This window comes from Megasphaera elsdenii DSM 20460 (assembly GCF_003010495.1).
Taxonomy (GTDB): Bacteria; Bacillota; Negativicutes; order Veillonellales; family Megasphaeraceae; genus Megasphaera; species Megasphaera elsdenii.
The window spans coordinates 1890686-2352058 of sequence record NZ_CP027570.1 but is presented as its reverse complement, the minus strand read 5'-3'; the positions used below and the strand labels follow the sequence as shown (position 1 = coordinate 2352058).

Sequence of the window (461373 nt, the reverse complement as noted above, 5' to 3'; positions counted from 1 at the left end):
CTTTCCGGGATGGCTTCGGACAGCGAACTGGATAATGAAGACAAAATCAACGCCATGGTAGAGGGACGGAAACTGGTAAAAACGGCCAGCTATTTTGCCTTTACGGCCACCCCAAAAAATAAAACGGAAGAGGTATTTGGCACGCCTTATGAAGAAGACGGCAAAATTAAACACCGGCCCTTCCATGTCTATACTATGAAACAAGCCATTCAGGAAGGCTTCATCCTGGATGTGCTGAAGAATTACGTGACCATCGACAGTTGGTATAAGATTGCCAAAAAGGTGGAAGACGATCCCATGTTTGACAAGAAGCGGGCTCAGAAGAAACTGCGCTCCTTTGTCGAAGGGAATCCCGATGTCATTGCCAAGAAAGCGGCGATGATGGTCGATCATTTCCACGAACAGATTATTGCCAGGAAGAAACTGGGCGGCCAATCTCGCGCCATGGTGGTGACGGCCAGTATTCCCCGTTGCATTGAAACGTACTATGCCGTTACCCAGTGTCTTGCCGACCGGCACAGCCCTTATAAGGCTATCATCGCTTTTTCCGGGGAATGTAGCTATCACGGCCAGGAACCAGTATTGACTTCGGCCGAGATGAATGGCTTCCCAGACGCCAAGATTCCCCAGAAATTCAAGAAGGACCCGTACCGGCTGCTGGTCGTGGCCGACATGTTCCAGACGGGCTTTGACGAACCGCTGCTCCAGACTATGTATGTAGACAAACCCCTTTCGGACATTGCGGCCGTCCAGACCCTGTCCCGGCTGAATCGGGCGGCGCCGGGCAAGGATGAAGTCTATGTGTTGGATTTTGCCAACAAGGCGGAAACCATCGAAAAAGCCTTTTCTCGATTCTACCGGACGACGATTCTGTCTGGGGAAACGGACCCCAATAAGCTCTACGACCTGATTTCCCTGATGGAAGGTTATCAGGTCTATGACCACAGCGACGTAGATAAAGTAGTGGACCTGTTTCTGAACGGCGGGGAACGGGACCGGTTGGATCCGCTTCTTGATCCATGTGTGGCCCTTTATAATCAGCTGGAAACGGACGACCAGATTCAGTTTAAGAGTGCTGCCAAGGCTTTTGTGCGGACCTATGGTTTCCTGGGGTCTATTCTTCCATATGGCAATGCAGCGTGGGAAAAATTATCTATTTTCCTGAACCTGCTGATTCCCAAACTGCCATCGCCTCAGACTGATGACCTGTCAGAGGGTATCTTGTCCGCTGTGGACCTGGACAGTTATCGGAACGAGGCACGGGAAGCCGTAGCCATCAAACTGGAAGATGAAGATGCTGAAATCGACCCTGTGCCGACAGGGAAGGTTGGCCACATAGTGGAACCGGAAATGGACCCCTTATCGCAGATTATTTCAGAATTCAATGACATGTTCGGGAATATCCAATGGAACGATGCCGATAACGTACAACAACAGCTTCTGCGTATCCCAGTCATGGTTTCCCACGATGAGAAGTACCGCAATGCTATGAAGAACTCTGATGAACAGGAAGCCCGGACTGAGGGCGAACGGGCCTTGCAGCAGGTCATTTTCTCTATCATGGCAGATAATATGGAACTTTTCAAACAATTCCAGGACAATCCATCCTTCAAGAAATGGCTGACCGACATGGTGTTCAACCTGACCTATAATAAGGAAGGTAAGTCCTATGAAGCGCCAAGCGATTGCCAATATTCTATTCCAAAGCAAAAAGGTGGGATGGTAGCAGAGAAGTAAGCTAACTACCAAAAATTCAGTGAGGTGAGAAGCTGATGAGAAATAAGCATCCCAAAGGCTGGATGGATACTCCGCACCATATCGAATTTTTGAAAAAAGACGAGGATGATGAACAGAGAGATAAGAGACGGTGTCTCTTTTTTACACAGAATAAATGCAGTTACTCATCATACACATGGGAGACGAGCCTCGAAGGAGGCGATTTATGTCGACCCGATTTCACCCGAAAAGTTACTGTTTCAAAACACGTTATCAGAAGCGCGAAGAAAAAACGTTCAGGCTATGTATAATGTAGCGCAATTGTTTATAGGAGCTGTTGAACAAAAAAATAAAAACGTCATATCTTTACAGATTTTAGTTTCACAGCTGCCACAAGTTAAAGATAAGTGAAAATATACATTAAAAAGCGCTGTCTTCTACGACAGCGCTTTTAATCTTTTATGCGTTTCAATCAATAATCCATTCAACGTCGACAGATTCACTTTCTGTCGTTGAATTGGCAGCTAGCTGATTAGAGAGGTCTAAGGATTTAGGTTTTTCAAAATTCAGCGAATCAGGTGCCAGCATATTACAGTAACGAATTGAATCTTCGCTATAGTTATTCATAGATACCGATTTGATGCCAATGATTTTTTTCCTACTGTGGCTGCGATGGCTTCTGCCCGACGTTTGGAATTGGCGACAGCCTGTTTGATGAGTTCGTCATGGATTTCCCGTTCATTTGATAATTCATAGGTGCTTTCGATAGCGATGTCATAGTTTTGCTGACGGACGTGATCCAGTATCATATTGATAAAGGGCATGTTGAAGCTCATGCGAATCACGATTTTTCTGGAAGCCGTGAAAAATAGGGGGAACAGGCCGATGTTCGTTCTTAAAAAGAAGAAAATCAAACTTTTCACTGTAAAATAAAAAGAAGTTGTCACATTAAGCATTTTAGCTTAATGCGACAACTTCTTTTTATTTTTTTGGTGCGCCTAGAAGGATTCGAACCTTCGCACCCGGTTCCGGAGACCGGTGCTCTATCCCCTGAGCTATAGGCGCAAGTAAGTGGTGACCCAGTAGGGATTCGAACCCTAGACCCACAGCTTAGAAGGCTGTTGCTCTATCCAGCTGAGCTACTGAGTCTCAAAAAATGGAGCGGGTGATGGGAATCGAACCCACATAACCAGCTTGGAAGGCTGGCGCTCTACCACTGAGCTACACCCGCATTTGTCGGTAATGGTCGGAGCAGCAGGATTTGAACCTGCGACCCCCTGGTCCCAAGCCAGGTGCGCTACCAAACTGCGCTATGCCCCGCCAACAAAAAATATTATACAAGAAATGAAATAGTTTGTCAACGTTTTTTTAGCCATGGCATCTATCTGCTACGGGTACGTATGATTATATTACAATCAGGCGTCGTCCGTCATAAATTTTGGCTGTGCACAGGATTCACGCGGGACGACTTTTAGCCGTCCCCTACGAAGGCCCTGGACGGGGCATTTTTACGAGCTGAGGGGGCTACGAGGCGATGTAGTCAATTTGAGTTTGTTTTCGCGTAGCGGCATATGAGCTCTGAGGCGAACGGCGGCCTGCGACCTGAGAACGGCGGGGCCATCAGGCCCCATGACCGGTCAAGGCATCGATGAACTGGCGGGCTATGCTGGACAGGTAGCGGTGTTTTGGGGTGATGACGGCTAATTGGGTGCGCAGGCGCGGTTCGTCGATGGCTTTTGTCTTGAGCTGGGGCCGACTGGCCGGTGAGATGGCCGATGCCGGGACGACGGCGTAGCCCAGGCCGGTTTCGGCCCAGAGCAGGGTCGTCCGGGCGTCGTCGTTGCGGCAGAGGAGGTTCGGTGTGAGGTTGTGGGCTTCGCAGACGTCATGGAAGAGCTGGTCGAAGCGGCGGTAGAGGATGAGCGGCAGGCCCTGCAGTTGTTCTATAGTCATCGACGGCTGGCCCGGATTGGGGTCGGCCAGGGACTCGGTATAGGCCAGGACCATCGGTTCTTCCGGCAGCAGAGTGCAGTCGAAGGCGTCCTGCTTAAAGGGCGTGCGGACGATGCCGATTTCGATGAGGCCCTTGCGCAGCATGTCCAGGACGCGGAAGGTGTTGCCGTCGTAGATTTCGAAGCGGATTCCGCGATGGTCGTCGTGGAACTGGCGGAGGGCTGGCTGGAGGATGACGCTGCCCGATGACGATACAGTCCCGATGGACAAGGTGCCGCGCAGGCCGTTCTTGAAATCGGCGATTTCCCGGCGCGTCGAGTCGGTGAGGGTGACGATCTGCCGGGCCCGGCGGTAGAGGATTTCGCCGGCGTCGGTCAAGGTGACGCTGCGCGGCTCCCGCTGCAGGAGCTGGACGCCCAGTTCTTCTTCCAGGGCCTTCATCTGCTGGCTCAGCGGCGGCTGGGCCATGTGAAGGCGCCGGGCGGCGGCTGTGATCTGGCCTTCTTCGGCGATGACCATGAAATAAGTGAGTTGACGGATATCCATACCCATGCCTCCTTGACATATGATTTACATATATTATATCAATTGTACAAATATTTTCAATATAGTAAAAGACGTGTTATACTAAGACCATAGAAAAGATACCTATCCGGAAAGGAATGATACACGATGAACGAAATTGTGACACCGAAACGGGATGCCCATTTCTTTTGGACCCTGTTCAAATCGACCTTTTTAATCAGTGCCTTCACCGTCGGCGGAGGCTTCGTCATTATTCCCCTGCTGAAAGGGAAATACGTCGATGAATACCATTGGATCGACGACAAGGATACCCTCGACATGGTAGCCATTGCCCAGTCCATGCCAGGCGTCATCGCCGTCAACAGTGCCGTCATCCTGGGCTATCGCATGGCTGGGGTCCTGGGGACGCTGGTCGCTCTGGTGGCTACGGTGCTGCCCTGTCTGATTACGCTGTCGATCATTTCATACTGCTATGATTTCTTTATCCAGAACTTATATATCAAGATGATCCTCCGCGGCATGCAGTGCGGGGCGACGGCGCTCATCGTCAACGTCGGCATCGACCTCCTCATCAAGCAGGGCAAGAAGAGATTGCTCCTGCCCCTGGCCATCATCGTGGCGACGTTCATTGCCAACTTGTGCTTCGATGTCAATATCATGGTGCTCATCATCATTGACGGCATCATCGGCTTCGCCTTCATGCGCGATAAGAAGTACGACTAAGGGGAGGGACTTATTATGATATATTTGTTGCTTTTTTGGGAATTCTGTAAAGTCGGGGCCTTCTGCGTCGGCGGCGGTTATGCTTCCATGCCGCTGATCCAGGCCAGTGTCGTCGATACCTTCCATTGGCTCTCTATGAGCGAATTTGTCGATATATTCACCATTTCTCAGATGACTCCGGGACCGATCGGCATCAATGCCGCTACCTTTGTCGGCACCAAGATCGCCGGGCTGGGCGGGGCTGTTGCAGCCACCCTGGGCTTCGTCACGCCGTCGTTCTTCTTGGGGATTATTTTAGCACGCGTCTTCCTCAAGTATGGCGACATCGGTCCAATCCGGGGCATCCTCAATGGCCTGCGGCCGGCAGTGGTCGCCCTCATCTGCGTCGCCAGCCTGAGCTTCATCCTCCTGGCCCTGTGGAATACGGAAACCCTGCCCGACGACTGGTCGGCCTTCAGTCTCGGCGGTCTGGCCATACTCATCCTGGCCATTGCAGCCACGCGCCGCAAGATCGGCGTCATCAAGGTCCTCATCGGGTCCGGCGTCTTAGGCCTGGTCTTAGGCATAGCCGGCCTCATCTAACTTCGATATATTGGGAATCCAGGCTCTGGAGGAAGCGGCTCGGCGCATAGCGCTGATTGCCGTTCCCTTCGTGCCAGATCAGATACAGCCTCTTTTTGGCCCGCGTAATGGCGACATAAAAGAGGCGTTTTTCTTCTTCTATATTCCCTTTCTTTACGGACCAGAAGGTCGGGAAGACCCGGTCTTCCAGATGGGCCAGGAAGACGTAATCGAATTCCAGGCCCTTGGCCTGATGGATGGTGATGATGGGAATTTTCGGGTCCTTGGCCAGCATGCTGTCCAGTTCGCTGTTGGACAGGGCGGTCAGCTTGAGAAATTCTGCCAGGGCGTCGCGCGGGTCCTGGCCCGGGTCGTCTGTTTCTTTGGCGATGCGGTAGAGCTTGCGGACATTTTCCAGCCTGTCGATGTGCTGGGCCGCATCGCTGGGGTCGCGATGGCTTTCGTACCAGGCCTTGACGCCGCCTTCGTTCATGACGGCGGCGATGAGGTCTATGGGCCGGTCCTGATAGGACTGTCGGCGGAAACGGGCTATGTCACGGCTGAACGGGGCGAAGAGAGGCAGGTAGATGGCCAGGGACGAACGGCGGGCCGTCGTAGCCGGGCGGATCTGTTTCGTTACGGCATAGCATAGGAGGCCGGCCGTGGCCAGGATGTCGTCGAAGGCGTCGTGCGATGGCTGATGGTCGATGGGGAAGGTTTCACTGAGCGTGGCCAGTTTGTGGTTGATGAGGTTGGGATAGAAGCGGCGGTAGATGTCCAGCGTGTCGTAATAGGGGAAATCGCCGCTTTCGCCCATGCCTAGGCGCTGGAGCTCGCTGTGCAGGATGGACAGGTCATACGTGACGTTGTGGCCGACGATGACGGCGTCTTTGGCAAAGTCCAGGAAGGCCGTCAGAGCCTGGCGCGGTTCCATCCCCTGGGCCTCCAGGGTTTCGTCGCTGATGTGGTGGACGTAGAAGGAAGCCCCGACAGGCCGGCTGGCACGGACATAGGTGTTGAAGGTGTCCGCGACCTGGCCCTGGGCATCGAGGCGGACGGCGGCAATCTGGATGATTTCATCCCTCGTCGTGTCGGTGCCGGTGCTTTCGACGTCGAAGACGACGATCCGGCCTTCATCCAGGGCTGATAGCAGGAGCCCGTAAGGGTCGCCCGTTTCCTGGGAAATGGGGTCGATGAAGTCGCAGAGCCGAAGGCCCAGGCGGCGGTAGGATTCGCTTTCGATGGTCTCTACGGTTCGCCGGCCGATGCGGGGGACGAAGCGCAATAAAATCCGCTTCAGGCTCAGGTTATCGTGCTTGTTCAGGAGCAGCCTCAGGTAGGCCAGGACGTCTTTACATTCCTGGCGCTTGAACAGGTGGAACTGGTCGATACAGGTCACGGGCAGCTGGTCTTCCGGCGGATAGTGCTGGTTGTGGGCGTTGATGCCCGTCCAGAGCTGCTGGGCCTGGCGGTTGCCACGGACGAGGACGCAGGCTTTCAGTCGTTCCTGCTGCGGCAGGCGCATCAGTTCCTGGAAGATCCAGCGGCTTTCGCCGATGAAGTTGTCCGCCTTATGGACGACGATGGGGTCACCGGGAACGGCGGCTGCGGCCTGGCCGGGCTGGGGATAGATGTGGTGGACCGTCACTTGGCCGAAGAGACGGTTCAGGCAGCCTTCGGCAGCTTTCAAGAGGAGCTGCGTAGCCCGGTAGTTGGTCGTAAAGGTGATTTCCCGGGGATGATAGGTCTTGCGGAATTGTTCCAGGATGTATTCCGGATAGGAGCCGCGCCATTCGTAAATGGTCTGGAAGTAATCGCCGCAGAGGAGGACGTTGCGGCCGGGGAAGAGGCGGCTGATGACGGCGTATTCGACTTCGCTCGTGTCCTGCATTTCATCGACGGCGATGAAGCGGAACCGGTCCCGCCAGCGCTGGCAGCAGGCTTTGTCTGTGAGGAAGTCATAGGCGCCGGTGATGAGGTCCGTGAAATCGACGGCGTGGTTGTCGGCCAGGACGGCATCGTATTGCCGGACGAGGTCGTCGCCGTGGTCATGGAGCCAGGCCTGGAGGGGTTCTTTCGGCGCCGTGAAATCGTGGAGGTCCGGGAGGACGCGCTGTTTCTTGGCAAATTCGATATAGTTCTGCAGGGCCTGGGTGTCATTGCCCGGTGCCGCCGCCGCCGCCGGGAGGTTGTCGATGAGCTGCCGGCAGTCTTCGTCATCGTAGAGGAGAAAATCATTATAACAGTCGCTCTGGCGCTTTGTTTCCTCTTTGATGAGGCTGTAACAGAAACTGTGGATCGTCTTGACGACGACGTCCAGGCCCTTTTCGTGGGCCGTAGCGACGATGCGTTCCTTCAGCTCCTTGCAGGCCCGGTTGGTGAAGGTCAGACAGAGTATCTGCGCGCCTTCAGCGGCCTTCGTTTCCAGGATATGGGCGACCCGGCAGGCCAGGACACGGGTCTTGCCCGTGCCGGCCGGGGCGTTGAGCAGGATGGGCTGCGACAGGTCGCGGACGACTTGCTGCTGCTGGTCATTTAATTCCATAATCTATCCCTCCGTGTGGGTAATCTCCTCCCATTGTACCATAGTCGGCGTTATCCGTGTACAAACTGTGAGGGAACGGGCAAATTTCATTGACAGCCTCGTAGGTTTTTGATAGAATCAAAGTGTGTTTGATAATCTTTCAATCAATAAGGAGATGCACTATGACAAGACGTTTATGGACAGGTTCTTTGCCGTTTGTAAACAGTCTCCGTGTGTCTAACTGAAAACCCAAAGGTGATACTGCGTCACTTTTGGGTTTTGTTTTTCTAAGGAGGGGTCTCTGTTGAAGGTCGGTTTGATCATGGGAAGCGATTCTGATTTTCCCGTTATGAAAAAAGCGATTGCTATTTTTAAAGAATTTGGTGTTGAATATGAAGTCTTGTTAGCGTCGGCCCACCGCACGCCGGCAGCTGTCCGGGAATTCGTTTCGACAGCCGAAGAACGGGGCATCAGTGCCTTTGTCGTCGGTGCCGGCATGGCCGCTCATCTGCCCGGTGTCGTTGCCAGCTATACGACGCTGCCCGTCATCGGTGTCCCCTTGGAAAGCGGCAGCCTCCAGGGCATGGATGCGCTGCTGGCCATCGTCCAGATGCCGTCGGGTATTCCCGTTGCCACCGTCGCCATCAACGGTGCCAAGAACGGAGCGCTCCTGGCTGTACAGATCGGCGCTGCCAGCGATGCCGGATTAGCTAAGAAATACAAGGCATACCGCGAAAACATGGCTAAAGAAGTCATGGAAAAGAACCAGAAATTGCAAGAAACCGTAAAGTCCCTCTAAGGGCATGTACAGACTATTTTTCGTTATAACAGGAGGTTTAATTCATGTTTTACGATCCGATTTGGGATAAGCAGCATGAAGAATGTGGTGTCTTAGGTATTTACGATAAACACCTCGATATTCCCCGCTATATCTACTGGGGGTTGTTCGCATTACAGCATCGTGGCCAGGAAAGCGGCGGCATCGCCCTGACTGACGGCCAGGATATCCATACGTTCCGCGGCATGGGCCTCATCAGCACGGTCTTCGCCAACGGCGTACCTGACGAAGAAGGCGGCCCTGTCGGTATCGGCCACGTCCGCTATTCGACGACAGGCTCCAATAATCCCCGCAACATCCAGCCCCTGGCCGTATACACGCCCATGGGACAGCTGGCCCTGGCGCACAACGGCAACCTGACCAATACGCGGGTCCTGCGGGAAGAACTGGACCGCGGCGGCGCGACGTTCCAGACGACCATGGACAGTGAAATCATCGTCAACCTCATCAGCCGCAGCCAGAAAGACACCATCGAAGAACGCATCATGGAAAGCATGAACCGCATCCAGGGGGCGTACTCGCTGGTACTCATGACGAAAGATACGCTCTACGGCGTCCGCGACCCCTACGGTTTCCGCCCGCTCTGCATCGGCCGTACCGATGAAGGCGGCTGGGTCCTGGCTTCGGAAACGTGTGCCCTCGACGCCATCGGTGCCAAGTTTGTCCGCGACGTACAGCCTGGCGAATTTGTCCAGATCAACGAAAAAGGCGTCAAATCGTCGATTTTTGCCAAGGCACCGCGCAAGCAGGTCTGTTCCTTCGAATACATTTACTTCGCCCGTCCGGACAGTGTCATCGACGGCCAGGATGTCTATCAGGCTCGCCTGAACATGGGCCGGGAAATGTGGAACGAAACGCAGTATGATGCGGATATCGTCATTTCCGTCCCGGACAGCGGCAACACGGCGGCCATCGGCTATGCCCAGGCTTCAGGCATCCCCTTCAAGCACGGCCTCATCAAGAACCGCTACATGGGCCGTACCTTCATCAAGCCGAACCAGAAACAGCGTGAACTGGCAGTCCGCATGAAATTGAACGTCGTCAAGTCCGTCGTCAAGGGCAAGCGGATCGTCATGGTCGACGACTCCATCGTCCGCGGCACGACGAGCGGCATCATCTGCAAGCTCCTGCGCGAAGCCGGCGCCAAGGAAGTCTACATGTGCGTATCGGCACCGCCTATCAAATACCCCTGCTTCTACGGTATCGACACGTCGGTCCGCAAGGAACTCATCGCTTCGACGTTCAGTGTCGAACAGATCCAGAAGTACATCGGCGTCGACAAACTCCATTTCATTTCCATCGATGGCCTTAACCGGGCTGTCGAACATATCCCCAAGGAAGATATGTGCTTAGCTTGCTTCAACAACGACTATCCTACGGAAACTCCGCAGGCCAATGAGGAAGGAGAAAAATATGCTCTCGAACACAAATAAAGGATTGACTTATGCTGATGCCGGTGTCGACATCGATGCTGGCAACAAAGCCGTAGAATTGATGAAAGATTCGGTCAAAGCCACGTACCGTCCGGAAGTCCTCGGCGACCTGGGCGGTTTCGGCGGTCTCTTTTCCCTGATGAACAGCGACATCAAGAAACCCATCCTGGTCAGCGGCACCGACGGTGTCGGCACCAAGCTGCGCCTGGCCATCATGATGGGCAAGCACGATACAGTCGGCCAGGACTGCGTCGCTATGTCCATCAATGATGTCCTCGTCCAGGGCGCAGAACCGCTCTTTTTCCTGGACTACATCGCTGTCGGCAAGCTCGACCCGGTACAGGTTGCAACTATCGTCAAAGGCGTTGCTAATGCCTGCCAGGAATCGGGCTGCGCTCTCCTCGGCGGCGAAACGGCTGAAATGGCCGGTTTCTATGCCAAAGACGACTATGACCTGGCTGGCTTCGGCGTCGGCATCGTCGACCGCGACAAGGTCATTACCGGTGAAAACATCAAAGCCGGCGACGTCCTCATCGGCCTGCCTTCGACTGGGGTCCACTCCAACGGCTTCTCCCTGGTCCGCAAGATCGTCCTCGAACGGCAGAACATGAAGCTCGACCAGTACGTCGACGAACTGGGCATGACCATCGGTGAATGCCTGCTCACGCCGACCCGTCTCTATCCGCGTCCGTGCCTGCCGATTATCAAGAACTTCACCGTCAAGGGCATGGTCCACATCACAGGCGGCGGCTTCTATGAAAACATCCCCCGCGTCCTGCCGAAAGGCGTCGGCGTCGACATCGACGTCACGTCGTGGCCGCAGCTGCCGATTTTCGGGCTCCTCCAGAAGTGGGGCAACGTCGATGCCAAGGAAATGTACCGTACCTTCAACATGGGCATCGGCATGATCATGATCGTCGATGAAAAAGACGCAGATGCCGTCCTCAAGAATCTGGCAGACCGCGATGAAAAGGCCTATGTCATCGGCAAAGTCGTCGATTCCGACGTACCCGTAACCTTGCGGGGAGGCGTATTCCATGACTAAGAAGAAAATGGTCATTTTCGCATCGGGCCGCGGCTCCAATGCCATCGCCCTCCACGATGCCGTCGAAGATGGCAAGATCAATGCGGAAATCAAGGCCCTGGTCTGCGATATCCCAGGCGCACCGGTCATGGACCGGGCTAAGGAATGGGGCGTACCGGTCATTCTGGCTGACCGCAAATCCTTCGACTCGAAAGAAGCTTTTGAAAAATACATCCTCGACGCCATCGAACCGTATCAGGCCGACGTCATCTGCCTGGCCGGCTTCATGCGCCTCTTGAGCGGTGATTTCATTTCCCATTATGAACACAAGATGCTCAATATCCATCCGGCCCTGTTGCCGTCGTTCCGAGGTCTTCACGCCCAGCGCCAGGCCGTCGAAGCCGGCGTCAAGATCGCTGGCTGCACGGTCCATTTCGTCGTACCCGACATGGACGCCGGCCCGATCATCTTGCAGTCGGCCGTACCGGTCTACGAAGACGATACGGAAGATACGCTGGCTGCCCGGATCCTCACCAAGGAACATCCGACCTACGTCAGAGCGGCAGCACTCTTTTGCGATGATAAATTGACTATCGACGGCAATGTCGTCAAAGGGACTCAGGAATAGGGAATAGGAGGAATTTTCCATGAAAGTAAAACGCGCACTCATTAGTGTATCTGATAAGACGGGCGTCGTCGAACTGGGCAAAGCCCTGGCAGACCTCGGCATCGAAATCATCTCCACCGGCGGCACCATGCGGACTCTGAAAGAAGCAGGCGTACCGGTCATCGCCGTTCAGGACGTCACGGGTTTCCCGGAAATGATGGACGGCCGCGTCAAGACGCTGAATCCGAAAATCCATGGCGCTATCCTGGCGGTCCGCGACAATCCGGAACACGTCAAGGCCATGAAAGAACACGACATCAAGCCGATCGACCTGGTCGTCGTCAACCTCTATCCGTTCCAGCAGACTATTGCCAAACCGGATGTCACCCTGGCAGAAGCCATTGAAAACATCGACATCGGCGGCCCCTGCATGGTCCGTGCTTCGGCCAAGAACAATAAATACGTTGCTATCGTCACCAATCCGGCTAAATACGGCGAAATCATTTCCATCCTCCAGAAGGACGGCGAATTTTCCGACCAGTACCGCCTGGAACTGGCTCAGGAAGCTTTCCATCATACGGCTGTCTATGATACGGCCATTGCCGCATACTTAGCGGAACAGGTTCAGAAGGGGGCTGCAAAATAATGAAGGTAGCAGTCATCGGCGGCGGCGGCCGCGAACATACTTTAGCCTGGAAACTGGCCCAGAGCCCGAGTGTCGATAAACTCTACGCCATCCCTGGCAGTGCCGCTATGAGTGAAGTCGCCCAGTGCGTCGACATCGCCTTGTCCGACCTGGACGCCATCACGGACTATGCCCAAAAAGAAGGCATCGACATGCTCGTCGTCGGCCCGGAAGTCCCCTTGACCGAAGGCCTTGCCGACCTGGCTCAGTCCAAGGGTCTGGCTGTCTTTGGCCCCAACAAGGCTGCTGCTCAGATGGAAGGGTCGAAGGTCTTCGCCAAGAACCTCATGAAGAAATACCATGTCCCGACGGCAGCCTACGCTTCCTTTACCGATGGCGATGCCGCCAAGGCCTATATTAAAGAACAGGGCGCACCCATCGTCGTCAAAGCCGACGGCCTGGCTGCCGGCAAAGGCGTCGTCGTCGCCCAGACGGAAGCAGAAGCCATCGAAGCGGTCAATGCCATGATGGAAGACCATATCTTCGGCGCTTCCGGCGGCCGCATCGTCATCGAAGAATGCATGGTCGGTGAAGAAGCGAGCCTCCTGGCTTTCGTCGACGGCAAGACCATCGTGCCCATGATTTCTGCTCAGGACCACAAGCGTATCTTCGATAACGACGAAGGCCCCAACACGGGCGGCATGGGAGCGTATGCTCCGGCACCGGTCGTTACGCCGGAAATCCGCAAGGAAGTCGAAGAAAAGATCTTGAAACCCGTCGTCGACGGCCTGAAGCAGGAAGGCATTACCTATCAGGGCTGCCTTTACGCCGGCCTCATGATTACGGCGGACGGCCCGAAAGTCGTCGAATTCAACTGCCGCTTCGGCGACCCTGAAACGCAGGCTGTTTTGCCGCTCCTCGACGGCGACCTGGCACAGATCATGTACGCCTGCGCCAAAGGCACGCTGACGGCTGACATGGTCCATTGGAAAGACGCTGCTGCCTGCTGCGTCATCATGGCTTCTGCCGGCTATCCCGCTTCGTCCCATAAGGGCGATGTCATCAGCGGCCTCGACGCTGTCGATAAAGAAGACGTCATGGTCTTCCATTCCGGCACGGCCAAGAAAGACGACCAGTACGTCACCAACGGCGGCCGCGTCCTCGGCGTCACGGCAGTAGCTCCGGACCTCAAGAGTGCTATCGAAAAGGCTTATGATAACGTCAAACGCATCCACTTCGACGGCCAGCAGGTCCGCAGCGACATCGGCGCCAAAGGATTGAAACACTTGAAATAGCGTGATTCCAACATCAAACTCAAAAAAGGCTGTCGCAGACAGCCTTTTTTACTACCACACGAAAGGAAGGTCGTTATGACACAGTTTATTACGCCGGCCGAAGCGGCGCGTCTCGTCGGCGATGATATGACCCTGGCTGTCAGCGGTCATGCCGGCTTCGGTACGCCTGATGGTTTATTCAAGGCTCTCCACGACCGCTATGCCGACGAAGGGCATCCCCGCAACGTGACCTTGGTCAAGATTGCCGGTACTGGCGACGGCGGCCAGCGCGGCGGTGACCGACTGGCTGCAGACGGCCTCATTGGGACAATCATTACCAGTCATTTTGGCATGGAAAAGAAATTATCCGATAAGGTCGCAGCTGACCAGTGCCTGGCCTATACGGTCCCGGCTGGGACGCTCCTGGAACTGTACCGGGCTATTGCCGCCGGCCGTAAGGGCGTCTGGACCGACATCGGCCTGCATACCCTGGCCGACCCGCGCCGGGACGGCAGCAAGGCCAATGAAAAGACCGTCCGCGAAGGGAAAGACATCGTCCGCTTGATGGAAATCGATGGCAGCGAATACCTGTATTATCCGGCCTTTCCCATCCAGGTCTGCTTCATCCGCGGCTCCCTGGCCGATGAAGACGGCAACATTTCCCTCCAGCGCGAAGCCATGATCGGTGAACAGCTGGAAGTGGCCGAAGCGACGCATAATTCCGGCGGCATCGTCGTCGTCCAGGTCGAAGACGTCGTGCCCCGGGGAAGCCTCGATTCGCGCCTCGTGAAGATTCACCATTTCCTCGTCGACTACGTCGTCGTACCGCGGCCGAAGTATCACGTCCAGAGCTTTTCGACCCATGGCTACCGGCCGGAACTGAGCGGCGAAGGGCGCAAGTCCATCCAGTCCCTGCCGCCCCATCCCCTGGACAACCGCAAGATCTGTGCCCGCCGGGCCGCCATGGAACTGAAGAAGGGCGATGTCATGAACCTGGGAATCGGTATCCCGGAAATCATCGGTTCTGTCGCCGCCGAAGAAGGCTTCGGGCCGAGCTTGACCCTGGCTGCCGATTCGGGCATCATCGGTGGCATCCCCTTGTCGGGCCTCGATATGGGAGCGGCTGTCAATGCCGAAGCCGAGCTGAAGATGGCCGACATGTTCGACATCTGCCACGGCGGCGGCCTCGACCTCTGCGCCCTGGGCCTGGCGGAAATCGACGCCATGGGCAATGTCAATGTCTCGAAATTCCACGGCCGCGTCACCGGACCAGGAGGCTTCATCGATCTGGCCCAGCCTACGAAGAAACTCATCCTCATGGGGACCTTTACGGCCGGCGGCCTGCGGGAACACTGCGAAGACGGGCGCCTGGTCATCGACCATGAAGGGAAATACCAGAAGTTCAAGACGGACATCGAACAGGTCACTTTTTCCGGCTCTTATGCGGCCAGTCATGACCAGCACGTCCTGGTCGTCACTGAACGGGCCGTCTTCCGCCTGACACAGCAGGGCCTGATGCTGACGGAAATCGCCCCGGGCATGGACCTGGAACGGGACATCCTGGGCCAGATGGAATTTCGCCCGCTCATCGCCGACGACCTGCGACTCATGGACAGCCGCATCTTCCAGCCCAATCCCATGGGGATAACGTAAGGGCGACCCAAAGGGCGCCCGCCTGAATCCGCTATGTTTTATATAATTTGATTATATGGGAGGTTTTCATGGAATACCGTATAGAAAGAGATTCGATGGGGGAAATCAAAGTCCCAGCTGATAAACTCTGGGGCGCCCAGACACAGCGCAGTTTCGAGAATTTTAAGATTGGCACGGAAAAGATTCCCGCCGAAATGGTCACCGTCTTTGCTTACCTGAAAAAAGCTGCTGCTTTGACCAACAAAGAATTGGGCGTCGTCGACGGCGACCGGGCCGATGCCATTATCCAGGCCTGCGATGACATTCTGGCCGGCAAACTCGATGGCAATTTCCCCCTGGCCGTATGGATGACCGGCAGCGGCACGCAGTTCAACATGAACGTCAACGAAGTCGTCGCCAACCGGGCCAAACAAATCTTAAAAGCCCAGGGCAAGGACTTGAATGTCCATCCCAATGACCACGTCAATCATTCCCAGAGCTCGAACGATACCTTCCCGACAGGCCTGCATATGGTCGGCGTCCTGCTCATCGAACAGAAACTGTTCCCTGCCATGGAAGCCCTCTACCAGGCACTCCGGGCCAAACAGGAAGCCTTCAAGGACATCGTCAAAATCGGCCGGACCCACTTGCAGGACGCGACGCCCTTGACGCTGGGCCAGGAATTCAGCGGCTGGGCCCGCATGATTCAGCGCGACAAGGAAATGCTCACGCAGGGCGTCGATTTTCTGCGCGACCTGGCTATGGGCGGCACGGCTGTCGGCACGGGCATCAACTGCCCGAAGGGCTACGACGTCCGCTTTGCAGAAATCGTCAGTGAACTGACGGGCACGACGTTCCGCACGGCACCGAATAAATTCCAGTCCCTGACCAGTAAAGATGAACTCGTCGTCGTCCACGGCATGCTCAAGGCCCTGGCCTGCGACCTGATGAAAATCGCCAACGACGTCCGCTGGCTCTCGTCGGGACCGCGTTGCGGCATCGGCGAAATCCGCATCCCTGAAAACGAACCGGGCAGCTCCATCATGCCGAGCAAAGTCAACCCGACGCAGTGCGAAGCCGTCACCATGGTCGCCGTCCAGGTCATGGGCAACGATGCCACCTTGGGCATCGCCGCCAGCCAGGGCAATTTCGAATTGAACGTCTTCATGCCCGTCATCGCCTACAACCTGACCCAGTCCATCCGCCTTCTGACGGACTGCATGGATTCCTTCCGCAAGCACTGCGTCGTCGGCATCGAACCGAATCAGGAACGGATCACGACTAACCTCTACAACTCGCTGATCCTGGTCACGGGCCTGGTGCCTCTCGTCGGTTATGACAAGGCCTGCACCATTGCCAAACAGGCAGCCAAAGAAGGGCTGACCCTGAAAGAGTCAGCCCTGAAGACGGGGTGGGTCACGGCAGAGCAGTTCGACAAAGCCATGGATCCGGCTAAATTGGCAGGTTTGAAATAAGCCTTACTTATCTTTTTCGATGTTATCTTTCCAGGAGTCGTCGTCTTGCTGCTGAACGGCACTGCGCGTGTAGGCGGCAATGGCGGCGAAGTTCTTCTGGACGCCCGTCGAAGTATTGCGATACTTGACGGCATGGTCGGCATCGATACCCAGGTTCTGGGCTTCCGAAGCGGCGTCGATATTGGCGCCGAGGAAAATGAAGTCCCAGCCCTGGGCTTTTTTATCGGAAATCATTTTCTGGATCGTCGCCTTAGAGTATTCCGTACTGGCGTTTTCCAAGCCATCCGTGATGATGACGAAGATGACCTTGTGGTCCTTGTCGGAAATGCCCGGCGTGTCTGATATCTTGGCAATCGTGTTGCCTACGGCATCGAGGAGCGCCGTCGAGCCGCCGACGCGGTAATCCTTGGTCGTCATGTCCGACAGGCTGTTGATGTTGCTGCGGTCCGTCAGGATATCGACTTTATTGTTGAACAGGACCGTTGTGACCTTGGTATCGACGTCGAGGTCTTTTTCTTTGGCAATCATGGCGTTGTAGCCGCCGATAGTATCGCTTTCCAGGCCATACATGGAGCCGCTCTTATCGAGGACCAGGACCAGGTCGAGATGTTTGATCGTCGACGGCAGGGACTGTGTTTCAGCCTGGCGGGCCTTGTCGGTCATGGTCGTCGTGTCGGCCGCGACAGCCGCGCCGCAGCAGAGCAGGGCGCTGAGGGTAAATATGAGTAATTTTTTGAACATGGCAGATGCCTCCTTAAAAATGGACGAATGACGTTTCTTTTATTGTATCATAAAAGTTGTTACAAAGAATACGCAGTCTGTTCACAAATCTTTATGATTCCTTTAACTTTTGCCTAATCTTTCGTTAGAAATGACCGTTATACTGGCCTTATCAATTAGGACAAGAGGAGGAGTCACCATGTATTTCCTGGACCATTACCGCACCCGTATTTCCCAAGTCATTGGGCTTCTGTTTTTATTTTTATTCATGTTCTCGCAAAAGGAATTGGATGTCACGGCCCCGTATATCTCGGGCATCTTATTCCTCGTGGGCTGTCTCTGCGTCGGCGCCGCCATGGCAGGCCGCATGTGGTGCGCCCAGTATATTGCCGGCTATAAGAATGACGTCCTGGTCCGCGAAGGGCCGTACTCGGTCTGCCGGAATCCGTTGTATTTCTTCAGCTTCCTCGGCGGCATCGGCGTCGGTCTGTGCACGGAATCGCTGACCCTGACGGTGCTGCTGGTCCTCCTCTTCGCCGTCATGTACATCCCGGTCATCCATACGGAAGAAGCCCGGCTGCACCGCCTCTTCGGGGAACCGTACAGCGCCTACATCCGGGAAGTGCCTCGGTTTTTCCCGAAATGGTCGCTCTACCATGAACCTAAGGAATATACAGTCAAACCGAAAGTTTTCCGCCACGCTGCCGGCGACGTCCTCTGGTTCGTCCTGGCCGTCGGCATCCTGGAATGTATCGAAGCCATACAGGAATCAGGCCTGTTGCCGCAGCTCCTGTCGCTTTATTAAATAAATATAACAAAAATAAAAAATCATTGTCAGCTTGCCCTTTTTCCGCTATGATGAATAGGGACTCGCACGACGGTTTCTGCCATCATGCGAGTCCCTATTTTTTTATAATTTATTTTTTACACCACAGATAGGAGTGGAAAACATGGGCATCATCAAGGAATTCAAAGAATTTGCCATGCGTGGGAACGTGCTGGACATGGCAGTCGGTGTCGTCGTCGGCGGAGCTTTTGGGAAAATCGTCACGTCACTGGTCAACAACATTATTATGCCCCCATTTGGGGTCCTCCTCGGCGGGATTGATTTTTCGGACTTCTTCATCCCTTTGAGCACAGAACACGTCGATTCCCTGGCCGAAGCGAAAGCCACCGGGATCCCTGTCATTGCGTACGGTTCCTTTCTCAACACGGTCATTGAGTTCCTGATTATCGCCTTTGCCATCTTCATGGTCCTCAAACAGCTGAACCGCTTCCTGCCCAAACCGGAACCGGCTCCAGAACCGCGGCTCTGCCCGTTCTGCCGCCAGCCCATCGCGGACGATGCAACCCGCTGCCCGCACTGCACTAGCGAACTGCCTGCTGCCGAAACGGCTCATTGATTGCAGACCGATGTTATTTTGCAGTTTGTAGGGGCTCGCACGTGGCGAGCCCGTCTCAGAATATGGAGGATTTTTCTAGCAAAGTGGTTGGTAAATCGTACATGTCCTGGAGTGGGCGCCCCTCGTAAGGGGCGCCCTGTTGACTTTTCTACTTCTTGCGATATAATAAGGAATATAGTTGGAATTAAAACTAATTAAAAGGGGAATCGCCATGGACGAAGAAGCGTTGCATATTTTACTGTTGTTAGGGTTTCACCGGTCGAACCGGGAAATCGGCCGCCGCATCAAGCGGGAAGGGCTCATGCCCGGTCAGCCTAAGATACTGGAATATCTGTGGTTCCATGACGGCGCCAGCCAAAAGGATATCAGCCGCGAGTGCATCATCGACAAGTCGACGGTGACCAGCCTGCTGAAACGCATGGAAAAGCTGGATCTCATCCGCAAGGAAACGCGGCCTGACGACCAGCGGGGCATCAATATTTACCTGACCGACAAGGGCTGGGAAAAGGCCAAGGAAATCCGCAAGGTCATCTACGCCACGGACGATGCCATGTGGCAGGGGATTCCCGAAGAAGAAAAGCAGCAGTTCATGCGGACCTTTCATAAAATCATTGCCAATCAGAAGAAGTGGGGGGACTAAAACATGCGTCAGATGCATTATAAACGAATCCGGATTCCTGTTTTTATCCTCAGTATTTTGACGACGGCTTTCGGTATCGACTTGATTACGGCCGCCAGCCTGGGGACGTCGCCGATTTCCAGCGTGCCCCTGGTCCTCAGCTTCTATTTTCCCTGGACTTTTGGACAGCTGACCTTTGTCATGAACATGGCCTTCATCGTCCTACAGTTCCTGCTCCTGCGCCGCAATTTCAGGCCCTTGGAAATCCTTCAGGTCGGCATCAACGTCATCTTCAGTTATGCCCTCGACCTCTATATGCCGCTCTTAGCGGGACTCCAGCACTTGTCGTTACCGCTGCAGGTACTGTTCCTCGTCCTGGGCTGTGCTGTTCTGGGTTTCGGCATCTGCATCGAAACGGCGTCGCAGGTCTTGATGGTGCCCGGTGACGGTGCCGTCAAAGCCATCGCGCAGGTCGGCAAGTGGCGCATGGGCTCGACGAAAGTGGCCTTTGATACGACGATGGTCACGCTGGCTGTCATCCTTTCTTTCCTCTATGGCGGACTGGGGACCCTGTCGGGCCTCGGCATCGGCACCGTCATTTCGGCCATGCTCGTCGGCCGCTTCGTCAATTTCTTCAACCGTCACGTCTTCTTCATCGAACGCCTGGCACGCCTGTCTTTGGCCGATGAAAACAGGGGAGCTGCGCCGGCAGCCGTAGCGGAGAACCGTTAGGAAGTAATCCCGCATGTGGGGGATGGTAGACTTGTATTGCCGTAGGGGACGCCATAATCGGCGTCCCGCTGCGAATCCTGTAAATCCAACAGCTGGAAACGGGGAAGACGCTGTTTGGTTGGTATGAAGATTGAATGTCGCGTTCAATGATCGGCCACGACAAAATCTTAGGGACCCTGTTGCAGCAAATGGCCGGTTCCTGGGCTCCCATAAGCCTTCAAATCCTCTTGGCTGCCGCCGTCATCGCTATCGGACTGTGGATGAGCCGGAAACGCGTCGTGCAGTAACCAAAAGGCACTGTCGCCTCTCTGCAAACTACACGCTTTGTGCTACAAATTACAAAGGAAAAGTGACTACGCATGATGACCTATGCTACATGCTGCATGAAAGGAAAAAGGCTATCAGGTCCTGCTCAAGCTGATGCCCAATCGGTAACCGCGGCCTGTCGGGATTAAAGAAAATCCTCCTAGGCAGCGTCAGCAACTACGTCCTTCTGCGCAGCCAGGTCCCGATTCTGATTATGATTATGAAGTAATGGAAGGGCTCATGCCGGGACAGCCTAAGACTCTGGAATACTTGTGGTTCCATGATAGCGCCAGTCAGAAGGATATCAGCCGCGAATGCATCATCGATAAATCGACGGTGACTAGCCTGCTGAAGTGCATGGAAAAACTAGACCTCATCCGCAAGGAGACACGGCCTGAAGATTAGCGGGGCGTAGCCATTTTTCTGATCGACAAGGGTTGGGATAAGACCAAGCGGATCCGCCAGGTCCAGCCAGCAGAGTTGTTACAGCCCCATTTTTTTTAGCAAAAGAGGCCCCGAAGGGCCTCTTTGCTGGTATAATTATTGTATGCAAAACAAAAGAAAGCCTCCTGGGGGCAGGAGCTTGCGGTGCTAGTGGAGATGACCCAGAACTGCAGCGCCGAGAATGCAAGGATTGTCCAAGACCAAGGGGAGTACCAGAAACGCTACAACGGCTTGGTGGAGCGGTACGAGAAAGCCAAGGCACGGTTCGACGAGGTGACGGAGGCTATCGCAGAGCGGTCAGCCAAGGGCGAGCGGTTGCGACGCGAAGCTAGTCCCTTTAGGGAGCGGGGTTCATCAGGACGCTTGAGGCGCAAGGGGAGCCTGTGGCGGAGTTCGACGAGCGGCTGTGGGGCGCGATGGTGGATTATGTGACGGTGGGCGTGGATGGTGGCATGACGGTGGTGTTCCGGGATGGGACACGGAGGTTGAGGAATGATATCAATGTCAATCGGTTTCTATGCCATATATGCTTTTAGCATTCGTTGAACCGCCGCTTCTATATCCATTTTCCCCTCGCTGAGACACCACTCGAAGATACAGCCCTTTACAATCGTGCAGATATCCGCGCTCATTTGGTGGATATCTGCATTTTTTTGTATGCAGCCTTCTGCCTGTGCCTTGACAAACTCCTGCTCGCATCTGGCCATGACCGTTCCAGCGGCAAACTTCCCGTCTTTTTCTCCCATATAGGTGTGGAGTGCCTGATTGTCCGGCGTGTAAAAACTACGCATAAAAGCTATGCCAAGGTTCATGTACTGCCGGATAAGGAGCATATATAATTCTGCTATGCGTCCTGCAATATCGGAGGGTGGAGCCGTAAGCTCGACTGTCTCGAAGGAGATCCCTCGCACAAAGTGCATCATCAGGTCATCCTTATTACGGAAGTGATAATAAAATGTTCCCGTGGCAATATCCGCTTTCTCGCAGACACGTCGCACCGTGATACAGTCCGCGCCTTGTTCCTCGATAAGGGCTATGGCCGCAGCTATGATTTTTTCCTTATTTTCTTCGGGATTGTCCTTTTTAGGAGGACGACCACATTTTTTCATCTTCATGGTGCGGCGGAGACTCGTGACTTTAGTCATGAGAGGAGCCGCACCTCCCCTCCTTTCAATAATCAATAATAGACTTTTAGCAAAAAAATTATGATATAATAATTTTAATGAAGTAGTATAAATTTTAGAAAGGCAGGTGAAAAAATGTCTAACCTAACTAAAACAATAAAACTTCGTATACATGTTACTCCCGAACAAGAGACGCTGTTCCGTCAGATGACTGAACAATACCGTCAGGCTTGTAACTTCGTGTCGCAGTACATCTTCGACCACCGATTTAACATGACCTACCAAAGTCTCAACAGAGAGCTGTACAGTGACCTGCGCAGCCAGTTCGGTCTGAAATCGCAGCTGGCCCAGTCTTCTATCAAGACGACGATTGCCAGATATAAAACGGTAAAACAACAGCTCTTCCAAAATCCCTACAGATATAAGGATAAGAATGGCAACTGGCAACGCATTACCAAAACTTTGGAATGGCTCTGGAAGCCAGTATTCTTCAGCCGCCCACAAGCGGACTTGGTTCGCAATCGTGATTATAGCTTCGTTGATAGCGGACAGGTTCTGTCTATCAATACACTCGGAAAAAGAACCAAATGCACTTTTGAGGGTGAACATTTCGCTGAATACCTCGATGGTTCCTATGACCTTGGAACAGGAAAACTGGTCGAACTCAAAGGTTTATGGTATCTCCATATTCCCGTAACCCAAGCTGTCGAAGATTTTCAGAAAGAAAACGTCCGTCACGTTGTCGGTATTGACCGCGGATTACGTTTTCTTACTGTTAGTTACGACGAACAGGGCAAAACCGAATTCGTCTCTGGTAAGAAGATGGCTACTAAACGCCATAAATTTCAGGAAGTCCGCCGCCAGCTCCAGTCTAAGGGTACAAAATCAGCAAAGCGTAGACTCAAAGCCATTTCAGGACGAGAGAACCGTTGGATGTCTGATGTAAACCATCGGATTTCTAAGACACTCGTTGAAAAATACGGCAAAGATACGCTATTTGTGCTTGAAGATCTGACCGGTGTTAGCTTCGAAGAGTCCAATCTTTCAAAAACTGCTAAACAAAATTACGACCTGCGCAGCTGGGCATTCTATCAGTTGGAGCAATTCCTGACTTATAAAGCTCATGAAAATCGTTCCGAAGTTCTGAAGGTATCTGCTAAGTATACCTCTCAACGTTGTCCCAAATGCGGTACTATCCACAAGGAAAACCGTGACCATCACAGGCACTTATATAGCTGTCAGTGCGGTTACAAATCCAACGATGACCGTATTGGTGCCATGAATATTCAGCTCCTCGGAACTATGTGGATTTCCGGAGATAACCATCCTCGTTACGAAAGAATAACAACTGCTTCGGAGTAAACTCCTTAGCAAAGCGGGTGTTGTCAGCCACCCGATGATGTAGGCGGATATAGGGAGACGTCTTTTGATGCCGTTAGTACCTATGTAGTTCCGACTTACAAGCTCCCGACTTTAGTCGGGAGTAGTTGACGTCGCTTACCTTCTTCAAAATTATTTTTAGAACGCGCTCTATTTCTATTGACATTATATACTGCCCTGTGTATAATGTCAATATCGAACAAGTTCTATATATTGCTAAGGAGGCACGGAAAATGAAAATCGAATTATGGTCGGACTACGCCTGTCCCTTCTGCTATATCGGTGAGAAGCGGCTGGAAAAGGCCTTGGCGGAAATTGACGGCGGAGATAAAGTGGAAATCGAATTCAAGAGCTTTGAACTTGACCCTTATGCCAGCCGGGAGGTCGTTTCCTCTACGGTGGATCGTTTTGCCGCGAAGTATCATCTGAGCAAAGAGGAGGCAGCAGAGCGTATTGAAGCCATCTCCCGCATGGGCAGGAGTGAGGGAATCGACTTTCGCTACGTCTCTACACGTTACACCAACACCTTTGACTCCCTGCGTCTCACGAAATATGCCCAGGAAAAAGGGAAAACAGGAATTATCACGAAGTTATTTGATGCTTACTTCACCAAGAATCTGAAACTCAGCGACCATGATGTGCTGACACAAATCGCAGGCGAATGTGGCTTGGACAAGGACGAAGTGACTGCAGTGTTGTCCGGCGACCGATACGCCGATGAGGTACGCGCCGATGAGCAGGAAGCAATGGAGCACGGCATTCACGGCGTACCCTATTTCCTTATCAACGGCAAGTACACGGCATCAGGTGCACAACCGACGGCCATGCTGAAAAAAGCCATCGAAAAGATACTGGCTGAGGAAACGTCAGCGGCAACATCATTAGATGGCATGGTCTGCGGGGCGGATGGCTGCCATATTGTGCAGTAAGGCGGGGGAGCATCATGATTTTATCGTTGCCCGTGGCAGGCGTTTTTAACACCAATACCTACTTTTATATTGATGATGCCACAGGACACGGCTTTTTGCTCGACCCCGGTGCAGAAGCAGATACTCTTTTAGCCGTTATTCGACAAAGAGGATTCGTCATCGAAAAAATTCTGCTCACCCATGGACATTTCGACCACATGGGTGCCGCAGCGCAAATCCAGGGTGCACTGTCCATCCCTATCTGTATGCACGAGAGAGGGCGGGAATATACAGAGAATCCTCGTTGGAATCTCTCGGAAGGTTGCGGGCTATATATCAAACTGGATGATGTGAGCTATTTGCCGGACGGGAGTAGGATTGCCCTCGAAAGGAATCCTGTATTTTCTTTGACCATGCACTACGTTCCCGGTCATACTACGGACAGCGTATTCTATTATAGCGCCAAGGACAATGTGGCCTTCGTGGGTGATTCCATTTTCAAGAACAGTTTCGGGCTGACACATTTTCCCGGCGGGGATGAGCAAACATTGATGCAGAGTATCACACAGCGTATACTGAAACTGCCGCAGGAAACCGTCTTGCTGTCCGGACATACGGAACCGACTACGGTGGGGGCAGAACGGGAACGCTCGTGGTATGCGCCATTTTCGAACTCATTCCCGTCATGCTGACGGGGGGAGTTAAGACCTTAGAAGATGCAGAAACTCTCCTAAAAAATAATGCTGCGGACTTGATTGGGGTTGGCAGAGAGATTTTGAAGAATCCGTATTGGCTAATGGAACAAATGGAAAAGTGACAGAACTTATCCAATTTAGGGGGAGCAAAATCCCCACCGAGGGGGTGCAAATGCACCCCCTCTCTTTTTGTCGAAGCCTTGTCCTGCGCGGCTTCCGAGGAAGACTTGCTTAACGATAGGCGGTGGGGGGTTCCCGCCATCATCGACCCTGCTACCTTTGAGATGGTGCAGTCGGAGGCAGCGCGGCGCAAGCGGGAGGGAGGCAGATACAGCGGCGTGAGCATTTTCTCCGGCAAGATAAAATGCGCCGAATGCGGCAGCTATTTTGGGGCGAAGGTCTGGCACAGCACAGACAAGTACCGCAGGGTCATCTACCGTTGCAACAACAAGTACGACGGGCATAAATGCCAAACGCCTCATGTGACGGAGGACGAGGTCAAGGCGGCCTTCGTCACGGCATTCAACAAACTGGTGACGGAGCGCGAGGAGGTCATCGCCAATGCCCGGCTCGTGCAAAAGACGCTCTGCGCCACGGAAGAACTTGAGCAGGAAAAGTCTGCACTCGCCGAGGAACTTGCCGTGGTGGTGAAGATGGTCGAGGAGTGCGTCGCCGAGAACGCCCGCATCGCTCAAAATCAAGCGGAGTATCAAAAACGCTACAACAGGTTGGTGGCAAGGTACGATGCCGCCAAGCGGCGGTTCGACGAGGTGATGGAAACAATCGCCGAGCGGTCAGCCAAGGCAGAGCGGCTGGCGGGGTTCGCCAAGACGCTCGAAGGGCAGGGCGAACCGCTTACCGAGTTCGACGAGCGGCTGTGGGGGAGCATGGTGGAGTGCGTGACGGTGAGGGCGGACGGCGGGCTGTCCGTGGTGTTCCGGGATGGGACGAGGGTGTGATGCGCGATGGATGGTGCGGTGCGAAAAAATTTTCGTGCTATGCAGGAATCTGATGATTCGTGTCGAAAACCACCGCGGATAGAATATATGTCGATGCCGACGGCTGGCTATAGGCAACGCCGAAAACCATCCAAGCGATGCTCTGCACCATCGGGAAACTAGGGTGGGAGAAGTCGGCTCTCGCCGAGGAGCTTGCCGTGGTGGTGAAGATGTTGGAGGAGTGCGTCGCCGAGAACGCCCGCATCGCACAGAACCAAGCGGAGTACCAGAAACGCTACAACGGACTGGTGGTGCGGTACGATACCGCCAAGCAGTGGTTTGACGAGGTGACGGAGGCCATCGCCGCGCGGTCGGTCAAGGCAGAGCGTCTGGCTGGTTTCATCAAGACGTTTGAGGGGCAGACCGCACCGCTCTGGGATTTCGACGAGTAGCTGTGGGGCAGCATGGTGGATTATGTAACGGTGGACGCAGATGGCGGTATGCCCGTGGTGTTCCGCGATGGGATGACGATACATAAATGACAAATATGAATCCAATATCTTGAATGATGCTTGGCGGGGCTTTTTTTGTCCTGCCAAATTTTTTCTGAAGGGTATTGACAGCAGTATGGGGTAGTGCTATTATATGTATATGCAAATGAGAGAGGAGGACGGCAAGGTGAAAGCAGACGAGACTATCTTGAGAAAATGCCTGTTCTTTACTGCCAATCGGCTGGCGAATGTGCTTCGGCGTATTGTAAATGAAGTGTATGCCACGACCGGTATTGCCGCTCCCTATGTTTATGTGCTGATTGTGGTGAACCAATATCCGGGCATCACGATTTCCGAACTCAGCGAGAAGCTGGATATTGCGCCGTCCACCTGCACCCGCTTTGTCAATGCTCTCGTAGGGCAAGGCATACTGCAAAAGGAGCAGGAATGGAAAACCGTTCATGTCAGCCTGACGGAACTTGGCAAAGAGAAAACAGAAGGCATCGACGAGAGTTTGCATCAGCTGAGAGACAGGGCAGTCGCCGCCATCGGTGAAGCAGAATATCGCCAGCTTTCTGCGGCCATGAGCCAAGCGGCGGACAAATTGGATCATGCGTAATTTTATATGTTTCATCTGTATATACATACTACAAGGAGGATTTGGCTATGAACAAAGAAGAATTCATGAAGTATTTGCCGGTGGATGCCTACGGTATCATGTCAACCGTGCGGGAGGACGGAATGCCGGAAGCGCGGTGCATCGAGTTCCAGTTCGAGGAGGACGGGAAATTTTACTTCGCCACGGCCAGCAACAAGGAAGTCTATCGGCAGCTCGTCAACCATCCCCAGACGGCCTACACCTACATGGAGCCCTCCGGCAAGTTCACGGTACGCATCACGGGCGTGATGAAATTTGTCGCCGCTGAGGACAAAGAGGAGCGTCGCCGCATTTGGGACAGGCTCGATGAGATTGTCCATAAAATCCATAAGACCGTCGATAGCCCCACGCTTGTCCTGATGTATATGGACGAATGCACCTGCAAGCTCGCTCATGGGCTTGGTACGCCGAAATCCGTGGAAATGTAACGCCATAGAGAAAACAAGCCAGCGGAGGAATGAACATGAACACTTACGAAGTCATCAAAACGAGACGTTGCACCCGCAAATTCAAGGCGGAAGCCGTCCCAGACGACAAGCTCGAAAAAATACTGGATGCCGGGCGCGCCGCCCCCTGCGGCGGCAACAGTCAGACCACGCATTTTCTGGTCATCCGCAGTCCCAAGGTGCTGAAGGAACTGGCGGAACTTGTGTGCCGGACCTTTTCCGCTATGGAAGTGAAGCCTGGTATGTATAAGTCCATGCAGGCGGTCATCAAGGCGGCGCAAAAAGGAAATTTCGCCTTTCATTACAATGCCCCCGTTCTTATCGTGACGGCCAACAAAATCGGCTACGGCAACGCCATGGCGGACTGCGCTTGTGCCATAGAAAACATGATGCTTATGTCCAACGAGCTTGACCTCGGCAGCTGCTATATCAACCAGCTCCATTGGCTGGACGAAAATGCCGCTGTCCGCGACTATCTGATGAAACTTGGCCTTGCGGAAGATGAAACCGTCTGCGCCTCGATGGTGGTGGGCTTGCCCGACACGGCAGACGGACTCCCGCAGCGCACCGAGCGGAAAATCACCGGCAATCCCGTAAGTTATGTCGATTGAGACGGCAGAAAGCGTGAACAGCATGAAAGAAAATCCCGTACCCATGCGAAAAACACAGGCTCCCGGGTTCTTCCGCACCATGGTGGGCGATTATGAGGTGACGGCGCTGTTTGATTCATCCGTCCGATACGATGCGTCTATGTTCAGCGGCTTTACTTCATTTACTCACGAGGAACTTTCCGAAATGCTTCGCCGTGATTTTGTCCCGCTCATGGCAGATGGAATGTCGGAAGGGACGCTGAGCGTATTCTTGGTGAATACCGGAAACCATCTGATTTTGATTGATGCGGGCATAGGCGAAACGGAATCGCCGGTATTTCTTGACACGAAAGGGCACTTGACGGAGAATCTGGTCGCGGCGGGCTATGCGGCTTCCGATGTCGATGTAGTCTTGCCGACGCATCTTCATTTTGACCATATCAACGGGATTATGGAGAGCGGGGAAATGGTTTTCCCAAACGCAACAATTTATCTGGCAGAACAGGAAAAAATTTTTTGGCTCGACACCCCCATGGAAAACTTCCCGGAGGCCATGTTACCCTTTGTCAAAATGGCAAGAGATGTGCTCCTTCCCTATCGCCGCTCAGGACGCATAGTGTCCTATGCTTCGGGCAGTGAGGTGTTTCCGAACGTAAAATTCGTTCCGCTCTTCGGGCATACTCCCGGACACACCGGATTTGAGTTTTCATCACGGGGACAAAACTTTCTGGCCTTCGGAGATTTCGTGCATATCAAATCGGTGCAACTTCCCCACCCGGAAGTGGGCGATATATTTGATACGGATGCCGAAACAGCCGCCCAAATGCGCCTGTCGATATTGCCGCAAATAGCCGAACGCAGGATTTTAGTTGCCGGAGCGCACTTCCCCTTTCCGGGCTTGGGATATATCAAAAAAGAAGCAACAGGATATCGTTGGATTCCCATCGAATTTCGTCCCATTCGTAATTGACAGAGAAAATTATTACACAGAAAGGAATGGAATGACGCTATGAACCCGAACACCATTTTGACCATGAACGCCCAAAAGCCGAATTTCTCTGCCGAGGAGGTGCTGAATGTCCTGAAGTACCGCTATGCGACCAAGAAATTCGATCCGAACGCCAAAATTTCCAAGGAAACCTTCGATGCCATCTTGGAGGCTGCGCGGCTGGCGCCGACCTCGATGGGCTTTGAGCCGTGGAAGATGATTGTGCTTCAAGATGCCGAACTTCGCCAGAAGATTAAGCCCTTTGCGTGGGGCGCGCAAAATCCCTTGGACAATGCCAGCCACTTCATCGTATTCATTGCCAACAAGAAAAATGACGTGACCTTCGGCTCGGCTTACCTTGACCATGTGTTGAAGGAAATTCATCAGATTCCCGACAAGGTATATGAGTTTTTCAGAGAAGCCTACACGAATTTTTCCACCAAGGACTTCAACACCATGGAATCAGAACGCGCCGCCTTTGACTGGTCTGCCAAACAAGCGTATATCGTCATGGCCAACATGATGACGGCGGCGGCTTTCTTCGGGGTGGATTCCTGCGCCATCGAGGGCTTTCAGCCGAAAGAACTTGACCGTATCTTGGGCGCAGAGGAAAAGCTCTACGACACCGAGCATTACAGCGCAGCCGTTACTCTTGCCCTTGGCTATCGGAACGAAACGCCCCATCGTGACAAGACCCGCCGTCCGCTGACGGAATCGGTTATTTGGAAATAAAATTGAGGAGGACAATCCCATGAAAAATTACAGCACGACGAAGGTCAAAGACAACGAAAAACGCATTGAATTGCATGATACATTAGGACTTACCGGGGCGGAAATCAGCATCAATGAGCTGGCCGCAGGGAAGAAAGTACCCTTTGCCCACTACCACAAGCAAAACGAGGAAATCTATGCGATTTTGTCCGGCCGGGGCAAGGCCGTTGTCGATGGGGAGGAGATACAACTGGAGAAAGGCGACTGGCTTCGCATTTCCCCGGCGGGAAAGCGGCAGTTTTTTGCAGCGGCAGATGAACCTCTCTCCTATGTTTGCATCCAAGTGAAAGCCGGTTCCTTGGAAGAATATACGGCTACCGATGGAGTTGTGGCAGAATAATAGCCGTAGAAAGGCGGGGAACATAAATATGTTGAGAGAATCCATAGAGGTGGGCGGCATTGCCCTGAAAAATCGCCTGGTCATGGCACCGGTGGATTTGGAGAAATCCGACCACGGCACGGTGACGGAGGAACAGCTCAAATATTACGATGAGCGGACAAAGGGCGGCTGCTTCGGGCTTGTTGTCATCGAACACAGTTTTGTTCAGCCGAACGGGAGAGCTTCCGAGAATCAGCTTTCCTCTGCAAAAGACGAGGATATAGCGGGGCTCACGAAACTGGCAAGCCTCATTCACGGGAACGGATGCAAAACTGTTCTGCAAATTTCCCATGCCGGGGCAGTGTCGCCGTTGGCTCAGGTAACGGAAGGAATCAGCCCCAGCGGACTTGTAAGTCCCAAGAAAGCTATGGTGGGCGGCGCGATGGCTCCGACACACGCCATGTCGCAAGAAGAAATCGACGGCTTGATAGAGAATTTTGCGGCGGCAGCACGTCGGGCAAAAGTTGCCGGCTTCGATGGCGTGGAGATTCACGCCGCACACGGTTATTTGCTCAATCAATTTTATTCGCCGCTAATGAATCAACGCACGGACGCTTACACAATCAAAACACTTGATGGACGGCTGAAACTTCATTTGCAGGTAATTGCGGCTGTACGCAAGGTGTTGGGGCGCGATCTTATTTTGGGAATGCGCTTCGGCGCCTCAGACTACATGGACGGCGGCAGTACGATTGAGGACGGCGTTCAGGCTGCAAAAATATTGGAGAGCGCGGGACTTTCCTACCTCAGCATTTCCGGTGGACACTGCGGCTCGAGTCCGAGCAACAAAAAAGGCGTCGGCTACTTTGGCGACTCCTCCGAGGCAATCAAACAGCAAACGACCCTGCCCATCATCCTTACCGGCGGTGTCAAAACAAAAGAAGATGCCGAATCCCTGCTCCAAGCGGGAAAAGCTGATATGATCGGCGTAGCAAGAGCCGTCATCGGGAATCCGGACTGGGCGAGAAATGCCATGAGTGAATGAAGCGAGGGGAGATAAAATGCCTGTTTTTCATGTTCACATAGGAGCGAACCAATTCACTGGGGAGGAGAAACGTAATCTTGCCGATGCCTTGAATCTTGCTCTTCACGAGGCTATGGAAACCCCGATGGATGACCGTTTTATCATCATCAGCGAGCATAAAGAAGATGAATTTTTTATCACGGATACTTTTCCCGATATGCAGCGCACCGGCAAGCGCATAGTCGTGAACGTGGCCTTTGGCGACACCAGAACACTGGAACAAAAGCGGAAACTTGCCGAACTTGTCACTCGCTACGCCAAGGAAAAAGTCGGCATCGGCCCGGACGATGTAAGCATGATGATGTATCCCCTGCCGATTGAAAATATGTCTTTCGGTCGCGGCAAACTCAGTACCGATATCGGGCTTGCCATGCCATGGGTCAAGAAAGAGGAAAATTCGGGAGGGGAGATTATGGCTGCAAACCAGATAGAAGACCGCTTGGCCATTCGGCAAAATTTTGATAAGCATTGGGTATCTGTGGACAACAAAGATTATGAAGTTTTGCGTACCGTCTTTTCGAACGATGCCGTTCTTGAGATGTTTTTGGACGGCAAACAGGCCATACATGGAAGCATTGACGAAGAATTTCCGCTTTTTTGCGGCTTTTTCGATGCCTGCGAGTTTACTTTCGGTTTTACCGGTCAGCAGCTCATTACGAAACTGTCCGATGATACCGCCGAAACCTATGAATATGTTATGCTCAACATGGCAAAAAAATTGCAGGGTATATCGGAAGTCACCATGAACGCCCTGAAATGCAAATGTGATTACCGCAAGGAAAATGGCGAGTGGAAAAAAACGAAATGGTCGGCAACCGTGCAATTCACGACAAAGATACCACTGCAAAGCACTTGGGCCACTTGGCTATAAACATCTATTGCCATTACAAAACCATTCGACATATGAACTGGGGGTGCAAAATCCTCGACGAGGGGGTGCAAATGCACCCCCTTCTCTTTTTGTCGAAGCCTTGTCCCGTGCGGCTTCCGAGGAATACTTGCTTAACGATAGGCAGGGGGGTGCAAGGGGGTTCATCGTTAATCGAGTATAGGGGGTGCATCGTTATTTTGTATCAAAATTTGCGGTAAAGGGGAACTCCTCCTCATCATCATGAGCAGCCTGGCACAGGAAGAAAGCCGGAGCATTTCGGAAAACGTGACCTGGGGTCATCGGAAGCGGTTCGCTGACGGCAAGGTGTGTGTTCCCTACAGGCATTTTCTGGGCTATGACAAAGGGCCGGATGGGAATCTGGCCGTCAACAAGGAACAGGCCAGGACGGTGAAACTGATTTACCGTTTGTTCCTGGACGGGTATACCTTCCGCTCCATTGCCAGGGAGCTGACTGCCAGAGGGCTGGTACGAGAAAGCTAAGACACGATTCGACGAGGTGACGGAGACCATCGCCCAGCGGTCAGCCAAGGGCGAGCGGTTGCGACGCGAAGCTAGTCCCTTTAGGGAGCGGGGTTCATCAGGACACTTGAGGCGCAGGAGGGGCCTGTGGCGGAGTTCGATGAGCCGCTCTGGGGGGCGATGGGGATTGTGTGACGGTGGGTGTGGATGGTGGAATGACGGTGGTGTTTCGGGATGGAACGGAGAGACGGCTGTAAAATCAAAATGTTGTTTGTTCTTTTATCAAACTTGTCATAATCTCCACAAACTCCCTGACGTGCGGCGCAGGCTCTTTGGCATAGAGCAGGCCGTATGGGACGGAGTAATCGCCTCCCCAGTCGCAAGGGAGCGTCACGAGGGAAGGGTGGATTTCCGACCAAATATCGGCGGTAATCATGGGATGCCCCGTGGTGGCTGCATAGTTGAAGATGCTGATGTCATAGGAAGGTACATCGTGGATATGGATTTGCGGGTGCGCGGTTTCAAGCTCATCGCGCAAGCGGTCGATATAAATTGTGTCGCCCCGCTCCACCATGAGGAGCGTCTCGCTGTAGAGGTCGGTCAGCATCAGCCTTTTGCAGCTTGCCAGCGGATGATTGATGGGGACGGCCACCGCCAAGGGAAGCTGGCGTATTTTGAGGGCATTGACTTTATTTTTCCATAATGTGGACGGGAAGAGTCCGGCAATGATGTCGACGCTTCCCGTTTTTTCAGCGAAAGAATCCTGTTTGTCACTTTTTCCGTCATCAATGGGGACGATGGAAAGTTTGATATGAGGATAACGACTGCTTACAGCCACCCATAGCTCCATGATGGGGCGGCAGGGATTCATCATAGAACTGCCCAGCCGGATAATGTTCTGCTTGCCTGTCGTGAGTGCCTTGGCAGTAACCAGAGCCTGCTCGGATATATGGATGATGCGGCGGGCATCCCGATAAATGCTCTTGCCGGCCTCTGTAAGCACAATGCCGTGGTTCGTCCGCCGAAACAGCGTCAATTCTAATCTGCCCTCCAAGAGATTGATCTGCTTGATGAGCGCATTGGGGGTGATGAAGAGTTTTTTCGCCGCCTTCGTGAAGCTGCCGCAATCGGCCGCCATCAGAAATGCGTCCAAGTGTTTGTTGTACATCGCAAAGCCTCCTGTATGAACCTTTTGGTTAATGCCATGATAGCAAAAAGCGACTTCCGTTGCAAGGAGATTTGCCATAAAATGAATTTACAGACGGAGGGACACGGCCGTTACGGAAAATGCCTTCCAAAAGCCGTAAATTTTCGAGTGGATTGCAGAGGAGAATGTATATGGAATATACCATGCTGAACAATGGCATCAAGATGCCTCTCTTGGGATTTGGTGTTTACATGATGACCGACCCAAAGGAATGCGAGACGAGCGTCCTTCAGGCGCTGGAAACGGGCTATCGGCTGCTCGACACTTCCTCGGCTTATTTCAATGAAGAAGCCGTTGGACGTGCCATCAAGGAAAGCGGCATTCCCCGCGAGGAACTGTTCGTCACGACAAAGCTATGGATACAGGATGCGGGCTATGAAAATGCCAAAGCGGGGTTTGAAACGTCCTTGCAAAAACTGGGGCTTGACTATCTCGACCTCTATCTTATTCATCAGCCTTGCGGAGACTGTTACGGCTCATGGCGGGCCATGACGGAACTGTATCAGGAAGGGCGTATTCGGGCAATCGGCGTGTGCAACTTCGGCAGCGACCGTCTGGTGGATTTCATCATGAACAATAAGCTGCCGCCGGCCGTCAACCAAGTGGAGTTCCATCCCTATTATCAGCAAAAAGCCGCCGAGAAAATCATGCGGGAATACGATGTCCAGATGGAGGCATGGAGCCCATTGGGGCATGGCGGCAAGGGAATCCTTGAAAATAAAACTCTTATTTCCATCGGGAAAAAATACGGGAAAACTCCGGCGCAGGTCATACTGCGCTGGGATGTGGAGCGCGGCATCGTCACGATTCCAAAATCCGTACGCAAGAAACGCATAGAGGAGAATTTCGACATATTCGATTTTCGTCTGACGAAAGAGGAAATCACGGCGATTGACCTGCTGGACAGGAATGATGCCATTGCCGATTTGACGGACGTGGAACTTATCAAAAAGCTGAATCAACTGAAGGTAAGATAAAAAGAAGGGGGCAAAGAGTGGCTGGAGCCGGTGGATGAAGCGGCTTATAAAGCCTTGAAATGACGGAGGATAGGACTATGCGTTTCTATAAGCTTGCAGCTGCATTGCTGGCGGCAGGAATTTTATCGATGAATTTGATGTTTACGGAGGCGGCATAAATGGAGCAGAACAATAACGAGAGAAAAGCGGTAAAGGTAGTGCAGACGGCGGGGCGCGATATGCTCGGCGAGATTGCGCCGGAATTTGCCCGGCTCAACGATGATGTCCTGTTCGGCGAGGTCTGGTCGCGGAACGACAAACTTTCCCTGCGTGACCGCTCGATGGTGACGGTGGCAACCTTGGTAGCCAAGGGTATGGGCGATACCTTCGCCTGTCAGTACCAGATGCAGGAAGCCAAGAAGAACGGCGTCACCAAAGAGGAAATGGCGGAAATCTTGACCCATCAGGCGTTTTATGCCGGCTGGCCGAATGTGTGGGCGGCGTTTAATTCCATGAAGAAGGCTTATGTGGAGGAGGGAGCAGCAAAATGAGCAGCAAATTTTCTTCCCGCTTAAAGAAAACTTTGGCTGTGGCAGCCGCTGCCGCTTGGTTGATTATTCCGGCGGTGCTGCCCAATCAGCAAACGATGGTGTACGCAGCAGAGGCGCAGGCCGTCAGCCAAAACGTATTGGCAAATACCGAAAACGGGCAAGTGCGGGGCTTTGCCAAGGGTGGTGTGCGCTACTGGCGGGGGATTCCCTACGCCAAGCCGCCGGTCGGTGAGCTGCGTTGGCGGCCGCCGGTGAAGGTCGATAACTGGCATGGGGTGCTTGATGCCACCGAATACAAAAGCGAAGCGGCGCAGACGGGTTACTTGGGCGTGTTCGCAACGGCAGGCGGCTCAGAAGATTGCCTGTACCTCAATGTGGCCGTGCCGGAGAAGCAACCCGGCGACCCCGATAAACTTCCCGTCTTTGTCTGGATTCATGGCGGGGCTTTGGTGGTCGGCGCGGGGAGCGATTATGACCCCTCGCTTTTAGCCAAGGAAGGCCGCGCCGTGGTGGTGACGATAAACTATCGGCTCGGGGCGTTCGGCTATTTTGCCCATCCCGCCCTTGATGCGGAAGGTCACGCCGCTGTCAATTACGGCGTGATGGATCAGATTGCGGCGCTTGAATGGGTGCAGAGAAATATCGAGAACTTCGGCGGCGATCCCGACAATGTGACGATTTCCGGCGAATCCTCCGGCGGGCAAAGCTCGCAAATCCTGATGGCCAGTCCCAAGGCCAAAGGCTTGTTCAAAAACATCATCGCCATGTCCAGTCCTGTCATGTATGCCAATGGCCATTCGATTTCGCGGGAACAGGCCGAGGAAAAGGGCATCGGCCTGGCTAAAGCGGCAGGATTGGAAAACGCTACCGCCGAGGAGTTGCGCTCCCTTTCCACGGAAGAAATTTTGGCTTTGGAAAACAACTATTTATTGGACGGCATTATCACCCGTGACGGTGAGTATGTGCCGTCAAGCATCGCTGAAGCCTTTAAGAACGGCGAAGTAAACGGCGAACGGCTGGGCATTGGCAATGTGCAAAACGAGGGTTCTTTCTTTGCCGCCCTGACGGAGAGCATTGCCGGGAAAAATATGGACGAGGCCGCCTATCGCACCAATCTCGAGACATTGGAAAAACAGTACGCTATCCCCGGCTTTGCGGACAAGGTGATGGCCGAGTATCCCGCAGAGGCTTACGGCAGTCCCGCCGAGGCGTATGCACAGGTCATCACGGACAGCTGGTTTGCTGCGCCGATTTATCGGATTGCCGATTCGCTCGACAGCAAGCTGAAAGTCTATTACTACGAGTTCAGCGATCCGCAGTGTCCCAAGTATGTTGCGACCGATTTTGAGCAGGGAACGGCGCATACTTACGAGCTGCCGTATCTTTTCCCCGGCTTTCACGGTTCTTCAGACATCGGCACCGAACTCACGCCCAAGCAGCAGAAGGTCGCCAAGCAGATGGCGAAAATCTGGACGGGCATGTCCAAAGTGGACGAGCAGGGAATATGGAAGCGTTTTGACGGCGACCATGCCCGTTATTTGAAACTTGGCCAAGGGAAGCCGCAGATGGTGGATATGAAGGAATACAAGCAGCGCCACCATTTCGCTTTCTGGCAAAATATCAATATGTACTAAAGGAAGAGGAACAAAAAATGGACGAAGTACGGATTGATTTGCGAAAGATAGGAGAAGATGTGGGGAACTATGAAGTCGTGGTGGGCAATCCTGCCAAATGTATCAAGCGGTTAGAGCCTGAAAAATTTGAAGTATAAGGAGGCAGTACGATGAAGCCTCATACATATCGGTTCGTCTTTGCCGCACTTTTGCTGACTATGTTGGCCGTTTTCGGCATCGCTTTTACGGCAGATTCCGAGCCGCAAAATTCCTCGTTGAAAACGGACGGCATGAAGGACGCGAAATTAGCGGAGGAAAAAATGATGAGCAAGCAGGAGGAGAGAATTATGAGCAAGGATAAGAAGATTTTGGTCGTCTGCTATTCCTTTTCCCGTGGCAACACCAGGAAAATCGCCAAACAGTTGCAAACGGTTCTTGATGCCGATTATGCAGAAATCGAGCCGACCCATCCTTATCCGCCCTATGGCGGCTGGAACAGCGAAGTGACCGAGCAAGGGAAGCGGGAGGTGGAGGCCGGCTTTATGCCGGAAATCAAGCCCCTTGCGGTGAATATCGCCGATTATGACATCATCGCCGTGGGAACGCCGACCTGGTGGTTTACCATGGCGCCTCCCATGCACACTTTCCTGAAATCGCAGGACTGGACGGGCAAGACGGTCATTCCCTTTATGACACACGGCGGCTGGCCGGGGCATGTAATCACGGACATCAAGGAATACTGCGCCGGGGCAAAATTTGCCGCAGCTATGGAAATACAGTTTGATTCGGAGGGCGGCGACCATATGCTGACTTCCCAAGCGGACATCGACGCTTGGCTTGAGGGATTGAGGAAAGAACTGCGATAAGATATACTCATTGATAGGAGAGGACTGTTTTTCATGAAATACACGAAACTGGGAAATTCGGATTTGCACGTCTCCCGTATTTGCCTGGGCTGCATGGGCTTTGGCGATGCCAAGACGGGGCAGCACAGTTGGACGGTGGACGAAGAAACGAGCCGTAGCATCATCAAACATGCACTGGAGCTGGGCATCAATTTCTTTGATACCGCCATCGTTTACCAGAACGGCACGAGCGAGGAATATGTGGGGCGGGCTTTGCGCGATTTCGCGAGACGCGAGGACGTGGCAGTGGCGACAAAATTCCTGCCCCGCAGTCCGCAGGAAATCGCAGACGGCGTGACGGGGCAGGAGCATATCGAAAAATCTCTTGACATGAGCTTGAAGCATTTGGGCATGGATTATGTGGATCTGTATATTTGCCATATGTGGGACTATAAGACTCCAATCTATGAGGTCATGGATGGACTGAACCGCATGGTCAAAGCGGGCAAGGCGCGTTTTGTGGGCATCGCCAACTGCTACGCATGGCAGCTCGCCAAGGCGAATGCGCTCGCCGAAAAGGAAGGTTTTGCCAAGTTCATTTCTGTGCAGAACCATTACAATCTGCTTTTCCGTGAGGAAGAGCGGGAGATGGCAGAACTTTGCGAAGAGGATAATATTGCCATGACGCCGTATAGCGCCTTAGCCAGCGGCAGGCTTTCCCGCAAACCCGGCGAAATCACCAAGAGGCTTCAAGAGGACAGTATGGCGCATCTGAAATATGACGGTATGGCGGAGGCTGACCAGAAAATCATTGTGCGAGTGGCAGAACTTGCGGACAAATACCGGATCACCATGACCGAGATTGCCTTGGCATGGCTGCTGACAAAGGTAGATGCTCCCGTAGCCGGGGCAACCAAGCTTCATCATGTGGAAGGGGCAGTCAAGGCGGTGGATTTGACGCTGACGGACGAGGACAGGAACTATCTGGAAGAACTATATGTTCCTCATCCGCTGGTGGGCGTTATGGCGCAAAACACCAAAAATGCCGACAGTGAAGGCCAAGCGTGGGCAAAACACGCACCGAAGGAGTAAGAGGGCAGAGCCAAATGACTGCCGCATGGCAAAGGAGCTTTTTGATGTTGCTGAAGCAAACGGCGTGACACTTTGCCATGATAGGTACAAAATAAATATATTGCGAGGAGGGGATGTCATTGTCAAATCATGCAACAAAATCGATAAAATCTGTCATCGGATTTTTCCGAGGAAGAAATGCAGGAAATATGTGCTTTGAATATGCGGCGAAGGTTTGAAAACTGGTAATTATATAATAGGGGGGTGCAAGGGGGTTCATCGTTGAAGAACTGCCAGATAAGGTCGCGGAAGCCGAGGTGATGCGGATTCTTATGGTTCAACCGGTCGTTCATTTCCCAGATGGACATATACTTGTGGCGATGGAGATAGGGGACATTAACAGACGGTCAATCAGATCAGCCTTTTGCCGCTTACTTTTTGACCGATTGCCCTCAATTCATTTTTTATCACCGGTACTGTCTGATTCTCGATGGCAGAACGCAGGTTACCGGGCTGGATAAAACCTTTTTTTCCAGTGACTTTAATACATCTCCAGGATGTTCTACGGAATATTCATAATACCAGAATCCCTGGAAATGCTGATGCGATAAGTCTGTAGAGTAAGTATGGGCATATTCAAGCATCAGGATTTCATGCGGATACAGGCCCCTCATTGTGGGAACCGCCTTTTTCAGACGTACACTGAGGGGAACTATATCTGGAGATGGACTATCCGCAGGGGGTTCTCGTGAAAACGTAATCTTCACAGGGGGATTGTTGCCCCGGGGAAGAGTCTGCTCTGCTGCCGATGTGTTATCGATGGAATGATGGAACAGTTTCTTGAAAGTATCAAATAAGCCCATGATATCAGCTTCTTGTTGTAGATTCCTTTTGTTCCAGTATACCATGATGGCGCAGATTTGTAAGGAAAAGAGTGAACCTGCCTATGCACACGGGGGTGTTCAAAATCCCTGCTATCGTTCGATTGTATCAAATACAGACACCTTTGAGAGCTTGGATGCTGATATTGGTTTTGTCTTTAGCAGGATGTCTTATCCAGATATTGTTATCAAACTGATTTATCGTGAACTGATGTATCTTATCTGCCATAAGGATAGTATCTATGGTGACGAGGTTGCCTGTGAAGATTTAGATGTCCGTCAACAAATTATGCTGATTTGGGGGAATGATTTCCTGCAATGGCACCATTCTCACTGGAATCCTGATGAACTGCCGCTCTTAACGGTCAATACGGGCTCCATGTTGCAGCGATATTTGATGATTCCCGATAGATGGGCTGTAGCACCTATGTCCGTTGTTTCAGATGCCATTCGTAATAATTCGGATCTCGTCTTTTACACGCTGAAAACACCACCACCGCCACGGATCTGTTATGAAGTCACGAATCGATTTACTAGTGAACCTCGTCGCAAGGGAATCCGTATTATCGATGAGGAACTCAATGATTTCATCAATCAAAACCCGAGTATTTGCCGGTTTGAAACGTGGATGCTTAATAATGGTTCCTTGTAAAAGATAAAACTCAAATTTCCTACATCTATCATGCATAAGCATATAATTTTGAAATGTTGATTTTTGCCAAGCAACATGGTATCGTATATTTGAGTATATAGTTCAAATTGCAATTCTATGACGGACATTGCTGTTGTTAATTATCATCCGGCGGCTTGAACTAGGCCAAGTAAGACAGGGACTGTAGCATGAAGTGTGTATCATGCGCAGTTCCTTTTTTTAGTCGATTTTGTAAGATGAATGGAGGCGTAGTATGCATAAGCATATCATTTTGAATAATGGCCTGACCATGCCGATTGTCGGCTTTGGTACGTGGATGTTGAAGGGCGAGGCGGGGAAGCGGGCGGTCCTCGATGCTTTGGCTGTGGGCTACCGCCTCATCGATACGGCCCACATGTACGATAACGAAGCCATGGTCGGCCAGGCCGTGGCCGAGAGCGGTCTGCGCCGGGAGGATATCTTCATTACGACGAAGCTCTGTCAGACCCGGGCCGGCTATGAACTGGCCTGGCAGGGCATTGAAGAATCGCTGGCCCGGTTGCAGACTGACTATATCGATTTGCTGCTCATCCACGAGCCTTATGACGAGGCTTTAGACATGTATCGAGCCTTGACCGAAGCCTACCGCCAGGGACGGGTCCGGGCCATTGGCATTTCTAATTTCAATGCTCGGGAATATCTTGATTTTATCGGAAGTTGTGATATCATCCCCGCTGTCAATCAAGTCGAGTGTCACGTCTATTACAGACGAAAAGAGCTCCAACAAACACTTGTGGCGCAGGGGACACAAATGCAGGCATGGAGCCCTTTTACAGAAGGGAAAAAGCCGATATTCCAGGAGCCTATTTTACAGGCTGTCGGCGAGAAATACGGCAAGACGGCCGCACAGATTGCTTTGCAGTACCTGGTTCAGCAGGGCATCGGCGTCATCCCGAAATCATCCCATCGGGAGCGGATGATTGAGAATCTCGCTATTTTTGACGTCACCCTGAATCGAGACGACATGGCCCGGATTCAGCAGTTAGAAACGGGGAAAACCCTGTTCGGCTGGTATGAGGACTGACCCGAATCAGATATCGAGGGCAGCCCAGTACCCCCAGTAGACGGCATTGGTGATGGTCGATACTTTGGCGGCATCGCCGATGACGCGGACGAAGGGCGCACTGTCTTGCAAGGCTTCTACGACGTCGGTGCGGGACCGCTGGCCTAAGGCACAGATGACCGTATCGCCAGGGACGAGGACGCGCTGACCCTGCGGATCTTCACAGAGGACGCCTTCCGGCGTGACTGCGAGGCCTTTATACGACGTGTGGACGTGGACGTACTTTTCGATTTGAGCCAGGAGCAGGGGACGATGGCGGATATTGGCATCCGGTGCCAGAGTCGGACGTATTTCGATGAGCTCGACTTCTTTGCCTTCCTGGCCGAGGTGGATGGCACATTCGCAGCCTGCCAGGCCGCCGCCGAAGACGATGACGTGATTCCCGACTTTGGCCTTTTCTTTATAGTATTGGTTCACGATGATGACGTTGTCGCCGTCCAGGCCTTTGATGGGCGGGACGAGGGGGCGGGACCCGGCGGCGATGATCAAGGCCTGCGGTTTTTCTTTAGCTGCGTAAGCCGGCGTTACTTCTGTATTCAGGCGGATTTCGACACCGGCTTGGCGGGCCAGCCGTTCATAGGTCTTTCCCAGTTCGTACATTTCCCGTTTGAAGGGGATGGCCTGTTCGCTCTTCAAGATGCCGCCGACTTCGCTTTCTTTTTCACAGAGGATGACCTGATGGCCGCGGCGGGCTGCCGTATAGGCTGCATACAAGCCGCCCGGGCCGGCGCCGGCGACAAGGACTTTCTTTTTGACCGGTGCCGGCTGGATTTCCGTCCCGTCCAGTTCCCGGCCAATGAGCGGGTTGACCGTACAGCGGCGCGTGGCAGTCGACGCCCGTTCAGCCATGCAGGTGAAACAGCGCAGGCAGTGGACGATGTCTGCGTCCCGGCCTTCCATGATTTTCTGCGGCGTTTCGGGATCGGCCAGCAGCTGCCGGGCCATGTAGACGATGTCGGCTTTTCCCGAAGCGATGATGTCTTCCATCATGGCTGGGTCGGTCAAGCCGCCGATAGTAGCTACGGGCTTGCTGACGTGTTTTTTGATGGCGGCAGCCAGATAGACGTTACGGCCGTGGGCTTCAAACATCGAAGGGTGAGTGATGCCAAAGGTTTTCTGATACGTACCGGCCGATACATGGATGATATCGGCGTACGCTTCGATGGCTTGGGCAATCTGGATGCCTTCTTCCAAGTCGTAGCCACCTTCGGTGAATTCGGCGCCACTCATGCGGAATTCGATGGGGAAAAAGGGACCGACAGCGGCGCGGACCGATTGCAGGACTTCGATGGCGAAGCGGACGCGGTTTTCCAGGGAGCCGCCGTAGGAGTCGCTGCGGTGGTTGAACAAGGGCGAGAGGAACTGGTTGATGAGCCAGCCGTGACCGCCGTGGATCATGACCATTTCAAAACCAGCGCGTTTGGCCAGGCCGGCGGCGTGACCATAGGCTTTTACGATATCATCGATCTGTTCCTGGGTCAGGGCTTTGACCGGGACGCCATCGGGGCGCATCCCTTCACTGGGACCCCACTGGCAGAGCCCGTGTTGACGGCTTTTGTCAGTCATATAGGTCCCGGCGAATTGGCCGGAATGGGATAACTCCAACGAGGGGATAGCGCCGTGACGGCGGATGGCATCGGCTGTGTAAGTCGCTGCGGCTAGGGAATTGAGAATCGATTCATCCAGGTGGTAGGCGTGGGAACCATCGGTCTGGGAATGGACCATCAATTCGGAAACGGTGACGGCTGCGGCACCGCCTTTGGCGCGCAGTTCGTAAAAGGCCGTCGATTTCGGACCGATACAGCCGTCGTTGGTAATATCCGTACCGCCCATGGGGGCCGAAAAGATACGGTTGCGGAAGGTCGTGCGGCCAATGGTGATGGGGCTGGATACGTGCGGGAATTTTCGAGTCATGAGGAACCTCCTGTAATCAGCGTAATAGCGTTTCTGTATTTCTCCTCTACGGTACCATAAAAAAAGTACTGCCGTCCATCAAAGGAACGACAGCAGGTGTCAACAATTTGTTGCTATGGGTGGTGACGCGAGGTCAGGGCCGCGATAATTTCCTGGAATAAGGAGTCGCCGCGCTTTTCTTTTTTACAGACAAAGAAGATGCGCCACGGCGTCCCTTCGGTAATGGGGACGTAACGGAGCGGCGGCGGGGCGGCATGGATGTTCACGTCGATGCCGATGCCGACGCGTTCCTGACAGAAATGATAGATGAGGCGGCTCTCCATGGTCTTGACGACGAACTGCGGCGTAAAGCCGAAATCGGCACAGCGCCTGACCAGACTATGGAATAAAGAAAAATGCTCGTTCAGGCCGACGAGGGGCTGCCCTTTCAGGTCTTCAATAGTGATGGACGGCCGGTCGTAAAAAGGGTGACCCTCATAGATGACGGCTTCAATGCCGGTGCGATAGATTTCCTCTTGGAAAAAGGCGTCTGACCGGATCGGGCCGATACAGAAGCCGCAGGACAGGCTATCTTCGGCGATGAGCTGGACAATCTTTTCGTTGAAATCTTCGACCCATTCCAGGGACTTGTCCGGATGGCGGGCCATGACATCTTTCAAGACATGGATGGAAAGGATATTCAGTACGCCGCAGGAGAAGCCGATGTGCAGGCCTGCTTTTTTCCGCTTCAACGCCTGCATCCCCAGCTGCAGGTCCAGGAGCTGTCGTGTCAGTTCCTGGGTGTGCTCGTAAAAATACTGTCCCTCCGGCGTCGCTTCCATGCCTTTGCGGCTGCGGACAAAGAGAGGCGTCTGCATTTCCCCTTCCAAGGCAGTGATGACCCGGCTCACGCCCTGCGGCGTCAGGCACAAGTCCTTGGCCGCCTGGTGGATGCTCTCTTTTTCAAAGACCCGCTGAAAGCAGCGGATAGCATGGATGTCCATGGTCAGGACTCCTTATTGTCTGTCATACCACTGGAACAAGGCCTGGGTCCCGCAGTTTTCCATGCCCTGGGCGGCCAGCTGGTCGTAGAGTTTTTTGGCTAAGCAGAGGCCTGGCAGGTCCAGTCCCATTTCTTCGGCCGATTCGATGGCGATGCGCATGTCCTTGAGGAAATGCTTGATGTAAAAGCCCGGCTTGGTGTCGCCTTTCAGCATACGTGGCGCCAGGTTGGCCAGGGACCAGGAGCCGGCAGCTCCGGCCGATAAGGTGGCGATGACTTTTTCCGGGTCGAGGCCGCTTTTTTTCGCATAGGCCATGGCTTCGCAGACGCCCATCATGTTCGAGGCGATGGCGATTTGGTTGCTCATCTTGGCATACTGGCCGCTGCCGGCCGGGCCAAAATAGGTCAGGGTCTGGCCCATGGCCGAAAAAATAGGTTTCATGCCTTCAAAGGCCGCTTCGTCGCCGCCGGCCATGATGGCCAGCGTCCCTTGACGGGCGCCGATGTCGCCGCCGGAAACGGGAGCATCCAAGGCCTGGATGCCCTGTTTTTGGGCCTGAGCATAGATTTTCTTGGCCAGGGAGGGACTGGACGTGGTCATGTCGATGACAAAACCGCCTTGTTTACCGCGAAAGACGCCGTGTTCCCCGAAATAGACGGATTCCACGTCTTGGGGATAGCCGACCATGGAAATGACGACGTCCGATTGGGCAGCCAGTTCTGCCTGCGAATCGAACCAGTGACAGCCTTCTTGGATGAGTTCTTCTGCCTTGGCTTTCGTCCGCGTCGTGATGTTGACGGGATACCCCGCTTTCTGTAAATTGCGGATCATGCCGCTGCCCATGACGCCGGTCCCGATGAATCCGATACGTTGTGTACTCATGATGATACCTCCTGTTTTTTTGCTTTTATTATAACATGGAACGGTAAGAAACGATATTGACAAGATGGGTTCCGGCCTGTTATACTTAACCTACAATTGAATCGCGAAGGGGAGTAACCTTCTCGTGAGTTGCCATCAACATCGTGCCGTCATCGACCGGCTGGTGGCAGCGTTGCAATTTGCAATAGGTGAGACTTTCGCATGATACCAGTTTTGCTGATACCATGCGGAAGTCTCTTTTGTTTTTACCGTCATTTTTACAGAAAGAGGTATATTATGGAAATCGTATCGATGCAATTCTTCATGGCCTTAGGCTCTATCATTTTATTGGACATCCTCCTCGGCGGCGATAATGCCGTCGTCATCGCCATGGCGGCCAATAAGCTGCCGGCTAATCTGCGCCGGAAAGCCATCCTCATCGGGACCGGCGGGGCCGTCGTTATCCGCCTGGTCATGACACTCATCGCTGTCTGGCTGCTGACGATTCCCTTTTTACAGGCCTTAGGCGGCCTCATCCTGCTGCCCATTGCCGTGAAATTGCTCGTCCCGGCAGAACAGGAGGAAAACGTAACGGCTTCGGACAGCCTCATGGGGGCCATCAAGACCATCATCATCGCCGATGCCGCTATGGGCGTCGATAACGTCCTGGCCATCGCCGGGGCTTCGCATGGCAGCTTCCTCCTCGTTGCCTGCGGCTTCCTCATTAGCATCCCTATCATCGTCGGCGGCAGTACGGTCATCGGCAAGCTCATGGATCGCTTCCCGGTTATCCTCTATGCCGGCGCCGGACTGTTGGGATGGACAGCCGGTTCCATGATTGGCCACGATAAAATTTTAGGGACCCTGCTGCAGCAAATGGCCGGTTCCTGGGCTCCCATAAGCCTTCAAATCCTCTTGGCTGTCGCTGTCATCGCTATCGGCCTGTGGATGAGCCGGAAACGTGCCGTGCAGTAACAAAAAGGGCTTGTCGCACGATGGACAAGCCCTTTTTGAGTATTCAGTTTGTAGTTTGTAGTTTGCAGCAAATGGTAAAAAATTTGAAACCAGCTTCTACAAACTCTGTACTACAAACTATAGAGTAAGAGTGACTACGCATGATGACATATGCTACAATGTAAATTAGCTGGCAGGGATTTGCCTGTCAGCTAATTTATATTGAAGGGGATAGGAATATGAGACAACGATTATTTCGTATCGTTTTAAGCTTGGCCTTTTTCGTGATGACTATGGTGACAGGAATGGCTAGTGAACCGGGACAGGGGACAGAAACAGACAAAAAGGTACTGACTGTGGGGTTGTTCAAATACGTTCCCGATATCCAGGCCTTTGAAACGGCTTTGACCACACAATGGAAGGACATCGAACCCGATGTGGCGCTGCGTTTCGTCGATTGGGACTGCTATTTCGAAGAACCGAAAAGTGATGTTTTTGTCTTTGATGGCCTGTACGCATCGCAATATATAGAAAAAGGCCTGCTCTATCCGTTAGGGGAAAGCATACCAGCACGGTCTGCCTATCCAGCCTGGACGTTAGAACAAGCTTCTTCTCAGGGGATATATTATGGCATTCCCCAGATGGTCTGTATGGATACGCTGTTTTACCGCAAAGACGATCAGGCCGTGGCCCGTGTTCAGACGATGCAGCAGCTGTATGACGCCATCGGGCCGCGGAAGACTCAGGCGTTGCTCCCTGGCCGGGATGAAGGGGTCATCGCCGATTTCAGCTTGAATAATGAAATGAAATACTATAATATCCTTCAGGACCATACGGGGAAAGTCGTTCCGGTACAGGCCATGGGAAACGTCCAAGAGGATGCCATGCAGTATTTGAAAGAATTGTACGCTATGACGGGTACTGCGACGGGCCGTTATGACGATGGCAATGAGTTTACGCGGGCTGAATGGTTTGCCCAGGGCCATGGCCGGGCCTTATATGCCTATCCGGAAGCGATGAGCGCCATCGTCCGCTTAGGGCAGGGGAACGATACCGACGTCAAGGCCATTTCCAGTTGCGAACATCCCGATGTGGCTACGGCCTATGTCGATTATGTCAGCATCTCTTCCCGGATTCCCGCGAATAAAGTAGGGCCGGCTAAAAAATTAGTTGCTTTATTGACTTCTAAGCCTTTCATGCTGGCCGCCCTGAAACCGGCTTCGAAAGAGGACGTACCGCAGTATCTCTTAGCGGCCCGTCAGGATGTCATGCAGGAATTGGCTGCATCGGACCCGAACTATCAGAAATTGTACCGCCATCTATATCGCGCCAAATCATGGCATGTCATGACGGGGACAAAGGATTTTGCTGCATGGGAAGCTAAAGTCGGGCTGGATATCGAGCGCGACTTAAAAAAATAAGTCACAATTAAAAAAGCTGTACGAAGGTATAGCCTAAGTGGAGGCCGTACAGCATGAGGACCGTGCCGCAAAGGATGTTGATGGCGCGCAGGATGCCGGGTGTAATGGCGTGGCGGAAGGCGGCGACGCAGCCCGTGAGGGAAAGGAACCAGAGGCCTGAGGCCATGAGGACGCCCGTCAGGAACGTCATGGCTTCTGTAGCAGGCAGGGTGATGCGGAAGGCGCCGAGGAGCATTGTGCCGTCTAAGATGGCCTGGGGGTTCATCCAGGTGACGATGCAGGCTTTGGAAACGGTCTGGCCCAGGGAAACTGGCTGGTCTTTGAGGGTCAGCGCATCCGGGACCTGGCTGATCATATCATAGGCCATGTAGAGGATGAGCAGCGTGCCTGTGCCCAGGATGACCACTTTGAGCCAGGGAAGATGATTCAGCAGCGTGCCGATGCCATAAAAGCAGCTCAGCGACAGGCTGATGTCGAAGAAAAGGACGATGAACGCCGTCGCGACGGCGCGGCGCAGGGAATGGGATAACGCCGAATGGATGACGAAGAGATTCTGCATGCCAATAGGGGCGACGTAGGCCAGCCCCATGGTCAGGCCTTGAAAAAAGAACATAAAAAAAGCCTCCTTTTCCAACCAAAACTGGTTGGTTCATGTGGTATAATCACAGTATAACAGAGAGAAACGGGATTCCAACCCGCCAAAGCGACATGAATTATACCAACCAAAAGGAGATGAGGTGATGAAGCGGCATATTCCTGTTCAGATCGAATGGCATCCAGATCCGGCGCAGCCCGTACCGATATACCGACAGATCCTCGAATGGATGTATGGCAAAATGGAAAGCGGTGAATGGCCGGCTGGGACGCGTCTGCCATCTCAGCGCGATATGGCCCGGCACTTCCAGGTGAACCGGAGTACCCTGAATCAGGCTTTGAAGCCGCTGCTGGAAGCGGGTGTGCTCCAGGGCCGGGGCAGCCAGGGGACGGTCGTAGCCAGTACGGCCTGGTCCCTGCGGCTGCCGGTCCAGCCGGATTGGAACCACTATATGACGGCTGGTTATTTCCGGGCCAATCAGGAGGTCGTCCAAGCTATCAACAGCTTAGAGTTCGATGACCGCCTGGTCCGCCTCGGTACGGGGGAACTGGACCCTAGGCTGTTCCCGCAGGATGCCTTCCGTCAGACTTTGCGGGATGTGGCCGATGCCATCACATCCCTGGGGTATGTCGAGCCCCTGGGGATGCCCGTCCTACGTCAGGCCCTGGCAGACTATGCCCGGAAACGGGGACTGGCTGTGTCCCCGTCGTCCATCCTGATTACATCGGGCGCCCTCCAGGGACTCCAGCTCATTTCGGCCGGCCTTCTCCGCGGTGGTTCGACGGTCTACGTCGAAGACCCGACGTATGTCAAATCACTTCAAGTCTTCCAGTCGGCTCATCTCCGTCTCTGTGGCCTGCCCATGGACGACCAGGGTCTGTCTTTGGAAGCCCTGGAAAAGCACTTGCGCCAGTCTTCAGATATAGGCAATAGCGTCCTCTATACCATCCCGACGAACCACAACCCGACGGGCCGGACTATGAGCCGTCAGCGCCGTGTCCAACTCCTGGCGTTGTGCAGCCGCTATGGCCTGCCCATCATCGAAGACGGAGCTTATGAGGAATTGACCTTTGACGGAACGCCGCCGCCATCCTTGAAAAGCCTGGATACAGGAGGTCAGGTCCTTTATTTGGGCAGTGTTTCCAAATCCTTGGCACCAGGGCTGCGCATCGGCTGGATGATTGCGCCGGAACCAGTCGTACAGCGCCTGGGTGACGTCAAGATGCAGATCGACTATGGCGCCAGCTCCCTGTCCCAACAAGTCTTGGCCAGGTTCTTGACCAGTGGCCGCTATGCACAGTATCTTGGATGGCTGCGATGCGAATTGCAGCGGCGCTGCCAGGCGGCCTGCCAAGTTTTGGACGAAGACTTTGCGGGTCTTGCGGATTGGCAGGTACCGCAAGGCGGTTTCTATATTTGGCTCACCTTCCGCGACAGGCTTCCTATGGAGATGCTCTTCCACAAGGCGGCAGAGGCCGGGATCCTCATCAATCCTGGCGATATCTATTCCAGCCGTCATACCCAGTCCCTGCGCCTGTCCTATGCCTATACGACGCCGGACGAATTCCGCTGGGCTGTCCGTCAGCTGGCTGCGGTCGTCCGTTCATCCCTTGCAGTTTCAGCAAAAAATTCGTATACTGGATTAGTGGCTAGTGGCTAGTGGCTAGTGGCTAGTGGCTAGTGGCTAGTGGCTAGTGGCTAGTGGCTAGTGGCTAGTGGCTAGTGGCTAGTGGCTAGTTGGCCAATCGACAAAAAGGAGGATTATATATGAAATTATTGGAACATGCCGTCATCGCCGGGATGCCCGTGCGCAACCGCATCCTCCGCAGTGCGACGTGGGAAGCCTTGGCCGATGCCAAGGGCTATATGTCGGAAAAACAGTACCGCATCTACGATCAGCTGGCTAAGAACGAAGTCGGCTTGATTTGTACGGGCTATGCCCGCGTTGATAAAGAAGATCGGCCCAATGCCGGTATGATGGGCATTTACGACGATGCCTTCATTCCGCAATATCAGGAACTGACGAGACGCGTCCATGCTTATGGGGCAAAAATCATGATGCAGATTGCCTATGGCGGAACTAAGACGACCTTTGAACGGGAAGGGCGGACTATCTTCTCGCCGTCCGCTGTGCCAGAACGCAAGACGGGAACCGTTGGCGTCGCCATGAGTCCGGCTGATATCCAGCACCTCATCGGCGAATACGCCCAGGCAGCCAAGCGCGTCCGCGACAGCGGCTTCGATGCCGTTGAAATCCACGGCGGCCATTCGTACCTGCTCAACCAGTTCCTCAGTCCCTATTATAATCGGCGCAGCGATGCCTATGGCGGTTCGCCGGCCAACCGTTACCGCATCGTCGGCGATATCATTGCCGCCATCCGCAAGGCCGTAGGAATGCATTTTCCCATTTGGATCAAGATTACCTGTTCCGATTTCTTTGAAGGCGGCCTGACCTTCGCCGAATCGTTGGATATCTGCCGGCGCCTGCAGCAGTCGGGCATCGACGCCATCGAAGTGAGCGGCAATATCCACGGCAAGGCTCAACAGGAAATCGGTCTGGAATGGGATGGCCACGTCGTCCGCGACGGCGGCTATTTCCTCGATTACGCCAAAGACATAGCCGACGCCGTGAGTGTCCCTGTCTATGTGACCGGCGGCTTCAAGGACCCGAAGCAGATGGAAACGGCCTTGAAGACGTCGAAACTGGCTGGTATCGGCCTATGCCGTCCTTTGTTATCGGAACCGGATTTAGTTCACCGCTGGATCCAAGGTGATTTGCGGCCGGCCCGCTGTGTCCACTGCTCGAAATGCCGGACACCGGAAGGCAATTACTGCACGGTCTTTGCGGCCATCGACGCCAAGAAAGGAGCGAAATAAGTTGAAATTCTTCATTGCTTCAGATATTCACGGTTCGGCTTATTACTGCCGCCGTATGCTCGACGCCTGGAAGCGGGAAGGGGCCGACCGCCTGGTCCTGCTCGGCGACATCCTCTATCACGGACCGCGCAACGACCTGCCCAAAGACTATGCCCCGAAGGAAGTCTTTGCCATGCTCAACGAAGTCAAAGATTCCATCTTCTGTGTCCGTGGGAATTGTGACGCCGATGTGGACCAAATGGTACTGGAATTCCCAATCATGGCGACCTATGCCATCCTGACCCAGGGCAGCCGCCTCGTCTATGCGACCCATGGAGACCGCTACAACGTAGCATCTCTGCCGCCCATGCGGCCTGGTGACATCTTGCTCCACGGCCATACCCATGTCCCGGCCTGGCAGCCCTTCGGCCAGGATAACTATTATTTGAATCCCGGTTCGACATCGCTTCCCAAGGAAAATAGCCCGCACAGTTATCTCCTCTGGGAAGGGGCCACCTTCACCTGGAAGGACCTGGACGGCCAGGCCTTTCACCAGCTCGTCTTATAGCATCCAGGGAAGGGATGGTTCCTATCTGCTTCATAACGGCGGAATAAGGCGGCCGTCTGCGTTTCTGAGGATACAGGAAAGGCGACGGTGCCAAAGCGGCGGACTGGCATGATCCCCATGAGGGAATTGGTCAGGAAACACTCGTCGAGAGTCTCGATATCTTCCGGATACAAGGGCTTTTCGATGACATCATAACATTGACAGAGATAAGACCGGATGATGCCTGGCAGTAATCCGGCCTTTACGGGCGGCGTATAAAGCCGCCCGTTTTTTATAAAAAATAGATTGCTGACAGCGCCTTCTGTTAATTGGCCCTGCATATTGCAAAAAATCGGTTCGTCAATACCTTCAGCCCGGGCCTGTCGTTTGGCTAACATCGAGTCGCCATAATTAAAGGTCTTGTGCCGCACTAAGGGCGACGTTTCATTGCGGCGGATTGACGACAAGGCGATGACATAACCAGGGCGGACGGTCATCGATGCATATGGATTGGCACGGGATGTAAAATTTATATTTTTATCGGAAGCAAGTATTTTCAATACCCAATCTCCCTTACCCATGCTATACACATACTCCCACAAACGACGTTCCCAATCAAAAGAAAGCTCAATCCCTAAATATTCCAAGGTATGCCGCAAACGCCTTTCGTGAGCCTCCAGCCAGACTGGCCGGCCTTGATAGATGGGGATGGTTTCAAAAGCTCCCAGACCGAATTGGTAGCCGTCATCAAAGATAAGATTCATAATTAAAAGTGTCTCCTTTCAAAGCACTGAGCAAGGCTTTGGCTTTTTGCCAGATTTCTTCGTATTCAAAAGCCTCGTCGGATTCTGCCGTAATGCCGCCGCCGACGCCGATGATATATTGATCATCGTGGTGGACGGCCGTCCGTATGACGATGTTTAAGTCACAGTTCCCATCTAAGGACAGGTAGCCAATCGTCCCTGTATAAAGCTGGCGCCGGCTGAATTCTAATTCGTCGATGATTTCCATAGCCCGCTGTTTCGGTGCGCCTGTAATGGATCCACCTGGAAAGAGTGCCGTCAAGGCGTCGATGGCCGTCTGTCCTGGCCGCAGGGTCCCTGTTACGTCGGCGATTAAATGGAAAACCGTGGCATACGGCTCGATGGCAAACAGCGTCGGAACGGACACGCTGCCAGGACGGCAGATTTTGTGCAGGTCATTGCGCTCTAAATCGACAATCATCAGCAATTCACTCTGGTCCTTTTGCGATTGAGCCAGTTCCTGCCGCAGCTTTTCATCTTCTGTATACGTCTTGCCACGGCGCCGCGTGCCCTTGATGGGACGCGTTTCAATCTGGTCATCGCGCAGGCACAGCAGCCGTTCCATGGAAGCACTGATGATTTGATGGGATCCGTATTGTAAATAAGCGCCAAATGGTGACGGATTATCCCGGCGCAGACGGGAAAAGAAGGTGTACGGCGGGCAGTGGCTCTGGACATGAAACGTACTGGTGAAATTCGTTACGTAAACGTCGCCGGCGACGATATAATCCCTGAGCTTTTTCAAAGCCCTTTGATAGTTTTCACAAGTACTGTCGGGTTGGACGGTTATGGCATATTGTGTGTTTTCGCCAGTACGTGGAAAGGGCCTTTCCTGAAGGCGAGTCCGGATTTTTTCTTTCATCTGTGCCAAGAGAGCCTCGGCTGGCATTGTCTGCCCATTGGCGGCAAACCATACGGCATGGCTTTGCCGATGTTCGATGATGAAGAAATCGTAAAAGACCCAATTCATATCGGGCAGGGGAAAGGCAGGGGCGTGGCGGGACTTCATCCCATAGCGTGCCAGTCCGTAGTCATAGCTGACATAGCCAATGGCCCCAGCCGTCAAGGGCAGGTCTGTCGGATTGGCCTGGTAATGCTTTTTCAAATAGGCTTTGAGATACGTTTCAGCCGTTCCTTCACGAGCTTTTCCATCAATCTTCAGCTGGCCTTGTTCTACGCTTACCCTATGGTAGGGCACGAGGCCGATGATGGAATAACGCCCCAAGTGGTTGGTCAGCGACGAATCGAGGAAAACGGCATCTCTTTCATCGGCAAAGAGGGCGAAGAGCTGGCTGGCCGTATAGGGAAAGGGGGAATGGCAGATGAGCGGCTCAGTCATGACAGTCACCTGCTTTCTCCAGGCTGGATTCGGCCAAGCGGCAAAACATTGTTATCAGTTCCCTGCCATATTCGGATAAGACGGCTTCGGGATGGAACTGCAACCCATAGAGCGGCAGGCTGCGATGAGATAAGGCCATGACTGCGCCGTCATCGCTGACAGCGTCTATAGCATAAGCGGCGGGCAGCGTTTCCGCTTGGACCACCAGCGAATGATAGCGCGTGACCTGGAAGGTTTCCGGCAGCCCCCGAAAGAGGCCCCGGCCACGATGGTGAATCGCCGTGACTTTCCCATGCATAGGGCGTTTCCCACGGGTGACGACAGCCCCGGCGGCATAAGCCAGGATCTGCATCCCCAGGCAGACGCCCAAGATGGGCAGGGTGCGGCAGAAAGCGTGGACGATGGATAGGGAATGGACGGCGTCTTCCGGCCGTTTCGGCCCAGGTGAAATAATCAGTCCCTGCGGTTTCAAGGTGGCAATCTCAGCCGGGCTTATCTGGTCACAGCGGTAAACCCTTACGTCGCGTCCCGTTTCAGCAACTAAATCGGCTAAATTGTAGGTAAAAGAATCATAATTGTCGATGAGCAGATACATACGCCCTCCTTTATACAATAAAAAAGGATAACGACGGCAGCCCGAAAACTGCACAGTCGTTATCCTTATCGGTCCGTAAACTGTGGACTGAATCAGTATAGCACATTTTTACAAATTACGGTATACTAAGAAAAAAGAAATAAGGGGGATTCGTTATGCGAAATTTAGAAAAGAAACTGCGCGCCGCTATCGTACAGGCTGCACCTGTATTTTTCGATAAACAGGCGACGCTGCAGAAGGTCGTCCATCAAATCGAAGAAGCCGGTCGGAATGGGGCACAGCTCATCGTCTTTCCGGAGTCGCTGGTCCCATGTTATCCCTATGGCCTGACTTTCGGCTTTACTGTCGGCAGCCGGTCGGATGCTGAACGGGCAGACTGGAAACGCTATTATGACCAGGCCGTCGTCGTCCGCCAAGACCTGCAGGATGTAGCCGCTGCGGCCCAAGCAGCCGGGGCCTATGTCAGCCTGGGCATTACCGAACGGGATGAAACGACGTATTCCCTCTATTGCAGCAACGTCATCTTTGCACCGGATGGCACATTGGCAGCTCATCATCGGAAAATCAAGCCGACTGGGGCGGAACGGTATATCTGGGCCGACTCGCATGAGCCAGCCACGTATTTCCCCGTCGTCCAGACGCCGTGGGGGCCCATGGGTTCCCTCATCTGCTGGGAAAACTACATGCCCCTGGCCCGGACGGCTCTCTACCAGAAGGGCGTCAGCCTCTATCTGGCACCGAATACCAATGATAACCCAGAATGGCAAAATACGGTAAAACACATCGCCATCGAAGGGCGTTGCTACGTTTTTAACGTCGACCAGTATTTCACCAAGGACATGTACCCCGCCGATTTGGTTGAAAGCGCAGCCGTTGCCAAATTGAATGACACGGCCTGCCGTGGCGGCAGCTGCATCATCGACCCGTGCGGCCATTACGTCACGGAGCCCGTGTGGGACCGGGAAGCCATGATCTACGCCGACTTGGATATGGATCAAGTGGTCCTGCGTCACATGGAATTCGATGCCGCCGGCCACTACACCCGGCCAGACATCTTGGAACTCATCGTACATGAGTAGGGATGGTGTCGCGTGAAGGTTTCTGCCATCATGCGAGGCCACGTTCTCTTTTATGTTTGAAGTTTGATGTATGATGTTTGAGGCGATTGCTTTAAATTTAAAACCATCCGCTAACTACTAACCACTAGCTACTAACCACTTAAAAAAGCTTGTCGCACATGCGACAAGCTTTTTTTCACCGCCGCAACATGCGGTATTTGAATTTGATTCGCTTCAGGCCCGTGGCTTTCCAGAAGTTGCGGGCCATTTTTTCGGAAATGATGCAAAACGCCGGGATGAGGAGCAACCCGCAAAGGGTAGCGAAGGTCATGCCGCCGACGACGGCGACGCCCATGCCGCAGCGGGCTCCAGCACCGGCACCGCTGGCAAAGGCCAGGGGCAGGCAGCCGATGATGGCCGTAAAGGCTGTCATGAGGATTGGCCGCAGGCGCAGCTTGGATGCGATGACGACGGCTTCCATCGGGTCGACGCCCTTGTCGACGCGCTCTTTGGCGAATTCGACGATGAGGATGGCGTTCTTAGCTGCCAAGCCGATGATCATGATGACGCCGATTTGCATGTAGACGCTGTTCAAGAAGCCGCTCGTGTTGGCATTGAACAAAGTCGCCAGCTGGCGGATGATGTATTCTGAGCCGACGGCTCCAAAGATACCCGTCGGTACGGTGAATAAGACGGCGAACGGCATGGACCAGCTTTCATAAAGGGCTGCCAGGCAGAGAAAGGCAAAGACCAGAGCCATGATCAGAATTTTTGTCGTTGAACTGGACGAGGTGCTTTCTTCGCGGCTCTGGCCAGACCATTCGATGGTCATCCCCGTCGGCATGACGCTCTTGGCCGCTTCTTCGGCCGCTGCCATGGCTTCGCCAGAGCTGTAGCCGCTGGCAGCACTGCCTTGGATGGTGACGCTGCGGACGCCATTAAACCGGGTGATTGACGACGGCCCGGTGGTCATCGAACTGGTCAGCAGCGTATCGAGGGGAACCATTTTCCCTGACGACGACTTGACGGAAATGAACTTCAAGCTGTCTGCCTGAGAACGGTACGATGTGTCGGCCTGGACGATGACCTTGTACGACCGGCCGAACTGGGTGAAGTCATTGACCGACGAACCGCCGAAGTTGGTCTGGAGCGCTGTAAAAACGTCAGACAGTTCAATGCCCAGGTTCTTAATTTTTTCGCGGTCTACCGTATAAGCGACGCTCGGCGTATTGGTGGCGTAACTCGTGCGGACACCGGATAATTCCGGCCGCTGGGAGCAGGCGGCGACTACCTGGTTGGCTGCGTTTCCCAGTTCCGTATCGGACAGGCCCGTATTATCCATGAGCTGCATGGTCCAGCCGCCTTCCTGGCCCATGCCGGGCAGGGATGACGGATTAAAAGCCGCTACACGGGCTTCGGGATGCTTGGGAACGACGGTCTTATTGAATTTGGCAATAATCGATTCGGCGCTGAGGTCGTTCGATTGGCGGTCATCCCAATTTTCCAGCGCGACATAGAGATTGCCCGTATTCGACGTAGAGCCGCCGGCGTGGGTCATGACATCTTTGACGCCGGGAATCTGCCGCGTCTCTTCCGCTGCCGCGTCGACGGTCTTGATGGTCTGATTCAAGGAAGTCCCTTCAGGCATGGTGATGCTGGCCATGAAGTACCCCTGGTCTTCATCGGGGACGAACGTCGACGGCAGGACCTGGTAGCAGATGCCCATGAGGCCCGTGACCAGGATGAGGAAGACAGCGGCATATTTCAGATGACGGATCATCCAGCCGACTTTCCCCGTGTAGCGGTCCTTGAAATGGTCGAAAGCCCGGTTGAACCCGCGGAAGAAGGCCCCCAGCGGCCCGGCCTGGATGGCCTTGTCGCCGGGCTTCAGAAGGACACCGCATAAGGCTGGCGTCAAGGTCAGGGCGACGAAGGCCGAGATGACGACGGAAATGGTGATGGTCACGGCGAACTGCTTGTACAGGACGCCAGTGACACCGCCGATGAAAGCGACGGGAATGAAAATCGAAGCCAAGACGGCTGTCGTAGCGATGATGGGCCCTTGGACTTCTTTCATGGCTGCTTCCGTCGCATCCTTAGAAGACAGTTTATCCTTGGACATATGCTCTTCGACATTTTCTATGACGACGATGGCGTCGTCGACGACCAGGCCGATGGCCAAGACCATGGCGAACAGGGTCAGCGTATTGATGGTGAAATCGAGGATTTTGAAAGAAGCAAAAGTACCGACGATAGAAACGGGAACGGCCAGGACCGGGATGAGCGTCGTCCGCCATTTCTGCAGAAAGACGAAGACGACGAGGATGACCAGGAGCAGCGATTCGACGAAAGTATCTTTGACTTCGTTAATCGAGGCATTGATGAAATTCGTATTGTCCATGACGATGGTATAATCCAGGTCAGGCGGGAATGTTTCCTTAGCCTGGTCCAGGACCTTCTTGACTTCCGTAATCGTATCTAAGGCATTGGCGTCACTGGAGAGCTGGATACCGAAGCCGATACCGGTCTTCCCGTTGATCTTGGAATTGCTGCTTTCGTTCTGCGTCCCCGTCTGGATGTTGGCTACATCCTTGAGGTAGACGAATTGGCCGTTTGAAGCCGATTTCAAGATAATATTGCCGAATTCGGCGACCGGATGATCGTATCGTCTAAATTTTCCTGGGCCTTCTGCAAGAGGGCATTGGCATCGTCGTAACTCGACTGATTGCTGTCTACCGTGGCTTGCTGGTTGGTCAAGGTCTGTTCCGCTACGGCGCCGGATGCTGCCAACTGCTGATAGCGGTTCAAGTCGACGAGGGAGTTATTGAGCGTCGTCCGGGCCTTATCGACATTCGATTTAGCCGAGAGGACTTCCGATTCATATTGGCGGTCGTCGATTTTATATAAGGCCTGTCCCTTTTCGACGGGTGCGCCAGACGTGAAGTATTTCTCCACGATTTCCCCGGAGACGCGGGGCTTGATCGTGACGGCGTTAGTCGATTTGATCTGCCCTGAATAGTCGTGGCTCACAGCCGTATCCTGCTGGAGAACTTTCATGGCCTTGACTGAAACGGCAGTACTCTTAGTCTGTGTCGTACTGCCGCATCCTGCCGTCAGCAGGGACAGGGCCAGCAGTCCGGTCAGGACCGTAATGAGAAGTGTTCCTTTTCCATAACGTAGCATAAGTATGATTCCTTTCTCTGCAACATATTTTAAACTATATTATAAGTGTATCATGGAAAAGAAAAAGCGACATGCCTAAATGTTAAAAATTAGGTGTCGCCTTTTTTTCGATAAGCTACGAAATATGTATGTTTTATCATAATTGTATGACACTCAAAAGCGTCATGCGATTTTATTGCCATTGGCTACCAGTTTGAAGCGCAGGTCCAGGACTTCGGCAGCCCGCTTGCACATGAGCATGCGCTGGGAAAAGATTTCAAAATAATCAATCATAGAACAAATCGATTCATCGAGCTCGATGTTCAAAGTAATGACTTTCTTGTGCGTATCGACGTGGAGCTTTGAAGACAAAGCCGCATAATTGACGCGGTCGTGCTTGTCAAAAGTTTCCGGTACGGTGTTGCGGACGCGGTCCCGGCGGACGTCGCTCTTGTCGGCCAAGATTAAGGCTGCCGAAATGGGGTCGAAAGCGATGCCGCTTCGTTCATCGTGCTGACCGATCGCTGAGATGATGGCCGCAATATCTTCTGGCGGCGCGCCCCAGTCGCGCAGGAAATGAAAGGCCATGAGAGCCCCCGTATGGGCATGATCCACGCGGTTGATGCTGTTCCCCAGGTCATGCATATACCCCGCGATGCGCACGAGTTCTACCGTGTGGGCGTCATAGCCGAGCTTCTTTAGAATTTTACCGGCCGTGACAGCCACTTTGGCCGTATGTTTTTGCGAATGGTCCGTATACCCCAAGGCATCGAGGACCCGGTTCCCCTGTTCTAAATAGACATTCAACTCTTTCGCATGGGCAATATTTTCATAAGTCAGTTTCTTCACTCTCTATCATTCCTTTTCTGTGCTAGTCCTCTCAGTATAGCAAAGAAATGTATGAAACGCGTAAATACTGGATAAAAAAACGGTGCAGGATTTTACTGTTTTGTATCGAATTAATAAATAGAGCGGTTCGCAGTGAGTCAAGAGAGTACGGAATAGGAGATGACCGGAATGGATGAATATGAAAAGCTTAAAGAACTCTACGAGCATATGATGGTTGTCCGTAAAGACAGCCGGCAGCATATTCAGGGGTTATGTGTAGCCTTGGATAATGGATTGTGGTTTCCGGAACGTCAGCAGCAAGCCGTCCGGGACGATTTGCAAGCACTGAGCCAAGCCCAGGATGCGCTATGTCAGGCCCTGGCACAGGTCCAGATTGCGACGGCCGATAAAGCCGATGAATTAGGGGAACGAATCGAAGCTTGGCATCGGGAACAGGAAAACCGCGAGGCCATGAAAGCCATGGTACATCAATTGGAAGGCATATTCGACGTGGTCTATGTGGGAACTGATGAGTCCATAGCCAGCCAGTTCCGCCAGATGCAGGGCGATGTCAAGGCCTTGTTGGGCCTGTCCCTGACCTTCGACGAACTATCGGAACAGGCCGAAAAATATATCCGCTTCCTGGAAGCCGTCCGCTTCGACGGACCCCTCTTGGACCGGGACCTGGCCGATTCCCTGCGCAGCCAGTTCGGCGGCGATATCAGCCTGGCCTGCATCTATCATGATTTCCGCTTGACAGAAGGACAGTCGGCTGCGGCTCCCGAGGAAACCGCAGCGAAAGTACCGCCTACACCGGCTTTCACTCCGGAACCGGAACCAGCACCCGTACCGGCCCTTGAAAAGGCGACTTCAGCGCCGGCTATGCCTGATGGCATGACTTTGGTTCAACAGAAGCCCTTGCGTGCTAAATTGAAAGGGGCTAAATCCTTTACCCATGACATCCAGCAGTTCGCTGAACAGACCGAAGGGATGGCTATCTTCTGGCTCATGGCCCTCTGTTTCCATGATTTTGTCGGGGAAGGGGAAGAAGCCCGGCTGTCGAGGGGCTTGCAGGAACAGCAGAAAAGAATGGGCGCCGATACGTTTGAAAACAGTCTCCAAGCCATCCGCAGCCGCTTCTTGGACTGGGGCCTGGCCGCCAAATATCAGTGGGGAACGCAGCCCTTTTACCGGCTCACGCCAGAGACGTATGACGTCTTGAAGCGCGACAAAGTGCGCAAATATTTCAATATCCCTTATTTTACAAGAATGACGGACTGGACCTGCTTCAGCCGCTTATATGAAATGGAGCGCTTCGTCCTTCAGGTATTGGATCACAGTCCCTATGAAATAGCCTTTTTCAGGGCTCAGCGCCAAGCCTTTTTTGGCTATGTGATTTTTGGGAAGTCCATGGTGGTCGATGATGGAACCTTCCTGCCGGCATACCTCCTCATCAGGCCACCCTTTTCGGAAGCCGAGCTGGAAGCCGATCAGAAAGACTTCCAGTACGTGGCGAAATCGACGGCTGTCAAGCTGCTTCTGACCGATTCCCGGGAATACGCCAAGCCCTGGATGACCCGCTTCGGGACCGAAGATATCTATGTGGCCTTGACCCATCCCGATGAAAAGGGGGATTTTCTCTTTTCGTCAAAAGGCGAAGTCCTGACGGCTGATGACCTCTTTGCCGTAGCTGTGAAGAAAGCCGAAGTGGATATCCCCGATTGCCTGGATATCCGGGAAAAGACGCAGAAAATGCTGTTCCTCAATGAACATGTCGCGGAAGTCCCGAACCTGGATGGGCCAGATGAATCCGATGCACCTGGGGTACCAGAAGAACCGGAAGAAACAGAAAAAACGGAAGAAGCCCAGCCAGAATCGGTACCGTCAGAAGAAGCGGTTCCTGACTCGACGGCTGATGCAGTCACGGATAGGGCCGACGCTTTGCAGTCCTTCTGCCAGCTGCTCCAGAAAGGCCATCGGGCCGAAGGCAGTTTCTGGCTCCATGCCCTGGCCAGCACGGCTGGTCCTGACGAAGCGGATTGGGAAGTTTTATCTGATGAAATCGCCTATATCCTCGGCGATCCGCTGTATGACCCGGCTGCCCATTCCGACGGCTTCGATTTCTGGGACTCCATGATTTCCCTGACGGCCATCGAAATGGGCCAGTCCCGGGATGTCCTGAATGCTGCCGCCATGGTCCGCGCCTTTTTTGCGCCGGCTGAACCGAAAGGCTACTTGCTGAGCAAGACGTGGATCCGCATCAATGAAGAACCGAATGAAGCCTTTACAGCCATTCCGGCGTTGAAACAATTTGTATCCTTATGCAAGAACTTTGCCGATACCCAAGGTATGTCCTTGGCCTATGGTCTGCAGCAGCACGCATCGGACCGCCAGCCTGTCGATCTCGATGGGGCCCGTCAGGCCGTAGCCGAACAGTACCAGGCCCTGTGCATGGATGAACGGAAACCGTCGCCCCATCCCCGGCTGCGGGGCCTGCGCTCCCAGTTATACGGTGGTCATGGGCAGGTCGTCCCATATTTTAAAGACGTCGATGCCTTCGACCTTACGGAACTCAGCGATTTTTGTAATACCTTCCTTAACACGCCCTTGACAGCGGATACGCCAGTAAATCGGATTGAAGACCGTCTGGTCAATGAAAATAAAGTAAAAGAATATTTGGACGGCGTTTGGTTCAGTATTCCCGTGGGCGAACGAAAGAACGAACGCTTCCTGGGAAAAGATGCGACGCAGCAAATCAAATTAATCAAGAAATCCGTGCTCATCCTTTGCCGCTATATCCTGGCCAAACAGGCGGCACAGCATGAGCAGAACCAGCATGGCCTTTCACCGGACGTCTTGGCGCAGCAGCGGCAAAAAGGGTTGGATCTGTTACAACAGGCCCAAGCGGAGCTGGCCGGACAGACCGTAGATACCGTGATGGATGAGCTGGCGAAAGCCGTGCTTCAGGCCTTATTGAACGACTTGACCCGGCAGTTCCAGGGCTGTTCCAGCGGCGAACCTTACTATGCCCCTTTACTAAAAGCCAACGCCTTTGAACTGGATTCGGATTATCTGCCCGACTTGACGCCAGACTACGACGGGGAATACCCGCTCGTCCCGCGCTTGCAGCGGTATATCCAGGCACGCTTGTCCCAAACGGCGGACCTTTCCTGGCAGGACGCCTATCATCAGGCTGTCCGTGTTTATAATTTGGGCATAGCCAGACAAATCGCCGGCCTGGATGATGCGGTAAAGCGCGTCGGGAAGCGGGATACGGTCTTGCAGTACGGGTTGCAGTATGCCGCAGCCGATACGGAAAATTACCGGAGCGACGTCGAACTGGCGGCCAACTATGGAAAAATCATCGGCAAAGAACGGATGGAACATTATTTTTCCGTAGCCGATACTGCCCGAAGCCACTTCAAAAAGACTGAGAACTTTGCCCTGTACAAGGACTTGCTCCAGAGCTGCCTGAAACACATCGATGAAGAAGCGGAACCGCGCCGTCAGAGCGTGCAGCGCGAATTGGACCAGTTCCGCTCCCAAATCCAGGAGGAAGACTTGTCCTGGCTGGACCCGATTCAGGCCTGGCTCGACCATGGCAACCTGACCATCGTCGAAGACTACCTGCACCGCTGTGCTCACAAGAGCCCTCGTGAAATGAAGCTCATCCTGAATTATCAAGGTGATTTCGGCCTGAAGACGTTCACGCAATTCCTGGAACAGTACCAGGCCGGATTCGATTTGTGCAACAAGAATAAAAAATTATCTCTAAAGAATATTTATGACCAGAAGCCGGGAATCCGCAATAAACGGGTCCATGACCGCCTGAACCGCAAGGAAAAGGACGGCCTCGACTTCGTCGAAGCCTGGTCGGCTGAATCCAGCGCCCCCGGCAAATCGATGAAGCCCTTGTTAGAGGGCCTGGGATATGGGAACATCGCCGATATCCAGGTCAGCCGGGCCGAAAAGAATTGTACCTGTTACAGTGTGAAGTTCGAAAAGAATCCGCCCCGGTTCCACCATCCCTTTGCCGTCTTTGGCAGCGGCGCCTACTACAATGGGCTGAATGTCGTCCTCTTCCGGGGCAGCCACACGCCGCAGAGCATCGTCAATGAAATATCCCAGCTCAGTGTAGCCAAAGAAAAGGGGACCCTCTTTTTCCTCGACTCCGCCCTGACCCTTTCGGATCGGCGCGAATTGGCCAGACTCATGAAGACCAACCTGGATATGCAGAACGTCTTGGTCCTGGACCGGGTCCTGGCCCTGTACCTGACGCATTTTGAAAAGAACGACCGCAACGATAAGCTGCTGGCCCTGGCCTTGCCCTTTGCCTATGTCCAGCCCTTCATCAGTGAAGCCCGGATTCCGCCGGAAATGTTCATTGGCCGGTCGACTGAATTGGCAGCCATCCAGGACATGGCCGGCCCGGTCTTCGTCTATGGCGGCCGACAGCTGGGCAAGAGTGCCCTCTTGCGGCAGACCCGCTACCTGGTCCACCATCCGGAGCAGGGGAACTATGCCATTTACCTCGACATCAAGAACAAAGATGGCGACGCTGTCTTAGGAGATACGTGCGACGAACTCCGGCGGGCAGGCATCCTGAACAAACATGTCCGGACGTGGGATGAACTGGGGCGGAGCTTGAAAGACCTGTGGTCACAAGGAAAGAAAAACATCGACAAGCTCATGATCCTCTATGACGAATCGGACCATTTCCTCGTCGATGCGGCGGCTCAGCAGAACCGTCCTATTGAAGTGCTGAAGGACATCCGCGACTACGTGCCGGGCCATTTCAAATTCATCTTTGCCGGCCTGCACAACGTCATCCGCTTCGACCGGAGACAGTTAGGCGATAATACCGTCTTCGCCCAGCTGGACCACCTGGTCGTCAAGCCCTTCGGCTACCTGGAAGCGAACGAACTCCTCTTAAAACCGCTCAGCTACCTGGGTTTTGAAATCCGCAACCAGGATATCATCAGCACTATCCTGGCCCAGACTAATTACTTCCCGGGACTGATCCAGTATTACGGCAAGAACCTCGTCGAAAGTATCCGCAGCCAATACAAGAACCAGCTCTTCACGGACTGCAATACGCCGCCTTATCCATTGGATGAAAGCTACTTGAAAGACTTGCTGAAGGACGAAAAATTCCGGCAGAAAATCGATGACCTGTTCATGATTACCCTGGAACTGGATGCGGACAATTACTATGCCATCATCGCCCTCGTCGTCGCCTATCAGTACCAGTATGAACAGCAGCGGGTCGTGCCGGTCACCCTCGACACCATCCGGGATGTGTGCGCCGCTTACGAAGTCCATAAAATCGCCGACATGCGAGATGAACAGCTCCAGGCCCTGATTGATGAAATGACCGATTTGAACATCCTCCATCAGGAAGAAGGCGGGAAGGGCTATGTCTTCAACCGCTACAACTTCTACATGATGATGGGCGATTGGGACGATATCGAAAGGAAGCTGAGAGAATATGGAAACGCGTGAATGGAATGAAGGAGCCGGCAATATCTGGTGGCGTGAAGTCGCCGGACCTCATAAATATGTCAAGGAAATCGCCAGGGCCATCCTGGACCAGCAGTGCCTGGCCATGGATGCCGACTTAGATGATGACGTGTTCACGGAAGCCCTGAAAGACCGCATTTCCAGCTATGACTGTGACTGCCATTACGTGCGCATCGCTGCCGATGATTTTGACGATGTCAATGCCTTTACAGCCTTCATCGCCCAGCAATATGCACCCCAGTTCCGCTTCGACCCCTTAGATGAATCGCCGCTGACCAGCCTGATCCGTCAGTCCGGGCTGCAGCATTACGTCTTTTTTATCGATTCCGCTTCCGGTGACTGTCCCTGGCTGGCCCAGGCTGCCGCTGCCGTAGGCCGCTTGGCCGGCCGGGAGGGGAGTGCCTGGATCTTCCGGGCCCCTTCTCCGGTCCTGGCAGCCTGGGACAAGATGGCCGGTGTACACCTCCTGGACCGCAAGCACTACCTCTATCATTATGACATCCAGTATTTCGCCATGACCTGTCTGCGCGATACAGAACTCAACCTGTGTCAGCAGTACTATGCCGCCGACATCATCGCCAAAATCGCCGGCATGGATGGCCGCCTCTGCCTGGCCCTGGCCCGGCAGGACCTGTACTTCCACCCGGAAACAGTCATACAGGAACAAAAGCTATCGGTCGACCTGGTGCCAATCCTCCTGGAAACACAGATGCAGCACGTCTTACCTATTCTCGAAGATATCCGCCGTTACCTGGTCCGGAAATACGAAACGATGATACAGCAGATACTGCCCCAGCAGGACGAATACGGAAAAGAACTGAACCGGCCTACGGACCTGGAACTCCGCCACCTGCAGCACTACCTGCGGGGGCAGGGCCTCTTCTTCCAAGAAAAAGACGACGAATGGTTCCAGTGCGCCTACCAGGCACGAAACGACATTTCCCATCTGAACGTGCTGCCGACAGACCAGCTGGATAAGTTATTTTACATTCAGCAAAAAATCCATTGAAAACGTTCGTTCAAGTATAAAAAAGCCGCCAGCTCATGTTAAATCCCCTTAAGACTAACACGAGCTGGCGACCCTTTCTTGAAGTCTGTCTAAAAACATGATGAACTTATTCTCATGAGATAGTTCGATGTATTCGGTTTTCCTCGCGAAAGCGGGGTGATCGGCATGAGTGTATACGAAGCATTATCCTTGATGATAGCTTTTGCTACGCTTATTGTGCTGGTTATTTCAGCTAGTAAGAAATAATTTATGAACTGAAAAAAACCGCATACCTTTGCGGTACACGGCCTTCTTCAGTTACAACATTCAGAGGAGAGCCGATGTTCCGCCATCGGACTATCTCTGTTTTTATTTTACCATATCGGCCAAATAAAGCAATTAGAAACTATGTTCGATGATGGGGGGGGCGAATGCCTCGTCGAACATAGTTTCTTTTTTTTGCCGGATTTTTACATAATTTCCGTAAATGCCTTTATAAGGAGAATTTAACTATTCCGTGAGTTATTACATGGAGTGCCTGTTTAAATTTCCTTAAATCGGCAAATTTTGCAGGAACATTTGTTGCATCTTGTCTTTTCTCATAGTACAATAGTAAACAAAGGAGGTGCCGCATATGTATTTACGAAAACGAGGCAAGAAATGGTATTATACGATTGAAGTCCCGACGAAAGATGGTCAGGGCAGGCTGCGGGAAGAACGCGTCGGCGGTACTTCGTATGCACAGGCCGCTAAAGCCTATCGGCAGGCCATGAAGGCTCTCGATGAAGCAGCGGTTTCGGAAAAGCCAGTCATAAAGATGATGGATTTTTTATTGGAATGGCTGGAAAAAGATGTGCGTATCAATTTAGGGCCCAATACGTACGATTCCTATGCGGGAATCATTAAATGGCATATTGGTGCCCGTTTCGGGAATGAAGCTTTGGATGCGCTGACGACGGCGGAAATCCAGGACTGGATCAACAGCTTGAAGCAGGATGGTTATTCCCGCTCGACGGTCAAGTCGATTTTCACGGTCTTCAATGATGCCATGCGCTGGGCCGTTTCCAACCGCCAGTACATCGAAACGAATCCCATGGCCAATGTCAAGATGCCGAAATTTGACGTTCCCCGGAAAAAGCCGGTCATCTTTTCGCATCAGCAGATACAGATTATTTTCCACGCCTTTCCGTTGGGGCATAAATATTACGCTCCCTGCATGATTGCCTATTGTACAGGCCTTCGTGTCGGGGAATGTCTGGCCTTGCAATGGTCTCATATAGACATGGAAAACCGAACGATTTCCGTTGATAGTACCTTATATGATAAAAAAGGCATCCCTGTTTGCAAGGCGACGCCCAAGACCAAGTCATCGGTCCGGACGATTCCCTTTAATGAGACTTTATACAAAGCCCTGGTCCGCCATAAGGCCCAGCAGGCCAAGAACCACCGTCTCTACGGTGACGATTACGTCGAAAGCGATTTTGTCTGTACCCGCGAAGACGGCCGTCCGATGAACAGCAATGATATGCGCTATTTCAATATGTGGTGCAAAAAGGAATTTGGTGGCGGCAGTTTCCATTCTTTCCGCCATACCCATGCCACGATGATGTTGGAAAATAATATCGAGCTCGACTACGTGTCCAAACGGCTAGGTCATTCTTCGATTGCGACGACGGCTAATATTTACGATACCATTACAGATAAGCGTAATCGGGAAGCCATGAAGAAACTCGATTCGATTTTGTAAAATCATGGCGGCAAACGCGGCGGCAAGATATAGAAATTTTAGCTTAAAACCTAGATTTTCCGATAATTAATACTTATCGGAATAATATGCCTCCAAACGCAAAAATAATCAGAGAAAGAAGTACCTAAACACCATGTCTCCTCAAATCACTACCTACAGTGGAAAACATTTCGACATTACCCATCCCAATCCCGAGGCTATCTGTATCGAAGACATTGCCCACGCCCTGTCGCTCATCTGTCGGGGCAATGGCCATGTGACGACTTTTTATTCCGTTGGCCAGCATTGCCTGCAATGTGCCAAGGAGGCCCGGGCCAGGAATTTGCCATCTCATCTGGTCCTGGCAGCCCTATTGCACGATGCGACGGAATGTTATATGTCTGACGTACCACGGCCGATGAAGCAGCTCATGCCGATTTACCGTCAGACGGAAGCCAGGCTGCTCGACGTCATTTACGAGAAATTCCTGGGCCAGCCTTTGACAGCAGAAGAAACGCGGCTCCTCAAAGACATTGACAATGCGTTCCTCTGGTATGATCTGACCTATCTCTTGCAGGACAAGCCGGACAGTGCGCAGCCACAGGTGCATTGCCTTCCCGATTATGAACCACGGCCTTTTGCCGACGTCGAAGCTGAATATTTGCAGTGCTATCGAAAGTGTCAGGAGGGGAAATCATGGATATAGCCATTGTGACCGGTGCCTCTTCCGGGTTGGGAAGGGAATACGTAAAATTATTGGATGACGAAGGCTTAGATGAAATCTGGCTCGTCGCCCGGCGCCGTCCGCAGCTGGAAGACCTGGCCGGGGCCTTGAAGACGAAAAGCCGCCTCTATCCGCTGGACCTGACCGAGAACGATTTCTTTCGGATTTTACAGCAAGCCTTAACCGATAGTAGGGCTATCGTCCGCTATTTGATTCATGCAGCGGGCTTCGGCAAGATGGGTTCCGTCATGACGATTCCGTCAGGTGTTCAGGAAAAGATGGTCGACCTCAATGACCGGGCCGCAATCAGCCTGGTCGAGTTAGTCCTGCCATACTGCAAGGCCGGCAGCCACCTCGTCCAGATTTGTTCGTGTGCCGCTTTCCTGCCTATTCCGGAACTGGCCGTCTATTCGGCGACCAAGGCCTTTCTCCTGCGCTACAGCCGGGCCCTGGCCGCTGAACTGGCCCCACAGGGAATCCTCGTTTCTGCCATCTGCCCGTATTGGGTCAAAGACACGGAATTTATTGCGACGGCCATCCAGACCGATAGGAACCAGCAGTTCCGCCATTATCCCCTGGCAGGGACGAAAGAGGTCATTGCCCGCCGATCTTTCCGGGCCGTGAAAAAAGGCCGAGTCGTCATCACACCGGATGTCGTCTCGACCTTGCTTCGCTTTCTGTCGGGGTGGATTCCCCAATCTATTTTGTTATATGGTAGCCGTTGGTTCCGCTGACCTTATAAGCCGATGGCTTTCAAGGCCTGATTGAGGTCGCCGATGATGTCGTCCGGATCTTCCAGGCCGATGCTGAAGCGGATGAAGCCCTTGCGGAATTTTTCCGGATAGAGATTGATGCGTTCATCGTAGCTCGGCTGCGGGAAAATCAGGCTTTCGTCATGGCCGAGGGAGACGGCAAAGGTGACGACTTTCAAGGCCGCGCAGAACCGTTCGACCGCCTTGTCGTCAGCAGCGATGCCAAAAGAAATAACGCCGCCAAAACCGTGTTTCATCTGCTTTTTGGCCAATTCGTGGCCAGGGTTGCTGGGCAGGCCGGGATAGGAAACGAACGTGACGTTTTGGCGCTGTTCCAGCCATTCTGCGATTTTTTGCGTCGACGCATTGATGCGTTCCATCCGCAAAGGGAAGGTGACGGCACCGCGGAAGATCTGCCAGGCATTGAAGGGACTGATGACAGAGCCGACATTGACCTGGGCTTCATAGCGGATCCGGTCCATCGTCGCCAAGTCGTTGGAAATGATAGCCCCTCCTTGGGCATCGCCGTGGCCGTTGATATATTTGGTCAGCGATTCGACGACAAAGTCAGCGCCGAAATCCAAGGGATGCTGATTGAGAGGCGATGCAAAGGTATTGTCGACAGACAAGGCCGCTCCATTTTCATGAGCGATTTTGGCAATGGCCGCAATGTCTGAAATACCGTCAGTTGGATTGTCCGGCGTCTCGATATGGACCAGGCGCGTCCCTGGCGTAATCGCTTTTTTGACGGCTTCCAGGTCCGTCATATCGACCATGACTGTTTCGACGCCGAATTTCCGGTTGAATAATTCGTGGAACAGGCGATAGACGGCCATATAGCTGACTTTCGGATAGACGACGCGGTCGCCTGTCTTGAGCAGCGTCCAGAACAAAGCGTGAAGGGCGGCGACGCCGCTTCCCAGAACGATGGCGTCATCGGCTCCGTGGAGGGCAGCGACTTTTTCTTCCAGCCAGTGCTGATTCGGGTTGCCATTGCGGGCGTACATCAGCAGATCCGTCGAAGAATAATTGACCTTCGACAGGTCATCGGGTAGCTTGTAGCTATTGGCCATGTGCAGCGGCCGGCGGACGGCTCCTGTTTCCGCATCATAAGCGACGCCCGTATGGACGGCTTGTGTTGAAATATCATACCCCTTGAACTTGTTTTCTTTTTTAGCCATAAAAAATCCCCCCTTATGGTGTCAATAAATAATATACAAGTATATTATAAGGTATATTTTCGAAAAGTAAAAGCTTTTTGTTTTTTATTTCACTTTTTATTTTTTCAAACTAAAGGAGGAACTCCATGAATATCCAGATTTTTGGCACGAATAAGTGTTTTGATACAAAGAAAGCCATCCGCTATTTCAAAGAACGGAACATCAAAGTCCAATTCGTCGACCTGAAAGAAAAGGGCCTGAGTAAAGGCGAATATACCAAGGTCAAACAAGCCGTCGGCGGCCTCGACGCCATGCTCAACCCGAAATGCAAAGATAAAAACGCGCTGGCCTTGATTCAATATGCCGTCGATGATGAAAAAGATGCTAAAGTCTTGGATAATCAGCAAGTCTTGAAGACGCCCATCGTCCGCAACGGTACTAAGGCTACCATAGGCTACGTACCGGAAATCTGGAAAACGTGGGAATGAATTCTTGGTTTGACAAAAATTAAACGTTTGAGTATACTTATGGTGCTTAAACGTTTGATTTTTTTGATGAACGAGGTGTAAGACATTGAAACACATTGTAAAAAACTCTCTCTTAGTAGCCTGTGCCACGTTGATGATTGGCAGTACTTCTTTCGCAGCCAGTACGCCGAAAGTCCAGCCGATCGGCATACCTAATCCTATTGTGATCTACGATACCTATGAAAATGTCGTAAAAGATGCCGGCTTTACACCGCTGTATTTGACCCGCGACGCCGGCTTCAGCTGTTATTACCTCTCTTTAATCGGCAAACACACTGCGGACATCGGCTTCCAGCGCTTAGGCCAACCGGAAACGACGGTCCGCGTCCGCACGATGCCCCAGAAAGCCGATAAATCGATGAAAGATATTTCCGGCGTCTATAGCGTAACCTGGAAAGACCAGGTCATCGACGGCGTTCCCGTCAGCATCGCTAAAATCAACGACACGTCCTACGTCGCTCATTGGAAAGTGGGAGACTATCAGTTCTCTGCCCAGGCAGCCGGAATGAGTGCCCCGCAGTTCAAAGCCCTCCTGGAAAACAGCCTCGTCGATGACTCGGCCCATTATTTTGTGAAATAGTTGTTAGTGGCTCGTGGTTAATGGCTCGTGGCTCGTAAATACATAAATTTAATTTCATACGCTTTTTGAAAAGAGGATGTTGCATTAGCGTTTTTGGCTTAATGCAGCATCCTCTTTTGCGAACCACTAATCACTAACTACTAACCACGAATCATCACTTACTCCGTGCTGCTGAAGGGACAATACCAATGGCACAGAGAATCGTGAAAACAATGAAGGCTTGCTGAATATGATGGGCCAACCAGTCCGATGCAGCCGCGGCGCCGCTTTGCGACAAAATCAAGGTGATGATGGCCACGCTGAGGACCTGGCCGATGAGGCGGACCGTACTGACGACCGATGAAGCAGCCCCATAATATTTGGGTGCCACGGATCCCATAATCGCGTTATTATTCGGCGCCGTGAACAGGGCAAAACCGATGCCGATGATGACCAGGGCCAGGGCAATGAGCCAGAAGGAAGAAAGAGAGACATTGATTGCCAGACAGGAGAGACCGAAGGTAATCAAAATCATACCGGAAGAAGCCAGGACGGCGGGATTGATACGGTCCGACAGCGCTCCGGTGACAGGGGACAAGAGCGCCATCAGCACCGGTTGGAGCAATAGGACGAGTCCCGTGTCACGGGCATTGAGGCCGGTAATGCGCTGCAAATAAATGGACAAGAGGAAACTGATGCCAAAAGTTGCACAATAGTTGAGCATAGCTGCCAAACTGGAACAGGAAAACACGCGATTGTCGGCAAAAATACGGACGGGCAGGACCGGGCTTTTCTGGTGCCATTCACCATACAAGAACACCAGGAACAGGATGAAGCCGGCGGCCAAGAGATATTTAGCATAGAAAAGACTCGTTACTTCCGATAAGCCAACCATAATGGCAATCATAGCCAGGGCATATAAGAGGCTACCAAACAAATCCAGACTGCCATGGGAATTGACAATCCATTCTTCTTTTTTCATGCTATACAGGGCAATCAGCCAGGCCACGGCACAGATAATGGCGATAAAATAAAAAATTGTCTTCCAGCCCAGGTAATAAGAAAAGAAACCGCCCAGAACCGGACCAAAGGACAGCCCGCAATACACAGCGGCAATGGTAAAGCCCATAGCCCGGCCGCGACGTTCCGGCGGGGTGACCAGGGAGACGATGGCCATGCTGGTGGCAAAAATACTGGCACTGCCCAGGCCTTGCAAGATGCGCAGTAAAAATAAGCCATAGAGGGAAGTCACAAAATACACAGCCAGTGACGAGACACAGAATAAGGATACACCAAACAAGAAGACATGACGCTTGCCAATCCGGTCGGCAATCTTGCTGATTGGCATAATCGTCACCGTCGAAGAAATCAAGAACAACTCAATGACCCAACTGAGCTGGGCATCCGTCGCACCATAAGCCGTACCAATCCCAGGCAAAGCCGTCGTCAAAGCGCTGCTGGTAAAAGGGTTGATAAAAGACACCATCATGACGACAGCTAAAATCGTATTTTCGTAAGACAAAAATCGCTGCATGGCGAATAACCTCCGTAAAAAACAGTAATAAGCAACCCTAATTATACTGCCAAAGAAAGGCCTTCGCAATGAATGTTTTTTTGAACTACTTTTAGAGAAGAAGCCTAATTTCCCTAAAAGTAGTTGATTAGCTCAACTATTAAGATGATACCTGTATAGAAAAAAGAATCATATCCATAGACAACAGATTAGCTCGTAGTAAGGATTCCACACCAAGAACCTGGCAAACTATCATGATAGATTAACATCATTCATCTTGACCTAAGTTAAATATGCTTAAAGACGCATGACGCCTATATTCAATTCCGCCAGCCTATATGAATCATACAATCTCAAGTATCAGCAAATACAGAGACAGGTTTACAAGTCCGGTTATGAAGCAAAAAAATTCCGTCAGCATAATAATTTGGCCATATTAGCAGGGAGAGAATCAAAAATGAGCCAAAATAAGTAGATATCATTGTAGATATCATTAATGATAGTGAATTACTAGAAATATAGTGATTTTATAGTCATTAGCAGTACGGGGTGGAGTTAGAAGTATTATTACTTCCGATAACGTTAAATTATCGTAAGTTATTTTAAATGAGAATGGAGGTGCATATTGTAACACTTTCTATCCAGCATAACTAAGCCATTTATTTAACAAGTAATACCACTTTCACTTTTTCTCAATAACTGCCAAATTTCCTCGTTTTTCATATCAAAATCGGCAAAATATCGGCAAAAAAGTCGGCAAAAAACTTGCTGAAAACCTAAAGCCGCTAAAAAGCCGCTTAAAAATTCACAAAAAGCTCTCGAAAAAGCAATCATCAGTTACCGCCATCCTTATTTCGTAGTTCTTTGTCATAAGCCTTCAACTGTTTTTCCATGGCCTGTTTTGGCGCAATAAGCCCTAATGTATTATTAATTCTTCATAGACAAAAAAAGAACCACCGCAACAACCGGATGATTGTTGCAGCGGCTCTTGACCTCATTCATAATGTGTCCAACATGACAGCAGTTTTATTTTTTGTTCATCGATATTCACATTATATACTAATCGGTGTTGAATATTGATTCTCAAGGAATACCTGTTTTTCCATTTAGGTTCTAATTTTTCAGCATGGTAAAAAGGATTTTCATATAATCCATTAATGAGTTTCTTTAATTTTCTAACCATAGACGGATATTGTTTCAACTTCATGTAATCCTTTTGAAATTCTCGTGTATACTCAATTTTATACATCTGGTATATCCTCTAAGGAAGTAAAAGGGATTCCTTCTTCTTTTTCCGCACGGTCTAATTTTTCCGCCATGCCAGGTACACCGTATACATGTAATGTTTCCATTAAAGAATCATAATCGGCCTTGCCTAAAATGACTACATCATCAAGAGAATCTTTATTCGTAGCAATGACGGGAACACTGTCTTCATTGACTTCCTTGGCAATTTTAAAGAAATCTTTTCTTGCTTTTGTTTGGCTCATAATTTTCATGTTTATCCCCTCCTTAATTTATTTTATCATCCGTGTACATGTACGTCAATGAGTACATGTACACGGATATGTTTTTAGGCATCTTTTTCTTTCTTTTCTTTCGGACGTTTCCGTTCACAGAATTCAAAATCTTCTAACAGAATACGCCAGTATTCGTGCTTACTGCCTTCGGCATCAGTATAAGTAGCGTCAAAAAAAAGACCCGCATGATGACGGGTCCTTCCTAAAACCTTATTTCAAATGATATTCTCGCAGTAATTTTTCCTGATACTCATTATCCTGCAAGACACGGTCGAATTCTTCTTTCCGGCCTTCCTCCAATAGCTTTTGAAGCAAAGTACTGAGTGCCTGGCGTCCTGTCTTATCACCAATCTTTTCGCCGCGTTCCTGGCCTGCTTTTTCCCGGCTGTAAAGGGCCGAAGCGATGTCGCGCATGGTACGTTCGTGTTCCCAATAGGCTGATTTCAGCTTGTTATTCGTGGCAAATTGTTTTTCGTAATCCATAGCTTCCTTGATAGCCGTATCACTCATAGCTAAAGCCCTCCTTTCCTGGTCACTGAAATTAGAAAAGACAAGGACATTCCATACATCATCGCATTTGGAATGTCCCTGTTTTTATTTTATTTCGGCGTAATGGCTACGACGCGGACCGGGAGTCCGGTAGCGCCTTCGATATTGGGCCAGGATGCCAGGAGGATGGCACCGGCAGGGGCTACTTTGTCGAGGTTATCCAAGAGTTCGATCTGGACATGGCCCTGGCTGAGGACGTAGCGTTCACAGATGAGGTCTCCTGCTTCAGCTGCGACGGCAGATGCGTCGGTATCAAAGGTTTCATGGCCGTTAGCAGCGGCATGACGGACTTCGTAGATGTATTTCAAGGCATCTAACGACCAGCCCGGGGCATTTTCATTACCTTCTTCATCAAAGCCGCAGAGCTTATCGTTATCCGGCCAGTTCTTCGACCAGTCCGTCCGTAGTGCGACAAATGCGCCTTCCGGAATGGCTCCATATGCCGCTTCATAGGCTTTGATGTCGTCAACGGTAACGGCGTAATGGACGTCACGGGCTACTTTTTCACTGATATCGATGACGACCAAGGGATATGCCATGTACTGTACGCCGAAGCGTTCAGACAGTGCGGTCCCTTTGGCAAAATGGCCGGGAAAATCAATATGCGTGCCGAATTGGCCGGGAAATTTGAAGGTCTGGATCAAACATTCCAGCATGGGATTTCCCCAATCAAAGACGGTTTTCCCGATTTCGACGGAACCTTCGGGCATGCCAGACCAATACGGACTGTCATTGTTCAGGCGATGGCTAAGTTCTACCCATTCGTAATCAGATTTTAGTTGCTGTAAGAGAGTCCACAATGCATGTGTTGCCATGAAAACACTTCCTTTCTGAGCTAGTTTTAGCTATTTATAATTTCCATGTTTCTAATACGGACATCATTGCCCGTTTTTCAGCCGTTGCTTCTTCCAAATGAAAAACGACGAAACGATTGCCACTTTCGGGCGTGTAAATTTTCTTCATGACTGGATAGCCAGGCTGTGCCAGCGCTTCTTGGGACAGTTCATCGCCTTTTTCAAAAACAGCTTTGCCGTAATAACGGAAAAAGAGTTTCCCCTTTCCCATAAGTCCACAAATTTCTACATATGGGTTTTCCTGCATTTGGCGATAGACTTCTTTCATGGCGCCGACACCAAAATAATTAACGCCATCTTTCAGCATATGGAAACTGATGGGACGCGATTTTGGCCGGCCAGCTTCTACGGTATTCAAAAAGAAGGCGCCGCTTTCGGCCACGCAATCGTTTAACCAATCGTTGATTTTTAAGGCAATGCTTTGTTTGTCTGTCATCTACTATTCCCTCACTGGTTATATTATTTTTTCGAAATAGTTGCCGGCAATTCGCTGGTGCAATGCGGGCAGCGCGTAGCGTCATCAGCAATGGGCTGACGGCAGAACGGGCAAAGCCGCGGTTCCGGAGCCGGTTCTGGTTTCGGAAAGAAACGGTTCAGCTGTTTGATTACGATAAAGATAGCAAAAGCGATGATCAGGAATTCTAATACCGTATTGAGGAAAGCCCCGTAAGCGATAACAGGAATTCCCGCTGCTTTCGCTTCGGCTAACGATTCAACATGTTCCGTACTCAAAGGGATAAAGAAGTCAGAAAAGTCGATGCCCCCGAGAAGAACGCCGAAAGGCGGCATAATGATGTTATTGACTAAAGACGTAACGATTTTCCCAAAGGCACCGCCGACAACAACGCCGACTGCCATGTCCAGTACATTGCCTCGCATGGCAAATTCTTTAAATTCCTTAATAAAACCCATCCCATTTCCTCCTGTTGTAAATAAATGCTAAGGTAAAAATTACACATATGTATCATCATAACGAAAAAGCCGAGAAATTGCAATAGCTTTTCATATCTACCCTTGTATCCGATACCAGAGCTGCATTTCAAAATCGTTGGGAATGTCCGATTCTGACATAAGTTGGCCGAATCCTACGACGATGCGCGTCATGGTTTGGCGAAAGGCTTTTTCTAAGGGCATTTGCTTTACCTTATGCAAATACCATGATTCATGAATAGAAAGACACATTCCCGATTTCAGCAGCAACAGACGGGCATCGTGAGCCGCTTGGCGTTTCTCGGGGTCTCCTTGCGTATCTGCCTTAGCCGTTTTCAGCAGCTCCCGTTGTTCGTCTGGCGAAAGGTGGCTGCGGAACATATGCTGTGCCAGACGCCGGAACCAAGCGTAATCTTCCCCAACATCGGCTAATAGCCGCGTCATAAGCTGATCCGAAGCCCTATCCTGTAAAAAAGTCTGTATGTAGGCTAATTCCTGATTTTCTAAAGACACTAGCATCACCTCACCGATTACGCGTTACTCTTCACGAAATACATGGCAGACAATCCTTTATAGAATTATTCTACATGATAACCTGAAATTCCTGCTTTCTCTTTCCCATCAAGTTTGCATAAGTGTACATCAGTGCCTCCGGAAAATTGTCACAACAGGAAGACACCACGCATGTGGTAAGGCTTTTATGTCTGCAGTCCGCGTCTGGCGGCGAAAAGACAAGCTATAAAATTGCAACAAAAAAGCGCCTCCGTCAGGTAAGCGCTTATTTCACTTTCACAGCTCGTTGTAAATCCCCGTTGGCATTATCCTTTATTACTTCCCATTTTCCAGGAGGAATCCCATCGTCATCTAAAGAACCCGGACTAATAGCCGAATACAAGTAATCTTCGCCAGAATCATCAATAACCCTCAAAAATCCGCCTTCAACCCCAAGACATTGATAAATCTTATTTGATGTTAAGCTGTCTACTCCAAACGACTGCCCTACATATCGGACTTTCATGACTATTTCCTCCTTTCTGTATAACTCTTGATTTTAAATAATATATCTCCCCTATCTTTATGATGGTACCAATGAATATCAAAGAGATATTTATCAGATATAATCACTCCGACTACTTTCTGCCATTCCTGTGCCATCCCACCATAAGTTTGTGCCAATTATCGGCAATCCTCAATTTACTACCGGAACCCAAACCAGCAATAACTTTTTTAGGAATTACCATAGTATGTTCAGGAATAAAATTCTCTTTTGTTATCTATTCTACACAATAGGAGTAAATTCCTGCCATCATTCAGATAAAAATTCCCTATTATGCCTATTATTTGCCCCCTCTTTACAGGATATATATATTCAGCTGGTATGCTGAAGAAAATAGCGTAAAGGTGGGATTTTCTATGGCAAAGACTTATGTACTCGATACGAATGTGCTCATTCAGGCGCCGTATGCCATGCAGTGTTTTGAAGACAATCACGTCGTCATTCCTTTGGTTGTTGTCGAAGAGCTGGATGGATTGAAAAAAGCGGATGGTGAACGCGGGTTCAATGCCCGTCAAGCCATCCGTTTTTTAGAACGCCTGCGGCTCCGGGGTAACCTGCTCGACGGAGTCCCCTTGGATCATGGCGGCACCCTGCGTATTGAAATCAACTGCGTCCATGAAGCCCTTCCTGATTCCCTACCGGACGATCAGGCCGATAATCGCATCCTCAAGGTCTGCCGTCATCTGCAGTCGTGTCAGCCCATTCTGGTCACGAAGGATCTGGTCCTGCGCCTGAAAGCACAGGTCCTGCATATCGAAGCCCAGGATTTCAGTCGCGAACAGGTCCTTCCAGAAAAGAATGCCTATACCGGCCGTCTGACTTGTTATGTACCGGAAGCGGCTTTCGACGATTTCCTGACCCAAGGCGTTGCCGTCAGCCAGCTCTATCTAACGGACAGCGAAGGACGCAGTTATGCTCCGGAAGTCCAGGAAAATGAATTCGTCATCTTACAGGCCGACGCGTCTTTGCACAAAACCCATTTAGGCCGGGTCCATCAGGGACAAGTCCTGCCCCTGACCTACAGCCGTGTCACGCCTTATGGCATCAAGCCGCGCAATGCCGGCCAGTATTTCATGCAAGAAGCCCTTATGCAGCCGGCTTCGGAAGCCCCGTTGGTCATCGTCAAAGGCCAGGCCGGGACGGCAAAGACGTTCTATTCTTTGGCTGTGGGCCTGGAAAAAATCATCAACCATCCGACTGGCGAATACCGGCGCATTCTCATCTGCCGTCCGAATGCGCAGTTCGACTCGGACATCGGCTTTCTGCCCGGCGACGAACAGGAAAAGATTTCGCCCCTCATGCGGCCCATCATCGACAATCTGGAGCAGCTCATCGACAGCAACGAAGATGAACGCTACGATAACGAACGGGAATTAGCCGAAAAAATCGAGGAAATCTTTGACCGTCAGCTCATTCAGACAGAAGCTCTCAATTTCATTCGCGGCCGCTCTTTGGAAAAGACGTACCTCATCATCGACGAAGCCCAGAATATGACACCGAACCAAGTCAAAGGCATCATCACCCGTGCCGGGAAAGGCACGAAGATCATCCTCATCGGCGACCCCAACCAAATCGATAAGCCCTTCCTAGATGAACGGACCAATGGTCTGACCTATGCTGCCGGTAAGATGAAAGGCAGCCCTTTATGCTACCAGCTGACCATGATGGCCGATGAATGTGAACGGTCGCCGCTGGCCCTCGACGCTATCCAGCGCCTGTGATTCACTGCTTCAGATATTGGCTGCTTTCCTTGCATTCCTTTACAATTTGTGATACATTGAGAAAAGATTTATCTTAAAGTGTAATTGAAGGAATGATTTTTCATGGAGCGAAAGCACTATTTTCTAATTCTCGGAACTGTCTGTCTTGGACTTCTGGTCGGCAGCGGGGTCTTTGCCCTCTCAGGCGGACAGGCCGAAAAGTTCCTGGTGTCGAAGGAAGCTGCACCGGTTTCTTTGACGCCGCTGGAAGAAGCCCAGAAGGATTACGCTGGCGTGGCCATCACTTATCAGTTCGGCGATAAGAGCGAGACCCTCGACGGCGGCCGCATCGTCTCCTGGCTCAGAACCGATGCCAACGGCCAGGTCACCTTTGACCCGCAGCAGGTTTGGGCCTTCGTCAAAGAACTGGCCGACAAATACGATACGGCCTATACGCCGCGGACTTTCCACACTTCTGGCGGTCAGGACATCACGATCAGCGAAGGTGATTACGGCTGGCGCATCGACCAAGAAAAGGAAACGGCCCACCTGCTAGACCTCCTGGCCCAGAAGCAGAGCACGGTCTGCGAACCAGTCTACGCCCAGACGGCTGCGGTCCACGGCCATCAAGACTGGGGTACGACGTACATCGAAGTTAGTCTGAAGGACCAGCAGCTATGGCTCTATAAAGACGGCCAGTGCCTTCTCCAAAGCTATCTCGTCTCGGGCAATCCGACACGTAAGCACGGTACGCCCAAGGGCATTTACGGCCTGACTTATAAGACACAAAATGCCACCCTGAGCGGTCAAGGCTACGACTCAAAAGTCAAATACTGGATGCCTTTCAACTGCAATGTCGGCCTTCATGACGCACCGTGGCGTTCCTCGTTCGGTGGCCAGATTTACAAATCGAACGGCTCTCATGGTTGTTTGAACCTGCCGCCGGCCAGTGCCGCGAAAATCTATAAAAACGTCGACAAAAATACACCGGTCATCATCTATTAACATTCACTTTTTCAGATATTGACTGGAAATAGCCGGATTCCAGGAACAAAGGCCCGCCGTTTTTTCAAAGCGCCATTTTTGTGGGACGTCGGGATACTTCTCATGATCCACTTCGCTGAGGAACATGTCCAGAGGGCGGATGAAATCGCGGTATTCGCCATACAAGGTCTTATAGACGACGTAGGTCTCACCCGTTTCGGCGTCATCCGCTAAATCGAGGATGCGGTACATATGGTTCTTGAAATGGCGCCACGTTTCGCCCGGTTTTGGCAAATCGCGGCCGAGGACAAAGGCTGTGAGCTCCGCAAAGGATGATACGAAAGGCACGGCATCAGCCCAGGCCTTATCGACGAATCCTTCGGCGCTCATCTGCTGGATCAAGGCTTTCATGGGCTGATAATAGCCATTGAAGTCGAGAAAGGCAAAGCGCCCTTCCAACTGGTGCAGTTTTACCTGGCTCATGACCTGGCTGATTTCTTCCAGCGTCCCGATGCCGCCGGGAAAGGCTAGAAAAATATCGCCTAAGTCCATCATCTGTTGCTTGCGCGACGTCATATCTGGCGTCACAATCAGTTTTGTCAAGCCTTCATGCTGTAATTCCTCATCCATAAAGAACTGCGGTTCCACGCCGATGACCTGCCCCCCGGCCTGCAAAGCCCCGTCAGCTAGTTTTCCCATGAGCCCGGTCCGGCTGCCGCCGTAAACGAGCGTATGACCATGGTGGGCAATCCAGGCCCCTAACGCATAGGCATAATCAGCATAACAAGGTTGGTTCCCACAACGGGAACCGAGATAAACAGTAATATTCATAGATATGGTCCTTTCTTTCCCTTAATATATGGTATAATACAAATTATATCATATATTAGGGGGAATTTTTTATTATGATTTTCGTGCCTATGTCGGAGCAAAATTCACGCACTTAGCGCCGAAACCCTTGCTTAAAGAGGCTATCGTCGCCATGCCGACCTTAGGCGGCATCATCATGGTCCTCTTCGGCCGCTAAGCCTGCTGATGGCGGTGCCAGAAGTAACAGATCAGGACCGTCAGGACGACCCAGAAAGCCAGGCGGCCGCTGTGCTGGCTGATATGGATGAGGTCATGGCCCAAGAGGACTTCGATGACGACCCGCGGTACCTTGCCGGCAGCTGTTGCCAGAAAATGGTCTTTCTGGCTGAGATGGCTGACGGCAGCGATAGCTGTAAACGGTACGTTGGGGATATATGGGATGGACCGGGCTGCGGCCAGCGTCCGGAAGCGGCTGTACCGGTCGAGCTGGTTCCTAAGGTGATGGCGGGAAATGACGTGGATGGCCTGGCGGCGTAAGACGGTCCGCAAGATAACGAAGCTCAGTTCCGTCCCCAGGACTTCGCCAACCCAGGAAATGATAAGGCCCGGCACGAGTCCGAAAATGGCCCCATTGACCGTCAGGAAGGGAATCGACGGCAGGCCGGTCATATCCGTGACGGTGATCATGAAGATACTGATGAGGGCCGCATAGATGCCAAAGGATGAAATATAATCGATAAGGCCGTCCACGTCGCCAGCCAGGCTGAGCCGGAACAGTTCCTGATAGAAATCGGGGATGACCCACTGGACACCCCAAAAAGCCAGGAACAGGCCCAGACAGACTGCGATTTTCAGCACTTTGTCCCATAAAGGACCATTGCGGATTGCCATAACAACTCCCCTTCTTTCCCTATTTGATTCTATTGTATACCAAAAAAAGGCGTATCTACAAGTTGTTCTTGTAAAGCGCCTGAAAAGGAGGTTTTCTGTTGTCTAACTTGACAGATGCGCCGAATTTTTTCATCGGCCGCAGTGAAGCCATTGCTCAAAATGATAAGTTATCCAATAAAGCCCGCCAGAGCCTGTACACGGCACGGGCCGCCAATACCGTCGACGCCTACCGCTCGGACTGGAACGATTTCTGTGACTGGTGCAGCTATCACCAGCTGTCGTCGTTCCCGGCTGAACCAGAGACCATCGTCAATTACATCAACGACCTGGCCGACAATGCCAAGGCCAATACCATTGCCCGGCGCATCAGCGCGCTGACGGAAAATTTCGACGCTGCCGGTCTTAAAGAAAATCCCTGCCGCTACCCCATCGTCAAGAACGCCCTGCGGGGCATCAAGCGCATGAAAGGGACCATCCAGCACGGCAAGGCACCGATTCTCTTCGACGACATCAAGGAAATGCTGACTTATCTCGAAGGCGACGAAATCCAGCAGGTCCGCGACAAGGCCATTCTCCTGGTCGGCTTCTACGGGGCCCTGCGCCGGTCGGAACTGGCCGGTATCGACGTGGAAGACTTGAAGTTCACCCGCCTGGGCCTGCTCATTACGCTGCGCAAATCGAAGACAGACCAGTTCGACCAGGGCCAGATGATTGCTATTCCCATGGTCAAGGATAAAGAATACTGTGCCGTCACGGCCTTGCAGAAATGGCTTGATATCAGTGGGATTACGACGGGGCCGGTTTTTCGGGGATTGACGAAGGGGCATCATGTTCGGAAAACTCGGATTTCCGATAAATCAATCGCCCTCATCGTCAAACACTACGCCGGGCTGATGGGTATGAATCCGGATGATTACGGCGCCCACAGCCTGCGCCATGGCTTTGCCACGTCGGCGGCCCAGCATCACGTCGAAGAACGGCAGATCATGCGCCAGACCCGTCATAAGTCGCAGGCCATTGTCCGCCGCTACATCGACGAAGCGGACCGCCTCATCGACAACCCGATCTTAAAGATTACCGAAGATTCTCATTGATCCACCAGCTGCCGTGCTAACGCCGTCCGCACCTGTTCGGCCCGGCCCGGTGCGATGGGCAGGCGCAGTATTTGGCCCGGACGGATGTCACTGGTCCCGGTCAGGCCGTTGTCTTCTAAAATCTCATTGACGACCTGGCGCACGTCCATATCATCACCGGCTGCGACCGAGGCCAGCTGCCAGACCGTCTGCCCCGGTTCGACGGCAACAGAAAGGTATTCCTGCGAAGGCTGGTAACTCCAGCCAATCTGTGTACACATAAAGAGGGCCAGCACGGCCAATACGACATATTTCATGGCAATCACTCCTGACTTTAAAACGAACGTTCTTAGAACGAAATTTCTTAGAACAACCGTTCGTCGACGGTTTTATTATACCGTCGAACGGTTGTTCTTGTCAAGATATTTTGAACAAACGTTTGATTTTTTTTATAAATTTCGCTATAATAAGGGTAGCTTATACTGGAATTGCTATAACTTTCCCAGACTGGAGTGATTATATATGATTAATAATGAAAAAATGCTGACGACCCGTCAAAAACAAATCCTGGAATATATCCGCACGTGTGTCCATAAATTCGGCTATCCCCCGTCGGTACGGGAAATCTGCAAAGAAGTCGGCCTGAGCTCGACGTCAACGGTCCACGGTTATCTCCACCGCCTGGAAGACCTGGGCTATATCCGCCGCGACCCGGCCAAGAACCGGACCATCGAACTCCTCGATGAAGGCTCGTGGCGTTCCAAGAAAGTCGTTCCCCTGCCCCTGGTCGGCCAGGTCCGGGCGGGTGCGCCGATTTTTGCTGAAGAGTGTGTCGAAGACGTCTATCCCTTCCCGGCGGACTTCATCGGCAATGACGACTGCTTCATGCTCGTCGTCCAAGGGGACAGCATGAAGAACGCCGGTATCCTCGAAGGGGACCAGCTCATCGTCCGCCGCCAGGAAACGGCAGAAAACGGCGAAATCATCGTCGCCCTCATCGGCGAGGAAGCAACGGTCAAACGCTATTTCCACGAAGCCGATACGATCCGCCTGCAGCCGGAAAATGACGAATATGAACCGATTTACACCCGAGATTGCCAAATCCTGGGCAAAGTCATCGGTCTCTATCGCCGTTACTAGGAGGTCTTTCGCATGACTGATTCTTTACCCATCCTGCCCGATGACCTCCCCTTCTTTACCGGCATCAGCCCCGACAAGCGCATGGCCATGCTCACCTGCCTGGGTGCGCGGGTCCGGACCGTCCGCAAAGGCGAATTTCTGGTCCTGGCTCAGGATGAAGTGCGCTACATCGGCATCGTCCTCAGCGGAGAAATCCACATGATCCACGAAGACCGCTGGGGCGACAAGGCCGTCCTGGCCGTCATCCGCAGCGGCGGTCTCTTTGGAGAAACCTTTGTCTGTGGTACGGTACTTCAATCCATCGTGACCTTCCAGGCAGTAAAGAACACGAAATTCCTGGTCCTGCCCTTCCACAAGGTCCTGCATGTCTGTACCAATGCCTGCCCCTTCCATTTTCAGCTCATTGAAAACATGCTCCGCCTCATGGCCGATAAGAATGCCCAGCTCCTGGAAAAGCTCGAAGTCATTTCCAAAAAAACGCTGCGCAAGAAATTGCTGACGTACTTCTCCTTCCAGTCCGAACAGGTTGGCAGTCCGACCTTCACCATCCCCATAACCCGGACCCAGCTGGCCGATTACCTCTGTGCCGACCGGACCGCCGTAGCCCGGGAACTGAGCCATATGAAGGCCGATGGCCTCATCGAAATAGACCAGCAGCGCGTGACGCTGTATTGAAAAAGGACCTGTCGCATTTGCGACAGGTCCTTTTTTCTGTAGGGGCTCGCACGTGGCGAGCCCGCTCCGGGATATGTCCTATCATTCCTGACGGGCATCCCACGTGTGCCCCTACAACTCACGGACTACTATAAAGAAAGAGCAACCTCTCAGTCAGCTTCGCTGACAGCTCTCCTATAAGGAGAGCCACGAACCACTAGCCACGAGCCACTAATCACCAATCTTCTTCGCTGCAATGCCGTAGGGAATGGACAAGAAGAGGATGGCACCGACGATGTTGCCCAAGGTGACAAAGGCCAGGTTGTAGAGATAACCGCCGACGCTGACGGCCGTGCCGGCGGGATTCAGCAGGCCCAGGGTCAGGACGGTCATGTTGGCTACGCTGTGTTCAAAGCCACAGGTAAAGAAGGCGTAGAGGCACCAGAAGACCATGATCAGTTTGCCGCTGTCCGATTTACAGCGGAAGCCGCACCAGACGGCCAGGCAGACCAGGACGTTACAGAGGATGCCTTTGAGGAAGAGTACCAGCGGCGGCAGGCTCATCTTCATGGCAGCGGCATTGGCCAGGGCCTGACCGGTGCCGCCAGCCGTGCCGGCAGCACCGTAGAAAATCAGGGACAAGACGATGGCGCCGAACCAGTTGCCCAGGTAGCAGACGACCCACAGGCGGACGACGTCCGTCAAAGTGACCGTCTTCGAACGCCAGCCGTTGTAGAGGACGAAGGCATTGCCCGTGAACAGTTCTGCCCCGGCGATGACGACCAGACTCAAGGCGATGCCAAAGGACAGGCCCATGGCGATCTTCGTCATAGGAATAGCACCGAGGGTACCGCTGACGGTAAAGGACAGGAGGATACCGAAGCCGATGTAGGCGCCGGCTAAAGCCGACATGAGGAAATAGCCTAAGGGGTTCTTCTTCAGCAGGCCGACCTTGGCGGCCGCACCGGCTGCAGAAGCTGCGTATTCGTCGTTGTACATAGGCTCCTCCCTATTTCAGCGGCAACGGCTTCTGGAATACATCCAAATCGGCCGGGTTTACGTCTTTGCCGACGTAGAACGGTTCCGATTTCAAGCCGACGTAGCGGATACCGGACCAGTTGAGAGGACGATAGATTTCCGCCTTCTTCGGCAGGTGGACGTCTTGGAGGATGAACTTGATAAATTCTTCCGGACCCGTACGGTCTACCATGTAGCCGATATGTTCCTTTCCGCCAGGAGCGGTCGGGTCAATATATTTCTTGGCAAAAGCATAGACGTTGGAGATAATCTTTACGACGCTGTCTTCATCGGCCCATTTAATAAAATCGACGCCCATACGCGGGTTCTTTTTGCCCGTACGGCCCAAGAGGGTGATGCGGAAATACTGTTCCTTGCTTCGCGTCCAGGCACGGTTCGGGCAGGCCCAGACACAGACGCCGCAGCCGATGCATTTTTCGACGTTGCGGACCGGGCGGAAGTTCTTCATCTGCAAGGCTTCTACCGAAAGCTGTTTGCACTTGCGGACGCACATGCCGCAGCTGACGCAGCGGCTGGGGTCGAACTGGGGTTCTGTCATGCCCATGACGCCAAAGTCGTGCATGCGAATCTTGTCGCAGTCATTAGGACAGCCGGTCAGGGCTACTTTGACGTGCAGGTCATTCGGGAAAATAGCCTTTTCAATCCGTTTAGCCAGGGCCGTCGTATCGTAGTTGCCGAAGGGGCAGACGCGGTTGCCGACACAGGCCATGACATTTCGTGTGCCCGAAGCTTCAAAACCAGCGCCTTTTTCGCTCTGATTGATGTCGAGTTCATCAATGATCGGCTGCAGGGCCTTCTTTACTTCTTCTACTTTTTCAAAGGGAATCCCCATGATTTCAAAGCCCTGACGGATGGTCAGATGGATTTCGCCATTGCCATATGTTTCTGCAATATGCTGGACCTGGCCCAGGACCTTGGCATTCAGGGACCCACCGGGTACACGGACACGGGCGGAAGCCATATTGCGATTTTTCGTTACTCGGAAAGCGTATTTTTTTAACTTGCCGCAATTCATTTCCATAATGTATCAGCCTCCTAGTCGATTAAGGTACGAAGTTCGGTGTATTTGAATACCGGCCCGTCCTGGCAGACGTAGACTTTGCCAATACGGCAGTGACCACATTTGCCGAGGCCGCAGCACATTTTGCGCGATTCAGAGAGCCAGATCTTTTCTTCATCGAAACCGAGTTTGATCAATTCCTGGATGGAGAATTTGATCATCATCGGCGGACCGACGACGACGGCGATGGCGTTGTCGAAGTCTTTGAGGGGCAGTTCCGGGATGTACTGGGTGACCAAGCCGACATGGCCGTCATAATTTCCTTCTTCCGGAGCCTTGTCGACCGTGCAGATGAAGTTCATGCCGTCGGCAATCCAGCGTTTGAGGTCTTCTTTGAAGAGGATGTCCGCCGGCGATTTGAAGCCGGAAATGACAGTCAGGCTCTTACATTCGTCCATGTGGTCGGCGAAGTAGTCGATGACGCCGTGGACCGGAGATAAGCCGGAACCACCGGTGACCAGGACGATTTCCTTGCCTTTGAACATGTTGACGTCGAAGCCATTGCCATAAGGCCCGCGCATGAAGAAGTGGCCGCCGACATAGTTTTCAAAGATTTCATCGGTCAGGCTGCCGACTTTACGGATGGTGAAATCCAGGGAATGGTCGGTAATGCCGCTGACAGAAATGGGAGCTTCGCCGTATTTCGGGATAGAGATTTCAAAGAACTGGCCCGGTTTGACCGGATGTTCTTTGCCACGGTCATAGGCCATCCGGAAAGTATATTCCACATCGGCATGTTTAATGACTTCTAAGATTTCCGAACGGAACGGTAAGTATTCGTTATTCATTCTCGGTGACCTCCTTCATGCCTTCCGGCAATTTGACATTGATGCAATGGCTGAGCGAAATGTATTCCGGACAGATGGCATCACAACGGCCGCAGCCCACGCACATCTGGAAACCGGAGCGCTGTTTAAATTCCAGCGTCTTATGGAGCACTTTGAAGCGCATCCGTTCGCCAGCCTTCTTGCGGAAGCAAAGGCCGCCGGCTACCAGGGTATAATCGTCGAACATACAGGATGTCTGCACGCGGCGGCGTTCGCCGGCTTTATGGTCTTCCGTGAAGAATACGTCCTGCATGGACCAGCAGGTGCAGGTCGGACAAGCCAGGGTGCAGCGGCCGCATTTGATGCAGCGCTTGTCGTATTCATCCCAGACGTGGGATTTGGCGATGGCCGACGAGAGGTTTTCCGGAATATGTACCTGCAGTTTGTTTTCGGTCACATGGTCGGGGACGACGTCGGCTTCCGGAGCCTTGGCTTCTGTAACGGCTTTTCCCAGGACGTCATCTTTGACATCGAGGAAATACTGGCCGTCTTTGAAATTCAAGGCGACATCGTAGTTATCACTGGTATTGGTGCCCATGGAAACGCAGAAGCAGTTTTCAAATTCCTGGCTGCAGCCCATGAGGACGAATTTGACGCGGTCGCGGACGCGTTTGTAGTAATAGTCTTCGGGACCATTCTGGAGATACATGTAATCGAAGCGCTTGATGGCGTGCAAATCGCAGCTGCGCAGCAAGATGATGGCGCCTTTTTCCGGAGCTTCGGCTTCGGTGACGGTATTTTCATTGAAATAGAACAAGGTCTGGCAAACCGGCAGCAAAACGTCTTTTGCCGAGTAGTCGGATCGTTTGTCCCAAACGATTTCTTCCGGCTTGGTGATCTTGCCATAGCGTACGATATCCTGCATCGAAGACCGCCCTGTACCTGCAAACAGTTTCGGAGCGTAAATGTCATACGTATCCGACCATTTGGCAAAGACCGTGTTCAATGCATCTGCATTTAATTGATAGCCCATGCTGTTACCCTCTTTCTAAAGAAATAAATGACAAATATAATGGATGAACAAATTATTTTTTTCACATACACCGTGACGACATCATAAGCCGCCTCGTTGACTTTATGATAACAGTCGGGAAAGAAAAAAACTGTTGCCGTAGCAACAGTTTTTTCTAAATTCTTCTAAATGCTATACTTTTTTATCATCTAAAATCGTTATCGTTGAGGAATCTAAATGTGTCATACTATTTGGAAGCTTGTTTTTCAAAAAGAATGACCATGCCGGAATATTCGGTCTTGACTATGCCTTTTTTGACTTTCGTAAAAGCCATTTCATCTTGGGAATCCTTGAGTTTAAAGCCGTTTTCCACTTCTTCCCAGTCGCCGCTGCTCTTTTCGCCTTTGATAACCGCCTTGGCGTCGCCGTCGGCTTCTAATTCAAGGACAAAACTACCAATGACTTTATTGACATCGAGACTGACACCGCTCATAGAAGCTTTCGTCGCCTTCCACGTGCCGACATATTCACTATTGGCATACTTATCGGACATACAGCCTGTGAGCATGACACAAAGCATGAGAACGGCAACTATTAGAAGACTTAATCGCGGCCTTATTTTTTTCCAGGTCATATTGCCTCACCTCTCTCCACATATAATTCACAAATGGGAAGGCCTTTCTTTGTTTTTATTATATATAAAATGTTCTTTTATGACACTGTAACTTATTACAGGTAATCCATGCTATTTTTGCATACAGAAAAGAGGCTGTCGTCTCACTGAAGACAGCCCCTTTTCTAAATAGCCATTATTCAAAATCGTTGTGGAATTTAATCTTGCGATATGTTTCAAAGGTCATCCATTTGTCGAAAAGTTCGGCATCGGAATTTTCCCCGGCCTTGGTATAATCCGCTTTAAAAGCAGCGAATTCCTGTGGCGAGTGAACGTTAATGGCAAAACCGCGGCCATTGACCAGGGGCTGTTCCGTATAGGCATAGCCATCAAGGGACAGGATGTTAGCCACTTTAGCGTCGCGGATTTCGACGGCAATCTTGTCGCGGAGGATAAGGATATCGAAGTTATCCGGATATGCGTAGGTTTCGCCCTTGGTCGGGATGGTATCACCGATGTGGTACTGGTGGAAGGCCGGTTTAGCCTTGGTGATATTGAGACTCTGCATACCGTAGAAGAAATCTTCAAAGACATCGCCGCGGGCCTTCAAGGAGCCATGGACGAAGGTGTGGTCGGCGTTGGTATCGTTGACGTCGATGACGACGCCGCAAGCCGAAGTCATGTTGGTGACGCGGTCGATGAGGATGAGTTCGCCCAGGACCTTGTGATGGCTGAAAGTATCGACGACAATCGGTTCCTGCAGGAAGAGCGTGCAGACGGCGATTTCGTTCTTCGTAAGGCTCGAAGCGCGCTTCTTTTCCCCTGTATTGACGTCGATGGTGTAATCGATGTCGCTGAGGACGCCGACGATTTCTTTCGTCCCCAATTTGACGACATATTCCTTGCCGACAGCCAGGTCCTGGTCATCCATCCAGAGCATGGTCGCCGTAATGCGCTGGCTCAGGGCGACGTCCGTTCCCTTGGTGAAGACACAGCCCCGGGATACGTCGACTTCGCGGTCGAGCTGGACGTTGACCGGCTGGCCTTTGACGGCCGACTCGACGGTATCGAAGCCGATGAGGATGGATTTGACCTTAGCTTCTTCTTTGCTGGGCAACGTTGTAATCGTATCGCCAACAGCTAAGGACCCACTTTCAATCTGGCCCTGGAAACCGCGGAAAGTATGATTCGGGCGGCAGACGCGCTGGATGGGCAGGTAGAAGCCTTCTTCTTTGTCTTCTTCAACGTTGACCGTTTCCAAATAATCGAGAATCGTCGGTCCCTGGTACCAAGGCATATTGGTCGAAGCCTTGGTGACGTTGTCCCCTTCCGTCGCCGAAACAGGAATGAGGACGACGTTGGCCAGTTCTAATTCGTCGCGGAGCTTGGCGATCTGTCCCTTGATTTCTTCAAAGCGTTCCTGGCTGTAGTCGGCCAGGTCCATCTTATTGATGGCGAAGATGAAATAGCGGATCCCCATGAGGGCGCAGATGCGGGCATGGCGGCGGGTCTGGACCAGGACGCCCTTGGTGGCGTCGATGAGGATAATGGCCAAGTCGGCAAAGGAAGCGCCGACAGCCATGTTGCGAGTATATTCTTCATGGCCCGGTGTGTCGGCGACGATGAAGCTGCGGTTATCCGTGCTGAAATAGCGATAGGCGACGTCGATGGTGATGCCCTGTTCCCGTTCGGCCATGAGGCCATCCAGGAGGAGCGAATAGTCGATGGCGCCGCCGCGGCTGCCGACTTTGCTTTCCAGTTCCAGTGCTTTCTTCTGGTCGGCATAAAGCAATTTGGCATCATAGAGCAGATGCCCGATGAGTGTCGATTTGCCGTCGTCGACGCTGCCGCAGGTAATAAATTTTAACAAGCCGTTTCCGTTTCTATCCATTTTAGAAATACCCCTCTCTCTTTCTGCGTTCCATGCTGCCGGCTGCTTCATTATCGATGACGCGGCTCGTCCGTTCCGACGAGACGGCGCTCAGTGTTTCATCGATGATGGCATCCAGCGTATCGGCATCGGATTCGATGCCCCCTGTCAAAGGATAGCATCCCAAAGTACGGAAGCGGATCTTCTTGTGCATGATTTCTTCTCCCGGCTTGAGGCGCATGCGGTCGTCGTCGACCATGATGATGTTGCCATCGCGATAGACGCAGGGCCGTTCTTTGGCGAAATACAAGGACACGATGTCGATGTTTTCCCGTTTGATATACTGCCAGATATCTTTTTCCGTCCAGTTGGAAATCGGGAATACGCGCATGCTTTCGCCTTTATGGATGTGCGTATTGTAGAGCTTCCACATTTCCGGGCGCTGGTTCTTCGGGTCCCAGGCCTGGGCTTCATTGCGGAAGGAAAAGATACGTTCTTTGGCGCGGGATTTTTCTTCGTCCCGGCGGCCACCGCCAAAAGCAGCGGTGAAGCCGTATTTGTTGAGCGCCTGCTTGAGGGCCTGGGTCTTCATGATATCCGTATAGGCTGCGCCATAGTCAAAGGGATTGACGCCCTGTTTGACCCCTTCCTGATTGATGTATTCAATGAGCTGCAGACCATATTTCTTCATGGTTTCATCGCGGAAGCGGATCATTTCTTTGAACTTCCACGTCGTATTGACATGGAGGAACGGGAAAGGCGGCTTTTCCGGATAAAAGGCCTTGAGGGCCAGGTGAAGCATGACAGAACTGTCCTTGCCGATAGAATAGAGCATGACCGGCTTTTCACATTCCGCGGCAACTTCGCGGATGATGTAAATCGCTTCGGCCTCTAACTTGTCGAGATGCGATAATGCACACATAATATGAATCCCCCTATGTTTTGATGTGTGATGTTTGATGTATGATGTTTGATGTGCGTCTATGCGTCAAACTTCAAACGTCAAACATCAAACGACAAATAAGAAATATACTGAATACTGGCGTTTTCCCTATCAGACTCAATACGAATTTGCCTGTTTTCGGTCGACAGTGATGGTCTTTTCCGTCCCGTCGGCCTGATGGATATGCCAATGCAGGTAATGGCCGTCCGCCGTGACGTTCATCGTGCTGCCCCGGCCACCCATGTCGGCGCCGAGGTAGAAGTCGATGGCCTGGACCGGACATTCCTTGACGCAGGACACACAGCCCCAACAGTCCTTGGGATAATGCATCCACGCCTTGCCCTGGTCGTTGCGGTCGATGAGGCTGCCCGGGCAGACGTCGATGCACTGGCCACAGCCGATGCATCGTTCCTGATTAATGCGTATGCTCATAAACGTCCCCTCCTGGTACTAAATCGCGGTAAATCATGTGGACCTGGCCGTCTTCGCCCAAGCGGGAGTTGACGTATTTCAGCCAGTCATCGCTTTGTTCCGGGTAATCGAGGTTTTCTGCAAAGGAATGCCACCGCGTTTCCTTGCGGGCCCGGAGATGGGCGATGAGGACCTTGCAGACCGTCAGCCGTTCGCGCAGTTCGTAGACGAAGAGCAGTTCATGGTAGTCGCTGGCGCCGACGTGGGCTGCCAGTTCCATGAGCTGGTCGATCTTTTCATCGGCCAGGTCGAGCTGCTTCTCGTTGTACTGGTAATGACTGCCGATGCCGCCGGCATAGGTGTCCATGACCTTCTGCATGGCTTCTTCCAGCTGTTCGACCGTGAAGAAACTGTCCCTTTCGCCGAGGGCGGCGTTGTATTCAGCCACTTTTTCGGCGAGGATGGCCTTTTCCTGGGCTTCATCGAGGCCCGTCGCATCGGTCAGGCCCTGGCGGACCATGTCTTTGGCGGCGATTTCCCCTTCGACCAGGGCACCGGTGACGTATTTCTGCGGGCAGCCACCGGCAACGTCACCTGCTGCATAGAGGTGGCGGATCGTCGTCTGGCGGTTCGTGTCGACCCAGTAGCCGCTGGCCGTATGGCCGCCGACGACATAGGGCTCAGTCCCTTCGATTTCGACGTTCTGCTGGCTCGGCAGCTTGCCCGATTCGATCCATTTCAAGGTCTGGCTCGGTGCCATGTTGAGATAGGCCTTGAGGAGCGATTCATCCTGGGCTGGCGTAATGCCTTCTGTGCCGAGATAACACGGACCGTTGCCGTCCAGCGTTTCCCGGACCGTGCCATAGAGCCGCTGAGAGGTGGTCAGGCCATATTTCTGTTCGTACACTTCGCCGCGGGCATTGATCTGCCTGGCACCGACGCCCTGGGCAATGGTCCCGGTCGGTGCAATGGTATCCTTGCAGCGCAGGGCGATGAATCGCATTTCAAAAGTCGTCATTTCGGCGCCGGCCCGGATGCCCATGGCGTAACCAGCACCCGTATTGAAAGGACAGTACCACATCTTGTGCCGGGAAAAGCCGGGATTGTTGGGCCGATATAGGCCGGCAGCGCCGCCAGTCGCACAGAGGACAGCTTTGGCCCGGATTTCATAGGCTGTACCCGTGCGGATATCAAAGCCCAAGGCTCCGGCGATGGTGTCATCGCGGACGATATAGTCAGTGATGTTCAAGTGGTTGATGACTTGGACATCATCGAGTTTCTTGACGGCGTCGGCCAGGATGGTCTTGATGTTCTCGCCGTTGATCTTGATGTTGCGCGTCCCGCGGGCGACGTATTCGCCCTGTTCATCCTTCAAGATGACCAGCCCCAGGTCTTCCAGCTTCTTCGTGACTTCGTTGAGGCCTTCGGACATGGTCAGGAGCAAGTCTTCCCGGACGATGCCGGCTGCGTCTTTCTTGGCGTAGTCGACGTAGAACTGCGGCGTATGGCCCTTGGTGATATAGGCATTCAAGGCGTTGACGCCGGCTGCCAGACAGCCGCTGCGGCGGATATCGGCCTTTTCGGCGATGACCACCGAGGCGTCAGACAGGCTGCGGAGGGTCAAAGCGGCATAACAGCCGGCCGTCCCGCCGCCGATGATGAGGACATCCGTATGGATGAGCTTCTCACTGGTAATCTGCATAGCATAAACTCCTTCATTAAATATAGAAAACGTCGGCCGAAGTCATGGCGCTGTTTTCTTTCAAATACGTCTTGTCGCCGTCGAGGACATACAAGCGGTAAATCAGGACCTGGACGGTCTCTCCGACATTCAAAGGCGGGTCGTCGAAAGAATATTCTCCATGGACGGCCAGGCCCTTGATGCGGACGGTCACGTCGAGATGGCTGCCCCGGAAGACGACGGCTTCGACGGTCCCTTCTTCGGCGGCACTGATATACTGCTTCATTGTACCGTATTTATAGATCTTGAGAAATTCCGGCCGGACAATGGCTTGTTTTCCTTGTCCGATGCTGAGAAACCCTGTGAGGATGTTGCAGTTATTGATGACAACCGGAGTTCCGATAAATTGAGCTACAAAAGGTGTCTGCGGCTGGCGGTATATGTCCAGCGGTGTGCCAACCTGTTCGATACGGCCGTGGTTGGTGATGATGATTTCATCGGCCACTTCGACGGCTTCATCCTGGTCGTGGGTGACGAAGATGCTGGTAATGCCGACGCGGTGGATCGTATCCTTCAGCCAGTTGCGCAGTTCCTGGCGGACCTTGGCGTCGATGGCGGCAAAGGGCTCATCCAGGAGCAGGACCTGGGGATTCGGTGCCAGAGCCCGGGCAAAGGCCACGCGCTGGCGCTGACCGCCGGAGAGCTGGTTGGGATAGCGCTTTTCCATGCCGGAAAGGCCGACGAGGTCGATCATTTCCAGGACGCGGCGGCGTATCTCATCTTTCGGCCGCTTCTGTATCTCCAGGCCGAAGGCGACGTTATCGAAAACGGTCATATAGCGGAACAAGGCGTAGTTCTGGAAGACGAAGCCGATGCCCCGCTTGGCAGCGGGAATGTCGTTGACCCGGCGGCCGTCGATGAAGATGTCGCCGCTGTTGGGATTCTCCAGGCCGGCCAGCATGCGCAGAATCGTCGTCTTGCCGCTGCCGCTGGGACCGAGGAGGGCGACGAGCTTGCCCTTGTCGATGCCAAAGGAAACGTCGCGCGACGCATGGAAGGAGCCGTAATTCTTTTCGATGTGTTTCATTTCGACATACATGAGCTTCACCTCCTTTACGATGACTTATCGGCCTTGGCTTCGAGGAAGGTCCGAAGGAGCAGGACGATAATGGCTAAGAGTACTAACAGAGATGATACGGCGAAGGCCGCCGTAATGGCATCGGCTGACCCTGACTGATAGAGGGCGTCGATTTCCAGGGGCAGCGTAAAGGTCTCGCCGCGCAGTTTGGACAAGGCGCTGACGGCCCCAAATTCGCCGAGGGCCCGGGCTGTACAGAGGACGATGCCGTAGAGCAGGGCCCATTTGATCTGCGGCAGGGTGATGCGGAAGAAAATCGTCCAGCCGCTGGCGCCCATGAGGGCTGCCGCTTCCTCTTCGTCGCGCCCATTGGTGCTGAGGACGGGGATGATTTCCCGGAAGACGAAGGGAAAGGTGACGAAAATCGTCGCCAAGATGACGCCGGGAATGGCGAAGACAATCTGGATATCCGTCCCCCAATAGTCGTTGAGGACTTCGATCCACTGGCCGATCCAGCCCATGCGGCCGAAAGTCATGATGAAGGCCAGGCCGGCGATGACCGGCGAAATGGAAAAAGGGATATCGATGAGTGTCGTCAAGAAGTGCTTGCCCCGGAAGTCGAATTTGGAAATAGCCCAGGCCGCGCCGAGGCCAAAGATTGTATTGACGATGACGGCGACGACCGTAGCCAGCAAGGTCAGGCGCAGGGCCGACAGGACGTACGGCGTCGTCAGGGCCTGGATGTAGAACTCCCAACCTTCGGCCAGCGAATTGACCAGGACCGACACCAGGGGGACGATGAGCATGACCACGACGAAGACGACGCTGATTGTGAGCAAGGCGATTTCCAGCTTGCTGTGTTTCATAATGGCTCCCCTCCTCTACTGGACGCGCCGGGCCTGATGGACCTGGATCATATTGATAGAAAACAAGGTGACAAAGGCGATGACCAGCATGGCCAAGGCAATGGCCGTAGCGCTGGCGTAATCGACGTAATTGAGCTTCTGCATGATGACGTAGGAAACGACCTGGGTGTGATGCTTGGCACTGTTGCCGGAAATATAGATGACGCTGCCATATTCGCCGAGACCCCGGGCAAAGGCTAGGCCAAAGCCTGTCAGCAAAGCCGGCCGCAGTTCCGGGAAAATGATGCGCCGGAAAATGGTGAACGGCGATGCGCCGAGCATGCTGCCCGCTTCTTCATACGTCGGGTCGAGCTTTTCCAGGACCGGCTGGATGGACCGGACGACGAAGGGAATCCCGACGAAGACCATGGCGATGGTCAGGCCGATCTTGGTATAGGCAATCTGTATGCCGTAGCTGGCAAAGAAACTGCCGAAGAAGCCCGTATCGGAATAGAGTTTGGACAAGGTGATGCCGGCGACGGCCGTCGGCAAGGCGAAGGGCAGTTCGATGACGCCGTTCAGGAGGCGCTTGCCCGTGAACTCATAGCGTACCAGGACCCAGGCCAGGATAAAGCCGAAGACGCAGTTCACCAGCGCCGCCAGGACGGAACAGGAAATGCTGGTGATGAAGGCGTTGCGGATACCGCTGTTGGTGATGAGCTTGGCATAGTCATTGGCCGTCAGTTGCAGTGAATGGGCCAGGACTGACGCCAGCGGGATGAGGATGAGCAGGGACAGCATAGTGATGCTCATGCCCATGGTCAGGCCGAAGCCGGGAATAATCTGATTGCGCCCGCCAGAACGGGCAAAAAAGTGTTTCATCCGGCTCCCCTCCTATTCGTTGCCGTTGACATCGGCCATGATCTTGTCGAACAAGGCATCGTCGTTGAAAAATTTGACATACGCAGCCTCCCAGCCGCCGAAATCGCTGATCTTGGTCAATTTGACATGCAAGTCGAAGCGGTCGGCATAGCGCTGAAGGATGTCCGGATTGGACGGCCGGAACCCGTTCTTAGCCGCCAATTCCTGGGCCTCATCGGAATAAAGGTACTGCAAGTATTGGCGGGCCGCTTCTTCGTGGCCCTTGCGCCGGGCCAGGCGGTCGACGACAGCCACGCTGGGCTGGGCCATGATGCTGATGCTGGGCACGACGAGTTCGAACTTGTCGGGATATTCGCGCATCGAATAAAGCGCTTCGTTTTCCCAGGCGATAAGGACGTCGCCTTGTCCGTTTTCGACAAAGGTCGTCGTCGAGCCGCGGGCGCCGGAATCCATGACCGTGACGTTGCGGTACAAGTCGGTCATGAAGGCACGGGTCTTGATCTCATTCCCCCCGAAATGGTCAAGGCCCCAGCTCCAGGCGGCCAGGAAGTTCCAGCAGGCACCGCCGCTGCTCTTCGGGTCCGGCGTAATGACGCTGACCCCGGGCTTTACCAGGTCATCCCAGTCGCGTATCCCTTTCGGGTTCCCCTTGCGGACCAGGAAGACGATGGTCGACGTGTACGGCGCCGAATCGTTGGCGAAATCGCTTTGCCAGCCTTCATGGATGAGACCGGCTCTTTCGATGAGCGATATATCGTGGGCCAGGGCCAGGGTCACGACATCAGCCCGGCTCCCTTCGATGACCGACCGGGCCTGACTGCCCGATCCGCCGTGGGACTGGATGATGCGGATGTCCTTGCCGGTGGTCTCCCGATAGTGTTTCTGGAACAATTCATTATATTCTTTATATAACTCACGGGTCGGATCATACGAGACATTGGTCAGGGTCATCGTGCCGCCGCCATCGGCTGTATCGCTGCGCCCGCAGCCAGCCAATGCCCCCGCGGCGGCTAATACCGCTGTGAAAGCCAGTATAGCTATGATATGTTTTTTCTTCATGTTCTTTCCCCCTCTATACCGGCTGTATCTTTATTTCTTTACCCCTCGAATAAAGCCGTCGATAAGTAGCGTTCGCCGCCGTCCGGCAGGAGGACGACGATGGTCTTGCCTTCATTTTCCGGCCGGCTGGCCAGTTCCAGTGCCGCCTGCAGCGACGCGCCGGAAGAAATACCGACCAGGAGGCCGTCCGTCTTGGCCACTTCCCTGGCCCGGCCGTAAGCATCTTCATTGGATACGTCGATCACATCATCTACGAGAGACATATCCAATACTTTCGGGATGAACCCGGCGCCAATCCCCTGAATGGCGTGCGGTCCCGGCCGGCCGCCGTGCAGGACAGCCGAATCTTTCGGTTCGACAGCGACGATCTGGACGTCCGGCTTATGGCCTTTCAGGCCCTGGGCTGTACCGGTGATGGTGCCGCCCGTGCCGACGGAAGAAATGAAGATGTCTACCTTTCCGTCCGTATCGCGCCAGATTTCTTCAGCCGTCGTCTGCCGATGGATGGCCGGATTGGCCGGATTGTCGAACTGCTGGGGAATGAAGGCATTGCCGTAAGAATCCCTCAATTCTTCGGCTTTGCCGATGCTGCCGCGCATCCCCTCGATGCCCGGTGTCAGCACGATTTCTGCCCCCAGGGCCGACACGATCTTGCGCCGTTCCAGGCTCATCGTGTCAGGCATAGTCAAGATCAGGTGCAGCCCCTTCACGGCGGCGACCAAGGCCAGGCCGATGCCCGTATTGCCGCTGGTCGGTTCGATGATGACCGTATCCTGATCGATTTTCCCCTGACGAATCCCCTCTTCAATCATCGCCGCTGCGACGCGGTCCTTGACGCTGCCCAAGGGATTCATGTACTCCAGCTTGGCCAGGACCCGGGCCTTGAGGCCGTGCCGGGCCTGCCAATGAGTCAGTTCCAAAAGCGGCGTGTTGCCGATTAGTTCAGTCAAATACTTTGCCACATGCTCCATATACTCAGCTCCTTCTTGGCAAAAGAAAAGCGCCACCTGATACATGCAGATGGCGCTATAAATAGACGTATGCCCATGACTTCATCTGCCAGGTTGTTCCTGCTGGAATTGGCACCTTACCTACGTAGGTTGCCGCAGCGTCATCGGGCCAGTCCCTCGGCTGCTCTGGATGAATAGGTTTCGTATTGTATTGTCCTTATGAATGGTTGTACAATACGATCATATCGTACAACACATGATGGTCAAATTTTTTAAGTACCCCATGATAACATACCTCTCGATTCGATGACTAAGAATAAATGGCTTCCTATCGGAAACGTTACTGAGATTGTACACTTTACTCAGTATATTGTCAAGGGATTTTAAGCGAAAACTTTCACAATTTATAATTAAAACGTTATACTTTTGACTCTAAATAAGTATTTAACTTTATAAATTACATTTTTTATAAGTAAAAAGGGTCCGTTGCATATGCAACAGGCCCTTTTTAGGGGTTAGCCGTTAGTGTCTAACTGCTAATGGCTGATAGCTAACTGCACTCTGCGGGACGCCCTTTGGGCGTCCCCTACGAACTGCTAACTGCTAGCTGCTGACACTCTCAATGCGTAGCCGTCGGCTGGGCGTCTTGGTGTGCCGTCTTATCGTCGGCGTGGATGAGTTCTTTGCCGCAGTGGTAGACGATGGAGACAGCCAGGACCATGAGAGCAATGGCCAGGACGAACTGCAGGCCTTCGATGAGGAGCGACCAGTTGCCCGAAGCGATCTTAATGATCAGGGCGTAAGCCGATTCGACGAGAGCCGTCATGGTGACGCAGAACATGACGACCATCGGGACGTAGAGCATGAAGCTCTTGCGGCCTGTCGTCTTGAGGAAGACCGTCAGGCAGATGAGGACCATGGCCGAGAGCAGCTGGTTGGCCGAGCCGAAGAGCGGCCAGATGTTCATGTAGCCGCCGAGGCAGAGCAGGAAGCCGAAGAAGAGCGTGATGACCGTGGCGAAATATTTGTTGACGCAGATTTTCTGGATTGTCGTCATTTCCTGTCCTTCATCGACGCTGAAGAGTTCCTGGAAGGACATACGGCCGATACGGCCGACGGCATCGAGGGTCGTCAGGGCCAGGGCGGAAACGCACATGGTCATGATGCAGGCAGCGGCGGTCTGGGACAGGCCGAACATGGTGAAGAAGCCGGCGACAGCGCCGGAGAAAATCTGGAAGGGCGTACCCGAAGCGACGTGGCCGTTGGAAGCGGCGGCGCAGGCGATGACCAGGGATACGACGCCTAAGACCGATTCGACGCACATGGAACCATAGCCGACGAAGACGGCATCCTGTTCCTTATCCAGCGTCTTCGACGACGTACCGGACGAAACGAGGCTGTGGAACCCGGAAACAGCCCCGCAGGCGATGGTGATGAACAGGATCGGGAACAAATCCTTGCCGCCGACAGAGAAGGACGTGAAGGCCGGCATGTTCAGCGTCGGCTGAGCGATGAAGATGCCGATGACACCGCCGGCGATCATCATGAGCAGCAGGAAGGCGCTGATATAGTCACGCGGCTGTTTCAAGAGCCACATGGGCATGATGGACGCAAAGAAGATGTAAGCGAAGATGATGTACAGCCAGGTCATGCGGTCCAGATAAATCGGCAGGTCGATGCCGACGTAGAGCATGGCGATCAAGAGGACGATAGCAATGACGAAGCGGACTTTTTCGCTGGGGTTGAACTTCTTGATGAACAGGCCAAAAGCGATGGCGACGAAGATGAACAACATGGAAATGGAAGCGGCAGCGGCATTGGGCAGGACCATGGAACCATCCTTGGCGAAGCCGTTGAACGTCGTAGCGACGATATCGCCGAAAGCGGCGATGACCAGCAGGCTGAAGACCCAGCAGAAGAGCAGGAACAGGCGGCGGCCCGTCGTGCCGATATACTTTTCGATGAGGACGCCCATAGATTTGCCGTCATTCTTCATGGACGCATAGAGAGCGGCAAAGTCCTGGACAGCGCCGAAGAAGACGCCGCCGATCATAAGCCATAAGAAGGCCGGCAGCCAGCCGTACGCAGCGGCGATGATCGGACCCGTGACAGGGCCGGCACCGGTAATGGACGAGAACTGATTGGCAAAAACCGTGAATTTCGAAGACGGCGTATAATCCTGACCGTCTTCCAGGCGATGAGCCGGCGTCAGGGCGTTGGGATCGATGCCCCACGTCTTGGCCAGCCACTTGCCGTAGAACCGATAGGCTACCGCCAAGATGACGATAGCACAGGTGACTAAAACAACACCATTCATATGAATACCTCCTACAAAAAATATGCTGCAGAGGATGCGCGAAGGTACGCAGGATACAATAAATGCAGTAAATGAATAACAAAAAGCTCTGCTATGATTTTTTCGCTCGCCTCTGTACCTGTAGGTATATCACGATTAAAATGGCCTGTCAAATATACTATTAAGTCATCGTCGGCGTTTTACTTATATTTTTTAAGTATAAAAAAGAGATTAAACGTTATGATTCTGTTTAACCTCTTTAACATCTTATATGCCTTTATGACAATGATTTATATTTTATGGATTTTAATTTTTTTACTCATCAATGGCCGGATACACTGGCCTGGCTCGTCGGACCGGCCTGGCTGTGCTGGGCCGCGCGCGGACGGCGTACCCGTTTCTTCCGGGCAGCGGCTTTTTTGGCATTGGCTTGAAAATTGGCGACAATCGTCCGGGCCAGCCAGCCCATGAGACAGCCTGTCAGCAAGATTTTGACAGCCAGCAAGTCCCACGTCGTCGATAATAACAAGGCCAATACGACAAAAATAGACGTAACGATCGTTTTATTCATGAACAAACACATCTCCCCTATCGATATACAAAAAATTCATTACATCAACTTTAATTATATACTTTTTTCATGAATAAGGCAAGATTAGGCCTGCCCCTTGAATTTATGGATGAGCCCCGTGCGGTGGGTCACGCCGAAGCAGTGATTTTGTAAACTATCCCGGTATACATGGGCCTTTTGGGCATGGTATACTTATAAAAAACGTATAGTGTGAAAGGATGCATCCATGAAAAAGAACGCTTTTCAGCTATGGAAAACAGCCGCCTGCCTGACCGCGGCCGTACTCATCCCCCTCGGCCTGTCGGCGTTATCGCCAGCCGCCCCGGAAAGGCCTGTGGAAGAGACGGCGCCCTTGGAGGAGCAGGAAATCCCGGTTACGGAAAAAAGCACGTATCCCTATATCGAAATCCACGGCGACTACCGCTGGCTCTGGGGACGGGGCCAGTTCCGTGCCGATAGTTTTCCTGCGCCCAATAAGGTCCGCCGCCATGATGAACGGGTCTACCTGGCGACGCGCCGCCTGCGCCTCTTCCCCTTCGTCCACTTTGACGAAGGGACGTCGCTGCGCACGCAGCTCGAAGACCTGCGCAACGATAAAGAGCCTAACGCCAACCATCACTTATATCTCGGCCGCCTCTACGTACAGCACGAACAAGACCGGCTCAAAGTCGAAGCGGGCCGGTTCAACTACTATCTCCTGGACGGCAACGTCATCGACAAAAAAGTCGACGGCTTGCGCCTGCGCCTGGGCCAGCGGAATGACAATCTGGGCAGCCTGACCTTCTTTGCCGGCCGCACGACGGGCGCTGACGACAGGCATCGCCAGCGGGGTTGGAGCCTGCTCCACAGCAGCCAGTACGGCCGGCTGAAAAGCGACGCAGCCTATCTCGATTTCCACCGCATCCAGTCCCTGCCGCCGTCAGGGCCGAGCCGGGCCGGCACGGGCTTTGACCGGCAGCGCATCGCCGAATGGCGCCTGATGTATGAGCTGACGCCGAAACTCACAGCCAGCCTGGACCTGCTCCAAGCCTGGGGCCGTCACGGCGCCGATGGCTATGATACGACCGATTCAGGCTTCGTCGCCGCCCTGACCTATGGTCATCTCGACGAGCGGCAAAAAGGTTCGTATGAAGCCTGGATACGCTATTACGACCAGCCGTCGGCGTCTATCCTCTACCATACCATGGACGGCGATACGACCTTCTTCCGCCGCATGGACTTTCGCGGCTGGGGCGCCCGTCTGGATTACATCGTCTGTCCAGGCCTGGACTGGGCCATCGAAGGCTTTTCCCTGAAGAACCGTCACGACACGGTCTGGACGGGAGACTTCCGGGAAACGGTCATCGGCACGAGCCTGACGGCTTACTTCTGACGGGACGGGGCATAGCCCTTATCGGCGGCTTCAACTGCCAGGCCGATCAGGCTTTTGTGGCCCGTCTTGCTGAGCATATTGCTGATGTGGAAGCTGACCGTCCGCTTGCTGATCTGCAGTTCATCAGCGATTTCCTGATACGACAGGTTCTGACAGACCAGACGCAGGATATCCAGCTCCCGGTCCGTCAGGCTGATATGGCAGGCCCCAAAGGTCACTTTTTCCCGTACATCCGGGAACAGGTGCTCCCCGGCCAAAGTCCGCTCCAGGCAGTCGATGAAATCACGGGCGGCACTCTCTTTGTAGATGAAGCTGTCTGCCCCAGCGTCGCGGGCCATTTCAATAAAGCTTACATCCTGGAACCCGGTCATGATGATAACCTTCTGGCCGGGGTATTTCTTTTTCAGGCACCGCGTCAGGGCGATGCCGCTGTTCTTCCCTTCCATGCAGATATCCAGGAGGATGGCGTCGGGCCGGAACCGGTTGCAAGCCGGTTCGACGAGTTCCGAAAAAGACAGGGTACTGACGACTTCAATATGCCGCTGGCCTTCAAATATTTTCTTCAATCCTTCAAGCAAGATTTTTTGGTCGTCTACGATGATCAGTCGGATCATGGTTCTCCCCCATTTCTACAGTAATGATAAAGTGCGGTGTCTTGGTCAGCGTCAGACGGCCGCCTAACGCCCGTACCCGCTGCTCCATAGCCTGCAGGCCCGTACCGGTCTGGATGGGGCCCGGACAGCCCTGGCCGTCGTCGGCAATGACTAAAGCAGGCTGCCGGCCGGTACCGAAGGTCACGGCAATCGACCGGGCCTGGCCGTGGAGCAAGGCGTTGGTCATGGCCTCGCGGATGATGCGCACGAACTCCCCGGCCCGCCGGGTATCGGCAGGCAACATCCCTTCTACCGTCACGGCGATGCCCAAGTTGCGGTACGTCGTCACCAAGGCATCTAACCGTTCTTGCGGATTGGCCACGGCATCACGCCGCAAATCGGACAGGACATCTTCGACGAGCGGCAGGATTTCGCCGTAATCGCTGACATTCGGGTTATTCAGGAGCTGCTGCAAGATAGTGATGCGCTGACCCAGGAGGTCGTGTATCTTATAGCGGAGGCTCTCCGTCGTCTGCCGGGTCTGAAGGGCTACGAGGCCGTCGAGGACGTCTTTCATTTCTTCATTGCGCTGTTCCAGGACAGCGTTCTTCTGGGCCAGTTCCCGGTTCAAGCGATGAAGGGCCGTCACATTGGCTGCCGTAATCTGCCAGCCCGACTGGCGGCGGAAGCGGATAGGGCGCCGCTGCAAGAGCCAGGCCTGGCCAGAATCCCAACGAAAGAGCAGATCCCGGCCCTGGCGTTCCATAGAAAGGCCGGGGCGATTGCCACAAAAGGGCAGGAGATGCCAGAAGATGTTGGCATTGCGGACGACTGTGCCGACGAGCTGTTCCATGACGGCATACATGGTAAAGTTGACCAGCACAGGCTCGCCCTTTTCCCAGCTGATGAGGATTCCTTCATCAAGGCAGTCTACGGCCGTCTGGATGGAGCGGGCCGTCAGACGTTGCTGATACTGGTTGTAAGTCCGTGGAAAGATGCGGATCAGGCGCCAGGCCAGACAAACCAGGGCCAGGACCAAAGAGCCTGGCAGCCAGTCATCGAAAACGGGCAGCAACAGGATAGACGCTGCCAGAACCCAGAGGCTGCCTGCCTGACGGTCATGGATCCAGTACACAGCACCTGCCGTCCCGGCCAAGGCGGTGCTGTAGCGCCAGAAATCCGTCGCTTCGTCGTAGACGATACCATTCAGGCTGTCCGTGTAGACTTCATACAAAATAGTCGCCACCGCCATAAGCAGGAGCAAGCTGCTCCCTTCCAAGCATTTGCGGCCGAGCTGGCGAAACTGGGCCTGCGGCATGAGGTAATAATAGAGGACGCTGTTAGCTAGGAAAAGACAGAGAATCACACCGATGAACAGGACGACGACATACGTCGGCAAGGTATAGAGATTAACCATGGTCCCCCTCCTTTCCCACACAGACGGTCAGCCGCCGGCCATAGCCTGTATCGTCACAGTCCACGGCGACGTCATAAGCGGCCAGGCCTTGCCACACAGGCAGCCAGTCTGGGCCTTCGGCTTGTTCCAAGACCAGGGAAAAGATCCAGTCCTTCTCCGATTCTCGGAACTGACAGAGCCAATACGATTCATGTTGAGCCAGGGCCGCCTCCCCCACCTCTTCAAAGACATCATATAAGGTCAGGGCTGCCGACGCCAGCAGTCTCCCTGACAGGTCGAAACCGACCCGTCCCTGGAGGCCGGCCTGGTCCAGGTACCGCTGCGATTCCTGCAGGGCCAGGAACAATTCCCGGGCATCGAGGGTCCCGTCTTCCCGTCCCCGCAGCAGGAGGACACAGCGCTTTTTCAGATAACAGGCCAAAACGTGGAGCCGGCAGACGACGGCATCCGTATCGGGACCGGGGCGGGCCGTCTTGAGATAGGTCAGGCGTTCTTCGATAGCCGGGCGCTTCTGAGCAATGATTTCTTCCAACTCCCTATAGATGCGCTGACGGACCTGACGGTCCACGGCTTGGCGGCGGATGGCACCCGCTCGGCAGCGCAGTTCATATGACCGGGTCAGGGCCCGGTTGACACGGCGCAGGGCGGCCTGTTTTTCCCGCAAAGGGCGGATATCCCGATACCAGCGGACCCAGCCGCCGCGGATGGGCATGGACTGGGCTTCCCAATCGGCCTGTACTTTGCGCGCTATGTCATGCGAAGCATAGCAGACGCGGCCTGTATCGTCATAGAGCTGCATGGCTAGGTTGGACTGGCGGAAAAATTCGACATAGCCTTCATTGGCCGGAACGAACCGCCCTTTAATGACGATTTCCAGCCAGACCAAGGTACAGATGACCGTCATCAGGACCAATTCGGAACGAAAGATATTTAGCAGTCCCCAGGCGTAGCCGATAACATAGCCGCCATACACAAGGGTACAGGCCAGGGGCAGGACCAGCCGCCAAGACGGGCCTACGCGCTGGTGCAGGGATGTATAACAGAGGACACCGTTGACGGCTAAGAACTCGGCTCCATAAGAGAAGGCCAAGAGAAAATATAAGGGACCATAGCCGTGGTTGCTGTCAGCTGCGATGACACCAGCCGAAAAGGTAAAAGCCCATTGGTGGAAATCATTGGTCATGACAGCAACTGCCAGGAGCATATTCCCCACGAAGACGGCCTTCAGCCATGACGGACAAGGACGGGTCAGGCCGATGTGAGAGGCGACATAGCCAATCCAGACCAATAGAGAAATGAGGAGCCCGTAAAAGAGATAATAACTATACCAGCTCCAGCGAATCCCATCAGCCCAAAAAACGGGAAAGCTCAATTTGAAACAGCGGATCAATATCCAGGCACAGAGAGTGATGATGACGCCGAGATAGGCCTGGCGGACAGGCGGCTGCAGGACCTGGCGCCGCAGGCGGCATCCCCAGAGGATGACCAGGAACAACGCTGCCATATACCAGGTCAGGTGGTTGATACCTGTCAAGCTGGTAAGCCGGTAAACCTTGGAAAGTCGGTAATCGATTTGTCGGGAAATCTTGTCAGCTTCTTGGAAAAGCGTTTCGTTTTCTGAAACATATTGGCTTGGAGATGGTGGAATCAAGGTGTAACCTTGAGATATTAATATTTCCGATAACTTATAGTCATCCAAAGCCAGTGGGCGTTTAGCTAGCAAGCCTTTCTGAAACGATAAGGTCCCTTCAACAGGGACGACAAGATGAATAGGCGCTCCCCGGTGCTGCCACTGCCGGGCTTGGTAATCGAAGAGGATCCATACCTGGGCCGATAAATGCTGCGGTCCTTCTGCCATCTGCAAACGCCCTTGTTCCTGGATGCGCTGCAGCAGGTCCATCCCGGCTTGGCCAGACAGATTCCCGTCCAGGCCATAGCTCATGGCTTGCATGAAAAAGAGAGACTCTGGTTCATCGGCCGTCAGCGCCAATGACACTGGTGCCGCTGCCAGGCTCTGCCAGCCTGTGATAGGAAAAGGACAGGTATCGGCTACGGCCAGGACGACCGTCGCCGTATAGTGAGGATACCAATAATAAGGAATACGGCGATTCTGCTGTAAGACCGCGGCCTGGACGTCGTAGGCCTCGATGGCCAGGACATCCTCTTCAGACAACCGGCGCAGCAGCTGGGACGAAGGCTGGCCCTGCACCTCTTCCCCTGCCAGTTCCGTCAAGGTCCGGCCATAAGCCTGGCCATGGTCGTGATCATACAAAAGGACCGCCCCAGGGACTACGGTAAATGCCAAGAGCCAAAAGAGACAGCAAAGACACACCAGCCTGCCCAGTTTCTCCACCTCCGTCACCTGCCTCTCCGTACACATAACCGTTGCTTTTTATTAATTATAACATAAGTGTTATACAGCTGAACAGACAAAAGAGGCTGTCGCATTAAGACAACCTCTTTTAGTGATTAGCAATTAGTGGCTAGTTCTTAGCAGGATGAACAACGAACGAAATTCGTCCTTATTTCTTTACGCGGACACGCTGTACCGTCGGCGTGCCGTCTTTATCTTGATGAATCGTATCGATGCGGATATAGGACAGTTCATTGCTGAATTCGCGAGCCAGGCGGTTCATTTCCGGATCCGTATGGCCAAATCCTTTTTCCATCAGCCGATAGACGATGGCTGCAAATTCATAGCGCGTCATCATCTGGTTACCCTTGAACAAGCCATCGGGATAACCTTCGAGGATACCGTTGCCAGCCAGTTTGCTGACGTATTCGTAAGCCCAGTGGTTATCGGCTACATCAGGGAAGAGCAGGCTCTTATCGGGGTCGATAGCCAGATGATGCATCCCTTTGAGCTGGGCGATTTCAGCAGCCTGTTCAGCCAGGGCCTGCCGCAGGTCGCGGATTTCTTTCGCCATGGCGACACGGGAGTTGGAAACATGGTTGCCGCGGCCGATTTTCAGGCTGACGCCGGCATTGATCATGTTCTCACCGCCGCCGAAGCTGCCACCGACGCTGAACATGGTGTCTTCATTGGGCCGATAGTAGAGTCCAACAGCTGCCGCATTGGCACCGCGGTAGTTACCGTAACCGGCTGCGAAATCCCACTTATCGTCCGGGTCGAAGTCCAGCGGATGGAGCGCTGCCAAAGCGGCTGCGCCAGCACCGACGCGGTTGATGCGGTTATCCAGCTTATTCAGGGAATTCCCCAGCTGGGTAATGTTCTGCCGGTTTTCCTGAACCATCTGGTTGGTAGCGTAAAGCTGGCTGCCGTTGACGGCATCCGTAGACGTCGCCGATACTTCACCCGGTGCCAACTGAGTAATAGATTTGTTGTCCATATCGAGGCCGGTTCCATCCAGTTTCGGTCCGTCCCGAGAGATTTGGATACTATCGACGGTGATGTCCGGCTTCAGATTGATATGGATATTGTCTACAGTTTTATTTTCTGTAGTACTGGACGTCGTATAGATATTGTTTCCGCCCAGTACATTGACAGTCCCTCCGTCGTTGAGCTGGGCCGTATTCTTATCATCAGTGGCAAATTTCACTTCATTGGCCACGTAGCCCAGATGGAGCAATCCGCCGTTATCGACTTCCGGTGCTGCTGCCATTACCCGCCGGGGAGCGGGCCTGGGGGCTGGATCAGGCTGATCAGAAGAGCCATCCGGCCAATCGTGCGGGAATTCTCCTGTATCGGACAGGATGTGTACCGTTCCGTGCTCGTTGCTCAAGCCGTTCAGATTGGCTTTGATGGTGTACTCGGTTCCCATCTTCTCCACAATGATTCCTTCACCGGCATGGATGGAGACCCGAGCATCGCTCATGGCTTCTCTCAGCTGGGCCACGTTCACAGCGTCCGTATCTTCCGTCCCGGCGGCCAGATTGATGATCTGCCGGGTCCGCTGGGGAATCGTCCGGCCATTTTCATCACGGGAAGGACCGGCACCTACGGACACGGCACCCCAGGTGGATTGCCAGGCAGGAGAAACGTCCTGCATCTGGCCGTACACCGGATGATATCCCTGCCAGCCCGCTTCCCGGTCGGCTACGGAACTCATGCCCAACGCCACGGCTCCCGGGGCAGAAGAAATACTCAGCAGGCCTATCGCCGTGCCGCCTTCTCCCGTAATCTGGCTGGCAGCCCCTACGGCCGTGCCTCGAAGGACAGCTCCACTGCCATAGCCCAAAGCCGTTGCGAAGTCATCGGTGGCTTTGCTGAAGCCGCCCAGGGCCGCGGAAGCCAATCCGGAAGATTCGGAATAAGCCCCTACGGCCGTGGAATAGTCACCAGCCGTTCCGCCTTCATACATGCCATTGGCCATCATGCCGATGCTGGTACTGTATTTGCCCTTGCTCTTGGCCTGCTGGCCCAGGGCCACGGCTCCCTCAGCAGTGGCTTCGGAATAACCTCCCACTGCCGTTGTATACATGCCTCTGGCAAGGGTCTGTTCCCCGATGGCGATGGCATTGGTCCCGTTGGCTTCCCCCTGGCTTCCCGTACCGATGGCGATGGCGTCCAGACCGGTGGCTTTTGATCCGTTTCCTACGGCCAGGGCCCGTTCGCCGTCCGCTACGGCATCGTTGCCCAGGGCCGTGGCGCCCATGGTCCCGTCTGCATAAGCGCCGGCGCCGACGGCCAGGGAATCGGTCCCGACAGCGCCGTCATTATTGTAATTCCTGGCTCGATTACCGTCTTCCGGCTTCACACTGAAATAATGGATGCCGTCCTGGACGGGATTCGGAGTCTGCCCGGCATCAGCGGCCCAGGCAGCACTGCCCCAAAAAGCGGTCATGCCACACAGGGCTAATACGGCTAAAGTCACTTTAGCATGGGATGATTTACAATGATGACGTCTTTTCATGATTTACGCCTCCTTTGCTTTTATACTATAAATTATGTAAGTTATTTTCTTAATTCATTATAGTAAAAAGGTGAAGCCTGTACACTGTAATTTATTACAGGTAAATTAAGTATATTTTGCAATTACTATCGTGTTTTAAGCCGCATCATTGCCTTTTGCGAATCTGTCATGACACATGACATAATTCAACAACGCAACTGTCATGACAGATAAAAAGGCAAAAAAAAGACTGTCCCATGATGGGCAGAAGCCTTCATGGGACAGTCCCTTACCGTTAGGGCAGATCCAGGCGATAGAGGTGCTGGACGTTCTGCTGACGATTGTAAATGGTGAAATAGACGTGGTTCGTCCCGTCCGTGGTAATGGCATCGGGCGTGTAGACCTGGTCGTCAATCTGATAGGTGATATCTCCGACAGCAGCACCGGTCTTTTTATTGAAAATGCGGAACAGGCCCCGTCCGGTAAACACGACATAGTCCTGAGTCACTACGATAGGTCCGCTGGCGGAAGCTTTCTGCATTCCTTCAGCCAGGCCTGTATTTACTTCAAAGGAACGCAGTTCCTTGCCATCCGGGTCAAAAGCATAAACCGGTTTCGTCCATCCCGTGCCATTGTTCGAACCATTACGGGCCGTCCACTGCATATAGAAGCCGTCTGTATCGGCTGCAATCAGCTTGGGAGCGACTTCGTCTTTAGCAGCCTTGCGCTGGTCTATATAACCAAAGGTAGCCAGCAGCAGTTTGGGATTCGAAAAGCCGTCTTTCGTGAGCGTGCCCCGCGTGATGCCGGCCGTCGCACTGGCCCCTTCGCGATCGAAATAGACCGTATCACTGCCGTAGACAGCCTGGAGGGAACCTTCCCGGTTGCTGCTCAAGGCCGCCTGGTGGACAGCCGAACCGTCATAGATGCCCTGGACATGATTGCCCTGGCAAAAATAGACGTTCTGGCCGTTCGTCGTCAGCCAGGACCGTTTCATCAGACCGATTTCCTGTCCAGCCGAGAGCTTGTCGCCTTTCATCGGGAATTTCCAGAGATGAGCATCGTCTTCCCCTTTCTCCTGAGTCGGAGCATAGACCGCATCCGCTGTTACGGCCAAGCGAGAATTGACGAAATGAGGCAGCTCAGTGCCCGTCAATTCATAGAGCGGTACGTCTTTGCCAGCCAGTTTAAGTGTCTGGATGGCTTCCATCTTCACGGCATCTGCTTTCGGTGATTCCGGTGCGTTACTGCCACATCCGGCCAGGGAAGCGGCAAAAACGATGCCTGCCGCCACTAGCGAAAGAAGCCGTTTGGTCATCATCTGATTCATCGAAAATACCTCCTTTTCTATAGCCGTCACACAGCTGCTGTTTACGGGCCGACGATAATCCGTCCCTGTCCGGCCGGGTTGCCATAGTCAGCAGCCAGGGTGTCCCCCTTATGGGAGAGATACTCTACCAGAGCGTCGACATCGGACAGGCCCGTATCTTCCAACAGGATGCCGCCTTGCAGGCTTGTCTGTCCATCGCCGCCATGGCAGAGGACGTAAGCCGTACCGCCGACGCGGTAGTCTTCATCGGCCTCGATGACCTTGCCGTTGACCTGGACGTCTTTGACCCGCCGCGGGCCGGCCACTTTGACGAAACGGCCCTTATCGTCGAGGACGACGGAACTGGGAATCGCCGGATCGATGCGGTAAGTCAGGCCGGACACCTGCAAAAATCCGCCAAATTCCTGAGGATACCGCGAAGCCCCCATTTCCAGGGCATCGAGGAGCTGCTGGCCCGTTACGCTGCAGACGACGAGCTGATTGGAAAAGGGAAAGACCCGGTATAACGATTCATAGGTCACAATGCCGGCTGATAGCGGGGCCCGGAAGGAACCGCCGTTCAGGAGCGCCACATCCGTATGCAGCCGGTACCGGATGGCATCGACAGCTAAATCAGCCAGGTTCGTTTCCCCGTTCCGGACGCGCCGCTGCCCCTCGATATCGGTCACGAAATCCACAGGCAGCGTGGCAACCGGCTGCTGGAGTTGTTCCCGGACGACAGCCATTTTGCGCTGTACGACGGCTTCTGTCGCCGCATCGGCCCCGTCCAGCTGGGTCACTAATTCGCCCCGCACGTGGCCGTAGTTATCGATGACCAATTTGCCGACAGACTGGAACTTCGTTCCCGTCTGTGCGATGAGGACGGGCTGACCTTTGCGGTTCTTGACCAAGCGTTCATATTGTTCATGGGAATGACCATCGATGATGGCCGCCACTTTCTGCGTATGTGCAGCCAAGGCCTCGCTGGTCCAGACCGGGAGCGACCCATTCTGACCTAGGTGCGTGACCAGGATAATGGTCCGGGCCCCTTCGTCCCAAGCCTGGTCGATGGCCTTTTGGACTTGTTCATAGAGTTTCTGTCCTGTCGCATCTTCTGAAAATCCGTAGATGAACTGTCCCTTATCGTCCTGGAAGTAACGGGGCGTCGAAGAAATCAGGGTCTGCGGCGTCGTCACGCCGATGAAGGCCGCCTTTTTCCCGCCGTCATAGGCCACCATCTTATAGGGCGGAAAAACGGTCTTCCCCGTCCGCAAATCTACCAGGTTACAGCTGTAATAGCCGCCAGCAAGCTGCGGTGCCAGTTCCAGCAGGCGTGCTACGCCATAGTCAAATTCGTGATTGCCGGGAATGGCGAAATCATAGCCGGCGACATTCATGATGTCGATGACGGCCTGCCCCCGGGTCAGACTTCCCAGAGGTTCGCCCTGGATGGCATCGCCTGCATCGACGAGCTGCACCGTATCGTCAGGATTCTTCATCAGGTCCTTTTTATACTGGGCTAGCTGGGCATAGCCCAGCTGATTCTCCACGCCACAGTGGACATCGTTGGTGTGTAAGACGACGAGATCGGCCCGGACCTGGCCCAATCCCTGCAGGGCCAGGCAGAGGGCCAGGACCAGCCAATATCTTCTGCTAAAAGCCATCCCATTCCCTCCTTCTTAATAGACTTTTAATACATATCTCGTGAATGATAGGGATTATCCAAAGCCTTCTTTACGGCCCATATAGATGTCATAGCTGTCCTGGAGCATCCATTCGACGATTTCCGTACGGCCTACCCAGGGGCCGGCTGCCGTTTCAGGATGCATGGTGAACCAGGCGATGTTATGTTGGAAGACATGCCGGTAATACCATTGCTTGCTTTTCAAGGTTATCCCCCGGCGCTGCGGGTCTACTTCATAGACGACGGGAACGGTTTCCCCCTTCTGGGCCCGCGTCAGGATTTCCAGCAGGCCGTTACCGTCGAGGTCGGTGACGGCAAATTCCTTTAAGGGGTTCCCGTCCATCGGGTAAATGGTATCCCAGCATCGCGTAAAAACGTGAATCTGCTGGGCCTCATCAGAATCCAGGCGCACGGACCGGTAAGGGGCACCTTCACAGGCTGAGGCACTGGTGCCGATCAGGCAGGCTGCCATCAGCATGAGCAGTATTTTTTTCCCATATCTCATAACGAACCCTCCTCATAAGCCGGCTTAGAACTTCCCGCCGCCACCGCCGTGATTCTCGTCGGTACTGTCGTTGCGACCCGATTTTTTCGCTTTGGCTACGCGGGATACATTCATGAACAGGAACGTATCTTCCTTTTCCGTAAGGTCGAAGCTGTTCTCATCGAGGTAGGCCGACGCCGCCAGGGCCGGTGCGACATTGCTCATGGTGCTGATGAGATAGCGCCGGATGAGGAAGCCGCCGCCGATGCCGAGGGCCAGGGCGATGAGCAGCGCCGTCCAACTGAAGGCGTCATGCGGATCATAGGCCTTGCCATTGGCTTCATAATAGGCCAGCAGTTCACCGGACTCCAAGGCATAGGCTTTGAAAGCCTCGGCATATTTCTTTTCTTTCAGCAAGGGCAGGAATTTCTCTTCCAAGATGGGAAGGCTGCCTTTATCGCTGATGCGCTGGCGCATGGCTTTATCGGTGGCTACGTAATAGTCCCGCGTATCCATCGCCAGGACCAGGACCATATTGCCGTTCTTCCCGTCTGTATAGGTGCTGTCCAGGAGCTGATTGGCATAGTCGCCGATTTTTACTTTATTCGTCGTCTTGACGGTGACGACGGCCAGGCGCACACCGTATTTCCTTTCAATGTTGCCGAGTTCATTCAGCACGGCAATGCGTTCACTGCCCTTCAGGAGCTGGGCCCCGTCAGCCAGGCTGGACGGATTGGCGGCCAAGACATTCATCGCCAGGAAGAACAGACAGGCCAGGAACAGCAGACTCTTGGTTACATATCCTTTCATGGCTATCCCTCCTTACACGAACCACTTGGCAATGAAGTAGAAAATCGTCGTCAAGATCAAGGCACTGCCGGCCCAGTACAGGTTGGCCCTGGCCTTGTCATAAGGCAGGCTGCCGACCATCTTGCCGGTCTGGCCGTTCATCATGAACGTATACGGCTGGTCCTGGTAACGCGTCGTCAGGATCCACACGGGCGCCATGGCATAGGACACAGCCCCTTCATCTTTGCTGATGACATCTTCTTTGAGTTCTACCCGGTCATAGCCTTCGACGGTATCTTCGAGGACGCCGAGGGCGCTCTGGCGGACCCGTTCGTCCGCCCGGGGCACGGCGGCTTCGGCATCGACGTCGTATTTATCGGCCAGATAACCCGTCAGATAGGCGCTGCTGAAGGGAACCAGGTCGTGATAATCGTAAGGCTCGATGCTTTCCATATAGGTATCGTCCATCTTCTGGCTGCCGTCGACGGGAATACGCTGGAAGCGCATGGTCCCCTGGCGGTCGCAGCGGTAGACGCTGGTCTCGGTCACGGTTTCATCATTCGTTTCATAGACCGTATCGGTCTCAGCCCGGAATTCGGCCGACGCTGTCACATCAGAATCGAAGAGCCAGAAAGGCACGTACATGGCCTGGATGGCTTCGACGCGGTTATTGGCCGTGAAGGCCTTGGGCAGAAGCCGTTTGCCCTTATAAAATTCTTTCAAAGCGGCTACGGCCTCGTCTTTCGTCTTTTTAAAGGGGATGACGAAATCCGGCTTGAGCATCCCCGAAAAACGGCTGGGAATCATGGTCGGGTTGCCGCAGTAGCAACATTCCGTCGCCATCGTATTGCCATCGCTGACCAGCTCAGCGCCACAGGAGGAACAAGTGAAGGTCTGCATCTGGGCTGCTTCGTCTTCGCCCCATTCACTGCCGGCATCGGCCGTATCCCACTTGGCTTCTTTCGCCGCCTGGGCTTCGGCAGCCAATTTTTCCTGTTTGGCAAAGAGTTCTTCGATCTTGGCGACTTCAAATTCCGTATCGCAGTACGGACAGGTCACTTTTTCCGACCCCGGCGCAAAGGCCAGGGGGCCGCCACAGTTCGGGCATTTATAGCCTACGGAAGTATTGGCCATAAGCTCACCTCATTTCTTACGCTATTGTTGATCGTGCTCGTCGAAAGGATCGCCGCACTGAGGGCAGAATTTCGGCGGATGATGCGGATCCGGCGGCTGCCAGCCGCACTTGTCGCACTTGAAAAGCGGTGCGTCAGCCGGCTTCTGAGTCCCACATTCCATGCAGAACTTGCCCTGATTGACAGCGCCGCACTTGGGACAGGTCCAACCCGCTTCCGGCGCTTTCCCTTCGGGCTTGGCCTTACCGCAGTTCATACAGAATTTCCCCGTATTGCCAGTCTGGCCGCAGTCGCAGTCCCACGTATCGGCCGGCTTGGGTTCCGGTTTCTTCGTGCCGCAGTTCAGGCAGAACTTGCCCAGGTTTGCCGTGCCGCATTGCGGGCAGGTCCAGCTGCCTGCCTGCGCAGCTACGCCCCGTTCTGCTTCGGCCTTCACTCGGGCCATTTCAGCTTCTAACTGCTGATGGTCCATCAGTCGTTGCCGCCGTTCCATCAGCTCCTGCTGCTGAGCCATCTGCTGATACATGCCGGCACCGGCATTGCCGGCCATATTCATATTCATGAAGCCGAAAGCCGCGCCGCCACCGCCTTCATTCTGGGCCGCCATGCGCAGGGAATCGCTGGTGGCATCGGCCATGGCACCCATGGCCAGCGACGGATCCGACAGGGTCTTGCCCATCTGTACTTTCTGGATCTTCGCTTCATCTTCTTCATTGGCCTTGATGCTGTTGATGCCGAAGGATACGATTTCCAGACCGCGCAGTTCCCGCCAGCGCTTGGACAGGACTTCATTCAGGGCGTCGGCGATTTCAAAGGTCCGCCCCGGCAGTTCGACATAGTCGATACGCTGGGCACTGAGCTTGGCGAAGGCCGGCTGCAGGGCGTTGAGCAGTTCCGATTTCAGCTGGCTGTCGATCTGGCTGCGTTCATACCGGTCGGCGACGTTGCTCGCTACGTTGGTATAGAACAGGACCGGGTCGACGATGCGATAGCTGTATTCGCCGAAACAGCGCAGGCGGATCAAGAGAATCTGACCCGTATCGGGGTCTTTCATCTTGAACGGGACTTCCTGCGGCGTGCCGTACTTATTGCCGATGAGCTCTTTCATGTTGAAGTAGTAGACCCGCTGGTCCTTGCCCGTATCGCCGCCAAAGGTGAAGCGTTCCTTCATCTGGCCCCACATATCCCGGAGCCCCTGTTCGAGGCCTCCCGTAAAGATGGACGGTTCTGTCGACATATCGTAGATATATTCGCCCGGTTCGTTGCAGACGTCGACGACCTTGCCCGATTCGACGATCATCATGCACTGGCCGTTGTTGACGGCAATCTTCGAGCCGTTGGAAATGATATTGTCTTCGCCGCTCGTATTGGAACTGCGGCCGCGCGAACTCGTCTGCTTCTGCCCTTTCATCATGAGGATATCAGGGGGCATACTATCACAATAGAAAAATTCCTTCCACTGGTCAGCCAGGACACCGCCGGCTGCTCCCATTGCCGCTTTGATCAAACCCATAAGACTACCTCCTTTTCGTAACTATTCTTGTAAAATTCTTTTCTTGCTTATAGGATAGCTTATTTCAAAAAAAAATCACCTGTATTTTACTACAGGTGATAGATATAAAATATACATAGCACACGGCCATTTTGCCTTTAGTTATGCTGTTCAATCATTATTTGATTTTATTGAGCTGCGCTGCCAGTTCTTCTGCCGACGGGTCGCCGTTGACAGGCGTCATGATATTCTGGGGCCCTAAGTAGAGCGTACCGCCAGATGCCGTAGCCGGCTGCTTGCTGTGGCCGTTCTGATACGCGGCAGCCAGGTTGCCCAGGACGAAATAGGACCGTTCGGCACTGCTCATGCTGTACGTGGCGGCAGGCTTGATGAATTTCTTGCCATTGACGTAGACTGTACCGTCTTTGACGCTGGCATGCTTGCCGCTCATTTCATAGAGCTTCTTGGCGTAACTGTCGCGCCGTTCCTGATGGGACGGATGATCCGACGGCGAGAAGATTTCCCCGACGAAGTCGCTCGTGTTGTCGCCATATTTTTCCATGACCCGCTGCCAGATGGCGGCCGTCGCGCCGGGATTATAGCCGGCCCCAGTGATATAACCGAAGGACAGGTTGTCCGCTTCCCATTCGGCAGCCCGGTCGATGTGGACCGTCTCGATCTGGTTGCTGATCGTATTGAGGATGAGGTTGTTCAGGCCGGAGCCGCCAATCGTGTCGGCCAGGACCATCTTGCCGATTTCAACATTGACCTTCTTCTGCGTCGAATTGGCGACGTGGTGTTTCTGGCCATGGCCCATTTCGTGGCCCAAGACGACGGCGATTTCATCATCGTTGCTGACCAGATCGAACATGCCCTTGTTGACAATCATGACGTGGCCCATGGTGCAGGCCGCGTTGAACGTCTTGTCCGGGCTGACATACCAGCGGTAGGGCAAGGTCTTGATACTGGAGTCCGTCTGGGCGATGCTGTGGCTGAGGCGGTTCATGATGGACGCCAACCGTTCATTATAATACTCATTATCGAGGACGCCGGTCCGCTTGGTGACGGCCTGGTAAATCTCGTTCTGCCCTTCCTTGGTCGTATCGTAGTGCTTGATCTGCTTGCTCAGGGCCGACTTCACCTGGAGGCCGCCGATGACATCGGTAATGAGGTCTGCCTGGACCGGCTGGACCGGCACGATACCCATAGGCAGTGAAACTGCGGCCATGACTGCCACACAGGCAGCAGCTGCTTTTTTCTTCATGTTCATAAAAATCACCCTTCCCCTGTAACGGAAATCTATACTTTCATTATACAAGGAAAGGGTGGACTTGCAAAGCCTAATGAGCCGTCAATTCTTCGTAGTCGACTTCTTTGCCCTTCTTTTCGCGGACGACGACTTTTTCTTCAGCCAAATGAGACAGATGAGGTTAGGAATTGTATCATTTTATATTTGATATGTAAAGTGTCAAACGGTTAATTGATTTAAATCTCGTAAATTTGGATTACCTTTCCCTCTGTCATATCCAGGCTGTTAATCTTTCCCAGTACATTCTGGAAGGTGCAGTCAAGTAGTTCCAACCGGGAATGATTCACTTCAAAAAGTGAGAGATTCGTGCTGGTGTCTTTGAAAGTGGTCCGGACGATCTTTAGATTCTGGCACTCTGTGGCACTGACCAGACCATAGGTACAGCTGCGGATTACGCTGTCCCTAAGGAGGATGTTTTTGCATCTCCGGGCTTCGTACCCATAAGTCCCGCAACCGTACAGATCCAGGTGATCCAGACTGGCATCTTTCACCTGTTCCAGATTCAGCACAGCTCCGGTACAGTGGCCTTCTTGCTGGATATGCCCGAACCGGAGATGAGCCAGCCGGATTTGCTGGCAGTTCAGGAATTTAAACACCGAGGAATAGGGGTCCTCCGTGACGATTTCTGCCGTGATGGCCTCGGTATCCTGTCCCCGGATGGTCAAATCCTGGAATCCGGCCAGTTCCAGTTCATGATAGACCCAGTACAGCCCCGGAGGACTGATGGGATTCCAGGCGAAGTTGTGAATCACCGGGTCCGCAAAGGGTCCCCGCAGCCAGGCAGACAGGTTGTACTGGCCCGGTGCCAGGATGATTTCCGTATGGTCACCAAGAGCCTCCATCATTTCCCTTACATTGTGGACCAGGACAGTTCTCCGGGCCCCCAGCGCCGTTGGGGCCATCATCATGACCAGCAGCAGGGTCAGAAGGGTACATCGCAGCAACCCCGTCCATTTCGTCTTGCCAAATTGTTTCATCATCTGTCACCTCCGAGAATACCATGCCTATGAATAGCTAACGCTTGACCTTCCCTGCGGCCGTGACCCGTGCCTTCCCTTCTACATCCACACGACCTTTGCCGTAACGGGCCAAGGACTTCCAGGACAGTTTTTTCACCTTGTTCCTCAGCTTCTCTTGGAGTTTACCGAACTGATCCATCGTCATATCTTTTTTCTCCGACAAGGTGATGTCCGGGACTCCAAAGGTATTCCAGTACACTTCCATTTTCTCTACAGCCGGATCCCAATGGGTAAAATAATAGCTTTCACACACCAGGTTCCCATTCCCGTCCAGATGGTATTCTCCCAGTATGGAAAGGCTGGCACCCCCGGATCCCTGGTTCAGGAACCGTCCGTTTCCCAGATAGTACCAAGCGTTCCGGTAAAAGCCGCTGAACACCTGATGGAGCTGGCCGTCCCGGATGGTGAACAGGTTAATGAGCCGGTTATCCTGACCGATCAGCAGCTCCGGCTTCCCGTCTCCGTTGCAGTCCAGCAGCTGGTACTTCACCGCTTCCAGCCCCTGTTCCGGGGACAGAGCCCGCACGCCTTCCCAGACGGCCATCAGGTCGTCCCGTTCCTCACCGAAGAGAATATAGCTGCTGCCACTTTGGACCATGGCATACAGGATATCCAGTTTCTCCCTATAGATATCATCTCTGCTGGAAGCGCCAGCCAGTCCGGACAGGCCGATGAGAAAAACCATCAGACACAGACAGGCCCTCTGCTTCCAACCCTTTTTCCCTTTCATGACGCTGGCCTCCTTATTTTCCATGTTCAAAAATCCATAAGCATTTATCCTTACTATCATTCTACTAAATATAAAAAATAGATACACTGTAATTTATTACAGGTATGGGCAAAAAAAAGGCGCTGTCTTCATGCGACAGCACCTTTTTGAGTTTGAAGTTTGAAGTTGAAAGTTTGATGTGGATGGGACAAAATTTAAAAGCCATTGCCTCAAACATCAAACCTCAAACATTAAATCTGTGCAAAGAGTTTCTTCCGGGTCCGTTCGGCTTCGGCTTTGATCTTTTCGATGTCCAGTTTGGTAAATTCTTTATGGCGCAAGAGGACTTCGCCGTTGACCAGGACCGTATCGACGTCCATGCTGTTGGCACTGTAAGCCATGAGACTCAAAGTGTCGTTCTTAGGATACCAGTGCAGGCCTTCGCGGTCGACGAGGGTAATGTCGGCTTTATAGCCTGTTTCCAATTTGCCTACGTCTGTGTATCCCAGGCACTTGGCGCCGCCTTCGGTCAGCATGTTGAGGGCTGTTTCGGCCGGAATGACCAAGGGATCCAGGGTATGGGCCTTGTGGATGAGCGTAGCCAGACGCATTTCTTCGACGATGTCCAGGTTATTGTTGCTCGATGCCCCGTCGGTGCCGAGACCGACAGTGATGCCTTTAGCCAGCATCTTGGGCACCGGTGCGACGCCGCTGGCAAGCTTCAAGTTGCTGCCCGGATTGTGGGCGACGCGGACGTGTTTTTCTGCCATGATGTCCATATCGTCGTCATCGACCCAGACGCAGTGGGCGGCCAGGCAGCCGCAGTCCAGTACGCCGATTTCATCCATCAAGGCGATCGGCGATTTGCCGTATTGCTGCTTGATGTTTTCCACTTCCCCTTTGGTTTCGCTGAGATGGATGTGGATTTCTGCTCCCAATTCCCGGGCCTGGTCGACGAATTTATGGAGATAATCGGGCGGGCACGTATAGGGAGCGTGAGGCCCCATCATGACGGTAATGCGGCCATCGGCTTTGCCGTGCCAGTCGAGGAAGAGCTGGCGGTTTTCATCAAGGCCGGCCTGGGCATTCGGTCCGATGCCGATACTGCCGCGGCATAAGCAGGCGCGGATTCCCGATTCTTCGACGGCGCGGGCTTCCTGGTCCATGTGGTCGTACATGTCGGCATAAGCCGTCGTACCACAGCGGATCATTTCGGCAATGCCCAGCATGGACTGGGCGTAGATGACATCATCCGTCAGTTTGGCTTCAGCCGGCCAGATTTTCTTTTCCAGCCAGTCCATGAGCTGCATGTCGTCGGCATAACTGCGGAAGACCGTCATGGCTACATGGTTATGGGTATTGACGAAGCCCGGCAGGGCCAGCATGCCCTTGCCGTCGATGACTTCATCGTATTCCGAGTCTTTCGGCGCTTCGGGAAAACCCGTGATGCGCGAGCCGTCGATGGCGATATTCTGTCCTTCTAAGACGCGGTGGTCCTGGTAGAGGGCTACGTGCTGAATCAGTTTTTTCATCGTTTCCCCTCCTGGTCCTTAGTCGAGATTCAAGTATTTGCGCTGTTCTTCGCTGAGCGTATCGATGGCATAACCCATGGAAGCCAGTTTAATCTTGGCGATTTCCGTGTCGATTTCATGAGGCAGGACATAGACGTGGTTGCCAAGTTCGGCATGGTGTTCGAGGATGTATTTGGCAGCCAGGGCCTGGACGGCGAAGGACAGGTCCATGATTTCAGCCGGATGACCGTCGCCGGCAGCCAGATTGACCAGACGGCCTTCAGCCAGGAGGTTGATGACATGGCCGTTCGGGAGTTCATAGCCTTCGATGTTGTGGCGGGCTTCAAAGTGGCGGACGGCCAGGGCTTCCAGTTCAGGTTTATTGATTTCTACGTCGAAATGACCGGCATTGGCCAGGACGACGCCGTCTTTCATGTTCTTCATATGTTCGCCGCGGATGACGTCCTTGTCGCCGGTGAGGGTGACGAAGATATCGCCGACCTTAGCCGCTTCGGCCATGGGCATGACTTCAAACCCGTCGAAAACGGCTTCGATGGCTTTAATCGGATCAACTTCGGTGACGATGACATGGGCACCGAGGCCTTTGGCACGCATAGCGCAGCCCTTGCCGCACCAACCATAGCCGGCGACGACGACTTTCTTGCCGACGACGGTCAGGTTCGTCGTGCGCATGATGCCGTCCCACGTGGACTGGCCTGTGCCATAACGGTTATCGAAGAGGTATTTGCAGTACGAATCGTTGGCTGCGACCATGGGGAACTTCAATTCGCCGGCTTTGTCGAGACCGTGGAGACGGTTGACGCCAGTCGTCGTTTCTTCCGTGCCGCCGAGGAGGTTTTCCATGGCATCGGCCCGCGTCGTGTGCAGGAGATGGACCTGGTCGCCGCCGTCATCGATGATGATGTCCGGGTGATGGTCCAGGGATTTATTGAGGAAATCGAAGTATTCTTCATCGGTTGCGCCATACCAGGCATAGACGGTCAGACCATCTTCGACGAGAGCCGCTGCGACGTCGTCCTGTGTGGACAAAGGATTACTGCCGGTCACGATGACGTTGGCGCCGGCCCGGTGAAGGACTTCGGCCAAATAAGCCGTCTTGGCTTCGAGATGGACGCTGACGCAAATCGTTTTGCCTTTAAAAGTCTGGTCGGCTTTCAGTTTGTCGCCAATGGCATTGAGGGCCGGCATATGACGATCGACCCAGCTGATTTTTTCATGACCGCTTTTAGCTAACTTGATATCGCGAATAATAGATTCCATACGAATAAGACCTCTTTCTATAATGAATTAATGTTGGAAAAATGCCGGTACGGATACGGCATCCGGCCGGTGGATAATGCCCTTTTCCGTCACGATGGCGCGGATATTTTCATGAGGCGTCACATCGAAGGCGGGATTGAAGACGGGCGTTTCGGGGAGGGCTGCCGCCACACCCCGGAAAGAACGGACTTCGTCGTGATTCCGTTCTTCAATGGGTATCTGACTGCCGTCAGTTATCGACAAATCGAAAGTCGAAGCCGGTGCGGCAATATACAGGGGAACCGCCAGTTCCCGCGCCATCAGGGACAGGCCGTAGGTCCCAATCTTATTGGCCGTATCGCCGTTGGCAGCAATGCGGTCGGCGCCGACGATGATGGCATCGACACCTTTCGTCTTGAGGGTCCAGGCGGCCATATTGTCGGTAATGAGGGTCACAGGAATGTGGTCGGCCATGAGTTCGAAGGCTGTCAGGCGGGCGCCCTGCAAAAGGGGCCGCGTTTCATCGGCATAGACCATGGACACCAGGCCCCGGCGATGGAGCTCGCGGATGACGCCCAGGGCGGTGCCGACGCCAGCCGTAGCCAGGGCCCCGGCATTGCAGTGCGTGAGCAGTGTCAAAGGGCGGCCGAGCTTTTCCAGCTCATCGGCACCGAACCGGGCCATGGCCGTATTGATGGCCACATCGGCTTCATGGATGGCAATGGCCTTTTCTTCCAAGACCGCCGTCACAGCTTCTGCTCCGTCTGCTTCATGCTGGCGGGCACAGGCCATCATCTGGGTCAAGGCCCAGTGCAGGTTGACCGCCGTCGGGCGGGCCGCATCCAGGTCCTGGCAGATGGCTTCGAGGGCTGTCAAAAAGGGCGTATCCCCGCCCTTCTGGCACAAAGACCGCGCCGCCAGGACGACGGCATAAGCCGCAGCGACACCGATAGCCGGCGCCCCGCGGACGGCCAGGACAGAAATCGCCTGGCGCACGTCCTGCCAAGAATGGCAGGGCAGATAGATTTCTTCAAAAGGCAGCTTCGTCTGGTCCAGGAGGAACAGCGTACCTGCCTGCCAACGCAATGTATCCATTATACCGTGAACCCTCCGTAAGCCTGTAAGGTATGACGGCAGGCGCAGTCGCCATTGTCATATAATTCGATGCTCTTCAAGATGAGCTGCTGCAGGCGCTGGGAATTTTCCGCCATGGCTTCGACGACTTCTTCATGGGTCAGCGGCGCCGGAGAAATGCCAGCGGCAAAATTAGTGACCATGGAAATCGTGGCATAGCAGATTTCCGCTTCCCTGGCCAGGCAGACTTCGGGTACGTTGGTCATGCCGACCAGGTCGCCGCCGAGCTTTTCGTACATCCGGATTTCGGCGGGCGTCTCGAAACGGGGACCTTCCGTGCAGACATAGGTGCCCTTGTCGTGGAGCGTATAACCGCCGAGAGTCTGGGCCGCAGCTGCCACAGTCCGGCGCAGGTTCGGGCAGTACGGTTCGGTCATATCGACGTGGACGACGCCATTTTCACCGCCGTCGAAGAACGACGTATGGCGGCATTTGGTGAAATCCAGGAACTGGTCGGGAAGGACGAAATCGCCAGGCTTATCGTCGCGGTTCAGGGAGCCTACAGCCGTCGTCGACAAGATAGCCGTGACGCCCAGGCGCTTCAAGCCCAGGATATTGGCCCGGTAATTGATGAGATGCGGCGGAATGGAATGTGTCCGGCCGTGGCGGGGCAAGAAGACGAGTTCCCGGTCTTTATACGTCCCCTGCCAATAATGGATGGTCCCGTAAAAGGTATCCATATAGTCTTCATGGACATTGGATAAAATCTTCGGGTCACAGACACCGGTACCGCCGATGATGGCAATGAGTCCCATGGTAAAACCTCCTTCAAGGATCTAATTCTGCTTATGGCGCTGGGCAGCCGCTTCATACAGCGCTGCCAGTTCGTCGTGAGACAAGACGTATTTAGCCCCGCAATACTGGCAGGTCATTTCTACCTGCGGGTCCTTCAAAAGGGCTTCCTTATCTTCCTGGCGTAGGGACAACAGGGCATTTTCAAAGCGCTGGCGCGAGCACGTGCAACGCCAGTACAAATTTTGACGGTAGAGTTCCTTGAAATGCATGCCGCTGAGGATGATATCGATGAGGCCTTCCCCATTCGGATGGTCCTGCAAATACGTCGTCAAGGCACCGACCTGGGTGATATTGGCTTCGACACGGGCCAGGTCTTCATCCTTCGCGCCCGGCAGGGCCTGGACGAGGAAACCGCCGGCTGCGGCAATGGTATAATCCTGACTGACCAGGACGCCCAGGCTGATCGTCGACGGCACCTGTTCCGATGTGAACAGATAATAAGCGATATCTTCAGCGATTTCGCCGGACACTAAATCAGCCTGGCTCGTATACGTCGTCTTTTCCGGCGTGAAACGCGTCACCGTCAGTTGGCCGTGCTGACCGACACCGGCAGCGACATCGAGCTTGCCATTGACCTTCAGCGGCAGGTCGACCTGGGGATTATCTACATAGCCGCGGAGCTTATTCGTATCGAAGCAGTCGGCATGGACAGCGCCTAAAAGCCCGTCACCGGCGACCTTCAGGGAAACGCCTTCGTGGTTCTTGTAGTCCCCGGCCAGCAGGGCTGCGCCGGTCATCGTCCGACCCAGGGCCGCACTGGCCACAGGCGACAAATTATGGCGCTGCCGGGCCTTTTCAACGATGCCCGTCGTCAAGGCAATAGATACCCGGATGAGCTCATCCGATGTATAATGAATAATCTGGTTACGTGTAATCATGTATGTTCTATCCTTTCTTTACAAATCCAGTCTTTATTATACAACATCGGTGCGGACCTAGCCAGTACTGTACCGACAAAAAAGAGGCTGTCTTCCTGCAACAGCCTCGATTCACTATGCTTTTACGGCGATACCTTCCAGATGGAGGAGCGCTATTTTCTTGTCAATGCCGCCGGCATAGCCCGTCGCCCTGCCATTCGCCCCTAAAACGCGGTGACAAGGGATGATGATGGAAATGGGATTATGTCCCACAGCCCCGCCGATGGCCTGAGCCGACATAGCCTTCCCTGTCCGTTCTTCAATTTGTTTGGCCAAATCGCCATAAGTCGTCGTCTGGCCATAGGGAATCTGACAGAGCAGATACCAGACAAGGCGGCGAAAATCACTGCCTTGCGGTGCCAAAGGCAGCGTCATGATAGCTGGCATACGGCCGGCAAAATAATCATCCAGCCAGCGCGCAGCCTTGCGCAGGATCGGCGTCTCTTCGTCCCGCATCACTTCGCCCTGCAAAGAACCATAACAATACTTCTGCCCTTCAAACCAGGCCCCGACCAGAGCCGTATCGCTCGCAGCCAGAATCATCGGCCCCAACGGCGATTCATATATCATCTTATAGTACATCACAAGTCACCTCTATCGTTTTTATTACGTATTTCATTCTCTTGACAACTTTTCCAAACATGAATCTGCATGACGCACAATCCACCCTGTAACTTCACAATAGGTATCTCTTTCTGCTTGATATTTTGCTTTATTTTGTTCGATATCTGAATTTCTATCCGCTAAGTTTTGAACTAATTCGTCCCCATAATAACCGACTTCATCATGGCTCAACCAATGATACGGTGTAACCACATGAGAAATAGGTTCATAAAAAGATGGCATCATGGAATAATACTCAAAGCCAGCGGGAGCAATAGATTCAATAATAGTAGGCATAATATTCATATGACCACCAATGTGCAGTTGATTAAATAATTCAGGCTTAAATTCCCGATGATACATAGCAAAGGAAGTGCAATATTTTTCACGTATCATCGGTCCTGTTTGAGGATACAAAGGACTCCCAAAAGGAATGATTTTTCGTGAATGATCACCAGTTACAATAATTAAACTATCTGGATAGGCAACCTGTACATCAGAAACAAATTTTGATAATGCTTGATCCGTATACCAATAGGTTCCTAAATCAGCCATTAATGCCTTATTTTTACGCATTTCTTCCGGCAAATCTTTCATCGCAACCTGGGGATCAAAACCATATTTTTCAATAGGAATCGTATAGGGGCCATGATTTGAAGTAGTATACACCAAATGAAATATGGGTGAATCATTATCCATAGCAGCTATTTGTTTGAAGGATGATTCCAAAAATATATGGTCATAAATTCCTAGCCATGTGGCTGGAGAACCAGGTGGACAAATGTCTGGGCCGCCAAAAGCTTCATCAAAACCCATAGCTTTGCCAAATAATCCAAGACTAGCCCAAGATAAACTGCCCCCATACCAGAGAACCGTTTTATATCCCAATCGTTTTAACTGTCGTGGCAAAGAAGTAAGAGTCTGCCCTTGCCAAAATTCATGTTTTTCATTGATTTCAAGGTTATCGTCAAAAATGCCTGCAATCAAACTAGTAACAGCTGGTTGCGACACCATGCCAGCCGGTAAAAAATTGTTCACACATATGGTATGCGGATTCGCCCGAAAAGCCTTGCCGCCTTCGACCAAAGGAAGCCGTTCATAACATTCGTCAAAAGGTGCCTGCGTATAGCTTTCGCCAATAACTAAAAAGATATGTTTAGGTTTCGTAATTTTAGCACCTTTGGCCTGACGCAAAAAGGGTTTCCAAATGCTTTCATTTTTATCAAAATGAATAGTAGGATTTATAATTTCTACAGATTCCGAATCAGTATGTCCCAAGATAGTTTGAACAGGACGTTTCATGACCATTTCAATGGCAACTAAATCATCAACAGTGGCTTTAGCAAAAAACATATCTTTTTTTACCACATCTGGTACCGTGTCCCATTCCGGCTTTTTTCGGTGCGAAATATGTCCACCATAACGAAAATAGTAAAACAATAAAATCATGGCAATACAAAAAACAATGTTAAATGCATACTGTGCCAAAGTAGAATGAAATTGAGGATAGGAAAATACAGGTGTATTCAATAATACTGTAGTAAAATATGCACAAAAACCCAAAAAGGGGATGTATCCGGCTAAAATCCAACCACCATGATTTTGATGAAAAAATATATCTAAGAAATTCTTTTTATCTGCATTTTTTCCTAATCGCATTGTTGGATTATAAATATCTTGAAAATGATAATAAAAAATCATTTTTCCCATAAACGCAAAGTAAAGCACTGCTGCGTATATAGTAATCGCTATAACTCGTATACTATCTCCTATTGCAAAATAAGATGCAAAGAAGGCTCCAGGCAGGCTAATCAATAACCAAGAAATCAAAAACACATAAGCATTGTAGTCCATTCCCCACCAAAAACCGTAACGAAAACATTCATACCATTTCTTTTTACAATTCTTAAAACTCTTATCTGGTGCGTATACCCAAATGAACGCCAATCGAAAGATAGCACAAATAATAGGTGCAACAATCATTAATTTCCAATCTTGCTGCGTACCTTCAAAAAACATTGAAAACATATTATTACCTCAATCTATATATTAATAATTCATTCAATCTTATAATATTCACGATACCATTGGGCAAATTTCCCCAACCCGTCTTCAATCGGCGTTTCTGGCTTAAAATCAAAGTCGCGTTGCAGTTCGCTGACATCAGCATAGGTCTGATAGACATCGCCGGGCTGCATGGGCAGGTATTCTTTTTCGGCCGTTTTGCCGAGGGCTTTTTCCAGAACTTCAATGAAATGCATGAGCTGTTCCGGCTTGTGGTTGCCAATATTGTAGATCTTATAGCGGTCGCCCAGCTCATTTTCTTTCGGCGGATTGCAGAGCATATTTTCAATGCCCGTGACGATGTCATCGACATAAGTGAAATCGCGATACATATCGCCGTGATTGTAAATCTGAATAGGCTCTCCTTTACGGATTTTGTTGGCAAATTTGAAATAGGCCATATCTGGACGCCCATATGGTCCATAGACCGTAAAGAAACGCAACCCTGTCGCAGGAATCCCATAGAGATGGCTATAGGTGTAGGCCATCAGTTCGTCTGACTTTTTTCGTTGCCGCATAAAGACTGATAGGATGGTCAACATTGTCCGTCGTCGAAAAAGGCGTCTTCTTCTGGTTTCCGTAGACAGACGAACTGGACGCAAAGAGCAAATAATCTACTTTATGATGGCGGCAAGCTTCAAGCACGTTAAAAAAGCCAATGATATTAGAATCAATATAAGAACGAGGATGGTCGATACTATAACGCACTCCGGCTTGAGCCGCCAAATTCACAATAATATCCGGCTGAAAAGATTCGAATATGACAGCTTTTTCGTCCGCCAAATCTCCTTTGACAATGGTAAATTCCGGTAACTGTCGAAGAATATTCAGTCGGCTTTCTTTCAAAGAAACGTCATAGTAGTCATTGAGGTTGTCAAACCCAAAGATAGTAGCCGCGTGGTCAGCAACCGCTTGGCTAAATGGAAACCAATGAAATCGGCGGCACCGGTAATCAAGACTTTATTTGCACTGTCAAAAGATTTAAAATCTGCCATTATCATCGAATCCCCCTTTAATCACGATCAAAAATATCTCGTGTATAGACTTTATCACGAACATCGCTGAGTTCTTCAGCCCAACGGTTAGAAATAATAACATCGCTCATTTCCTTGAATTCATGCAAATCACGGATAACACGGGAATGGAAAAATTCATTGTCTTTCAGAGTCGGTTCGTAGACGACGACTTCAATACCTTTCGCCTTGATGCGCTTCATGACACCCTGAATGGCCGAGGCCCGGAAATTATCCGAATGGCTCTTCATCGTCAGCCGATAAACGCCGACAATGTTGGGATTCTTGGCGATAATCATATCAGCAATATGGTCTTTTCGCGTCCGGTTGGCAGCAACAATAGCCGAAATGAGGTTTTGCGGAACGTTCTGATAATTGGCCAAAAGCTGCTTCGTATCCTTCGGCAGGCAGTATCCACCGTAGCCAAAGGAAGGATTGTTATAAAAATCACCAATACGGGGATCGAGGCAGACGCCTTCGATGATTTCCTTTGTACTCAGGCCGCGCATTTCAGCGTACGAATCGAGTTCATTGAAATACGCTACGCGCAAGGCCAGATACGTATTGGCAAAGAGCTTGATGGCTTCCGCTTCTGTAGAACCAGTAAACAACATGGGGATATCCTTCTTCACCGCGCCTTCGGCCAGCAGATGGGCAAAGACTTTAGCTCGTTCCGACCGTTCACCGACGACAATACGCGACGGATGGAGATTATCATACAGGGCCTTTCCTTCCCGCAAAAATTCCGGCGAGAACATAATATTTTCGGTATGGTAGCGTTCTTTGATATGATGAGTGTAGCCGACAGGGACTGTCGATTTAATGACCATAACCGTTTCCGGATTAATGTCCAGTACTTCTTCAATGACCGCTTCTACAGAAGACGTATCAAAAAAATTCTTCTGCGGATCATAATTGGTCGGCGTTGAAATGATAACGAAATCCGCATCCGTAAAAGCCTCTACGGGATCCAAGGTCGCCTTAAAGTGTAAATCATCACGCTGCAAAAAAGCCGATATATCGCTATCGACAATCGGCGACTTCCCTTCATTTAACATAGCTACTTTTTCTGGAATAATATCTAAAGCAATGACATCATTATGCTGAGCTAACAACAAACTATTTGAAAGACCGACATACCCAGTCCCAGCAATCGCTATATTCATATAAATTCCTACTTTCCTTTTAACACATTATATCTTTATTATACCATGAAATTACATTTAAACCATCACGATGACTTAAAAATAGCCGTTTAGATATAGCCCTTATAGATTATTATCGTAATCTATAAGGGCTATATTATGATAACATAAATCACTTAAATATGTAATTTATAGCGAATCCGTAACCATGAATACCAAAAAATACATTTAAAATATCCTGCCATGTTTCCATGTGCTTTCTGATATCGTCCCCACTGCTGGAAATCATGATAATTTTCAGGCTTTTTTATCGGTAAAATATTAGTAATAGTAGGCCAAGGCGATAGTGCATTGTATTTCCGCCACTGTGCGTCAAAATTCGTCAATACCATTTGCCAAGGTTTCCGGCGTCCTGTCCAATGAATAAAAACACTATCACTTGGTGCCTTATATCCACCGCCATATACATTATATCGACCGGGTAAGAAATAATTTGTTCCATCAAAAACAAGATTTACAATATCTTGGTCTTGTCCTAAAAATCGTTCCCTTGGTTCAGATTGATAAGAAAAACATTTTTCCGTAATATGCTGCTTTTCCCACTGTTCTATGTCTATAAGCATAATGCCATCATTAAAATATTTCCCACTTTTTAATTTAAGGTGTCCAGCCCGGTATTTTACTGCATCCTCGGTTTCAGAAACAGCTCCCATTGCCTTTTTGTCCATATCTAAAGTCCACAACTCATGTAAGGAATTTACACACATTGTATCAGCATCTACATAAATAAAACGAGAAGTAACATTTTTTAATACTTTAGGCATATATAACCTACCATAAGTGATACGTGAAAAACGAGCTACTTTAATATGAAAATCATTAAACGGCTCCATATTTAAAACATAGAGGATACAAGTACAATGAAATTTTTGAGCGAATTGAGAAATATAATTTTCACTTTGTTTTGAAAATCCATCCGTAAAAATATGGAATACAAATGCCATATCCGGATTATTTTTGACAATTGAAACTAACGATGTCCCCATAATAGGAATAAAATTTTCATTAACATTATAACAAACATGTGTCACAATGCGTTGATCATCTTTAGAACTGAAAGAAATTTTTTTTTGAAATAATACAAAATTATTCAAATTAAAAAAATTTTTATCAAATGTTTTCATAAAAGCTCCTTTCTATTCATCCATCTTTTTATGAACCACTTTCTGAAGCAATGCGTCCCATTGCCCCCAAACAACACTGGGAGAATATTTTTTCATCTCCTCACGTGCTTCTTTACCCATTTGTACTCTCAAAGCTTTATTATCCATCAATAATACCAGTTTTCTTGCAAAATCATCCTCATCAGTTGCCAGAAAGCCAGTAACTTTATCTTTTATCAATTCATTTACGGCTGGAGCAGTAGCAAAACCGACAGCTGGAAGTCCCACCGAATTAGCTTCTGCTAATGCCAACGGAAACCCTTCATAGGCTGAAGGAAAAGCAAATATATCTGCATCATGTAAAACATTTAAAGGCATATCTGTAATACCCTTATAAATGACTTGATGGCGTAAATCATGCACATTAATATACTCATCAATTTCTTTCTTATAATCTGAATCTGTGATAGGTCCGTAAAAATGTAATTGCCAGTTCGAAAAGCGTGATGCATTTTTAAGAAAAGCACGAATAGCAATAAGAGGTCTTTTTTGATGAGAATCAATACGACCTATCATAATAATTTTATATGTTTTTTTACAATGAGACAAGTCTGCAACTAGATTATCAGGAATAACTTTTACAACATTCGGGATACAATAAATATCTGTATTTAAAAACTTTTTTGCTTTGTCGACAAAGCTCGGAATCAACACCTGATAAGCCGTCACTTTACTAGCTTCTTTTCGTTGTAGCGGAGTCAAAGAAGCAATTTGATTTTCTACAGAATTATGGCACATTGCAATTACAGGTATTTTTCCATTTGATAGCTGATTAGCCACCATGATACTATTAAATTCATAACAAATCATAACATCAATTTCCGATAAGTTAATTTTTTTCTTAAATGCCTGACAAAGCTTTTTTGTTTTATATGCATCTACTCGATTCACAAGATTCAGATGTAATCCTTTGGATACCTCACGAAGAACTTTATAGAATATAGGGGCCTTAATTTTTCCAAGTCCTAAATTAATTTGACTTACTTCAGGCAAAAAAGGATAGTATGGAACCACTCCTGGTTGATCATTCCATACAGCCAAAACAGATGCTCCTCTTTGACAAAATTGATTGGCCATTTCAACAAACACCTTTTCAGTTCCTGATACATTAGATATAGAAGAAATTCCAAAACATAGAATTGCAATATTCATTTACGCACACCACACTTTTTTAATTTATGCCTATATCGATATTTCCCATAAATCTTAACTATAGGTAGACAATAACAAACGCTCCAAGCAATAATAGCCGACTTAAAGCCTATTTTTCGGCCAATTAATTTTCTTTTAGAACTTATAAAATAAATGATTTCATCCATTTCTGACTGAGTTAATGAAGCATTTCCAAATTCAGTAACAATCGCTTCAATTGCTTCTTTTAGTGTCTTTCCAATAATTATATACTCCAAATCCCCCTCCATAAAACAGTTTTCCAAAATTTTCAGATGACTTTGTAATCCTTTGAAATGGCAATAACGATTAAAAGAATTCAAAGAAGCCTTCGCGCTAGAAAGAGAATTTAAATTGTCTTGATTATAGTAATAAAGACTTTCTGGTAAATAAGTAATTGTCTTAGCCTTATTTATCAATTCTGGCCATATGAACAAATCTTCATATGTATATTTTTCGGGAAAGACAAGATTTCTCCATAATTTGCTTTTATATAATTTGTTACACATGTAATTAGGAATAGAATCGGTAAGTATTAACTTTTTTATTTCGTCACCTCCTGACATTAGTTCAAACTCATATTTTTTATGTAAATCAGGAATGGGATAGCTTTTAATTTGATTTTTAACATGAAGAAAATCAAAAACAACAATATCTGCCACCTTACATTGCATCTCAGCCAATGAATGAGAAATAAAGTAAGGGGAAACAAAATCATCACTATCTACAAAAGCTACATAATCACCGTGCATTAAATTAAGCCCTTTATTTCTAGCCTTGCTTAATCCACCGTTTTTTTGATGGATAACGGTAATTCTCCTATCACTAGTATATTGATCACAAATTTTTCCAGAGTTATCAGTTGAACCATCATCAATCAATATAATTTCAATATTTTTATATTCTTGTTGCAATAAAGATTTAATACATCTATCTATATATGCCTGTACATTATACACAGGTACAATAATGCTTACTAATGAAAATTCGTTAAAAGCCATTGTCTACTCCTACACCTGAATTTTTTTTAAGCTTTTTGTCCCTGGTGGATACCAAGGACAATGCCTGAATAAGAAAAAAATATTTGCATTGCAAATTTATTAGTAATGCCCGCATCAACCAATCCATGCAATGTAATTGTCAGAAAAGCCCATAACATAGCTTGATATGATAAGTCATTAGGGTCATTTTTTATTCTTTGTATAAGAAATGCAAGTTCCCCAAGAACAAAAATCACATAGCCAGCCCCACCTATAAGTCCTGTTCTGGAAAAAATGAAATAAAAACATTATGTGGCATTGTTAACCCAGGCTCCTTAGCATGAGGAGAAATGTATTTATCATCATACTCTACTTTCCAATCAGAAAAACCTACTCCCAATAATTTATGGTCCTGCCACATCTGATAACTAGATTTCCACAATAAAATCCGCTCACCATCATATCCCCTTGATAAATATCCTGTATGTAAGAATAATATCCCAGTAAAGCCGAAAGTCACTATACAAGCTAAAAAAATTTTTTTCATAGTTGGACTGAAATTATTTTTTCTTATCCAAATTTGAATAGCTAATAAAAACAAAAAGCTTATCCCAAAACCAGCACAAGCACCTCTGGACTTTGTAAGTAATAGACTAATGATTCCCAAAACAACAATAAAACATGGTAAAACTCTTACCACATAACTATATTTCTCAATGTATAATTTATTTTTCCATATCATAACCATCGAAAAAACACCGTAGGGCAAGACGGATTCAATAAGTATAGCGTATAAATTAGCTTGATTAGAAAATCCAGTAATCCTAGTTCCTAATGGAGAAGTTAAAAATAAATAAAGAGAAACAGCACTAAATGCAACCAATATTCCGAAGGTAGTTGTTTGATAAACCTTGATTAAACAATTACATCTAACACAGCTAGCATAATAAAACAAAAAAAAACGGGAAAGACCATGTAAAATATTTCCATAAATAGTGCAAAGAGATTTTATCAGCAATAGCAATTGTTGAAATAAATAATAAACAAAAGAAAATTAAATAGGGATATAGAAATCGTTTATCGGGAAAACTAAGCTTATATCCCTGATGATAATAAATAAAAACAGTCATCAATATTGCAATTGAATAAGAGATACTAGTCCCTGCATTCGAAATAGTCGTTGAAAAAAAGAAGAGAGAAAGTGAAAGCGCACTTACCCATATGTATAGACACAATTTACCGGATATTTTCATCATTTTCATTCCTATCGCAAAATATTCTTAATCAAGTTTTCCTGACTGTATGCCTCATTAGCCGCATCCAGATTTTTTTGGTACACTTCGGTATTCTGAACTAAGTCATCGATGAATTCTTCCAATTGTTTTGTAAAAGCCGGAATGGATGTCAAATCGACGGCTTTACCGATATTGAATTGCTGTAATACTTCCGGATTAAGTTCCGGTGAAGCCAAAACGGGTTTATAGAAACCAATAGCCGTAAACAACATCGCTCCCCAATGATACCGATACCGTTCGGCAGCATAAGGCATCATGATAGCGTCGACACTAAGCAAGGCTTTCTGCCACTCAATACCGATGAGATTTTTATGCCAGAAAGTAATATTTTTATAGTCCTTATAGTCCCGAGCAAATTGCTCAAACAATTCACCATCTTCAGGTTTAGCCGTTGCTCCCTGGACGATAAGTTCTACAGGGACCGAAAAACGAGCCTTTGTAAAAGCTTCTAAAAAGAACCCGAGATTTTTTTCTTTACGGAATTGACCAAAAAAGCCGATTTTAATTGGCGGCTTAAAGGAGAGATGTTTCTGGACTGGTAATTCCTGGGGTTTAAAAACAGGAGGTGCCATAAGATCTAAATTAGTCAAACCACTGTGCTGGAAATCATTGCGCAAGGTAATGACTTTCAAGTGAATCTGCTTATAAGGCATAATTTTATGAGCCTGTTTTTCAAATTTTGGCTGTTCGTGTGGGTTAATACCGTGAAAAACCATGTACACCGGAACGGGTGAATCTTTCAGATGGCTATGTAATAGGGTCCGGATATAACGCCATGTACCAGTAGGAATGATAATAGCGTCACAATGATGGGCACAGGCTTTCTGATAGGCTGAATTAAACCAAGCTACCCGGCGCTTTTCTCTACGCAAAGATAAGAAGAGTTTTTTTAATTTCCCTGCTCCTGCATAGGTAACGACTTCTCCCCCGTCCAGATAATCGACATCGCAATGATAGTCCAGCTTAAAGGGAAATCGTTCCGGCACAAAGAAAACCGGTTCATGACCTTGTTTTTTCAGTTCTTCGACCAGTATCCGGTCAAATTCAACTTCATGCCCCGCCGGCATGACAATCGATTCCAAAATAGCCACACGCATTATTTACTACTCTCCCTTCCGTTGCAACTCATGCAACTTCAAATATTTCAACATGGTGTAGAAAAAGTGGGTGCAGCATAGATAGGAACCGATGCCGCCGTCCAGGAAGCCTTTGCGGAGGACGAACATCTTGAAGAAGCCGCCGATGCTGTGCATGAGGATACCTGGCATCGAGGTCCGCTTGCCGCGTTTGTAGGCATCTTCGGCCCAAATCGTTGTATACAGGCAGAGTTTTTCTTCCCACTCATGCCAATCGCGATAGGTGTGATGTTCGATATAGCCTTTCAACCGCTTATCCGGCAAATCACATTCTGGATGTTCGTGGACTTTGTTGACCCAAGTGACGGTCGTCCTGGGAAACATGCGCCGTACGTGATCCGGGTCGAGGACGCCGTGGTTAAACGTAACGCCAAAGGCGACGGATTTACGCGTAATTGCATATTGTGTATTCATTTTTCCGTCGGCGATGATGCGCTGGATATCGCCAATCAATTCATCGTTCAGGCGTTCATCAGCATCAAGGTAGAGCACCCAGTCGGCATCGGTCTGTTCTAAGGCGAAATTGCGCTGGGCCGCAAAATCGTCGGTCCAGGCGCGGAAGCAGACCTTGGCTCCATGTTCTTTGGCCAGTTCGGCGGTCTTGTCCGTACTCCCGGAATCGATGATCAGTACTTCATCGGTACATTTCTTGGCATTCTCGACAACATCGACGACGTTGTCTTCTTCGTTTTTGGTCAAAATCAAAATGGCGAGTGAACTCACGAGCAGCGTCCCTTTCCTTTATAAAATTTCACGTCTGTTAGCCTACATAATCTTGTAACATTTTACCACATCCAGCCAACAAAGTACAGGAAGGAGATTGTCACACACAGGCTTCTGCCATTATGCACAATCTCTTTTGTTTCATTGTTTGATGTTGCGTGTTTGATGTTTGAAGTGGTCCAGTCTTATCGACGTAAATTTCAGGATTCACGGCTTCCAGAAACGCTTCTGCCCATGGATTTAAGTAAAGTCCCATCGCGCACCTCCTAATGAATAATGGTTCGAGCATACATGTTTATTTTCAATATAACATAGCAGCTCGTGCTTCGCAAGGCAACACAAATACGTTCTAGGCTAATGACATAATTCACGTGGGCGCCCCTACCCAGCTTAGTGACCGCACAAAAAAAAGGGACTGCCGCACACTGCGGCGAGCCCCTTTTCGTGGTTCGTTTGGCGTTCGTTGAAATTCCGCACAAATACAATTCGGGATATCCCCAGGATTCGCGCGGGCGTCCCGCATGGACGCCCCTACGAAATCGCATACAGGCGATATTTAATAATCCACAGCCGCAGGCTCGTGCGTAGGGGCTCGCGTGCGGCGAGCCCGCCGTGACTGATGGCATCTATCACGGAATTTATGACGGACAGCAAATGGTCGTAATACAAACCTGAGTCTGTCGCGACGGTACGTCGCATCTGAGTCCGAGCGAACTGCGAACTGCGGACTGCAAACGGCGTGCTTTTCGACAAACGATGAACGACCTACGATGAACGTCAGTCTCTTATAATTCTTTGATGAGGTTGACCATTTCGATGGCGCTGGTGGCGACGTCGAAGCCTTTGTTGCCGGCTTTTGTGCCAGCCCGTTCGATGGCCTGTTCGATATTTTCCGTCGTGATGACGCCGAACATGATGGGGATGCCCGTCTTAAGGGATGCCTGGGCGATGCCTTTAGCCGATTCGCCGCAGACCAGGTCATAGTGGCTGGTAGCGCCGCGGATGACGGCACCGAGGCAAATGACGGCATCGTATTTGCCCGATTCTGCCATTTTCTGAGCAATCAAGGGGATTTCAAAAGCGCCCGGGACCCAGGCTGTCGTAATATCTGCGTCATCGACGCCATGGCGATGGAGAGCGTCATAAGCGCCGCCGAGGAGCTTGCTGCAGATGAATTCGTTGAAACGTGCGACGACGATGCCGAATTTCGCACCAGAACCGATTAATTTACCTTCTTTGACTTGTACCATTGTAAAACACTCCTATTCTGAAATAATTATGTTAAAATCCATTTTCCAGCAGTTTTTCCATCGTCAGGCCCGAAGAAGCCTGCGACGGATGACCGACGGTAAAGCTATGGACGTATTTCCCGATGACATCGGTTTCCAAATTGACGATAGCCCCCGGATGTTTATCCATAAGCGTCGTATTGGCCATGGTATGGGGGATGATGGAAACGGAAAATTGGCTGTTGCCGACGGATACGACGGTCAAGCTGATGCCGTCGATGGTGATGGACCCTTTTTCGACGATGAACGGTTCCATATCCTTCGGGATGGAAATGGTGATGACCCGGGCAATGCCGTCCGTCGCGATGCGGGCGACATGGCCGACGCCGTCGATGTGGCCGCTGACGATGTGACCACCCAGGCGGCCGCCGACCTGCATGGCCCGTTCGAGGTTGACTTTAGAGCCGCTCTTGATGGTGCTGAACGACGAACGGCGCATGGTTTCATGCATGACATCGGCCGAAAAGGTCGAATCCGTCATATCCGTAACGGTCAGGCAGACGCCGTTGACGGCAATGCTGTCGCCAAGCTGCGTGCCTTCTAATACTTTGTGCGCCTGAATGGTCAGGCGGATAGAATCGGGGCGGCGGTCCATATGGGCAATCGTCCCCAGTTCCTCAATGATGCCAGTGAACATAGGCACCCTCCCTGTTGGCATTATATGCCGTAATCAATATGTTATTTTCATGGAGCTCTACCGAATCATAGAGCAGCGGCATACATTCATCGAGCTCATCGACGCCGCAGCCGCCAACCGACGGCAATGCGCCAGTACCACCGATAACCTTGTCGCCGACGAAGGCATAAATCTTATCGACCAGGCGGGCATCGAAGAAGCTCCCCTGGACGGTGCTGCCGCCTTCGACGAGGATGCTGGTCAGTCCTTCATCATGCAGGAGTTGCAAGGCGTCAGGCAAGTAGATGGTCTTGCCGTCCTGGAGCGGAGCCAGGATGACGCGGACGCCGGCGTTTTTCAAAGCCTTCATCTTCTCTACGGGGCACAAAGACGTCGTGACGATAAGGGTCTGCGTCGTCTTATCGGTGACGACGAGTGAATTCAAAGGTGTCCGTCCTTTGGTATCCAGTACGACGCGTACAGGCTGATGCGGTGCGTCCTGGCCAGGCCGTTCGATGCGGCTGGTCAGGAGCGGATTATCGGTCAGGACCGTATTGATACCGACCAGGATGCCGTCGTAGATAGAGCGCAGGTAGTGCCCGTAACTGCGGGCCCAGTCATTGGTGATCCACTGGGATTTCCCCGTCCGCGAAGCCGTGCGGCCATCGAGGCTTTGGGCCAATTTGATGGCGATGAACGGTTTCTGGACCATCATGTTCTTGATGAAGACTTCGTTGAGCTGGGCTGCTTCCTTCGACAGGAGGCCGACTTCGACGGGGATGCCCGCCTGCCGCAGGATCGCGGCCCCCTTGCCGGCGACTAAGGGGTTCGGGTCGAGCATGGCCATGACGACTTTGCCGACGCCCTTTTCAACGAGGGTCCGGGCGCAGGGCGGCGTCCGTCCGTAATGGGCGCACGGTTCGAGAGTCACATAGACCGTCGCTCCTTTAGCCCGTTCGCCGGCTTCACGCAAAGCCCATACTTCCGCATGGGGCGTGCCGGCCTTATGGTGATAGCCCGTGCCGACGATTTCACCGTCTTTGACGATGACACAGCCGACAGCCGGGTTAGATGTCGTATAGCCCAGGGCGGTCTTTGCCAAGTCCAGGGCTTTTTTCATATACTCTGCCGGTTCCAATGTATTCCTTCCCTTCCATTCAGATTTGCAAGATAAAAAAAGGCTATGGACGTAAGATTCCCATAGCCTTTTGAGCGCAACAAAAACACAATCTGTCGTCTTTTCCCATCCAGACTGTACTGTCGGTACCGAAATTGCATCGGTTCAACCCTTGCGGGTTAGCGGACTGTCACCGCCGGTCAGGAATTGAAAGCGCCGCTTTCTCACCTTGCCTCAAAGACTATCCTTATTCACTTGAACTACATGTATGATTTTAGCACATGCAAGGAAGAAATACAAGTCCTTATCGTAAGGACGCAATGGCTGCGGCCCGGTCTTCAGCTCCGAAGACGGCACTGCCGGCGACGAGGAAGGTCGCACCGGCGTCTTTGACGGCCTGGACAGTCTTGGCATTGACGCCGCCGTCGACTTCGATGACGGCCGCCGTATTGCCGGCCTGTTCCAGGAGGGCTTTCGCCTGGCGGATCTTATCGACGGCATAGGGGATGAATTTCTGGCCGCCGAAGCCGGGATTGACGCTCATGATTAGGATCATATCCAACTGCCCGGCCACGCAGGACAAGGAAGATACGGGGGTCGCCGGATTAAGGGCGACGCCGCCTTTCATGCCTGCTTCGCGGATCTGCTGCAGGACCCGGTCGAGGTGGACACAGGCTTCCTGATGGACCGTGACGTACTGGACGCCGGCAGCCGCCAGGCCGTCGATATAGGTTTCCGGATGTTCGACCATGAGATGGGCATCGAAAGGCAGTTTCGTGCAGCTGCGCAGGGCTTTGATGACCGGTACGCCGAAGGTCAGGTTCGGTACGAAATGGCCGTCCATCAAGTCGAGATGGATGCAGTCGGCCCCCTTCCGTTCAACGTCCTGGATTTCTTCGGCCAGGCGGGAAAAATCAGCCGACAATATAGAGGGGCAAATGGTTACCATAACTATCGTTTCCTTTCTGCAATGGAAGTGAGTATCTTACAATATGTATCGTAGCGTTCGGCCTGGATATGGCCGTCGGCTACGGCTTGTTTGACCGTACATTCCGGTTCGGACAGGTGCAGGCACGATGAGAACTTGCAGCCGCCGCTGTAGGGCAGCATATCCGGGAACAAGCGCAGGACTTCCCGGGGGTCGAGGTGCTCGAAATCGAGGGCACTGAAGCCCGGCGTATCGACGACGTACGTGTCGCTGTCGAGGCGCATGATTTCCGAATGGCGCGTCGTATGGCGGCCGCGCTTGATCTTTTCGCTGACGGCGCCGACGGACAAGTCCTTCCGCCCCAGGAGCTGCGACAGCAGGCTGGACTTGCCGACGCCCGACGGGCCGGCAAAGGCCGTCATGCGGTGCGGCAGGAGAGCCCGCAGCGTATCCAGGCCTTCGCCGGTCTTGGCCGACACGAGATAGACGTCATAGCCGCAGCGTTCATAAAAGGCTTTATAGGCTTCGGCTGTGTCCCGGTCCAGGTCGCACTTATTGAAGCACAGCGTCGGATGGATGCCGCCGTATTCACAGGTCATGAGCATCTTGTCGACGAGGAAACGGTTCGGGTCCGGCGACTGGGCCGCCATGATGACCAGCAGCTGGTCTATATTGGCCACCGCCGGCCGGCGGATCTGGTTGCGCCGGGGCAGCAGGGCTTCGATGACGCCCTTATCCTGGCCCAGCTCGGTGATTTCCAGCTCGTCGCCGACGAGGATCTTGGCTTTCAGCAATTTGCCGCGGCGGCGACATTCGACGAGGTTCTCCCGGCCGACATCGACATAATAATACCCGTTATAGTTCTTGATGACGCGTCCTTTTGTCATGTTCCTCCCCTTAGATGTACTGATCCTGTACTAATGAATTGTTGATATAGACTTTGACTCTCGTCTTGCCCGTGCCGCTGACGCTCTTGGAGATGTTATCGCCACCGGCCTGACTGCGGTCATAGACGACGCGCGAGCCGTTGTCGTCGGATACGACGATCTGGACATGCTGGCTGGAAGCACCGGACGGTACGCTGATATTGACGGTCCCATAATGGGGCGTCCCGGCCGGTTCCTGGTTATTGGCACTGCCATCGGAGCCGCCGGAACTGCTCGACGGCGAACTCTGGCTGCTCTGGGACGACGGATATTCGACGGACAAGTTGACGACCTTGCCGTCTTCCGACGTCTGACCCGTAACGACGGCCTGAGAGCTGTCTTTCGACGAATCGAGGTTGGACACATTGCCGACGGAGTACCCTGCGCTTTCCAAGGCTTTCACGGCTGCGTCGAGGCTCATGCCGCTCGTATTGGGCGCTTCGTTCTTAGCCGCTTCGGCTTCTTTTTCCGCTTCGCTCTTACGGCAGACGACGAGATCGACTTTCGTCCCCTTTTCGACTTTCTTCGGCGATTCCGGATCTTGGTCTATGATGGTCCCATCCGCATACTGGGCGCTCTCTTTGTAGCGCACCTTGCCGACAGACAGACCGATTTCCTTCAGTTTCTTTTCGGCCTCATCGAGGGTCAGGCTCCGCAGGTCCGGTATGAGGACTTCTTCGCCTTTATTCCCTTTGCTGACCGTCAGGTAAATCGTCCGGTTGGCCTTGACAACGGCTCCGCCCGACGGCGTCTGGGAAACGACTTCGCCTACTGGCACTTCGTCGCTTTCCACTTCCTTGACGGAGACGTCGAGCTTCTTATCCTTGAGGATCTTCTTGGCGATTTCTACCTGCTTACCCGTCACATCCGGTACGGTAATGTCTTCAGTACTCCAAAAATTCCCGAAGGAAAAGAAGGCCCAGACAAAGGCGACGAGGAAGACGCCGAGCATACCGATGATGATGGTTTTCTGAGAATGATTGCTGATAGAATCCATGAACCGCGTAAAAGGGTTCTTCTTCTTTTCCGGAGGTTCGTCTTCGGGCAGGTCCTTTTCCTTGATAGGCTGCAGTTTCTGCGTACCGAAGTTATACGGGCCCTTGCTGATGATCGGCCGGGCGCCGTTGGTGTTGATGAAACCCTGGGACAGGCGCAGTTCCGACATCATCTCGCCGATGGACTGGAAACGGTCGTCCGGGTTCTTGGCCATGGCCTTGAGGATGACCTGTTCGACGAGCCGCGGGATGCGGCGGTTGTACTTGGTCGGCAAGGGGATGTCGTCCTGGACGTGCTTCAGGGCGATGCTGATGGCTGTATCGCCCTGGAAGGGAACGACACCGGTCATCATTTCATACATGACAACGCCTAGGGAGTAAATATCCGTCCGTTCGTCGATATGGCCGCCGCTGGCCTGTTCCGGTGAAAAATAATGGACAGAACCCAGGACCGTGCGGTCGCTGTTTTCGACGGAATTGACGGCCCGGGCGATACCGAAGTCGGCGACTTTGATGCGCCCTGTTTCGGTGACCAGAATATTATGGGGCTTGATATCGCAGTGGACGATGCCGTTGGCATGGGCATTTTCCAAAGCTTCGCCAATATCGAAGGCAATCTGTATCGACGTATTGATCGGCAGATGGCCGTGCTTTTCGATATACTCTTTCAACGTTTCGCCGCGCACGAATTCCATGACGATGTAATGGACATTTTCATCGTAGCCGACGTCGTATATATTGACAATATTGGGGTGTGACAATTTGGCAGCCGCCTGGGCTTCCTGCCGGAAGCGGACGACAAAATCGTGGTCATTGCCGTATTTTGAATGAAGTATCTTTACGGCGACGATCCGGTCCAGGAGGATATCCTGTGCTTTGTACACGCTGGCCATGCCGCCTGTGCCTACTTTTTCCAATATCTTGTATCTGTTATCTAAGATATGACCAATCATTTTTAGCTATTCCACCACTTTCATAGTCGTTCGCGATTATATGGTCGTTAAAATTGCGGTAACATTATCGTTGGCCCCGTTCTCATAAACGCGGGCAAAGAGATCATTGATGATTTCCCGTTCCGTCCGGCGATAATCGCCGATGGCATCGCAGAGTTCCTGTTTCCGGATGAACGACGTCAGGCCGTCAGAACAAATCAGGATACGGTCCTTTGGCTGTACTTCAAAGGCTCCGCTGTCGACGACCAGGTTTTCATCGACGCCGACGGCTCTGGTCAGCACATGGCGCTGGGGATGGTCCATGGCCTCTTCTTCCGTGATCTTGCCCTTATCGAGCAGGACCTGGACGATGGTATGGTCGGCAGAAATCTGCGTGAACTCCCCGTCGCGGTATAAGTAGATACGGCTGTCGCCGACGTGGCCCCAAAAAGCCATGTGCCGGGCCAGCGTCACTAAAGAAACAGTCGTCCCCATCCCTTTGAGCGAGGGGTCGATCAAGGTCTTGCTGAGGATACTGGAATTCGCATATTGAATGGCCTTCTCCAGTTGTACCGGTGCCGCATAACTGAAATTCTTGAAGTAATAGGCGATGGCTTCTACAGCCGTCTTGCTGGCGATTTCACCGCCTACATAGCCGCCCATACCGTCAGCTACGGCCAGTACGTTTTTCTCGTGGCTGATATAAAAGGAATCTTCATTCACTTTCCGAACCAAGCCGATTTTGGATTCACCGTATGTGCCCAAATTCTCACGTCCTCTCACGGTGTTTCGTTATAGGTACACTTTAATTCATATCATATTCGCCGTCACCTGTCAAATTTTTTCGCGTTTTATCCGCAATTGGCCACAGGCAGCCTGGATTTTGCTGCCCATTTCCCGCCGCAAGGTGACAGGGACGCCATGGCGCTGCAGATAGGTGACAAATTCATTCATCGTCTTTTCGTCAGGCCGGTAGAGACCGACGTCATAATTATCATTGATGGGGATGGCGTTGACCAGGATGTTCTGGCCGCCCAGGAGGCGGGCCAGTTCCTTAGCGCAGGCATTAGTGCAGGTCAGGCCCTTGATGAGGATATATTCAAAGGTGACTTTTCGGCCTGTGACGTCGAAATAGTGACGTGCCGCTTGGAGGACGGCTTCCAGGGGATATTTTTCGGCAATGGGCATGATCCGCCGCCGCAAGGCGTCGTTCGGCGCGTGGAGGGACACGGCCAGGGTGATGGGCATGCCCTCTTTGGCCAGGTCATACATCTTGGGGACGATGCCCGACGTGGACAGTGTCATGTTGCGATAGCCCAGATAGAGCGTATCCTTGTCGTGGATGAGCTTCATGAAACGGATGACGTTGTCATAATTGAGGAGCGGTTCCCCCGTCCCCATGATGACGATGGAGTGCAGTTCCGGCATGACGTATTTACGGAAAGCCAGGAGCTGGGCGACCATTTCACCGGCCGACAGGTTGCGGACAAAGCCGTTCTTGGCCGACGCGCAGAAGGCGCAGTTGACGGCACAGCCGACCTGGGACGACACGCAGATGGAATTGCCGTAATCGTGCATCATGAGCACCGTTTCGACGGTTTCGCCGTCCGCGAGCTGCAAGAGCAGCTTGACTGTCTGGCCATCGGATGCGTCCAGGCGGGACACGATTTCCGGAAAGTGAATGGGCAGGACGTCTTTGAGAAGCTGCCGGTCTTTCTTGGGCAGCAGGACCATTTCATCCCAGGAAAAGATATTTTCTTTATAGACATAATGGAAAATCTGGTCGGCCCGGAATTTCTTCATTCCCTGGGCGACGAGGAACGTTTGCAGTTCCTTTTTCGTCATATCGAAGAGGTTATTCATGTCCACCCTCCTTTTTCATGCGGGCAATGAAGAAGCCGTCCAGATTGTCGCGCTGCGGCAGGAGCTGGATGAACGGGCCTTCATGACCAGGGACGGTCAGCCACTGCGTCGCATTTTCGACGTGAAATTCCGGATGGTTCTTCAAAAAGTCAGCCACAATGCGGCTGTTTTCATCATCATTCATGGTACAAGTGCTGTAGACCAGGACACCGCCCGGGCGGACGCATTGCGAGGCGCTGTCCAGGATGCGCCGCTGCAGGGCCGGCAGGGTCCGCAGATCGCTGGGATTCTTGCGCCAGCGCAAGTCGATTTTGTGGCGCAGGACGCCGAGACCCGAACAAGGCGCATCGACCAGGACCCGGTCGGCTTTGCCGGCATATTTCTGGCCGATGGTACAGCCGTTCTGGAGCAGGGTCCGCACATTCTTGAGACCCAGCTTCTGGGCATTGTATTCGATGAGCCGCAGCTTATGTTCGTGGATATCGCCGCCGTAGACGACGCACGAGGGGCCGCCCAGGGTAGCCAAATGGGTCGTCTTGCCGCCGGGAGCAGCGCAGACGTCGAAGACGACTTCGTGCGGCTGGGGATCGACGATATGGGCGACCAGCTGGGACGGTTCATCCTGGATGATAGCCCGGCCATCGCGGAGGCAGGTCAGCTCGTGGATGCCCGGATTGCCATCGAGATAGATGCCATCCGGCGAAATGGCAGCCGGACGGGCCGGCTGGCCTTGCTTTTCCAGCTCAGCCAACAGGTCTTCGCGACTGGTGACGGCCGTATTGACGCGCAGGCACAGTGCCGGGATGGTATCGAAATACTGGCAGAGCCGTTCTGTATCGTCTGGGCCATATTCTTCCAGCCAGCGGCGAACGAGCCAGCCCTGCTGATGATACGTCAGGGCCAGATAGGCTGTCAGGTTTTTGTCCTTATCGGGAATGATGAATTGGTCCCGCCGGCGGATACTGTTGCGCAGCATGGCATTGACGAACTTGGCCATGCCTTTATTGCCGAATTTCGTCGCCATTTTGACAGCTTCGTTGCAGGCTGCCGATTCGGGGACTTTGGTCATGCCGAAAATCTGATACAAGCCCAGGCGGATAATGGCCAGGCAGACGGGGTCGAGCTTTTTCAGCTTGCGCGTACTGATCTGGGAAATGATCCAGTCCAGGTAATTGAGGCAGCGCAAGGTACCGTAAACGAGTTCTGTATAAAAACGCCGGTCCCTGTCGGCAAATTGATGCTTCTGTATCGCCTTAGAGACGACGATATTGCTATACCCTTCGTCCCGGCAGATAGTCAGCAGGCTCTGAAAGGCAATTTCACGTACGTTCATAGATTCCTCCCTATTTCAAAAAGCACGGGTGAACAGCACAAAAGCAGGGCAACCGTCTTCTTTGCGGCAGTTGTCCCGCTTCTCTGCATGGAGTCTTGTTTATAGCCGTTCCCCAGCCGTCAAGGTCACACCCTGGAGATATTGGGCAGTAGCCATCCGCTTCCGGCTTTCCGGCTGGACTTCGCGGATGCGCAGGGCGCCGCTTCCGGTCTGGATGGTGAACTGCTTCTTGGTCACATCCAAGATGGTTCCCGGTTCGGCCCCGGTACCTTCGACGACATCAGCCGACCAGATTTTCAGGCGCTTGCCATCGTGACAGATCGTATATGCGCCGGGATGAGGATCCAGCGTCCGGATGAGCCGTTCCAGCACGACAGCATCCTGGGTCCAGTCGATCTGGGCTTCTTCCTTGGTAATTTTTGCCGTATACGTCGCCTGGCTCTCATCCTGGTCGACAGCCCGGCTTTCATAGCCCTCCAGGTCCGTCAGGACGTCGAGCAGGGTCTGGGCCCCGAGGAGGGACAATTTATCGAACAAAGTGCCCGTCGTTTCCTTGGCATCCAGGGGAATGGCCGCTTTTTTCAGCATCTTCCCCGTATCCATGCCTTCATCGAGGAGCATGATGGTCACGCCGCTTTCAGCTTCGCCGTCCTTGACAGCGTACTGGATAGGAGCCGCGCCGCGGTATTTCGGCAGCAGCGAGCCGTGGACGTTGAGGCAGCCGTATTTGGGGATGTCGAGGACGGCTTTCGGCAAAATCTTGCCGTAGGCGATGACGATGATGACATCCGGTGCCAGGCTGCGCAGCTGTTCGATGACGTCGTCACGGCGCATGGAATCGGGCTGGAAAACGGGGATTCCCAGTTCCATGGCCTTTTCTTTCACCGGCGAGAAAGTCACCTTTTTGCCCCGTCCCCGCTGCTTGTCGGGCTGGCTGTAGACGGCGGCGATATCATAACCGGCCTGGGCCAGGCTTTCCAGGGACGGGACGGAAAAATCCGGCGTCCCCATGAATACAATGCGTAACTTATCCATTAGTCCCCTACTTTCCGTAAATCCGCTGCTTTTTCGATGAACAGATGACCATAGAGATGGTCGATTTCATGCTGGAAAATGCGGGCCAGGAAGCCTTCCGGTTCATAAATGACCGTCTTGCCATGGCGCGTCAGGGAACGGACCTTGATTTTCGAAGCCCGTTCTACCTTGCCGTAATATCCGGGGATGCTCAGGCAGCCTTCGGTGTCGACGTTGGTTTCGTCCGACTTTTCCAGGATTTCCGGATTGATGAGCTCGATGAGACCATGGCCGTCGTCGAGGACGATGAGCTGCAGCGATTCATTGACCTGCGGTGCGGCTAAGCCGACGCCTTCAGCAGCATACATCGTTTCTGCCATGTCGTCGAGCAATTTCTTTATATGTTTATTCACTTTTGTAACGGGTTTCGCCGTCGCTTTCAAGACGGGGTCACCGGCTTTAATAATATTGAGTACTGCCATATAACTTTCACCTCATTGTAATAGTAAAAATGCTTATTCTGTTTTATTATATAACAAATCTGACATTTTTGCTATCATATCTTTTTAGGAAACGGCGGGACGCCCGTTTCTGCCCGATGGAGGAATGAGTTCATATGCCTGACGGGCTCGCCACGTGCGAGCCCCTACCATTATGTAATGCTAGGTCGCCATGATTACATGGGGTCGATGTCGATGATGACGCCGGTCTGCCAGCAGGCCGGAAGGTGCTGCATGGCTTTTTTGATGGCTGTCAGGTCTTTCCCGGTCAGGGAGAGGACGACGCGGTACTTATTGCGTATCTTCTTGATGACGTCTTCGTAGGGGCCAATGACGGCAACTTCATCACCGTGGTCCTGATTCCAGCTGTTCAAGGCCGCTGCGACGTCGTTGGCTTTGCGCCAGACCTGTTCTTCCGATTCGTCCTGGACTAGTATCTTGGCCATTTCCTGGAACGGCGGATAGCCCAATTCCTTCCGGAACTGGACTTCCTGGTCATAAAAAGCCCGGTAATCCTGACGGGCTGCGCACTGGATGACGTAGTGGTCCGGTGCATAGGTCTGCATGATGACGCGGCCCGGGATATCGCCGCGGCCGGCCCGGCCGGCTGCCTGGGTCAGGAGCTGGAAGGTCCGCTCGCCAGCCCAGTAAGCCGGGATGTTGAGCAGGCTGTCTGCCGACAAGATGCCGACGGCACTGACGCCGGGAAAATCATGACCTTTGGCGACCATCTGCGTTCCCAGGAGAATATCGTATTCGTGGCGACGGAAGGCTTCGATGATGCGGTCACCGCTGTGCTTGCGGCTCGTCGTGTCCTGGTCGAGGCGGATGATGCGGGCCGTCGGCAGGAGTTCGTGGAGCTGGGCTTCCACTTTTTCCGTACCGCTACCAAAGAACTTGATATACTTGCTGCCGCAGGAAGGACAGACGGTAGGAATCGGCTTTTCGGCATCGCAGTAATGGCAGCGCAGATGAGCTGCCTGGCGATGGTAGACCATGGCCACATCACACGTGTCGCACTTGACGACGTAGCCGCACTTGCGGCACATGACGAAGGTCGAGAAACCGCGGCGGTTGAGGAGGATGATGGCCTGCTGACGGGCTGCCAAGGTCTCTTCCAAGAGAGTGAGCAGGGCATCGGAGACAACGCGGTAATTGCCCCGGGCCAGCTCATCCCGCATGTCGACGACCTGGACAGCCGGCAGCGGGCGATGGCCGACTCGTTCTTTTAGTTCGACCAGGACGTATTCTCCCTGCAAGGCTCGATAATAGTCAGCCAGCGCCGGCGTCGCGCTGCCCAGGACGACGGGGCAGCCGTAATACGCGGCCCGCTGGCGGGCGACGGCGACGGCATGATAGCGCGGCGCCTCGTCCTGCTTGTACGAGCTGTCGTGGGCTTCGTCGACGATGAACAAACCGATGGACTGAGCCGCCGCGAAGACCGCCGACCGGGCACCGATGCAGATATGACTCGTCCCGTTCTGCATGCGCAGCCAGTTGTTGCGCTTCTCCCCCTGGGACAGCTGGCTGTGCATGACGACGACATCGTCGCCGAAACGGCGCAGGAAGCGGCGGACAATCTGGCCGGTCAAGGCGATCTCCGGCACTAAGACGACGACCTGTTTCCCTTTTTTCAGGGCCTGGCTGGTTAACTGCATGTAGATTTCTGTCTTGCCGCTGCTGGTGATACCGTGGAGGACGTAGGTTTTACCATGCTCATCGCTTCCGATAACCTTTAATGCCTGCTGCTGTTCCGCTGTCAGGGAAAAAGCTTCGTCCCGGGCAAGGCTCGGCAAGACATTCGTCGTCCTGGCCGGCCGCTGGCTCCAGCAGGCCAATCCCGTCGCACAGAGGCGGCGCATGAGATTGCGGCTGTAGCCTTGTCCCTGCCAATAAGAGACAGGGCCTTCGCCCTTGGCTTTCAAGGCCTGGAGCAGTTCCTGCTGGCGGCGACGGCCATGGAGAATAGCTTCCGTATCGTCGGCAGCAAAAGAAAGCCAGTCTTCCATCTTGTCGGCAATCTGGTTCTTATAACAAATCCGGCTGGTCAGGACCTGGCTGGCCAAAGCCTTCTCGACGAGGTCTTGGCCGAACCGGCGGCTCAGTGCGCCTTTTTCACAGCGCCCTTTTCCGGCCACATAGGTTTGTAGCCGCGCTTCGTCCGCTGTCTGCGGCTGGGCCGGTCCGGCCGATACGACATCGCGGCGGACCAGTCCTTTCTTATCGATCATGAACAGGCGCAGGGCATCGGACAAGTTGCAGACGTAGTAATCGCGGATCCAAAGGGCCGTGCGGATCATCTCTTCCTGGAAGCCGGTCTGCGTCGAGAGCAGGCCTTCAATGGGCTTCAGCGTGAAATCAGCCGGCTCCGCCAGGTGTTCCTGCAGGGCGACGACGATGCCTTCTTCCCGGCGATGACCGAAAGGCACGAGGACGCGGCTGCCGACGCGGACAGCCATCCCCTCGGGGACGATATAGGAAAAGGTCTGCTGCAGCCGCTTCGCCGTCGTATTGATGATGATTTCAGCAAACAAAGAAACACCTCCGTAGTTCGTGGTTTGTGGTTCGTAGGGGCCGTCCTGTCAAGGCGGCCCGCAAACAATGACACTTAAAAAGGGACCGCGCAGTGATGCGACAGTCCCCTTTTTTTGGATGTTCAGTTTATCGAACCGCCTCTTATAAGCCGGCTTCTTTGCGGAGCGTATCGGCTTTGTCTGTCTTTTCCCAAGGCAGGTCGAGGTCGTTGCGGCCGAAGTGGCCATAGGCAGCGGTCTGTTTGTAAATCGGGCGCTGCAAGTCGAGCATGGCGATGATGCCAGCCGGACGAAGGTCGAAGTTCTTTTCAATGAGTTCGACGATCTTTTCGTTCGGGACTTTGCCCGTGCCGAAGGTTTCGACGTGGATGGAAACCGGGCGGGCTACGCCGATGGCATAAGCCAGCTGGATTTCGCATTTGTCAGCCAAGCCGGCAGCGACGACGTTCTTGGCGACGTAACGAGCTGCATAGGCAGCCGAACGGTCGACTTTTGTGGGGTCCTTGCCAGAGAAAGCACCGCCGCCATGACGAGCCATGCCGCCATAGGTATCGACGATGATCTTGCGGCCCGTGAGGCCCGAGTCGCCCTGGGGACCGCCGATGACGAAGCGGCCTGTCGGGTTGATGAAGAGTTTCGTCTTGTCGTCGAACAAGCCTTCCGGAAGTTCCGGTTTGATGACGAATTCGAGGAGATCGCTTTCAATCTGTTCGCGGCTGACTTCCGGGCTGTGCTGTGCCGAAATGACGATGGTGTCGATGCGGACGGGTTTGCCGTCTTCATATTCGACAGTGACCTGAGTCTTGCCATCGGGACGGAGATACGGCAAGGTACCGTCTTTGCGGACCTTTGCCAGGCGGCGGGCCAAACGGTGTGCCAAAGAAATAGGCAGCGGCATGTAGTCGTCCGTTTCGTTGGAAGCATAGCCGAACATCATGCCCTGGTCGCCAGCGCCGATGGTATCGAACTTATCTGTATTGCCTTCCTTCTTTTCCAAGGCGTCATCGACGCCCATGGCGATATCCGGAGACTGTTCGTCCAAGGAGACGAGGACGCCGCAGGTATCGCAGTCAAAGCCGTATTTAGCGCGGGTATAACCGATATCGCGGATCGTTTCGCGGACGATGTGCGGAATATCGACGTAGCACGTCGTAGAGATTTCGCCGACGACGTGTACCATGCCGGTCGTTACCAAGGTTTCGCAGGCAACGCGGGCGTTTTTATCTTTTGCAAGAATGGCATCCAAAATGCTGTCCGAAATCTGGTCGGCCATTTTATCGGGATGGCCTTCGGTGACGGATTCGGATGTAAAGAATTCACGATTTTTAGCCATGAGTGATCCTCCTTAAAAAAAATTCCCCTCATCCATGACTTCATGAGAGGGGCTTCTAATCCCCATCTGCCAGTATATCACTGCTGGAATTAGCACCTTTCATAGCTGAAGGTTGCTGCGACATCACAGGGCCAGTCCCTCCGTCGTCTCTTGATGGTTCTTTATTTGTTTTGCTCATCCATTATAATTCAAGTCTGCCTATTTTGCAAGTATTTTTTATGTCCAAAAAACATTGTCTACTAGACGCCTCCCTACAGGCAGGGGTATAATGTCTACAGAAGATAGAAAGGATGATAGATATGACCAAATTGCGGCCTAGAGATATATTCTTCAACGACCCTTATTTTGATTATGCCACCTGCAGCAAACCCGGCGACCTGCGGCTGGCCAAACGAGTCGAAGTATTCGGCAAGTGGTATAAGACCCCAAACCTGGTGACGACCCTCCTGTCCCAGGAACGGCTGACCTTCAGCCGCTACACCGGCACGAACAAGGAAGACGCCCTGGTCCTGCGGATCTACGAACGGACGGCAGACCGGCTGCTCATCAATACGTATTATACGTCCCAACAAAACCCGGAAGAAATCTACGCCGGCACGATTCACCTCGAACGCTACGACATGGCGCAGACCATGGAATCCTTTTCCTATATGGGCATCATCGACCTGCTCATGCTCCAGACGGACAGCCAGATTCTTGAGCTGACCAACGTCTTTGAAGATGTACAGATGGCCAAGCACGCTGTGGCCCACGCCCTGGGCATTTATCTCATGGCCATCTGCGACCAGCCCTGGTCTGACGAAGCCGTCACAGGCGGCCAGGAAACGCCGGCCATGATGATGGGCAAGGAAAAAGAAGAACTTCAGCAGCTGCGGGAGGAAAAGGCCCAGATGGACGCCGATAAGGAAGAGCTCCTGCGCCTGCGCCTGGAAGCAAAAAACCGTACGACGGTCCTGGCCGAACTGGAACGGCTGCGCCAGGAATTAGAAAGCGAACGGGCCGGCCGCGAACAGGAGCGCAAGCAATATGAAGACCGCATCCGCAAGCAGGAACAGTATATCGAAAAGATCAAGGAAACGGCATCCGGCCAAATCGCCGAACTCCTGGCCCTGCGCAAGGAACTCAACAAGCGTCAGGTACGGCCGGACCTTTCCAGCGGACAGGCGCACCGGAAAGTGACGCCTCAGGAAGCGTCTCGGTCGGCCCGGGAGCCGGAAGACCGCGGCCTGGACCTGCCTTCCTTCATGACCCAGCGCGACTATACGCGTCAGCTCGACCGCTTCCTCACGGGGCGCCAGCTTGCCCTGGCCGGCGGCGACCCAGACTGGCAGCGCCGCATCCAGCGCCGTTTTGGTGCTATTCTCCTCATCAGCGGCCAGCCAGGGGATGACCGGCTGCTGAAAGAATCGGCCCTCTTAGTCGTCAATATGGAAGATGGCAAGACGCCCCTCGTCCGCTGGGCCATTACGGAAGCCAAAGAAAAAGGCTGCCCCATCCTCTCCATCGGCCCGACCAACCTCAACGGCTTCGCCAAAGCCATCGTAGGGCGGGTTAGTGGTTAGTGGCTCGTGGTTCGTGGCGGGCCGCCCTTTGGGACGGCCCCTACAACATTAAAACCATCTGCTAACCCCTAACTACTAGCCACTAGCCACTAAAAAGGACTGTCGCATATGCGACAGTCCTTTTTCTGCAACCTACAAACTCTCATCAACCCTGTTTTTTCGCCATGATAGCCGCAGCGCGGGCTACGATGATGGCAGCGAGTTCGTCTTTATCCATTTTATCTAATTTTTCCATAGAGCCGTCCGGGAAAAGCAAGGTGGCGATGTTCGTCGTCCCTTTGAAGCCGGCCCCTTCGGCACTGACGTCGTTGGCGACGAGCATGTCGAGGTTCTTCTTCTTGAGCTTCTTCGTACCGTATTCGATGACGTTCGTCGTTTCAGCGGCAAAACCGACCAGGGTCTGATGGGTCTTGCGCTGGCCCAGGCCATAGAGGATATCGGGATTCTTGGCCATTTCGAGGGTCAAGGTATCGTCGTTCTTCTTAATCTTGTTTTCTGCCGGATGAGCCGAACGGTAATCGGCAACCGCTGCCGATTTGATGACCAGGTCACAGTCATCGTAATAGGAGTCGACGGCGGCTTTCATGTCGCGCGTACTGCCGACATCGACGCGGCGGGCCAGGCCGACCGGCGTCTTGAGGTTATCCGTCGTCCCGGCGACCAATGTGACTTCTGCGCCGGCCATGACGGCAGCCTTGGCGATGGCAAAACCCATGCGGCCGCTGGAATGATTGCCGATGAAGCGGACCGGATCGATGGGTTCCCGCGTACCGCCAGCCGTGACGAGGACCTTCTTGCCTTTCAGGAGGTCGTTGCGGCAGGCCAGGAGTTCGATGTAATCGACGATGGTATCCGGTTCGGGCAGGCGGCCGACGCCGTCGATGCCACAGGCCAGATGGCCGCTGTCAGGTTCGATGAAATGGTAGCCGAATTTCTTCAGCTTGACCATATTATCCTGGGTAATAGGATTCAGATACATATTCGTATTCATTGCCGGTGCGATGAGGACCGGTGCCGTCGTAGCCATGACCGTCGTCGACAGCATGTCATCGGCAATGCCGTTGGCGATCTTGCCGATGATATCAGCCGTCGCCGGGGCGATGACGAAGACGTCGGCCCAGCGGGCCAGGGCGATGTGTTCTACGTTAAATTCGGGTACATCGTCGAACATGGATACGGCAACGGGATTGCCCGAGATTTCCCGCATCGTCAGCGGCGTGATCAGTTTCGTCGCATGGTCGGTCATGATGCATTTGACTTCAGCACCCTGCTTGCGGAGCTGGCTGGCAATGGATGCGGCTTTAAAAGCAGCGATGCCGCCAGTGATACCTAAGACAATCTTTTTCTTTTCCAAGCTCATGAAAAACACCTCCGTGTTATTTAATGCCGTCACGCGGTGCTTCATACGTGATCTTGCCCTGGTCGATTTCTTCCATGGCAATAGAAACTACTTTCGTCGTATCGACGTCGACGAGGGGTTCGTCGCCATCGGTGAGCTGACGGGCCCGTTTGGCAGCCAGCGTAACCAGCGTGTACTTGCTGTCTACTTTAGTCATCAAGGATTCGAGGGTCGGTTTAATTAACATAGTTCATCTCTCCTATTATTTGTACAATTCTTTCGTATGGGCGATGCGATGGGCATTGCGCGTCACTTTACACTGTTCGGCTTTCAAGATGGACGCCGCTTCATCGACGGCTTTCTCTAGTTCGTCGTTGACGATGACGTAATCATAGCGGTCGATCCAGTCCAGTTCTGCCCGGGCCTTGGCCAGCCGGCCGGCGATGACGTCGTCCGAATCGGTCTGACGGCCGCGGAGGCGTTTTTCCAGGACGTCCCGGCTGGGCGGTACGATGTAGATGAAGACGCCTTGGGGATACCGTTTCTTGACCTGCATGGCCCCTTGGATGTCGATTTCCAGCATGACGTGTTTGCCTTCTTCCAGCATCTGATAAACGTACTTCTTCGGCGTGCCGTAGTAATGGTCGTAGACCTTGGCATGTTCCAGGAAGGCATCTTCTGCCAGGAGCTGCTCGAACCGCGCGTTATCGGCAAAATAATAATTGACGCCGTCCACTTCCCCAGGACGGGGTTTTCGGGTCGTCATGGAAATAGAATATTGGATATTCGGGAACTGTTCCCGCAGAGCGGAACAAATCGTCCCCTTGCCGGCTCCGGACGGGCCGGACACAACGATGAGCAATCCGGAATCATTCATGACACAACTACTCCTTTTCTTCTTCCCCTGCTTCCGTATCCTCTTCCAGGACGGCATCACTGCCGGCAGGGACGATGCGATGGGAAATCGTTTCCGGCTGCAAGGCCGATAAGATGATCCAGCCGTTATCCATGACCAGGACCGACCGGGTCTTGCGGCCAAAGGTCGCATCGATGAGGGTATTCCCATCACGGGCGTCCTGGACAAGGCGCTTGATGGGCGCCGATTCAGGACTGATGATGGCCACGACTTTGTCACCCATGACGACATTGCCGAAGCCGATATTTAATAAATTGAAGTTCATCATTCGATATTCTGCACCTGTTCGCGAATCTTTTCGATTTCATTCTTGAGCTGCAGGACTGCTTCGGTCACGGCCAGGTCGCCGGCTTTAGAGCCGATGGTATTGGTCTCGCGGTTCATTTCCTGGATGAGGAAATCGAGCTTGCGCCCTACTTCACCGGAACTCTGGAGCATCGTGTGCAGCTGGTTCAGATGGCTGCGGAAACGGACGACTTCTTCCGTGAAATCGACTTTATCCGAATAAATGGCCACTTCCTGCAACAGCCGGTCCTCGTCGGGAACGGCGGCCTGGACCTTGTCCATGAGGGCCAGGATTTTCTTTTCCAGCCGTTCTTCATAGGCCTGGACGATGAGGTCCTTGCGGCTGGCAATGGTTTCGACGAGGGACGCCATCTTATCAGCCCGGCTGAGGAGATCCCGGCCGATATTGGCTCCTTCCTGTTCGCGCATGGCGACCATGCTGTCCAGGGCTCCCTGCAGGGCCGCTTCAAAGGGCGGCCAGCTGGCCTCGGCGTCGATAGCCGGCGGCGTCTGGACGAACCAGTCCTTGGTCAGGGACGTCACATCGCCGAGGGTCACGGCCTTGCCGGCAAAAAAGCGGTCGTTCACGTCCTGCAGGGCCGTCTTGACGGCGCCTAAGGCAGCGTCATCGACGCGGACGTCAGGCGCTGCCGGATCCAAATCCTGTACGGTGACAAAGACATCGACCTTGCCCCGCTTGAGGACGGCCTTGATGCCGCTGCGCAGCCGGTCTTCCAGGGCCAGGTAGGCGTGAGGCATACGGATATTTAATTCCAAAAAACGTTGGTTCACAGCGCGCATTTCAATGGTGACAGCCAGCTTCCCGTCGTTGCCGGAGCCGCTGCCAAACCCAGTCATACTTCGCAAAGTTCGAACCCCCTTACGAATTTGATTTGTTTTACTTCAATGCTTTATTATACCGTGAACTGCCCCATTTTTGCAACCACATAAAAGAAAAAGAGCTATGCATGATAAAAAAACATCATGCACAGCCTCTTTTCTAAACTGCCTGTGCGGCAGATAATGCTGAGATTTATCTCTTAAATTTCTAAACTGCCTGTACGGCAGACAGCGGATAACTTCAACATTGGTTTATTATACCACAACTTACACGATTTATTGAACTGCTTTCGTTTTAAAAAGTCCTAACTGATCTGAATAATACCAAGAAATATTTTCAGAAGCAGGAAATACGATTTCACCAAATTGCTTCGACGTTCTCTCAATTCCTTTCTCTTCACTTTCATCCTCCTGTAAAGAGGTATACCGTTTCAAAGCTGCCATATAATCCCGCCGCAACCACAAATTCGCTTCCATCGCAAGCGTCATATCCGGATACATAGAAATATCCCAGCAATTTTCTTTCAGTATAAATTCGTGGCCATCATACCAGCGAAAACTCATTTTTCCATCTTGGTAAACCCGATAAGCAGTGATTTCCTGCAGGGTATTTTCCCGAAACGGATTAAATACCTGGGGCAGTGCCGTCAGCCACCAATACTCTTTTAACCAACCGTTGCAGCATTCAGGCCCTTGGGCTGTATCTGAATTAAAATCTTCCATCACACGCTGCTCCAAATCCACAAGACTCATTTCCGGGTGCAAGGGATTTCTCTTTTCTATCCGCGGCACCGCATCGATGCGCTGACGTAACGCAGTCACGTCAATAATCTTCATCATATCATGACTGACTAAAGAATGTTTAGATGACTCATAGCCTGGCCTGCAAAAAGCAATTTGTTTATCTCGTAAAAAAGCACGCAGATTATACTGCATGACGGCAACATTCGGTGACGAAATATCCTTTTTCAATGAGCGATGACGAAGAATCCGCCCTGACAGTTGGATGATAGAACGATACGACGACGGCTCAATGACCGCCCAGTCAAAATCATGGTCGCGTCCGACTTCTTCCACCGGAGTGGCTACCAAAACAAATAAAATTTTATTTTCAGCAGCTTTGTCGATATGCTGCCGTAAAACAGGATTCTGGACATCGATTATGTCTCCGTCCTCTCCTTTCCGCTTTAATACGCTATCCAGATATGCTTCCTGTTCATGGCGCAGCAGCAGTAGCTGCCGGCTGTGATAGACCATCACGCGAAACGCATATCCTTCAGGCGCCGCATGTTTCAATAAATATAGGGACAGTGCTACACAGGGATCAATATTCGCCATACGGATAAGTCCAAATGAAACTTCCTTGCCCGTCCGTTTATCAAGACAATGATGTGTATCGTGCAGTTTCTCTGCTTGTATCCGTATCTGTTCAAAATAAGCCTGTTGTTTCTCATGCAAGTCCTCTGCCGAAGTTGCCACGGGAGTGATATATCCTTTCCGCCGTACTTGTTGTTTCATAAGTTTAGCTGCGCGTCTTTTGATGAATTCACGATGGAAACGTATATATCCCTCATCGGCCTCCGAAAAAGGCATCGCTGCCACAGAGGTCTTGAATTCATCACATAAAACAGCAGCCCCGTATTTATGTTCTGCAAAGAACTGATTATAACACTTCAGGCCCTGCATATATGCCCGATGCATGCCAATCGCTAAGTCCAGTGGAATCGTCGCAGAAGACAGGACGACATTCCGTCCCAGCATCCCAGCTAAATGAACAAGCCGCGAAACTGCTATCAAATCTTTTTCACCAAAATCATCGATTTCGTCAATGACCAGGTCCGATGATAAAAGACGTAAAAGCGGCAGCATGTATTTGCCGCCCCGTATCGTTTCTGTCGCCCGCATCAAGTAGTCAATAGTGGCAACGAGGACAGGTTTATTCAAAAAAGCTCGATTTTTATCTCCCTCTTCGCTGCGTGCGGGATTGAAAAAGAGTTCAAGAAATTGCTTTTGAGCATCTGAAAAAGTATCTTCATAAACAATAGTCCCATCCAGCAGCGTTTCTACATCGCCGGTTACAGCACTTTCTGCTTCATCCTGCATCAGATTATCACAGCCTGCATCTCTGTATTTTTCTATATCATGAAGTTTTTTAACTGCCACAGAACCAATCAATACGGCTAATTCGTTATTATCCAAGCCAATCCGTTCTCTATATTCATCACCCGTCTGCAGCGTAAGCGTACGCAATCCCAAGGCCAATATATAGCGCAGTGATTTCTCATCTTTCGAAAGAGCCTGCATTATTTTCGCATTCGCCATTGTTTTCCCACAGCCCGTGCTCGCTATGTTCACTACAAAATACGCCGTATCGCCTTCTTGCTGACTGCGAAAATGGTGAATCGCCGCAACGGCTTTATCCTGCCACTGAAAGCGCCGTTCTTTGCTCTGCTTTTTTAAAAAAGCATTTTCACAGACCCTTTCCATCTTCTGCTGCAGCTGCGGCAAAGAGTGAGCAATCGTCAAAGCCTGCTTCATAACACGGACAAGATGTTCCTCTAAATACTGTTTTCTCTTCTTAGTGCCGTCCGTATTCGCCCACAGGGCAGGGACATCCCAATTTTTAGCATCCTCTGCCGCTTGCGATGAAATATAATGGTCCGCCAGCATCAGGCACAGACGGCTGTACAAAAGGAGCGGCCGTATTTTATCCGGAACATCGAGTTTCATACCTGCCAATCGTCCCGCCCATTTTTTAACTTCCTTTTGCCAGCGCTTCCCATCATCACACAGTAAACCATGAGAGAATGTAAAACAAGCTTCTCTTTCCGCTTTGCCCGTCTCCGTTTCATAGCCCCAATGGGCCTGCAGGCGACGGAACATCTCTTCAAACGATAATGCAGCTTCCTCCCGATATTCGTTTCTCGTTTCCTTATCCAACAGCGGCAAACGATGGTGGGACAAAATAATCCACGCCAAATATTCCGCTACAGGCGGCAGCGGTTCCAATCGCCTTTGCTCTGTCTCCATCATAGTCTGCTGCAGGTCCGTATCGCGGATATTCCCACTAGCCAAATTCGTCAGCCATTTTGCATCATCGTTTTCCGCCTGGCTAAGGTGCACGACGGCTTCCAGAAGCTTACACGAAATCCATTCGTGCCGGAATGGATCGGCACTAAGGCGATGTTCCCGCAGTTTAGCCTGAAAATAATCCGAGCATTTCCCCCAGTCGTGCAGTAACGAAGCCAGTGCAGTCAGCGCCTTCAGCTCGGGCATACGCGACCATTCATTTTCCCGTTCGTTGTGCAAGATATTTTTAGCAGTCCAATTCACAGGGACCCGGCCTTCACTGTCAAAGCGCTGCCGATTGCCGACAATCCACAAAAGCTGGCTGCGGCTGCGGGAGCGTATCCAACGGCAGGAAACAGCGGTACTCTTCGTCGCAGTCCGACGCAGCAGTCTATTCACTGCCTGCAGGCCTTCATGGGTAATGACCGTTTGCCACGTATCGTTTCCAATCCGGTCGGCAAAACAATCCAAAATCCGCCGCACGATAGGAATCGCTTTCTTTTCACTTCGGCTAGTAAATAATACCATCATGAGAATCACCTGCTTTATAGTACATAAGACTGCATTGCTTTACTTCTTCAAACATAAAATCCATGGCATGATGTTCCGTAAATTTCTGCAGACAAGTCTGACGAAATTCCTGTCCGGCCATTCCTTCGTAAGCACAGATAAAAGCCCAGGGCAATACAATAGCATCCTTAATTAAATCGGCAACATCAAAGACCAGGGCACCGCGCCGCGTCTTGCCGTGCATTACCGCAAAACCATGAGGAATGCCCAAAACCCAGAGCGTACAAGCCGCTAAGCCGTAAGCCAGATAATTACCGTGATTTAAAAAGATATTGGCCCAATCACCGCTGTCTCTATTTCGAGAAAAATCCGGAAAATCCGTCAATGCAGCCGCATATTTGTACAGTTTCTTCGTAAAAGCAGCTTCTTTGCTCAATAACTCCGAAATCGACGCCGCCTTTTCGATTCCTTTTTTATAAAGTGTTATTGCATCTTCTACTTCAGGATCATCAAAATAAAAACCGTAATCGGAAAGTTCCCGGTCTTTCTCCCAAGTGCGCTGCAAAAATGAACAGCGCTGTTGTTGAAAGTGTTTTGCTACTGCCAACCGCCGGGCTTCATCAAACCAAAATGAAAGCCAGCCCTGTACATAGCTTGTCGGCCGATATTCACTCTGCGGATTAAGCCATTCCACTTCAGTGCCTGCAAATAAAGGAGTTCCCCCGCCGCCGCAAAAGCCAACAAGGACGCCGGCACTCGCCAAAAGCCGCATCGCCGCCTGCGTAATAGAAGTGCCGGTTCCCAACAAAATAACCGTTGTATTCGCAATAGGGATATTCCAATAAAGATTTTCCTTTTTTCCTTCCGTCAAATAGACAACCCGTCCATCCTTCTGCATGACCCGGCATTTATCCAAATAATATATATTCGCCCGCTTAGAATGTAAAATAGCTTTCAAAGCTGCGGTCTCGACTTGCTGTTTCATACAACCACCTCTATCCAACAGTAAATTTTCAACTGCCTGTGCGGCAGATAACAAAGAGCTGTCTACAACATATTCGGACAAAATTTTCTAAACTGCCTGTGCGGCAGATAACGCCGTCTTCAAGGGAACACCGGTCATGGTACATTTCTAAACTGCCTGTGCGGCAGATAACTATGCAGACAATGGCTTTAGTGACATGGGACATTTCTAAACTGCCTGTGCGGCAGATAACTCGGGTTCGTTTGCTTCTCCCTAAGCTGAGAATTTCTAAACTGCCTGTGCGGCAGATAACGGTTACGGTATGAAGTCCATGCTCATCATGCATTTCTAAACTGCCTGTGCGGCAGATAACAATGGCAAACGAAAGCCAAGCTTTGAAGTTCTTTTCTAAACTGCCTGTGCGGCAGATAACCGTCGTGGCCATCTCACGCTTAATTGCGAATTTTTCTAAACTGCCTGTGCGGCAGATAACAATGTTTGGGTGCAGCCATCCGTTTCCCTTTTTTTCTAAACTGCCTGTGCGGCAGATAACATGTTAGACCCCGGGCTGACTCTCATCTCACATTTCTAAACTGCCTGTGCGGCAGATAACTGGTCCAGCAATTCTTTTCGCCGTCCTTTCGTTTTCTAAACTGCCTGTGCGGCAGATAACATTTTTGCTGTATTCATTCCTATGACGATAGATTTCTAAACTGCCTGTGCGGCAGATAACTACGTTCAGCCGGCAGAAAATCAACCGCTTATTTTCTAAACTGCCTGTGCGGCAGATAACTTCATGCGCCATCTGGACATTGTGGCGGAACTTTTCTAAACTGCCTGTGCGGCAGATAACAGCCACTGTATGCCGGCAGTCATGAGTTGTATTTTCTAAACTGCCTGTGCGGCAGATAACCGTTGACGGTCGTTGCCACGGGGTCGGCCTGCTTTCTAAACTGCCTGTGCGGCAGATAACTTGGACCCCTGCCGACGGTAACAGCCGCCATATTTCTAAACTGCCTGTGCGGCAGATAACGCTGTAGTCATAGTGATAAGCACCGACTTTAATTTCTAAACTGCCTGTGCGGCAGATAACAAGTCAGCAACATATACCAGTACCCCTTAGCATTTCTAAACTGCCTGTGCGGCAGATAACGGCCTAGAAGCTCCTAATTGTGGCATTTATCTTTTCTAAACTGCCTGTGCGGCAGATAACCTTTGAAGTGCTTCCACTTTTCTCCTGGTTCTTTTCTAAACTGCCTGTGCGGCAGATAACGATCCTTACTGGACTACTTTATCGGTCTTTGTTTTCTAAACTGCCTGTGCGGCAGATAACGCCTTTCACGGCTCGAGAAATCAACCGGCTTTTTTCTAAACTGCCTGTGCGGCAGATAACGCTACTATCGAGAACCCGCGGACCTTTGCACCTTTCTAAACTGCCTGTGCGGCAGATAACTGAACATGATTTCCAGTCGGAAGTACTTGAAATTTCTAAACTGCCTGTGCGGCAGATAACGCTATGCAGTGATGCGACATCAACAACGTATTTTTTCTAAACTGCCTGTGCGGCAGATAACGTTCAGAATATACCGCAACGGAATCTTGGATTTTTCTAAACTGCCTGTGCGGCAGATAACGTTGCCCATTTGCGGAATAATCGGCAATAACATTTCTAAACTGCCTGTGCGGCAGATAACTGTAGGACAACATGCGCAAATTCGCACAGCCACTTACTGTCAAGCGTTCTTTTTCATTTTACCAAAAATTTTCTGAGACGGCAAAGATCCGCTTGTTTCCTTGATTTTAAGATACTTATTAATTTTTGGGGCAATCAAACATGATTTTCCTCAAAATTCCGGTACTGTCGCCTGCTGGCTCAGACCATAGGCGTTAAAATTACCCTCACAAGCAGGAGCTTCTATTTTTTCAATGAAAAGGCTGAATTTCTGCTGAGTCGTTTTGCTTTTCAGCTGCACGTACGGAAGTCGTCTAGGCTTTTTTGTTTTCATCAATTTAAAGGCTTTTTCATAAGATATACCATTTCTCTTTGCATAACGTTTGGCTTTTCGAAAGCGGGAGCTGTCCGGTTGATAGCGGCGATATACGGCATAGCCCTTGATACGAGGAGCGGCCACCTCTCGAATCGCCGTAAGATGGATGTAATCCTGCAAGAAACGCAAGGCTTGAGGAATGTCAGCTGATTCAAGTATTTCTCTTTCCTTTGAAAAAATGCGGACTTTATTCCCCAATGATTCTTCAGTGTATCTGGGAAAAGAGATGCCTATCCTCCCTTCCCCTAGTTTTTCTTTTTGTGATGCTAAGGTAAAATGCAGCGGCATGAATACTTTCGTCATCAAGAATGATGTGGGAATTTCAGCACTGGGGTACAGCGTAATTTCCTGATAAAACATCATTCATCATCCTTTCCGCTTTGGCCGAAGACACCACCGCGTACCAGGACAGCCATGACGTAATGTTCATCTTCTTCGCAAGATAATTCATTGCCTGTGGACCAGGCATCAAATAACGTATAAAAATCTTTTTTGTCTTTTGGCGTCCGGTATGCCCGTCCTAAAGCCGTTACAGAACCATAGGTTTCAATAGCGATTGGTCCGATACCGTCTTCATAGTCTGGATACCATGTGTCAATGGTCCGTAAGGCATTGCTGATTTTCTGAGAATGCATGGCTGCTATACCATTCACTGAGTACAAAACCTTGCTCTTTTTACCTCGGCCTTTATCTAAAATGAGTTCTTCACTAGGATAAACATCTTGACCGCTGCCCAACAAGACATATGCTGTGACTTTAAAAAACGCATAGTTTCTCTTGCCGCATAAAGCATCCGCAATATAACCAGATAATTCATCGACTTGTTCATCATCCTGATCAAAAGATTTTAAATCATATTGATAGGCATCAAACGTCCACGATTTATTTTCTTCATCCATAGAAACAACAATTTCGATTTTTTCAGCACCAATACGATTGCGCCATAAAAACCGGCCATTGGCTAAGTTCATAGCATATCGCTTGGCTACTTCCTTGAAACCATATTTTTCAATATAGCCCTGCCCCATCTTCTGGATTCCCGCGTAGTGAGTCGAATTATTGCAGGCCGAAGGGTTCTGCACACCTGCTAAAAATTTCAATGTAAAGCAAAGTTTCAGCGTATCTTGCTCAAGAGGAAGGGCGGCACTGTCAACCGTCTGCAGATTCGGTTTCTGCACTTCTGCATTAAGTTTCAGCGGATCATTCCGGACCGCCGCTTTGTTCAAACGATTGGAAATCGTACCGCGTACGGATTTTTCTACCAATTGAATGGGTACTGCTTCTTTGTTTTCCCAAGTCGTACTGTACATATAAGCATCTGAAGCTACCATCTTTTTTTCAAACGCCAGTACAGACGCGATGTCCGTCGTTTTTTTAGCCATAAAACATTCCTCCTCTATTCATTTTTACAAAGATAGGTTCCTTGTGTTTCATCATATTCATAATGCCAAAACAAATCATCTAATGATCTAAGCCGATGCAGCATCTTAAATTCACCTAATGTTACCAGCGGTTCTACAAAACAGTGAGTCTTCTCCGCATCACGCTGCCGCTTCACTTTCTGCAAAGGCGATAACGCCCTGAATCCTACAGCCAGCGGAACGAGCCAGCCTGGCGTTGCGCGTTGTTGCTGCCAGGAAATAACTCTTCCCTCTTTATCGACAAGCGGCGTCGAGTAGACGGCTAAATAATGAAGCAGCACTCCTAGTGTATCTTCACCAGTATCTTCATTCATCAAATCCCGTCGCTCAATCACTGCATACCCCGACATCAACGGCAGAATAAGTTTCCGTACTACCGCACTCTCGTTATCTCGATCAATCCGCTGCACGTCTATTTTGTCTACAGAAAGAACGTCTCCGCCAGCAATTTTCATCGTCAGCATATTTTCGCGTACCATTGGTTCCAGCAAATCGCCCATTTCCGGCCCCAATTTCTGTACTTCAATGACTAAATCGACGAGAAGATGAATTCTTGCTTCTTCAATAAACGGCGGCCTTACAAAAGCATTGCCTTTTTTTCGCAGCGGATTAGTTGTGCCAATAATCGAAGAAATCCAGTCACCTGTGCCTTTGTGAGTCTGCAGTTGGTAACCATGACAAATCACCCCTGTTTTCGTAAAGCGCAGTTCCGAAAATTCCGACTGCCGGTTAAGACGCCGCTGTAAAGCATGAACAGCCCCCAGCCAGGCCGTCATCGCAGGAAAACCGATAGTAAAAGTACTGCTCAACGCATTGGCATTTTGAATGTGAATGCCTGATACAATCAAAACCGCTTCTCTCATAAGCCATATCTCACTTCCTCTTCTAAAACATTCTTCATCGCGTCTTGCAAATAAGAAAGTTCAGCGTCGCCTAAGACGATTTTTTCAGATTTCATCACCTTTTCGTATTGTGAAATAATATAGCGTGCAAAACTCCGGCTAATCATCTGCTGCCACGTACCTTCACTTCTGTCAGCTTTATACGCATCATCAAGGAAGATTTTCTGAGCCTGCGGCAAGTTGGAAAAAGAAGGCTGATTGCTCCAACCCGCTTCATGCTTACGGAATTCATAAGCGGTCATCAGTACAAGGTCCACCAGTGCCGCCGTTACCTCATCTCTTTGCATGCGGATTCCCATATTATTTTTCTCTGTCTTTAAAATGACATGGAGTTGATGCAGTAAATCATTCAAAGGCCGATAAGGAATCGATTCACGGAAAAAATCACGTTTGGGAAAGCGGAGTGTCCTTAGTTTCAACTGCGGCGGCAAAGACGGCAATAAATAGGCAATTCCGTGCTGACGTGAATTGAGGGTACTGATATTTTGCGGTTTCGTACCGCCAAAACCTATACCCGTAAGGCTGAATATCTTAGTATAGGCTTCTCCGCTTTTTTTGTGTTCCCTTTCTTCGCTGCCCATGTCATCGATTCGCTTCTTTAACTGTAACAGCAAGCTGGAACTCGGCATAACAGTTAATAAATGATAATTACCGTCTGAAACGGGAAAATAGACCTGCTTCAAATTCTGATCTGTATGATCCGGCAGCGCGGCTTGAAAAAGTCCATCAACATCTGTGCAAACTTTTTCATAATCAATACCGAGAGAAGTGAAATCTTTTTTTAATGCTAAATCACGCTGCTTGAGATGAAGAAGCACCAACTGTCTATCTTCTAAAGGCAGCATCAATAAACTCGCCGTACTTAAATAAGCTGCCGAAGAAACAACGATATCAATATCATGTGTCACCGTATCGGTACTCACATATTCCCTATTTGTTCCCTGTCCTCTATCAAGAATATTTACTTTTACTTCAGGATTCGTAAATTTACCGACATGCGTCGACAAGGTACAAGAAGGAATACGATCAACCACACTTTGCAGCCAAGCATTATGTGTTTTCTTTTTCTTCGCTGAATTTTCTACGACATAATCCATAAATATTCCCACAGAAAATGCCTCCTTATATTAAATACCGAATTAATTATTCTCATTATACCACATTTGAAATTCCCATTCAATATTATTTATCTTTTAAAGGAATATATACTAATACTGCCTACTCGGCAGATACCTGGCCTGTATTCCACGCTTTCAGCATGGTATATTTCTAAACTGCCTACTCGGCAGATACCGATTAACAGACAAACCAACCGATACAGTTATGTTTCTAAACTGCCTACTCGGCAGATACCTCCGTATCGCTGTCGGCGGCGGCTCGAATAATTTTCTAAACTGCCTACTCGGCAGATACCATGTCGATGTACCGGGCTGGGATTTTGCCTATTTTCTAAACTGCCTACTCGGCAGATACCAGGCGTACACCGCGAGGCTTCGCACCCAATAATTTCTAAACTGCCTACTCGGCAGATACCGGCGCCGCATCCACTATGTGGTGACACCGGCTTTTCTAAACTGCCTACTCGGCAGATACCATGTTTTCTCTTAAGTTTTCCTTTGTACTACATTTTCTAAACTGCCTACTCGGCAGATACCGTTCGTCTGCACCGCAAGGGGTGCCATCAGAATTTCTAAACTGCCTACTCGGCAGATACCAAGAATGTCCGAAAGAATGTCGCCGAAAAGTCTTTCTAAACTGCCTACTCGGCAGATACCGATACGTGCTTTGCTTAGGCGGTGAGCGTAATTTTCTAAACTGCCTACTCGGCAGATACCGATGAAAGAGGACTGATCCGCTGCATCAAAGATTTCTAAACTGCCTACTCGGCAGATACCGCTATTTGCCGTTGTGGGCGCGTTTTGCGGCTTTTCTAAACTGCCTACTCGGCAGATACCCCATGTTGTATGGCCATTCGGGACATGATGATTTTCTAAACTGCCTACTCGGCAGATACCAGTATTATATCATACGTTGAACCGCGTCGCTACCTAACTGCAACGCTTATAAACAAAATTCCCCAAAAATCAAAATAGCCTTATAAGGCCGCATGTTTCCTGCATCTGAAAAACATCTTATTTTTTTGGTAAAATTTATGCAGGTTGCAGTGACTATTAATCATTACATGATTCCAGATTTTGTGCCGCAGCTTTTTCAGTAATTTCTTTACATCTTTTTGACATTTTTTCGTTCTTTTTTCTTACAAACGGCGCCTAGACTAACTGGAACAAGACCCTTAATAGCGCCCTCGCGCAGCATCCGGAAATCAACTTCCTCGTCTCTCCTGGCGACCAAATCAACCAGCCGGCGGAAGACCAGTCGGCAACCAAGCTGAACGAACAGGAAATCCAGTATGCCGCTTACCTTTCGGCCGCAGCCCTGCGCAATCTGCCCGAAGCCAGCAGCATCGGCAACCACGACAGCATGACATCCGGTTACCAGAACCACTTCAACGTACCGAACCCCTTTACGGAAGAAAGCAACCCGACGAAAGCCGGCCACGGTTACTATTACACCTACGGCAATGCCCTCTTCATCGTCATCAACGCCAACAACTACAACGCTGCCGACCATGAAGCGCTGATCAAGAAAGCCATCAAAGCTCATCCGGACACGAAATGGCGTATCGTCGTCATGCATCAGGACATCTACGGCACGGGCCTGGATTACTCCGATTCTGACGGCATCCTCCTGCGCACGCAGCTGACGCCGATTTATGATGCTAACAAGATTGACGTCGTCCTCCAGGGTCATGACCACACCTATGCCCGTACGTATCAGCTCTCTAGCGACGGCAAACAGCATGCTTCTTTCGACGACTTGAAGAAAGGCCAGCAGGGCCAGTCTCATAAGCTCCTGAATAACGCACTGAAGAATAAAGAATTCAAGAACAACTACGAATCGCAGAACCTCTGCTACACCATTGCCGACATGAAACAGGGCGTCCTGCACAACCCGAAGGGCGTCTTCTACATGTCCTCAAACTCGGCAACGGGTTCGAAATACTACAACCTGATCCCGCAGCAGCAGGACTACATCGCCGCCCGCAGCCAGAGCTGGCGTCCGACGTACTCCGTCGTCCACATTACGGACAGCGAATTCACGATCAACACGTATGACGTAGAAACGGGCACAGCAATTGATGATTCCTACAGCATCGTCAAAGACTAAGTCTTTCCGGAAATGGCTGCGCTTCCTGCTCGTCCTGGTCCTCCTCTGCGGCGGCGTCTGGCTGCTGCAGGTTTGTCAGCCCGTCGACAAACCCCAGCTGGTCAGCACCCAGGGCCGGGTTTTTGAAAAGGCTACGGTCACTTCCATCGTTCAGGATAACCTCCAGGAAGACGGTTCCCGCGTCGGTGATCAGATTGTCATGCTGCAGCTAAAAGACGGCAGCACAGTCGAAGCGAACTGCCCGAACGGTCTCCTCTTTGGTACCGTCGCGCAGCCCGGTATGTCGGTCATCGTCATTTCCAGCACGGTCGGCCAGCTCTCGCTGCACACGGTCTATAACATCGACCGAACGTGGCCGGTCTACGGCTTCATCGCCGTCTTCCTGGCACTTCTCCGCCTCATCGGCGGCCGCAAGGGCGTCGCTTCCGCGGTGGCTTTGGTTTTGACCTTCAGCTGCTTCATCGGTTTCTTCTTCCCCATGATTCTGCGCGGCATGCCGCCTATCCTGGCTGCCCTGGTGACAGCCGCGGTTATCCTGGGCGCCACGCTCTACCTGCTCAACGGCTGGTCGGCAAAATCCGGCGCTGCCTTCGCCGCGACCATCGGCGGTATCGTCATTGCCTGTCTGTCCGCCGTCATCTTTGGTCAAATCGCTCACCTGTCCGGCTATAACGTCAGCAATATCGAAAACCTGATGTTCGTCGCCCAGAATACGCTCATCGACGTCGGTCAGCTCCTCTTTGCGGGCATTCTCTTTGCCAGCCTCGGCGCCGTCATGGATATCGCCATGGACGTGACCAGCGCCTACAGCGAACTCGTGCGCCATCAGCCGGACCTGACACGGCAGCAGATTTTCCAGGCCGGCATGAATGTAGGCCGCGACGTCATGGGCACCATGGCTGCCACATTGATTCTCGCCTTCTTCGGCGGCTCCCTCGGCGTCTGGGTCCTCGATTACGCCTACGACCTGCCCTACCTGCAGCTGATCAACAGCAATGCCGTCTGCATTGAACTGATGAAAGGACTCTCAGGCAGCTTCGGCGTCATCTTCACGGTACCTTTAGCCGCCCTTTGCAGCGCCTGGCTTTATGGGAGGAAAAAAGGGGTTAGTGAAAAGCAGTAAAGTGCAGCATAAAGCAGTGAAGTGCAATGAAAAGCAGTGAAAGGGGCTGTCGCATTAAGCGACAAGCCCCTTTTAGTTTTTAGTTTGTAGTTTTTAGTTTGCAGTACTGATGTTATTAATTAAAGCCATCCACTGCAAACTGCAAACTTTTAGAAAAAAGATTATAGCATAATGGCAGAAGCCTTTGTACGATATACGACCCGCCCTCTTCACAGGATCGGCTCACTCATGCTATGATAAAGGGGATTGATTTTTTGAGTGAGATAAGGAGGTACCTCTATGAATTTGGACGGTATCACATTACATTGTATTACGAATGAGCTGGCCGATATTTTGAAGGGCGGCCAGATTTCCAAGATTTATCAGCTCGATGCCCGTTCCCTTTATTTCCGCATCTTCAATGATGCGGGCATCCATCATCTGGTCATTACCCTCGACGATTCGCCGCGCCTGTACATCGCCGAGACGATGCCGCCGACGCCGGACGTCCCGACGGGGCTCTGCATGTTCCTGCGCAAGTATTATGAAAACGGCCGCATCGCCGCCATCGCCCAGCTGCACCTGGACCGTCTCATCGACATCGACATCGACGTCCTCGACATGTCGGGCCGCCTGGTGACGCGCAAGATCCACGTCGAACTGATGGGCAAATACAGCAACGTCATCTTCACGGAAGACGGGACAATCATCGAAGCCCTGATCAAGACGGGCAAGAACAAGCAGGCCCTGCGCACGATTGCGCCGCATGAACCGTATGCCTTCCCGCCGAATTTCATGCGCATGGACCCATTCTCCTTCTCGGCCCAGGAGCTGGCGGAAATGATGACAACCGGCACGGACGAACCGCTGAAGACGTGGATGCTGAAGCGCTTCAACGGCATGAGCACGGTCGTCCTCAACGAACTGGCCTTCGACTCGGGCCTCTCCGTGACGACGCCCGTCGGCGAACTGTCGCCGGCAGACCGCTTCACCTGGTGCCGCACGGTCGAAGAGTTCGGCAAGCGCCTGGCGAATATCTCCGGCGCCTATGTCTACACCGTCAAAGGCAAGGAAGTCATCTTCCCCCTGGAACTGCACAGCCTCTCGCAGTACCCGCGGCGCCACTTCAAGCTCATCGAGACCTACCTCAGTGAATACCAGGCCACGCACCGCAGCCTGAACAGTGAACAGGAACAGCTCCAGAAAAAGGTCGCTAAGCTCATTGAGAAGCAGAAGCGCAAGATCAAGCGCATCGCCGCGGAAATGAAGGAAACGAAGAAGATGGACACGTACAAGCTCTACGGCGACCTCCTGATGATCTATGCCTACGAAAAGCACGACCATGAAAAACAAGTCACTGTCAAGAACCTCCTCTCAGAGGAACAGGAAAAGGTGACCATCCCCCTCAACCCGGCGTACTCCATGACGGACAATGCAAACCGCTACTACAAGCGCTATACGAAGATGCGCAACCGCAAGCAGATGTCGGCCCAGCTCCACGAAGAGAACCAGAAGCATTTGGATTACCTCTATTCTTTGGAATACGCCCTGGAAAACACGAGTACGAAAGACGAAATCGCCGACATCAAGGCGGAAATGAAGCAGGTCGGCCTGATCAGCGGCCACAACAAGGAAAAGCTGAAGAAAGAATCGGCCCAGGACATCCTGACCCTGAAGGTCGACGGCCTGGACATCTGGATTGGCCGCAACAACCGGCAGAACGACTTCCTGACTCTGAAAAAGGCCCATCCCTATGACCTCTGGTTCCATGTCAAGAACCAGCCCGGCTCCCACGTCATCCTCGCCTGCCACAACGTGACGCCGACGGATGCCCAGATCGAACGGGCTGCCGAACTGGCCGCCTACTACAGCAAGGCCCGGGAAAGCTCGAAAGTCGAAGTCGACTGCACCCTAGTACGCCACGTCAAAAAACCGGTCCACGCCGTCCCAGGCTACGTCATCTTCACCAACCAGACCACCTACATCGTAGAACCGAAGAAATGACGGCTAGCAAAAAGGACCCCCGCATGAAGCGAGGGTCCTTTTAATTTGCGGTTTTCAGTTTGTAGTTTATAGTAAAAAGCAACCTCTCAGTCAGCTTCGCTGACAGCTCCCCTATCAGGGGAGCCTGCAGGCGCCCCCTACAACTTCAAACTCCAAACTTCAAACTTCAAACTTTTTATTTTTTCAAGTACCAGCTCAATGGCTGGGCTTTGGCAGCGGGGTTATTGTTTTGCGAGTCCTTAGCGGCGGCGAAGATGAGAGAATCACGATACATCTTGGCTACGGTCTCTAAGGTTTCCAGGCGGTAAAAGGCCTGGGTCAGATTTTGGCCGACGGTGGCAGCGCCGTGACGTTCCATGAGGAAGACATCTGCTCCTTCTGCGGCTTCGGCACAGGCCAGGGCCAGGGCTTCCGATCCCGGCGGCGCATAGGGTACGGTCGGCACCGGTCCCAGGACCAGGGCTCCTTCGGTGACGATGTCTGGCCGGAAGGGGATGCCGGCTACGGTCAGGGCCGTTGCCGTGATGGGATGGGCGTGGATGATGGCCTTTATGTCCTCTCGCTTCCGATAAATTTCCAAATGGAGGGACGATTCGGACGACGCCTTCCCCGTCCCTTCCAGGACATGGCCGTCGAGGTCGACGACGAGCAGGTGCTTGGGCTTCAGCTCTCCTTTCGGCACGCCTGACGGCGTAATGACGATGGCCCCGTCGCTGCGGCGGAAACTGATATTGCCATCGCAGGCCGTGACCAGGCCGGCTTCTTTCATCTGGGTGCCGATGCGGCACAGTGTTTTCTTGGTATCCACTCTCCCTGCCCCCTTTTAGCGCATGGACGGCATATTGCGGCCGTTATAGATTTCCAACATTTCCTGATGTACTTGACGGCGTATCTGCTGCTGCTGGCGCGGCGTCAAGTCGTCCTTGGTGATGTTGAACAAATAATTATCCAAATCGAAATCGTGGAGGACCATCTTGGTATGGAAGATGTTTTCCTGGTAGACGTTGACATCGATCATGTCGTAACGGTTGCGCGTCGCCGGGGCGATGTAATTCTGGATGGAATTGATGCGGTGATCGATGAACAGCTTCTTGCCGTTCATATCGCGCGTAAAGCCGCGGACGCGGTAATCGAGGGTGACGATGTCCGAATCGAAGCTGTCCAGGAGATAATTCAAGGCATTGAGCGGCGAAATGCGGCCACACGTCGAGACGTCGATATCAGCCCGGAAAGTCATGATGCCCTTTTGGGGATGGCTTTCGGGATAGGTATGGACCGTCAAGTGGCTCTTGTCGAGATGACAGACGACGTCGGCATCGTTCACTTCTTCTTCGGAAATGAGGATGGTGACGCTGGCCCCTTGTGGGTCGTAATCCTGACTGGCCACATTGAGGATGTGCGCGCCGATGATATCCGACACGTTGCGCAGGATCTGGGTCAGCCGTTCGGCATTATACTGTTCATCGATGTATTCGATGTACTGGCGGCGTGACTCGTCACTGACAGCATAGCAAATGTCATACATGTTGAAGCTCAGGGTCTTGGTCAGGTTGTTGAACCCGTAGAGCTTGAGTTTATTATTTTTCATGAATTTCCCCCACCCATTCCTGCAAGAGTTACCGTTTGATTCGTTCGATCTCGCGAAAAGCGACATCTTTAATGGCCCCGTCTTCGATGGACACGATGGCATACGTCCCCTGCCGGTTGTCCCGGGGCAGGCCGATGCTGCCGGGATTGACGACCCATAAATCGCCTTCGGTCTTGATGAAGCGGCGGTGCGTATGGCCAAAAGCGACGAGATCCGCCTGATGCTGGCGGCCCAGCTCGACGAGCTTCTGCCAGCGCCGTTCGCCATACCACTGACAGCCGTGGATGGCGACGATGCGGATGCCGCCGACGGTAATGCAGCGACATTCGGGATCGTTCGTACGGGTCATATAGTCGTTATTGCCCAGGACGGCGTAGACCGGGACGCCCGTATAGATGGCCAGGTCTTCGCCGTCATCGCAGTAGTCGCCGCAATGGATCCAGGCAGCGACGTCCGGTGCCGTATCGGCCATGCGCGACAGACATTCAAAGCGGCCGTGGCTGTCACTGACCAGGCCGACGCGGACCGTACTCATGACAAGGCCTCGACGAGCTTTTTCAAGGCTTTGCCGCGATGGCTGATTTCATTCTTTTCGGCCATGGACAGCTCTGCCATGGTCTTGCCCTTGTCGGGTACGTAAAACAGCGGATCATAGCCGAAGCCGTTCTGGCCGGCATAGAAGTCGCGCAGGATGCCGTCACAGCTCCCTTCAGCCGTCACCGTCCGGCCGTCCGGCCAGATGAGGACGAGGGAACAGATGTAGTGGACCGTCCGCTGTTCCGGCGGAAAGGCGGCCAAGTCGGCGATGAGCTTCTGGTTATTGGCTTCATCGTCGCAGTCCGGGCCGGCATAGCGCGCCGAGTAGACACCGGGCCGGCCGCCGAGGGCGTCGGCGGCAATGCCCGAATCGTCCGCCAGGCAGGGCAGGCCGGTAGCCTTCATGTAATACGTCGCTTTGAGCAGGGCATTTTCGGCAAAGGTCGTCCCCGTCTCTTCCGGTTCGGTGATGTCGGCGATGACGTCGTGGACGGAGACGGCTTCGTAGCCCAAAGGTTCCAGGATGCTCTTGAACTCCCGGATTTTTCCGGCATTATGCGTTGCCAGTACGATTTTTTCTGCCACAGGCCTTTCTCCTTAGTCCTTATTCCGGTTCTTGACGAACTGGGCGTAATTCTTGATGACGACGATCGGCGTCTTCTGGGATGCATTGCCGAAGGGGTTGTCGATGAGGATCTTGGCGATTTCCTTCGGGTTCAGGCCTTTGCTGTGGCCGAGGACAGCCGAACGCTTGAGGTCGTTGACGTCAGCGACGACAGCGCCGTAGCAGCCCATGCGCTGTTTGATCTTTTCAGCCACTTTATCCGGTTCAGCCGGGCCGTAGACGATGCATTTATCAAAAGGCGGCATCGTTCCGGTGACATCGTCTGTCAGCGAGGCCTGGCGGCATTTGGCATACCATACGCCATTCTTGCCGACGAGTTTGGCCAGGAAGCCGACGAAGAACCAGAACATCATCTTCCATTCGCCTTCCAGGTTCATGGCTGCCTGCATGCCATAGAGGCTGGCCATGCTGCCTTCGCCGGGGACGAAGCGGCGCATGAGGCGGGCCTGCCACGACGGCGTCAGTTCTTCCGGGCGGGTGTAGCGGCGCTGGGTAATGGCGACGACACTTTCGGCCGAGCAGACCAGATCATCCGGGCCGACGATGTCTTTCGCATATTCTTCAATGACATCGACAATATCATCTTTATCCGTAAGGATTCTCGTTTTTACAGGTACTAATTCTAATTCTGCCATCTCGTTAAAACCTCCTAGTTCTGTTCCAATGCGTGCTGTACTTCCGAAGCCTTCAAGGTAATGCGGGCTTTATGGATGTACCATTCGCTGCGGGAAACGACCTGATATACCAAATCGATGGGCATGTCAGGGAAGGTCTTCAAGTCTTCGCGGATATTGCCGTCTTTGCTGACCAGGGCGATGGTGACGCGGATCATGCCTTTGTCGCCAGGGTTGAAGATGACCGATTCCCAATAATTATCATCGCGTTCAGCGGCTTTATTGGCCAGCTGGGAATGGACGATGACTTTGTCATACTGTTCGCGGGGCAGCAGGGTCCGGGGATAGAAGTCCATGATGGTGCCGAGCTGACGGCCGGCATTGTGGATGGGCACTTCCGTTTCAAAGACAGCCGTATCCTGAGTCATCTGCTTCAGTTCGAACGGTTTACGGCGGCGGGCTTCAATGACGAAGCGGGCATCGCCCTGCCGCCAGGCAAAGAGGCGGAATAAAAGGTACAAGACAGCGACAATGCCGATGACGGCAATGACAACATTGAGTAAGACATAGAAAAACACGACGCAAGACTCCTTTTGTATAATATTTTAATAACCATTAAGTGAGGGAAATTTCTTCAGCCGTAAATTCATTGGCCGGGATGAGATGCTGGGCCAGGCGGGACCCGCGGCCACTCTCTGCCGTAAAGCACAGGCGGAGGTTCCCCGGTTCCGGCTGCTTATTGAGGAGGCCGTCCTTTTTCAAGACGTCCAGCGTTTCCAGGGCCATTTCGTGAGCGGGATCGACGAAGGCGATGGAATCACCGCAGAGCTCTTCGAACAAGGGCTGGACAAAGGGAAAATGGGTGCAGCCGAAGATGGCCGTATCGGCGCCGGAATGAAGGACCGGTTCCGTATAGCGCTTCAAGGGCTCGCGGATTTCCGGGCCGTCGAGGACGCCCCGTTCGATGAGATTGGCCAGGGCCGGGCAGGACTGTTCGACGATTTCGATGTCCGGATCCATGGCAGCCGCCACTTTGCGATGACTGTGATTGGCGATGGTGAGGGGCGTAGCAAAGACGGCGATCTTTTTGGTCGCACTGATTTCCCGGGCCGTCCGCAGTCCCCGGCTCATGCCGATGAGGGGATACGGCACTTCCCGGACGACCGTATCATAGGCGACGGCGGTCACGGTGTTGCAGCCGATGGCGACGAGCTTGACACCCTGGGCCGTCATGAAACGGAGGATGTCCCGCGTATAGGCCAGGATTTCCTCCGGCGTCCGCGTCCCGTAAGGGTTGCGCTTGGTATCGCCGACATAGATGATATTTTCATGAGGCAGCAGCATCCGCAGCTTGGCGACAACCGTCAGGCCGCCGACGCCGGAATCAAAGACGCCAATAGGCTGTGCATTACGTTCCATGGACCCCTCCCCCGGCCTGGGCAGCCGCTTTGTCTTCGGCATACATGGCCTGTAACTTCTTATAATCGGCCTCATCGAGGCGGGCGACTTTGCCGCTGTCCTTGTGGGCAAAGACATTCTGCGTCGTCCCCGTCGCCAGCAGGCGGTGGTCATCGTGATGGACGATGCGGTACGAAAAGACCATCTGCGCCCGGCTCAGCTTGACCAGCCGCGTCTCGATATCGATGGTATCGGCATAGTTGATGGGGCTGATGTACTCGCAGGACACGCTCTTGATGGGATAGGAAATGCCCTGGTCCAGCAAGGCGAACAAATCGATGCCGGCAGCTGCCAGATATTCACAGCGACCGCACTCGAACCAGCGGATATGATTGGAATGATGGGCAATGCCCATCATATCGGTCTCATAGAACCGCACTTTTTCAACAACAGTAATCATAAGTTCTTAACTCCTAACTTTATGCATCTTTCATTATGCACACGCATACTATTTTACGATGAGGAAGTATGTTTGTCAAAGGAAAAAGAGCTGTCCACGACAGCTCTTTTTTCCCAGCCTTCACACATGGACGCGGAAGAACGGGAACATATGACGTACTTTTTCACGGTGTTCCGGTTTGACATAAGTCCCGGCCAGGCGCAGGGCCGCGGCGACGACGGCCGCATCATCGAGCCAGCCGAACCCGGCAAAGACATCGGGCACGAAATCAAAGGGCAGGATGACATACCCCAAGGCCCCCATCAGGGCCAGTTTGATGAACTTCGGCGTGTCTTCATCCTGCATGCAGTAAAAAATCGTCAGGAGCTTCGGCAAAAAGTGGACCTTTCTCCCTGTCTTGCGGATAAAAGTGACAAACTTGCCAGGCGTATAAAAACGTGCAAAAAAGCGCAGTATCTTCCACATGGGCCTTCACCTTACTTTTTATCTTCCAAAGGGATCTTGGCATCTTCTACGGCGGCTTTGACCTTGTCTTCGACGGACAGGCCTTCACTGTCGGCAGGAGCTGCCGTTTCAGCCTTGGCGTCCGTGCCGGCTGCCGTAGCTGCTTCTGCAGCTGCTGTTTCCGCTTTGCCGGCTTCTCCGTCTTTGGTTTCTTCTGCTTTTTCTTCGACGATTTCGTCGACCAGGTCATCGTGATGGCGGACGGTATGATAGAGTTCTTCCCCTTTTTCCTTGACGTCCTGGAAGCGTTCTTTGGCGACGCCGCCCCATTTCTTCATGAAATCGATGGTTTCATCGCCGAGGGGGACGTTCTTCAAGGGATTTTCCTTGAGCTTATCGACCTGTTCCCGGGCTTTATCCTTCCATTCGCCCATCATGTCGATGTAGGGACCCATGTCGGTAGGCATGCCGTCTTTCAGCCAGCGCTGGGTAACGCGGCCCAGGCTGTACGTGATGCCGACGGCAACCGGGACCTGGATGGCGCTGAAAGGAATGATCGTCGTCAGCAGGCTGCCGGCGACACGGCTGCCGACGGCGCCAAGGAAGGCGATGAGGGCCCGTTCACTCAATTTGACGTCATAGACTCTGGCAATGCGGCTGACCAGATAGACTTCGTTGGCCATGAGGGCCACCGTCCCGACGAGGGGCGCGATGACGATGGCGCCGGCCCGGGCAGCAGCCCAGCGGCACAGCATTTCGACTTTCACGTCTTTGTCTTCCGTCGATTGTTCCATGGCCTTGACGACACTGGCAGCGGCTTCTTCCGTCGACTGGGACTGCGCCTTCACATCGGCCAGTTCCTGTTTCAGGGCTGCAATTTCAGCCTGCAGTTCTTCCACTGTCTTTGCTTCTTCTTTGTATACTTCTTCTGCCATAACAAACACCCCAATCTTTAACGTATTAAAATTTATACTTTATATTTTCCCATGTTTCTACCAGCTTGTCAAACCCCCATCGACAGGAAGTGCGGCTGCCGTAATGAATGACGCGTCCTCGCTGAGGAGGAAGGCAATGGCCTTGGCCACTTCGTCGGCCCGGGCCAGGCGGTACAAGGGGTACTGCTCTTTCATGGTATCTTTCGTCGTGTCGGGATGGTCCCGGAGCTGCTGTTCCAGCAGGGGCGTCTCGACATCGCCGGGACAGACGCAGTTGACCCGTATCTGGTGCGGTGCCGCTTCCAGGGCCAGGGATTTGGTAAAGGCCACGACGGCACCTTTCGTCGCCCCATAGAGGGAACAGGCCACGTTGCCCTGAAGGCCGGCATCACTGCTGACGGTGACGATGCTTCCGGGCTTGTGCCGCAAGTACGGCAGGGCATGGCGGCAGAGATACATCGTCCCGAAGACGTTGATGGAAAACAGGCGCTGCATATCGTCAGGCGTGACATTTTCCAAGAGATTCTCTTCATAGACGCCGGCCGACGTGACCAGGCCGTCGAGGCCGCCGAACTGGCGGACCGTCTCTTCGACCATCCGGCGGCAGTCGTCGTCGCTTACTACGTCGCCTTGAATATAAAAGGTCCGGCCGGGCCGAGCCAGGAAAGCCAGGGCAGCCTCCCCCTTTTCTTGATGACGGCCGCTGATGGCGACGTTCCAGCCCCGGTCCAATAACACAGCCGCCGTCGCCAGGCCGATGCCCGACGTGCCACCGCTGATAAGTACCGTATCCATATCGTCCCTCCTACATGATCCCAAAATAAGATAAGCCCAATTTGCCGATGAGGACGATCGTCACGGCCAACATGACCAGGCGGACGAAACCCGTGCCACGGCGGATGGCCAGGCGGGAGCCGAAGAAAGCGCCCGTAAAGATGCATACGGCCATGGCGATGCCGTAGACGTAGAGAATCTGGCCCCACCAGATGAGGAGAACGAAAGACGTCACATTGCTCATGAGGTTGAGGATCTTGGCATTGCCCGCAGCCGTGACGAAGTCGAAGCCCAAAGTGGCGAAGCCGACGATGAGGAAGGTCCCCGTCCCCGGCCCGATAAAGCCGTCATAGAAGCCAATAGCCAGGGCCATGACCAGGGCGGCCAGGACATTGCCCCGGGTGTTGCCGCTGTACGTACTGACGGCGCCGAGCTGGCGCTGGGTAAAGACGAAGGCCGCTGCGGCGATGAGGGCGACGATGATGATGGGCTGGAGCCATTCGCTGGGCAGATAGAGCATGACCAGGCAGCCCAGGACGGCGCCGACGAAGGTTCCCGGCAGGATCCGCTTCAACAGGCCCATATCGACCTTGCCAGCCCGCCAGAACTGCCAGGCGCTCATGACGGCGCCAAAGGTAGCGGAGAACTTATTGGTCCCGATGGCCAGATGCGGCGGCAGGCCAGCGGCTAAGAGGACCGGCAGGGAAATGAGACCGCCACCGCCGGCAATGGAATCGACGAAACCGGCCAAAAAGCCTCCGGCCATGATGAAGAGCAGCAGCGACGCCGATAAGGTCGTATGAAAAAGTTGAAATTCCATGAAAAAATACTCCTTTTTGGAAAAAAACTCCTCTTGCTTCGCAAAGCGAAACCGAGGAGACCCTTTTCTCAATGTTCATATATCAAATCCGTCGCCGCGCCGGCTGTCTGCGGCCGCAGGAGGCGGACGATTTCTTTGCCGATGATCCGCGCACCGTCGCGATGACAGTCGAGACTGGCTTCCGCCATGGCTTCCAGTTCTTCCGGATGCGTCAGGAGGCCGGCTGCGACCGATACCAGGTCTTCCTGCTTCTTGACCCAGCGGGCACAACCCTTGGACTGCATGTACGTCGCATTGGCTTCTTCCTGGCCCGGGATGGGACTGTACAGGACCATCGGCACCTGGACGGCTGCCGCTTCGGTACAGGTTAGGGCACCGGGCTTCGTGACCAGCAGCGACGCCCGGCACATGAGCTGGGGAATCTGGTTGGTATAGCCCAGGATATCGACGGGATGGCGCAATTCACTGCGCATCTTGCACAGCTCGTCGTACAAGTCGGCGTTGTAGCCGGTGACGACGGTGAAGCTGTCGACGGCATCGAGGCGGTCCAGCAGGGTCAGGGACTGCTTGATGGACCCCATGCCCAGGCCGCCACCCATGATGAGGACGTTCTTGTCAGCTTCATGAGCCGCATCCCAATGCCAGCGGTCCTGTTCGAAGGCCTTGCGCACGGGGATGCCCGATACGACGACCTTATCGGCAGCGATGCCCTGTTCGACGAGCAGGTCCTTGAGCTGCGAAGCGGCGACACAATAGACGTCGATCTGGGGATAGACCCAGAGCTGGTGGATGGCGAAATCCGTAATGACCCCTACCAGGGGGATGTCGAGGCGGTGCTGGCGCTTCAAAAGGGCCGCCGCCCCTGCCGGGAAGGGATGCGTGAAGACGAGGACATCGGGCTTCTTTTCGGCCAATACCTTGAGCATCCGCCGCTTGAGCCCCCAGGCAAAGAGCGTCTTGACGACGAGTCCCTTCTTATATCCTTGTGACGAATAGTACATCAAATCGTACAGCATGGGAAAGACGTCGAGGATCTTGATATACGTTTCCTTGACGATGTTGTCGATAGACAGGACATCGTTGGACAGGAAATCCAGGTGTTCCACTTCACATTCTTCGGGAATGGTCTTGACGTATTCTTCTATCGCCCGTGCTGCCTGTGTATGCCCCGTGCCGATAGATGCGGACAGGATCAGGACTTTCTTCTTTGTCATGCATGATACCCTCTTTTATAAACAGCATTAGTCTAGTAGCTCATACTACTATGGTACGACAATTTGCAAGAAAAGAAAAGGGCCGTTTTTCATGCGGCCCTTCGAAATCGTACCTTATTTGTTGTTGACCAAATCTTTGAGCTGTTTGCCAGCTTTGAAAGCCGGGGTCTTGGAAGCTTCGATCTGAATCGGTTCGTTGTTGCGCGGGTTGCGGCCTTCGCGGGCTTTGCGCTGACGGACTTCAAAAGTACCAAAACCGATGATCTGGACTTTGTCGCCTTTCGTAAGGCTGTCGCTGATAACGCTGAATACGGCTTTTACGGCTTTTTCAGCATCTTTTTTGGTGATTTCTGCTTCATTGGCTACTGCAGCGATTAATTCTGTTTTGTTCATGTTACTAGGTCCTCCTTTAAATCGTTACATTGCGTAACGCTAACAGTCTGTATTTTCTTTCTGCCGTTCTATCTGTTTCGCTTCCTTCCAGAATGAGTCGAGCTCATCCAGGGAAAAAGCCTCCCACGGCCGGCCCGACTGGCGGACCCGGTCCTCTACGTGAGCAAAGCGGCGTCGGAATTTACTGTTAGCCCGATGTAACGCACATTCCGGCTCTATATGATAGTGTCGGCATAAATTTGCAAAGACGAACAGCACATCCCCAGCTTCTTCTTCGGCATGGACGGGATTCCCTTCGCCAAGGGCCTGGCGGAACTCTTCCCATTCTTCGTGGAACTTATCCCAGACGCCCTGGACATCGGGCCAGTCGAAACCGGTCTTGGCCGCTTTTTCCTGAAGCTTGTCCGCAGCCAGGAGCGACGGCAGGCCGGGAACGACACCATCCAGCAAGTGAGCATGCTGCTGGCGTTGTTCGCCTTGCTTTAATCTATCCCAGTTTAACATACTCGTACCTATGTTTTCAAGGCTTTTTTGGCTAAAAACGTGGGGATGGCGCCGAATCATCTTATCGGTGACGTCTTTTACGACATCTTGGGCCGAAAAAAGACCTTTTTCCTGGGCAATGCGGGCGTGGATGGCGACCTGGTAGAGGATATCCCCCAATTCCTCGCGGATACCGTCGATATCATGGCTGTCGATGGCATCGAGCATTTCATAGACTTCCTCGATGAGGTAGCGGCGCAAGGTCCGATGAGTCTGGGACCGGTCCCAGGGGCAGCCGTCTTCGCGGCGCAGGCGCGCCGTCACGTCGACGATGGGCGTCACGTCAAAGGGCATCGCCTCGTCCCCTTCACGGCGCCGGGCTTCCTCCAGGAGCTGGCACACGGCCCGGGCCATGGCCGGTCCGCCCGGGACGGTATGGACGACGGCGTGGAGGCGGCTTTCACGCAGCAGGAAGGCGATGACAGGCGCATAAGCTTCGGCAAAGGACTGGCCGTCCCGGCCATACGAATCCAGGGGCCGGTCGTCGCAGCCCAAAGGGATGATCTTGATTTCCATAGCAGTTCCTCATTTCTCGGCAAATATGCCTATGCCTGCCATTATAACACGGAGTCCGTCATTTGTCGCGTTTTTCCGGAAAAAGGACGTCCCATAAGACCTGACGGACATAGGGACCATAAGTTCCTTTTAAAGCAGCTCCAGGACCGTGCAGGGCCGCTGTAACGATGTCCGACAGGATGCGGGCCCGGGCCGGCGAAAAAGCATTCTTCCTGCCGGCCAGGCCGTGCAGATCCCGGAGCTGGAAAGCCGCCCGGTCATAGTCTTCCTTGACGATGAGCCAACGCACCTGGAACAGGGCCTGTACGTCGCGGTGGAAGCGGCGCAGGCCGCCGCAATGGTCCCACCAGGCATAAAACCGTTCTTCCTGCCGCCGGCGCAGGGACAGGCGCAGCAGGGCCAGCAGCGGGCGCAGGTACTGCTGTCGGCTATAAGAGCCAGGCGGCTGCCGCTGTAGGAGCTTCCGGGCCCGGTCATAGTACTGCTCGGCCTGGTCATAGGCCCGGCCGGGCTGATCCGTCAGGGCCAGTTGGCCCGCCCGTTCCAGGAGGACCCCTAAGAGGTAGGGATATTCCGGCTGGTCCGGCTGGAGCTGCCAGGCCGCCAGGAAGTCGCGGACCAGCCGGCGGCAGCGGCAGATCTGTCCAATCCGGTCCCCCGCCGCCAGGGGCCGGCCGTAGAGCAGGGAGATTTCTTCCAGCAAAGACGATCGCAGGGACAGGTAATGAAAGTCCTGCCGGAGTTCATGAGGCAGATACATGAGCAAACCTTCTTTCTCTTCCATTTTCTCCAGTCTAACAGAGAAAAATGAAAAAAACCTGAAAAGCAAGGCTTTCCAGGTTAAGATTTGCTTAGAAAATCATGGCTGGCTCAGTTTCGTCAGCAGACGGATGAGTTCGGCTTGTTCGTCTTCGCTGAGGCGGTTCATGAGCGTCGAGATGCGCAGGTAATGACCGGGCAGGACCTGGTCCATGAACTGGCGTCCCCGGGCCGTGAGGCTGACCTTCTTGCCCCGCTTGTCTTCCTGGTCGATGACGACCGTCGCCAGGCCGTCACGGACCATACGCTTGACCATGGTCGTAATCGTCGCCCGGGTCACGCCGGTCTTGGCCGCCAGCTGCGACGGCGCAATCCCTTCCGGGTTCTGGTGCAGGACGATCATGACCCGCAGCTTCCCCTGGGACAGATGATACTGTTTCGTCAGGACGTCGTTGATGGACGACCGGATGATTTCTGCAGCCTGTGAAATGCGCAGCATCGCCAGGACTGCCGATGGTTCGATTTCCGGGACGAGCCGGGCGTGTTCTTCCAATTCTTCCCTCGTCGGAAACGCTTCAAATCTCATAGTCTTCCCCTCTTTTGTTAGCTTACTAACAAAAAGTATAAAATAAAACGAGGAAAAATACAAGCTTTTTCCTCGTTTTATGAAAGTTTCTTTATAATATATGCGTCAGGGTTACATATTCTTGCTGCGCAGGTCGGCTAAGATGGCCTGAACGCGGGCGACAGCCTGGTCGATGGGAACGACTTCCTGTTCACCAGTCCGGCGGACCTTGATTTCGACAGTCCCTTCGGCAGCACTCTTCTTGCCGACGGTGATCCGGACAGGATAGCCGATGAGGTCGGCGTCGTTGAATTTGACGCCAGCCCGTTCGTTACGGTCGTCGAGGAGGACATCGGCTTTGGCAGCCTGCAGAGCCTGATAGAGGTCGCCGGCGATGCGGACCTGGTCCTGGTCCTTGCTGCTGACCGGGACGATGGCCACTTCAAAGGGCGCAATGGCGACAGGCCACATGATACCGTGTTCATCGTGGAACTGTTCGATAGCTGCCGCAATGGTACGGGTGACGCCGATGCCGTAGCAGCCCATGACGTACGGTTTCGCCTTGCCGTTCTGGTCGAGGAAGGTCGCATGGAGGGCTTCGGAGTACTTCGTGCCCAGTTCAAAGACCTGGCCGACTTCGATGCCGCGGACGATTTCGACAGGCGCGCCGCAGTGCGGGCATTTGTCGCCTTCGACCATGTTGCGGATCGTCGTGACCGTGACGTCCTTGAAATCGCGGGACGGATTGACGTTCTGGTAGTGATAGCCGGCCTTGTTGGCCCCGGTGACGCCATTGGGGACGTTCATAGCCGACGGGTCGACGAGGACGAAGAAGGTTTCATTATCCGGTTTGTCGGCACCCATGGGGCTCATGTAGCCCGGCTGGAGGCCGTGGGCCTTCAATTCATCTTCTGTGGCCGGTTCGATGACATTGCCGCCGATGAAGTTCTGGACAGCGACGTCATTGACTTCATGGTCGCCGCGGACCATGCAGAGGACCGTCTTTTCGCCATCAATAGTAAAGGCGACGGCTTTGATCGTCTTTTCTACGGGGATGTGCAGGAACTGGGCCAGGTCTTCAATGGTCGAGCAGTTCGGCGTTTCGATGAGTTCCACATCTTTTGCGTCTTCTGCCGGCATTTCCACGGCCTGGGGGACGGCCTTTTCGATATCGGCTGCATAGTCGCATTTCGAGCACGATACGATTTCGGCTTCGCCGGCCTGGGCCAGGGCCATAAATTCGTGTGTATGGTTGCCGCCGATCTGACCGCTGTCGGCTTCGACAGGCTTGAAGTTCAAGCCGCAGCGCGTGAAGATGCGCGTGTAAGCCTCGTATTCATCCTGATAGCTCTTGTGCAGGCCTTCTTCGTCGACGTCGAAGGAATAGGCGTCTTTCATGACAAATTCGCGGCTGCGCATGAGGCCGAAACGCGGACGGATTTCGTCGCGGTATTTATTCTGCATCTGCCACAAGGTGACAGGCATCTGCTTGTACGAACGCAGTTCATTGCGGACCAGGGTCGTAATCAGTTCTTCGTGAGTCGGACCGAGGCAGAAATGATTGCCATGGCGGTCTTCCAGTTTGAACATTTCCGGACCATAAGCATTCCAGCGGCCCGATTCATGCCAGATTTCAGCGGGCTGCATGATGGGCATCATGATTTCCTGGGCGCCGATGTTTTCCATTTCTTCGCGGACGATGGCTTCGATCTTGAGTTCGACCCGGCGGCCTAAGGGCAGGAAAGAATACAAGCCGCCGCCGTTCTTGCGGATCATCCCGGCTTTCAACATATACTGATGGCTGGCGATTTCGGCGTCTGCCGGGATTTCCCGCAGCGTCGGACTATACAATTTCGATGCTAACATGAGTTAAGACTCCTTTGCAATGGTTTTTTCGATTTCTTCCACCAGGCTGGACACGAGCTGGTCTTCCGGCACCGTGCGCAGGACCTGGCCGTGGGAAAAGACGATGCCCTTCCCCTGGCCGCCGGCAATGCCGAAGTCGGCTTCCCGCGCTTCGCCCGGGCCGTTGACGACACAGCCCATGACGGCTACCTTGATGGGGACGGTCAGATGAGAAATGGCCTGTTCGACTTCCTGGGCCAGGTCGATGAGGTGGACCTGGGTCCGGCCACAGGTCGGGCAGGAAATGAGGGTCGGCCCGAAATGGCGCAGGCCGAGGGAACTGAGGATGGTCTGGCCGGCCTTGATTTCTTCGACAGGGTCACCGGTCAGGGATACGCGGATCGTATCGCCGATGCCCTCGTGAAGCAGCGTGCCGATGCCGATGGCCGACTTGATGCTGCCTTCGCGGACCAGGCCGGCTTCGGTCACGCCCAGGTGCAGAGCATAGGGGACCTTGTCGGCCAATCTTTCATAAGCTTCGATCATCAATGGGACGTCGGAAGCCTTGAGGGAAATGACCATGTTGCGGTAATCCATGCGTTCCAGGATGCGGATATGGCGCAATGCCCCTTCGACCATCCCTTCTGCTGTCGGATGGCCGCCGCTCTGGGCCAGGATATCCTCCGGCAGGGATCCCGTATTGATGCCGATGCGGATGGGGATGCCTTTGGGACGCACTTTTTCGACGACTTTGACGACGTTTTCGTCAGCGCCGATATTGCCCGGATTGATGCGCAGGGCCTGGACGCCGCTGTCGACGGCCGCCAGGGCCAGGCGGTAATCGAAGTGGATATCGGCTACGATGGGGATATCTACGGCCTGGACGACGGCTGCCAAGCCCTTGGCCGCTTCCATATCGGGAACGGCAAAGCGCAAGATTTCAGCCCCATACGAGGCCAGGCGGCGGGCATCGACGACGGCTTCGGCCATGTGGGCCGGATTGACCGTCGACATGGTCTGGACCGATACGGGGGCATCGCCGCCGATGATCACCGAACCAGCCCGGACGGGAAGAGATTTTCTACGTTTCATGAAAAGCCTGCCTTTCTAAAAGCGGCTGAGATCCTGAAACATGGCGAACAGGAACAGGGAACCCAAGAGGACGGCCCCTGTGACCTGAATATAATACAACGCCCGTTTCGGCATCCGCCGGCGCGTAATTCCTTCGAGAATCAACAAGATAAGATAGCCTCCATCCAGCAAGGGTACGGGCAGGAGATTCAAGATGCCCAGGTTGATGCTGAGGAAAGCCGTGAACATGAGCAGATTGGAAAAACCCGAAGCGGCGACCTGGCCAGCCAGCTGGGCCACGCCGATTGGGCCGGCGACTTCCGCCTTTTCCCGGCCCGTCACCATATCATAGAGGCCGACGACCATGAGCTGGCAGAGCTCGCCCGTCCGCTGGACGGCCATGCCGGCCGATTCAAAGAAACCATGGGCTTCGCGGGTCGTCATGGGCATGACGCCGAGCATGGCCTTTTTCGAGGCACTGTCCACTTCGGGCACCAGTTCGACGCCCTGCACCTGGCCGTCCCGTTCGATTTCCACGGTGACGACGTCATGGCTGTACGGTGCGACGGCCTGGGAAATATCGGTCCACTTGGAAATATCCTGATTGCCGATACGGATGATGCGGTCGCCTGCCGTAAGGCCTGCCTGTTCCGCCGGCGAACCGGAAATGGTCGAGCCGACGACGGCTTCTGGCGATACCGTCACCGTACCGATGGCAAAGAACAGTCCCCACAGGAGGAAGATGGCCAGGATGAAGTTCATGATCCCGCCGGCAGCGATGACGATCATGCGCTTCCAGACGGGTTTGTTGAGGAAAGACTTTTCATTCAATACTTCATCTTCGGTCATGCCGGCAATGCGGTTGAACCCGCCGAGAGGGACGGCCCGCAGGGAATATTCTGTATCACCGCGGCGTACACTGTACACTTTGGGACCAAAACCGAGTGCGAACTCATCGACCTGCATCCCTGCCCACTTGGCCGTCGCGAAATGGCCCAGTTCATGGACGAAGATGATGACACTGAAGACGAAGATCGTCGCTAAAATAGTAAGACCCACGGGAAATCCCCTTTCTACAACAGGGAAGCAGCACAGCGGCGGGCCCAGGCGTCGGCCTGGCGGATAGACGCCAAGGTGACGTCGTGCGAGACCGTGTGCCGTTCCATGACAGTACGGACAATGTCAAAAATACGCGTAAAGGAAATTTCTTTACGCAAAAACGCATAGACAGCGACTTCATTGGCCCCGTTGAGGACACAGGGCATGGTCCCGCCGATGCGGCCCGCTTCATAGGCCAGGCCGATGGAAGGGAACTTCTCGTCATCAGGCGGGAAAAATTCCAGCGACCCCAGGGTCTTCCAGTCGATGGGCCGGGCGCCGCGGACGGTCATCCGGTCCGGATAAGTAAAGGCGTACTGGATGGGCAGGCGCATGTCGGGCAGGCCCAGCTGGGCCAGGATGGAGCCGTCGATGAACTCGATCATGGAGTGGATGATGCTCTGCGGCTGGATGACGACTTCGATCTTGTCGAAGGGCATGTGGAACAGCCAGTGCGCTTCGATGACTTCCAAGCCTTTATTGAACATCGTCGCCGAATCGATGGTGATCTTGCCGCCCATGTTCCACGTCGGATGCTTCAGGCACTGTTCGACCGTGATGGACGAAAATTCCGACACCGGCCGGCGGAAATGAGGGCCGCCGGAAGCCGTGATGAGCAGCTTGGCCACTTCCCCTTCCTGTCGTCCCTGGAGACACTGGAAAATAGCGCCGTGTTCACTGTCGACGGGCAGGATGCGGACGCCGCGGGCAGCGGCCTCTTTCATGACCAGCTCGCCGGCAGCGACGAGGGTCTCTTTATTGGCCAGGGCAATGTCCATGCCCTTTTCGATGGCATGCAGTGTCGGTTCGATACCGGCGGCACCGACGAGGGACGTCAGGACGATGCGGGCGTCACATTCATCGATGAGCTTTAACAGCCCTTCGCTGCCGGAAAAGACAGTACACGCCGGGCCGACGGCGCGGCGCAGTTCGTCAGCGGCCTTTTCGTCGACCATGCAGGCCCATTTCACCTGATGGTCCTGTACCTGCCGGGCCACGGCCTGCCAATGGGAATAGGCAGCAACGCCGGCCAGGCGGAAGGCATCCGGATGGGCTTCGATGACGTCGACAGCCTGGGTCCCGATGGAACCGGTGCTGCCTAAAATCAGAATATCCTTCATTCCCCTGCCCTCCTTAAATAACCAGAATCAAATAGGCATACAGTGCCGGCGCTGCAAAGAGGAGGCTGTCGAAGCGGTCCAGGACACCGCCGTGGCCGGGAATAATGTTTCCCGAATCCTTGACGCCGCAGACGCGCTTCAAGATGGATTCGACCAAGTCTCCCAAAGGCGCCATGATGCCGACGATGATGCCGATGGCCAAGGCATGGAGCACGGAGAATTTAAAGATCAGCGAGAAAATGATGGCTACCGCCAGGGTGCCGACGAAACCGCCGATAGCCCCTTCGCGGGTCTTGCCGGGGCTGATAGCCGGGCAGAGCTTGACTTTGCCCATCATCTTGCCGACGGCGAAGGCAAAGGTATCACTGGCCCAGGTCGAGAAGATGAGGAGAAAGACGAAGAACCGCGCCGGTTCCAGCATGACGGCGCTGAAACTGCTGCCCATGAAGGACGCGACGGAACCGCTGCGCAGGGCCAGCATAGCCAGAAAGCCGCAGCCGATGTAGAGCAGGCCGTATAACGTATAGGCGCTGTCTACGGGCTTGACCTTATCGTGAAAGAACACCGTCCGCAGCATGAGCCAGCAGAGCAGGCCCAGAGCCAGGACGAGCATGGCCTTGGTACTGCCGAACCAATAGGCTGCTAAGATGGCGACGAGCCAGACGGCACCGCATTTGTCTGCGGGCACGGCATGGAGCTTGCGGACCAGGTTGCCGTATTCGTACCAGGCGACGAGGGATAACAAGGCCATCATGAGGAAAAACAGCCAGTTCCCTTCGTAAATCACAAAAATCGTAAAGGCACCGCCGACGATGCCTGTCAGTATTCGTTTTGCCAACATATCATATACCTTCCCTGATTTATTTTAAGCCGCCGAAGCGCCGTTCCCGGCCCTGGAAGGATAGAATCGCTTCGACCAGGGTATCCTTGGTGAAATCGGGCCAGCAGAGCTGGGTGAACCAGAACTCGGCATAGGCCATCTGCCACAGGAGGAAATTGCTGACCCGCTTGTCCGCACCGGGACGGATGAGCAGGTCCACGTCGTTTTCCGGGTCCGTATACAGGTACTGGGCCAATGTCGCTTCGGTAATCTCTTCGGGCTGAATCGTCCCGGCCTGGACGGCTTCGGCCAGCCTGCGGGCGGCCTGGGTGATTTCCAGGCGGCCGCCGTAATTGACAGCCACGTTGAGGATGAGGCCTGTGTTGGCAGCCATGTCCGCTTCGGCCTGGGCAAAGGCTTCCTGCAAATCCGGGTGGAGCCGCTTCATATCACCGATGACATGGAGCCGCACGTTGTGTTCCTTGAGTTCCAAGAGATTCTTGCTCAAGTAACTCTTCATGAGCTTCATGATGTACGACACTTCTTCATCAGGGCGCTTCCAGTTCTCCGTCGAAAAGGCATAGACCGTCAGGACCTTGATGCCCAGGTCATCGGCGGCGATGACGATGCGCTTCAGCGTATCGGCGCCGGCGCGGTGGCCGTAACTGCGGGGCAAGCCTTTGCGCTTGGCCCAGCGGCCGTTGCCATCCATGATGATGGCCACGTGGCGGGGAATATTATGGGGATCCAGCATCCCCTCGGATACGGAGCCGGAAGTTTCTTTCTTTTTGCCAAAAAAGTTAATCATGCTGTACGTCTCCATTTCGCAGCACTGCGGCTACGGAGCTGCTCATTTCCAGGCTGTCATCGACTAACAGGCAGACCGTGCCGTCTTCCCTTTCCTGGGCACGGATGACATAGGTCTGCTGAGGGTCGCAGTGGAAGAAATGGCTCCGCGACACAGTCCGCTCTATGACATAAGGAATATTTTTTTCCTGTAATACAGATTTGGCATACCGTAACGGCATGCCAATAAAAATCCGTATATCCATCATACGGCCATGACTTCTTTTTCTTTTTTCGCTTTGATTTCGTCGATGGCCTTGATTTTTTTATCTGTCAGCTTCTGGATATTTTCCTGACCTTCCTTGCTGTCATCTTCCGTGACTTCCTTCTTCTTTTCCATCTTCTTGATGGTTTCGTTGGCGTCGCGGCGGATGTTGCGGATGACAACTTTCGAGTCTTCAGCGATCTTGCTGACTTTCTTGCTCAGTTCTTTACGGCGTTCTTCCGTCAGCTGGGGAATTTCCAGGCGGATGATCTTGCCGTCGTTGTTCGGGTTCAGGCCCAAGTCAGACTTGAGGATGGCCTTTTCGATTTCACCGAGCATCTTCGGTTCCCACGGAGCGATGGTGATCATGCGCGGTTCCGGGACCGATACGTTGGCGACCTGTTTGACCGGTGTCGGCGTACCGTAGTAGTCGACGGTAATCCGGTCCAGCAGGGATGTGCTGGCGCGGCCCGTGCGGATCGACGACAATTCCCGTTTCAGGGCTTCGATGGTCTTGTCCATCTTTTCTTCGTGCTGGGCAATGATTTCTTTTACTTCCATGTCAATCACTTCCTTATTTTATTTTTATAAGTATATCATACAGCGTTTAGTCTTCTTTGTCGACTACCGTCCCTAAATCTTCTCCGCTGGCAGCCTTGACGATGTTCCCGGGCTGGTCGATATTGAAGACGACGATAGGGATATTGTTGTTGCGGCAGAGCGTCGTCGCCGTAGCATCCATGACTTTCAGGTCTTTGTTGATGACGTCGAGATAGGTCAGGTGCTTGAACATCTTAGCGTCCGGATTGAGCTTGGGATCGCTGTCGTAGACGCCGTCGACGCCGTTCTTGGCCATGAGGATAGCATCGGCTTCGATTTCAGCAGCCCGCAGGGCAGCTGTCGTATCCGTCGAGAAATAAGGGTTGCCCGTACCGGCACCGAAGATGACGACGCGGCCTTTTTCCATGTGGCGGATAGCCCGGCGGCGGATATACGGTTCAGCGACCTGCTGCATGTTGATAGCCGTCTGGACGCGGGTAGCGACGCCGTTCTTTTCCATGGCATCCTGGAGGGCCAGGGAATTCATGACCGTAGCCAGCATGCCCATGTAGTCTGCCGAAACGCGGTCCATGCCTTTGGCCGAACCGGACAAGCCGCGCCAGATATTGCCGCCGCCGACGACGATAGCGACCTGGACGCCGAGCTGATTGACTGCAACGACCTGTTTGGCAATGGTTTCAACTGTTTCCGGGTCGATGCCATAGCCTTGTTTGCCAGCCAGTGCTTCACCACTCAATTTCAATACGATACGATGATACTTTTTCGATTCCATAAAAGAAGTGCCTCCTCTATCGGTATACAAGTCCAATTAGAAAATAAGAGAACACGGGTTGGGTGTTCTCTTATGCAATCTTATTTAGCTTGTGCCATTACTTCGGAAACAAAATCATCGTTCCGTTTTTCCAGGCCTTCACCCAATTCATAACGTGTATAACGGCGGATGTCGATTTTTTCACCGATTTTAGCAACCGCTTCGGTAACGACCTGCTGGACCGTCTTGTCAGAATCTTTGATGAATTCCTGATCGAGGAGGCAGTTTTCTTTGTAGAATTTTTCGATACGGCCGACGATCATCTTTTCGACGATCTTTTCCGGTTTGCCTTCGTTCAGGGCCTGCTGGCGGAGAACTTCTTTTTCATGTTCCAAAACTTCAGCCGGAACTTCTTCGCGTTTGAGGTATGCCGGTTTTGCAGCAGCGATCTGCATTGCAATATCTTTGCAGAGTGCTTTGAAGTTGTCTGTCTGAGCGACGAAGTCCGTTTCGCAGTTGACTTCGACGAGGACGCCGATACGGCCGTTGCCATGGATGTAAGAATAAACTAAACCTTCAGCAGCGATGCGGTCTGCTTTCTTAGCTGCTGCAGCCAAGCCGTGTTCACGAAGCAAGTCGACGGCTTTTTCCATATCGCCGTTGCTTTCGGTCAATGCTTTTTTGCAGTCCATCATGCCTGCACCGGTTTTCGTTCTTAATTCTTTTACCATTGCTGCTGTAATAGCCATGAGTATTCCTCCTAAAAGTAATGTGAATTATACAGTTTGAAGAAAGGTAAGAAGCAAAGGCTCCTTACCTTCCTATACTAACCATTCAGTTCTCAAAGAACAAACGATCTTATTCTGCTGCTTTTTCTTCAGCTGCTTCAGCACCTTCAGCGGCGCCTTCTTCCGTCTGTTCGCCCTGGTTGCCTTCGAGGACAGCGTCAGCGATTTTGCCGGTCAAGAGTTTGACAGCGCGGATAGCGTCGTCGTTAGCCGGGATCGGATAGTCGATGACATCGGGATCGCAGTTGGTGTCAACCGTAGCGATGATGGGGATGTGAAGTTTACGAGCTTCGGAAACAGCGATTTCTTCTTTTTTCGGGTCGATGATGAAGAGAGCGTCCGGAAGTTTCTTCATGTCTTTGATGCCGCCGAGGTATTTCTGAAGTTTTTCCATTTCGTGTTTGAGGAGCGTAACTTCTTTCTTCGGCAGGATTTCGAACGTGCCGTCTTCAGCCTGTTTTTCCAAAGTCTTCAAGCGTTTTACGCGTTTTTCGATGGTCTGGAAGTTGGTGAGCATACCGCCGAGCCAGCGTTCGTTGACGAAGTACTGGTTGCAACGTTCTGCTTCGTTTTTAATGGATTCCTGAGCCTGTTTTTTCGTGCCTACGAAGAGGACTTTGCCGCCTTCAGCAGCCAGGTCGCGGACAAAATTGTAAGCTTCGTCCATTTTCTTAACGGTTTTCTGCAAGTCGATGATGTAGATACCGTTACGTTCGGTGAAGATGAAACGAGCCATCTTCGGGTTCCAACGGCGGGTCTGATGACCGAAATGAACGCCGGCTTCCAATAATTGTTTCATAGATACTACTGCCATAATTGTGATTCCTCCTGTTTTTTCCTCCGCCCGGTCATCGCTCATCTTCACCCTTCCCCCCTGGGAGGGGCACAGTGCTGAGCTCGCCAAGCGTGTGTATTTTGGATCTTGGTATTCAAACCTTTGATATTATAGCATATATGACAAACAAGGGCAAGCATTTTTTCAAATGCCTGCCCTTGCGGACGTGTTTGAAGTTTGTAGCGGATGATTCAAACCTTAATTCAAGATATAGACCGGTACGGTGCGGCGGCCGAAGGTCATGCAGGCATCGTAGTCTTCCATGCAGAGGTCGATGCGGTTGCCGAGGATGGCTCCGCCTGTATCTTCGGCCCGGGCTACGCCATAGCCGGGGATGAAGACGGTCGAACCCAAGGGGATGACGTTGGGGTCGACGGCGACGACGCCATAGCGGGCCCGCGTCCCCATGCGGGTGATGCACTGGCCGTCGCCATCAGTCGGCAGATAGGCCGTGGCTTCCATGGTGATGATCTTCTGGTAATGGGATACGTCGCCGGTACTGGTGTTGATTTCAACCGTTTCCTTGGTGCCGACCTTGCGGATCAGCGGCTGCATTTCCGAAATGAGCTCCGTCGAAAGCGTTTCCTTGTCGGCGACCTGGCCGTCGACGCTGACGATGTTCAGCTTGACCCGTTTGCGGCCGTTCTGCCCTTCCTGGACGATTTTCTCTTCGCCCTGGCCCAGAGTTTCATCAGGGATGCTTTCGATGGCGTACGGCACCACTTCATCTTCGGTGATCGTCTTGCGCGAGACGTGGCCGATGACGATATTTTCCCCGGCCTGGAGCGGCTTCTGTACGTCGCCATAAGGGCGGTACTTTTCCTTGTTGTAGCCGTACTGTTCGGCTACTTCCTGGGAATTGTGCTTGGCCGTATAGACCTGCTGCTTCTGCCCCGGTATTCCAGGGTCACCGGGATAGCCCGGCGCACCTTGACGTAACTGCCGTCGGCAAGCTTCTGCGTCGATACGTCGATTTCATCGTAATCGCCCATATCGATATTGTTTTCCCGCATCAAAGCCTGTTCATTGACGGCGTGAGTATATACCTGGCGGGTCGTGCCGTCGGCGACGAGGGTCACTGATTTCCCCCGGTCGATGAAGCCCGTCAAAGACACGATGACCAATAAGGCGATCATCGTGGCGTACATGCGTGTAATCGGTCGTTTATTCTTGAATCCAGTCATACTGAATCGTTTCCAGTCCATGCCATGCCTCCTAAAGCTTTTCTTTTCATTTTAGCAAAGACCGGCAGGCTTGTCAATTTACTTGTCTTCTTCAGCAGGACGTGGACGCAGGACGACCTTGCGGAACTGGCGTGCCGCCTTCTTCCGTTCCGATGCCAGCCGTTCAGCCTGGCGCTGGCATGTATCCTGGGCGTTGACAGGCTTGCCCTGGCGTTCGTCTGCCAGGTAGCGGTACGAACCGTCGCTGTTCATGGCATAGGCCTTGACATTGTCGTCGAAATATACTTTCAGGATACGCTTGATCCGTTCTTTATGCGGCGGAAATTCGACGGGCGTCATCAATTCGACGCGTTCATTGAGGTTGCGCGGCATCCAGTCAGCCGACGAAATGAAGACGTCTTCCTTGCCGCCGTTATAGAAGTAGAACAGGCGGCTGTGTTCCAGGAAGCGGCCGACGATGCTGTGGACTTCGATGTTTTCGCTGATGCCGGGCAGACCCGGGCGGATGACGCAGATGCCGCGGACGATGAGGCGGATCTTGACGCCGGCTGCCGACGCTTCATAGAGCTTGGCAATGACGTATTTATCGAGGAGAGAATTCATCTTGGCCACGATGAGGGCTTTCTTGCCGGCCTTGGCCTGGGCGATTTCCTGGTCGATCTCCTGATAAATCGTTTCCCTCAGATTGAGCGGCGCGACGGCCAGTTTATTCCACTGAGGCGGATCGGAATAACCCGACAGGAGATTGAAGAAAGCCGACGCATCGACGCCGATGAGGGTATTGGCCGTCAAGATGCCGACATCCGTATAGATACGGGCCGTCTTGCCGTTGTAGTTGCCCGTCGCCAGGTGGACGTAACGGCGGATGCCATCTTCTTCACGGCGGACGACGAGGGTAATCTTGGAGTGGGTCTTGAGGCCCATGATGCCGTAAATGACATGGCAGCCGGCTTTTTCCAGCTTGCGGGCCATGTGGATATTATTTTCTTCATCGAAACGGGCCTTGACTTCCATGAGGACCGTGACCTGCTTGCCATTTTCTGCCGCCTGGGCCAGGGCTGCGATGATCGGCGACTTGCTGCTGACGCGGTACAAAGTCTGCTTGATGGCCAGGACATCCGGGTCCGTCGCCGCCAGCTGGATGAAGTGTTCCACCGTTTCAAAGGTTTCGTAAGGATGATGGACCATGACGTCCCGTTCGGCAATGGCCGACCAGAAATCAGGCGCGTCGATGGCAGCCAGTTCCGACGACGGCTGCGGCGTCACCGGCGGATAGCGCAGGTCATCATAGCCGTCGATGCCGACGAAGGAGAAAAAGACCTTGCAGTCCAGCGGACCGGGGATGGCATACACATCCCGTTCTTCGAGCTGCAATTCGTCACGCAGGAAGTCGCGGATTATGCGGCTCGCCGTCGACGCCAGTTCCAGGCGGACAGCCGCCCCTTTGCGGCGCTTCTTCAAGCTCTTTTCCACTTCCATCAAAAGGTCCTCGGCATCGTCGTCGATATCCAGGTCAGCGTCGCGGGTGATGCGGAACGGTGCGACTTCCAGGATGTCGCAGCCCAGGAAGAAGCGTTCCGCATAGGCGGCGATGACATCTTCCAGGAAGAGGAACTGCTGGCCGTCATGCTGTTTTCCGGCCGGGGAAACGCTGTCCGGGACCTTGATGATGCGGTCGATGACCGACGTCGGAACCGGCAGGATAGCCGTCTTGACGGAACGGTCCCCCTGCTTGCGGCGCAAGAGGACGGCCAGGTTCAGGTTCAGACTGGCCAGGAACGGAAAAGGATGGCTGGAATCGACAGCCATGGGCGTGACGACGGGATAGATTTCCCGTTCAAAAAAGCTTTCCAGCCACAGCCGCTGGTCATCATCGAGAGCGTCGACACGAATGAAATGCAGGCCGTGGGCTTGCAGTTTCTGCTGGATATCGCCATAATAGCGGTACTGGTCGTCGACCAGTTTATGGACCATTTCCTGGATGGCATCGAACTGTTCCTGCGGCGTCATGCCGGCGATATCGATGTGCTTGACGCCGCTTTCGACGAGGTGCTTGACGCCGGCCACGCGGATCATGAAAAATTCGTCCAGGTTCGACGCGGCAATGGCGACGAAGTTCAGCTGTTCCAGCAGTGGATTGGACGGGACGATGGCTTCGCGCAGGACCCGTTCATTGAATTTGACCCATGTACATTCACGATTTAAAAAATATTGACTACTCGTAAAATCTGCCATGATTATCCTATCCTTTCACTAATTCCGTCGAAATACCAAAGACTTCGGCAAAGTCGACGGCCATTTTCAGATATGTCCAGCGTTCCAGGGAAATATCGGCTTCTGCCGTATAGGAGACGACGAGTCGGTCGTCCTTGAGCTCAGCCCGGATGGCGCTGATTTTCCCCAAATGGCTCTTATCCAGGGAATCGGCCAGGCGGAAAATAGCCGTCAGTTTGGCCGTAATGACCTTCTGACGCGGCGTCAGGGCATGGTAGACCGGTGATGCCTCCTGCAGGGTGCCGTCGAAGGCATAGTAGAGGACGGCCGCCAGGATTTCCTTTTCATCGTCAGCCAGGCCGAAGAGGTCCGTTTCCATGATGAGGTTGTATGTACAAAGATTATGCTTGCGGATATTGATGAATTTCCCCGTTTCGTGGAAGATAGCGGCCAGGCGGAGCAGATAATTATAACTGTAATCGAGGCCGATGAACTGGTACAGCGCCTGGAAGAGGACGTTGCCGTATTCTTCGATGCGGGCGGAATGGGCGGAGTCGGACAAATACTTCTTGGCCATGCGGCGCATCATGTCCAGGAGCAGGCCCTGGAGATGGGCCATATAATCATTATGGGTCTTATCGGCTACATAGTACATGGTATAGCCTTCGGTGAAGGTCGTCGGCATGACGACCAGCATGTCGATGTCGACGATGCGCAGCAGTTCATAATACAAGAGGATCGTCGGCATGATGACATTGGCCAGGTTCTGGGACAGGCCGAAGCGCTGCATGAGCTTGAACGGCGTGACGCCTTTAAAAGAATAGACGAACTGGCGCAGCTCATCGGGCGTAATCAGGAACAACCCGTTCTCACTGGTCTTGCCCATGAGGCGCGACACCAGATTGGCCCCGCGGCCGGACAAGACGATGTACTTGATATCATACCGCTGGACGCCCTTCCAGAGCGGATAGAGAGTCCCGTAAATATATTCGCGCACGGCCGTCGGGAACGTCAATTCATTGCGCTGCTTTTCCGTGAAATTTTCCAGGATCCGCAAGGAACCGATATGGATATTCTGCTGGAACAAGAGGCGGTCCGACTTCCAGCACGTCAAGCCGACGCCGCCGGACGTGATATCCAGGAGCATAACGGCCTTATCGGCAAAATTAAAGTTCCCTTTCAATACATTATAATAAAGGCCAAAGAACTTGTAGTAGATTTCCTTGGTCATATGGATGACTTCGACATCGAAGCCCGTGCGGATATGGATCTGGTCGAGGACATTGATCAAATTATCGGCCTCACAAATAGCCGTCGTCGACAAGACTCGGACATCCTTGACATCGTAATCGCGAAGGAGCTGGCGGAACCCCAGCAGGACCTGACAGATTTCATTCAAAGACTGAAAACTGACATGATGGCGCTGGAATACCGTTTCCCCATATTTCACTTCTCGGGATACATTTTCGATGATTTCCATGTCGTCCAAAGACGAATAAGCAATGACCTTCAAGGTCATGTTGACCGTCCCGATATGGATGATACCGAAAACATTCCGGGTTTGTTTTTCCATTATTCTCCCCACTTTTCTTGACGGTATAGTTGCTGTCTAGTTGATACTCTCCTTATTATACATGAAAGTCACCATATGTATGTATATTTTTTGTAAAAATTTTCAGTTTTTCCCCAGTGGGGATACAGAAAAAAGAGGCTGTCCGCTGAAGACAACCTCTTTTTGAGCAATTAATTTTCCTACCACGCCGCAGGCAGCCAGCCGCATAGGCTAAAGATGGCGTAGATGCCGGCACTGGCAAAGAGTACGACGACGAGGAACTGCATGATGGGGTGAGCGATCCAGCCGCATCTCCAGCACGGTGCGTGGTCGCCGTGTTTACGGGCGCTGCGCAGCATGAAGACGGGCAGGATGGACATGATGATGCCGCCGAAGGTGCCGGCGCTGAAGATGGCGTTGACGAAACCGACGAGGCCGCTGTAAGCCAAGAGGACTGGCGGGATGACGATGAAGGCCAGGCAGCCGGCTCGCGTACGGATGTCCGTTTCCGATTTAAAGCCCAGGCGGTCGATCATATTGGTCAAGAAGCTTTCGGCAATGGCCCAGAACGATGTGAGCATGGCACAGAAAGCGAAAGCGTTGACGATGACGAAGAAGACCGGAGATCCCAGGGCACGGCCCCAGGACAGGGAGGCGACTTCCGAAATTTCATCGACTGGCAGCATGAGGAAGACCGCCAAGGGGACCAAAGCCAGGATGACGAAGGAAATGCCGGCCCCGGCCAGGATGGACGGGACGATTTTCCCCGGGTCATGCGTGAAGCCCCGGGAGATTTCCGGAACGATATACTGGACGGCATAGCAGAAGACGGCGATATTGAAGACCGGAACGGCATAGGTCCAATGGGCGTAGAGAATATCTGCGACAGGTACGCGGGCCGAAAACAGTGACGCGCCGACGAGAAGAATAAGCATGGCCGTCATACCTGAACTCAAATATTTCTCAGCGACCCCAGTAGCCTTGAGGCCCAGCCAGACGACGCTCGTCGCCCCGAGGGCAAAGAGGCAGCTGGCCATTTCCAGGGAAATACCGAAAAATTCGCTCAATATCCTGCCGCAGCCGCTGGTGTAAGCGATAAGGCTGCAAAAAGACGTGGCCCCGACGGAAAAGAAAATCAGCCAGGAACCGATTTTGCCGACGTACTTTTCTGCCAGGCCCGACAGCTGCAAGGGCTTCGTCGTCCGCAGCGTCGCTTCAGCGACATAGAGCATGGAGATGATAGAAAAAAAGCCTGCTACGACAAGCCACGTAAGCAGGACAGGCCAGCCGGCATTGCGACTGGCAAAAGCTAAACCTAAAACACCGGAACCTATGGTAGACCCGACGACCATCATCGTAGCCTCCATAAACGTAAGACGATGTACCTTGAGAGCCGCATCCTTTTGCGCAGCTCTGGCCGATATAGTGTCCAACTCGTTCACATATTCCATGAAGAAAAAACCTCTTTTCGTGTGAAAATATGTTACCTGATGTCAGCATGTCTGGACCATTATACCATATCCGCATAGGGATTCCAAGAAAAAAATCCTGCCACCTGAGAAAAAGCAGCAGGAATCGCCTCCTTCTATGTCGAAATGATATAGTGAAAATGATAAGGAGGGATTTTTATGGCAGACGTAATGGATAAGAAAAAACAACAAGGAACTCCCGAAAAAGACGCGGAAGCCGAAAAGGAACTGACGATCCTCCAGCCCGGCGCCGTTCCAGAAGAAGACGAAGATCCGGAAGCGCCCTACCTGGCCTCAGACATGTATCAGCGCATCGTCGCCCTGATCAACAACTTTGAGTCGGGCCTGCCCGACGACATGCAGGCCGGCGGCCGCCTGGTATCAGCTGGCGATATCACCTTCAGCATCCAGGATATCGGCTACTGGGATCCGAACATGATCGTCTTTTACGGCGAATTGTCCGACGGATCGGCCGTCGAACTGGTCCAGCATATTTCCCAGCTCAACCTGCTCCTCGTCGCCGTCCCCCGCCACGACGACATTGAAAAGCCGCGCCGCATCATCGGCTTCAACCGCAAGAACGAACCGGATATCGCCACCGACCCGGAAGACTGAAGTCACGAAGATTTCGGCAAGGTGCTGACGGAAATAGCTGCCGGTTTGGCCGGACAGTGATACTCGCAGGAACCGCAGCCGATACAGCGCGCCCCATCGACGTGCGGGTAGCTGCGCCCGTCCTTGTTCTCGACCAGGGTAATGGCCTGGACGGGACAATGGCGGGCACAGTTACCGCAGACTATGCCGTCGCGGGCGATGAGACAGTGGAATTGGGCATAACGGGCGATGCCGATTTTTGTCTTTTCTTTCACGGCCAGCTCCAGCGGACGGATGGCACCGGCCGGGCAGGCTTGAGAACAAAAGTTGCAGTTATAGACACAGTAGCCTTTAGAAAAATCCATGTAGGGCTGGCCCATCTGCAAGGCGCCGTTCTCCAAGACGGCCGGCACCAGGACGCCGCTGGGACAGCGGCTGACACAGAGATGGCAGGCCGTACAGCGCTGAGCAAAAGCATCGGCTGAAACGGCCCCAGGCGGCAAGATTTTCTTCTTCCCCTTCCCCGTCCCCATCAAGGCTGGAACAACGGTCTGGCTGCGGGCCAGACCTGCGGCGATGGTCCCGGCGGCAACGGCCGTCGTCAGCAGCATCTCCCGTCGGCTGATACCTTCACCAGATAGCTTTTTTTCCGGAAGCTTGACCGGAAGGGTCCGGGAAAAGGTTAAGGCCCCTTTCGGACAGACGGCAACGCAGTCGAAGCAGTCGACGCAGCGGCTGGTATCGACGAAGCCATGGGCGACGTCGATGCAGGACGAACGGCACGTCTTTTCACAGGCCCCGCAGTGGGTGCAGCGCGATCCGTCGATGACCGGCCGGAACAGGCTGAAGCGGCTGAGGGTTCCCAACAGCGTGCCGACAGGGCAAACAGTATGGCAGTACGCTCGGCCATAGCGCCAGGCCAGGACAGTCAGGACGACGAAATAAACCCCGGCCAGGGCCATGGCAGCCAGCGGCGGCCAGAGGATATCCGTCTTGCTCAGCACCGGAATCCAGCCGTGGCTTTCGTTGACCCCGACCAAAGCGTTCCAGCCATAGGCAACTGGCAGGCCCAGTCCATCGTGGACGATGCGGCCAAAGATACTGTACGGGTCGACCAGCCCCACAAAACCAGACAAGCCGGCCAGGAAAGCCAGACCGGTCAACATCAAGATACTATAGCGCACGATGCGCCGTTCCCGCCGGAAAGTAAATTTCCGGCGATTCTTTTTGCGCCGTTTGGCCAGCCAGAAGACGAAGTCCTGGCTGATTCCCAAGGGACAGAGGACGCTGCAATAGATCCGTCCCAGGAGCAGGGTCAGGACGATGATGACGGCGATGACCAGGAGATTCCCAGCCAAGAGAGCCGGCAGGACCTGCCATTGCGGCAGCACGGGTGCTACGATACCAGCAAAGGTCAGGACCATGGCCCCCATCAGGAGCCACGATAAAACGATGCGTCCCCGTTGCAGCATGTTCCGCATTTACACTATCCCCTTTCCTGTATCGCGCCCGAAATATTGGACAACATCATCAATGGCCCGCACGTACTTAGGGATGTCGATATGCTGCGGACACTTGGGCAGACAGCGGCCGCAGGCTGTACAGTGGGAAGCGCGCTGCGGCCGTTCCAGGTTATTCTGATAATGGGCCAGGAAGACTTTCTCCTGTGCTGCCGAGGCCCCTTGGGGATGGTCCACGTCGATTCCGGCCGGTTCGCCATAACGGTTGTAGATATGAAAGACTCCGGCGATGTCGACACCGTAGGGGCAGGGTTCACAGTAACGGCAATAGGTACAGGGAATGGCCCCGCTGCCGGCTTCCTTCCCCAGGGAGCGCTGGATAGCCCGCTCTTCGGCGGCCGATAAGGGCTGAAAATTGCTCAGGGTCCGGATATTGTCCAGGACCTGTTCCAAATTGCTCATGCCTGAATTCATGGTGATGACCCCTTCTTTAGAGCCGACCCAGCGCAGGGCCCACGACGCCATGCTGGCCTCTGGCCGCTGCTGCTTCAAGATGGCTTCTGCCGACGATGACAGATTGGCCAGGTTGCCCCCTTTGACCGGTTCCATGACGAAAATGGGGACATCCTTTTCTCGGCACTTGCGGTACAGGTCCCCGGCCTGGCGGCTCCCTGCCGGCGCTTCGCCCGGTTCGTTCCAGTCGGCATAGTTGAGCTGGATCATGCAGAAATCCCAATCATACTGGTCCAGGAGATAATGAAAGAAGGGCACGTCACCGTGGAAGGAAAAGCCCAGGCAACGGATGCGGCCCCGGGCTTTTTCCTGGCGAAGGTAGTCCAGGATGCCGTCTTGGATGTAAAGTTCATCGAACTGGTCCTGACTGGTCAGGGAATGAAGCATGTAGTTGTCGAAATACGCAACTTGGCAGCGGTCGAGCTGGGTCTGGAAGATATCCTTTGCCTGATCGAGTCCCGTCAAGATGGGCGTCGGCATCTTGTCGGCCAGATAGACTGTGTCGCGGGGATATTTCTGCAAGGCCTGGCCGATGAAGGCTTCGGACTTCCCGTCGTGGTAGAACCAGGCCGTATCAAAATAATTGATGCCGTGGCGATAGGCAAAATCGACCATCTTCTCGCCTAATTCCTTATCTATTTCCCGGCCCGACGCTGTAAAGGTCGTCGGCAGGCGCATGCAGCCAAAGCCCAGGAGAGACAAGTCTTTCCCGAGGGGCTTATAGTAGCGCGTCGTGACTTTTCCCAAGGCCGTTCCGGCTGCCCCGGCAGCCTTATCGGCATCGAGAAAAGCCAGGATATCCTCGCGCTTCACCAAAGCCCCGCCAGCAGCTGCCCCAGCCAGTCCCCCGCCGAGGAGCTTCAAAAAAGTCCGCCGGCTGATATCGTGACTCATCCTACTTCCTCCTGTCTTATAACAATCCGGCCTTATCCAGCCAGGGATCGATGACGCTGTAATCCGTATCTTTATCCAGGGTCAGACCCGTAAAGAGGCGGGCACCGGGAGCTGCGGCAGCCAGAGCCGGCAAGGTGACTTCAAAGGGGCTGCTATAGGAACACATGTAGGGCACGATGAGTTTCCCTGCCAAATCTTTCCCTTCCAGGAACGACGGAATGGTCATGGGCGCCGTGAACCACCAGCAGGGATAGCCGAGGACGATGACATCGTACTGCGACAGGTCGGGCTGTGTGCCGGCTAATTGGGGATGGACATTTTCATCAACTTCCTGCGCCGATTCTTTGAGGACCGTCGAGTAATCGCGGGAGTAATCGGGGTCGCGCTTGATTTCATAGAGGTCACCGCCGATTTTGTCCTGTATCATATGGGCCACTTCACCAGACCGGCCGCCCCAGGTGAAATAGGCGATAAGGATGCGCTGGCCTTTATGGCTGCCCTTCGGTTCTTCCTGGATGGTCTTGATGGCAGCTGCTTCCTGTTTATGTTTGCTTTCCAATTCATCTTTGATGTCTTCCGACATAGGCTTGCCCGTCTGATTGGGCACATAGACGCCGGAAGCCGGTGCCGACGCTGTATTTTCCGACGTGCTCTGCACGGAAGTTCCCGTTTCGCCGCAGGCCGTCAGCAGGAACATAGCCGCCCCTAAGAAAACAACTCGCATGATTTTTACCAATTTCATAAGAATCCCTCCATTTTACTTACTGTGTGAACCCCATTTGATTCAGCCAATGCTGGGTCATTTCTTCAGCTTTATCCATGTCCTTATGATGCAGGGCAAATCCTTCGTGGACCGAAGCCCCCGGTTCAGTCTGCTGGATGTTCTGGATGGTGTCGGAGAACCCACTGCCACCGGATGTGACGATAGCGTAGACCTGTTTTCCTGACATATCCGTTTCCTTCAGGAACGACTGTACCGGCGCTGGCAAGGTGCTCCACCAGTTTGGATAAACTAAGATAATCGTATCGTAGCCGCTGAGGTCATCGACATGACTCTTCAAAGCAGGCAGTTCCTGATTCTGAATTTCCGCCTTGCCTTGGTCGACAGTTTCTTCATAACTCGTCGGATAGGGATTTTCCGTCAGGATAGAGAATAAATCGCCGCCAGTCTGGTTGGCGATATAATCAGCAATAACCGTATTATTGCCAACAGCGACGCCATCCTTGACTTTCAGGCTGGCTGAACTCATGACGTCGTACTTATCCGAATGAATGGCCTTGGCATCCGTATTTTCCGGATACGTAAAATAGGCAATGAGAATCTTATGCGGGTTTCCCTGGGGGTGATGGACTACCGACGCAGATACGGTCGGATTCGTGAGCTTTTTCTGACTCAGATTACCAGATGAACTTGACTTACCCGTAATATCACTGATACCGCAAGCCGTCAGGAACGCCGTCATCATCATGGCACAAGCAAGACCTAATACTTTCTTCCTCATAATAGACATCTCCTTTTTTTCTTACATTCACTATGGCCTATACTTAAAGCAATATCATACTTGTAGTATACCTTCCATTTTCTGTTATGTGAAATGCTTATCACATATTATTAGAAATGTCTTTAGAGTATGGCAGCACGACAAAAAGGAGGCTGTCGTATTAAGACAACCTCCTTTGGAGTAATAAGGAGAGCCACGAACCATGAACCTAGCTCGTTCTTTTTACTTTGAACCAGGCAGCGTACATCGTCGGCAGGACCAGCAGGGTCAGGACGGTGGCGACGAAGAGGCCGCTGGCAATGGCAACGGCCAAGGGGCCCCAGAAGACGCTGCGCATGAGGGGAATCATGCCTAAAATGGCCGCAGCGGCTGTGAGCATGATGGGCCGGAAGCGCATGACCGCCGAGTCGATGACGGCGTGCCACGGGTCCTCACCGGCAGCCATATGCTTCTGGATCTGGTCCAGGAGGATAATGGAGTTGCGGATGATCATGCCGCCCAGGGCCAGGATGCCCAAGTCGGCGACGAAGCCCAGGGATTTCCCGAAGAGGAGCATCCCCCAGGAAACGCCGATAAGTCCCATGGGCGCCGTAATCAGGGCCAGGAACATGAGCGACGGACTGCGGAGCTGGAACATGAGCAGGGTCATAATGATGATGATCATGATAGGCACGGGCACCATCAGGTATTTCAGGGATTTCTGGCTGTTTTCCAGGGCCCCGTCGACTTCGACGGTATAGCCAAAGGGCATGCTTTCCCGGATATCGGCGATAGAATCGTAGGCTTTCTGCGTCGCATCGTTAGCCGTACCGGACTTGATGCCGCCGTTGATGGTGATGGTCGGCTTCAAATCGCGGCGCCAGATGAGTCCATCTTCACCTTTATAGGAAACGTTGGCAATCTGTTCCAGCGGCACATAACCGGCCGGGCCTACGTAGACAGGCAGGCTCTTGATTTTGGCCAGGTCATTACGGTCGCTGTCCTGAAGACGCAGCTGGATACCGATGGTCTTGTCGGCTGCGTAGTATTGTGCGACTGTGGCCCCGGACAGTTCTGTATACAAGGTCTTGGCAATATCTTCGCCGGAAATGCCCATGGCCCGCAATTTATTCTGGTCCAGGTCGACGTGCATGATCTTATTCTTCTGATCCCAGTTGAGGAAGACATTTTCCGTATTCGGGTCCTTGGCAATGCGCGCCGCAATCTGCTGGGCATAGGCTTTGACCTTATCCGTATCGTAGCCGGATACGCGCAGCATAATGGGATAATCCGACGGCGGCCCTAAGGGCACGTTCTTGACGTTGCAGCGGACGTTGGGGAACTTATCGGCCATTTCTTCTTTGATGGACTGCGTCAATTCTTCCCTCGTCTGGGTATCCTTGGCGACGACGACGAACTGAGCGTAGTTGTTGGCCGGCAGGACCGGTTCGATGGTCAGGACGAAGCGCGGCGCCCCTTCTCCGACGTAATACGAATAATCCTTGAGTTTTTCCTGCTGGCTGTCGAGATACTGGGCAAAGCGGGCCGCTTCTTTCTGCGTCGCCTGCATGGACGAGCCTTCAGGCAGGGTCATTTCAACGATGAGTTCCGGTCTGAGAGAGGGTGGGAAAAATTCCTGGGGAATGAGTTTCATCAAGCCGACAGACAAGATGAACATGGCCGCTGTCCCGCCGATGACCAGGGCCCGATGAGTCAGGCACCAGGTCAGGACCTTGCGGAAGAAGACGTAGAACCGGCTCTGGTACAACGGTTCCGGCTCCGTCCCTTGGGCAACCTTGGGCTTGATCAGGTAATAGCCGAAGAGCGGCGCCACCATGACCGATACGATCCACGACAAGACCAGGGCCGCCGTAATGACAGGGAACAAATCTTTACAAAATTCCGACGCCGCCCCGTCGGCAAAGGCGACGGGGATGAAGCCGGAGCAAGTGATGAGCGTCCCCGTCAGCATGGGCTTGGCTGTTGCCTTGAAGGCATAGCAGGCCGCATCGACGCGGTTCATGCCCTTCTCCAGCTGGACGGTCATCATTTCGACGGCAATGATGGCGTCGTCGACGAGGAGGCCCAGGGCGATGATGAGGGACCCCAAAGAGACTTTATGCAAGTCGATGCCGGCCACTTCCATGACGCAGAAGACGCCGGTCAGGACCAGAGGGATACAGAAAGCGACGACCAGGCCCGTCCGCAGGCCCAGGCTGAGGAAGCTGACGACGAGGACGATGATGATAGCTTCGCGCAGGGTATTGGTAAAATCGCTGATGGACTCTTTGACGACCTGCGGCTGGTCCGATACCTGGTGGATTTCCATGCCTGCCGGCAAATCGGATTTGACGCTTTCCTGCAATTTCTTCAGGTTTTCACCGAGCTTCAGGTTATTGCCGCCGCTCTTCATGGACAAGGCGATGCCGACGGCCGGTTTGCCGTTGTAGAACATCTTCGGGTCTGCCGGTTCCGTATAGCGCCGTTCGACCGTGGCGATGTCACCCAGGCGGAAGACGCGGCCATTGGCATTGATAGGCAGGTTGCGGATGGCTTCGACGTCTTCAAAGACACCGGACAGGCGCAGGTAGACGTTATCCGACTGAGTATCGACCATACCGGCCGGCGTCATCTGGTTCTGGCCTTTGACGGCATCGGCAATGGTCGTCGGCGCAATGCCCAGTTCGGCCAATTTGGAATTAGCCACTTCGATATAGACCTTTTCCGATTGTTCGCCGACCAGTTCGACTTTGCTGACATCGTCGACGGACATCATCATGCGGCGTATCTTTTCGGCCTTCTGGCGCAGTTCTTCATAAGAATAACCATCGCCGGTGACGGCATAGATAGAACCGTAGACGTCATCGAAGCGGTCGTTATAATACGGGCCGTAGACGCCTTCAGGCAGGTCCTTCTTCATGTCTTCCGTCAGATTGCGGACTTCATGCCACGTGCTGCGGATACTGTCGCGCGGCGCCTTGTCGTCGAGATAGACGTAGATGACCGACTGGCCGGGCCGGGAATAACTTTTGATATAATCCAGGTTCGGCGTATCTTGCAGTTTCTTTTCGATCTTGTCCGTCACCTGTTCCTGCATCTGTTCTGCCGTAGCTCCCGGCCAGGCGACGGAAACGACCATGGTCCGCACCGTATACGTCGGGTCTTCCATACGTCCCAGTTTCATGTAGGAAAAGATACCGGCAATGGCGATGAGGATGATGAAGTACCAGACGAGGACGCGGTTATGAATAGAGACTTCCGATAAATTTTTCATTCATCTTCCCCCTCTACGCGGACTTTTTGACATTCACTGAGCATATGGACCCCGGCTGTGACGACGACATCGCCGCGGCTGAGACCCGTGACCTTGACGCTATTATCGCCAAAATCCTGGACAGTCACATCTTTCAGGGACAAAGTCTTGTCCTCCCCGACGACCCAGACCTGGGGTGTGTCGCCGGTCTGGTAGATAGCGGCCAAGGGCAGGACGAAGGTATCTTCAGCCACTGCCTGTTCACTGCCGTTAGCCACGGTAGCCGTCATGCCGAGCTGCATGCCGTCCGGCGGATTGGGCAGGGAAATATTGACCTGGTACGTCCGCGACGCTGCATCGGCCATGGGCGCCACTTCGCGGACGACGCCGGCAGCCTGCTGGTTCTGGAGGGCCCAGAAAGTGACGGTCACGTTCTTGCCCACCGGGAAATCGGCCAATTTATTTTCCGGCACGTTGACCTGGACTTCCAAGTCCCCTGAATGAACCAGGGTGACCACAGTCTGACCGGCCGCGACGACCTGCCCGACTTCGGCCGATACGGCTGAAATGACGCCGTCGGCATCGGCCGTGAGCTGTGTATAAGACAACTGGTTTTCCTGAGCCTGTTGAGCAGCCAGGGCCTGGTTATACTGGGCCGAAGCCTGGTCGTAGGCCGTCTGGTACTGGTCCAGGACGGACGCACTGATGGCATCCATATTGTATAATTGCTGATAGCGGTTCAAATTGGATTGGGCCAGCTGGAGCTGGGCAGCAGCAGCGTCGACCTTGGCCTGCGTCTGGTTGACAGCCTGAGCAATATCCTTCGGATCGACCGTCATCAAGACGTCGCCGGCATGGACCTGCGAGCCGAGCTGGACGTTGCGGGCCGTAATGCGGCCGCCGGCCTGGAAGGACAGATTACTCTGGTAACGGCCTTTGACGGTCCCCGAATAGGTTCCAGCCGTCGTACCCGCCCTTTCGCTGCCGACCTGGATGGCCTTGACCAGCTGGGGCTGTTCGGCCTGCTGCGTCTGCTGGCCGCAGCCTGTCAGGCTGAGGGCTGCCACGACGGCCATGGCTGCAGCCGTATATTTCCAATATGCTTTCATACTTTCATCTCCTTCTGCGGATCCAGCGGAGCCACTTCCGCCTCGACGGCATTGTCCGCCACCTGATGCATAAGCTGGAACGCCTTGTCCAGCGTCACCTCGTCGATACCTCGGACGAGAATCTCGACCCATCGCTTGAGGATGCCCTCCATCGTATCCTGTAAATCCAGGGCCTTCGGCGTCAAATAGAGATATTTATAGCGCCGGTCATCGCCCTGCTGACGGCGGCTGACGAACCCCTTCTCTTCCAACAATTTCAGATTGCGGGCCACCAAAGCCTTATCGGCCTTCATGACCTGACAGAGCTCATGCTGCCGGCAGCCGTCGTTGCTGTACAGGCTCATGAGGGTCACGTGTTCCGAATAAGATAACTTCCACGGCCGACAGGCCTCGGTCACATAGGCTTGCGAACGCTGGTTTATCACGCTGAAATCATGGCTGACCTTTAAATAATCCACGCTCCGCATCCCCTTTTCTCTGTAATTAGTTGATTTGCTCAACTATCTATCTGTAGTATAGCAAAAAGAAAGGGAAAAAGCAAGGCGCTGTCACAGGCCGCCCCGGACTCAAATGCCGCTGCGCGGCGACAGATGCAAACGGACGACATCGCCTCGAGTGACCCTCGGCTCGTAAAAAAAGGCCCCGATTGGGGCCATCGTAGGGGCCGTCCTGTAAAGGCGGCCCGCTACGCGCTGAGGGTATCCCCGATGCGTCGTTGTTAGTTCGAATTTATCGCGGTGGAACGCCGCATCGTATTCCGATTCCATACAGGGATGTCCTGGAATCAGACCAGCACCCACACGACAGCGATGACGAGTGCCGGCAGCAGGTTGGCAATGCGCACGTGAGGCAGGCCGAAGAGGTTCGTGCCGACACAGAAAATCAGGATATTGCCGACGGCGCTGAGGCTCTTTAGAGCAGCAGGCGTCATGATAGGTTCGAGAAAGCCGGCCAGCAGGAAGATGATTCCCTGGAAGATGCCGACAGAAATTGCGGAAAAGATGCAGCCCTTGCCCAGCGCCGATGTCATGATCATGACGATGACGGCATCGATTACCGTCTTGGCGAACAGGACAGAGGGGTCACTGAGCAGGCGGTCGTTGATAGAACCGATGACGGCCATGGCACCGATGCAGACTGTCAGGGATGCCGTGACGAAGCCTTCGACGAATCGCGTGTCACCGCCACTGCCCGTCTTCTGCTGGAGCCAGTGCCCGAAACGCTCCATGCGGTCTTCGAGGTCGATGGCTTCACCGATGACTGCACCACCGATGAGACTCGCAAGCATACAGTTCGTCCCGACGAGCGTCACTCCCCCATCAGCGCCGATTTGCAGCATCTCTTTGACCGTTCCCGTCAAACCGAGGAATATGACCGCCACAGCGCAGGCCATCATGATGGCCTTTTGGAAACGCTCTGATATCAGCCGTCCGCACCCCAGCCCCAAGAGTCCACCACCGACAATGCCCAATACATTCGCTAAAACACCTATTCCTGGAAACAAAAAACTCCCGCCTTTCTAAAAAAATAAAAACAGATGCCGGCGAACTTCAAGGTATCCGCCGGCTCACTTTTTTCCCGATGACGGGAATCTTTTCGATGTCTTCGACGGTCAGGGCCCGGAAGACGATGAGGCCTATGAGGTAGACCAGGGCGGCGGCCATCATGGCGATGAGGGTGGCTGCGGCGTTGCCGAAGAGGACGATCAGGGCGTGATGGACGAGCCAGGCCGTACCGGCCATGGCGGCACCGGCCAGGAAGAGTTTACCCACGTAGCGCCATTGGACGCGGTAGGCGATGTATTTATGGGCAAAGTACAAGTTGAGCGCCGTCGCGACAGCCAGGTCGGCATTGGTCGCCCAGGCGGCGCCGACTTCACCCAGCCAGGGAATGGCCGTCAGATGCCAGCTGAGGACGATTTTGACAACGGCTGCAGCAGCCATATTGTACAGGGGGACCGCCGTATGGCCCATGCCCTGCAGGAGGCCGCTGGTAATCTGCTGGAGACCGACGAGGAAGACGGAAATGGACAGGACGCAGATAGCCGGTCCCGCTGCCGGCGTCGCGTAGAGGAGCCGGGAAATGGGCACGGCCAGGACGGCCAGGCCCAGGCAGGCCGGTACGGTGATGACGTTGGCAATGCGCATAGCCGTGTCGGTCCGGTCGAGGATGACGTCCCGGTCATGACGGGAAAAAGCCGCCGATACGGCCGGGACGAGGCTCGTCGCCAAGGCGATGGTCAAGATGGCCGGCAGCTGGACCAGGCCGTTGGCCATACCCGTCAGGTAGCCATAGAGGGCCGTCGCTTCATGCGTACTGTAGCCAGCCGCTTCCAGGCGCAAGGGCACGATGAACAAGTCGATGCTGGCCACGGCCGGCAGGAGCATATTGGCTGCCGCCACGGGCACGGCCAGGACAATGAGCCGGCGGATGATGCGCCGTGGCGACTGGACGCGGAAGACGCCGTCATCTTCGGGCATAGGCTGGCGGCTGTAGCGGTAATATAAGAAGGTGATGAGCAGCAGCCCGGCAGCCGCCCCGGGGATGGCACCAAAGGCCGCACCGGCTGCGGCCCACTCCAGCCCCTTCGGCAGCAGGAGCCAGGCCAAAACGAGCATGGTGCAAACCCGGACGAATTGATCCGCCATCTGGGACAAGGCGGTCGGCGTCATGAGCTGCAGACCCTGGAAATAACCGCGGAAGCAGCAGGCTATGACGGATAAAGTCAAAGCCGGTGCCAACACGGCCAGGGCCGGGAAGGCCCGGCCATCACGGACGATGCCCACTTCGACCAGGCCATGGGCGCCAAAAGGCAGGGCCAAGCCGCAAACGACAGCAACGACAGTCATAAAGGCCAGGGTCACATGGAAGATACGGCGGACGCCACTGTAATGGCCTTTGGCCGCTTCTTCAGCGATCATGATGGACACGGCAATGGGAATCCCTGCGCCGATGATGCTCAAAAGCAGGATATAGACAGGATAAGCCATCTGATAGAGGCCGATGCCCTCGCCGCCCAAGAGGCGCGACAATAAAATACGGTTCAGCCCGCCTAAGATCTTGACGACGATACCGGCCATGGTGAGGACCATGGCGCCCCGTAAAAAGGAGTTCTTACTCAAGGGAATTCCCCTTTCTCAATGATGAAAAAGCCGTCAGCAGGGTCTGGATGAAGGCCAGGACGTCGGAAATCCCTGCCAGGGAGACGCGGACCATGACGGGCAGATTGGGCACCAGGCGGAAACGGCGGCGCAGGGACGGTTCCAAGTTGGGAAGGTCCGGCATATCGGCGACGCGCTGCCATTTCAATTCCAGGACATCCTTCTTCTGGGCGATGAGTACCAGGCCCTGAGCCTTGGCATCGAGGCGCGTTTCCGTGACCTGCAGGAGTTTTTCTACGGGCTGGCTCGGCTTGCCATAGCGGTCGGCCAGTTCCTGGCGCAGGCCGGCCAGTTCCTCTTTCGACGATAAGACAGCCAGGCGCTGGTACATTTCGATTTTCTGACCACCATTCTGGATATAGTCGTCGTCGATGAAGGCGTCGACATGGATTTCCATGACCGTTTCCGGCGGTGGCGGCGCCACGTCCTTGCCGGTCTGGGCCTTGGCGATGGCATCTTCCAGCATGTGACAGTACATGGCAAAACCGACGCTGGCGATATTGCCGTGCTGTTCCCGGCCCAGGAGGTTGCCGGCACCGCGGATTTCCAGGTCGCGCATGGCAATCTTGAAGCCCGACCCGAGTTCGGTAAATTCCTTGATGGCCTGCAATCGCTTTTCAGCGACTTCCGACAGGACCTTGTCGCGGCGGTAGAGGAAATAAGCATAAGCCATGCGGTGGCTCCGGCCGACGCGGCCGCGCATCTGATAGAGCTGGGACAGGCCGAAATGGTCGGCGTCATAAATGATGATCGTATTGGCATTGGCTACGTCCAAGCCATTTTCGACGAGGCTCGAACAGAGGAGGACGTCGTATTTTCCTTCGTAGAAATCGAACATGACCGATTCCAACAGACTCCCGGCCATCTGACCATGGGCAATGCCAATGGTCACGTCCGGCAAGAGGGCCTGGAGTTGGTCTTTCATCTTTTCGATGGTCGCGACGCGGTTGTAGACGAAGAAGACCTGGCCGCCCCGCCGCTTTTCGCGCATAATGGCATCGCTGACGATGCGGGCGTCGTATTCGGTCACATAGGTCTGGACGGGGAAACGGTCGGTCGGCGGCGTTTCGATGACGCACATTTCCCGCAAGTTGACCAGGGACATGTGCAGCGTCCGCGGAATGGGCGTCGCGCTCAGGGACAGGACATCGATATTGGCGGCCCAGGCCTTCCATTTTTCTTTCTGGGCAACGCCGAAGCGCTGTTCTTCATCGACGACCAAGAGGCCCAGGTCCTTGAACTTGACCTTTTTATTGAGCAGGCTGTGGGTCCCGATGAGGACGTCGATATCGCCTGTCAGGGTCCGGGCCAGGATATCTTTCTTTTCTTTATAGGAACGGAAGCGGTTGAGGACGTCGACGTGGACGCCAAAGGGGCCGAAGCGTTCCATGAAGGTCTGGAAATGCTGTTGCGACAAAACCGTCGTCGGCACCAGGACGGCCACCTGTTTGCCTGCTGTGACGGCTTTGAAGATGGCCCGCATGGCCACTTCCGTCTTGCCGAAACCGACGTCGCCGCAGACCAGGCAGTCCATCGGCGTCGGCCGTTCCATGCTAGCCTTGATGTCGCGGACGGCTTTCAGCTGATCTTCCGTTTCTTCATAAGGAAAGGCTTCTTCAAATTCCTTTTGGAACGGCGTGTCCGGCGGAAAGGCATAACCTTGGACGACTTCCCGCTTGGCATAAAGGGCGACGAGCTTTTCGGCCAGGTCGGTAATGGATTTCTGGGCCTTGGCCCGCGTCTTCTGCCAGTCGGAACCGCCCATTTTCTGCAGTTTCGGCGTATCCCCTTCGTTACCGATATAGCGCTGCAACAGGGACAACTGGTCTGTCGGCACGTAGAGGATGTCCTTGCCGGCATAGTGGATTTCCAGGTAATCCTTATGGACGCCATCCATTTCAATGGTCTTGATGCCGATGTAGCGGCCAATGCCGTGGACTTCATGGACGACGTAATCGCCGGGCTTGAGGTCCGTAAAGACGTTGATTTCCTGGCCTTTGGCCGCATGATGGCGCAGGCGCCGCTTCTGCGTGCCGAAGACATCCCGTTCGGCGACGACGACGACCTTGGCATAGGGCAGTTCGAAACCGTCGTGGATTTCCCCTTCGACGACGTAGATCCCGCCGGCCGGGCTCTGGGCCTCGTCATAGTCACGGAACGGCAATTCGTGCTGCTTCATCCAGGCCTGGAGCGAAGCCCGCCGGTCGCGGCTGCTGATGACGAAGAGGAGGGTATTCCCTAACGACCGCCAATGGTCCACTTCTTCTTCCAGGAGGTTGAACTGCTTCTGGAAACTGGCCATCATCTTGGCAGCAAAGCTGGCCGACGTGTCCACTACCATGTCCGGCACGGACTGGGCCATGAGCGACAAGATGAGCTGCGGACCTGGGCGTTCAGCGCCTGCCAGGTTCTTCCAGGAGGCCAGGCGGCCTTTATAGTCATCCGATTCCTTGAGGATTTTCTTCAAGCCTTCGCGGACGCGGTTCGGTTCATCCCAGATGATGACGCCCTGTTCAGCATAATCCAGAAGGGTGTATTTTTCATCATCCTGGACCGTCAGGGAAATGGGCAGGATCCGGGCTTTCTCCCGCTGTTCCTGTGATTTCTGGCTGTCCACATCGAACGTGCGCAGGCTGTCCAGTTCATCACCAAAAAATTCCAGGCGCAGCGGCTGCGGTTCATTGACGGCGTAGATATCGACGATATCGCCGCGGACGGAAAAATGGCCGCGCCGTTCGACCAGGTCCACCCGTTCATAGCCGGCGTCGACGAGGTACTGCAGCAGCTCATCGCGGTCGTACTCCTGATGGATGGCGACGTCGATAGCCGCGGCATCGATGCGCTGCGGCGCCATGACGTACTGGGCGGCTTCTTCCGGTGCCGCCAGAATCAGGAGGCGGTCCCCCTGACGCAGGCGTCCCAGGGCTTCCATCTGCCGGGCCGTCCGGTCAAGGCTCTTGGCCGTCGTCGTGAAGACGGCCTTGTCGACAACGGGAAAGTCCAGGACCGGCAGGTCCGGAGCCAAAAAGGCCAGGTCTGCCCGCCAGGACGCTGCCTGTTCCCGCGACGGGACGACAAGGACAGCCTGTCCCGGCCGTTCCGTCAAGGCCTTGGCGACGAGGGCGCTCTTGACCGAGCCGCTGAGACCATAGATGCTATGGCAGCCCGGCTGAGAAAACGCAGTCACAGCCTCGCGGATATTTTCATCTTGATTCATCCATTGAAAGAATTGCTTCATATCATTTTTACCTCATGACAAATTGGGGCTGTCACAGGGAGATGGTCCCTGTGCAGCCCTTATTGTAATTGAATTGGTTAACTATTTGATTATATCATACTTCACTGGCCTCTGCCAATGGGTATCACAGGACTGATGCGCCCTGCATGATGATAGCTTCCCGTTCTTTGCGGCTCATCTTGAGGAAATTCGTCTTTTTCAGCTTATCTTCATAGGACGAATCCATGCCGTTCAGCTTCCGGGCAACATCCTTGCGGATCTGCGGCAGCAGGCTGTAGAGGTTGCGTCCCGGGCAGTCCGTGCTGTTGACGTCGCGATGGCCTACGATGGTAGACGGTCCCGGCACGATGCTGTAGGTCTTGCAGATCCAGGCGACCAGCCCTTCCAACGAGTGGATCTGGGCCGGCGTGGGGATTTCTTTTTCAAAATTGCCCGTCACGTTGATGCCGACGGTATGGTAGTTCTGCCCTTCAGCGTGGGCACCGACCGTAGCCAGCGGGCGGCCCCGTTCAATGGTCCCGTCTTTGCGGATGACGTAATGATAACCGATGCCAGCCCAGCCGTTGGCCAAATGGGCGCGGTGGATAGCCGCTGCCGACGTATCCCCATCGGGGATGCCGACGTGATGGATAACGATCATGTCCGTCTTCGGCCGCAGGAGCAGCGTTTCCCGGAACTGGAAATGTGTTTCCTTGACAGCCATCGGTTCGGCCGGTGCCGCATCGGTGACGGGATTATAATTGCGCATGACGCCGCGGGCTCCGGCTGGTTTGGCCGACCGCGGTACACTGGCCACCGCCGTCATTCTGGCGGCGGTACTCGTCGTGCCAGGTGTTGCGGCTTCCGTTTTCCCAGACTGATCCTTTTTCATTTTCCCGTCTTTCTTGGAAGCCTTGGCGGCTTTCGCCCTGGCCTTGGCCGCGGCATCCATATGCTGATCGACACTGGCTACGCCCGTCGTATAGGCCGCGCCTTCTTCACTGACAGGACTCGCAAAAGAACCGGTCGTCATGCCCAGGGCCAGGCACACCGTCAAGGCCAGGGCGGATATCATTTTTTTCGTTTTCACGATACATACACTTCCCCATGTTGTTGTTTGATTTTTTGGCAGAGCCGGTCCCACAAGGCCTGCGGAGCCGGATGGCCGTAGGTCCCGAGCTGGATGTGCGGCTTGGCCCGGCCGTGATAGTCGCTGCCCAAGGTCGCCATCAAACCGTACTCGTCGGCGATGCGGCGGTAAAAATCGCTCGTCCCCTCATCGTGGTAGCTGCAATACGCTTCGAGGCCGTCGAGACCTGTGGCAATGAGCTTCTCCGTCAAGGGACGATTCTGTTTCATATTGGCTCCGGGATGAGCCAGGACGGCGACGCCGCCATGGTCGTGGATGATAGCGACGGCACGGTCGAAGGCCATGAAGGTCATGGGCACGAAAGCCGGCCCTCCCTGACCGCAGATATCCCAGCCGAAATTGACATACGGCGCATCGCTTCTGGCACCTCCCGGCCGGTACGGTGCTAGGACGGGACAATCCGCGTTGCGCGGATCCGCCAGGGCGACGCGGGCGATGTGGACCGACGCAATGGCATCGCCGCTGCAGAGCGCCCAAATAGCCGGCCTGTCGAGGACGACGCCCAAGGCTTCGACAGCATCGAGGATTTTCTCCGAAATGGCCCGGCGCTGACTGTATACATCTTTTTCAATGGCCGCAAAAACAGTATCTTCTGCGTGGATGCCATAGCCGAGGAGATGGAAATTCTTCCCTTCATACTGACAGCTGATTTCGATACCCGGCACCAGGTTCAGCCCCAGCCGGGCCGCTTCATCCCGTGCTTCCGGGATGGCCCGGACCGAATCATGGTCGGTCACGGCGACCGTCGTCACACCGGCCTGGGCACACTGGCGCATCAAATCGGCTGGCTCGAACTGGCCATCCATGCTGTATTTGGTATGCATATGCAAATCAAGCCATGTTTCCATATATGCACTTCCTTTCTTCAAACATCGCCCCTATTATACTACGCTTCCGCCCACCCTGCCAGTCGGGACGAAGTTTATGATTCGTTTTTCGAATTTTATTATTTTAAAATACTTATTACTATTTTTTTAAGTTTTTGTTTACATTTTCTGAAAAATTTTCTATAATAGCTCCAACGGATGCAAAAAAGTCATCGAGACGCATCCATCGACTACCTCACACAATAAAATATTCATTCAAAGGAGAATCCATTATGACAGAAATGCAGCAATATGTAGAAGACGTGCTGGCCATCATCCAGCGCCGTGACCCGGAACAGACGGAATTCCAGAACGCAGCCCGCGAAGTACTGACGTCCCTCGTGCCCATGCTGGAAAAGGAACCGAAATATAAACAGCACCACATCCTGGAACGCATCATCGAACCGGAACGCGTCATCATTTTCCGCGTCCCCTGGGAAGATGACAACGGCGTCTTCCACGTCAACCGCGGCTACCGCGTCCAGGCCAACAGCGCCATCGGCCCCTACAAAGGCGGCCTGCGCTTCCACAAGAGCGTCAACCTGAGCATCTTGAAATTCCTGGCTTTCGAACAGATCTTCAAGAACGCCTTGACGGGCCTTCCCATCGGTGGCGGCAAGGGCGGCTCGGACTTCGACCCGAAAGGTAAATCGGATCGGGAAGTCATGCATTTCTGCCAGAGCTTCATGACCGAACTGTGCCGTCACATCGGCCCCAACATCGACGTACCGGCTGGTGACATCGGCGTCGGCGCCCGTGAAATCGGCTTTCTCTATGGCCAGTACAAACGCATCCAGGATGCTTTCGATGCCGGCGTACTCACCGGCAAAGGCATTGATTACGGCGGAAGCTTTGCTCGTACCGAAGCTACCGGCTATGGTCTCCTCTATTTCGTCAAAGATATGCTGGACAACAAGAACATCGATATCAAAGGCAAGACGGTCATCGTTTCCGGTTCGGGCAACGTCGCCATCTACGCCATCGAAAAAGCCCAGGCCATGGGCGCCAATGTCGTAACCTGCTCCGACTCCAACGGCTATATCTATGACCCCAATGGCATCGACGTCGCAGCCGTCAAGGACATCAAAGAAGTCCGCCGCGGCCGCATCAAAGAATATATCGAAACCCACCCGAACGCAGAATACCATGAAAACAGCCGCGATATGTGGAAAATCCCGGCCTTCATCGCCCTTCCCTGCGCTACCCAGGGTGAAATCGATTTGGAATCGGCTAAAACCCTCGTCCAGAACGGCGTAAAAGCCATCGGCGAAGGCGCCAACATGCCGTCGACCCTCGACGCCATGGCATACTTCCAGGAACACGGCGTCCTCTTCGCACCGGCTAAAGCCGCAAATGCGGGCGGTGTCGCCGTATCGGCCCTGGAAATGGCCCAGAACTCGGAACGCCTGTCCTGGTCCTTCGAAAAAGTCGACGATACCCTCAAAGACATCATGCGCAATATCTTCGAAGAATCCCGTGACAACGCCGCAAAATACGGCGTCCCCGACAACTACGTAGCCGGTGCCAACATCACGGCCTTCATGAAAGTCGCCGACGTCATGATTGAACAGGGCTTAGTTTAATAATAATTTAATAATAAGTAGATATAAAAAGGGACTGCCACATTCAGACAGCCCCTTTTTTTACGTTAACCTTAGGAATCGTAGATATAACTCTTCTGGTATATGTGGTATTCTTTATGCATCTCCCATCATGCATAGTGTGTACACTCTCTATCAGGCGGGCCGCCCGTTGGGACGGCCCCTACGCATACGGCCAATGGCCGTGTCTTTTTGCGTTCTGTAGAACCGCGCAGCCTGCCATCTGCAGACTGTTCCCATCGCCTGACTGCGATTCCGTAGGGGCTGTCCCAGAGGGCGGCCCGCTACGCGCTGAGGGCTTCCCGAAGCGTCGTTGTCGGCTTGAGTCTGTCGCGGCATAGCCGCATCTGAGTCCAAGAAAAAGCAATCGTTCATAGTCCATGGCTCGTAAAACCTGAAATTATGCCAAAGAACAGGATGTGGTTGAATTTCACGGCGGAGCATCCCGCTACGCTAGTCATTCTTTAGTGGTCATGCTATAATAAGTTATCATGAGTAAAGGAGTCGAATTTTTATGATGATAAAAAAACTTGTCACTTTTGAAGACCTCGGGTTCGTCCAATGGGGCGTCCTGAATGAAGCGGAAGACGGGGTCTACGGGGCTATTGCCCTGGAAGAAGCTTTCTTTACGCCCCTTCCGGAAACGATGCTGGAATTCATCCGTCAAGGCAACGACGGCCTGCTGGCCCTGGCCGATGCGCTGGAACAGAACGAAAAGACGGGCGCCGTCAAGGCCAAACCGCTCGATACGATACGCATCATGGCCCCTATCCCCCATATGGAACGGAATATTTTCTGTATCGGCAAGAACTATACGGAACACATTGCCGAATTTGACAAGACAGCCATGCCTAAACCGCCAAAATATCCGGTCATCTTCACCAAGGCTACGTCGTCGGTCATCGGCCCGGATGACCTCATCGACCCCCATACGAACGTCACATCTCAAGTCGACTATGAAGGCGAACTGGCCGTCATCATCGGCAAGGAAGGTTCGGACATCACCGTCGGCGAAGCCATGGACCACGTCTACGGTTTCACTATCCTCAACGACGTCACGGCCCGGGACCTGCAGGCCAACCACGTCCAGTGGTTCCACGGCAAGAGCCTGGATACCTTCTGCCCCATCGGGCCGTATATCCTCTTGCGCGATGCCGCTCCGGATACGTTCGACATCGTCACGAAAGTCAACAATGAAGTCCGTCAGGACGGCTCGACAGGCGAATTCATCTTTACCATTCCCGAATTGATTCACACCATCTCCCAGGGTACGACCCTCTTCCCGGGCGACATCATCGCTACCGGTACGCCCAGCGGCGTCGGCGTCGGCTTCAATCCGCCCCGCTTCCTCCACTCCGGCGATACGGTAGAAATCACCATTCCCGCCATCGGGACCTTGAAGAATAAAGTGAAATAAAAAAAGCTGCCGCTTACGCGGCAGCTTTTTTTGTGGTTCGTAGTTCGTGATTCGTTTGGCGAAGGTTCGATGAACGACCCACGGCAAACGACCCACGGCGCAAAGCGCCTTACTTCCCCTCCTGCTGCAAGAGGCTGTGTTTGCGTCCGTAGACCATGTAGATGATGAGACCCAGGATGGTCCAGCCCGTGAACAGTATCAGCGTATGCGACGACAATTCAGAAAAGATGAAGGCACAGCAGATGAAGCCCAGCGGGGCGATGATGTGGACGGCAGGACAGCGGAATCCGCGCGGATGGTCGGGATAGAGCCGGCGCAGGACGAGGATGCCGACACAGGAACAGAGGAAAGCGAAAATCGTACCGGCGCTGCACGTTTCCGCGACGATGTGGATCGGCGTGAAACCGGTAATGCAGGCGACGATGATGCCGATGACAATCTGGATGATATACGGCGTATGGAACTTCGGATGAACCTTATAGAGACTCATCGGCATGAGGCCGTCACGACTCATCGAATAGAGGGCCCGGCTCTGGGCGAAGAGCATGCCCAGGACGACTGTCGACAGGCCGCAGATGGCGCCGGTACCGACGATAGCCGAACCGAGATGGAGTCCGATGTATTCCAGGACGAAGGAGGCCGGAGCGGCCGTATCGAGCATGGGATACGGAACGACGCCAGTCATGGCAGCGCAGACGGCGATGTACAGGACCGTACAGATGGCCAGGGCCGAGATGATGCCGATAGGCATGTCATGTTTCGGATTCTTCGTTTCTTCTGCCGCCGTCGACAAGGCGTCGAAGCCCAGGTAGGCGAAGAAGAGGACTGCCGTGCCGGCAAAGACGCCGTGGATGCCATAGGGCAGGAACGGCTGCCAGTTCATCGGTTCGATGTGTGGTGCCGCCAGGAAGAGGAAGAGGAAAATCGTACCGATCTTGACATACACCAGGATGCGGTTGACGTGAGCGCTTTCGCGGACGCCGACGACGAGGAGCGCCGTAGCCAGGGCAACGATGAGGACAGCCGGCAGGTTGATGATACCACCGTCAGCCGGTACCGCCGTCAAGGCTTTCGGCAAGTCGATGCCGCAGGAATGAAGGATGCCGACGAAGTACGCCGACCAGCCGCCGGCTACGGCACTGGCTCCGACCGAGTATTCCAGGATGAGGCTCCAGCCGACCCACCAGCCAAAGATTTCGCCGAGGGACGCATAAGCGTAGGTATAGGAGCTGCCGGATACGGGCAGGAACGAAGCCAGTTCCGAATAAGCCAGGCAGACAAACGCACAAGTAATCGCGGCGAAGACGAAGGATAACATCAGGCCCGGACCGGCGTATTTAGCTGCACCGATGCCGGTGAGGACGAAGATTCCCGTACCGATGATGATGCCCAGGCCCATGAGGGTGATATCGAAGGCTCCAAGAGCCTTATTCAATTTCTTTTCCTGCGTATGGGCCAGCAGGTCATCAAAAGATTTACGACGTAATATATTCATGATATGTGTCTTCGCTCCCTATTGATTAACAGATTTGCTGGAAACAGCCGCTTTCCAGATCAGGCCGATGATGAAGCCGGCAATGGTGAAGCTGATCCACCCCATGCCCAGGGTGTGGAGCGGTACCATCGTATTGAAGATGCTGTCGATAGGCCCTAAGGAAATCTTAGCCGTCTGGAGGCCGGTGACCAAGGCCGGAATCAGGGTCAGGCCGATGGTCCAGGCGTAGACGCACTGCCGTCCATCATACAAGTTGTTGAGGAAAGTCAGGATGATGATAGCGACGACGAGTGGATAAATGAACATCAGGACCGGAATTGCGGCGACAATGATGGTCTTCAAGCCGAACATGGCAACGAAGAAGGAAATGACTGTGAAGATGGTGACCCATTTCTTATAGCCGATGTTGCCGACGAGTTCATTGAAATACGTAGCGCACGACGTAATCAGGCCGATAGAGGTCGACAAGCAGGCCAGGAGTACGATGACAGCCAGGATGACCGCGCCGACATTGCCAAAGAGGATCATTGCGCTCTTGGAGAGGACCGGTGCGCCCGTTTCCTGGATACCGAAGGCAGCGACGCTGTCGGCACCGATCTTGGCGATGAAGATGTAGACGAAAGCCAGGCAGCCTACAGCAATCAGGCCGGCTTTAAAGACTTCTTTCGTAATGGCAGCCGGTTCCGTAGCGCCGTCTTCCATGACAAATTCAATGACCAAGATGGCGAAGACCAGCGATGCAATCGCATCCATTGTGTTGTAGCCATCGAGGACGCCCTGTACGGCAGCGATGCTGGCCGTCGCATAAGCAGCCGTCGGGTCTTGCGGCGAGCCGAGGGGCGTAATGAAGGATTTGGCAATGAGCAGCAAAATCGTCAGCAGCAGGGCCGGCGTCAAAATCTTGCCGATGCGGTCGACCAGTTTCTGCGGCGATACAGACAGCCAGAAGGAAATGACGAAGAACAAAATCAAAAAGCCCGTCATGACCATGTCACTGCCACCGCTCTGCAAGAACGGACGGACGGCGATTTCATAAGATACACTGCCCGTACGAGGGATAGCGAAGAACGGTCCGATTGTCAGATAACAGATGACGGTAAAAAAGAGACCGTATGCCGGATGGACGCGGCCAGCCAGTTCCTGCAAGTTCTTACAGCCTGAATAGCCCATGGCCAGGACCCCGGCCAAGGGCAGGCCGACACCGGTGACGACGAAGCCCAGGACAGCCCACCAGACATTCGAGCCGGCAGCCTGACCCATGGCAGCCGGGAAAATCAGGTTCCCAGCACCAAAGAACAGTGCGAACAACATTAAGCCGATAGCAATCGTTCTGTTTCCTTTATTTTCTCCCATATGACACTCCTCCTATCTTTGTAAAATTTTAGATTTTGTCAAGAAATCATAAGGACAGAAAATATAATAAATTAAATAGTTTAATTTGTGACTTCATTCTATCATAAAAAAGAAAAAAAATCATGACTTTTTTGCAAGTTTAATCTAATTCTAATGAGCCTTTAATCTTTCTTTAATATTTTCGTGAAATCTCGAACTTATCTAATATTTTCCGCTAAAAGAGCCACGAATCTTTCATTTTCTTCATGTGTTCGCACAGCAGTCCGGCCATAAGCTGCCGACAGGCCGGGATAGTTGGCGCAGTCGCGTATCAGCAAGCCCTGGGCTTTCAGCACTTCTGCCAGGTCAGCCGTCCGGGCGCCGTCGCCAGTCAGTTTCCAGAAGATGAAATTGACGCACGGCGGATAGACGCAGAGACCGGGAATTTTTTTCATCTGACCGTACAGCCATTCTTTTTCCTGCTGGACCAGTTGGCGCGAAGCCTGCTGATAGGCCCGGTCCCTCAGTCCGGCGACGCCGGCATATTGGGCCAGGACGTTGACATTCCAGACGTCCTTATGGCCTTCCATGAGGCCGCGCCGCAAGGGCGACGTGACGCCGAAGCCCAGGCGCAGGCCGGGCAGGGCGTAAAATTTCGTCAGCGACCGGATGACAAAGAGGTTATCCCTGTCCCAGGCCTGGCGAAGGACCGAATAAGCCTCGTCGGATTCGAGGAAATCGAGGAACGATTCATCGACGAGGATGTCCGTCCCCTTGCGGGCGCCGACTTCAGCCAGGGCCATGATTTCATCGGCCGCAGCCAAGGTCCCGGTCGGGTTGTTGGGATTGCCGAGGACGATGCAGTCCGACTGGCCGCAGGCCTGACGAAGCTCCTTCCAGGGGAAGGCGAAGCCGTCGTCCTCCTTCAGATAACCATAATCGACGACGGCCCCGGCAGCCCGTGCAGCCCGTTCGTATTCACTGAAGGAAGGGACCGGCAGCAGGACCCGCTGAGGCCGGAAGGTATGCATATAAAGATAAAAAAGCTCGGCAGCGCCATTGCCGAGGACGATAGATCCACCTGGTACGCCATAAGCCTGTTCCAAGGCCTGGCGCAAGGCAGTCCCGGCCGGATCCGGATAGTGGACGACCTGGTCGAGATGGGCCGCCAGCGCCTGGCGCACAGCCGGCGACAGGCCCAGGGGATTGATATTGGCACTGAAATCCAGCCAGGCCTTTCCTTTCGGCGACGGCTGGTAGACATTGCCGCCATGTTCAAATCGCTGTATCATGAAGTCACCTGATTTCTGTAAAAATACCGCCCGGCTGCAACTGAACCGTTTCCCGATAGGACCACTGCGGGAACTGCCGGCACAGGGTGTCAATGACCGCTTCCCGGGATGCCGGAGAAGCTTCACAACCAAAGAAGACGCCGGCGACGGTGCCGCTGTGGGCCACATTGACGCCGACTACGGCAGGATGATCCAGGGCGGCCTGGAGAAAAGCCGTAAAATCCGGTTTCGGCAGCCACGGCTGATTGGCCAGGGCACTGAGAGAAGCCGCCAGCCCCAGGTGGCGGTCGGTCAAGGAAGCCGTCAGGAGCTGCAGACCCAGAAAAAGAGGCGCCTGGACCGGCCGGATCCGGTCCCGATGGACCCGGTGGAAAGCGACGGTATCGACGGTCCCGCCGACATCGAAGACGGCAATAGCCAGGAACGGCACCTCGGGAAACACGTGCCAGATAGCCCCTGTTTCCGGCTGTATCATGGCCATGCCCTGACAAAAAACGCCGTCTGTCGGCTCAATGGAAGCTGCCAGACGGCCTATGTCCTGCTGGGAAAGTGACTTTTGGCAAACGGCGGCGACGGCGGCCAGGACCGCGCAGATATCGGCGGAACTTGAAGCCATGCCCTTGCCCGGAGGCAGGTCCGACGTCAGGAAAAAATCATACGGAAGGTCCTGGCACCGGCAATATGTCCGGCCCAGGTCCAAAGCCCGACGGGCCTTTTCCCCGCCGCCCAGGAGCCGTCCCCTGCCGGGACGGACGACGACCGTACTGTACCGGTCGATGGGACACGTGATCAGGAAGGGCTCATCCTGCCAGATACCCTGCATCACTTCCCCACACGAACCGGGGACGCGGACAGTCAGCTCCATAAGCCGTAGAGCCCCAAGGAAAGAAGGGCTGTCAGGACACCGACAGTCAGGGATACGCCGTACATGAGATATATCGTCTTGCGGATGTACTGCGGCTCCAGTTCATGGTCGGCATCACCCATATATTCACGGAACGTATCCTTGCCAAAATAGCGGTTATGCCCGCCCAAACGGATGCCCAAGGCACCGGCCACGGTCGCTTCGGCATAGCCGCCATTGGGACTGGGATGCTTGGAAGCATCGCGGCGCATGATGCGCCAGGCTCCTTTGGCGTCATAACCCAGGCAGGCGGCGACGGCGATGAACAGCAGTCCCGTAAGGCGGGCCGGGATGTAGTTGAGGACGTCGTCGACGCGGGCTGCGACGCGGCCGAAATAAATGTATTTATCATTCTTATAGCCGATCATGGAATCGAGGGTATTCGCCGCACGATAGACGACGGCCAGGGGCAGGCCGCCGATGGCGAAGAAGAACAGCGGCGACACGATGCCGTCGACGGTATTTTCAGCAATCGTTTCCACCGTCGCCCGCGTCACTTCCGGACTGTCCAGATGATCCGTATCGCGGCCGACGATCTTGCCGACTTTGAGCTGGGCAATGCGCAGATGATGGCGGACGAGATACCGGTAGACTTCGCGGCCGGCCTTAGCCAGGCTGCGCGGGCAGATCATGAAGGACAGGAGGACGCCCTGGATGATATAACTCCAGTGTTCATTCGGCAAAAATTCCAGGGCCAGGACCAGGACCAGCGTGATATTATAGACAAACAGCAGGGTAATGACGACGGTCAAACCGCCTAAGATGAAATGTTCCCACTTCGTCGATTTTTCATTATAAAACAAGCGTTCGAGCAAGCTGATCCAGCGGCCGATGAGGGCGACGGGATGAAGTTTCGTATGGGGGTCGCCGATGATGAAATCTACGATAAAAGCGGTCAGTACAGTAATCATTGTATTCCTTCTTCCATAATCTGCCGCAGGCGCTTCATATCCAGGGACTGGCGGACAATCCGGGCCAGGCGGTCGTATTTCGCTTCTTTTTCCTGCCGGTAATGCCGTGTCACCGGCAGGGCATCCCAGCCCTTCTGCTTCCGCAGGCCATTGAGGAACTGACGGCGGAACTCGTCGTTGTCAAAGAGGCCGTGGATGTACGTGCCCCAGGCCAGGCCGTCTTTCCGGGCTGCGCCGGCCGGGCTTTGGCAGGGCTGGCCAGCGCGGCCGGTGACGATAAAGGGATAGACGTCGTCCCCGCCGCTTTCTGTCCGGCCCATGTGGATTTCGTAGCCGGATAAGTCGGGAATCGACAGCGTTTCTCCTAAAAAGGGCAGTTCCCGGCAGTCGGCTGTCACTTGGGACGTCAATTTCCGGGATACAAAGGTCGTCGTCACGCCCAGGAGATGCAGGCCTTCGACGCGGCCTATATCGGATTCAGTCCGTTCCGGGTCACAGACGGCTTCTCCCATCATCTGGTAGCCGCCGCAGATGCCGATGACCGGCTTTTTCTGCGCCATGAAATCGTACAGGGCCTGGGGCCAGCCGTTTTCGCGGAGGAAGAGCAAATCTTCCGTCGTGTTCTTGCTGCCCGGCAGGATGACCGCATCGGCACCGGCCAGGTCGCTGGGATGGCGGGCGTAGTACAAGGCGACGTCGTCTTCCCGGGCCAGGCTGTCAAAATCGGTGAAATTGGAAATCTTCGGGACCTGGACGACGGCGATGGATACCTTATCGGCTGCCGGCCGCTGTTCCTGATCGTCGAGGGACACGGAATCTTCTTCGTCGATGCCCAGGTCGTCGACATAAGGGACTACGCCCAAGACGGGCTTGCCTGTCTTTTTCTCTAAAAAGTCAATGGCCGGCGTAAATAGCGATACGTCGCCGCGGAATTTATTGATGACCAGGCCTTTGACCAGGTCCCGTTCGTCCGGGTCGAGCAGCTCCAGCGTGCCGACCAGGGCGGCCAGCGAACCGCCGCGGTCGATATCGGCCACTAAGAGCACCGGTGCGCCTAGGTATTTGGCGACGCGCATATTGACGATATCGTGATCTTTCAAATTGATTTCTGCCGGACTGCCGGCGCCTTCGATGACCAAAGTATCGTAAGCCTTATCCAGTTCAGCCAGAGCGCGCTTGACGGCATCGAAGGCCTTGAGCGAATAGCCTTTGTGGTAGTCCCGGGCCGACATATTGCCGACGGAGCGGCCGTCGATGATGACCTGCGAGCAGGCATTTCCTGTGGGCTTCAAGAGAACGGGATTCATGGCCACCATGGGCAGCAATCCCGCAGCCTCCGCCTGGGCGACCTGGGCCCGGCCCATTTCCCGGCCATCGGCAGTGACATACGAATTTAGGGCCATATTCTGAGCCTTGAAAGGCACGACTTTCTTCCCGTCTTGTAAGAAAATACGGCACAACGCCGTCGTAATGATGCTCTTGCCGACATGAGAACTCGTCCCTTGCAGCATGATGTACTGTGCCAACCAGCTTCCCCCTCACCTGTTTCATTTCTATTGCAATGGTTTTATTATATCTTGTCTGACGGAAAATGCAATAGAAAAAGGCTTGTCGCATGTGCGACAAGCCTTTTTTCTGTAGGGGGCGCCCCAAGGGCGACTCGCCATGATAAAGGAAGCAGGCGGGCCGCCTTTTAGGACGGCCCCTACGGTAAAACATTAATCATGTAATTCTTTGTCCAGTTCTTCCAAGCGTTCGATGCGCTGTTCTGTCGGCGGATGGGTGCTGAACAGGTTGGCAATGGCACTGCCGGCACCGGCGAAGGGATTGATGATGCACATGTGGGCCGTCGCCTTGGTCGCGCCGGGCAGGGCGTAATGATGGGCGTAGTTGTCGATTTTCGCTAAGGCCCGGGCCAGGGCGATGGGGTCATCGATCATGCGTCCCCCTTCTTCATCGGCCATGTATTCCCTTGTCCGGGAGATGCCGAGCTGGATGATAGAAGCGGCCAGGGGCGCGACGATAGCCGTCACCAAGAGGGCGATGGGATTGCCGTCGCCATCATCATCGCGGCCGCCGCCGAAGATGGCGGCCCACTGGGCAATGTTGGCGATCATGCCGATGGCACTGGCAAACGTGGCGACGATGGTACTGATGAGGATATCCCGATGCAGGATATGGCTCATTTCATGGGCCAGGACGCCGCGGATTTCATCTTCGTCGAGAAGATCCAAAATTCCGGCAGTTGCCGCAACGGCGGCATGGGAGGGGCTTCGGCCCGTAGCAAAGGCATTGGGTACCTCCGTCGGGATGATGTAAACTTTCGGCATGGGCAGTTCCGCCCGCTGAGCCAGGTCGGCAACGATACGGTACAGGTAATGGTCTTCCCCAACTTCCTGCGCCCGATAGGCTTTAAGGACCATGGAATCACTGAACCAGTAGGAAATGAAGTTCATGCCCGTAGCGATGAGGAACATGACCATGACGCCGCTGCGTCCGCCGATAAGGCCGCCGATGGCCATGAGGATACCGGCCAGGGCCGTCATGAGGAATACCGTTTTTACGCGATTCATAAAATCAACTCCTTATCAAGAAGCTAAAAGTCAAAAGGTAAAATTGTTTACATTCTCATTATATACGGTCTTATGTTCGTTGTCAATATGGTTGTCAATAAAGAGGTTACTTCAATATCTTGTTGTTGTAGCGCCGGATATAGACGATATAGTTCCCGTCGCTGTCCTTTTGGCCGTCAAAAGCGACGGTAATCGATACGTCATCCTGGGTCCATTCCACTTCTTTGCTGGTCTGTTTGACCGGGAAATTTTCCATATTGGAATAAATCGTGGCGACCAGGCGGGAATAAATACTCTTGGCCGTCGCCTTGTCGGTCGTCTTGAAGTAATTGTCGAAAGCCAGGACCTTGCCCTTGGCCGACGTGTCGGCCGAAAAGATTTCAATGCCTTCCGTGACCGATACGTTCTTGACGACCGACGTCCGTTCGGCCCGTTCCGTAAAGGACACGGAGCTGCCGTAAAACGTCCAGTCCGGCAGGATGGAGAAATTGGCATCGAAATCGGCCCGGGGCATGCCGAGATAGACTGTCTGATAGGCCGTAAGCGGGCTTTCCGCGATTTCATCGACAGACTGATTATAATCAAAAGCACCGGCCGAAGCCGTTAAGGCTGCCCACAACAAGGCCGAAGCCATTACTTTTTTGTACATCATAGAAACGCGCCTCCTTTATAAAAACGGTGCCAGGATCAAGCTGAACAGCGCGAAGACCAGGCGCTGCAAGGGAATGAGGATATACGTGAAGAACGGCGTCATCATCAAGGCGATGAGGATGAGGAAGCTGTAGCGTTCCAGGCTGGCCAGCTTATAATTCCACGACGTCGGCAAAAAGCACATGAGGACCCGCGAACCGTCGAGGGGCGGCAAGGGAATCATGTTGAAAATGGCAAAGTTGACATTGTACAAGACAATGAGGTGAAGGACCATGGGCAGGGCTGTCGTCGTAAAGAGATGGGCCTTGACGAAAATGACTTCGACGACCAGGGCCAGGAAGGCCATGAGGAGATTGGACATGGGCCCGGCCAGGGATACACAGATTTCCCCTTTCCGCCAGTTGCGAAAGTTCCCCGGATTGATCATGACCGGCTTGGCCCAGCCGAACTGCGCCACGAGGAGCATAATTAACCCGACCGGATCGATATGGGCAACGGGATTCAACGTCAGCCGCCCAGTCATACGCGGCGTATCATCGCCCATCCAGTCCGCTACCTGGGCATGAGCGTATTCATGGACGACCATGGCAATGAGCAGGCCCGGAAGGCCGGCGATAATAGAAAGTATATTAAAATCGAACATAGAATTCTCCTTTCGTTAATATTTCTATTATACGGTATCCAGGAGAAGATAACAAGATGTGGCTCGTGGCTTGTGGGGAATAAGCGGCTTCCTATCCGACCCGGGTTCCCTGGATTCGTAGGGGCCGACCTGGTAAGGCGGCCCGCCTGAAACGATGGTGCACACGTAATGCATGACGGGTGATGCGTGAAAAAAAGCCCCATATCCCAGAATGGTCATACCCACGATTCACAGCGGGACGCCCTTTGGGCGTCCCCTACGGTATCGCAAGCGATGGAAATGAATGCTTGTCTTTTACTTCATAGTTTGTAGTATGGAGTTTGTAACTGCTAGATCGAGTAGGAGGGATTTCTGAGTAGAAATCCCGACCTCTCACACCACCGTGCGTACCGTTCGGTACACGGCGGTTTCCTAGTTTTCGCATACTTGCTTGTAATAGCTCGTCATGGTTATGTAGCCAAGGCGGGCTATTTCTTTATTCGTAAGAACTGAGTTCAGCATTGCCGCTGCTCGCCACGGACCTTTTCGGCAGTTAGCCATTTCCAACACTACCCACTTGGGCGCGCCGTATTGGCTTATCATCCGGTGTTTCGTCCGTACCTTCTTCCATTGTTTCCAGTATATGGTTCGTATTTTGCGTCGAATCCATCTGTCAATTTGAATTAGCAGTTCCTTCATATTCGCTAGTTTAAAGTAATTCACCCATCCCTTTATGAATCGTTTCAATAGAAGGGCTCTCACTTCGTTTCCTTTTCCATTGCTTCGTTTCAATATAAACCGCAAACGGTCTTTCATCTTAGTAATGGATTTCGGATGCACCCGGAGTCGGCATTTTCCATTCTTTTGGTAGAAGCCATATCCCAGATATTTAACATAGCGGATGTGGGCTACGTGCGTCTTATTTCGATTCACCTTGAGAAATAATTTCTTCTCAATATATCGAGTGATGCTTTCCAAGGTCCTTTCGGCACTTCTTCTGCTTTTGCAGAGTATCATGCAGTCATCTGCATAGCGGACAAATTTATGTCCGCGCCGTTCCAGCTCCTTATCCAGCTCATTCAGCATGATGTTACTCAAGAGCGGACTCAATGGCCCTCCTTGGGGAACCCCCTGTTCACTTCGTTCGAACATCCCATGCCGGATAACACCAGCATGGAGATATTGGTGTATCAGCGAGATGACCCGGCCGTCTTTTACGCTCCTTGACAGAACTTCTATCAATTTGCTTTGGCAGACATTGTCGAAAAATTTCTCCAAGTCCATGTCTACGACGTAGACATAGCCCTCATCTGCATAGGCCTGGCATTGTTTCAACGCATCGTGGGCGCCCCGTTTGGGACGGAACCCGAAACTGCTATCTGAAAACTGTGGCTCGTAGATAGGCACAAGAACCTGCGTAATCGCCTGTTGTATCATGCGGTCTACGACCGTAGGGATTCCTAATTTCCGGAATTTCCCTTTTTCCTCTTTGGGTATTTCAACCCGACGGACTGGCTGGGGCTTATATTTCCCATTCCGTATTTGCTGAAGGAGGTCCAGGCGATGTTCCCGCAGGTAGGGTAGAAGTTCATCTACACTCATCCTGTCGACCCCGCCGGTTCCTCGATTAGACTTTACCTTCTTATAGGCACCATTTAAGTTGTCTCGTGATAAAATCTGCTTCAACAGACTGTCCGCTGGCAAGCTTGCAATGATGTCGTTGTGTTCAGCAATCCTCGCATGGGCAGACGCTTCCACATATCCCGGTTGTTCCGCAACCTCTTTTTGTGGACAGCCTTCTTGATGAAGTTTTCTGTCTTTCATTCCATGATTGGTTACTTTCATTAACTAACATCTCCTAGGATTCGGCCCTTTCCTCATGGTCTATAGCCCATAAGGTACTATGGCCTCGGCTGACTCCTCATGATAAATCTTATTTCAACCATGATGTCCAATCTATATGGCACCATCATGTCCATGAGGCCTCCCCGGGTAAGAACGCACTCTTTCTCTCCATGTGTCTGCCACATCTACTATTCATGGTTCCGTGTAGCTATGGGACTTCAACCTGTTAGGCGGCCTTATCCCCATGACTAGCCTTATGTGATTTCTGTTCGTCAGACCAGAGATTTGCCTCGACCTTCCTTCAGATTCCATCTCACGATGGACACCCTTGGTTCTGGCTATAGCCTTCCCGCTACCGGGCGGCTTAGGGACTTTCACCCATTAGAGTGCGCCCATGCCGGGCGCACCTACAAAAAAAGCTTGTCGCACGTGCGACAAGCTTTTTTTCACCGCTTCCGGTATTCGTATTCTACGTTTTGTTCGACGATGGCCGCTTTTTCTTCGATTTCGCGGATTTCGTTGATCATCTGCTTCACGAAGGTTTCGTCTTTGATGGATTTCAAATTGATGCGGACGCTGTAGAAAGCCGAGCGCATGGCGGCCCTGGCATTCATGGTGGCGATGACGCCATCGGTGATGACCCAGGCGTTGCCGTAGCGGACGACTTGTTCTGCCAGCTGGAGGAGGACAAAGATGTCCTTCCCCAATTCAAACGGCGATATGGCCGCATCCTTGAAGGCCTGCTGGACCGTGGCCGCCCGGTCCGGTGTGTCCTTGGGCAGGCGGACAGCGCGGATGACGCTGTCAAAAGCGGCGGCGTCTTCGGCGATGCCGTCGAGGTACCGCTGGCGCAGGCCATGGGCCTTGTCGCGAATGGAAACCATGAGTTTCTCGATTTCGTCATAACCTTTCTTGCCGATGGTCAGGTTGGCGACCATTTCTACGAGAGCGGCTGCCGATGCCGCCGTCATGGCGGCGATGCCGCCGCCACCGGGAACGGGTTCCTTAGAAGCCGTGACTTCCAGGAGCCCGTCCAGGGGCATGGATTGGAATTGTGTAAAATCCATCTTAGAACAATCCCGTAATGACGCCGTTTTCGTCGATGTCCATGCGGTTGGCAGCCGGTACTTTCGGCAGGCCCGGCATGGTCATGATGTTGCTCGTCTGGCAGACGATGAAGCCGGCACCGGTGCAGACGCGGACGTCCTTGACCGTGACCTTGAAGCCCTTGGGCGCACCGAGGAGCGCCGGGTTATCGGACAGGGAGTACTGCGTCTTGGCCACACAAATCGGCATTTTGTCGAGGCCAAAAGCTTCCAATTCTTTGATCTGTTTCTGGGCGTTGCCTTCGAAGATGACGCCGTCGCCGCCGTAGACTTTCTTGACGATGGTTTCCATCTTCTTGGGAATGGAATCGTTGACGTCGTACAGCGGTTTGTACGGCGTCTTGGGCTGTTGCAGCAGTTTCAGGACTTTTTCGCCCATTTCGACGCCGCCTTTGCCTCCTTCGGCCCAGCAGTTGTTGAGGGCGACTTCGACGCCGTAATCTTCGCAGAGTTTACGGAGCGTTGCGATTTCTTCGTCTGTATCGCTGATAAATTTATTGATGCCTACGACGACAGGCACGTCGAAGAGACGCATATTTTCGATATGTTTTGCCAGGTTGGCAAAGCCCTTCTTCAAAGCTTCGACATTTTCTTCCTGCAAGTTCTTCTTGTCGACGCCACCATGCATCTTCAAGGCACGGACCGTGGCGACGATGACGACGGCATCCGGTTTGATACCGGCGAAACGGCATTTGATGTCCATGAATTTTTCAGCACCCAAGTCGGCACCAAAACCGGCTTCTGTAACGGCGATGTCCCCCATCTTCATAGCTAGTTTAGTAGCGACGACGGAGTTACATCCGTGGGCGATATTGGCGAAAGGCCCGCCGTGGACCAGGGCCGGCGTGTGTTCGATAGTCTGGACCAGGTTCGGTTTGATGGCATCCTTCATGAGGATGGCCATAGCCCCTTCGACGCCGAGCTGGCGGGCCGTGACCAGATTGCCGTCCAGGTCATAGGCTACGGTGATGTCGCCCATGCGTTTCTTGAGGTCCATGAGGTCACTGGCCAGGCAGAGGGCTGCCATGATTTCCGATGCGACAGTAATCATGAAGTGGTCTTCCCGCGGGAAACCGCAGACTTTGCCGCCCATGCCGACGACGATGTTGCGCAGGGCCCGGTCGTTCATGTCCATGACGCGCTTCCAGATGACGCGGCGCACGTCGATGCGCAGGGCATTGCCCTGGTGGACGTGATTATCGATGGCTGCGGCCAAGAGGTTGTTGGCAGCCGTAATGGCATGCATGTCGCCGGTAAAATGCAGGTTGATGTCTTCCATCGGCAGGACCTGGGAGTAACCACCGCCGGCAGCACCGCCTTTGATGCCGAAGACCGGTCCCAGGGACGGTTCGCGCAGGGCGACGACGGCTTTATGACCCATGTAGTTCAGGGCCTGGGCCAGGCCGATGGTCGTCAAGGTCTTGCCTTCGCCGGCCGGCGTCGGCGTAATGGCCGTGACCAGGACCAGTTTCCCATCTTCGTTCTTCGAGAGGCGTTTGATGGCGTCAAAAGAAATCTTTGCTTTATATTTTCCGTAGAGTTCCAAGTCATCATCGGTGAGGCCGACTTGGTTTGCAATGGCCGTAATCGGTTCCAATTTCGTCTGCTGTGCAATTTCGATATCGCTCAATACCTTTGCCATAGTAGTTGTCACTCCTGTTCTCTGCATAAAAAAAGGCCGCTCCGCTGGAAGTTTGCCCAGACGGTCGGCTTCAAGAAATCATGCTCCCCGTGGTAACTCCACTTCCGTCAGTCACATGATTATGGCCTTATTATACAAAAAAAGAACCCTTGGGTCAAGGGTTCTTTTCGTTACGTCTTACTGGATTACGCTGGTATCGAGGTGTTCAAAGCCCGTAAGCAGGCCTTTCACCTGGCTGGCGATCTGCTGGCAGCCGCCTTTTTCCCTGCTTTCGATATTCAGCGGCATGTTCGGGTCGTGGAGGGACATGCGCAACAGGGCCCAGCCGTTGGGGAATACGAGGCGCACGCCTTCATAGGACGGCTTGGCGATGGAAATGCCGGCTGCAGCGGCCCGGTCTTCGAACTGTTTGAGCACGTCAGCGCCATAGGCCTGGACACCATCAGTGCCGGTGATTTTCAAGCGAAATTCGACGCCTTCTGCCGGATGGCCCAGTTTGGCGATGAGGTCGCCGAGCTGTTTGCCTTCTTTCTTGGCTTTCGCCGCAGCGATGAGCAGTTTGACCGCCAGGTAGGCACCGTCGTCGAGGTAGTAGTTTTCGCTCAGCGCACCGTGGCCCGACGTTTCGATGGCCAGCGGCGAGACCGTGCCGGCCTCGTTGAGGCGGATACATTCGTCGATGACATTTTTATAGCCCCGCATGTAGCGGTGATGGACCAAGTGGAGTTCATCCTGGAGGAACGTCGTCAGTTCATCCGACGTGACCGAGTCGGTGACGATGGTGCTGCCAGGATAATCGGGCGCCAGGATAGCGGCCATCATAGCGATGAGGGCATTGCGGTTGATTTCTTTCCCATCGGGCAGGACGGCGCTCATGCGGTCGACGTCGGTGTCGAAGATGAGGCCCAGGTCGGCTTTGTTGTCGAGGACGGCCTGGCGGATCGACGCCATGGCGTCGGCATTTTCCGGGTTAGGGATATGGTTCGGGAACATGCCATCCGGTTCGAGGAACTGGCTGCCCGTCGTATCGGCGCCGAGTTCAGAAAGGACCTTGGTGGCAAAGAATCCGCCGCTGCCGTTGCCGGCATCGACGACGATGTGCATCCCTTCCAAAGGACGGTCGTACATCCCGGCACAGAGGCCGGCGCAGATCTTGCGGCGCAGATGCAGCGAATAGAGGTCGATCAGGTCCAGCGAGGCAATGGCAGCCGACGAGACAGCCATGGCCGACGACTGGGAAGCCAGGCTCAGGACTTCCGTGACCTCGCTCTTTTCCAGACCGCCGTCGACGGTAAAGAATTTCAATCCGTTGCGGTTATACGGCAAATGGCTGGCCGTAATCATGATGGAGCCATCCATGTGAGTATCTTCAAAAATGATGGACATGAACATAGCCGGTGTCGAAGCCAGGCCGCAATCCGTGACGTGGACGCCTTGACCGAGGAGGCCGCCGAAGACGGCTTCTTTCATCATAGCTGCCGATACACGGGAATCGTGGCCGACGGCAATGTGCAAGTCACTCACCTGTTTATTCAGCTTCTTCGCCAAAAACTTGGCAAAGCCAGCGGCAATGCGGTTGACCGCTTCCGGTACCAACGTGACGTCTTCACCGGGGACGCCGGCAACGGCGACGCCGCGGACATCACTGCCATTCTGTAATTTCATCATTGCTTCTGTAGAAATCATGTATTCATGTTTCCTTTCTTCAATTTAGCGCACCGAGGTCCGCCGCTTTTTATCATACTGAAAATCAGGCCAAAAGGCAAGCCTTGACGATGGCCTCTGCCGTAAGGCCGTATTTCTGCAAGAGTTCTCCGGCCTTGCCCGATTCGCCGAAACAATCATCGATGCCGACATAGGCCTGGCGGGTCGGATGGCGGCGCGACAAGGTTTCTGCCACGGCACTGCCCAGGCCGCCGATGACGCTGTGTTCTTCAGCTGTGACGACGAAACCCGTCTGTTTGGCCGCAGCGACGACCAGGTCTTCGTCCAGGGGCTTGATAGCGGCCATGTCGATGACCATGACCTGGCGCCCCCGGTTAGCCAGGATGTCAGCCGCTTTCAAGGCTTCCTGGACCATGAGTCCCGTTGCGATGACAGCGGCATCACAGCCGTCGCGCAGCATTGTCCCCTTCCCCCACTGGAAGGGGCAGCCATGCTGGTAGATATCGTCGACTGGGGCACGACCCATGCGCACGTAGACTGGCCCATCATGGGCGACAGCCGCCCGGATGACAGCTTCCGTTTCCGCTCCATCAGCAGGACAGACGACGGTCATGTTCGGCAGGCTGCGCATGATAGCCATGTCTTCGACGGACTGGTGGGTCGCCCCGTCTTCTCCGACGCTGAGGCCGGCATGGGTCGCACAGATTTTGACGTTGAGCCGCGGCAGGCAGATGGAGTTGCGGATCTGTTCAAAAGCACGGCCTGTACCGAAAACGGCAAAGGTGCTGGCCAGGGGAATCTTGCCGCAAGCGGCAAAGCCGGCAGCTGTCCCCATCATATCCTGTTCGGAAATGCCCATGTCGAAGTAGCGTTCCGGCGCGACCTCCTTAAAAGCGATGGACCGCGTCGACGAGCCCAGGTCGGCGTCGAGGACGACGATCTTGGGATTTTTATACAATTCCGTTTCTAAGAGATGCCCGTAAGCATCACGTGTTGCCATTGCCATCAGCCTTCGCCCCCTAATTCACGTAACGCCCGTTCACATTCTTCTTTCGTCGGCGCCTTGCCATGCCAGGACACGGCATTTTCCATGAACGATACGCCTTTGCCCTTGACGGTCTGGGCGATGATGACTGTCGGCTTCCCTTTCACGGCCTGAGCCTGCCGCAATGCAGCGCAGATGGCATCATAATCGTGGCCGTCGATTTCCAGGACGTTCCAGCGAAAGGCCCGGAACTTGTCGGCAATGGGCATGACGTCCATGACTTCTTCATTGGACCCGTCGATCTGCAGGCCGTTGTGGTCGATGAACAGCGTCAGGTTATCCAGCTTATACTGAGCTGCTGACATAGCCGCTTCCCAGATCTGGCCTTCTTCGATTTCACCGTCGCCGGCGATGACGTAGACCCGCCAATCGGCTCCGTCCAGCTTGGCCGTCATGGCCATGCCGTTAGCCGCGGACAATCCCTGTCCCAGGGATCCCGTCGTCATGTCGATACCCGGCGTCGTATTCATGTCGGGATTGCCTTGGAGCATAGCACCGCACTGGCGCAGGTGCCACAATTCGTCTTCCGGGAAAAATCCCCGTTCAGCCAGCGTCGCATACAGGGCCGGTACTGTATGGCCTTTGGAAAGGACGAAGCGGTCCCGGTCCGGCCAATGAGGCCGCTTGGGATCGATCCGCATGACATCGAAATACAAGACTTGCAGCATATCGACGATGGACAAAGAGCCGCCGGGATGACCGGACTGGGCCAGGGTGACCATCTTGACGATATTCCGCCGCACGTGAGCCGCATGACGGCTCAATTCTTTGCTATCCATGAGAAAGCCCCCTTTTGCCTTATATTATAGCACAAAAGGAGCTGTCGCATCGCGACAGCTCCTTTTAAGTTGTTAGTGACTAGTGGTTAGTTGTTAGTGGATGGCTTTAGATGTAAATGCCCATTGGCTCTCTTCATAGGAGAGTTGTCAGCACAGCTGACTGAGAGGTTCAACCTCTCCGGCCCTGCGGGCCACCTCTCCTATTAGGAGAGGCTTACGGTCTGCGACCTACAGCCGCGGCCTTCGCAGTTCAGTTTCTTACGAGCCACGAACCACGCTCACAACACATACTTCTCGATAGCTTCGGCTACGGCACCTTCATCATTGGTGGCGTCGGTGACGACGTCGCAATACGGGCGGATGATGGGGTTGAGATTGTGGACGCCGACGGAAAGGCCAGCCGCTTTGAGCATATCCGTATCATTGATGTTGTCGCCAATGGCCAGGGTTTCTCCATAAGGCACGCCCAGGAGGTCGGCCAGTTTCCACAAGCCCGCCCCCTTATTGACGCCGCGGTGCATGAATTCAATATAGCGGTTACTGGAAAAGCTGACGGTAATATCGTCCAACAAGGGGCGGATTTCGGCGTGTATCTGCTGTAGATACTCGTAATCCGTATTAGTCACGATGAGCTTGCAGACTTCTTCTTTGCCGCGGATGAAATCGAGGCTCTCCGCTTCGACGGGCACGTACCCCATGCGGCCGTGGAGGAACGCTTCTTCATCGGGTGTGATATTCGTGATATAGACGACATCACGCGTATAGATATGCATACATTGACCGTATGCACAGCAGCGACGGAAAATCCGGTCGGCCAAGTCGAAAGGAATGGGATTCCAGAAAAGGGATCGGCTGCCCTTATTTTCCGTAATATGGGCCCCATTAAAACCAATGACATACTGGTCCGCCTGGTCGTAGAGCCCCAGAGTCCTCAAGACGCCTTCGATGGAACGGAACCCCCGACCCGTACAGGGAACGAATTTTACACCTTTGGCGATGGCCGCCGTAATGGCTTCGATGTTGCGCTGGCAAATCGTCGCATCGCTGCTGAGCAGCGTTTCATCCATATCACAAGCAATGATTTTATACTTCATGTCGACTCCTTTTCTGTCGTAACGGCTGGGGCATAGTAGTCATAAATCTTCCAGGCTGCGAGCGCTGCCAGACATTCAAAGATCCAGAAGGCGTGCCACACGCCATCAGGGCCAAAGACGCGGCAGAGGAGCCACGCCGCCGGCAGGCTGATGACAACGTAGCGCAACAGCGTGATGGCAAAGGACGGGTTGCCCTTCCCCAGCCCTTCCAGAGCGCCAGACGCCGTAATGGACAAAGCCGACGGCACGCTCCCCCAGGCAATGATGCTCAAGGCCGACGCGCCAGCTGCGATGGTTTCCTGACGAGACGTGAACCAGCCCATGAGGACGTCCGGTATAGTCAGACAGATGATCAAGCCTGCCATCATGATCAGGCCGTTGAGAACGAGCGTCGTCCGATAGATAGAGCGCACGCGGCCCAATTCCCCAGCTCCGTAATTATAGCCAATCAACGGCCGTACACCTTGAATGATACCATTTGTCGGCATAGAAAGAAAGGTCTGGAGCTTATAATAGACGCCGAGAATGAAAATATAAGTCGGCGAAAAAGGCGCCAAGAAATGGTTCAAGGCGACGAGGAAAACCGACGACAAGCCCATGTTGAGGGCTGCCGGGATGCCGATGCCATAGAGCCGTTTATCGAGTTCGATATCCCAATGGAGATGGCAGCGGCGGACTTCGACCCGCAGCGGCCGCCAGTGACAGATAAAGGCGTAGAAGAGCAGGTTCACCGTCTGGCCCAAGCCCGTCGCCCAGGCCGCGCCTTCAATCCCCATGGCCGGAATCGGTCCCAGGCCAAAAATGAGGATCGGGTCGCCAATGATGTTGACCAGGCAGCCCAAAGACAAGCCAACCATAGTAACCTGCATGCGGCCAACGGCTTGGAACATCTTTTCATAAACCAAGTCGACGCTGAGGATCGTAGAAAAGGCAAAGACGATGACGGCATAGCGCAGGCCTAGGTCGATGAGCCCGGCATCCTGCGTAAAGGCCCATAAAAAAGCCGGCACAGCCCAAATACAGCCTGCCGTCATGACCAAACCATGGATGACAGCCAGGAAGACGCCATGTGTCGCGGCTACGTCAGCTGTCCCCTTCTGGCCCGCACCGAGACAGATGGAAATGATAGCATTCAGGCCGACGCCAAAGCCGATGCAGACAGCATTGACGAAGTTCTGCATCGGAAAGACCAGGGACACAGCTGTCATAGCCTGTTCGCTAATCATGGCGACGAACAGGCTGTCGACAATATTATAGAGCGAATTGACGATCATCGACACGACGGCTGGCAGAGACATGGAAACGATGAGCGGCAAAATGGCCCGTTCTTTCATAAATGACTCGTCCATACGTCACCTGCTTCGACGGTTGCGAAGCCAGCGCCAAAGGGAAGTTATGCCTTTGATGACCAGATAGAAAATGAAAATATTCACTAACAATCCGAGGATGTCGGCGCCCCAGCCCAGGGACCCCCAGCCAAAGAAATGGCTGAGCATACTGCCCAGGAACATGCCGCCGGCAAAGAGGCCGACACCACGCATGACGCTTCCCAGACGGGACGAAGACGTCGTCCGGTTCGTATTGGCCTGCGGGCTTTCCGCCTTGCGCGGCTGAGCCTGGATGGGTTTCGTATTGCCCGTATTGGGCGCTGCCTTTGTGCCCGTCCCGGTTTTCGGCGTCACCGCCTTTGGCGCCGGCAGCGATTTCGGCGCCGACACGCGGACACCGCCACCGCCTTTGGCAGCCTGTACGGAAGACGGCATGGCCGGCAAAATCAGGGCCATCCATAAGGCAAACATGCAAACGGCAATAAACGTCTTTTTTTTCATAAAATTTCTCCTTTATAATGCGTCCCGCGATGCCCCTGACGCTTTCACAGGCGCCGGGCCGCCGTGGGGGAACATGATGTCATACAAATGGATCGTCGCCAAATAAGCCGACAGCTTGCCCTGTACGCCAGCCAGGGCTTCGTGGACGTCGCAGAAACCGTAACGGCGATGATAGGGGCATTGGAAATCGCCATCCAGGCAGCTGGTGATCATATTTTCCCGTTCCATGACGTTGATGATGTCCATGAGGGTAATGTCATGCAAATCCCGGGTCAGGCGGCAGCCGCCCTGGGCGCCGCGGATGATTTCGATGAAACCGGCCCGTTCGAGCTTTTTAGAAATCTTATAGGCAAATTGCCGGGGTACCATTTGTTCATCACTGATTTCCCGGATATTCTTCAATTGTAAATCAGCCAGGGACCGTAAAATGCGGATGGCATAATCTGTTTCTCTGGTAATAATCACGATGTAAGACGCTCCTTCTCATTCTGTATAGTTTAAGTCTATTATAACGTGAAATGGCAAGAAATGCTAGCCGTAAATCGCTTGCGGTTCCCAGAAAAACCCGATATAATAAATAGTGTTTGCATGTTTTAGCTTTAACTACAGATGAGGTGTACTATGTCATTAATCGATGAAGTAAATAATCGCCGTACTTTTGCCATCATCTCCCACCCTGATGCTGGTAAGACGACGCTGACTGAAAAATTACTGCTCTACGGAGGTGCTATCCACCTGGCCGGTTCCGTCAAAGCCAGAAAGACGGCGAAGCACGCCGTTTCGGACTGGATGGAAATCGAAAAACAGCGTGGTATCTCTGTCACCAGTTCGGTCCTTCAGTTCGACTACGAAGGCCATCACATCAATATTCTCGATACGCCGGGCCATCAGGACTTCAGTGAAGATACGTACCGGACCCTCATGGCTGCCGACAGCGCCGTCATGCTCATCGACGTCGCCAAAGGCGTCGAAGCCCAGACAAAGAAACTTTTCCGCGTCTGTAAAGAACGGGGCATTCCCATCTTCACCTTCGTCAATAAAATCGACCACTTCGGCCGCAACCCCTTCGACCTCATGGATGAAATCGAAGACATCCTTGGCATCCACGCCTATCCTATGAACTGGCCTATCGGCCTGAACGGAAACTACCAGGGCATCTACGACCGGGCTTCGTCGTCTATCGAACTCTTTGAAAAAGACACGACCCACGGCCAGCGCAAACTGGCATCGACCAAAGGCTCTGCCGACGACCCGATTTTCAAGGAACTCCTCGATGAAGACGTCCACCAGGGTCTCATCGACGACATCGAGCTCCTCGACGAAGCAGGCGACGAATTCGACATGGAAAAGGTCAAGCGCGGCGAACTGACGCCGATGTTCTTCGGTTCGGCCATGACCAACTTCGGCGTCAAGCCTTTCCTGGAAGAATTTCTGCGTATGGCACCGAAGCCGCAGCCGCGCAAATGTCTGGAAGGCGTCGTCGAACCGACATCGGACCAGTTCACGTCGTTCGTCTTCAAGATCCAGGCCAACATGAACCCCCAGCATCACGACCGCATCGTCTTCATGCGCATCTGCTCGGGCAAATTCGAAAAAGGCATGACCGTCACCCACCGCCAGTCGGGCAAGACCCTGCGCCTCATGCAGCCCCAGCAGTTCCTGGCCACGGAACGGACCATCGTCGAAGATGCTTACCCGGGAGACATCATCGGCGTCTTCGATAACGGCACCATGGGCGTCGGCGACACCCTCTATTCGGGCAAGAAAAAAGTCACCTTCAAGGACTTCCCGACCTTCCCGCCGGAACTCTTCGCCCGCATCCGCGCCAAAGACTCGATGAAGCGTAAACAGTTCCTCAAGGGCATGACCCAGCTGGCCCAGGAAGGGGCCGTCCAGATTTATGAAAACCTGGGCTCCATGGAAAGCTACATCGTCGGTGCCGTCGGGCAACTCCAGTTCGAAGTTCTGGAATACCGCCTGAAACACGAATACGGCGTCGACCTGGAAATGAACCGCCTGCCCTACACCGTCGCCCGCTGGATCCAGGACAACGGCCACGACTACAAGGAATTGAAGAACATCGACAGCGCCATGATCGTCAAAGACCACAAACAGCGCGTCGTCCTCCTCATCGCCAACGAATGGCAGACCAACTGGATCGTAGAACGGAACCCGGAATTTACCTTCTGCACCACACCGGATCAACTCGCCATCGATGAACCTGAAGAATGAGTTAAAAAAAGCTGCCGCTTACGCGGCAGCTTTTTTGTGTATCGTGGGTCGTGAGTCGTTTGGCGAAAATTCGTAGAAATACCGGACAGGCTGTACACAGGATTCGCGCGGGCGTCCCACGTGGACGCTCCTACGAACCACGAATCACGGCAAACGACCCACGGCGCCAAAGGCGCCTTTAAGCCGTGAGGCAGCACCATTCCGGCAGGACCACGGTGCGGTCGAAGGCCGGGATCCAGGTCCCCTGGCTATGGTCATAGGTCCGGACGAGTATGTGGTCTTCGTAAAGGTAGAGGGAGTTAGTGTAAATCGTGTCTTCATCCCAATCGCTGTTATAGACGTTGAGGACGCGGCCTTCATAGTAATTGGCGTCATCCATGAAGGTGGCATCGCTTGGCATCGTATGGGTATGGCCGGATACCCACAGGCGGACCTGGTGATGGCGGGCCAGGATAGTACGGATATCAGCTGCCGGCTGGACAGAATTGCGCGGCGACGGCAGGCTGATGCCAGGACGGCTCGATACGGCCGTCTGTTCCAGCGGGGCATGGCAGAAGATGATCGTCGGCTGCTGGCGATGGGCGGCCAGGGTCTGGTCCAGCCAGGCCAGCTGCTGATGGGATAATTCGACGGCTGCGCCGCCAGTTACCGTATCAGGCGATAAAAAGACCAAGAGGTAGCCTGCCTGTTCTTTGGCATAATAGAGCGGTCCGAAGGTCTTCGTATAACGGGCAAAGTGAATGATCCGTTCCGTGCAGCTCCCAGGGCGCAGTTCGCCATGATGGCCCGTATAGAGCAGTTCGTGATTTCCAGCAATGAAAGCCTTGCGTTTCTTCAATCCATTGACGACGAGGCGCACCAGGCGGTATTCGGCAGCATCGCCGTTGCGCTGGACCATGTCCCCTGTAAAGACAGCCAGGTCCAGGTCCCGCCAGTCATTCATTTCCTGGAGCACCCTTTCTTTGGCGGCCATCCGCATCAGGCGTTCCTTCGGCGGGACCAGGTTCTTACAGGGATAATGGAAATCACTGATGATGACCAGGCGGGAATAATTCCGCTGAGGCTGGGCTTGGTTTTTGGCAAACAACGACGCAAACATGGCATTTCCTCCTTCATCCATACAAAAACAGGCTCGGGCTGTATACGTTCAGTATAGCCAGAGCCTGTATATTTTTTGCAAAAATCAAGGGAAATATCCGTAAAAGCTTACTTCTTCGCGGCTACCGGGTAGTCCTGCAGGGCGTCGTATCCTTCTTCGCCGGTGCGGATCTTGACGGCATTATCGATGGCCGACACGAAGACCTTGCCATCACCGTAGTTGCCCGTATAGAGCACTTTCTTGGCCGTCTCGATGATGGTCCGCGGCGATACTTTGGAAACGACCATTTCTACGCGGACTTTCGGCAGAAGCTTGGCCGACACCTTGGCACCGCGGTAGAATTCGGTCCGCCCTTTTTCGATGCCGAAGCCCAGCGCCCGGGTAATGGTCATGCCCGTGATGCCGATGGCTTCCATGGCATCCTTCAAGGTTTCGAACCGCTTCTCATCGGTAATGATGGTCACGTTATACATGGCATGGCCGCCGACCGGCTGGGGACTGGCCATGACCGAATCGGGGATGACCTGGTCCAGGGGGATTTCTTTCGCCCCTTGCGGCGCTTCCCCGGCCTTCAAGGCTTCGGACAAGTATTCCAGACTGTCGCCGCGGTCCAGGCCGTAAGCCGGTACCAGCCCGTTTTCCTTGAAGTCCAGGCCGTTGATTTCTTCGGCTGCCGATACGCGCAGGCCGATGGTCGCCTGGAGGATGCGAAAGACCAACGTCATGGCGACGAAGACGAACAGGCCGATAGCTGCGACGCCGGCAATCTGGACCAGCAGCAAATGGGTGTCACCCGTATAGAGCAGGCCGTCTTTGACACTGAACAAGCCCGTCAGAATCGTTCCCAAGGCCCCGCAGCCGCCATGGGCCGCAATGGCCCCGATGGGATCGTCGATGCGGAGCTTCTGGTCAATGAATTCGATGAGGAAGACGACGACGACACCGGCGATAGCGCCGATGAAGAAAGCGCCAGGCACACTGACGACATCACAGCCGGCCGTAATGGCGACCAGTGCAGCCAGACAGCCGTCAAGGGTCATGGATACGTCAGGCTTGCCATAGCGGATCCACGTCGTCACCATGGCTGCCGTCGTCCCGGCAGCGGCTGCGATATTGGTGATAAAGAAGATAGCTGCCGCCTTGAGCAGGGTCTGTTCCCCCGATAAGGACAGGGTCTGGCCGCCATTGAAACCGAACCAGCCGAACCATAAGATGAACATGCCCAGACAGGCCAGGGGCAGGCTGTGGCCGGGAATGGCATTGACCGACCCATCCTGGTTATACTTGCCGATGCGCGGACCCAGGGCCTTGGCACCGGTCAGGGCACAGATGCCGCCAGTCAGGCTGACGACAGAAGCACCGGCAAAATCATGGAAACCCAAGGCGCCCAGCCAGCCGCCGCCCCAGACCCAGTGGCCGGCAACGGGATAAATGATCAGGCTGATGATAATCGTGACCAGACAATACGACGAAAACTTCGTCCGTTCCGCCATGGCACCGGATACGATGGCTGTCGTCACGGCACAGAGGACGGTCTGGAAGAGCAGAAAGGCCAGGTCCGGATAAGGTGTCCCGGCCGTGAAATCCACTTGCTGGGCAAAGAAATCCGGTACCCCGATGAGGCCGGACAAATCGTGGCCGAACATGAGGCCAAAACCGGCCAGCCAGAAAACCAGCGTAGCCAGGGCAAAATCCATGAAATTCTTCATGACGATGTTGCCGGCATTCTTGGCCCGCGTCAGACCCGCTTCGAGCATGGCAAAGCCAGGCTGCATGAAGAAGACCAGGACTGCGGCCATGAGAATCCAAAGTGTATCGATTGCCGAGTAACTCATCGTACTCCCCCCTCTTCTTCCGGATACGTCAGGCCCCACTGCTGGCGGATGGCCGTCATGAGGTCCATGACCTCTTTCGTATAATCCAGATACATGCCCTGGCCACCATGAGCCACGGCATTTTCCATATCCACGATTTCGTATTGCAGGGCCTTGGCCTGGTTGCCGGCCTGCAGGACCTGCTGGCGGCCATCGGCCGTATAGGTGATCGTCGCCGTATCGGCCCGGGGATAGTCGTAGATTTCGATATACCCCTTGTCAAAAGCGGCCATGCCCCGTTTCGGCTGCTTAGCGTGGAGCGATAAGGAAATCGTCGCCATTTCCCCTTCCCGGTTCTGCAAGAGGATGCCCGCCTGTTCATCGACGCCGGTCGGCGCCAGCCGGACCTGTGACGCAATCTGGTCGGGCTGACAACTCATGAAATAGCGGACGAAAGACAAGGCATAGACGCCTATATCGAGGAGGGCCCCGCCAGCCAGAGAGCGGTTGAAGAAGCGGTTCGTCATGTCATAGTCTTTATAACTGCCGAAATTCATCTGGATGAACCGCAGCGGCCCCAGGGCCCCGGAGCGGATAAGCTCGGCGAGCTGCTTATAAACCGGCATGTGATACAAAGTCATGGCTTCGGCCAGGACGACACCGTGTTCCCGAGCACAGCGCCGGGCCTGATCCAGTTCCCGGCTGTTCAAGGTGATGGATTTTTCGCAGAGCACGTGCTTCCCGGCAGACAGGGCCGGCAGGAGATAGCGGATATGCGTATTATGCGGCGTCGAAATATAGACGATATCGACGTCGGGATCGGCAAAGATATCCTCTGGCCTGTCGTAGACCTTGGAGATGCCGTATTTTTCAGCAAAAGCCAGGGCCTTCTCATGGGTCCGGTTGCCGACACTGTATAAATTCCCGCCCAGGGCCTGCATCGCCTGGGCCAGTTCATGGCCGATGACGCCGCAGCCTAACGTCGCCCAACGATATGCTGGCATAACGATTCCCCCTTTTATGCTAACAGGCGGCCGACGAGTTTGACACAATCTGCCGCATCCTTGGAATAGCCATCGGCCCCGATTTCATCAGAGAAACTCGGCGTGACGGCCGCGCCGCCGATGATGATCTTGCCGTCGTAATGCTTATCCGCCGCTTCGGCGATGACGTCCTTCATGTGCATCATGGTCGTCGTCATCAAAGCCGACAGCCCGACGACAGACGCTTTTTCACGCAGCGCCGTCTCGATGATCGTACCGGCCGGCACGTCCTTGCCCAGATCGACGACTTTATAGCCGTAGTTGCGCAGCATGAGACCGACCAGGTTCTTGCCGATATCGTGGACGTCGCCTTCGACGGTCGCGATGACGATGGTCGCCATGTCCTGCTGGCCCGGTTCCTTCTTGATGAGCGGTTCCAAATAGGCAATGGCCGTTTCCATGGTGTTGGCGCTGGCAATGAGCTGGGGCAGGAAGTAGACCTGTTTATCGTACAAATCGCCGACTTTCGTAATGGCCGGGATGAGCAGGTCGTTGATGACCGCATCCGGTGCCATGCCCTTGGCCAGTTCGGCCTGGGCCAGGGATACGACGGCATCCTTTTCCCCTTCCAGGACGGCCTGATAGACGGGATTGACCGGCCCTTGTTCAGTCTGCTGGGACTCCCCCGCCGCCGCCACGTCGGCCGGCATCCCCTGACGGGCCAGGAGTTCTGCCTCTTCCTGGCGTTTCTTTTCGGCTTCTTTCTTGTCGAAATACTGCATGCGGTGGATATAGGCCAGGTCGCTGCCTTCCTTATTCATGAGCATGTTGGCAGCCGCTGCCGTATTCATGAGCAGGTCCTGGGACGGATTGGCAATAGCCATGGTCAGGCCGCTGGCGATGGCCATGCCCAAGAAGGTGGCATTGACATACATCCGGTCGGGCAGGCCGAAGGAGATATTGGACAACCCGCAGACCGTCGCCAGGCCCAGGTCGCGTTTGCAGTGCGAGAAAGTCGCCATGCAGTCCAGGGCCGACGTCGGTGCCGCCCCGACCGTAGCCACCAGGGCATCGACGACGACGTCTTCCGGCGTAAAGCCATGGTCATAGGCATCGGTCAGGAGTTCGTCGAGGACGGCGTGCTTTTCTTCCAGCGTCTTAGGGATACCGGCGTCGGATACGGGCAGGGCAATGAACATGGCGCCGTACTTCTTGACGACCGGCAGGAGCTGTTTGCGCTTTTCCGTTTCACAGGAAATGGAATTGACCAAGGCCCGGCCGGGATAGATGCGCAGGGCCGCTTCCATGATTTCCGGCGAACTCGTATCGATGCTGAGGGGCAGGCCCGATACGCCCGTCACTTCGTAAATGGCTTTGAGCATCATTTCCTTTTCATCAATGCCGTTGGTCCCCATGTTGACATCGAGGATGGCCGCGCCGTTGCGTTCCTGTTCGCGGGCCATGGCGCGTACCAGGTCTAGCTTTCCCGCCCGCAGTTCAGCCTGGAGCTTCTTCTTGCCCGTCGGGTTGATGCGTTCACCAATGACCTGGAAAGAGCCGTCGAGCTGGATTTCCACGACCTGCCGTTCCGAAGCCAGGACGCGGTGATGGCTGGCATGAGGCGCTTTCGGCGTCATCTGGCAGACCGCATCGTGGAGGGCCCGGATATGGTCCGGCGTCGTCCCGCAGCAGCCGCCGACGATATGGGCACCGGCTTCGATGAGCAGTTTACCGTCCTGAGCAAATTCTTCCGGCGTCGTCTTGTAGACCGTCTTGTCGCCATCCCATTCCGGCAGGCCCGCATTGGGCTTGGCAATGAGGGGAACCGTTGCATATTCATACATCTTCTGGACCGTTTCCACCATATCGGCCGGCCCGGTCGAGCAGTTCAGGCCGACAGCGGCGACGCCGAGATGCTGCAGGACGACGACAGCCGCTTCCGGCGGCGTCCCATAGAGGGTACGGCCGTCTTTTTCAAAAGTCAGCGTCGCCATGATGGGCAGGTCGCAGACTTCTTTGATGGCCAGGACGCAGGCTCGCGTTTCCTGGAGGCTCATCATGGTTTCGACAATGAACAGGTCGACGCCGGCATCATACAAGACCTTTGCCTGTTGGCGATAAACATCGACCAGTTCCTCAAAGGTCAAGTCGCCCATGGGATAGAGCTGCTGGCCCGTCATGGTCATATCGCCGGCGACCAGGGCCTTCCCCTGGGCGGCTTCCTTGGAAATGGCGACCAAGCCCTGGTTGATGGCGGCCAGCTGGTCGTCCAGACCGTATTCGGCCAGTTTGATGCGGTTCCCCGTAAAGGTCGGTGCATACAAGATTTGGCTGCCCGCTTCGACGAAGTGGCGCTGCAAGTCGATCATGACCTGGCGGTTCTCCAAGATCCATTTTTCCGGGCAGACGCCGATAGGCATGCCCGCCTGTTGCAGATTCGTCCCGGTCGCACCGTCGAGCATGACGACGCCGCGGCTGAGCAAGTGCTGGAATTCTTCGTTAGTCAATCTAAGTTCCCCCTAAAAATTCAGATAGTCGATATATAAACGCTGAAAGGCTTCATCGTTGCCGAGGACGATTTCTTCCGCCCCGTCGGCGATGGCCTGTAACGTGTCTAAAGTCACGGTGCCTGTCAAAAGGCCGATGGCCCCTTTCAGGGACGTATTGCCCACGGCCGTCGTCCGTTCAGCCAAATCCGGCGGCAGCAGGCCGATGACAGCCGCTTTCTGCGGATCCAGATAATAGCCGAAGCCGCCGGCCAGCCAGACCTGCCGGATATGCTGGCGGGAAAGGCCGCTCCGTTCGATGAGCGATTCGATACCGGCCCGGATGGCGCTCTTGGCCATCTGGATTTCCCGGATATCCTGCTGGCTCAGGATGATGCGCTGATAATCCAGCGTCGATGCCAGCGGGAAGCCTTTATGGAAATAAGGTTCGACGAGTTTCCCCGTTTCGTCGACCAGGCCTTCCCGGACGAGGCTGGCCATGGCTTCCAGGATGCCCGTCCCGCAGATGCCGACAGGGACCCCATGGTCGATGGTCCGCACCTTGGCCCGGCCCCGCTCGATGCGGACCCCGCAGATGGCCCCGGGCACACTGCCTGTTCCCCAGGTCAGCTTGCCCCCTTCCAGGGCCGGCCCGGCCGGTGCCGAAGCGATGAAGCGTTTCTCTTTGTTCCCCAGGGCCATCTCCCCATTGGTCCCCAAATCGACGAACAAGCTGAGGTCGTCCGACGAAGCGACGCCGCACTGCCAGATGCCGGCCGTAATATCGGCACCGACGTAGGTACTCATGCCAGGCAGCAAAGTCACCGTGCAGTCCGTAAGTACGCCCTGCCGTCCCAGAACGGCCTGTACTTCATAGGTCCCGCCACCTAGCGAGACGGGATGGAAGGGCCAGTTCCCCAAGCCCTCACAAGACCAGCCCATGAGCAGATGGAGCATCGTCGTGTTGGCCGCGATAGCCATGCGGTGACAATGGCCGGCAACGCCGGGATGGTCCTGGAAGAGTTGTTGCACAAGGCGCGTCAAATCGCGACGGACGGCTTTCTGCAAGGCCTTTCCCTTGCCATGGCAGGCAGCGCCGATACGACTGATGACGTCGGCCCCAAAGGAACGCTGGCTGTTGACGGCCGTCGCCGTCGCCAGGATCTGGCCATCGGTGCAGTCGACGAGGGCTGCGGCTAACGTCGTCGTCCCGATATCGACAGCCAGCCCGTAGTCATGACCTTCCGTTACCACAGCAGCCGGGTCCGTCGAGTCGGCTGCGACGGCCGAAAAGCCCTGCTGCTCCTGGACCGGGACGACGAGCTCTACGGCATCGCAGGTCACGGCCTTACAGGCCAGGCGCCAGCCCTGGGCCAGTTGTTCATCAGAAAAGATGCGCCGGTCTTCGGGCGTGACCGGCAATGTCCCCTGGACGACGCGGACGCGGCACTTGCCGCACATGCCCTTACCGCCGCAAGGCAGGGCCAGAGCCGTTCCCTGAGCCTGGATATAGTCATGGACCCGGCAGCCTCCGGGGCAGGTAATATGCACTTCCTGAGACGTTCCAGCCTGGCGCTGGGTGCAATCCGTCTTCGGGCAGGATGTACAATCGTGATTCACTTGGAACACAGCCGGGTCGTCGCCTAAGTCAAAGACCAGGCTCATGGACTTCACCGGCGACAAAGCCATCGAGGCATTGACCGTCACGCCGACCGTCCGGCCGGCAGAAGTCTCACGGATGACATCGGCCTGGACCGATAAAGGCAGGTCGCTTCCCGGCTCGTGCCGGCAGACGATGCCGCAGCCCTTTTGCCGGCAAATGAGTCGGAGCTGCTGGAGAACCTGCTGTTCCAAAGCAAACAGACACGTATCCGCCATGGCATCGAACAGCAGAGCCCCTACGTCGTCGCCGTCATCGCGATAGCGGTCCAGCTGACGACTCACAGCCGCGCCTAACGTCAGGATGACATAGAGCCGTTCCCCGGCAAAAGCCAGAGCCGCCTTGGCCTGCAAAGACCGCCGCAGGAGCGGTGCCATATCCCGGCACATCCCTTCAGCCCGTTCCCAGGCCTCCCCTTTCGAGCCATAGCCGGCAAAGCGCAAGGCCTGCTCTATATCGGGAACAATCCGCTGCCCCCGGATGATACGAATATCTGCCATATACTTCCTCCTAAAAAGATTATCCATAATACATAAATTATATAACCTCAAGGCGTCTCGTGGCAACACAATCTTAATAAAAAAAGGGATGGTCACACGCGCAACAATCCCTTTCAAGCCATTAGTGGCTAGCAGTTAGTTGTCAAATTGGGCGAAATATAAGCAGTTTCATCAGTATCTTCTAATAGCAATTTTGCGTAGACATAAATACAAAAGGTAGAAGATTTCTTTGACATGCCCAATCATAGTTCAACCTCTCCGCCCTGCTGGGGCACCTCTCCTATAAAGAGAGGCAAAACAAAAAGACCGCACATGAAGATTTTTATCATGTACGGTCTCTTTTTCATTGATGGTGGGCCCACTTGGGTTCGAACCAAGGACCAACCGGTTATGAGCCGGTGGCTCTACCACTGAGCTATAGGCCCAAAGGATAAGGCACAAGGCCTTACCAAATCATTATACGCTAATTGACATATGACGTCAAGGATGGATTTCGGCTTAAAGGAAATCTTTGATTTTTTCCCGTTTGCCCCAGTTTCGGAGTTTGCTCAGGGCTTTGCCTTCGATCTGGCGGATACGTTCACGGGTGACGTTGAAGTGCTGGCCGACTTCTTCCAAAGTACGCGGACGGCCGTCTTTGAGGCCGAAGCGCAGGTAGAGGACCTTGCGTTCCCGGTCAGTCAGACAGGAAAAGACGTCTTCGATCTGTTCTTTCAGCAAGATGAAGGAGGCAGCGTCGTCAGGGGCGACGGCTTCCGAGTCTTCGATGAAGTCGCCGAGGTGGGAATCTTCTTCTTCGCCGATCGGCGTTTCCAGGGATACCGGTTCCTGGGCAATCTTCATGATTTCCCGGACACGTTCTACGGGAATGTCCATCTTTTCGGCGATTTCTTCCGGCAACGGTTCGCGGCCTTTATCCTGCAGGAGCTGACGGGAAATGCGGATCAGCTTGTTGATGGTTTCGACCATATGGACCGGGATGCGGATGGTCCGGGCCTGGTCGGCAATGGCGCGGGTAATGGCCTGGCGGATCCACCATGTCGCATAGGTACTGAATTTATAGCCTTTGCTGTAGTCGAACTTGTCGACGGCTTTCAACAGGCCCAGGTTCCCTTCCTGGATGAGGTCCAGGAACAACATGCCCCGGCCGACATAGCGTTTGGCGATGCTGACGACGAGGCGCAGGTTGGCATCGGTCAGTTTCTTCTTGGCAATCGTGCCGGCTTTGATGTCTTCTTCTGTCGCATCGGGAGCATTGCCCTTTTCAATGGCCTTGGCCAGGGTAATTTCTTCTGTCGCCGACAGCAGGGGGACGCGGCCGATTTCTTTCAGGTACATGCGGACCGGGTCATCGATATTGATGCCTTCCGGTACGCTGAGGTCGACATTGTGCAGATCCGGCACTTTTTCTGCATCTTCATCATCTATATCATCGTGTTCATTCATGGAATCATCTTCGCCGATGATGTCGATGCCCTTGTCGGCAAAGACTTCGTACATCTTATCGATCTGGTCCGGCGTCAGTTCGTCTTCTTCCATGAGGTTCATGATTTCTGTATAGGTCAGGCTGCCTTTCTTCTGCCCCATTTGCAAGAGCTGCTTGATGTGCTGCAGGGCCAGGGCCTGGCGTTCTTTTTCACTCAACGGTTTCTTTACGGCTGCATCCTTTTTCTTGGACGTCTTACGGCGCGTCGTTTTCTTCGTCGTTTTTTTCGTTACTTTCGTATCATCTGTCGTTTTATTCACCATGGTGTACAGGCTCCTTTCTGCTCCTCAAGACCATTGTTTCATTTCATCGTTAATTTTTTTACAGGCTGCAAGCTCTTCAGCCAACCTTGCATCGCCATTCCGGCTATAAGTAGCAGCCAGGCGGCTGTGCGCCAGGTACTGCTTTTGTAAATCGGCCAGGCGAAAGCGCTTGACATAATCCATCAGTACATTTTCGTCCATTGGGACATCTTGTAGAACCATAATTCGTGCTACTTCTTCGGCCTCCTCAGGAGTTAATTTTTGCTGGATGTCATGTGGTGTGTACATCCCTTGGTGTGCATACGTATCCAAAATGAGCTGGTAAATATGGCGCCGCCGCCCATCGGCAAAGAGGTCCGGCGAGACTTTGGCCTGGACCCGCCCGCAGGCAGCCGGTTTTTCCAGGAGAAAACGCAGGATATTCTCTTCAGCCACGGCCATGGAGCCGTTCCCGCGGGCTGCGGCATTTTCCTGGGATACGGACTGGGAGATAACGACCTGCTGCTGGCCCGCTTCCGGGTGGGCAGCGACGTATTTATTGAACTCGCTGCGCACGGCGTTTTCCCCGATTTGGAGCTGGCCTGCCAGTTTCTTCAGGAAGGCTTCCAGGAGGACCCGGTTATCGACGGCGGCGACGACGGGAAGGACCATGGCCGTAATGGCCGATTTCCCTTCGAGGGTCGTCACATCGAACTGCTGCAGCGCCCGCATGAGCATGTAATCGAGCACATTCGGCGCTTCATCGACAGCCTGGCGGAATTTTTCCGGTCCGGCGGCGTTGATGTATTCATCAGGATCCTTCCCCTGCGGCAGGGACAAGACGCGGATGCGCATGCCCAGGCCGCGGACGATTTCCATGGCCCGCCGTGTCGCCTGCCGGCCGGCGCCGTCCATATCGTACCCCAGGACGAGTTCTTTGGCCTGGCGCTGCAAGAGCCGCGCCTGTTCCGGCGTAAAAGACGTCCCCAGGGACGCGACGACATTACGGATGCCCCGGTTATGAGCGGATACGACATCCATATAGCCTTCGACCAGGATAGCCTTGCCCTGCTCATAAATCGCTTTATGGGCCAGGTCCATGGCGAAGAGAAGGCGTCGCTTATTGAAAATCGGCGTTTCCGGCGAATTGAGGTACTTCGGCTTGCTGTCGTCGAGGACGCGGCCGCCGAAACCGACGATGCGGCTGCGGCCATCGCGGATGGGAAACATGACCCGCCCGCGGAAGGCATCGTAAAAGTGGCCGTTCTTTTCCTTGGCCAGCCCCAGGAGGACTAATTCCCTGCCGGTGACGCCTTTTTTCATAAAGGCTGTCGTCAGCTTATCCCAGCTTTCCGGGGCAAAGCCCAGTTTGAAAGCTTCGATGGTATCGTCCGATACGTGGCGTTTGTGAAAATAAGCCAGCCCGGGCTGGCCGTAATGGGTCCGGGTCAGGCAGTTATGGAAAAAGTTACCTGCCATTTCGTTGATCTGATACAAGCGGTCCCGCTGTTTATCGCGGGCGATTTCTTCGGCCGACCGTTCGACGACAGGCAGGGCGAGGTGTGCCCGTTCGGCCAGTCGTTCGACGGCATCGGAAAAGGAAAGGTTTTCTTTTTTCATAATGAATTGGAAGACATCGCCATGAGCATGGCAGCCGAAACAATAGAAAAAGCCTTTGTCGGCAGCGACGCTGAAGGAGGCGGTCTTTTCATTATGGAAAGGGCAGCAGGCCCAAAAGTTCCGGCCCTGCCGTTTCAGCGACACGTAATCGGAGATGACGCTGACAATGTCATTGGCCTGTCGGACCTGTTCGATAAATTCGCTGGAAAACCGTTTCACTCATATCACCTGTTTCATTTCAATAACGCTGACGTATATATTATTCTCTACCCACCTGTGAAATTCCTTCTTTAGGGAACACTCTTTTCTCGCAAATCATAAAAAATGGATACATAACATTCCTATGATATACTATTTCGACGCGGAGCGTCAAGTTTCCTTTTCCAGAAGATGATTTTTTCTGAAAAACCGCACGCTCAGGCCCTTGCGGGCTAAAATATAGCCCACATGATTTCACGAAATGTATGGATTTATTTATTTTCATTTTGTATAATAGATGTAGACAAAGCCAATATAGGGGAAATGCATATGATTCATTTTACCGTCGGGACGATTACCCGGCCCACATCCTTAGGCGGCGCCTTGAAACACTTCGGCGTCTCATCGACGCTGCGGCGCCGGATCAAACACAACGGCATCTGCACCATCAATGGACAGGCGGCGTCGACGCGCGACTTCGTCCAGGAAGGGGATGAAATCTGTGTCACCCTTCCGGAAAAGAATTCCTTTCCGCCAGAGGATATACCCATTGGCATCGTCTACGAAGACGACTACCTCATGGTCATCGACAAGCCGGCAGGCATCCTGATGCACCCGACATCCGCCGTCCGGGACGGGACCCTGGCCAATGCCGTCGCCTATCACTATGAAAAGACGGGCCAGCACTGTTCGTACCACCCAATGCACCGCCTGGACAAGAATACGTCCGGCCTCTGTATGGTCGCCAAGGAGCCGCAGATCCAATATGCTTTCGATAAGCAGGACCTGGGGTATAAGCGTTTGTACTTAGCCATCTGTGAGGGACGATACCCATCGCGGGTCACAACTGTACACGCCCCCATCGGAAGATGTCCCGATAGCATCATTACCCGCTGTGTCCGCCTCGACGGAAAGCCGGCCTGGTCCGATTTCACCTGCCTCGCAGCTGGTAGGGACTACAGCCTGCTCCAGGTCGTCCTGCACACGGGACGGACCCATCAGATCCGGGTCCACAGCAGTTACCTGGGCTATCCCCTGGCCGGCGACGACCTCTACGGCGGTTCGCGCCGCTTCATCGGCCGCCAGGCCCTGCACGCCTACTGCCTCCAGTTCACCCACCCCATGAGCCATCGCTTCATCACCGTTAATTCCCGGCTGCCTGAAGATATGGACGCTCTCGTCCAACGGGCCGGCTGGAATTATATATACTAAAACATCTTTACGTATTATGTAGGAGGAATGTAAACATGCCATTAATTGGAACTACAGAAATGTTTAAAAAAGCCTATGAAGGCCACTATGCTATCGGCGCATTCAACATCAACAACATGGAAATCGTCCAGGGCGTCACCCAGGCCGCTGCTGAATTGAATTCCCCGATCATCCTTCAGGCTTCGGCCGGTGCCCGCAAATACGCTAAACCGCCGTATTTGAAACATCTCGTAGAAGCAGCTTTGGAAGATCATGATCTCCCCATCGCCCTTCACCTCGACCACGGCGCTGACTTTGAAACCTGCAAAGACTGCATCGACGGCGGTTTCACTTCCGTCATGATCGACGGCTCGAAACATTCTTTCGAAGACAATATCGCCCTCACGAAAAAAGTCGTTGAATATGCACACGCTCACGGCGTCGTCGTCGAAGGCGAACTGGGCCAGCTGGCCGGCATCGAAGATGATGTCAAAGTTGCTGCTCATGAAGCTCACTATACCCGTCCGGAAGAAGTCGAAGAATTTGTATCCCGCACGGGCGTCGATTCCCTGGCCATCGCTATCGGCACCAGCCACGGCGCATTCAAATTCACACCGGAACAGTGCACGCGCAACGCAGACGGCGTCCTCGTACCGCCGACACTTCGCTTCGACATCCTCGAAGAAGTCTCCAAACGCCTGCCGGGCTTCCCGATCGTCCTCCACGGCGCATCTTCGGTCGTACCGGAATATGTCAAGATCATCAATGAAAACGGCGGCAACCTGGCCGACGCTATCGGCATCCCGGAAGACCAGCTCCGCAAAGCGGCTTCCATGGCTGTCTGCAAGATCAATATCGACTCCGACCTCCGTCTCGGCCTGACTGCCGGCATCCGTCAGCACATGGCACAGCACCCGGAACATTTCGACCCGCGCCAGTACCTCGCCGACGGCCGTCAGTTCGTCCATGACATCGTCGCTCACAAGATTAAATGCGTCCTCGGCTCGGAAGGCAAAGCTTAATCGTATGTCTTGTAAAAAAGGTATTGATTTTTTCTGCGCCATATGGTAAAATTTCTTCTAGTGTTCTTGTAAATTAGGGAGGTGAATCCATTGCCGCAGATTAAATCCAATATCAAAACGATGGAAAAAGACGCAGCTCGTCACGCAGCTAACTCTCAGGTTAAATCTTCTGTTCATACTGCTATCCGCCGTACGACCGAAGCTATCGCCGCTGGTGACGCTGAAGCTGTTAAAAAAGCATTCGATAAAGCTAGCAGCGTAATCGACAGCGCCGCACAGAAAGGCGTTCTCCATAAAAACACTGCAGCTCGTAAAAAATCCCGTTTGGCTTCCAAAGTCAATGCTATGGGTAAATAAGCTTGACTGAAAAGGGGGACTGGCGCATGAAGGTTTCGACCATCATGCACGGTCCCTTTTTCGTTTATGTTTGAGGTTTGAAGCTTGAAGAAGGCCTTTAAATTTAAAGCCATCCGCTAACAACTAACTGCTAGCCACTAACAACTTTAAAGGGCTTGTCGTTGTGCGACAAGCCCTTTTTCATACAAGGAGGATGCTATGTCCCCCCATTTATTTCAATTGCGCCATTTCTTGGTCCTGTTCTTTCCCCTGCTCCTGACGCAGATGGCCCAGGTCGGGACGGCCGTTTTCAGTTCGATTTTCAGCGGCCGCGCCGGGACGATCGACCTGGCCGGCGTCGCCGTGGCCGTCAATATCTGGTATCCCGTCTTTGCCGGCCTGTGCGGTATTTTCTTCGGCATCTCGCCGATCATCGCCCAGCTCCGGGGTGCGAAAAGGACCGAAGAAATCCCGCCGTACATCATGCAGAGCCTGTACCTGAGCCTGGGCTTTACAGTCGTCATTTTCCTGGCCGGTGCCGTTCTCATGCCGCCCTTCCTCGACTTCATGGGCCTCGACGCGCCGGTCCGCTACATCGCCTGGGAATACCTCAAGGCTCTGGCCCTGGGGCTGGTCCCCATCTGCCTGCAGGCGACGATGCGCTATATCGTCGACGCCCACGGCAAGACCCACGTTTCCATGACGATCTTAGTCATCAACCTGGTCCTGACGATTCTCCTCTTCCGCCTGCTCATCTTCGGCGCTGGTCCCATTCCGGCCATGGGCGGCATCGGCACGGGCTATGCCATCACCATCGCGTCGTGGCTGTCTTTCCTGCTCTTTGCAGCTGTCCTGCAGTGGATGGAACCGTTCCGGTCCTATCACCTGTGGAGCCGCCTGCGGCCCGTCAGCTGGCATCACATCCATCACCAGCTGGAATTGGGCATTCCCATCTTTATCGCCGTCTTCTGCGAAACGAGCCTGTTCTCCATCGTCGGCCTGTTCATGGCCGAGTTCGGCACGCTGTACCTGGCCGCCAACCAGGCCGCCATCAGTTATTCGACCCTGACGTACACCCTGCCCTGGAGCATCAGCCTGACGGCGACCATCGTCATCGGCTATGAAGTCGGCGCCCGCAATTACGCCGCAGCCCGGCAATACGCCGTGCTCAGCCAGATGACGGCTTTTGTCATCGCCCTCGGGCTCATCGCCATGACCTATCATTTCATCGACCCCATCGCCAGGGTCTTTACCAGCGATGCCGAGACGTTCTGGGCCATCCGCATGTTCATCTTCTATGCCGTCGCCTTTTCCTTCTTCGATGCCGCCGGTACGCCGGTCCAGGGCATCCTGCGCGGCTATAAGGACGTCAAGATCATCACTTATGTCGCCTTCGTGACGTACTGGCTCATCAGCATCCCCATGGGCTATGCCATGGCCCACGCCACGTCTTACGGCCCCTATGGCTACTGGATCAGCCTCATCATCGGCCTGGCCATCAATGCCAGCGCCCTGAACTGGCGCCTGTGGAAACATACGGCCTGGAAAGTTCCCATCTCATACCCATCTACTAAGGAGTGATTTTATGCCAACTACTCAGCAATTAACGGCTTATGCCCGCGTCCTCTTACAGAAGGGCCTGAACCTGCAGCAAGGCCAGACCCTGGTCATCAACGCCCCTGTCGAATCGCACGACTTCGTCGCCCTCTTGACAAAAGAGGCCTATACGGCCGGCGCCGCCCAGGTCGTCTGCAACTGGCGATCTGACGCCATGGCCCGCCTGCGCTACGAACACGAAGACCAGCAGTACTTCGAGTCCCTGCCGGACTGGCGCCGCGACTTCAGTCTCTATTACTACCATAAGAAAGCGGCCTTCCTCAGCCTCATCTCGGCCAACCCGTATCTCATGGACGGCATCGACACTAAGAAGATCTTCGCCCAGCAGAAGGCCCAGAACGAAGCCCTCAAGGAATACATCGACGGCATGATGGCCTCGAAGACGACGTGGCTCGTCGCCGCTGTCCCCAGTGCCATCTGGGCCAAGCTCCTCTATCCGGACCTCGACGCCGACGCCGCTTATGAAGCCTTGTGGAAGCAAATCCTCCAGTCATCCCGCGCCGACGGTGCCGATGCCCTGGCCGACTGGGACTCCCATCTGGCAGAGCTGAAGAAACGCCGGACCTGGATGACGGATCAGCACTTCACCAGCCTCCATTATACCAACAGCCTGGGGACGGACCTGACCCTCGGCCTGCCGGACGGCCATATCTGGCAGGGCGGAATGGAAGAGACGGCAGACCACCTGCTGTTCAACGCCAACATCCCGACGGAAGAAATCTATTCCGCGCCTAAGGCCGACGCCGTCAACGGCACGGTCTACAGCACCAAGCCCCTGGTCTATAACGGCAACCTCATCGACAAGTTCCACCTGACCTTCAAAGACGGCAAAGTCGTCGCCGCAGCCGCCGAAACGGGTGAAGACGTCCTGAAGAAACTCATCGCCATCGACGAAGGCGCCTGCCGCCTCGGCGAAGTGGCCCTCATCCCTTACCATTCCCCCATTTCCCTGTCGGGCATCCTCTTCTATGAAACGCTCTTCGACGAAAACGCCTCGTGCCACCTGGCCCTGGGCGCATCGTATCCGACCTGCCTGGCTGGCGGCGCCGATATGGACAAAGACGCCATCGCCGCAGCCGGTCTCAACGATTCCATGATCCACGTCGATTTCATGGTCGGTTCGCCGGACCTGACCATCACCGGGACCAAGGCAGACGGCACGACGGTGCCGGTCTTTACCCATGGCGACTGGGCACAATAACGATTTTCCATTGACAAGCCCGGCCATCCGTGCTATTATAAGACGCAACAACCATATACCCTTCATCCAGAGCAGCTGAGGGACTGGCCCGATGACGCTGCGGCAACCCCCTATCGGGAAGGTGCCAATTCCAACGGAACATTCCGACAGATGAAATGAAACCGTATATACGGCCGTCATCTGCATGACGGCCTTTTTTGTTGTTGTTTTTCCCTAGTTACGCCTATTTTAAGGAGTTGATATTGTGATTACACTGAAAAATATTACCAAGACCTACGGCGGCTCGGCTCAGGTCCAGGCCCTGAAAGGCATCAACCTGACCATCGAAGACGGCGAAATCTTCGGTATCATCGGCAAGAGCGGCGCCGGCAAATCGACGCTGGTCCGCTGCATCAATATGTTAGAGAAGCCGACGAGCGGCCAGGTCATCATCGACGACAAGGACCTGACCAAGATGAGTGAATCCCAGTTGCGGGCAGAACGCAAGAACATCGGCATGATTTTCCAGCATTTCAATCTGTTATCATCCCGTACGGTTGCCGAAAACATTGCCTTCCCGCTGGAACTGATTGGGGCCTCGAAAGACGTCATCGAAAAGAAAGTCGCATCTCTTCTGGACCTGGTCGGCCTCAGCGACCGGGCCGGCAATTACCCGTCCCAGCTCTCGGGTGGCCAGAAACAGCGTGTCGGCATTGCCCGCGCCCTGGCCAGCGACCCGAAGATCCTGCTCTGCGACGAAGCCACATCGGCCTTGGACCCGCAGACAACGAAATCCATCCTGGAACTGCTCCAGGACATCAACAAGCGCCTGGGCATCACCATCGTCGTCATCACCCATGAAATGGCCGTCGTCAAGGAAATCTGCCATCGCGTCGCCGTCATCGAAAGCGGCGTCATCAAGGAAATGGGCCGCGTCGTCGACATCTTCACCAATCCTCAGTCCCAGACGATGAAAGACTTCGTCACGTCCATCATCAACATGGAACTGCCGGCAGGCATCAAGAACCTGGGCGTCACCAATCAGCCTGCACCGGACCGCAACATGCTCGTCCGCCTGCGCTTCAAAGGCGCTGCCACCAACGATCCCGTCGTCGCCGACGTCGTCCGCAAGTTCAACGTCGAAGTCAGCGTCCTCTATGGCAACATCGACTATATCCAGGATGAACCCTTCGGCTACCTCATCGTCGTCATCATGGGCGATATGGAAACACAGGCCAAGGCATTCTCGTATATCAAAACATTACCGATTGGAAGTGAGGTTTTAGGTTATGTCCCAAGAAATAATTAAGTTAATGCTCCAAGGCATTCAAGAAACATTCTATATGGTCGCTGTCGCCACGATCATCGGCGGCATCATCGGTATTCCCCTGGGTATCACCCTGGTCACGACCAGCAAAGGCCATATCCTGGAAAACCGCTTCATCAATCAGATTCTTGGAACCATCGTCAACATCATCCGTTCCATTCCGTTCATCATCCTCATGGTCGCCATCATCCCGCTGACGCGCCTCATTGCCGGCACGTCCATCGGTACGACGGCAGCCTGCGTCCCCTTGACCATCGTCGCCATCCCCTTCCTGAGCCGTCTCGTCGAAACGTCCATCCGCGACGTCGATTTCGGCCTCGTCGAAGCGGCCGAATCCATGGGGGCTACGCCCTTCCAGATCATCCGCAAGGTCCTTATCCCGGAAGCCCTGCCGACGATCATCAATAACATCACCGTCCTCATCGTCAACCTCATCGGGGCATCGGCCATGGCCGGCGCCATCGGCGGTGGCGGCCTCGGGGATATCGCCATCCGCTACGGTTACCAGCGATTCCGTCCCGACGTCATGCTGGCGACGATCATCATCCTCATCGTCGTCGTCAACGTCATCCAGGCCGGCGGCGACTTCGCATCGAGAAAAAAGAATAAGAAATGATAGAAAAAGGGCTTGTCGCGTATGCGACAAGCCCTTTTTCTGTAGGGGCCGTCCCGGAGGGCGGCCCGCTCATGACAATGGGTCACGGGAGTCTTACATATACCCGACGGGTTCGTGAATGGGATTCCCACAACGGGGCGCCCCTTGGGACGGCCCCTACAAACCACGAACCACTAACTACGAATCTCCAATGCCCCTACAATATCCTGGATGTGTTCGATGCCTTCGTCCTTACAATACTGGTCCAGGCCTTCGGCGATGGTTTCTACGGCTCTGGGGTCCACGAAGTTATGGGCCCCGACGGCGACGGCGCTGGCACCGGCCAGCATAAATTCGACGGCGTCCTGCCAAGTCGTGATACCGCCCAGGCCGAGGATGGGGATGGATACGGCCTGAGCCGTCTGCCATACCATGCGCAGGGCAATGGGTTTCACAGCCGGGCCGGACAGGCCGCCTGTGATGTTGCCCAACAGGGGGCGGCGGCTCTTGATGTCGATGGCCATGCCCGTCAGGGTATTGATGAGCGATACGGCGTCGGCACCAGCCGCTTCGACGGCTTTAGCCATGACCGTAATATCCGTGACGTTCGGCGACAACTTGACGATGACCGGTTTCTTCGTATGGTCCTTGACGCTGCGCGTGACTGCAGCGGCCGCTTCCGGCTGGGTCCCGAAGACGATGCCCCCTTCTTTGACATTGGGGCAGGAAATATTGACTTCCAGGGCGGCCACACCATCGACGTCGAGCTGGGCTGCCAATTCGCCGTACTCTTCGGCAGTACCGGCCGAAATATTGACGATGAGCGGCGTCTGGCAGGCCTTACGGACCTTGGGCAGGATGTCCCGCTTAAAGACTGCTACGCCCGGATTTTCCAGGCCGATGCAGTTGAGCATCCCTGCCGGCGTTTCGGCGACGCGGACACCGGGATTTCCCGGCCGCGGCAGCGGCGTGATGCCTTTGGAAATGATGGCCCCGACGTGGTCGAGGTCGAGAAAATCACTGTATTCTACGCCGAACCCAAAGGTTCCCGAGGCTCCCATGACCGGTGTCTTCATGGAAATCCCGGCGAATTGGACGGCAATCCGTTCGCTGATCATGCAAAGACCTCCTTCGCGTCAAAAACAGGACCGTCGGCACAGACTTTATAGCGCTTGCCGTCGAGCTGGCTTTCAAAGGTGCAGCCCAGGCAGACGCCGATGCCGCAGGCCATCCGTTTTTCCATAGATACTTCACAGGCGATGCCGGCCTTGGCCGAAGCCTGGGCAATGGTCTTCATCATGACCGTCGGGCCGCAGACCGATACGCGGTCGATGGGCTGATTGGCAAAAATCTGCGGCAGCGCATCGACGGCAAAGCCTTTGATGCCCTGCGAGCCGTCGTCAGTCGTCACGTAGATCCGGCCGGCATAGGGTTCAAAGAACTTCGTCCAGAACGTTTCGGCTGCCGTCTTTCCGGCGACGAGCACGACGGGATGGTCCAGGCGCTTGGCCAAGAAGATGAGCGGTGCCAGGCCGACGCCGCCGCCAGCCAGCAGGACCTTGCCCGGTGTCGTCGTAAAGACGCCTTCCCCTAACGGGCCTTCGACGCTGAGTGCATCGCCCTGGCGCAAGGTCTTCATTTCGGCCGTACCGACGCCGACCAGGCGGTAAATAATAGTCACATTGCCCGATTCCGTATCGGCATCGACGATGCCGAAAGGACGGCGTAAAAAGGTCTGTCCCCCATCGCGGTGGACATTGACAAACTGACCGGGCCGCGCTTCTCTTGCGATTTGCGGCGCATGGAATACCATTTTCCAGACTTCGGGAATAATGGCTTCATTCTCGACGATAGTCGCCATTTCCAAGAATTTTTTCACCCTCTGATCATCCTTCCTCTGTTTGCAATAAGTCGTCTTTATTGTACCACAGAACTGCCGATTTTCGTAGCCGCGATTATAACTGCCGCTTCTTGCCGATTTCCTGGCGCATCTTCTTTATATTGTCCCGGATAAGTCGTCTTTATTGTACCACAGAACTGCCGATTTTCGTAGCCGCGATTATAACTGCCGCTTCTTGCCGATTTCCTGGCGCATCTTCTTTATATTGTCCCGGAAAAGGCCTTCTTCCTGCATGGCGATCCGCGTATAGAGGACGTCGCCGATGGCCATGTGAATCAGGCGCGATGCCCCGGCTTCCGACGTATACTGGACTTCACGGCCCATGCCGCACAGGCAGACATCGGCTTCCCCGGCCAAAGGCGACTGGCCGTGGCTGGTGATGACGATGACCTTGCCGCCGGCCGCCTTGGCAGCCCGGACGGACTGGAGCAGTTCCTTCGTCGCCCCGCTGTGGGACACGGCCAGGACGACATCTGCTGGCGTCATGAGCGCCGCTGCCGTCACCTGCATATGGGAATCGGCATATTCCCGGATGGCCAGGCCCAGGCGCAGGAACCGCGTGGCCATATCCATGCAGACTGTCGCCGAATTGCCGAAGCCAAAGACATAAATCCGCCGGGCCTTCAAGATGAGCCGGGCCGCTTCATCGACGGCATCATAATCGAGGAGGCTCAGCGTATCCTGCAAACCTTCGGCGATATTGGCAAAAACCTTGGACGCCACCTGGCGGCCCGTATCGCCGGCCTGGATATCGTGGAAGTCCTTCTGCGGCGCTGCCGACAAATCGGCAGCCAGCATGAGCTTCAATTCCTTCAACCCGCTGCAGCCCAATTTCTTGCAAAACCGGGAAATGGTGATTTCCGAACTCTGCGCATGAACGGCCAGGTCCGCTACGGTCTCTTCCATGACCTCGCCGGGATGATCGACAATATAATCGGCAATACGGCGCTCTGACTTGGTCAGACCGCCGTATGCACTGCGCAGGACAGGAAATACCTGGAGCTTCATTTCTTCCATCGTCTTCCCTCCTACTTTCATATTCACTTTTATTTTAGCCTACAAAGAGATTCAAAACAAGTACACCAGCTAAACCCATGACGGCAATGATTGTTTCCAGGGCGCACCACGTGCGGACGGTCTGTTTGACCGTCAGGCCGAAAAATTCCTTGAACAGCCAGAAACCAGGGTCATTCGGCGGGCTGAAGATGAGCGAACCGGCGCCCGTAGCCAGGACCATCAGTTCCGGATTGGCACCGGTGACGGCGCAGATAGGGGCGGCAATACCGCCAGCCGTCAGGGCTGCTACCGTAGCCGAACCGCAGGCCGTGCGGATGACGGCAGCGACCAGCCAGGCCAGGAGCAGCGGCGATAAATCGGAACCAGCGACGAGATTACCGATGTACGTGCCGACACCGCTGTCGATGAGGACCTGTTTCAAGGCACCGCCACCGCCGACGATGAGCAAGATCATGGCAATGGTCAGGACGGCATCCTGGACGGTCTTCATGACATCTTCCATGGATTTGCCCCGGCCCAGGCCGAAGGTATAGATAGCGATGGCGACGGAAATGGTCAGGGCAATGTCCGGCTGACCGAAGAAGGTCAGGATATGGCGGGCCGGGACATCGGCACCCATGGTCAATTTGGCAATAGCCGAAGCAGCCATGAGGATGACCGGGACCAGCGCCGTGAAGACGGAAATACCAAAGCCAGGCATTTCGTCGTCCTTAAAGATTTTCGGGTTGTACATGCCCTTGGGGATTTCCGGATTGATGTCCCGCGTCAGCGTGCAGTACAGCGGGCCGGCGACGATGGCCGTCGGGATGGCGATGATGGCACCATAGACCAGGGTCGTGCCGATATCGGCATTATAAATGATGGAAATCGCTGTCGGGCCCGGATGAGGCGGCAGGAAGCCGTGCGTGACCGACAAGGCCGCAGCCATAGGGATACCGACTTCCAGCAGGGGAATCTTGGCTTCCGCCGCAATGGTGAAGACCAAGGGGATGAGCAGGACGAAGCCGATTTCATAGAACAAGGCGATACCGACGATGAAGCCCGTCAGGCAGACGGCCCATTTGACCTTTTCCCGGCCGAAGACGTTGATCAGTGTCGTCGCAATGCGCTGGGCACCGCCGCTTTCAGCCATGAGCTTGCCCAGCATGGCGCCGAAGGAAACGACGATGGCCAGGCCGCCGAGGGTCCCGCCCAGCCCTTTTTCAATGGTCGGGATGAGCTTGTCGATAGGCATGCCTTCGGCCAGGCCGACGGCGCCGGCGACGAGGAGCAAAGCCAAGAAACTGTTGAGCTTGACTTTGACGATGAGGAAAAATAAGACGAGAATGCCAATAGCGAGTATGACGAGTGGCATAATGAGAAACCTCCTTTATTTTGTATAATGTTCATGCCAATGGTGATGGAAGGTGCCGGCTTTATCGACGCGCTGGAACGTATGGGCGCCGAAATAGTCGCGCAGGGCCTGGATGAGGTTGGCTCCGACCTGAGGGCTGCTGTAGGCGTCGAGGTATTGGAGCGAAGCCGAGAAGGCCGGAATGGGAAGGCCGTTGGCAATGGCCAGGCCGATGATCTGCCGCAGGGCGCCCTGGTTGGCATTGATTTTAGCCAGGAAGAAATCGTCGAACAAGAGATTATCCAGCTCCGGATTCTTGTCATAGGCTTCGGTGATCTTGGTCAGAAATTCGGCCTGGATGATGCAGCCGGCCCGGAAAATGGAAGCGATGGCGCCGTAATCGAGGTGCCAGTCATACGTTTCCGAAGCACTCTTGTAGAGGGAAAAGCCCTGGGCATAGGCGACGATCTTGGCCGCATACAGGCTCTGGCGGACGGCTTCGACGAAGTCCGGGCCGCTCTGGGCCGTCAGGGCCGGCTTGGCAATGACATCCTGCGCTTTGGCACGGCCTGGTGCGTTGGACATGACGCGGGCATTGCAGGCTGCCGTAATCATGGAAATATCGACACCCTGTTTCATCGATTCGATGCTCGTCCAGCGGCCGGTCCCCTTCTGACCGGCGGCGTCTACGATCTTATCCAGGACCTGTCCGCCTGCTTCGTCGTCTTCGGCAAAAATATCCGCGGCGATACCGATGAGGAAGCTCTTCAGTTCGCCCTGGTTCCATTCATGGAAAATCTTAGAAATGGCGGCGTTATCGTAACCGCCGACGTGTTTGAGCAATAAATAAGCTTCGGCGATGAGCTGCATATCGGCGTATTCGATGCCGTTGTGGACCATCTTGACGTAATGGCCGGCGCCGTCTTCGCCGATATAAGTGCAGCACGGCTTGCCATCAGCCGCTTTGGCCGCAATGGCTTCGTAAATGGGCTGGATTTCAGGATACGTTTCCTTATTGCCGCCCGGCATGATGGCCGGACCGCGGCGGGCGCCCGTTTCCCCGCCCGAAATGCCCATGCCATAGAAATGGATGCCGTCTTCTTTGCAGCGGTCGTAGCGGCGGCGCGTATCGCCGAAATAGGAGTTGCCGCCGTCGATGATGATGTCACCTGTATCCAGGAGGGGCAGCAGCTGGTCGAGCATGCTGTCCACAGGCGCACCGGCCATGATCATGAGCATGATTTTGCGCGGCCGCTTCAGGGAAGCCAGGAAATCCTTCAGCTCGAAGTAGCCCGTAATCTTGTCATGGGGCCGTTCCTTGAGGAACTGTTCCGTCAAATCCGGCGTATAGTTGTAGACCGAAACGTCGTAGCCGTGGTCGGCCATGTTCAGGGCCAGGTTACTGCCCATGACGGCCATGCCGACGACGCCAATATCGTGAAGTGCCATAGGTATCTCTCCTTTTCACTGGAAATTATAATTTCTGCTGGTATGCCGTAATGTCGGCAAATTCTCCCTGCAAGTTATGGTAGAGCTGGACGAAGATGTCGTAGAGCTGCTGGTAGACGGCTACGTTTTCTTCGATAGGCGTATAGATTTTCTTGGCGTGGACCAAGTCGGCCGTATCGGCGATGCTCTTCAATTTGCCGCTGGAAATGAATCCCAGCACGGCCGCCCCGAAAGCAGCGCCTTCACTGTTGTCCGGCAGGGTGATGGGCTGATTGAGGACGTCCGATAAAATCTGGAGCCACAGTTTCGACTTGGTGAAGCTGCCGCTGACGCGGATGTCCTTGATGTCGCCAAATTCCTTGAGAGCTGCCATGACGCTGTTTAGGCTGTAGCAGATGCCTTCCATGACGGCGCGGATCATGTGGGACCGGCTGTGATTGAGGGAAAAGCCGAAGAACATGCCCCGCAGTTCCGAGTTCCAGTATGGCGCCCGTTCGCCCGTAAAATACGGCAGGCAGATGAGACCGTCGGCGCCGGCATCGACGTGTTCTGCCTTCATGGTCATCAAGTCATAGGGGTCGATGTCCAGCGTTTCCAGGGCACTGCCGCCGTAATGGCAGATTTTGTCGCGGACCCAGCGCAGGATCATGCCGCCGTTGTTGATGGCTCCGCCGGCGACCCACATGTCGTCGGTCAGGTTATAGCACCACGTGCGCATCTGCGGGTCCGTCTTGGGCTGGCGGGTCAGCATGCGCAGGGCGCCGCTGGTCCCGATGGTCCCGCTGAGCTGGCCCGGTTCGACGGCACCGATGCCGACGTTGACCAGGACGCCATCCGTAGCGCCGATGACGACGGGAAGGCCGGCCGGCAGGCGCAAAATCTTGGCAGCGTCTTCACACAAACCCTGGCTGTACGTCGTCGATACGACAGGCGGCAGCTGGTCTTTAGTGACACCGGCATAGGCCAGGATTTCATCATCCCAATCCAAGGTCCGTTCGTTGTACATGCCGCTCGTGCTGGCTGCGGACTTGTCGATGACCCATTGGCCCGTCAAGTGATAGAACAAATAATCTTTCAATGATCCGACATAGCGCATCTGGCGGAAGAGTTCCGGCTGGTTCTGGCGCAGCCAGATGATTTTGGCCAGGGGATAGCAGGCGTGGATGGGGCAGCCCGTCCGTTCATAGAAAGACCGGCACAAGCCTTCGTCTTTCTTCATTTCCCGGACAATAGACGCGCTGCGGCTGTCAGCCCAGGTCTGCATGTCCATGAGGGGTTCTTTGCCTTCGTCGAGGCCGGCGAAACTGTGCATGACCGTGCTCAGGGCGATGCCGGCCAGCTCCTTGTTCTTATAGCGAAGCTGAGCGGCCGTCTTACTGATGACTTCCTGGACGGCTTCCAGGATCTGGAGCGGGCTTTCTTCGGCCCAATCCGGATGGGGTGTCAACAAAGGATAAAAAGCTTCCGACGAGCAGACATTGGTCCCGTCTTCCGTATAAGCAATGGCCCGGACGCCAGTCGTACCGACGTCGACGCCGATCCACACTTCCTGGTTCGCCGAATCCATAGGCGTAATGGTATTCATGAGTCATACTCCCTTTCACGTATTTGGCTAAGGAATCTTCTTGATGACTTTATGATACCATTTCCATGGACTATATGCAATAAAAATATCATTTTAAATTTTATACTTCGATACTTTTATATCATAAAAATAGGCTGCGCTATGCGTATAAGGAAAAATCAGCCGTTAGCGGTTAGCGGCTGGTTTTGCGAACCACGAACAGCAGCCTGCGTATTTGCTTTTTTGCCCTTTCTGTGCTATAGTATTTTTGCAAAAGATTATTGTATGAAGGCTTCTGTCATCATACATTTTTCTTTATTTTTAGTGTTTGAAGTTTGACGTATGAAGTTTGACGTAAGGGCCTTTAAATTCCATCTACATCAAACATCAAACTTTTAACTTCAAACTGATAATAGCTGTCTTATTAGTTATGACAACTATTATCATGTAATCATGATATTTACAGGAGGGATTCCCATGAAAGTTATCTTATTGAATGGCAGCCGCCGCGAAAAAGGCTGCACCTATACAGCACTGTCTGTCGTCGCCGATACGCTCAAAGAAAACGGCATCGATGCAGAAATCGTCCATGCCCTTCCCGATGACGCCATCGTCGACGCTGTCGCCGAAAAAATGAAGACCGCCGACGGCCTGGTCATCGGCTCGCCGGTCTACTGGGCTTCGCCGTCTGGTGAAATCATCTCCTTCATGGATAAACTGGCTGGTAAAGCCGGTGCTGCCCTGACCCATAAAGTCGGCGCTACCGTCACCTCGGCCCGCCGTGCCGGCACGACAGCCACGCTGGACGTCCTCAACAAATACTTGTCCTACCATCAGATGGTCAGCGTCGCTTCCAACTACTGGCCCATGGTCCACGGCAATACGCCGGAGGACGTCAAGAAAGATGAAGAAGGCCTGCAGATCATGCGGACCCTCGGCCGCAACATGGCCTGGATCCTGAAATGCATCGAAGCCGGCAAAAAAGCAGGCATCGAAGCCCCGGCAACAGAAGCGAAGATCATGACCAACTTCATCCGCTAAGGACTCGTAGGGATAAGAAATCGTAGGGGCCGTCCCAAAGGGCGGCCTGCTCTCGTAACCCACTGGCTCTCCTCATAGGAGAGCTGTCAGCGATGCTGACTGAGAGGTTGCTTTTCATAGTTGTTGGCATGAAGTTACTACAAACTGCAAACTTAATACTCGAAAAAGAGGCTGTCACACAAAGACAGCCTCTTTTTCACTCAGAAATTTGTTGTATTTACTACAGCTTTTTCCTCTTATAATGGTATAATAGAAGGCGTACAACTTTGAAAGGGAGTTCCGTTTATGTATCCTATTAACCTCGATCTTACCGGTCAGGCCTGTCTGGTCCTCGGCGGCGGCAGCGTCGCCGAACGCAAGGTCCGGCGTCTCCTCGATGAAGGGGCCGTCGTAACGGTCATTGCACCGGCCTTGACACCAGCTTTGCAGATTCTGGCCGAAGAACATCAACTGTCCTGGCAAAGGCGGACCTATCAGCCTGGCGATGAAACCACCTTCTTCCTCATCATCTGCGCCACCGATGACGAGGCCGTCAGCCAAGCCGTTTCAGCTGCTGCCAAAGCCCAGGGGAAACTGCTCAATGTCTGTGACGTCCCGGACCTGTGCAACTTCACCCTGCCCTCCATCGTCCGCCAGGGCGACCTGCAGCTCACCATCTCCACCAACGGCAAGGCGCCGGCCTTTTCGCGCTGGCTCCGGAAGCACTTGGAACAGCACTTCGACGAACGCTATGGCCGCTGGATGGCTGAACTGGCCGCTATCCGCAAAGAGGGCCAGGCCCTCCTCGCGACCAGCCGGGACCGCCAGGCCTTCTGGCGCCAGGCCCTGACCGATGACGTCATGGACCTGGTAGAAAACAACGAAATCGACGCCGCCAGCTCCCTCCTCCGGAAGCGGCTGGCCGCCTGGGAAAGGAAAAACCATGAAACGTAATCTGACTATCGGTACGCGGCGCAGCCAGCTGGCCCTGTGGCAGGCCAACTACGTCGCCGAAGCCCTGCGCCGGCACGACCCGGAACTGACCGTCCAGCTCCAGCACATCGTCACGCAAGGCGACAAAATCCTCGATGTCCCTTTGGCCCGCATCGGCGGCAAAGGTCTGTTCACGACAGAACTGGAACAACGCCTCCTGGACGGCACCATCGACCTGGCCGTCCACAGTCTGAAGGACCTGCCGGCGGACGTCCCGGACGGCCTCTGCCTGGCAGCCATTACGGCCCGCCACCATGTCCACGACGCCTTCGTTTCCAATACCTATGCGTCCCTGGAAGCCCTGCCGGCCGGTGCCCGTATCGGCACGTCGAGCCTGCGCCGCAAGGCCCAGCTCCTCCACACCCGGCCTGACCTGTTCGTCGCCGATCTGCGGGGCAACGTCGACACGCGCCTGAAGAAGCTCGACGACGGCCAATACGACGCCATCATCCTGGCCGAAGCCGGTCTGCAGCGCCTGGGCCGGGCCGACCGCATCACACAGCTCCTGCCCGTCGATACGATGATTCCCGCCGTCGGCCAGGGCGCCCTGGCCATCGAAACCCGCGCAGACGACGAATCGTTGAAACAGGCCCTGGCCTTCCTCAATGACGAAGGCACCGCCGCTGCGACGACGGCCGAACGGACCTTTCTGGCCGCCATCAACGGCAGCTGCCAGGTCCCGGTCGGCGTCTACGGCACCGTCCAGGACGGCATCCTGACGCTGCAGAGCATCATCGCCGCTCCCGACGGCAGCCAGGTCTGCCGCACGACGACACGCGGCTCCGCGGCGGACAGCGCCGCCATCGGCCACGAGGCCGCCTGCACACTCCTCGACGACGGCGGCCGCCGCATCCTCACTGATTTGGGCATCATCCCGACCTATTAAGGAGGTTCTCTCTATGAACGGTATCGTTTATCTCACTGGCGCCGGTCCCGGCGACTACCGCCTGCTCACCCTGCGGGGCCGGGAGGTCCTGGAACGGGCCGATGTCGTCATCTACGACTATCTGGCCGATCCGCGCCTTCTAGAATTTGCTCCGCCAACAGCGGAAAAAATATATGTCGGCAAAAAAGCGGCCGACCACACCTTGTCCCAAGACAAAATCATCGACCTGCTCATTGCCAAAGCCAAAGAAGGCAAGATTGTCGTCCGTCTCAAAGGCGGCGACCCCTTCGTCTTCGGCCGCGGCGGCGAAGAAAGCCGGGCGCTCCACGACGCGGGCCTGCCCTTTGAAATCATCCCAGGCGTCACGTCGGCCATCGGCGCCCCGGCCTATGCCGGTATCCCCGTGACCGACCGGACGGCGGCTTCGTCCTTTGCCGTCGTCACAGGTCACGAAGACCCGACCAAAGGCCAGTCATCGATTCACTGGGACAAACTGGCAACGGCCGTCGATACGCTGGTCTTCCTCATGGGCGTCCACAACCTGCCATCCATCACCCAGCAGCTCGTCGCCCACGGCCGTCCTGCGACGACGCCGGCAGCCCTGGTCCGCTGGGGCACCAAGGCCGACCAGGAAACGCTGGTGGCTACGGTCGGAGATATCGCCGAAAAAGCGGCGGCCTGCCATTTCAAGGCACCGGCCGTCTTCATCGTCGGCGACGTCGTCGCCCTGCGGCCGTCCATGCAGTGGTTCGACACGAAGCCCCTCTTCGGCCTGACCATCGCCGTCACCCGGACCCACGCCCAGGCGCCGGACCTGACACATCGCCTGGAAGAACTGGGTGCCCGCTGCCTGGAAGTGCCGACCATCCGCATCACGCCGCCGACAGACGGCTACCAGGCGCTGGATACTGCCATAGCGGACCTGGAACATTACGACTGGGTCATCTTCACCAGCACCAACGGCGTCGATGCCTTTTTCCGCCGTCTCCAGCATCACGGCCGCGACAGCCGTGCCCTGGGCCGGGCCAAACTGGCCGCTATCGGCAGTGCCACGGCCAAGGCCCTGACAGCTTACGGCCTCCAGGCTGACGTCGTCCCCGGCGCCTACTGTGCCGAAGACCTGGCCGCCGCCCTGGAGCCGCACCTTTCCGGCAAAGAACGCATCCTCATCCCCAGGGCCAAAGAAGCCCGGTCGGTCCTGCCCGACACACTGCGCCGCTGGGGCGCCGTCGTCGATGTCTGCCAGGCCTATTGCACCGTCGAAGCCAGCGAAAACGGCGCCGTCCTGAAAGACCTCCTGGCCCGCCAGACCATCGACGTCGTGACCGTCACCAGCTCGTCAGCCGTCCGCAGTTTCCTCTCCCTGAGCCAGGCCCAGGCCAGCGACCTGGATGATATCACCTTCGCCTGCATCGGCCCCATCACGGCCCGTACCTGTCAGGAAGCGGGCCTGAAAAAAATAGTGACAGCCCAGACCTACACCATTGCCGGCCTGGCTGAATGTATTACAGATTGGAGAATCAAACAGTCATGAAATTGAATACCTTACGCCCCCGCCGCCTGCGCCTTTCCGCTCCCCTGCGCGCTATGGTCCGGGAAAACCATGTATGCCTCAACGATTTGATTTACCCTATCTTCGTCGTCCCCGGCACGAATGTCAAAGAAGAAATCCCCAGCATGCCCGGCTGTTATCACCTGTCCGTAGACAACGCCGTCCGCCTGGCCGAAGACATCTATGCCTTAGGGCTGCGGGCCATCGAAGTCTTCGGCCTGCCGGCTTACAAAGACGAAATCGGTTCCAGCGCCTGGGACCCGCAAAGCCCGGTCCAGTGCGCCATCCGGGCCATCAAGAAAGCCCTGCCGGACATGGTCATCGTCGGTGACGTCTGCCTCTGCCAGTACACCGACCACGGTCACTGCGGCCAGATCAAAGACCACTACGTCGATAACGACGCCACGCTGAAACTGCTCAACAAAGTCGCCGTCAGTCAGGCCGAAGCCGGTGCCGACATCGTCGCCCCGTCGGACATGATGGACGGCCACATCGCCTCCATCCGCCAGGCCTTGGATGAAGAAGGCTTCATCAACACCATCATCATGTCCTATGCCGCCAAATATGCCTCCGGCTTCTACGGTCCCTTCCGCGACGCCGCCGATTCGGCACCGCACTTCGGCGACCGCCGCCAGTATCAGATGGACCCGGCCAACGGCCGCGAAGCCATGAAGGAAATCGACCTCGACCTGGAAGAAGGCGCCGACATCATCATGGTCAAGCCGGCCCTGTCCTACCTGGACATCGTCTACCAGGCCCGCCAGCGCTGCCAGCGGCCCATTGCCACGTACAACGTCAGCGGCGAATACGCCATGGTCAAAGCGGCTGCCCGCAATGGCTGGATCGACGAAAAGCGCATCGTCATGGAAGAATTGACCAGCATGAAGCGCGCCGGTGCGGACATCATCATCACCTACCACGCCGTCGACGTCGCTAAGTGGCTGAAGAACGACGAAGTCGAGGCCTAACGATGGACCTCGTCATCCTTGGCCTCAACCATAAGACCGTCCCCGTCGCCATCCGGGAACGCTTCACTATGACGCCGGACGCCATCCACCAGGGCCTGCAGCACCTCGACGATTACGGCGGCCTGCGCGAAGCCGTCGTCCTGTCGACATGTAACCGGTCCGAAGTCTACGCTGTCGTCGACGACATCCGGGACAACGAACAGGCCCTGCGCGACTTCTTCCTCGACCTGGCCGGCCGCCCGGCTTATGACCCGGCGTATTTCTACAGCTATACGGGGAAAGCCTGCATCCACCACCTGTTCACCGTCGCCGCCAGCCTGGACTCACTGGTCCTCGGCGAAGGTCAGATACTCAGTCAGGTCAAACAGGCCTACGTCATGGCCCATGAAAACGGTGCGACCAGTGCCATCCTCAACATGCTCTTCCAGCAGGCCATCGCCACAGGCAAACGGGTCCGGACGGAAACGCACATTGCCTACAATGCCGTATCCGTCAGCTATACCGCTGTCCAGATGGCCGAAAAAAGCCTGGGCTCCCTCTCTGGCCGGAACCTCCTGCTCTACGGCGCCGGCCAGATGGCCCGCCTGACAGCCCAGAATTTCTTAGGCAAAGGTGCCGGGAAACTGTACATCGTCAACCGCCATCTGGATCGGGCCCAGGAACTGGCGGCGGACGTCGGCGGCCAGGCCGTCCACTATAAAGAAGTCCAGTCCGTCGTTTCCGATGTCGACATCATCATCGCCTCGACTGGCGCACCGCACTATGTCATCACCGTCCCGCGGCTGCAGCGTTTCCAGGAACTGCGCCAAGGGCGGCCCCTGCTGATCATCGACATCGCCGTCCCGCGCGACGCCGACCCGGCAATCACCCAGATTCCCGGCGTGACCTTATATAACATCGACGACCTGCAGGAAGTCGTCCACGATAACGAAGCGACGCGTCAGCGCGAAGCCATTGCCGCCAGCTATATCGTCGACGAAGCCGTGGACACCATGATTGAACGCTATCAATACCTGTCCGTCCGCCCCGTCGTCCTTAGCCTGTCCCAGCAGGCCGAACGGACGCGGCGCCATTTCGTCAAGCGGGCGCGCAACAAACTGCCCGAACTGACAGACGACCAGTTCCGCGTCGTCGAGAACTTATCCCACATCCTGGTCCGCAAAATCCTGCGCGCTCCCCTGCGGCGCACCGTCGAAGCGGCCAACACGCCCGATGAAGACCGGGTCGTCCGTGAACTGCGGAATGTATTCAACTTAGACATCAAAGAATGAGGAGGCCTTCCCATGCTCCATTTAGAAAAATCAGCTGCGGCTTTTGCCGAAGCGCAGACCCTCATGCCGGGCGGCGTCAACAGCCCGGTCCGCTCGTATAACCGTATCGGCTGTCCGCCGCCGTTCATCGCCTGGGCCAAAGGCAGTACCATCTGTGACATCGACGGCAATCAGTACATCGACTACGTCGGTTCCTGGGGTCCCATAATCGTCGGCCATGCCCACCCCCGCGTCGTCAAGGCCCTGCAGGAAGCGGCCACGCGCGGCACGAGCTATGGCGCCCCGACGCTGATTGAATCGCAGCTGGCCAAACTGGTCAAAGAAATCTACCCGTCCATCGAAAAACTGCGCATGGTCAATTCCGGCACGGAAGCGACGATGAGCGCCATCCGCGCCGCCCGCGGCTATACGGGACGCGATAAAATCGTGAAATTCATCGGCTGCTATCACGGCCACGGCGACAGCCTGCTGGTCAAAGCCGGTTCCGGTGCCGCCACCTTCGGCCAGCCCGACAGCCCAGGCGTCACAGCCGGCACGGCCAAAGACACGCTGACCGTCGCCTATAATGATGCCGACGCCTTCCGGGAACTCATGGACCGCTGCGGCGACGACATTGCCGCCGTCATCGTCGAACCCATTGCCGGCAACATGGGCCTGGTCCTGCCGGAAGAAGGCTATTTACAGCTCTTGCGTGACGAAACACAGAAGCATGGCACGGTCCTCATCTTCGACGAAGTCATGTGCGGCTTCCGCACGGCCCTGCACGGCGCCCAGAGTATCTATCACATCGTCCCGGACATGACGACCCTGGGCAAGATCATTGGCGGCGGCCTGCCCGTCGCAGCCTATGGCGGCCGTAAAGACATCATGGACTGCGTCTCGCCGGCCGGCCAGGTCTACCAGGCCGGTACCCTCAGCGGCAACCCCCTGGCCATGGCAGCCGGACTGGAAACGCTGCGCCTCATCACAGAAGACCCGGATTACATCGAAAAAGCCTGTGCCAAAACGAAAATCCTGACAGACGGCCTCAAAGACGCCGCTGCCCAGGCCGGTGCTGCCGTCCAGGTCCATCGGGCCGGCACCATGTTCAGCGTCTTCTTCAGCGCCGTCCCGGTCACCAACTACGCCACGTCCGAAGCCAGCGACCAGGACGCCTTCCGCCGCTACTTCCTGTCCATGCTGGAACAAGGCATCTACCTGGCACCGTCCCAATTTGAAACCAACTTCGTCTCCGGCGCCCACAGCGATGAGGATATCGCACGCACCGTCAAAGCCGCGGAAACAGCATTCCGGGCGGCCCGGGGATAAGGCCCTGCGGGCCGTGGTTCGTGGTTCGTGAGTCGTAGACCGTGGATTGCTGGAGATTGTGCAGACACCCTTTCGGTGTAGGGGCGCCCGAGCGAATCCTGTGCACAGCCTCAGCCTGCATTTCTACGAATTTTCGGCAAACGAATCACGCCAAACGAACCACAAAAAAAGCTGCCGCTTATGCGACAGCTTTTTTTACGCTTTTTACAATATCTTCGACAGGAAGAGTTTCGTCCGTTCTTCTTTCGGGTGGAAGAAGATGTCGTCCGGTTTGCCCTGTTCGAGGATTTTCCCTTCATCGATGAACAGGACGCGATCGGCGACTTCCCGGGCAAAGCCCATTTCATGGGTAACGATAGCCATGGACATGCCGTCTTTGGCCAAATCCTTGATGACGTCCAATACTTCGCGGACCATTTCCGGGTCCAGTGCCGATGTCGGTTCATCGAAAAGCATGAACTTCGGCTTCATAGCCAACGCGCGGGCAATGGCCACACGCTGCTGCTGGCCGCCGGACAAGGTTTCGGGATAGGCATCTTTCTTATCGGCCAAGCCGACTTTTTCCAACAGCTGGATAGCCGTCTTCGTCGCTTCTTCCTTGCTTTCACCACGGGTCTTCATAGGCGACAAGATGATGTTCTGCAAGACCGTCATGTGCGGGAAGAGATTGAAGCGCTGGAAGACCATGCCGACTTCCTTGCGGATATTGTTGATGCTCTTGGCATCGCTCATGCTGATACCGTCGACGATGATTTCCCCAGCCGTCGGCTGTTCCAGATAATTGATGCAGCGCAGAATCGTACTCTTACCAGAACCGGACGGGCCGATGATGACGACGACTTCTTTATCCTGAATGGTCAAGTCGATGCCCTTGAGGACGTCGTGCTTGCCAAAACTTTTTTTCAAACCTTTAATTTCTATCATCCGTTGCGAACCTCCGTTCCAAATAGCTTACAAGACGGGCAATGGTCAAGGTCATGACCAGGTAAATGGCAGCAACCGTAAGCCAGATTTCAAAAGAACCATAGGTCTTGGCGATGATGAGCTGGCCGCGGCGGGTCAATTCTTCAAAGCCGATGACCGAAACCAGGGACGTTTCCTTGGTCATGGAAATAAATTCGTTGCCTAACGGCGGGATGACGTGTTTGAAAGCCTGGGGCAAGATGACGTAGCGCATGGTCTGCATCCACGATAAGCCCAGGGACCGGCCGGCTTCCATCTGGCCTTTATCGACAGACTGGATCCCAGCGCGGAAAATTTCCGAAACATAAGCCCCACTATTGATCGAGCAGGCAGCGACGGCAGCGACGAAAGGATTGATACGTTCACCGATAACCATGGGCAGGGCAAAATAAATCAGGAAAATCTGGACCAGCATAGGCGTACCACGGATAATATTGACGTAGCAGACGGCAATGACCTGCAGGACCTTGACGCCTGACAGACGGCAGACACTGGTAATCAGGCCGAAAATGAAACCCAGGCCGACAGCAATCGCCGTGATTTCAATGGTAACACCGGCACCGGCTAACAGCAGGGGCAATGAGTTCCAGATCAGACTAAAATCAAACGACATGATAACACTCCTCTAAATGACACTCTGTAACATATGATAATATATACGCTACTCTATTATACGTGCATATTTATAAGATGTCAACGCATTGAAGGGGATTATCGCACGAAGGCTGCCGTCGTCATGCATAACCCCTTTTTCACGTCGTTTACCGTGGGTCGTGGTTCGTTTGCCGTAATAAACAAACGCAGTCGGCTGGCCGCAGGCCGCGGTGTAGGGGCCTCCATAAGCGGAGGCCCGCGCGAATCCTGTGGGTGTCCCAAACCTGTATTTGTGAGAGCTTTCGCAAAAAAAGAGGCTGTGCACAAGGAGCATTTCCTTTATGCACAGCCACGGCAAACGAATCACGTTGCACGCCAAACGGCGCCGCAGGCGCCTTATCTCCCTAAGAGATGGACCAGGCTCAACAGATTTTCGTCGATGGGATAGCGCAGGGCTTCGGCTTCCGAATACGGCGTCGCTACGACGCGGTTATCGATGAGGCCGACGACACAGTTGTACGTGCCAGCCAGCAGGCTGTCGACGGCTTTCTGGGCAAAACGGCCTGCCATGATGGCGTCATAAGCCGACGGAGCGCCGCCGCGCTGGACATAGCCGAGGACGGTCAAGTTCGGCGAAAGGTAGGTGTGTTCTTTGATGTAGTCGACGACATCGGCCCCTTTGGCAGCGCCTTCCGCGACGATGACGATACTGCTCAATTTCTTCATGCGGTGCGATTCTTCCAGGTGACGGCAAAGGGCAGCCAAGTCGACAGGATGTTCCGGGACCAGGACCGCTTCGGCACCGGAAGCCATGCCGGCATTGAGGGCGATGAATCCGGCTTCACGGCCCATGACTTCGATGACGGCGACGCGGTCATGGGAGAACGCCGTATCACGAATCTTATTGACCGATTCCAGAACCGTATTGACAGCCGTATCGAAACCCAGGGTATACTGCGTCCCCATCATATCGTTGTCGATGGTGCCGGGAATGGTAATGGTCGGGATGCCCCAGCGGCTCAAAGCCTGGGCACCGCGCATGGAACCGTCGCCGCCGATGACGACGAGGGCATCTATTTCCAGTTCACGCAGGTAGGCAGCTGCTTTTTTCTGCGTTTCTTTTTCTTTGAATTCCAGGCAGCGGGCTGTCCGAAGCATCGTACCGCCGCGATGGATGATAGCGCCGACATCACGACGACCTAAGGGGCGCGTTTCATGACTCAACAGCCCTTCATAGCCGCGAATGATGCCTTCGACAGTAAGACCTTTCTGGATGGCATACCGTGTAACCCCGCGGATAGCCGCATTCATACCAGGAGCGTCGCCGCCGCTGGTCAATACTCCGATTTTGTTGATCATTTTACATCCTTCTCCTTCTTTTCCCGGGCAATGAATTGCACATGCCTTTCGTTGATTTTATGGACAATGGATTCGACGATCTGTGACGCTCCCCCGCGCGTCGTATCAATGACGCAGTCGCAGTACGGATAGACCTCTTCCCACTGTTTCATCATCGTGTGGACGAAATCATGAAGATTCTCATAATCGACAGTCGGCCGCTTGCCTATATGACGGCTGACCCGTTCTTCCACGCGGAACGGTTCGGACAATAAAGCGACGATAAATCCATGACGATGCAGGATTCGATAAGTACCGACATTCATGGGAAAGTTGCCGCCAAAGGAAATGACAGCTTCATGATAGCGGCTGACTTGCTGCAGGACATTGATTTCCCGTTCGCGAAAAACTTTTTCTCCGGCACTGGCATAGAACTCGGCAATGGTCATGCCCACAGCCCGTTCAATACGCCGGTCCGTATCGACAAATTGCCAGCCGAGGCGCTGGGCCAGCTTGCGGCCAATATGACTTTTGCCGCTCCCCATCATGCCGACGAGAACGATATTCCGCTTCATCATTATCGGCGCACCTCCTCTATTAGTATACTCTGCATATGTACCCCCTTATTCTATCATAATTTTTTCTCCTTGACACAAAAAATTCTGTACTTTTTCTTCATAGAACTATAAATGGAGTGAATTTCCCTTCATAACAAGATGTTTCCGCCCCTATTCAAGCCCCAAGGCCTGCCGTATAATAGAAACATATTCTATGGACGCGAGGAGAAATCATATTATGAAAATCACACAGCTTATGTATATCAATGAAATAACAGGACTGTCGTGCCGCGGCAATGAATGTTTCTTGCCATATGGCGAAATGCTCTGCCTGGCAGGGCGGCCCGTTCCGACAGCGCGATTATGGGACAAACTGCAAAAAGACGGGTACATCGAATTCCCGGACAAGACGGGCTGCATGGATGGCACATGCCGCCTGACGCAGCACTCCTTCACGCCGCGCAAATCCGTTTACGACCTGAGCCGGACCGATTCATCAGGCACGGTGAAGGCCGCTACGATTACGGTAGAACAGTTCCCGCGGCCGACGGCCATCGAAGGCCACAAAGTCCGGGGCCTCATGGCAGTGACTCAGCCCCGTATGCCATCGAATACGGCAGAAGCGTTGACCTTGGCAGGCGTTCTGGATACGGCCGGCCAAATCGCCCTGGCCTTGGGTGTCATCCGCCTGGTCTACGACGACACGCTGCCCGTCGCCGACGACGATGCTGCCCGTCTCCGCGACGAACTGGCCCAGACCCAGGCCTATTATAAGACCTTGCAGGAAAATTACGACGGCTACGTCCAGACGCTGGAACAGTCCCTGCGCGAATGGGAAACGCGCTGTCCCCAGGAAGACGTCGAAAAAAGGGCCTTTCCCCTGCCCGACGACTACACGTCGCGCCTGGAAAAGGCCCTCAAAGGATTCCGCGTCTGTCTGGCTGGCGGCAGCGCCCTGTGGCATGACAAAGTCCGCACGCGCTTCCCTCATTGGATGATTCTGGAAAGCAAACATTTCGACATCCAAAAATTGCAAGGTGCCGATGTGCTCATCATCAATACCAACCACACGGGCCACGCCCTGGTCCGCAAAGCCTGCCAGCAGGCCGCGTCCCAAGGGACCCTGGTGTGCTACACCAGCCGCTACAACCTAAACGCCGTCGCAGCCGACGTACTCTATGCCCTAGGCGAATAAGCCTTACGGCTTGACATCTTTCAATTCCGCCTTAAATTCCTGGGCCAGCCGGTTCAGGCTGTCGTCACCATTCAAGGCCGGATTGGTCGTGGCCCCGTTGGCCATGGCCGTGTACAATACCGACGCGAAATCATCACGCGTCATCATAGGACTCTTCAACACAGCCGGACGCTTGAATCCCTTGAGCGCACCGGCTTTTTCTAATTTAGCTACATAAGCATAGGCCCAATGATTTTCTGGGACATCCGGGAAAATATCGTCGCCGTGTGCTACCGCTGTCGGACGAGCCGCCTGAGACTGGTTCTGAGCCAGTTTTTCCAGGATCGCCGTCTGCCGTGCCAGGATCTGGGCCAAGGCAGCCGTATCGCCAGACGGAGCGGCTGGCATGGCCGTCGTCACAGCCGGAGCCGGCGTTGCCGGAACGACTGCTTTCACCGGAACTGGCGTAGTGACAGGAGCCGGAGTGACAACAGGTGCCGGAGTAGCAACAGGCGCCGGACGGACCGGAGCGGCCTGCTGCACGGCAGGAGCCGCCTGGACCGGATGCGTAACCACAGGCTGAGCTGCCCGTTGTTCATGACCGCTGTGTCCCATCTTCCAAGTGACACCGGCGTTGACCATATTTTCACCGCCGCCCATACTGCCACCGATGGACAAGATGGTCGTATCATTGGGATGATAATAAGCCCCGATAGCCACGGCATTGGCGTCATGATAGCAGCCGTAGTTGTGCTTCAGAGATAGCCGCTGCCAGCTGACTTTCTGTTGCAACCTTAGTCGAGCCTTTATAACCGCCCACGGAAACATCCTGCGTCGCTTTTGCAACTTCCCATGTTGTATTGGACAGGCCGGATACTGTCTTATTTGCGCCATCTATCGTCACGCCACCGACTGTTGCCATGCCCTTTGCACTGTCCATGAGGATTTTGTTCGCATCCGCATCTTCCCCCAGCTGAATAGCACCGTTTGACATTTTGCTGGATCCGACTTGTACAGAACCGTCTTCCGACAAGTTCAGCGTCTTATTGAGTCGGATACGCAGCACACCGCCTTCATTCGATGTCTTGATGTTGCCATCCTGCGAACCTTCACCGTCACCTTTAATTTGGATGGTCTTGCGAAGATCCTGCATAATGGAGTCCCCAGTATCTGCTTGCAAGCCGAAACCACCAGTACCACCACCCGACGTAGTGATATTCTCAATGGCTTGTTTAAGTTCTCCTTCTGTAGCTGCCATACTGCTGTTTTCCGATATGGTCGCGCGGTCCCATTTTGTATTGGAAAGGCCTGTAATATAGTTACCGTCTGCAGTGTTGGCACCAGAACCTGCCTGCTTGCCAATCAAGAGACCGCCCGACCAGTTCCCATTATTCAGAGTACCGCCAAAGCGGATGGTATTCATTCCGGTTAAATCGGTCTGCAGACCATAGGTGAAGGAAGCTCCATTCTGGACAAGGGATAGGTTGTTTCCGGCATTGAATATTACCGTATCTCCGGCCGAAATCTGTTTATCCGCAGCGTTGGCCGTTTCATCCGTCTGGCTACCGCTGCCGGATTTTCCGGAAGCTGCGGTCCAGTAAGTCTGGTTGATGGTTTCCGCCACATTCTTAGCCGTGGCAAGGCCATCATCAGCGTCAGAAACAGAAGCGACTGTTCCATTCGTACCCGACGCAAGTGCTTTCGTCTTCAGACTATAGGTAACATCAGCACCGGTATCCGATTCGCCCGTACCTAAACGAGCTGCTGTACTAGTCGTCAGATACGCACTGTTCGACTTGAAGGTCACCTTCTTGCCGGCGCCGATATCCGCCACCTTCTGTCCGTCATTACCGGCAATCTGCCAACCGCTGCCCACCTTGTCATTCACTTCTTTCAGCTGGGCCACATTGACAGCATCTGTATCAGCTGTACCAGCACCAACACCACTGATGACGTTACCACCATTACTCAGCCCCTTATTAGACAAGATAACAGCTGTCTTGCCGTCTTCTGGAGTCTTCGGTGTCAAGGTAATGCCCTGTCCATTCTGAATATAGGTATTGCCCGCTACATCCGTGGTCGTAATGCCTTCTGCCGTCTGAACCGTAGAGCCTTTCGTCGTATCGGATGTCGTGACTTTAGAGATACTGATTTCTTGTTTCAGGCCGTAAGTGAAAGTTGCTTCGCCTGACGTATTATCCCCCTGAACCAAAGTCAGATTTCCATCATTGGCAAAGTGAACAGTATTTCCTGCTTTCACTGCTTTCTTACTACCCGATGTATTATCAGCCACTACATTGATAGATGCGCTGTTGATAGCATTCGCTACATCCTGGGTCGTTGCCAGTCCATTGGCTGTGGAAGTAACCGTACCAGCCTTATCACCGGTACCAGAACCAAATGTGCCGGTGGTCACATCCACCTTCACCGTGGCATTGCTAGTGCTGTCATCCTTCGTGACTACAGACTTGATATAGTTGCCGTTATCATAGGTCACGGTCTTTCCCTTACCGATATTGGCGTTTACATCTGCATTCGCCGGATCTTTGCCTTTGATTGTCCAACCTGCGTTCACATCGGACTGAATGGCTTTGAGCTGCGATACATTGACCGCATCCGTATCGTTACTGCCATTGGCAACACCACTGATGACCCTGTTTCCCGCGTCGATACCGCTGGCGGCAATCTTCGGCCCGCCGGAAATGGTGAGACCCTCTGTATCCAGTGTGCTATTGCCGGTAGTGACTTTCTTCAGGGAAATCTCCTGATTCAGGTTGTAGGAAACAGCACCGCTCTCTTCTACAGAAGCAGTTGTATTAGTGCCGTCATTGAAGGTCAGGCCGTTTTTCAGCGTCACCGATTTCGCAGCTTCTTTGTTGGCTTTCACTGCCAGATTGTCCACATTCCCCGTATAGGTATGGTGTCCATCAGCATCTGTATCAGCCAAAGTGATATTCGTGCCCTGGGTCAGCAATGTACGGGCAGACTGCAGCTGCTTAACATTAACCGCATCTGCATCATCCGTACCTGCCGTCACATTATGGATTTTCTGGCTGGCTGCATCAATGCCGCTGCTGGTAAATTTCGGGCCATTGGCAATCGTAAGGCCTGTGGTATCCAGGGTAGTCTTTACGGTTCCATCAGCACCAGCCAATGTCATCTGGCCGCCGTTGGTCCCTGTGCCGTCGAGCTTGATGGTTTCTTTATAGCTTTCCCCACTGCCAGAGCCCAACTGAGCGGTGTTCAGGTCCTTGAGGTTGCTGGCCAGCTGTACATGGAGGGCATTCTTGTCCGCATCTGCAACAACAGCAATGTTATTGCCGGTGAGCTTGGCAGTATCCACCGTGTTGGTGGTCTTGCCATCGACGTTGGACGAAGTGACAGCATCGCTGCCGCCGGTGATGGAAATAGCCTCGTTGGAGCCACGGGCCACGACGTTCTGATCGTCTGCCGCAGTGGTACCGAAGCTGGAATTGTCGCCGCCAAAACGGATCTGCCGGGTGAGGGCATAGAGTTGGGAGCCGTTGACGGCGTCGGTGCTCGTAGGACCGACAAGACCAGCAGATACGTTCTGGATGCGGCGGGTAGCGTCTTTACCGCCTACTGTAACAATACCATCAGCCTGACTGCCCGCATAGTTGTAGCTACTATCATTGCCATAGGTGTAATCTGTGTCGTAGTTGGTCACGCCGGCAGAGATACCGTCCTTGTCCATTGCCGCGATATTGGCCGCATGGATATACTTGGCTTCATATTTCTGCTTGATGGCATTTTTGGCTTCGTCTGTGGCAGCGTTCTTGTATTCATCCGAAGCAAGTGCTTCTGTATCGCCCTGGTCTTGGGCCAACTGGATGGCTTCCGCCGTTGCCGACTTAGACGCCGTGGCGGAAGATTTTGTGCCGAGATAGACGGAATTGCCGAGAGTAGCTGTCACATCGTTGCCGAGGATCTGGAGATTGGATACGGGTGTCGACTGCTTTGTTGCATCGACGGCGTTGTATTGGCTTTGAAATACTTGTACAGATTGGACACATAGGTGATATTCCCGCTGTTGTCCGTTATTTTTTCCACACCCAGGGCATTGACGGCTGAATCCAAAGCCAGCAGATTGTAGGCAGTGGATTGCCCGTTATAAATATAGAAACCGTTTTCAGGAGGCCGCAGTTCCGTATACAAGGTTCCGCCAGTGAGCAGTTCTTCGTTTCCATCAGCAATGGTCCCAATACCCAGGGCTTCACCCCAGAGTTTGGCATTGTCTTCCTGCTTTTTCTTTTTGGCTTCATCGGTGGTTTCACTGGAAGTATCAATTTTCGTACCGATGTTGGACGCATCCACATTGGCCTTGGAAGCTAGGCTGTTGTCGCCAGTAGTCAGTTTGGTTTCCAAGTCACTGATAGCCTTAGTCCGAGCTGTGGTTTCATTGCTGATGGCCCCTGTATTAGCGGCAATATTGCTCGTATTCGTGGCAATGCTTGCAGTGTTTTTGTCTATTGCCGTCTTATTCGCAGTAATATTGTTTGTATTGGTAGTTGTCGTGGTTTTATTGGCAGCAATATCCTGTGCATTCTTGACTACCTGCTTGTCCAGAGCCTGGATATTCTGGACTTCTGTATTGGTATCAGAGATATAGGTAGTATCCCCACTCCCCGTATTCCCACTTCCCTCTTCTGCCTGCACGGCCACCCCCACGGGCATAGCCAGGCTCATGGACAAGACGGTCATCACGATGCCTCGGGCCAGACTCCCGTGTTTGCTGAAAACGGTTTTCAGCATTTCTGGGGTTTCTGATTTGGTACGGCCTTTGGCAAGTTCGGATACGACTTGATACATGCATCGCGTCCGGTTGTAAATGACTTTATACGTCTTGTTCATGATAAAACCTCCTGCACGCCTTATGATGTCACAATGAGTTCAAGCAATTCAGTCTATTTCATCAAATATATTCGTATAATAGTGACAAAATATGGCATTTTTATATACAAATTGTATATACTATTTATTATATGCCTCTGATAAGTATTTTTCAATAAACCCGCCATACGTTTGTAAAATAAGACAGGTCTGTCCATTTCTCGTGCAATTTTTCACGGTATATTGACGGTTGCCTCGGCGACGCGCTATAGTAAAATGAAGAAGGAGGTGTTATCGTGAACATTTGGAAACAGGCTATCCTGGCCGCCTTGTTCTGCACTTGCACGACCTTGTCCGGACTGGCTGCCGACGAAGCTGCCAAAACGGTTCCAGCCGAGCCAGCCGCACAGGTCCAGGCCGCTAATCCGGCTGATACAGCCAAGGCCAGTGTACCGACGGACCCTTTGGCCGGCCATACGGGCAAGATCATCGACAAATACTACCTGACCAAAGGCTCGACCTATAAAGACGTGACGACCTTGCTCCAGACCATTGATTCCCAACGGACCGGGCTGGATGCGAAAACCAGGCCTTATTATTTCCGCGTCGACAAAGACCTGACGGACAAGTATTTCCGCCGCGTCCGGGCATATGACGAAAAGACAACGGAACAAATCGGGGACTACCTGGTCGCCAAAGACAAGAGTTCCGTCTGGCGCATGGACGCTCCCCATGAAGGCTTGATCTATGGCAGCGCCGAAAAAATGATGAAAAAGAGCCGCGTCATTATCTATCCGCGCTACCTGGCCCTGGGCAGCAAAGGCATCGTCGCCTTGCAGACGCCAGGCGGGGTCCCTTACACGCTGAATGCCAAGAGTCTCAATGAATCGATTGCCAAAATCGGCGAAGACAACAGCATCATCCCCGTCAAAACAGGCCAAGTCGACATCTTGGCAGACGTCACCGTCGGCGACATCAAAGAAACGGCATCGCGCCGCATCTCCGTCGTCACCCAGGCCGACCTGGAACGCATGGCCTACAACGCCTACCTGACCCAACTGTATATGGACACCTATTGGAACTGGGGCGGCCCTTTTTACCGTGATTGGGGCTGGCACCGTCCACCCCCGCCGCACCATGGCCATCGGCCACCGCCGCGGAGATGATAAAAGGGCTTGTCGCACATGCGACAAGCCCTTTTAAGTGGTTAGTGGCTAGCAGTTAGTGGTTAGTAGATGGTGTTAAATTTAAAAGTCATCTTCTGTAAACTACAGACTCTGTACTACAAACTATAAAGCAAAAACTCACACCAAATGTCTAGGAGCAGCCGAGACGGCTCCTTCCAGGCTTTCTTTTTCTGTTTTGTAGATGCGTTCGGCGATTTCGTCGACTTTGTGGGTCAGCCACATATAAGCCGTTGTACCCTCGCGGTAATCGGCTTCAGCATACATATCGATGCGGCCATCTTCCCGCAGTTGTTCGACTTGGCAGAAGGCCTTACTGTTGCCCTTGGGATAAATGGCGAAGGTCGATCCGCCGAATTTTTTGACTACCGAAAAGGCCGGCACATCGCTCGGCCCGTCGGCAATATAAATCATATTGGGAAAAGCGACGCGCCGCAGAGCATCGGACATCTTGGCGTTAACGTCGATTTCCGGATGCTGGGGCACGCCCTTATTGATTTCAAACAGCGCCCGCGTCTTGGTCGTATTGTCGATAGTGTAGCCCACTTCGCCGATGATCTTATGCTTTTCTCCATCAAGCCCTTCAATGAGGTCACAGCCCCAGATAGCTTCGACATAAGGCATGACCGCCGACCCTTTGATGATAGCCGACATACCGGTACTGACGATGTAATGCTCTACCTTGATGTTGTACTCGCGGTACTTAGGATTCTCTTCGACGACGCGCTGGAGATTCTTGAAGATTTCCGGGACACCGTGATAATACTTCTGTTTCTGGCCAAAAGTTTTCAGCTTTTCATTATTGAGGCCTTTGAAAATCCCATTCTGTGCGTCCTTGATGAACTGATTCAAGTAAATCGTGTCCGCATTGACCTTGACGCCTTCCTTGGCATAGCGCGCCGGCAAGGCATTGACATGCTGCCAAAATTTGGCCTTATCGATATGATATTCCTCAAAAATAGGGTCCTGCATATTCCCATCGATCAACGTCTTATCGAAATCCCAAATCACAGCAATGATGTTCTGCATAAAGCCCACCCCCGCTTTCAGGCACTCAGAAGGAAAAGGTATCTTTCAACCCCAACCACTGCTGGTCTTTATCGCTCAGGTTCAACGGTGTCCCGTCTTCGAGATGATAACCGGCGGCACTGGGCGAACCTTTATATTCACCCACGAGCTGAGGCCACTGGATACCGATTTCCGGATCATTCCAGGCCATGCCGCCTTCGTCATTGGGATGCCAGAAGTCGTTGACCTTATAACAAAATTCCGCTACGTCGCTGAGGACCAGGAAGCCATGGGCAAAGCCTTCCGGAATGAGGAACTGCTTCTTGTTTTCTTCCGTCAATTCGACGCCATACCACTTGCCATACGTCTTGGAATCACGGCGCAAATCGACAGCCACGTCAAAAACACTGCCGCGGACGGCACGGACGAGTTTGCATTGAGGGAAATGCTTCTGGAAATGGAGTCCCCGAAGCACACCTTTGGTGCTCATGCTCTGATTATCCTGAACAAAATTGATATGGAATCCCGCTTCTTCCATATCCTTCTGATTATACGTTTCCATGAAATATCCACGACCATCACCATGGACCGTCGGCATAATGACACAAAGCCCATCAATACCGCCTACATTCTTTTCAACCTGTATCTGACCCATTAATAGTTATCTCCCTTCATGCATGTTTCCTTTATTATAACATATTTAGTTAAACGCAAGCCGCAAATCGGAGTCTTGTATTTTTTTACGGTCCACAGGACCGCAGGCGGCCCGCCACGACTCCTGGGAATTGACAGTCCCCAACAACTGTATGGGCGACCACGTGGGGCGCCCGTTCGGAAGAACGAGGCATAATTTCCACCTGTTCACAGCGGGCCGCCCTTTGGGACGGCCCCTACAGCTGCGACTTGCAGCCGCATAATTTTTTTATCGCCTGCATGCGATTTCGTAGGGGACGTCCTGATAAGGCGTCCCGCGTGAATCCTGGGCATGGCCAGAATTTATGACGAGTAGCACACGGTCGTAATACAATTATGAAATGTTGCCGCGCAACGGCATCCGTAGGGGACGTCCTGTAAGCCTTTTTGGCCCGTCAAGTGACGACCAACGGGAGGCGCAGGACGGCTGCCAAAACGGACAGCAGAGGCTGGCGGCCCGCTACGCGCTGAGGGTTATCCCGAAGCGTCGTTGTCACTTTGAATCCATCGCCGCATAGCGGCATCTGAGTCCATAACGAGCCACGAACCACTAGCCACGAGACACTAAATTTTCCAAATACCGCTTCAAGGCATCTTTCCAGTCAGGCAGCGGCCGGAAGCCATTGGCGGCGAGTTTGCTTTTATCCAAGCGGGAATTGAAGGGCCGTTTGGCTTTGGACAGGCCGTATTCTTCCGTCGTGACAGGAAGGACTTTTGTCTTGTAGCCGGCCTGGCGATAGATTTCACAGGTAAAGTCGTACCAGGAAATGTAGCCGCCTTCGTTGGTCGCATGGTAATAGCCGTATTTTTCAGTTTCAATCATATCCACCAGCAGCCGGGCCAAATCAAAGGTATACGTCGGCGTGCCAATCTGGTCATTGACGACGCGAACCGTATCGTGCGTCTTGCCGACATTGAGCATGGTCTTAACGAAATTCTTGCCATTCTGACCGAATACCCAGGCGATACGGACGATGAAATATTTTTCCAGCGTCTGCGACACAGCCAGTTCACCTTCGAGCTTCGTCTGACCATAGACATTGAGAGGCTGGTAATCCTTGCAGTCCGGCTGCCACGGCTCCGTTCCCTGACCGTTGAACACATAATCCGTACTGAGATAGAGCATCTTGCAGTCCAGTTCTTTGCAGACATCGGCAATATGCTGTGTCCCGCCGGCATTGACGGCCCGGACCTGAGCCACTTTGTCATCACCTTCGGCCAAATCGACAGCCGTCCAAGCCGCACAGTGAATGACCGCATCGGGCTGCACGTCCGTAATGACCCGCCGTACGGCATCAGCATCGGTAATATCCAAAGACACATACGGCGCCGTCGTCACTGCCGTCCCATCAGCCATACCACTGTACACCGCCTTCGAACCACTGCCCACCGCTATATGACCGCGGCGAATCAATTCATTCATCACATCATGACCCAACTGGCCATTCACACCCGTTACAAAGATTTTCATAGGATGGATTCCCCTTTCATACTTTCTTATTACACCATCGTTATCAGGTAAACGCAGACCACAGACCTGGTGTTAGCATATAAATAGGACAAGTCAAACTGAGGTTCCTAATGGTGGTACAATAGGATTAACTAAGGAGGCCTCAGTATGGCAAAATTCAACAAAGAATTCAAAATCAACGCAGTTAAATATTATCATGAACATCGGGAACTCGGCTTGGTTGGCTGTGCTACGAATCTAGGTATTGCTCCACAAACCTTGTCCCGTTGGCAAAAGCAGCTGAAGGACAATGGCGAAATGCCTTATCGTGGTTCCGGCAACTATGCTTCGGATGAAGCTAAGGAAATCGCCCGTCTGCAGCGTGAACTGCGGGATGCGAAGGATGCGTTGAATGTCCTAAAAAAAGCTATCAGCATTCTGGACAAATGACCATTGCCATCTATCGCAGTGTCCAGGAAGAAGCCGAAAATGCCCATCAGGCAGAACGTCGTTTTTCGGTGTCCGGAGTGCTTTCTGAACTCGACGTTTCTTCTTCAGGATATTATGACTGGGCGGCGCGCAAACCATCGAAACAGGCCCAGCACCGCAAGGAGATGAAGAAAAAGATTCAAACTATCTACGACGATTCCAAGCAGATTTACGGAGCCCCGAAGATTGCCCAAGTTATGCAGCAGAACGGGGACAGTATCTCTGAACGCACAGTTGGCGTATACATGCGGCAAATGGGCATTCAGGCCTGCTGGGTAAAGCATTACACCGTAACGACCCGTAACAGTGACTTTGACGTGGCGCTGGTGAATATCCTTCAGGAATGCTTCAATCCTGAAGAACCGGATCAAGTATGGTGCAGCGACATCACCTATATCTGGACAGCTGAAGGTTTCGTCTATTTGGAAAGCATTATGGATTTGTTCTCCAGGAAAATCATCGCCTGGAATCTGGCCCGTAATCTGGACGTCGCCGGCATCGTCAAGATGCTGCAGGAAGCCAAACAATGCCGGAAACCCGGACAGCTGTTGGTTATCCATTCGGACCGTGGCTGCCAGTATGTTTCGCAGGCATATATTCGGGAGACATCCCAAATGCGCCGCAGCTATTCGAAGAAAGGCTATCCATGGGACAATGCCTGCATCGAATCCTTCCACTCCCTGATTAAACGGGAATGGCTCAATCGCTTCAAGATTCAAAATTATCAGCAAGCGTACTTGTTGGTGTTTGAATACATCAATACCTTTTACAACACCGTACGCATTCATAGCCATTGCAACTACATGTCACCGGATGACTATGAAAAGCTGTATGCTGATTTCCAGAAACATAATATGCGTCTGGGAATCTAAGAAACGAAAAACCTCAATTTAATTTGTCCGAAATCTTGACATAGGACCAACCGCCTGCAAACTGCGTTCATTTCACATCGCCTCTACGCAATTTCTATGAATTGACAATCCCAACAACTGTAGGGGCGCCCGTTCGGAATAGCGGGGCATAACAACATACTGCGTGCCATGTTGACCGTCCGGATATCTCTCCAACTGTTCACAGCGGGCCGCCCTTTGGGACGGCCCCTACAGCTGCGGCTTGTAGCCGCATAATTTTTTTATCGCCTGCATGCGATTTCGTAGGGGACGTCCTGCTAAGGCGTCCCGCGTGAATCCTAGGCATGGCCAAAATTTATGACGAACGATTCATGGTCGTAATACAATCATGAATTGTCGCGGCAACGCCGCATCTGAATCCGAGGCGGCCTGCGAACTGCGCCGGGGTTTCAGCCTCGGCTTCCATACATCTTCTGGTAATACTGCTGGTATTCGCCGGAAATAATGGGCTGCCACCAGTCTTCATGGTCCAAGTACCACTGGATGGTCTTTTTGATGCCGTCGGCAAATTTCGTTTCCGGCAGCCAGCCCAATTCTTCATGGATTTTCGTCGGGTCGATAGCGTAGCGCCGGTCATGACCTTTGCGGTCGGTAACATGATGGATGAGGCTTTCCGGCTTGCCCAATGCTTTGCAAATCAATTTGACGATGTCGATGTTCTTCATTTCATTGTGGCCGCCGACATTATAGACTTCGCCGACGCGGCCCTTCTGGAGGATGAGGTCGATAGCCCGACAATGGTCTTCGACATAGAGCCAATCGCGAACGTTGAGTCCATCGCCGTAAACGGGCAACGGCTTGTCATGCAGGGCATTGATAATCATGAGGGGAATCAATTTTTCCGGAAAATGATAGGGCCCATAATTATTGGAGCAGCGGCTGATGGTCACCGGCAGGCCATAGGTCCGATGATAGGCCAGGACCAAGAGATCAGCCGACGCCTTGGAGGAACTGTACGGGCTGGATGTATGAATCGGCGTCGTTTCCGTAAAGAACAAATCCGGCCGGTCCAAGGGCAAATCCCCATAGACTTCATCGGTCGATACCTGATGATACCGCTGGATGCCGTACTTGCGGCAAGCATCCATGAGAACCGCCGTCCCCATGATATTCGTTTCCAAGAAAATCGCCGGATTCTCAATGGATCGGTCGACATGGGATTCCGCCGCAAAATTGACGACCACATCGGGATGTTCTTCTTCGAATAACGAATACACCGCACCGCGGTCGCAAATATCGGCCTTGACAAAACGGAAATTATCCTGCCCCATAACCGGTGCCAACGTCGACAAATTCCCGGCATACGTCAACTTATCCAAACAAATCACCCGGTCCTGCGGATGCTCCCTCAACATATGAAACACAAAATTCGACCCAATGAAACCGGCACCGCCGGTGATGATGATAGTCATGCTCCGTTCTCCTCTTTCGATATAATACTTTTATCACCTAAATAATAGCAGTTTGATGTTTGATGTATGATGTTAAACCAGGTTAGTTTTTAAGCTTTTTATCAGACCGCCGAGCAGTCCATCGATTTCAGTGCATAATTTCATAACCTTTTGAATCTCTTCTTTTTTCAAATATTCAAAATCCAAGCACAATAAAAATTGTGTCATCAATTCTGAATTAGAACCTTTAGCAATATGCAAAAACTGAATAAATTCTTTTTTAGTATTTCTCGATTGACCTTCTGCAATATTAGAAGGAATAGATACAGCAGCCCTTCTCATTTGATCAGACAAAGCATAGCGTTCCTCCATAGGTAACAACTTGACCAAGCAATAAGTCTCTCGTGCCAATCGCATTGCTTTTTGCCAAACGATTAAATCACGAAACGATCGTAAAGGCACACCAAGCACTCCTTTCTCACAAATTTCGCACCATTCACATCAAACATCAAACCTCAAACATTCCTTACAAATCTTTCAAAAATCTCCCTTCTGCGACTTTTTTCAAATATTGTCCATATGGGCTCTTGCCGTATTTTATGGCGCTTTCCATGAGGGTTTCTTTATCGATCCAGCCGTGGCCATAGGCGATGTCTTCTAAGGCGGCAATCTGGATGCCGGCCCTCGTTTCTACAGCCTTGACGAAGTTCGAAGCTTCGCTCAGGCTGTTGACTGTTCCCGTGTCGAGCCAGGCGTAACCCCGTCCCAGGGTGACGACGTTGAGATTCCCCTTTTCCAAATACATCTGATTCAAGTCCGTGATTTCCAGTTCGCCCCGCGCCGACGGCTTGACTTGTTTAGCATATTCACAAACATGCTTATCATAAAAATACAGGCCCGTAACAGCGTAATTCGTCTTTGGCTGTGCCGGTTTTTCTTCAATAGAAATGGCTTTGCCCTTTTCATCGAATTCAATGACGCCGAACCGTTCCGGATCATCGACATAATAGCCAAACACCGTAGCCCCTTCCGTATTGGCTGCAGCCTGCTGCAAATGACGGGTCAGCCCAGCACCGTAGAAAATATTATCGCCCAAAACCATAGCACACGGTTCCCCGGCAATGAATTCTTCACCGAGAATAAAAGCCTGAGCCAATCCATCTGGTGACGGCTGCACCTTATAACTCAAATGAATACCATAGCGGGACCCATCTCCCAGGAGCCGTTCAAAATTCGGCAAATCCGTCGGCGTCGAAATAATCAAAATATCCCGAATCCCAGCCAACATCAACGTCGACAACGGATAATAAATCATGGGCTTATCATACACCGGCAACAACTGCTTAGACGTCACCATCGTCAGCGGATACAACCGCGTCCCACTACCACCAGCTAATACAATCCCTTTCAAAAAAATCACTCCTCACCGTAAATTTTAACACTTAATTATACCAAAAAAGAACCTGCCATACAAAGTCATGAAGAACTTTGACGGTGTCAACATATTATGGGAATTTTTTTGAGTGAGAAAAAGGACCTTGGTATAAGCGTTACATAATATGCTGATAACCACCATTTTCTATGAGTCGCATCCATTACCGTTCAAAGTTGATTCACGCCCCGGCATATGAGCTGCTTCATCGGGAACGTACGTACAATACGGCAATTTTCGGCGACTCCATTCTTTCTTCAATATTTCTTGATTAACTTCGGGTTTTCTCGTCTGCCTATGAGCCGTGAATTGTTTCCGCGCATAGGCTTCCAGTTTACGAATAGACTGTAAGACACTTTGCCCACTCAAGCTGGCCGGAGGCGTAAGCGCAACGGACTTACGATAACTGACATCTGCAGAACGTGTGACTAAACGAGCTCGGCACAATGGCTCAATATGCGTAGACTTATCCAATCCCAGCTATTCATTCAACAGGTAATTATGTTTTCTTTAATGCATTAAAGTTTCCCCACAATTATTTTACACCATCAACTTTCCGGGTGAAAATGTTGATTCATAAAATCATCGCCCTTAGTCTGTTACGAATGTAGCCACTATTCTGAGCGGGACGCCCTTTGGCCGTCCCCTACGATAGCCTCCGGCAAGGGGCATTACGATACGGCTGAGGATTACGCGAGTCGTCGTTATTGGTTTGTGTTTGTCGCGGCGGGACGCCGCATCCGTACAACTGCCCCTGACGGGCCAAAAAGGGCCTATCAGGGGAGGCTTAAGGCTCCCTTTGTAGGGGAGCTGGCAGCTCTGCTGACTGAGAGGTTGCTTATTTAGCGTTCCAGCCATTCTTTGAATTCGTTTTCGCTGATGATGGGTGTGCCCAGTTTCTTGGCTTTTTCGTATTTGCTGCCCGGGTCGGTTCCGACGACGACGAGGGTGGTCTTCTTGGTGACAGAGGACGTGCATTTACCGCCTCGCGCTTCGACGGCCTGTTCGGCTTCTTTGCGGCTGAACATCTGTAATTTCCCTGTGAGGACGACGATTTCGCCGTCAAAGGTCGTGTTGATGAGGGTCTTCTTTTCCGCCGTCATGTCGACGCCGTGGGCGCGCAATTTTTCGATGAGAGCCTGGTTCTTGGCATCGCGGAAATAAGCTACGATGCTGTCGGCAATGCGCGGGCCGATGTCATCGATGGCCGTCAGGTCTTCCGTGCTGGCTTTCATGAGGGCGTCGACAGAGCCGAAGGATTCGGCCAGGACGCGGCCAGCTTTGGCTCCGACGAAGCGGATGCCCAAGGCAAAGAGGACCCGGGCCAGGCCGACGGACTTGCTCGTTTCGATGGCTTTGAGCAGGTTATCGGCTGATTTTTCGCCGAAGCCTTCGAGGTCGACTAGTTCTTCTTTAGTCAAGCCGTAGATGTCGGCTACGTCGTGAATGAGCCCCTGAGCCAGGAGCTGCTGGACGATGGCGTCACCCAGGCCGTCGATGTTCATGGCATCGCGGGAAACGAAGTGGGCGATTTTTTCACCGATGACTGCCGGGCAATCCGGGTTAGTGCAGCGCCAAGCCGCTTCCCCGTCGCGGCGAACGACAGGACTGCCGCAGGCCGGGCAGGTCGTCGGCATGGTGAAGACTGTTTCCGAACCGTCACGCCGTTCCGGCAAGGAGCGGACGACTTCCGGGATAATTTCACCGGCTTTCTGGATGACGACGGTATCACCGATGCGGATATCTTTTTCTTTGATGTAATCTTCGTTGTGCAGCGTCGCCCGCTTGACCGTCGTCCCAGCCAGATGGACTGGTTCGAGATCGGCAGCCGGCGTCAGGACGCCTGTCCGGCCGAGGCTGACGGAAATGCCGAGTACTTTCGTCTTGGCCTGTTCAGGCGGGAATTTATAGGCAATAGCCCAGCGGGGAATTTTGACGGTGTTCCCTAAGCGGGCCTGCTGGGCAAAGGAATTGACCTTGACGACCATGCCGTCTGTCGCATAAGGCAGGCTGTCGCGGCGGTCGTCCCAGCTGTGGATGAAGGTAATGACGTCTTCGATGTCCGTAAACTTGCGGTATTCCGGATTGACTTGGAAATGGAACTGCGCCAAGTCCTGGAGCAATTCTTCTTGGCTCTTGATTTCAATGCCGCTGTTGCCTCCCAAGGCATAGGCAAAGAAGGCCAGTTTACGCTGGGCTGTAATGCGCGGGTCGAGCTGGCGCAGGGAGCCGGCAGCGGCGTTGCGGGGATTGGCAAAGGGTTCCAGTTCGTCGTCGCGGCGCTGCTGGTTCAAGGCTTCAAATGACGTGATGGGCATGTAGACTTCGCCGCGGATTTCGATGTGCGGCGAATCGCTGGCGATATGTAAGGGTATGGTGCGGATGGTGCGCACGTTGTTGGTAATGTCTTCGCCGACGACGCCGTCGCCGCGGGTGACGCCGCGGATGAACTGCCCCTGTTCGTAAATGAGGTTGACTGCCAGGCCATCGATTTTCAGTTCGACGACGTATTCCAAGGATTCACCGCCTAAATCGCTGCGGACGCGCTGGTCGAATTCCCGTAATTCATCGTCGCTGAAAACGTCGCCCAAGCTGAGCATGGGCCGGTCGTGAGTGTATTTTTCAAAGCCGCCGGAAATCTTAGAACCTACGCGCTGTGTCGGCGAATCGGGCGTGACCCAGTCGGGATGGGCTTTTTCGATGTTTTCCAGTTCCCGGTACATCATATCGTATTCATAATCAGTCACCGTCGGTTTGTCGAGGGTGTAATACTGATAACTCAATTCATCTATTTTTTTGCGCAGCTCCAAGAGACGCGCTTTTTCAGTATCCATAGGTTCCTCCTTTATTCCTGAAAATCGGTTCCACTTATCTGCAAAGACATACTCACAACATCTGTGGCGGGACGCCCTTTGGCCGTCCCCTACGAAGGCCCCGATTGGGGGTATTTTTACGAGCCGAGAGCTTCCCGAGGCGGCCTGCAAAAGCACAAGCAACCTCTCCGGCCCGTTGGGCCACCTCCAGCTCGGCTCTCTGTTTTGGCAACCGTCCTGCGCTTCCCTATGGTCAGCACCTGACGGGCCAAAAAGGGCCTATGAGGGGAGGCTTAGGCTCCCTTTGTAGGGGAGCTGGCAGCTCTGCTGACTGAGAGGTTGCTTTTTACGAGCTGAGGGTTACTCAAGGCGTCGTTGTCAGTTTGAGTCTGTCGCGGCGCAGCGCCGCATCCGTAGGGGCCGTCCTGTGAAGGCGGCCCGCTACGCGCTGAGGGTTTCCCGAGGCGTCGTTGTCAGTTTGAGTCTGCCGCCGCACAGCGGCATCTGATTCCGAGGCGGCCCCTATTATATTTTCTCTAAGGGGGCGTATTTTACGACGACTTGGCGGACGCCTTTTGTTGGGAATTGGATTTTCATCTGCATGTTCGTGCCTTCACCGATGACGTCGAGGACAGTACCGATGCCCCAGATTTTGTGGCGGACTTTGTCGCCTTTGGCAAAGGTGTCGGTCACGGCGTGTTTTTTCGGCAGGCTCGACGCGACGGGCTTGGTCAAGATGGAGACGCGTTGTTTCCCAGGCACGGCCGTCGTCCGGCTCTGGGGCATGGCGCTCTTGCGATGGTAGTCTTCCATGAGCTGCGGTGGAATTTCCGCCAAGAAGCGGCTGGGCATATACGCCGAGATGCGGCCGTACATGGTCCGCGTAATGGCATTGGTCACGTAGAGCTGCCGTTCTGCCCGGGTAATGCCGACGTAGGCCAGGCGCCGTTCTTCTTCGACTTGCGCCGGGTCCAGCAGGGTCCGGCTGTGCGGGAACAGGCCTTCGTCGAGGCCGGTCAGGAAGACGACAGGGAATTCCAACCCCTTGGCGGCGTGGAGAGTCATGAGGGTCACTTTGGAATCACTGCTTTCAAAATCATCGACATCGCTGACCAGGGCGACGTTTTCCAAAAAGTCCTGGAGGTTGCCGTCGGGATTGCTGTCCATGTAATCTTTGGCGACAGACAGGAATTCGCCGACATTTTCCTTGCGGCTTTCGCCTTGCGGGTCATGTTCCGCTTCTTTATCGAGCATATCACCGTAGCCCGTCTCTTTGATGACCGTTTCGATGAGACTCAAGACATCTTTGCCTTCGATGTCGTTGAGGAGGTCGAAAATCATGGCGGCGAAGTTTTCCAACGACGTCCGGGCTCGTTTGGTGACGGGAATCTCGTCCGTCGACGACAAGGCTTCAAACAAGGATATGCCCTGTTCTTCCGCATAGGCTGCGACGTGTTCCATCGTCGTGGCGCCGATGTTCCGTTTCGGCACGTTGATGATACGCGTCAGGCTCAAGCTGTCTTCCGGGTTGTAGAGCAATCGCAAATAGGCCAGGACGTCTTTGATTTCCTTGCGGTCGTAGAACTTGGTGCCGCCGACCATGGTATAGGGAATGGCATAGCGCATGAGTTTCTCTTCGAGGACACGGGACTGGGCGTTAGTCCTAAAGAGGATGGCCATATCGCCATACGGTTCGTGGCTGATTTCGTGGCGGTTATAGATGACGCCGGCGATATAGTCGGCTTCATCGTGTTCCGTCTGGGCCTGGTAATGGATAATCTTGTTCCCTGCCGGGTTTTCCGTCCACAATGTCTTCTTGGGCCGGCTTTCGTTGTTGTCGATGACGGCATTGGCGGCGTGGAGGATGGTCTTTGTCGAGCGGTAGTTCTGTTCCAATTTAATCGATGCCGCATCGGGATAGTCCCGGGTAAAGTCGATGATATTGCGGATATCGGCACCGCGCCAGGCGTAAATGCTCTGGTCCGCATCGCCGACAACGCAGATGTTGCGCCAGCGGGCAGCCAGGATCTTGGTCAAGGCGTATTGGGCATGGTTCGTATCCTGGTATTCGTCGACCAAGATATATTGGAAACGGGACTGGTACTTTTCCCGAACATCTTCCTTTTCCTGCAAAAGGCGCACGGCCAGGAACAAGAGGTCGTCGAAGTCGACAGCATTGTTTTCCCGCAGCTTTTCTTGGTACAAGGCGTAGACGTCGGCTACTTTCTGTTCGTAGAAATCGGAGGCTTTCGCCGCAAAGGCCTTAGCGTCCATGAGGACGTTCTTAGCCGACGAAATGGTCCCCAAGACGGACCGCGGCATGAACTGCTTGTCATCGAGGTTGAGCTTTTTCAAGCAGTCCTTGACCAGGACCAACTGGTCTGACGAGTCGTAAATGGTGAAATTCCGCGTATAGCCGTGGAAGCCGTCGACTTCAAAGCGCAGCAGCTTGGCACAGAACGAATGGAACGTGCTCAGCCAGATGCTGTCCGCCTGGGCGCCGACGAGGTTGGTCACGCGTTCCTTCATTTCCTTGGCAGCCTTATTGGTGAAGGTAATGGCCAGGATGCGGTACGGCGCGACGCCCAGTTCCAGGAGGTGGGCAATGCGGCAGGTCAGGACCTTGGTCTTGCCCGAACCAGCGCCAGCCGTAATCAGCAGCGGCCCTTCGGTATGCTTGACGGCTTCACACTGGCGGTCGTTGAGGGTATCAAAAATAGGATTCATGCATTATTCCCCTTTTACAGATAAAAAGGCCCACACCGTGTCGATGGGGCCTCTGAAAATCATCACTTATTTCATTGCCGAAAGGATAGGCGGAATGACCTGTTTCTTACGGCTCATGACCTTGGGCAGGTAGACTTCCTTGTCGAGGACGTCTTTGCCGAAGGCACTGCTGACGACGTCGTCCATATTGCCGGCGAAGATGAGGTTCGTCGATTCGTCGATGATGCTGGTGATCATCAAGAAGGAAGCGGCGTAATCGTGTTCAGCGCGCAATTTTTCCAAGGCGTTGAGCAGGACCTGTTTCTGGTCGAGGAGGTCTGTCGTATCCATGACCTGGACCTGAGCCACTGTGAAGGTCGTATTGCCGCTGGAAAATTCTTTCATGTCGTTGTGGACAATCTGGTCCGGCGTCAAATCGGAGACGTTAGCACCGGCTTTGAGCATTTCCATGCCGTATTTTTCCATGTCTACGCCAGCGATGTTAGCCAATTTTTCGGCAGCTTCGCGGTCAGCCGGCGTGCAGGTCGGCGAACGGAAGAGGACCGTATCGGAAATGACAGCCGACAAGAGCAGGCCGGCAATGTCTTTCGGGATGTCGATCTTAGCCTGTTCATACAAGCCCGTGACGATGGTAGCCGTGCAACCGACGGGTTTGAAGAGGATGGAAATAGGGCCAGCCGTTTCCAAGGTGCCGCCGATGCGGTGATGGTCGATGACGCCGACGATGGATGCTTCGTCGATGCCGTCGATGATCTGTTTCTTTTCGTTGTGGTCGACGAGGATGACCGGCTGTTTTTCAGCAGCAGCGACGCAGTCTGCACAGATCATGCCGACGTATTTACCATTTTCGACGACAGCATATTTGCCATCAGCCGGGATGTCGTGACCGTTGTCGGTCGGTTTGAAGAACAATTCCGGATCATGAGCCAGGCCTTTGACGGTGCTCAATTCTTCGCCCATAACGGTCTTGATGAATTCATCAGCAAGCTGGCTCTTTTCGATGACGCCGACGAACTGACCGTTGTCGGCAACGGGAGCGACGTCGCTTTCATGGGATGCGAACCATTTGGCAGCATCTTTCAGGCTAGCGCTGACCGGAAGGGCTTCTACTTCCGTGTGGACGGCTTCGCTGACTTTGACGTAGAAATCCTTGACCAACGGCTGGGGAGCGACGTGGAAATAATCAAGGGCAAAGGCCGTTTCCTTATTCGGTTCGCCTGCGCGGATCGGCGTAGCGTCGATGCCCTGTAACTGTTTCAATTTTGCATAAGCAATAGAAGAACAAATGGAGTCCGTGTCCGGGCTCTTATGACCGGTAACAAAAATCTGTTTTGCCACGATAATCACCTCATTGAAAATTTATCTGAATGTATTTATTTATCCTTTGTATTATACCATAGACAAGAATGAGTGGCTAGGGGGATGGCGTATCGTTCGTCGTAGGTCGTTCATCGTTCGTCGAGGGAAATGGCGCCTGGCGGCGCCGCAGGCCGGAAAAGCATGTGCTGTTCGTCATGGATACGGCTGTGGATTTTTTTATAATCGCCCAAAAGCGATCGTTACATAATTACGCAGCATCGCCCGTATCGTAGGGGCGACCGCGTGGGGCGCCCGCTATGCACCGCAGGGGATACCCGAGGACGCATTATCAGTTTGAGTCGAAAGGCGCGCAGCGCCATCTGAGTCCGAGGCGATGAACGACGAACGAACTACGATCAACGATCATCTCGGTCCGCACATGCTGTTTTCGCCCAAGTCCTGGTTACTGAGGCCCAGACGCTTTAGCATGGCCATGTCTTCGACGATGGTCGAACCCGATGTGGTCAGCATGTTGCCCGTAATGGAAGCCGACGCGCCGCTGAGGAGAGCCGTAGCGCCGTTTTCCGGCAGGAGTTTGCGGCCTGCTGCCAGGCGGATGTTGGCTTCCGGGTTGATGAAGCGGAAGAAAGCAATCGTACGCAAGATGTCGCGGCTGTCGAGTTGGATCCGATGTTCCAAGGGCGTGCCGGGAATAGGCATGAGGGCGTTGATGGGAATGGATTGGATGCCCAGTTCGGCCAGGCTGATGGCCATATCCAGGCGGTCTTCCCAGGTTTCCCCCATGCCGATGATGCCGCCAGAGCAGACGCAGAGCCCTTCTTTCTGAGCGGCCTTGATGGTGCGGATGCGGTCGTCATAAGTGTGGGTCGTACAGATGTGCGGGAAGAAACGCCGCGACGTTTCGATGTTGTGATGGTAACTGGTGACGCCCGTTTCATGGAGGCGGTGCAGCTGTTCCGGCGTGAGCAGGCCGTGAGAAGCACAGAGGTCGATGTGCAGGATCTGTTTCATCGTGCGGTATGCATCCAGGGCCTTTTCAAAATCAGCACCGGTCAGCGCCCGGCCGGACGTGACGATGGCAAAGCGGTTGGCGCCGGCATCCTGATTGGCCTTGGCGTTGGCGATGATTTCTTCTTTCGGCAAGAAACCGTATTCGTCACAGCCCGTATGATGGCAGGCCGCCTGAGCACAGTATTTGCAGTCTTCCCCACAACGGCCGCTGCGGCCATTGATGATGGTACAGAAATCGACATGGTTGCCACAAAAATGGCGCTGTAAGGCACCGGCCCCCTTCTGCAGCTCCTCTAAAGGTGCTTCCAGGAAAATCGATAAATCATCACCGCGTTGGATGCGGTATCCTTTTATAATGCTATCTGTCAGTGCAGCTATTGTGTTCATTGTCAACCCACTCCTTGCTTTGTTTTTGTAAACTATGGGATTATTATACTCGCTGCATCGATTGCAGTCAACTCAATTTCATTTATATCATGGTTAACAATATGAGTGCACGATATCCTGAATCGCAGGATGGCCCATTTGTTTAAGACCAACCTCTCCGGCCCTTCGGGCCACCTCTAGCTCAGCTCTCCGTTTTGGCAACCGTCTTGCACTTCCCTGCGGTCAGCACCTGACGGACCAAAAAGGGCCTATGAGGAGAGGCTTTGGCTCCCTTTGTAGGGGAGCTGTCAGCGCAGCTGACTGAGAGGTTGGGCACGGCGGGCCGCCCTTTGGGACGGCCCCTACGATGGAGCCATGAAAAAAGAGGCTGGCCCGCGAAGCCATCTTCGCAGGTCAACCTCTTTTTCAAGTGTTCTTGCCAATGAATTACCGACGTTCGCGGATACGGGCAGCTTTGCCTGTAAGACCACGGAGGTAGTGCAATTTTGCACGACGGACGATACCGTGGCGAACGACTTCGATTTTAGCGAGGCGCGGGGAATGTACTAAGAAAGTACGTTCAACACCAACACCGTAGGAAACGCGGCGGACAGTGAAAGTTTCGCGGACACCGCCGTTCTGACGGCCGATAACGACACCTTCAAAAACCTGTACACGTTCGCGATTGCCTTCGACAACCTTTACGTGAACTTTGACTGTATCACCAGGGCGGAATGCCGGGATATCGTCACGAAGCTGTTCCTGTTCAAGTACGCTGATAATGTTCATTTCTTTTTTCCTCCTATAAGACATTCGTGCCCCCGTTGCCGCCACCTTTCACGACAATCGTGTTACCGGACAGAGGACTGCCTAAATTAACAAGGGAATTATACCATAAAGACACTGTCCTGTAAAGGGGTTTTCCCCATATTATCCATTACATTTGTACGTTCGGCATGAAACTGCGGGACATGTGGGCGATGATGGCCTGGTACTTATCTTTCTTGCTGGTCGGATAGGTGACGGAGAAGGCCGTATAGGTCTTGTTCTTGTCGTTGATGTAGAGTTCGTGGTAATAGGATTTCTTGCCGTCCGTCCAGCCGATGGCATAGCTATTCTTGGTCTTGATGTTGGTCGTCAAGGTCGGCGAACCATTCATGCCCAAAGCCATGTTGTAGAGTTCGTCGATGGTAAAGCCCATGGTGTTCTTGGCAGCATAGGTCATGTAGACGGCATCGTCTTTGGGGTCCTGGAAATAGCAGCCGTCGCCGTCGGCATTCATGTCAGCTGTCGTAGCCGCTCTGGGGATATCGACGGCATACTGATAGGCGCTGTTATAATACTGATAGTACTTCTTGTCTTTTGTCGTCATGACCTGGACGACTTCATAGCTGTCGGCACTGGCACTCTTGATGCTCACTTTTTCTTCAGCCATAACTGTCGAGCCGGCAATGCAGGTAAGGGCAGCAGCCAACATGACGAGATTCTTGAATTTCATAATGATCACTCCTTTATAGTAGGTGCGGAAAAGGAGCTGTCGAGTGAAGACAGCTCCTGCAATACTCCCTATTATTATATCATATTTTTCATTTTTGGCCATGGAATTTCCGCTTTATCACAGGATTCGCGGCGGGTCGTCGAAGGTACAATCAACCTCTCCGGCCCATTGGACCAGCTCTGCTGACTGAGAGTTTGCTTTTTACGAGCCGAGGGTTACTCGAGGCGATGTTGTCCACCTGAGTCTGTCGCCGCGCAGCGCTACATCCGTAGGGGCCGTCCTGTGAAGGCGGCCCGCTACGCGCTGAGGGTATCCCGAAGCGTCGTTGTTCATTTGAATTTGTCGCCGCGCAGCGGCATCTGAGTCCGAGACGAACCACTAGCCACTAACCACGAAATTACGCCAATTTCTTGATGTCGCCTAAGGGCTGGATGAGGCTGTACGTCAAGGCCAGGAGATGGAGGCGGTTTTCTTTGACAGCTTCATCTTTGTGCATGACCAGGACGTTGTCCAAGAAATCGTTGATAGCCGCAATGCCTTCGGAAAGGACTTCGGCTACGCCTTCGTAGTCATAGACAGCGTATTTCTGCGGCAAGTTGACCTGCATAGCCTGGCAGGCGCTGTAGAGGGCTTTTTCTTCTTCTGTTTCGAAGAGGTCCGGGTTGACGCCGGTATTGTCGGCGCCTTTGATCATGTTGCTGACGCGGGTGAAGGCCTGCAAGAGGTCGGTCTTGCCCATGATGTCGGCATCGATGAGGGCCTGGGCACGGCGGGCTTCTTCGTAAGCGTTGAGCGTATCCGAAGCCAGGACGCAGTCGATGATGTGGTAATCCATGCCTTTATCCTGGAAGATGTTCTTCAGGCGCAGCGTGAAGTAATCGTCGAGCTGGCCCATGACTTTGGCTGCGTCTTCCCCTTCTACGCCGAGGAGGCTGAGGACGAAGGCAAAGACTTCATGGCAGTTGAGGTTCCAGCCGGCATCCATGAGGATGTTGAGGATACCGATGGTCTGGCGGCGCAGGGCGAAGGGGTCCTGAGAACCGGTCGGAATGAAGCCGCGGCTGAACATGCCCGTAATGGTATCGAATTTATCGGCAATACCCAAGACCTTGCCCATGTCGGTCTGCGGCAGGACGTCACCGGCAAAACGCGGCTGGTACTGTTCGTTGATGGCTTCGGCAACGCCTTTATCTTCGCCGTCGATGAGGGCATATTCCTTGCCCATGACGCCCTGGAGTTCCGTAAATTCCATGACCATCTGCGTAGCCAGGTCGGCTTTCGCCAGGAGCGAAGCGCGCTGTAATTTGGCATCGTCCAGGCCGAGGTCGAGTTTATGATTGAGGAAGACCGTAATCTTTTCCAGGCGCTGGGCTTTGTCGTAAAGCGTGCCCAGGCCATCCTGGAAGACGATTTTCTTCAGTTTTTCCGTGTAATCGACGAGGTGATGTTTCTTATCTTCTTCAAAGAAGAACTTGGCATCATCCAGGCGGGCGCGGAGGACGCGTTCGTTGCCGTGCTGGACCGTTTCCAGATGGTAATCGTTGCCGTTGCGGACGGTCAGGAAGAGGTTCATGAGCTTGCCGTCTTTATCGCGCATAGGGAAATAACGCTGGTGGTCCTTCATCGGCGTGATGATGGCCGCTTCCGGCAGTTTCAGGTAATCTTCATCAAATTCGCCGCAGAGAGCTGTCGGATATTCGACGAGGTAGACGACTTCTTCCAAGAGGTCGTCGTCCATGATGATGGTACCGCCCTTTTCGTCAGCCAGCTTCTGCAAGCCGTCGAGGATCATCTGTTTGCGGACTTCCGGGTCGACGATGAGGAAGTGTTCTTTGCACGTTTCTTCGTAAGCTGCCGGGCTTTCGATTTCGAAATCACCCGTGCCCAGGAAGCGGTGGCCGCGGCTGACCTTGCCCGACTTGACGTTGGCCAGTTCAAAGGGGATGACGTCTTTATCGAAGAGTGCGACGAACCAGCGGATAGGACGGACGAAGTGGAAGTCCAGGCTGCCCCAGTGCATGCTCTTGGGGAAATTGAGGCCCGTGACGATACCCTTCATAAGGTCCGGCAAGAGGCCGGCTGTGTCAGCGCCGACACTGGTGACGTTGGCATAGACATAGCCGTCTTCGACGACGAGGTCCTTGACGTCGATTTTCTGACCCCGGGCAAAACCCATGGCGGCTTTGGTCGGATTGCCGTCGGCGTCGTAAGCGATCTTGACCGACGGGCCTTTATGTTTAGCCGATACGTCGGCCTGTTTTTCAGCGACGCCCTTCATGATGAGGGCGATGCGGCGCGGCGTACCGAGGGTACGGATCGATTCGTAGGCGATATGGGCTTCGCCAAAGGATTTCCCGGCCAGGTCCTTGACCTGGGACAGGATACTCGGCATATAATGAGCCGGGATTTCTTCAGTACCGATTTCAAGTAACAAATCTTTGCTCATCTTATTTTTCCTCCTTGTTAAGCATCGGGAAGCCTAATTTTTCACGCTGTTCCAAGTACGCTTTGGCGCAGGCCCGGGCCATGTTGCGGACGCGGCCGATGAAAGCAGCTCGTTCGCTGACGCTGATGGCGCCGCGGGCGTCGAGGAGGTTGAACGTGTGCGAGCATTTCAATACGTAGTCATAAGCCGGAAGGACGAAGCCGGCTTTGATGACCCGCATCGCTTCTTTTTCGTATTCATCGAAGAGGTGGAACAAGAGGTCGGCATTGCTCAATTCAAAAGCATACGTCGACTGTTCGACTTCGTTCTGATGGAAGATATCGCCGTAGGTGACGTCTTCATTCCATTTGAGGTCATAGACATTTTCGACGCCCTGGATGTACATAGCCAGGCGTTCCATGCCGTATGTGATTTCCGACGAGACCGGAGCGACGTCGATGCCGCCGACCTGCTGGAAATAGGTGAACTGCGTGACTTCCATGCCGTCGAGCCAGACTTCCCAGCCCAGGCCCCAGGCGCCGAGGGTCGGCGATTCCCAGTTATCTTCGACGAAGCGGATGTCGTGTTCGGCCGGGTTGATGCCCAGTGTTTCCAAACTCTTCAAATAGAGTTCCTGGATGTTGTCCGGCGACGGTTTGCAAATGACCTGGAACTGATGATGCTGGTACAGGCGGTTCGGGTTGTCACCATAACGGCCGTCAGCCGGGCGGCGCGACGGTTCGACGTAAGCGACATGCCACGGTTCCGGTCCGAGCGTGCGCAGGAACGTAGCCGGGTTCATGGTCCCTGCCCCTTTTTCTACATCATACGGTTCATAGATGATACAGCCCTGAGAAGACCAAAAGCTCTTCAATGCAAATATCATGTCTTGAAAATTCATCTTGTTCCCTCCTAAATACAAAAAAGTCCCTGTAACACATGACATGTTACAGGGACGAGTATACTTACCCGCGGTTCCACCCTGGTTGGTCGAAAGACCCGCTTGATTCACCGGCCATACACATCAAAAGACTTCCGGCCGCGGCCTTCAGAGCGCCTTCCGCATCGGCAGCAGGCTCACACTGTCCCTGCTTCGCTGAGGATGATACGTACTTACTCTCCTGCATCGCCTATGTATTTGTACGTCCCCTATCATAGCAGAGATAGAGGAAAAAGTCAATAAAAAGGAGCCGTCTTAAGAGACAGCTCCTTTTTAGGTTTGATGTATGATGTTTGACGTGAGGGCTTTTAAATTTAAAACATTCTTCATCAAACATCAAACTTTCAACATCAAACCTGACTTTATTGCTTGCCGTATTTTTCGGCGACATCCAGGCGGCGCAGGGCTCTTTGCAGGGCCGCTTCGGCGCGGGCCGTGTCGATGTCGGCAGCGTGTGCAGCCAGGCGGTCTTCGGCGCGTTTTTCCGCCGATTTGGCACGGTCTACGTCGATGTCCTCCGGTTTTTCCGAAGCCGGCGTGATGACCGTGACCGTATTGTCATGGACTTCCAGGAATCCCGACGCTACGGTGACGTACTGGCGCTTTCCGCCTTTGTCATAGCACAAGGGCCAGATCGACAGGGACGCGATGAGCGGCGCATGGTTGGGCATGATGCCCAGGTCACCGTCCAGGGCGCGGACGAGGACGAAATCCACGTCTTCATGGAGTACGGCAGCATCGGGTGTAATGACTTCCAGATGGAGTGTCTTTCCTGCTTCTGCCATAGACTATTCCCCTTTCAGTGTCTTAGCCTTTTCGTATGCTTCTTCGATATTGCCGACCATGTAGAAGGCCTGTTCCGGCATGTCATCGCATTTACCGGACAAGATTTCCTTGAAGCCTTCGATAGTTTCTTTCAGCGGTACATAACGGCCTTTCTGACCGGTGAACTGTTCAGCGACGGCGAAAGGCTGGCTGAGGAAACGCTGTACCTTACGGGCACGGGCAACGGTCAGCTTATCTTCTTCGGACAGTTCGTCGATACCCAGGATGGCGATGATATCCTGCAGGTCTTTATACTTCTGAAGGATTTCCTGGACGGCACGGGCCGTGTTGTAATGGTCGTCGCCGATGACATGGGGGTCGAGGATACGCGACGTCGAATCGAGAGGATCGACGGCCGGGTAAATGCCCAATTCAGCGATTTCACGGGCCAGGACGGTCGTAGCATCCAAATGAGCGAAGGTAGCGGCCGGAGCCGGGTCCGTCAAGTCGTCGGCAGGGACGTAGACGGCCTGGACGGACGTAATGGAGCCGTCTTTGGTCGACGTGATGCGTTCCTGCAGGGCGCCGACGTCGGTGCCCAGGGTCGGCTGGTAACCAACGGCCGACGGGATACGGCCGAGCAGAGCCGAAACTTCGGAGCCAGCCTGGATGAAACGGAAGATGTTATCGATGAACAGCAAGACATCCTTGTGTTCTTTGTCGCGGAAGTATTCTGCCATGGTCAGACCGGTCAGGCCGACGCGCATACGGGCTCCAGGCGGTTCGTTCATCTGGCCATAGACGAGTGCCGTCTTGTCGATGACGCCGGATTCCTTCATTTCGTTCCAAAGGTCATTGCCTTCACGGGTACGTTCACCGACGCCGGTGAAGACGGAATAGCCGCCGTGGCCGGTAGCTACGTTATGGATGAGTTCCATGATGAGGACGGTCTTGCCGACACCGGCACCACCGAAGAGGCCGATCTTGCCGCCTTTGGCATAGGGGCAGATGAGGTCGACGACTTTGATCCCCGTTTCAAAGATTTCCGTTTCCGTCGCCTGGTCCTGGAATTTCGGGACCGGACGATGGATTGGCCAGTAATCATCGGCTTCGACTTTGGCGTCGACTTTATCGACAGTCTGGCCGAGGACGTTGAAGATACGGCCCAGGACCCCTTTACCGACGGGGACCTTGATAGGACCGCCCGTATTTTCAGCAGCCATGCCGCGGACGAGGCCGTCCGTCGAGTCCATGGCAACGCAGCGGACGACGTCGTCGCCCAAGTGCTGCATGACTTCTACAACCAGGTCGATCTTCTGGTCGCCTTCGCCACCGGTGATATGGATGGCGTTGTAAATGGCGGGCAAGTCTGCTTCCGAGGCAAACCGCACGTCGACGACCGGGCCGATGACCTGGACGACTTTCCCAATATTATTACTCATGAAGAGGTTCTCCTCTCTTTCAGAATCGTTGACAGACGGGCCTTACTGCAATGCGTTGGCGCCGCTGACAATTTCCGTCAATTCGTTGGTGATACCAGCCTGACGGACTTTATTGTACGTAACAGTCAGTTTATCGATCAGTTCGCCTGCGTTGTCCGTAGCCGACGTCATGGCCGTCATGCGGGCACCGAGTTCACTGGCAGCGGACTGAAGGAGGCTGTTGTAAATGAACAGATCCAGATACTGCGGCAGCAGGGCATCGAGGACGAGCTTGGCATCTGGCGCGAAGAGATATTCTTCCCGCGGGCCGGATTCTTGCTGGCCTTCCTGCTGGGAAATGGGCAGCATCTTGACGATTTTCGTGTCCTGGGACAAGGCCGATTTGAAGTGCGTATAAATGACGTAGACTTCATCGACTTCGCCAGCCAGGAATTTCTGCGTCGCCAAGTGGGCAATCTGCTGGGCGTGGCTGAACTGGGGCTTATCCGAAAAACCGGACCACTTCTTTTCCGGCACCAGGTGCAAGTGCTTGAGGTACTCAATGGGCTTGCGGCCGGCGACGAGAAGCATCGATGCGTCGCGGGGCTTGTCCTTGAGGACCGAGACCATGGCCTTGTTGACATTGGAATTGAAGGCGCCAGCCAGGCCTTTGTCGGAACCGATGACGATGTAGCAAGTCTTCTTGACTTCGTCATGCGGCGTGAACAAGGGATTGCCAGCGTCAGGCGAAGCCGCAGACAGACGCTGCAGCATGCCTTCCATCTTTTCGGTATACGGGGCGGTAGCCAGTGCCCGATCCTGTGCACGGCGCAGTCGCACGGAAGAAACCATCTTCATGGCCTTAGTGATCTGCTGGGTATTGGTGACGGATTTAATACGTCTGTTTATTTCGCGTGCACTCGGCATAGCTTATTCCTCCTCTTTGATCAGTTCGTGAGAAGCGCCGTACTGCTTAGTGTATTCAGCGATGGCTTTCTGAAGCGTTGCTTCTGCATCTTTGCCGAGTTCCTTCGTCGACTTGATGCTTTCGCCGACTTCGGGATAGTTGCTGTGCATGAATTTAATGAAACCGTCTGCAAACTGCGAGACTTCCTCAACCTGGACGGGCATGAGGTAGTTCTTGACGGCCAAATAAATCTGCATGACCTGGTCTTCGACAGGCATGGGATGGTACTGCGGCTGAATGAGGAGCTGCATCGTCCGTTCACCGGCGTCGATCTGGGCTTTCGTGCTCTTATCCAAGTCGGAACCGAACTGAGCGAAAGCAGCCAGTTCACGGTACTGAGCCAGGCTCAGGCGGAGCGTACCGGCAATCTTCTTCATGGCCTTGATCTGGGCAGACCCGCCGACACGGGATACGGAGAGGCCGACGTTGATAGCCGGGCGGATCCCGGAGTTGAAGGCTTCTGTTTCCAAGAAGATCTGGCCGTCTGTGATGGAAATGACGTTGGTCGGGATATAAGCCGACAAGTCACCGGCCAGGGTTTCGATGATCGGCAAGGCCGTAATCGAACCGCCGCCGAGTTCATCCGACAATTTAGCAGCTCGTTCGAGGAGACGGGAATGTAAGTAGAATACGTCGCCCGGATAAGCTTCACGTCCTGGCGGACGACGGAGGAGCAGACTCATGGCACGGTAAGCCTGAGCGTGTTTGGACAAGTCATCGTAGACGCAGAGGCAGTCCTTGCCCTGGAGCATGAAGTATTCGGCCATGGAAACGCCGGAATACGGAGCCAGGTACTGGAGCGGTGCGCCGTCGGAAGCCGTAGCGGCGACGACGATGGTATAGGCCATGGCGCCGTTTTCTTCCAACGTGCGGACGACACGGGCTACGGTCGAAGCTTTCTGGCCGATAGCGACGTAGACGCAGATGACGCCCGTATCCTTCTGGTTCAGAATCGTATCGATGGCGATGGCCGTCTTGCCGGTACCACGGTCACCGATGATGAGTTCACGCTGGCCACGGCCGATAGGGACCATGGAGTCGATAGCCTTGAGGCCTGTCTGGAGCGGTACCTTGACCGGCTGGCGGTCAGCGATGCCGAAGGCCTTGACTTCAATCAGGCGCGATTCTTTGGTCTTGATTTCCCCTTTGCCGTCGATAGGCATACCCAAGGGGTTGACAACGCGGCCGATCATGGCTTCACCAACAGGGACACGCATGACGCGGCCTGTACGGCGGACCGTGTCGCCTTCCTTGATGAGGGCGTCATCGCCGAGCAATACGGCGCCGACGTTGTCTTCTTCCAGGTTCAGGGCCATGCCGTAAACGCCGTGCGGCAGTTCCAGCAGTTCCCCGGACATGGCTTTGTCCAAACCGTAAATGTGGGCAATGCCGTCCCCGACTTCCAGAACGGTGCCGACATCGTCGACGTTCATTTCCACATTATAATCTTCGATTTGTTTCTTGATTATAGCCGTTATTTCTTCTGGCTTCATTTTCATTATTCGTCCGTCACCCCATTCGTCACGTCAGCCTGGAGCAGTTTATGCTGCATATCGCGCAGCTGCCGCCGGAGGCTGCCGTCTATTAATTTGTCGCCGATCTGGATGACCATGCCGCCGATGAGCGACGGGTCGACGTAGTACAGCGGTTCGATGTGCTGCCCCGTCATGGCTTCCAGGCTGGCAACTAATTTTGTTTCTTCTTTCTTGGACAGCGGTTTGACGACGCGGATCTTGGCCACTTCGATGTGCTGGGCCTTGCGGGCCAAATCGATGAACCCGTCGATGGCAAGCAACAGGGCCGCTTCGCGGCGCCGGTCGATCATGACGTACATGAACTGCAGGACGATCGGCGACAGGCTGTCTTTGAAAATCTTTGCAAGTGTGTCTTTTTTAGACTGCGGCGGTACGAGGGGATGATTCAGGAATTTCCACAAATCGGGATTTTCCTGGAACGTGTCCCGCACGCCTTTCAGTTCTGTTCCGAACTCAGTAAGCTTCTTCTGTTCGCTGGCGATGTCGAACATCGCCTGGCTGTATTTGCTGTAGATCGTTTCGGGTATCATAAGATCAGTTCCCCTTTACGCGGTGCGTCTGGAGCTGGTCGATACAATCGGCTACCAGTTTTGCGTTCATGTCAGGATCCATGTTTTTCTGGAGCAGTTTTTCTGCCACAGCCATAGACAGTGTGACTACTTCATTACGCATTTCCCGGATAGCCGCTTCCCGTTCGTTGGCGATTTCCGTCTGGGCGATCTGTTTTTCCCGGGCGATCTGGGCGCGGATGGCTTCCAGCTGGGCCTGGGCTTCCTTGTCGGCCTGCTTGACAGCTTTGTCGACAATGGCCTGGGCTTCTGCACGGGCATCGCGGATCTGGGCTTCATAATCGGCTTTCATCTTTTCAGCCGTTTCCCGGGCTTTGGCTGCGTTGTCGAGGTCCGACGCAATCTTGTTGCGGCGGTCTTCCAGGACTTTGAGCAGCGGTTTATAGGCGAACTTTGCCAAAATGGCAACTAATACGAAGAAGTTGATGAACTGGAACAGCAAGGTACCATTAATACTAACCAATGTACTTCCCTCCCCGGCTGTAGATTAGAATCCTCGGATTAGAGCAGGCTGACGAACGGATTGGCGAAGACCAATACGATAGCGATGACAGCTGCGATAATCGGCATGGATTCGATCAGGCCGATGGAGATAAGCATGTTTACGAGGAGCTTGCCGCCCATTTCCGGCTGACGGGCTGTACCTTCGAGCATCTTCGAAGCAGCGTGGCCGTCACCGATAGCAGCGCCGAGGGCTGCCAAACCAATACCTAAGCATGCACCAAATGCAGATAATGCCAATACGAGAGCTTTTTCCATAGTAAATAACCTCCTAAGTTGTAACCAGTATCTGAGCTTTCATTATTCTTCCGTAAAGGACGGTGCCAGATACGATGTAGTCAGAATGGTGAAGATGAATGCCTGGATGAGGCCGATGACGAAGCTGAACAGGAGCCAGATCATCGGGACGGCGACAGGCACGAGGAAGTACAGGACTTCCAAGAGGATTTCCCCGGCCAGGATGTTGCCAAAGAGACGGAAGGCCAAGGTCAAGGGCTTGGTGATTTCTTCCATCAGATTGATGATGACAAACGGCGCAAAGGGCTTGAAGAAGTGCTTGAAATGCTTTTTGAACCCCTGGTTCTTCAAGGCCATGAAATGGACCATAAAGGAAGAAACCAGTGCCAGGGCGACAGTCGTATTCAAGTCATTCGTCGGCGAAGCCAGGACATGCGGATTCGGCAGCATGCCCAATTCGTTAGCGAAGAGGATGAACAGGAACATCGTCAGCAAGACCGAGACGACCTGACCGTATTTCGGCCCTAAGGTTTCCTTGAACTGGTCGAGCAATGCTTCGATGACGATTTCCATGGCGTTCTGAAGTCCTGACGGGACGAGGGACCGGCCCCTTGTCGCAGCGACAGTGACGATGATGACCAAAGCTGCGACCAGCCAGGTCATCATGAGCGTATCCAGGTTGACATTCAGACCCAGGAGCTGAACGACCATATGATGCCCTGCATGTAATTCCATACGCAATACCTCCTTTCCTTTACCGTCTGAGACGTGCAGTCAATACATCTGCAAAGACGAGGACGCGGTACGAAAAGATACCGGCCACGGCAGCCCCCAGGGAGATGGACGGGAACTGCAGGATGACGATGACGGCCAGGCAGATGAAGACCAGCCGGAACACGGCACCGCCGCGGATGAATGACGCCGCCTGCGGGGGCGGCAATTTTAAGGCTCGTACCGAACGGCTGCTGAGCATGAAGAAATAAACGATGTTCAAGCCGCTGCCGATACACCAGCCACTCATGTACTGCCACCAGCCGCCGGCAAAAAGGACGGCTGCGACGATACATGTAAAACCAATGAGTTTGTATATTGTTGCCTTTACATATGCATAGAACTCTTCCATAGGCTATCCTCCGTGATGCTCATTTGCCCTGATGCCGGCCATGGCGGTCCTCATCCTGCTGATAGGATAAGGCTTTCTTATACAAGGTCCAGAACCCGGACACGGCACCGATGAGGGAAAAGAGGATCAGTCCCCACGGCGACGTCCCGGCATGGACATCGATGAAGCGGCCCATGGCGACGCCGACACAGATACAGACGAAGAGAGACAAGCCCAGGGAACCGGCAATGACGACAATATCCCAAAGCTTCATGTGATTTAATTTGTCATCGTGAGAATCATCATGATGTCTCATATTACATACACTCCTGCTCGGGCGATGGCAGTTTTCCCATAATCGTCAGGTATAGTATGCATATACTGCCTGCAACGATTATTGGCTTATTTTAGCACGGAAAATCGGGAAAAGCAATATAAATTTCAAGAAAATCAAACGTTATAGCTAAAAACAATTCTCAGTATAGCTACAGATAATCAAGACCGGCTGAAATCGTCGGGAAGGCCTTCTTCTCCGGCAAAATCGTGGAGGATGGCCTGGACGATGCGCTGCGAAGCCTTGCCGTCGCCATAGGGATTGACGGCGTTGCTCATGGCATCGTAGGCGGCCTGGTCGGTCAGGAGGCGTTTCGTTTCGGCATAGACGACGTCTTTGTCCGTGCCAATGAGGCGTACCGTACCGGCTTCGACGGCTTCCGGCCGTTCCGTCGTATTGCGCAGGACCAGGACGGGCTTACCAAGGGACGGCGCTTCTTCCTGGATACCGCCAGAGTCTGTGAGGACGAGGCTGCTCAGGCTCATGAGGTTGGCGAAAGGTTCATATTCCATGGGGTCGATGAGATGGATGCGGTCGACACCGGCCAGTTCTTCTTCGACGACCTTGCGGACCAGCGGATTGCGGTGAACAGGAAAGACGATTTCCGTATCGGGGATCTCTTCGATGATGCGGCGCAGGGCCTTATAGATGTGGCGCATCGGTTCGCCCAGGTTTTCCCGGCGGTGCGTCGTCAAGAGGATGACCCGGTGGTTCTGGAAGTCGACGGATTTCAAGTCGTCGCCGAAGTCATAGTCGCCGGCGACGGTCGTCATCAAGGCGTCGATGACGGTGTTCCCCGTCACATAGATATGAGAAGGGTTCACGTTTTCCTTGAGCAGGTTGGCCTTGGCCGTCGACGTCGGCGCAAAGTGGATGGCCGCGATGGCACCGGTCAGCTTGCGGTTCATTTCTTCCGGGAACGGCGAATAGATGTCCCCTGTCCGCAGACCGGCTTCGACGTGGCCTACCGGGACCTGCTGGTAATACGAAGCCAGGGCGCCGGCGAAGGTCGTCGTCGTATCGCCGTGGACCAGGACCAGGTCCGGTTTTTCCTTGGCCAGGACATCCTTCAGGCCCATAAGGGACTTGGTCGTAATGTCGTACAGCGTCTGCCCCTGGGACATGATATCCAAGTCATAGTCCGGCGTAATCTGGAAGAGATCCAAAACCTGATCGAGCATCTGACGATGCTGGGCCGTAACGGCGACGATAGTCTGGATCTTATCGGCATGTTTCTGTAATTCCAGTACGACAGGCGCCATCTTGATGGCTTCCGGCCGCGTACCGAATACAGTCATTACCTTGATCATAATCAAAAAACCTCCTTATAAGACAACCGATTCCACCCACTACTGCTTGTGGGTAGAATCGGTCGTTGATTTGCGCAATATGCCAATGCGTTTTGCCGAATAGATGATGACGGCAAGAACGACCAGGACAGTCACGATACCCGTCTTATAGCTCACGTTGGCTACAAAGAGGGCTACGATGCCGAGAATCATGCTGACAAAATACATTATTAATACAGCTTGCTTTTGTGTCATGCCCAGGGCCAGCAGGCGATGATGCAGATGGCCCTTGTCAGGCTGGAAAATGGGGACACCGCTCATCTTGCGGCGGATGATAGCAAAGGTCGTATCGAGGATCGGCAGGCCCAGGGCGATGATGGGCACGACGAGGGCTACGGTAGCCGCCGTCTTGACCAGCCCTAATACAGCCGCTACGGACAGGGTATAGCCGAGGAGCATACTGCCCGTATCGCCCATGAAGATCTTGGCCGGGTTGAAATTGTACTGCAAAAAGCCCAGGGCTGCCCCTGCCATGGAGACGATGACCAGGGCCGGCAGGAACTGGTTCAGGTTATAAGCCAAGAGGAACATCGAAATGGATGCGATGAAAGCGACGCCGGCTGCCAGGCCGTCGAGGCCGTCGATGAGGTTCACCGTATTGGTGAAGCCGATAATCCAGAAAATCGTCACGGGAATCGCAATGAGCTCCGGTAAGACGATGATATCACCAAAAGGATTGGTCAGCCATTCGATCTGGATGCCAAAGGCGATGGGTATGCAGGCGGCCAGGATCTGACCGACGAGCTTGACCTTGGCCGGGATATTGCAGATATCGTCCCAGATGCCGACGGCGACGATGGCCGTGCAGCCCAGGAGCATCCCGACCAGTTCATGCTGCAAGGGCACGCAGAACAGGACAGCTGCCATGAAGCCGATATAGATTGCCAGCCCGCCGAGCCGCGGGATGACATGAGTATGTACCTTTCTTGCATTGGGCCGGTCCACGGCGCCGATCTTGATGGCCAATTTCTTGACGCTCGGCGTCAAAGCATAGGAAACGACTAATGCGATTACAAAGGGTACAACATATTGGAGCACAACACACGCCTACTTTCCATTAATCTATCAGTTCGTCAGACTGCGCATGGGCGCCGGGATACGGCCGCCGCGGGCAATGAATTCGTCCGACTTGTATTTATTGACGTTGATGATCGGGCAATGGCCGAGGAGGCCGCCGAATTCAACATTGTCGCCTACGTCCTTGCCCGGTACGGGGATGACGCGGACGGCTGTCGTCTTATTATTGATCATGCCGATAGCCGATTCGTCGGCGATGATGGCCGAAATGGTCGAGGCCGGCGTATTGCCAGGGATGGCAATCATGTCGAGGCCGACCGAGCAGACACAGGTCATGGCTTCCAGTTTTTCCAAGCTCAGGCTGCCACGGCCGACGGCTTCGAGCATGCCCTTGTCTTCACTGACCGGGATGAAAGCGCCGGACAGGCCGCCGACGCGGGACGAAGCCATGAGACCGCCTTTCTTGACGGCGTCGTTGAGCAGGGCCAGAGCTGCCGTCGTACCGCAGGCACCACAGCTTTCCAGGCCCATTTCTTCCAGGATGGAAGCGACGCTGTCGCCGACAGCCGGTGTCGGAGCCAGGGACAGGTCGATGATGCCGAAAGGCATGTTGAGGCGCTTCGACGCTTCCATGGCGACGAGCTGGCCGACGCGGGTGATCTTGAAGGCCGTCTTCTTGATGGTTTCGGCGACGACGTCAAAGGGCTGGCCTTTGACCTGTTCCAGGGCAACTTTGACGACGCCCGGGCCGCTGACGCCGACGCTGATGCACGAATCGCCATTGGTGACGCCGTGGAAGGCGCCGGCCATGAAGGGGTTGTCTTCGACGGCATTGGAGAAGACGACGAGTTTGGCGCAGCCTAAAGCATCCTGGTCTTTCGTCCGTTCGGCCAGGTCCTTGAAGACGCGTCCCATTTCAGCGACAGCGTCCATGTTGATGCCGGCTTTCGTCGAGCCGACGGCAACGGAACTGCAGACGAGGTCGGTCACAGCCAGGCTTTCGGCGATGGAGTCGATGAGGATGCGGTCGCCTTTGCTCATGCCCCGTTCGACGAGGGCCGAGAAACCGCCGATGAAGTTGATGCCGATTTCCTTGGCCGCTTTGTCGAGGGTCCGGGCGACGTCGACGTAACTCGTCAGGTCGCTGGCCCCGGCGACGAGGCTGATAGGTGTTACGGAAACGCGCTTATTGATGATGGGCACGCCGTATTCACGGGAGATGGCTTCCCCCGTCTCAACTAAGTGTTCACCGTATTTCGTAATCTTATCGTAAATATTGTTGCACAAGGTCTTGCCGTCGCTGGCGCAGCAGTCGAGGAGGCTGATGCCCATGGTGATGGTGCGGACGTCAAGGTTGTTCTTCTGAATCATCTGATTCGTTTCAAGTACGTCTTGGATTGTCAGCATATCATATCTCCTTAGCCTACACGATGCATTGCGTCAAAAATAGCCTGGTTCTGCGCCCGGATTTCAACGCCCAGGGCATCGCCCTTCTGTTTGAGCAAATCCTGCAAGGTATCTAAGGTGATGTCGGAATTGTCCATGTCGACGATCATGGCCATGTTAAAAATGCCATCCAAAATGACCTGATTGATCGTAAGGATATTGACTTTATTTTCTGCCATGATCTGGCTGACGGCGGCGATGATACCGGTACGGTCCACGCCAACTACGGTGATTACAACTTTCACAGCTGTCCACTCCTTTTTGTTATTAAATTCCATGCTTCCCTATTATAGCACAGGTAGCGTACTGATTTCCACTGTCTGCATACGAAATGATAGAATTGACGACAAACTGCCATATATGGGGGCCTATCGAACGAAGGTTCCTGCCATCATGCCGAGTTTGATGTTTGAAGCTTGACGTTTGATGTGACGGTTTCTAATTTCACTCCATCTACATCAAACGTCAAACATATAACACCAAACAGACTATTTATTCAGGGCCTTGCTGATGAGGGCCTTGCCTTCTTCCAGGAGCTTTCCGGCCTGGTCTGGCGAGACGAAGCTTTCGGCATACAATTTGTACAGGTCTTCCGTGCCGGACGGGCGGGCGGCGACCCAGCCGTCATCGGTCGTAATCTTGACGCCGCCAATGGCGAAATCACCGTAGGGAGACTTGGAGAGGACCGCCGTAATCGGGCTGCCGCACAAGGTCTTTTCCGTGACGTCGTCTTCCGTAAGGGCGCTGATCTTATCTTTTTCTTCCAGCGTTGCCGGCGCATCGCTGCGCATGGTATAGGGCCGACCCAGTTTTTCGCAGAGGTCGTTGTAATATTCGATGGGCGACTTGCCCGTAACGGCGCGGATTTCCGCAGCCAAGAGGCACATGATCATGCCGTCCTTGTCGGTCGTCCAGACACTGCGGTCCTTAGCGATGAAGGAGCCGCCGGCACTTTCTTCGCCGGAAAAGGCGATCTTGCCTTCCGTGTAGAGGGGGCCGAAATACTTGAAGCCTACCGGTACTTCATAGAGGGGGATATCGAGGAGCTTGGCTGCCCGGGCCAGCATATCCGTCGTGACGACGGTCTTGGCGATGCCCAGGCCTTCGAAATTGCGGTGGGTCATGAGGTAATGAGCGGCGACGGTCAGGAAGGCATTGGCCGAGATCATGCCTTCCGCGCCGGAAACGATACCGAAGCGGTCGTAGTCCGGGTCATTGGCCAGGATGAGGTTGTAATCGGCGGCCTGGCCGGTAACGGCCGACATGACATAGGCCGATGAGCAGTCCATGCGGACCTTGCCGTCGTGGTCGTAATTCATGAACGTGAACTGCGGATCATACGTATCGTTGACGAAGTCCAGGTCGAGACGATACACATCGGAAATCTGGTGCCAGTAATTCATGCCCGACCCGCCCAGGGCATTGACCAGGATGCGCAGCTTGGCATCGCGGATGGCGTCCATGTCGATGATGGATTCCAGTTCCGCCACGTAAAGGCCCTTGTAGTCGTAAGGGACGACGAACGCGCTGTCTTTGGCCTGGTCATAGGCCATCATCCTGACGTCCTGGTTATGGCCTGCCAGGAGGCGGTTGGCTTCCGTTTCGATGGCCTTGGTGATGTCCGAGCCGGCCGGCCCGCCGGTAATGGGGTTATACTTGATACCGCCGTGTTCCGGAGGATTATGGGATGGCGTGATGATCAAGCCGTCGGCCAGGCGTTCTTCGCGACGGCGGTTGTAGCGCAGGATGGCCCGCGATACCGACGGCGTCGGTACGAAATCACCTTCGTTATCGACGTAAGCCGTGACACCGTTGGCTGCCAGGACGGACAAGACCGTTTCATAAGCCAGTTTCGATAAATAATGGGTGTCTTCGCCGACGAACAGGGGCCCTTCCGCGCCAAACTGTTTGCGGAAGTTGCAGACGGCCTGGGTAATGGCCGCCACGTGGTCCTCGGTAAAGCTGCCGTTGCCGGCCTGGCCGCGATGGCCTGACGTGCCGAAGCGGACCTGCTGATGAGGATCCGTCACATCGGGATGCGTCGAATGATATGCCGCAGCGATGGCGTTCAAATCAATGTAGTCTTCTTTTCTTACTTTAGTACCTGCCAATTCATGTACTGCCATACTATCACCTGCTTCATTGTTTTGACAATCGTACAGCGATTTTATACAATAAGGACGAGTATGCGCGGTTCCACGCCACGCTATTCCATGGCTGTACGTCATCATTGTTATAGTTTACATTCATTATAACAAAAAATGTATCAATATCCTAGATATATAAGGAAGAAAGGTGATTTGCATGACAAAATTTATTTCCTGGAACGTCAACGGCCTGCGGGCCGTCATGAAGAAAGGCTTCCTGGATATCTTCCAGGCCCTCGACGCCGACGTCTTCTGCCTGCAGGAAACGAAGCTCCAGGCCGGCCAGATCGACCTGGACCTGCCCGGGTATGAACAATACTGGAACTACGCCGACCGCAAAGGCTACAGCGGCACGGCCATCTTCACCCGCCTGGCCCCCCTGTCCGTCCGCTACGGCATGGGCATCGACGAACACGACCACGAAGGGCGCCTGATTACCCTGGAATTTCCCGATTATTACTTCGTAACCTGCTATACCCCCAATTCCCAGAGCGAGCTGGCCCGCCTGCCGTACCGCATGAAATGGGAAGACGATTTCCGCCAGTACCTGCTGGACCTGCACCAGGAAAAACCGGTCATCGTCTGCGGCGACCTCAACGTAGCCCATGAAGAAATCGACCTCAAGAACCCCAAGACGAACCGAAAGAATGCCGGCTTCTCTGACGAAGAACGGCAGAAGATGACTGATCTATTGGCGGCGGGCTTCACCGATACGTGGCGCTACTTCTACCCCGATGTGACCGGCGTGTATTCGTGGTGGAGCTACCGCTTCAAAGCCCGTCAGAACAATGCCGGGTGGCGCATCGACTACTTCCTGACCACGAAAGACCTGGACAGCCGCCTGGCCAAAGCATCCATCTATACCGACATCACCGGCAGCGACCACTGCCCGGTCGGCCTGGAATTGAAATAATCCATCCACCCGAAAGGAGAGATTGTTATGTTAAAGAAATTGACCACAGCCCTGCTGGCCTGCACGGCTTTCGCCCTGCCCCAGGCCTTTGCCTTATCCGTCCTGCCCGAAGCCGGTGTCAGCCTCGGCGTCGGCACGAAAGAACAGTACGCCGAAGCTAAAGTCCTGCCGCGGACGACGATTGGCTACAAACGAGCCGACCGCGACCAGTACGGCAACCAGAACGACATCTATGCCAAATACAACGTCATCGGCTCGAAAGTCCAGCTCCTAGGTGGCTGGCGCAACAACATCGACGACCAAGCGAGCTCGACATCCTTCTACGGCGGCATCGGCGTCGCTGCACCCCACATTCTGGGTCTCCAGCCCTATGCGACTTATGTCAAAGGCTCGCATTTCGCCGAAACCCAGGCCGGCCTCAACTACAACATCGCCTTCGGCTGGGGATTGAACATCAATTACCACAATTATATGCCTGAAGACGGCGACAACGAACACGGCGTCGGCGCCGGCGTGACCTTCCATTTCTAAAGGGCGCAGGCCGCCGCGGTCCAAAGGGACCGAAAAAAGGAGCTGTCGCATTGCGACAGCTCCTTTTTACATCCAAACGATGTATTAGAAAGCGTTATGAGAATATTCGTAATACATGTCAGTGAGCTGATCCATTTTATCGCTCATTTCGACCATGAGGTTCGAAGCGGTATCGTAGTCATCAGCAGCCAGGGCCTGTTTGATCTTGGAGAAGATGGACAGGCTCTTTTCCGTGTCACGGCCTAATTCCGTACGGAGAGCGTTGATCTTGGTCCAGCGTTCGACTTCGAGAGCATTGCTGTCACCGTCAGCATGGAGCTGTTCGGCAGCGATGACTTTCGAGAGGTTTTCCGGAATGATGCGGTACTGGAGTTCCAGAGCCCAGCGGCTGAGAGCGCCGAGTTTGAAGGATTCCATGATGCGTTTCTGGAAAGCATCGCAAGCGAGGTCGTCCAATTTTTCTGGATACGTCGAGAGGGCTTTGAAGTTTTCCCAGACCGTGCGCGGAGCTTTGCCGAACATGGCATTGCGTTCTTCGTCGTTGAAGTTTTCGAAGACGTCGACTTCGGAACGATAAGCGCGGTCTTTTTCCAGATAATCGGCATCTTCGCCCGGTTTCTTAGAGAGTTCAGCTAAGAGTTCAGCCGTCGATTTTCCACTGGAGAGTGCATATTTGATACCATCCAAGGCGCCGAGATAGCACATGGCAATGGCAATGAACGTATTGGTGAACGGGTTCGGAGCACGAAGTTCGAAACGCGTAGCTGCCGGGCTGGCAATATCGCGAATGAGGCCGATCAGGACGGAACGGTTACGAGTCGGAACGTCCGGTGTTTCCCCGCCGAGAGCCGTTACGATGCAAACAGGAGCTTCAAACCCCGGTTTCAAACGGTTCAAGGAGTCCGTCGTCGACGATACGAAGGGGTTGATGACTTCGTAGTGTTTGAGGATACCCATGATAGCGCCATAACCAAGAGCCGAAAGGAATTCGCTCTTCATGTCGTCCGGGTTGAAGAGGTTGACGAATTTGCCGTTCTTCATGATGGCACCGATACCAAAATGGGTATGTTCGCCAGAACCGGCAACACCGTGGATCGGTTTAGCCTGGAAAGTAACTTCGAGACCGTTTTCACGGAAGACTTCGCGGACGATGATACGGGCAGCGATTTCGTTATCTGCTGTCTGTACAGGGTCGCTCGTATATTTCCAGTCGACTTCGAGCTGTTCCAGGACGAAGGTCAATTTACCGGAATCATCGATCTGTGCTTTAACGCCGCCGACTTCTTTATGGCCCATTTCCGGAGCAAAGCCGTATTTTTCCAAGCGTTCAACGGTCTGTTCAAGTGCCGTACGGACGACACCGTGTGTACGCTGCCAATACTGTTCCTGCATCTTCTGGGATGCCGAAAGGAGACGAGTAGCGACATCCTGGCTCGGCGTCTTGACCCAGAATTCCAATTCTGTAGCCGTCGTGAAGACAATCTTTTCGATATCGTCCGAGTTGATGGACGTGCCTTTAATGCCGTATTTTTTAACAAGAGCCAAAATCTGGTCGCCTACGTAATCGCAGGTATTGCGAAGGATGGAACGAGAATCGATAAAGCCCGTAGCATGGCGGAGGAAGCTCGGAATACGGAGCGTGCCGACAGGTTTGCCCGTTTCTGGATCGATATTGCCGTCATTGTAGTCGATGAACCAGTTGACGCTCGGGTCGGCTTTGATGTCAACACGGGCATTGGACAAGGTAGCAATGCCCGGCAGGACAACGGAAGAACCGTCTGTCTGGAAAGCCGTTGCATTGAAGAATTTATCGTATTCATCGAAGAATACACTAATAGGAATCTTTTCGTCCGTATCGTTGCCGGCGAGGTCGATGCCTACGAGAGATACAAATTTAATTTCCGGGTGCTGTTCGAGTAAGGCCAGCACACCTTCTTTACCATATTGACCTGCAGGGATTACATATACTAAATCATCTTTAGTCATCATGACTCCTCCTTTGGGTGAAAAAAAAGACTCCGCCCCTGTGGTTAAGGTTCGGAGTCTTCTTTGACTCTTGTTTCATGACTTATTTTATTTTCAAATCATGTTAAAATAATACAATCAATCAGTCTATTTGTCAATAGATTTTTTATAAAAATCTAACAAAACTAATTATTTTGTAAAATTTCTCGAACAATCTGTGAAACAAGCTTGCCGTCAGCCTTACCTTTGACTTTCGGCATGACGAGCTTCATGACGTCGCCCATCTTGAGACCGCTCTGACCGGCAACGGCATCGTTGACGATCTGGCGGATTTCATCGGCTGTGAGCTGTTTGGGCATGTACTTTTCCAGTACGGCCATTTCTGCCTTCGTTTCTTCGACGAGGTCGCTGCGGCCTGCCTTTTCAAACTCAGCCAACGATTCCTTGCGCTGTTTCATTTCTTTGGCAATGACGGCGCCGACGCCAGCGTCATCGAGTTCGCATTTGCCGTCGATTTCCGTGTTGCGGATGGCCGAACGGACCATGCGGATGACGGACAAAGCCGTTTTACCAGCTTCTTTGGCTTTCATAGCCGCTTTCATGTCCTGAAGCAGTTCTTCTTTAAGAGACATGCTATCACCCTTCTTACATTTGACGATTATGCTCTGTACTTCCGTTTCCGTGCTGCTTCGGATTTTTTCTTTCTCCGTACACTCGGTTTTTCGTAGTGTTCACGTTTCCGTACTTCGGAAAGAACACCTGCCTTTTGGCAAGAACGTTTGAAGCGGCGAAGTGCGCTGTCTAACGTTTCGTTTTTACCAACTCTGATTTCTGCCATTCTATTATCCCTCCCTCCAAGGTATGATAGGGAGTGCTTTTACTGCACACAATGAAATTATACTCAGATTGGCGTCATTTGTCAACAATTTCTGAAGTTCATCGTATAAATTTACTGAATACATAATTGCCATAGCCTAAACCTTCTTCACTGAGGCAGCAGCCCTGTGCCGTGCGTTCCAGAAGGCCCTGGCGGACGAGCTGGTCGATGACGGGACCGAAGTCGTCTTCAATGGCTTTCCCGAAGCGGCGGGCATAATCGCCGTAGTCGATGCCGGCGCGGCGGCGCAGGGCCAGGAAGCAGTAATCTTCGACGGCCCGCTCGGCGTCGATGGCGACGGACTCGGAAACGACACTCCCCTTCCCGGCCTTTTGGATATAGGCCGGGATGTTGGCCACGTTGGCCCAGCGCATCTTCCCGTCGAAGGAATGGGCCGACACGCCGAAGCCGATGTAGGGCTCATAGGTCCAGTACTTGCTGTTGTGGCGCGACTCGAAGGGGCCTTTGGCATAACTGGAAATCTCGTAGTGATGAAAACCATAGCCGTGCATGGCGTCGTGGACCGTCTGGGCCATGGCTTCCGTCGCCTCGTCTGGTGGCAGCTGCCAATCCCCTTTCTCCAGGCCGGCTTTGAGCTGCGTCCCCTCTTCGACGATGAGGCTGTAAATGGACGCGTGGACGACGGGCAGCTGAGACAGGCGCTCCACGTCGCGGCGGACATCGGCCAAGGTCTGGCCCGGCAGGCCGTACATGAGGTCCAGGGACAGGTTGTGGATGCCGGCATCGTAAGCCGCCTGGATGGCCCTTTCCCCCTGGGCTGCCGTGTGGACCCGGCCCAGGAAGGACAGCATGGCGTCGGAAAAGGACTGGACGCCCAGACTCAGGCGGTTGACGCCGCAATCGGCCAGGGCCGCAGCCTTATCATAATCGAGGCTGTCCGGATTGGCTTCCACTGTGATTTCCGCATGGCTAGTCATGCGGAAGGTCTGCCGGAGGGCCTTCAGGATGCGATCGATGTCGCCGGCCGCCAGCAGGGACGGCGTGCCGCCGCCGATATAGATCGTATCGGCTTCTTCCCCGGCATAAGGAGACGCGGCGATGTCCCGGCACAGTGCCTGGACGTAGCCGTCGCGATAGCGCTCCAGGCCGGCATAGGACGGAAAGTCGCAGTACAGGCATTTATGGCGACAGAAAGGGATGTGGACGTACAGGCCCAGCGTCATTCTTCGTCGACTTTGAGGACAGCCATGAAGGCTTCCTGCGGGATTTCGACGGTGCCGAACTGTTTCATGCGCTTCTTGCCTTCCTTCTGTTTTTCCAGGAGCTTGCGCTTACGGGAAATATCGCCGCCATAGCACTTGGCCAGGACGTCCTTGCGCAGGGCTGCCACGTTTTCGCGGGCAATGATCTTATTGCCGACGGCTGCCTGGATGGGGATCTGGAAGAGCTGGCGCGGGATGAGGCTGCGCAGTTTTTCGACCAGGGCGCGGCCGCGGCGGGCGGCAAAGTCCTTGTGGACGATGATACTCAAGGCATCGACGACGTCGCCGTTGATGAGGATGTCCATTTTGACCATGGGCGAAGCCTGATACCCGTTGAGCTCGTAATCGAGGGATGCATAGCCGCGGGTCGCCGACTTGAGGACGTCGAAGTAGTCGTAAAGGATTTCGCACAGCGGCAGGTTGTAGACCAAGGAGACGCGCGTATCGTCGAGGTAATCCATGGTGACGTACTGGCCGCGGCGGTTCTGGGAGATTTCCATGACCGTGCCGACCATGTCCTTGGGGATGATGATCGTCGTCTTGACCAGGGGTTCTTCGATATGGTCGATTTTGGTCATATCCGGCATCTGCGACGGATTGTCCACTTCGACCATCGTCCCGTCCGTGCAGTAGACGTGGTAAATAACCGACGGTGCCGTCGTGATCAGGGACAGGTTGTATTCCCGTTCCAGCCGTTCGCGGACGACATCCATGTGCAAAAGGCCCAGGAAACCGCAGCGGAAGCCAAAGCCCAGGGCCGACGATGTTTCCGGTTCAAAGAGGAGGGCTGCATCATTGAGGTGGAGCTTTTCCAGGGCATCGCGGAGATTGTCGTAGTCATTCGTTTCTACCGGATAGAGGCCGCAATAGACCATGGGCACGGCCTTGCGGTAGCCCGGCAGGGCTTCTTTGGCCGGATTGTCGGCCAGGGTGACCGTATCGCCGACGCGGCAGTCGCGGACGTTCTTCATGCTGGCCGCCAGATAACCGACGCTGCCACATTCCAGGGACGGGACGGGATGCATCTGGGGCAGGAAGACGCCCGTTTCGATGACTTCAAATTCCTTGCCCGACGCCATCATGCGGATGCGCTGGCCCGGCTTGATGCTGCCTTCCATGATGCGGATGTTGGCGATAGCCCCTTTGTAGGCATCGAAATGAGAGTCGAAGATGAGGGCCCGCAAGGGTTTGTCCCCTTCGTCAGCCGGTGCCGGGATGCGCTGGACGATGGCTTCCAGGACCTTGTCGACGCCGTAGCCCGTCTTGGCGCTGATCATGATGGCGTCCGACGCGTCGAGGCCGATGACGTCTTCGATTTCCTTGCAGACCCGGTCGGGGTCGGCACTGGGCAGGTCGACCTTATTGATGATGGGAATGATTTCCAGATCGTGTTCCAAGGCTAAATAGACATTGGCCAGGGTCTGAGCTTCGACGCCCTGCGTGGCATCGACGATGAGCAGGGCCCCTTCGCAGGCCGCCAGGCTGCGCGATACTTCGTAATTGAAGTCGACGTGCCCCGGCGTGTCGATGAGATTCAGGGTATACTGTTTGCCGTCTTGGGCATCATAAATGAGACGGGCTGACTGGGCTTTGATGGTGATGCCCCGTTCCCGTTCGAGATCCATCGTATCGAGGAGCTGGTCTTCCATTTCCCGTTTGGGCACGGTGCCGGTCATTTCCAGCATCCGGTCGGCCAACGTCGATTTGCCATGGTCGATATGCGCGATAATTGAAAAGTTTCTGATATGATCTGTAGACACGGTAGTCCTCCTCTTTTTATGCCGAATATTAAGCAACAACTAAGTTACTTTAACACATTATAATCATATATGGAATAGTTTCCAATGGATTTGGTTTATTTTTTTTATTTTCAGATACAACATATACAACATTAAACACAGTAACGTGATTCGCGTTGCAGTAAATGTTGCAGTAAAATAGAATATTTGTTTGGTGTGCTCAATTTTGAGCACACCCCCTGATTGGGTGATTAAAATTTGCCTTTCCTATCCACTTTATGTTATTATTAACTAAAAAAGAGGTGATTAATTTGCCACTAACATTAGCCCAGAGATTAGTAAAACTAAGAAAAGAACATGACATGACACAACAAGAAGTAGCAGACAAGATAGGTGTAGGGCAATCCCTTATTTGGAGGTGGGAGTCAGGAGAGATTAAAAGACTCAGACAAGATAAAGTACAAAAGCTTGCCAACTTATATGGAGTAAGTGAAGCCTATATCGCCACAGGGATAGATATTGGTAATCTCCCAGGAGAAGTCGAAGAATGGATTCATAGACCAGAAAACCGAGAAAAAGTGATTGGTTTTTATAAGAAGTGTAAGTTAGAAGAAGCGGCAAGGCAATTAAACAATATAAAGTAAGGAATGGTCATTGTGAATAATACCAACCATCCAGAAACAACAAAAAAGCCCGTGAGACATAAAGTCATCACGAGCAAGGTAAATCCAGAGATAAAAGAAAAGATACGTAAAGCTTCTCAAATTATGTTTGAGAGAAATCAGAAAGCGTATAAGGATTTGGAGAAAAGATAAATGTTTCTCTATAATAAGAAAGAACATCCTAGGATATACTCAAAATTGAGTAGAACCAACAGATGTTCTTTTTCTTTATGCCAATTTGGCTTCGGTGAAATCAAAGATTCGATTGTTGCGTACTTTCATGATATATACGTTATGGGCTTTGATGTCTTTATACCGGTCATTAAAGATGACCAAATCATGAACAGACTTATTATCCCGGACTTTTACGAAGGCCATGTTCTTCCCAGTTTTAGTCTTTCTCCCTTTGACATTCAAGACTTCGTATCCGAAGATATCCACGTTATTCACTAAGTCCATTTTGTATTTTGAGAATATATCTCCAAAGCTCATACCCAATACCTTAGATTCTTCCATCTGTTCGTTATACGCAGTGGGCGTATATTTAAACTCTCATTTCGATTTTCTTTTATCTTTTGCCCACACAATATATTGTAGCATCTCGTCTCTGTTCCCTTTGAATACACCAGCTTTTACTAAGTTACTCAAAACTGTCTTATTCATATTGATATTGGCTTCCAAAAACGTTTTGAAGTCTTCTGGGGAATCTTTGGGAATCTGTGTGTTGCCTACTCCAGCGATACAGTTCAGCCCAAGAATAATATAGGCCCCTTCTTCGTCGTAGTCCGAGTAACAGTTATAATGGGAAAGCTGGGGAGGGAGAATCTTAATTCCCATATGCATTGCTTCAAGAATATAAGAGGCTAGTTTCGGTTTATCCTTACAGTTAGAATCCAACAAAGAAGCCATGAACGCCGCTGGATAATGAGCCTTTAAATAGGCAGTAACCCATGCTGTCATACCGTAAGCCGCAGAATGGCCTCTATTGAAGCCATAGGAGGCAAAGGTGATGATATTATCGGTCAATCTTTTCATTTGAGCTTCTGTGTATCCATTCTTTACTCCTCTTGAAATCATATCATCTACAGCCGGTTTCATTTCATCTACTACCTTACGGCCAATGATTCTACGGAGATTATCTGCTTCACCGAGGGAATATCCACATATCTTCTGAGCAATCTGCATGATTTGTTCCTGATACAGAATGACACCTTCCGTATCCCTAAGGATAGGTTCGAGTTCTGGAATATCATACACGGTAGGTTCTTGGTGGTTACGGCGGCGGAGGAAAGTTTCTGCCATTCCAGAGTCTAACGGACCCGGTCTTCCTAACGCAACAACTGCTGACATGTCTTCTACATTCTTAACATTCATCCTGATGATGATATTTGTCATAACATTTGATTCAATCTGGAAGCAACCAGTTGTATCACCCTTGCGGAGCATAGCGGCGGTTGTCTTGTCATCTACTGGAATCTTAGCTACGTCAATGTCAATACCGGCACGGTGCTTGGTCTGTTCGATGATATCCAAAGTTTCAAGGCCAAGGATATCGAGTTTCAATAACCCCTGAGCTTCCAGCTGGTGGAAATCGTGGCAGACAACCATGTTGTCACCTTGTTTTTCGATTGCTGTCCAGTTACATACATCTTCCGGACTTACCAACACCGCCGACGCATGGCATCCATAGGAGATGATGTGACCACGGAATTTCATAGCCAAAGCTTTCCATCTCTTTTGTAGGGAAGTCTTCTCCGGCATGTCTTCAACTATGTTGATGTTTTTACTCATTTTGGTATATTCAACAGGTTTAATAAGTTCTTTATTTCTACACGCTATGAAGGCATCGTGGTCAGCAAGGCGTTCATTTTCTTCCGCCTTCTTTTTGTACGAGTCTGTCTTTTTGTACTCGCTAATTAAATCCAGATAATGTTTCCCGTTTATCGCCTGTGCGGCTCTTTGTACAGCCGATTTATCTTGAACATAGCTGATGGTACGAACCTGATATACTTCCCCATATTTCTCTTTTACATATTCGATAACGTCGCCTCTTCTCGGAGTGGACACATCGGTGTCTATGTCTGCTGGGGTTACACGTTCTGGGTTTGCAAATCTTTCAAATACGAGATTGTACTTAATGGGGTCTAACTTTGTAATTCCCATGAGGTACGCTGTCAGGCTACCGACTACGGAACCACGACCGAGGCCTGTTGGAATACCGACTTCACGACAATGACGAATCATATCATCAATGATGCAGAAATAATTGAGATATCCAAGGTCACTCAGGATTTTGAATTCATGCCGTACCTGCTTGATGTACTTATCTTTGTTCGGGTACTTGCTTATCCCTAAAGCCTTGAATCCTTCATTGCATTTCTGTTTTACATAGGTTGCTGGGTCATCACAGAATACGGGGTAATGCTGTCCACCAAACTCAATTTCTACATTACATTTATCAACGATTTCTTGTACATTATCAATGTAACTCTTTGCGTCAATACCATATTTTTTGAACCAGTCCAGTACTTCGTCCTCACTCCGAAGGTAATAGTCGTCAGAGGCGTAATACTGGGAATCGTCGCCAAGACCGAGCCATAACTTATGAGCTTGGATATCTTCCTTGTCAATGTAATGGCTGTCTAACGTAACGATAGTTTTCGAGCTGGGGAAATAGTCCTTCCACTTCTCGTTGTATTCAATCTGTTCTTGGAAATCATGAGGCTGGATTTCTACATACAGATCGTCACCAAATATCTCTAATAAATTATTGTACAAGGATTCTGGTTCTGAAGCACTTAGTGGACCGGCGATGCAGGCTGTGGTGCAGATGAGCCCCTCATGATACTGTTTGAGGGCTTCGATTCCGATTCTTGGCTTCCGATAAAAATGTTCGTGAGCATAGGTATCCATCTTCATCATGTTCTTATATCCATCATTATCTTTGGCCAGAATCAAGAGGTGGTATGTCGGAGCTTCCTTTACGGTGATTTCATTGGTATAATAGAATTCGCAACCGAGGATAGGTTTGATACCCTGTTTCTTACACTCTTCATAGAAATCAATCAAGCCCGTTACAGTCCCATGGTCTGTGATGGCCAGTGCTGGATACCCAAGCTCTTTAGCTCTGCTCACTAAATCGGGAATCTTAGCATATCCATCATGCAGGCTATAGTCGGTATGAGTATGTAGGTTAGAAAACATATATACGACTCCTTTCCCTATGTCAAAATTACTATATATGAGTATTTTAACACATAAAGTGAGTATTTTCAACTGAGACAAAAATAAGGCCACCCAAACGAGGGTGGCCATAAGCATAAAATGCTGTTTTTTGTCATTTGAGGCCCTCTCAAGGGCCTTTTTAACATATAATAGGAAGTCTAGGTATGATTTGTCATGGAGAATTTAGTGGCCCAATTTTGGGCCACTCAGGGCTATTTTGAAGCAGCGCACAGGATAGCTGTTCCCGCTACAATCCAAGCTATCTTATTCTGCCGGTTCTTGATTTCCAGTTTGTGTTTCAGTGATTCCGTTTGTTCTGTCAATATCTGCAAATTCGTCTCTAATTTCTCCAAGGAGTCGCTGGCTGTCTTCGATGACTGCTCGGCTTTGCTCATTGCTGTCTTGCAGTCTTCCAGTTGTTTTTTTAGCGTCGTCAGCTCTTGCTTGTCCGTTTCGGAGTTCTGTTCGAGTGTTGTCAAGTTCAGTTCGAGCTGTGCTACTTTCGTCTTTAACCTGTTGTATTGTTCGAGTGACATCTGCACCGTCTGAGTCTGCGGCACTTCGGCTGTCGTGGAAGACGCAAAAGAGAATGACACAAAGAACGGCAACAATACTAAGCAAAACCCAACGGAAAAGGTTTTTATTGGATTCCACATCATGCCTCCATATAAGAAATATTGGAATCTAACTGATTTGCCCCATACTGTTCCGAGTCGCTGTACTGCCAGATATCACATTCAAGGGACGGGGAGTTGTCGTACTGAGCCAGCCAGATAGAATATTTCCCTTTCAAGTAATCATAATCCAAGACATTAGTAAACCAATCATAGTTAGCATAAACACCGGTATTAAGATTGAGAGCATCAGCAAAAGCATCGCACATAGCAGTGGCAGAATCAGAATCCCAACCATTATTTTCACGCCAGCTACTATACTCTTGGTCAAAGAAGACAGGAAGTTCAAGCAAGCCTCCCCAATTCCCGATAATGTCACGGCAGTATTCCCCTTCCTTTCGAGCTTGGTCTACGTCCAGTGCATAACTGAACCAATATGCTCCGACTTTGAAGCCTCGGTTAAGAGCTTCCGTGGCATATTCCTTAAACTTGGAATCTTCATGTCCCTGACCGTAGCCAGCACGAACAATGACAAACTCAACACCAGCCTCTTGCAATGCGTCCCAATCAATAAAACTCTGATTTTCAGAAATATCTACACCTTTGATTCAACATCACTCCTATTCTTAGAATTATCTACTGGCCGGGGAGGAATTGGATATTCACCGGACGGGCTATTCTTTGTGGAATCTACTAACCACTTAAACAGACCGACCAGCCCCATGCCACAAGCAGAAATTCCTTGCCAGCATGAGTTAATCTCAAAATGTGTCCCCCACAGGCCGTTAGACCAATAACCATATAACCAAGATAAAAGAACTGTAAAAGCGGCAAGAAGCCCAAATGCCATACAGATGTACGACATATTGGACTTCATCGCTACGAAAGTACTACTGACTATACGAGTCAACCCTTTTTTGAATATCATCCAACCTCCGTTCTACAGACTCGAAACGTTCGTGGAACCGGGCCTCGTCAAGGGCCATCTGTTGCTGTTCCGCACCAAGACGGTTTACTAAGTTGCTTAGATTAGAGATGCTCTGTACGAGCTGGTCGTACTTATCCCCCAGCATCTTAGCTCGTTCTTTTTGACGTTCTTCCCTTTCATTCTCCCTTTCTTCAATAACTTGGTCATATTTTTCTTTCCATTCCCGTTCCTTGTCCCGGTGTGAAAAATACGGCTTGAGGATGGCCTCTCGGAAGCCACCCAATGCCGTACAAATTAAAATAAGTGCCTCTACAACTGTTGTGAAATTCTCCATTCATCCCCCTTACTTTACGAACTCCTGAGCCGCCTTGGACAGGTTACGTACTTCCTGCGCTTCCGGGCTCTTTGCCTTCTTTGGAACCGTCTTAATTGCAGTTTCCATGGCTGTTGTATCTTTAGTTTTCAGCAGCTTTGCAATATCACCGTCACTCATACCATAAATCTTTAATGCCTCGTAATTATCTGTGTTCGGGTTCTTGATATATTCCTTCTTAGCTTGGGACTTACATTCGTTATATTTCTGAGTAGCCAGTTTCATGACGCGAGTAGCATCCGAAGAGTTCGTCTCTGCCATCGTCCGGAAACCGAAAACCTTGAGGAGCTGGTCGTAGGGAGTGTATTTTGCTGTGATTTGTCCGTATTTGTTTTCTTTCTTGCCGGTTACAGCTTCTTCAAGAGCACCCAATCTAGGGGCCAGAGAACGAATGATTCCGTTGCCCTGTGCGATATTGGATACGGTCGATACAGTAGGCCCGAGGTCGAACTGGATAGCGTCGCCAAGGCCAATATTACCGGAAAGGTTGATGCCGGCCAATGACGGAGCACCATACAGAGCTACGTTGACCAAGGCTTTCTTCGCAGAGGAACCACCGGCCCAGTTAATCATACCTTTCTTCAAAGCCATGACGGGGCTGTGGCCCGTCGTCTTATCGAAGATGTCGTCTACTAGATTAGCACAAGGCATACCCAGGGCGCCAGCCATGATGAACATGGGGACGAGGAACCGGATATTCTCTTCTTTTGTATTGTGGAGCATGAAGTTCAACGTGAACAGTGGATATTTCTTGAATTGGAGGAGGAGTTTGCCTGTTACCCCGGCTTCGGTCATAGCTAACGGAGAATCTGTTACCGAATAGTTGAAGTTCGTTTCTGTGACCAAGTCTTTCGTTTTATTGAACACGTATTCTTTCCGTACACTTGCCATCGTGGGCTTAGGGTCTTTAAAAGGATAGTGGTTCTGTCTAGCTCGGTCTTTCTTTGTTTGCCATGAAGTAATTGCTTCGTCCAACATCATTTTCTTTTCATCATGGGAGAGTTCCTTAAAGTCATCCATAGCTTTCAGATAACCACCGATTGCGGTTGCTTTACGTGCCCACTTATCGCCGACATTAAAGAACCACATAGACTTATCTGCCAAATCCTTTGCCGATTTGCCGAACAGGATTTTCTTATCAAAGACGCCGGTAGGACGACCGAGGATTTCCGAATCGATAGCTACGCTTCTTTCGTTGATTCCGATATAGTCATAAAGCTCTTTCCATTTAGCATCGTTTTTCGATCCGGTTGCTTCCTTGAGTCCCGTCCGGAAGTATTTAGACATACCGATATATTTGTTACCACCAAGTTTTGCATTGGCGTTAAGTACCTGAAAAGCCTGAACAGCCAACGAAGCCGGGCGGAACAAGCCGAGTTTCAAAAGATTTTGTAAGGACAGTGTGTCTTTAGCAAGCCCTGTATAGAGGTTATGTCCGTACCGTCTACGGAGCAGGGAACCAATACCCGTCGGGTCTTTTTCTGCGAGCAGGTTCATATAGTCATTAATCATCCGGTCAAGGGCTGTAACGGAAGTGGGTCTGTGGTTAGCTTCGATATACGTCTTTAAGAATTTCTGTTCGTTCGTTGTAGCCTCTTCCCGAATGTCTTTATGATATTTACTCGTGTAATAGGCCGTGGCTTCTGCGTAGAACTTTGCTTTACTGATAAAGTTCCCGGACGTGATAAGGTAACGATATACAGAGTCCGCTACGTTCTGGCTGTAGCCGCTGGCTCCGGAACGCTTCTGGAAGAACGGATTGAACTGTTGTTTCATGTTGGCGCTATTAATGATATTATTCAGTTCATCTTGGGAAATGATAGCATCCTTCTTCATCTTTTGAAGCTTTTTATACAATCCCGTTACCCGAATCTGGGACTGGAGCTTCTTAACGTAGTTGTCATGAACGGCACTGCCTGTATTGCTCCTGTATCGGTTCACTTTTTCGATATGGGACATAACATCTTTAATGGCAACCGTATGATGTTCCTTGAACAAGGGATTAAACACCCGTTTGAGAGCTTCATTATAATTGCCTGTGTCATTATTAGATTCGCTGACGGAGATTAACCCTTCGTCATTCAGTTGTTTAAGCTGGTCTTCTGTCATTCGATCAACTTTAGCTAATCTATCTCCGTGAGCCATGGCGTTGATAGGATTAATTTCTGCCCAGTAAGCTTCTTGTCCGGCTTGGTTCAGTTCCTTTGCCCTCTTGGATGCTTCGGAGGCGTTATAGAAGCTGGCGGTGCGGACAAAGGTCTTGGTGTCCTTATCTTTTACCCAAACGACGTAGGGAAGGTGGATTTGCGGGAAATAGCCGTTGAGTTTCTTTGGGAGTTTATAGTTAGCCCCGGACTCTTTTGCGGCCTGCGCAGATGTTTCGTAGACCTTATCCATCATGTCTCGGTATTTCATAAAGGAACTCATGACGTTATCTACCTGAGATGACTTCATCGGTTTGTCCGAGAGAGACCGAATCATTGAGATATAAGCTTCTTTTTCGTGAGCTTTTGCGTACTTCTGGGCGGCATCTTCAGACTTGAAAGCGGCACTGCCTTTAGGGAGAGCAAATACTGTGAAGCCTTTGCCGAATCCAGCGTTTTCGTTTTCTTCCGACTCCTGAATCATCTTGGACAGACGATATTTACCAGAGTTACGGATTTCCTGAATCTTTTTAATAGCTTCAGGAGCGCTATCGTAATGTTCAATAAAGGCGTCATGACGGACTGCGAGGTGAATCCCATCGTCAAGGTTAATGACCTGCATAGGGTCTCGGTGCATTTCATTGGCTTTCAAAACGAGGGAGTCGAATACCTTCCGTTCATCTTTATCGAGGCCTTTGAATACGTCCAAGAATTTCTGGGAGTAATCTCCAACGAACTTTTCCATCTTGCGGCGGGCTCCATCTGCTAACCGGTAGATAGGCATACCATCAGGGAAGTATTTTTTGAAGATATGAAGGGGGTCTTCAAATTGGCGCTGAAGGATACTCATACGTTCTTTACCCGGAAGGACACCAGCGGCATACAGGGCTGCTCTTTGAGCTGTTTCTTCGTGAGTGGGAATACCGACCTTGTGTAGTTGTTTATCTATACGCTCCTTAATAGACATAGCATCAGCGGATGGGGTATTTCTATTTTCTACAAAGTTCAGAAAAGCTTTAACAGCCTTATCTGTGAAAGTACCGTTTGAGAATGGTTTCAGAACCTTCGCCTTTTCCAATATAGAGGCTCTAGCAGAGCTCAATGTCCCAGCTCCGTCGACCGCTTTGTTTGCCATATCAATGATTCTGTCTTCCACACCTTTTAACTGGGATTTGTATTGAGGATATTTTGATGCTAATTGAAGTTGAGATAAAGTTTTAGCTACAAAAAGTTCGTCGTATAATTCCTTATTCTTTTTTAATGATTCTTGTAAAGTTTTACTCTTAGATATTTTATCGCATACATAATCAACTATTTTGGGGTTCCTTATGGTATGGTCGTATACTAAGATTCTCCAGCTATTGGTAAAACCTTCTCCTTCGCGGAGTTGCTCAATCAATCTGTTTGTATATTCAATCCTATAATCCTCTAACTGGTCTTTTTCTTTATCAACGAAATTATTAGACGTGATGTAATTAATCCCGTATTCTTTATCCCCTAATCCACGTTCAATAGCGGCGTGGAGAGAGTGAATAGTTTCATGGAGTACGGTAGGTGTACTTTTATCCCCGGATAATGCATCTTTGAAAATTCTGATTACGTTATATTCAGAATAGGTTCTACCGAGAGCTCCGGTCTTTTCTTTTTCCCCATCATAAATAAACACGGTTGCCATATCGTCAAGAGCTTCCGCAATTTTCGATTGCAACCGTGGTGATAAATCTCCAAATGAGTCATTTATTAATTTGTTTAAAGTGGGTGCGTCGATACTTACTCCTTCTGGAGTTGCCAAATGGATGGCTTTCTTTAGTTTGTTACCGAGTTTGGTTAATCGATATTCGGGTCCAAGCCCCCTACTGGCTTGCTGTACTTGTCCAGAAACTCTTTGTCTCCTTCCCAGAGTTTCTTGTCCACTTCTTCCTGCGTCATTCCTTCTGGGAGGGTAAGAATTCCGTTGCACCACATCCCCCTCCAAATGCTCGGGTCCGTTACTCCCTCTGGCATCGGAGGTAGTTTCGTCGGTCTGTACATTTTTATCTTCTCCTTTCACTTCGTATCCGTCTGCAAGGAATTTCTTCTGGTCTTCTTCGCCGAGGCGATTGAAAATATCTTTAGATACATCGTCCGGGAAGAAATAGCGGAAAGCATCTGTGACATGGACTTCATTTTCCTTCGTAACCTTGATGTTATCCGGTTCTGTATCTATATTATAATAGTCTGAGAGATAATCTGCAATATCCTGCTTATCGGCATCTTTTAACTTCACTTTATCTCCACCGAATGCTTCAATTTCACCGTTAGGGATTTTAACGTCCATATCGGAGGTAGAAGAAGTTATCATTCCGTCTTCGTACTTATAAGATAAAGGTTCTGAAGAGGTTATTCTTTTTTCTTTTGTGTTTGCTAAATATGTACCTGCGTTATTTTCACTTTCTCTAGCTTTCCTCTCTTTTGTTTCAGCTTGAGCCTCTGCTTTTTCGTCATCTGCTTGTTTCTTGTATTTTTCATATTCGGTCTTAGCCTTACTTACTTCTTCTTGTGTGTATTGCCCTGATTCCACAAGATTTTGGAGAGCTTTATCTCCGGGGAAATTTACGGCTCTTGCTACTTTGACAGGTCCATCATTAACCCAGTTAACAATGGAAGGGACAAGTGGTTCTCTATGATTTCCTGTTTGGAAGTATTCCCCTCTATATGGTTTCCTAACGTTTTTGCCATCCTCAACAGTGACAAACGAAGCATTTTTACCACTAAGAGTGGCGGCACGTTCCCCGTATTTCTTTTCAAGTTCTTCGTGATGGAGGAAATAGTGGATAGGGTCGTTTTTAGCCAGGTGCTTACCACGAATTTCCTTAGCAAGAGCCTTCCCAGCGGAACGAACAGTTTTTATTTCTTCTTCTTTCCCTTTTGGTTTCGCCTCATTGAGCGCAGCCCTTGTCTTTTTGGCTTTTGTAGCTCCGGAGAGTTCCTTGACAGGTTTTGCTTCTGGCTTTGATTTGCTTTCGTCATCTTGGACTTTTGACATGATATTCAATAAATCCTGAGCACTGCCCTGTACCGGTTTAGGTTCTGCCTTCTGGATTTCCTTTTTATTTTCATAACTTCTCCGTGCCCGTTCTCTATTCTTTTCGTCGGATACCTGCTTTGCCTGTCTATCTACTTCAGCTACCTTCTGCTCGATGTTCTGGATGTGGTCTTGAGGATTGTATTTATCTTGAGTGCGGGCATTTACGTATGAAGTAACAGCTTCCTTGACGGATTCGCGGTATTTCTTAGGGAACTTAGACAGGAGGCGGCTCATACTGAGGCCCTTTTTATAATTAAAGAAGTTTTCTGTGAAGTTGTGGAGTTCGGTAATAGCTTCTTTATCTCTGCCTTTATTTGCATATTGAGATAATTTTTGAGCAAATGGAGATTCAATAGTTACTTCATGGGATTTATCGATACGCTGTTTTTCAAAGCCTCGGACAGCATCTACTTCAGCAATCCTATTCCGCTTGGCAATCTGGGCATTAGCCATCTCGATTTGACGGCGCTGTTCCTTGGCAGACAAACCTTCCATTTTCTTAGCGTCAAGCGTAACTCCTCTATTTTCACGGCTGGAATTGATACGTTGAACCGTATCCATATGGTTCTTTTTATTGGCGATAGTCTGCGTCTTGACCCTATCTTCAGCACGAGCTTTCCCAGATAAGGTTTGAATCTGGTTGCGGATTGCATGAGTGACTTCCCCACCAGCTCCTTTAGTGATTTCCTGTTTTACCTCATTGGGGAGCGAATCGAATTTACCATCGGATGTGTAGTACTTAGAGTGAACCCCATTCTTCAAGAAATCATCTTTGATAACCTGTTCTGTAGCCTTCTGTTTTTCTTTCTTCTGTAATTCGTAGGAACGTGTTGCGGATGCCGAATTTGTTCTTAAAACTTTAGAGATACCGGCGTCATCAGGGGTAACTCCGAGTTTATTGAGACGTGCTTTACCAGCATCAGAAATATCTCCGCTCTTAGGTTTATAGAAATCGCTATAAACCCCGTTCTGCTTAATATCCTCTTGGATAGCACTTACGGCAGTAGCTATATTCTGTGTGTGTTGTTCTCTATCTGCCTTTCGGTTCGCTACTTCCTGCACATGGATTTCTTTGCGCTGTGCCGGGAAAAATCCTGTATTCGGAGAAATGCTATTAGCGTTATCTAATTCCTGCTGGGAAATAGGAAGCCCTAACTCATTTTTCTTCTGAATAAGACTTTGGGCTGTAGCTTGACGGTAACGGTCATTATTCCGTTGCTGGAGGATAGCGGCTACTGGTTGTGCGCTCTTACTGTCAGAGATGATTGGTAGATTTGGCGATTCTATCATGGCCTTAACGAGGTCGTCCCGTTCCGGGCCTGTCATCATAGACGTACCGTGTACCGGGTTGTATCCAAGGACGTTTCCATCTTCGGTATCAATCAGGTTGGCAATAGCTTGGTTAGCTTGGTACTGGTTGTCACTCTTCCCGTAAGCTTCCTGTTCAGCTAAGTCATACTCCGTAGGGTTGTTCATTTTGTCTATGAGCTGTTGGGCAAAGTCTTTAGGTCCTGCCTGTACTAAGGACGCGTCAACTTGCTGAGGGGCCGTTGTTTCTTGTGAGTTCATCGGGATAGCATCCAAATCCTGTTGAGTAAGTTCAGTTTCATCAACTGGAATATTTTCTGTAACCGGAACATCTTCTCTAATCGGAGATTCCTCTTGAATGGTATTCGGAGTATTTCTAACCGTTTCTTCGACCGGACTATTAACCACTTCAACAGGATTACTAACCTCGTCAGCCGGGGATACTCTTCTTGCTCTGCGATGGCCAATCCCGCCAAGGAGACCTGTAGGAATCATACCCATGCCAGCCATAAACATTTGGTCTTTAGATTCATCTCCCATTTCGAGAGGATTATAATTAACATCTTCTCCAGTAATGGAACTGTTTTGGAATTCATTCTGTAGGCCTTCTGTATAGGACTCTACTGCCATTCCGGGAACGCTATGAGCAAGAACCCTAGTAGAATACCTCTTGTCTGCGAAGTCTGCTACCTTACCCCCAAAATCGGATAAGGAACCAAGCAAGCCCTCTCCAGCTTTCTGTTCGGTAGATTCTGTCGCACTGCTGAGGAGTCTCTTCGGAGCATTTGCGGCCCCTTTGAACATTCCCATTTCAACAGCATTGGAGGCAATTGACATACCGATGTTATCCATGAAGTCAGTATCCATAGCATTACGAGCTTCTTCTTGAGTAGCCCCGTTCTGGATAGCCTGATTGTATGTATCACCTGCTTCTGATGCGGCGTCAAGATAGCCACCAGCTACGTTACCGGCTATTTCTGGAGCGGCATTGAAGGCGGCTCTGGCAATCCTTGCCCCCGTACTCAATTCACTAGCGTCTGTACCTACGGCAATTGCTTTCTCTAAGGAAGAAGCGGTCTTGGCCAATCTTGCGGCCTTGGCCGCTTTTAAACCAAGTCCTACAGCCGCTCCTCCAATACCACCTGTAGCGGCACCAACAGCGCCAGTGACAGCTAAGTCAGGGGCGGAAGAACCTACAAGATTAAAAGCTGTATATGTAAGACCATTCGGGTCTGTGATAAAGTCAAAGAGGCGATCATTACGGGTGAACTGCCGTCTTGCCTGCCTGCCCTGTGAAATGGCATCCCCAAAATCCTCAAGGCCTTGTCCAAACCCAAATTCCTGATTCATGTAAGTGCCGATAGAACCGAGGCTAGACCCTAACCCGTTGAGAGCACCGTTAATAGCCGAATCTAAAAAACCACCGTCACCGAAGGAATCATACGTCCCCCCATCATCCGGGGCAATGACGCTATCGAGGTATTGGTCATTTGCTTCGGCTCTATCGTATAAGGCCTGAAGATAATCTTCTGTAGTTCTTCCTGCCATCTAACCCCTCCTAATCAATCAAAATACACTAGGGAAAATATCATGAAGTGTTCTTGTAATCGGGTTATTTGTCCATGTATGTTCTTGGTCACTCAAGTCTTCCCCGAATTTATCCTTCAATTTGTTCACATAGTTATCTTCTACTTCTTGCCCGTATGCACTGCCCGGGCCACCGTCAGGTTCAAGCATAGACAAGGTATTGATATTTTCGTACTCAGCGTTCTTGAGAGCTTCTCTAATTTCATCACCAGACATACTACCATCGGCGGCGGCATCGTATACTTGCTGGAACGGAGCGTTGAGAGTTTCTTTAATCTTTGCAATATCCCCAATGGAGTAATGAGGTCCCTTACCTGAACTGCCTCCGCCTCCATATCTACTTCCGCCACCAGCACTTCTAGCGGCGGCAAGAGCCAATCTCTGTTCTTCGATTTGAGCCTGTCGGTCTTGGATTGCTTTCTTGAGGTCGAATTCCTTCTGCCAGTTATCCTGTGCCTGTTTAGCCTGCTGTTGCTGGAAGTTATAGTTCCGTTCAGCATTATTCATTTGTACCTGTGTCTTTAAGAGGTCACTGCTATTAACGAATTGGTCATCATTCGTCGGCAAATTAATCCCAAACATCTTGGCCATAGCCGCGTAACCACGTCGATTATCTACACTGCCGCTCCCGTTAATAAGCTGTGCTAACTGCATAGCCTGCTTCAACCTAGTCTGCTGGTTTGCTTGGTCGATTTGTTCTTTTAAATCTGCGTCACGATTATCATTCAGTTGTTTAGCGCTGTCTTTCATCCATCGGGCTACATCTGGATTCAAGAACAAAAGGTCTCCCTGATAATCTCGGTCGGTCAGGTAATGGATTCGTTTTTCATGGGCATATGAACGAGTCGGTTGAGACAATATGTCCATAAGGCTCTGTTGGTCGAATGGTTCGTTCGGATTACTTGTCCTGATTTTCGCGGCTAAATTAATGAATGGGTTCCCGTTCGCATCCTTGGCTTGGAAATTGAAACTGCCACCTTGGCCACCGGTTTTAATGATAGCCGTCGGTTGAAGTCCTCCCATTTGCGTAGCGTCACTACCGTGTACGATCTGGTTCTGTGAGCTAGAGTTCCCGTAATAACCACCATTACCATCAGATAGAACAACGTGGTCATTGTCCCCGTACACGATTACATCATTGGGGTTAGCTGCTCCTGCTTGGTAAGGGATGACCGGGATTCCGGCCTGCTGGGCGTCGGACACCATACCGGGAACTGAATATTGACCATTATTATACTCGTTAGCAAGGAATTGGCTGTTACCGGCCCCCATAAGGCCGACAGCTTCCGCACATCCATTAGTGCCATTCTTCATCGTCTGGCCTAAGAAGCCATCTGCATAAGAGATTCTCATGCACCTCCCATCATGGAATACATTTTATTCATGTGATTCAATTTATCCTGTAAAAGCCCCTGCTGGGCTGTTCTTTGCTGTTGTGCGAATTGCGCTTTCTGTACCTGCATATTATATTTCCGGTCGTTCTCTGCGTCCTGTATCATGCTATCGAGCATATCCCCGCTATTAGCGTATTGGTCGACGTTACTGGGAACATCAATGCCAATAGATTTCATTAACCCAGAGTACATCCCTTTATTGTCTACGTTGTTACTTTTATTAATTAGGTTGATAGCACTGATTCCCTTTCGTAAATTATCCTGGAGCATCTGCTGACCCATGTTATCCTTGATTTCATCGATACGGTTCTGCATCAAAGTCTGAGATGTCGGCCTAACCAGCTTGGCTACGTCTGGACTCATAAAGTTCGTATCGTTGACATAATCCCGACTTGTCAGCTTTTGGGCATCAATAGCGTTCCGCACATCTGGATTAGACTGAGCCATGATTTCAGAGATGCTTTTGTAGTCAAAAGGCTCGTTTGGGTCGCTCGTTCGCAAGTGTGTCAGGATATTTAAGAAAGGACGATTCTGCGCATCTTTTGCTTGAAAGTTAAACGTACCCTTTCCTGAACCACCCAGATTGTTATAGTTCTGCTGTACCTGAGCCAAATACTGGTCAGCCATCGGGCCAGCTCCGTTATAAGCTCTAACCCCAGCCCATACGTCCCCACCTTGTTCATCAATTTTTTTCTTTAGAATGAGCATACCACCTAAGGCGTTCTGTTGGGGGTCCGTGGCCCAGTCAGGGTATAAGTCATTAACCCCATAGTCTGCGGCTGAACCGTCGGTAATCTGCATTAAACCGCCACCGTCAGCCATATTGATTGCGTTTACGTCGTCGCCACCAGTTTCACGAGCAGCGATAGCAAGAGCAATATTCGGGTCTATCCCATATTGATTGGCTGCATCTACGATGTAACTTGCATATCCTGCCATTCATTCCTCCTATTGATTGACATACTTTTGTAATCCACCAAAGTTAAAATAATTACCAAGAGGCTGTGCATCCTGTAAAGTCATAGGGGTCGGGCTCGGTGTATTTAGTTTCAAGTTCAAAGGCTGTGCTTGAGGAAGGTTCGGCTGTAAGGGGCCTTGGATTCCTGCATTATACGGGTTGGTACTATTATAATCTACGAACTCCCGGTACTTCTTATCGCCCTTCCCATTAATGGTCTTACCTTTATTCGATTCCTCAAAGTTCTTTGTATAGTTGGCTCGGTTCAACCCCATGTTATAGGTATCCGTCCCCCAATCAGAGGAAGAGAAATCTACATAAGGATTGATAACCTGTGCCGCACTCATTGCCGCCTGACGGTATGGTTGCAAGGAGGCCGATTGGCCACTCTTTGAATAATTAAGTGCATCCGTCATAGCCGTATTATTGATTTCAGCTCCGGGATGAACTTTATGAACGAAGTCGACTAACTTCTGGAAGTTTTCAGGGGTTGGGTTATCATTATAATTTTTTGCCGCTAACTGGCCTTCATCCTGTTCTTTCTGTTTGGCTTGAATATATGCGTTGTAAGCTCCTTGAAGAGCTTGATTCTGCTGATTCTGGATATCATAAGCCTCTTTGGCTCTCTGATTCTGAACCTGTTTCCCAGCCTCACGAGATGTTCTAGCTTCATAAGCTTTACCTAAAGCAAGACCGGCAATCTGCCCAAGGTTGTACCGAGGGTCAGACGTTTTATCATTTGGGATATATAACATCTACTTGCCTCCTATCGTCTACCGAAGAAACTGCTACCCATATCAACTAAGCCGCCCAATAAGTTACCGAAGCCACCGCCTGACTGTGTGAGATAGCCACGGCCGTTTTCGTTATTACCGATAGCCGAAAGGGCCGCTGTATTCGATTGCTGAGTACCTCTAGCAGCATTGAAGTAGTCCGTAGCCTGTCTGCGGCTCTGTTCGGCTGCTTGTGCTTGTGTATTGAATCCGTTCTGCAACCAGCTTTCACGGGTATTGAGAAGATTATTATAGAGGTTCACGTCATTTGTGTAATCTTTACTCATCTGAGCTGACAGGTTCTTCTGCCAATCGTTTGTCGCCGTATTCATTCGAGAACTACCAACAACCCCATTCTTAGCCATCTGCTGAAGGCCCTGTCCCATGGTATTTTCATATAACCGGTTATAGTAATTCTGTCTGGCCGTCTGCCATTGGGAAGGTAAATTTCCATCGAGAAGGTTGGCCTGTCGGTCAAGAATGTCCTGAATATTGCTAGAATATGTATCAAACACCTTTCCCCAGTCTGGATCGTATGTTTTCTTAATGTTAGACATCCCTTTAGCAATTAAGGCGTCAATCCCGGGTTGGATGGTTTGCATATACTGGACCTGCTGTGCATAAAGTTGTCTTTCTTCCGGTGACAACGGTCTTTCGTGGTACTCAGTCTTACTTTTCCCCATTTAAAACCTCCTTTTCAAAAATATATTCCGTGGGCTGGCCATATTCTTCAATCGAATCCACCAGAGTGGCACCACTAAGTTTAGCGTAAGCTATAGGATTTCTCGTCGTGAATGTCCTAAGCTTGGCTATACCAATGTGCCTTGCCATTCCCTCGTAGATGGTCAGCATTGTTCTGAGATGTCCACTGGTTGGCCCAATCTCTATAGCGTCTGGCTTAACACCGTATGTAGAAAAGCTCCCGTCCGGCATTAATAGCACGAACGGGAACCTCTTTAAATCCCAATCTTCAAAGAAGTGAGATTTCAACTTCTTATCATATTTTTCTATGTAGAACAATACATCTTTCGTATTAACCATAAGGACTCCCATCTGAATCACTGACCGAACCATCGAATGTACCTTGGCCCCAACTACTACCTTTACTCCAGCTACTTCCTCTCCCGGAGGATGTTCCCTCCGATGTCATTGTTACGTATTGCTGGACGATAACAGCGGCCCATAAATGCCATACAATAATATCATCTGTCTCGAAGGTAAAAGTCATCTTATCGGCTCTTATTTGCGTCTTAAACTCTTCTCTCTGTTTTTCTTTTGTCCAGTTCCAATCCCAAGACACGTCATTAACCGTGAGTTTGGCTGTGCCTGCATCTTCACTATCTATAATGAGATGGGAGCGGTATAATGTCATGACATTTAAATCACCGAGGATAGCGGAAACGATTCTCTGGTGAATTTTAGTCTCTGTTCCTGCCACTACGTCTGTATGATTCGATGATGATAATTCAAAAAGCTCTTTCCCACATCCGACTAAGGTCTTTTCTGTCCCCTCGGCGATTGTCTGGATAGGTTTGGGGAAAATCCACTTTGTAAAAGCTCCAAGTTGGTAATGATATACATAGATTACCGGGCCATTGTTTGGATTGACAAACAGCTGATGCGTTCTCTGACTCTTGAAAAGCCATGGGGCCCCTGTATCCTTTTTCATTTCTGGATTCATGGCTTCCCCGATTTCCTGCGATTTGAAGTTGCCATATGTTTCTGTGGTCTGGAGTGACCTAAGCCCTTGCCGAGAGAAATAAACAACATCTTCCCCAAGGTTAGTCATAGCGTCCCGGGCGATAAAATCACTATCCGTTCCAACCAAAGTGACATTCCAATCTTCCGGTTCATTAGCTATTTTATATATACGACCATTAGCCTTGAAGACGATCAGCTCAGAGGCCAAGGGGTAAATTCCAACTACAGCTGAAACGTCGCCTACATCCAAATCTTTCATTGCGGATGCGTCGTTACTGTTTTCTGTCCAGTTCATTGGGTCAAGGACTCCGGAATATTTTATATTATTCGTGCTAGAGTGAGTAACAAGAACACGACTAAACCGTTCCATAACTTCGTCACATTCTGGCATCTGTTCATTGGTATTTATACTCGTACCGCTATATTCGTAGTATTGCAATTTTGAGCCACTCGAAATAAGTAATTTTGTCCCGTTTGCGTTTGTAAACCTAGCTAGTTGTGGTTTATGGGTAACATCTCCGTTAATGGTTCCTATGAACGTCGGGGTCTTACCGAACTCGTAAGTATACACATTTTTATTTTTTAGGAAAACGATATAGTTATTCAATCCGTAGTCGTACCAGATATAAAAAATATCAGCCGGGAATGTATAGAGTGGAGAGCCTAATCCTCGACGAGATATGAGGCGTTCCCCCTCTGCATCGAATTCCATATTCTCAATAACTTGGGCCCGGTTTTCTTTTGAATGAAGGAGCCAGGGGTCAGTGGCTACATCCATCCCTCCGACCAGAGAGCCAACATCAAACTCTTTGACCCTTTTTGATTTTCCTACTTGTTTAGCCAGTTATATCACCTACCCCATATCGTCAAGTACCTTGTCAATACCTTCTTTGTACTTAGGGAACCTTGCAATAATGTTGTTATACATCGGTTTGTGTAAGATAATCTGGTACGCCAAATATTTAGCCATTTGTAGTAGTCGCTCCTTTCTTTAAGGTGTTGACAGCATCCTCAAGAGCTGCAATACGTTCATCTACATATGTTTTTTTAGCATAGGTATCTGTGATAACATTCCCGGAAGCATCCTGATTAGCTTTCGTAGCCGTATCCGCACTTTTAGCTCTCGCGACGTAGAAATTTGACGGGTTGTAGACATACATATTGTTCATGCCGTTACCGCCCCATAGCCACGCCGGCTGTCCGTCCTTTCCAATCCAGTTAAACGTAGCCTGACTCGTTGATCTGTCGCCTTCTACTAACTGCAACGTCTTTGCTATATCCGCCGCCGCCGCGTGCTTACTTTCATTAACAGTAGTACTAATACTAATGTCTCCACTACCGTCAAAACTAGCAGAACCAGTCGCGTTGCCCGTTAGGCTTATCGTTCTAGCTGTAGCTAATTTATTAGCACTATTTACATTACTGTCAGTAGTCGCTAAATTAGACCAGGAAGACCATATACCACTTCTTGCCATATGATGTCTAATATATATAGTATTATTATCATATGGAATATAAATTTGAGAGCATCCACTATCACCGTCAGCATAATTAGTAGTTACTATTAAAGAACCTGCTCTATTACATGGGTAGTTAGAATCCGTTACGTTAGAAGCATCGTTACCGTTCTGATAATAAATGCCTTCAGCTGTAATTGTATTTAAATTATTCTTTCCTAATGCAGAAGCCTTTTTTAGATATGTGTTAGCAATATTATTGCCATGATCATCAGATGTCGCTCTACCAACTATAATATTAGCTAATGAATTTGAACCGGTACCGCCATTACTGACTGATAATGTTCCAGTAACTCCCGGAGTAATATTAGCGCTTCCGTCAAAAGCGGTTGCTGTTGTGCTTGCAAGGTTAATTTGAATTGTTCTGGCTGTACTTAGCTTTGTTGCAGAAACAGCAGTTCCCGTTTTATCTAACTTGGTATTAATACTATTCTGCAAAGATGCGTGGACGTTAGAAGCATCGGAAATCTTTTCGTAAGTGGTATCAATTTTCTGTCCTTTGGCATCATTTGTAGCCGCTGTGGCAGAAGCCACATTGTTGACCGTAGCTGTAGAAGTTGTACCATCTTTGTGATTAAAGGTAATCGTGGCTCCATTGGCTGTGGCCGAAGTGATTGCTTTCTGATAGTCAGTTTTTTCTGCATAAGCCGATAAATCTACTACCCCAGATAAGTCATCCCACTCTGTCCCATTCCATGCCACATTATCTCCGGCTTTGATATGGTGCGAGAGGTCGGCATTGACTACATTCCAAGTATCCCCTTTAGAATTACCAGTGGAAGGTAAGTCGTTATAGTTATCTACCTGCCCCATATATTTGAGGGCACCAGAGATTTTCGCAAGAGCACTATTTGCTTCGTCTCTAGCTTTTTCTGCTTCAGCCTGAGCAGACTTGGCGGCTACCTCCGACTTAGAGGCATTACTAGCAGAAGTACTTGCACTCGTAGCCGATGTGCTTGCAGAAGATGCCGCTGTATTAGCAGTGTTCATGGCCGCTTTAGCATTTGTGGCCGATGTGCTAGCAGAAGATGCCGAAGAAGCCGCCGCTGTGGCACTACCACTTGCCGATGTCTTATATTCAGAAGCTTTATCTTTTGAATCGCTAGCAGAAGCCGCGCTACTAGCTGCCGAAGATGCACTATTGCTTGCGGAGGAGGCACTAGAAGAGGCACTGGAAGCTGATTGACTAGCAGACGTGGCTGAATTTTTTGCACTAGTCGCACTAGAGGCCGAGGCTGATGCTTGAGTGGAAGCGGTATCGGCACTTGCCTTTGCATTGGATGCGGAGACTGAAGCCGCTTTCTCAGAGGCTTTTGAGTTAGCCTCACTCACAGAAGCATTAGACGCAGAAGTTCTGGCACTAGAGGCTTGCCCAGTGGCTGTTGCCGCAGATGATGCCGCACTTTCTTCGCTTTTTCGGGCATTGGTTTCACTTAATTTAGAAGCTTGCTCAGAGGATTTGGTGTTAATCTCACTGACGGATGCTTTTCGTTCGGAGTCCTGCGCCGCCACCATAGACGTGTAAGCTGCCTCTGCACTCTTCTGAGCTTTATCAGCTTCCTCTTTTACCTTAACAAAGCTGGTTAGTTTGGCTTCCCTCTTTTCTCCGTTATCAAAAGTGGTTATCGTCGTCCCATCTTCGTTTAGAACAAAGTCTGTAATACTAACCCCGGTTTCTCCTTTTAAACCGGTACTCAGTTCAACTAACTCCTTCTCTTTAGGGAGAATAACTTCGATTGTTTCTATTTGTCTCACCTCACCGATTTGATACAGACGGAGAAACGTATAAGTATCCGCAAAGGATTCTTTTTTCGAGTCCATCTGAATCTACTTCAAATACGTCGTATGTATACTGGGATAATTCCCCGTAATAAGTGCCATCTAATTCCAGGGTGTCACTATCATCCGCCTTAAAATGGATTTCCACGATACCGCTTACATTATTCACGATATGGCAATCGGCTGTCATGGCGGGGGAATCATCGCCAGCTTCCTCTCTCACCTCACACCGGAATTGATATCCTGTTATGTTGAGAGGTTGTTTGCCTGTGTTGTCCCCGGTATATAGTTTGAGCTGGAAAATAAAATCCTCACCCTGAGGGACTACAAAGTCGTGGGTGGGGGTAGTTTGTTTTATTTTAGCCATCTATTCCTCCTTTAATTCGTATATAGATTCAAAAGATTCTTTAGGCATTGTACTTTCTATATATTCGCCGTTCGTTTTATAGCGAAACACATAGTCGCCAGAATCATTTTGATATGCTTCTACTTCAAATGGCTTTTGAACATACTTTTTATATTCCATAATCTCCTCCTATGAAATAGTGTAAGGAACTGTATTCGGGTCAATAGCAATAAAGCCAGCTGTCCCTCTACAAACCGTGACATCAGAATTTAGGTTAGTACGGTATGATAGTATTTTTCCATACGACCGAGAATCACATGCCCCGCTAAACGAAAATGTAACCGTTACAGTTGAAACATGTGAGAGGTCCATGTCAAACGTAAAACTCTTGGTATCTCTTTTATAGTGACTATAAGTATCTTCCCCTGCACTTTGCCCATCATATCCATTAACACAATTGTTACGGGCTTCACTTACACCAGTGTTTGTCGAAACAGAAACAGACCCTTCGTCCCAAGCGACAAACGCGTGATAGTCATTTTTGCCTACCCGAACATAGCTTTGATAAAAGGCAGAGATTTCTATGGAAATCCAAATATGGGTGGCAGACGTTGGGACGTTAATGTTATATTTATAACTTTCATTTTTACCATTGCCGCCTGGGTTTTCATTACTACCACGACATTCCCATGAAACTGGGATATTAGAGCCACTACCAGCTTTCAAAACCGATTTACAAACTGCGGTGAACCCATTAGCCGACACATTAATGGCTTCTACGTCTTGATACATATTGATATTGGTGTACCCAACAGCCGAAGTTTGTAGTCTTATAGGGAATAAAAAGACGGTTGGAGTGATGTCCCACGGGTTAGCGAATTTAACAGTCTGGCCGTCGTTCACGATTCCTGTACAAAATCTCCCAATACCTGAAAACGTGTGACCATTGCTATCGACAAATGACATACCATTTTCACCAAACAGAACGGAACTCCCATTTGTTTCTTTGACTGTCATACCGTCTTCGTCCAGTGTAACGTTACCGCCAACAATCTTTAAAGCTCCTGCCAGATTAATCGTATTGGCGGCTAGCTTATCAGCGGTTACGGCACCGGAAGTGAGTTTATCAGCAGTAATAGCCCCAGCCTTGATTTTGTCCGCTGTAACCGCTCCTGTGTCGAGTTTATCTGATTTAATAGCTCCCGCCGCAATCTTGTCAGTCGTCACTGAGTTAGAAGCCAACTTTCCTGCTGTGACACTATTTGCCGACAATTTTCCGGTCGTAATAGCTCCGTCAGCAATCTTGGTCCCAACTATCTGCTTGTCACCAAGGTACGAAGATACGATTACACCGTTATCAAACACAGTCTCTCCAGTAATATGAACCTTGCTACCATTTATCGCAACCCCCTCTTTCGATAGGTTTATTTGCTGGATAAGCTCTCCAGTCTTTACCCTTAGAGCAATATCGTTTTGATTCTGGAGGATGGCTGTATAATTACTGTTCACCTGTGCCTTGGTATTGCTTAAATCTGTTTTAGCGTTAGACAAATCTGTAACAACGGAGGAAACTTGGGAGCTTGTCTGGGAAATCTGAGAAACAAACTTCTTGTTTTGGGCGTCCTGAGCAGCTTTATTCGAGGAAACAGTAGATGAGATGGAATCTGTAGTCGTTTTAAGCTCCGCGATTCCTGTTACACTATCCTGAGCATCTTTTACGGCTGTTTGTATGCTCTTGTCAACTTTTTCTAGCGTAATACTTTCCCTCTTTAACCAAGCCGGGTCCACCAGAGTCACAAGACTGACAGTTTGTTCTTTAGTCCACGTTCCCTCCCCAAAGCAATCATAATAAGCAGCCTTGACCGTAAAATCCCCCATGACACAGTAGTAATGGAAAGAATCATCGGAGGTAAAATGTTTTTCCCCGTTAATAGAGATACAGATACCGATACAGTCTTCGGGAATAGGGCTGTAAGAAATAAGCAACCCTTGGAACTCGGTATTAACAGTTAATGCTTGGGGAGCTTTTGGGATTGGCTTAGACCATGGTGTTAGCATATAAATAGGACAAGTCAAACTGAGGTTCCTAATGGTGGTACAATAGGATTAACTAAGGAGGCCTCAGTATGGCAAAATTCAACAAAGAATTCAAAATCAACGCAGTTAAATATTATCATGAACATCGGGAACTCGGCTTGGTTGGCTGTGCTACGAATCTAGGTATTGCTCCACAAACCTTGTCCCGTTGGCAAAAGCAGCTGAAGGACAATGGCGAAATGCCTTATCGTGGTTCCGGCAACTATGCTTCGGATGAAGCTAAGGAAATCGCCCGTCTGCAGCGTGAACTGCGGGATGCGAAGGATGCGTTGAATGTCCTAAAAAAAGCTATCAGCATTCTGGACAAATGACCATTGCCATCTATCGCAGTGTCCAGGAAGAAGCCGAAAATGCCCATCAGGCAGAACGTCGTTTTTCGGTGTCCGGAGTGCTTTCTGAACTCGACGTTTCTTCTTCAGGATATTATGACTGGGCGGCGCGCAAACCATCGAAACAGGCCCAGCACCGCAAGGAGATGAAGAAAAAGATTCAAACTATCTACGACGATTCCAAGCAGATTTACGGAGCCCCGAAGATTGCCCAAGTTATGCAGCAGAACGGGGACAGTATCTCTGAACGCACAGTTGGCGTATACATGCGGCAAATGGGCATTCAGGCCTGCTGGGTAAAGCATTACACCGTAACGACCCGTAACAGTGACTTTGACGTGGCGCTGGTGAATATCCTTCAGGAATGCTTCAATCCTGAAGAACCGGATCAAGTATGGTGCAGCGACATCACCTATATCTGGACAGCTGAAGGTTTCGTCTATTTGGAAAGCATTATGGATTTGTTCTCCAGGAAAATCATCGCCTGGAATCTGGCCCGTAATCTGGACGTCGCCGGCATCGTCAAGATGCTGCAGGAAGCCAAACAATGCCGGAAACCCGGACAGCTGTTGGTTATCCATTCGGACCGTGGCTGCCAGTATGTTTCGCAGGCATATATTCGGGAGACATCCCAAATGCGCCGCAGCTATTCGAAGAAAGGCTATCCATGGGACAATGCCTGCATCGAATCCTTCCACTCCCTGATTAAACGGGAATGGCTCAATCGCTTCAAGATTCAAAATTATCAGCAAGCGTACTTGTTGGTGTTTGAATACATCAATACCTTTTACAACACCGTACGCATTCATAGCCATTGCAACTACATGTCACCGGATGACTATGAAAAGCTGTATGCTGATTTCCAGAAACATAATATGCGTCTGGGAATCTAAGAAACGAAAAACCTCAATTTAATTTGTCCGAAATCTTGACATAGGACCATAGTTCTATCGAAGCATTTACCATGCCTCATGTATTGTATGTAGTGTTTGTGACAAAAGTATTTTCCATGATACTTTTCTACTCTTGCATTTTCTTCAGTAACACCACAAAAACAACATTTTTTCATAAGCCCTCCTTCCCGGAGGGTAAGGTTTATAGGCGGTCGTGGTTCTTCCAAAAGTGTCTTTACACTTGACCACGACTCCGACGTTTCATTTTGTTATATCGTCGGTTCAGACTATCGCACAACCACCGAAGTGGCCCTCCTTTATTTAGTCGTTCACGCTACCATTACGCTTGCGCCTTGTTACCCACTTCTGGGACTTCAAGTCAATTAAAAGGAGTTTTCTTATAGCGGTTTATGTATTATGCCGCTATGTGCCCACGCATTTTAGGCACGAACTCGGTGTTAAACCGGAACCCATATACAACCATGTCCGCCTTATTGAGGTCGTAAATCGCTTTAAGGTATTTGGATACTGCTTGCTGATATGTTTCTTTATCTACTGTCGGGGAGAAGCCTTTATATTCCATAGCTTCCAACATACCGTTGATACCAATAGTCCCGAACTGTGTATCAAAGTTAATGAACTGCGCCGTATAAGCCGGTAACATACCCAGCTCGATGTAATGTTTGATTACAGCTCGATGAGCGGCGAGGTATTTATGGATACGACTAATCAAATCACCAAATGGCAACTTACTTTCATACTGCTGAACATATCGGTTCATGTTGATGGTAATAACTCGGAAAGAACCAGTAGATACACCACCAGCGCCTAACGTATAGGAAAATGTGTTGTCGGCCAGTTCGTTGCGGAGTCGACAGTTATGCGTCTGAATACCATTAGCCAATGTGAAATATGGTTCCTTGCCATCTGCCATATTAAAGCAATATACAGGTTCATCGTAGTTCGTTATTTCCTGAACCTCGGATACTTTAAAGAAAGTTCCGTTAATTGTTATTTTATATACATCACCCATAGAGCGTTTATTTTTAGGTTCATACCAACGGATGCAATACAAAGGGAAATTGCGAGTAAACTCTTCCCCGCGAACGACAACCTTTTCGTTAGTCCTATCGCTTACATCCAAGATAGTCTGGATACCCATTGTGGTAAGCATAGCTTCCATTTGTTCTGCTAGTTTTTTAGATGTTGTATAAATTCTGTTGCTATTTCCTCCGTCGGTTGCGTAAAATCCATCAAGAATACCCCGACGAAAATCTAAGCTTTTATTACAAACATCCATATTAAGCTCTTTGGTGTTGCATCTACTTCCCTTAACCCAGTATTTAATAAATTCAGCAATGTTCTTGTCAGTTGTCTTGGCAAATATAACGTTATTTTTAGAGCTGTATAAATGCCAACCGGGTAGGTATTCAATACATTTCTTAACCTTATCCTCATTCAGTGAGAGGGTAACTTCGACAGAATTACATTTTTCCCGTTCGTAAATAGAACCGTCTCCCAAATACATTCCAATAAGGAATCCATCTTTATACTCCCCACTGCCTTCTTTATAAGCTCTATCGTTGAACATAAGCCAGTCGTCAGTAGTAATTTCATCTGCCCTTTTATCTCCATCCATCGTTGGGAAAATGTGATTAGATGTGCAAAAAACTTCTTTTTTATTGGACGTTACAATTCGATACATTTTATCGGTAGGAGTTGCTTTCACAAAACTACCTTTTACCCAACTCCCATCGAAGAATATAGTTAAATTGCTCATTGGTTTAAAATCACCAATTCGGATAAGTTTAACGCCATCTTCGTTACGTACTAATACTCGTTGATTAGCGTCAAAACAGCACGACGCAAGAGAGTCTGCACTCTGAGATTCATAGATGAAGAAGGACAATCCTTTAGACATTTCCTCGGCAAGGAACCACGCGAAATCCCCATCTTTCGGTTTCTTGTCCTCGTCCAGTAATACAGCGGCAGTAAGTACCGGATAAGTGAGGAGTTCTTTCTTTCGCTCTTTTCGGAACCATTCCATAAAGAATTTCTGTAACCGGCTCAAACTATCGTAATCTGGCTGAGTGCCATCGGGGAAACGGAAACCACCGAAGATACTATCGAAGTAATATTTATCGAACACAGAGATATTCCAAAACACCGATTGATTCGAGTACCCCACGCTTTCACGTAGGCTCTGACTATCTCTTACTAACAAATGTTAGCACACCATTTCGAGGAACGTATCAATAGCTCCCCTACTCCCCCACAACAGGGGATAGTCGATACACCTTCTAAACTGCTTTCAGTTTAGCTTGGCTCGGGATTAGCATACCTGAATGGCTTTAGCTTTCCCCGACAGCCGTTGAATAATCAACGACTTCGCTGATAAACGATTAGATGTGTAGTGGCAATATTACTTACCACGTGCCGCCGCTGGTTGGTTAAGAGCGTAGACAACACCTTGCAACTCTTGGGCAATGCGGTCTCTAGCTACAGAAAGGTAGTTGTCCCCATACTGTTTCCGGGCAAAATAGTCAAAATACATAAGGAATTCTACGGTCGCCGTTGCTCCAGCCCAGTTCGTAGCCAGCTGGTACACCAGATTAACAAACGAGCCGCAGAAAGATTGGAGATTCTTCGGTGCTTTACTTGTACCACCCAAACATTTCGTCCCATTCAACAAAAATGGATACATCGTGACAGAAGCGCAATAAGGGAGAAAAGCGGCCAATGTTTCATCATGGCAATACAGAAGATGGCTTTCAATATCTTCCTCGTACTGGTCGGCTAAATCATCTCCAAACATTTCCGTGATTTTGTCTTTGATGATTTTGCGGCTGACTTGGATGTTCTCGAATTTATACATCTCTTCCTTGAGTGTACCCATATTCTTTTCAGAGACATTGGAGTTAGGGTCTACCAAGGAAGCCGATGCGTTATTGGTGGCCCCGATATAAAAATTAATGAAATCTACCTTTTTCTGAATCTGTTCCGGTGTAAGATAGTTAAAGAACGATTTTTTATTTGTCATCAAAGAGCCTCCTCAACAAAATCTTTTAATACTTCCGGTGGAATAACCCCCTCAATCCGGTCAATCTCTTTATCGCCATCATAGACAACAACTGTCGGGTAAATGTGCAGATTGTATTTTTTCTCCATTAGGGAGGATTCTACCCTTTTATTCTCAAAATCAATCTCGTTTTTATACTTTTCAGCCAGCTTTGCGAATGTGCCGCTGATTCGATTGCAATGGAAACAGTTGTCAATATAGAACTTACAGATTTTCTTCTTCATTATTATCACTCCTCTGGAAATATTCTTTGGTTTTATCCTCCCACACCCGATTAGTGGGATCATATTCATAGAACCGCTGGTTCGTTGTCGGAGAATCAAGCCCTCCTTTGTCTTTCTCATACCCACCAGCTTTTATCCATCTAACCGGAAGCAATGGCAACCACTTTAAATCATCTGAACCAACGTAAATACCAACTTGTCTAGTAGACAGTTCAAGTAATAAAATAGTAAATACATCCTTTGAAACATCTTTATTATTCATCCCGCCCATGAGAACTACGGCATTTGCTCCGAGCTTGTACTGTTCATCGACATAATCAACGATTTCCTGAACCGTCATATTCGGTATTGTGTAGTTAGTGTCCCAAAGCTCTGGACTGTGACACCCATCACAATGACAGGTACAGTTGCCGATTTCAAAAAATACAGAGATACGATTAGGTATCTCTGTAAGGGTAATTCCTTTATTTACAACCGGTAGTTTACAATTAGAAACATCCATTGGATTGAAAGAATTCATTAGAATCACTCCTTCTTTTTGTTATTGTACATGGTGTCAGCTAAATTATCTAAAGCATCAATGGTATCTAAATCGAAGCATATACAAGCTTGGGATGCGTTATACGAAATTTTAGCTGACACTTTCGCCGCTACCCTTACCAATCGGAGTTTCAGCTTATTGAAGGCTACCCGCTTGCCAACCTTCTCGTCGAAGGTATCATTCGGTGAGCATTTCGCAACAGCAAAGCACTGATTCTTATTGAGCCGATACTGTTTAAACGCCGGGGTAAAAAGAAGTCCACTCTCTGATACCGCATAAATTTCCATCTTGTCATTAACCATATTTGCTACGATACATTCCGTAGCTCTTTGCAGTCCCATTTCTTTCGCATATTTCGGGAGGCATTTTACGATCCGGTTTTCTTTATCTACGATAAATGTTACTTGGTCTAAAAGATTCTTTTCTAAACTAGTCAACGAAGAACGCCTCCAATCTCTTTTTGTCCTGAATATACTTTCCACATTCTTTCTGGAAAGATTCGTATTGTGCAATGATTTCCTTCTTACCTTTTCGAGCTTCCTCTCTCGTACGGAAGAAATTACTACTCAAGCTCTGTTCAAAGCTTTTAACACTGCCAAAGATGGCACTCTTTTCCGTGTGGCTAGGAAGAGGAATATACCAATACCGTTCCCCGATATGAGGTTTGAACTTCTCTTTGGAACTAGGTTTAACTTTCTCTTCCTTCTTTTCCTGCACGGTGCATTTGTCGATGTAATATTCTCCATCCAACAGATTCAAGAGTACGTTTTTGGATACGGCGTCGTTGGTGGCATTACGCAATCCCTTATCCATGTCGAAGTAGAAGAAGCCGATTAAATCGTTTTCGCAGTTGAAACGGCGAACAGCAAAAGTCTTGTTTGGCTCCATGTCAAAAATAAGTGCAATATCATGGGCATACAACATCATATATCTAGTCCTTTCTAGGGTCTACTTTTTTCCCCTCGCAATGGTCTACGAGCCATTCTGCATACCGGAGAATCTTCTTGGCATCCTTAATCGGTTCATCTTTCTTACCAAACCGGGACGCGTACTTGATGATATTAAACAGAAGCCCACCGGTGAACTCTTCGGTGTTGAACTGAGCCTGCATAAGCTCGATAGGCTGAACATCACCTTCATAATGTTCCCCGTACCACTCCGGTTTCGGAATCCCTTCTGCTAAATCAACTTGCTGTTTCATTTCTCCTCCTCGTGGTGTCTGTAATAAAAACATTTGTCTTTCTTACTCCAACTCAAATTAATACCGAATAATTTGGCAATTAAGGCAGCTAGAAGTAGACTTAGAACACTAAGTACAGCCAAAACAATAATAGGAGTAAAGATTACTGGCCAACTCCAAACAAGAACTCCTACAACCTTTAAAATAATAAATAACATCTGTAACGTAATAATAGCAGTAGTTACCATTAGACAATAACCTCCCAATCGTCTGCGGCACAATTAGAAAGAGTGTCGAGGATATCCTGCGTTTCACGAATATCTTGTTCTCTGCCATCATGCATATGCATAATAACGGTGTTTCTTTCCTTATCGAAATACCAGTATCCAGTCCAATGACGCCGTTTAACTTTGTGTCCTCTCATAAGGGAGAACACAGCAGAAGCAAAACTCATAATTTATACCCCCTGAATCATCTTGTCTAAGCGGTTAAGTTCACCGCGCAACATAACAATCTTGTTGTGGATTCTGGTCTTAGTGCTAGCCGCAGGAACATATCCGAAAGTGTAATTACCATGTTCCCCCTCTTGAATATCTTTAGTCAGAGTTCTTGTGATGCCGCTAATAGTAGATGCTTGACTGCTAATTTCCATTAATTTCAAGTAATCTTTTTCCATGATTTTCTCCTTTGTATAATATTTATGCCACATCAAACGAAAGCCTTTCATTAGCAATCGCTACATAATTTTCGTCTATTTCTATTCCAACGTATTTCCTGTTCAGCTTTTTTGCCGCCACTAACGTCGTCCCGCTACCACAAAATGGGTCGATGATCGTAACATCATCAGGAAGAACGCCTATAACATTTTCCATAACCTTTAGTGGCATTTGGCAAGGGTGGCCAGTCTTTTGTTTAGATACGTTTTTGACCTGGTTGATATTCCACCAATCGTATAGAGCCGCCCCCTTATGCCCCTTGGAAATCAACGCTTTTATACGTTTATCATTAGGGTTCTTGTAAGGCTGTCTGACTTTTTCAAAATCAGGCTCAATGTTAAAAAATGCAATATCTCTGTGTTGCCTTTTAGTGTTCGAGTTATATACCCATGAAACAACCCTGTTCGGAGTAACTTTCATCTGAAACGAAATCTTATATAAACTTTCAGGATAGTGAACGATTACAGACGGGCAAAGGGAAAAGATATCTCCCATCATTTCATAGTATTCAGTGTCATCCATGCGGTCTTTGTATTTGCCGTAGTGATACCCGACATTGAATGGCGGATCGCTTACGATTATCGGATTGTGTGCTTTCGACACAACGTCATTGATATAATCAACACAATTACCAGTAATAATATCCGCATTGTCATTAATCATGTAACCCATTGAACTCCTTTTATTTGCCCGTACTTCCGATACCACCAACACGTTTTCCTGTAGCCGTGTCGTCGTCCGTCGTTTTATACTTCATGAAAATACCTTGAGCGATGCGGTCCCCCTTTTTAATTAACACAGGGTTGTCACCGGGATTGTAAATACCAATAATCAAATGACCTTCATTGTCTTCGTTGTTGTAGTAGTCACTATCAATGATTGCTGGGCCGTTTGCCAAGATAAGGCCCTTTTTAAAGGCCAGGCTGGAACGAATGGAAATTAAAAGGTATTCGTCCTCAGGCATATAAACTTTAATACCTGTATACACTCGTGTTAAATCATGAGGCTGGATAACCGTATCTTTAGCGGCTTCTAAATCATATCCAGAACTTCTGGAGGTTTTACGTTCGGGAATATGGATACCTTTCTTTGCGTAACTAGAAATAACTTCGAATCCTCTTTTTTTCTTCATGTTATGTCCTCCCTACGATTCTGTCATTTCCTACCGGGGGCCGTTCCTTTCGGTAGCAATTCTCGACAATCATCTTTGCGTCAAAATATACTCGGCTCAAGAATCTAGCATTGGCTTCTACGTATTTCTGCCTTGTAACGCTTTCTACGTAATCCTGCCACGCTTTAATTACTTCTTCGTTAGAGGCCGCTCTTCTTGCCCCGTCTGTAGGCTTATTGGAAAGTTCAAGGCTTTTCCTCGCTTCCGTAGCCTTTGCATTGCGTTCGAGCAATGCTGACATTTTATAGGCATCTGCGGCCAATGTGTCGTAACTGGCCAAGAGGGAGGAGGAATCTCTCATTAAAGAGAAAGCCTCCAGTACATCGGTATCATTCAAATCTTCGTACCGTAGCCTCACCTCATCAAACATGGCCAGTATTTCATCATAAGTTGTTGACGATATTGACCCCATGGAAAGCATCTCCAATCCGACTAAGGACTTCCTGAGCATCTTTCAGGCTGTCTTCGCCATTGAATGTTCTCAATACTGCCGGGCGCGGACTTGTTTCACACGAGCCTAAAATACGGTAGCCGTCAATCAGGTTCTTGTCTTCCTTATTTTTGATTTCAGAAATGAAGATGGATTTTGCATCCATCAAAACTTTGCCATTTTCACTAAGTACGATCATGTTATTTGCCTCCAAACAATTTGTATGTATCTTCTTTCAAAAAGAATAGTGGTTCATAGTAAGGTCTTGTTACGACTACCATGTCCGAATTGTCTTGGTCAAAATACTTATGGAGTAATTTGAACCTACTATCTGGAACATCATGTACTTTCCCATCGAGGAGCCCATTTACCAGATATTCAAAAAGGTCTTTCCGAAGCACATAGCAGAACCCATCTATATGGACAATACCGGTGGCCGACAGTCTGTACCAGCGGTCGCTCCTTATGTTCCTTTTACACTCCACAATAAGCTCTTTCCCCTTGAATTGAATCCGGATATCGCCGGACATATGGTCTTTGAGCTGAGGAATCAAATGGGCCGCTTTTAACGCTCCCGACATCGGGGTTCTTTGTGCGTCCAACCCCATGTCCTTTAGGAGGTTTTCAATATCTCGTTCCGCTTTTCTCCCGTTTCTTCGGTTTGCCTTGCCTCTCTTTGAGGCGTCACTTAATTTTTTGACCTTCTTTTTCTTTTTCTTCTCTTCCTTCTTAGCTAGCTGTCTAGGAGATTTGATGGACCGGTCAACCGGGGTGTACTCTTCGTAGTCCCGGCACCAGTCACAATCATATTTCTTTAGACAGTTATCTCTCACCTCACAATTCATTTTTAAGAGCTTTGGCGATGATTTTTGCCAGTTCTTCAATTTCTTCATCTTCGTCGTCCTCTTCGTCGTCAGAGGGCTGTTTCACCTCGACACCGAGGTCTTTTAATGTTTCCAGAAAGTCTTCCGGAATTTCATCTTTGTAATCCCCTCTAAGCTTCGGTGCGTTTTCTGCCAAAACATCCACCAAGTCAATAGCATCGACATTCATAATCTGTGCCAAACTAGAGATAATAGCGAGACAAACTAAAGAGCGGTCATTTACCGAGCCTTTGATAGTGCAAGCTACCTTATTGCCGTCGATTTTCTTCATCGACAATGATACTTTGAGACCTTCTGCAACAGCCTTTTCAAATTTATCAAAAGTGACTTCAAAATTTTCCATATTATTTACCTCCATAAGCATCGCAAAACTTGTTTACCGCGCAAAACTTTTCACATTTATTTCCACCCCAACATTCCCTTGTTTTACAAGGTGGAGGGAGCGTCTTAGTTTCCAAGGCTTTTATTAAATCCCCAGCCTTTTTCTCCATATATCGTTTCATCCAACGGTCCGAAATCTTACCAACCGGAACCAGATATGCATTTTCTGTTACTCCACGGCTTGTGGCCATGTAGGTATTGCCATCCCTGACGATTATTTCACAAACCATATTCGCTACTGGCTTGTGGAGGATGTTCTCTATTTTCATACGGTAGTCATTCATTTGTACGGCTAAGTCAAACATATGCTTCGCATTTCCATATGTGATGATTGTTCTGTACCTCGGTTTGCCGTTTTTATAATGGCCCACTAAAACCTTTTGAGTCCCCATTCCCATTGTCTTAGCGGCTACATATGACCCATACGTTTTGTAGTCGAATAGAGTCCCCCGTTTTCCGGAGAGTAGAAGTCGAAAGCCCCAGTAGATACTCCGTCATCCAATCTCTGTTCTCCTAAATCCCCCTCTTCCATACCATGTTCTAGGTTGGCGTGGGTCTGGGTCCCCAACAGGGCAAACATCATGCTCTTTGGGTCTATAGCGTAATCATGAGTTAGCATAAGGTAGGCTTCCCTAGTACTGGTGTTAGCATATAAATAGGACAAGTCAAACTGAGGTTCCTAATGGTGGTACAATAGGATTAACTAAGGAGGCCTCAGTATGGCAAAATTCAACAAAGAATTCAAAATCAACGCAGTTAAATATTATCATGAACATCGGGAACTCGGCTTGGTTGGCTGTGCTACGAATCTAGGTATTGCTCCACAAACCTTGTCCCGTTGGCAAAAGCAGCTGAAGGACAATGGCGAAATGCCTTATCGTGGTTCCGGCAACTATGCTTCGGATGAAGCTAAGGAAATCGCCCGTCTGCAGCGTGAACTGCGGGATGCGAAGGATGCGTTGAATGTCCTAAAAAAAGCTATCAGCATTCTGGACAAATGACCATTGCCATCTATCGCAGTGTCCAGGAAGAAGCCGAAAATGCCCATCAGGCAGAACGTCGTTTTTCGGTGTCCGGAGTGCTTTCTGAACTCGACGTTTCTTCTTCAGGATATTATGACTGGGCGGCGCGCAAACCATCGAAACAGGCCCAGCACCGCAAGGAGATGAAGAAAAAGATTCAAACTATCTACGACGATTCCAAGCAGATTTACGGAGCCCCGAAGATTGCCCAAGTTATGCAGCAGAACGGGGACAGTATCTCTGAACGCACAGTTGGCGTATACATGCGGCAAATGGGCATTCAGGCCTGCTGGGTAAAGCATTACACCGTAACGACCCGTAACAGTGACTTTGACGTGGCGCTGGTGAATATCCTTCAGGAATGCTTCAATCCTGAAGAACCGGATCAAGTATGGTGCAGCGACATCACCTATATCTGGACAGCTGAAGGTTTCGTCTATTTGGAAAGCATTATGGATTTGTTCTCCAGGAAAATCATCGCCTGGAATCTGGCCCGTAATCTGGACGTCGCCGGCATCGTCAAGATGCTGCAGGAAGCCAAACAATGCCGGAAACCCGGACAGCTGTTGGTTATCCATTCGGACCGTGGCTGCCAGTATGTTTCGCAGGCATATATTCGGGAGACATCCCAAATGCGCCGCAGCTATTCGAAGAAAGGCTATCCATGGGACAATGCCTGCATCGAATCCTTCCACTCCCTGATTAAACGGGAATGGCTCAATCGCTTCAAGATTCAAAATTATCAGCAAGCGTACTTGTTGGTGTTTGAATACATCAATACCTTTTACAACACCGTACGCATTCATAGCCATTGCAACTACATGTCACCGGATGACTATGAAAAGCTGTATGCTGATTTCCAGAAACATAATATGCGTCTGGGAATCTAAGAAACGAAAAACCTCAATTTAATTTGTCCGAAATCTTGACATAGGACCATACCTCTGAGGCACTGAGTTGTAGAAGGTTTACCCGTCCACTCCCTCTGTTCGGCTATCTTCCGTAACGTAGGGGCTGACAAGCATCTGCCACACGGTACATAGAGCATCCCAGTCACGGGATTTATCTTCCCGACTAGCCTACACTGCTTCAAACAATCTTCAATTTTTATAACGCCCCCATCTGGGCATTTGTAAGAATCGTAGGGCATTTTATCTCTCCTTTGTTTTTTATTACTTTAAGTGAGTATTGTAAGATAAAATTTTTGGGAGCCTCCTCGGAGCTGTTGTTCGGAAACTCCCTTGCCTCACCTTACGTATTTATTATAACTCTAAGTGAGTATTTTGTCAAGCACTACTCCAGATATTTCTCTTCCAAACGGGATGTAGCCTTGTTGTAGTAATACTCAGATACCGGATTCCCATACATCCCATCACGAGTTTTGTCAATCTTGATACGGGTTACGTTCTCCAACTGGTCTTTCTCTTCGAGGGATAAGTTAGGGTCTTTCCCTGGTCTCCACAAGAGCATAATAACATCTGCCGAAGCCTCCAAGTCACCGGTCAGTTTTAGCTGTTGCATGTTCGGTTCTCCATAAGGATTACCGCCTCGGTTCAGCTGGCTCAACATAACAAAGATGAGGTCGTTCTCCTTAGCTACCGCCTTCATCTTCGTGGCCGCCGCAGAGGCTCCCTCGAACTCAGAAGTTCCTTTCATATACCCAAAGTAGTCGACGAACACCATATCAATAGGGCCACCTAGGATATTCTTCGTGTTGACAAGTTCTATACGCTTCTGAATATCACCCATGGAGTAATCGTTGCCATCGAATACGACAAGGCGGTTCTGGAGCTTCGCAATGACCTTCTGTACAGCTGTGTCATTGCTGGCAATGTACCCCTCTACTTCTGGAGTAGAACATTTGATGAGTTTCGCCAAACAACGTTCGATAAGCTTACCTTTCGGCATTTCTAGGGAAAAGAACGCTACTCTCATATTATCCTGACAAATAGCCCGTAGCATATACTCGATAGCGAAATCAGTTTTGCCCACACCACTGTAAGCCCCGATAACCACAACCTGTTTCTTCTCTACTTTCCGGATGCAGTTATCAATCTGCTGGAAGTGTGTCTTGTACCCTCCGATGGAATAAATCTTTCTGAGGTCGTTGATACATCCGGTAATGTCAGAGGCTTCACTCAAGATGTCGTTGCTGTCTTCCCCGACTGTGTTGAAATACTTCTTTAAGTCTTCTACATCCTTGTTCCAGCGCTCTGCGAGGTATTTAATGATATCAAGACGAATCATTTCCGATTTGACAGTCTTCAGATACTCTTCTGCTCTCTGATATTCTTCCTCAATGGTCTTACAAGCCTCGATAATAAGTCTTGCGACATATTTATCGATATGTTCTGTTGGAAGCGTCTGAGCGTCAATACCGGCTAATAAAAGGTCGTTCATATCCTTGTAGCCGTCAGGCATAAGGACGACTCGCACCTGACGGGAAGGAGAAATAGCTTTGAAGTAATCGCGGACCCTCGGAATCCGTTTCTTACCAGCTTCATCATTGTCCGGGCAGATGACAACCGTCGTATCCCTGCGGAGGTAACTGTTCAGCATCCGGATCTGGTCACGGTGAAGCTCATTGGAGCAATAGGCTACCGTAGGAATACCCATTTGATAGCCACTGATTGCGTCCATATAGCCTTCTACGACGTAGACGGTATTCTTTATAAGGCGACGTGCCTTATCGAGGCCAAAGAGGAATTCAGACTTATCATAGAGGATATTGTTACGGCTGTTCATGTACTTCGGCTTGGCGTCGAACTGCCGTACTGCCATGCCTACCGTCCGTCCATTGGCATCCAGTAACGGGATTGTCATTTTCCCGTCCCACATACCCAGCTCGAACGTTTGGATGGTTTCCTCGGTGAACCCTCTCTTCTCCGTCAAATACTGTTTTACATTATCTACCCCAGCCAGTCCTCTCTTCTTATAGCCGTTGAATTTATCCTCCAACCGTTTCTGGTCCTGGTACTCGGCGTCATCTTTGAGGTTGATATTCAGCATAGAGGCAAGACGTTCTGTGGCGGCACTGTAGCTGATATGCTCGTAATCAGAAAGGAAGTTGATGACATTCCCTCCCGAGTTGCAGGCGAAGCAGTAGTAACCGCCACGGTCGTCAACATACATAGCCTCTGGATTGACAGAGTTCTCATGGATGGGGCATTTACACCGCCAGCCATTCCCTTTGCGTACAAGTTCCACATGAGCGTAATCTTTGATGAACTGTGGTAAATCTATTTTCTGAATGATGATGTTTTGGATGTCCATGTGTGCCTCCTGAATATCAGTCTTTCAATCCCGGGAACTGGATGATGTTATCATTCTTTCTCTCCAGTAAGTCAAGTAAACTATCTTTCCGTTTCCGGATAAGGCCTTTGAGAATAACCAATTCTCCTTTCTCGGCACCATCATCCTCCCGTTCAAAGTATTTATCGACTTGCATCAATAACATGACCAATCCTTTAAAAATCTTATCCTGTCTTTCCTGTTCTGTCATAATATTACCCCCTTAATTTCATCAGCATGTCAATGGAGTAAGCCACCTCGTCAGTCAGTTTGGGACGAGGCTGTTCCTTGTAGTAGTCGAAAGCTCTCCATGAGGAAGCTTCATGATACAGTTCCCGGAGAGGTGTACCTAGAGGCATCACATGGGTCTGTAGATAGTTTATCATATTTGTGATGTCCCCGTCAGGGCTCTTGTTGAAAGCTTCCATTACATTCTCGTAGTTCTGATACCCCCAACATTCTTTGCCGACGGTCTGGTCAAGGTAGAGTTGAGCTAACCTATCTCGTTCAGTGTCTTTGTTCATTTCTACCTCCTATATTAATTACTTGGTATGATTCATTCACGGGCGGTAGAACGAACCATACCAACTCATCTAATGATGAGTAAAACATTAACCGGGAGAAAATGAGGAGATTAAAAACATTCATTTAATTAATATCTATCCCCCGCCCGTGGTTGGGGATACATCTTCTTTATCTAATCTTTTAACCGGTTAAGAATTTCTCTATTATCAATCTAACATATACAAGTAATTACTTGGTATCGTTCTTTCTACCTCCAGATAAAGAATCATACCAACTTATTATATTTAATTAATTAAGATAACTCATTGGCCTGTGGTCAACGAGCTATTTTAAGATTGTAATTCTAGAGTTAGTGTAGAACTTTAGAATTTAAATTAATTAATTAACTAGTATGTAATACTAGAGAGATGAGAGAGCGAAAGCGAACGAATCTCTTATTGTCCGAGGTAGCACCTCGTAAGAGGTGCGTTACCTCGGACAGGTTTAGAGGTTTAGAAGTTTAGATAGAGATTAATTATTGACACCCTACTCATCTAATTCAATCACTTGCATAGGGGCTTCAATATTTTCACCAGAACGCCTATTTTTAGGGAGAATCCATTTGCCATAGTCGGTAATGTAATACTGATACGATACATTCTTCCCAGTGTAAATCTTCAATTTATTTATAATGTTACTAGCTTCGAGTTCTTTCAGAGCTTTTTTGGCAGTATTATTCGCACATCCGTACATTCGTGCAATGGTCAACGAGCCATATAGACAAACTCTTGTGGTTGAAAAACGGTGATGGAAAAGAAAAGCAAATATACTTTTAGCTGTAGGAGATAATCCAGATTCTGTTAAAACCATCATTTGGTCTGGAGATATATGTAAAGAATCTGTAGGAGCTTTTGTAGATATTCTCCAAACGAAGTCTCTAGCACCTCTCTTTATGACCCACTTGTTCACCCACTTATTAACCGGATATACCGAAATCATATTCTTCTTTTCTGTGTTCATAGTGCTTTCCTCCATTTCTTATTACCTATGAACGTTCTACTTTCAAATTTTCTCCTCGTGTATCCCCTTACTATTTTCGGGTAAGTTCCACTCTTTGTATTCGTTGATAACGTATTGGTATGCTATATACCTTCCAGTGTGTATCTTGAGGGAGTAAATAATTTTGTTATCTTCGAGTTCATTCAATGCTCTTCTGGCAGTGTTGTTAGCGCACCCATACATCTTTGCAATAGTTGTCTGTCCATATAGACAGACTTTCGTGGGAAGATACCGATTAAGGAGTATAAAAGAGAAAATACCCTTGGCTGTACTGGATAGCCCAGACCTGCATAGCTTGTTAAGCATAGAGTAATCACACTCGAATTCATCAGTTGTGGCCTTAGCAGAAACAAGCCAAGAAAACCTCTTCCCGCCCATGTAACTCACCCAGAGATTAACCCATTTATTCCTTTGGTAAACATTAATTCTACTCATAATGCTCTCCTCCACTTTGTGGTTCCCACGAATGTTCTATTCTCTACCAACCCTTTTGCTTCGAGTCGGTCCAACGCTCTTGTTATTGTCCTTGCCGAAAGGAACGGTATCTTACGGTTAATATCTCCAATGGACATGCGAGCGAACCGGTGCCCCTCGAAGGGGACACCTTTCACTTCGCACTGCTTACGAATGACCGAATGGACAATAGCCGCGCTTACGCCTACTTTCTGGCAAAGTCTTACGTCTAACTCCATAGGCTACCTCCTAAGCCGGTTCGTCATACATAGCCGCCTGCTGATCGGCAAGTACTTTCGCTGCGGCGTTCTTGACTTCTTCCGAGAATCGAGACTTATTGACTACCCAAGTCAGATAACCGAAGTCCGTAACCGAAGATACCGGTTTGCCTGCGTACTTCGTGTTCGGCGGCATCATAACTTCTCCAGTCGAGGATGCCTGCGGCTGATGTTCTTCGTAGGAATCTTCACGATGGTAAGACTGTCTCGGTTCCGGTTCGTCCTGAACAGTTCCTTCCGGTAACGCCCAACTCGGAAGCTTCGGACGTTCTGTAAAGTTACCCCACTGGTCAATAGGCACCCACTGACGAGGCAGGTTGTACAGGTAACGGCCAATGCCAAAAGCAGAAGCTACACGGCGCATGGCTCCGGTAATACCGCCTTTGAACGGGCTGAAATCTGTGCAGTTAGCTCCGTCCATTCTCGACACATCACCTTCCGGCAGATGCAACGTCATCTTGGCCAAGAAGCCTTTGATACTATATGTTTCTTCTCCTTTATATGTCGTCCGTGTTGCTGTCCCCATATCCGCCGGGATGTATTCGACTTCCCATTTATCGGGGCCTACTACTTCATCAAGACGTTCCATGACCGCCCGGGAGCTGATGTAAGCCATGGCTTCGGCTTTGCTCTTGTCCTTGCTCTTGCGTCCGATAACCCACATGACCTCTTCCGGTTTGAACGGTGCCTTCAATGCTTCCATAATTTCTGTGTTTGTCATAATGATTCCTCCTATTAAAAATCACTAAAAGTGAGTATTCAAGGGTAAATGAAGTCCCTTAGTGGGACTTATAGTCGAAGTGGTGAGCTTTCGAGATTTTACCCTCCCACCTGTCCCCCCAGCCTTCGGCTTCTTCAATCAACTCGTCTAAGAGCTGGTATGCCTCTTTCCGGGTGTCCACGGTATAGTGTTCCGGGAAAGTCTTTCCCGACATTCTGAACTCCACAATGTATTGGTCCATTATATTTCCCTCCCTGAAATGAATTCTTCAACGTCTTCCTTCCTGAACCGAAGGACCCTTTGGGAGATTCTAATACACGGAAGTTCCTTCTTGTCCACCAGCCGCCTTACCTGCTGGTCTGAAATCTTGAGGTACTCAGCGACCTCTTTCGTCTTGAGAAGTATGGGGCTCACCTCCTAACTCACTTCCTGTGATTATTATACTACATGTAAGTGAGTATGTCAAATTGACTATACTAACTTTTTGTAATTTTCTCCCTGTTGTTTTCATTATAATAGAACGCATGTTCTATGTCAAGCCATTTTGTCATCTACCGCGTCATTGCATATAATGTTATAATAAACACAAGAGGTGAGTATGAATGGCACGAAAGAGAAGCAACGGAGAAGGAACCGTATATGTAAGGAAAGATGGGACTTATTGCGCCCAAGAGACGATAGACAAGAAACGAATCACCGCCTATGGAAAGAACAAGACCGAGGCGTTGGCCAAACTCAAGAAGAAGATAAAAGAGAAATTAACATCGGGGGAAATCGTCCCTCAGAGCAAGAATATGACGGTAGCTGATTACCTTCCCCACCATGTCAATAGCCTGCCTCTTACGAATAACAGCACCATAGAGAATTATCAATCTATATCCAGGAGAATCATAAGGCTTACCGGGGAACTCAAACTATCACAAGTCACAGATTCCACATTGAAGGCTTTCGCAGCTAATATGAAAGGAATGGGTTATGCAGAAGCTACGACTCACACGACGGTAAAATTCTATATGAGGGCTTTGAAACAGGCTCAGAAAGAAGGATATATACATCATGGGGTTGATTTAGATTTTATAAGCCATCGCAAACAGAACCCATACATACTTCCGAAAGTGGAGGATGTCATTAAGTCACTGAACGAACTTCACCCTATCGGTATGAGATACCTAGGATTATTTTGTTTATATACCGGCCTACGACGGGGAGAGCTAATCGGATTGAAGTGGGAAGATATTGATGAAGAGAAAGGTATCGTTACGGTAAGGAGAAATTATACCTGTCAGGCTACATCTCATCGTCTGTATATAAAGACTCCCAAGAACGGCATCTCTGGACAGATAGTCCAGATACCTGACGACGGAATGGAACTGATTGCAAACCTTAAAGACGAATACAGGAAGGCAGGAATCAGTAGCGAATTCGTCTTTTGTGATAAAAATGGGAGACACCTTAAACCAGACAGTGTAACGGCTACGCTACACCGAGCTATGTTACGGGTGTCCCCCAGAGGTTCGGTCCATATATTGAGGCATCTACATGCTACGATACTGGCCAAAGAGGGAGTCCCTCTAAGAACCATCTCAAAGCAGTTGAGACACTCTTCTATCGTCACGACATCTATTTATATCAACGCCATGCAAAACGAGGTCTACGACGAAATTAAAGGCGTTTCTTTGCCCGGTTGCAGTAGTGTTGCAGTAGACGATAAGAAGAATGAGGCATAGAGCTGAGTTTCAGAGATATGTAGCAATAATTGAAAAGTTTCTGATATGATCTGTAGACACGGTAGTCCTCCTCTTTTTCTATTGGATAACGCCACCGCCCAGGACGCGTTCGCCTGTGTCGGCGTCGTAAAGTACCAAGGCCTGGCCGGCCGTGACGGCACGCTGGGCGTCGTCGAATTCGACCTGCAGGCTGTCGCCATCGGGATAGACCGTGCAGGCCGCTTCCCGGGCAGCATAACGTATCTTGCCCAAGGCCCGGAAAGGAGCGTCCGGCGTCTGTTCGACCCAGGTCGCTTCACTGGCATGGACCGTCTTCGAGAACAAGTCCCGTTCCGAACCGACGATGACTTTATTATGAGCTACGTCCAGGGCCGTCACGTAATAAGGGCCGCCGGGACCGCCGAGGTTCAGGCCCCGGCGCTGGCCGATGGTATAGGCGGCGATGCCTTTATGGCGGCCGATGACATGGCCTTCTTTATCGACGAAGTCGCCAGGCTTGAAGATGCCCTTCCGTTCGTGCTGCAAAAATCCCTTATAATCGTTGTCCGGAATAAAGCAGATATCCTGGCTTTCGGGCTTATTGAAGACCGGCAGGCCCCATTCCTTGGCCAGTTCCCGCGTATGGACCTTTTCCAGGTCGGCCATGGGGAACAAAATATGCGGCAACAAGTCCTGTGTCAATTGATAGAGGACATAGGACTGGTCCTTGCGGCGGTCTGTGCCGCGGAGCAAGGAATAGATTCCCGTCGCTTCGTTCTTTTCGATGCGGGCGTAATGACCAGTCGCCAGGAAATCGGCGCCGAACTGTCGGGCTTTCTCCCAGAGCAGGCCGAACTTAATGAATTTATTGCAGGCAATACAGGGATTGGGCGTCTTGCCGTGGACGTAAGCATCGACGAAATAGTCAATGACGTCGCGCCGGAAGATATCGCGGAAATCCAAAGTATAATGGGGAATCCCCAGGACCGAAGCGACGGCTTTGGCATCGTCGACGGAACTGAGGGAGCAGCAGGCGTGGACGTTATCGATGGTGCAAGCCGGATCTTCTTCCCACAGGCGCAGGGTAATGCCGATGACATCATACCCTTGCTGCTTCAAGAGACCGGCTGTGACCGAACTGTCGACGCCGCCGCTCATAGCTACGGCAACTCGTTTCATAATGATTCTCCTCTGCTTTTACGGACAGCGTCGCCAATGATGGCAACGGCTCGTTTTATTTCATCTAACGTATTCTCTTTGCCTACGGACAAGCGGATACTGCTGCGCAGCCACTTCTCTTCGATTCCCATAGCCTGGAGGACATGGGATGCCTCGACGGCACCAGCTTCACAGGCCGAACCGGCAGATACGGCCAGTCCCTGGAGATCGAGGGCGATGAGCAAAATGGCGCTGTCCACCCCATCGACGCTGAAGTCGATGATGTTGGGCAGGACGTGATTGCGCCGGCCATTGAGGTGGAACCGGGCGTCGCCCTTGATGAGCCGCTCGTAGACGGCATCGGTCAGGCGCCGCGCCGCCAGGACGCGGTCGTTCCGTTCGGCTCCCAGGAGTTCCGCAGCCTTGCCGAAGCCGGCGATGGCAGCGACGTTCTCCGTCCCCGCCCGCAGGCGGTGTTCCTGGGGGCCGCCGTAGGCTTCGGCGGCGACTTGCAGGCCGTGGCGGATATACAAGGCGCCGACGCCTTTGGGACCGTAAATCTTATGGCTGCACACGGTCAGCATGTCGATGCCCTGTTCCAAAGGGCGGATGGGCACGTAGCCAAAGGCCTGGACGGCATCGACGTGAAAGGCGATGCCCTTCTGCCGGGCCAGGGCGCCGATGGCGTCGACAGGCTGGACCATGCCCGTTTCATTATTGGCGTACATGACAGAAATGAGGACCGTATCATCGCGCAAGGCCTGAGCGACGGCTTCGGCCGTGACCCGGCCGTCGGCTTCGACAGGGACATAGGTCACGTCGTACCCCTTTTGTTCCAGGGCCTGGAAGGTCCGCAGGACGGCGTGGTGTTCCACAGCCGTCGTGATAAGATGGCCGCCGTCGGGGAAATTGGCCCGCAGGAAGCCGAGGATGGCCAGATTGTCCGCTTCCGTGCCGCCACTGGTGAAGACCAGGTCTTCCCCTTTGACGCCCAGGCAGTGGGCCACCTGGCTGCGCGCCGTCTGGACGGCAGCCCGGGCCTGCTGGCCGAAATAATGAAGGCTCGACGGATTGCCGTAAGCCGTCGTCAAATAGGGCATCATGACGTCCAGGACGCGCGGGTCCATAGGCGTCGCAGCCGCATTATCTAAATAAATTCGTTTCATTGATGATTCTGACTCCAAAGTTGACAAAATAGCTATAAAAAATAGCCTATTATTTATAATACCATAGGCCTGTGTTCGTGGCTAGTAGGGACCGTCCTGTAAAGGCGGCCCGTTGTGGGAATCCCGTGATTCGTGGCTCGTGGTTCGTGGCTCGTGACTCGTGGTTCGTAGCTCGTAGGGGCCGTCCCAAAGGGCGGCCCGTTTGTGGGAATCCCGCAGGATGCGGACTGCGGACTGCGTTATCCACAGGATTCGCGGCGGGCTCCCCACGCGGGAGCCCCTACAATGCGGTTTGCGTTATCCACGGGATTCGCGCGGGCGCCCGGTTATGGGCGCCCCTACGGCCTCTACGCTAATGTTTAGCGTAGAGGCTGGGCACGCCGTCGACGTCGGCACATTTGGTGTTGCAGCCTTCCTGGCTGCAGACCCAGAACGGGCCATACGGGCCAGTCCGTTTCTGGAAGGTCCCTTTATGGCAGCGCGGGCAGGGATAGGGCGACGGCTTGGCGTCGGGCCGTTTCTTTTCTCCCTCGACGGGCTCGGTGTGGCGGCACGACGGGTAATTGCTGCAGCCGTAGAAGTCGCCGTATTTGCCGTGGCGCTTGACCATGGCGCTGCCGCAGACGGGACAGACCTTGATGCCGGCCAGGTGCATGACAACTTTCCGGGCTGCCGTGACTAAGGTATCCAGGAAGGACAACTGGTCGTGCAGGAAGTGGTTGAGGTCATCCTTGCCCAGGCTCATCTGATAGAGCCGTTCTTCCCAGACCGCCGTTTCGTCGGGATAGAGCATTTCATCCGGCAGGGAATCGACGAGGAGATACGCGTCGTCTGTTGGCTTGAGGTACTTCTTCTTCCCTTCTGTCGTCAGGAATTTGCGCTGGATGAGTTCCTGGATGATCGTCGCCCGCGTCGCTTCGGTGCCGATGCCCTGGACTTCTTTCAATTTCTTCTTCAGGCTTTCATCCTTGACGTACTTATAGATTTCCTTCATCGCTGCCAGGAGCGTCGACGGCGTGAACCGCGGCGGCGGCTTCGTCGCTTTCTTGTCGACCTGGCCGTTCTGGTAGTGGACGCCGTCGCCCTTGCGGACCGCCGGCAGGGTCCCCTTTTCTTCGTCTTCCTCGTCATGCTTATCGCTCTGATAGAGGACTTTCCAGCCCGGCACGGTGACGGTCTTGCCGTGGGCGATAAAGGTTTCGTCAGCGGCTTCGATGACCATGCGCGTCTGGTCGTATTCATGGATGGGATAGAACTGGGCCAGATAGGCCTGGGCGACGAGATAGTAGATATGCTGCTGCATAGACGTCAATTTATCGAAGGGGCAGGCTACGGTCGTCGGGATGATGGCGTGATGGGCCGTGATCTTGCTGTCGTTCCAGGCGCGGCTGCGTATCTTGCCGTCGGCACCGGCCGCCCATTCCGCCAGCTTCCCCGCTTCCAAGGCACCGATGTTCTGCAAGATCCGCGGTACGTCCTTGCGCTGGTTCACCGGCAGATATTCGCAGTCCGACCGGGGATAGGTCGTCAGTTTCCGTTCGTACAGTTCCTGGGCCGTATCGAGGACCTGCTGCGGCGTGTAGCCATACCGCTTGCCGGCCAGGACCTGCAGGGACGACAGGGACAGGGGCAGGCGCTGGGCCTCTTTCTTCTTGGTCTTCTTGTTCTCGACAATCGTACCGTCAGGCCGAGCCTGGAGGCGTTCGAGGATGGACCGGGCCGTCTTTTCATCGACACAGCGCCCTTCCGGATCGAGGCCGCCCTGGGTATCGCGGGGCTGCCATTGGGCGCGGATGACGCCGTTCTTATGAAGGAAATCGGCTTTGACGACGTAATACGTGACGGGCACGAAGTTGTCCAGTTCCCGCTGGCGGCGGACGACGAGGGCCAAGGTCGGCGTCTTGACGCGGCCAATGGGAAAGACGACGCGGTGCCCCTGGCGGCGGGCAGCCAGGGTATACGCCCGGGACAGGTTCATGCCGATGAGCCAGTCGGCGCGGCTGCGGGCCAGGGCTGATTCCTTGAGGTGGACGAAATCACCGTTGCTGCGTAAATCGTCGAGGGATTCGTGGATGCTCTTTTCATCGAGGGCATTCAGGAGGATCCGTTCGACAGGCTTCTTATTGCCGACGTAGTCGAGGATTTCGTCGATGAGCAGCTGCCCTTCCCGGTCCGGGTCCCCGGCGTTGACGATGGTATCGACGTCGGGACTGGCGATGAGGTCCGTAATGACCTTGAACTGATCCTTGCTGGCCGGACTGACCAGGAGCTTCCACTTTTGGGGGATGATCGGCAAGTCATCGGCATTCCAGCGCTTGTACTTGGGATCATAGTCCTGGGGTTCAGCCTGCTGCAAGACATGGCCATAAGCCCAGGTCACGATGCCGCCGCCCGTACGGATACAGCCGTTCCCCCGCTGGTGCGGCTCCGGCAGGCACTTCGCCAGTTCCCGGGCCATGCTCGGTTTTTCGGCAATAAAAAGTTTCATAAGGCATCTCTCTTTCTGAAATAGACTGTACCCTATATCATACCATGGCTCGTGGCTCGTGGCTAGTAGGGGCCGTCCCAAAGGGCGGCCCGCTTGTGGGAATCCCGCGGGACGCAAATTCAACCTCTCAGTCAGCTGACGCTGACAGCTCCCCTATAAAGGGAGCCTTGGACGGGACGCCTACGGATGCGGTCCGTGGGACCGCGGCGGACTGCGTTTATACGGCTTTTGTGACTTTTGCCAGCTGGCCGGCGGCTTCGATGGCGCGGACGAAGGATGGCGGGATGTCTTCTTTTTTCAGGGACTGGCCGATGAGGCGGCCGAGGATGACGCCTTTATTGCTGTAGAGCCAGGCGAAATAATAGATGTACAGGGCTTTCTTATTGCGCGGATTGACGTGCCACAGAAGGCGGGCCGGATAGTCGTGGAAGTTGACGTCCAGTTTGCGGCAGGCCTTCTTGATCATGTCCGTCGTGGCCCGGGCGTGTTCGCCGCAGGCCGTATTGATGATGCGGTCCAGGTCGCGGCGCTGGCCGTGGTCGATCATGGTCTTGGCCAGGTCCATTTCAAAGCAGATTTCATCGGTGAAGTAGACGCCCCGTTCGCTCTTGTGGCTGCCCTTGACGTCGGCGTCGTAGAGGGCGACGACGGGAATCTTGAAGTATTCCAGGAGCTTCTTGATCTTGGAAATGGAACTTTCGCCGCGGGCATTGATGAGGCAGATGCCGTAGTGATCGAAAGGCAGGTCCAGGGTCTTGCCGAAATGCTGGAAGCAGCCGTATTCCGTTTCCCCTTCGACGATGAGGACGCTCCGCGAATACAGGGCTTCTTTGACTTCCGGGAAGTGCATGATCAAGTGTTTCTCGATTTCTTCGCTGAAATGGAAGCCGGCACCGCAGGCCGCTTTGACCAGGCCCTGTTTATTGCGGTACAGGCGGATGATGTGGCGGTAATCGTCGATGAGGGAATCCGTCGAATGGGTGACGATGAACAACTGGCCCCGCAGACCGTCGAGGCCGAACAAATCCTTGAGGAGCGTGCAGAACTGCGGGTCTTCATTGTTGAGGAGCTGCTGGTAATAATGCAGGACCGACCGCTGCATATAGGGATGGAGGTGCATTTCCGGTTCATCGATGGAAATGACAAGGGGCAGATAGCGCTTACCTGCTTCGTCGACGATGACATTGTGTTCCAAGGGCACGGCGCGGCTGATGGACATCAGGTAGACCTGGGTGATGATGCATAACGCGGCCAGGGAAATGAATTTCATATTGTCCGCCCTGGGCCGGTCCATGCGGCATAAGAGACGGGACAAGAGGAAAATGTTGATGAAATACGACGAGTCCATGGTGCCGACGGCGACTTCGTGGTGGATGAAGGCCTTGGCTTCGTCCGACAGGCCATCCCAGTGAGCCTCGCCCCAGTTCGACAGCTTCTGTTCCAGGGCCCGGTAAATGCGCGGCGGCACGCGCTGTTCTTCCGGTACAGCCGCCGAATAGGATACGTAGCGCAGGCGGCGGATGAGCTCTAACGGCAGTTCTTCGCCGCTGTTGTCATCGTAGAGATGAGGATACATGTCGCTGACGCGCATTTCCATGCGGACGCGCACACTCTGGCGGCGTTCGTCCGGCGTATCGGCGAAATGTTCCCGTTCACTCTGCAGCAAGTTCAGATCCATCGTGATGATAATGGGCCGGGTCACGTCGGCATAATCGTCTTCTTCAACGTTGCGGCCATCGCTCATATAGGAAATGAGGCGCAGCAGGCCGCTCTTGCCGATGGCGTTTTCCCCGACGATATAGTTGGCCTTTTCGTGAAAAGTCATTTCGACATCTTGCAGATTCCGGTAATTTTGAATACGCATATAAGTAAGATACACAAAATCACATCCTTTACAACGTTCTTTACTATACGTATTCGACAAAAAATGCGCTGCTCCCTTCTTTTTGAGAGCAGCGCGTTATTCCTTTTATGTATCATTCATCGTTTGATCAACGTCCGCTTTCGCGGCACACTTTGGCCAGCCAGCGGGCGATATCGAAGGTCAGCTGCCCGTCTTTGAGCTGCCAGTGCCAGTTGCCTTCCGCCACGCCGGGCGTATTCATGCGTCCCGACGACGGCAGGGCCAGGAGATCCTGCATGGGGATGATGACCGTTTCGGCCCGGCGGCGGCAGGTATAGGCGATGAGGGCGCCGACGATTTCCTGCGGAGCCGCTTCATCAGACAGGCCCAGCATCTGGCGGACGTGGAGCTGCTGGCTCGGCGACAGGTCGTCTTCATACCAGCCGCGGATGGTGTTGTTGTCATGGGTCCCGGTATAGGCGATGCAGTCCGGTTCCGTATCGAAGGCCAGGCGGCCGTCGGCCCGGTCCTTGAGGTGGAACTGGATGACTTTCATCCCCGGCAGGTGCAGGGCATCTTTCAAGGTGCACACGTCGTCGGTAATGACGCCCAGGTCTTCGGCGACGAGGCGGAGCCTGCCGATTTTCTGATAGACCGCCCGGAAAAGGTCGAGGCCGGGGCCCTCTTTCCAGGCGCCGCTCTTAGCCGTTTCCGAGCCGGCCGGCACCGCCCAGTAGGCGGCAAAGCCGCGGAAATGGTCGACCCGGACTTCGTCGACGAGGTCCATCATGCGGCGGAAGCGGTCCGTCCACCACTGGTAGTTGTCCGCAGCCATGGCCTGGTAATCGTAAAGGGGATTGCCCCAGAGCTGGCCATCGGCACTGAAGTAATCGGGCGGGACGCCGGCGACAGATGACGGATTTCCCATTTCGTCGAGGTCGAACTGGTCCTGGTGGGCCCAGCAGTCGGCACTGTTGTGGGCGACGAACATGGGCACATCGCCGAGGACGGACACGCCGTTTTTGGCGGCATAGGCCCGGACATCGTGCCACTGGCGGCTGAAGATATACTGCATGAATTTGACATGCGATACGGCGCCGGCCAGTTCCCTGCCGTACTGAGCCAGGGCTTCCCGGCTGTGATGGCGGATATCTTCGGGCCACTCCGTCCAGCAGCGGCCGCCGAAGAAGTCGCGGACAGCCCGGAACAGGGCGTAGTCGTCGAGCCAGTAGGCGTTCTTTTCACAGAAAGCCCGGAACGGTTCCCAGGGAATGGTCAGGTCCGGATCATGGGACATATCCCAGAGAATCTTGGCCTTATAAGCTGCCAGGCTGTGCCAGGACGTCGTCTTTTGCCCCTGGGCCAGGAAATCGTCCAGCGCTTCCTGCCGCAGCCAGCCCCAGTCGCGCAGGACTTCCAGGGAAATGAGGGCTTCGTTGCCGGCAAAGGCCGATTCCGACAAATACGGCGAATCGCCCATGAGGGGCGGCGTCAGGGGCAGGATCTGCCAGACCCGTTGGCCGGCGGCTTTGAGGAAATCGACGAAGCGGTATGCCGCCGGTCCCAAGACGCCGTTGCCACAGGCTGCCGGCAGGGACGTCGGATGCAGGAGGACACCGGCCCGCTTGGTCCCGGCCTCCTTCCCCTGGAGGATGACTACTTTCAGGGGCGGCAGGGTCAGGGTCAGGCGGCTGTTCACCGTCGTGACCGGCGTCATGCGCGGATGGAGGGCATTGGTCAGTTTCCCGTAAGCCAGGCCGTCCGTATAGATACTGATTGTCCGCAGGGCCGACGGATTGCGGTTCATGGCGATGATGAAGAAGCCATCTTCGGCGGGCTTGCCGAAGACATCCTGTCCCCCTTCGATGACCCGGGCAAAGGCGAAGACGTCGCCGTCGGCATAGAGGGGGATGAAGCGGCCCGTCTGTAAAGCGTCGTGTGCTGTGCGCAGCCGCGTCAGGGCCTTGGTCCAGGACAGCAGGTCCAGGTCTTCGTGGCCCCAGGGATAGGTCCGGCGGTTGTCGGGATCCTTGCCGCCGGTGACGCCGACTTCATCGCCGTAATAGATGCAGGGCGCACCGGGCATGGTCATCTGCCAGGCCGTCAACAGCTTCAGGCGCTTCTTGCCCGTTTCTTCGGCCGTCGCCACGTCGGTGCCGCCGGCCTTGGTGAGGACCGTCAGGATGCGTTCGATATCGTGGCTGCCGATGAGGTTGAGCATGGCATAGAAATTTTCGGGCGGATAATTTTCAATGAGCCGCGTCAATTCAGCATTCATGCGCCGCGCATCTTTGACACCGGTCATGAAATCCAGCATGATGGCCCGTTGGGCGTAATTCATGGCACTGTCGATGTCATAGCCGCAGAGGTACTCCCGCTGCTCGCTGTAACTGACCTTGTTCGAAGCATCTTCCCAGACTTCGCCGATGAGGATGGCGTCGGGCTTTTCCTCTTTCAGCGTATGGTAGAACTGGCGCAGGAAGGGCACGGGCAGTTCGTCGATGACGTCCAGGCGCCAGCCGCTGATGCCTTCGTTCAGCCAGTATTTGAGGACGCTGTCTTCGCTGTCGATGATGAAATCCATATAAGACGGCGTCGTCTCTTCGACATCGGGCAGGTCCGATACGCCCCACCACGATTCATAGTCGTCGGGATACTGCTTGAAGCGGTACCATTCATAATACGGCGATTCCTTCGACTGATAGGCGCCGACGCCGGGATAGTTGCCGAAGCGGTTGAAGTAAATGCTGTCGGCCCCGGTATGGCTGAAGACGCCGTCAAGGATGATGTGGATGCCTGCTTCTTTGGCGGCCTGGCAGAAAGCGGCAAATTCTTCATTCGTCCCCAGCATGGGGTCGACGCGGAAGTAATCGGCCGTACCGTAGCGGTGATTGCTGGAACTTTCAAAAATCGGGTTGAGGTAAATCGCCGTGATTCCCAGTTCCTTCAAGTAAGGCAGCTTTTCCCGGATACCGGCGAGGTTGCCGCCAAAAAAGTCGTAATAGACGATGTCGCCCTGGCCTTCGCGCTTGCAGTAATAAGGCACGTCGTCCCAGTCGCTATGGATGACGGCCCCTTTCTTACCGTACAGGCGGCCTGTCGTATGGGTCCCGTGGCGGAAGCGGTCCGGGAAAATCTGGTAGACGATGGCATGTTTGAACCAGTCCGGCGTATGGGCGTCCTTATCGTAGACCGTGACCTGATAGGCCGGCGGCACCTCGGGATATTTGGCCCCTTCCCCGCCGAGGCGATCGTAGTTATTGCCGTAATAGACGGTCTCATGGCCATCGTCGACGATGAAATAATACCAGACCAGGCAGCCCTTGGGCGGCATGGTGACGCAGCCCGTGAAAATGCCGTCTTGGTACGTCATGGGCACAAAGGATTCACCGACATTGCTCTGCCACAGGCGGATGCGGGCCCGGCAGTTCCGGGCATCGCTGCCGCCGGCCCGGAGGCGCAGGATGAGCCGGCTCCCGGAGGGAACGGCACCAAAAGACGAGCGGTAATAAAATTCATGAGAGTTGTGGTACAATCGTAAGTCCATAAGCGGTCCTTTCGTGGCGATTAGTGGCTAGTGGTTAGTGGCTAGCCGTTAGCCAAAAAGGCCTGCCGGACAACGACAAGCCCTTTATCGTTCGTCGTTGTTCGTTCGTCGTTCATCGAAGAAACTAAAAAACATTCCCTGCGATGAACGATGAACTACAAACGAAAAACGCTATTTTATTGTTGTAATACTTTTTTGTACAGATTCAGGTACGCTTCGGCCGAGCGGTCCCAGCTGTAATCGCTGGTCATGGCGTTGCGGACGAGGATATCCCACAAGGCCGTGTCTTCATAGTAGCCCATGGCCCGTTTCGTCGTGAACAGGAGTTCATGGGCGTTGAAGTTCGGGAAGGTCAGGCCATTGCCCTGTTTGCTGTATTTATCGAAGGGATGGACCGTATCCTTGAGGCCGCCCGTTTCACGAACGATGGGGATGGCGCCGTAGCGCAGGGCGATGAGCTGGCTCAGGCCGCACGGTTCGTACCGCGATGGCATGAGGAACATGTCGGCAGCGGCATAGACCTTATGGGCCAGGGCTTCGTTGAAGGTGATATTCGCCGATACCTTGGTCGGATGACGGCGGGCCAGTTCGCGGAAGGCGTTTTCATAGCCGGCATCACCCGTGCCGACCAGGACCAGCTGGACGTCGTCGTCGACGAGTTCATCCATGATGCGCGTGACCAGGTCCAGGCCCTTGTCTTCGACGAGGCGCGTGACCATGGCGATCAGGGGGACGCCGCGCTTGATGCGCAGGCCCAGTTCGGCCCGCAGGGCGTCTTTATTCTCCCGCTTGCCGGCCCGGGCATTGGCGACGGAATACTGGCGCTTGATGTACGGGTCCGTTTCCGGATTATAGACGTCAACGTCGAGGCCGTTGATGATGCCCGTCACCTTTTCCCCATTGTCGCGGATATAGCCATCCAGGCCTTCGCCAAAGTAAGGATAGGTGATTTCCTGGGCGTACGACGGGCTGACCGTCGTGATGTGGTCGGCGTAGACCATGCCCGATTTCATATAGTTCACGCAGCCGTCACATTCCAGGTTGCCCTTATCGAAGAGTTCCTGCGGCAGGCCGATGATGTCGCGCATGATCGACGGCGGATAAATGCCTTGGTACTTCAAGTTGTGAATGGTATAGATCACTTTGATGCCCTTGTAGAAATCATCATGCCAGAAATCTTCTTTGAGGAAGACCCCCATGAGGCCTGTATGCCAGTCGTTGCAGTGGATGATATCCGGCTTGAAGCCAATCTTGGGCAGCATGGTCAGGACGGCGCGGCAGAAGTAGGCGAAGCGTTCGTCGTCATCGCCGTAGCCGTAGAGGCCATCGCGCTTGAAATACCATTCGTTGTCGATGAAATAGACGGTCACGCCGTCCTGCTTGATTTCTTCGACACCGTAGTAGAGCTGGCGCCAGGCCAGGTTCACGATGCCTGTCGTCACTTCTTTCATCTGCTTCTTCGCTTCTTCGGCGATGCGGCTGTATTTCGGAATGACCAGGCGGACGTCCATGCCCTTCTTGGCTAAGGCCTTGGGCAGTGCGCCCATGACATCGGCCAGCCCGCCTGTTTTAATAAATGGCACTGCTTCTGAGGCCACAAATAATACATTCATCGTATATCCCCCACTTTCCCTATATACCGTATCAGACGTCTGCTTCCTTTTTGGCAGGACGCCCAGGTCTTCTCTTTCTCGTTGCAGCAGTCTTCTTTTCAGACGCTGCCGTTTTGGCTTTCCCTTTTCCACGGGTCGTCGCCTTCTTTCCCGGCGCCTTGGCCGTTTTCTTGACGGTCCCGTCAGCGGCCTTATCGGTTTTCACCGTCCGGCGGCGCCGCCGTTTCGTCACTGCTTTTTTTTTAGCACTTCCAGTGAGCTGCAGGTAAATCGTCGCCAGCGGCGGCAGGGTCAGTTCCAGGGACTGGTCCATGCCGTGCATGGGCACATCCTGGGCTTCAAATTCACCTTCGTTGAGGACGTTGGACCCGCCAAAGGCCGTCGCATCGCTGTTGAAGACTTCGACGTACGTCCCTTTCCGGGGGACGCCGAAGCGATATGAATGGCGGACGACAGGCGTAAAGTTGCAGACGACGACGGTCATATCCGATTCGTCCTTACCGGTACGGTAAAAGGCGATGACGCTGTTGTCGCAGTCGTCGCAGCTGATCCACGAGAAGCCCGACCAGTCGCAGTCTTCTTCCCATAATTCCGGATGGTCCACATAGTACGTGTTCAGGCTGCGCACGTAGTCGTGCATGGCCTGGTGCATGGGATACTTGAGGAGGTGCCAGTCCAGGCTGTCATCGTATTTCCATTCGATGAACTGGCCGAACTCGCTGCCCATGAACAGGAGCTTCTTGCCCGGATGGGACATCCAGTAGCCGTAGAAGGCGCGCAGGCCGGCGAATTTCTGCCAGTAGTCGCCAGGCATCTTGTCCAGGAGAGAATGTTTGCCGTGGACGACTTCATCATGCGACAAAGGCAGGATGAAGTTTTCTGAAAAAGCGTAACATAACGAAAAGGTAATCAGGTTGTGATTGTCCTTGCGGAACAGCGGGTCCAGCGACATGTAGCGGAGCATATCGTTCATCCAGCCCATGTTCCATTTGTAATTGAATCCCAGGCCGCCGACGTCGACGGGCTTGGTCACCAGGGGCCAGGCCGACGATTCTTCGGCAATCATCAGGGCCTGGGGGTATTCCTTGAAGACGGCCGTATTGAGATGGCGCAGGAATTCGATGGCTTCCAGGTTTTCCCGGCCGCCGTATTTATTGGGCTGCCAGTCGCCGTCAGCATGGCCGTAATCGAGGTAGAGCATGTTGGCGACGGCGTCGATGCGCAGGCCGTCGATGTGGAACTGGCTGAGCCAGAAGAGGGCACTGGAAATGAGGAAGGACTGGACTTCCGTCCGGCCATAGTCGAAATTCATCGTGTCCCATTCCTTATTTTCAGCCAGCATGGGGTTGCCCGATTCATAGCACGGATCGCCGTCAAAATGGCGCAGGCCGTGAGCGTCGCGGCAAAAATGACCCGGTACCCAGTCGAGGATGACGCCGATGCCGTTGCGGTGGCACAGGTCGACGAGATACATCAAATCTTCCGGCTTGCCATAGCGGCTGGTCGCCGAGAAATAGCCCGTCCCCTGATAGCCCCAGGAGCCGTCGAAGGGATATTCGCACAGCGGCATGAGCTCGATGTGGGTATAATTCATCTGTTTGACATAATCGACGAGCTGGGGCGCTATGTCGCGGTACGACAGCATTTCCCCATCTTCATCGCGGCGCCACGAGCCGAGATGGACTTCATAGGTCAGCATGGGCTTGCGGTACGAATCGTAAGCACTGCGGCTGTCCATCCATTTCTTGTCGCGCCACGCATAGTGGAGTTTCGTCAATTTCGATGCCGTATTGGGACGTACTTCCGACCAGAAGGCGTAAGGATCGCTCTTTAAGATGCGTTCCCCCGATGCCGTCGTGATGGCGTATTTGTAGATGTCCCCTTCCTGGAGGCCGGCAATATGTGTAACCCAAATGCCATTGCCGCAGCTGCTCCGTTCCATGGGGTTGGCATCAGCATCCCAGTGATTGAAATCACCGACGACGCTGACCTGCTGCGCATGAGGTGCCCAGACGGCAAAGCGCACACAAGGCTTGCGGCGCAGGACCGTGAAATGGGCCCCAAACAGACGATAACTGGCGTAGTTCGTACCTTGATGATACAAGAAGGTACTGTACTCGTCGATTGCACTGAGTTTCATATCTTATCCTCCTGATTCTTAGTTAGTGTTTGACCGGCTTGATGCGCCAAATGTCATCGGCGTACTGCTGAATTGTCCGGTCACTGGAGAAATAGCCGGACTGGGCAATATTGACGACGCTCGAATGACACCACTGCGGATGATTCCCATAGCGCTTGGCGATTTCCTGCTGAGCCTGGCAATAGGATTTGAAGTCCTTGAGGACGAAGTATTCATCGTTCTTATCGAGGAAGGACGAATAGAGCATGCCGAAGTGTTCGCCGCTGATGGAGCCGTCGACGAGGGCATCCATGAGGCGGCGGATGTCGGCGTCGCCGCTGTACATCTGCCACGACGAGTAGCCGCCGTGGATGTAGTAATTCATGACTTCATCAGCCCGCAAGCCGAAGATGACGCAGTTTTCGTCGCCGACCTTCCGGTGGATTTCGACGTTGGCCCCGTCCAGGGTCCCCAAGGTGATGGCCCCGTTCATCATGAACTTCATGTTGCCCGTCCCCGACGCTTCCTTGCCGGCTGTCGAAATCTGTTCGCTCACGTCGGCTGCCGGGAAGAGGAGCTGCCCTAAGGACACGTTGTAGTTTTCCAGGAACAGGACCTTCATCTGCTTGCTGATCCGGCGGTCGGAGTTGACCATATGGGCGACGACGTTGATGAGGCGGATCGTTTCCTTGGCTTCGCCGTAGCCGGCAGCGGCCTTGCCGCCAAAGAGGAAGGTCCGCGGTGTAATCTTGAGTTTCGGGTTATCCTTCAAGAGGTAATACAGGTGAAGGATGTGAAGGATGTTCAGGGTCTGGCGCTTATACAAGTGGATGCGCTTGATCTGGATGTCGAAGATCGAGTCCGTCCGCACGTCCGTATCATAGCGGTCGCGGATGTAACGGGCCAGGATATCCTTGCGTTCCTTCTTGACCCGCGTCAGCTGTTCCTGGAAGGACGGGTCATCGGCAAAAGGCATGAGGTCCTGGAGCTTCGACGGCGTCCGGCGCCAGCCGTCCCCGATGGCTTCGTCGATGAGCGAGGCCAGTTGCGGATTGGCTTCGATGAGCCAGCGGCGATGGGAAATGCCGTTGGTCTTATTGGAGAAGCGGTGCGGGAAGCACGTATAGAACTGGTGCAGCGTCGAATCCTTGAGGATCTGCGAATGGATTTCGGCGACACCGTTGACGCTGTGGCTGCCGAGGACGGCCAGATGGGCCATGTGGACCTGTCCATCCCAGAGGACGGCGACGTCGCGGGCCCTCGATTCATCGCCGGGATAGAGGCTGCGGACTTCTTTGAGCCAGCGGTTGTTGATTTCTTCGACGATGAGGTAAATGCGCGGTAGCAGTTCCTTGAACATCGGGATGGACCATTTTTCCATGGCTTCCGGCAGAATCGTATGGTTCGTATAGGCTACGGTGCGGACGGTGATGTTCCAAGCCGCATCCCAGGACACGCCTTCTTCATCCATGAGGATGCGCATCAGTTCCGGGATGACCAGGGCCGGATGGGTGTCGTTGATGTGGATGGCCACATAGCGGTCGAATTTATAGATACTTTCGTGGTATTTCTTCTTATAATGGCGGACGATGCTCTGGAGGCCGGCCGATACAAAGAAGTATTCCTGCATCAGGCGCAGGCGGCGGCCGTCTTCATTGCTGTCGTCAGGATAGAGGAAACGGGAAATCTGCTGGACGCTATCCTTATAGCGGAAGGCCCGGCGCCGGTCGCCGAGGGACAGTTCCTGGTAGAGCTGTTCCCGCGAGTATTCAGCGCGCCACAGGCGCAGCGTGTTGACCGTGTTGTTGTGATAGCCGATGATGGGCACATCATACGGGACGGCGCGGACAGACGAATACTTTTCGTGGACACATTCCAGGCTGCCGTCTTCGTCAGGGCGCATGTAGGCATTGCCGCCGAAGCGGACATAGACAGCCTTGTCGACTTTCTTGACTTCCCAGGGATAGCCGTTGACCAGCCAGTTGTCAGGCAGTTCTACCTGCTGGTTGTCGACGATGCGCTGGTTGAACAAGCCGTACTGATAGCGGATGCTGTTGCCATGGCCCGGCAGCTGCAGCGCCGCCAGGGAGTCGATGAAGCAGGCAGCCAGCCGCCCCAGTCCCCCATTCCCCAGACCCGGATCGCGTTCGGCCGGGATGACCTTATCCAGGTCCCAGCCCAGATCTTCCAGGCCCTGGCGACAGATGTCGTCCATATCGATGCCCAGGAGATTCGATTCCAAAAGGCGGCCGATGAGAAATTCGATGGAGAAATAATAGACTTGTTTGACCTTCTGTTCGGCATAGATTTCATTCGTGCGGATCCAATCTTCACTTACCAGATCGCGGATCATGTAGGCGATGGTCTGATAGACTTCATTCAAGGTCATGTCCCGCAGATCTTTTTCCCACAAAATGTGAGCTTTCTCGGTAAATAACTTTTTGAATTCTTCCTTATCCTGCCATTTTTTCATATTGTCTCTAACCCCTTTGTAGTCGCGTTCAGCGGACTGAACGTTTACCAATGCACAACGGGTTGTCGTGGCTGCCGCTCAATACGGCTTCCGGCTGGATGATCGTATTCTTATCGCATACGACGTAGTCGAGCTGGGCGTCATCGCCGACGACCGAGTGCTGCATGATGATACTGTTGCGAATGACAGCATTCTTTCCCACCTTGACTCGGCGGAAAAGAATCGAATTCTCTACGCGGCCTTCGATGATACAGCCATTAGCTACGAGAGAATTGGTGACATGCGATTCTTCCATGTACTTGGCCGGCGCTTCATCCTTGATCTTGGTATAGATACGATGGTCCTTGTCTTTCAGGAGCAGTTCATGCCAGATGCGGCTGTCGCGCAGGTCCATGTTGACCTGGAAGTAGGAATGAACAGAATCAATCCGTTTTGCATATCCTTGATAATTATAGCCGAAAATCCGCAGACGGTCTACATTCCGCTGGAGTACATCCGTAATAAAGTGGTTATATCCCTGGGCATAGGCCCGGCGTATGCAATGTTGGAATACGTCGCAGTCGATGAGGATTCCCCGCTGGTATAAGTTATCCCCGGCCTTGACTTCCGGCTTGGCTTCGATGGACAGGACCCGGTCCTTGCAGACGTCATCGATGGTCAGAATATAGCCTTCGCGGTCGAAGTCATACTTCTGCTGCTGGTAGATGAGGGTGACATCGGCATTGTGATGGCGGTGGAAATGGAGGACTTCGTCGTAGTCGATGTTCTGGACCATGTCACAGCCCGACAAGAGAACGTAGCGCTTGTTAGCCCGTTTGACGAAGACCAGGTTCTTATAATACGCGGCGATGTCCCCTTCTACGGGATGTTCGATGTCTGCCCGTTCTTCCGGCAGGTAGAACAAACCGTCGCCCTTGTGGGCCAGGCCCCATTCCTTGCCGGACCGGATGTGGTCCAGTACCGACCGGGACTGGCTGGAGAGCAGGAGTCCGACATTTTCGATGCCGGCGTTTACCATATTGGAAAGCGTAAAGTCGATGAGGCGGTATTTGCCGCCAATGGGCAGCGTCGACAACGGGCGCGTGTCGTTGATTTCCTGCAAGGGATGGTCTTCGCGCATATTGATGAGGCCGATCATATTGCTATTCATAACTAGTGTTCCCCTTTCGCTGTGACTTTTTCTGGTTTCAATTCCCCTTTGCGGCCCAGTACGGCGACAGAGCCATCTTCATTGTGGAGGACAGCGCCCGGATAGATATGGCACCGTTCGCCCAGGATAGCCTTGTCGACGACGGCATTTTCTTCGACGACCGTCCCCGGCATGATGACGGAGTTCGTAACTTTCGCCCCTTCTTTGATGGTGACGCCGTAGAAGATGACCGAATTGCTGACGGTCCCGAAGATTTCCGAACCTTCGGCGATGAGGGAACTCTTGGCCGAGCCCTTGGGACCGATGAGGTGCGGCGGGAAACTCTGGTTGCCCGAGTAGATGCGCCAATGGCTGTCGCGCAGGTCGATAGGCGGTTCGTCGGCGATGAGGTCCATGTTGGCCTGCCACAGGCTGTCGATGGTGCCGACGTCCTTCCAGTAGCCTTCAAAGGGATAGGCATAGAGGGGAATCTTGTCGCCCAGCATGGCCGGGATGACGTTCTTGCCGAAGTCGTGTTCCGATTTTTCATCTTTGGCGTCGGCTTTGAGGTACGATTCCAGGACGTCCCGGTCGAAGATGTAAATGCCCATGGAAGCCAGGTTGCTTTCCGGTTTGGCCGGTTTTTCCTGGAACTTGGTGATGCGCATGTTTTCGTCGGCTACCATGATGCCGAAGCGGCTGGCTTCATCCCAGGGGACGCGGATCGTGCCGATAGTGGCCTTGGCGTGATGTTTCTTGTGGAAATTAAGCATCTTGTCGTAGTCCATGGAATAGATGTGGTCGCCGGACAGGATGAGGACGTAATCGTCGCCGACCATTTCCACGAAGTTCAGGTTCTGATAGATGGCATCGGCCGTGCCGCGATACCAGTTGGAGCCGCCGTCGCTCTGATATGGCGGCAGGACATAGGTCCCGCCCTTGGTCGAGTCGAGGTTCCACGAACTGCCGTTGCCGATATACCAGTTCAGTTCCAGCGGCTGGTACTGGGTCAGGATACCGACCGTATCGATGCCGGAATTGCGGCAGTTACTCAAGGGGAAGTCGATGATGCGGTATTTTCCGCCGAACAAGAGGCCCGGTTTAGCCTGATCTTTGGTCAGGACGCCCAGACGGCTCCCTTTCCCGCCGGCCAGAATCATGGCCAGGCAATTAGATTTTTTCATAGAAGCTCCTCCTTACTTGACTGGGACCCGGCCGCTTCGCTTATGGTTTCAGTATGTATGATAATGGACATCGTATCGTCAGACGGCGGGTCTTGGATTCAATAGCGTACCGTATACGCATATAATATACGCTATAAAGTATTTTATGATTATATCATTAATTATACACCAATTCTGTCAAGAATTTAAAGGGCTAACCGCCAAAAAATGGATAGTAAAAACAACTATTTTACATGTTACAACAAGGACTGCTATTTTTTAAAATACAATGTTTTGAAGAGCAAAAAAAGCGCTGCCGTCAAGGGCAGCGCTTTTCACTAAATCGTATAACTATAAATTCTGTAAATTTTATACACTACTGTTGTCCAGCTGCGGCGAGCGCTTCCTGGCGGCTCAGGATCCGGACCGGGATGGGCAGGGATTGGAGTACCTCTTTTGTCTCCCCTGCCGTGTCTTTTGTCGTCCTGACAAAGCCCAGTCCCTTCCTGCCATCCAGGGCCGTGACGACGCCCAGGTAGTCACAGCCTTCGATGATGCGGTTGATGAAGGTCATTTCTGCCGGAGGGGCCTGGAAGTAGACCCAGTCTTCATCAAACATGGCTCTTCACCTGGCGGCGCATCATGGAATACGGTTCCAGCCGCTGCGGTACGGCCAGGCCGACGAGCTGCTGGGCGTGGCGGGCGGCGTCGAGGTCCTGCCCGTCTTCGTCGACGATGCGGTCGATAGTATAGCGGACCAGCTGGCCTTTGGGCTGGAGAAATTCGACAGTCTGGCCCAGCTTGAAGTGGTTCCGCTGTTCCACCCAGGCCAATCCCTTTTCTTCATCGTAGGACTTGACCAGGCCGATAAATTCATGGGTCTGGGTATTGCTCGACTGGCTGTAGACCTGGTCGGCCGCCGTCGGCCGGGAAACGGAGAAGCCCCGGGTATAGGGCCGGTGGGAAATCTTTTCCAGTTCGTCGAGCCATTCCTGGCGGACCGTGAAGTGTTCCGGATCGGCTTCGTAGGCATCGAAAGCCTGGCGATAGACCTTGGTCACCGTGGCGACGTAATGGATGCTCTTCATGCGCCCTTCGATTTTCAGGCTGGAAAGGCCTGCGTCGTAGAGGTCCGGCAGATACGGCAGGAGGCAGAGGTCCTTGGAGTTGAAGATATACGTTCCCCGTTCATCTTCGACGACAGGAAAATACTGGCCTGGCCGCTTTTCTTCGACGACGTTGTACTTGAAGCGGCAGCACTGGACACATTCACCGCGGTTCGAGTCGCGGTCGCCGTGGGTGAAATAATTGCTCAGCAGGCAGCGGCCGGAATAGGAAATGCACATGGCGCCGTGGATGAAGCCTTCCAGTTCGACATCGGGCACTTTGGCGTGGATTTCCTTGACGTCGCGGAGGCTCACTTCGCGGGCCATGACGACGCGCGATGCGCCGTTGTCATGCCAGAATTTCGTCGACGCCCAGTTGGTCGTATTGGCCTGGGTCGACACGTGGACAGGCAGGTCGGGCACGAGCTGCCGGGCCATGGCGAAGATGCCCGGGTCAGCGATGAGGATGGCGTCGACGCCAATGTCGCGCAGGTACACGAGGTAATCCGGCAGGGCCTTGAGGTCGTCGTTGTGCGGGAAGATATTGACCGTCACGTGGATGTGCTTGCCCCGGGCATGGGCGTAGTCGACGGCTTCCTTCAGTTCTTCATTGGAAAAGTTGTCGCTGAAAGCCCGCAGGCCGAAGGACTTCCCTCCCAGGTAGACGGCATCGGCACCGTATAAAAAGGCCATCTTCATTTTATCCATACTGCCGGCCGGAGCCAGCAATTCCATTTTTCCCATTCTCTTATCCTTTCCATTGCGAAACGGTCATGCCGTCGCCATTTTCAAAAAATACAGTCTCGAAACGGGACCGGTCGCCGACGAGGTCCATGAACTCCCGCAGGCGGGTTACAGCCGTGCGGTGCTTATGCGGCAAAGGCCCTTCGAGGTAAAACATGTCATGGTAATCGATGTTGTCGGCTGCGACGATGGCACCGGGCAGGAGCTTGGGCAGGAGCTGCCGCAGCTGGCGCACGTACTGCCCTTTCGGCCCGTCGAGAAAGACGAAGTCCCACGGACCGGGCAAAGCCCCGGCCAGTTCCGTCCCGTCGCCGTGGAGAGCCGTGATGACCGAAGCATACGGCGAACGCCGGAAGAACCGGCAGGCCAGGTCGTAGCGCTCACGGTCAAGTTCAATCGTCGTAATCGTCCCGCCCGGTGCCAGGAACGGCGCCATCTGCAAGGCCGAATAGCCGATGCAGGTGCCGATTTCCAGGACCCGCGACGGCCGGCACGACGCCACGATGCCCGTGAACAAGGGAAGTTCGCTGTCGCGCAGGATGGGCAGGTCCTGTTCCCTGGCACAGGCTTTCATTTCTTCAAACAAGGCGTCCATCATGGCATGTGCTCCTGGACGTTCTTCATGTGTTCTTCATAAGTAGCGGCAAAATAGTTGTGGCCGTCCTTATCGGCGACGAAATAGAGGTACTTCGTCGGCGGCGCTTCCAGGATGGCTTCCATACAATCCATGCCGGGATTGCCGATGGGTCCCGGCGGCAGGCCTTCATAACGGTACGTATTGTACGGCGAATCGTACTGGGTCTCATTGATGCTGTATGCCGCCTTGTGGGTCCCCATGGCATAGGAAATGCTGGCATCGGACTGGAGCTTCATGTGGATCTTCAGGCGGTTCTCGAAGACCGACGCGATGAGGGGCCGGTCCTTTTCGTATTTCGCTTCCTTTTCGATGAGCGAAGCCAAGGTGACGAACTGGTAAATCGACAAGTTCTGCTTGGCAATGCCCGCTCTCATGGCGTCCGTCAAGTGGTCGTCGAAGTTCTTGATCATCATGGCTATGACGTCGTCTGCCGTGGCATCATAAGGGATGAAATATGTATCGGGGAACAAGAAACCTTCCGTCGGGAAGGTCACTTTGCGGTTTCCCTTCATATACGGCAGGAGCTGGTCCGACGAGGAAGCGGCCTTGAGGAAATCGGCTTCGCTGATGCGGCCGTTGGCGGCGACGGCTTTGGCAATTTCCCGGACCGTATAGCCTTCGGGGACGACCAGCCGGTCCGCTTCGGACTTGCCGCTGGTCAGCTTGTCCAGCAAGGCATGGAGGCTCATGCGCGAATCGAGGGTATACTCGCCGGCATGGATATCCCCGGCCTGGCCGGTAACGGTCGCTACGGCGCGGAACCACAAGGGGCTGGCGATATAGCCCTTATCGGTCAGGATATCGCCGACTTCGGAAGCCGTCATGTCGCTGCGGACATGGACGTAGCCGCTCTTATAGGGCAGGAGGAAATTCGGGCCGAAATAGCCATAAGCCACGGCAGCGGCGCCGAGGCAGATGAGGCCGGCCAAGACGGCAACTATACGGCGGCCTTTCTTTTTGCGGGGAACGCGTCGTCCCTGATGAAGTTGTGTCGTTGTCTGTTTCTGTTGTTCCATAGGCTCTCTTATTTCTGTGCAGCCCAGGTACGGCTCTGCTGGGCTTTTTCTTCACTGTGATTGATGGCCTGGGCCTGTTTTTCCTGTTCATACCGGGCCTGGGCGGCAGCTTTGGCTGCCTGGAGCTGGGCCTGGACGGCCGGGTCGGCCTGGCTGACCGTCCCGTCGGCATTGACCGTCCGGGACGCATCGAGCTTAGCCTGCGCTTCCGAAACCTCATTGGCCAGGGACTGGAGTTCGCGGCTGTTCATGTCATGGCGCACGTCGGCTTCCAGGGGGACTGTCGGCGCCGGCTTGACATCGACGTAGACTTCGAACAGGCGCTGCCACGGCAGGGTGACATCGACGGTCTTGGGGTCGATGCCGAGATACGTCGACGCATAGCGCTGGAGCTGTTCCTTCGTGCGGCTCTGGAGCTCTTCGTTGAGCGTCGGGTAGTACTGGGTGACGACGCCGGCTTCCAGTTTCTGCTGCATGCGGTAGATGTAGTCGCGGACATTGGCCTGATAAGCCCAGTTGTCCAGGTACTGCGTCGTCAGCATGTCGCGGTGGGCATCGGCCGTCATGTACTTGGACAGGACGCCCTGAGCGATACCGTAGCCAACGGAGTTGCTGGCCGTATTCCAGCCGTTATAGGCGGCCAGGCGGTACATCATCTGATCCTGATAGAGGCCGTAGACCAGGGTGTTGTCGGAACCGTTGGAAAAGGCCATGTCGACGATGCTGACGGGGATGCCGAGGTTGACGGCCTTTTCGATCTGCGTCAGGAAATCCCGCGTCGACTGGAGCATGATCGGGAAGTTCTCGAAGTTGGCCGATTCCGTCGTCGACGTCGTCAGCGGCGTATTGACAGCCAGCAACAGGTCCGGCCGTTCGTTGTCGACCATAGTGCCGCCGATGGCTTCGACGTGGGACGCAATGGTCTTGCCAATGGCCTGGCCGTCGTAGCGGGGCACAGTCTTTTCACCGCCGCCCAAGGGATAGATGACGGTGATTTTGGGATGATAATTATTGAAATCGTTGCTGGCCCGGGTGATGAGCAGCAGGCCCAGCTGGTCGGCACCGGGGAAGGAGCCGAAAGCCGTCTTGGGGATGCCGTCACCGGCCATTTCCAGGTACTTCGATTCCAGCGACGACTGGGTGCTAACGGAATTGTCATCGTGGCCCAGGCTGTAATAGGTAAAGACACCTTTGCGGGCATCGTCGATGAGGCGGTAATTGATGCTCATGTTCTTGCGGCGCCGGTTATACCAGTCCTGCAGGTATTCCATCGGTACGCGGCGCATGATGGCGAACCAGTCGTTCCGTTCCTGCGGATTCAGGCCTTCTTCGTCCATCTTGGCCTGGAGCGACGCCAGCTGATAGATGTCGGACCCCATGGTCAGGTAATAGTCCGGTTCTACGCCTTTGCCGCCAGCCCAGGGACTGCGCATGACCGTACTGAAGACATAAATGGGTACCTTCTTGTGCGATTTATGCAGGGCTTCGACCTTTTCCAGGCGCGCCGTCAGCGTTTCCATGGGCAGATTATGCTTGCGCGAATCGACAAGGCCGCCATAGACCAGGGAATCGATGGACAGGACCATGGCGTCGGCCTTGCCGGCATTGGCATCGACCCAGGCCATGAGCTTATCCGGCGAACCGTGGAAATTCATGCCCGACAAATACTGGGCCGGCGGCGTCAGGACATCATAGCCGGCCGCTTCGGCCGTACTGACCGTATATTCATAATCGACAGGCCGGTCATCCTGGGGTACATATAAAATCGTCTTTGCCAGTGCAGCCGGCGAGGCACATAAAAAGAAAGACGCTACGGCCAGGCTGACTGCTTTCTGTAACAGATTCACGTTATCACTCCTAGTATGAAGAAAAAAAATTGTACCCTTTATTATATCACGGGCCTGGGGAAATTTGTAGAGGCCGTGGCCTGTGGTTCGTAGCTAGTTGCTAGTGGCTAGTGGCTAGTGGCGGTTCGCCTTACCCAGGCTGCCCTACGCCCTCCGATGGCGGACGCGGCGGATCCTGGGGATATTGAGGTGCAGGCGGATGGCGACCAGGCGGATGGCGACGGTGACGGAAAAGCTGACGATAGCCCCGACTTCCAGGGGTACTTCAAAGGGGATGACCGCCCCGTAGAGAAAAATACTTCCCAGGAGGGACGCCGTCGCGTAGACCTCCTTGCGCAGGACGCCGGGGATGCGGCCGGCCAGGACGTCGCGGATGACGCCGCCGCCGACGGCCGTCAGGACGCCGAGGGTGATATCCAGGATCCAGTAGTCGGGATAGTAGAAACAGCCCAGGAGGGTCCCGGTGACCGTAAAGGAACCGAGACCGATGGCGTCGCAGACGAGATACCAGATGGAGAGCTTGCCGACGACGCGGCGCCACATGCGGATATTGAAATAGCGGACGATAATCGTGATGACGGCCATGGAGCCGAGGATGATCCATAGATAAATACTGTTCTTAAAGGCTGCCGGCGGGATATTGCCGATGAGGATATCGCGGATGATACCGCCGCCGACGGCTGTCGCCGCACTGAGGACGAAGATGCCGAACAGGTCCATGCGCCGGGAAATGGCCGCAAAGACGCCGGATACGGCAAAGGCCGTCGTCCCCAACAAGTCGAAAATCTGCCACCAAATGGCATCCATAATAGTTTCCCCTTCCCTGTTTTCGTGTTATGATAGACGTAAATTTTTTTACCAAGGAGATTCAACATGACCAAAGATGAATTTTATATGGGCAAAGCCCTGGCTGAAGCCAAGACGGCCTATGCCGTCGGGGAAATCCCCATCGGCGCCGTCATTGTCTATGAAAAGAAAGTCGTCGCCCGGGCCTATAACCTGCGCGAAAGCCTGCCTTGTGCTACGGCCCACGCCGAACTCTTAGCCATTGAAAAAGCCTGCCGCGCCCTGAACCGCTGGCGCCTGACAGGCTGTACTCTTTATGTGACCGTCGAACCGTGCCCCATGTGTGCCGGTGCCATCGTCAACAGCCGCCTGGACCGGGTCGTCTACGGCTGCGACGACCCCAAAGCAGGTGCCGTGCGGTCCCTGTTCCACCTCGTCGACAACGACTGCCTCAACCACCGGACCGAGGTCACAGCCGGCGTCCGCGCCGAGGAATGTGCGGCCCTGATGAAAGATTTCTTCCGCCAAAGACGGAAGAAGTAGTGGCTCGTGGCTAGTGGCTAGTGGTTCGTGGTTCGTAGGGGCCGTCCTGTGAAGGCGGCCCACTCATGGCTCCCCTGATAGGGGAGCTGTCAGCGCAGCTGACTGAGAGGTTTTTCAAGGCAACCTCTCCGGCCTTACGGCCACCTCCCCTATTAGGGGAGGCATAATCCGCATGGGTTATCCCAAGCCATTCTGGCCCGTCAGGTGCCGACCAACAGAAGGCGCAGGACGGCTGCCAGAACGGACAGCCGTGGCTCATGGTCCGTGGCTCCCCTGATAGGGGAGCTGTCAGCGCAGCTGACTGAGAGGTTTTCAAGGCAACCCCTCCGGCCTTACGGCCACCTCCCTATCAGGGAAGGCTGGTACGCAGGTATTCCCGGAAGGCGTCTCCCAGGTCTTCCCGGCGCAGGGCGTATTCGACAGTAGCTTTGAGGAAGCCCAGTTTATTGCCCGTGTCGTAGCTGCGGCCGCTGAAGGTATAGGCGTAGACCGCTTCCCGGTCAGCCATGAGGCGCAGGGCATCAGTAAGCTGGATTTCGCCGCCCTTCCCCGGCTGGACACGGCGCAGGATTTCAAAGATATCCGGCGTCAAGATATAACGGCCTAGCGCAGCCAGGCGGCTCGGTGCTTCGTCGACAGCCGGTTTTTCAATCATATCGATGAGCTTGACGACGCGGTCGTCGTCTGTCGGCTGGCCCTGGACGATGCCGTAGCGCGACACCAGTTCCTGCGGCACTTCCTGGCAGCCGAGCATGGTCGCCCCTAAGCGGCTGAAAGCTTCCATCATCTGCTTCAGCGCCGGTTTCTCCGGATTATAGATGACGTCGTCGCCCAGGAGGACGGCAAAAGGTTCATTATCGATGAACGATTCGGCACAGCGGATGGCGTCGCCCAGTCCGCGCATGTGTTTTTGGCGGATGTAGTGGACGTTGATCGACGAAATATCCTGAACCAGGTGCAGCAGCTGGTCTTTCCCCTGCTGACGCAATTGCAGTTCCAAATCGATATTGGTGTCGAAATGGTCTTCAATGGCCCGCTTGCCATGGCCGGTGATGATGAGTATTTCTTCGATGCCGCTCTGCAGGGCTTCTTCGACGATATACTGGATGACCGGTTTATCGACAATGGGGATCATTTCCTTGGGGATGGCCTTGGTGACCGGCAAAAAGCGTGTCCCATAGCCTGCCGCCGGGATGACGGCCTTACGAATTTGTTTCTGCATGATATCCTTCCCTTTCTACCGCAGCCAGGGCACTGGCAATGACGTCGTCCATGTCGTAATATTTGTATTCTGCCAGGCGGCCGCCGAAGATGACGTTGTATTCATGGCGGGCCAAGGCTGCATATTTACGGTACAGTTCCTGGTTGGCTTCATCGTTGACCGGATAATACGCTTCCTGGCCGGCCTGCCATTCGGCCGGATATTCCTTAGTGACATACGTCACAGGCTGTCTGCCAAATTCAAAATGCTTGTGCTCGATAGTCCGCGTATATGGCGTTTCCCGGTCGGTGTAATTCATGACTGCCACACCTTGATGGTTGACTTCGTTATAACGTTCTGTTTCAAAATGTAAGCCCCGATAAGCCAGATGGCCCAAGCGGTAGCCAAAATACTCGTCAATCGGGCCAGTATAGACGACTTTGCGGGCTACATCCAGGTATGACGCCCGTTCCCGGTTATAATCGACACCGGTCCGCACTTCGACACCATCCAGGAGGGCGTCGATGAGGACGTTATAACCGCCTTTGGGAATCCCCTGATACTCGTCGTCGAAATAATTGTTGTCAAAGGTATAGCGTACGGGCAGGCGCTTGATGATGAAGGCCGGCAATTCCTTACAGCTCCGGCCCCACTGCTTTTCCGTATAGCCTTTGATCAGTTTCGCATACACATCCGTGCCGATGAGGGAAATGGCCTGTTCTTCCAGGTTCTCCGGCTCCGTGATGCCCGCTGCCCGGCGCTGGCCTTCGATTTTGGCCGCTGCCTGTTCCGGCGTGATGATGCCCCACATCTTGGCAAACGTATTCATATTGAAAGGCAGGTTGTACAGTTCGCCCTTATAATTGGCAACAGGCGTATTAATAAAATGATTGAATTTAGCGAACTGATTGACATACTCCCAGACCCGCAGGTCCGACGTATGGAAGATATGGGCGCCATAGCGATGGATATGGATGCCGTCCTTTTCTTCACAATAGACATTGCCGCCGACCTGGTCCCGCCGTTCCAGGACCAGGCACTGCCGGCCGGCCTTATGCATCTCGTGGGCAAAGACACAGCCAAAGAGGCCGCTGCCGACGATGACGTAATCGTACATAAAAACACTCCTCTTTCACCAGAATATAGGCAGCACATTTTCTGAAAGCGCTCCCCTGTTAGTTTGAAGTTTGAAGTTTGAAGTTTGATGTGATGGTCATAATTATTTTTTTACATCAAACATCAAACATCATTACATCAAACATCCTGGCACGCCTCGATGCCATACAGGCTTTCAGCCTGGCAGACGGCGCGGCGGATGGCTTTTTCTACAACGTAGGCCGCGATGGTGCCGGTCAGGCTCAATTCAGCCGAAATGCTGCCGACACTGGCTGCATAGAGGGAATCGCCGTCAGCCGTCGTATTGACGGGACGGATGGCGCGGACGATGCCGTTGCTGCCCAGGGCGGCGATTTTCTTGAGCTGGGCCTTGTCGAACCGCCCATTGGTGACGACAGCGCCGATAGTCGTATTGGTCGTCGTCCCGACGGCGCGCTGGGAAAAGAGGGTCGGCGTCTGCCCCGCTTCTTCCAGCATGACCCGCCGCGTGTCGGCAAAGCCCTGGCCGTCGCGGCTGCGCATGCCGGCCAGGATCTGTCCCTGTTCATCGAGGACATCGCCGACGGCGTTGACGGAGACGACGGCACCGACCTGGAGGTCGCCGACCTGGACGGCATAAGCACCGAGACCGGATTTCATCATATAGTCCGGACCACAGAGCTTACCGACTGTCGCCCCCGTACCGGCGCCGTAGCAGCCTTCACGGAAGTCCCCCGTTTCCGCTGCCTGGCAGGCCGCATAGCCCATGGCCGCATCGGGACGGACGTTGTCGCCGCAGCCCAGGTCATAAATGCACGACTCGACGACGAGGGGCACCTTGCAGATACGCGTATCGAAGCCGATGTGCTGTTCTTCCAGGTACTGCATGACCCCTGTCGAGGCATTGAGGCCAAAGGCACTGCCGCCGCTGAGCAGGATGGCGTGGATGCCCGACGCAGCCGCCATGGGACTGAGGAGTTCCGATTCCCGGCTGGCCGGGCCGCCGCCGCGGACATCGACGGCGCAGGGCGCGCTATCGGGAAATACCAAGACCGTGCAGCCCGTGCCGCCTTGGCGGTCCTGGGCATTACCCAGGCGGAACCCGTTCGTCCGGGCCATGGCTAACATATCTATTTCTTTCATGATGACACTTCCCTTTATTTCATTTTTTCAAAGTCTTTCCAGAGCATACTCGGCTGGATGCCCGTATTGTTCTGGTATTTACCGTGTTTATAGGTATCGTATTCCCCGTCGATATCGTGGTAGTAAATCTGGCAGATTTCGACATTGGGATAAATGCGGATAGGCTGGACGCAGAAGATTTCCAGCGTCCAGTAGCCGGCAAAGCCGACGTCGCCGAACCCGGCCGTGACGTGGATGAAGACGCCCAGGCGGCCGACAGACGACCGGCCTTCGAGCATGGGGATATAGCCATCGGTACGGGTATATTCGTTGGTCCGCCCCAGGTAGAGCTTGTTGGGCTGCAAGACGTAGCCCGACTTGGGAATATAGATGGTCGAAGCCGGATTGGGCTTGGCCATGTCTAATTCATTATGGTCATAGACCATGAGCTCGTTGTGCAGGGACAGATTATAACTATTGGGATTGACCCGTTCCGGATGGAAGGGTTCAATGATGATTTCCTTACCTAAATGCTTGACAATTTCCTTGCCTGATAAAATCATGAGTGCCACTCACTTTCTCTAGTAAATTCAACTCTTATGATATAGCAAAACCGGCTCGATGTCCACGGCGCGATGGGCCGGTTTTTCTTTCCCTGTCTCAAAGAAGTCTTCTACGTAGAAAGTGACTCTCTCCCCTTCTTGCGGGCGGACGCGGTACAGCGACGACGTGCGGAAATAGTACTGACTACCCTCACGGTCCTTGAGGAAGCCGGCCTTGCCACCGGGAAGGATCCGCTCGATACGCCCTTTATGGCAGGTCTGTCCGGCATGTTTCCCGGCCATCCAGAATTGATGCAGGCCGTCCATCAAGTCCCGCCGGTTCGGTTCAGGAAAGGCATAGCTGTCGACTTTAGCAATGAGTTCGGCTTTGACCTTCCAGTGCTGGTCCTGCCGCACGTCCCGGGCCAGGAGATAATGATAATAGGCCATTTTCTCATAGCCGCCCATATTCTCCAGGGCCTGGGCGAACTGGACCAGGAAATTGACTTTGCCCTTAAATTCACCGCCGGCCAGAAAAGCCGACGCCCCGTAGCGGCGCATAGCCGCACTATCGCCTTCCGCCTGGGACGCAAAGAACAGGCCACGATAGAGAATCCAGTGCTGCTTATATTTCAGCAGATTTTCCAGGCGCTGCCGCCCTTCTGCGACCTGGCCCTGGCGCAGCTGGCAGAGGGCGATGCGGTAAGAGAACCAGATGTCATTGTCATGATGGAGCTGAGGGAAATAGTTCAGTGCCTGCTGGCACAACGTAATGCAGTCGTCATACTTTTCTTCCTTGACCAGGATGCGGCTCATGAGGGAGTACCACCGTTCCCGGTCCGACGCGATGACCCGTTCCCGCCCTTTCAAAGTCACGGTCTTTTCCTGGTCCGGCAGCTGGTCCGGGTCGAGGCGGCGCAGATAGGCACCCATGAGATTGGCCTGGCCGGGCTTGTTCTTGAGGACATCGACCATGCGCCATACGGCCAGGGCATACGGACTGTACGCTTCCTGCCGGCTGTACTTCAGGATGGCATCGACAGCGCGGCGAAAATCAGCCGGCGAATGGGTCCGTTCATCGAACTTCTGGATATACAGATAATAGAGGCACCAGCAGTAAATCCCATGCAGGTTGGTAAAATCCGGAAAGGCAATCATGCCGGCCCGGGCGATTTCCCGGCCTTTCCGGTACTGCTTCGTCTTGCGCAGGGCATAGGCATAATAGTAATAATCCCAGCAAGTCCAAGACCCATCGGGAGCGGCCTTGCCGTACATAGCCAGGACCTCGTCATAACGACCGTCGCGGCAGGCCCGGCGGGCAGCAAAAGAATCCATGGAACCACCTCCGTATTTTTTCACAGCATTTCGTATAGATATGGGTATTATAACATGCAAAAAAGGAGCTGTCTAAAAAGACAGCTCCTTTTTTGGGGTTTGATGTTTGATGTGCGTTACTAAATTTAACTGCATTGCTTCAAACATCAAACTTCAAACTATTTCCTAACCACGGATCTTTTTGATCTGTTTTTCCAGTTCCGGCATGACTTCGAAGAGGTCGCCTACGATACCGTAGTGGGCGAACTTGAAGATCGGTGCATCCGGGTCTTTGTTGACGGCGATGATGAGGCCCGCATCCTGGATGCCCAGTTTGTGCTGGATGGCACCGGAAATGCCCAGGGCGATGTAAATCTTCGGAGCGATTTTCTTGCCCGTAATGCCGATCTGCCATTCATAAGGTGCCCATTCTTTATCGACGAGGGGTTTGGAAACACCGAAAGCAGCACCGATGCGCTGAGCAAAGGCCTGGACCGCTTTCATACCGTCTTCGGTCTGGACACCGCGGCCGGCACCGACGACGATATCAGCCGTCGTGATAGTCAGTTCTTCCGCTTCTTTTTCGACCGGTTCAAAACCCGTTACCGTGACGGACGGAGCGACACCGGTGAAATCGACGCTTTCCTTGACGATTTCGCCAGTCCGGGACGGATCTGCCGGCGTGCCGTGGAAAATCTTGTCGCTGATCGTAGCCAGCTGTGGCCGCGTCGTCGTCTGGATCTTGACGAAGAGCTTGCCCGTATAAGCCGGACGGATCCAAGTCAGGGTGTCATCGTCGCCTTCAAAGCGGACGTCCGTGCAGTCAGCGACCAGGCCGACACCGAGCTGAGCCGACAGGCGGCCACCGAGGTCGCGGCCATCGGGAGACCCGCCGATGAGGATGACACTGGGTTCATATTTTTCAGCCAAAGCGGCGATGGCTTTGGTATACAAGACGGAATCATAAGCAGCCAGCGCGCCGTCTTCGACAGCGGCAACGGCATCGGCCCCGTAGGAAATAGCTTCCTGGCTGGCTTTCGCCGTATCAGCACCGGCGACAAAAGCGACGACTTTCTTGCCCTTGGCATCAGCCAGCTGACGGGCTTTGCCCAACAATTCAATGCTCAACGGGCTCAAGGCACCGCCGGCGATTTCGATATATACGCAGATATTCTGTTTCAATTCCATAATTCAGCCCTCCTTACAGCAAGTTCTTGGCAGTCAGATCTTTGACGAGATTAGCCGCAGCGTCTGCCGGCGTAGCCCCTTCAATCATGACGCCGACCGGATTCGGTTCCGGTGCAAACAGTTCCGTGACTTTCGTCGCCGAACCGGATGTCCCGACACTTGCTGCATCGAGGCCCAGGTCTTCCACTTTCCAGACATCAAAGACGGCTTTCTTGGCAGCCATTTTCCCGCGGATCTTCGGAGAACGCGGCGTATTGCTTTTTTCCGTAACCGATACGACAGCCGGTACCTGTGCCTGGACGGTTTCGATGCCGTCGTGGTTCAGGCGCGTCGCCGTGATCGTCGTGCCTTCGACGCTGACCGAGTTGGCATAGGAAATGAGGGCCATGCCCAGGCGCTGAGCGATAGCCGGCGGAATCTGCCCGGTGTCGCCGTCGGTCGAGCGCTTGCCCGTAAAGACCAGATCGGCACCACCCAATTTTTCAATGGCCTTGGCCAAGACCAGGCCCGTTGCCAGCGTATCGGAACCAGCCATGCGTTCGTCCGAGACGAGGACGCCCTTATCGGCACCGACAGCAATGCCGTCACGCATCATTTCCCCGGCCAGGGCGTTGCCCATGGTCAGGAGCGTGACCGTACCGCCAACGGCTTCCTTGACAGCCACAGCCGCTTCAATGGCGTGTTTATCAACGGGGTTGAGCATCGACGGTGCGCCGACACGGACCAAGTTGTTATCTTTTGCGATTTCAATGTCAGAAATCGCAGGAACTTGCTTTACCAAAACTACAATATTCATAAGTAGGCCTCCTTTTTTTACGTCTTCTTATGTCACCTATTATACTCCATATTCAATAATTTATCAACGGATAATTGTTTTTATTTACGAATTCTATATCCAATTATTTTTTCTTTATATTTTCCTACACCGTAGCCTGCAAGGTCAAGAAAGTCAGCTATTAACAGCTTTCAAACAAATCGTCCAGCGTATAGAGGATGACATCCGGTCTGGGAGTCACCTCATAGCCGGCACGAGAAAAGAAGCCATAACGATAACAATCCATCCCAATCTGACGGACCTGGCGGATTTCGGTTTCAATCATGGCATCCGTAATGGGCGTCTGCCGGAATTTGGCTTCGTAAAAGATGTAGCCTTTATCATCATGCGTAACGACATCGAATTCCCCATTCTTATGCTCTTTTGGCAAATCGTAAGAATAGGTCCCGATGGCATCGAAGATTTCCGGCAGACGTCCCTGCCGGTTCTGGCGGATCAGAAATTGCCGGCACAGCGATTCAAACCGCTTCGGTACGAAAACCCGTGCGAAATCGTCTGCAATATACCGGTCAAAAAAAACGTCCGGCGCCATGATTTGCCGTTGCGAACTATAAGGAAAGATATACCGATAATAAAAACTGGCCAGATTATCACAAATATGGTAACTGGCTCGTTTTTTATTATGAACATCATTGATAGGCACTTCTTTTTCAACGAGCTCCATGAGAATCAGTCGTTTCAAGATTTCGGACAAAGCCGGACTGCTGGAAATATGAGATTGCGACAAAATATCCTTGTAGCGGTGAACCCCCCTGGCCAAGGCCTCAAAAGCCTCATTAGCATTGATAAATTTCGATAATTCTCCTAACAGATACATCTGCACCTCGTTTTCCAGACGAGCTCCCGGTTCCACCAGCAGAGCCAGGACATTTTCCCGGACACTCCGTGCCGGATCAATCAGACTGTTATAATAAGGTACCCCGCCAAAAACGCTGTACAGACGCACTTTGTCTTCCAAGGAAAAGTCTGGGTAGAATTGCGCAGACTCAAAATAATCCATAGGATGGACATGGAGCCCCAAGGTGATACGGCCATATAAAGGATTTTCCTCCAACATGAGCGATTTCATGGTATCTACAAAGGACCCGCAAAGAATCAGCTTCAGCTGCGAACGCTCCCGATATGTGTCAATCAAAGATTGCAGTATACTATCCAACCCGGCGACAGTCTGCCGTAAATAAGGATATTCATCCAAAACAAGGACTTGTTTTTCCTGGCAGGCTCGTTGAAAAAGAAACTCCAGCAGCTTTTCTATTCCCGAAAAAGCAAGGGGCGGATACTGATACACATCGGAAATCAAAGCGGACAGGCTCTGCACATTATTCATTTCCGTCGTCTGCTTACATTGATAATACAGCCCAGTCACTTCAGGCGCCTGTAAAAATTGCTTAATCAGCTCACTCTTACCAATGCGCCGGCGCCCGTAAATCAGTATCACTTCCTGCCTTGGCGAATCATACATTTGCTGCAGCCGCGTCAGTTCCATTTTTCTTCCAATAAACATAGGCCCACTCCTTTACTCAGTTTCATTTTACTCAGAATATTTTGACTAAAAAGTTTCTGAGTAAAATCTTTCTGAGTAAAATTATACCATGTCCCTCATTGCCAGTCCAGTCAGGCTGTGATATGATGACTAAAAAAGGAGGTCTGTCCTATGAAATGTTACATTGTCGACGCTTTTACTAAGGAAATATTCAAAGGAAACCCGGCTGCCGTCTGCGTCCTGGACCATTGGCTGCCTGACGAACTGATGCAGCACATTGCCATGGAAAACAGCTTATCCGAAACGGCCTTTACCGTCAAAGAAGGCAATCACTGGCACCTGCGCTGGTTCACGCCGGGCGGTGAAATCGACCTCTGCGGCCATGCGACCCTGGGCACGGCTTATGTCCTCTCCCATTTCTTCGAACCCGACGCCAGCCGCTACGTCTTCCAGACCCTCAGCGGCGAACTAATCGTCACCCGTGACGGCGACCGCTTCTCCATGGATTTCCCGGCTTATGACATGAAACCTGTCCCGGTCACAGACGCCATGGAAGAAGCACTGGGCGTCCGCCCTGTCGAAGCCTATCTCGCCCGCGACCTGGTCTGCGTCCTGGCCGACGAAGGAGAAGTCATCCATTGCCAGCCTGACATGGCCAAAATCAAGCAACTCGACGGCCTGCTCTGCAACATCACGGCCAAAGGCAGCAAATACGACACGGTCAGCCGGTCCTTTGCGCCGAAACTCGCCGTCCCGGAAGACCCGGTCTGCGGCAGCGGCCATTGCCACATCATCCCCGTCATGGCAGCCAAACTCGACAAAACCGACCTCGTCGCCTACCAGGCCTCGAAACGGGGCGGCGAACTCTATTGCCACATAGAAAAAGGCCGCATCGCCCTGGCTGGCTATGCGGCACTCTATGCAGAATCGGATTTGAAGATTTGAAATACTGCCTTTGAACCTCTCCCGCTTATAGAAGCGAGAGATTCTTGAGAAGGTTGCTGTTTAAGTTTCCTCCTGAAATCAGGATAGCCTTATTCTCAAAGGGCTGTCCAAAAGCCCCTTACACAGTCCCTCGAAATCGAGGTTCTGCTTACTTTTGCGGAGTATGTTGGCGGCGCCGTTGATGTCGGCATTAGCCATCCTGCCGTCGGCGAAACGGTACAGGCCGCGCCGGACTCGTTTCCCGCTGAACGTTCCTGAGGAGCGATGCATTTTATTTCAATCCACGCACCCGTGAAGGGTGCGACAGAAGGCCGGCCAGCAGCTCTTAGACAGCTTCATTATTTCAATCCACGCACCCGTGAAGGGTGCGACTTTGACTTATGAGCTGACAATCCAAAATGGGGGCGATATTTCAATCCACGCACCCGTGAAGGGTGCGACGCATAATTAGTCCACCTTCTTTTCATCTTGATACAAATTTCAATCCACGCACCCGTGAAGGGTGCGACCTGACGGCGATACAATCAGCCGGATAACCTGCTGCGATTTCAATCCACGCACCCGTGAAGGGTGCGACGCTCCACAATCTCAGACGAACGGTTCCGCATCCTACTTATTTCAATCCACGCACCCGTGAAGGGTGCGACGCATAAGAGTAAAGAGATAAAAGAGATAATAATAGAAATTTCAATCCACGCACCCGTGAAGGGTGCGACGCCTCTATTCTAGTTGACTATAATTTTAAGCTACAAAATTTCAATCCACGCACCCGTGAAGGGTGCGACGCTTCTTCATCAATGTATTTATCATATCCATGTAAGTATTTCAATCCACGCACCCGTGAAGGGTGCGACGCTTAGTGTCGATATTAGTTGCTTTTTGAATCCACATTTCAATCCACGCACCCGTGAAGGGTGCGACGCGCCGGGAAAATCAGCGGATTGACTAGCCACCTCACATTTCAATCCACGCACCCGTGAAGGGTGCGACTGACGAGGAGGGATAGCGACGTATATTGCAAAAACATTTCAATCCACGCACCCGTGAAGGGTGCGACGTATTTCTTCAAGCAATTAATTTCGAAGTTTGCGTTATTTCAATCCACGCACCCGTGAAGGGTGCGACGACAGCGGAAGATATCCAGTTCTTCGTTGATACAGCATTTCAATCCACGCACCCGTGAAGGGTGCGACGTTAATGTAATCGGCCAGGGTTTTGCACTTCGTTCTATTTCAATCCACGCACCCGTGAAGGGTGCGACAAGCACGTGCTGGACGATTGGCATTATGCTAAGCTGATTTCAATCCACGCACCCGTGAAGGGTGCGACAGTAAGTTTCGGGTCATTCAGCCTGCGGAGACGTTCATTTCAATCCACGCACCCGTGAAGGGTGCGACGCAGTAATCACCAGGACGAATATTGGCTCCGTATGTCCATTTCAATCCACGCACCCGTGAAGGGTGCGACGTTTTTCGTCCTCGTCCATGTAGTCAAGCCACGCAAATTTCAATCCACGCACCCGTGAAGGGTGCGACCACGACTGCTGGGGGAAACCGTAATAGCTATTCCACATTTCAATCCACGCACCCGTGAAGGGTGCGACTTGCTTACGAGCGTCTTTCAGCGCTTCTTTGTAAATTTCAATCCACGCACCCGTGAAGGGTGCGACTCAAGCGCGTACTTGACCAGCGCTGCGACATTACCATTTCAATCCACGCACCCGTGAAGGGTGCGACTTCCCGTGCCACTGCCGGCGTCTTGTGGTGTCGCATATTTCAATCCACGCACCCGTGAAGGGTGCGACGCCCAGGCCGGTGCACAGCAGGCTCAGAGCGATGGCCAATTTCAATCCACGCACCCGTGAAGGGTGCGACGAGATGTACCTGGCCGGCGTATCCGTGCGCCGTGTCATTTCAATCCACGCACCCGTGAAGGGTGCGACACAGCTTTTCCAACGTTTTGATCAATTCATCGACAGATTTCAATCCACGCACCCGTGAAGGGTGCGACTGGACTGACCTCCCTTCGGCGGCTGCCTTCTGGATTTCAATCCACGCACCCGTGAAGGGTGCGACTGATATAGCTTTGGTTATACGTTTTACGCGTATATAATTTCAATCCACGCACCCGTGAAGGGTGCGACCCCGCCCCTTTTCCGAGACGAAGCAGATGGCATCGGATTTCAATCCACGCACCCGTGAAGGGTGCGACCCGTAAACAAAATTTGACCGGATTTCTTTTTTACTATTTCAATCCACGCACCCGTGAAGGGTGCGACGCAGGAAACAGCCGAAGCCGTCCACAAGGAAAATATTTCAATCCACGCACCCGTGAAGGGTGCGACGTATCGATAGCGGCCTTGAAGATGACGCCTGTCTTGATTTCAATCCACGCACCCGTGAAGGGTGCGACCACTGACAGCCGTATACGTTTCCAGCGTATCATGCATTTCAATCCACGCACCCGTGAAGGGTGCGACTTTCGACGATGCTCATCCCCGTATGATTGAAATCGAATTTCAATCCACGCACCCGTGAAGGGTGCGACAAGCCGCCCCGACGACGACGCCACCGGGACACATGCAATTTCAATCCACGCACCCGTGAAGGGTGCGACCGGCGCAGATGGCCCCGTCCTTCAGTCTGCAGGCGAATTTCAATCCACGCACCCGTGAAGGGTGCGACGAGGACGACGAGGACGCCGATTGTCGCCATGATGATATTTCAATCCACGCACCCGTGAAGGGTGCGACGGACGGTCTTGCCGGCACAGTAGACGACTTCCGGATTTCAATCCACGCACCCGTGAAGGGTGCGACGTCCGGCCGGTCCTGCAAGACGCCCAGCTGCTGCTGATTTCAATCCACGCACCCGTGAAGGGTGCGACGCTGCCCATGCGGCCATCGGCACCGTTAACTAATACACATTTCAATCCACGCACCCGTGAAGGGTGCGACGATGACCAAAGTATCTCTTTCAGGATGTTCTATATATTTCAATCCACGCACCCGTGAAGGGTGCGACGTCCACCAGGCCTGCAAATCGCGGCGGCCTTGATCAATTTCAATCCACGCACCCGTGAAGGGTGCGACGCTCATGCGGTCAGCACCGCGGGCACAGGCATAAGCCATTTCAATCCACGCACCCGTGAAGGGTGCGACCCCATTTGTCCCGACGCATAATCTTTCTGGCTCAAAATTTCAATCCACGCACCCGTGAAGGGTGCGACGACGGTTCAACGAGGGCCTTGTCGCAAGCCATGAGATTTCAATCCACGCACCCGTGAAGGGTGCGACGTGGTCACCTTACTCCTCTGCGTTGTAATTATAAATTTCAATCCACGCACCCGTGAAGGGTGCGACGGAAGTAGACCCCTTCGATGCCCGTGATCCAGCCGATATTTCAATCCACGCACCCGTGAAGGGTGCGACGCCAGGGCGTCGATTTCTTCCTTGCTGAGGAAGGTATTTCAATCCACGCACCCGTGAAGGGTGCGACTCCATATCGTCGTTGGTCAGGAGATGTTCTGCCGGATTTCAATCCACGCACCCGTGAAGGGTGCGACTTGGTCTTCTTGTTGACCGTTTCATCGGTTTCATTATTTCAATCCACGCACCCGTGAAGGGTGCGACGCTTGGCCGGTCCGTCCGCCGTCAGCGTGTCCATGCCATTTCAATCCACGCACCCGTGAAGGGTGCGACTTGGTCTTCTTGTTGACCGTTTCATCGGTTTCATTATTTCAATCCACGCACCCGTGAAGGGTGCGACGTACACTGGACGCATTTTTCCAGGTCCCATTCAGATTTCAATCCACGCACCCGTGAAGGGTGCGACGCTCGTTTCATTTAATTTAGAGCCTCCTGATGTATAATTTCAATCCACGCACCCGTGAAGGGTGCGACCCTATCCATGATAAACTAAGAATCAAGACAACTTTAATTTCAATCCACGCACCCGTGAAGGGTGCGACGAGCCTGCAAATTGGCTCAGTCACTATCTGCTCTCTCATCAATCATATTGCGAACTGATTGAATAGCAGTTCAATTTTTGAGTCAATTCTCCGGGTATTGCTTATTTTTATAGAAATCAAGCCGGGTGCGAAGCTCTGATATATTTTATGTGTGATACGGCTTCGCACCCCCTCTTTCCTACGTTTAAATCATCCGGGTACACGTAACGTGTTCCGGGATTTTGCTTTCATCTACGGTTACGTCATAGTCCGTATAGTTTCTGGGCGCGACGACGCCTTCTTTTTTCTGGACGTGAACAGTATCAAAAAGTTTATATGCTGGAGCATTTCCCAATTCACTATCGTGTTTGAATACGATGAGTTCGCGCACAGCCATATTCCCTCTGGCAGCGGAATGGTCGTATTCGAACATATTAATGATGGCTTTCCATAAATACTGTAAATCGTCTTCACTGAAACCGGTCACTTTCCGTGCCAGGTTGGCTGATACATAGCCGTCTACGCGGTATAACGCATAGGGAATGATATATTTTCTGCCGATTTCGGTGTTCTTGTTTTCCGCATCTTTTTCCGTCGTGATGGCGACACGGGTAATGGTGACTTCCTGTGGTACGATAGGATCAATGCTGCGGGCAAAGCCTAACTGAACGGGACCGCGGACTTGGCCGCAATTGAGTGCACTCTTGACAAAGGTCGTCATGACGGCGCCAAAGGTACGGATGTCAAAGAAATTCTGGCACATAAAGTCACAGATTTTACGGTCCAGTTCCGGATCATCTTTTTTCATCTTTTTTATATCCGTCTTTTCATCAATGCCCACGTAGGTTAACGCTTCTTTGTCACTGCGCTGCAAAGGAACGCCTTCTTTGACGTAAATGCGATAGCCAGGCTGGTCTTCGCAAATCGTTTCAATGCAATTGCGTATCTTACGCTTCAAGCAGACATCGGTAACCAGGCCGTATCCGGTTTCCGGGTCTACGCGCGGCATATTGCCGGCATCGGGATCTCCATTGGGATTGCCATTTTCTACGTCAAACAGGATGGTAAATTCATAGCGATTTTTAATGGGTTCGGACATCTTATTTTTCCTCCTTTTTCATATACCGTTTCTGGGTCTGATGGTAATAGCCTAAAATAAATAAGCCTTGATCGTTCAAATTCATCCGCGCCGGAATAGGCTGGCCATTCATCTCGATTTTCCCTTCCAATTCTGTGACCATTTTTTCCAGTTCAATTTTCAATCCCTTTCTGTCATTCAATTTGCGTAAATGGTGGTTGGCCATTTTCAACAAAATTGGAAATACCCATCCCGGGGTCGCAGCCGCACTATTAAAAAATCGATCCTTAATCGTGCTATTTATTCCTTTCCGATTCTTTTCTGAGTCGGGAACCTTACCGCGTCCATTATCTTTTTCATGGGCTTTTTCCTGAATTTGTTCCAATACAGAGAACAGTCGGCCTAATACATAGGCCGTATTCGTACTTTCTTCATTCAATGCCACAGTTACTTCCTCTCCTTTCGGAAAATTCTTCAATAAACAAGCCTTGATGATGGCGGCTTTTTCGGCACTAATTTTATAGATATAATTATCTTTATCATCCTGGTCTGCTTTGACTCTCAACATGACGCTATTGTATAAAGCCTGCGGGTAAGGCGTATCAGAAAGGATGCTACGCATCACAGCACCTGCCAGAAGTGGGGATGCTTTCTCATACTTTTTATCAGGTTTTCCTTTCGTGTCCTTACGTTTAGGATTCACTGTTACCCCCAACAATCTCCCTAATGGCAAGTAAGCCCGATACTGCTGAGGCATAACGATTTCCAGTCTTTCATAATGTTTGCGCACGTGGTCGATAAAATGACCGAACGTATCCTGTAAGAAAAAACGGACTGAGAGTCTGGCTGCATTTGGCGATAATCCTAAGATATAAAAAGGCGTATCGGGATGGATGGGAACTCCTTGAAAATCAAAGGGCATTCCTTTTTGGATGTGAGAAAACAAGGCATCAAGTGTCTCATCATCAATAGTGTCATCATCTTCAAAAACGGCGCTATGAAGCAAATCCTGATAGGCTTCTTCCCCATCGGCTGCCCAATAGACAACGGTCGTATTGCCAATGACCTTACAGTGCTTTTCATCGGCAATAAGCTGATTCAATGCCGTCGTATAGGCAAAAGCGGCATGTTCGCTGACAGGGGCATTATAGCACTGCCCCCCTGAATGACCGTATGATTCAAAAGCATCTGCGTTGAAAGATACTAAGGAAGCTCCTGAGGACTGAGCGCCGCGGACGCCTTTGATATTGGGATGGATGCGGGCAATGGGAGCTATTTTCCCCGTGACCAAACACTGCCCTTCGACAGCATCAGCAGATGGCTGATTATAATGGGCATCCCAGGCAGCCCTGATGGTTTCATCATCTTTGACAAAGACACCTTCGACGGCATACATTACATTGGCTGTCAACAGGTTGGTGGCCAGATAGGGTTTCAACACGGGATGATTTTCTGCTGTTTCCGGCTTCCACGTCGTAAAGAACCGCTTCAATGCCTCTGCTGACGGCGTGTGGACAGCTTCTAAGATATCCAAATGATATTTTTTCATCGCTTCAAAACAAGCTATACTCCGTTTTTTCTCTTTTTCCCATTTAGCTGCCGCATCTTCTGCCATATCCGCTGTCTTCATGTCTTTAGGCAGCCCCAGGCAATAAGCGGCATTGGCCCACAGGAACTGCGGCCGGATACCCGACGATTTTTTCACGCCTTCCGGCAGCATATGGACCGTAGGTACGGATACCGTCTTTTTCCCCCGCATCACTTCTTTTTCTAAGGATAGGATTCCGATGACTTCGCCCTGCTGATTCAGATTGACAGCATAGGAAATCTTATAGTCCCCCCACCCCGGCTTGGCAATAGCTCCCTGCCGGGCTAAGGTTTCATAATACGCTACCAACGATTGTAAAATCATGAGTGCACCTCACAATCCCGCAAATCCAGGACCCCATTATGTAAGGTCGCTTTGAAGAACATAGGCCGTATGTGCTGTAAATCGGAATAATCCATGTCATACAGCATATAGCCTAATTCCTTATCTTCCCCGGCATAGGCTGTCGGCACACTGTCAAATTCGTATTCCCGGAAATTGACAGGAAATTCCCGGCAGCCAAAATAAGGCGTATGATAACATTGTCCCCGCTTCAAGCGGCGGCGGATGATATCCTGGAACTTTCCAGCATTGTCAGAAGCATTGGCCTTATCGGTCAGTTCAAAATGCGCTTCGATGACATAATGCACCTTGCACAGTACCATAGAAGCCCGCTGCTGGATTTCTTCTTTCGTACTCAAATACAAGTCCACATTTTTCTTAGTCATCGCCTGCTTGGCCGCTCTGGCGCTGGCCTTTGCCTTGACTTCATTGCGGCGGATATTGGTGAACCGGATAGGACTGAGGACATAGATTTTATCAATAATCCATTTGAGTCCGGGATGCCAATAAATCGCCTCAATGATGCCTCGTGCCGCAGACGGCGTCATGACATCATAACTGACGCGTTCTGTTTTCATTTCCGGCCGGGAGAATAAGGCATAATCTCCCCAAACTTCTACTCGTATTGCCATATCATCATCTCCCTAATTTATAAAAAGATGCCTATTCCATCTTCCATATTGACGACGAGCCCCGTATCCGGATCATATGCTGCCGGATCCGTTAGTACATACAATCCAAACTCCAACGCTTCCAGCTTATTCGTTTCCTCTAGTTTCCTGAACTGATTCTCATAGACGCCGACCATATATTGATTCGCCTTACGGAGTATGGACCGGTTGCAAACACCGCTTCTCAATTGTGCCAGGATTTTCTGGTTGTCCAGGTCATCATCTATAGGAATAAAAACGGTCCGGCTGTCTTCTTCTATCAGTTTGAAATCTTTTGCAATCTCTGTAAAGGCCGGTTTATTCACTTCTAATCGTTTTAACACATCTTTACTGTCCAGCTGGTCTTCGCCAAGCGTATAATGGAGCTGGTCGAAATACGCTTTAATACTCTCTGCACTGGCTATGTCGGCATGGTCCTTCGCCACCATCTGGGTTATTTCGATAGGGCGCCGCACGAAAGCCGGAATCCGGTTCATAGGTTTAGGCAAATCATAAATAGATACGATGCTGTCTTCTGTCCGCTGTTTCCCCTCCCGATTGCAGCGGCCGCCGGTCTGTATGATACTATCCAGGCCCGCAATTTCACGATAAACGACAGGGAAATCGACATCGACACCAGCCTGGATCAAGCTGGTCGAAATGACCCGGCAGGGCAAGCCCTCCTGAAGGCGCTGACGGATGATGGCTAAGACACGGCGCCGATGAGCCGGATACATGAAGGTCGACAAATGATAACATCCATCGCCCGCCATCATCTGATACAAGTCCCGAGCGTCCTTCTTGGAATTAGTGACACACAGGACCTGCTCATGCTCTTTCAGCTGCGCCGCCAAGGATTCCAGGGAATCTACATCCATGAATCGATAAGTGACGCGCCTGAAAAATCCATACAAGTCTTGGGTATCCGGACAGATTTCCCGCACTTTCAGGTCTTCTCCGATCCGGGAAAAATACGTTTCCAAACTCGGCTGCGTTGCCGTACACAATACTGCCGTACAACGATAATTAGCCACCAATTCGCCCATGCTGCGGATGCAAGGCCGCAAATAAGGCTCAGGGAGCATCTGTGCTTCATCAAAGATGAGGACGCTATTGGCAATATTATGTACCTTGCGGCACCGGCTGGTCTTAGCCGCAAAGAGGGATTCAAAAAACTGCACATTTGTCGTCACAATGACGGGCGCATCCCAATTTTCAGTCGCCAGCTTTTTGCGGTTCAAGCCATCATCTTCCTTTTTGTCATCGTCGTAATTTTTATCGTAATCTTTATCGTAATCGACATTCATATGGTGTTCGATGACGTTACCATCCCCTAGAATATTACGGAAAATATCGGCAGTCTGTTCAATAATCGAAGTATAGGGGATGATATAAATAATCCGCTGTTTCTTGTATTTTATAGCATGTTTCAAGGCAAAAGCCAAGGAAGACAAGGTCTTACCGCCACCGGTCGGAACGGTCAGACTAAACATACCTGGCTCTTTTTCAGCCGCATCCAGACATTGCTGATAAATTTCCTGCCGTTTTTGATTGATAGGCGTAGTGGGTTTTCCAAAAGTTGCATAATACGCGAAAAATAAATCGTGAAGTTCCTCCATCGTCGCGAATCCGCCGCGCTGCACTTTGCCATCGTTTACGAATCGCTCCGTATCCAAAAAATCGGCATCGACTAAACAGGAAAAAAGCATGCGGATGAAGAAGGAATAATAGAACTGGTCTTTTCCGTATAAAAAGGCCGGCGCCTTGCGAATCGGTACGGGTTCAGGCAGTTCCTGGCGATAAGCCGAATAGTCCAGTTTGCCCTTCAATTCTTTTTTCAGCCGCCCCATCAGGGTACCGTCATCGACTTTTGATAATTTCGTTCCCGTATTGAGGAGGCCACTGTGATGACTGGCAATACAGAAAGCCAAAGGAACATTCTTTACTTTCTTCATCAGCAAGGCACCGGCTGTAGAATGATCGACCAGCGGCCCATCTTCCAGGATCCGTCGCTGGAAAGCCGCACTATATTTCCCGATGTCATGATATAATCCAGCCATCCTTCCCCATTCGGGCGCATCAAACACACTGGCAAATCGTTCGGCCAAAAGGCTGGTCCCTTTCAAATGGTCTATCAGCAGTTGCTGTCGTCCGTCTTCGCTAGTATGCCCAATATAGTTTCCCATTTTCATGCCCCTTTCCCTGCAATTTTGTGAATTTTACAATTCGTTTTTGATATCTTCAGTATACTCCTTTTAGCCTGGATAGTCAATATTATATTTCTGTAATGTTGACTAGTAAAATATCACTCCTATTTCTTTCCCTTCTGCCGCCAATAGGCCGCTTCGACCGTGTCTTTTTCTACGCCTTCGCCTTTTTCCAGGGCATGGGCATAATTCTTCATGCCTTCCTTGTACCCGGAAGCCGCCGACTGGGCGAACCAATAGACGGCCTGGCAAAGGTCGTGGCGGACGCCGTGACCGTCGCGGTAGAGTACGCCCAGATTATTCTGGGCCGGCCCGTCTCCGGCCATGGCGGCTTCATAGTACCAGCGGGCTGCCAGTTCCCAGTCCTGCGGGACACCGCGGCCCGTTTCGTAAAGGTATCCCAGGTTGTTCTGGGCAATGGCATTGCCCTTTTTGGCCGCCTGGGCATACCAGTAGGCGGCCTTGTCATAATCCCGCGGGCCGGCATAGCCGAACTGGTACATGATGGCCGTATTGCACTGGCCGTCGGCGTCATCATGGCGGGCAGCCCGGCCGTACCAGTGCAAAGCCAGTCCATAATCCTGGGGCAGGCCGTTCCCCGTTTCGTAGAGATGGCCCAGGTTGTTTTCGGCCGTGCCATACCCCTGATTGGCCGCCCGGCGGTACCAGTACACGGCCTGTTCCATGTCGGTATCCGTCCCCAGTCCGTGTTCATACTGATAGGCCAGGTTATACTGACTGGCCGCGTGTCCTTTCTGGGCAGCCCGGTGGTACCAGTACAGGGCCTTCTTATATAAAACATCTTTATATTCTATATCGGCATCGAAAGCTTCAAAGAAATAATCGTCGCCCATAGCGCATTGGGCAAAGGCGTCGCCTTCAAACGCTTTCCGTTCTTTTTCATCCATAAGTGCGTCTCCTTCCTGACAGATTAAGTGTAGCGAAAGGCCCCTTCCTTTGTCAAATATATTTTTTGACTTTTCTTCTTTTGACCTATTGACTTTTTGACTTTTAACGGTATAATGATACTAGAGCTTGAGGAAAGCTCCTAAGAATGATTACTTCCACCATAAGTAAGGAGGTCTTAATTATGGGAAACGAAAAATATACGCAAAAGGTCATCGAAGCCTTCCAGTCTGCCCAGCAGATCGCCGCGCTCCATTATAACCAGGAACTCTCATCGGTCCATATGCTCATGGGCTTGACAAAAGAACCGGAAGGCCTGCTCAACACGATTTTCTCGGAATGTCATACCGACGTCCCCATGCTCCAGGCCCGCTTGGAACAGTTACTGAAGAAGATTCCGTCCGTCAAGGGCTCCAGCCAGTTGTCCATGTCGACGGAAATGGTCCGTGTCATCGGCAAAGCCCAGCAGTTGGCAGACTCTATGCACGATGAATACATCAGCACGGAACACATCCTCATGGGTATCGTCAGCGAAAGCGACGACGAAGTCCAGCAGTTGTGCCGTGAATTCGGATTGACGCAGGACAAAATCATGAGTACCATCAAGGCTAACCGCAAGGCTAACGTCAACAGTGATAACCCGGAAGAAAACTACAAGGCCCTGGAAAAATACGGCCGCGATCTGACCGCCGCTGCCCGCCAGAACAAACTGGATCCGGTCATCGGCCGTGATGATGAAATCCGCCGTACCATCGAAATCCTGTCCCGCCGTCGTAAGAACAACCCGGTCCTCATCGGTGAACCTGGTGTCGGCAAGACGGCTATCGTCGAAGGGTTGGCCCGCCGTATCGTCAGCGGTGACGTTCCGGAATCGCTGAAAAACAAGACCCTCTACTCCCTCGATATGGGCTCCCTCATCGCCGGTGCCAAATACCGTGGCGAATTTGAAGAACGACTCAAATCGGTCCTCAATGAAATCGCCAAATCCGACGGCCAGATCCTTCTCTTCATCGATGAAATCCACACCGTCGTCGGCGCTGGCGCTTCGGAAGGCTCCATGGATGCCGGCAACATCCTGAAACCGATGCTGGCCCGTGGTGACCTGCGCTGCATCGGCGCTACGACCCTCAATGAATACCAGAAATACATCGAAAAAGATGCCGCTTTGGAACGTCGTTTCCAGCCGGTCATGGTTGACCAGCCGTCGGTCGAAGACACAATCACCATTCTCCGTGGCCTGAAAGAACGTTACGAAGTCCATCATGGCGTCCGCATCCGTGATAAGGCCCTGGTCGCTGCCGCTGTCCTGTCGGACCGCTACATTTCCGACCGCTTCCTGCCGGATAAGGCCATCGACCTCGTCGACGAAGCCGCAGCCAAACTGCGTACGGAAATCGAATCCATGCCGACGCCGATTGACGAACTGCGCCATAAGATCATGCAGCTGGAAATCGAAGAACAGTCCCTGAACAAAGAAACGGACGACGCTTCCAAAGAACGGCTGGCTAAGATCACGGAAACGAAGAATGAATTGAAAGAAAAGGAAAGCAAGCTCAAAGCCCAGTGGGATAAAGAAAAACAGTCCATCCTGCGCACCCAGGGCTTGAAGAAAGAAATCGACGCCGTCAAGAGTGACATGGCCCAGGCCGAACGCAACTACGATCTGGCCAAAGCTTCGGAACTGAAGTACGGCAAACTGCCGGAATTGCAGAAACAGTTGAAAGAACAGGAAGCCTACCTGGCGGAACACCAGGATTCGCAGCTCCTCAAAGAAGAAGTCGGCGAAGAAGATATCGCTCAGGTCGTCAGCCGCTGGACCGGCATCCCGGTCACTAAGATGATGACCGGCGAACGGGAAAAACTCCTGCACCTCGACGAAACGTTGCATAAACGGGTCGTCGGCCAGGACGATGCCGTCCGCGTCGTCAGCGATGCCATTATCCGTGCCCGTGCCGGTATCAAAGACCCGAACCGTCCGATCGGTTCCTTCATCTTCCTCGGCCCGACCGGTGTCGGCAAGACCGAACTGGCCAAGACTTTGGCAGAAGCCCTCTTCGATGATGAACGTAACATCATCCGCATCGATATGTCGGAATACATGGAAAAGCATACCGTATCCCGTCTGATCGGGGCTCCTCCGGGATATGTCGGCTATGATGAAGGGGGCCAGCTCACGGAAGCCGTCCGCCGTCGTCCGTACAGCGTCATTCTCCTCGATGAAATCGAAAAGGCCCATCCGGATATCTTCAACGTCCTGTTGCAGATTCTCGACGATGGCCGCCTGACCGATGGCAAAGGCCGTGTGGTCAACTTCAAGAACACCATCATCATCATGACCAGTAACCTCGGCTCTCACGAAATCCTCGAATCGAAGGACTACGACGAAGCCAATGCGAAAGTCCGCGAACTGCTCAAACAGTACTTCCGTCCGGAATTTCTCAACCGTGTTGACGACATCGTCGTCTTCAAAGCGCTCCAGAAAGACCAGGTACGCAACATCGCCGCTATCCTCTTGGAACGCCTCGGCAAGCGTCTGGAAAAACAGGTCAAGATCCACCTCACCTGGACCGACGAAGCCTTACAGGAATTGGCAGACAAAGGGTTCGACCCGCAGTTCGGTGCCCGTCCGCTGCGCCGCCTGATCACGCATACCGTCGAAACGGCCCTGAGCCGCGACATCATCGCCGGTACCATCCGCGAAGGCGATACGGTCACCATCGGCTACGATGGCAACAACTTCACCTTCACGCCCATGCGTGTCCATGCCGCATGAGCTAGTGGCTAGTGACTGGCGCACAAAGGACTCGTTCCTGATGTAAAAAAAACATCGGGAACGGGTCTTTTTTTCTGTTTACATCGGCCCGAAAACAGTATATAATAAGCTGTAACTAAGTAACGGGTGGAGATTATGAACAACACATTAGGAAAACATGTACTCATCGATTTTTATAACTGCAAAGCGACCTTTACGGAAGCCGAAGACTTGCAGCCCTTGGTAGAGCGTGCTTTCGACCTCGTCGACACGCCTGTCGAAGGGATTACATTCTTCCATATCGACGACGAACTGACATGCATTGCCGTTTCCGGCAACGCCCATATTTGTATTCACGCCTATCCGACCCTGTCCTACGTGGCAGTGGACATCTACAGTTTTAATATCGATCTCAAGACGAGCCAGATCATGAGTGCCTTGAAAGTAAACCTGCGCTCAGACCGCATCAAGGCGACGAGTATCCGCCGCGGCGATTTCGGCTCCATCCGCGACATGCGCCCGAAACGCAAGTCCAAGATCACTACAGCACGGCGCATGAAGAATACCGGCGCCCGTATCAAGAAGACGAGTGTGAAGATGTTCAACATCCTCCGTCATCCCCAGAAGGTACGCCGGTCGCATCGGACGACGAACAAGTAACACGTTTGCAGACGAAAGGGTTTGTTGGTCATGTATATGGTATCCCTGAAACAAGCTGCGGGCATTGCCCGGGAAGAAATGACGTCCCTCGACGCCATTACAGCGGAATTGCTCAATTTCATACAGTTGAAGAGCCAGCGCTTGTATATGCATTCCTTACAGGTCGCCAACTATAGCGTCAGCGTCGCTGCCAAATTGACGCTGCCCAAGAGTGAAATCGAACAGGTCAAATATGCAGCCCTCCTGCATGACGTCGGCCTGCTTTTCGTGTCCAATACCCTGCTGGCCAAGATGCCCTACCTCAACCGCTCGGAAAAGGCTCAGTACAAGCGCCACGCCGCAGGCGGCGGCAACATGCTGGAAAACATCCCCTGCTGCCAGGACATCGTGCCTTATATCCGCTATCACCACGAACACTGGGACGGATCGGGCTTCCCCAAACACCTGCGCGGCGCCAACATCCCCTTGGGAGCCCGCATCATCGCCGTCGCCGATTACTACGACATGATCATCAATCCGTCGGCTGAATTCTGGGCCAAGACAAAAAAACAGGCCGTCCGCGAACTCTTCAGCGCGTCGGGCCTGCTCTTTGATCCGGAAGTCGTCAAGGCTTTTATCGAAACATTAGGTTAATAACATTCGTAATCAAAAAGCGCTGTCGCACGAAGACAGCGCTTTTTTATGTAGTGCCCCCAATAAGTTAGACCAAAGTGTAGTAGCGATATTGCTGCTACACTTTTATCCAGACAGTTGTCTTTTCGTGACATGCTTTGAAATAGAGGAAGGTGACGGCTCCTCCCCCGATAATCATACCTGTAATCAAGGAAAATATATTTCTCATGTCATACTTCATGCCCAAGAGAAGCAGGATGACACCAATAATCCATACGACAAACAAAATCTTGCTTTTATTCATTGCAAATACCTCCCTACAATTAATACATTTTTGCTTCTTTCTTTGAATATTAGACTGATCAGCTCCCCTATATGTTAACTCCGAAATGATCTGCCACAATCTGGTTTAACTGCCTCGAAATCTCTGAAAAATCCTGATTCAAATCCAGTGTCTTCACCGATATCTGGTTACCGCTCATCTGGTACACATTGTCCGGCACGAGATTTTCATCGGTTTTCGCATAGAGAAGCATTCCAGAAACACGATGCTCGGTTCCTTTGAGTTCTGCCTCTTTGTTTTTCACATAGGTAAAAATTTGATACAAATTTCCCGAATGAATCGTCCGTACATTGAAGTTTGTCTGCAACGTCCGCTGGTAGTACTTAGCATCAATGATGAGCGTCTGTATTCCATACGTAAGGGTAATGTCTGTCTGCATAATTGGCAACAGGGCATCGTTGCCGTCATCCAGCTGCCAGGGAATCTGCCGGGCTTTTGACGAAAATCCCTTGATCCGCTGTCCGAATTCCTGTGCGTAATACTCCAGGATAAATTTTTCATACAACCGGCTCATTCGCTGCTCGTCGATGAAACTGGCTAAGTGATAATCACCGTTTTCCGTTGTCATGAGTGAACTTTCAACCAGGAGCTGACAAATGGCGAGCAACAACTGGTATGTTCGGTTATTTCTCTGCAAACGAATCTCCGACCAGCGTATCTGGGACAGTTCTATTTCATCGACTTCAGAAAAATAGAGCATTTCTTTTTTCAGTTCTGCCTTGTATTTTTCGTCTACATCCTTTTGCCTAAGGATCAGCAAAACCGTTGATTTCAGAATCTGGTTCAAAAGGTTATTCTCGGACAGCTCATCATAATCACAGGTTACGGCCAGCCGGGCCTGGAGCCTGTTCCGGATAGTACCAGGCATGTCGATTTTCCCGCGGACGACGGTCAAATCCTCGACACAGTTGATGTATTCCCGATACAACCCCTGTTTCAGATGAAGACCGATTCCTTTTGCCAGAATTGCCGCAAACAAATTATAAATGTTATCGAAAGGTTCCTTCTCGATATTCTCATAGACAGATTGCTTCAAGGTGGTAAAGGCATAAGATAGCATATAGTAGATGTTCTTTATGAAGATGCGCTTATACTTACTCATTGAAATACTTCCTTAAAGGAATTCTTCCAGCGCTGCACGTTGCTGTCATCATCAAACCAGTATTCAGAAAGCATCGGCAGAATGTCATAATCTACGACAGACTTCATCCATTCATCGGTGCAGTTCTCCTTGGTTCTTCCACAAAAGTAGCTGTGCCCGATACAGAAGCCTTTCCCCAATGATTTATCATGACTGATTTCTGCATTCAGCTTAACGACCTGATTCACAAGTCCATTGAACGTATCGTTTCCCAGTGCCTGTTGATAATCTTTGAATCCTTTTGATTCAAATCCAGGTTCCATCTCGAAGAAACTGAACCGGCGGCGCAAGGCATAATCTATCATGGCCAGGCTACGGTCAGCCGTATTCATCATGCCAATAATATAAAGATTTTGGGGAACCGTAAACGGCATACCATTATAGGCCAGCGTCAGCTTTGTCCCACGGTAGTCTTTTTCAATCAACATCAGGAGCTCACCGAAGATTTTGCTCAGGTTTCCCCGATTGATTTCATCAATGATGAAGAAGAATTTTTTATCCGGCTCATTGGCCGCTTTCTGGCAGAAACGGTAGAACACACCATGCCTCAATTCAAAACCATTTCCAGACGGTTTGTATCCCATCATGAAGTCTTCATAAGAATAATTCTGATGAAACTGCACGAATTCAATCCGGTTGTCGTCTTTCTCTCCCATCATAGAATAAGCCAGCCTCTTGGCAGCAAAGGTCTTGCCTACACCCGGTGCGCCTTGCAGAATGATATTCATCTTGTTGCTGAGCACGCCCACCAGTCGGTCGTACATTTCGTCAGTCATATAGACTTCCGACAAGAAGTCTTGCTTCGTATACGATGGAATCTTCTCCTCATGAGAGTTCCGCGGATTTTCATCGCGAATGATGTCCATGATGAACTCATATTCTTTCTTGGTCAATTTGAAAAAACTGCCGTTCGGATTTTTGAAGAACTCCATTTTCGCCAACTCCGGACATTCCTTTAATGTCTGATAATCAATCGGGTTTTCCAGGGACTCCGTTTTTTCAAAACATATTTTCTGACCGTCATTCGCCGCGCTGACTTTTACAAGCGCTACAACCTGCTTGACCGGATTGGATTCATAGCCAATGACAAGATCGCCCGTTCTGGCATCTATGAAGTTCTGGAAAATGCGCCGCTTATGGCCGTTGGCATTATAAAGTGTATAGTCTTGTACTTCACCGACTTGCAGGTCAGAAAAGCTCCATATCTTTGGTTTGGCGTTCAGCCACCAATACTTGGGTTCTCCCTCACCTTTTGATTTGGCATAAAGAGCTACGCCGCTCAAATCCACCCGGTTCAATGCAGCGGCTAATTCACGGCGCAACTTCCATACGTAACTTCCCTTCTCATCTTTGGCTGTATATCTGCCGATATAGAGAATGGGCCACCATCGAGAATTGTCAACATTCTTCGGCATGACAGGGCATCCCGTCTTTTCAACGACTCGTTTTGCCAGCCCCACAGAACCAGCATTATAAAAGTTCTTACTTTCTCCATACTTTGCAGCAAGCTGCGTACACGTAGCAGCTCCGCCATAGTCCTGTATTCTTTTCATGATTTCAAGGCTGCTCTGTGTAAAAACACTTTTGTCTTCAAGCAGATCAATCCACTCGGCTGTTGTGATTCCCGGAGCATATTCTTCTGGCGAGGGATACCACTCAGCATCAGAAGATTCTGCTTCACTACGCTTTGAATAATCACGGGAAATATAAAAACCCACATCAAAAGTCAGTGTTTTCAGATATGGATCCGGATAACAGGCATCCGTCAGCTGGCTCTTGAATAAGTTCACGAGTTCGTCGTCCTGCTTCAGATGCTCACAGATTTCATTATACAAAGAGTAAAAATTTCTGAGATTATCTGCATACGCGCCTTTCTTGAATGTATAGTCGCTGCCCAATTCATCTGATACAGCCTTTACTTCGCTGTATTTGTATATGTAATATTTATCCGGATAACGCAGACACAGATAGGTCGTGATGGCATTCTCAGACTGATAATGCTGTCCTGCTCCCTTTCCATATTTTTTGAGAAGAAAATCCGATTGCAGTTTAAAGGTATTGATTCGCTCATATATATCCTTGCTCTCATCAAACAAATCGCTATACATCGAGCGTACGTCCTCTGGAGCGGTCTCAGCAAAACTAGTAATCATCTTGGCCGGGAAATTATTCATCGATGCCAGCAGATTATAGGTTTGGGAAAACGAACGGTTGAGCATATCCGCAAAATCCGTTGCCTTAATATTCCAGTTGTCTTGAAACCATTTGAGTGCTTCCCATTTATACTTTTCATCCTGCCAATGTTTCGGTACAAAATCTTTTTTATACTGCACTAAAACATCTTTCAAGCGCTCTCCATCAATCATAGCCGTACCCTTCCCTTTCATATTTTTAGACCAGGCTTCCCTCCATTACAGCAGGATATAGGCTTCCTGTCCAATAACCTGTTTACACAAACTATTTTACACTTTCCTTCTTATTTTATCATAAAAAGCACTTGTATTCATCCTATTGAATAGGGTAAAATATAGATGGAGGTACTAAATTGGAAATTAAAAGAACATTTATTCAGACACGCCCTTTTACACGTTCTTGGACAGCGTTAGGTTTCAATGATGAAGATTTACGGCGAAATGAGTTAGAAAATTTAACGAAAGAAGAACGAAATCATTTGAAAAAGCAAATTGATATCTTGGAATCGAATTTATAAGCGAGGTGTTCTCCATGAGCAAAGCATTTGATTTGTTATCTGAATCGCTGAATGACGCTATTTTAGATACCCAGACCAAGCATCTTCCTAGACATAAAAGAAAAATTGACATTGAGCCAATAACTACATATTCAAGTGACGAAATAAGAGACATACGAAATCAGTTAGGGTTGACACAAAAATTATTTGCACAATACTTTGGTGTTTCAAAAAAGACAATAGAAGCTTGGGAATCCGGAAAAAATAAACCTTCTGGTCCCTCTCGCAGACTGCTAGGACTAATTGCAAATAAAAAAATTTCTATATAAAAATCACCTGTTTCAAAGGGTAGCATCAAACCCTTGAAGCAGGTGTTTTTTCTTATATTCAGACTTGTTCGGCGTATTCAGGGATGGCGATGCACGTGTCTCTATAACTTAGTCGCTATCTTGGTCGTTATCTTAGTCGGTCAGCGACCAAGTGATTTTTTCTGTATCTTGTATAGCAGCGGTTTACCACTTTTTGAACAAATAAATATCGCGTAACTCTCCGCTTACAAACTATACCGTAATTTCTATCTGATTGCCTTCAAGAGCCACAACACAGCTTTCATAATATCCATCACCCGTGGTCCGCGGCCCGCTGACGACCTCATAACCATCAGCCTTCATCCGGGCAGTCAATGTATCTACGTTTTCCTTACTCCCTGTCCGGAAAGCAATGTGAACCAATCCCGTCCGATTCTGGGGCTTCTCCAGGTCTTCCATCGCGGGCTTATTCATAATTTCAAGTCTCGGTCCTTTTTCAAAAGTCAGGAAATAAGACCTGAAATCCGTTTTCGGATTATGGTATCCATTATTTGAAGAAGCCCCAAAATATTTAATGAAAAATTCTCTTGCTGCTTCTAAATCATTAACATACATTGCAATGTGCTCTATTTCCATATTTCAATCATCCTTTCACATTTTCATTACGGAGCACCCACGAAAAAATGGTTTATATCGCTAACTTGGTCTCTATCTTGGTCGCTTTCTTAGTCGCTTTTCTTAGTCGGTCAGCAACTAAGTTATTTTATTATAACATCTTTTCCGGCTTCCTGCCATTTCGCCCTATTGTCTCCAGACAAAGGATTGACATCCCGTACCAGAGCATGCAAAAATGAAGTTATAATATATCTCAGACAGGAGGGTTAAACCATGAAACTATTACGACGTCAAATTGCACTGGCCGTGACAGGTCTTTTTCTGACAGGGTATACGGTCATGGCTGCCGACACACCAGCTGCAGTTGCACCTGCGGCGATACAGCACAAAAACGAAATCGTGCAGACAGAAACCGTTCCTTCTCTAACGAAACGGGAAAAAACAACGCCGGCTAAAAACTCCCGCCCCATCCAGATTCCTGTTTCGGAAGCGTCGGCCGGTACAGCCGTTCCTGTTACCGGATTTATCAGCAAAGATTCGGGACACCCCGTAACAGTAACAACAGGAAACAGACCTGCAGCGCTTTTCATCGCATCTTCTATACCCGGTTCTGCCAATACGGCTTATGCGGATTTCACAAAAAAAGCCTATGTTTCATATCACGAACAGATGAACTTCTTTGTCATACAGACTGGCAGGACGAGCAAAATAGAAAACTGGCTGAAAGAAGAAGCCTTCCCCTTTCCCGTTCTTACAGGAGACTACCACCTATATACCCATTCCCTGCCCCGGTTGCTATTAATCGACAAGAATGGCGTCCTGCGGTACCGACTGAATAAAGATCTGCCTGATAAAGACGTGCGTGATGCCTTTCAGGATACGATAACAGCCCCCGTTCCCCCCGATGCAGCTCAAAGGCAAAAGCGGCTGGATACTATTGTCAAAGAACATCATGCCCGCGACCAGGAGCTCCGTTCAAATGACGCCTTTGCTCCCCTGTCGTCATAGTTACTGTTCCTGTCCATTCTCTATCAAAAAGAATATAATCAATCCTTCCCTGAGTCAGCCTGGCAGGATTTATCGCTTGCCGGCCTGTCCTGGTACTACGGCGATGACGCTGGAACAGAAAGCCATCTGGATCAAATGACCGTTCATGCGCCGAACAGTCCGCTTCCTTATGGGATCCGCAGTCTCTATGATATGATGGATGGAAACCCTGGGGCCGGCTATGCAACCACCGTACAGGGACTCCGCAAAAATCCCAATGATACTCTCTTGAATAGTCTTGCCATCGTCTATGAATATATGATGGGACAGAAAGAGTAACTATCTCAAGCAGGATAAAAACCCCGCCCGCGGCCATCTGGACTATGCCCGCCTTCTGACTCGAGCCGGTAAATACGAAGAAGCCCTGAAGGAGTGCCGGATTTCCCGTAATAAGCTGTCTGAAGAGGAAAAAAATACGTACTACCCGTTCGTGGGCAGTACGTATCAACAAGAAGCATGGATTCAATGGAAATTAGGGAACGCGGTCCAGGCGTTGTCTTGTGCCACCAAGGGCATCGATCTCCTGAACATGCACAAATATCCTGTTCCCCCAAGCTGGTATATTCTTCGGGCCGCTATTGAGCAGTCACTGGGCCGGACTACGGCGGCTGCAGTTGACTGGGAAGCATCGAAACGCCTGCCAAGTCTCCCTCATCTCATTTTCCATTAATGACCCATTCCCACCAGGCCCGAAAAGGCACGTGAGCACCCTTGCATAAGCTAGTTCCATAATTTCGTTCATCCCCCAAGGCCCTATCTTTTTAGGGTCGCAGGAAAAAGACGCCGGCCAGGCACAGGATGATGCCGATGATCTGCCGGGGCATCAGGACGTCTTTATACAGCAGGACGCCGATGCCTGCTAAAAGGAGCGCTACGCTGACATTAGCCAGGAGGGAGGCCATACTGATTTTCCAGCCAGCCCGGTATAATAGGATGTAGCCAAATTCGACGGCGACCAGCGTCAGTCCCCAGGCAGCACTCGCCCAGTTTAAGGCCGACAGATCCTGCCGCAGAGAAGGTCCGGTCACCACGTAAGCAGCAGCACACAGGAGAAAACTGACTAGATAAGTCACGCTGAGGGCCAGAAAAGGCGGGGCTGCTGTCGGCGTCGCCTTGGCTACCATATGATAGCCTATGTTACCAAGGACAACGATGAAAAAGGGAATCCAGTAGGTCAGACTCATTTTCCCAGCTCCTTTTCCATATGGATGTGAGGACAATACTCATCCAGATATTCGTCACCCGATGCGGTAAATCCTAATTTTTCATAAAAGGGACGTACCCGGACCTGAGCTGACAAGGCCAGCCGTTTCACCTGGCGGCCGCGCAGCCAGGCTTCCGCTTCCCGTACCAGTTGCTCCCCGTACTGCCTGCCCCGGAAGGACTTCCGCACGGCCAGTCGTCCCAGGATATACACTCCCGGCTGGTCAGATGAAAAGAAACGGCAGCAGCCAGCGGCCTGCTCATTTTCATATAATACCAGATGCCAGGCCCTTGAGTCGATTTCATCAAACTCATGGTGAAATCCTTGTTCTTCTACAAATACCTCCTGCCGGATAATCCGGGCATCCTGTGAAAGCCCCTGCTGCATATGCATTTGAATCATGATAATCCCTCCTAAAAAAACAGAGGTGTCCAGGAATTGTCTTATAGCATGTAATCATGCCGTACCTACGACAACTCCCAGACACCTCATTTCTCCTGTCCGGTGACAGAAGCGGTGTTCCTATAAAATTAGCATCATTCTAACATGTTCTTCCCTTTCCGTCAATACGATTCGCCAGCACCCGTCATACCCCCAGCTGATGACAGAGCCAGGCAATCAGGACCAGTACCAGCAGGTAGGCCAGGTTGAGCTGGGTGAATAGTTTCAGATACCCTGCCTGCTGTCGGGGACAGGCCCGGACGTACATGCCATAGGAAATGAGACTGGCCATGGAGGCGACCAGCGTCCCCAGGCCTCCGATATCGGTTCCCAGCAGCAAAGCCGCCGCATCATCAGTAAACCCCGACAGGAGGACGGCGGCCGGCACATTGCTGATGACCTGGCTTGCCAAAAGGGCCATGAGGAACTCATGACCGTCCAGATATCCCGTCAACAGGTCCCTGAAGCCAGACAGCTGGCTCAGATTGCCTACGAGGATAAAAAAGGCCACAAAGGTACCCAAAAGCCGGTAATCAGCATAACGGAAATACTGGGGCCGCGTCAGGGCCGTGATGACCACGACAAAGGCCAGGGCCAGACGATAGTCGAGCACATGCGCCACAGCGAGCAGGGAAAGGAAAAACATCCCGCCCAAAATCCAGAGCTGCCGCGACGGAGCCAATACAGGCAGATTCCGTGTCCGCCGGGCTGCCAGCCGCACGGAAATGGGAATCGGCGTTCCCGGCAAGCGGAACAGGGACAGCGCCAGCAACAGGAAGGATACCAGGGTATAGGGCAGGAGCAACAGCAGAAACGAGGACAGATCCATGGCGTAGTAAAAATAAAGATACAAGTTCTGCGGATTGCCTACGGGCGTACACATACTACCCAGATTGGCCGCCAGCGTCTGGAGGACGATGACAAGCGCCATTTGCTTCTCACTGGCCACTTTCGGCAGGGCCATCAGGGAAAAAGGCACAAAGGTCAAGAGCGCCACATCGTTGGTCACCCACATACTGACAAAAAAACAGGCAAAGACCAGGACCGCCGCCAGTTGGCGCATCGTCCCCAGTCGGAGCAAGAGACGCGCCAGCACGGCCGCAAAGACACCGCTTTCCCGCAAACCGCCGATGACGACCATGAGGCAGAACAAAATAGCCAGTACAGGCACATTGATATACCCGGCATAGGACGCCGAAGGCGGTACGGCCAGCATCGACACCGATGCCGCCACTACCGCCAGGACAAGTACCAGATTCTCTTTGAATACGGAAACGACAGATTTCATTTCAGTTCCTCAATCGAGCTGCTTCCCATTTTCACTGCGTACCTGGGCTGACACGAGGAGCGTAAAGACACCAGTGCCGCCGATGATATTGCCCAGGCCTGTCGGCAGGAGGAAGCGGAAGAAATAATCGTACAAATCAGAGCCACCCATGAGGACGTCATAGGCGGCTTCACAAGAGCCGACGACGACATGGGCAAAGTTGCCGATGGAGATGAAATAGGTAAAGGTCAAAATCGTAAAGAAAGCGAAGCTCCGCGACATAGGCATGATCCAGACAATAGCGGCGATGAGCATACCTGCCGGGATGCCGCGCATGATGTTGTCCATCGCGTCCGGCGCCATGATGTGATGCGACACGGTCAGGAGACACTGCGTAATTTCCGGCGTCGTAAAGACCGGGCTGGACATGAAAAGCGCCGCAATGGCTGTACCGACGATATTGGCGCCGAAGACGATGCCCCACAAGCGCAGAAGTTTCCGAAAATTTTCCCAGCAAGGTACGCGGAAGACAGGAATGACCGTCGTAATCGTATTTTCCGTAAAAAGCTGCAATCGCCCGAGAATGACGATCAAGAACCCCGTCGTATAGCCGAAGCCCGTAATCGCCCCCGTCCAGGGAGCCTGGCCGACATAGACATGGATGATAGAGCGGAAATAAAACGAAAACGAAATCATCAAGCCTGCCGCCAAGGCTGACAAAATCAAAGGCCAGGCCGGCCGTTCCAATTCCAGCTCGCCATCGTGGCGGATGATTTCAAAAATAAGATTCGGTGACAATTTCTCATGCTCTTCAACAATGACACGCATCTTCTGATCTTCTGACTGCTGACAAGAAAAATCACAGTCATGATTACAACGTTTAATCATAGATTCCACTTCTTTCTGACATTTTTCTTTCATTATACCATGTTTCTTGCCGTGATAGCAGTCAGTAGATTTTCTGCAAAATACATGACCAGCGTAACAAAGTGCCGCATGACCTAATCGTCGAGCTACACTGGCAATGGAAACCCCGGCAAAGAGTAAAATAGAAGCATGGGTATGCCGCAAACCATGAATTGAAATATCCGGCGCGGCCTGTACCGTTTCGCTGACGGCAGGACGGCCAATGCCGACATCAACGGCGCCGCCAACATACTCCGTAAAAGTAAGCAGAACTTCGATTTCGAGGGACTGTGTAAGAGGCTTTTGGACAGCCCTTTGAGAATAAGGCTATCCTGATTTTAGGAGGAAACTTAAACCGCAATCTTCTCAAGAATCTCCCGCTTCTATAAGCGGGAGAGGTTCAATATACCTCATCTTCCAAACAAGGTGCAGCAGTCAGCCTTTCTTGGTCCCCGATTCCGGCGGATATGGGTACAGCAGGACCTGCCCGTCCAGATATTCTGCCAGGAAAATGTCTCGCGGTTCATAGCCTTGACGGTGTAATTCCTGGTTCAGCCAGGCCTCGTCTTTATCGATGAGTTTCAATACATCGGGGTTCACTTGTCCATCGGCAATCAACGGGAAGCGGATATTCTTTTCCCCCATCTGAACAACGGTCAGCTGGCCGTTCTGTTCGAGGACAGCGCGCTTTACATCCTGAATCCGCTGGACACCGGCAGCGCGCAGCTTCATTTGCAGTTCAAAAGCCTGGATGCCATAGCGCAGGCACGTTTCAGTCTGTAATTCGCCCTGTTCGATCAGGATAACCGGTTTGCCATCGACGAGGATCTTCACCAGCCGGCTGTTCGCTTTCAAGAATTTCAGGACCATGACCAGGATTGTCCAGACGACGAGAATCATGAGAAACTGGATGATGCTGACCGTATCATTATAGATGACACCGCCGATGATGCCGCCAAGGACATAATTCTGGATCTGGTCCAGTGCCGATGACGGTGCCAGGTTCCTTTTGCCTAACAAATTAATTTGTAAAATAAGGGCCAATAAGCCCAATCCTAATTTAGCAAAAACCATGGAATATGGAAACATAGGCCCTCCTATTTCGAAACGTCGACAAGCTTAATTTTTTTATGGATCAAATAGACACGGTTGATGCGATAGGCTGTATAATCATTCGTAAAATCGATGCGATAATAATCATCGCGCACTTTGACCAGCATCCCGTTTTGCAGGCGCAGGGAATTGACGGCTAAGTCCGACTTCGACAACGTCATGTTATCGCTGAAGGTATCCAAAAAAGCCGTCATTTTAGACGTGTTTTCCGTAGTTTCCCGCTGGCGGCTGAAACTATCCCAGTTCGTACCGCACAGGAAAATACCGATGAGCAGCAGGATGATACTCAAGTCGCGATACTTCGTCCGCAAGCGGTTACGCATATATTTGATGCTGATGATGACTAGTGCCGCTAAAATAAAAAAAATCAGTCCATACTGGAACCAGTAGCTCACATGGGCCTGACTTTCGACATACGCATAAGTATAAAATGGCAAGCATAGCCCCCCTTTCAGTTATCCCATTATACCATCTTTGACAAAGGCCTGTCATTCCACTGCTTGAGCTCAGTCTTTCTAAAATATAAAAATCACCTGTCTCAAAGATCCGAATCAGACCGTTGGAACAGGTGATTTTTTCTTATCGTTAGACTTGTTCGGCGTATTCAGGGAAGGCGATGGAGTTTTCCTTGAAGATATGGATGAAGATGTCGTCAAAGAGCTGTTCCATGACAACATACGTGTGGCGGAAGGTCGGGCAAGCATCTGCTGGCGGCGTGAAGTTATCCGTCAGTTCCTGGATTTCTTTGATGACGTCGCCGGCACCGGTGTGCTCCGTTTCCAGGTCCTGGATAAGTGACAGCGTCTGGCTGTCCGGATGCGGATGCTGGCGCATCAACGGGAACACGAGCTGTTCTTCCTTGGCAAAATGTTCTTCCAGTTCTGCTTTCAGGCCGGCATAGAGATGATGGAGGCGCGTGAGCATTTTACCATGATGCGGATAATGGACGATGAGAATCTTGTTGAGGAGTTCTTCTGTTTCAGCCATGAGTCTGCGGTCTGTCACGTGATGCGTCGCTTCCAAATCGTCAAGCATCTCCGTGACTTTAAGCGTCTTGAACGCTTCGATATCATCATGGACGTCCCGCTGCGTCGCCTTTTTGGCAGCTGCCTGATTGAGTTCGGCCAGGAATTTATCCACGTCCAGACCCTTTTCACGGACAGCCATGGCAATAGGATCATGTCCGCCGCAGCAGTAATCAAGATGCAATCCATTCAGGAATCCAATCGTATTCGGATGAGCTTTTACAACGTCAGCTAAAGTCATGTCTTTCGTAATCATAGTATCGCTTCCTTTTCTCGCATAATCTATTTTCATGCGTTGGTTTCTTGGAACATCTTGAGTATAACAGATAGCGGCAAGGTCATCCGTCGTATTTGCAACATAGAAATATTCTTATATGGCCGTTTTTTTGCAATCTGCGTTCTTTTCCATCACCAGTATGCGATTTCATAGGGGACGCCCAAAGCCTTTCTGCCCCGTGTGAATCCTATGCACAGCCGGAATTTATGACGAACGGCGTGCGGAACGCCGCATTTGAGTCCGAAAAAAGCGCTGTCGCATGAAGACAGCGCTTTTTGAGTTTGAAGTTATAATAACGCCGTTACTTCCAATTCCGGATGTGCTAAATACCGCCTTTTTATCCTGGTCACAGGCTTCTCATGCTGTCTCTTCGCATCCGCAATCGCTCTTCCCCCTGTTCGTCTGCACCCTGTTTGAGCATCGCCAGTATCTTCTCTTTGTCCTCTGGAAGATGTCCATATACCGGCATCATGTTGGAGACATTCGTCGCATCCAGCAGCGTGTGGATATCAAGCGTCTTCACAAAGGTATACAGTTCCTGTATCTTTTCTGTCTCTGTAGCCTCTACGAACTCACCCCTTCTCACTTCTTCCATAAGCGGCGTATCAGGGAAGATGGAGAGTCCGGAAGCCAGCACCCTGACGGGCGACAGATGGTTCAACACTTCTGCCGTTTTAATGGCATGCCCCATACCATAATCATGGCCTCCCAGTCCGTATAAGAAGATGACGGAATAATGCATTCCTGCTTCATCCAGCTTGGAGAGCTGTTCCACTATATCACTGGCATGATAGCCCTTGTTCATCTTATCGAGGACAGCATCATCGCCCGACTCGATTCCGAATACGATCATGTCGTATCCCATCTCTTTCAACGACTTCAGCTCACCTACAGACTTGTTCCTTACACTATCCACCCTGCCATATCCGCCGACGGAAACACCCCAGGGCAGGTATTCTTTTATCAGGTCCATGATTCTTTTAAGCCTGTCGTAGCTCAGCAGGAACGGATCTGCCCCCTGCAGAAAAATCCGCTTTACCTCCCATCCGGAATCCCGGATCTCCTGAAGATCTTCCCGTATCTCACTCTCCGGAGATACGGAAAAAGGTGCTTCCTTGTAAAAGGTGCAAAAGCGGCACTTATTATGCGAACAACCCGACGTTACTTGTAAAAAACAGGAACCAGCCTCATAAGGCGGTCTGACGATTCCACATGAAAAATGCATACGAATTCCTCCTCGTTTCTATATATCTTTATGTCTCGCTTTGTCGATATGTGATGGTTTAAATTAAACGGGATCTTCATCCCGTCTAATCTATGCACAACTTAAATTTCGTGACCGAAGTAGTCTGCCAGCGCAGCGAGAGTCTCTTCATTCCGTCTGTAATATGTCCACTTTCCGTGCCTTTCGGAAAGAAGCAAGCCTGCTTTTTGCAGCATATCTAGGTAATGAGATACGGTTGACTGTGATATCCCGGCTTTGTCGCGGATGCTTCCAACACACACACCGCCTTTCAGATCCACCATATCATCAAAATGACCTCCCTGCGGCGGAAAGTTTTTCTCCGGTTCCTTCAACCACTCAATAATATTGAGCCGGGTTTCATTTGATAGTGCTTTAAAAATTTCAATCTTATCCATACATTTATTATATCCATATTTCACGATATGTCAATACTTATAAGCAAAAAAACGGCTGATAGAGAAATATATTTACTCTATCAACCGCCACATCAGAGCCATACAATGCCATCGCTGATGAGATTTTCCGGCTCCGCGACCAATTGGGCGATCAACTCCGCACACCTATCGATAACAGCTCCTAGACAACCAAATTAAAATGACACATAGACTTCTTTGCTATAATGGTGTTTGAAGAGAACTACCTATAACAAAAAGGGAGCCTATGTGCCACTGGGCATGACTGCCATCTCGTCAGCGTTCCGACAATCTACCGCGCTATCCACGCAGGCCTCGCAATCCAGAAGCTCAACCCGACACTTATCAAAAAACGTCAACCTCATCCTGACCGGCTGGAAGATCAGAGTGAAATAACTAAATATCCAATCTGCTATGCCTGCGAGTGTTCTTCGGAATACCCGCAGGCTTTTTTAGTTTATGTGAAAAATCCTCCGCTCAAAACGCCCGCCAATCTCCAGTGGAAACTGGAGGTGGATATGTTATGCCAAACGAAAACACAAATGCTCAATCTGGATATTTCACGCAAGAGCGGATTCAGGGTGATCTGGACTATCGCCGGGCACAGGACATCGCAAAAGGCATGCTTGATGACGGCCTGATTTCTGTGGCTGAATTCAACAAATTAACCGCCATCAATCGGGAAACTTTCTCCCCTCTGTTCGCGGAAATAATGCCAAAAATACCTTGATATGTAGCCGTTTTAGAGTGATGTATAGACGTACGGAAAGGAGGAGTTCCCTTGAGAAAAGTAACGAAAATAGAGCAAGCGACGAGCGCAAAAGTGAAGCTCAAGAAGATCAAGGTAGCCGCTTACTGCCGCGTCTCTACGGATTCCGATGCACAGCTTGAAAGCCTTGAGGCTCAGAAAACTCACTACGAAAATTACATCACTTCCCGTGATGACTGGGAGTTTGCAGGCCTCTACTACGACGAAGGCATCACCGGCACCAAGAAGGATAAGCGTCCGGAGCTTTTGAGGCTCATCGACGACTGCAAGGCCGGTAAGGTGGATTTCATCATCACAAAGTCCATCAGCCGCTTCAGTAGGAATACAACAGACTGCTTAGAGCTGGTTAGAAAGCTGCTCGCCCTGCGCATTCCCATTTTCTTTGAAAAAGAAAACATCAACACCGGCTCGATGGAGAGCGAGCTTTTTCTGGCGATCCTCTCCAGCATGGCCGAAGGCGAGTCAGTTTCCATTTCGGAAAACAGCAAATGGTCAATCCAAAAGCGCTTCGAGAATGGAACCTTCAAATGCAGTTACCCGCCCTACGGTTACGACTGGAATGGTGAGCAGATGGTCGTCAATCCGGAACAGGCGGCTGTGGTTAAGGAAATCTTCACAGCCCTGCTCTCCGGCAAAGGCACACACGCCATTGCGGATGACCTGAACCAGCGCGGTGTTCCTTCCAAGCGAGGCGGACGATGGACGGCCACGACCATTCGCGGGATGCTTTCAAACGAAAAGTACGTCGGCGACTGCCTTTTCCAGAAAACCTACTCGGATTCACAATTTGTCCGGCATAGCAACCACGGTGAGCAGGCGCAGTACATGGTCAGGGATCACCACGAGCCGATCATCAGTCGGGAGGATTTTGAAGCGGCACAGGCTTTTGTGAAACAGCGGGCGTCAGAGAAAGGTGTCGTCAAAGGCACCGAAAAATACCAGAACCGCTACGTTTTCTCCGGAAAAATCATCTGCGGAGAATGCGACGACACCTTCAAGCGCCGGATTCACAGCTGCACCGGATACAAATACGCTGCATGGTGCTGCAACACCCACATCGTGGATAAGAACAGATGCCACATGCTTTTTGTGAAGGATGAGGCTCTGAAGCTGGCATTCATCACAATGATGAACAAGCTGATCTTCTCACATCGGCTGATCCTGAAGCCCTACTTGGAAGCAATTAAGAATGTGTCGACAGATGATTCTCTCCGGCGCATTCAACAGATACAGACCCTGCTGACGCAGAACACCGAGAAGAGAGAAACGCTCACCAAGCTCATGACGCAAGGCATCATCGACCCGGTGCTCTACAGTCAGGAGACGAACGAGCTGCTCTCGCAGGCGGACACCTTCCGGGATGAGATCGACGCACTAAAGAATACGGTCTCCGGGGATGTGACAAAGGTCACCGAAGCCACGGCGCTGATGCACTTTGCGGAAAAGAGTGCCATGCTGCACGAGTTCGACGTCGATCTTTTTGAAAGGTTTGTAAAGCGGATCATCGTACATTCCAGAAATGACATCCGCTTCGAGCTCAAATGCGGTCTGACGCTCAGGGAAAGGAAGTGAGAACATGGGGCACACACCATACGGCTACAGAATCGAAAACGGCTGCGCTGTGATTCACGAAGAAGAAGCCGCTAAGATCAGGAAACTTTATGAGAATTACTTTGCTGGGATGGCACAGTCAAAAGCGGCCATCGAGGCAGGGATCGAGACCTACCACAGCTCGGCAAAGCGCCTGATGCAAAACAGGCATTACCTCGGCGACGATTTCTACCCGGCCATCATCGATCAGGAGACCTTCGATAAGGCAGAAGAACACTATGACGATCCGAGGCTGCAGGCAGAATATCTCTATAGTCTCATTGAAAGCGAGGCAATATAATGAAAAAAGTTATGATCATCCCCGCCAGAAAACGCATGGGAAATATCGAAAAAGAACCGGAACAAAAGAAGCTGCGTGTAGCTGCCTACTGCCGGGTCAGTACCGATTCGGATGAACAAGAAACAAGTTATGAAACGCAAGTTTCGCATTACAAAGAATTCATCAGCAGCCATCCGGATTGGGTTCTCGCCGGCATCTTTGCTGATGACGGCATTTCGGGTACAAACACGAAAAAGCGCAATGAATTCAACCGTATGATCCAGGAATGTATGGCTGGCAACATCGACATGATCATCACCAAGTCCATCAGCCGCTTCGCCCGCAATACCCTCGATTGCCTGAAATACATCCGTCAGCTTAAAGAAAAAAATATTCCAGTCCTTTTTGAAAAAGAATCCATCAACACGATGGACGCCAAAGGTGAAGTGCTGATCACCATCATGGCCAGTTTAGCCCAGCAAGAATCAGAATCTCTTTCCCAAAATGTAAAGCTAGGCCTCCAGTACCGTTACCAGCAAGGTAAAGTACAGGTCAATCATAAACATTTTCTCGGTTATACCAAAGACGAAAACGGCCATCTTATCATCGATCCGGAACAAGCAGAAGTCGTCAAGCGCATTTATCGCGAATACCTCGAAGGCTATAGTATGAAAAAAATAGGAAAGCATTTAGAAGCAGATGGCATCCTCACTGGCGCCGGACGAAAAAAATGGCATGACAGTACGATTAATAAAATCTTGCGGAACGAAAAGTATATGGGTGATGCGCTTTTGCAAAAAACATATACCGTCGATTTTCTCACCAAAAAACGTGTCAAGAATAACGGTTTCGTCCCGCAATACTATGTTGAAAATGATCATGAGGCCATTATTCCTAAAGACATATTTCTCCAGGTACAAGCTGAGTTAGTTCGCCGTCGCATTGTCCATATCAGCCCTTCCGGCCAAAGGCATAGTTTTTCCAGTAATAACTGTTTTGCCCAAATTACCTACTGCGGCGTTTGCGGCGAATTGTACCGTCGCGTCCATTGGAACAATCGAGGTCACAAATCTATCGTCTGGCGCTGCATCAGCCGCCTAGATCCAAGAGGCGCCGAGATAAACTGTACCAATCGAACAGTGAACGAAAATCTACTGAAGGAAATCACAATGAAGGCCATGAACCACATACTTTCTGATAGCCACACCTTCTTGCTGCAGATGCAGAAAAACATCACCAAGACCATTATAAAAAACGATACACTTTCACCAGAATGTATCCAAAAACGCCTGGACGAATTACAGCAAGAGCTCATTCAGCATGCTACGAATCGCCAGAACTATAATGCCATTGCCAATGAAATCTTTCGCCTTCGGGAACAACAGGAAGAAGCTGAACAAAATAATCTGAGCCAGCAGGCAAATATCAAACGCCTCGAAGACTTGAAAAAATTCATTAGAGAACATCCTACGCAGATCACAGAATTTAACGAAATTACCATTCGGAAAATCATCGAGAAAATCACCATATTTCCCGACCATTTTCTAGTCAAATTTAAATCCGGCATCGAAGTTACGGTATAAGTGTATTTTTATAATGTAAAAGAGCGATGAACTTATGAGCAAATCTTTTCATAGGTTCATCGCTTTTCTATAAATCGTCTAATTTTTTATTGCATCAAACCAACTTAGTACGCCCACGCCTAGTTAATATTTTTAGTCAGGAACATTATATCGATGCCCATTCGAACATTGGTATACATCCCACCAATTGCCGTAATTATTTCCTCTTTCCCCTGTAAAATAAGCTGGAGCTCCACAATACGGACAATTATTTCTTGGGCCAGAAGTACTGCCAGAAAGAGTATTAGGGACATCATATCGATGACCATTCGAACATTGATATACATCCCACGAATTACTATAATTGTTTCCTCTTTCCCCTGTGAAATAACCTGGAGCTCCACAATACGGACATGCAGAAGCGCCAGCAGAAAAAGTAAATAAGGCGAGAATCAATCCTAGAATTAATGCAATTCTTTTCATAAAATTTCTCCTTTATAATTCATGAATTTTTTACGCAATTTATTTTTTATTGTTCTCTATTAAAATTTTAAAATAGTCAATATTGTTCAAAGTTTCCAAATAATTTAATGCTCTGTATGAAAATAAACCAACAAGAGATCTCGATTCAAAAGGCTCAAAACTGTACCACCCTTTAAAGGTACATACTTGATAACCATTATTGTTGTATCCATAGGAATTATCCACTCTAAACCCTACTTGATCTTTCCAGGCTTTAAAATGATAAGTCTTAATTTCGTAATCCGCTAATTCGATACCTTTGATTTTAACGCCTTTTAACGCATAATTACTAATAAGATCACTTTTTCCTTCACGACTATATATTTCTTTTACTTGTACTGTCCATTCAAATTGTTTAGGTGTAAATTTTATAACTTGTGAACTTTCTGGCAATATATACTCTTGATTCCCAGAAGAGTCATTGCCCATATATTCCCAAGAAGCGTATGCATTCGCGCTTACAAGAATGAACAACATACTTATTAAAACGAGTATTTTCTTCATATTAATTATCCTCCTATTACAAATAGTTTATTTATAAAGAAAATCTTGTGCTCCTGGCATTATTAATATTAAAGTGCCATCAAAATCACTTTGTTCCCGTTTTAAGAAAATCAATATACGTTCACCACGCCAGCCTACTGTATTAGAACTATCTCCATATGGTGGGTGACCAAATTTTTCGGTCAATTTGTAGAGTTCGTCATCATAACCCTTAAAAGGGATAATTATAGCAAACAATTTTCCATTCGCAAACTCAGCAGAAGCTACAAGCGGCCCATAAAAACACATGTTTCCATTGGCTTCTGGAATTCTAATTAAATAGGTTTCTACAGAAGTCGACGCTATACTTGATGTTCTTTTATTTACGAATTTAACATCATATTCGCCTTCAATATCATAAAGAGGTCTCCCCCATGTTAAATCTCCTAAGCCCATATATTTTTGATCTAGTTTTTCAGCAGCAAATGCCTGTAATGTAAAAGAAAAAAACACTACACACACAAGAAAAAAAATACTTAATTTATTTAGTCGCACTGACATATAAATCACATCCTTTAATCAACCAAGGCACCTGTTTTTGTTAATACGGGAATCGAAGAATCATAATAGAAAGCCATCCCATACAGCTTGTTATAAACCGTATTCACAGCAGCAGCCGTAGGACCTTGCGGATTTACATCTGAAAATTGACCATTTCCCTCTGCAGGCCCCTGTAACAATTTTCCTTTATAATCGAATGTGCTCATTGAGGCTAAAGAAACTCTAGCAACTTGGCTACTTACATCGTATGAAATATGATTTTTTATCTTATAAATTTGTTCTTTCGTATAATCAACATAAATAAAATCAGCCGATGCCAATTTGAATGTATCTGTCTTCTTTATAGATTTAGCAGATGATAAGTCTATGTAGAAAGCAGAGGAACCGTTGCTCCCTGCGTATACATACTGCTTATGCACATTAATATGAGGTCGACGATTCCGACTAAACAACGCTCCTAAAAGAGATCCGGCAGCTTGACCCGCTTCATAGGAACCATCTGATTCTGAACTTGGAATGTAAGTAATTGCATGACTCGTACAAAAAGGTAAGCAAATCATACATGCCGTTGCTACAATTAATGGAATTTTTTTAATACTTTTCATAAACTGCCCTCCCAACAATAAATATCACGATAATATTTATTTAATTTTATCATTTATGTTTTTTATTTGCAAATTAGAGTAATTTTAATCACAATTTAGTGTCATATATAATAATTTGCTATATAAGAAGGACATGAAATGATTTTACGTTCTGGCAAACGAATAAGAGCAGGCGCTCCACCAAGTGATGGGGCGCCTGCTCTTATTCTGTCTTATATTGAATTTTTTCACATCCATCTTAAAGCCCCAACCTGGAATTTCCCCATTTTAACATCCATATTGAAGCCCCGAGGTAGAAAATCTTCATCCATGGTGTGCTAAAAACACAGTTTTACAGGCCATTTTACAAATATGGACCTAAATAATCAATATCCGAAAAAGCCCGTAAATACGGGATTTTCGCCTATTTTTCTTCTCTTGACATCAATGCTACTGACTCAACATGGTGGGTCCGCGGGAACATGTCTACAGGCTGTACTTTAGCGGTATGGTAGCCGTGCTGGTCCAGGTAGGCCAGGTCGCGGGCCAGGGTGGCCGGATTGCAGGAGACGTAGACGACGCGTTTGGGTTTGCTCTGGGCGATGGCTTTGAGGACGGGTTCACCGCAGCCGGCCCGGGGCGGGTCGAGGACGATGACGTCGGGACGGATGCCGTTTTTGATGAGTTCCGGCAATTTATAGATAGCATCGCCTAAGATGAACTGGGCGTTGCCGACGTGGTTGTCTTTGGCATTGCGAACGGCGTCACGAATAGCCGGGGCGACGATTTCGATGCCGTAGACTTGTTTGGCTTTCTGGGCCAGGAACAGGGTGATGGTCCCGGTGCCGCAGTAGACATCGGCCACGGTTTCCCCGCCTTTGAGGTCGGCGAAATCGAGGGCCGTTTCATAGAGGCGCTGGGCCTGTTCGCTGTTGACCTGGAAGAAGGACTGCGCTGAAATGTGGAAGGTCAAAGGGCCGATGGAGTCGTGGATGGTCCCTTTGCCGTAGACGGTCTTCGTTTTGGGCCCTAAGATGACGTTAGTATGGCGCTTGTTGACGTTCTGGACGACGCTGGTCAGACCAGGGATATCCCGGCGCAGGCGCTGGACCAAATCTTTCATGTGTGGCACCATATCGCAGGCCGTGATCAGGCAGACCATGATTTCGCCGGTATGGACGCCGACGCGGCCCATGATGTGGCGGACGATGCCCGTCCGGGCGTCTTCGTCATAGGCGGGAATCTTGAAGTCCTTCATCCACTGGCGGACGACGGCGACGATGGCGTTGTTGCCTTCTTTCTGGATGGCGCAGTCCGTCACGTCGATGACTTCGTGCGTAGCCGCAGCAAAACAGCCGATGGCGACTTTCCCCTTTCCGGCAGCGGCGACGGGAAACTGCATCTTGTTGCGGTAATGCCAAGGCGTGTTAGCGCCTAAAGTCGGCAAGACATCGATATGTTGCAAGTGACCGATGCGTTCCAGGGCATCCCGGACTTGCTGGCGCTTTTCCTTCAATTCTCCTTCATAACTGAGGTGCTGGAGTTGACAGCCGCCGCAACGGTCGTAGACGGGACACTGGGGCTGAATCCGGTCCGGCGAAGGCTTCAAGACCTCGACTAAAGCCGCTGTGGCATAATTTTTCTTCACCAGGGTAATGCGGGCCCGGACCTGTTCGCCTGGCAAGGCGAAGGGCACGAAGATCGTAAAGCCTTCGTAACGGCCGACGCCTTCGCCACTGGTACCCAGGCGGGCAATGGATATGTCATAGGTTTTCCCCTTCTGGACGGGGATATGGCGTAATTCTTTCATGGACATCCTTTCAGGCGGGCGCCCCGCATGGGCGCCCCTACACTGTAAACTACAAACTACAAACTTTATACTATCACTTCACTGACGACGGGTTCGATGGTGTCTGCCTGGTCGGGCGTGACGATGATGTGGTCGGCGACCTGCTGGGCCAGGGCCATCATATCGGCGCCTTCCTTGCCGTACAGGGTGAACAAGGCTTCGCCAGGACGGACCGGGTCGTAGAGTTCCTTGAACAGGCGGATGCCGACCATCGGGTCGATTTTGTCTTCTTTGCGGGCCCGGCCGGCGCCCATGGCCATGGCAATTTCACCGAGGGCCCGGCCGTCGATGCGCGTGATGTAGCCTTCATCGGTGCAGACCGCCGTAAAGACTTGGGGTGCCTTGGTGAGGGGCCGCTTGCCAATCCACGATGTGCTGCCGCCCTGGGCTTTGACGAATTCTCTGAATTTCGCCAGGCCTTTGCCGGACGCGACGAGGTCCCGAATCAGGGCCCGCCCTTCCCCTTCGTCTCTTACTTTGCCGCCGACGAGGAGCATCTGGGCGCCGATGGCTTCGACGACTTCCATCAGGCGGCGGCCGCCTTTACCGGAGAGGGCTTCGACGGCTTCATCGACTTCCAGGCAGTTGCCGATGGCCGTGCCGAGAGGCGCTTCCATGGAGGTGACGACAGCCCGCGTCGGCCGGCCGGCGAGATTGCCGATACCGACCATGGTCTTAGCCAGTTCCCGCGCCCGTTCTTTGGTCTTCATGAAGGCGCCGTCACCGTACTTGACATCGAGGACGATGGCGTCGGCACCGGAAGCGATTTTCTTGCTCATGATCGAGCTGGCAATGAGGGGGATGCTCTCAACGGTCGCCGTCGCGTCGCGCAGGGCATAGAGCAGTTTATCCGCCGGCGCGATTTCGCCGGACTGGGTGATGAGGGACAAGCCGATGCGGCGCACCTGTTCCAGGAAGGTTTCTTCCGGCAGGACAACGTGGAAGCCGGGGATGGATTCCAGTTTATCCGCCGTACCGCCGGTAAATCCCAGGCCGCGGCCGCTCATCTTGGCCACGGGGACGCCGGCTGCCGCTACCAACGGCGCCACGATGAGCGTCGTCGTATCGGCAATGCCGCCGGTGCTGTGCTTGTCGACTTTGATGCCCGGAATGGACGACAAATCGACCATATCGCCGGAATGAGCCATAGCCAGGGTCAGTTCCTTCGTTTCTTCATAGGTCATGCCCTGGAAATAGATGGCCATGAGCCAGGCTGCGGCCTGATAGTCAGCGATGCGGCCGGCCGTATAATCGTCGATGAAGCGCGTAATTTCCTCTTTAGTCAGGACTTTGCCGTCCCGCTTGTGTTCGATGCAGTCGATGGGCCACATAGGATCACCTCAGTTCTGATAAAAAGCTGGTACCGAATTCAAGGCCTGTCAGTCCAAAATTATCCATGATCGTCATGCCCAAATCGGCATAGGTCTGGCGGATACCCAAGTCGACAGAAGCCTTCAGAGCCGGGCTGTAGACCAGGAGCGGTACCCGTTCACGCGTATGGTCTGTGCCATGCCATGTCGGGTCGTTGCCGTGGTCCGACGTGATGACCAGCAGTTCGTCGTCATGGATTTCTGTCAAGAGCTGGCCCAGTTCCTGGTCAAAAGCTTCCAGGCAGTCCGCATAGCCTTTGACGTTGCGGCGGTGGCCGTACATGCTGTCAAAGTCGACGAAGTTGGCCATGAGCAGGCCCTTATCCTTCCGATGGACTGCCAGCTGAGTCCGCAAGGCTTCCATGTCTTCATGGTTATTGGCCGTATGGTACGATTCGGTCAGGCCGATATGGGCATAGATGTCGCCGATCTTGCCGACGCCGACGACGGCATAGCCCGCTTCGGACAAGTAGGAAAAGACCATTTTCCGCTTGGGCAGCCGGCTGTAGTCGCGGCGGTCGCCGGTGCGGACGAAGTGGCCCTGGGTCCCGACGAAAGGCCGGGCGATGATGCGCCCTACTTCATAAGGGCCGACGCAGACTTCGCGGCGCGTAATGTCGCAGATGCGGTACAATTCTTCCAAGGGAATGACATCGTTGTGAGCGGCAATCTGGAAAACGCTGTCTGCCGACGTATAGACGATGGGCAGGCCCGTCCGGAAGTGTTCCGGCCCCAGGCGTTCGATGATTTCCGTACCCGACGCGATTTCGTTGCCGATGTAGCCGTAGCCCGTCTTTTCCGTAAAGGCTTTCAACAAATCCGGCGGGAAGGCGTCGGGAAACGTCGGGAAGGGATTTTCTACGGGGTTGCCCATGAATTCCCAATGGCCGCTGGTCGTATCCTTGCCGGCCGAGATTTCCTGCATGAGGCCATATGAGCCGATGACGTCTGTTGCTTCGGCATGGATATGAGCCACGCGGCCCAAGCCCAGACGGCGCAGATTGGGCACGCTCAAAGGTACATTGGCATCGATGTGGCCGTACGTATCGGCTCCTTTGTCGCCAAATTTTTCAGCGTCCGGTGCAGCGCCGGCGCCGACGCTGTCCGTGACGATAACGATGATACGATTGAATTTCATAAAATTCCCTCCTTATAATCCCGGCAGATATTTGCGGGCTTTTTCAAAGGCTGCGATGGTCTTGGCATCGGTGATTTCGTTCTGGTCGATGAGGTCTTCCATTTCCTTGGGCGTATAGTATTCGATGTTCATGAACTCGTCATCATCGAGGTGCTGCTTCCCTTTCTGGAGCCCTCGGGCCAGATAGAGATAAATCCGTTCACTGCAGAAGCCCGGCGACGTATACGTATAGCCTAAGGGCAGGATTTCCGAAGCCGTGACGCCGGCTTCTTCTTCCAGTTCCCGGGCCGCGCAGTAATCGGGTGATTCGCCGTCGTGTTCGATCTTCCCGGCCGGCACTTCCAGCATGGCCTGAGCCGCTGCGTAACGGTACTGGCGGACGAGGATGATCTTGCCGTCATCGGTCAGCGGCAGGATGGCGCAGGCGCCGAAATGCCAGACCGCTTCGCGCGTGGCCGTCTTCTTTTCGCCGCCCTGGCCGTCGTCGATGGAAACGGTATCGACCGTAACGTGGAGGACCCGGCCCTTCATGATTTCTTTACGAGAAACGAGTGTTTCCTTGCTGATACTCACTTGATTCATCATCCTTTCAAAAAAAGGCTCCCCTAATAGGGGAGCTGGCAGCCGCAGGCTGGCTGAGAGGTTGTTTTTTTCAGTGCAACCCTTCCGGCCCGTTGGGCCACCTCCCCTATCAGGGGAGGCAAAACCCTCCAGATAGGTATATTATCTCATTTTCACTTTTTACTTTCCCGTGCTGCCGATACCGCCCGTGCGGATACCGCTGGCAGCGTCGTCGTTGACGGTCAGGTACTTCATGAAGATGCCCTGGCCGATGCGTTCGCCCTTTTCCAAGGTGTAGGCCTGATCGTTCGTATTATAATAGGCAATCATGATGTGCCCTTCATTGTCGGCATTGTTATAGTAATCGCTGTCGACGATGCCCGTGCTGTTGGCCAGCATAAGGCCTTTCTTGAAAGCCAGGCTGGAGCGGATGAAGATAGATAAATATTCATCGTCTTCCATAAAGGCTTTCAATCCTGTCGGCACGACGGTGACGGCATGCGGTGCCAGGACCGTCGTTTCTGCCGCTTCCAAATCGTAGCCAGCACTCTTGGCCGTCTTGCGGACGGGAAGATGGATGTCACAGCCTTCATAGGCCGTGATGATTTCAAATCCTCTGCCTGCCATAAGCCTTACCGTTTCTGGCGGTCGTGGCTGTTATGACCGCCGCGGGGACCCCGGCTGCGATGGGACGGGCCTTCGTCGCCGCCACCCAAGAGGGCTTTGCGGGACAAGTTGACCCGGCCCTGGCTGTCGATTTCGACGCATTTGACCATGATTTCATCGCCGACGTGGACGACGTCTTCGACTTTTTCGACGCGTTCCTTGGCCAGCTGGGAAATGTGGACCAGCCCTTCTTTGCCCGGCAGGACTTCGACGAAGGCGCCGAAGTTCATGATGCGCGTGACTTTGCCGACGTAGGTCTTGCCGACTTCAACGTCTTCCGTCAGTTTTTCAATCCATTCTTTGGCTTTCTGGCCGCTTTCGCCGTCGACAGCGGCAATGTATACCAGGCCCGAATCGTCGATGTCGATCTTAGCGCCTGTTTCTTCGGTAATCTGTTTGATCATCTTGCCGCCCGGCCCGATGACGTCGCGGATCTTATCCGGCTTGATGTGCATGGAGATGATGCGCGGAGCATACGGAGAGAGCTCCTTTCGCGGTTCGTTGATGACCTGCAGCATCTTGCCCATGATGTGCATGCGGCCTTCGTGGGCCTGTTTCAAAGCCTGGGCCAGGATTTCACGGCTGAGGCCTTTGATCTTGATATCCATCTGGATAGCCGTGACACCTTTCATAGTGCCGGCGACTTTAAAGTCCATGTCGCCCAAAGCATCTTCCATGCCCTGGATATCCGTCAGGATGGTGAAGTCATCACCTTTAGTAACCAAGCCCATGGCGACGCCGGCAACAGGCGCTTTGATTGGTACGCCTGCATCCATCAAGGCCAAGGTGCTGCCGCAGACACTGCCCATGGAGCTGGAGCCATTCGATTCGAGGACTTCCGATACGACGCGGATAGCGTAGGGGAATTCTTCTTCACTGGGCATGACCTGGGTCAATGCGCGTTCTGCCAATTTGCCGTGGCCGATTTCACGACGGCCAGGACCGCGGGACGACTTCGTTTCGCCGACGCAGAAGGACGGGAAATTATAGTGGTGCATGTAGCGGCGATCCGTTTCCAAGCCGACGCCATCAATATGCTGGCATTCCGACAGCGGTGCCAACGTGCAGAAGCTCATAATCTGCGTCTGGCCGCGGGTGAACAAGCCAGTGCCGTGAGTGCGGGCAAAGAGACCGACTTCGCAGCTGACCGGACGGACTTCGTCGACACGGCGGCCGTCAGGACGGATCTTGTCGACGGCGATCATGTGGCGGACGATTTCCTTGATCATTTTCTGCGTGATTTCAGCGACATCATCGGCGTTGTCCGGATAAATGTCGGCAAAGTGTTCATAAATATCGGCTTCGACAGCGTCCATCTTTTCTTCGCGTTCGACTTTGTCAGCCGTGAAGATAGCCGTCTTCATGGCTTCTTCGCCATAAGCATGGACGGCTTCGACGATATCTGCCGGCGGTTCTTTTTCGACGAATTCCTGTTTCGGTACGGAAATCTTGTCGAGGAAGCCGAGCTGGAATTCGACGACTTTCTTGATTTCTTCATGGGCGAACATGATGGCATCCAGGACCTGTTCTTCCGGGATTTCGTGAGCGCCGCCTTCAACCATGAGGATGGCGTCTTTCGTACCGGCGACGACGATGTCCATATCGCTCTGTTCGCTCTGGGCGACGGTCGGGTTGATGACGAACTGGCCATCGACGCGGCCGACGCGGACACCGGCAATCGGGCCGGCAAAGGGAATGTGGGACATGCACAGCGATACGGAGGCACCGATCATAGCGGCGATTTCCGGAGCGTTGTCATGGTCTACGCAGAAATCATAAGCCACGACGTGGACGTCATGACGGTATGTCTTCGGGAAGAGCGGACGGATCGGACGGTCGATGAGGCGGGCAAAAAGGGTTGCCGATTCAGGCGGTTTGCCTTCGCGTTTGATGAAGCCGCCGGGAATCTTGCCGACGGAGTACATCTTTTCTTCATAATCGACGGTGAGCGGGAAAAAGTCTGCGTCTTCACGCGCTTCTTTCGAGCCCGTAGCCGTGACGAAAACGGCGGTGTCACCATAACGGACCAATGCGGCACCGCTGGCCTGCTTAGCCAGTTTACCGACTTCAATTACCAGCGGGCGGCCGGCGAAATCCATTTGGAATTTCTGTTCTTCCATTGTTACCTCCTTGAATTCACAGGTGATAGGCACTAGTCCGGGAACATCGGCGATATACCCAGGCTACAACCTACCACCCTGTGTCCTGAAAAAAGAGGCTGATGCAGTCACATCAGCATCAGCCCCACAATATGCGAGATTATTTACGCAAGTTCAATTTTTCGAGAATAGCACGATAACGGTCGAGATCGTGTTTCTGCAAGTAACCGAGCAAGTTACGGCGCTGGCCGACGAGTTTCAACAAGCCGCGGCGGGATGCATGGTCCTTTTTGTGGCTGCGGAGATGTTCCGTCAAATAGATGATGCGGCTCGTGAGGAGCGCGATCTGTACTTCCGGAGAACCCGTATCGTTTTCATTGGCACCAAATTTAGCTACGATTGCTTTTTTTTCTTCTACGCTTAACATTGTATCTTTCCTCCATGTGTAAAAAAATTGAATCTATTCGCAAAGTGCTAAGTGATCGTCGGAGTCATCGAGACACCGAGCACCCGTACGACATAGCTATTATACTATACCCGGCCAGTTGTGTAAAGGGGGTTTTCGTGGCTCGTGGTTCGTGGCTCGTGATTTGTAGGGGCCGTCCTGTAAAGGCGGCCCGCTTGTGGGGTTTTCGTGGTCCGTGGTTCGTGGCTATCATCTCATACGGCCTTGTCAAAAAGGCCGCTTTCGCTTATACTATACTAAAAAGGTTGTATTTAATATTTTTGTTACATATAAAGGAGCGTTATCTTATGAAGAAATATGATGTCATTGTCATCGGCACGGGGGCAGCCAACATTGTGACTGATGCGGCCCTGGCCCAGGGCTTGCAGGTGGCTGTCATTGAACGGGGCCGGTTCGGCGGGACTTGTCTGAACCGCGGCTGTATTCCGACAAAGGTCATGGTCACGGCGGCCAACCGCATCCGCGAGATCCGCGAAGGGAGCCGCATCGGCGTCTTGGCTGACAACGTCCGCCTGGACTGGGATATGTTATCGAAGCGGTTGTGGGAAAAGATCGATGAAAGCCCGGCCATTCAAGGTTATTATGACCAGTTCCCCAACGTCGACACCTTCAACGGCACGGCGTCTTTCGTCGACAATCACACGGTCGCCATCGCCTTGAATGACGGCACCAGCGCCACCTTGACGGGCGACAAGGTTCTCATCGCCACTGGCGGCCGGACGAATATCCCCGCCCTGCCGGGCCTGGCAGAAGCGGGCTATGTGACGTCGGAATCGTTCTTTGGCCCGTCATATCCGAAAAAGCCCTACCAGAGCCTGATCATCATCGGCGGCGGCCCGATTGGCTGTGAATTCGCCCACGTCTTCGATGCGGCTGGCACCAAGGTCACTATGGTCCAGCACAATGTCCGCCTCTTACCCAAGGAAGACCCGGCTGTATCGGCGTTCATCCTCAAGCAGTTCCAGCGTTACGGCATGGATATCCGCCTCAATAAAGACACGGTTTCCGTCAGCCAGCGCGACGGCCTGAAGGTCTTGTCCTTCCGCGACCGCACGACCGGCGAAGAAGGCGAAGTGGCAGCTGAAGAAATCCTGGTCGCCCCGGGCATCCGGCCCATGACGGAACTGCTGCACCTGGAAAATACCGACGTCCGCCTGGACAAGCGCGGCTACATCGAAACGAACGAATTTCTGGAAACGACGGCTGAGAATATCTGGGCCCTGGGCGACGTCAACGGCATGGCCCCCTTCCGCCACAAGGCCAATTACGAAGCGGAAATCCTGGCGCACAACCTCTTTTCCGGAAACGCCCCGGAAACATGGCGCTGGGCCGATTACGATGCAGTACCGGCCGTCACCTACACCTATCCTGAAGCGGCTCACGTCGGCCTGACGGAAGACCAGGCCCTGAAGAAAGGCTACGACGTCGAACGGGCCATCAACCACTATTCATCATCGGCCAAAGGCTACGCCATGGGCTATGAACCGGGTGACGAAGACGACGGCTTCATCAAACTGGTCGTCGACAAGAAGACGAAATTCATCCTCGGCGCCCACATCATCGGCCCCGAAGCGTCCATCCTCATCCAGCCTTTCATCAATAACCTCATGAGCGGCACCCACGTCATCCATCCGATCCATGAAGACATTGCATCGCCTACGGCCCAGGCCTTGCGGGCCAAACCGCTGACGCGGACCCTCGACCCCAAATCGGTCTATACCTTCAGCGAAACCATGACGCCTCACCCGTCCCTGTCGGAAGTCGTCATGTGGACGCGGTATTATTACGAAGGGAAATAGGAAAAAGCGGCTGTCCTTTGAAGACAGCCGCTTTTTTAGTGGCTCGTGGCTCGTGGTTCGTGGCTCGTGGTTCGTGGCTCGTAGGGGCCGTCCTGTAAAGGCGGCCCGCTTGTGGGAATCCCGTGGTTCGTGGTTCGTGGCTCGTAGCTCATGGTTCGTGGATGGGGTTTCTGTAGGGGCGACCACGTGGGGCGGCCGTTCGTAGCTATAAATTAGTTTCTGGTAGCTAAGGCGATACGGACCAGGGTCAGCATAATCGGGACTTCCGTCAGGACGCCGACAGTCGTCGCCAGGGCTGCCGGGCTGGTAACACCAAACAGGGCGATGGCTACGGCAACGGCTAATTCAAAAAAGTTAGAAGCACCGATGAAGCCAGCCGGGGCGGCAATGTCAAAGGGCAGTTTCAGCAGCCGGCAGGCTCCGTAGGCAAGGAAGAAGATGAGGAAAGTCTGCACTGTCAGCGGAATGGCGATGAGCACGATGTGAAGCGGATTCGATAAGATGACCTGGGCCTGAGAGCTGAAGATAATGACCAGCGTCAGTAACAGGCCCCAAGTCGTTGCCGAATCGAATTTGTGGACAAAGTGCTGTTCAAAATAATCGAGGCCTTTTCGCTTAACTACTGTCATCCGAGTCAGGATACCGCCTGCCAAGGGAATGACGACGAACAGAAAGATACTGACAAAGAGGACACTATAAGGCACCGTGACTTGTGAAACGCCTAAGAGGAACTTGACGATAGGTACGAAAGCGATGAGGATGATCAAGTCATTCGTCGCAACCTGGATGACGGTATAGGCCGGATTCCCATTGGCCAGGGTACTCCAGACGAAAACCATGGCCGTGCAGGGAGCCGCACCGAGCAGTACGGCTCCAGCTAAGTATTGACGAGCCAGATCTGTCGGAATCCAGGAACTGAAAAGGACAAAAAGGAAGAACCAGGCAATGGCATACATGGTAAACGGCTTAATGAGCCAGTTGGCAATCCACGTGACGAACAGGCCTTTAGGCTGGCGTCCTACGGCTTTGATGCTCTGAAAGTCGACTTTCATCATCATCGGGTAAATCATGACCCAAATCAAAATAGCAATGGGAATGGAAATCCCCATGACCTGTAACGTATCTAAAAAGGCCGGGACAGCCGGAAGGGCATACCCGATGGCTACGCCGACAACCATGCATAACAAAACCCAAAGGGTCAGATAGCGCTGAAAAAAACTGATGCCGGTCTGTGATTCATGTTCCATGATAAGGAACCTCCTATAAACAGATAAATTGAAATACAAGCTACAACGTCCCTAGGACGTCGCCGCGGACTTCATCTGGGCGCCAGGCGATGAGGGCCGTGTGGCCTTTTGTATGTTCATCGACTTTGTTGATCCAAGGGATTTCATGCGAGGCTTTGGCCTTTAACAAAGGGCTCGTCGTCTTGGCCTGATAAAAGGACTTGTTGATGACCCACCACTTCGAGCGCAGCTTGGTCCGCTTCAGGTCCGCTTCCAGGCGCAGGGCTTCGTATACCGGCGTCGCTTCGGGCAAGGTGACGATGACGACTTCCGTTTCCTTCCCTTTCAGACGCGGCAGCAAGTGCTGTACCGACGGCGGCGTCGAGCCATGGGTCCGGCGGATTTCCTTATCGTAGCTTTCCGTCGATTCCAGGAGCAGCAGCGTATGGCCTGTCGGCGCCGTGTCGATGACGACGATCTGGTCGTCGGCGGCTTCGACGATATCGGCAAAGGCGTGGAAGACGGCAATTTCTTGGGTGCACGGCGAACGCAGGTCTTCTTCGATATAGGCCAGGTCCGACGGGCCCAGGCCGTTGGCTTTGGCCTGGTTCAGGACTTCATCCTGGTATTTTCTCAGCTCTTCCCCTTCGTCGATATGGCTCAAGGTCAGGTTGTCCGTCTGGCTGACGATATACTGCAAATGGGCGGCCGGGTCGGTCGTCGTCAAGTGGACGCGATGGCCGCGGCGGGCCAGGCCCAAGGCGATGGCTGCGGCGACAGTCGTCTTACCGACGCCGCCTTTGCCCATGGTGAAGATGACCTTGCGATGGCTGCTTTCCAAATCGTCGATGACGGCCTGCAGGGGCTGGACCCATTCCAGCGTCAGTTCCGTCGCCGCTTCCTTCACTTCCCCTTTGAGCAGGGCCCGGACGTGGTCCAAGCCGGTGATATTGTACGTCCGCAAGGGAATCTGGAAACGCGGTAAATCGGAAATAGCCCCAGGCATGGCCTGCAAGGCAGCCTGCTGCTTTTCATATAAGGTCTTGGTCGCATCGTCATCGTAGGAAGGCAGGAGGCCGTTGATGATGAGCTGCTGGTTGGCAATGCCCAGGGCGGCCAGTTCCTTCGACGCCCGCGCCGCTTCTTTCAGGGGCAGGCTATCGGGACGGGCGACGAGGAGCATCGTCGTCTGAGCCCCGTCGGCCAGGGTCTGGACGGCCTGCTTGTACAGTTCTTTCCGCGATTCCAGCCCCGACAGCTGGCCCAGGCAGGACGCGCCGTGTTTGCTCTTCTGGATGAACTGGCTCCACGCCGACGGCAGCTGCAGCATGCGCAGGGTGTGGCCTGTCGGCGCCGTATCGAAAAGGATGTGGTCGTAATCGCGGGCGACGGTTTCGTCGGTGAGGAAATTGGTGAACTCATTGAAGGCGGCGATTTCTACAGTACAAGAGCCGGACAGCTGTTCTTCCATGTTGCGCAGGGCTGCTTCCGGCAAAAGGCCGCGATAAGGGCCGATGACGCTTTCCCTATATTCGGCAGCGGCCTGGACCGGATCCAGATTGGCCACAGCCAGATTAGGCACGGCGTCAATGGCCGTAGCCTTGTTAGTCAGTTCCATAGAAAAGACGTCTTGCAGGTTCGACGCCGGGTCGGTACTGATGAGCAGGACCTTCTTCCCGGCATCGGCCAGAGCGACAGCCGTAGCACAGGCGACAGACGTCTTGCCGACGCCGCCCTTGCCGGTCAGGAAGAGGTATTTCGTCTGGACGACGCGAAAGGGATCATAGAGGATCACTTGCAGTCACCTCCGCAGCAGCACGACGAGCTTTCCGGTTCTGCCGGTGCATCGCCACAACAACAGGAAGAAGCTTCACTTTCAGCCGGTGCATCGCTGCAGCAGCAGGAAGCCGTTTCTTCGGCGCTATCGCCGCAGCAGCAGCTTTCCCCAGCAGCCTGGGCTGCTTCGAGGATGGCCGGGTCGAAGCCGATGAGGCTGGCAAATTCATCATTCGTCGGATAGCGGCCGGCAAACTGGACGGCGCCGTCGACGAGGATGAGGGGCAGGTCTTCCGGGCCGTGGTGCTGGAGGAAGTCCGTAACGGCCTTCGTCTGGACGAATTTCAAAGGCGCACTGGTCAAGTTATAGCGGCCGACGTCGATGCCATGCTGTTTGAGCGTGTCCAAAACGGTCGATACGCGCAAGAGTTCCGGGTCGATAGAAGGACCGCAGAGACCGGTCGGGCAGCACATTGCTTGTTCAAAGATTTCCATATGTTTCATCATAAAAGACTTCCTAAAAAATTCATATATTTACATTTATCAATGTATTAGCTAAAAAAGAAACCTGCCTTACTGGCAATGGCAGGCTTCGTCCTCTGCCGGCACGGCACTGAGTTGAAATAAGTCGTGTACGGCCTGTTCCAGGACCGGGGCTTGCGCCGTATTGAGGGAATAATAGACCCACTTCCCTTCTTTGCGGCCTGTGACCAGCCGGGCCTCGCAAAGAATCTTCATGTGATGGGACAGCGTCGGCTGGGACAAGTTCAAGTGTTCCAAGAGTACACAGGCACACCGTTCCCCTTGCCGCAGGAGCGACAAAATGCGCAGGCGTTTTTCATCGCCCAAGGCTTTAAAAACGCGGACTGCTTCCCTTTCGTCCATCACGATGCCTCCTTTCATATCGAAGTTTATCAATCTATGGTTAGAGTATAACGCACACATTGACATTTGTCAATATGTGTGTTAGTGGTTCGTGGCTCGTAAACCAATCGCGTCCGCATAGTAGCACCTGAAAGGCTTACCATAATACCAGAACGGGTTGTGGTCAAATATCACAGCGGGCCGCCCTTTGGGACGGCCCCTACGAAAGCGGTCCATGGGACCGCGGCTGACGGCTGATTGCTAGCCACGAAGCGATTTACGGGATTCCCACACACGGGCTTCCTTATCAGGACGGACCCTTACTCACATGACCACAGGCCGTATATTTTTGCGAGCTGCCATTTACGGCCAGCGTTCATTTTTTCATCGCCTGTCTGCGATACCGTAGGGGACGTCCTGTCAAGGCGTCCCGCCTGAATCCTGTACACAACCGGAATTTATGACGGACAACACTTGGTCGTAATACAATCATGAGTCTGTCGCGGCGAAGCTGCATCGGAGTCCGAAGAAAGGCTCACCATAATACCAGAACGGGCTGTGGTCAAATATCACAGCGGGCCGCCCTTTGGGACGGCCCCTACGAACCACGAACCACGAGCCACGAACCACGAGCCACGAACCACGAGCCACGAACCACGAGCCACGAGCCACGAATCACGAGCCACGAACCACGAGCCACGAGCCACGAATCACGAGCCACGAGCCACGAGCCACGAATCACGAGCCACGAACCACGAGCCACGAATCACGAGCCACGAACCACAAGCCACGAATCACGAACCACGAGCCACGAGCCACGAATCACGAGCCACGAACCACGAGCCACGAATCACGAGCCACGAACCACAAGCCACGAATCACGAACCACGAGCCACGAAAAAAAGCTTGCCGTTATACGACAAGCTTTTTTTCATCTCGTTATTTACTTACCAAGTCTTCTTCTACTTGGATGTGGAGTTCATGCAGCTGTTTTTTGGTAACTGTCGACGGAGCTTCGCTCATGGGGTCGATAGCGTTCTGGGTCTTCGGGAAAGCGATGACGTCGCGGATGGACTTGCGTTTGAGCATGAGCATGATCATGCGGTCCAGGCCGAAGGCCAGGCCACCGTGGGGCGGTGCACCGTATTCGAAGGCACGGAGGAGGAAGCCGAATTTCTGTTCTGCTTCTTCCGGTGTCAGGCCGATGGCCTTGAAGACGCGCTGCTGTACGTCCGGCTGGTAGATACGGAGGGAGCCGCCGCCGAGTTCGATGCCGTTGAGGACCAGGTCATAGGCCTTGGCATAGACGTGAGCCGGGTCTGTTTCCAGTTTGTCCAGGTCTTCATCGCGCATAGCTGTGAACGGATGGTGCATAGCAACATAGCGGTGTTCTTCTTCGCTGTATTCGAACATGGGGAAGTCGACGACCCACGTAAAGGCGAATTCGTTTTCGTCGATGAGATTCATGCGGCGGGCCATTTCTTTACGCAGTTCGCCCAGAGCGGCTGCGACGATTTTCGGTTTATCGGCGATCATGAGGACCAAGTCGCCTTTTTCAGCGCCGCAGGCCTTACCGATTTCGCGGAGCTTATCTTCACCAAAGAACTTCTTGATCTGCGATTTAAGCGTGCCGTCTTCGAGGAAGCCGATCCAGGCCAGGCCTTTTGCGCCGTAGTGGCTGACGTATTCGACGAGGCCGTCCAGTTCGCGGCGGGGAATATCAGCGTCACCTTTGACGTTGATGGCTTTGACCTGACCACCGTTATCGATGACGTTGCGGAAGACTTTGAAGTCCGTATCCTTGACAAGTTCTGTAATGTCGGTGAACTTCATGTCGAAGCGCAGGTCCGGCTTATCAGAGCCGTAGTTTGCCATGGCGTAGTCCCAGGTCATGCGGTGGATCGGGAGCTGGACGTCGTGGCCCAACGTTTCTTTGAAGATGTAGTGTACCATCTGTTCGACGAGGGTCAGGATTTCTTCCTGGTCCATGAAGGACATTTCCATGTCGAGCTGAGTAAATTCCGGCTGGCGGTCGGCGCGCAAGTCTTCATCGCGGAAGCAGCGGGCGATCTGGTAGTAGCGGTCCATACCGGAAATCATGAGCAGCTGTTTAAAAATCTGCGGCGACTGCGGCAGCGCATAGAATTTGCCTTCGTTGACACGGCTCGGTACGAGGTAGTCACGAGCGCCTTCTGGCGTGCTCTTGCAGAGTTCCGGCGTTTCGATGTCGATGAAACCGTGTTC

General features: G+C 52.5%; 424 protein-coding genes, 5 tRNA genes, 1 pseudogene, 3 CRISPR repeat arrays and 5 riboswitches (2 of these 438 only partly in view). Of the genes and pseudogenes, 110 read left to right on the top strand and 320 right to left on the bottom strand.

Annotated elements, in window-relative coordinates; genetic code table 11:
* Window positions 1–1737 carry the 3' portion of a type I restriction endonuclease subunit R gene (locus C6362_RS11165; protein ID WP_014016563.1) on the top strand. Its footprint begins 1275 nt before the window's first position, so 1737 of the gene's 3012 nt are visible here — the last part of the coding sequence; its start codon lies off the left edge, out of view; the stop codon is at window positions 1735–1737.
* Window positions 1738–1842: 105 nt separating this feature from the next.
* On the top strand, window positions 1843–2127 hold the full coding sequence (locus C6362_RS12035; protein ID WP_106699307.1) for a hypothetical protein: 285 nt from the start codon (window positions 1843–1845) through the stop codon (window positions 2125–2127).
* Between the two features lie 212 nt (window positions 2128–2339).
* Here the strand turns inward: C6362_RS12035 and C6362_RS12030 are convergent, their stop codons facing one another.
* The 6 genes from C6362_RS12030 to C6362_RS11130 all read right to left on the bottom strand — a co-directional run bounded on the left by C6362_RS12030 (window position 2340) and on the right by C6362_RS11130 (window position 4215).
* Window positions 2340–2672, bottom strand: coding sequence for an SIMPL domain-containing protein (locus C6362_RS12030; RefSeq protein WP_014016566.1), 333 nt, complete (start codon window positions 2670–2672; stop codon window positions 2340–2342).
* 34 nt (window positions 2673–2706) lie between these two features.
* Window positions 2707–2781: transfer RNA gene (locus C6362_RS11150), tRNA-Arg, on the bottom strand.
* A gap of 7 nt (window positions 2782–2788) precedes the next feature.
* Window positions 2789–2865, bottom strand: a tRNA-Arg gene (locus C6362_RS11145).
* Between the two features lie 8 nt (window positions 2866–2873).
* Window positions 2874–2947 (bottom strand) — tRNA-Gly (locus C6362_RS11140).
* Window positions 2948–2959: 12 nt separating this feature from the next.
* A tRNA-Pro gene (locus tag C6362_RS11135) sits at window positions 2960–3036 on the bottom strand.
* A 300-nt stretch (window positions 3037–3336) separates the two neighbouring features.
* Complete coding sequence (locus C6362_RS11130) at window positions 3337–4215, bottom strand: LysR family transcriptional regulator (RefSeq protein ID WP_014016567.1); 879 nt, start codon at window positions 4213–4215, stop codon at window positions 3337–3339.
* Between the two features lie 126 nt (window positions 4216–4341).
* Here C6362_RS11130 and C6362_RS11125 point away from each other — a divergent pair, with 126 nt between their 5' ends.
* Both C6362_RS11125 and C6362_RS11120 read left to right on the top strand, forming a co-directional pair.
* Window positions 4342–4917 (top strand): chromate transporter, encoded by a 576-nt coding sequence (locus tag C6362_RS11125; protein WP_014016568.1) that lies wholly within the window; start codon window positions 4342–4344, stop codon window positions 4915–4917.
* Between the two features lie 15 nt (window positions 4918–4932).
* The gene (locus C6362_RS11120) at window positions 4933–5499 is read left to right on the top strand and encodes a chromate transporter (RefSeq protein ID WP_014016569.1); all 567 of its coding nucleotides are present in this window, start codon (window positions 4933–4935) and stop codon (window positions 5497–5499) included.
* Here the strand turns inward: C6362_RS11120 and C6362_RS11115 are convergent.
* Window positions 5492–8023: a 3'-5' exonuclease gene (locus C6362_RS11115; protein ID WP_014016570.1), complete on the bottom strand. Its 2532-nt coding sequence runs from the start codon at window positions 8021–8023 to the stop codon at window positions 5492–5494. The two genes, C6362_RS11120 and C6362_RS11115, sit on opposite strands and share 8 nt — an antisense overlap.
* Before the next feature lie 283 nt (window positions 8024–8306).
* Here C6362_RS11115 and purE point away from each other — a divergent pair, with 283 nt between their 5' ends.
* The 8 genes from purE (at window position 8307) to fumC (ending at window position 16910) form a co-directional block, all read left to right on the top strand.
* Entirely contained in the window at window positions 8307–8801 is a 495-nt protein-coding gene (purE, locus tag C6362_RS11110) for a 5-(carboxyamino)imidazole ribonucleotide mutase (RefSeq protein ID WP_014016571.1), read from the top strand.
* A gap of 44 nt (window positions 8802–8845) precedes the next feature.
* The gene (gene purF, locus C6362_RS11105) at window positions 8846–10273 is read left to right on the top strand and encodes an amidophosphoribosyltransferase (RefSeq protein ID WP_014016572.1); all 1428 of its coding nucleotides are present in this window, start codon (window positions 8846–8848) and stop codon (window positions 10271–10273) included.
* A complete protein-coding gene (purM, locus tag C6362_RS11100) occupies window positions 10254–11318 on the top strand; it encodes a phosphoribosylformylglycinamidine cyclo-ligase (protein ID WP_014016573.1) in 1065 nt (354 codons plus the stop codon). Before purF ends, purM begins: the two co-directional genes overlap by 20 nt.
* Window positions 11311–11925, top strand: a complete 615-nt coding sequence (gene purN, locus C6362_RS11095) for a phosphoribosylglycinamide formyltransferase (RefSeq protein WP_014016574.1) — start codon at window positions 11311–11313, stop codon at window positions 11923–11925. Before purM ends, purN begins: the two co-directional genes overlap by 8 nt.
* A gap of 19 nt (window positions 11926–11944) precedes the next feature.
* On the top strand, window positions 11945–12550 hold the full coding sequence (locus C6362_RS11090) for an IMP cyclohydrolase (protein WP_014016575.1): 606 nt from the start codon (window positions 11945–11947) through the stop codon (window positions 12548–12550).
* Entirely contained in the window at window positions 12550–13824 is a 1275-nt protein-coding gene (purD, locus tag C6362_RS11085; protein ID WP_014016576.1) for a phosphoribosylamine--glycine ligase, read from the top strand. Before C6362_RS11090 ends, purD begins: the two co-directional genes overlap by 1 nt.
* A 75-nt stretch (window positions 13825–13899) precedes the next feature.
* Complete coding sequence (locus C6362_RS11080; RefSeq protein WP_014016577.1) at window positions 13900–15456, top strand: acyl CoA:acetate/3-ketoacid CoA transferase; 1557 nt, start codon at window positions 13900–13902, stop codon at window positions 15454–15456.
* 68 nt (window positions 15457–15524) lie between these two features.
* A complete protein-coding gene (gene fumC, locus C6362_RS11075; RefSeq protein ID WP_014016578.1) occupies window positions 15525–16910 on the top strand; it encodes a class II fumarate hydratase in 1386 nt (461 codons plus the stop codon).
* A gap of 3 nt (window positions 16911–16913) precedes the next feature.
* Here the strand turns inward: fumC and C6362_RS11070 are convergent, their stop codons facing one another.
* Window positions 16914–17651, bottom strand: a complete 738-nt coding sequence (locus tag C6362_RS11070) for a vWA domain-containing protein (RefSeq protein WP_014016579.1) — start codon at window positions 17649–17651, stop codon at window positions 16914–16916.
* Between the two features lie 178 nt (window positions 17652–17829).
* Here C6362_RS11070 and C6362_RS11065 point away from each other — a divergent pair, with 178 nt between their 5' ends.
* The 7 genes from C6362_RS11065 (at window position 17830) to C6362_RS12240 (ending at window position 21095) form a co-directional block, all read left to right on the top strand.
* Window positions 17830–18435: a methyltransferase family protein gene (locus C6362_RS11065; RefSeq protein WP_014016580.1), complete on the top strand. Its 606-nt coding sequence runs from the start codon at window positions 17830–17832 to the stop codon at window positions 18433–18435.
* Between the two features lie 145 nt (window positions 18436–18580).
* Window positions 18581–19033, top strand: coding sequence for a large conductance mechanosensitive channel protein MscL (gene mscL / locus C6362_RS11060; protein WP_014016581.1), 453 nt, complete (start codon window positions 18581–18583; stop codon window positions 19031–19033).
* 211 nt (window positions 19034–19244) lie between these two features.
* Window positions 19245–19673 (top strand): MarR family winged helix-turn-helix transcriptional regulator, encoded by a 429-nt coding sequence (locus C6362_RS11055; protein WP_014016582.1) that lies wholly within the window; start codon window positions 19245–19247, stop codon window positions 19671–19673.
* Window positions 19674–19676: 3 nt separating this feature from the next.
* A complete protein-coding gene (locus C6362_RS11050) occupies window positions 19677–20384 on the top strand; it encodes a YczE/YyaS/YitT family protein (RefSeq protein ID WP_014016583.1) in 708 nt (235 codons plus the stop codon).
* A gap of 134 nt (window positions 20385–20518) precedes the next feature.
* Window positions 20519–20671: a hypothetical protein gene (locus C6362_RS11860; protein WP_230579052.1), complete on the top strand. Its 153-nt coding sequence runs from the start codon at window positions 20519–20521 to the stop codon at window positions 20669–20671.
* Between the two features lie 140 nt (window positions 20672–20811).
* Window positions 20812–20919 carry a universal stress protein gene (locus C6362_RS12345; RefSeq protein WP_071821866.1) on the top strand — a complete coding sequence of 36 codons (108 nt, stop codon included), beginning with the start codon at window positions 20812–20814 and terminating at the stop codon, window positions 20917–20919.
* Window positions 20919–21095 carry a MarR family winged helix-turn-helix transcriptional regulator gene (locus tag C6362_RS12240; protein WP_230579053.1) on the top strand — a complete coding sequence of 59 codons (177 nt, stop codon included), beginning with the start codon at window positions 20919–20921 and terminating at the stop codon, window positions 21093–21095. Before C6362_RS12345 ends, C6362_RS12240 begins: the two co-directional genes overlap by 1 nt.
* A gap of 554 nt (window positions 21096–21649) precedes the next feature.
* On the opposite strand, the gene C6362_RS11030 is transcribed toward C6362_RS12240, so the two are convergent.
* A complete protein-coding gene (locus C6362_RS11030) occupies window positions 21650–22279 on the bottom strand; it encodes a TetR/AcrR family transcriptional regulator (RefSeq protein WP_014016585.1) in 630 nt (209 codons plus the stop codon).
* A 114-nt stretch (window positions 22280–22393) separates the two neighbouring features.
* Between C6362_RS11030 and C6362_RS11025 the strand changes: the two genes are divergently transcribed.
* The 15 genes from C6362_RS11025 (at window position 22394) to C6362_RS10955 (ending at window position 32898) form a co-directional block, all read left to right on the top strand.
* A complete protein-coding gene (locus tag C6362_RS11025) occupies window positions 22394–23620 on the top strand; it encodes an RNA-guided endonuclease TnpB family protein (protein WP_106699306.1) in 1227 nt (408 codons plus the stop codon).
* Window positions 23621–23817: 197 nt separating this feature from the next.
* On the top strand, window positions 23818–24567 hold the full coding sequence (locus C6362_RS11020; RefSeq protein ID WP_255411297.1) for a DsbA family oxidoreductase: 750 nt from the start codon (window positions 23818–23820) through the stop codon (window positions 24565–24567).
* Between the two features lie 14 nt (window positions 24568–24581).
* Window positions 24582–25238, top strand: a complete 657-nt coding sequence (locus C6362_RS11015; protein ID WP_014016588.1) for an MBL fold metallo-hydrolase — start codon at window positions 24582–24584, stop codon at window positions 25236–25238.
* A complete protein-coding gene (locus C6362_RS12360) occupies window positions 25232–25363 on the top strand; it encodes a hypothetical protein (protein WP_198407944.1) in 132 nt (43 codons plus the stop codon). The genes C6362_RS11015 and C6362_RS12360 overlap by 7 nt, the downstream gene beginning before the upstream one ends.
* 216 nt (window positions 25364–25579) lie before the next feature.
* Window positions 25580–26200: a recombinase zinc ribbon domain-containing protein gene (locus tag C6362_RS11005; RefSeq protein WP_198407945.1), complete on the top strand. Its 621-nt coding sequence runs from the start codon at window positions 25580–25582 to the stop codon at window positions 26198–26200.
* Window positions 26201–26337: 137 nt separating this feature from the next.
* Window positions 26338–26631, top strand: a complete 294-nt coding sequence (locus tag C6362_RS11000; RefSeq protein ID WP_051014193.1) for a hypothetical protein — start codon at window positions 26338–26340, stop codon at window positions 26629–26631.
* Window positions 26632–26824: 193 nt separating this feature from the next.
* A complete protein-coding gene (locus tag C6362_RS10995) occupies window positions 26825–27289 on the top strand; it encodes a MarR family winged helix-turn-helix transcriptional regulator (protein WP_218925675.1) in 465 nt (154 codons plus the stop codon).
* 47 nt (window positions 27290–27336) lie between these two features.
* Window positions 27337–27756: a pyridoxamine 5'-phosphate oxidase family protein gene (locus C6362_RS10990; RefSeq protein WP_014016592.1), complete on the top strand. Its 420-nt coding sequence runs from the start codon at window positions 27337–27339 to the stop codon at window positions 27754–27756.
* Window positions 27757–27791: 35 nt separating this feature from the next.
* Window positions 27792–28385 carry a nitroreductase family protein gene (locus C6362_RS10985; protein WP_014016593.1) on the top strand — a complete coding sequence of 198 codons (594 nt, stop codon included), beginning with the start codon at window positions 27792–27794 and terminating at the stop codon, window positions 28383–28385.
* A complete protein-coding gene (locus C6362_RS10980) occupies window positions 28375–29334 on the top strand; it encodes an MBL fold metallo-hydrolase (protein WP_106699305.1) in 960 nt (319 codons plus the stop codon). The genes C6362_RS10985 and C6362_RS10980 overlap by 11 nt, the downstream gene beginning before the upstream one ends.
* A 39-nt stretch (window positions 29335–29373) precedes the next feature.
* A complete protein-coding gene (locus C6362_RS10975) occupies window positions 29374–30084 on the top strand; it encodes an NAD(P)H-dependent oxidoreductase (RefSeq protein WP_014016595.1) in 711 nt (236 codons plus the stop codon).
* Window positions 30085–30103: 19 nt separating this feature from the next.
* Window positions 30104–30463 (top strand): cupin domain-containing protein, encoded by a 360-nt coding sequence (locus tag C6362_RS10970; protein ID WP_014016596.1) that lies wholly within the window; start codon window positions 30104–30106, stop codon window positions 30461–30463.
* Between the two features lie 28 nt (window positions 30464–30491).
* A complete protein-coding gene (locus tag C6362_RS10965; RefSeq protein WP_014016597.1) occupies window positions 30492–31487 on the top strand; it encodes an NADH:flavin oxidoreductase in 996 nt (331 codons plus the stop codon).
* A 16-nt stretch (window positions 31488–31503) separates the two neighbouring features.
* Complete coding sequence (locus C6362_RS10960) at window positions 31504–32397, top strand: tautomerase family protein (RefSeq protein WP_014016598.1); 894 nt, start codon at window positions 31504–31506, stop codon at window positions 32395–32397.
* A gap of 240 nt (window positions 32398–32637) precedes the next feature.
* Complete coding sequence (locus C6362_RS10955; protein WP_014016599.1) at window positions 32638–32898, top strand: recombinase family protein; 261 nt, start codon at window positions 32638–32640, stop codon at window positions 32896–32898.
* A 238-nt stretch (window positions 32899–33136) separates the two neighbouring features.
* On the opposite strand, the gene C6362_RS10950 is transcribed toward C6362_RS10955, so the two are convergent.
* Complete coding sequence (locus C6362_RS10950; protein WP_014016600.1) at window positions 33137–34045, bottom strand: LysR family transcriptional regulator; 909 nt, start codon at window positions 34043–34045, stop codon at window positions 33137–33139.
* Between the two features lie 170 nt (window positions 34046–34215).
* Between C6362_RS10950 and C6362_RS10945 the strand changes: the two genes are divergently transcribed.
* The 7 genes from C6362_RS10945 to C6362_RS10910 all read left to right on the top strand — a co-directional run bounded on the left by C6362_RS10945 (window position 34216) and on the right by C6362_RS10910 (window position 41716).
* The gene (locus C6362_RS10945; RefSeq protein WP_014016601.1) at window positions 34216–35061 is read left to right on the top strand and encodes an aldo/keto reductase; all 846 of its coding nucleotides are present in this window, start codon (window positions 34216–34218) and stop codon (window positions 35059–35061) included.
* Window positions 35062–35219: 158 nt separating this feature from the next.
* The gene (locus tag C6362_RS10940) at window positions 35220–35591 is read left to right on the top strand and encodes a carboxymuconolactone decarboxylase family protein (protein ID WP_014016602.1); all 372 of its coding nucleotides are present in this window, start codon (window positions 35220–35222) and stop codon (window positions 35589–35591) included.
* The gene (locus C6362_RS10935) at window positions 35588–37225 is read left to right on the top strand and encodes a carboxylesterase/lipase family protein (protein ID WP_014016603.1); all 1638 of its coding nucleotides are present in this window, start codon (window positions 35588–35590) and stop codon (window positions 37223–37225) included. Before C6362_RS10940 ends, C6362_RS10935 begins: the two co-directional genes overlap by 4 nt.
* Window positions 37226–37374: 149 nt before the next feature.
* Window positions 37375–38070: a flavodoxin gene (locus tag C6362_RS10930; protein ID WP_014016605.1), complete on the top strand. Its 696-nt coding sequence runs from the start codon at window positions 37375–37377 to the stop codon at window positions 38068–38070.
* 33 nt (window positions 38071–38103) lie between these two features.
* On the top strand, window positions 38104–39141 hold the full coding sequence (locus C6362_RS10925; RefSeq protein ID WP_014016606.1) for an aldo/keto reductase: 1038 nt from the start codon (window positions 38104–38106) through the stop codon (window positions 39139–39141).
* 870 nt (window positions 39142–40011) lie between these two features.
* On the top strand, window positions 40012–40653 hold the full coding sequence (locus C6362_RS10915; RefSeq protein WP_157868803.1) for a type 2 periplasmic-binding domain-containing protein: 642 nt from the start codon (window positions 40012–40014) through the stop codon (window positions 40651–40653).
* Window positions 40654–40906: 253 nt separating this feature from the next.
* Window positions 40907–41716 (top strand): aldo/keto reductase, encoded by an 810-nt coding sequence (locus tag C6362_RS10910; protein ID WP_014016609.1) that lies wholly within the window; start codon window positions 40907–40909, stop codon window positions 41714–41716.
* Between the two features lie 6 nt (window positions 41717–41722).
* Here C6362_RS10910 and C6362_RS10905 read toward each other — a convergent pair whose 3' ends face one another.
* The 3 genes from C6362_RS10905 to C6362_RS10895 all read right to left on the bottom strand — a co-directional run bounded on the left by C6362_RS10905 (window position 41723) and on the right by C6362_RS10895 (window position 45597).
* Window positions 41723–43669, bottom strand: coding sequence for an NAD(P)/FAD-dependent oxidoreductase (locus tag C6362_RS10905; RefSeq protein ID WP_014016610.1), 1947 nt, complete (start codon window positions 43667–43669; stop codon window positions 41723–41725).
* A gap of 113 nt (window positions 43670–43782) precedes the next feature.
* Window positions 43783–44652 carry a LysR family transcriptional regulator gene (locus C6362_RS10900; protein ID WP_014016611.1) on the bottom strand — a complete coding sequence of 290 codons (870 nt, stop codon included), beginning with the start codon at window positions 44650–44652 and terminating at the stop codon, window positions 43783–43785.
* A 12-nt stretch (window positions 44653–44664) separates the two neighbouring features.
* Window positions 44665–45597, bottom strand: a complete 933-nt coding sequence (locus tag C6362_RS10895) for an NAD(P)-dependent oxidoreductase (RefSeq protein WP_255411296.1) — start codon at window positions 45595–45597, stop codon at window positions 44665–44667.
* Window positions 45598–45810: 213 nt separating this feature from the next.
* Here C6362_RS10895 and C6362_RS10890 point away from each other — a divergent pair, with 213 nt between their 5' ends.
* Both C6362_RS10890 and bcmE read left to right on the top strand, forming a co-directional pair.
* Window positions 45811–46488 carry a TerC family protein gene (locus tag C6362_RS10890; protein ID WP_014016613.1) on the top strand — a complete coding sequence of 226 codons (678 nt, stop codon included), beginning with the start codon at window positions 45811–45813 and terminating at the stop codon, window positions 46486–46488.
* 218 nt (window positions 46489–46706) lie between these two features.
* A complete protein-coding gene (gene bcmE, locus C6362_RS10885) occupies window positions 46707–47888 on the top strand; it encodes a thiamine pyridinylase (RefSeq protein WP_014016614.1) in 1182 nt (393 codons plus the stop codon).
* 7 nt (window positions 47889–47895) lie between these two features.
* On the opposite strand, the gene C6362_RS10880 is transcribed toward bcmE, so the two are convergent.
* Entirely contained in the window at window positions 47896–48501 is a 606-nt protein-coding gene (locus tag C6362_RS10880) for a LysE/ArgO family amino acid transporter (RefSeq protein ID WP_014016615.1), read from the bottom strand.
* A 127-nt stretch (window positions 48502–48628) separates the two neighbouring features.
* Here C6362_RS10880 and pdxR point away from each other — a divergent pair, with 127 nt between their 5' ends.
* From pdxR to yfcE, 3 genes are all read left to right on the top strand, one after another.
* A complete protein-coding gene (gene pdxR, locus C6362_RS10875) occupies window positions 48629–50143 on the top strand; it encodes a MocR-like pyridoxine biosynthesis transcription factor PdxR (RefSeq protein ID WP_014016616.1) in 1515 nt (504 codons plus the stop codon).
* 107 nt (window positions 50144–50250) lie between these two features.
* Entirely contained in the window at window positions 50251–51360 is a 1110-nt protein-coding gene (locus C6362_RS10870) for an NADH:flavin oxidoreductase (protein WP_014016617.1), read from the top strand.
* Window position 51361: 1 nt separating this feature from the next.
* Window positions 51362–51907 (top strand): phosphodiesterase, encoded by a 546-nt coding sequence (gene yfcE, locus C6362_RS10865; RefSeq protein WP_014016618.1) that lies wholly within the window; start codon window positions 51362–51364, stop codon window positions 51905–51907.
* Here yfcE and C6362_RS10860 read toward each other — a convergent pair.
* Genes C6362_RS10860 through C6362_RS10850 form a run of 3 tightly spaced genes read right to left on the bottom strand, consistent with a single transcriptional unit; the run spans window position 51889 to window position 54623 of the window.
* Window positions 51889–52650, bottom strand: coding sequence for an aminotransferase class IV (locus C6362_RS10860; protein ID WP_014016619.1), 762 nt, complete (start codon window positions 52648–52650; stop codon window positions 51889–51891). The two genes, yfcE and C6362_RS10860, sit on opposite strands and share 19 nt — an antisense overlap.
* Window positions 52634–54028: an aminodeoxychorismate synthase component I gene (gene pabB, locus C6362_RS10855; protein WP_014016620.1), complete on the bottom strand. Its 1395-nt coding sequence runs from the start codon at window positions 54026–54028 to the stop codon at window positions 52634–52636. Before pabB ends, C6362_RS10860 begins: the two co-directional genes overlap by 17 nt.
* Window positions 54021–54623, bottom strand: a complete 603-nt coding sequence (locus C6362_RS10850; RefSeq protein ID WP_014016621.1) for an anthranilate synthase component II — start codon at window positions 54621–54623, stop codon at window positions 54021–54023. Before C6362_RS10850 ends, pabB begins: the two co-directional genes overlap by 8 nt.
* Window positions 54624–54778: 155 nt before the next feature.
* Between C6362_RS10850 and C6362_RS10845 the strand changes: the two genes are divergently transcribed.
* Window positions 54779–55702, top strand: coding sequence for a carbon-nitrogen hydrolase family protein (locus C6362_RS10845; protein WP_014016622.1), 924 nt, complete (start codon window positions 54779–54781; stop codon window positions 55700–55702).
* 175 nt (window positions 55703–55877) lie between these two features.
* On the opposite strand, the gene C6362_RS10840 is transcribed toward C6362_RS10845, so the two are convergent.
* From C6362_RS10840 to C6362_RS10830, 3 genes are all read right to left on the bottom strand, one after another.
* Window positions 55878–58310 (bottom strand): efflux RND transporter permease subunit, encoded by a 2433-nt coding sequence (locus C6362_RS10840; protein WP_014016623.1) that lies wholly within the window; start codon window positions 58308–58310, stop codon window positions 55878–55880.
* Window positions 58307–58864 (bottom strand): efflux RND transporter periplasmic adaptor subunit, encoded by a 558-nt coding sequence (locus C6362_RS10835; RefSeq protein ID WP_014016624.1) that lies wholly within the window; start codon window positions 58862–58864, stop codon window positions 58307–58309. Before C6362_RS10835 ends, C6362_RS10840 begins: the two co-directional genes overlap by 4 nt.
* Window positions 58865–59026: 162 nt before the next feature.
* Complete coding sequence (locus tag C6362_RS10830; protein ID WP_014016625.1) at window positions 59027–59692, bottom strand: HD domain-containing protein; 666 nt, start codon at window positions 59690–59692, stop codon at window positions 59027–59029.
* 168 nt (window positions 59693–59860) lie between these two features.
* Here C6362_RS10830 and C6362_RS10825 point away from each other — a divergent pair, with 168 nt between their 5' ends.
* The 6 genes from C6362_RS10825 (at window position 59861) to C6362_RS10805 (ending at window position 69363) form a co-directional block, all read left to right on the top strand.
* A complete protein-coding gene (locus C6362_RS10825) occupies window positions 59861–65173 on the top strand; it encodes an ATP-binding protein (protein WP_014016626.1) in 5313 nt (1770 codons plus the stop codon).
* Window positions 65160–66200, top strand: coding sequence for a hypothetical protein (locus tag C6362_RS10820; protein WP_014016627.1), 1041 nt, complete (start codon window positions 65160–65162; stop codon window positions 66198–66200). Before C6362_RS10825 ends, C6362_RS10820 begins: the two co-directional genes overlap by 14 nt.
* A gap of 165 nt (window positions 66201–66365) precedes the next feature.
* The gene (locus tag C6362_RS12340) at window positions 66366–66446 is read left to right on the top strand and encodes a putative holin-like toxin (protein ID WP_353804100.1); all 81 of its coding nucleotides are present in this window, start codon (window positions 66366–66368) and stop codon (window positions 66444–66446) included.
* A 367-nt stretch (window positions 66447–66813) separates the two neighbouring features.
* A complete protein-coding gene (locus tag C6362_RS10815; protein WP_014016628.1) occupies window positions 66814–67926 on the top strand; it encodes a tyrosine-type recombinase/integrase in 1113 nt (370 codons plus the stop codon).
* A gap of 133 nt (window positions 67927–68059) precedes the next feature.
* Window positions 68060–68611: an HD domain-containing protein gene (locus C6362_RS10810; protein WP_014016629.1), complete on the top strand. Its 552-nt coding sequence runs from the start codon at window positions 68060–68062 to the stop codon at window positions 68609–68611.
* Window positions 68602–69363 (top strand): SDR family NAD(P)-dependent oxidoreductase, encoded by a 762-nt coding sequence (locus C6362_RS10805; protein WP_014016630.1) that lies wholly within the window; start codon window positions 68602–68604, stop codon window positions 69361–69363. The genes C6362_RS10810 and C6362_RS10805 overlap by 10 nt, the downstream gene beginning before the upstream one ends.
* Window positions 69364–69365: 2 nt before the next feature.
* Here the strand turns inward: C6362_RS10805 and C6362_RS10800 are convergent, their stop codons facing one another.
* Window positions 69366–70562, bottom strand: coding sequence for a trans-sulfuration enzyme family protein (locus tag C6362_RS10800; protein ID WP_014016631.1), 1197 nt, complete (start codon window positions 70560–70562; stop codon window positions 69366–69368).
* 125 nt (window positions 70563–70687) lie between these two features.
* Between C6362_RS10800 and C6362_RS10795 the strand changes: the two genes are divergently transcribed.
* The gene (locus tag C6362_RS10795) at window positions 70688–71029 is read left to right on the top strand and encodes an arsenate reductase family protein (protein WP_014016632.1); all 342 of its coding nucleotides are present in this window, start codon (window positions 70688–70690) and stop codon (window positions 71027–71029) included.
* 85 nt (window positions 71030–71114) lie between these two features.
* Window positions 71115–71648, top strand: coding sequence for a hypothetical protein (locus tag C6362_RS12235; RefSeq protein ID WP_014016633.1), 534 nt, complete (start codon window positions 71115–71117; stop codon window positions 71646–71648).
* A gap of 154 nt (window positions 71649–71802) precedes the next feature.
* On the opposite strand, the gene C6362_RS10785 is transcribed toward C6362_RS12235, so the two are convergent.
* The 10 genes from C6362_RS10785 to C6362_RS10745 all read right to left on the bottom strand — a co-directional run bounded on the left by C6362_RS10785 (window position 71803) and on the right by C6362_RS10745 (window position 78011).
* Window positions 71803–73161 carry an MFS transporter gene (locus C6362_RS10785; RefSeq protein ID WP_014016634.1) on the bottom strand — a complete coding sequence of 453 codons (1359 nt, stop codon included), beginning with the start codon at window positions 73159–73161 and terminating at the stop codon, window positions 71803–71805.
* A 642-nt stretch (window positions 73162–73803) separates the two neighbouring features.
* A complete protein-coding gene (locus tag C6362_RS11855) occupies window positions 73804–73974 on the bottom strand; it encodes a hypothetical protein (RefSeq protein WP_157868804.1) in 171 nt (56 codons plus the stop codon).
* A gap of 160 nt (window positions 73975–74134) precedes the next feature.
* The gene (locus tag C6362_RS12335; RefSeq protein WP_014016635.1) at window positions 74135–74389 is read right to left on the bottom strand and encodes a Txe/YoeB family addiction module toxin; all 255 of its coding nucleotides are present in this window, start codon (window positions 74387–74389) and stop codon (window positions 74135–74137) included.
* Window positions 74382–74639, bottom strand: coding sequence for a type II toxin-antitoxin system Phd/YefM family antitoxin (locus C6362_RS10775; protein ID WP_014016636.1), 258 nt, complete (start codon window positions 74637–74639; stop codon window positions 74382–74384). Before C6362_RS10775 ends, C6362_RS12335 begins: the two co-directional genes overlap by 8 nt.
* Window positions 74640–74870: 231 nt before the next feature.
* The gene (locus C6362_RS10770; RefSeq protein ID WP_014016637.1) at window positions 74871–75170 is read right to left on the bottom strand and encodes a hypothetical protein; all 300 of its coding nucleotides are present in this window, start codon (window positions 75168–75170) and stop codon (window positions 74871–74873) included.
* A gap of 89 nt (window positions 75171–75259) precedes the next feature.
* Complete coding sequence (locus C6362_RS10765) at window positions 75260–76024, bottom strand: cyclase family protein (RefSeq protein ID WP_014016638.1); 765 nt, start codon at window positions 76022–76024, stop codon at window positions 75260–75262.
* A gap of 34 nt (window positions 76025–76058) precedes the next feature.
* Entirely contained in the window at window positions 76059–76499 is a 441-nt protein-coding gene (locus C6362_RS10760; RefSeq protein ID WP_014016639.1) for a pyridoxamine 5'-phosphate oxidase family protein, read from the bottom strand.
* Window positions 76500–76522: 23 nt separating this feature from the next.
* A complete protein-coding gene (gene mscL, locus C6362_RS10755; RefSeq protein ID WP_014016640.1) occupies window positions 76523–76975 on the bottom strand; it encodes a large-conductance mechanosensitive channel protein MscL in 453 nt (150 codons plus the stop codon).
* A gap of 96 nt (window positions 76976–77071) precedes the next feature.
* Window positions 77072–77512, bottom strand: a complete 441-nt coding sequence (locus C6362_RS10750) for a hypothetical protein (protein ID WP_255411295.1) — start codon at window positions 77510–77512, stop codon at window positions 77072–77074.
* 259 nt (window positions 77513–77771) lie between these two features.
* A complete protein-coding gene (locus C6362_RS10745; protein ID WP_014016642.1) occupies window positions 77772–78011 on the bottom strand; it encodes a hypothetical protein in 240 nt (79 codons plus the stop codon).
* A 395-nt stretch (window positions 78012–78406) separates the two neighbouring features.
* Between C6362_RS10745 and C6362_RS10740 the strand changes: the two genes are divergently transcribed.
* Entirely contained in the window at window positions 78407–79771 is a 1365-nt protein-coding gene (locus C6362_RS10740; protein WP_014016643.1) for a PhoH family protein, read from the top strand.
* A 102-nt stretch (window positions 79772–79873) separates the two neighbouring features.
* Entirely contained in the window at window positions 79874–80755 is an 882-nt protein-coding gene (locus tag C6362_RS10735) for a L,D-transpeptidase family protein (RefSeq protein ID WP_014016644.1), read from the top strand.
* A gap of 3 nt (window positions 80756–80758) precedes the next feature.
* Here C6362_RS10735 and C6362_RS12330 read toward each other — a convergent pair whose 3' ends face one another.
* Together C6362_RS12330 and C6362_RS10725 are read right to left on the bottom strand one after the other, a co-directional pair.
* Window positions 80759–81565 carry a TIGR00730 family Rossman fold protein gene (locus C6362_RS12330; protein WP_014016645.1) on the bottom strand — a complete coding sequence of 269 codons (807 nt, stop codon included), beginning with the start codon at window positions 81563–81565 and terminating at the stop codon, window positions 80759–80761.
* 192 nt (window positions 81566–81757) lie between these two features.
* Window positions 81758–82435, bottom strand: a complete 678-nt coding sequence (locus C6362_RS10725) for a TVP38/TMEM64 family protein (RefSeq protein WP_014016646.1) — start codon at window positions 82433–82435, stop codon at window positions 81758–81760.
* A 95-nt stretch (window positions 82436–82530) separates the two neighbouring features.
* Here C6362_RS10725 and C6362_RS10720 point away from each other — a divergent pair, with 95 nt between their 5' ends.
* Complete coding sequence (locus C6362_RS10720; RefSeq protein WP_370687630.1) at window positions 82531–83529, top strand: site-specific integrase; 999 nt, start codon at window positions 82531–82533, stop codon at window positions 83527–83529.
* Here C6362_RS10720 and C6362_RS10715 read toward each other — a convergent pair.
* Window positions 83523–83825, bottom strand: coding sequence for a LysM peptidoglycan-binding domain-containing protein (locus C6362_RS10715; RefSeq protein ID WP_014016648.1), 303 nt, complete (start codon window positions 83823–83825; stop codon window positions 83523–83525). The genes C6362_RS10720 and C6362_RS10715 overlap by 7 nt on opposite strands.
* Window positions 83826–84030: 205 nt before the next feature.
* Between C6362_RS10715 and lexA the strand changes: the two genes are divergently transcribed.
* Both lexA and C6362_RS10705 read left to right on the top strand, forming a co-directional pair.
* Entirely contained in the window at window positions 84031–84648 is a 618-nt protein-coding gene (lexA, locus tag C6362_RS10710) for a transcriptional repressor LexA (RefSeq protein WP_014016649.1), read from the top strand.
* 12 nt (window positions 84649–84660) lie between these two features.
* Complete coding sequence (locus C6362_RS10705; RefSeq protein WP_014016650.1) at window positions 84661–85323, top strand: Crp/Fnr family transcriptional regulator; 663 nt, start codon at window positions 84661–84663, stop codon at window positions 85321–85323.
* A gap of 210 nt (window positions 85324–85533) precedes the next feature.
* Here the strand turns inward: C6362_RS10705 and C6362_RS10700 are convergent, their stop codons facing one another.
* The 16 genes from C6362_RS10700 to C6362_RS10625 form a co-directional block, all read right to left on the bottom strand.
* Window positions 85534–86301, bottom strand: coding sequence for a formate/nitrite transporter family protein (locus C6362_RS10700; RefSeq protein ID WP_014016651.1), 768 nt, complete (start codon window positions 86299–86301; stop codon window positions 85534–85536).
* 10 nt (window positions 86302–86311) lie between these two features.
* Window positions 86312–87361, bottom strand: a complete 1050-nt coding sequence (asrC, locus tag C6362_RS10695; RefSeq protein ID WP_014016652.1) for a sulfite reductase subunit C — start codon at window positions 87359–87361, stop codon at window positions 86312–86314.
* Window positions 87362–87375: 14 nt separating this feature from the next.
* Window positions 87376–88188, bottom strand: coding sequence for an anaerobic sulfite reductase subunit AsrB (gene asrB, locus C6362_RS10690; RefSeq protein WP_014016653.1), 813 nt, complete (start codon window positions 88186–88188; stop codon window positions 87376–87378).
* The gene (asrA, locus tag C6362_RS10685; protein ID WP_014016654.1) at window positions 88181–89200 is read right to left on the bottom strand and encodes an anaerobic sulfite reductase subunit AsrA; all 1020 of its coding nucleotides are present in this window, start codon (window positions 89198–89200) and stop codon (window positions 88181–88183) included. The genes asrB and asrA overlap by 8 nt, the downstream gene beginning before the upstream one ends.
* A gap of 226 nt (window positions 89201–89426) precedes the next feature.
* Window positions 89427–89759: a hypothetical protein gene (locus C6362_RS10680; RefSeq protein WP_041647243.1), complete on the bottom strand. Its 333-nt coding sequence runs from the start codon at window positions 89757–89759 to the stop codon at window positions 89427–89429.
* A 229-nt stretch (window positions 89760–89988) separates the two neighbouring features.
* Window positions 89989–91683: a sulfate adenylyltransferase subunit 1 gene (locus C6362_RS10675; RefSeq protein ID WP_014016656.1), complete on the bottom strand. Its 1695-nt coding sequence runs from the start codon at window positions 91681–91683 to the stop codon at window positions 89989–89991.
* 1 nt (window position 91684) lies between these two features.
* Window positions 91685–92584 carry a sulfate adenylyltransferase subunit CysD gene (gene cysD, locus C6362_RS10670; RefSeq protein ID WP_014016657.1) on the bottom strand — a complete coding sequence of 300 codons (900 nt, stop codon included), beginning with the start codon at window positions 92582–92584 and terminating at the stop codon, window positions 91685–91687.
* Between the two features lie 138 nt (window positions 92585–92722).
* Entirely contained in the window at window positions 92723–93037 is a 315-nt protein-coding gene (locus C6362_RS10665; protein ID WP_014016658.1) for a 4Fe-4S dicluster domain-containing protein, read from the bottom strand.
* A complete protein-coding gene (locus tag C6362_RS10660; RefSeq protein ID WP_014016659.1) occupies window positions 93021–94718 on the bottom strand; it encodes an adenylyl-sulfate reductase subunit alpha in 1698 nt (565 codons plus the stop codon). The genes C6362_RS10665 and C6362_RS10660 overlap by 17 nt, the downstream gene beginning before the upstream one ends.
* A 16-nt stretch (window positions 94719–94734) precedes the next feature.
* Complete coding sequence (locus C6362_RS10655) at window positions 94735–95796, bottom strand: sulfate/molybdate ABC transporter ATP-binding protein (RefSeq protein WP_014016660.1); 1062 nt, start codon at window positions 95794–95796, stop codon at window positions 94735–94737.
* A 14-nt stretch (window positions 95797–95810) separates the two neighbouring features.
* Entirely contained in the window at window positions 95811–96641 is an 831-nt protein-coding gene (locus C6362_RS10650) for a sulfate ABC transporter permease (RefSeq protein ID WP_014016661.1), read from the bottom strand.
* A 15-nt stretch (window positions 96642–96656) separates the two neighbouring features.
* Complete coding sequence (gene cysT, locus C6362_RS10645; RefSeq protein WP_014016662.1) at window positions 96657–97502, bottom strand: sulfate ABC transporter permease subunit CysT; 846 nt, start codon at window positions 97500–97502, stop codon at window positions 96657–96659.
* Between the two features lie 12 nt (window positions 97503–97514).
* The gene (locus C6362_RS10640) at window positions 97515–98561 is read right to left on the bottom strand and encodes a sulfate ABC transporter substrate-binding protein (protein ID WP_014016663.1); all 1047 of its coding nucleotides are present in this window, start codon (window positions 98559–98561) and stop codon (window positions 97515–97517) included.
* A 38-nt stretch (window positions 98562–98599) separates the two neighbouring features.
* Window positions 98600–99532, bottom strand: coding sequence for a cysteine synthase A (cysK, locus tag C6362_RS10635; RefSeq protein ID WP_014016664.1), 933 nt, complete (start codon window positions 99530–99532; stop codon window positions 98600–98602).
* Window positions 99533–99610: 78 nt separating this feature from the next.
* Window positions 99611–99708: riboswitch (SAM riboswitch) on the bottom strand.
* A 422-nt stretch (window positions 99709–100130) separates the two neighbouring features.
* Window positions 100131–101828, bottom strand: coding sequence for a carbon starvation CstA family protein (locus C6362_RS10630; protein ID WP_014016665.1), 1698 nt, complete (start codon window positions 101826–101828; stop codon window positions 100131–100133).
* A gap of 301 nt (window positions 101829–102129) precedes the next feature.
* Window positions 102130–102378: a hypothetical protein gene (locus tag C6362_RS10625; RefSeq protein ID WP_014016666.1), complete on the bottom strand. Its 249-nt coding sequence runs from the start codon at window positions 102376–102378 to the stop codon at window positions 102130–102132.
* Between the two features lie 226 nt (window positions 102379–102604).
* Here C6362_RS10625 and C6362_RS10620 point away from each other — a divergent pair, with 226 nt between their 5' ends.
* Window positions 102605–103750, top strand: a complete 1146-nt coding sequence (locus C6362_RS10620; RefSeq protein ID WP_014016667.1) for a hypothetical protein — start codon at window positions 102605–102607, stop codon at window positions 103748–103750.
* On the opposite strand, the gene C6362_RS10615 is transcribed toward C6362_RS10620, so the two are convergent.
* The 42 genes and pseudogenes from C6362_RS10615 to metK form a co-directional block, all read right to left on the bottom strand.
* Window positions 103741–104364: a response regulator transcription factor gene (locus C6362_RS10615; protein WP_014016668.1), complete on the bottom strand. Its 624-nt coding sequence runs from the start codon at window positions 104362–104364 to the stop codon at window positions 103741–103743. The two genes, C6362_RS10620 and C6362_RS10615, sit on opposite strands and share 10 nt — an antisense overlap.
* Window positions 104321–105760 (bottom strand): sensor histidine kinase, encoded by a 1440-nt coding sequence (locus C6362_RS10610; RefSeq protein ID WP_014016669.1) that lies wholly within the window; start codon window positions 105758–105760, stop codon window positions 104321–104323. The genes C6362_RS10615 and C6362_RS10610 overlap by 44 nt, the downstream gene beginning before the upstream one ends.
* Window positions 105753–108065 carry a hypothetical protein gene (locus tag C6362_RS10605; protein ID WP_157868805.1) on the bottom strand — a complete coding sequence of 771 codons (2313 nt, stop codon included), beginning with the start codon at window positions 108063–108065 and terminating at the stop codon, window positions 105753–105755. Before C6362_RS10605 ends, C6362_RS10610 begins: the two co-directional genes overlap by 8 nt.
* A 217-nt stretch (window positions 108066–108282) precedes the next feature.
* Entirely contained in the window at window positions 108283–110634 is a 2352-nt protein-coding gene (locus C6362_RS12020; RefSeq protein ID WP_014016671.1) for an S-layer homology domain-containing protein, read from the bottom strand.
* 274 nt (window positions 110635–110908) lie between these two features.
* Window positions 110909–111943, bottom strand: coding sequence for a hypothetical protein (locus tag C6362_RS10595; protein ID WP_014016672.1), 1035 nt, complete (start codon window positions 111941–111943; stop codon window positions 110909–110911).
* A 41-nt stretch (window positions 111944–111984) separates the two neighbouring features.
* Window positions 111985–113586 (bottom strand): bifunctional metallophosphatase/5'-nucleotidase, encoded by a 1602-nt coding sequence (locus C6362_RS10590; protein ID WP_014016673.1) that lies wholly within the window; start codon window positions 113584–113586, stop codon window positions 111985–111987.
* Between the two features lie 54 nt (window positions 113587–113640).
* The gene (locus C6362_RS10585) at window positions 113641–114111 is read right to left on the bottom strand and encodes a hypothetical protein (protein ID WP_014016674.1); all 471 of its coding nucleotides are present in this window, start codon (window positions 114109–114111) and stop codon (window positions 113641–113643) included.
* A 24-nt stretch (window positions 114112–114135) separates the two neighbouring features.
* On the bottom strand, window positions 114136–114900 hold the full coding sequence (locus C6362_RS10580) for a TPM domain-containing protein (protein ID WP_014016675.1): 765 nt from the start codon (window positions 114898–114900) through the stop codon (window positions 114136–114138).
* Between the two features lie 12 nt (window positions 114901–114912).
* A complete protein-coding gene (locus C6362_RS10575) occupies window positions 114913–116013 on the bottom strand; it encodes a TFIIB-type zinc ribbon-containing protein (protein ID WP_014016676.1) in 1101 nt (366 codons plus the stop codon).
* Between the two features lie 21 nt (window positions 116014–116034).
* Window positions 116035–117525: an SPFH domain-containing protein gene (locus C6362_RS10570; protein WP_014016677.1), complete on the bottom strand. Its 1491-nt coding sequence runs from the start codon at window positions 117523–117525 to the stop codon at window positions 116035–116037.
* A 157-nt stretch (window positions 117526–117682) separates the two neighbouring features.
* A complete protein-coding gene (locus C6362_RS10565; protein ID WP_255411292.1) occupies window positions 117683–118768 on the bottom strand; it encodes a M48 family metallopeptidase in 1086 nt (361 codons plus the stop codon).
* 221 nt (window positions 118769–118989) lie between these two features.
* Window positions 118990–119793 carry a right-handed parallel beta-helix repeat-containing protein gene (locus C6362_RS10560; protein ID WP_014016679.1) on the bottom strand — a complete coding sequence of 268 codons (804 nt, stop codon included), beginning with the start codon at window positions 119791–119793 and terminating at the stop codon, window positions 118990–118992.
* Window positions 119794–119827: 34 nt separating this feature from the next.
* Window positions 119828–120517, bottom strand: coding sequence for a hypothetical protein (locus C6362_RS10555; RefSeq protein ID WP_157868806.1), 690 nt, complete (start codon window positions 120515–120517; stop codon window positions 119828–119830).
* 275 nt (window positions 120518–120792) lie between these two features.
* Complete coding sequence (locus C6362_RS10550; protein ID WP_014016681.1) at window positions 120793–122073, bottom strand: amidohydrolase; 1281 nt, start codon at window positions 122071–122073, stop codon at window positions 120793–120795.
* 18 nt (window positions 122074–122091) lie between these two features.
* Entirely contained in the window at window positions 122092–123333 is a 1242-nt protein-coding gene (locus C6362_RS10545; protein WP_014016682.1) for an adenosylhomocysteinase, read from the bottom strand.
* 27 nt (window positions 123334–123360) lie between these two features.
* Window positions 123361–124407, bottom strand: coding sequence for an S-methyl-5-thioribose-1-phosphate isomerase (gene mtnA, locus C6362_RS10540; protein ID WP_014016683.1), 1047 nt, complete (start codon window positions 124405–124407; stop codon window positions 123361–123363).
* A complete protein-coding gene (gene mtnP, locus C6362_RS10535; protein WP_014016684.1) occupies window positions 124407–125201 on the bottom strand; it encodes an S-methyl-5'-thioadenosine phosphorylase in 795 nt (264 codons plus the stop codon). Before mtnP ends, mtnA begins: the two co-directional genes overlap by 1 nt.
* Before the next feature lie 21 nt (window positions 125202–125222).
* Window positions 125223–126119 (bottom strand): Hsp33 family molecular chaperone HslO, encoded by an 897-nt coding sequence (gene hslO, locus C6362_RS10530; RefSeq protein WP_014016685.1) that lies wholly within the window; start codon window positions 126117–126119, stop codon window positions 125223–125225.
* 114 nt (window positions 126120–126233) lie between these two features.
* Window positions 126234–126740, bottom strand: a complete 507-nt coding sequence (locus C6362_RS10525) for a methylated-DNA--[protein]-cysteine S-methyltransferase (protein WP_014016686.1) — start codon at window positions 126738–126740, stop codon at window positions 126234–126236.
* Between the two features lie 33 nt (window positions 126741–126773).
* Entirely contained in the window at window positions 126774–128789 is a 2016-nt protein-coding gene (locus C6362_RS10520) for an LTA synthase family protein (RefSeq protein ID WP_014016687.1), read from the bottom strand.
* 29 nt (window positions 128790–128818) lie between these two features.
* Window positions 128819–129820: pseudogene (locus tag C6362_RS10515) on the bottom strand (NAD-dependent epimerase/dehydratase family protein).
* 17 nt (window positions 129821–129837) lie between these two features.
* On the bottom strand, window positions 129838–131004 hold the full coding sequence (locus C6362_RS10510; protein ID WP_014016690.1) for a nucleotide sugar dehydrogenase: 1167 nt from the start codon (window positions 131002–131004) through the stop codon (window positions 129838–129840).
* 155 nt (window positions 131005–131159) lie between these two features.
* Complete coding sequence (locus C6362_RS10505; RefSeq protein ID WP_014016691.1) at window positions 131160–132167, bottom strand: glycosyltransferase family 8 protein; 1008 nt, start codon at window positions 132165–132167, stop codon at window positions 131160–131162.
* A 12-nt stretch (window positions 132168–132179) separates the two neighbouring features.
* Window positions 132180–133358 carry a glycosyltransferase gene (locus C6362_RS10500; RefSeq protein WP_014016692.1) on the bottom strand — a complete coding sequence of 393 codons (1179 nt, stop codon included), beginning with the start codon at window positions 133356–133358 and terminating at the stop codon, window positions 132180–132182.
* A complete protein-coding gene (locus tag C6362_RS10495) occupies window positions 133355–134377 on the bottom strand; it encodes a glycosyltransferase family 2 protein (protein ID WP_014016693.1) in 1023 nt (340 codons plus the stop codon). The genes C6362_RS10500 and C6362_RS10495 overlap by 4 nt, the downstream gene beginning before the upstream one ends.
* Before the next feature lie 26 nt (window positions 134378–134403).
* A complete protein-coding gene (locus C6362_RS10490; RefSeq protein ID WP_041647247.1) occupies window positions 134404–134613 on the bottom strand; it encodes a hypothetical protein in 210 nt (69 codons plus the stop codon).
* Between the two features lie 14 nt (window positions 134614–134627).
* The gene (locus C6362_RS10485; RefSeq protein WP_106699302.1) at window positions 134628–135104 is read right to left on the bottom strand and encodes an O-antigen ligase family protein; all 477 of its coding nucleotides are present in this window, start codon (window positions 135102–135104) and stop codon (window positions 134628–134630) included.
* A gap of 516 nt (window positions 135105–135620) precedes the next feature.
* Complete coding sequence (locus C6362_RS10480) at window positions 135621–136748, bottom strand: glycosyltransferase family protein (protein ID WP_014016695.1); 1128 nt, start codon at window positions 136746–136748, stop codon at window positions 135621–135623.
* Window positions 136749–136754: 6 nt separating this feature from the next.
* Window positions 136755–137492, bottom strand: a complete 738-nt coding sequence (locus C6362_RS10475; protein ID WP_255411291.1) for a glycosyltransferase family 2 protein — start codon at window positions 137490–137492, stop codon at window positions 136755–136757.
* Window positions 137493–138295: 803 nt separating this feature from the next.
* Entirely contained in the window at window positions 138296–138760 is a 465-nt protein-coding gene (gene ribH, locus C6362_RS10470) for a 6,7-dimethyl-8-ribityllumazine synthase (protein ID WP_014016697.1), read from the bottom strand.
* Between the two features lie 31 nt (window positions 138761–138791).
* Window positions 138792–139436 carry a riboflavin synthase gene (locus C6362_RS10465; RefSeq protein WP_014016698.1) on the bottom strand — a complete coding sequence of 215 codons (645 nt, stop codon included), beginning with the start codon at window positions 139434–139436 and terminating at the stop codon, window positions 138792–138794.
* Entirely contained in the window at window positions 139417–140553 is a 1137-nt protein-coding gene (gene ribD / locus C6362_RS10460) for a bifunctional diaminohydroxyphosphoribosylaminopyrimidine deaminase/5-amino-6-(5-phosphoribosylamino)uracil reductase RibD (protein ID WP_014016699.1), read from the bottom strand. Before ribD ends, C6362_RS10465 begins: the two co-directional genes overlap by 20 nt.
* Window positions 140554–140646: 93 nt before the next feature.
* A riboswitch (FMN riboswitch) is annotated at window positions 140647–140778 on the bottom strand.
* A gap of 58 nt (window positions 140779–140836) precedes the next feature.
* Window positions 140837–141481 (bottom strand): ribulose-phosphate 3-epimerase, encoded by a 645-nt coding sequence (rpe, locus tag C6362_RS10455; RefSeq protein WP_014016700.1) that lies wholly within the window; start codon window positions 141479–141481, stop codon window positions 140837–140839.
* A 2-nt stretch (window positions 141482–141483) separates the two neighbouring features.
* The gene (gene rsgA / locus C6362_RS10450) at window positions 141484–142347 is read right to left on the bottom strand and encodes a ribosome small subunit-dependent GTPase A (RefSeq protein ID WP_014016701.1); all 864 of its coding nucleotides are present in this window, start codon (window positions 142345–142347) and stop codon (window positions 141484–141486) included.
* Window positions 142348–142357: 10 nt separating this feature from the next.
* Window positions 142358–144334: a Stk1 family PASTA domain-containing Ser/Thr kinase gene (pknB, locus tag C6362_RS10445; protein ID WP_041647250.1), complete on the bottom strand. Its 1977-nt coding sequence runs from the start codon at window positions 144332–144334 to the stop codon at window positions 142358–142360.
* A 36-nt stretch (window positions 144335–144370) separates the two neighbouring features.
* Complete coding sequence (locus tag C6362_RS10440; RefSeq protein WP_014016703.1) at window positions 144371–145078, bottom strand: Stp1/IreP family PP2C-type Ser/Thr phosphatase; 708 nt, start codon at window positions 145076–145078, stop codon at window positions 144371–144373.
* A gap of 69 nt (window positions 145079–145147) precedes the next feature.
* Window positions 145148–146176, bottom strand: a complete 1029-nt coding sequence (rlmN, locus tag C6362_RS10435; protein WP_014016704.1) for a 23S rRNA (adenine(2503)-C(2))-methyltransferase RlmN — start codon at window positions 146174–146176, stop codon at window positions 145148–145150.
* Entirely contained in the window at window positions 146169–147509 is a 1341-nt protein-coding gene (gene rsmB, locus C6362_RS10430; RefSeq protein WP_014016705.1) for a 16S rRNA (cytosine(967)-C(5))-methyltransferase RsmB, read from the bottom strand. Before rsmB ends, rlmN begins: the two co-directional genes overlap by 8 nt.
* A 99-nt stretch (window positions 147510–147608) precedes the next feature.
* Window positions 147609–148544, bottom strand: a complete 936-nt coding sequence (fmt, locus tag C6362_RS10425) for a methionyl-tRNA formyltransferase (RefSeq protein ID WP_014016706.1) — start codon at window positions 148542–148544, stop codon at window positions 147609–147611.
* On the bottom strand, window positions 148544–149005 hold the full coding sequence (def, locus tag C6362_RS10420) for a peptide deformylase (RefSeq protein ID WP_014016707.1): 462 nt from the start codon (window positions 149003–149005) through the stop codon (window positions 148544–148546). Before def ends, fmt begins: the two co-directional genes overlap by 1 nt.
* 194 nt (window positions 149006–149199) lie before the next feature.
* Window positions 149200–151557, bottom strand: a complete 2358-nt coding sequence (gene priA / locus C6362_RS10415; RefSeq protein ID WP_014016708.1) for a replication restart helicase PriA — start codon at window positions 151555–151557, stop codon at window positions 149200–149202.
* A gap of 142 nt (window positions 151558–151699) precedes the next feature.
* Entirely contained in the window at window positions 151700–152890 is a 1191-nt protein-coding gene (metK, locus tag C6362_RS10410; RefSeq protein WP_014016709.1) for a methionine adenosyltransferase, read from the bottom strand.
* A 59-nt stretch (window positions 152891–152949) separates the two neighbouring features.
* Window positions 152950–153050: riboswitch (SAM riboswitch) on the bottom strand.
* 139 nt (window positions 153051–153189) lie between these two features.
* On the opposite strand from metK, the gene C6362_RS10405 reads away from it, so the two are divergent.
* Window positions 153190–154452, top strand: a complete 1263-nt coding sequence (locus C6362_RS10405) for a hypothetical protein (RefSeq protein ID WP_014016710.1) — start codon at window positions 153190–153192, stop codon at window positions 154450–154452.
* Between the two features lie 145 nt (window positions 154453–154597).
* Here C6362_RS10405 and coaBC read toward each other — a convergent pair whose 3' ends face one another.
* The 11 genes from coaBC to C6362_RS10350 all read right to left on the bottom strand — a co-directional run bounded on the left by coaBC (window position 154598) and on the right by C6362_RS10350 (window position 167855).
* Entirely contained in the window at window positions 154598–155812 is a 1215-nt protein-coding gene (coaBC, locus tag C6362_RS10400; protein WP_014016711.1) for a bifunctional phosphopantothenoylcysteine decarboxylase/phosphopantothenate--cysteine ligase CoaBC, read from the bottom strand.
* Between the two features lie 16 nt (window positions 155813–155828).
* Window positions 155829–156038, bottom strand: a complete 210-nt coding sequence (rpoZ, locus tag C6362_RS10395; RefSeq protein WP_014016712.1) for a DNA-directed RNA polymerase subunit omega — start codon at window positions 156036–156038, stop codon at window positions 155829–155831.
* A gap of 15 nt (window positions 156039–156053) precedes the next feature.
* On the bottom strand, window positions 156054–156668 hold the full coding sequence (gene gmk, locus C6362_RS10390) for a guanylate kinase (RefSeq protein WP_014016713.1): 615 nt from the start codon (window positions 156666–156668) through the stop codon (window positions 156054–156056).
* 7 nt (window positions 156669–156675) lie between these two features.
* Window positions 156676–156972 carry an extracellular matrix/biofilm regulator RemA gene (remA, locus tag C6362_RS10385; protein ID WP_027894640.1) on the bottom strand — a complete coding sequence of 99 codons (297 nt, stop codon included), beginning with the start codon at window positions 156970–156972 and terminating at the stop codon, window positions 156676–156678.
* Window positions 156972–157850, bottom strand: coding sequence for a YicC/YloC family endoribonuclease (locus tag C6362_RS10380; RefSeq protein WP_232501512.1), 879 nt, complete (start codon window positions 157848–157850; stop codon window positions 156972–156974). Before C6362_RS10380 ends, remA begins: the two co-directional genes overlap by 1 nt.
* 258 nt (window positions 157851–158108) lie before the next feature.
* Complete coding sequence (gene cas3f / locus C6362_RS10375) at window positions 158109–161432, bottom strand: type I-F CRISPR-associated helicase Cas3f (RefSeq protein WP_014016716.1); 3324 nt, start codon at window positions 161430–161432, stop codon at window positions 158109–158111.
* Window positions 161413–162396: a type I-F CRISPR-associated endonuclease Cas1f gene (gene cas1f / locus C6362_RS10370; RefSeq protein ID WP_014016717.1), complete on the bottom strand. Its 984-nt coding sequence runs from the start codon at window positions 162394–162396 to the stop codon at window positions 161413–161415. The genes cas3f and cas1f overlap by 20 nt, the downstream gene beginning before the upstream one ends.
* Before the next feature lie 24 nt (window positions 162397–162420).
* Window positions 162421–164069: a CRISPR direct-repeat array (repeat unit 28 nt; unit sequence TTTCTAAACTGCCTGTGCGGCAGATAAC).
* A 150-nt stretch (window positions 164070–164219) separates the two neighbouring features.
* On the bottom strand, window positions 164220–164786 hold the full coding sequence (gene cas6f / locus C6362_RS10365) for a type I-F CRISPR-associated endoribonuclease Cas6/Csy4 (protein WP_014016718.1): 567 nt from the start codon (window positions 164784–164786) through the stop codon (window positions 164220–164222).
* Complete coding sequence (csy3, locus tag C6362_RS10360; protein ID WP_014016719.1) at window positions 164783–165805, bottom strand: type I-F CRISPR-associated protein Csy3; 1023 nt, start codon at window positions 165803–165805, stop codon at window positions 164783–164785. Before csy3 ends, cas6f begins: the two co-directional genes overlap by 4 nt.
* A 14-nt stretch (window positions 165806–165819) precedes the next feature.
* Window positions 165820–166707 (bottom strand): type I-F CRISPR-associated protein Csy2, encoded by an 888-nt coding sequence (gene csy2, locus C6362_RS10355; protein WP_014016720.1) that lies wholly within the window; start codon window positions 166705–166707, stop codon window positions 165820–165822.
* Entirely contained in the window at window positions 166704–167855 is a 1152-nt protein-coding gene (locus tag C6362_RS10350) for a type I-F CRISPR-associated protein Csy1 (protein WP_014016721.1), read from the bottom strand. Before C6362_RS10350 ends, csy2 begins: the two co-directional genes overlap by 4 nt.
* A 97-nt stretch (window positions 167856–167952) precedes the next feature.
* Window positions 167953–168761: a CRISPR direct-repeat array (repeat unit 28 nt; unit sequence TTTCTAAACTGCCTACTCGGCAGATACC).
* A gap of 307 nt (window positions 168762–169068) precedes the next feature.
* Here C6362_RS10350 and C6362_RS10345 point away from each other — a divergent pair.
* The 3 genes from C6362_RS10345 (at window position 169069) to C6362_RS10335 (ending at window position 173080) form a co-directional block, all read left to right on the top strand.
* Window positions 169069–169974, top strand: a complete 906-nt coding sequence (locus tag C6362_RS10345; RefSeq protein WP_198407965.1) for a metallophosphoesterase family protein — start codon at window positions 169069–169071, stop codon at window positions 169972–169974.
* On the top strand, window positions 169946–171097 hold the full coding sequence (locus C6362_RS10340) for a YibE/F family protein (protein WP_014016723.1): 1152 nt from the start codon (window positions 169946–169948) through the stop codon (window positions 171095–171097). Before C6362_RS10345 ends, C6362_RS10340 begins: the two co-directional genes overlap by 29 nt.
* A gap of 279 nt (window positions 171098–171376) precedes the next feature.
* Window positions 171377–173080: an Rqc2 family fibronectin-binding protein gene (locus C6362_RS10335; protein WP_014016724.1), complete on the top strand. Its 1704-nt coding sequence runs from the start codon at window positions 171377–171379 to the stop codon at window positions 173078–173080.
* A 175-nt stretch (window positions 173081–173255) separates the two neighbouring features.
* Here C6362_RS10335 and C6362_RS10330 read toward each other — a convergent pair whose 3' ends face one another.
* The 33 genes from C6362_RS10330 to C6362_RS10175 all read right to left on the bottom strand — a co-directional run bounded on the left by C6362_RS10330 (window position 173256) and on the right by C6362_RS10175 (window position 201523).
* The gene (locus tag C6362_RS10330) at window positions 173256–173888 is read right to left on the bottom strand and encodes a class II aldolase/adducin family protein (RefSeq protein ID WP_014016725.1); all 633 of its coding nucleotides are present in this window, start codon (window positions 173886–173888) and stop codon (window positions 173256–173258) included.
* 15 nt (window positions 173889–173903) lie between these two features.
* Window positions 173904–174668 carry an adenosylmethionine decarboxylase gene (speD, locus tag C6362_RS10325; protein WP_014016726.1) on the bottom strand — a complete coding sequence of 255 codons (765 nt, stop codon included), beginning with the start codon at window positions 174666–174668 and terminating at the stop codon, window positions 173904–173906.
* 28 nt (window positions 174669–174696) lie between these two features.
* A complete protein-coding gene (locus C6362_RS10320) occupies window positions 174697–175203 on the bottom strand; it encodes a metallophosphoesterase family protein (RefSeq protein ID WP_014016727.1) in 507 nt (168 codons plus the stop codon).
* Window positions 175200–175790: an XTP/dITP diphosphatase gene (locus C6362_RS10315; protein ID WP_014016728.1), complete on the bottom strand. Its 591-nt coding sequence runs from the start codon at window positions 175788–175790 to the stop codon at window positions 175200–175202. The genes C6362_RS10320 and C6362_RS10315 overlap by 4 nt, the downstream gene beginning before the upstream one ends.
* 12 nt (window positions 175791–175802) lie before the next feature.
* The gene (locus C6362_RS10310) at window positions 175803–176465 is read right to left on the bottom strand and encodes a coenzyme F420-0:L-glutamate ligase (RefSeq protein WP_014016729.1); all 663 of its coding nucleotides are present in this window, start codon (window positions 176463–176465) and stop codon (window positions 175803–175805) included.
* Window positions 176466–176479: 14 nt separating this feature from the next.
* Window positions 176480–177022: a hypothetical protein gene (locus C6362_RS10305; RefSeq protein ID WP_014016730.1), complete on the bottom strand. Its 543-nt coding sequence runs from the start codon at window positions 177020–177022 to the stop codon at window positions 176480–176482.
* A 37-nt stretch (window positions 177023–177059) separates the two neighbouring features.
* Window positions 177060–177863 carry a glutamate racemase gene (gene murI, locus C6362_RS10300; protein ID WP_014016731.1) on the bottom strand — a complete coding sequence of 268 codons (804 nt, stop codon included), beginning with the start codon at window positions 177861–177863 and terminating at the stop codon, window positions 177060–177062.
* On the bottom strand, window positions 177853–178302 hold the full coding sequence (locus C6362_RS10295) for an acyl-CoA thioesterase (RefSeq protein WP_014016732.1): 450 nt from the start codon (window positions 178300–178302) through the stop codon (window positions 177853–177855). Before C6362_RS10295 ends, murI begins: the two co-directional genes overlap by 11 nt.
* A 120-nt stretch (window positions 178303–178422) precedes the next feature.
* Window positions 178423–178767, bottom strand: a complete 345-nt coding sequence (locus tag C6362_RS10290) for a YkvA family protein (protein ID WP_014016733.1) — start codon at window positions 178765–178767, stop codon at window positions 178423–178425.
* 11 nt (window positions 178768–178778) lie between these two features.
* Window positions 178779–179681, bottom strand: a complete 903-nt coding sequence (locus C6362_RS10285) for a hypothetical protein (RefSeq protein ID WP_014016734.1) — start codon at window positions 179679–179681, stop codon at window positions 178779–178781.
* Between the two features lie 57 nt (window positions 179682–179738).
* Window positions 179739–180476 (bottom strand): SDR family NAD(P)-dependent oxidoreductase, encoded by a 738-nt coding sequence (locus tag C6362_RS10280; RefSeq protein WP_014016735.1) that lies wholly within the window; start codon window positions 180474–180476, stop codon window positions 179739–179741.
* 10 nt (window positions 180477–180486) lie between these two features.
* Window positions 180487–181275 (bottom strand): sulfite exporter TauE/SafE family protein, encoded by a 789-nt coding sequence (locus tag C6362_RS10275; RefSeq protein ID WP_014016736.1) that lies wholly within the window; start codon window positions 181273–181275, stop codon window positions 180487–180489.
* 68 nt (window positions 181276–181343) lie between these two features.
* Window positions 181344–182489: an MGDG synthase family glycosyltransferase gene (locus tag C6362_RS10270; protein WP_014016737.1), complete on the bottom strand. Its 1146-nt coding sequence runs from the start codon at window positions 182487–182489 to the stop codon at window positions 181344–181346.
* Window positions 182490–182603: 114 nt separating this feature from the next.
* Window positions 182604–182882: an HU family DNA-binding protein gene (locus tag C6362_RS10265; protein ID WP_014016738.1), complete on the bottom strand. Its 279-nt coding sequence runs from the start codon at window positions 182880–182882 to the stop codon at window positions 182604–182606.
* A 39-nt stretch (window positions 182883–182921) separates the two neighbouring features.
* The gene (gene mazG / locus C6362_RS10260; RefSeq protein WP_014016739.1) at window positions 182922–183941 is read right to left on the bottom strand and encodes a nucleoside triphosphate pyrophosphohydrolase; all 1020 of its coding nucleotides are present in this window, start codon (window positions 183939–183941) and stop codon (window positions 182922–182924) included.
* Window positions 183942–183999: 58 nt separating this feature from the next.
* Window positions 184000–184725, bottom strand: a complete 726-nt coding sequence (locus C6362_RS10255) for a hypothetical protein (protein ID WP_232501466.1) — start codon at window positions 184723–184725, stop codon at window positions 184000–184002.
* Window positions 184726–184800: 75 nt separating this feature from the next.
* Entirely contained in the window at window positions 184801–185286 is a 486-nt protein-coding gene (locus tag C6362_RS10250; protein ID WP_014016741.1) for a MarR family winged helix-turn-helix transcriptional regulator, read from the bottom strand.
* A 111-nt stretch (window positions 185287–185397) separates the two neighbouring features.
* Window positions 185398–187131, bottom strand: a complete 1734-nt coding sequence (locus C6362_RS10245; RefSeq protein ID WP_014016742.1) for a proline--tRNA ligase — start codon at window positions 187129–187131, stop codon at window positions 185398–185400.
* A gap of 3 nt (window positions 187132–187134) precedes the next feature.
* Window positions 187135–188202, bottom strand: a complete 1068-nt coding sequence (gene ispG / locus C6362_RS10240) for a flavodoxin-dependent (E)-4-hydroxy-3-methylbut-2-enyl-diphosphate synthase (RefSeq protein WP_014016743.1) — start codon at window positions 188200–188202, stop codon at window positions 187135–187137.
* Window positions 188203–188217: 15 nt separating this feature from the next.
* Entirely contained in the window at window positions 188218–189240 is a 1023-nt protein-coding gene (gene rseP / locus C6362_RS10235; RefSeq protein ID WP_014016744.1) for an RIP metalloprotease RseP, read from the bottom strand.
* A gap of 14 nt (window positions 189241–189254) precedes the next feature.
* Window positions 189255–190400 (bottom strand): 1-deoxy-D-xylulose-5-phosphate reductoisomerase, encoded by a 1146-nt coding sequence (locus tag C6362_RS10230; RefSeq protein ID WP_014016745.1) that lies wholly within the window; start codon window positions 190398–190400, stop codon window positions 189255–189257.
* A 13-nt stretch (window positions 190401–190413) separates the two neighbouring features.
* Complete coding sequence (locus C6362_RS10225; protein ID WP_014016746.1) at window positions 190414–191241, bottom strand: phosphatidate cytidylyltransferase; 828 nt, start codon at window positions 191239–191241, stop codon at window positions 190414–190416.
* Window positions 191242–191260: 19 nt separating this feature from the next.
* A complete protein-coding gene (locus C6362_RS10220; protein ID WP_014016747.1) occupies window positions 191261–192028 on the bottom strand; it encodes an isoprenyl transferase in 768 nt (255 codons plus the stop codon).
* Window positions 192021–192275 (bottom strand): hypothetical protein, encoded by a 255-nt coding sequence (locus tag C6362_RS10215; protein WP_022497171.1) that lies wholly within the window; start codon window positions 192273–192275, stop codon window positions 192021–192023. The genes C6362_RS10220 and C6362_RS10215 overlap by 8 nt, the downstream gene beginning before the upstream one ends.
* Window positions 192272–192832, bottom strand: a complete 561-nt coding sequence (gene frr, locus C6362_RS10210) for a ribosome recycling factor (RefSeq protein ID WP_014016749.1) — start codon at window positions 192830–192832, stop codon at window positions 192272–192274. The genes C6362_RS10215 and frr overlap by 4 nt, the downstream gene beginning before the upstream one ends.
* A gap of 46 nt (window positions 192833–192878) precedes the next feature.
* Window positions 192879–193604 carry a UMP kinase gene (pyrH, locus tag C6362_RS10205; RefSeq protein ID WP_014016750.1) on the bottom strand — a complete coding sequence of 242 codons (726 nt, stop codon included), beginning with the start codon at window positions 193602–193604 and terminating at the stop codon, window positions 192879–192881.
* A gap of 80 nt (window positions 193605–193684) precedes the next feature.
* Entirely contained in the window at window positions 193685–194332 is a 648-nt protein-coding gene (gene tsf / locus C6362_RS10200) for a translation elongation factor Ts (RefSeq protein ID WP_014016751.1), read from the bottom strand.
* Between the two features lie 109 nt (window positions 194333–194441).
* Window positions 194442–195185, bottom strand: a complete 744-nt coding sequence (rpsB, locus tag C6362_RS10195) for a 30S ribosomal protein S2 (protein WP_014016752.1) — start codon at window positions 195183–195185, stop codon at window positions 194442–194444.
* A gap of 219 nt (window positions 195186–195404) precedes the next feature.
* On the bottom strand, window positions 195405–195926 hold the full coding sequence (locus tag C6362_RS12220) for a G5 and 3D domain-containing protein (RefSeq protein ID WP_255411289.1): 522 nt from the start codon (window positions 195924–195926) through the stop codon (window positions 195405–195407).
* A gap of 125 nt (window positions 195927–196051) precedes the next feature.
* A complete protein-coding gene (locus C6362_RS12215) occupies window positions 196052–196411 on the bottom strand; it encodes a ubiquitin-like domain-containing protein (RefSeq protein WP_255411288.1) in 360 nt (119 codons plus the stop codon).
* A 57-nt stretch (window positions 196412–196468) separates the two neighbouring features.
* On the bottom strand, window positions 196469–198625 hold the full coding sequence (gene ppk1, locus C6362_RS10185) for a polyphosphate kinase 1 (protein ID WP_014016754.1): 2157 nt from the start codon (window positions 198623–198625) through the stop codon (window positions 196469–196471).
* Window positions 198626–198632: 7 nt separating this feature from the next.
* Entirely contained in the window at window positions 198633–200177 is a 1545-nt protein-coding gene (locus C6362_RS10180) for a Ppx/GppA phosphatase family protein (RefSeq protein WP_014016755.1), read from the bottom strand.
* A 179-nt stretch (window positions 200178–200356) separates the two neighbouring features.
* Window positions 200357–201523 carry an aromatic amino acid transport family protein gene (locus C6362_RS10175; protein WP_173364616.1) on the bottom strand — a complete coding sequence of 389 codons (1167 nt, stop codon included), beginning with the start codon at window positions 201521–201523 and terminating at the stop codon, window positions 200357–200359.
* A 261-nt stretch (window positions 201524–201784) separates the two neighbouring features.
* On the opposite strand from C6362_RS10175, the gene C6362_RS10170 reads away from it, so the two are divergent.
* Window positions 201785–202240 (top strand): DUF6173 family protein, encoded by a 456-nt coding sequence (locus C6362_RS10170; RefSeq protein ID WP_014016757.1) that lies wholly within the window; start codon window positions 201785–201787, stop codon window positions 202238–202240.
* A gap of 2 nt (window positions 202241–202242) precedes the next feature.
* Here the strand turns inward: C6362_RS10170 and C6362_RS10165 are convergent, their stop codons facing one another.
* The 12 genes from C6362_RS10165 to C6362_RS10110 all read right to left on the bottom strand — a co-directional run bounded on the left by C6362_RS10165 (window position 202243) and on the right by C6362_RS10110 (window position 219305).
* A complete protein-coding gene (locus C6362_RS10165; protein WP_014016758.1) occupies window positions 202243–203700 on the bottom strand; it encodes a 4Fe-4S dicluster domain-containing protein in 1458 nt (485 codons plus the stop codon).
* Window positions 203701–205086, bottom strand: a complete 1386-nt coding sequence (locus tag C6362_RS10160; RefSeq protein ID WP_014016759.1) for an aldo/keto reductase — start codon at window positions 205084–205086, stop codon at window positions 203701–203703. It lies immediately after the preceding gene.
* Window positions 205087–205102: 16 nt separating this feature from the next.
* Complete coding sequence (locus tag C6362_RS10155; protein WP_014016760.1) at window positions 205103–205828, bottom strand: flavodoxin; 726 nt, start codon at window positions 205826–205828, stop codon at window positions 205103–205105.
* Between the two features lie 19 nt (window positions 205829–205847).
* On the bottom strand, window positions 205848–206588 hold the full coding sequence (locus tag C6362_RS10150; protein ID WP_014016761.1) for a flavodoxin: 741 nt from the start codon (window positions 206586–206588) through the stop codon (window positions 205848–205850).
* Window positions 206589–206796: 208 nt separating this feature from the next.
* Complete coding sequence (locus C6362_RS10145; protein ID WP_014016762.1) at window positions 206797–209841, bottom strand: efflux RND transporter permease subunit; 3045 nt, start codon at window positions 209839–209841, stop codon at window positions 206797–206799.
* Entirely contained in the window at window positions 209838–210929 is a 1092-nt protein-coding gene (locus C6362_RS10140; RefSeq protein WP_014016763.1) for an efflux RND transporter periplasmic adaptor subunit, read from the bottom strand. Before C6362_RS10140 ends, C6362_RS10145 begins: the two co-directional genes overlap by 4 nt.
* Window positions 210926–211396, bottom strand: a complete 471-nt coding sequence (locus tag C6362_RS10135) for a MarR family winged helix-turn-helix transcriptional regulator (RefSeq protein ID WP_014016764.1) — start codon at window positions 211394–211396, stop codon at window positions 210926–210928. The genes C6362_RS10140 and C6362_RS10135 overlap by 4 nt, the downstream gene beginning before the upstream one ends.
* Before the next feature lie 317 nt (window positions 211397–211713).
* Window positions 211714–212433, bottom strand: coding sequence for a DUF554 domain-containing protein (locus tag C6362_RS10130; RefSeq protein WP_014016765.1), 720 nt, complete (start codon window positions 212431–212433; stop codon window positions 211714–211716).
* A 46-nt stretch (window positions 212434–212479) separates the two neighbouring features.
* Window positions 212480–214051 (bottom strand): putative polysaccharide biosynthesis protein, encoded by a 1572-nt coding sequence (locus tag C6362_RS10125; protein ID WP_014016766.1) that lies wholly within the window; start codon window positions 214049–214051, stop codon window positions 212480–212482.
* Window positions 214044–217328: a transcription-repair coupling factor gene (gene mfd, locus C6362_RS10120; protein ID WP_014016767.1), complete on the bottom strand. Its 3285-nt coding sequence runs from the start codon at window positions 217326–217328 to the stop codon at window positions 214044–214046. Before mfd ends, C6362_RS10125 begins: the two co-directional genes overlap by 8 nt.
* Before the next feature lie 124 nt (window positions 217329–217452).
* Window positions 217453–218397 (bottom strand): peptidoglycan recognition protein family protein, encoded by a 945-nt coding sequence (locus C6362_RS10115; RefSeq protein WP_014016768.1) that lies wholly within the window; start codon window positions 218395–218397, stop codon window positions 217453–217455.
* The gene (locus C6362_RS10110) at window positions 218394–219305 is read right to left on the bottom strand and encodes a PHP domain-containing protein (RefSeq protein ID WP_014016769.1); all 912 of its coding nucleotides are present in this window, start codon (window positions 219303–219305) and stop codon (window positions 218394–218396) included. Before C6362_RS10110 ends, C6362_RS10115 begins: the two co-directional genes overlap by 4 nt.
* Before the next feature lie 251 nt (window positions 219306–219556).
* Here C6362_RS10110 and gdhA point away from each other — a divergent pair, with 251 nt between their 5' ends.
* A complete protein-coding gene (gdhA, locus tag C6362_RS10105; RefSeq protein ID WP_014016770.1) occupies window positions 219557–220906 on the top strand; it encodes an NADP-specific glutamate dehydrogenase in 1350 nt (449 codons plus the stop codon).
* Window positions 220907–221438: 532 nt separating this feature from the next.
* The gene (locus C6362_RS10100; protein WP_014016771.1) at window positions 221439–222341 is read left to right on the top strand and encodes a fumarylacetoacetate hydrolase family protein; all 903 of its coding nucleotides are present in this window, start codon (window positions 221439–221441) and stop codon (window positions 222339–222341) included.
* Between the two features lie 109 nt (window positions 222342–222450).
* On the opposite strand, the gene C6362_RS10095 is transcribed toward C6362_RS10100, so the two are convergent.
* The 19 genes from C6362_RS10095 to C6362_RS10005 form a co-directional block, all read right to left on the bottom strand.
* Window positions 222451–223836 carry an amino acid permease gene (locus C6362_RS10095; protein WP_014016772.1) on the bottom strand — a complete coding sequence of 462 codons (1386 nt, stop codon included), beginning with the start codon at window positions 223834–223836 and terminating at the stop codon, window positions 222451–222453.
* 18 nt (window positions 223837–223854) lie between these two features.
* Window positions 223855–225189: a branched-chain amino acid transport system II carrier protein gene (gene brnQ, locus C6362_RS10090; RefSeq protein WP_014016773.1), complete on the bottom strand. Its 1335-nt coding sequence runs from the start codon at window positions 225187–225189 to the stop codon at window positions 223855–223857.
* Window positions 225190–225386: 197 nt separating this feature from the next.
* A complete protein-coding gene (gene cobD / locus C6362_RS10085) occupies window positions 225387–226460 on the bottom strand; it encodes a threonine-phosphate decarboxylase CobD (RefSeq protein WP_014016774.1) in 1074 nt (357 codons plus the stop codon).
* A 4-nt stretch (window positions 226461–226464) separates the two neighbouring features.
* Complete coding sequence (locus tag C6362_RS10080) at window positions 226465–227325, bottom strand: GHMP family kinase ATP-binding protein (protein WP_014016775.1); 861 nt, start codon at window positions 227323–227325, stop codon at window positions 226465–226467.
* Window positions 227316–228275: an adenosylcobinamide-phosphate synthase CbiB gene (cbiB, locus tag C6362_RS10075; protein WP_014016776.1), complete on the bottom strand. Its 960-nt coding sequence runs from the start codon at window positions 228273–228275 to the stop codon at window positions 227316–227318. Before cbiB ends, C6362_RS10080 begins: the two co-directional genes overlap by 10 nt.
* Window positions 228272–229801, bottom strand: a complete 1530-nt coding sequence (locus C6362_RS10070) for a cobyric acid synthase (protein WP_014016777.1) — start codon at window positions 229799–229801, stop codon at window positions 228272–228274. Before C6362_RS10070 ends, cbiB begins: the two co-directional genes overlap by 4 nt.
* Window positions 229802–229993: 192 nt before the next feature.
* A complete protein-coding gene (gene htpX / locus C6362_RS10065) occupies window positions 229994–230848 on the bottom strand; it encodes a zinc metalloprotease HtpX (protein WP_014016778.1) in 855 nt (284 codons plus the stop codon).
* A gap of 106 nt (window positions 230849–230954) precedes the next feature.
* Complete coding sequence (locus tag C6362_RS10060) at window positions 230955–231500, bottom strand: hypothetical protein (RefSeq protein ID WP_014016779.1); 546 nt, start codon at window positions 231498–231500, stop codon at window positions 230955–230957.
* Window positions 231501–231515: 15 nt separating this feature from the next.
* The gene (locus tag C6362_RS10055) at window positions 231516–232142 is read right to left on the bottom strand and encodes a site-2 protease family protein (protein WP_014016780.1); all 627 of its coding nucleotides are present in this window, start codon (window positions 232140–232142) and stop codon (window positions 231516–231518) included.
* Between the two features lie 411 nt (window positions 232143–232553).
* The gene (gene ltrA / locus C6362_RS10050) at window positions 232554–233945 is read right to left on the bottom strand and encodes a group II intron reverse transcriptase/maturase (RefSeq protein ID WP_255411287.1); all 1392 of its coding nucleotides are present in this window, start codon (window positions 233943–233945) and stop codon (window positions 232554–232556) included.
* Between the two features lie 467 nt (window positions 233946–234412).
* On the bottom strand, window positions 234413–235033 hold the full coding sequence (locus C6362_RS10045; RefSeq protein ID WP_014016781.1) for a cyclodeaminase/cyclohydrolase family protein: 621 nt from the start codon (window positions 235031–235033) through the stop codon (window positions 234413–234415).
* A 1-nt stretch (window position 235034) separates the two neighbouring features.
* On the bottom strand, window positions 235035–236714 hold the full coding sequence (locus tag C6362_RS10040) for a formate--tetrahydrofolate ligase (RefSeq protein WP_014016782.1): 1680 nt from the start codon (window positions 236712–236714) through the stop codon (window positions 235035–235037).
* A 47-nt stretch (window positions 236715–236761) separates the two neighbouring features.
* A riboswitch (ZMP/ZTP riboswitch) is annotated at window positions 236762–236839 on the bottom strand.
* 52 nt (window positions 236840–236891) lie between these two features.
* Window positions 236892–238400 carry a phosphohexomutase domain-containing protein gene (locus C6362_RS10035; protein ID WP_014016783.1) on the bottom strand — a complete coding sequence of 503 codons (1509 nt, stop codon included), beginning with the start codon at window positions 238398–238400 and terminating at the stop codon, window positions 236892–236894.
* Window positions 238401–238464: 64 nt separating this feature from the next.
* Window positions 238465–239385, bottom strand: a complete 921-nt coding sequence (locus C6362_RS10030; RefSeq protein ID WP_014016784.1) for a transketolase family protein — start codon at window positions 239383–239385, stop codon at window positions 238465–238467.
* A complete protein-coding gene (locus C6362_RS10025) occupies window positions 239385–240203 on the bottom strand; it encodes a transketolase (protein ID WP_014016785.1) in 819 nt (272 codons plus the stop codon). The genes C6362_RS10030 and C6362_RS10025 overlap by 1 nt, the downstream gene beginning before the upstream one ends.
* Window positions 240204–240481: 278 nt before the next feature.
* Window positions 240482–241297, bottom strand: coding sequence for a Cof-type HAD-IIB family hydrolase (locus tag C6362_RS10020; RefSeq protein ID WP_014016786.1), 816 nt, complete (start codon window positions 241295–241297; stop codon window positions 240482–240484).
* Entirely contained in the window at window positions 241294–242646 is a 1353-nt protein-coding gene (locus tag C6362_RS10015; protein ID WP_014016787.1) for an MATE family efflux transporter, read from the bottom strand. The genes C6362_RS10020 and C6362_RS10015 overlap by 4 nt, the downstream gene beginning before the upstream one ends.
* Before the next feature lie 3 nt (window positions 242647–242649).
* Window positions 242650–243126, bottom strand: a complete 477-nt coding sequence (locus C6362_RS10010; RefSeq protein WP_014016788.1) for a DUF2076 domain-containing protein — start codon at window positions 243124–243126, stop codon at window positions 242650–242652.
* Window positions 243127–243138: 12 nt separating this feature from the next.
* Window positions 243139–243591, bottom strand: coding sequence for an RrF2 family transcriptional regulator (locus C6362_RS10005; protein ID WP_014016789.1), 453 nt, complete (start codon window positions 243589–243591; stop codon window positions 243139–243141).
* Between the two features lie 156 nt (window positions 243592–243747).
* Here C6362_RS10005 and C6362_RS10000 point away from each other — a divergent pair, with 156 nt between their 5' ends.
* On the top strand, window positions 243748–245358 hold the full coding sequence (locus C6362_RS10000) for a peptide chain release factor 3 (RefSeq protein WP_014016790.1): 1611 nt from the start codon (window positions 243748–243750) through the stop codon (window positions 245356–245358).
* Between the two features lie 178 nt (window positions 245359–245536).
* Here C6362_RS10000 and C6362_RS09995 read toward each other — a convergent pair whose 3' ends face one another.
* From C6362_RS09995 to dnaG, 8 genes are all read right to left on the bottom strand, one after another.
* Window positions 245537–246457 carry a metallophosphoesterase family protein gene (locus C6362_RS09995; protein ID WP_014016791.1) on the bottom strand — a complete coding sequence of 307 codons (921 nt, stop codon included), beginning with the start codon at window positions 246455–246457 and terminating at the stop codon, window positions 245537–245539.
* A gap of 107 nt (window positions 246458–246564) precedes the next feature.
* On the bottom strand, window positions 246565–248292 hold the full coding sequence (locus C6362_RS09990) for an ammonium transporter (RefSeq protein ID WP_014016792.1): 1728 nt from the start codon (window positions 248290–248292) through the stop codon (window positions 246565–246567).
* Complete coding sequence (locus C6362_RS09985; RefSeq protein WP_014016793.1) at window positions 248289–249275, bottom strand: Gfo/Idh/MocA family protein; 987 nt, start codon at window positions 249273–249275, stop codon at window positions 248289–248291. The genes C6362_RS09990 and C6362_RS09985 overlap by 4 nt, the downstream gene beginning before the upstream one ends.
* 14 nt (window positions 249276–249289) lie before the next feature.
* Window positions 249290–251761: a homocysteine S-methyltransferase family protein gene (locus C6362_RS09980; RefSeq protein WP_014016794.1), complete on the bottom strand. Its 2472-nt coding sequence runs from the start codon at window positions 251759–251761 to the stop codon at window positions 249290–249292.
* 12 nt (window positions 251762–251773) lie between these two features.
* Entirely contained in the window at window positions 251774–253900 is a 2127-nt protein-coding gene (locus tag C6362_RS09975; protein ID WP_014016795.1) for an ASKHA domain-containing protein, read from the bottom strand.
* A gap of 350 nt (window positions 253901–254250) precedes the next feature.
* Window positions 254251–254325, bottom strand: a tRNA-Ile gene (locus tag C6362_RS09970).
* 73 nt (window positions 254326–254398) lie between these two features.
* The gene (gene rpoD, locus C6362_RS09965) at window positions 254399–255649 is read right to left on the bottom strand and encodes an RNA polymerase sigma factor RpoD (RefSeq protein WP_014016796.1); all 1251 of its coding nucleotides are present in this window, start codon (window positions 255647–255649) and stop codon (window positions 254399–254401) included.
* Window positions 255650–255673: 24 nt separating this feature from the next.
* Window positions 255674–257467 carry a DNA primase gene (gene dnaG / locus C6362_RS09960; RefSeq protein WP_014016797.1) on the bottom strand — a complete coding sequence of 598 codons (1794 nt, stop codon included), beginning with the start codon at window positions 257465–257467 and terminating at the stop codon, window positions 255674–255676.
* Window positions 257468–257776: 309 nt separating this feature from the next.
* Here dnaG and C6362_RS09955 point away from each other — a divergent pair, with 309 nt between their 5' ends.
* The 7 genes from C6362_RS09955 (at window position 257777) to C6362_RS09925 (ending at window position 264735) form a co-directional block, all read left to right on the top strand.
* The gene (locus tag C6362_RS09955) at window positions 257777–258658 is read left to right on the top strand and encodes an RluA family pseudouridine synthase (protein ID WP_014016798.1); all 882 of its coding nucleotides are present in this window, start codon (window positions 257777–257779) and stop codon (window positions 258656–258658) included.
* Between the two features lie 35 nt (window positions 258659–258693).
* Window positions 258694–259659, top strand: coding sequence for a class II fructose-1,6-bisphosphate aldolase (fba, locus tag C6362_RS09950; protein WP_014016799.1), 966 nt, complete (start codon window positions 258694–258696; stop codon window positions 259657–259659).
* Window positions 259660–259749: 90 nt separating this feature from the next.
* Window positions 259750–260016: a 30S ribosomal protein S20 gene (rpsT, locus tag C6362_RS09945; protein ID WP_014016800.1), complete on the top strand. Its 267-nt coding sequence runs from the start codon at window positions 259750–259752 to the stop codon at window positions 260014–260016.
* 198 nt (window positions 260017–260214) lie between these two features.
* On the top strand, window positions 260215–261576 hold the full coding sequence (locus C6362_RS09940; protein ID WP_014016801.1) for an MATE family efflux transporter: 1362 nt from the start codon (window positions 260215–260217) through the stop codon (window positions 261574–261576).
* Window positions 261577–261580: 4 nt separating this feature from the next.
* Window positions 261581–262813 carry an aminopeptidase gene (locus tag C6362_RS09935; RefSeq protein WP_014016802.1) on the top strand — a complete coding sequence of 411 codons (1233 nt, stop codon included), beginning with the start codon at window positions 261581–261583 and terminating at the stop codon, window positions 262811–262813.
* 59 nt (window positions 262814–262872) lie between these two features.
* Window positions 262873–262970: riboswitch (SAM riboswitch) on the top strand.
* 87 nt (window positions 262971–263057) lie between these two features.
* Complete coding sequence (locus tag C6362_RS09930; RefSeq protein ID WP_014016803.1) at window positions 263058–264101, top strand: methionine ABC transporter ATP-binding protein; 1044 nt, start codon at window positions 263058–263060, stop codon at window positions 264099–264101.
* A complete protein-coding gene (locus C6362_RS09925) occupies window positions 264082–264735 on the top strand; it encodes a methionine ABC transporter permease (RefSeq protein ID WP_014016804.1) in 654 nt (217 codons plus the stop codon). Before C6362_RS09930 ends, C6362_RS09925 begins: the two co-directional genes overlap by 20 nt.
* A 173-nt stretch (window positions 264736–264908) precedes the next feature.
* Here C6362_RS09925 and C6362_RS09920 read toward each other — a convergent pair whose 3' ends face one another.
* From C6362_RS09920 to C6362_RS09895, 6 genes are all read right to left on the bottom strand, one after another.
* Window positions 264909–265832 carry a dihydroorotate dehydrogenase gene (locus C6362_RS09920; protein WP_014016805.1) on the bottom strand — a complete coding sequence of 308 codons (924 nt, stop codon included), beginning with the start codon at window positions 265830–265832 and terminating at the stop codon, window positions 264909–264911.
* Window positions 265829–266593, bottom strand: coding sequence for a dihydroorotate dehydrogenase electron transfer subunit (locus C6362_RS09915; protein WP_014016806.1), 765 nt, complete (start codon window positions 266591–266593; stop codon window positions 265829–265831). Before C6362_RS09915 ends, C6362_RS09920 begins: the two co-directional genes overlap by 4 nt.
* 180 nt (window positions 266594–266773) lie before the next feature.
* Complete coding sequence (locus C6362_RS09910) at window positions 266774–267631, bottom strand: MurR/RpiR family transcriptional regulator (protein WP_014016807.1); 858 nt, start codon at window positions 267629–267631, stop codon at window positions 266774–266776.
* Window positions 267632–267665: 34 nt separating this feature from the next.
* Window positions 267666–268985, bottom strand: coding sequence for a gluconate:H+ symporter (locus C6362_RS09905; RefSeq protein ID WP_014016808.1), 1320 nt, complete (start codon window positions 268983–268985; stop codon window positions 267666–267668).
* 15 nt (window positions 268986–269000) lie between these two features.
* Entirely contained in the window at window positions 269001–270413 is a 1413-nt protein-coding gene (gene gnd / locus C6362_RS09900) for a decarboxylating NADP(+)-dependent phosphogluconate dehydrogenase (protein WP_014016809.1), read from the bottom strand.
* A 25-nt stretch (window positions 270414–270438) separates the two neighbouring features.
* The gene (locus C6362_RS09895) at window positions 270439–271998 is read right to left on the bottom strand and encodes a gluconokinase (RefSeq protein ID WP_014016810.1); all 1560 of its coding nucleotides are present in this window, start codon (window positions 271996–271998) and stop codon (window positions 270439–270441) included.
* 456 nt (window positions 271999–272454) lie between these two features.
* Here C6362_RS09895 and C6362_RS09890 point away from each other — a divergent pair, with 456 nt between their 5' ends.
* The 7 genes from C6362_RS09890 (at window position 272455) to hemL (ending at window position 279975) form a co-directional block, all read left to right on the top strand.
* The gene (locus C6362_RS09890; RefSeq protein ID WP_014016811.1) at window positions 272455–273018 is read left to right on the top strand and encodes a flavodoxin family protein; all 564 of its coding nucleotides are present in this window, start codon (window positions 272455–272457) and stop codon (window positions 273016–273018) included.
* 285 nt (window positions 273019–273303) lie between these two features.
* Window positions 273304–273951: a precorrin-2 dehydrogenase/sirohydrochlorin ferrochelatase family protein gene (locus C6362_RS09885; RefSeq protein WP_014016812.1), complete on the top strand. Its 648-nt coding sequence runs from the start codon at window positions 273304–273306 to the stop codon at window positions 273949–273951.
* The gene (gene hemC / locus C6362_RS09880) at window positions 273941–274876 is read left to right on the top strand and encodes a hydroxymethylbilane synthase (RefSeq protein WP_014016813.1); all 936 of its coding nucleotides are present in this window, start codon (window positions 273941–273943) and stop codon (window positions 274874–274876) included. The genes C6362_RS09885 and hemC overlap by 11 nt, the downstream gene beginning before the upstream one ends.
* Window positions 274877–274889: 13 nt before the next feature.
* Window positions 274890–276410 carry a uroporphyrinogen-III C-methyltransferase gene (gene cobA / locus C6362_RS09875; RefSeq protein WP_014016814.1) on the top strand — a complete coding sequence of 507 codons (1521 nt, stop codon included), beginning with the start codon at window positions 274890–274892 and terminating at the stop codon, window positions 276408–276410.
* Complete coding sequence (gene hemB / locus C6362_RS09870) at window positions 276407–277396, top strand: porphobilinogen synthase (protein WP_014016815.1); 990 nt, start codon at window positions 276407–276409, stop codon at window positions 277394–277396. The genes cobA and hemB overlap by 4 nt, the downstream gene beginning before the upstream one ends.
* A gap of 2 nt (window positions 277397–277398) precedes the next feature.
* Entirely contained in the window at window positions 277399–278667 is a 1269-nt protein-coding gene (hemA, locus tag C6362_RS09865) for a glutamyl-tRNA reductase (RefSeq protein WP_014016816.1), read from the top strand.
* A 12-nt stretch (window positions 278668–278679) separates the two neighbouring features.
* On the top strand, window positions 278680–279975 hold the full coding sequence (gene hemL, locus C6362_RS09860; RefSeq protein WP_014016817.1) for a glutamate-1-semialdehyde 2,1-aminomutase: 1296 nt from the start codon (window positions 278680–278682) through the stop codon (window positions 279973–279975).
* Window positions 279976–280179: 204 nt separating this feature from the next.
* On the opposite strand, the gene C6362_RS09855 is transcribed toward hemL, so the two are convergent.
* From C6362_RS09855 to C6362_RS09840, 4 genes are all read right to left on the bottom strand, one after another.
* Window positions 280180–280899, bottom strand: coding sequence for an amino acid ABC transporter ATP-binding protein (locus tag C6362_RS09855; protein ID WP_014016818.1), 720 nt, complete (start codon window positions 280897–280899; stop codon window positions 280180–280182).
* Window positions 280886–281551 carry an amino acid ABC transporter permease gene (locus C6362_RS09850; protein WP_014016819.1) on the bottom strand — a complete coding sequence of 222 codons (666 nt, stop codon included), beginning with the start codon at window positions 281549–281551 and terminating at the stop codon, window positions 280886–280888. The genes C6362_RS09855 and C6362_RS09850 overlap by 14 nt, the downstream gene beginning before the upstream one ends.
* 377 nt (window positions 281552–281928) lie before the next feature.
* Entirely contained in the window at window positions 281929–282891 is a 963-nt protein-coding gene (gene pfkA / locus C6362_RS09845) for a 6-phosphofructokinase (RefSeq protein ID WP_014016820.1), read from the bottom strand.
* Window positions 282888–283448 carry a shikimate kinase gene (locus tag C6362_RS09840; protein WP_014016821.1) on the bottom strand — a complete coding sequence of 187 codons (561 nt, stop codon included), beginning with the start codon at window positions 283446–283448 and terminating at the stop codon, window positions 282888–282890. Before C6362_RS09840 ends, pfkA begins: the two co-directional genes overlap by 4 nt.
* A 217-nt stretch (window positions 283449–283665) precedes the next feature.
* Here C6362_RS09840 and C6362_RS09835 point away from each other — a divergent pair, with 217 nt between their 5' ends.
* Window positions 283666–284622 carry a hypothetical protein gene (locus tag C6362_RS09835; RefSeq protein WP_014016822.1) on the top strand — a complete coding sequence of 319 codons (957 nt, stop codon included), beginning with the start codon at window positions 283666–283668 and terminating at the stop codon, window positions 284620–284622.
* 3 nt (window positions 284623–284625) lie between these two features.
* On the opposite strand, the gene C6362_RS11930 is transcribed toward C6362_RS09835, so the two are convergent.
* Genes C6362_RS11930 through C6362_RS09820 form a run of 3 tightly spaced genes read right to left on the bottom strand, consistent with a single transcriptional unit; the run spans window position 284626 to window position 289473 of the window.
* Window positions 284626–285393 (bottom strand): YadA-like family protein, encoded by a 768-nt coding sequence (locus C6362_RS11930; protein ID WP_014016823.1) that lies wholly within the window; start codon window positions 285391–285393, stop codon window positions 284626–284628.
* Window positions 285332–288535: a beta strand repeat-containing protein gene (locus C6362_RS09825; protein ID WP_014016824.1), complete on the bottom strand. Its 3204-nt coding sequence runs from the start codon at window positions 288533–288535 to the stop codon at window positions 285332–285334. The genes C6362_RS11930 and C6362_RS09825 overlap by 62 nt, the downstream gene beginning before the upstream one ends.
* A complete protein-coding gene (locus C6362_RS09820) occupies window positions 288532–289473 on the bottom strand; it encodes an ESPR domain-containing protein (protein WP_014016825.1) in 942 nt (313 codons plus the stop codon). Before C6362_RS09820 ends, C6362_RS09825 begins: the two co-directional genes overlap by 4 nt.
* A gap of 275 nt (window positions 289474–289748) precedes the next feature.
* Here C6362_RS09820 and C6362_RS09815 point away from each other — a divergent pair, with 275 nt between their 5' ends.
* Entirely contained in the window at window positions 289749–290618 is an 870-nt protein-coding gene (locus tag C6362_RS09815) for a hypothetical protein (RefSeq protein WP_014016826.1), read from the top strand.
* A gap of 138 nt (window positions 290619–290756) precedes the next feature.
* On the opposite strand, the gene C6362_RS09810 is transcribed toward C6362_RS09815, so the two are convergent.
* From C6362_RS09810 to rfbD, 3 genes are all read right to left on the bottom strand, one after another.
* Window positions 290757–291665, bottom strand: a complete 909-nt coding sequence (locus C6362_RS09810) for an HAD family hydrolase (protein WP_014016827.1) — start codon at window positions 291663–291665, stop codon at window positions 290757–290759.
* Window positions 291666–291690: 25 nt separating this feature from the next.
* Window positions 291691–292299 carry a dTDP-4-dehydrorhamnose 3,5-epimerase gene (gene rfbC / locus C6362_RS09805; RefSeq protein ID WP_014016828.1) on the bottom strand — a complete coding sequence of 203 codons (609 nt, stop codon included), beginning with the start codon at window positions 292297–292299 and terminating at the stop codon, window positions 291691–291693.
* A 588-nt stretch (window positions 292300–292887) separates the two neighbouring features.
* Window positions 292888–293808 (bottom strand): dTDP-4-dehydrorhamnose reductase, encoded by a 921-nt coding sequence (gene rfbD, locus C6362_RS09800; RefSeq protein WP_014016829.1) that lies wholly within the window; start codon window positions 293806–293808, stop codon window positions 292888–292890.
* A 147-nt stretch (window positions 293809–293955) separates the two neighbouring features.
* On the opposite strand from rfbD, the gene C6362_RS09795 reads away from it, so the two are divergent.
* Both C6362_RS09795 and C6362_RS09790 read left to right on the top strand, forming a co-directional pair.
* The gene (locus C6362_RS09795) at window positions 293956–294237 is read left to right on the top strand and encodes a transposase (RefSeq protein WP_014015018.1); all 282 of its coding nucleotides are present in this window, start codon (window positions 293956–293958) and stop codon (window positions 294235–294237) included.
* Window positions 294234–295148, top strand: a complete 915-nt coding sequence (locus tag C6362_RS09790; protein ID WP_014015019.1) for an IS3 family transposase — start codon at window positions 294234–294236, stop codon at window positions 295146–295148. Before C6362_RS09795 ends, C6362_RS09790 begins: the two co-directional genes overlap by 4 nt.
* A 428-nt stretch (window positions 295149–295576) precedes the next feature.
* Here C6362_RS09790 and rfbB read toward each other — a convergent pair whose 3' ends face one another.
* The 26 genes from rfbB to C6362_RS09660 all read right to left on the bottom strand — a co-directional run bounded on the left by rfbB (window position 295577) and on the right by C6362_RS09660 (window position 324479).
* Window positions 295577–296599 carry a dTDP-glucose 4,6-dehydratase gene (rfbB, locus tag C6362_RS09785; protein ID WP_014016830.1) on the bottom strand — a complete coding sequence of 341 codons (1023 nt, stop codon included), beginning with the start codon at window positions 296597–296599 and terminating at the stop codon, window positions 295577–295579.
* 72 nt (window positions 296600–296671) lie between these two features.
* Entirely contained in the window at window positions 296672–297040 is a 369-nt protein-coding gene (locus C6362_RS09780) for a four helix bundle protein (RefSeq protein WP_014016831.1), read from the bottom strand.
* A gap of 64 nt (window positions 297041–297104) precedes the next feature.
* A complete protein-coding gene (gene rfbA, locus C6362_RS09775) occupies window positions 297105–297998 on the bottom strand; it encodes a glucose-1-phosphate thymidylyltransferase RfbA (RefSeq protein ID WP_332370157.1) in 894 nt (297 codons plus the stop codon).
* 854 nt (window positions 297999–298852) lie between these two features.
* Complete coding sequence (gene ligA / locus C6362_RS09770; protein ID WP_014016833.1) at window positions 298853–300844, bottom strand: NAD-dependent DNA ligase LigA; 1992 nt, start codon at window positions 300842–300844, stop codon at window positions 298853–298855.
* Window positions 300845–301348: 504 nt separating this feature from the next.
* Entirely contained in the window at window positions 301349–303550 is a 2202-nt protein-coding gene (gene pcrA / locus C6362_RS09765) for a DNA helicase PcrA (RefSeq protein ID WP_014016834.1), read from the bottom strand.
* 66 nt (window positions 303551–303616) lie between these two features.
* Window positions 303617–304888 carry a manganese-dependent inorganic pyrophosphatase gene (locus tag C6362_RS09760; protein WP_014016835.1) on the bottom strand — a complete coding sequence of 424 codons (1272 nt, stop codon included), beginning with the start codon at window positions 304886–304888 and terminating at the stop codon, window positions 303617–303619.
* A 384-nt stretch (window positions 304889–305272) separates the two neighbouring features.
* Window positions 305273–306268 (bottom strand): biotin synthase BioB, encoded by a 996-nt coding sequence (gene bioB / locus C6362_RS09755; RefSeq protein WP_014016836.1) that lies wholly within the window; start codon window positions 306266–306268, stop codon window positions 305273–305275.
* Between the two features lie 426 nt (window positions 306269–306694).
* Entirely contained in the window at window positions 306695–307036 is a 342-nt protein-coding gene (gene rplS, locus C6362_RS09750) for a 50S ribosomal protein L19 (protein ID WP_014016837.1), read from the bottom strand.
* Between the two features lie 148 nt (window positions 307037–307184).
* Window positions 307185–307745 (bottom strand): hypothetical protein, encoded by a 561-nt coding sequence (locus C6362_RS09745; protein ID WP_014016838.1) that lies wholly within the window; start codon window positions 307743–307745, stop codon window positions 307185–307187.
* Window positions 307746–308142: 397 nt separating this feature from the next.
* Window positions 308143–310191, bottom strand: coding sequence for a glycine--tRNA ligase subunit beta (glyS, locus tag C6362_RS09740; RefSeq protein WP_014016839.1), 2049 nt, complete (start codon window positions 310189–310191; stop codon window positions 308143–308145).
* Window position 310192: 1 nt separating this feature from the next.
* On the bottom strand, window positions 310193–311071 hold the full coding sequence (gene glyQ / locus C6362_RS09735; protein ID WP_014016840.1) for a glycine--tRNA ligase subunit alpha: 879 nt from the start codon (window positions 311069–311071) through the stop codon (window positions 310193–310195).
* Window positions 311072–311472: 401 nt separating this feature from the next.
* On the bottom strand, window positions 311473–311895 hold the full coding sequence (locus C6362_RS09730; protein WP_014016841.1) for a F0F1 ATP synthase subunit epsilon: 423 nt from the start codon (window positions 311893–311895) through the stop codon (window positions 311473–311475).
* A gap of 3 nt (window positions 311896–311898) precedes the next feature.
* Entirely contained in the window at window positions 311899–313317 is a 1419-nt protein-coding gene (atpD, locus tag C6362_RS09725) for a F0F1 ATP synthase subunit beta (RefSeq protein ID WP_014016842.1), read from the bottom strand.
* Window positions 313318–313359: 42 nt separating this feature from the next.
* Window positions 313360–314223 carry an ATP synthase F1 subunit gamma gene (gene atpG, locus C6362_RS09720; protein WP_014016843.1) on the bottom strand — a complete coding sequence of 288 codons (864 nt, stop codon included), beginning with the start codon at window positions 314221–314223 and terminating at the stop codon, window positions 313360–313362.
* Window positions 314224–314226: 3 nt separating this feature from the next.
* A complete protein-coding gene (gene atpA / locus C6362_RS09715) occupies window positions 314227–315762 on the bottom strand; it encodes a F0F1 ATP synthase subunit alpha (protein WP_014016844.1) in 1536 nt (511 codons plus the stop codon).
* Window positions 315762–316328 (bottom strand): ATP synthase F1 subunit delta, encoded by a 567-nt coding sequence (gene atpH / locus C6362_RS09710; RefSeq protein WP_014016845.1) that lies wholly within the window; start codon window positions 316326–316328, stop codon window positions 315762–315764. The genes atpA and atpH overlap by 1 nt, the downstream gene beginning before the upstream one ends.
* 4 nt (window positions 316329–316332) lie before the next feature.
* The gene (atpF, locus tag C6362_RS09705; protein WP_014016846.1) at window positions 316333–316830 is read right to left on the bottom strand and encodes a F0F1 ATP synthase subunit B; all 498 of its coding nucleotides are present in this window, start codon (window positions 316828–316830) and stop codon (window positions 316333–316335) included.
* 38 nt (window positions 316831–316868) lie between these two features.
* Entirely contained in the window at window positions 316869–317126 is a 258-nt protein-coding gene (gene atpE / locus C6362_RS09700; protein WP_014016847.1) for a F0F1 ATP synthase subunit C, read from the bottom strand.
* Between the two features lie 42 nt (window positions 317127–317168).
* Window positions 317169–317840, bottom strand: a complete 672-nt coding sequence (gene atpB / locus C6362_RS09695; RefSeq protein WP_014016848.1) for a F0F1 ATP synthase subunit A — start codon at window positions 317838–317840, stop codon at window positions 317169–317171.
* 19 nt (window positions 317841–317859) lie between these two features.
* Window positions 317860–318228 (bottom strand): hypothetical protein, encoded by a 369-nt coding sequence (locus C6362_RS09690; protein WP_014016849.1) that lies wholly within the window; start codon window positions 318226–318228, stop codon window positions 317860–317862.
* A 19-nt stretch (window positions 318229–318247) separates the two neighbouring features.
* Window positions 318248–318523 carry an AtpZ/AtpI family protein gene (locus tag C6362_RS09685; protein WP_014016850.1) on the bottom strand — a complete coding sequence of 92 codons (276 nt, stop codon included), beginning with the start codon at window positions 318521–318523 and terminating at the stop codon, window positions 318248–318250.
* Between the two features lie 179 nt (window positions 318524–318702).
* Window positions 318703–319851 (bottom strand): non-hydrolyzing UDP-N-acetylglucosamine 2-epimerase, encoded by a 1149-nt coding sequence (wecB, locus tag C6362_RS09680; RefSeq protein WP_014016851.1) that lies wholly within the window; start codon window positions 319849–319851, stop codon window positions 318703–318705.
* A 39-nt stretch (window positions 319852–319890) separates the two neighbouring features.
* The gene (locus tag C6362_RS09675) at window positions 319891–320928 is read right to left on the bottom strand and encodes a glycosyltransferase family 4 protein (RefSeq protein WP_014016852.1); all 1038 of its coding nucleotides are present in this window, start codon (window positions 320926–320928) and stop codon (window positions 319891–319893) included.
* A 27-nt stretch (window positions 320929–320955) separates the two neighbouring features.
* Window positions 320956–322314 (bottom strand): PFL family protein, encoded by a 1359-nt coding sequence (locus C6362_RS09670; protein WP_014016853.1) that lies wholly within the window; start codon window positions 322312–322314, stop codon window positions 320956–320958.
* Window positions 322315–322325: 11 nt separating this feature from the next.
* A complete protein-coding gene (locus tag C6362_RS09665) occupies window positions 322326–322598 on the bottom strand; it encodes an ACT domain-containing protein (protein ID WP_014016854.1) in 273 nt (90 codons plus the stop codon).
* A 243-nt stretch (window positions 322599–322841) separates the two neighbouring features.
* Window positions 322842–324479: a phosphoglucomutase gene (locus C6362_RS09660; RefSeq protein ID WP_014016855.1), complete on the bottom strand. Its 1638-nt coding sequence runs from the start codon at window positions 324477–324479 to the stop codon at window positions 322842–322844.
* Between the two features lie 178 nt (window positions 324480–324657).
* Between C6362_RS09660 and C6362_RS09655 the strand changes: the two genes are divergently transcribed.
* Window positions 324658–325413, top strand: a complete 756-nt coding sequence (locus C6362_RS09655) for an exodeoxyribonuclease III (RefSeq protein ID WP_027895667.1) — start codon at window positions 324658–324660, stop codon at window positions 325411–325413.
* A gap of 27 nt (window positions 325414–325440) precedes the next feature.
* The gene (locus C6362_RS09650; protein ID WP_014016857.1) at window positions 325441–325944 is read left to right on the top strand and encodes a hypothetical protein; all 504 of its coding nucleotides are present in this window, start codon (window positions 325441–325443) and stop codon (window positions 325942–325944) included.
* Between the two features lie 84 nt (window positions 325945–326028).
* On the opposite strand, the gene C6362_RS09645 is transcribed toward C6362_RS09650, so the two are convergent.
* From C6362_RS09645 to lepA, 5 genes are all read right to left on the bottom strand, one after another.
* Window positions 326029–327930 carry a type I glutamate--ammonia ligase gene (locus C6362_RS09645; RefSeq protein ID WP_014016858.1) on the bottom strand — a complete coding sequence of 634 codons (1902 nt, stop codon included), beginning with the start codon at window positions 327928–327930 and terminating at the stop codon, window positions 326029–326031.
* 164 nt (window positions 327931–328094) lie between these two features.
* Window positions 328095–328541 carry a GatB/YqeY domain-containing protein gene (locus tag C6362_RS09640; RefSeq protein ID WP_014016859.1) on the bottom strand — a complete coding sequence of 149 codons (447 nt, stop codon included), beginning with the start codon at window positions 328539–328541 and terminating at the stop codon, window positions 328095–328097.
* Between the two features lie 26 nt (window positions 328542–328567).
* Entirely contained in the window at window positions 328568–328747 is a 180-nt protein-coding gene (gene rpsU, locus C6362_RS09635; RefSeq protein ID WP_020311403.1) for a 30S ribosomal protein S21, read from the bottom strand.
* A 98-nt stretch (window positions 328748–328845) separates the two neighbouring features.
* The gene (hemW, locus tag C6362_RS09630; RefSeq protein ID WP_014016860.1) at window positions 328846–329970 is read right to left on the bottom strand and encodes a radical SAM family heme chaperone HemW; all 1125 of its coding nucleotides are present in this window, start codon (window positions 329968–329970) and stop codon (window positions 328846–328848) included.
* Window positions 329967–331769 carry a translation elongation factor 4 gene (gene lepA, locus C6362_RS09625; RefSeq protein WP_014016861.1) on the bottom strand — a complete coding sequence of 601 codons (1803 nt, stop codon included), beginning with the start codon at window positions 331767–331769 and terminating at the stop codon, window positions 329967–329969. The genes hemW and lepA overlap by 4 nt, the downstream gene beginning before the upstream one ends.
* Window positions 331770–332026: 257 nt before the next feature.
* Here lepA and C6362_RS09620 point away from each other — a divergent pair, with 257 nt between their 5' ends.
* Window positions 332027–332392 carry a helix-turn-helix domain-containing protein gene (locus C6362_RS09620; protein ID WP_080596501.1) on the top strand — a complete coding sequence of 122 codons (366 nt, stop codon included), beginning with the start codon at window positions 332027–332029 and terminating at the stop codon, window positions 332390–332392.
* Window positions 332393–332404: 12 nt separating this feature from the next.
* Window positions 332405–332563, top strand: coding sequence for a hypothetical protein (locus tag C6362_RS11925; protein ID WP_162137548.1), 159 nt, complete (start codon window positions 332405–332407; stop codon window positions 332561–332563).
* Between the two features lie 75 nt (window positions 332564–332638).
* On the opposite strand, the gene C6362_RS09615 is transcribed toward C6362_RS11925, so the two are convergent.
* The 16 genes from C6362_RS09615 to C6362_RS09530 form a co-directional block, all read right to left on the bottom strand.
* On the bottom strand, window positions 332639–332869 hold the full coding sequence (locus tag C6362_RS09615) for a single stranded DNA-binding domain-containing protein (RefSeq protein WP_041647268.1): 231 nt from the start codon (window positions 332867–332869) through the stop codon (window positions 332639–332641).
* 93 nt (window positions 332870–332962) lie between these two features.
* Window positions 332963–335614 carry a DNA polymerase III subunit alpha gene (gene dnaE / locus C6362_RS09610; RefSeq protein ID WP_014016863.1) on the bottom strand — a complete coding sequence of 884 codons (2652 nt, stop codon included), beginning with the start codon at window positions 335612–335614 and terminating at the stop codon, window positions 332963–332965.
* 233 nt (window positions 335615–335847) lie between these two features.
* The gene (locus C6362_RS12015; RefSeq protein WP_218925673.1) at window positions 335848–336114 is read right to left on the bottom strand and encodes a hypothetical protein; all 267 of its coding nucleotides are present in this window, start codon (window positions 336112–336114) and stop codon (window positions 335848–335850) included.
* A 176-nt stretch (window positions 336115–336290) separates the two neighbouring features.
* On the bottom strand, window positions 336291–336842 hold the full coding sequence (locus tag C6362_RS09600; RefSeq protein WP_255411318.1) for a GH25 family lysozyme: 552 nt from the start codon (window positions 336840–336842) through the stop codon (window positions 336291–336293).
* A 297-nt stretch (window positions 336843–337139) separates the two neighbouring features.
* A complete protein-coding gene (locus tag C6362_RS09590) occupies window positions 337140–337511 on the bottom strand; it encodes a hypothetical protein (RefSeq protein ID WP_014016866.1) in 372 nt (123 codons plus the stop codon).
* Window positions 337512–337520: 9 nt separating this feature from the next.
* Window positions 337521–345617, bottom strand: coding sequence for a hypothetical protein (locus C6362_RS09585; protein WP_014016867.1), 8097 nt, complete (start codon window positions 345615–345617; stop codon window positions 337521–337523).
* Window positions 345618–345635: 18 nt separating this feature from the next.
* Window positions 345636–347009 (bottom strand): hypothetical protein, encoded by a 1374-nt coding sequence (locus tag C6362_RS09580; RefSeq protein WP_014016868.1) that lies wholly within the window; start codon window positions 347007–347009, stop codon window positions 345636–345638.
* Window positions 347006–347989 (bottom strand): transglycosylase SLT domain-containing protein, encoded by a 984-nt coding sequence (locus tag C6362_RS09575; protein ID WP_014016869.1) that lies wholly within the window; start codon window positions 347987–347989, stop codon window positions 347006–347008. Before C6362_RS09575 ends, C6362_RS09580 begins: the two co-directional genes overlap by 4 nt.
* A 9-nt stretch (window positions 347990–347998) precedes the next feature.
* On the bottom strand, window positions 347999–348763 hold the full coding sequence (locus C6362_RS09570) for a hypothetical protein (RefSeq protein ID WP_014016870.1): 765 nt from the start codon (window positions 348761–348763) through the stop codon (window positions 347999–348001).
* An 11-nt stretch (window positions 348764–348774) separates the two neighbouring features.
* Window positions 348775–349464, bottom strand: a complete 690-nt coding sequence (locus tag C6362_RS09565; RefSeq protein ID WP_014016871.1) for a hypothetical protein — start codon at window positions 349462–349464, stop codon at window positions 348775–348777.
* On the bottom strand, window positions 349451–349822 hold the full coding sequence (locus C6362_RS09560; protein WP_014016872.1) for a hypothetical protein: 372 nt from the start codon (window positions 349820–349822) through the stop codon (window positions 349451–349453). The genes C6362_RS09565 and C6362_RS09560 overlap by 14 nt, the downstream gene beginning before the upstream one ends.
* Window positions 349815–351260, bottom strand: coding sequence for a hypothetical protein (locus tag C6362_RS09555; RefSeq protein WP_041647275.1), 1446 nt, complete (start codon window positions 351258–351260; stop codon window positions 349815–349817). The genes C6362_RS09560 and C6362_RS09555 overlap by 8 nt, the downstream gene beginning before the upstream one ends.
* Before the next feature lie 184 nt (window positions 351261–351444).
* Window positions 351445–353820, bottom strand: a complete 2376-nt coding sequence (locus C6362_RS09550; RefSeq protein ID WP_157868810.1) for a pyocin knob domain-containing protein — start codon at window positions 353818–353820, stop codon at window positions 351445–351447.
* Window positions 353756–354145, bottom strand: coding sequence for a hypothetical protein (locus C6362_RS09535; RefSeq protein ID WP_014016876.1), 390 nt, complete (start codon window positions 354143–354145; stop codon window positions 353756–353758). Before C6362_RS09535 ends, C6362_RS09550 begins: the two co-directional genes overlap by 65 nt.
* On the bottom strand, window positions 354146–354304 hold the full coding sequence (locus tag C6362_RS11835) for a hypothetical protein (protein WP_014016877.1): 159 nt from the start codon (window positions 354302–354304) through the stop codon (window positions 354146–354148).
* Between the two features lie 9 nt (window positions 354305–354313).
* Entirely contained in the window at window positions 354314–356200 is a 1887-nt protein-coding gene (locus tag C6362_RS09530; protein ID WP_014016878.1) for a hypothetical protein, read from the bottom strand.
* Between the two features lie 50 nt (window positions 356201–356250).
* Here C6362_RS09530 and C6362_RS09525 point away from each other — a divergent pair, with 50 nt between their 5' ends.
* Window positions 356251–356532, top strand: a complete 282-nt coding sequence (locus tag C6362_RS09525; RefSeq protein ID WP_014015018.1) for a transposase — start codon at window positions 356251–356253, stop codon at window positions 356530–356532.
* A complete protein-coding gene (locus C6362_RS09520) occupies window positions 356529–357443 on the top strand; it encodes an IS3 family transposase (RefSeq protein ID WP_014015019.1) in 915 nt (304 codons plus the stop codon). The genes C6362_RS09525 and C6362_RS09520 overlap by 4 nt, the downstream gene beginning before the upstream one ends.
* 415 nt (window positions 357444–357858) lie before the next feature.
* Here the strand turns inward: C6362_RS09520 and nrdD (C6362_RS09515) are convergent, their stop codons facing one another.
* From nrdD (C6362_RS09515) to C6362_RS09440, 16 genes are all read right to left on the bottom strand, one after another.
* A complete protein-coding gene (nrdD, locus tag C6362_RS09515; RefSeq protein ID WP_014016879.1) occupies window positions 357859–359592 on the bottom strand; it encodes an anaerobic ribonucleoside-triphosphate reductase in 1734 nt (577 codons plus the stop codon).
* Window positions 359593–359865: 273 nt separating this feature from the next.
* The gene (gene nrdD / locus C6362_RS09510) at window positions 359866–360483 is read right to left on the bottom strand and encodes an anaerobic ribonucleoside-triphosphate reductase (protein WP_014016880.1); all 618 of its coding nucleotides are present in this window, start codon (window positions 360481–360483) and stop codon (window positions 359866–359868) included.
* Entirely contained in the window at window positions 360483–360746 is a 264-nt protein-coding gene (locus C6362_RS09505; protein WP_014016881.1) for a thioredoxin domain-containing protein, read from the bottom strand. The genes nrdD (C6362_RS09510) and C6362_RS09505 overlap by 1 nt, the downstream gene beginning before the upstream one ends.
* Entirely contained in the window at window positions 360727–361266 is a 540-nt protein-coding gene (locus C6362_RS09500) for a 4Fe-4S cluster-binding domain-containing protein (RefSeq protein ID WP_014016882.1), read from the bottom strand. The genes C6362_RS09505 and C6362_RS09500 overlap by 20 nt, the downstream gene beginning before the upstream one ends.
* A gap of 5 nt (window positions 361267–361271) precedes the next feature.
* Window positions 361272–361724: a hypothetical protein gene (locus C6362_RS09495; protein WP_014016883.1), complete on the bottom strand. Its 453-nt coding sequence runs from the start codon at window positions 361722–361724 to the stop codon at window positions 361272–361274.
* Window positions 361717–362214 (bottom strand): hypothetical protein, encoded by a 498-nt coding sequence (locus tag C6362_RS09490; protein WP_014016884.1) that lies wholly within the window; start codon window positions 362212–362214, stop codon window positions 361717–361719. The genes C6362_RS09495 and C6362_RS09490 overlap by 8 nt, the downstream gene beginning before the upstream one ends.
* Before the next feature lie 4 nt (window positions 362215–362218).
* Window positions 362219–362488: a DUF3310 domain-containing protein gene (locus C6362_RS09485; RefSeq protein ID WP_014016885.1), complete on the bottom strand. Its 270-nt coding sequence runs from the start codon at window positions 362486–362488 to the stop codon at window positions 362219–362221.
* 226 nt (window positions 362489–362714) lie between these two features.
* The gene (locus tag C6362_RS09480) at window positions 362715–362921 is read right to left on the bottom strand and encodes a hypothetical protein (RefSeq protein WP_014016886.1); all 207 of its coding nucleotides are present in this window, start codon (window positions 362919–362921) and stop codon (window positions 362715–362717) included.
* 3 nt (window positions 362922–362924) lie between these two features.
* A complete protein-coding gene (locus C6362_RS09475) occupies window positions 362925–363143 on the bottom strand; it encodes a hypothetical protein (protein WP_014016887.1) in 219 nt (72 codons plus the stop codon).
* A gap of 22 nt (window positions 363144–363165) precedes the next feature.
* Window positions 363166–363846 carry a DNA-methyltransferase gene (locus C6362_RS09470; protein ID WP_041647284.1) on the bottom strand — a complete coding sequence of 227 codons (681 nt, stop codon included), beginning with the start codon at window positions 363844–363846 and terminating at the stop codon, window positions 363166–363168.
* 19 nt (window positions 363847–363865) lie between these two features.
* Window positions 363866–364315, bottom strand: coding sequence for a dUTP diphosphatase (dut, locus tag C6362_RS09465; protein WP_014016889.1), 450 nt, complete (start codon window positions 364313–364315; stop codon window positions 363866–363868).
* A gap of 1 nt (window position 364316) precedes the next feature.
* The gene (locus C6362_RS09460) at window positions 364317–364781 is read right to left on the bottom strand and encodes a hypothetical protein (protein WP_157868811.1); all 465 of its coding nucleotides are present in this window, start codon (window positions 364779–364781) and stop codon (window positions 364317–364319) included.
* The gene (locus tag C6362_RS09455; RefSeq protein WP_014016891.1) at window positions 364738–364983 is read right to left on the bottom strand and encodes a hypothetical protein; all 246 of its coding nucleotides are present in this window, start codon (window positions 364981–364983) and stop codon (window positions 364738–364740) included. Before C6362_RS09455 ends, C6362_RS09460 begins: the two co-directional genes overlap by 44 nt.
* Window position 364984: 1 nt before the next feature.
* The gene (locus tag C6362_RS09450; protein WP_014016892.1) at window positions 364985–365677 is read right to left on the bottom strand and encodes a PDDEXK family nuclease; all 693 of its coding nucleotides are present in this window, start codon (window positions 365675–365677) and stop codon (window positions 364985–364987) included.
* Window positions 365619–366011, bottom strand: coding sequence for a hypothetical protein (locus tag C6362_RS09445; RefSeq protein ID WP_014016893.1), 393 nt, complete (start codon window positions 366009–366011; stop codon window positions 365619–365621). Before C6362_RS09445 ends, C6362_RS09450 begins: the two co-directional genes overlap by 59 nt.
* 1 nt (window position 366012) lies before the next feature.
* Entirely contained in the window at window positions 366013–366441 is a 429-nt protein-coding gene (locus C6362_RS09440; protein ID WP_106699299.1) for a hypothetical protein, read from the bottom strand.
* 327 nt (window positions 366442–366768) lie between these two features.
* Between C6362_RS09440 and C6362_RS09430 the strand changes: the two genes are divergently transcribed.
* A complete protein-coding gene (locus C6362_RS09430) occupies window positions 366769–367050 on the top strand; it encodes a transposase (RefSeq protein WP_014015018.1) in 282 nt (93 codons plus the stop codon).
* Complete coding sequence (locus tag C6362_RS09425; RefSeq protein ID WP_014015019.1) at window positions 367047–367961, top strand: IS3 family transposase; 915 nt, start codon at window positions 367047–367049, stop codon at window positions 367959–367961. Before C6362_RS09430 ends, C6362_RS09425 begins: the two co-directional genes overlap by 4 nt.
* A gap of 403 nt (window positions 367962–368364) precedes the next feature.
* On the opposite strand, the gene C6362_RS09415 is transcribed toward C6362_RS09425, so the two are convergent.
* From C6362_RS09415 to C6362_RS12325, 8 genes are all read right to left on the bottom strand, one after another.
* Window positions 368365–370344, bottom strand: coding sequence for a DnaB-like helicase C-terminal domain-containing protein (locus tag C6362_RS09415; RefSeq protein WP_014016896.1), 1980 nt, complete (start codon window positions 370342–370344; stop codon window positions 368365–368367).
* A gap of 16 nt (window positions 370345–370360) precedes the next feature.
* Complete coding sequence (locus C6362_RS09410) at window positions 370361–370573, bottom strand: hypothetical protein (RefSeq protein ID WP_014016897.1); 213 nt, start codon at window positions 370571–370573, stop codon at window positions 370361–370363.
* Between the two features lie 4 nt (window positions 370574–370577).
* The gene (locus tag C6362_RS09405; RefSeq protein WP_014016898.1) at window positions 370578–370886 is read right to left on the bottom strand and encodes a hypothetical protein; all 309 of its coding nucleotides are present in this window, start codon (window positions 370884–370886) and stop codon (window positions 370578–370580) included.
* Window positions 370887–371412: 526 nt separating this feature from the next.
* Window positions 371413–371886: a hypothetical protein gene (locus C6362_RS09400; protein WP_014016899.1), complete on the bottom strand. Its 474-nt coding sequence runs from the start codon at window positions 371884–371886 to the stop codon at window positions 371413–371415.
* A 42-nt stretch (window positions 371887–371928) separates the two neighbouring features.
* Window positions 371929–372360, bottom strand: a complete 432-nt coding sequence (locus C6362_RS09395) for a helix-turn-helix domain-containing protein (protein WP_014016900.1) — start codon at window positions 372358–372360, stop codon at window positions 371929–371931.
* Window positions 372361–372627: 267 nt separating this feature from the next.
* On the bottom strand, window positions 372628–373377 hold the full coding sequence (locus C6362_RS09385; protein WP_014016902.1) for a Rad52/Rad22 family DNA repair protein: 750 nt from the start codon (window positions 373375–373377) through the stop codon (window positions 372628–372630).
* Window positions 373378–373435: 58 nt separating this feature from the next.
* On the bottom strand, window positions 373436–373618 hold the full coding sequence (locus C6362_RS09380; RefSeq protein WP_014016903.1) for a hypothetical protein: 183 nt from the start codon (window positions 373616–373618) through the stop codon (window positions 373436–373438).
* Window positions 373618–373791, bottom strand: a complete 174-nt coding sequence (locus C6362_RS12325) for a helix-turn-helix transcriptional regulator (protein ID WP_080596504.1) — start codon at window positions 373789–373791, stop codon at window positions 373618–373620. Before C6362_RS12325 ends, C6362_RS09380 begins: the two co-directional genes overlap by 1 nt.
* 188 nt (window positions 373792–373979) lie before the next feature.
* On the opposite strand from C6362_RS12325, the gene C6362_RS09370 reads away from it, so the two are divergent.
* Window positions 373980–375104 (top strand): tyrosine-type recombinase/integrase, encoded by a 1125-nt coding sequence (locus C6362_RS09370; RefSeq protein WP_014016904.1) that lies wholly within the window; start codon window positions 373980–373982, stop codon window positions 375102–375104.
* 78 nt (window positions 375105–375182) lie between these two features.
* Here C6362_RS09370 and mnmA read toward each other — a convergent pair whose 3' ends face one another.
* The 16 genes from mnmA to C6362_RS09290 form a co-directional block, all read right to left on the bottom strand.
* Window positions 375183–376262, bottom strand: coding sequence for a tRNA 2-thiouridine(34) synthase MnmA (gene mnmA / locus C6362_RS09365; RefSeq protein ID WP_014016905.1), 1080 nt, complete (start codon window positions 376260–376262; stop codon window positions 375183–375185).
* Complete coding sequence (locus tag C6362_RS09360) at window positions 376259–377407, bottom strand: cysteine desulfurase family protein (protein WP_014016906.1); 1149 nt, start codon at window positions 377405–377407, stop codon at window positions 376259–376261. Before C6362_RS09360 ends, mnmA begins: the two co-directional genes overlap by 4 nt.
* Window positions 377408–377759: 352 nt before the next feature.
* Window positions 377760–379895: a DNA topoisomerase III gene (locus tag C6362_RS09355; RefSeq protein ID WP_014016907.1), complete on the bottom strand. Its 2136-nt coding sequence runs from the start codon at window positions 379893–379895 to the stop codon at window positions 377760–377762.
* Window positions 379896–380112: 217 nt separating this feature from the next.
* A complete protein-coding gene (locus C6362_RS09350; RefSeq protein ID WP_232501467.1) occupies window positions 380113–381759 on the bottom strand; it encodes an ATP-dependent nuclease in 1647 nt (548 codons plus the stop codon).
* Between the two features lie 127 nt (window positions 381760–381886).
* Window positions 381887–385285, bottom strand: a complete 3399-nt coding sequence (malQ, locus tag C6362_RS09345) for a 4-alpha-glucanotransferase (protein ID WP_014016909.1) — start codon at window positions 385283–385285, stop codon at window positions 381887–381889.
* Window positions 385286–385461: 176 nt separating this feature from the next.
* Complete coding sequence (gene glgA, locus C6362_RS09340) at window positions 385462–386898, bottom strand: glycogen synthase GlgA (RefSeq protein ID WP_014016910.1); 1437 nt, start codon at window positions 386896–386898, stop codon at window positions 385462–385464.
* 31 nt (window positions 386899–386929) lie between these two features.
* Window positions 386930–389038 carry a 1,4-alpha-glucan branching protein GlgB gene (gene glgB, locus C6362_RS09335; protein WP_014016911.1) on the bottom strand — a complete coding sequence of 703 codons (2109 nt, stop codon included), beginning with the start codon at window positions 389036–389038 and terminating at the stop codon, window positions 386930–386932.
* A gap of 22 nt (window positions 389039–389060) precedes the next feature.
* On the bottom strand, window positions 389061–391490 hold the full coding sequence (locus C6362_RS09330) for a glycogen/starch/alpha-glucan phosphorylase (RefSeq protein ID WP_014016912.1): 2430 nt from the start codon (window positions 391488–391490) through the stop codon (window positions 389061–389063).
* A 28-nt stretch (window positions 391491–391518) separates the two neighbouring features.
* Window positions 391519–392640, bottom strand: a complete 1122-nt coding sequence (gene glgD / locus C6362_RS09325; protein ID WP_014016913.1) for a glucose-1-phosphate adenylyltransferase subunit GlgD — start codon at window positions 392638–392640, stop codon at window positions 391519–391521.
* Window positions 392641–392642: 2 nt separating this feature from the next.
* Window positions 392643–393803, bottom strand: coding sequence for a glucose-1-phosphate adenylyltransferase (locus C6362_RS09320; protein ID WP_014016914.1), 1161 nt, complete (start codon window positions 393801–393803; stop codon window positions 392643–392645).
* 355 nt (window positions 393804–394158) lie between these two features.
* Window positions 394159–394401, bottom strand: coding sequence for a DUF4911 domain-containing protein (locus C6362_RS09315; protein WP_014016915.1), 243 nt, complete (start codon window positions 394399–394401; stop codon window positions 394159–394161).
* Window positions 394394–395632, bottom strand: coding sequence for a peptidase U32 family protein (locus tag C6362_RS09310; RefSeq protein ID WP_014016916.1), 1239 nt, complete (start codon window positions 395630–395632; stop codon window positions 394394–394396). Before C6362_RS09310 ends, C6362_RS09315 begins: the two co-directional genes overlap by 8 nt.
* A gap of 4 nt (window positions 395633–395636) precedes the next feature.
* Window positions 395637–396230 carry an O-methyltransferase gene (locus C6362_RS09305; RefSeq protein ID WP_014016917.1) on the bottom strand — a complete coding sequence of 198 codons (594 nt, stop codon included), beginning with the start codon at window positions 396228–396230 and terminating at the stop codon, window positions 395637–395639.
* The gene (mltG, locus tag C6362_RS09300; protein WP_014016918.1) at window positions 396227–397285 is read right to left on the bottom strand and encodes an endolytic transglycosylase MltG; all 1059 of its coding nucleotides are present in this window, start codon (window positions 397283–397285) and stop codon (window positions 396227–396229) included. Before mltG ends, C6362_RS09305 begins: the two co-directional genes overlap by 4 nt.
* 8 nt (window positions 397286–397293) lie before the next feature.
* Complete coding sequence (locus C6362_RS09295) at window positions 397294–399132, bottom strand: DUF4127 family protein (protein WP_014016919.1); 1839 nt, start codon at window positions 399130–399132, stop codon at window positions 397294–397296.
* A 144-nt stretch (window positions 399133–399276) separates the two neighbouring features.
* The gene (locus C6362_RS09290) at window positions 399277–399939 is read right to left on the bottom strand and encodes a trimeric intracellular cation channel family protein (protein WP_014016920.1); all 663 of its coding nucleotides are present in this window, start codon (window positions 399937–399939) and stop codon (window positions 399277–399279) included.
* Between the two features lie 66 nt (window positions 399940–400005).
* Here C6362_RS09290 and tadA point away from each other — a divergent pair, with 66 nt between their 5' ends.
* On the top strand, window positions 400006–400461 hold the full coding sequence (gene tadA, locus C6362_RS09285) for a tRNA adenosine(34) deaminase TadA (RefSeq protein WP_014016921.1): 456 nt from the start codon (window positions 400006–400008) through the stop codon (window positions 400459–400461).
* Between the two features lie 349 nt (window positions 400462–400810).
* Here tadA and galU read toward each other — a convergent pair whose 3' ends face one another.
* The 8 genes from galU to C6362_RS09245 all read right to left on the bottom strand — a co-directional run bounded on the left by galU (window position 400811) and on the right by C6362_RS09245 (window position 409262).
* On the bottom strand, window positions 400811–401683 hold the full coding sequence (gene galU / locus C6362_RS09280; protein WP_014016922.1) for a UTP--glucose-1-phosphate uridylyltransferase GalU: 873 nt from the start codon (window positions 401681–401683) through the stop codon (window positions 400811–400813).
* Window positions 401664–402779 carry a UDP-galactopyranose mutase gene (glf, locus tag C6362_RS09275; RefSeq protein ID WP_014016923.1) on the bottom strand — a complete coding sequence of 372 codons (1116 nt, stop codon included), beginning with the start codon at window positions 402777–402779 and terminating at the stop codon, window positions 401664–401666. The genes galU and glf overlap by 20 nt, the downstream gene beginning before the upstream one ends.
* Before the next feature lie 137 nt (window positions 402780–402916).
* A complete protein-coding gene (locus tag C6362_RS09270; protein WP_014016924.1) occupies window positions 402917–403900 on the bottom strand; it encodes a P1 family peptidase in 984 nt (327 codons plus the stop codon).
* 14 nt (window positions 403901–403914) lie between these two features.
* The gene (dcd, locus tag C6362_RS09265; RefSeq protein ID WP_014016925.1) at window positions 403915–404442 is read right to left on the bottom strand and encodes a dCTP deaminase; all 528 of its coding nucleotides are present in this window, start codon (window positions 404440–404442) and stop codon (window positions 403915–403917) included.
* Window positions 404443–404469: 27 nt separating this feature from the next.
* Entirely contained in the window at window positions 404470–405756 is a 1287-nt protein-coding gene (locus C6362_RS09260) for a tetratricopeptide repeat protein (protein WP_014016926.1), read from the bottom strand.
* A 165-nt stretch (window positions 405757–405921) separates the two neighbouring features.
* On the bottom strand, window positions 405922–406923 hold the full coding sequence (locus C6362_RS09255; RefSeq protein ID WP_014016927.1) for an electron transfer flavoprotein subunit alpha/FixB family protein: 1002 nt from the start codon (window positions 406921–406923) through the stop codon (window positions 405922–405924).
* A gap of 13 nt (window positions 406924–406936) precedes the next feature.
* Window positions 406937–407719, bottom strand: a complete 783-nt coding sequence (locus tag C6362_RS09250) for an electron transfer flavoprotein subunit beta/FixA family protein (RefSeq protein ID WP_014016928.1) — start codon at window positions 407717–407719, stop codon at window positions 406937–406939.
* Window positions 407720–407879: 160 nt separating this feature from the next.
* Window positions 407880–409262: an ATP-binding protein gene (locus C6362_RS09245; protein WP_014016929.1), complete on the bottom strand. Its 1383-nt coding sequence runs from the start codon at window positions 409260–409262 to the stop codon at window positions 407880–407882.
* Between the two features lie 150 nt (window positions 409263–409412).
* Here C6362_RS09245 and C6362_RS09240 point away from each other — a divergent pair, with 150 nt between their 5' ends.
* A complete protein-coding gene (locus tag C6362_RS09240; RefSeq protein WP_014016930.1) occupies window positions 409413–410186 on the top strand; it encodes a PhzF family phenazine biosynthesis protein in 774 nt (257 codons plus the stop codon).
* A gap of 273 nt (window positions 410187–410459) precedes the next feature.
* A CRISPR array of direct repeats spans window positions 410460–414155; the repeat unit is 32 nt; unit sequence ATTTCAATCCACGCACCCGTGAAGGGTGCGAC.
* A 184-nt stretch (window positions 414156–414339) separates the two neighbouring features.
* Here the strand turns inward: C6362_RS09240 and cas7c are convergent.
* The 5 genes from cas7c to C6362_RS09210 form a co-directional block, all read right to left on the bottom strand.
* The gene (cas7c, locus tag C6362_RS09230) at window positions 414340–415233 is read right to left on the bottom strand and encodes a type I-C CRISPR-associated protein Cas7/Csd2 (RefSeq protein ID WP_014016931.1); all 894 of its coding nucleotides are present in this window, start codon (window positions 415231–415233) and stop codon (window positions 414340–414342) included.
* Between the two features lies 1 nt (window position 415234).
* Window positions 415235–417124, bottom strand: a complete 1890-nt coding sequence (cas8c, locus tag C6362_RS09225) for a type I-C CRISPR-associated protein Cas8c/Csd1 (RefSeq protein ID WP_014016932.1) — start codon at window positions 417122–417124, stop codon at window positions 415235–415237.
* Window positions 417121–417774, bottom strand: coding sequence for a type I-C CRISPR-associated protein Cas5c (gene cas5c, locus C6362_RS09220; RefSeq protein WP_014016933.1), 654 nt, complete (start codon window positions 417772–417774; stop codon window positions 417121–417123). The genes cas8c and cas5c overlap by 4 nt, the downstream gene beginning before the upstream one ends.
* Before the next feature lie 17 nt (window positions 417775–417791).
* Entirely contained in the window at window positions 417792–419978 is a 2187-nt protein-coding gene (cas3, locus tag C6362_RS09215) for a CRISPR-associated helicase Cas3' (protein ID WP_232501468.1), read from the bottom strand.
* Between the two features lie 125 nt (window positions 419979–420103).
* A complete protein-coding gene (locus tag C6362_RS09210; protein WP_014016935.1) occupies window positions 420104–420907 on the bottom strand; it encodes a tetratricopeptide repeat protein in 804 nt (267 codons plus the stop codon).
* 182 nt (window positions 420908–421089) lie between these two features.
* Between C6362_RS09210 and clpB the strand changes: the two genes are divergently transcribed.
* The 3 genes from clpB to C6362_RS09195 all read left to right on the top strand — a co-directional run bounded on the left by clpB (window position 421090) and on the right by C6362_RS09195 (window position 424950).
* Entirely contained in the window at window positions 421090–423678 is a 2589-nt protein-coding gene (gene clpB / locus C6362_RS09205) for an ATP-dependent chaperone ClpB (RefSeq protein WP_014016936.1), read from the top strand.
* A gap of 135 nt (window positions 423679–423813) precedes the next feature.
* A complete protein-coding gene (locus tag C6362_RS09200; RefSeq protein ID WP_014016937.1) occupies window positions 423814–424317 on the top strand; it encodes an S-adenosylmethionine decarboxylase family protein in 504 nt (167 codons plus the stop codon).
* 30 nt (window positions 424318–424347) lie between these two features.
* On the top strand, window positions 424348–424950 hold the full coding sequence (locus tag C6362_RS09195) for an HD-GYP domain-containing protein (protein WP_014016938.1): 603 nt from the start codon (window positions 424348–424350) through the stop codon (window positions 424948–424950).
* A 97-nt stretch (window positions 424951–425047) separates the two neighbouring features.
* On the opposite strand, the gene C6362_RS09190 is transcribed toward C6362_RS09195, so the two are convergent.
* From C6362_RS09190 to C6362_RS12210, 3 genes are all read right to left on the bottom strand, one after another.
* Window positions 425048–425233, bottom strand: coding sequence for a hypothetical protein (locus C6362_RS09190; protein ID WP_014016939.1), 186 nt, complete (start codon window positions 425231–425233; stop codon window positions 425048–425050).
* Window positions 425234–425300: 67 nt separating this feature from the next.
* Complete coding sequence (gene mcrC / locus C6362_RS09185) at window positions 425301–426374, bottom strand: 5-methylcytosine-specific restriction endonuclease system specificity protein McrC (protein ID WP_014016940.1); 1074 nt, start codon at window positions 426372–426374, stop codon at window positions 425301–425303.
* Entirely contained in the window at window positions 426371–428779 is a 2409-nt protein-coding gene (locus C6362_RS12210) for an AAA family ATPase (RefSeq protein ID WP_014016941.1), read from the bottom strand. Before C6362_RS12210 ends, mcrC begins: the two co-directional genes overlap by 4 nt.
* Window positions 428780–428958: 179 nt before the next feature.
* Between C6362_RS12210 and C6362_RS11830 the strand changes: the two genes are divergently transcribed.
* Window positions 428959–429123, top strand: a complete 165-nt coding sequence (locus C6362_RS11830) for a hypothetical protein (RefSeq protein WP_157868812.1) — start codon at window positions 428959–428961, stop codon at window positions 429121–429123.
* A gap of 14 nt (window positions 429124–429137) precedes the next feature.
* Window positions 429138–429431, top strand: a complete 294-nt coding sequence (locus tag C6362_RS09175; protein WP_027895258.1) for a helix-turn-helix domain-containing protein — start codon at window positions 429138–429140, stop codon at window positions 429429–429431.
* Window positions 429432–429662: 231 nt separating this feature from the next.
* Here the strand turns inward: C6362_RS09175 and C6362_RS09170 are convergent, their stop codons facing one another.
* Window positions 429663–430046 carry a VOC family protein gene (locus tag C6362_RS09170; protein ID WP_014016942.1) on the bottom strand — a complete coding sequence of 128 codons (384 nt, stop codon included), beginning with the start codon at window positions 430044–430046 and terminating at the stop codon, window positions 429663–429665.
* A gap of 252 nt (window positions 430047–430298) precedes the next feature.
* On the opposite strand from C6362_RS09170, the gene C6362_RS09165 reads away from it, so the two are divergent.
* Together C6362_RS09165 and C6362_RS12000 are read left to right on the top strand one after the other, a co-directional pair.
* Window positions 430299–431033, top strand: a complete 735-nt coding sequence (locus C6362_RS09165; protein WP_014016943.1) for a TlpA family protein disulfide reductase — start codon at window positions 430299–430301, stop codon at window positions 431031–431033.
* A 135-nt stretch (window positions 431034–431168) separates the two neighbouring features.
* Complete coding sequence (locus tag C6362_RS12000) at window positions 431169–431351, top strand: hypothetical protein (protein WP_014016944.1); 183 nt, start codon at window positions 431169–431171, stop codon at window positions 431349–431351.
* A gap of 482 nt (window positions 431352–431833) precedes the next feature.
* Here C6362_RS12000 and C6362_RS09155 read toward each other — a convergent pair whose 3' ends face one another.
* The 9 genes from C6362_RS09155 to C6362_RS09110 form a co-directional block, all read right to left on the bottom strand.
* Entirely contained in the window at window positions 431834–432256 is a 423-nt protein-coding gene (locus C6362_RS09155) for a hypothetical protein (RefSeq protein WP_014016945.1), read from the bottom strand.
* A complete protein-coding gene (locus C6362_RS09150; RefSeq protein WP_014016946.1) occupies window positions 432253–432678 on the bottom strand; it encodes a GNAT family N-acetyltransferase in 426 nt (141 codons plus the stop codon). Before C6362_RS09150 ends, C6362_RS09155 begins: the two co-directional genes overlap by 4 nt.
* 184 nt (window positions 432679–432862) lie before the next feature.
* Window positions 432863–434005, bottom strand: a complete 1143-nt coding sequence (locus C6362_RS09145) for an SLC13 family permease (protein ID WP_014016947.1) — start codon at window positions 434003–434005, stop codon at window positions 432863–432865.
* Between the two features lie 9 nt (window positions 434006–434014).
* The gene (locus C6362_RS09140) at window positions 434015–434872 is read right to left on the bottom strand and encodes a formate/nitrite transporter family protein (protein WP_014016948.1); all 858 of its coding nucleotides are present in this window, start codon (window positions 434870–434872) and stop codon (window positions 434015–434017) included.
* 453 nt (window positions 434873–435325) lie between these two features.
* A complete protein-coding gene (locus tag C6362_RS09130) occupies window positions 435326–435979 on the bottom strand; it encodes a DUF421 domain-containing protein (RefSeq protein ID WP_014016949.1) in 654 nt (217 codons plus the stop codon).
* A gap of 8 nt (window positions 435980–435987) precedes the next feature.
* Window positions 435988–436440, bottom strand: coding sequence for a DUF3290 domain-containing protein (locus C6362_RS09125; protein ID WP_014016950.1), 453 nt, complete (start codon window positions 436438–436440; stop codon window positions 435988–435990).
* A gap of 148 nt (window positions 436441–436588) precedes the next feature.
* Window positions 436589–437284, bottom strand: a complete 696-nt coding sequence (locus C6362_RS09120; RefSeq protein WP_014016951.1) for a DUF542 domain-containing protein — start codon at window positions 437282–437284, stop codon at window positions 436589–436591.
* Between the two features lie 367 nt (window positions 437285–437651).
* On the bottom strand, window positions 437652–438530 hold the full coding sequence (locus C6362_RS09115) for a radical SAM protein (RefSeq protein ID WP_014016952.1): 879 nt from the start codon (window positions 438528–438530) through the stop codon (window positions 437652–437654).
* 101 nt (window positions 438531–438631) lie between these two features.
* Window positions 438632–438946 (bottom strand): ArsR/SmtB family transcription factor, encoded by a 315-nt coding sequence (locus tag C6362_RS09110; RefSeq protein WP_041647307.1) that lies wholly within the window; start codon window positions 438944–438946, stop codon window positions 438632–438634.
* A gap of 541 nt (window positions 438947–439487) precedes the next feature.
* On the opposite strand from C6362_RS09110, the gene C6362_RS09105 reads away from it, so the two are divergent.
* Genes C6362_RS09105 through C6362_RS09090 form a run of 4 tightly spaced genes read left to right on the top strand, consistent with a single transcriptional unit; the run spans window position 439488 to window position 443186 of the window.
* Window positions 439488–439694, top strand: a complete 207-nt coding sequence (locus tag C6362_RS09105) for an SHOCT domain-containing protein (protein WP_014016953.1) — start codon at window positions 439488–439490, stop codon at window positions 439692–439694.
* A 51-nt stretch (window positions 439695–439745) separates the two neighbouring features.
* Window positions 439746–441305 (top strand): recombinase family protein, encoded by a 1560-nt coding sequence (locus tag C6362_RS09100; protein WP_014016954.1) that lies wholly within the window; start codon window positions 439746–439748, stop codon window positions 441303–441305.
* 4 nt (window positions 441306–441309) lie between these two features.
* Complete coding sequence (locus C6362_RS09095; protein ID WP_014016955.1) at window positions 441310–441624, top strand: integrase; 315 nt, start codon at window positions 441310–441312, stop codon at window positions 441622–441624.
* Window positions 441624–443186 carry a recombinase family protein gene (locus C6362_RS09090; protein ID WP_014016956.1) on the top strand — a complete coding sequence of 521 codons (1563 nt, stop codon included), beginning with the start codon at window positions 441624–441626 and terminating at the stop codon, window positions 443184–443186. Before C6362_RS09095 ends, C6362_RS09090 begins: the two co-directional genes overlap by 1 nt.
* Before the next feature lie 132 nt (window positions 443187–443318).
* Here C6362_RS09090 and C6362_RS11825 read toward each other — a convergent pair whose 3' ends face one another.
* The 11 genes from C6362_RS11825 to rpsO form a co-directional block, all read right to left on the bottom strand.
* Window positions 443319–443648 (bottom strand): hypothetical protein, encoded by a 330-nt coding sequence (locus C6362_RS11825; RefSeq protein ID WP_157868813.1) that lies wholly within the window; start codon window positions 443646–443648, stop codon window positions 443319–443321.
* A 39-nt stretch (window positions 443649–443687) separates the two neighbouring features.
* Window positions 443688–444191 carry a hypothetical protein gene (locus C6362_RS09080; RefSeq protein ID WP_014016957.1) on the bottom strand — a complete coding sequence of 168 codons (504 nt, stop codon included), beginning with the start codon at window positions 444189–444191 and terminating at the stop codon, window positions 443688–443690.
* A gap of 27 nt (window positions 444192–444218) precedes the next feature.
* Window positions 444219–444731: a hypothetical protein gene (locus C6362_RS09075; RefSeq protein ID WP_014016958.1), complete on the bottom strand. Its 513-nt coding sequence runs from the start codon at window positions 444729–444731 to the stop codon at window positions 444219–444221.
* Window positions 444732–444745: 14 nt separating this feature from the next.
* Window positions 444746–445336: a hypothetical protein gene (locus C6362_RS09070; RefSeq protein WP_014016959.1), complete on the bottom strand. Its 591-nt coding sequence runs from the start codon at window positions 445334–445336 to the stop codon at window positions 444746–444748.
* A 403-nt stretch (window positions 445337–445739) separates the two neighbouring features.
* The gene (gene rlmD / locus C6362_RS09065; RefSeq protein ID WP_014016960.1) at window positions 445740–447125 is read right to left on the bottom strand and encodes a 23S rRNA (uracil(1939)-C(5))-methyltransferase RlmD; all 1386 of its coding nucleotides are present in this window, start codon (window positions 447123–447125) and stop codon (window positions 445740–445742) included.
* A gap of 65 nt (window positions 447126–447190) precedes the next feature.
* Entirely contained in the window at window positions 447191–448495 is a 1305-nt protein-coding gene (locus tag C6362_RS09060) for a thymidine phosphorylase (protein ID WP_014016961.1), read from the bottom strand.
* Between the two features lie 4 nt (window positions 448496–448499).
* On the bottom strand, window positions 448500–449672 hold the full coding sequence (locus C6362_RS09055) for a phosphopentomutase (RefSeq protein WP_014016962.1): 1173 nt from the start codon (window positions 449670–449672) through the stop codon (window positions 448500–448502).
* Window positions 449673–449684: 12 nt separating this feature from the next.
* Complete coding sequence (locus C6362_RS09050) at window positions 449685–450245, bottom strand: NUDIX hydrolase (RefSeq protein WP_041647312.1); 561 nt, start codon at window positions 450243–450245, stop codon at window positions 449685–449687.
* Between the two features lie 168 nt (window positions 450246–450413).
* Window positions 450414–450860 carry a dCTP deaminase/dUTPase family protein gene (locus C6362_RS09045; protein ID WP_014016964.1) on the bottom strand — a complete coding sequence of 149 codons (447 nt, stop codon included), beginning with the start codon at window positions 450858–450860 and terminating at the stop codon, window positions 450414–450416.
* Window positions 450861–450865: 5 nt separating this feature from the next.
* On the bottom strand, window positions 450866–453019 hold the full coding sequence (gene pnp / locus C6362_RS09040; RefSeq protein ID WP_014016965.1) for a polyribonucleotide nucleotidyltransferase: 2154 nt from the start codon (window positions 453017–453019) through the stop codon (window positions 450866–450868).
* A 139-nt stretch (window positions 453020–453158) separates the two neighbouring features.
* Entirely contained in the window at window positions 453159–453425 is a 267-nt protein-coding gene (rpsO, locus tag C6362_RS09035; protein WP_014016966.1) for a 30S ribosomal protein S15, read from the bottom strand.
* Between the two features lie 326 nt (window positions 453426–453751).
* On the opposite strand from rpsO, the gene C6362_RS09030 reads away from it, so the two are divergent.
* Window positions 453752–455263, top strand: coding sequence for a dihydrolipoyl dehydrogenase family protein (locus tag C6362_RS09030; RefSeq protein ID WP_014016967.1), 1512 nt, complete (start codon window positions 453752–453754; stop codon window positions 455261–455263).
* Between the two features lie 212 nt (window positions 455264–455475).
* On the opposite strand, the gene arsB is transcribed toward C6362_RS09030, so the two are convergent.
* The 5 genes from arsB to aspS all read right to left on the bottom strand — a co-directional run.
* A complete protein-coding gene (gene arsB / locus C6362_RS09025) occupies window positions 455476–456510 on the bottom strand; it encodes an ACR3 family arsenite efflux transporter (protein WP_014016968.1) in 1035 nt (344 codons plus the stop codon).
* Between the two features lie 40 nt (window positions 456511–456550).
* Window positions 456551–458284 carry an arsenical pump-driving ATPase gene (arsA, locus tag C6362_RS09020; RefSeq protein WP_014016969.1) on the bottom strand — a complete coding sequence of 578 codons (1734 nt, stop codon included), beginning with the start codon at window positions 458282–458284 and terminating at the stop codon, window positions 456551–456553.
* The gene (gene arsD / locus C6362_RS09015) at window positions 458281–458772 is read right to left on the bottom strand and encodes an arsenite efflux transporter metallochaperone ArsD (RefSeq protein WP_014016970.1); all 492 of its coding nucleotides are present in this window, start codon (window positions 458770–458772) and stop codon (window positions 458281–458283) included. The genes arsA and arsD overlap by 4 nt, the downstream gene beginning before the upstream one ends.
* Before the next feature lie 66 nt (window positions 458773–458838).
* Window positions 458839–459150, bottom strand: coding sequence for an ArsR/SmtB family transcription factor (locus C6362_RS09010; RefSeq protein WP_014016971.1), 312 nt, complete (start codon window positions 459148–459150; stop codon window positions 458839–458841).
* A 918-nt stretch (window positions 459151–460068) separates the two neighbouring features.
* A protein-coding gene (gene aspS, locus C6362_RS09005) for an aspartate--tRNA ligase (RefSeq protein ID WP_014016972.1) crosses the window boundary here: on the bottom strand, window positions 460069–461373 show its 3' portion. The gene runs 489 nt beyond the window's last position; 1305 of the gene's 1794 nt are visible here — the last part of the coding sequence; the start codon falls outside the window, past its right edge; it ends in the stop codon at window positions 460069–460071.

Excerpts from the sequence above, each read along its gene's own strand:
- C6362_RS10285 (WP_014016734.1), bottom strand. The coding sequence starts at position 179,681 with ATGGCAGAAGAAGTATACAAAGAAGAAGCAAAGACAGTGGAAGAACTG.
- C6362_RS10700 (WP_014016651.1), bottom strand. The coding sequence starts at position 86,301 with ATGTACAACGACGAATACGCAGCTTCTGCAGCCGGTGCGGCCGCCAAG.
- C6362_RS10510 (WP_014016690.1), bottom strand. The coding sequence starts at position 131,004 with ATGAATATAGCGATTGCTGGGACTGGGTATGTCGGTCTTTCAAATAGT.
- C6362_RS10625 (WP_014016666.1), bottom strand. The coding sequence starts at position 102,378 with ATGAATAAAACGATCGTTACGTCTATTTTTGTCGTATTGGCCTTGTTA.
- C6362_RS10810 (WP_014016629.1), top strand. The coding sequence starts at position 68,060 with ATGTCTCCTCAAATCACTACCTACAGTGGAAAACATTTCGACATTACC.
- C6362_RS10175 (WP_173364616.1), bottom strand. The coding sequence starts at position 201,523 with ATGGAGGCTACGATGATGGTCGTCGGGTCTACCATAGGTTCCGGTGTT.
- remA (WP_027894640.1), bottom strand. The coding sequence starts at position 156,972 with ATGAACTTCAATTTATTAAATATCGGCTTCGGCAATGTCGTCATGGGT.
- C6362_RS09155 (WP_014016945.1), bottom strand. The coding sequence starts at position 432,256 with ATGAGTCTGACCTACTGGATTCCCTTTTTCATCGTTGTCCTTGGTAAC.
- C6362_RS09560 (WP_014016872.1), bottom strand. The coding sequence starts at position 349,822 with ATGGTTAATACGAAAGATGTATTGTTCTACATAGAAAAATATGATAAG.
- C6362_RS09380 (WP_014016903.1), bottom strand. The coding sequence starts at position 373,618 with ATGGACCAATACATTGTGGAGTTCAGAATGTCGGGAAAGACTTTCCCG.
- C6362_RS10340 (WP_014016723.1), top strand. The coding sequence starts at position 169,946 with ATGATTCCTACAGCATCGTCAAAGACTAAGTCTTTCCGGAAATGGCTG.
- C6362_RS10145 (WP_014016762.1), bottom strand. The coding sequence starts at position 209,841 with ATGAAAAATTTATCGGAAGTCTCTATTCATAACCGCGTCCTCGTCTGG.
- C6362_RS09575 (WP_014016869.1), bottom strand. The coding sequence starts at position 347,989 with ATGGCAGGATATGCAAGTTACATCGTAGATGCAGCCAATCAATATGGG.
- C6362_RS10100 (WP_014016771.1), top strand. The coding sequence starts at position 221,439 with ATGATGATAAAAAAACTTGTCACTTTTGAAGACCTCGGGTTCGTCCAA.
- C6362_RS10725 (WP_014016646.1), bottom strand. The coding sequence starts at position 82,435 with ATGGCAATCCGCAATGGTCCTTTATGGGACAAAGTGCTGAAAATCGCA.
- C6362_RS09640 (WP_014016859.1), bottom strand. The coding sequence starts at position 328,541 with ATGTCTCTTAAAGAAGAACTGCTTCAGGACATGAAAGCGGCTATGAAA.
- C6362_RS10585 (WP_014016674.1), bottom strand. The coding sequence starts at position 114,111 with ATGAGATATGGGAAAAAAATACTGCTCATGCTGATGGCAGCCTGCCTG.
- C6362_RS09115 (WP_014016952.1), bottom strand. The coding sequence starts at position 438,530 with ATGCATTTTTCATGTGGAATCGTCAGACCGCCTTATGAGGCTGGTTCC.
- rlmN (WP_014016704.1), bottom strand. The coding sequence starts at position 146,176 with ATGAATAACCTCTTCGATATGACGAAAAAGGAACTGCAAACGTTCCTC.
- C6362_RS10170 (WP_014016757.1), top strand. The coding sequence starts at position 201,785 with ATGGCAGACGTAATGGATAAGAAAAAACAACAAGGAACTCCCGAAAAA.
- C6362_RS10555 (WP_157868806.1), bottom strand. The coding sequence starts at position 120,517 with ATGGTTTTTCTCATCGGCCTGTCCGGACTGGCTGGCGCTTCCAGCAGA.
- C6362_RS10580 (WP_014016675.1), bottom strand. The coding sequence starts at position 114,900 with ATGAAAGGATATGTAACCAAGAGTCTGCTGTTCCTGGCCTGTCTGTTC.
- fba (WP_014016799.1), top strand. The coding sequence starts at position 258,694 with ATGCCATTAATTGGAACTACAGAAATGTTTAAAAAAGCCTATGAAGGC.
- C6362_RS10480 (WP_014016695.1), bottom strand. The coding sequence starts at position 136,748 with ATGCGTGTGGCTATTTTGGAATCGATTGTCATGCCGGCGGGGCATGAA.
- C6362_RS10165 (WP_014016758.1), bottom strand. The coding sequence starts at position 203,700 with ATGCGGAACATGCTGCAACGGGGACGCATCGTTTTATCGTGGCTCCTG.
- rpsB (WP_014016752.1), bottom strand. The coding sequence starts at position 195,185 with ATGGCAGTAGTATCTATGAAACAATTATTGGAAGCCGGCGTTCATTTC.
- C6362_RS09840 (WP_014016821.1), bottom strand. The coding sequence starts at position 283,448 with ATGATGAAGCGGAATATCGTTCTCGTCGGCATGATGGGGAGCGGCAAA.
- C6362_RS10970 (WP_014016596.1), top strand. The coding sequence starts at position 30,104 with ATGAAAAATTACAGCACGACGAAGGTCAAAGACAACGAAAAACGCATT.
- C6362_RS09935 (WP_014016802.1), top strand. The coding sequence starts at position 261,581 with ATGCCAACTACTCAGCAATTAACGGCTTATGCCCGCGTCCTCTTACAG.
- C6362_RS09745 (WP_014016838.1), bottom strand. The coding sequence starts at position 307,745 with ATGAAATTCAAGAATCTCGTCATGTTGGCTGCTGCCCTTACCTGCATT.
- mtnP (WP_014016684.1), bottom strand. The coding sequence starts at position 125,201 with ATGGGACTCATTGCCATCATCGGCGGTACCGGTGTCTGTGACCCGAAG.
- fmt (WP_014016706.1), bottom strand. The coding sequence starts at position 148,544 with ATGGATAAGTTACGCATTGTATTCATGGGGACGCCGGATTTTTCCGTC.
- purM (WP_014016573.1), top strand. The coding sequence starts at position 10,254 with ATGCTCTCGAACACAAATAAAGGATTGACTTATGCTGATGCCGGTGTC.
- C6362_RS09590 (WP_014016866.1), bottom strand. The coding sequence starts at position 337,511 with ATGGAGAATTTCACAACAGTTGTAGAGGCACTTATTTTAATTTGTACG.
- cobA (WP_014016814.1), top strand. The coding sequence starts at position 274,890 with ATGAACGGTATCGTTTATCTCACTGGCGCCGGTCCCGGCGACTACCGC.
- C6362_RS09395 (WP_014016900.1), bottom strand. The coding sequence starts at position 372,360 with ATGAGTAGAATTAATGTTTACCAAAGGAATAAATGGGTTAATCTCTGG.
- C6362_RS12330 (WP_014016645.1), bottom strand. The coding sequence starts at position 81,565 with ATGAATATTACTGTTTATCTCGGTTCCCGTTGTGGGAACCAACCTTGT.
- C6362_RS11120 (WP_014016569.1), top strand. The coding sequence starts at position 4,933 with ATGATATATTTGTTGCTTTTTTGGGAATTCTGTAAAGTCGGGGCCTTC.
- C6362_RS11070 (WP_014016579.1), bottom strand. The coding sequence starts at position 17,651 with ATGTTCAAAAAATTACTCATATTTACCCTCAGCGCCCTGCTCTGCTGC.
- hemB (WP_014016815.1), top strand. The coding sequence starts at position 276,407 with ATGAAATTGAATACCTTACGCCCCCGCCGCCTGCGCCTTTCCGCTCCC.
- C6362_RS11025 (WP_106699306.1), top strand. The coding sequence starts at position 22,394 with ATGTCTAACCTAACTAAAACAATAAAACTTCGTATACATGTTACTCCC.
- C6362_RS10850 (WP_014016621.1), bottom strand. The coding sequence starts at position 54,623 with ATGTATCTGCTCATCGACAATTATGATTCTTTTACCTACAATTTAGCC.
- mfd (WP_014016767.1), bottom strand. The coding sequence starts at position 217,328 with ATGAAGCAATTCTTTCAATGGATGAATCAAGATGAAAATATCCGCGAG.
- C6362_RS09535 (WP_014016876.1), bottom strand. The coding sequence starts at position 354,145 with ATGGCTAAAATAAAACAAACTACCCCCACCCACGACTTTGTAGTCCCT.
- arsD (WP_014016970.1), bottom strand. The coding sequence starts at position 458,772 with ATGATGAAACATATGGAAATCTTTGAACAAGCAATGTGCTGCCCGACC.
- cysD (WP_014016657.1), bottom strand. The coding sequence starts at position 92,584 with ATGTGTGCATTATCGCATCTCGACAAGTTAGAGGCCGAAGCGATTTAC.
- C6362_RS09475 (WP_014016887.1), bottom strand. The coding sequence starts at position 363,143 with ATGGAAAAAGATTACTTGAAATTAATGGAAATTAGCAGTCAAGCATCT.
- C6362_RS09855 (WP_014016818.1), bottom strand. The coding sequence starts at position 280,899 with ATGATAGAAATTAAAGGTTTGAAAAAAAGTTTTGGCAAGCACGACGTC.
- C6362_RS09440 (WP_106699299.1), bottom strand. The coding sequence starts at position 366,441 with ATGGGGACTCAAAAGGTTTTAGTGGGCCATTATAAAAACGGCAAACCG.
- C6362_RS10230 (WP_014016745.1), bottom strand. The coding sequence starts at position 190,400 with ATGAAGGATATTCTGATTTTAGGCAGCACCGGTTCCATCGGGACCCAG.
- C6362_RS09350 (WP_232501467.1), bottom strand. The coding sequence starts at position 381,759 with ATGCGTATTCAAAATTACCGGAATCTGCAAGATGTCGAAATGACTTTT.
- C6362_RS10765 (WP_014016638.1), bottom strand. The coding sequence starts at position 76,024 with ATGGCAACACATGCATTGTGGACTCTCTTACAGCAACTAAAATCTGAT.
- C6362_RS10025 (WP_014016785.1), bottom strand. The coding sequence starts at position 240,203 with ATGGATAGCAAAGAATTGAGCCGTCATGCGGCTCACGTGCGGCGGAAT.
- C6362_RS09430 (WP_014015018.1), top strand. The coding sequence starts at position 366,769 with ATGGCAAAATTCAACAAAGAATTCAAAATCAACGCAGTTAAATATTAT.
- C6362_RS10575 (WP_014016676.1), bottom strand. The coding sequence starts at position 116,013 with ATGGCCAATACTTCCGTAGGCTATAAATGCCCGAACTGTGGCGGCCCC.
- C6362_RS09985 (WP_014016793.1), bottom strand. The coding sequence starts at position 249,275 with ATGCCAGCATATCGTTGGGCGACGTTAGGCTGCGGCGTCATCGGCCAT.
- C6362_RS12340 (WP_353804100.1), top strand. The coding sequence starts at position 66,366 with ATGAGTGTATACGAAGCATTATCCTTGATGATAGCTTTTGCTACGCTT.
- rfbD (WP_014016829.1), bottom strand. The coding sequence starts at position 293,808 with ATGAAAATCTTTGTAACGGGTGTGAATGGCCAGTTGGGTCATGATGTG.
- C6362_RS09105 (WP_014016953.1), top strand. The coding sequence starts at position 439,488 with ATGCCAAACGAAAACACAAATGCTCAATCTGGATATTTCACGCAAGAG.
- C6362_RS09585 (WP_014016867.1), bottom strand. The coding sequence starts at position 345,617 with ATGGCAGGAAGAACTACAGAAGATTATCTTCAGGCCTTATACGATAGA.
- mltG (WP_014016918.1), bottom strand. The coding sequence starts at position 397,285 with ATGGAACAACAGAAACAGACAACGACACAACTTCATCAGGGACGACGC.
- C6362_RS09190 (WP_014016939.1), bottom strand. The coding sequence starts at position 425,233 with ATGAATAAAAGCAAGATTTTGTTTGTCGTATGGATTATTGGTGTCATC.
- C6362_RS09615 (WP_041647268.1), bottom strand. The coding sequence starts at position 332,869 with ATGGACTTAGTGAATAACGTGGATATCTTCGGATACGAAGTCTTGAAT.
- rsmB (WP_014016705.1), bottom strand. The coding sequence starts at position 147,509 with ATGAACGTACGTGAAATTGCCTTTCAGAGCCTGCTGACTATCTGCCGG.
- metK (WP_014016709.1), bottom strand. The coding sequence starts at position 152,890 with ATGGCTAAAAATCGTGAATTCTTTACATCCGAATCCGTCACCGAAGGC.
- C6362_RS10250 (WP_014016741.1), bottom strand. The coding sequence starts at position 185,286 with ATGAGATTTGAAGCGTTTCCGACGAGGGAAGAATTGGAAGAACACGCC.
- C6362_RS11050 (WP_014016583.1), top strand. The coding sequence starts at position 19,677 with ATGCGTCAGATGCATTATAAACGAATCCGGATTCCTGTTTTTATCCTC.
- C6362_RS10705 (WP_014016650.1), top strand. The coding sequence starts at position 84,661 with ATGACTGATTCTTTACCCATCCTGCCCGATGACCTCCCCTTCTTTACC.
- C6362_RS10270 (WP_014016737.1), bottom strand. The coding sequence starts at position 182,489 with ATGACAAAGAAGAAAGTCCTGATCCTGTCCGCATCTATCGGCACGGGG.
- C6362_RS10615 (WP_014016668.1), bottom strand. The coding sequence starts at position 104,364 with ATGATCCGACTGATCATCGTAGACGACCAAAAAATCTTGCTTGAAGGA.
- C6362_RS10160 (WP_014016759.1), bottom strand. The coding sequence starts at position 205,086 with ATGAGTCACGATATCAGCCGGCGGACTTTTTTGAAGCTCCTCGGCGGG.
- rfbC (WP_014016828.1), bottom strand. The coding sequence starts at position 292,299 with ATGGGTCAGATACAGGTTGAAAAGAATGTAGGCGGTATTGATGGGCTT.
- C6362_RS09385 (WP_014016902.1), bottom strand. The coding sequence starts at position 373,377 with ATGACAAACACAGAAATTATGGAAGCATTGAAGGCACCGTTCAAACCG.
- gdhA (WP_014016770.1), top strand. The coding sequence starts at position 219,557 with ATGACAGAAATGCAGCAATATGTAGAAGACGTGCTGGCCATCATCCAG.
- C6362_RS10565 (WP_255411292.1), bottom strand. The coding sequence starts at position 118,768 with ATGAAGAAAAAAGCAGCTGCTGCCTGTGTGGCAGTCATGGCCGCAGTT.
- C6362_RS10870 (WP_014016617.1), top strand. The coding sequence starts at position 50,251 with ATGAAATTATTGGAACATGCCGTCATCGCCGGGATGCCCGTGCGCAAC.
- C6362_RS09490 (WP_014016884.1), bottom strand. The coding sequence starts at position 362,214 with ATGATGTTGTATGCCCATGATATTGCACTTATTTTTGACATGGAGCCA.
- C6362_RS09885 (WP_014016812.1), top strand. The coding sequence starts at position 273,304 with ATGTATCCTATTAACCTCGATCTTACCGGTCAGGCCTGTCTGGTCCTC.
- C6362_RS10985 (WP_014016593.1), top strand. The coding sequence starts at position 27,792 with ATGAACACTTACGAAGTCATCAAAACGAGACGTTGCACCCGCAAATTC.
- csy3 (WP_014016719.1), bottom strand. The coding sequence starts at position 165,805 with ATGGCTAAAAAAACGACGGACATCGCGTCTGTACTGGCGTTTGAAAAA.
- pknB (WP_041647250.1), bottom strand. The coding sequence starts at position 144,334 with ATGATTGGTCATATCTTAGATAACAGATACAAGATATTGGAAAAAGTA.
- C6362_RS09120 (WP_014016951.1), bottom strand. The coding sequence starts at position 437,284 with ATGATTACGAAAGACATGACTTTAGCTGACGTTGTAAAAGCTCATCCG.
- C6362_RS10045 (WP_014016781.1), bottom strand. The coding sequence starts at position 235,033 with ATGGATTTTACACAATTCCAATCCATGCCCCTGGACGGGCTCCTGGAA.
- C6362_RS09670 (WP_014016853.1), bottom strand. The coding sequence starts at position 322,314 with ATGCTGACAATCCAAGACGTACTTGAAACGAATCAGATGATTCAGAAG.
- C6362_RS09810 (WP_014016827.1), bottom strand. The coding sequence starts at position 291,665 with ATGCAGAACATCATTGCTGTGATTTGGGATTTCGATAAGACGTTGATC.
- nrdD (WP_014016880.1), bottom strand. The coding sequence starts at position 360,483 with ATGACAAATAAAAAATCGTTCTTTAACTATCTTACACCGGAACAGATT.
- brnQ (WP_014016773.1), bottom strand. The coding sequence starts at position 225,189 with ATGGGAGAAAATAAAGGAAACAGAACGATTGCTATCGGCTTAATGTTG.
- hemW (WP_014016860.1), bottom strand. The coding sequence starts at position 329,970 with ATGACGCTGGGCCTGTACGTCCACATCCCTTTCTGTCGCCATAAATGC.
- C6362_RS10775 (WP_014016636.1), bottom strand. The coding sequence starts at position 74,639 with ATGAAAATTATGAGCCAAACAAAAGCAAGAAAAGATTTCTTTAAAATT.
- C6362_RS11115 (WP_014016570.1), bottom strand. The coding sequence starts at position 8,023 with ATGGAATTAAATGACCAGCAGCAGCAAGTCGTCCGCGACCTGTCGCAG.
- rfbB (WP_014016830.1), bottom strand. The coding sequence starts at position 296,599 with ATGACTATCATCATCACCGGCGGTGCCGGTTTCATTGGGTCGAATTTT.
- atpD (WP_014016842.1), bottom strand. The coding sequence starts at position 313,317 with ATGAGTAATAATATTGGGAAAGTCGTCCAGGTCATCGGCCCGGTCGTC.
- C6362_RS09650 (WP_014016857.1), top strand. The coding sequence starts at position 325,441 with ATGTTAAAGAAATTGACCACAGCCCTGCTGGCCTGCACGGCTTTCGCC.
- C6362_RS10520 (WP_014016687.1), bottom strand. The coding sequence starts at position 128,789 with ATGTTTTCAATGTTTTTTGAAGGTACGCAGCAAGATTGGAAATTAATG.
- C6362_RS11855 (WP_157868804.1), bottom strand. The coding sequence starts at position 73,974 with ATGATTGCTTTTTCGAGAGCTTTTTGTGAATTTTTAAGCGGCTTTTTA.
- C6362_RS12210 (WP_014016941.1), bottom strand. The coding sequence starts at position 428,779 with ATGATTGATGGAGAGCGCTTGAAAGATGTTTTAGTGCAGTATAAAAAA.
- C6362_RS09400 (WP_014016899.1), bottom strand. The coding sequence starts at position 371,886 with ATGAACACAGAAAAGAAGAATATGATTTCGGTATATCCGGTTAATAAG.
- C6362_RS10590 (WP_014016673.1), bottom strand. The coding sequence starts at position 113,586 with ATGGCTTTTAGCAGAAGATATTGGCTGGTCCTGGCCCTCTGCCTGGCC.
- pdxR (WP_014016616.1), top strand. The coding sequence starts at position 48,629 with ATGAAGCGGCATATTCCTGTTCAGATCGAATGGCATCCAGATCCGGCG.
- C6362_RS09410 (WP_014016897.1), bottom strand. The coding sequence starts at position 370,573 with ATGACAGAACAGGAAAGACAGGATAAGATTTTTAAAGGATTGGTCATG.
- C6362_RS09330 (WP_014016912.1), bottom strand. The coding sequence starts at position 391,490 with ATGAAAAAATGGCAGGATAAGGAAGAATTCAAAAAGTTATTTACCGAG.
- malQ (WP_014016909.1), bottom strand. The coding sequence starts at position 385,285 with ATGGACTTACGATTGTACCACAACTCTCATGAATTTTATTACCGCTCG.
- C6362_RS10735 (WP_014016644.1), top strand. The coding sequence starts at position 79,874 with ATGGAGCGAAAGCACTATTTTCTAATTCTCGGAACTGTCTGTCTTGGA.
- dnaE (WP_014016863.1), bottom strand. The coding sequence starts at position 335,614 with ATGTTTTCTAACCTACATACTCATACCGACTATAGCCTGCATGATGGA.
- coaBC (WP_014016711.1), bottom strand. The coding sequence starts at position 155,812 with ATGAGCTTGGAAAAGAAAAAGATTGTCTTAGGTATCACTGGCGGCATC.
- mcrC (WP_014016940.1), bottom strand. The coding sequence starts at position 426,374 with ATGAGTAAGTATAAGCGCATCTTCATAAAGAACATCTACTATATGCTA.
- C6362_RS11065 (WP_014016580.1), top strand. The coding sequence starts at position 17,830 with ATGTATTTCCTGGACCATTACCGCACCCGTATTTCCCAAGTCATTGGG.
- C6362_RS09555 (WP_041647275.1), bottom strand. The coding sequence starts at position 351,260 with ATGGATGTAGCCACTGACCCCTGGCTCCTTCATTCAAAAGAAAACCGG.
- C6362_RS12035 (WP_106699307.1), top strand. The coding sequence starts at position 1,843 with ATGATGAACAGAGAGATAAGAGACGGTGTCTCTTTTTTACACAGAATA.
- C6362_RS09500 (WP_014016882.1), bottom strand. The coding sequence starts at position 361,266 with ATGAATTCTTTCAATCCAATGGATGTTTCTAATTGTAAACTACCGGTT.
- C6362_RS09240 (WP_014016930.1), top strand. The coding sequence starts at position 409,413 with ATGAAATGTTACATTGTCGACGCTTTTACTAAGGAAATATTCAAAGGA.
- C6362_RS09195 (WP_014016938.1), top strand. The coding sequence starts at position 424,348 with ATGTATATGGTATCCCTGAAACAAGCTGCGGGCATTGCCCGGGAAGAA.
- glgA (WP_014016910.1), bottom strand. The coding sequence starts at position 386,898 with ATGAATGTATTATTTGTGGCCTCAGAAGCAGTGCCATTTATTAAAACA.
- atpB (WP_014016848.1), bottom strand. The coding sequence starts at position 317,840 with ATGGAATTACATGCAGGGCATCATATGGTCGTTCAGCTCCTGGGTCTG.
- C6362_RS10955 (WP_014016599.1), top strand. The coding sequence starts at position 32,638 with ATGAGCAGCCTGGCACAGGAAGAAAGCCGGAGCATTTCGGAAAACGTG.
- pabB (WP_014016620.1), bottom strand. The coding sequence starts at position 54,028 with ATGACTGAGCCGCTCATCTGCCATTCCCCCTTTCCCTATACGGCCAGC.
- C6362_RS09270 (WP_014016924.1), bottom strand. The coding sequence starts at position 403,900 with ATGAAAGAAATAGATATGTTAGCCATGGCCCGGACGAACGGGTTCCGC.
- C6362_RS09075 (WP_014016958.1), bottom strand. The coding sequence starts at position 444,731 with ATGTCAGTGCGACTAAATAAATTAAGTATTTTTTTTCTTGTGTGTGTA.
- C6362_RS09890 (WP_014016811.1), top strand. The coding sequence starts at position 272,455 with ATGAAAGTTATCTTATTGAATGGCAGCCGCCGCGAAAAAGGCTGCACC.
- cobD (WP_014016774.1), bottom strand. The coding sequence starts at position 226,460 with ATGATACAGCGATTTGAACATGGCGGCAATGTCTACCAGCCGTCGCCG.
- C6362_RS10655 (WP_014016660.1), bottom strand. The coding sequence starts at position 95,796 with ATGTATGTCGAAATGAAACACATCGAAAAGAATTACGGCTCCTTCCAT.
- C6362_RS09315 (WP_014016915.1), bottom strand. The coding sequence starts at position 394,401 with ATGTTTGATGAAGACTGGGTCTACTTCCAGGCCCCTCCGGCAGAAATG.
- cas1f (WP_014016717.1), bottom strand. The coding sequence starts at position 162,396 with ATGAAACAGCAAGTCGAGACCGCAGCTTTGAAAGCTATTTTACATTCT.
- C6362_RS09140 (WP_014016948.1), bottom strand. The coding sequence starts at position 434,872 with ATGATTAAACGTTGTAATCATGACTGTGATTTTTCTTGTCAGCAGTCA.
- wecB (WP_014016851.1), bottom strand. The coding sequence starts at position 319,851 with ATGATCAAGGTAATGACTGTATTCGGTACGCGGCCGGAAGCCATCAAG.
- mscL (WP_014016640.1), bottom strand. The coding sequence starts at position 76,975 with ATGGGTTTTATTAAGGAATTTAAAGAATTTGCCATGCGAGGCAATGTA.
- C6362_RS09820 (WP_014016825.1), bottom strand. The coding sequence starts at position 289,473 with ATGAACAAGACGTATAAAGTCATTTACAACCGGACGCGATGCATGTAT.
- C6362_RS09370 (WP_014016904.1), top strand. The coding sequence starts at position 373,980 with ATGGCACGAAAGAGAAGCAACGGAGAAGGAACCGTATATGTAAGGAAA.
- C6362_RS10245 (WP_014016742.1), bottom strand. The coding sequence starts at position 187,131 with ATGTTAGCATCGAAATTGTATAGTCCGACGCTGCGGGAAATCCCGGCA.
- C6362_RS11125 (WP_014016568.1), top strand. The coding sequence starts at position 4,342 with ATGAACGAAATTGTGACACCGAAACGGGATGCCCATTTCTTTTGGACC.
- C6362_RS09910 (WP_014016807.1), bottom strand. The coding sequence starts at position 267,631 with ATGGAAGAAATGAAGCTCCAGGTATTTCCTGTCCTGCGCAGTGCATAC.
- C6362_RS10620 (WP_014016667.1), top strand. The coding sequence starts at position 102,605 with ATGAAAAAGAACGCTTTTCAGCTATGGAAAACAGCCGCCTGCCTGACC.
- C6362_RS11030 (WP_014016585.1), bottom strand. The coding sequence starts at position 22,279 with ATGACTAAAGTCACGAGTCTCCGCCGCACCATGAAGATGAAAAAATGT.
- C6362_RS09485 (WP_014016885.1), bottom strand. The coding sequence starts at position 362,488 with ATGAAACAGCAAGTTGATTTAGCAGAAGGGATTCCGAAACCGGAGTGG.
- htpX (WP_014016778.1), bottom strand. The coding sequence starts at position 230,848 with ATGAATCGCGTAAAAACGGTATTCCTCATGACGGCCCTGGCCGGTATC.
- purF (WP_014016572.1), top strand. The coding sequence starts at position 8,846 with ATGTTTTACGATCCGATTTGGGATAAGCAGCATGAAGAATGTGGTGTC.
- hslO (WP_014016685.1), bottom strand. The coding sequence starts at position 126,119 with ATGATTACACGTAACCAGATTATTCATTATACATCGGATGAGCTCATC.
- arsB (WP_014016968.1), bottom strand. The coding sequence starts at position 456,510 with ATGGAACATGAATCACAGACCGGCATCAGTTTTTTTCAGCGCTATCTG.
- C6362_RS10980 (WP_106699305.1), top strand. The coding sequence starts at position 28,375 with ATGTCGATTGAGACGGCAGAAAGCGTGAACAGCATGAAAGAAAATCCC.
- ribH (WP_014016697.1), bottom strand. The coding sequence starts at position 138,760 with ATGGTACAAGTCAAAGAAGGTAAATTAATCGGTTCTGGTGCGAAATTC.
- C6362_RS10940 (WP_014016602.1), top strand. The coding sequence starts at position 35,220 with ATGGAGCAGAACAATAACGAGAGAAAAGCGGTAAAGGTAGTGCAGACG.
- C6362_RS10545 (WP_014016682.1), bottom strand. The coding sequence starts at position 123,333 with ATGGAATCTATTATTCGCGATATCAAGTTAGCTAAAAGCGGTCATGAA.
- C6362_RS09445 (WP_014016893.1), bottom strand. The coding sequence starts at position 366,011 with ATGGAAAATTTTGAAGTCACTTTTGATAAATTTGAAAAGGCTGTTGCA.
- cas7c (WP_014016931.1), bottom strand. The coding sequence starts at position 415,233 with ATGTCCGAACCCATTAAAAATCGCTATGAATTTACCATCCTGTTTGAC.
- rsgA (WP_014016701.1), bottom strand. The coding sequence starts at position 142,347 with ATGACAAAAGGACGCGTCATCAAGAACTATAACGGGTATTATTATGTC.
- C6362_RS10485 (WP_106699302.1), bottom strand. The coding sequence starts at position 135,104 with ATGGTTATGATATGGAAAAATAAATTATACATTGAGAAATATAGTTAT.
- C6362_RS10010 (WP_014016788.1), bottom strand. The coding sequence starts at position 243,126 with ATGAAAAAAAAGACGTTTATTGCCGTTTGCATGTTTGCCTTATGGATG.
- C6362_RS09645 (WP_014016858.1), bottom strand. The coding sequence starts at position 327,930 with ATGACTAAAGATGATTTAGTATATGTAATCCCTGCAGGTCAATATGGT.
- ispG (WP_014016743.1), bottom strand. The coding sequence starts at position 188,202 with ATGAAACGTAGAAAATCTCTTCCCGTCCGGGCTGGTTCGGTGATCATC.
- C6362_RS10215 (WP_022497171.1), bottom strand. The coding sequence starts at position 192,275 with ATGATGGATATACGGATTTTTATTGGCATGCCGTTACGGTATGCCAAA.
- C6362_RS11130 (WP_014016567.1), bottom strand. The coding sequence starts at position 4,215 with ATGGATATCCGTCAACTCACTTATTTCATGGTCATCGCCGAAGAAGGC.
- C6362_RS09975 (WP_014016795.1), bottom strand. The coding sequence starts at position 253,900 with ATGGCAGATATTCGTATCATCCGGGGGCAGCGGATTGTTCCCGATATA.
- pcrA (WP_014016834.1), bottom strand. The coding sequence starts at position 303,550 with ATGAATCCTATTTTTGATACCCTCAACGACCGCCAGTGTGAAGCCGTC.
- mnmA (WP_014016905.1), bottom strand. The coding sequence starts at position 376,262 with ATGAAACGAGTTGCCGTAGCTATGAGCGGCGGCGTCGACAGTTCGGTC.
- def (WP_014016707.1), bottom strand. The coding sequence starts at position 149,005 with ATGGCAGTACTCAATATTATTAAAGCCGGTGACCCCGTCTTGAAAGCG.
- cas3f (WP_014016716.1), bottom strand. The coding sequence starts at position 161,432 with ATGATGGTATTATTTACTAGCCGAAGTGAAAAGAAAGCGATTCCTATC.
- C6362_RS10525 (WP_014016686.1), bottom strand. The coding sequence starts at position 126,740 with ATGTACTATAAGATGATATATGAATCGCCGTTGGGGCCGATGATTCTG.
- C6362_RS09660 (WP_014016855.1), bottom strand. The coding sequence starts at position 324,479 with ATGGCAGTACATGAATTGGCAGGTACTAAAGTAAGAAAAGAAGACTAC.
- C6362_RS10660 (WP_014016659.1), bottom strand. The coding sequence starts at position 94,718 with ATGCAGATTACCAGTGAGAAGCTCATCCATACGGATGTCCTCATCATC.
- C6362_RS09955 (WP_014016798.1), top strand. The coding sequence starts at position 257,777 with ATGATTCATTTTACCGTCGGGACGATTACCCGGCCCACATCCTTAGGC.
- C6362_RS10405 (WP_014016710.1), top strand. The coding sequence starts at position 153,190 with ATGACCAAATTGCGGCCTAGAGATATATTCTTCAACGACCCTTATTTT.
- C6362_RS09620 (WP_080596501.1), top strand. The coding sequence starts at position 332,027 with ATGTTATTATTAACTAAAAAAGAGGTGATTAATTTGCCACTAACATTA.
- C6362_RS10225 (WP_014016746.1), bottom strand. The coding sequence starts at position 191,241 with ATGTTGGCAAAACGAATACTGACAGGCATCGTCGGCGGTGCCTTTACG.
- C6362_RS10880 (WP_014016615.1), bottom strand. The coding sequence starts at position 48,501 with ATGTTCTTTTTTCAAGGCCTGACCATGGGGCTGGCCTACGTCGCCCCT.
- murI (WP_014016731.1), bottom strand. The coding sequence starts at position 177,863 with ATGGAACGTAATGCACAGCCTATTGGCGTCTTTGATTCCGGCGTCGGC.
- atpG (WP_014016843.1), bottom strand. The coding sequence starts at position 314,223 with ATGCCGAGTGCACGCGAAATAAACAGACGTATTAAATCCGTCACCAAT.
- C6362_RS10675 (WP_014016656.1), bottom strand. The coding sequence starts at position 91,683 with ATGGATAGAAACGGAAACGGCTTGTTAAAATTTATTACCTGCGGCAGC.
- C6362_RS10320 (WP_014016727.1), bottom strand. The coding sequence starts at position 175,203 with ATGAGTACGGTCCGCGTCGGCCTGGTCAGTGACAGCCACGGCCGCTTT.
- rlmD (WP_014016960.1), bottom strand. The coding sequence starts at position 447,125 with ATGAAAGAATTACGCCATATCCCCGTCCAGAAGGGGAAAACCTATGAC.
- cbiB (WP_014016776.1), bottom strand. The coding sequence starts at position 228,275 with ATGATTACTGTACTGACCGCTTTTATCGTAGATTTCATCATCGGCGAC.
- C6362_RS10845 (WP_014016622.1), top strand. The coding sequence starts at position 54,779 with ATGCGAAATTTAGAAAAGAAACTGCGCGCCGCTATCGTACAGGCTGCA.
- C6362_RS09250 (WP_014016928.1), bottom strand. The coding sequence starts at position 407,719 with ATGAATATTGTAGTTTTGGTAAAGCAAGTTCCTGCGATTTCTGACATT.
- hemL (WP_014016817.1), top strand. The coding sequence starts at position 278,680 with ATGCTCCATTTAGAAAAATCAGCTGCGGCTTTTGCCGAAGCGCAGACC.
- C6362_RS09070 (WP_014016959.1), bottom strand. The coding sequence starts at position 445,336 with ATGAAAAGTATTAAAAAAATTCCATTAATTGTAGCAACGGCATGTATG.
- C6362_RS12240 (WP_230579053.1), top strand. The coding sequence starts at position 20,919 with ATGGAAGGGCTCATGCCGGGACAGCCTAAGACTCTGGAATACTTGTGG.
- C6362_RS10665 (WP_014016658.1), bottom strand. The coding sequence starts at position 93,037 with ATGAGCATACGCATTAATCAGGAACGATGCATCGGCTGTGGCCAGTGC.
- C6362_RS12215 (WP_255411288.1), bottom strand. The coding sequence starts at position 196,411 with ATGGACTGGAAACGATTCAGTATGACTGGATTCAAGAATAAACGACCG.
- C6362_RS09850 (WP_014016819.1), bottom strand. The coding sequence starts at position 281,551 with ATGTCGTTTGATTTTAGTCTGATCTGGAACTCATTGCCCCTGCTGTTA.
- asrA (WP_014016654.1), bottom strand. The coding sequence starts at position 89,200 with ATGGGCTATCAATTAAATGCAGATGCATTGAACACGGTCTTTGCCAAA.
- ltrA (WP_255411287.1), bottom strand. The coding sequence starts at position 233,945 with ATGAAAGACAGAAAACTTCATCAAGAAGGCTGTCCACAAAAAGAGGTT.
- C6362_RS10750 (WP_255411295.1), bottom strand. The coding sequence starts at position 77,512 with ATGCTAGTGTCTTTAGAAAATCAGGAATTAGCCTACATACAGACTTTT.
- C6362_RS10975 (WP_014016595.1), top strand. The coding sequence starts at position 29,374 with ATGAACCCGAACACCATTTTGACCATGAACGCCCAAAAGCCGAATTTC.
- C6362_RS10080 (WP_014016775.1), bottom strand. The coding sequence starts at position 227,325 with ATGGAGCTGACTGTCCGCGTCCCCGGTTCGTGTGGGGAAGTGATGCAG.
- C6362_RS10595 (WP_014016672.1), bottom strand. The coding sequence starts at position 111,943 with ATGAATCAGATGATGACCAAACGGCTTCTTTCGCTAGTGGCGGCAGGC.
- cas8c (WP_014016932.1), bottom strand. The coding sequence starts at position 417,124 with ATGATTTTACAATCGTTGGTAGCGTATTATGAAACCTTAGCCCGGCAG.
- hemA (WP_014016816.1), top strand. The coding sequence starts at position 277,399 with ATGGACCTCGTCATCCTTGGCCTCAACCATAAGACCGTCCCCGTCGCC.
- C6362_RS09090 (WP_014016956.1), top strand. The coding sequence starts at position 441,624 with ATGAAAAAAGTTATGATCATCCCCGCCAGAAAACGCATGGGAAATATC.
- C6362_RS09415 (WP_014016896.1), bottom strand. The coding sequence starts at position 370,344 with ATGGACATCCAAAACATCATCATTCAGAAAATAGATTTACCACAGTTC.
- C6362_RS10800 (WP_014016631.1), bottom strand. The coding sequence starts at position 70,562 with ATGGCTAAAAAAGAAAACAAGTTCAAGGGGTATGATATTTCAACACAA.
- C6362_RS09690 (WP_014016849.1), bottom strand. The coding sequence starts at position 318,228 with ATGGAAGAGTTCTATGCATATGTAAAGGCAACAATATACAAACTCATT.
- C6362_RS10265 (WP_014016738.1), bottom strand. The coding sequence starts at position 182,882 with ATGAACAAAACAGAATTAATCGCTGCAGTAGCCAATGAAGCAGAAATC.
- C6362_RS09255 (WP_014016927.1), bottom strand. The coding sequence starts at position 406,923 with ATGGAATTGAAACAGAATATCTGCGTATATATCGAAATCGCCGGCGGT.
- C6362_RS10035 (WP_014016783.1), bottom strand. The coding sequence starts at position 238,400 with ATGATTTCTACAGAAGCAATGATGAAATTACAGAATGGCAGTGATGTC.
- C6362_RS09405 (WP_014016898.1), bottom strand. The coding sequence starts at position 370,886 with ATGAACAAAGACACTGAACGAGATAGGTTAGCTCAACTCTACCTTGAC.
- rpoD (WP_014016796.1), bottom strand. The coding sequence starts at position 255,649 with ATGGTGAATAAAACGACAGATGATACGAAAGTAACGAAAAAAACGACG.
- pfkA (WP_014016820.1), bottom strand. The coding sequence starts at position 282,891 with ATGATCAACAAAATCGGAGTATTGACCAGCGGCGGCGACGCTCCTGGT.
- frr (WP_014016749.1), bottom strand. The coding sequence starts at position 192,832 with ATGGAAGTAAAAGAAATCATTGCCCAGCACGAAGAAAAGATGGACAAG.
- C6362_RS10650 (WP_014016661.1), bottom strand. The coding sequence starts at position 96,641 with ATGAAACACAGCAAGCTGGAAATCGCCTTGCTCACAATCAGCGTCGTC.
- C6362_RS10965 (WP_014016597.1), top strand. The coding sequence starts at position 30,492 with ATGTTGAGAGAATCCATAGAGGTGGGCGGCATTGCCCTGAAAAATCGC.
- bioB (WP_014016836.1), bottom strand. The coding sequence starts at position 306,268 with ATGAACACAATAGCTGCACTGACAGATAGCATTATAAAAGGATACCGC.
- C6362_RS10825 (WP_014016626.1), top strand. The coding sequence starts at position 59,861 with ATGGATGAATATGAAAAGCTTAAAGAACTCTACGAGCATATGATGGTT.
- C6362_RS11835 (WP_014016877.1), bottom strand. The coding sequence starts at position 354,304 with ATGGAATATAAAAAGTATGTTCAAAAGCCATTTGAAGTAGAAGCATAT.
- bcmE (WP_014016614.1), top strand. The coding sequence starts at position 46,707 with ATGAGACAACGATTATTTCGTATCGTTTTAAGCTTGGCCTTTTTCGTG.
- C6362_RS09145 (WP_014016947.1), bottom strand. The coding sequence starts at position 434,005 with ATGAAATCTGTCGTTTCCGTATTCAAAGAGAATCTGGTACTTGTCCTG.
- C6362_RS09060 (WP_014016961.1), bottom strand. The coding sequence starts at position 448,495 with ATGTGGCCCATCGACTGCATCGAACACAAGCGGGACGGCAAAGTCCTG.
- C6362_RS09470 (WP_041647284.1), bottom strand. The coding sequence starts at position 363,846 with ATGATTAATGACAATGCGGATATTATTACTGGTAATTGTGTTGATTAT.
- C6362_RS10820 (WP_014016627.1), top strand. The coding sequence starts at position 65,160 with ATGGAAACGCGTGAATGGAATGAAGGAGCCGGCAATATCTGGTGGCGT.
- rpsU (WP_020311403.1), bottom strand. The coding sequence starts at position 328,747 with ATGGCAGAAATCAGAGTTGGTAAAAACGAAACGTTAGACAGCGCACTT.
- C6362_RS10610 (WP_014016669.1), bottom strand. The coding sequence starts at position 105,760 with ATGGTTAATCTCTATACCTTGCCGACGTATGTCGTCGTCCTGTTCATC.
- C6362_RS09045 (WP_014016964.1), bottom strand. The coding sequence starts at position 450,860 with ATGGCAGGCAGAGGATTTGAAATCATCACGGCCTATGAAGGCTGTGAC.
- rplS (WP_014016837.1), bottom strand. The coding sequence starts at position 307,036 with ATGAACATTATCAGCGTACTTGAACAGGAACAGCTTCGTGACGATATC.
- C6362_RS09730 (WP_014016841.1), bottom strand. The coding sequence starts at position 311,895 with ATGGCAGAAGCAGGAAAGACACTCCATCTGGAAGTCATTACACCCGAT.
- C6362_RS10745 (WP_014016642.1), bottom strand. The coding sequence starts at position 78,011 with ATGAAAGTCCGATATGTAGGGCAGTCGTTTGGAGTAGACAGCTTAACA.
- C6362_RS10950 (WP_014016600.1), bottom strand. The coding sequence starts at position 34,045 with ATGTACAACAAACACTTGGACGCATTTCTGATGGCGGCCGATTGCGGC.
- C6362_RS09360 (WP_014016906.1), bottom strand. The coding sequence starts at position 377,407 with ATGAAACGAATTTATTTAGATAATGCGGCTGCGACGCCTATGGACCCG.
- C6362_RS11090 (WP_014016575.1), top strand. The coding sequence starts at position 11,945 with ATGAAAGTAAAACGCGCACTCATTAGTGTATCTGATAAGACGGGCGTC.
- C6362_RS10060 (WP_014016779.1), bottom strand. The coding sequence starts at position 231,500 with ATGATGTACAAAAAAGTAATGGCTTCGGCCTTGTTGTGGGCAGCCTTA.
- C6362_RS09550 (WP_157868810.1), bottom strand. The coding sequence starts at position 353,820 with ATGGACTCGAAAAAAGAATCCTTTGCGGATACTTATACGTTTCTCCGT.
- C6362_RS09210 (WP_014016935.1), bottom strand. The coding sequence starts at position 420,907 with ATGGATGAAAAAGAACGGAAAGCGTTTGAAGGCGACGCCTTTGCCCAA.
- C6362_RS09260 (WP_014016926.1), bottom strand. The coding sequence starts at position 405,756 with ATGGATTCTTTTGCTGCCCGCCGGGCCTGCCGCGACGGTCGTTATGAC.
- C6362_RS09055 (WP_014016962.1), bottom strand. The coding sequence starts at position 449,672 with ATGAAATTCAATCGTATCATCGTTATCGTCACGGACAGCGTCGGCGCC.
- C6362_RS10055 (WP_014016780.1), bottom strand. The coding sequence starts at position 232,142 with ATGTTCGATTTTAATATACTTTCTATTATCGCCGGCCTTCCGGGCCTG.
- C6362_RS10715 (WP_014016648.1), bottom strand. The coding sequence starts at position 83,825 with ATGAAATATGTCGTATTGGCCGTGCTGGCCCTCTTTATGTGTACACAG.
- C6362_RS09165 (WP_014016943.1), top strand. The coding sequence starts at position 430,299 with ATGAAACTATTACGACGTCAAATTGCACTGGCCGTGACAGGTCTTTTT.
- C6362_RS09480 (WP_014016886.1), bottom strand. The coding sequence starts at position 362,921 with ATGAGTTTTGCTTCTGCTGTGTTCTCCCTTATGAGAGGACACAAAGTT.
- ppk1 (WP_014016754.1), bottom strand. The coding sequence starts at position 198,625 with ATGGCAGATTTTACGAGTAGTCAATATTTTTTAAATCGTGAATGTACA.
- C6362_RS09940 (WP_014016801.1), top strand. The coding sequence starts at position 260,215 with ATGTCCCCCCATTTATTTCAATTGCGCCATTTCTTGGTCCTGTTCTTT.
- C6362_RS10935 (WP_014016603.1), top strand. The coding sequence starts at position 35,588 with ATGAGCAGCAAATTTTCTTCCCGCTTAAAGAAAACTTTGGCTGTGGCA.
- C6362_RS10380 (WP_232501512.1), bottom strand. The coding sequence starts at position 157,850 with ATGACTGGGTTTGGCAGCGGCTCCGGCAACGACGGGAAGCTGGCTGTC.
- mtnA (WP_014016683.1), bottom strand. The coding sequence starts at position 124,407 with ATGGATACATTGCGTTGGCAGGCAGGTACGCTGTTCCTCCTGGACCAG.
- pnp (WP_014016965.1), bottom strand. The coding sequence starts at position 453,019 with ATGGAAGAACAGAAATTCCAAATGGATTTCGCCGGCCGCCCGCTGGTA.
- C6362_RS09525 (WP_014015018.1), top strand. The coding sequence starts at position 356,251 with ATGGCAAAATTCAACAAAGAATTCAAAATCAACGCAGTTAAATATTAT.
- C6362_RS09310 (WP_014016916.1), bottom strand. The coding sequence starts at position 395,632 with ATGGGAAAAATGGAATTGCTGGCTCCGGCCGGCAGTATGGATAAAATG.
- C6362_RS09570 (WP_014016870.1), bottom strand. The coding sequence starts at position 348,763 with ATGTTATATATCCCAAATGATAAAACGTCTGACCCTCGGTACAACCTT.
- C6362_RS10275 (WP_014016736.1), bottom strand. The coding sequence starts at position 181,275 with ATGGAATTTCAACTTTTTCATACGACCTTATCGGCGTCGCTGCTGCTC.
- C6362_RS09565 (WP_014016871.1), bottom strand. The coding sequence starts at position 349,464 with ATGGGGAAAAGTAAGACTGAGTACCACGAAAGACCGTTGTCACCGGAA.
- C6362_RS10910 (WP_014016609.1), top strand. The coding sequence starts at position 40,907 with ATGCATAAGCATATCATTTTGAATAATGGCCTGACCATGCCGATTGTC.
- cas5c (WP_014016933.1), bottom strand. The coding sequence starts at position 417,774 with ATGGCAATACGAGTAGAAGTTTGGGGAGATTATGCCTTATTCTCCCGG.
- C6362_RS09320 (WP_014016914.1), bottom strand. The coding sequence starts at position 393,803 with ATGAAAAAATCTAATTGCCTGGCCATGATTCTGGCCGGCGGGAAAGGG.
- C6362_RS10020 (WP_014016786.1), bottom strand. The coding sequence starts at position 241,297 with ATGAAGTATAAAATCATTGCTTGTGATATGGATGAAACGCTGCTCAGC.
- C6362_RS12030 (WP_014016566.1), bottom strand. The coding sequence starts at position 2,672 with ATGCTTAATGTGACAACTTCTTTTTATTTTACAGTGAAAAGTTTGATT.
- C6362_RS10280 (WP_014016735.1), bottom strand. The coding sequence starts at position 180,476 with ATGGATACGGTACTTATCAGCGGTGGCACGTCGGGCATCGGCCTGGCG.
- C6362_RS09920 (WP_014016805.1), bottom strand. The coding sequence starts at position 265,832 with ATGATCAGCGAACGGATTGCCGTCCAATTCGCCGGGATTTCCATGAAG.
- C6362_RS10860 (WP_014016619.1), bottom strand. The coding sequence starts at position 52,650 with ATGAATCTTATCTTTGATGACGGCTACCAATTCGGTCTGGGAGCTTTT.
- cysK (WP_014016664.1), bottom strand. The coding sequence starts at position 99,532 with ATGGAGCATGTGGCAAAGTATTTGACTGAACTAATCGGCAACACGCCG.
- C6362_RS10295 (WP_014016732.1), bottom strand. The coding sequence starts at position 178,302 with ATGATTACTGTTGTTGAAAAAGTGCGGTTCTATGAGACCGATATGATG.
- C6362_RS09245 (WP_014016929.1), bottom strand. The coding sequence starts at position 409,262 with ATGTTTATTGGAAGAAAAATGGAACTGACGCGGCTGCAGCAAATGTAT.
- gmk (WP_014016713.1), bottom strand. The coding sequence starts at position 156,668 with ATGAATGATTCCGGATTGCTCATCGTTGTGTCCGGCCCGTCCGGAGCC.
- C6362_RS09290 (WP_014016920.1), bottom strand. The coding sequence starts at position 399,939 with ATGGATGCCATTTGGTGGCAGATTTTCGACTTGTTGGGGACGACGGCC.
- C6362_RS10740 (WP_014016643.1), top strand. The coding sequence starts at position 78,407 with ATGGCAAAGACTTATGTACTCGATACGAATGTGCTCATTCAGGCGCCG.
- C6362_RS09200 (WP_014016937.1), top strand. The coding sequence starts at position 423,814 with ATGAACAACACATTAGGAAAACATGTACTCATCGATTTTTATAACTGC.
- C6362_RS10630 (WP_014016665.1), bottom strand. The coding sequence starts at position 101,828 with ATGAATGGTGTTGTTTTAGTCACCTGTGCTATCGTCATCTTGGCGGTA.
- purD (WP_014016576.1), top strand. The coding sequence starts at position 12,550 with ATGAAGGTAGCAGTCATCGGCGGCGGCGGCCGCGAACATACTTTAGCC.
- C6362_RS10140 (WP_014016763.1), bottom strand. The coding sequence starts at position 210,929 with ATGAAAGCATATTGGAAATATACGGCTGCAGCCATGGCCGTCGTGGCA.
- C6362_RS09685 (WP_014016850.1), bottom strand. The coding sequence starts at position 318,523 with ATGAGACATCATGATGATTCTCACGATGACAAATTAAATCACATGAAG.
- C6362_RS09580 (WP_014016868.1), bottom strand. The coding sequence starts at position 347,009 with ATGAGAATCTCTTATGCAGATGGCTTCTTAGGCCAGACGATGAAGAAT.
- C6362_RS12335 (WP_014016635.1), bottom strand. The coding sequence starts at position 74,389 with ATGTATAAAATTGAGTATACACGAGAATTTCAAAAGGATTACATGAAG.
- C6362_RS09505 (WP_014016881.1), bottom strand. The coding sequence starts at position 360,746 with ATGAAGAAGAAAATCTGTAAGTTCTATATTGACAACTGTTTCCATTGC.
- C6362_RS10995 (WP_218925675.1), top strand. The coding sequence starts at position 26,825 with ATGTATATGCAAATGAGAGAGGAGGACGGCAAGGTGAAAGCAGACGAG.
- C6362_RS11080 (WP_014016577.1), top strand. The coding sequence starts at position 13,900 with ATGACACAGTTTATTACGCCGGCCGAAGCGGCGCGTCTCGTCGGCGAT.
- C6362_RS10905 (WP_014016610.1), bottom strand. The coding sequence starts at position 43,669 with ATGACTCGAAAATTCCCGCACGTATCCAGCCCCATCACCATTGGCCGC.
- C6362_RS10135 (WP_014016764.1), bottom strand. The coding sequence starts at position 211,396 with ATGCGGAGCGTGGATTATTTAAAGGTCAGCCATGATTTCAGCGTGATA.
- cas6f (WP_014016718.1), bottom strand. The coding sequence starts at position 164,786 with ATGATGTTTTATCAGGAAATTACGCTGTACCCCAGTGCTGAAATTCCC.
- C6362_RS10640 (WP_014016663.1), bottom strand. The coding sequence starts at position 98,561 with ATGAAGAAAAAACATATCATAGCTATACTGGCTTTCACAGCGGTATTA.
- C6362_RS10310 (WP_014016729.1), bottom strand. The coding sequence starts at position 176,465 with ATGGCAGAATTAGAATTAGTACCTGTAAAAACGAGAATCCTTACGGAT.
- C6362_RS11860 (WP_230579052.1), top strand. The coding sequence starts at position 20,519 with ATGTCGCGTTCAATGATCGGCCACGACAAAATCTTAGGGACCCTGTTG.
- cysT (WP_014016662.1), bottom strand. The coding sequence starts at position 97,502 with ATGAAACACTTTTTTGCCCGTTCTGGCGGGCGCAATCAGATTATTCCC.
- C6362_RS09130 (WP_014016949.1), bottom strand. The coding sequence starts at position 435,979 with ATGTTTCCATATTCCATGGTTTTTGCTAAATTAGGATTGGGCTTATTG.
- C6362_RS09030 (WP_014016967.1), top strand. The coding sequence starts at position 453,752 with ATGAAGAAATATGATGTCATTGTCATCGGCACGGGGGCAGCCAACATT.
- C6362_RS10180 (WP_014016755.1), bottom strand. The coding sequence starts at position 200,177 with ATGGAAAAACAAACCCGGAATGTTTTCGGTATCATCCATATCGGGACG.
- C6362_RS10785 (WP_014016634.1), bottom strand. The coding sequence starts at position 73,161 with ATGCAGCGATTTTTGTCTTACGAAAATACGATTTTAGCTGTCGTCATG.
- glgD (WP_014016913.1), bottom strand. The coding sequence starts at position 392,640 with ATGAATAGCAATATGATCGGCCTCATCAATATGCGCGAAGACCATCCC.
- C6362_RS09170 (WP_014016942.1), bottom strand. The coding sequence starts at position 430,046 with ATGGAAATAGAGCACATTGCAATGTATGTTAATGATTTAGAAGCAGCA.
- C6362_RS12360 (WP_198407944.1), top strand. The coding sequence starts at position 25,232 with ATGCTGACGGGGGGAGTTAAGACCTTAGAAGATGCAGAAACTCTCCTA.
- dcd (WP_014016925.1), bottom strand. The coding sequence starts at position 404,442 with ATGATTTTATCAGGCAAGGAAATTGTCAAGCATTTAGGTAAGGAAATC.
- C6362_RS09110 (WP_041647307.1), bottom strand. The coding sequence starts at position 438,946 with ATGGATAAGATTGAAATTTTTAAAGCACTATCAAATGAAACCCGGCTC.
- C6362_RS11000 (WP_051014193.1), top strand. The coding sequence starts at position 26,338 with ATGCTCTGCACCATCGGGAAACTAGGGTGGGAGAAGTCGGCTCTCGCC.
- speD (WP_014016726.1), bottom strand. The coding sequence starts at position 174,668 with ATGAAAAATAATAAACTCAAGCTCTACGGGTTCAACAACCTGACCAAG.
- C6362_RS10255 (WP_232501466.1), bottom strand. The coding sequence starts at position 184,725 with ATGGAAGAGAAAGAAGGTTTGCTCATGTATCTGCCTCATGAACTCCGG.
- atpA (WP_014016844.1), bottom strand. The coding sequence starts at position 315,762 with ATGAAAATGAAGCCAGAAGAAATAACGGCTATAATCAAGAAACAAATC.
- C6362_RS09150 (WP_014016946.1), bottom strand. The coding sequence starts at position 432,678 with ATGATTCAAATGCATATGCAGCAGGGGCTTTCACAGGATGCCCGGATT.
- C6362_RS09905 (WP_014016808.1), bottom strand. The coding sequence starts at position 268,985 with ATGCCACTCGTCATACTCGCTATTGGCATTCTCGTCTTATTTTTCCTC.
- C6362_RS10500 (WP_014016692.1), bottom strand. The coding sequence starts at position 133,358 with ATGAATATTGCAATTCTATGTTTTGGAATTTCTTCTATATCTAATGTA.
- asrC (WP_014016652.1), bottom strand. The coding sequence starts at position 87,361 with ATGGAAATGAATTGCGGCAAGTTAAAAAAATACGCTTTCCGAGTAACG.
- C6362_RS09925 (WP_014016804.1), top strand. The coding sequence starts at position 264,082 with ATGTCCCAAGAAATAATTAAGTTAATGCTCCAAGGCATTCAAGAAACA.
- C6362_RS10990 (WP_014016592.1), top strand. The coding sequence starts at position 27,337 with ATGAACAAAGAAGAATTCATGAAGTATTTGCCGGTGGATGCCTACGGT.
- C6362_RS10030 (WP_014016784.1), bottom strand. The coding sequence starts at position 239,385 with ATGGCAATGGCAACACGTGATGCTTACGGGCATCTCTTAGAAACGGAA.
- mscL (WP_014016581.1), top strand. The coding sequence starts at position 18,581 with ATGGGCATCATCAAGGAATTCAAAGAATTTGCCATGCGTGGGAACGTG.
- C6362_RS09095 (WP_014016955.1), top strand. The coding sequence starts at position 441,310 with ATGGGGCACACACCATACGGCTACAGAATCGAAAACGGCTGCGCTGTG.
- gnd (WP_014016809.1), bottom strand. The coding sequence starts at position 270,413 with ATGGCACTTCACGATATTGGCGTCGTCGGCATGGCCGTCATGGGCAGT.
- C6362_RS10835 (WP_014016624.1), bottom strand. The coding sequence starts at position 58,864 with ATGCTACGTTATGGAAAAGGAACACTTCTCATTACGGTCCTGACCGGA.
- C6362_RS10290 (WP_014016733.1), bottom strand. The coding sequence starts at position 178,767 with ATGTGGAAGATACTGCGCTTTTTTGCACGTTTTTATACGCCTGGCAAG.
- dut (WP_014016889.1), bottom strand. The coding sequence starts at position 364,315 with ATGAAGAAAAAAAGAGGATTCGAAGTTATTTCTAGTTACGCAAAGAAA.
- rpoZ (WP_014016712.1), bottom strand. The coding sequence starts at position 156,038 with ATGTTAATTAAACCGACCCTCGAATCCTTGATGACTAAAGTAGACAGC.
- C6362_RS11825 (WP_157868813.1), bottom strand. The coding sequence starts at position 443,648 with ATGAAAAGAATTGCATTAATTCTAGGATTGATTCTCGCCTTATTTACT.
- hemC (WP_014016813.1), top strand. The coding sequence starts at position 273,941 with ATGAAACGTAATCTGACTATCGGTACGCGGCGCAGCCAGCTGGCCCTG.
- C6362_RS10110 (WP_014016769.1), bottom strand. The coding sequence starts at position 219,305 with ATGGAAACATGGCTTGATTTGCATATGCATACCAAATACAGCATGGAT.
- C6362_RS10960 (WP_014016598.1), top strand. The coding sequence starts at position 31,504 with ATGCCTGTTTTTCATGTTCACATAGGAGCGAACCAATTCACTGGGGAG.
- C6362_RS10505 (WP_014016691.1), bottom strand. The coding sequence starts at position 132,167 with ATGAAAACATTTGATAAAAATTTTTTTAATTTGAATAATTTTGTATTA.
- C6362_RS09995 (WP_014016791.1), bottom strand. The coding sequence starts at position 246,457 with ATGTTTGCGTCGTTGTTTGCCAAAAACCAAGCCCAGCCTCAGCGGAAT.
- C6362_RS10495 (WP_014016693.1), bottom strand. The coding sequence starts at position 134,377 with ATGGCTTTTAACGAATTTTCATTAGTAAGCATTATTGTACCTGTGTAT.
- C6362_RS10760 (WP_014016639.1), bottom strand. The coding sequence starts at position 76,499 with ATGACAGACAAACAAAGCATTGCCTTAAAAATCAACGATTGGTTAAAC.
- C6362_RS10890 (WP_014016613.1), top strand. The coding sequence starts at position 45,811 with ATGGAAATCGTATCGATGCAATTCTTCATGGCCTTAGGCTCTATCATT.
- C6362_RS10000 (WP_014016790.1), top strand. The coding sequence starts at position 243,748 with ATGTCATTAATCGATGAAGTAAATAATCGCCGTACTTTTGCCATCATC.
- C6362_RS10155 (WP_014016760.1), bottom strand. The coding sequence starts at position 205,828 with ATGAAATTGGTAAAAATCATGCGAGTTGTTTTCTTAGGGGCGGCTATG.
- C6362_RS10560 (WP_014016679.1), bottom strand. The coding sequence starts at position 119,793 with ATGATGAAACAATTTGGCAAGACGAAATGGACGGGGTTGCTGCGATGT.
- rpsO (WP_014016966.1), bottom strand. The coding sequence starts at position 453,425 with ATGTTAAGCGTAGAAGAAAAAAAAGCAATCGTAGCTAAATTTGGTGCC.
- C6362_RS09990 (WP_014016792.1), bottom strand. The coding sequence starts at position 248,292 with ATGAGTTACTCGGCAATCGATACACTTTGGATTCTCATGGCCGCAGTC.
- C6362_RS10040 (WP_014016782.1), bottom strand. The coding sequence starts at position 236,714 with ATGGCAAAGGTATTGAGCGATATCGAAATTGCACAGCAGACGAAATTG.
- C6362_RS10925 (WP_014016606.1), top strand. The coding sequence starts at position 38,104 with ATGAAATACACGAAACTGGGAAATTCGGATTTGCACGTCTCCCGTATT.
- tsf (WP_014016751.1), bottom strand. The coding sequence starts at position 194,332 with ATGGCTATTACAGCAGCAATGGTAAAAGAATTAAGAACGAAAACCGGT.
- C6362_RS09355 (WP_014016907.1), bottom strand. The coding sequence starts at position 379,895 with ATGAAACTTTTTATTGCCGAAAAACCGAGCATGGCCCGGGAACTGGCG.
- C6362_RS09895 (WP_014016810.1), bottom strand. The coding sequence starts at position 271,998 with ATGAATACCATTACGCCTATGGATTCGGCGAACCAGGAAGTGTGGATC.
- C6362_RS11015 (WP_014016588.1), top strand. The coding sequence starts at position 24,582 with ATGATTTTATCGTTGCCCGTGGCAGGCGTTTTTAACACCAATACCTAC.
- C6362_RS10570 (WP_014016677.1), bottom strand. The coding sequence starts at position 117,525 with ATGGGTTTGATCAAAGCGGCAATGGGAGCAGCCGGCGGTGTCCTGGCT.
- C6362_RS10805 (WP_014016630.1), top strand. The coding sequence starts at position 68,602 with ATGGATATAGCCATTGTGACCGGTGCCTCTTCCGGGTTGGGAAGGGAA.
- C6362_RS12000 (WP_014016944.1), top strand. The coding sequence starts at position 431,169 with ATGACCGTTCATGCGCCGAACAGTCCGCTTCCTTATGGGATCCGCAGT.
- C6362_RS10770 (WP_014016637.1), bottom strand. The coding sequence starts at position 75,170 with ATGAGTGATACGGCTATCAAGGAAGCTATGGATTACGAAAAACAATTT.
- C6362_RS10550 (WP_014016681.1), bottom strand. The coding sequence starts at position 122,073 with ATGAAAAAACTGATTCAGCACGTAGCCCTCTACCAGGACCACCGCGTC.
- C6362_RS10220 (WP_014016747.1), bottom strand. The coding sequence starts at position 192,028 with ATGATTAACTTTTTTGGCAAAAAGAAAGAAACTTCCGGCTCCGTATCC.
- C6362_RS09455 (WP_014016891.1), bottom strand. The coding sequence starts at position 364,983 with ATGATCGTACTTAGTGAAAATGGCAAAGTTTTGATGGATGCAAAATCC.
- glgB (WP_014016911.1), bottom strand. The coding sequence starts at position 389,038 with ATGAAACTCAGTGCAATCGACGAGTACAGTACCTTCTTGTATCATCAA.
- C6362_RS09835 (WP_014016822.1), top strand. The coding sequence starts at position 283,666 with ATGAAAATCACACAGCTTATGTATATCAATGAAATAACAGGACTGTCG.
- mazG (WP_014016739.1), bottom strand. The coding sequence starts at position 183,941 with ATGGAAATCAAGATCATCCCTTTGGGCTGCGACGACCGGCCCCTGGAT.
- C6362_RS10945 (WP_014016601.1), top strand. The coding sequence starts at position 34,216 with ATGGAATATACCATGCTGAACAATGGCATCAAGATGCCTCTCTTGGGA.
- csy2 (WP_014016720.1), bottom strand. The coding sequence starts at position 166,707 with ATGAGAGAAGCGGTTTTGATTGTATCAGGCATTCACATTCAAAATGCC.
- purN (WP_014016574.1), top strand. The coding sequence starts at position 11,311 with ATGACTAAGAAGAAAATGGTCATTTTCGCATCGGGCCGCGGCTCCAAT.
- rpe (WP_014016700.1), bottom strand. The coding sequence starts at position 141,481 with ATGGTAACCATTTGCCCCTCTATATTGTCGGCTGATTTTTCCCGCCTG.
- C6362_RS09175 (WP_027895258.1), top strand. The coding sequence starts at position 429,138 with ATGAGCAAAGCATTTGATTTGTTATCTGAATCGCTGAATGACGCTATT.
- pyrH (WP_014016750.1), bottom strand. The coding sequence starts at position 193,604 with ATGGAATCGAAAAAGTATCATCGTATCGTATTGAAATTGAGTGGTGAA.
- C6362_RS12020 (WP_014016671.1), bottom strand. The coding sequence starts at position 110,634 with ATGAAAAGACGTCATCATTGTAAATCATCCCATGCTAAAGTGACTTTA.
- C6362_RS10930 (WP_014016605.1), top strand. The coding sequence starts at position 37,375 with ATGAAGCCTCATACATATCGGTTCGTCTTTGCCGCACTTTTGCTGACT.
- C6362_RS09790 (WP_014015019.1), top strand. The coding sequence starts at position 294,234 with ATGACCATTGCCATCTATCGCAGTGTCCAGGAAGAAGCCGAAAATGCC.
- C6362_RS11055 (WP_014016582.1), top strand. The coding sequence starts at position 19,245 with ATGGACGAAGAAGCGTTGCATATTTTACTGTTGTTAGGGTTTCACCGG.
- C6362_RS10465 (WP_014016698.1), bottom strand. The coding sequence starts at position 139,436 with ATGTTCACTGGCATCATTGAGGAACTGGGGACGATTGCCCATATGGAC.
- cas3 (WP_232501468.1), bottom strand. The coding sequence starts at position 419,978 with ATGGGAAACTATATTGGGCATACTAGCGAAGACGGACGACAGCAACTG.
- galU (WP_014016922.1), bottom strand. The coding sequence starts at position 401,683 with ATGCAGAAACAAATTCGTAAGGCCGTCATCCCGGCGGCAGGCTATGGG.
- clpB (WP_014016936.1), top strand. The coding sequence starts at position 421,090 with ATGGGAAACGAAAAATATACGCAAAAGGTCATCGAAGCCTTCCAGTCT.
- C6362_RS09655 (WP_027895667.1), top strand. The coding sequence starts at position 324,658 with ATGACAAAATTTATTTCCTGGAACGTCAACGGCCTGCGGGCCGTCATG.
- glyQ (WP_014016840.1), bottom strand. The coding sequence starts at position 311,071 with ATGAATTTTCAAGACATGATATTTGCATTGAAGAGCTTTTGGTCTTCT.
- C6362_RS09010 (WP_014016971.1), bottom strand. The coding sequence starts at position 459,150 with ATGGACGAAAGGGAAGCAGTCCGCGTTTTTAAAGCCTTGGGCGATGAA.
- ligA (WP_014016833.1), bottom strand. The coding sequence starts at position 300,844 with ATGGATACTGAAAAAGCGCGTCTCTTGGAGCTGCGCAAAAAAATAGAT.
- C6362_RS10150 (WP_014016761.1), bottom strand. The coding sequence starts at position 206,588 with ATGAGGAAGAAAGTATTAGGTCTTGCTTGTGCCATGATGATGACGGCG.
- C6362_RS10815 (WP_014016628.1), top strand. The coding sequence starts at position 66,814 with ATGTATTTACGAAAACGAGGCAAGAAATGGTATTATACGATTGAAGTC.
- glf (WP_014016923.1), bottom strand. The coding sequence starts at position 402,779 with ATGTACGATTACGTCATCGTCGGCAGCGGCCTCTTTGGCTGTGTCTTT.
- C6362_RS09795 (WP_014015018.1), top strand. The coding sequence starts at position 293,956 with ATGGCAAAATTCAACAAAGAATTCAAAATCAACGCAGTTAAATATTAT.
- C6362_RS09425 (WP_014015019.1), top strand. The coding sequence starts at position 367,047 with ATGACCATTGCCATCTATCGCAGTGTCCAGGAAGAAGCCGAAAATGCC.
- atpE (WP_014016847.1), bottom strand. The coding sequence starts at position 317,126 with ATGGAAAAAGCTCTCGTATTGGCATTATCTGCATTTGGTGCATGCTTA.
- asrB (WP_014016653.1), bottom strand. The coding sequence starts at position 88,188 with ATGAATAACGAATACTTACCGTTCCGTTCGGAAATCTTAGAAGTCATT.
- C6362_RS10900 (WP_014016611.1), bottom strand. The coding sequence starts at position 44,652 with ATGGACATCCATGCTATCCGCTGCTTTCAGCGGGTCTTTGAAAAAGAG.
- C6362_RS09080 (WP_014016957.1), bottom strand. The coding sequence starts at position 444,191 with ATGAAGAAAATACTCGTTTTAATAAGTATGTTGTTCATTCTTGTAAGC.
- C6362_RS10015 (WP_014016787.1), bottom strand. The coding sequence starts at position 242,646 with ATGGACGAGTCATTTATGAAAGAACGGGCCATTTTGCCGCTCATCGTT.
- C6362_RS10795 (WP_014016632.1), top strand. The coding sequence starts at position 70,688 with ATGAATATCCAGATTTTTGGCACGAATAAGTGTTTTGATACAAAGAAA.
- C6362_RS09305 (WP_014016917.1), bottom strand. The coding sequence starts at position 396,230 with ATGATGGACGCCTTGTTTGAAGAAATGAAAGCCTGTGCCAGGGAACAG.
- atpH (WP_014016845.1), bottom strand. The coding sequence starts at position 316,328 with ATGATACCCGAAACGATCTACAGCAAATACAGCCAGGCGATGTTCGAC.
- C6362_RS10335 (WP_014016724.1), top strand. The coding sequence starts at position 171,377 with ATGAATTTGGACGGTATCACATTACATTGTATTACGAATGAGCTGGCC.
- C6362_RS09520 (WP_014015019.1), top strand. The coding sequence starts at position 356,529 with ATGACCATTGCCATCTATCGCAGTGTCCAGGAAGAAGCCGAAAATGCC.
- C6362_RS10680 (WP_041647243.1), bottom strand. The coding sequence starts at position 89,759 with ATGCTTTGTGTCATGCTCACAGGCTGTATGTCCGATAAGTATGCCAAT.
- fumC (WP_014016578.1), top strand. The coding sequence starts at position 15,525 with ATGGAATACCGTATAGAAAGAGATTCGATGGGGGAAATCAAAGTCCCA.
- C6362_RS09450 (WP_014016892.1), bottom strand. The coding sequence starts at position 365,677 with ATGAAGAAATTGAAGAACTGGCAAAAATCATCGCCAAAGCTCTTAAAA.
- C6362_RS10095 (WP_014016772.1), bottom strand. The coding sequence starts at position 223,836 with ATGAATATATTACGTCGTAAATCTTTTGATGACCTGCTGGCCCATACG.
- tadA (WP_014016921.1), top strand. The coding sequence starts at position 400,006 with ATGACCAAAGATGAATTTTATATGGGCAAAGCCCTGGCTGAAGCCAAG.
- glyS (WP_014016839.1), bottom strand. The coding sequence starts at position 310,191 with ATGAGCAAAGATTTGTTACTTGAAATCGGTACTGAAGAAATCCCGGCT.
- lexA (WP_014016649.1), top strand. The coding sequence starts at position 84,031 with ATGATTAATAATGAAAAAATGCTGACGACCCGTCAAAAACAAATCCTG.